414 protein-coding genes, 7 tRNA genes, 9 rRNA genes, 1 other RNA gene, 8 pseudogenes and 2 riboswitches are annotated in these 461,373 nt (G+C 47.5%); of the genes and pseudogenes, 284 read left to right on the top strand and 155 right to left on the bottom strand.

The window, feature by feature from the left end:
* The 4 genes from dnaA to gyrB all read left to right on the top strand — a co-directional run bounded on the left by dnaA (nucleotide 1) and on the right by gyrB (nucleotide 6,088).
* Complete coding sequence (dnaA, locus tag AC0VXX_RS00005; RefSeq protein WP_475515403.1) at nucleotides 1-1,383, top strand: chromosomal replication initiator protein DnaA; 1,383 nt, start codon at nucleotides 1-3, stop codon at nucleotides 1,381-1,383.
* Between the two features lie 20 nt (nucleotides 1,384-1,403).
* A complete protein-coding gene (gene dnaN / locus AC0VXX_RS00010; RefSeq protein ID WP_475515404.1) occupies nucleotides 1,404-2,504 on the top strand; it encodes a DNA polymerase III subunit beta in 1,101 nt (366 codons plus the stop codon).
* Nucleotides 2,505-2,571: 67 nt separating this feature from the next.
* On the top strand, nucleotides 2,572-3,654 hold the full coding sequence (gene recF, locus AC0VXX_RS00015; RefSeq protein WP_475515405.1) for a DNA replication/repair protein RecF: 1,083 nt from the start codon (nucleotides 2,572-2,574) through the stop codon (nucleotides 3,652-3,654).
* Nucleotides 3,655-3,670: 16 nt separating this feature from the next.
* Nucleotides 3,671-6,088, top strand: a complete 2,418-nt coding sequence (gyrB, locus tag AC0VXX_RS00020; protein WP_475515406.1) for a DNA topoisomerase (ATP-hydrolyzing) subunit B — start codon at nucleotides 3,671-3,673, stop codon at nucleotides 6,086-6,088.
* A 160-nt stretch (nucleotides 6,089-6,248) separates the two neighbouring features.
* Here gyrB and pxpA read toward each other — a convergent pair whose 3' ends face one another.
* From pxpA to glyQ, 5 genes are all read right to left on the bottom strand, one after another.
* Nucleotides 6,249-7,019: a 5-oxoprolinase subunit PxpA gene (gene pxpA / locus AC0VXX_RS00025; protein WP_475515407.1), complete on the bottom strand. Its 771-nt coding sequence runs from the start codon at nucleotides 7,017-7,019 to the stop codon at nucleotides 6,249-6,251.
* Nucleotides 7,009-7,941, bottom strand: coding sequence for a 5-oxoprolinase subunit C family protein (locus tag AC0VXX_RS00030; RefSeq protein ID WP_475515408.1), 933 nt, complete (start codon nucleotides 7,939-7,941; stop codon nucleotides 7,009-7,011). The genes pxpA and AC0VXX_RS00030 overlap by 11 nt, the downstream gene beginning before the upstream one ends.
* On the bottom strand, nucleotides 7,938-8,600 hold the full coding sequence (gene pxpB / locus AC0VXX_RS00035; protein WP_475515409.1) for a 5-oxoprolinase subunit PxpB: 663 nt from the start codon (nucleotides 8,598-8,600) through the stop codon (nucleotides 7,938-7,940). The genes AC0VXX_RS00030 and pxpB overlap by 4 nt, the downstream gene beginning before the upstream one ends.
* Before the next feature lie 153 nt (nucleotides 8,601-8,753).
* Nucleotides 8,754-10,823 carry a glycine--tRNA ligase subunit beta gene (glyS, locus tag AC0VXX_RS00040; RefSeq protein WP_475515410.1) on the bottom strand — a complete coding sequence of 690 codons (2,070 nt, stop codon included), beginning with the start codon at nucleotides 10,821-10,823 and terminating at the stop codon, nucleotides 8,754-8,756.
* A gap of 12 nt (nucleotides 10,824-10,835) precedes the next feature.
* Entirely contained in the window at nucleotides 10,836-11,741 is a 906-nt protein-coding gene (gene glyQ / locus AC0VXX_RS00045; RefSeq protein ID WP_110458781.1) for a glycine--tRNA ligase subunit alpha, read from the bottom strand.
* Between the two features lie 108 nt (nucleotides 11,742-11,849).
* Between glyQ and AC0VXX_RS00050 the strand changes: the two genes are divergently transcribed.
* The gene (locus tag AC0VXX_RS00050; protein WP_475515411.1) at nucleotides 11,850-12,419 is read left to right on the top strand and encodes a DNA-3-methyladenine glycosylase I; all 570 of its coding nucleotides are present in this window, start codon (nucleotides 11,850-11,852) and stop codon (nucleotides 12,417-12,419) included.
* Nucleotides 12,420-12,637: 218 nt separating this feature from the next.
* Here the strand turns inward: AC0VXX_RS00050 and AC0VXX_RS00055 are convergent, their stop codons facing one another.
* The 7 genes from AC0VXX_RS00055 to fadB all read right to left on the bottom strand — a co-directional run bounded on the left by AC0VXX_RS00055 (nucleotide 12,638) and on the right by fadB (nucleotide 21,484).
* The gene (locus AC0VXX_RS00055) at nucleotides 12,638-15,835 is read right to left on the bottom strand and encodes an amidohydrolase family protein (RefSeq protein ID WP_475515412.1); all 3,198 of its coding nucleotides are present in this window, start codon (nucleotides 15,833-15,835) and stop codon (nucleotides 12,638-12,640) included.
* 303 nt (nucleotides 15,836-16,138) lie between these two features.
* Nucleotides 16,139-16,594, bottom strand: coding sequence for an MOSC domain-containing protein (locus AC0VXX_RS00060; protein ID WP_475515413.1), 456 nt, complete (start codon nucleotides 16,592-16,594; stop codon nucleotides 16,139-16,141).
* Nucleotides 16,595-16,681: 87 nt separating this feature from the next.
* A complete protein-coding gene (gene tusA / locus AC0VXX_RS00065; RefSeq protein ID WP_110458777.1) occupies nucleotides 16,682-16,927 on the bottom strand; it encodes a sulfurtransferase TusA in 246 nt (81 codons plus the stop codon).
* A gap of 141 nt (nucleotides 16,928-17,068) precedes the next feature.
* Complete coding sequence (gene ybaK, locus AC0VXX_RS00070) at nucleotides 17,069-17,551, bottom strand: Cys-tRNA(Pro) deacylase (protein ID WP_475515414.1); 483 nt, start codon at nucleotides 17,549-17,551, stop codon at nucleotides 17,069-17,071.
* A 10-nt stretch (nucleotides 17,552-17,561) separates the two neighbouring features.
* Complete coding sequence (locus tag AC0VXX_RS00075; RefSeq protein WP_475515415.1) at nucleotides 17,562-18,032, bottom strand: GNAT family N-acetyltransferase; 471 nt, start codon at nucleotides 18,030-18,032, stop codon at nucleotides 17,562-17,564.
* Nucleotides 18,033-18,148: 116 nt separating this feature from the next.
* Complete coding sequence (gene fadA, locus AC0VXX_RS00080; protein WP_475515416.1) at nucleotides 18,149-19,312, bottom strand: acetyl-CoA C-acyltransferase FadA; 1,164 nt, start codon at nucleotides 19,310-19,312, stop codon at nucleotides 18,149-18,151.
* Nucleotides 19,313-19,333: 21 nt separating this feature from the next.
* Nucleotides 19,334-21,484: a fatty acid oxidation complex subunit alpha FadB gene (gene fadB, locus AC0VXX_RS00085; protein WP_475515417.1), complete on the bottom strand. Its 2,151-nt coding sequence runs from the start codon at nucleotides 21,482-21,484 to the stop codon at nucleotides 19,334-19,336.
* A 282-nt stretch (nucleotides 21,485-21,766) separates the two neighbouring features.
* Between fadB and pepQ the strand changes: the two genes are divergently transcribed.
* The 4 genes from pepQ to hemG (AC0VXX_RS00105) all read left to right on the top strand — a co-directional run bounded on the left by pepQ (nucleotide 21,767) and on the right by hemG (AC0VXX_RS00105) (nucleotide 25,898).
* On the top strand, nucleotides 21,767-23,089 hold the full coding sequence (pepQ, locus tag AC0VXX_RS00090; RefSeq protein ID WP_475515418.1) for a Xaa-Pro dipeptidase: 1,323 nt from the start codon (nucleotides 21,767-21,769) through the stop codon (nucleotides 23,087-23,089).
* A 13-nt stretch (nucleotides 23,090-23,102) separates the two neighbouring features.
* Nucleotides 23,103-23,717 (top strand): YigZ family protein, encoded by a 615-nt coding sequence (locus tag AC0VXX_RS00095; RefSeq protein WP_475515419.1) that lies wholly within the window; start codon nucleotides 23,103-23,105, stop codon nucleotides 23,715-23,717.
* 196 nt (nucleotides 23,718-23,913) lie between these two features.
* Nucleotides 23,914-25,371, top strand: a complete 1,458-nt coding sequence (locus AC0VXX_RS00100; RefSeq protein ID WP_475515420.1) for a TrkH family potassium uptake protein — start codon at nucleotides 23,914-23,916, stop codon at nucleotides 25,369-25,371.
* Nucleotides 25,371-25,898 (top strand): menaquinone-dependent protoporphyrinogen IX dehydrogenase, encoded by a 528-nt coding sequence (hemG, locus tag AC0VXX_RS00105; RefSeq protein ID WP_475515421.1) that lies wholly within the window; start codon nucleotides 25,371-25,373, stop codon nucleotides 25,896-25,898. The genes AC0VXX_RS00100 and hemG (AC0VXX_RS00105) overlap by 1 nt, the downstream gene beginning before the upstream one ends.
* 24 nt (nucleotides 25,899-25,922) lie before the next feature.
* Here hemG (AC0VXX_RS00105) and AC0VXX_RS00110 read toward each other — a convergent pair whose 3' ends face one another.
* On the bottom strand, nucleotides 25,923-26,228 hold the full coding sequence (locus tag AC0VXX_RS00110) for an ArsR/SmtB family transcription factor (protein ID WP_028763438.1): 306 nt from the start codon (nucleotides 26,226-26,228) through the stop codon (nucleotides 25,923-25,925).
* Between the two features lie 265 nt (nucleotides 26,229-26,493).
* On the opposite strand from AC0VXX_RS00110, the gene hemG (AC0VXX_RS00115) reads away from it, so the two are divergent.
* Together hemG (AC0VXX_RS00115) and AC0VXX_RS00120 are read left to right on the top strand one after the other, a co-directional pair.
* Nucleotides 26,494-27,027, top strand: coding sequence for a menaquinone-dependent protoporphyrinogen IX dehydrogenase (gene hemG, locus AC0VXX_RS00115; RefSeq protein ID WP_475515422.1), 534 nt, complete (start codon nucleotides 26,494-26,496; stop codon nucleotides 27,025-27,027).
* Between the two features lie 176 nt (nucleotides 27,028-27,203).
* Nucleotides 27,204-27,734, top strand: coding sequence for a thioesterase family protein (locus AC0VXX_RS00120; protein WP_475515423.1), 531 nt, complete (start codon nucleotides 27,204-27,206; stop codon nucleotides 27,732-27,734).
* A gap of 29 nt (nucleotides 27,735-27,763) precedes the next feature.
* Here AC0VXX_RS00120 and AC0VXX_RS00125 read toward each other — a convergent pair whose 3' ends face one another.
* From AC0VXX_RS00125 to AC0VXX_RS00135, 3 genes are all read right to left on the bottom strand, one after another.
* Complete coding sequence (locus AC0VXX_RS00125; RefSeq protein WP_475515424.1) at nucleotides 27,764-28,411, bottom strand: glutathione S-transferase family protein; 648 nt, start codon at nucleotides 28,409-28,411, stop codon at nucleotides 27,764-27,766.
* Nucleotides 28,412-28,775: 364 nt separating this feature from the next.
* Nucleotides 28,776-29,932 (bottom strand): IS3 family transposase gene (locus tag AC0VXX_RS00130; RefSeq protein ID WP_475515219.1). Its coding sequence is split into 2 segments (ribosomal slippage): nucleotides 28,776-29,695 and nucleotides 29,695-29,932, totalling 1,158 coding nucleotides; the frame shifts between segments, so codons are not numbered across the junction.
* Between the two features lie 59 nt (nucleotides 29,933-29,991).
* The gene (locus tag AC0VXX_RS00135; RefSeq protein ID WP_475515425.1) at nucleotides 29,992-30,720 is read right to left on the bottom strand and encodes a LysR family transcriptional regulator; all 729 of its coding nucleotides are present in this window, start codon (nucleotides 30,718-30,720) and stop codon (nucleotides 29,992-29,994) included.
* Between the two features lie 231 nt (nucleotides 30,721-30,951).
* Here AC0VXX_RS00135 and AC0VXX_RS00140 point away from each other — a divergent pair, with 231 nt between their 5' ends.
* The gene (locus AC0VXX_RS00140) at nucleotides 30,952-31,632 is read left to right on the top strand and encodes a DNA-3-methyladenine glycosylase I (protein WP_475515426.1); all 681 of its coding nucleotides are present in this window, start codon (nucleotides 30,952-30,954) and stop codon (nucleotides 31,630-31,632) included.
* Between the two features lie 213 nt (nucleotides 31,633-31,845).
* On the opposite strand, the gene AC0VXX_RS00145 is transcribed toward AC0VXX_RS00140, so the two are convergent.
* Nucleotides 31,846-32,604 carry a TorF family putative porin gene (locus AC0VXX_RS00145; RefSeq protein ID WP_475515427.1) on the bottom strand — a complete coding sequence of 253 codons (759 nt, stop codon included), beginning with the start codon at nucleotides 32,602-32,604 and terminating at the stop codon, nucleotides 31,846-31,848.
* Between the two features lie 416 nt (nucleotides 32,605-33,020).
* Here AC0VXX_RS00145 and AC0VXX_RS00150 point away from each other — a divergent pair, with 416 nt between their 5' ends.
* The 4 genes from AC0VXX_RS00150 to AC0VXX_RS00165 all read left to right on the top strand — a co-directional run bounded on the left by AC0VXX_RS00150 (nucleotide 33,021) and on the right by AC0VXX_RS00165 (nucleotide 40,393).
* Nucleotides 33,021-34,181 (top strand): efflux RND transporter periplasmic adaptor subunit, encoded by a 1,161-nt coding sequence (locus tag AC0VXX_RS00150; RefSeq protein WP_475515428.1) that lies wholly within the window; start codon nucleotides 33,021-33,023, stop codon nucleotides 34,179-34,181.
* A gap of 9 nt (nucleotides 34,182-34,190) precedes the next feature.
* Nucleotides 34,191-37,346 (top strand): efflux RND transporter permease subunit, encoded by a 3,156-nt coding sequence (locus AC0VXX_RS00155; RefSeq protein ID WP_475515429.1) that lies wholly within the window; start codon nucleotides 34,191-34,193, stop codon nucleotides 37,344-37,346.
* A gap of 123 nt (nucleotides 37,347-37,469) precedes the next feature.
* Nucleotides 37,470-39,308 (top strand): M14 family metallopeptidase, encoded by a 1,839-nt coding sequence (locus tag AC0VXX_RS00160; RefSeq protein WP_475515430.1) that lies wholly within the window; start codon nucleotides 37,470-37,472, stop codon nucleotides 39,306-39,308.
* A 314-nt stretch (nucleotides 39,309-39,622) separates the two neighbouring features.
* Nucleotides 39,623-40,393, top strand: a complete 771-nt coding sequence (locus AC0VXX_RS00165; RefSeq protein WP_475515431.1) for a DUF4097 family beta strand repeat-containing protein — start codon at nucleotides 39,623-39,625, stop codon at nucleotides 40,391-40,393.
* A 365-nt stretch (nucleotides 40,394-40,758) separates the two neighbouring features.
* Here AC0VXX_RS00165 and AC0VXX_RS00170 read toward each other — a convergent pair whose 3' ends face one another.
* The 3 genes from AC0VXX_RS00170 to AC0VXX_RS00180 form a co-directional block, all read right to left on the bottom strand.
* The gene (locus AC0VXX_RS00170) at nucleotides 40,759-41,580 is read right to left on the bottom strand and encodes a phosphatase PAP2 family protein (RefSeq protein ID WP_475515432.1); all 822 of its coding nucleotides are present in this window, start codon (nucleotides 41,578-41,580) and stop codon (nucleotides 40,759-40,761) included.
* Between the two features lie 157 nt (nucleotides 41,581-41,737).
* Nucleotides 41,738-42,022: a GIY-YIG nuclease family protein gene (locus tag AC0VXX_RS00175; RefSeq protein ID WP_475515433.1), complete on the bottom strand. Its 285-nt coding sequence runs from the start codon at nucleotides 42,020-42,022 to the stop codon at nucleotides 41,738-41,740.
* Nucleotides 42,023-42,049: 27 nt separating this feature from the next.
* On the bottom strand, nucleotides 42,050-44,140 hold the full coding sequence (locus tag AC0VXX_RS00180; protein ID WP_475515434.1) for a S9 family peptidase: 2,091 nt from the start codon (nucleotides 44,138-44,140) through the stop codon (nucleotides 42,050-42,052).
* A gap of 303 nt (nucleotides 44,141-44,443) precedes the next feature.
* Nucleotides 44,444-44,648: riboswitch (FMN riboswitch) on the top strand.
* Nucleotides 44,649-44,812: 164 nt separating this feature from the next.
* Between AC0VXX_RS00180 and ribB the strand changes: the two genes are divergently transcribed.
* Entirely contained in the window at nucleotides 44,813-45,466 is a 654-nt protein-coding gene (gene ribB / locus AC0VXX_RS00185) for a 3,4-dihydroxy-2-butanone-4-phosphate synthase (RefSeq protein WP_475515435.1), read from the top strand.
* A 114-nt stretch (nucleotides 45,467-45,580) separates the two neighbouring features.
* Here ribB and ftnA read toward each other — a convergent pair whose 3' ends face one another.
* Nucleotides 45,581-46,105, bottom strand: coding sequence for a non-heme ferritin (gene ftnA / locus AC0VXX_RS00190; RefSeq protein WP_475515436.1), 525 nt, complete (start codon nucleotides 46,103-46,105; stop codon nucleotides 45,581-45,583).
* Nucleotides 46,106-46,499: 394 nt separating this feature from the next.
* Here ftnA and moeA point away from each other — a divergent pair, with 394 nt between their 5' ends.
* Nucleotides 46,500-47,744 carry a molybdopterin molybdotransferase MoeA gene (gene moeA, locus AC0VXX_RS00195; protein WP_475515437.1) on the top strand — a complete coding sequence of 415 codons (1,245 nt, stop codon included), beginning with the start codon at nucleotides 46,500-46,502 and terminating at the stop codon, nucleotides 47,742-47,744.
* A 14-nt stretch (nucleotides 47,745-47,758) separates the two neighbouring features.
* Nucleotides 47,759-48,529, top strand: coding sequence for a molybdopterin-synthase adenylyltransferase MoeB (gene moeB / locus AC0VXX_RS00200; protein WP_475515438.1), 771 nt, complete (start codon nucleotides 47,759-47,761; stop codon nucleotides 48,527-48,529).
* Nucleotides 48,530-48,684: 155 nt separating this feature from the next.
* Here the strand turns inward: moeB and folM are convergent, their stop codons facing one another.
* From folM to AC0VXX_RS00225, 5 genes are all read right to left on the bottom strand, one after another.
* On the bottom strand, nucleotides 48,685-49,392 hold the full coding sequence (gene folM / locus AC0VXX_RS00205; protein WP_475515439.1) for a dihydromonapterin reductase: 708 nt from the start codon (nucleotides 49,390-49,392) through the stop codon (nucleotides 48,685-48,687).
* An 18-nt stretch (nucleotides 49,393-49,410) separates the two neighbouring features.
* On the bottom strand, nucleotides 49,411-50,046 hold the full coding sequence (folE, locus tag AC0VXX_RS00210; protein WP_475515440.1) for a GTP cyclohydrolase I FolE: 636 nt from the start codon (nucleotides 50,044-50,046) through the stop codon (nucleotides 49,411-49,413).
* A 34-nt stretch (nucleotides 50,047-50,080) separates the two neighbouring features.
* Nucleotides 50,081-50,446 (bottom strand): dihydroneopterin triphosphate 2'-epimerase, encoded by a 366-nt coding sequence (gene folX / locus AC0VXX_RS00215; RefSeq protein ID WP_475516888.1) that lies wholly within the window; start codon nucleotides 50,444-50,446, stop codon nucleotides 50,081-50,083.
* A gap of 343 nt (nucleotides 50,447-50,789) precedes the next feature.
* Entirely contained in the window at nucleotides 50,790-51,695 is a 906-nt protein-coding gene (locus AC0VXX_RS00220; RefSeq protein WP_475515441.1) for a substrate-binding domain-containing protein, read from the bottom strand.
* A gap of 25 nt (nucleotides 51,696-51,720) precedes the next feature.
* Entirely contained in the window at nucleotides 51,721-52,566 is an 846-nt protein-coding gene (locus AC0VXX_RS00225) for a formate dehydrogenase accessory sulfurtransferase FdhD (RefSeq protein ID WP_475515442.1), read from the bottom strand.
* Nucleotides 52,567-52,872: 306 nt separating this feature from the next.
* Between AC0VXX_RS00225 and AC0VXX_RS00230 the strand changes: the two genes are divergently transcribed.
* The 14 genes from AC0VXX_RS00230 (at nucleotide 52,873) to AC0VXX_RS00295 (ending at nucleotide 70,318) form a co-directional block, all read left to right on the top strand.
* Nucleotides 52,873-53,343: a DUF3305 domain-containing protein gene (locus AC0VXX_RS00230; RefSeq protein WP_475515443.1), complete on the top strand. Its 471-nt coding sequence runs from the start codon at nucleotides 52,873-52,875 to the stop codon at nucleotides 53,341-53,343.
* Nucleotides 53,343-53,933: a DUF3306 domain-containing protein gene (locus AC0VXX_RS00235; protein ID WP_475515444.1), complete on the top strand. Its 591-nt coding sequence runs from the start codon at nucleotides 53,343-53,345 to the stop codon at nucleotides 53,931-53,933. The genes AC0VXX_RS00230 and AC0VXX_RS00235 overlap by 1 nt, the downstream gene beginning before the upstream one ends.
* Before the next feature lie 188 nt (nucleotides 53,934-54,121).
* A complete protein-coding gene (locus AC0VXX_RS00240) occupies nucleotides 54,122-55,792 on the top strand; it encodes a 4Fe-4S binding protein (protein WP_475516889.1) in 1,671 nt (556 codons plus the stop codon).
* A gap of 10 nt (nucleotides 55,793-55,802) precedes the next feature.
* Nucleotides 55,803-56,471 (top strand): TorD/DmsD family molecular chaperone, encoded by a 669-nt coding sequence (locus tag AC0VXX_RS00245; RefSeq protein ID WP_475515445.1) that lies wholly within the window; start codon nucleotides 55,803-55,805, stop codon nucleotides 56,469-56,471.
* Nucleotides 56,472-56,613: 142 nt separating this feature from the next.
* A complete protein-coding gene (locus AC0VXX_RS00250) occupies nucleotides 56,614-56,814 on the top strand; it encodes a twin-arginine translocation signal domain-containing protein (protein ID WP_475515446.1) in 201 nt (66 codons plus the stop codon).
* Between the two features lie 67 nt (nucleotides 56,815-56,881).
* Nucleotides 56,882-59,731, top strand: coding sequence for a formate dehydrogenase subunit alpha (locus AC0VXX_RS00255; RefSeq protein WP_475516890.1), 2,850 nt, complete (start codon nucleotides 56,882-56,884; stop codon nucleotides 59,729-59,731).
* Between the two features lie 26 nt (nucleotides 59,732-59,757).
* On the top strand, nucleotides 59,758-60,354 hold the full coding sequence (gene fdh3B / locus AC0VXX_RS00260) for a formate dehydrogenase FDH3 subunit beta (RefSeq protein WP_475515447.1): 597 nt from the start codon (nucleotides 59,758-59,760) through the stop codon (nucleotides 60,352-60,354).
* A gap of 51 nt (nucleotides 60,355-60,405) precedes the next feature.
* A complete protein-coding gene (locus AC0VXX_RS00265; protein WP_475515448.1) occupies nucleotides 60,406-61,434 on the top strand; it encodes a formate dehydrogenase subunit gamma in 1,029 nt (342 codons plus the stop codon).
* Nucleotides 61,435-62,003: 569 nt separating this feature from the next.
* Entirely contained in the window at nucleotides 62,004-62,201 is a 198-nt protein-coding gene (locus AC0VXX_RS00270) for a twin-arginine translocation signal domain-containing protein (RefSeq protein ID WP_110458741.1), read from the top strand.
* A gap of 17 nt (nucleotides 62,202-62,218) precedes the next feature.
* Nucleotides 62,219-65,074: a molybdopterin-dependent oxidoreductase gene (locus AC0VXX_RS00275; protein ID WP_475515449.1), complete on the top strand. Its 2,856-nt coding sequence runs from the start codon at nucleotides 62,219-62,221 to the stop codon at nucleotides 65,072-65,074.
* Nucleotides 65,075-65,094: 20 nt separating this feature from the next.
* On the top strand, nucleotides 65,095-65,664 hold the full coding sequence (fdh3B, locus tag AC0VXX_RS00280) for a formate dehydrogenase FDH3 subunit beta (protein ID WP_475515450.1): 570 nt from the start codon (nucleotides 65,095-65,097) through the stop codon (nucleotides 65,662-65,664).
* A gap of 71 nt (nucleotides 65,665-65,735) precedes the next feature.
* Nucleotides 65,736-66,725 (top strand): formate dehydrogenase subunit gamma, encoded by a 990-nt coding sequence (locus AC0VXX_RS00285; RefSeq protein WP_475515451.1) that lies wholly within the window; start codon nucleotides 65,736-65,738, stop codon nucleotides 66,723-66,725.
* Nucleotides 66,726-67,024: 299 nt separating this feature from the next.
* Complete coding sequence (locus AC0VXX_RS00290) at nucleotides 67,025-68,407, top strand: class II fumarate hydratase (protein ID WP_475515452.1); 1,383 nt, start codon at nucleotides 67,025-67,027, stop codon at nucleotides 68,405-68,407.
* 327 nt (nucleotides 68,408-68,734) lie between these two features.
* Entirely contained in the window at nucleotides 68,735-70,318 is a 1,584-nt protein-coding gene (locus AC0VXX_RS00295) for a methyl-accepting chemotaxis protein (RefSeq protein WP_475515453.1), read from the top strand.
* A 90-nt stretch (nucleotides 70,319-70,408) separates the two neighbouring features.
* On the opposite strand, the gene AC0VXX_RS00300 is transcribed toward AC0VXX_RS00295, so the two are convergent.
* A complete protein-coding gene (locus tag AC0VXX_RS00300; RefSeq protein WP_475515454.1) occupies nucleotides 70,409-71,572 on the bottom strand; it encodes an iron-containing alcohol dehydrogenase in 1,164 nt (387 codons plus the stop codon).
* A 191-nt stretch (nucleotides 71,573-71,763) separates the two neighbouring features.
* Here AC0VXX_RS00300 and AC0VXX_RS00305 point away from each other — a divergent pair, with 191 nt between their 5' ends.
* The 6 genes from AC0VXX_RS00305 to AC0VXX_RS00330 all read left to right on the top strand — a co-directional run bounded on the left by AC0VXX_RS00305 (nucleotide 71,764) and on the right by AC0VXX_RS00330 (nucleotide 77,577).
* On the top strand, nucleotides 71,764-72,642 hold the full coding sequence (locus AC0VXX_RS00305; RefSeq protein WP_475515455.1) for an AraC family transcriptional regulator: 879 nt from the start codon (nucleotides 71,764-71,766) through the stop codon (nucleotides 72,640-72,642).
* Nucleotides 72,643-72,910: 268 nt separating this feature from the next.
* Entirely contained in the window at nucleotides 72,911-74,248 is a 1,338-nt protein-coding gene (locus AC0VXX_RS00310; protein WP_475515456.1) for a coproporphyrinogen III oxidase family protein, read from the top strand.
* Nucleotides 74,249-74,356: 108 nt separating this feature from the next.
* Nucleotides 74,357-74,947: an HD domain-containing protein gene (locus AC0VXX_RS00315; RefSeq protein WP_475516891.1), complete on the top strand. Its 591-nt coding sequence runs from the start codon at nucleotides 74,357-74,359 to the stop codon at nucleotides 74,945-74,947.
* Nucleotides 74,948-75,156: 209 nt separating this feature from the next.
* A complete protein-coding gene (locus tag AC0VXX_RS00320; RefSeq protein WP_475516892.1) occupies nucleotides 75,157-76,014 on the top strand; it encodes a PfkB family carbohydrate kinase in 858 nt (285 codons plus the stop codon).
* Nucleotides 76,015-76,463: 449 nt separating this feature from the next.
* Nucleotides 76,464-77,174, top strand: coding sequence for an MOSC domain-containing protein (locus tag AC0VXX_RS00325; RefSeq protein WP_475515457.1), 711 nt, complete (start codon nucleotides 76,464-76,466; stop codon nucleotides 77,172-77,174).
* Between the two features lie 82 nt (nucleotides 77,175-77,256).
* The gene (locus AC0VXX_RS00330) at nucleotides 77,257-77,577 is read left to right on the top strand and encodes a DUF4870 domain-containing protein (RefSeq protein WP_475516893.1); all 321 of its coding nucleotides are present in this window, start codon (nucleotides 77,257-77,259) and stop codon (nucleotides 77,575-77,577) included.
* Between the two features lie 95 nt (nucleotides 77,578-77,672).
* On the opposite strand, the gene AC0VXX_RS00335 is transcribed toward AC0VXX_RS00330, so the two are convergent.
* Both AC0VXX_RS00335 and AC0VXX_RS00340 read right to left on the bottom strand, forming a co-directional pair.
* On the bottom strand, nucleotides 77,673-79,589 hold the full coding sequence (locus AC0VXX_RS00335; RefSeq protein ID WP_475515458.1) for a methyl-accepting chemotaxis protein: 1,917 nt from the start codon (nucleotides 79,587-79,589) through the stop codon (nucleotides 77,673-77,675).
* 237 nt (nucleotides 79,590-79,826) lie between these two features.
* Nucleotides 79,827-81,476, bottom strand: a complete 1,650-nt coding sequence (locus AC0VXX_RS00340) for an electron transfer flavoprotein-ubiquinone oxidoreductase (RefSeq protein WP_475515460.1) — start codon at nucleotides 81,474-81,476, stop codon at nucleotides 79,827-79,829.
* A 229-nt stretch (nucleotides 81,477-81,705) separates the two neighbouring features.
* Nucleotides 81,706-81,839: riboswitch (molybdenum cofactor riboswitch) on the top strand.
* On the opposite strand from AC0VXX_RS00340, the gene moaA reads away from it, so the two are divergent.
* The 16 genes from moaA to gltS all read left to right on the top strand — a co-directional run bounded on the left by moaA (nucleotide 81,827) and on the right by gltS (nucleotide 93,173).
* A complete protein-coding gene (gene moaA / locus AC0VXX_RS00345) occupies nucleotides 81,827-82,807 on the top strand; it encodes a GTP 3',8-cyclase MoaA (RefSeq protein ID WP_475515461.1) in 981 nt (326 codons plus the stop codon). Its footprint overlaps the riboswitch before it by 13 nt.
* A 115-nt stretch (nucleotides 82,808-82,922) precedes the next feature.
* The gene (moaB, locus tag AC0VXX_RS00350; protein WP_475515462.1) at nucleotides 82,923-83,453 is read left to right on the top strand and encodes a molybdenum cofactor biosynthesis protein B; all 531 of its coding nucleotides are present in this window, start codon (nucleotides 82,923-82,925) and stop codon (nucleotides 83,451-83,453) included.
* Nucleotides 83,446-83,922, top strand: a complete 477-nt coding sequence (gene moaC / locus AC0VXX_RS00355; RefSeq protein ID WP_110458727.1) for a cyclic pyranopterin monophosphate synthase MoaC — start codon at nucleotides 83,446-83,448, stop codon at nucleotides 83,920-83,922. The genes moaB and moaC overlap by 8 nt, the downstream gene beginning before the upstream one ends.
* Before the next feature lie 28 nt (nucleotides 83,923-83,950).
* On the top strand, nucleotides 83,951-84,202 hold the full coding sequence (gene moaD / locus AC0VXX_RS00360) for a molybdopterin synthase sulfur carrier subunit (RefSeq protein WP_110458726.1): 252 nt from the start codon (nucleotides 83,951-83,953) through the stop codon (nucleotides 84,200-84,202).
* A 1-nt stretch (nucleotide 84,203) separates the two neighbouring features.
* Nucleotides 84,204-84,671 (top strand): molybdopterin synthase catalytic subunit MoaE, encoded by a 468-nt coding sequence (moaE, locus tag AC0VXX_RS00365; RefSeq protein ID WP_162599231.1) that lies wholly within the window; start codon nucleotides 84,204-84,206, stop codon nucleotides 84,669-84,671.
* 165 nt (nucleotides 84,672-84,836) lie between these two features.
* Nucleotides 84,837-85,589, top strand: coding sequence for a molybdate ABC transporter substrate-binding protein (modA, locus tag AC0VXX_RS00370; RefSeq protein WP_475516894.1), 753 nt, complete (start codon nucleotides 84,837-84,839; stop codon nucleotides 85,587-85,589).
* 3 nt (nucleotides 85,590-85,592) lie between these two features.
* The gene (modB, locus tag AC0VXX_RS00375) at nucleotides 85,593-86,273 is read left to right on the top strand and encodes a molybdate ABC transporter permease subunit (protein WP_475515463.1); all 681 of its coding nucleotides are present in this window, start codon (nucleotides 85,593-85,595) and stop codon (nucleotides 86,271-86,273) included.
* The gene (locus AC0VXX_RS00380) at nucleotides 86,254-87,372 is read left to right on the top strand and encodes an ABC transporter ATP-binding protein (protein WP_475515464.1); all 1,119 of its coding nucleotides are present in this window, start codon (nucleotides 86,254-86,256) and stop codon (nucleotides 87,370-87,372) included. The genes modB and AC0VXX_RS00380 overlap by 20 nt, the downstream gene beginning before the upstream one ends.
* A gap of 109 nt (nucleotides 87,373-87,481) precedes the next feature.
* The gene (locus AC0VXX_RS00385; RefSeq protein WP_475515465.1) at nucleotides 87,482-87,829 is read left to right on the top strand and encodes a NirD/YgiW/YdeI family stress tolerance protein; all 348 of its coding nucleotides are present in this window, start codon (nucleotides 87,482-87,484) and stop codon (nucleotides 87,827-87,829) included.
* A gap of 62 nt (nucleotides 87,830-87,891) precedes the next feature.
* Entirely contained in the window at nucleotides 87,892-88,428 is a 537-nt protein-coding gene (locus AC0VXX_RS00390) for a PepSY domain-containing protein (protein WP_475515466.1), read from the top strand.
* 4 nt (nucleotides 88,429-88,432) lie between these two features.
* The gene (locus AC0VXX_RS00395) at nucleotides 88,433-89,110 is read left to right on the top strand and encodes a response regulator transcription factor (protein ID WP_475515467.1); all 678 of its coding nucleotides are present in this window, start codon (nucleotides 88,433-88,435) and stop codon (nucleotides 89,108-89,110) included.
* A 49-nt stretch (nucleotides 89,111-89,159) separates the two neighbouring features.
* Nucleotides 89,160-90,419, top strand: a complete 1,260-nt coding sequence (locus AC0VXX_RS00400; RefSeq protein WP_475515468.1) for a sensor histidine kinase — start codon at nucleotides 89,160-89,162, stop codon at nucleotides 90,417-90,419.
* Nucleotides 90,420-90,433: 14 nt separating this feature from the next.
* Nucleotides 90,434-91,108, top strand: coding sequence for a TIGR01621 family pseudouridine synthase (locus AC0VXX_RS00405; RefSeq protein WP_475515469.1), 675 nt, complete (start codon nucleotides 90,434-90,436; stop codon nucleotides 91,106-91,108).
* A 21-nt stretch (nucleotides 91,109-91,129) separates the two neighbouring features.
* A complete protein-coding gene (locus AC0VXX_RS00410) occupies nucleotides 91,130-91,294 on the top strand; it encodes a YqaE/Pmp3 family membrane protein (RefSeq protein ID WP_110458718.1) in 165 nt (54 codons plus the stop codon).
* A 225-nt stretch (nucleotides 91,295-91,519) separates the two neighbouring features.
* Nucleotides 91,520-91,675: a DUF2986 domain-containing protein gene (locus tag AC0VXX_RS00415; RefSeq protein WP_475515470.1), complete on the top strand. Its 156-nt coding sequence runs from the start codon at nucleotides 91,520-91,522 to the stop codon at nucleotides 91,673-91,675.
* 274 nt (nucleotides 91,676-91,949) lie between these two features.
* A complete protein-coding gene (gene gltS, locus AC0VXX_RS00420; RefSeq protein WP_475515471.1) occupies nucleotides 91,950-93,173 on the top strand; it encodes a sodium/glutamate symporter in 1,224 nt (407 codons plus the stop codon).
* 122 nt (nucleotides 93,174-93,295) lie between these two features.
* On the opposite strand, the gene AC0VXX_RS00425 is transcribed toward gltS, so the two are convergent.
* A complete protein-coding gene (locus tag AC0VXX_RS00425) occupies nucleotides 93,296-95,836 on the bottom strand; it encodes a M14 family zinc carboxypeptidase (protein ID WP_475515472.1) in 2,541 nt (846 codons plus the stop codon).
* A 204-nt stretch (nucleotides 95,837-96,040) separates the two neighbouring features.
* Between AC0VXX_RS00425 and nfuA the strand changes: the two genes are divergently transcribed.
* Complete coding sequence (nfuA, locus tag AC0VXX_RS00430) at nucleotides 96,041-96,619, top strand: Fe-S biogenesis protein NfuA (RefSeq protein ID WP_475515473.1); 579 nt, start codon at nucleotides 96,041-96,043, stop codon at nucleotides 96,617-96,619.
* Nucleotides 96,620-96,727: 108 nt separating this feature from the next.
* Here the strand turns inward: nfuA and AC0VXX_RS00435 are convergent, their stop codons facing one another.
* Nucleotides 96,728-98,071, bottom strand: a complete 1,344-nt coding sequence (locus AC0VXX_RS00435; RefSeq protein ID WP_475515474.1) for an MATE family efflux transporter — start codon at nucleotides 98,069-98,071, stop codon at nucleotides 96,728-96,730.
* Between the two features lie 22 nt (nucleotides 98,072-98,093).
* On the opposite strand from AC0VXX_RS00435, the gene AC0VXX_RS00440 reads away from it, so the two are divergent.
* Nucleotides 98,094-99,140, top strand: coding sequence for a polysaccharide deacetylase family protein (locus tag AC0VXX_RS00440; protein ID WP_475515475.1), 1,047 nt, complete (start codon nucleotides 98,094-98,096; stop codon nucleotides 99,138-99,140).
* A gap of 60 nt (nucleotides 99,141-99,200) precedes the next feature.
* Here the strand turns inward: AC0VXX_RS00440 and AC0VXX_RS00445 are convergent, their stop codons facing one another.
* From AC0VXX_RS00445 to AC0VXX_RS00465, 5 genes are all read right to left on the bottom strand, one after another.
* A complete protein-coding gene (locus AC0VXX_RS00445; RefSeq protein WP_475515476.1) occupies nucleotides 99,201-99,854 on the bottom strand; it encodes an SCO family protein in 654 nt (217 codons plus the stop codon).
* Nucleotides 99,845-100,747, bottom strand: a complete 903-nt coding sequence (gene cyoE / locus AC0VXX_RS00450) for a heme o synthase (protein ID WP_110458711.1) — start codon at nucleotides 100,745-100,747, stop codon at nucleotides 99,845-99,847. The genes AC0VXX_RS00445 and cyoE overlap by 10 nt, the downstream gene beginning before the upstream one ends.
* 11 nt (nucleotides 100,748-100,758) lie before the next feature.
* Nucleotides 100,759-101,742 (bottom strand): COX15/CtaA family protein, encoded by a 984-nt coding sequence (locus tag AC0VXX_RS00455; protein WP_475515477.1) that lies wholly within the window; start codon nucleotides 101,740-101,742, stop codon nucleotides 100,759-100,761.
* Nucleotides 101,742-102,287 carry a hypothetical protein gene (locus AC0VXX_RS00460; RefSeq protein ID WP_475515478.1) on the bottom strand — a complete coding sequence of 182 codons (546 nt, stop codon included), beginning with the start codon at nucleotides 102,285-102,287 and terminating at the stop codon, nucleotides 101,742-101,744. The genes AC0VXX_RS00455 and AC0VXX_RS00460 overlap by 1 nt, the downstream gene beginning before the upstream one ends.
* A gap of 180 nt (nucleotides 102,288-102,467) precedes the next feature.
* Nucleotides 102,468-103,214: an SURF1 family protein gene (locus tag AC0VXX_RS00465; RefSeq protein ID WP_475515479.1), complete on the bottom strand. Its 747-nt coding sequence runs from the start codon at nucleotides 103,212-103,214 to the stop codon at nucleotides 102,468-102,470.
* Between AC0VXX_RS00465 and AC0VXX_RS00470 the strand changes: the two genes are divergently transcribed.
* Nucleotides 103,213-103,431, top strand: a complete 219-nt coding sequence (locus AC0VXX_RS00470) for a DUF2909 family protein (RefSeq protein ID WP_475515480.1) — start codon at nucleotides 103,213-103,215, stop codon at nucleotides 103,429-103,431. The two genes, AC0VXX_RS00465 and AC0VXX_RS00470, sit on opposite strands and share 2 nt — an antisense overlap.
* On the opposite strand, the gene AC0VXX_RS00475 is transcribed toward AC0VXX_RS00470, so the two are convergent.
* The 7 genes and pseudogenes from AC0VXX_RS00475 to yrfG form a co-directional block, all read right to left on the bottom strand.
* Nucleotides 103,432-104,307, bottom strand: a complete 876-nt coding sequence (locus AC0VXX_RS00475; RefSeq protein ID WP_475515481.1) for a cytochrome c oxidase subunit 3 — start codon at nucleotides 104,305-104,307, stop codon at nucleotides 103,432-103,434.
* Nucleotides 104,304-104,873: a cytochrome c oxidase assembly protein gene (locus AC0VXX_RS00480; protein WP_475515482.1), complete on the bottom strand. Its 570-nt coding sequence runs from the start codon at nucleotides 104,871-104,873 to the stop codon at nucleotides 104,304-104,306. The genes AC0VXX_RS00475 and AC0VXX_RS00480 overlap by 4 nt, the downstream gene beginning before the upstream one ends.
* Before the next feature lies 1 nt (nucleotide 104,874).
* Nucleotides 104,875-106,485: a cytochrome c oxidase subunit I gene (gene ctaD, locus AC0VXX_RS00485; protein ID WP_119978694.1), complete on the bottom strand. Its 1,611-nt coding sequence runs from the start codon at nucleotides 106,483-106,485 to the stop codon at nucleotides 104,875-104,877.
* Nucleotides 106,486-106,503: 18 nt separating this feature from the next.
* Nucleotides 106,504-107,616: pseudogene (gene coxB, locus AC0VXX_RS00490) on the bottom strand (cytochrome c oxidase subunit II); the annotation flags it as partial.
* Nucleotides 107,617-108,016: 400 nt separating this feature from the next.
* On the bottom strand, nucleotides 108,017-108,526 hold the full coding sequence (locus AC0VXX_RS00495; RefSeq protein WP_475515483.1) for a cell division inhibitor SulA: 510 nt from the start codon (nucleotides 108,524-108,526) through the stop codon (nucleotides 108,017-108,019).
* Entirely contained in the window at nucleotides 108,523-109,140 is a 618-nt protein-coding gene (gene lexA, locus AC0VXX_RS00500) for a transcriptional repressor LexA (RefSeq protein WP_475515484.1), read from the bottom strand. Before lexA ends, AC0VXX_RS00495 begins: the two co-directional genes overlap by 4 nt.
* 349 nt (nucleotides 109,141-109,489) lie before the next feature.
* The gene (gene yrfG, locus AC0VXX_RS00505) at nucleotides 109,490-110,161 is read right to left on the bottom strand and encodes a GMP/IMP nucleotidase (RefSeq protein ID WP_475515485.1); all 672 of its coding nucleotides are present in this window, start codon (nucleotides 110,159-110,161) and stop codon (nucleotides 109,490-109,492) included.
* A 96-nt stretch (nucleotides 110,162-110,257) separates the two neighbouring features.
* Here yrfG and nudE point away from each other — a divergent pair, with 96 nt between their 5' ends.
* From nudE to AC0VXX_RS00525, 4 genes are all read left to right on the top strand, one after another.
* Nucleotides 110,258-110,803: an ADP compounds hydrolase NudE gene (gene nudE / locus AC0VXX_RS00510; RefSeq protein ID WP_475515486.1), complete on the top strand. Its 546-nt coding sequence runs from the start codon at nucleotides 110,258-110,260 to the stop codon at nucleotides 110,801-110,803.
* A gap of 50 nt (nucleotides 110,804-110,853) precedes the next feature.
* On the top strand, nucleotides 110,854-111,666 hold the full coding sequence (cysQ, locus tag AC0VXX_RS00515) for a 3'(2'),5'-bisphosphate nucleotidase CysQ (RefSeq protein WP_475515487.1): 813 nt from the start codon (nucleotides 110,854-110,856) through the stop codon (nucleotides 111,664-111,666).
* Complete coding sequence (locus AC0VXX_RS00520; RefSeq protein ID WP_475515488.1) at nucleotides 111,659-112,114, top strand: GNAT family N-acetyltransferase; 456 nt, start codon at nucleotides 111,659-111,661, stop codon at nucleotides 112,112-112,114. Before cysQ ends, AC0VXX_RS00520 begins: the two co-directional genes overlap by 8 nt.
* Before the next feature lie 105 nt (nucleotides 112,115-112,219).
* Nucleotides 112,220-114,070 carry an MFS transporter gene (locus tag AC0VXX_RS00525; protein ID WP_475515489.1) on the top strand — a complete coding sequence of 617 codons (1,851 nt, stop codon included), beginning with the start codon at nucleotides 112,220-112,222 and terminating at the stop codon, nucleotides 114,068-114,070.
* A gap of 168 nt (nucleotides 114,071-114,238) precedes the next feature.
* Here AC0VXX_RS00525 and mnmH read toward each other — a convergent pair whose 3' ends face one another.
* The 3 genes from mnmH to AC0VXX_RS00540 all read right to left on the bottom strand — a co-directional run bounded on the left by mnmH (nucleotide 114,239) and on the right by AC0VXX_RS00540 (nucleotide 117,670).
* Entirely contained in the window at nucleotides 114,239-115,345 is a 1,107-nt protein-coding gene (mnmH, locus tag AC0VXX_RS00530; RefSeq protein WP_475515490.1) for a tRNA 2-selenouridine(34) synthase MnmH, read from the bottom strand.
* Nucleotides 115,345-116,388, bottom strand: coding sequence for a selenide, water dikinase SelD (gene selD / locus AC0VXX_RS00535; protein ID WP_475515491.1), 1,044 nt, complete (start codon nucleotides 116,386-116,388; stop codon nucleotides 115,345-115,347). The genes mnmH and selD overlap by 1 nt, the downstream gene beginning before the upstream one ends.
* Nucleotides 116,389-116,563: 175 nt before the next feature.
* Entirely contained in the window at nucleotides 116,564-117,670 is a 1,107-nt protein-coding gene (locus tag AC0VXX_RS00540) for an acyl-CoA desaturase (RefSeq protein ID WP_475515492.1), read from the bottom strand.
* 139 nt (nucleotides 117,671-117,809) lie between these two features.
* Between AC0VXX_RS00540 and fabR the strand changes: the two genes are divergently transcribed.
* The gene (fabR, locus tag AC0VXX_RS00545; protein WP_475516895.1) at nucleotides 117,810-118,424 is read left to right on the top strand and encodes an HTH-type transcriptional repressor FabR; all 615 of its coding nucleotides are present in this window, start codon (nucleotides 117,810-117,812) and stop codon (nucleotides 118,422-118,424) included.
* 108 nt (nucleotides 118,425-118,532) lie between these two features.
* On the opposite strand, the gene trmA is transcribed toward fabR, so the two are convergent.
* Complete coding sequence (gene trmA, locus AC0VXX_RS00550; protein WP_475515493.1) at nucleotides 118,533-119,630, bottom strand: tRNA (uridine(54)-C5)-methyltransferase TrmA; 1,098 nt, start codon at nucleotides 119,628-119,630, stop codon at nucleotides 118,533-118,535.
* A gap of 141 nt (nucleotides 119,631-119,771) precedes the next feature.
* On the opposite strand from trmA, the gene murI reads away from it, so the two are divergent.
* The gene (gene murI / locus AC0VXX_RS00555) at nucleotides 119,772-120,554 is read left to right on the top strand and encodes a glutamate racemase (protein ID WP_475515494.1); all 783 of its coding nucleotides are present in this window, start codon (nucleotides 119,772-119,774) and stop codon (nucleotides 120,552-120,554) included.
* Between the two features lie 83 nt (nucleotides 120,555-120,637).
* On the opposite strand, the gene AC0VXX_RS00560 is transcribed toward murI, so the two are convergent.
* The gene (locus tag AC0VXX_RS00560) at nucleotides 120,638-121,099 is read right to left on the bottom strand and encodes an RNA recognition motif domain-containing protein (protein WP_475515495.1); all 462 of its coding nucleotides are present in this window, start codon (nucleotides 121,097-121,099) and stop codon (nucleotides 120,638-120,640) included.
* 671 nt (nucleotides 121,100-121,770) lie between these two features.
* Here AC0VXX_RS00560 and AC0VXX_RS00565 point away from each other — a divergent pair.
* The 7 genes from AC0VXX_RS00565 to birA all read left to right on the top strand — a co-directional run bounded on the left by AC0VXX_RS00565 (nucleotide 121,771) and on the right by birA (nucleotide 130,095).
* Nucleotides 121,771-123,315, top strand: a 16S ribosomal RNA gene (locus AC0VXX_RS00565).
* Between the two features lie 205 nt (nucleotides 123,316-123,520).
* Nucleotides 123,521-123,597: transfer RNA gene (locus tag AC0VXX_RS00570), tRNA-Ile, on the top strand.
* 133 nt (nucleotides 123,598-123,730) lie between these two features.
* A tRNA-Ala gene (locus tag AC0VXX_RS00575) sits at nucleotides 123,731-123,806 on the top strand.
* Between the two features lie 329 nt (nucleotides 123,807-124,135).
* Nucleotides 124,136-127,029, top strand: a 23S ribosomal RNA gene (locus tag AC0VXX_RS00580).
* A 104-nt stretch (nucleotides 127,030-127,133) separates the two neighbouring features.
* Nucleotides 127,134-127,249 (top strand): 5S ribosomal RNA (gene rrf / locus AC0VXX_RS00585).
* The 16S, 23S and 5S rRNA genes sit together here with 2 tRNA genes alongside, the layout of an rRNA operon.
* 844 nt (nucleotides 127,250-128,093) lie before the next feature.
* Nucleotides 128,094-129,143: a UDP-N-acetylmuramate dehydrogenase gene (murB, locus tag AC0VXX_RS00590; RefSeq protein WP_475515496.1), complete on the top strand. Its 1,050-nt coding sequence runs from the start codon at nucleotides 128,094-128,096 to the stop codon at nucleotides 129,141-129,143.
* A complete protein-coding gene (gene birA / locus AC0VXX_RS00595) occupies nucleotides 129,136-130,095 on the top strand; it encodes a bifunctional biotin--[acetyl-CoA-carboxylase] ligase/biotin operon repressor BirA (RefSeq protein WP_475516896.1) in 960 nt (319 codons plus the stop codon). The genes murB and birA overlap by 8 nt, the downstream gene beginning before the upstream one ends.
* A gap of 40 nt (nucleotides 130,096-130,135) precedes the next feature.
* On the opposite strand, the gene coaA is transcribed toward birA, so the two are convergent.
* Entirely contained in the window at nucleotides 130,136-131,086 is a 951-nt protein-coding gene (coaA, locus tag AC0VXX_RS00600; protein WP_475515497.1) for a type I pantothenate kinase, read from the bottom strand.
* Nucleotides 131,087-131,320: 234 nt separating this feature from the next.
* Here coaA and AC0VXX_RS00605 point away from each other — a divergent pair.
* The 44 genes from AC0VXX_RS00605 (at nucleotide 131,321) to rplQ (ending at nucleotide 163,730) form a co-directional block, all read left to right on the top strand.
* Nucleotides 131,321-131,396, top strand: a tRNA-Thr gene (locus AC0VXX_RS00605).
* Nucleotides 131,397-131,403: 7 nt separating this feature from the next.
* Nucleotides 131,404-131,488 (top strand) — tRNA-Tyr (locus tag AC0VXX_RS00610).
* 35 nt (nucleotides 131,489-131,523) lie between these two features.
* Nucleotides 131,524-131,597: transfer RNA gene (locus AC0VXX_RS00615), tRNA-Gly, on the top strand.
* Between the two features lie 185 nt (nucleotides 131,598-131,782).
* Nucleotides 131,783-132,967 (top strand): elongation factor Tu, encoded by a 1,185-nt coding sequence (tuf, locus tag AC0VXX_RS00620; RefSeq protein ID WP_475515498.1) that lies wholly within the window; start codon nucleotides 131,783-131,785, stop codon nucleotides 132,965-132,967.
* A 281-nt stretch (nucleotides 132,968-133,248) separates the two neighbouring features.
* Nucleotides 133,249-133,620 (top strand): preprotein translocase subunit SecE, encoded by a 372-nt coding sequence (secE, locus tag AC0VXX_RS00625; protein WP_110456997.1) that lies wholly within the window; start codon nucleotides 133,249-133,251, stop codon nucleotides 133,618-133,620.
* A 9-nt stretch (nucleotides 133,621-133,629) separates the two neighbouring features.
* A complete protein-coding gene (nusG, locus tag AC0VXX_RS00630; protein ID WP_110456996.1) occupies nucleotides 133,630-134,172 on the top strand; it encodes a transcription termination/antitermination protein NusG in 543 nt (180 codons plus the stop codon).
* Between the two features lie 125 nt (nucleotides 134,173-134,297).
* Nucleotides 134,298-134,726 carry a 50S ribosomal protein L11 gene (rplK, locus tag AC0VXX_RS00635; RefSeq protein ID WP_110456995.1) on the top strand — a complete coding sequence of 143 codons (429 nt, stop codon included), beginning with the start codon at nucleotides 134,298-134,300 and terminating at the stop codon, nucleotides 134,724-134,726.
* A 4-nt stretch (nucleotides 134,727-134,730) separates the two neighbouring features.
* Entirely contained in the window at nucleotides 134,731-135,432 is a 702-nt protein-coding gene (gene rplA / locus AC0VXX_RS00640; RefSeq protein WP_475515499.1) for a 50S ribosomal protein L1, read from the top strand.
* Nucleotides 135,433-135,713: 281 nt separating this feature from the next.
* Nucleotides 135,714-136,211 carry a 50S ribosomal protein L10 gene (gene rplJ / locus AC0VXX_RS00645; protein WP_110456993.1) on the top strand — a complete coding sequence of 166 codons (498 nt, stop codon included), beginning with the start codon at nucleotides 135,714-135,716 and terminating at the stop codon, nucleotides 136,209-136,211.
* A 53-nt stretch (nucleotides 136,212-136,264) separates the two neighbouring features.
* On the top strand, nucleotides 136,265-136,630 hold the full coding sequence (gene rplL, locus AC0VXX_RS00650; protein ID WP_475515500.1) for a 50S ribosomal protein L7/L12: 366 nt from the start codon (nucleotides 136,265-136,267) through the stop codon (nucleotides 136,628-136,630).
* Nucleotides 136,631-136,872: 242 nt separating this feature from the next.
* Entirely contained in the window at nucleotides 136,873-140,904 is a 4,032-nt protein-coding gene (gene rpoB / locus AC0VXX_RS00655; RefSeq protein WP_475515501.1) for a DNA-directed RNA polymerase subunit beta, read from the top strand.
* Nucleotides 140,905-140,986: 82 nt separating this feature from the next.
* Nucleotides 140,987-145,204 (top strand): DNA-directed RNA polymerase subunit beta', encoded by a 4,218-nt coding sequence (rpoC, locus tag AC0VXX_RS00660; RefSeq protein ID WP_475515502.1) that lies wholly within the window; start codon nucleotides 140,987-140,989, stop codon nucleotides 145,202-145,204.
* A gap of 189 nt (nucleotides 145,205-145,393) precedes the next feature.
* On the top strand, nucleotides 145,394-145,768 hold the full coding sequence (rpsL, locus tag AC0VXX_RS00665; RefSeq protein ID WP_069670836.1) for a 30S ribosomal protein S12: 375 nt from the start codon (nucleotides 145,394-145,396) through the stop codon (nucleotides 145,766-145,768).
* 81 nt (nucleotides 145,769-145,849) lie between these two features.
* Nucleotides 145,850-146,320 (top strand): 30S ribosomal protein S7, encoded by a 471-nt coding sequence (rpsG, locus tag AC0VXX_RS00670; protein ID WP_110456990.1) that lies wholly within the window; start codon nucleotides 145,850-145,852, stop codon nucleotides 146,318-146,320.
* Nucleotides 146,321-146,395: 75 nt separating this feature from the next.
* Nucleotides 146,396-148,492 carry an elongation factor G gene (gene fusA / locus AC0VXX_RS00675; RefSeq protein ID WP_475515503.1) on the top strand — a complete coding sequence of 699 codons (2,097 nt, stop codon included), beginning with the start codon at nucleotides 146,396-146,398 and terminating at the stop codon, nucleotides 148,490-148,492.
* Between the two features lie 79 nt (nucleotides 148,493-148,571).
* Entirely contained in the window at nucleotides 148,572-149,756 is a 1,185-nt protein-coding gene (gene tuf / locus AC0VXX_RS00680) for an elongation factor Tu (protein WP_475515498.1), read from the top strand.
* A gap of 365 nt (nucleotides 149,757-150,121) precedes the next feature.
* A complete protein-coding gene (gene rpsJ, locus AC0VXX_RS00685; RefSeq protein ID WP_011070616.1) occupies nucleotides 150,122-150,433 on the top strand; it encodes a 30S ribosomal protein S10 in 312 nt (103 codons plus the stop codon).
* Between the two features lie 27 nt (nucleotides 150,434-150,460).
* Nucleotides 150,461-151,099 carry a 50S ribosomal protein L3 gene (rplC, locus tag AC0VXX_RS00690; protein WP_110456984.1) on the top strand — a complete coding sequence of 213 codons (639 nt, stop codon included), beginning with the start codon at nucleotides 150,461-150,463 and terminating at the stop codon, nucleotides 151,097-151,099.
* Between the two features lie 16 nt (nucleotides 151,100-151,115).
* Nucleotides 151,116-151,721 (top strand): 50S ribosomal protein L4, encoded by a 606-nt coding sequence (gene rplD / locus AC0VXX_RS00695; protein WP_110456983.1) that lies wholly within the window; start codon nucleotides 151,116-151,118, stop codon nucleotides 151,719-151,721.
* Nucleotides 151,718-152,017 carry a 50S ribosomal protein L23 gene (rplW, locus tag AC0VXX_RS00700; RefSeq protein WP_475515504.1) on the top strand — a complete coding sequence of 100 codons (300 nt, stop codon included), beginning with the start codon at nucleotides 151,718-151,720 and terminating at the stop codon, nucleotides 152,015-152,017. The genes rplD and rplW overlap by 4 nt, the downstream gene beginning before the upstream one ends.
* A gap of 16 nt (nucleotides 152,018-152,033) precedes the next feature.
* Nucleotides 152,034-152,861, top strand: a complete 828-nt coding sequence (gene rplB / locus AC0VXX_RS00705) for a 50S ribosomal protein L2 (RefSeq protein WP_475515505.1) — start codon at nucleotides 152,034-152,036, stop codon at nucleotides 152,859-152,861.
* An 11-nt stretch (nucleotides 152,862-152,872) separates the two neighbouring features.
* Nucleotides 152,873-153,151 (top strand): 30S ribosomal protein S19, encoded by a 279-nt coding sequence (rpsS, locus tag AC0VXX_RS00710; protein WP_006083596.1) that lies wholly within the window; start codon nucleotides 152,873-152,875, stop codon nucleotides 153,149-153,151.
* A 15-nt stretch (nucleotides 153,152-153,166) separates the two neighbouring features.
* Nucleotides 153,167-153,499, top strand: a complete 333-nt coding sequence (gene rplV / locus AC0VXX_RS00715) for a 50S ribosomal protein L22 (RefSeq protein WP_011863971.1) — start codon at nucleotides 153,167-153,169, stop codon at nucleotides 153,497-153,499.
* 9 nt (nucleotides 153,500-153,508) lie between these two features.
* Nucleotides 153,509-154,198, top strand: a complete 690-nt coding sequence (gene rpsC, locus AC0VXX_RS00720) for a 30S ribosomal protein S3 (RefSeq protein ID WP_110456982.1) — start codon at nucleotides 153,509-153,511, stop codon at nucleotides 154,196-154,198.
* Between the two features lie 11 nt (nucleotides 154,199-154,209).
* Nucleotides 154,210-154,620 carry a 50S ribosomal protein L16 gene (rplP, locus tag AC0VXX_RS00725; protein ID WP_475515506.1) on the top strand — a complete coding sequence of 137 codons (411 nt, stop codon included), beginning with the start codon at nucleotides 154,210-154,212 and terminating at the stop codon, nucleotides 154,618-154,620.
* A complete protein-coding gene (rpmC, locus tag AC0VXX_RS00730; protein ID WP_011863974.1) occupies nucleotides 154,620-154,811 on the top strand; it encodes a 50S ribosomal protein L29 in 192 nt (63 codons plus the stop codon). Before rplP ends, rpmC begins: the two co-directional genes overlap by 1 nt.
* On the top strand, nucleotides 154,811-155,059 hold the full coding sequence (rpsQ, locus tag AC0VXX_RS00735) for a 30S ribosomal protein S17 (protein WP_110456980.1): 249 nt from the start codon (nucleotides 154,811-154,813) through the stop codon (nucleotides 155,057-155,059). Before rpmC ends, rpsQ begins: the two co-directional genes overlap by 1 nt.
* A gap of 178 nt (nucleotides 155,060-155,237) precedes the next feature.
* Nucleotides 155,238-155,606 carry a 50S ribosomal protein L14 gene (gene rplN, locus AC0VXX_RS00740; protein WP_011863976.1) on the top strand — a complete coding sequence of 123 codons (369 nt, stop codon included), beginning with the start codon at nucleotides 155,238-155,240 and terminating at the stop codon, nucleotides 155,604-155,606.
* An 11-nt stretch (nucleotides 155,607-155,617) separates the two neighbouring features.
* On the top strand, nucleotides 155,618-155,932 hold the full coding sequence (rplX, locus tag AC0VXX_RS00745) for a 50S ribosomal protein L24 (RefSeq protein ID WP_475515507.1): 315 nt from the start codon (nucleotides 155,618-155,620) through the stop codon (nucleotides 155,930-155,932).
* A gap of 12 nt (nucleotides 155,933-155,944) precedes the next feature.
* Complete coding sequence (gene rplE / locus AC0VXX_RS00750) at nucleotides 155,945-156,484, top strand: 50S ribosomal protein L5 (protein WP_110456978.1); 540 nt, start codon at nucleotides 155,945-155,947, stop codon at nucleotides 156,482-156,484.
* Nucleotides 156,485-156,494: 10 nt separating this feature from the next.
* Nucleotides 156,495-156,800: a 30S ribosomal protein S14 gene (gene rpsN / locus AC0VXX_RS00755; protein WP_110456977.1), complete on the top strand. Its 306-nt coding sequence runs from the start codon at nucleotides 156,495-156,497 to the stop codon at nucleotides 156,798-156,800.
* Nucleotides 156,801-156,823: 23 nt separating this feature from the next.
* On the top strand, nucleotides 156,824-157,216 hold the full coding sequence (gene rpsH / locus AC0VXX_RS00760; protein ID WP_110456976.1) for a 30S ribosomal protein S8: 393 nt from the start codon (nucleotides 156,824-156,826) through the stop codon (nucleotides 157,214-157,216).
* A gap of 10 nt (nucleotides 157,217-157,226) precedes the next feature.
* Complete coding sequence (rplF, locus tag AC0VXX_RS00765) at nucleotides 157,227-157,757, top strand: 50S ribosomal protein L6 (protein WP_475515508.1); 531 nt, start codon at nucleotides 157,227-157,229, stop codon at nucleotides 157,755-157,757.
* Between the two features lie 10 nt (nucleotides 157,758-157,767).
* Nucleotides 157,768-158,118, top strand: coding sequence for a 50S ribosomal protein L18 (gene rplR, locus AC0VXX_RS00770; protein ID WP_028764670.1), 351 nt, complete (start codon nucleotides 157,768-157,770; stop codon nucleotides 158,116-158,118).
* A 13-nt stretch (nucleotides 158,119-158,131) separates the two neighbouring features.
* The gene (gene rpsE / locus AC0VXX_RS00775) at nucleotides 158,132-158,635 is read left to right on the top strand and encodes a 30S ribosomal protein S5 (protein WP_110456974.1); all 504 of its coding nucleotides are present in this window, start codon (nucleotides 158,132-158,134) and stop codon (nucleotides 158,633-158,635) included.
* A 5-nt stretch (nucleotides 158,636-158,640) separates the two neighbouring features.
* Nucleotides 158,641-158,826, top strand: coding sequence for a 50S ribosomal protein L30 (rpmD, locus tag AC0VXX_RS00780; protein WP_028764668.1), 186 nt, complete (start codon nucleotides 158,641-158,643; stop codon nucleotides 158,824-158,826).
* 1 nt (nucleotide 158,827) lies between these two features.
* Entirely contained in the window at nucleotides 158,828-159,262 is a 435-nt protein-coding gene (gene rplO / locus AC0VXX_RS00785) for a 50S ribosomal protein L15 (protein ID WP_110456973.1), read from the top strand.
* Nucleotides 159,263-159,269: 7 nt separating this feature from the next.
* Nucleotides 159,270-160,610 carry a preprotein translocase subunit SecY gene (gene secY, locus AC0VXX_RS00790; RefSeq protein ID WP_475515509.1) on the top strand — a complete coding sequence of 447 codons (1,341 nt, stop codon included), beginning with the start codon at nucleotides 159,270-159,272 and terminating at the stop codon, nucleotides 160,608-160,610.
* A 21-nt stretch (nucleotides 160,611-160,631) separates the two neighbouring features.
* Complete coding sequence (gene rpmJ / locus AC0VXX_RS00795; RefSeq protein WP_006083579.1) at nucleotides 160,632-160,745, top strand: 50S ribosomal protein L36; 114 nt, start codon at nucleotides 160,632-160,634, stop codon at nucleotides 160,743-160,745.
* Between the two features lie 116 nt (nucleotides 160,746-160,861).
* The gene (gene rpsM / locus AC0VXX_RS00800) at nucleotides 160,862-161,218 is read left to right on the top strand and encodes a 30S ribosomal protein S13 (RefSeq protein WP_110456971.1); all 357 of its coding nucleotides are present in this window, start codon (nucleotides 160,862-160,864) and stop codon (nucleotides 161,216-161,218) included.
* 17 nt (nucleotides 161,219-161,235) lie between these two features.
* Complete coding sequence (gene rpsK, locus AC0VXX_RS00805; protein WP_011863988.1) at nucleotides 161,236-161,628, top strand: 30S ribosomal protein S11; 393 nt, start codon at nucleotides 161,236-161,238, stop codon at nucleotides 161,626-161,628.
* Nucleotides 161,629-161,663: 35 nt separating this feature from the next.
* Nucleotides 161,664-162,284 carry a 30S ribosomal protein S4 gene (rpsD, locus tag AC0VXX_RS00810; protein WP_110456970.1) on the top strand — a complete coding sequence of 207 codons (621 nt, stop codon included), beginning with the start codon at nucleotides 161,664-161,666 and terminating at the stop codon, nucleotides 162,282-162,284.
* A gap of 24 nt (nucleotides 162,285-162,308) precedes the next feature.
* Entirely contained in the window at nucleotides 162,309-163,298 is a 990-nt protein-coding gene (locus tag AC0VXX_RS00815) for a DNA-directed RNA polymerase subunit alpha (protein ID WP_011863990.1), read from the top strand.
* A 39-nt stretch (nucleotides 163,299-163,337) separates the two neighbouring features.
* Nucleotides 163,338-163,730 carry a 50S ribosomal protein L17 gene (gene rplQ / locus AC0VXX_RS00820; protein ID WP_220062695.1) on the top strand — a complete coding sequence of 131 codons (393 nt, stop codon included), beginning with the start codon at nucleotides 163,338-163,340 and terminating at the stop codon, nucleotides 163,728-163,730.
* A 405-nt stretch (nucleotides 163,731-164,135) separates the two neighbouring features.
* Here rplQ and AC0VXX_RS00825 read toward each other — a convergent pair whose 3' ends face one another.
* The 8 genes from AC0VXX_RS00825 to ccmA form a co-directional block, all read right to left on the bottom strand.
* Complete coding sequence (locus tag AC0VXX_RS00825) at nucleotides 164,136-164,711, bottom strand: hypothetical protein (RefSeq protein WP_475515510.1); 576 nt, start codon at nucleotides 164,709-164,711, stop codon at nucleotides 164,136-164,138.
* A 111-nt stretch (nucleotides 164,712-164,822) separates the two neighbouring features.
* A protein-coding gene (locus tag AC0VXX_RS00830) for an IS3 family transposase (protein WP_475514310.1) occupies nucleotides 164,823-165,898 on the bottom strand; the annotation gives its coding sequence in 2 pieces (ribosomal slippage) (nucleotides 164,823-165,646 and nucleotides 165,646-165,898; 1,077 coding nt in all).
* Between the two features lie 66 nt (nucleotides 165,899-165,964).
* Nucleotides 165,965-166,303: a hypothetical protein gene (locus AC0VXX_RS00835; protein WP_475515511.1), complete on the bottom strand. Its 339-nt coding sequence runs from the start codon at nucleotides 166,301-166,303 to the stop codon at nucleotides 165,965-165,967.
* Nucleotides 166,304-166,409: 106 nt separating this feature from the next.
* The gene (ccmE, locus tag AC0VXX_RS00840; RefSeq protein WP_475515512.1) at nucleotides 166,410-166,895 is read right to left on the bottom strand and encodes a cytochrome c maturation protein CcmE; all 486 of its coding nucleotides are present in this window, start codon (nucleotides 166,893-166,895) and stop codon (nucleotides 166,410-166,412) included.
* Nucleotides 166,895-167,092, bottom strand: a complete 198-nt coding sequence (ccmD, locus tag AC0VXX_RS00845) for a heme exporter protein CcmD (protein WP_110456966.1) — start codon at nucleotides 167,090-167,092, stop codon at nucleotides 166,895-166,897. Before ccmD ends, ccmE begins: the two co-directional genes overlap by 1 nt.
* The gene (locus tag AC0VXX_RS00850; RefSeq protein WP_475515513.1) at nucleotides 167,092-167,838 is read right to left on the bottom strand and encodes a heme ABC transporter permease; all 747 of its coding nucleotides are present in this window, start codon (nucleotides 167,836-167,838) and stop codon (nucleotides 167,092-167,094) included. Before AC0VXX_RS00850 ends, ccmD begins: the two co-directional genes overlap by 1 nt.
* Nucleotide 167,839: 1 nt before the next feature.
* Nucleotides 167,840-168,526: a heme exporter protein CcmB gene (ccmB, locus tag AC0VXX_RS00855; RefSeq protein WP_110456964.1), complete on the bottom strand. Its 687-nt coding sequence runs from the start codon at nucleotides 168,524-168,526 to the stop codon at nucleotides 167,840-167,842.
* Between the two features lie 10 nt (nucleotides 168,527-168,536).
* Nucleotides 168,537-169,187, bottom strand: a complete 651-nt coding sequence (gene ccmA, locus AC0VXX_RS00860) for a cytochrome c biogenesis heme-transporting ATPase CcmA (protein ID WP_475515514.1) — start codon at nucleotides 169,185-169,187, stop codon at nucleotides 168,537-168,539.
* 337 nt (nucleotides 169,188-169,524) lie between these two features.
* Between ccmA and AC0VXX_RS00865 the strand changes: the two genes are divergently transcribed.
* Nucleotides 169,525-169,818, top strand: a complete 294-nt coding sequence (locus AC0VXX_RS00865) for a c-type cytochrome (RefSeq protein WP_475515515.1) — start codon at nucleotides 169,525-169,527, stop codon at nucleotides 169,816-169,818.
* Nucleotides 169,819-169,969: 151 nt separating this feature from the next.
* On the opposite strand, the gene ccmI is transcribed toward AC0VXX_RS00865, so the two are convergent.
* Nucleotides 169,970-171,214, bottom strand: coding sequence for a c-type cytochrome biogenesis protein CcmI (ccmI, locus tag AC0VXX_RS00870; protein ID WP_475515516.1), 1,245 nt, complete (start codon nucleotides 171,212-171,214; stop codon nucleotides 169,970-169,972).
* Nucleotides 171,215-171,624: 410 nt separating this feature from the next.
* Between ccmI and AC0VXX_RS00875 the strand changes: the two genes are divergently transcribed.
* From AC0VXX_RS00875 to AC0VXX_RS00930, 12 genes are all read left to right on the top strand, one after another.
* Nucleotides 171,625-173,598, top strand: a complete 1,974-nt coding sequence (locus AC0VXX_RS00875; RefSeq protein ID WP_475515517.1) for a heme lyase CcmF/NrfE family subunit — start codon at nucleotides 171,625-171,627, stop codon at nucleotides 173,596-173,598.
* 17 nt (nucleotides 173,599-173,615) lie between these two features.
* Entirely contained in the window at nucleotides 173,616-174,173 is a 558-nt protein-coding gene (locus AC0VXX_RS00880) for a DsbE family thiol:disulfide interchange protein (protein WP_475515518.1), read from the top strand.
* On the top strand, nucleotides 174,173-174,652 hold the full coding sequence (gene nrfF / locus AC0VXX_RS00885; protein ID WP_475515519.1) for a heme lyase NrfEFG subunit NrfF: 480 nt from the start codon (nucleotides 174,173-174,175) through the stop codon (nucleotides 174,650-174,652). The genes AC0VXX_RS00880 and nrfF overlap by 1 nt, the downstream gene beginning before the upstream one ends.
* The gene (locus AC0VXX_RS00890) at nucleotides 174,649-175,233 is read left to right on the top strand and encodes a TlpA disulfide reductase family protein (RefSeq protein ID WP_475515520.1); all 585 of its coding nucleotides are present in this window, start codon (nucleotides 174,649-174,651) and stop codon (nucleotides 175,231-175,233) included. Before nrfF ends, AC0VXX_RS00890 begins: the two co-directional genes overlap by 4 nt.
* Nucleotides 175,234-175,860: 627 nt before the next feature.
* Nucleotides 175,861-177,407, top strand: a 16S ribosomal RNA gene (locus AC0VXX_RS00895).
* Nucleotides 177,408-177,747: 340 nt separating this feature from the next.
* A 23S ribosomal RNA gene (locus AC0VXX_RS00900) occupies nucleotides 177,748-180,641 on the top strand.
* Nucleotides 180,642-180,813: 172 nt separating this feature from the next.
* A 5S ribosomal RNA gene (rrf, locus tag AC0VXX_RS00905) occupies nucleotides 180,814-180,929 on the top strand.
* Between the two features lie 78 nt (nucleotides 180,930-181,007).
* A tRNA-Asp gene (locus AC0VXX_RS00910) sits at nucleotides 181,008-181,084 on the top strand.
* Between the two features lie 2,206 nt (nucleotides 181,085-183,290).
* Nucleotides 183,291-184,835: ribosomal RNA gene (locus AC0VXX_RS00915) — 16S ribosomal RNA — on the top strand.
* Between the two features lie 351 nt (nucleotides 184,836-185,186).
* Nucleotides 185,187-188,080, top strand: a 23S ribosomal RNA gene (locus tag AC0VXX_RS00920).
* A gap of 173 nt (nucleotides 188,081-188,253) precedes the next feature.
* Nucleotides 188,254-188,369: ribosomal RNA gene (gene rrf / locus AC0VXX_RS00925) — 5S ribosomal RNA — on the top strand.
* Nucleotides 188,370-189,158: 789 nt separating this feature from the next.
* Nucleotides 189,159-190,430 carry a CinA family nicotinamide mononucleotide deamidase-related protein gene (locus AC0VXX_RS00930; RefSeq protein ID WP_110458992.1) on the top strand — a complete coding sequence of 424 codons (1,272 nt, stop codon included), beginning with the start codon at nucleotides 189,159-189,161 and terminating at the stop codon, nucleotides 190,428-190,430.
* Nucleotides 190,431-190,446: 16 nt separating this feature from the next.
* Here the strand turns inward: AC0VXX_RS00930 and AC0VXX_RS00935 are convergent, their stop codons facing one another.
* Nucleotides 190,447-190,989, bottom strand: a complete 543-nt coding sequence (locus tag AC0VXX_RS00935; RefSeq protein WP_475515521.1) for a YceB family lipoprotein — start codon at nucleotides 190,987-190,989, stop codon at nucleotides 190,447-190,449.
* Nucleotides 190,989-193,625 carry a phosphoenolpyruvate carboxylase gene (gene ppc, locus AC0VXX_RS00940; RefSeq protein ID WP_475515522.1) on the bottom strand — a complete coding sequence of 879 codons (2,637 nt, stop codon included), beginning with the start codon at nucleotides 193,623-193,625 and terminating at the stop codon, nucleotides 190,989-190,991. Before ppc ends, AC0VXX_RS00935 begins: the two co-directional genes overlap by 1 nt.
* Before the next feature lie 518 nt (nucleotides 193,626-194,143).
* Between ppc and argC the strand changes: the two genes are divergently transcribed.
* The 6 genes from argC to AC0VXX_RS00970 all read left to right on the top strand — a co-directional run bounded on the left by argC (nucleotide 194,144) and on the right by AC0VXX_RS00970 (nucleotide 200,692).
* Nucleotides 194,144-195,127: an N-acetyl-gamma-glutamyl-phosphate reductase gene (gene argC, locus AC0VXX_RS00945; RefSeq protein ID WP_475515523.1), complete on the top strand. Its 984-nt coding sequence runs from the start codon at nucleotides 194,144-194,146 to the stop codon at nucleotides 195,125-195,127.
* Between the two features lie 22 nt (nucleotides 195,128-195,149).
* Nucleotides 195,150-195,935 (top strand): acetylglutamate kinase, encoded by a 786-nt coding sequence (gene argB, locus AC0VXX_RS00950; RefSeq protein ID WP_110458996.1) that lies wholly within the window; start codon nucleotides 195,150-195,152, stop codon nucleotides 195,933-195,935.
* A 47-nt stretch (nucleotides 195,936-195,982) separates the two neighbouring features.
* Entirely contained in the window at nucleotides 195,983-196,888 is a 906-nt protein-coding gene (locus tag AC0VXX_RS00955) for an ornithine carbamoyltransferase (RefSeq protein WP_119978911.1), read from the top strand.
* Between the two features lie 64 nt (nucleotides 196,889-196,952).
* Nucleotides 196,953-198,170 (top strand): argininosuccinate synthase, encoded by a 1,218-nt coding sequence (locus tag AC0VXX_RS00960; RefSeq protein WP_110458998.1) that lies wholly within the window; start codon nucleotides 196,953-196,955, stop codon nucleotides 198,168-198,170.
* A 72-nt stretch (nucleotides 198,171-198,242) separates the two neighbouring features.
* A complete protein-coding gene (gene argH, locus AC0VXX_RS00965) occupies nucleotides 198,243-199,607 on the top strand; it encodes an argininosuccinate lyase (protein WP_475515524.1) in 1,365 nt (454 codons plus the stop codon).
* Between the two features lie 58 nt (nucleotides 199,608-199,665).
* Nucleotides 199,666-200,692, top strand: a protein-coding gene (locus tag AC0VXX_RS00970) for an IS630 family transposase (RefSeq protein ID WP_475514127.1) whose coding sequence is annotated in 2 segments (ribosomal slippage) — nucleotides 199,666-200,121 and nucleotides 200,123-200,692 — 1,026 coding nt in all. Because the reading frame shifts where the segments join, the coding sequence is not laid out codon by codon here.
* Nucleotides 200,693-200,812: 120 nt separating this feature from the next.
* Here AC0VXX_RS00970 and AC0VXX_RS00975 read toward each other — a convergent pair.
* A complete protein-coding gene (locus AC0VXX_RS00975; protein WP_475515525.1) occupies nucleotides 200,813-203,362 on the bottom strand; it encodes a penicillin-binding protein 1A in 2,550 nt (849 codons plus the stop codon).
* Between the two features lie 186 nt (nucleotides 203,363-203,548).
* On the opposite strand from AC0VXX_RS00975, the gene AC0VXX_RS00980 reads away from it, so the two are divergent.
* The 9 genes from AC0VXX_RS00980 (at nucleotide 203,549) to AC0VXX_RS01020 (ending at nucleotide 212,588) form a co-directional block, all read left to right on the top strand.
* Nucleotides 203,549-204,628 carry a pilus assembly protein PilM gene (locus AC0VXX_RS00980; protein ID WP_475515526.1) on the top strand — a complete coding sequence of 360 codons (1,080 nt, stop codon included), beginning with the start codon at nucleotides 203,549-203,551 and terminating at the stop codon, nucleotides 204,626-204,628.
* Nucleotides 204,616-205,194, top strand: coding sequence for a PilN domain-containing protein (locus AC0VXX_RS00985; RefSeq protein WP_475515527.1), 579 nt, complete (start codon nucleotides 204,616-204,618; stop codon nucleotides 205,192-205,194). Before AC0VXX_RS00980 ends, AC0VXX_RS00985 begins: the two co-directional genes overlap by 13 nt.
* On the top strand, nucleotides 205,191-205,811 hold the full coding sequence (locus AC0VXX_RS00990; RefSeq protein WP_475515528.1) for a type IV pilus inner membrane component PilO: 621 nt from the start codon (nucleotides 205,191-205,193) through the stop codon (nucleotides 205,809-205,811). The genes AC0VXX_RS00985 and AC0VXX_RS00990 overlap by 4 nt, the downstream gene beginning before the upstream one ends.
* Nucleotides 205,811-206,326, top strand: a complete 516-nt coding sequence (locus AC0VXX_RS00995; protein WP_475515529.1) for a pilus assembly protein PilP — start codon at nucleotides 205,811-205,813, stop codon at nucleotides 206,324-206,326. Before AC0VXX_RS00990 ends, AC0VXX_RS00995 begins: the two co-directional genes overlap by 1 nt.
* A 22-nt stretch (nucleotides 206,327-206,348) precedes the next feature.
* On the top strand, nucleotides 206,349-208,400 hold the full coding sequence (locus AC0VXX_RS01000; protein ID WP_475515530.1) for a type IV pilus secretin PilQ: 2,052 nt from the start codon (nucleotides 206,349-206,351) through the stop codon (nucleotides 208,398-208,400).
* A gap of 214 nt (nucleotides 208,401-208,614) precedes the next feature.
* Nucleotides 208,615-209,130, top strand: a complete 516-nt coding sequence (gene aroK / locus AC0VXX_RS01005; RefSeq protein ID WP_475515531.1) for a shikimate kinase AroK — start codon at nucleotides 208,615-208,617, stop codon at nucleotides 209,128-209,130.
* Nucleotides 209,131-209,145: 15 nt separating this feature from the next.
* Nucleotides 209,146-210,222 carry a 3-dehydroquinate synthase gene (gene aroB, locus AC0VXX_RS01010; RefSeq protein WP_475515532.1) on the top strand — a complete coding sequence of 359 codons (1,077 nt, stop codon included), beginning with the start codon at nucleotides 209,146-209,148 and terminating at the stop codon, nucleotides 210,220-210,222.
* A gap of 16 nt (nucleotides 210,223-210,238) precedes the next feature.
* The gene (locus AC0VXX_RS01015; protein WP_475515533.1) at nucleotides 210,239-211,696 is read left to right on the top strand and encodes an AAA family ATPase; all 1,458 of its coding nucleotides are present in this window, start codon (nucleotides 210,239-210,241) and stop codon (nucleotides 211,694-211,696) included.
* Nucleotides 211,697-211,748: 52 nt separating this feature from the next.
* Nucleotides 211,749-212,588 carry a Dam family site-specific DNA-(adenine-N6)-methyltransferase gene (locus AC0VXX_RS01020; RefSeq protein ID WP_475515534.1) on the top strand — a complete coding sequence of 280 codons (840 nt, stop codon included), beginning with the start codon at nucleotides 211,749-211,751 and terminating at the stop codon, nucleotides 212,586-212,588.
* On the opposite strand, the gene AC0VXX_RS01025 is transcribed toward AC0VXX_RS01020, so the two are convergent.
* Together AC0VXX_RS01025 and AC0VXX_RS01030 are read right to left on the bottom strand one after the other, a co-directional pair.
* Nucleotides 212,585-212,806, bottom strand: coding sequence for a DUF2970 domain-containing protein (locus AC0VXX_RS01025; RefSeq protein ID WP_475515535.1), 222 nt, complete (start codon nucleotides 212,804-212,806; stop codon nucleotides 212,585-212,587). The two genes, AC0VXX_RS01020 and AC0VXX_RS01025, sit on opposite strands and share 4 nt — an antisense overlap.
* A complete protein-coding gene (locus tag AC0VXX_RS01030) occupies nucleotides 212,769-213,116 on the bottom strand; it encodes a hypothetical protein (RefSeq protein WP_475515536.1) in 348 nt (115 codons plus the stop codon). Before AC0VXX_RS01030 ends, AC0VXX_RS01025 begins: the two co-directional genes overlap by 38 nt.
* Before the next feature lie 214 nt (nucleotides 213,117-213,330).
* On the opposite strand from AC0VXX_RS01030, the gene rpe reads away from it, so the two are divergent.
* From rpe to trpS, 3 genes are read left to right on the top strand one after another with little or no spacing between them, the layout of a single operon-like run.
* Nucleotides 213,331-214,011 carry a ribulose-phosphate 3-epimerase gene (rpe, locus tag AC0VXX_RS01035; RefSeq protein WP_475515537.1) on the top strand — a complete coding sequence of 227 codons (681 nt, stop codon included), beginning with the start codon at nucleotides 213,331-213,333 and terminating at the stop codon, nucleotides 214,009-214,011.
* Nucleotides 214,008-214,706, top strand: a complete 699-nt coding sequence (locus tag AC0VXX_RS01040) for a phosphoglycolate phosphatase (protein ID WP_475515538.1) — start codon at nucleotides 214,008-214,010, stop codon at nucleotides 214,704-214,706. Before rpe ends, AC0VXX_RS01040 begins: the two co-directional genes overlap by 4 nt.
* 4 nt (nucleotides 214,707-214,710) lie before the next feature.
* Nucleotides 214,711-215,712 carry a tryptophan--tRNA ligase gene (trpS, locus tag AC0VXX_RS01045; RefSeq protein ID WP_475515539.1) on the top strand — a complete coding sequence of 334 codons (1,002 nt, stop codon included), beginning with the start codon at nucleotides 214,711-214,713 and terminating at the stop codon, nucleotides 215,710-215,712.
* A 70-nt stretch (nucleotides 215,713-215,782) separates the two neighbouring features.
* Here the strand turns inward: trpS and AC0VXX_RS01050 are convergent, their stop codons facing one another.
* Complete coding sequence (locus tag AC0VXX_RS01050) at nucleotides 215,783-216,658, bottom strand: LysR substrate-binding domain-containing protein (RefSeq protein WP_475515540.1); 876 nt, start codon at nucleotides 216,656-216,658, stop codon at nucleotides 215,783-215,785.
* 132 nt (nucleotides 216,659-216,790) lie between these two features.
* Between AC0VXX_RS01050 and AC0VXX_RS01055 the strand changes: the two genes are divergently transcribed.
* On the top strand, nucleotides 216,791-217,663 hold the full coding sequence (locus AC0VXX_RS01055; RefSeq protein WP_475516897.1) for a DMT family transporter: 873 nt from the start codon (nucleotides 216,791-216,793) through the stop codon (nucleotides 217,661-217,663).
* A 19-nt stretch (nucleotides 217,664-217,682) separates the two neighbouring features.
* Here the strand turns inward: AC0VXX_RS01055 and dolP are convergent, their stop codons facing one another.
* The 4 genes from dolP to AC0VXX_RS01075 all read right to left on the bottom strand — a co-directional run bounded on the left by dolP (nucleotide 217,683) and on the right by AC0VXX_RS01075 (nucleotide 221,085).
* Nucleotides 217,683-218,252, bottom strand: coding sequence for a division/outer membrane stress-associated lipid-binding lipoprotein (gene dolP / locus AC0VXX_RS01060; protein WP_475515541.1), 570 nt, complete (start codon nucleotides 218,250-218,252; stop codon nucleotides 217,683-217,685).
* The gene (locus AC0VXX_RS01065; RefSeq protein WP_110459085.1) at nucleotides 218,249-218,842 is read right to left on the bottom strand and encodes a phosphoheptose isomerase; all 594 of its coding nucleotides are present in this window, start codon (nucleotides 218,840-218,842) and stop codon (nucleotides 218,249-218,251) included. The genes dolP and AC0VXX_RS01065 overlap by 4 nt, the downstream gene beginning before the upstream one ends.
* Before the next feature lie 69 nt (nucleotides 218,843-218,911).
* A complete protein-coding gene (locus tag AC0VXX_RS01070; protein WP_475515542.1) occupies nucleotides 218,912-219,256 on the bottom strand; it encodes a YraN family protein in 345 nt (114 codons plus the stop codon).
* A complete protein-coding gene (locus AC0VXX_RS01075) occupies nucleotides 219,253-221,085 on the bottom strand; it encodes a penicillin-binding protein activator (protein WP_475515543.1) in 1,833 nt (610 codons plus the stop codon). The genes AC0VXX_RS01070 and AC0VXX_RS01075 overlap by 4 nt, the downstream gene beginning before the upstream one ends.
* A gap of 88 nt (nucleotides 221,086-221,173) precedes the next feature.
* Here AC0VXX_RS01075 and rsmI point away from each other — a divergent pair, with 88 nt between their 5' ends.
* The 3 genes from rsmI to AC0VXX_RS01090 all read left to right on the top strand — a co-directional run bounded on the left by rsmI (nucleotide 221,174) and on the right by AC0VXX_RS01090 (nucleotide 224,371).
* Nucleotides 221,174-222,016: a 16S rRNA (cytidine(1402)-2'-O)-methyltransferase gene (rsmI, locus tag AC0VXX_RS01080; RefSeq protein ID WP_475516898.1), complete on the top strand. Its 843-nt coding sequence runs from the start codon at nucleotides 221,174-221,176 to the stop codon at nucleotides 222,014-222,016.
* A gap of 74 nt (nucleotides 222,017-222,090) precedes the next feature.
* Nucleotides 222,091-222,442, top strand: an RNA gene (rnpB, locus tag AC0VXX_RS01085) — RNase P RNA component class A.
* Nucleotides 222,443-222,820: 378 nt separating this feature from the next.
* Nucleotides 222,821-224,371 carry a diguanylate cyclase domain-containing protein gene (locus AC0VXX_RS01090; RefSeq protein WP_475515544.1) on the top strand — a complete coding sequence of 517 codons (1,551 nt, stop codon included), beginning with the start codon at nucleotides 222,821-222,823 and terminating at the stop codon, nucleotides 224,369-224,371.
* 196 nt (nucleotides 224,372-224,567) lie between these two features.
* On the opposite strand, the gene AC0VXX_RS01095 is transcribed toward AC0VXX_RS01090, so the two are convergent.
* The 6 genes from AC0VXX_RS01095 to AC0VXX_RS01120 form a co-directional block, all read right to left on the bottom strand.
* Nucleotides 224,568-225,950: an ATP-binding protein gene (locus tag AC0VXX_RS01095; protein WP_475515545.1), complete on the bottom strand. Its 1,383-nt coding sequence runs from the start codon at nucleotides 225,948-225,950 to the stop codon at nucleotides 224,568-224,570.
* Nucleotides 225,950-226,609 carry a response regulator gene (locus AC0VXX_RS01100; RefSeq protein ID WP_475515546.1) on the bottom strand — a complete coding sequence of 220 codons (660 nt, stop codon included), beginning with the start codon at nucleotides 226,607-226,609 and terminating at the stop codon, nucleotides 225,950-225,952. The genes AC0VXX_RS01095 and AC0VXX_RS01100 overlap by 1 nt, the downstream gene beginning before the upstream one ends.
* Nucleotides 226,610-226,678: 69 nt before the next feature.
* Complete coding sequence (locus AC0VXX_RS01105; RefSeq protein ID WP_475516899.1) at nucleotides 226,679-227,596, bottom strand: FAD:protein FMN transferase; 918 nt, start codon at nucleotides 227,594-227,596, stop codon at nucleotides 226,679-226,681.
* An 82-nt stretch (nucleotides 227,597-227,678) separates the two neighbouring features.
* Nucleotides 227,679-228,971, bottom strand: a complete 1,293-nt coding sequence (locus AC0VXX_RS01110; protein ID WP_475515547.1) for a DUF3570 domain-containing protein — start codon at nucleotides 228,969-228,971, stop codon at nucleotides 227,679-227,681.
* Nucleotides 228,962-229,177 (bottom strand): DUF4266 domain-containing protein, encoded by a 216-nt coding sequence (locus AC0VXX_RS01115; protein WP_475515548.1) that lies wholly within the window; start codon nucleotides 229,175-229,177, stop codon nucleotides 228,962-228,964. The genes AC0VXX_RS01110 and AC0VXX_RS01115 overlap by 10 nt, the downstream gene beginning before the upstream one ends.
* A gap of 3 nt (nucleotides 229,178-229,180) precedes the next feature.
* Nucleotides 229,181-229,663 (bottom strand): TlpA family protein disulfide reductase, encoded by a 483-nt coding sequence (locus AC0VXX_RS01120; RefSeq protein ID WP_475515549.1) that lies wholly within the window; start codon nucleotides 229,661-229,663, stop codon nucleotides 229,181-229,183.
* Nucleotides 229,664-230,033: 370 nt separating this feature from the next.
* On the opposite strand from AC0VXX_RS01120, the gene AC0VXX_RS01125 reads away from it, so the two are divergent.
* On the top strand, nucleotides 230,034-231,899 hold the full coding sequence (locus AC0VXX_RS01125) for an SLC13 family permease (RefSeq protein WP_475516900.1): 1,866 nt from the start codon (nucleotides 230,034-230,036) through the stop codon (nucleotides 231,897-231,899).
* A gap of 104 nt (nucleotides 231,900-232,003) precedes the next feature.
* Here AC0VXX_RS01125 and AC0VXX_RS01130 read toward each other — a convergent pair whose 3' ends face one another.
* Both AC0VXX_RS01130 and AC0VXX_RS01135 read right to left on the bottom strand, forming a co-directional pair.
* Nucleotides 232,004-233,683, bottom strand: coding sequence for a BamA/TamA family outer membrane protein (locus AC0VXX_RS01130; RefSeq protein ID WP_475515550.1), 1,680 nt, complete (start codon nucleotides 233,681-233,683; stop codon nucleotides 232,004-232,006).
* A 177-nt stretch (nucleotides 233,684-233,860) separates the two neighbouring features.
* Nucleotides 233,861-235,081, bottom strand: a complete 1,221-nt coding sequence (locus tag AC0VXX_RS01135) for a threonine/serine exporter family protein (RefSeq protein WP_475515551.1) — start codon at nucleotides 235,079-235,081, stop codon at nucleotides 233,861-233,863.
* A gap of 221 nt (nucleotides 235,082-235,302) precedes the next feature.
* Here AC0VXX_RS01135 and AC0VXX_RS01140 point away from each other — a divergent pair, with 221 nt between their 5' ends.
* From AC0VXX_RS01140 to AC0VXX_RS01150, 3 genes are all read left to right on the top strand, one after another.
* Nucleotides 235,303-235,701 carry an MAPEG family protein gene (locus AC0VXX_RS01140; RefSeq protein ID WP_475515552.1) on the top strand — a complete coding sequence of 133 codons (399 nt, stop codon included), beginning with the start codon at nucleotides 235,303-235,305 and terminating at the stop codon, nucleotides 235,699-235,701.
* Between the two features lie 187 nt (nucleotides 235,702-235,888).
* Entirely contained in the window at nucleotides 235,889-238,201 is a 2,313-nt protein-coding gene (locus AC0VXX_RS01145; protein ID WP_475515553.1) for a YgiQ family radical SAM protein, read from the top strand.
* 78 nt (nucleotides 238,202-238,279) lie between these two features.
* The gene (locus AC0VXX_RS01150; protein WP_475515554.1) at nucleotides 238,280-238,627 is read left to right on the top strand and encodes a YkvA family protein; all 348 of its coding nucleotides are present in this window, start codon (nucleotides 238,280-238,282) and stop codon (nucleotides 238,625-238,627) included.
* 10 nt (nucleotides 238,628-238,637) lie between these two features.
* On the opposite strand, the gene lpxL is transcribed toward AC0VXX_RS01150, so the two are convergent.
* Entirely contained in the window at nucleotides 238,638-239,567 is a 930-nt protein-coding gene (gene lpxL / locus AC0VXX_RS01155) for an LpxL/LpxP family Kdo(2)-lipid IV(A) lauroyl/palmitoleoyl acyltransferase (RefSeq protein ID WP_475515555.1), read from the bottom strand.
* 199 nt (nucleotides 239,568-239,766) lie between these two features.
* Between lpxL and AC0VXX_RS01160 the strand changes: the two genes are divergently transcribed.
* The 3 genes from AC0VXX_RS01160 to AC0VXX_RS01170 all read left to right on the top strand — a co-directional run bounded on the left by AC0VXX_RS01160 (nucleotide 239,767) and on the right by AC0VXX_RS01170 (nucleotide 242,422).
* The gene (locus tag AC0VXX_RS01160) at nucleotides 239,767-240,306 is read left to right on the top strand and encodes a hypothetical protein (RefSeq protein ID WP_475516901.1); all 540 of its coding nucleotides are present in this window, start codon (nucleotides 239,767-239,769) and stop codon (nucleotides 240,304-240,306) included.
* Between the two features lie 577 nt (nucleotides 240,307-240,883).
* Nucleotides 240,884-241,180: a hypothetical protein gene (locus AC0VXX_RS01165; RefSeq protein ID WP_442480336.1), complete on the top strand. Its 297-nt coding sequence runs from the start codon at nucleotides 240,884-240,886 to the stop codon at nucleotides 241,178-241,180.
* A gap of 159 nt (nucleotides 241,181-241,339) precedes the next feature.
* Complete coding sequence (locus AC0VXX_RS01170) at nucleotides 241,340-242,422, top strand: AAA family ATPase (protein ID WP_475515556.1); 1,083 nt, start codon at nucleotides 241,340-241,342, stop codon at nucleotides 242,420-242,422.
* On the opposite strand, the pseudogene AC0VXX_RS01175 reads toward AC0VXX_RS01170, so the two are convergent.
* The 7 genes and pseudogenes from AC0VXX_RS01175 to ompR all read right to left on the bottom strand — a co-directional run.
* A pseudogene (locus tag AC0VXX_RS01175) lies at nucleotides 242,358-242,759 on the bottom strand (integrase core domain-containing protein); the annotation flags it as partial. The gene AC0VXX_RS01170 and the pseudogene AC0VXX_RS01175 sit on opposite strands and share 65 nt — an antisense overlap.
* A 31-nt stretch (nucleotides 242,760-242,790) precedes the next feature.
* Nucleotides 242,791-243,156 (bottom strand): annotated as a pseudogene (locus AC0VXX_RS01180) (integrase core domain-containing protein); the annotation flags it as partial.
* A gap of 12 nt (nucleotides 243,157-243,168) precedes the next feature.
* On the bottom strand, nucleotides 243,169-244,056 hold the full coding sequence (locus AC0VXX_RS01185) for an IS982 family transposase (RefSeq protein WP_475514308.1): 888 nt from the start codon (nucleotides 244,054-244,056) through the stop codon (nucleotides 243,169-243,171).
* 88 nt (nucleotides 244,057-244,144) lie between these two features.
* Nucleotides 244,145-245,340, bottom strand: a pseudogene (locus AC0VXX_RS01190) (IS3 family transposase); the annotation flags it as partial.
* Nucleotides 245,341-245,434: 94 nt separating this feature from the next.
* Complete coding sequence (locus AC0VXX_RS01195; protein ID WP_475515557.1) at nucleotides 245,435-246,280, bottom strand: hypothetical protein; 846 nt, start codon at nucleotides 246,278-246,280, stop codon at nucleotides 245,435-245,437.
* A 118-nt stretch (nucleotides 246,281-246,398) separates the two neighbouring features.
* Nucleotides 246,399-247,709 carry a two-component system sensor histidine kinase EnvZ gene (gene envZ, locus AC0VXX_RS01200; RefSeq protein WP_475515558.1) on the bottom strand — a complete coding sequence of 437 codons (1,311 nt, stop codon included), beginning with the start codon at nucleotides 247,707-247,709 and terminating at the stop codon, nucleotides 246,399-246,401.
* A gap of 35 nt (nucleotides 247,710-247,744) precedes the next feature.
* A complete protein-coding gene (gene ompR, locus AC0VXX_RS01205) occupies nucleotides 247,745-248,470 on the bottom strand; it encodes an osmolarity response regulator transcription factor OmpR (protein ID WP_475515559.1) in 726 nt (241 codons plus the stop codon).
* Nucleotides 248,471-248,843: 373 nt separating this feature from the next.
* On the opposite strand from ompR, the gene greB reads away from it, so the two are divergent.
* The 3 genes from greB (at nucleotide 248,844) to AC0VXX_RS01220 (ending at nucleotide 254,052) form a co-directional block, all read left to right on the top strand.
* The gene (gene greB, locus AC0VXX_RS01210) at nucleotides 248,844-249,329 is read left to right on the top strand and encodes a transcription elongation factor GreB (protein WP_475516902.1); all 486 of its coding nucleotides are present in this window, start codon (nucleotides 248,844-248,846) and stop codon (nucleotides 249,327-249,329) included.
* Nucleotides 249,330-249,525: 196 nt separating this feature from the next.
* Nucleotides 249,526-251,850: a Tex family protein gene (locus AC0VXX_RS01215; protein ID WP_475515560.1), complete on the top strand. Its 2,325-nt coding sequence runs from the start codon at nucleotides 249,526-249,528 to the stop codon at nucleotides 251,848-251,850.
* A 201-nt stretch (nucleotides 251,851-252,051) separates the two neighbouring features.
* Complete coding sequence (locus tag AC0VXX_RS01220) at nucleotides 252,052-254,052, top strand: LTA synthase family protein (protein ID WP_475515561.1); 2,001 nt, start codon at nucleotides 252,052-252,054, stop codon at nucleotides 254,050-254,052.
* A 105-nt stretch (nucleotides 254,053-254,157) separates the two neighbouring features.
* Here AC0VXX_RS01220 and AC0VXX_RS01225 read toward each other — a convergent pair whose 3' ends face one another.
* The gene (locus tag AC0VXX_RS01225) at nucleotides 254,158-254,655 is read right to left on the bottom strand and encodes a hypothetical protein (protein WP_475515562.1); all 498 of its coding nucleotides are present in this window, start codon (nucleotides 254,653-254,655) and stop codon (nucleotides 254,158-254,160) included.
* Between the two features lie 63 nt (nucleotides 254,656-254,718).
* On the bottom strand, nucleotides 254,719-255,495 hold the full coding sequence (gene bioH, locus AC0VXX_RS01230) for a pimeloyl-ACP methyl ester esterase BioH (RefSeq protein WP_475515563.1): 777 nt from the start codon (nucleotides 255,493-255,495) through the stop codon (nucleotides 254,719-254,721).
* A 3-nt stretch (nucleotides 255,496-255,498) separates the two neighbouring features.
* On the opposite strand from bioH, the gene AC0VXX_RS01235 reads away from it, so the two are divergent.
* Nucleotides 255,499-256,266, top strand: a complete 768-nt coding sequence (locus AC0VXX_RS01235) for a ComF family protein (RefSeq protein WP_475515564.1) — start codon at nucleotides 255,499-255,501, stop codon at nucleotides 256,264-256,266.
* Nucleotides 256,267-256,448: 182 nt separating this feature from the next.
* On the opposite strand, the gene AC0VXX_RS01240 is transcribed toward AC0VXX_RS01235, so the two are convergent.
* The 4 genes from AC0VXX_RS01240 to hslR form a co-directional block, all read right to left on the bottom strand.
* The gene (locus tag AC0VXX_RS01240) at nucleotides 256,449-257,657 is read right to left on the bottom strand and encodes a dicarboxylate/amino acid:cation symporter (RefSeq protein ID WP_475516903.1); all 1,209 of its coding nucleotides are present in this window, start codon (nucleotides 257,655-257,657) and stop codon (nucleotides 256,449-256,451) included.
* A gap of 420 nt (nucleotides 257,658-258,077) precedes the next feature.
* Entirely contained in the window at nucleotides 258,078-259,619 is a 1,542-nt protein-coding gene (locus AC0VXX_RS01245; protein ID WP_475515565.1) for a phosphoenolpyruvate carboxykinase, read from the bottom strand.
* A 198-nt stretch (nucleotides 259,620-259,817) separates the two neighbouring features.
* Entirely contained in the window at nucleotides 259,818-260,678 is an 861-nt protein-coding gene (hslO, locus tag AC0VXX_RS01250) for an Hsp33 family molecular chaperone HslO (RefSeq protein WP_475515566.1), read from the bottom strand.
* A gap of 13 nt (nucleotides 260,679-260,691) precedes the next feature.
* Nucleotides 260,692-261,084 carry a ribosome-associated heat shock protein Hsp15 gene (gene hslR / locus AC0VXX_RS01255; RefSeq protein ID WP_475515567.1) on the bottom strand — a complete coding sequence of 131 codons (393 nt, stop codon included), beginning with the start codon at nucleotides 261,082-261,084 and terminating at the stop codon, nucleotides 260,692-260,694.
* A 281-nt stretch (nucleotides 261,085-261,365) separates the two neighbouring features.
* Between hslR and gspC the strand changes: the two genes are divergently transcribed.
* The 12 genes from gspC (at nucleotide 261,366) to AC0VXX_RS01315 (ending at nucleotide 273,055) form a co-directional block, all read left to right on the top strand.
* Nucleotides 261,366-262,286: a type II secretion system protein GspC gene (gspC, locus tag AC0VXX_RS01260; RefSeq protein ID WP_475515568.1), complete on the top strand. Its 921-nt coding sequence runs from the start codon at nucleotides 261,366-261,368 to the stop codon at nucleotides 262,284-262,286.
* A 24-nt stretch (nucleotides 262,287-262,310) separates the two neighbouring features.
* Nucleotides 262,311-264,428, top strand: coding sequence for a type II secretion system secretin GspD (gene gspD, locus AC0VXX_RS01265; protein WP_475515569.1), 2,118 nt, complete (start codon nucleotides 262,311-262,313; stop codon nucleotides 264,426-264,428).
* Complete coding sequence (gene gspE / locus AC0VXX_RS01270; RefSeq protein ID WP_475515570.1) at nucleotides 264,421-265,992, top strand: type II secretion system ATPase GspE; 1,572 nt, start codon at nucleotides 264,421-264,423, stop codon at nucleotides 265,990-265,992. The genes gspD and gspE overlap by 8 nt, the downstream gene beginning before the upstream one ends.
* Nucleotides 265,993-265,995: 3 nt before the next feature.
* A complete protein-coding gene (gene gspF / locus AC0VXX_RS01275) occupies nucleotides 265,996-267,216 on the top strand; it encodes a type II secretion system inner membrane protein GspF (protein ID WP_475515571.1) in 1,221 nt (406 codons plus the stop codon).
* 71 nt (nucleotides 267,217-267,287) lie between these two features.
* A complete protein-coding gene (gene gspG, locus AC0VXX_RS01280; protein WP_475515572.1) occupies nucleotides 267,288-267,722 on the top strand; it encodes a type II secretion system major pseudopilin GspG in 435 nt (144 codons plus the stop codon).
* Between the two features lie 15 nt (nucleotides 267,723-267,737).
* Complete coding sequence (gene gspH / locus AC0VXX_RS01285) at nucleotides 267,738-268,316, top strand: type II secretion system minor pseudopilin GspH (RefSeq protein ID WP_475515573.1); 579 nt, start codon at nucleotides 267,738-267,740, stop codon at nucleotides 268,314-268,316.
* A gap of 62 nt (nucleotides 268,317-268,378) precedes the next feature.
* Entirely contained in the window at nucleotides 268,379-268,750 is a 372-nt protein-coding gene (gene gspI, locus AC0VXX_RS01290) for a type II secretion system minor pseudopilin GspI (RefSeq protein ID WP_475515574.1), read from the top strand.
* The gene (gene gspJ, locus AC0VXX_RS01295; protein WP_475515575.1) at nucleotides 268,731-269,471 is read left to right on the top strand and encodes a type II secretion system minor pseudopilin GspJ; all 741 of its coding nucleotides are present in this window, start codon (nucleotides 268,731-268,733) and stop codon (nucleotides 269,469-269,471) included. The genes gspI and gspJ overlap by 20 nt, the downstream gene beginning before the upstream one ends.
* Before the next feature lie 2 nt (nucleotides 269,472-269,473).
* Nucleotides 269,474-270,472, top strand: coding sequence for a type II secretion system minor pseudopilin GspK (gene gspK / locus AC0VXX_RS01300; RefSeq protein WP_475515576.1), 999 nt, complete (start codon nucleotides 269,474-269,476; stop codon nucleotides 270,470-270,472).
* Between the two features lie 116 nt (nucleotides 270,473-270,588).
* On the top strand, nucleotides 270,589-271,794 hold the full coding sequence (gene gspL, locus AC0VXX_RS01305) for a type II secretion system protein GspL (RefSeq protein ID WP_475515577.1): 1,206 nt from the start codon (nucleotides 270,589-270,591) through the stop codon (nucleotides 271,792-271,794).
* 1 nt (nucleotide 271,795) lies between these two features.
* Nucleotides 271,796-272,272 (top strand): type II secretion system protein M, encoded by a 477-nt coding sequence (locus AC0VXX_RS01310; RefSeq protein WP_475515578.1) that lies wholly within the window; start codon nucleotides 271,796-271,798, stop codon nucleotides 272,270-272,272.
* Between the two features lie 21 nt (nucleotides 272,273-272,293).
* On the top strand, nucleotides 272,294-273,055 hold the full coding sequence (locus AC0VXX_RS01315; RefSeq protein ID WP_475515579.1) for a type II secretion system protein N: 762 nt from the start codon (nucleotides 272,294-272,296) through the stop codon (nucleotides 273,053-273,055).
* A 56-nt stretch (nucleotides 273,056-273,111) separates the two neighbouring features.
* Here the strand turns inward: AC0VXX_RS01315 and AC0VXX_RS01320 are convergent, their stop codons facing one another.
* Nucleotides 273,112-273,399 (bottom strand): DUF1145 domain-containing protein, encoded by a 288-nt coding sequence (locus tag AC0VXX_RS01320; protein ID WP_475515580.1) that lies wholly within the window; start codon nucleotides 273,397-273,399, stop codon nucleotides 273,112-273,114.
* Nucleotides 273,399-273,989, bottom strand: a complete 591-nt coding sequence (gene rsmD / locus AC0VXX_RS01325) for a 16S rRNA (guanine(966)-N(2))-methyltransferase RsmD (protein WP_475515581.1) — start codon at nucleotides 273,987-273,989, stop codon at nucleotides 273,399-273,401. The genes AC0VXX_RS01320 and rsmD overlap by 1 nt, the downstream gene beginning before the upstream one ends.
* Nucleotides 273,990-274,237: 248 nt before the next feature.
* Here rsmD and ftsY point away from each other — a divergent pair, with 248 nt between their 5' ends.
* The 9 genes from ftsY (at nucleotide 274,238) to AC0VXX_RS01370 (ending at nucleotide 286,636) form a co-directional block, all read left to right on the top strand.
* The gene (gene ftsY / locus AC0VXX_RS01330; RefSeq protein ID WP_475515582.1) at nucleotides 274,238-275,941 is read left to right on the top strand and encodes a signal recognition particle-docking protein FtsY; all 1,704 of its coding nucleotides are present in this window, start codon (nucleotides 274,238-274,240) and stop codon (nucleotides 275,939-275,941) included.
* Between the two features lie 129 nt (nucleotides 275,942-276,070).
* On the top strand, nucleotides 276,071-276,760 hold the full coding sequence (gene ftsE / locus AC0VXX_RS01335; RefSeq protein ID WP_475515583.1) for a cell division ATP-binding protein FtsE: 690 nt from the start codon (nucleotides 276,071-276,073) through the stop codon (nucleotides 276,758-276,760).
* Nucleotides 276,761-276,774: 14 nt separating this feature from the next.
* Nucleotides 276,775-277,740, top strand: coding sequence for a permease-like cell division protein FtsX (gene ftsX / locus AC0VXX_RS01340; RefSeq protein WP_475515584.1), 966 nt, complete (start codon nucleotides 276,775-276,777; stop codon nucleotides 277,738-277,740).
* Between the two features lie 257 nt (nucleotides 277,741-277,997).
* A complete protein-coding gene (rpoH, locus tag AC0VXX_RS01345; RefSeq protein WP_475515585.1) occupies nucleotides 277,998-278,855 on the top strand; it encodes an RNA polymerase sigma factor RpoH in 858 nt (285 codons plus the stop codon).
* Nucleotides 278,856-279,616: 761 nt separating this feature from the next.
* Entirely contained in the window at nucleotides 279,617-280,564 is a 948-nt protein-coding gene (locus AC0VXX_RS01350) for a DmsE family decaheme c-type cytochrome (RefSeq protein ID WP_475515586.1), read from the top strand.
* Nucleotides 280,565-280,581: 17 nt separating this feature from the next.
* Nucleotides 280,582-282,591 carry an MtrB/PioB family decaheme-associated outer membrane protein gene (locus tag AC0VXX_RS01355; RefSeq protein WP_475515587.1) on the top strand — a complete coding sequence of 670 codons (2,010 nt, stop codon included), beginning with the start codon at nucleotides 280,582-280,584 and terminating at the stop codon, nucleotides 282,589-282,591.
* A 40-nt stretch (nucleotides 282,592-282,631) separates the two neighbouring features.
* Nucleotides 282,632-285,160 (top strand): DMSO/selenate family reductase complex A subunit, encoded by a 2,529-nt coding sequence (locus AC0VXX_RS01360; RefSeq protein ID WP_475515588.1) that lies wholly within the window; start codon nucleotides 282,632-282,634, stop codon nucleotides 285,158-285,160.
* Nucleotides 285,161-285,174: 14 nt separating this feature from the next.
* Complete coding sequence (locus AC0VXX_RS01365) at nucleotides 285,175-285,852, top strand: DMSO/selenate family reductase complex B subunit (RefSeq protein WP_475515589.1); 678 nt, start codon at nucleotides 285,175-285,177, stop codon at nucleotides 285,850-285,852.
* Nucleotides 285,853-285,925: 73 nt separating this feature from the next.
* Nucleotides 285,926-286,636: a TorD/DmsD family molecular chaperone gene (locus AC0VXX_RS01370; RefSeq protein ID WP_475515590.1), complete on the top strand. Its 711-nt coding sequence runs from the start codon at nucleotides 285,926-285,928 to the stop codon at nucleotides 286,634-286,636.
* 145 nt (nucleotides 286,637-286,781) lie between these two features.
* Here AC0VXX_RS01370 and AC0VXX_RS01375 read toward each other — a convergent pair whose 3' ends face one another.
* The 5 genes from AC0VXX_RS01375 to menD all read right to left on the bottom strand — a co-directional run bounded on the left by AC0VXX_RS01375 (nucleotide 286,782) and on the right by menD (nucleotide 292,595).
* Nucleotides 286,782-287,327, bottom strand: coding sequence for a hypothetical protein (locus tag AC0VXX_RS01375; protein WP_475515591.1), 546 nt, complete (start codon nucleotides 287,325-287,327; stop codon nucleotides 286,782-286,784).
* A gap of 225 nt (nucleotides 287,328-287,552) precedes the next feature.
* Nucleotides 287,553-288,962: an o-succinylbenzoate--CoA ligase gene (gene menE, locus AC0VXX_RS01380; RefSeq protein WP_475515592.1), complete on the bottom strand. Its 1,410-nt coding sequence runs from the start codon at nucleotides 288,960-288,962 to the stop codon at nucleotides 287,553-287,555.
* 8 nt (nucleotides 288,963-288,970) lie between these two features.
* Entirely contained in the window at nucleotides 288,971-290,008 is a 1,038-nt protein-coding gene (menC, locus tag AC0VXX_RS01385) for an o-succinylbenzoate synthase (RefSeq protein WP_475515593.1), read from the bottom strand.
* 107 nt (nucleotides 290,009-290,115) lie between these two features.
* Nucleotides 290,116-290,916 (bottom strand): 2-succinyl-6-hydroxy-2,4-cyclohexadiene-1-carboxylate synthase, encoded by an 801-nt coding sequence (gene menH, locus AC0VXX_RS01390; RefSeq protein ID WP_475515594.1) that lies wholly within the window; start codon nucleotides 290,914-290,916, stop codon nucleotides 290,116-290,118.
* Entirely contained in the window at nucleotides 290,898-292,595 is a 1,698-nt protein-coding gene (menD, locus tag AC0VXX_RS01395) for a 2-succinyl-5-enolpyruvyl-6-hydroxy-3-cyclohexene-1-carboxylic-acid synthase (protein WP_475515595.1), read from the bottom strand. The genes menH and menD overlap by 19 nt, the downstream gene beginning before the upstream one ends.
* A gap of 359 nt (nucleotides 292,596-292,954) precedes the next feature.
* Between menD and AC0VXX_RS01400 the strand changes: the two genes are divergently transcribed.
* On the top strand, nucleotides 292,955-293,941 hold the full coding sequence (locus AC0VXX_RS01400; RefSeq protein ID WP_475516904.1) for a LysR family transcriptional regulator: 987 nt from the start codon (nucleotides 292,955-292,957) through the stop codon (nucleotides 293,939-293,941).
* Here AC0VXX_RS01400 and AC0VXX_RS01405 read toward each other — a convergent pair.
* Both AC0VXX_RS01405 and AC0VXX_RS01410 read right to left on the bottom strand, forming a co-directional pair.
* Complete coding sequence (locus AC0VXX_RS01405; protein WP_475517072.1) at nucleotides 293,889-294,632, bottom strand: hypothetical protein; 744 nt, start codon at nucleotides 294,630-294,632, stop codon at nucleotides 293,889-293,891. The two genes, AC0VXX_RS01400 and AC0VXX_RS01405, sit on opposite strands and share 53 nt — an antisense overlap.
* A gap of 105 nt (nucleotides 294,633-294,737) precedes the next feature.
* A pseudogene (locus AC0VXX_RS01410) lies at nucleotides 294,738-294,926 on the bottom strand (helix-turn-helix domain-containing protein); the annotation flags it as partial.
* A gap of 453 nt (nucleotides 294,927-295,379) precedes the next feature.
* Between AC0VXX_RS01410 and AC0VXX_RS01415 the strand changes: the two are divergent.
* From AC0VXX_RS01415 to AC0VXX_RS01435, 5 genes are all read left to right on the top strand, one after another.
* Nucleotides 295,380-295,880 (top strand): DUF2726 domain-containing protein, encoded by a 501-nt coding sequence (locus AC0VXX_RS01415; RefSeq protein ID WP_475515596.1) that lies wholly within the window; start codon nucleotides 295,380-295,382, stop codon nucleotides 295,878-295,880.
* An 84-nt stretch (nucleotides 295,881-295,964) separates the two neighbouring features.
* Nucleotides 295,965-296,456 carry a cytochrome c3 family protein gene (locus AC0VXX_RS01420; RefSeq protein WP_475515597.1) on the top strand — a complete coding sequence of 164 codons (492 nt, stop codon included), beginning with the start codon at nucleotides 295,965-295,967 and terminating at the stop codon, nucleotides 296,454-296,456.
* On the top strand, nucleotides 296,443-297,120 hold the full coding sequence (locus tag AC0VXX_RS01425; RefSeq protein ID WP_119978727.1) for a 4Fe-4S dicluster domain-containing protein: 678 nt from the start codon (nucleotides 296,443-296,445) through the stop codon (nucleotides 297,118-297,120). The genes AC0VXX_RS01420 and AC0VXX_RS01425 overlap by 14 nt, the downstream gene beginning before the upstream one ends.
* Complete coding sequence (gene nrfD / locus AC0VXX_RS01430) at nucleotides 297,117-298,058, top strand: cytochrome c nitrite reductase subunit NrfD (RefSeq protein WP_475515598.1); 942 nt, start codon at nucleotides 297,117-297,119, stop codon at nucleotides 298,056-298,058. The genes AC0VXX_RS01425 and nrfD (AC0VXX_RS01430) overlap by 4 nt, the downstream gene beginning before the upstream one ends.
* A gap of 16 nt (nucleotides 298,059-298,074) precedes the next feature.
* A complete protein-coding gene (locus AC0VXX_RS01435; RefSeq protein ID WP_475515599.1) occupies nucleotides 298,075-298,368 on the top strand; it encodes a cytochrome c3 family protein in 294 nt (97 codons plus the stop codon).
* Nucleotides 298,369-298,434: 66 nt separating this feature from the next.
* Here the strand turns inward: AC0VXX_RS01435 and AC0VXX_RS01440 are convergent, their stop codons facing one another.
* Nucleotides 298,435-298,866, bottom strand: a complete 432-nt coding sequence (locus tag AC0VXX_RS01440; protein WP_475515600.1) for an Lrp/AsnC family transcriptional regulator — start codon at nucleotides 298,864-298,866, stop codon at nucleotides 298,435-298,437.
* A 157-nt stretch (nucleotides 298,867-299,023) separates the two neighbouring features.
* Between AC0VXX_RS01440 and yjeH the strand changes: the two genes are divergently transcribed.
* Complete coding sequence (gene yjeH, locus AC0VXX_RS01445) at nucleotides 299,024-300,289, top strand: L-methionine/branched-chain amino acid transporter (RefSeq protein ID WP_475515601.1); 1,266 nt, start codon at nucleotides 299,024-299,026, stop codon at nucleotides 300,287-300,289.
* Between the two features lie 96 nt (nucleotides 300,290-300,385).
* Here the strand turns inward: yjeH and AC0VXX_RS01450 are convergent, their stop codons facing one another.
* Together AC0VXX_RS01450 and AC0VXX_RS01455 are read right to left on the bottom strand one after the other, a co-directional pair.
* On the bottom strand, nucleotides 300,386-300,835 hold the full coding sequence (locus AC0VXX_RS01450) for a tellurite resistance TerB family protein (protein ID WP_475516905.1): 450 nt from the start codon (nucleotides 300,833-300,835) through the stop codon (nucleotides 300,386-300,388).
* A gap of 97 nt (nucleotides 300,836-300,932) precedes the next feature.
* A complete protein-coding gene (locus tag AC0VXX_RS01455) occupies nucleotides 300,933-301,451 on the bottom strand; it encodes a DUF2780 domain-containing protein (protein WP_475516906.1) in 519 nt (172 codons plus the stop codon).
* 164 nt (nucleotides 301,452-301,615) lie between these two features.
* Between AC0VXX_RS01455 and AC0VXX_RS01460 the strand changes: the two genes are divergently transcribed.
* Complete coding sequence (locus tag AC0VXX_RS01460; RefSeq protein WP_475515602.1) at nucleotides 301,616-302,329, top strand: hypothetical protein; 714 nt, start codon at nucleotides 301,616-301,618, stop codon at nucleotides 302,327-302,329.
* 59 nt (nucleotides 302,330-302,388) lie between these two features.
* The gene (locus tag AC0VXX_RS01465; RefSeq protein WP_475515603.1) at nucleotides 302,389-303,813 is read left to right on the top strand and encodes a DUF4145 domain-containing protein; all 1,425 of its coding nucleotides are present in this window, start codon (nucleotides 302,389-302,391) and stop codon (nucleotides 303,811-303,813) included.
* Nucleotides 303,814-303,871: 58 nt separating this feature from the next.
* Here the strand turns inward: AC0VXX_RS01465 and AC0VXX_RS01470 are convergent, their stop codons facing one another.
* Both AC0VXX_RS01470 and AC0VXX_RS01475 read right to left on the bottom strand, forming a co-directional pair.
* Entirely contained in the window at nucleotides 303,872-304,210 is a 339-nt protein-coding gene (locus AC0VXX_RS01470; RefSeq protein WP_475515604.1) for a hypothetical protein, read from the bottom strand.
* A gap of 129 nt (nucleotides 304,211-304,339) precedes the next feature.
* Nucleotides 304,340-305,335: a LysR substrate-binding domain-containing protein gene (locus tag AC0VXX_RS01475; RefSeq protein WP_475515605.1), complete on the bottom strand. Its 996-nt coding sequence runs from the start codon at nucleotides 305,333-305,335 to the stop codon at nucleotides 304,340-304,342.
* Between the two features lie 119 nt (nucleotides 305,336-305,454).
* Between AC0VXX_RS01475 and AC0VXX_RS01480 the strand changes: the two genes are divergently transcribed.
* Nucleotides 305,455-306,657, top strand: coding sequence for a multidrug effflux MFS transporter (locus AC0VXX_RS01480; RefSeq protein WP_475515606.1), 1,203 nt, complete (start codon nucleotides 305,455-305,457; stop codon nucleotides 306,655-306,657).
* 121 nt (nucleotides 306,658-306,778) lie between these two features.
* Here the strand turns inward: AC0VXX_RS01480 and AC0VXX_RS01485 are convergent, their stop codons facing one another.
* Complete coding sequence (locus tag AC0VXX_RS01485; protein ID WP_475514308.1) at nucleotides 306,779-307,666, bottom strand: IS982 family transposase; 888 nt, start codon at nucleotides 307,664-307,666, stop codon at nucleotides 306,779-306,781.
* A 263-nt stretch (nucleotides 307,667-307,929) separates the two neighbouring features.
* Between AC0VXX_RS01485 and AC0VXX_RS01490 the strand changes: the two genes are divergently transcribed.
* From AC0VXX_RS01490 to AC0VXX_RS01510, 5 genes are all read left to right on the top strand, one after another.
* Complete coding sequence (locus AC0VXX_RS01490; protein WP_475515607.1) at nucleotides 307,930-310,386, top strand: type I restriction-modification system subunit M; 2,457 nt, start codon at nucleotides 307,930-307,932, stop codon at nucleotides 310,384-310,386.
* On the top strand, nucleotides 310,386-311,429 hold the full coding sequence (locus AC0VXX_RS01495) for a PDDEXK nuclease domain-containing protein (RefSeq protein ID WP_475515608.1): 1,044 nt from the start codon (nucleotides 310,386-310,388) through the stop codon (nucleotides 311,427-311,429). The genes AC0VXX_RS01490 and AC0VXX_RS01495 overlap by 1 nt, the downstream gene beginning before the upstream one ends.
* Nucleotides 311,422-312,765: a restriction endonuclease subunit S gene (locus AC0VXX_RS01500; RefSeq protein ID WP_475515609.1), complete on the top strand. Its 1,344-nt coding sequence runs from the start codon at nucleotides 311,422-311,424 to the stop codon at nucleotides 312,763-312,765. The genes AC0VXX_RS01495 and AC0VXX_RS01500 overlap by 8 nt, the downstream gene beginning before the upstream one ends.
* A complete protein-coding gene (locus tag AC0VXX_RS01505; RefSeq protein ID WP_475515610.1) occupies nucleotides 312,758-313,780 on the top strand; it encodes a virulence RhuM family protein in 1,023 nt (340 codons plus the stop codon). The genes AC0VXX_RS01500 and AC0VXX_RS01505 overlap by 8 nt, the downstream gene beginning before the upstream one ends.
* 108 nt (nucleotides 313,781-313,888) lie before the next feature.
* Nucleotides 313,889-317,158 (top strand): type I restriction endonuclease subunit R, encoded by a 3,270-nt coding sequence (locus AC0VXX_RS01510; protein WP_475515611.1) that lies wholly within the window; start codon nucleotides 313,889-313,891, stop codon nucleotides 317,156-317,158.
* Nucleotides 317,159-317,544: 386 nt separating this feature from the next.
* Here AC0VXX_RS01510 and AC0VXX_RS01515 read toward each other — a convergent pair whose 3' ends face one another.
* The 7 genes from AC0VXX_RS01515 to prmA all read right to left on the bottom strand — a co-directional run bounded on the left by AC0VXX_RS01515 (nucleotide 317,545) and on the right by prmA (nucleotide 322,084).
* Nucleotides 317,545-318,198, bottom strand: coding sequence for a YagK/YfjJ domain-containing protein (locus tag AC0VXX_RS01515; RefSeq protein WP_475515612.1), 654 nt, complete (start codon nucleotides 318,196-318,198; stop codon nucleotides 317,545-317,547).
* Nucleotides 318,199-318,626: 428 nt separating this feature from the next.
* Nucleotides 318,627-318,866: an AlpA family phage regulatory protein gene (locus tag AC0VXX_RS01520; RefSeq protein WP_475515613.1), complete on the bottom strand. Its 240-nt coding sequence runs from the start codon at nucleotides 318,864-318,866 to the stop codon at nucleotides 318,627-318,629.
* 155 nt (nucleotides 318,867-319,021) lie between these two features.
* Nucleotides 319,022-319,234: a helix-turn-helix transcriptional regulator gene (locus AC0VXX_RS01525; protein ID WP_475515614.1), complete on the bottom strand. Its 213-nt coding sequence runs from the start codon at nucleotides 319,232-319,234 to the stop codon at nucleotides 319,022-319,024.
* A gap of 11 nt (nucleotides 319,235-319,245) precedes the next feature.
* Nucleotides 319,246-319,494, bottom strand: coding sequence for a helix-turn-helix transcriptional regulator (locus AC0VXX_RS01530; protein ID WP_475515615.1), 249 nt, complete (start codon nucleotides 319,492-319,494; stop codon nucleotides 319,246-319,248).
* Between the two features lie 265 nt (nucleotides 319,495-319,759).
* Nucleotides 319,760-320,065, bottom strand: a complete 306-nt coding sequence (fis, locus tag AC0VXX_RS01535; protein ID WP_011864135.1) for a DNA-binding transcriptional regulator Fis — start codon at nucleotides 320,063-320,065, stop codon at nucleotides 319,760-319,762.
* A 17-nt stretch (nucleotides 320,066-320,082) separates the two neighbouring features.
* Entirely contained in the window at nucleotides 320,083-321,051 is a 969-nt protein-coding gene (gene dusB, locus AC0VXX_RS01540; RefSeq protein ID WP_475515616.1) for a tRNA dihydrouridine synthase DusB, read from the bottom strand.
* A 151-nt stretch (nucleotides 321,052-321,202) separates the two neighbouring features.
* Nucleotides 321,203-322,084, bottom strand: coding sequence for a 50S ribosomal protein L11 methyltransferase (gene prmA, locus AC0VXX_RS01545; RefSeq protein ID WP_475515617.1), 882 nt, complete (start codon nucleotides 322,082-322,084; stop codon nucleotides 321,203-321,205).
* 346 nt (nucleotides 322,085-322,430) lie between these two features.
* Here prmA and AC0VXX_RS01550 point away from each other — a divergent pair, with 346 nt between their 5' ends.
* The 4 genes from AC0VXX_RS01550 to AC0VXX_RS01565 all read left to right on the top strand — a co-directional run bounded on the left by AC0VXX_RS01550 (nucleotide 322,431) and on the right by AC0VXX_RS01565 (nucleotide 326,740).
* Nucleotides 322,431-323,153 (top strand): fumarate reductase cytochrome b subunit, encoded by a 723-nt coding sequence (locus tag AC0VXX_RS01550; RefSeq protein ID WP_475515618.1) that lies wholly within the window; start codon nucleotides 322,431-322,433, stop codon nucleotides 323,151-323,153.
* 148 nt (nucleotides 323,154-323,301) lie between these two features.
* On the top strand, nucleotides 323,302-323,976 hold the full coding sequence (locus AC0VXX_RS01555; RefSeq protein ID WP_475515619.1) for a fumarate reductase cytochrome b subunit: 675 nt from the start codon (nucleotides 323,302-323,304) through the stop codon (nucleotides 323,974-323,976).
* Nucleotides 323,977-324,008: 32 nt separating this feature from the next.
* Entirely contained in the window at nucleotides 324,009-326,009 is a 2,001-nt protein-coding gene (locus tag AC0VXX_RS01560) for a fumarate reductase flavoprotein subunit (RefSeq protein ID WP_475515620.1), read from the top strand.
* Nucleotides 326,009-326,740, top strand: coding sequence for a fumarate reductase iron-sulfur subunit (locus AC0VXX_RS01565; protein ID WP_475515621.1), 732 nt, complete (start codon nucleotides 326,009-326,011; stop codon nucleotides 326,738-326,740). Before AC0VXX_RS01560 ends, AC0VXX_RS01565 begins: the two co-directional genes overlap by 1 nt.
* A 71-nt stretch (nucleotides 326,741-326,811) precedes the next feature.
* Here AC0VXX_RS01565 and rho read toward each other — a convergent pair whose 3' ends face one another.
* Together rho and trxA are read right to left on the bottom strand one after the other, a co-directional pair.
* Nucleotides 326,812-328,077, bottom strand: coding sequence for a transcription termination factor Rho (rho, locus tag AC0VXX_RS01570; protein WP_475515622.1), 1,266 nt, complete (start codon nucleotides 328,075-328,077; stop codon nucleotides 326,812-326,814).
* A 231-nt stretch (nucleotides 328,078-328,308) separates the two neighbouring features.
* Nucleotides 328,309-328,635, bottom strand: a complete 327-nt coding sequence (gene trxA / locus AC0VXX_RS01575) for a thioredoxin TrxA (protein WP_110455649.1) — start codon at nucleotides 328,633-328,635, stop codon at nucleotides 328,309-328,311.
* A 172-nt stretch (nucleotides 328,636-328,807) separates the two neighbouring features.
* On the opposite strand from trxA, the gene rhlB reads away from it, so the two are divergent.
* Together rhlB and AC0VXX_RS01585 are read left to right on the top strand one after the other, a co-directional pair.
* Nucleotides 328,808-330,115 (top strand): ATP-dependent RNA helicase RhlB, encoded by a 1,308-nt coding sequence (gene rhlB, locus AC0VXX_RS01580; protein ID WP_475515623.1) that lies wholly within the window; start codon nucleotides 328,808-328,810, stop codon nucleotides 330,113-330,115.
* The gene (locus AC0VXX_RS01585) at nucleotides 330,116-331,057 is read left to right on the top strand and encodes a Ppx/GppA phosphatase family protein (protein WP_475515624.1); all 942 of its coding nucleotides are present in this window, start codon (nucleotides 330,116-330,118) and stop codon (nucleotides 331,055-331,057) included.
* Nucleotides 331,058-331,243: 186 nt separating this feature from the next.
* On the opposite strand, the gene AC0VXX_RS01590 is transcribed toward AC0VXX_RS01585, so the two are convergent.
* The 5 genes from AC0VXX_RS01590 to AC0VXX_RS01610 form a co-directional block, all read right to left on the bottom strand.
* Nucleotides 331,244-331,780: a thioredoxin family protein gene (locus AC0VXX_RS01590; protein ID WP_110455652.1), complete on the bottom strand. Its 537-nt coding sequence runs from the start codon at nucleotides 331,778-331,780 to the stop codon at nucleotides 331,244-331,246.
* A gap of 183 nt (nucleotides 331,781-331,963) precedes the next feature.
* Nucleotides 331,964-332,542, bottom strand: coding sequence for a nucleoside triphosphate pyrophosphohydrolase family protein (locus tag AC0VXX_RS01595; RefSeq protein ID WP_475515625.1), 579 nt, complete (start codon nucleotides 332,540-332,542; stop codon nucleotides 331,964-331,966).
* A 170-nt stretch (nucleotides 332,543-332,712) separates the two neighbouring features.
* Nucleotides 332,713-333,306: a TlpA family protein disulfide reductase gene (locus tag AC0VXX_RS01600; protein ID WP_475515626.1), complete on the bottom strand. Its 594-nt coding sequence runs from the start codon at nucleotides 333,304-333,306 to the stop codon at nucleotides 332,713-332,715.
* Nucleotides 333,299-333,775 (bottom strand): cytochrome c-type biogenesis protein, encoded by a 477-nt coding sequence (locus AC0VXX_RS01605; protein WP_475515627.1) that lies wholly within the window; start codon nucleotides 333,773-333,775, stop codon nucleotides 333,299-333,301. Before AC0VXX_RS01605 ends, AC0VXX_RS01600 begins: the two co-directional genes overlap by 8 nt.
* The gene (locus AC0VXX_RS01610) at nucleotides 333,772-335,748 is read right to left on the bottom strand and encodes a heme lyase CcmF/NrfE family subunit (RefSeq protein WP_475515628.1); all 1,977 of its coding nucleotides are present in this window, start codon (nucleotides 335,746-335,748) and stop codon (nucleotides 333,772-333,774) included. Before AC0VXX_RS01610 ends, AC0VXX_RS01605 begins: the two co-directional genes overlap by 4 nt.
* Nucleotides 335,749-336,245: 497 nt before the next feature.
* Here AC0VXX_RS01610 and AC0VXX_RS01615 point away from each other — a divergent pair.
* The 11 genes and pseudogenes from AC0VXX_RS01615 (at nucleotide 336,246) to AC0VXX_RS01665 (ending at nucleotide 347,375) form a co-directional block, all read left to right on the top strand.
* Nucleotides 336,246-338,285: pseudogene (locus AC0VXX_RS01615) on the top strand (multiheme c-type cytochrome).
* A 71-nt stretch (nucleotides 338,286-338,356) separates the two neighbouring features.
* The gene (locus AC0VXX_RS01620; protein WP_475515629.1) at nucleotides 338,357-338,782 is read left to right on the top strand and encodes a rhodanese-like domain-containing protein; all 426 of its coding nucleotides are present in this window, start codon (nucleotides 338,357-338,359) and stop codon (nucleotides 338,780-338,782) included.
* 59 nt (nucleotides 338,783-338,841) lie between these two features.
* A complete protein-coding gene (locus AC0VXX_RS01625; RefSeq protein ID WP_475515630.1) occupies nucleotides 338,842-339,627 on the top strand; it encodes an FKBP-type peptidyl-prolyl cis-trans isomerase in 786 nt (261 codons plus the stop codon).
* Nucleotides 339,628-339,654: 27 nt separating this feature from the next.
* Nucleotides 339,655-340,356: a tetratricopeptide repeat protein gene (locus AC0VXX_RS01630; RefSeq protein WP_475515632.1), complete on the top strand. Its 702-nt coding sequence runs from the start codon at nucleotides 339,655-339,657 to the stop codon at nucleotides 340,354-340,356.
* 62 nt (nucleotides 340,357-340,418) lie between these two features.
* Nucleotides 340,419-341,126 (top strand): 4Fe-4S dicluster domain-containing protein, encoded by a 708-nt coding sequence (locus tag AC0VXX_RS01635; protein ID WP_475515633.1) that lies wholly within the window; start codon nucleotides 340,419-340,421, stop codon nucleotides 341,124-341,126.
* 2 nt (nucleotides 341,127-341,128) lie between these two features.
* The gene (gene nrfD / locus AC0VXX_RS01640) at nucleotides 341,129-342,076 is read left to right on the top strand and encodes an NrfD/PsrC family molybdoenzyme membrane anchor subunit (protein WP_475515634.1); all 948 of its coding nucleotides are present in this window, start codon (nucleotides 341,129-341,131) and stop codon (nucleotides 342,074-342,076) included.
* Between the two features lie 79 nt (nucleotides 342,077-342,155).
* A complete protein-coding gene (locus AC0VXX_RS01645) occupies nucleotides 342,156-342,650 on the top strand; it encodes a nitrous oxide reductase accessory protein NosL (protein ID WP_475515635.1) in 495 nt (164 codons plus the stop codon).
* 39 nt (nucleotides 342,651-342,689) lie between these two features.
* Nucleotides 342,690-344,054 (top strand): nitrous oxide reductase family maturation protein NosD, encoded by a 1,365-nt coding sequence (gene nosD / locus AC0VXX_RS01650; protein WP_475515636.1) that lies wholly within the window; start codon nucleotides 342,690-342,692, stop codon nucleotides 344,052-344,054.
* A complete protein-coding gene (locus tag AC0VXX_RS01655) occupies nucleotides 344,051-344,998 on the top strand; it encodes an ABC transporter ATP-binding protein (protein ID WP_475515637.1) in 948 nt (315 codons plus the stop codon). Before nosD ends, AC0VXX_RS01655 begins: the two co-directional genes overlap by 4 nt.
* Nucleotides 344,999-345,850, top strand: coding sequence for an ABC transporter permease (locus tag AC0VXX_RS01660; protein ID WP_475515638.1), 852 nt, complete (start codon nucleotides 344,999-345,001; stop codon nucleotides 345,848-345,850).
* A 241-nt stretch (nucleotides 345,851-346,091) separates the two neighbouring features.
* Entirely contained in the window at nucleotides 346,092-347,375 is a 1,284-nt protein-coding gene (locus AC0VXX_RS01665) for a winged helix-turn-helix domain-containing protein (RefSeq protein ID WP_475515639.1), read from the top strand.
* A 141-nt stretch (nucleotides 347,376-347,516) separates the two neighbouring features.
* On the opposite strand, the gene fre is transcribed toward AC0VXX_RS01665, so the two are convergent.
* Together fre and ubiD are read right to left on the bottom strand one after the other, a co-directional pair.
* Nucleotides 347,517-348,215: an NAD(P)H-flavin reductase gene (gene fre / locus AC0VXX_RS01670; RefSeq protein WP_475515640.1), complete on the bottom strand. Its 699-nt coding sequence runs from the start codon at nucleotides 348,213-348,215 to the stop codon at nucleotides 347,517-347,519.
* 143 nt (nucleotides 348,216-348,358) lie between these two features.
* Nucleotides 348,359-349,840 carry a 4-hydroxy-3-polyprenylbenzoate decarboxylase gene (gene ubiD, locus AC0VXX_RS01675; protein ID WP_475515641.1) on the bottom strand — a complete coding sequence of 494 codons (1,482 nt, stop codon included), beginning with the start codon at nucleotides 349,838-349,840 and terminating at the stop codon, nucleotides 348,359-348,361.
* A 166-nt stretch (nucleotides 349,841-350,006) separates the two neighbouring features.
* On the opposite strand from ubiD, the gene AC0VXX_RS01680 reads away from it, so the two are divergent.
* From AC0VXX_RS01680 to AC0VXX_RS01710, 7 genes are all read left to right on the top strand, one after another.
* Entirely contained in the window at nucleotides 350,007-350,552 is a 546-nt protein-coding gene (locus AC0VXX_RS01680) for a hypothetical protein (RefSeq protein WP_475515642.1), read from the top strand.
* Between the two features lie 108 nt (nucleotides 350,553-350,660).
* Complete coding sequence (gene yjjG, locus AC0VXX_RS01685) at nucleotides 350,661-351,347, top strand: pyrimidine 5'-nucleotidase (RefSeq protein ID WP_475515643.1); 687 nt, start codon at nucleotides 350,661-350,663, stop codon at nucleotides 351,345-351,347.
* A 454-nt stretch (nucleotides 351,348-351,801) separates the two neighbouring features.
* Nucleotides 351,802-351,892, top strand: a tRNA-Ser gene (locus tag AC0VXX_RS01690).
* A 784-nt stretch (nucleotides 351,893-352,676) separates the two neighbouring features.
* Complete coding sequence (locus tag AC0VXX_RS01695) at nucleotides 352,677-354,179, top strand: cytosine permease (protein ID WP_475515644.1); 1,503 nt, start codon at nucleotides 352,677-352,679, stop codon at nucleotides 354,177-354,179.
* Nucleotides 354,180-354,219: 40 nt separating this feature from the next.
* Nucleotides 354,220-354,708 carry a nucleoside deaminase gene (locus AC0VXX_RS01700; protein ID WP_475515645.1) on the top strand — a complete coding sequence of 163 codons (489 nt, stop codon included), beginning with the start codon at nucleotides 354,220-354,222 and terminating at the stop codon, nucleotides 354,706-354,708.
* Nucleotides 354,709-355,218: 510 nt separating this feature from the next.
* Nucleotides 355,219-355,524, top strand: coding sequence for a monooxygenase (locus AC0VXX_RS01705; protein ID WP_475516907.1), 306 nt, complete (start codon nucleotides 355,219-355,221; stop codon nucleotides 355,522-355,524).
* A 34-nt stretch (nucleotides 355,525-355,558) separates the two neighbouring features.
* The gene (locus AC0VXX_RS01710) at nucleotides 355,559-356,230 is read left to right on the top strand and encodes a Crp/Fnr family transcriptional regulator (protein WP_475515646.1); all 672 of its coding nucleotides are present in this window, start codon (nucleotides 355,559-355,561) and stop codon (nucleotides 356,228-356,230) included.
* Between the two features lie 52 nt (nucleotides 356,231-356,282).
* On the opposite strand, the gene tsgA is transcribed toward AC0VXX_RS01710, so the two are convergent.
* From tsgA to priA, 9 genes are all read right to left on the bottom strand, one after another.
* Nucleotides 356,283-357,452, bottom strand: a complete 1,170-nt coding sequence (gene tsgA / locus AC0VXX_RS01715) for an MFS transporter TsgA (RefSeq protein ID WP_475515647.1) — start codon at nucleotides 357,450-357,452, stop codon at nucleotides 356,283-356,285.
* A gap of 80 nt (nucleotides 357,453-357,532) precedes the next feature.
* Nucleotides 357,533-358,237 (bottom strand): purine-nucleoside phosphorylase, encoded by a 705-nt coding sequence (deoD, locus tag AC0VXX_RS01720; RefSeq protein WP_110455677.1) that lies wholly within the window; start codon nucleotides 358,235-358,237, stop codon nucleotides 357,533-357,535.
* A gap of 190 nt (nucleotides 358,238-358,427) precedes the next feature.
* On the bottom strand, nucleotides 358,428-358,862 hold the full coding sequence (locus AC0VXX_RS01725; RefSeq protein WP_475515648.1) for a DUF3859 domain-containing protein: 435 nt from the start codon (nucleotides 358,860-358,862) through the stop codon (nucleotides 358,428-358,430).
* A 45-nt stretch (nucleotides 358,863-358,907) separates the two neighbouring features.
* Entirely contained in the window at nucleotides 358,908-359,297 is a 390-nt protein-coding gene (locus AC0VXX_RS01730) for a gamma-butyrobetaine hydroxylase family protein (protein ID WP_475515649.1), read from the bottom strand.
* 89 nt (nucleotides 359,298-359,386) lie between these two features.
* Nucleotides 359,387-360,712 carry an ATP-dependent protease ATPase subunit HslU gene (gene hslU / locus AC0VXX_RS01735; protein WP_475515650.1) on the bottom strand — a complete coding sequence of 442 codons (1,326 nt, stop codon included), beginning with the start codon at nucleotides 360,710-360,712 and terminating at the stop codon, nucleotides 359,387-359,389.
* 54 nt (nucleotides 360,713-360,766) lie between these two features.
* Nucleotides 360,767-361,291 (bottom strand): ATP-dependent protease subunit HslV, encoded by a 525-nt coding sequence (gene hslV / locus AC0VXX_RS01740; protein ID WP_475515651.1) that lies wholly within the window; start codon nucleotides 361,289-361,291, stop codon nucleotides 360,767-360,769.
* Between the two features lie 227 nt (nucleotides 361,292-361,518).
* Nucleotides 361,519-362,097: an SPOR domain-containing protein gene (locus AC0VXX_RS01745; protein WP_475515652.1), complete on the bottom strand. Its 579-nt coding sequence runs from the start codon at nucleotides 362,095-362,097 to the stop codon at nucleotides 361,519-361,521.
* A gap of 14 nt (nucleotides 362,098-362,111) precedes the next feature.
* Nucleotides 362,112-363,857, bottom strand: a complete 1,746-nt coding sequence (gene argS / locus AC0VXX_RS01750) for an arginine--tRNA ligase (RefSeq protein ID WP_475515653.1) — start codon at nucleotides 363,855-363,857, stop codon at nucleotides 362,112-362,114.
* A 125-nt stretch (nucleotides 363,858-363,982) separates the two neighbouring features.
* Complete coding sequence (gene priA, locus AC0VXX_RS01755) at nucleotides 363,983-366,178, bottom strand: primosomal protein N' (RefSeq protein ID WP_475515654.1); 2,196 nt, start codon at nucleotides 366,176-366,178, stop codon at nucleotides 363,983-363,985.
* Nucleotides 366,179-366,382: 204 nt separating this feature from the next.
* Here priA and AC0VXX_RS01760 point away from each other — a divergent pair, with 204 nt between their 5' ends.
* From AC0VXX_RS01760 to AC0VXX_RS01935, 36 genes and pseudogenes are all read left to right on the top strand, one after another.
* Nucleotides 366,383-367,132 carry a FimV/HubP family polar landmark protein gene (locus AC0VXX_RS01760; protein ID WP_475515655.1) on the top strand — a complete coding sequence of 250 codons (750 nt, stop codon included), beginning with the start codon at nucleotides 366,383-366,385 and terminating at the stop codon, nucleotides 367,130-367,132.
* A 236-nt stretch (nucleotides 367,133-367,368) separates the two neighbouring features.
* Nucleotides 367,369-367,581, top strand: a complete 213-nt coding sequence (gene rpmE / locus AC0VXX_RS01765) for a 50S ribosomal protein L31 (protein WP_110455686.1) — start codon at nucleotides 367,369-367,371, stop codon at nucleotides 367,579-367,581.
* Between the two features lie 228 nt (nucleotides 367,582-367,809).
* Entirely contained in the window at nucleotides 367,810-368,592 is a 783-nt protein-coding gene (locus tag AC0VXX_RS01770) for a thermonuclease family protein (protein WP_475515656.1), read from the top strand.
* A gap of 178 nt (nucleotides 368,593-368,770) precedes the next feature.
* Entirely contained in the window at nucleotides 368,771-370,018 is a 1,248-nt protein-coding gene (locus tag AC0VXX_RS01775; RefSeq protein ID WP_475515657.1) for a malic enzyme-like NAD(P)-binding protein, read from the top strand.
* Nucleotides 370,019-370,245: 227 nt separating this feature from the next.
* Nucleotides 370,246-372,192, top strand: coding sequence for an RNase E specificity factor CsrD (gene csrD, locus AC0VXX_RS01780; protein ID WP_475515658.1), 1,947 nt, complete (start codon nucleotides 370,246-370,248; stop codon nucleotides 372,190-372,192).
* 232 nt (nucleotides 372,193-372,424) lie between these two features.
* Nucleotides 372,425-373,309 (top strand): MSHA biogenesis protein MshI, encoded by an 885-nt coding sequence (locus AC0VXX_RS01785; RefSeq protein ID WP_475515659.1) that lies wholly within the window; start codon nucleotides 372,425-372,427, stop codon nucleotides 373,307-373,309.
* Nucleotides 373,310-373,915, top strand: coding sequence for a PilN domain-containing protein (locus tag AC0VXX_RS01790; RefSeq protein ID WP_475515660.1), 606 nt, complete (start codon nucleotides 373,310-373,312; stop codon nucleotides 373,913-373,915). It begins immediately after the preceding gene.
* A complete protein-coding gene (locus AC0VXX_RS01795) occupies nucleotides 373,912-374,562 on the top strand; it encodes an MSHA biogenesis protein MshJ (protein WP_475515661.1) in 651 nt (216 codons plus the stop codon). Before AC0VXX_RS01790 ends, AC0VXX_RS01795 begins: the two co-directional genes overlap by 4 nt.
* Nucleotides 374,549-374,890, top strand: a complete 342-nt coding sequence (locus AC0VXX_RS01800; protein ID WP_475515662.1) for an MSHA biogenesis protein MshK — start codon at nucleotides 374,549-374,551, stop codon at nucleotides 374,888-374,890. Before AC0VXX_RS01795 ends, AC0VXX_RS01800 begins: the two co-directional genes overlap by 14 nt.
* Nucleotides 374,891-376,585, top strand: a complete 1,695-nt coding sequence (gene mshL / locus AC0VXX_RS01805; protein ID WP_475515663.1) for a pilus (MSHA type) biogenesis protein MshL — start codon at nucleotides 374,891-374,893, stop codon at nucleotides 376,583-376,585.
* 6 nt (nucleotides 376,586-376,591) lie between these two features.
* On the top strand, nucleotides 376,592-377,500 hold the full coding sequence (locus AC0VXX_RS01810; protein WP_475515664.1) for an ExeA family protein: 909 nt from the start codon (nucleotides 376,592-376,594) through the stop codon (nucleotides 377,498-377,500).
* On the top strand, nucleotides 377,497-378,447 hold the full coding sequence (locus AC0VXX_RS01815) for a tetratricopeptide repeat protein (RefSeq protein WP_475515665.1): 951 nt from the start codon (nucleotides 377,497-377,499) through the stop codon (nucleotides 378,445-378,447). Before AC0VXX_RS01810 ends, AC0VXX_RS01815 begins: the two co-directional genes overlap by 4 nt.
* Before the next feature lie 15 nt (nucleotides 378,448-378,462).
* Nucleotides 378,463-378,696, top strand: a complete 234-nt coding sequence (locus AC0VXX_RS01820; protein WP_475515666.1) for a hypothetical protein — start codon at nucleotides 378,463-378,465, stop codon at nucleotides 378,694-378,696.
* Entirely contained in the window at nucleotides 378,693-380,450 is a 1,758-nt protein-coding gene (locus tag AC0VXX_RS01825; RefSeq protein ID WP_475515667.1) for a GspE/PulE family protein, read from the top strand. The genes AC0VXX_RS01820 and AC0VXX_RS01825 overlap by 4 nt, the downstream gene beginning before the upstream one ends.
* A gap of 2 nt (nucleotides 380,451-380,452) precedes the next feature.
* Nucleotides 380,453-381,670 (top strand): type II secretion system F family protein, encoded by a 1,218-nt coding sequence (locus tag AC0VXX_RS01830; RefSeq protein ID WP_475515668.1) that lies wholly within the window; start codon nucleotides 380,453-380,455, stop codon nucleotides 381,668-381,670.
* A gap of 48 nt (nucleotides 381,671-381,718) precedes the next feature.
* A complete protein-coding gene (locus AC0VXX_RS01835) occupies nucleotides 381,719-382,204 on the top strand; it encodes a hypothetical protein (RefSeq protein ID WP_475515669.1) in 486 nt (161 codons plus the stop codon).
* Between the two features lie 75 nt (nucleotides 382,205-382,279).
* Entirely contained in the window at nucleotides 382,280-382,903 is a 624-nt protein-coding gene (locus tag AC0VXX_RS01840) for a prepilin-type N-terminal cleavage/methylation domain-containing protein (RefSeq protein WP_475515670.1), read from the top strand.
* A 60-nt stretch (nucleotides 382,904-382,963) separates the two neighbouring features.
* Nucleotides 382,964-383,467: a type II secretion system protein gene (locus tag AC0VXX_RS01845; protein WP_475515671.1), complete on the top strand. Its 504-nt coding sequence runs from the start codon at nucleotides 382,964-382,966 to the stop codon at nucleotides 383,465-383,467.
* Nucleotides 383,468-383,485: 18 nt separating this feature from the next.
* On the top strand, nucleotides 383,486-384,001 hold the full coding sequence (locus tag AC0VXX_RS01850) for a type II secretion system protein (protein ID WP_475515672.1): 516 nt from the start codon (nucleotides 383,486-383,488) through the stop codon (nucleotides 383,999-384,001).
* A gap of 172 nt (nucleotides 384,002-384,173) precedes the next feature.
* On the top strand, nucleotides 384,174-384,620 hold the full coding sequence (locus AC0VXX_RS01855) for a pilus assembly FimT family protein (RefSeq protein ID WP_475515673.1): 447 nt from the start codon (nucleotides 384,174-384,176) through the stop codon (nucleotides 384,618-384,620).
* Nucleotides 384,610-385,185, top strand: coding sequence for a prepilin-type N-terminal cleavage/methylation domain-containing protein (locus tag AC0VXX_RS01860; protein WP_475515674.1), 576 nt, complete (start codon nucleotides 384,610-384,612; stop codon nucleotides 385,183-385,185). The genes AC0VXX_RS01855 and AC0VXX_RS01860 overlap by 11 nt, the downstream gene beginning before the upstream one ends.
* Nucleotides 385,185-386,009 (top strand): PilW family protein, encoded by an 825-nt coding sequence (locus AC0VXX_RS01865; RefSeq protein ID WP_475515675.1) that lies wholly within the window; start codon nucleotides 385,185-385,187, stop codon nucleotides 386,007-386,009. The genes AC0VXX_RS01860 and AC0VXX_RS01865 overlap by 1 nt, the downstream gene beginning before the upstream one ends.
* On the top strand, nucleotides 385,999-386,448 hold the full coding sequence (locus tag AC0VXX_RS01870) for an MSHA biogenesis protein MshP (RefSeq protein ID WP_475515676.1): 450 nt from the start codon (nucleotides 385,999-386,001) through the stop codon (nucleotides 386,446-386,448). Before AC0VXX_RS01865 ends, AC0VXX_RS01870 begins: the two co-directional genes overlap by 11 nt.
* Entirely contained in the window at nucleotides 386,441-391,087 is a 4,647-nt protein-coding gene (locus AC0VXX_RS01875; RefSeq protein WP_475515677.1) for a DUF6701 domain-containing protein, read from the top strand. The genes AC0VXX_RS01870 and AC0VXX_RS01875 overlap by 8 nt, the downstream gene beginning before the upstream one ends.
* Nucleotides 391,088-391,307: 220 nt before the next feature.
* Nucleotides 391,308-392,357 carry a rod shape-determining protein gene (locus AC0VXX_RS01880; protein ID WP_475515678.1) on the top strand — a complete coding sequence of 350 codons (1,050 nt, stop codon included), beginning with the start codon at nucleotides 391,308-391,310 and terminating at the stop codon, nucleotides 392,355-392,357.
* Nucleotides 392,358-392,482: 125 nt separating this feature from the next.
* Nucleotides 392,483-393,358, top strand: a complete 876-nt coding sequence (gene mreC, locus AC0VXX_RS01885; protein WP_475515679.1) for a rod shape-determining protein MreC — start codon at nucleotides 392,483-392,485, stop codon at nucleotides 393,356-393,358.
* Complete coding sequence (mreD, locus tag AC0VXX_RS01890; protein WP_475515680.1) at nucleotides 393,355-393,843, top strand: rod shape-determining protein MreD; 489 nt, start codon at nucleotides 393,355-393,357, stop codon at nucleotides 393,841-393,843. The genes mreC and mreD overlap by 4 nt, the downstream gene beginning before the upstream one ends.
* 2 nt (nucleotides 393,844-393,845) lie before the next feature.
* Entirely contained in the window at nucleotides 393,846-394,427 is a 582-nt protein-coding gene (locus AC0VXX_RS01895; RefSeq protein WP_475515681.1) for a Maf family protein, read from the top strand.
* Between the two features lie 67 nt (nucleotides 394,428-394,494).
* A complete protein-coding gene (rng, locus tag AC0VXX_RS01900) occupies nucleotides 394,495-395,997 on the top strand; it encodes a ribonuclease G (RefSeq protein WP_475515682.1) in 1,503 nt (500 codons plus the stop codon).
* Nucleotides 395,997-400,258, top strand: a pseudogene (locus AC0VXX_RS01905) (YhdP family protein). Before rng ends, AC0VXX_RS01905 begins: the two are co-directional and overlap by 1 nt.
* The gene (locus AC0VXX_RS01910; RefSeq protein WP_475515683.1) at nucleotides 400,182-401,012 is read left to right on the top strand and encodes a carbon-nitrogen hydrolase family protein; all 831 of its coding nucleotides are present in this window, start codon (nucleotides 400,182-400,184) and stop codon (nucleotides 401,010-401,012) included. Before AC0VXX_RS01905 ends, AC0VXX_RS01910 begins: the two are co-directional and overlap by 77 nt.
* A gap of 64 nt (nucleotides 401,013-401,076) precedes the next feature.
* Nucleotides 401,077-402,525, top strand: a complete 1,449-nt coding sequence (gene tldD / locus AC0VXX_RS01915; protein ID WP_475515684.1) for a metalloprotease TldD — start codon at nucleotides 401,077-401,079, stop codon at nucleotides 402,523-402,525.
* A 396-nt stretch (nucleotides 402,526-402,921) separates the two neighbouring features.
* Nucleotides 402,922-404,274 (top strand): TolC family protein, encoded by a 1,353-nt coding sequence (locus AC0VXX_RS01920; protein WP_475516908.1) that lies wholly within the window; start codon nucleotides 402,922-402,924, stop codon nucleotides 404,272-404,274.
* Nucleotides 404,275-404,276: 2 nt separating this feature from the next.
* Nucleotides 404,277-405,248 (top strand): HlyD family secretion protein, encoded by a 972-nt coding sequence (locus AC0VXX_RS01925; protein WP_475515685.1) that lies wholly within the window; start codon nucleotides 404,277-404,279, stop codon nucleotides 405,246-405,248.
* Between the two features lie 5 nt (nucleotides 405,249-405,253).
* Nucleotides 405,254-406,426 carry an ABC transporter permease gene (locus AC0VXX_RS01930; RefSeq protein WP_475515686.1) on the top strand — a complete coding sequence of 391 codons (1,173 nt, stop codon included), beginning with the start codon at nucleotides 405,254-405,256 and terminating at the stop codon, nucleotides 406,424-406,426.
* A gap of 1 nt (nucleotide 406,427) precedes the next feature.
* Nucleotides 406,428-407,570, top strand: coding sequence for an ABC transporter permease (locus tag AC0VXX_RS01935; protein ID WP_475515687.1), 1,143 nt, complete (start codon nucleotides 406,428-406,430; stop codon nucleotides 407,568-407,570).
* A 134-nt stretch (nucleotides 407,571-407,704) separates the two neighbouring features.
* Here the strand turns inward: AC0VXX_RS01935 and yjgA are convergent, their stop codons facing one another.
* The gene (gene yjgA, locus AC0VXX_RS01940; RefSeq protein WP_475515688.1) at nucleotides 407,705-408,244 is read right to left on the bottom strand and encodes a ribosome biogenesis factor YjgA; all 540 of its coding nucleotides are present in this window, start codon (nucleotides 408,242-408,244) and stop codon (nucleotides 407,705-407,707) included.
* A gap of 140 nt (nucleotides 408,245-408,384) precedes the next feature.
* On the opposite strand from yjgA, the gene pmbA reads away from it, so the two are divergent.
* The 6 genes from pmbA (at nucleotide 408,385) to AC0VXX_RS01970 (ending at nucleotide 414,324) form a co-directional block, all read left to right on the top strand.
* On the top strand, nucleotides 408,385-409,725 hold the full coding sequence (gene pmbA, locus AC0VXX_RS01945; RefSeq protein WP_475515689.1) for a metalloprotease PmbA: 1,341 nt from the start codon (nucleotides 408,385-408,387) through the stop codon (nucleotides 409,723-409,725).
* Between the two features lie 169 nt (nucleotides 409,726-409,894).
* Nucleotides 409,895-410,236 (top strand): metalloregulator ArsR/SmtB family transcription factor, encoded by a 342-nt coding sequence (locus AC0VXX_RS01950; protein ID WP_110455718.1) that lies wholly within the window; start codon nucleotides 409,895-409,897, stop codon nucleotides 410,234-410,236.
* Nucleotides 410,237-410,291: 55 nt separating this feature from the next.
* A complete protein-coding gene (arsB, locus tag AC0VXX_RS01955; protein ID WP_475515690.1) occupies nucleotides 410,292-411,335 on the top strand; it encodes an ACR3 family arsenite efflux transporter in 1,044 nt (347 codons plus the stop codon).
* A 32-nt stretch (nucleotides 411,336-411,367) separates the two neighbouring features.
* Nucleotides 411,368-412,378 (top strand): ArsJ-associated glyceraldehyde-3-phosphate dehydrogenase, encoded by a 1,011-nt coding sequence (locus AC0VXX_RS01960; RefSeq protein WP_475515691.1) that lies wholly within the window; start codon nucleotides 411,368-411,370, stop codon nucleotides 412,376-412,378.
* Between the two features lie 15 nt (nucleotides 412,379-412,393).
* A complete protein-coding gene (gene arsJ, locus AC0VXX_RS01965; protein WP_475515692.1) occupies nucleotides 412,394-413,626 on the top strand; it encodes an organoarsenical effux MFS transporter ArsJ in 1,233 nt (410 codons plus the stop codon).
* Nucleotides 413,627-414,165: 539 nt separating this feature from the next.
* Nucleotides 414,166-414,324, top strand: coding sequence for a hypothetical protein (locus tag AC0VXX_RS01970; RefSeq protein ID WP_475515693.1), 159 nt, complete (start codon nucleotides 414,166-414,168; stop codon nucleotides 414,322-414,324).
* A gap of 428 nt (nucleotides 414,325-414,752) precedes the next feature.
* On the opposite strand, the gene AC0VXX_RS01975 is transcribed toward AC0VXX_RS01970, so the two are convergent.
* From AC0VXX_RS01975 to AC0VXX_RS01995, 5 genes are all read right to left on the bottom strand, one after another.
* Complete coding sequence (locus AC0VXX_RS01975; RefSeq protein WP_475515694.1) at nucleotides 414,753-415,100, bottom strand: hypothetical protein; 348 nt, start codon at nucleotides 415,098-415,100, stop codon at nucleotides 414,753-414,755.
* 39 nt (nucleotides 415,101-415,139) lie between these two features.
* Nucleotides 415,140-416,296 (bottom strand): IS3 family transposase gene (locus AC0VXX_RS01980; protein ID WP_475515219.1). Its coding sequence is split into 2 segments (ribosomal slippage): nucleotides 415,140-416,059 and nucleotides 416,059-416,296, totalling 1,158 coding nucleotides; the frame shifts between segments, so codons are not numbered across the junction.
* Between the two features lie 48 nt (nucleotides 416,297-416,344).
* On the bottom strand, nucleotides 416,345-416,656 hold the full coding sequence (locus AC0VXX_RS01985; RefSeq protein ID WP_475515695.1) for a hypothetical protein: 312 nt from the start codon (nucleotides 416,654-416,656) through the stop codon (nucleotides 416,345-416,347).
* A gap of 467 nt (nucleotides 416,657-417,123) precedes the next feature.
* A complete protein-coding gene (locus AC0VXX_RS01990; RefSeq protein WP_475514836.1) occupies nucleotides 417,124-418,167 on the bottom strand; it encodes an IS110 family RNA-guided transposase in 1,044 nt (347 codons plus the stop codon).
* 1,378 nt (nucleotides 418,168-419,545) lie between these two features.
* The gene (locus AC0VXX_RS01995; RefSeq protein WP_475514612.1) at nucleotides 419,546-420,748 is read right to left on the bottom strand and encodes an IS256 family transposase; all 1,203 of its coding nucleotides are present in this window, start codon (nucleotides 420,746-420,748) and stop codon (nucleotides 419,546-419,548) included.
* 424 nt (nucleotides 420,749-421,172) lie between these two features.
* On the opposite strand from AC0VXX_RS01995, the pseudogene AC0VXX_RS02000 reads away from it, so the two are divergent.
* The 6 genes and pseudogenes from AC0VXX_RS02000 (at nucleotide 421,173) to AC0VXX_RS02025 (ending at nucleotide 428,816) form a co-directional block, all read left to right on the top strand.
* Nucleotides 421,173-422,546 (top strand): annotated as a pseudogene (locus tag AC0VXX_RS02000) (alanine/glycine:cation symporter family protein).
* 805 nt (nucleotides 422,547-423,351) lie between these two features.
* A complete protein-coding gene (locus AC0VXX_RS02005) occupies nucleotides 423,352-424,257 on the top strand; it encodes a hypothetical protein (RefSeq protein WP_475515696.1) in 906 nt (301 codons plus the stop codon).
* Nucleotides 424,258-424,317: 60 nt separating this feature from the next.
* Entirely contained in the window at nucleotides 424,318-425,505 is a 1,188-nt protein-coding gene (locus AC0VXX_RS02010; RefSeq protein WP_475515697.1) for a DUF5692 family protein, read from the top strand.
* 72 nt (nucleotides 425,506-425,577) lie between these two features.
* Entirely contained in the window at nucleotides 425,578-426,438 is an 861-nt protein-coding gene (locus AC0VXX_RS02015; protein WP_475515698.1) for a hypothetical protein, read from the top strand.
* Nucleotides 426,439-426,566: 128 nt separating this feature from the next.
* A complete protein-coding gene (locus tag AC0VXX_RS02020; RefSeq protein ID WP_475515699.1) occupies nucleotides 426,567-427,130 on the top strand; it encodes a chalcone isomerase family protein in 564 nt (187 codons plus the stop codon).
* A gap of 228 nt (nucleotides 427,131-427,358) precedes the next feature.
* A complete protein-coding gene (locus tag AC0VXX_RS02025; protein WP_475515700.1) occupies nucleotides 427,359-428,816 on the top strand; it encodes a methyl-accepting chemotaxis protein in 1,458 nt (485 codons plus the stop codon).
* 92 nt (nucleotides 428,817-428,908) lie between these two features.
* Here the strand turns inward: AC0VXX_RS02025 and AC0VXX_RS02030 are convergent, their stop codons facing one another.
* The 8 genes from AC0VXX_RS02030 to AC0VXX_RS02065 form a co-directional block, all read right to left on the bottom strand.
* Entirely contained in the window at nucleotides 428,909-430,003 is a 1,095-nt protein-coding gene (locus tag AC0VXX_RS02030) for an ABC transporter permease (protein WP_475516909.1), read from the bottom strand.
* On the bottom strand, nucleotides 429,996-430,961 hold the full coding sequence (locus AC0VXX_RS02035) for an ABC transporter ATP-binding protein (protein ID WP_475515701.1): 966 nt from the start codon (nucleotides 430,959-430,961) through the stop codon (nucleotides 429,996-429,998). Before AC0VXX_RS02035 ends, AC0VXX_RS02030 begins: the two co-directional genes overlap by 8 nt.
* Nucleotides 430,961-431,908, bottom strand: coding sequence for an HlyD family secretion protein (locus tag AC0VXX_RS02040; RefSeq protein WP_475515702.1), 948 nt, complete (start codon nucleotides 431,906-431,908; stop codon nucleotides 430,961-430,963). The genes AC0VXX_RS02035 and AC0VXX_RS02040 overlap by 1 nt, the downstream gene beginning before the upstream one ends.
* 214 nt (nucleotides 431,909-432,122) lie before the next feature.
* Nucleotides 432,123-432,296: a hypothetical protein gene (locus tag AC0VXX_RS02045; protein WP_475515703.1), complete on the bottom strand. Its 174-nt coding sequence runs from the start codon at nucleotides 432,294-432,296 to the stop codon at nucleotides 432,123-432,125.
* A gap of 373 nt (nucleotides 432,297-432,669) precedes the next feature.
* Nucleotides 432,670-433,362 (bottom strand): TorF family putative porin, encoded by a 693-nt coding sequence (locus AC0VXX_RS02050; protein WP_475515704.1) that lies wholly within the window; start codon nucleotides 433,360-433,362, stop codon nucleotides 432,670-432,672.
* Nucleotides 433,363-433,781: 419 nt separating this feature from the next.
* Nucleotides 433,782-434,054 (bottom strand): HU family DNA-binding protein, encoded by a 273-nt coding sequence (locus AC0VXX_RS02055; RefSeq protein WP_119977178.1) that lies wholly within the window; start codon nucleotides 434,052-434,054, stop codon nucleotides 433,782-433,784.
* Between the two features lie 147 nt (nucleotides 434,055-434,201).
* Complete coding sequence (locus AC0VXX_RS02060; RefSeq protein ID WP_475515705.1) at nucleotides 434,202-434,999, bottom strand: response regulator; 798 nt, start codon at nucleotides 434,997-434,999, stop codon at nucleotides 434,202-434,204.
* Nucleotides 435,000-435,057: 58 nt separating this feature from the next.
* Nucleotides 435,058-435,471 (bottom strand): hypothetical protein, encoded by a 414-nt coding sequence (locus tag AC0VXX_RS02065; RefSeq protein ID WP_475515706.1) that lies wholly within the window; start codon nucleotides 435,469-435,471, stop codon nucleotides 435,058-435,060.
* A gap of 146 nt (nucleotides 435,472-435,617) precedes the next feature.
* On the opposite strand from AC0VXX_RS02065, the gene AC0VXX_RS02070 reads away from it, so the two are divergent.
* Nucleotides 435,618-436,127 carry a DUF4240 domain-containing protein gene (locus AC0VXX_RS02070; RefSeq protein WP_475515707.1) on the top strand — a complete coding sequence of 170 codons (510 nt, stop codon included), beginning with the start codon at nucleotides 435,618-435,620 and terminating at the stop codon, nucleotides 436,125-436,127.
* A gap of 94 nt (nucleotides 436,128-436,221) precedes the next feature.
* Here AC0VXX_RS02070 and AC0VXX_RS02075 read toward each other — a convergent pair whose 3' ends face one another.
* Both AC0VXX_RS02075 and AC0VXX_RS02080 read right to left on the bottom strand, forming a co-directional pair.
* Nucleotides 436,222-436,536 (bottom strand): hypothetical protein, encoded by a 315-nt coding sequence (locus tag AC0VXX_RS02075; RefSeq protein ID WP_475515708.1) that lies wholly within the window; start codon nucleotides 436,534-436,536, stop codon nucleotides 436,222-436,224.
* A gap of 384 nt (nucleotides 436,537-436,920) precedes the next feature.
* Nucleotides 436,921-437,223, bottom strand: coding sequence for a hypothetical protein (locus AC0VXX_RS02080; protein ID WP_475515709.1), 303 nt, complete (start codon nucleotides 437,221-437,223; stop codon nucleotides 436,921-436,923).
* Nucleotides 437,224-437,513: 290 nt separating this feature from the next.
* Between AC0VXX_RS02080 and AC0VXX_RS02085 the strand changes: the two genes are divergently transcribed.
* The gene (locus AC0VXX_RS02085) at nucleotides 437,514-438,050 is read left to right on the top strand and encodes a DUF3016 domain-containing protein (RefSeq protein ID WP_475515710.1); all 537 of its coding nucleotides are present in this window, start codon (nucleotides 437,514-437,516) and stop codon (nucleotides 438,048-438,050) included.
* 47 nt (nucleotides 438,051-438,097) lie between these two features.
* On the opposite strand, the gene AC0VXX_RS02090 is transcribed toward AC0VXX_RS02085, so the two are convergent.
* Nucleotides 438,098-438,409: a prephenate dehydrogenase gene (locus AC0VXX_RS02090; protein ID WP_475515711.1), complete on the bottom strand. Its 312-nt coding sequence runs from the start codon at nucleotides 438,407-438,409 to the stop codon at nucleotides 438,098-438,100.
* 49 nt (nucleotides 438,410-438,458) lie between these two features.
* Here AC0VXX_RS02090 and AC0VXX_RS02095 point away from each other — a divergent pair, with 49 nt between their 5' ends.
* Nucleotides 438,459-439,343 (top strand): TraB/GumN family protein, encoded by an 885-nt coding sequence (locus AC0VXX_RS02095; protein ID WP_475515712.1) that lies wholly within the window; start codon nucleotides 438,459-438,461, stop codon nucleotides 439,341-439,343.
* Here the strand turns inward: AC0VXX_RS02095 and AC0VXX_RS02100 are convergent.
* Nucleotides 439,340-440,125 (bottom strand): methyltransferase domain-containing protein, encoded by a 786-nt coding sequence (locus AC0VXX_RS02100; RefSeq protein ID WP_475515713.1) that lies wholly within the window; start codon nucleotides 440,123-440,125, stop codon nucleotides 439,340-439,342. The genes AC0VXX_RS02095 and AC0VXX_RS02100 overlap by 4 nt on opposite strands.
* Before the next feature lie 162 nt (nucleotides 440,126-440,287).
* On the opposite strand from AC0VXX_RS02100, the gene AC0VXX_RS02105 reads away from it, so the two are divergent.
* On the top strand, nucleotides 440,288-441,160 hold the full coding sequence (locus AC0VXX_RS02105) for a MaoC/PaaZ C-terminal domain-containing protein (protein ID WP_475515714.1): 873 nt from the start codon (nucleotides 440,288-440,290) through the stop codon (nucleotides 441,158-441,160).
* 110 nt (nucleotides 441,161-441,270) lie between these two features.
* Here AC0VXX_RS02105 and AC0VXX_RS02110 read toward each other — a convergent pair whose 3' ends face one another.
* Nucleotides 441,271-442,161, bottom strand: a complete 891-nt coding sequence (locus AC0VXX_RS02110; RefSeq protein WP_475515715.1) for an aldo/keto reductase — start codon at nucleotides 442,159-442,161, stop codon at nucleotides 441,271-441,273.
* 174 nt (nucleotides 442,162-442,335) lie between these two features.
* Between AC0VXX_RS02110 and AC0VXX_RS02115 the strand changes: the two genes are divergently transcribed.
* Nucleotides 442,336-444,057 (top strand): formate--tetrahydrofolate ligase, encoded by a 1,722-nt coding sequence (locus AC0VXX_RS02115; RefSeq protein ID WP_475515716.1) that lies wholly within the window; start codon nucleotides 442,336-442,338, stop codon nucleotides 444,055-444,057.
* A gap of 139 nt (nucleotides 444,058-444,196) precedes the next feature.
* On the opposite strand, the gene AC0VXX_RS02120 is transcribed toward AC0VXX_RS02115, so the two are convergent.
* Entirely contained in the window at nucleotides 444,197-445,903 is a 1,707-nt protein-coding gene (locus AC0VXX_RS02120; protein ID WP_475515717.1) for a mechanosensitive ion channel family protein, read from the bottom strand.
* 118 nt (nucleotides 445,904-446,021) lie between these two features.
* Here AC0VXX_RS02120 and AC0VXX_RS02125 point away from each other — a divergent pair, with 118 nt between their 5' ends.
* A complete protein-coding gene (locus AC0VXX_RS02125; protein WP_475515718.1) occupies nucleotides 446,022-446,357 on the top strand; it encodes a hypothetical protein in 336 nt (111 codons plus the stop codon).
* 88 nt (nucleotides 446,358-446,445) lie between these two features.
* On the opposite strand, the gene AC0VXX_RS02130 is transcribed toward AC0VXX_RS02125, so the two are convergent.
* Entirely contained in the window at nucleotides 446,446-446,571 is a 126-nt protein-coding gene (locus tag AC0VXX_RS02130; protein ID WP_259650878.1) for a hypothetical protein, read from the bottom strand.
* Nucleotides 446,572-446,849: 278 nt separating this feature from the next.
* Here AC0VXX_RS02130 and AC0VXX_RS02135 point away from each other — a divergent pair, with 278 nt between their 5' ends.
* The 6 genes from AC0VXX_RS02135 (at nucleotide 446,850) to rraB (ending at nucleotide 451,542) form a co-directional block, all read left to right on the top strand.
* The gene (locus tag AC0VXX_RS02135; RefSeq protein ID WP_475516910.1) at nucleotides 446,850-447,128 is read left to right on the top strand and encodes an ABC-type zinc uptake system zinc chaperone; all 279 of its coding nucleotides are present in this window, start codon (nucleotides 446,850-446,852) and stop codon (nucleotides 447,126-447,128) included.
* 83 nt (nucleotides 447,129-447,211) lie between these two features.
* Nucleotides 447,212-448,402 carry a hypothetical protein gene (locus tag AC0VXX_RS02140; RefSeq protein ID WP_475515719.1) on the top strand — a complete coding sequence of 397 codons (1,191 nt, stop codon included), beginning with the start codon at nucleotides 447,212-447,214 and terminating at the stop codon, nucleotides 448,400-448,402.
* Complete coding sequence (locus AC0VXX_RS02145) at nucleotides 448,386-449,300, top strand: metal ABC transporter solute-binding protein, Zn/Mn family (RefSeq protein WP_475515720.1); 915 nt, start codon at nucleotides 448,386-448,388, stop codon at nucleotides 449,298-449,300. The genes AC0VXX_RS02140 and AC0VXX_RS02145 overlap by 17 nt, the downstream gene beginning before the upstream one ends.
* A 65-nt stretch (nucleotides 449,301-449,365) precedes the next feature.
* Nucleotides 449,366-450,160, top strand: a complete 795-nt coding sequence (locus AC0VXX_RS02150; RefSeq protein WP_475515721.1) for a metal ABC transporter permease — start codon at nucleotides 449,366-449,368, stop codon at nucleotides 450,158-450,160.
* A 208-nt stretch (nucleotides 450,161-450,368) separates the two neighbouring features.
* Complete coding sequence (locus tag AC0VXX_RS02155; protein ID WP_475515722.1) at nucleotides 450,369-451,100, top strand: 1-acylglycerol-3-phosphate O-acyltransferase; 732 nt, start codon at nucleotides 450,369-450,371, stop codon at nucleotides 451,098-451,100.
* A gap of 34 nt (nucleotides 451,101-451,134) precedes the next feature.
* A complete protein-coding gene (rraB, locus tag AC0VXX_RS02160) occupies nucleotides 451,135-451,542 on the top strand; it encodes a ribonuclease E inhibitor RraB (RefSeq protein ID WP_475515723.1) in 408 nt (135 codons plus the stop codon).
* A 76-nt stretch (nucleotides 451,543-451,618) separates the two neighbouring features.
* Here the strand turns inward: rraB and AC0VXX_RS02165 are convergent, their stop codons facing one another.
* Both AC0VXX_RS02165 and AC0VXX_RS02170 read right to left on the bottom strand, forming a co-directional pair.
* Nucleotides 451,619-452,593, bottom strand: a complete 975-nt coding sequence (locus AC0VXX_RS02165) for a GGDEF domain-containing protein (protein WP_475515724.1) — start codon at nucleotides 452,591-452,593, stop codon at nucleotides 451,619-451,621.
* 12 nt (nucleotides 452,594-452,605) lie between these two features.
* Complete coding sequence (locus tag AC0VXX_RS02170) at nucleotides 452,606-453,601, bottom strand: response regulator (protein ID WP_475515725.1); 996 nt, start codon at nucleotides 453,599-453,601, stop codon at nucleotides 452,606-452,608.
* A gap of 393 nt (nucleotides 453,602-453,994) precedes the next feature.
* Here AC0VXX_RS02170 and AC0VXX_RS02175 point away from each other — a divergent pair, with 393 nt between their 5' ends.
* Together AC0VXX_RS02175 and AC0VXX_RS02180 are read left to right on the top strand one after the other, a co-directional pair.
* On the top strand, nucleotides 453,995-454,801 hold the full coding sequence (locus tag AC0VXX_RS02175; protein ID WP_475515726.1) for a crotonase/enoyl-CoA hydratase family protein: 807 nt from the start codon (nucleotides 453,995-453,997) through the stop codon (nucleotides 454,799-454,801).
* A 136-nt stretch (nucleotides 454,802-454,937) separates the two neighbouring features.
* Complete coding sequence (locus tag AC0VXX_RS02180; RefSeq protein WP_475515727.1) at nucleotides 454,938-455,435, top strand: YqhA family protein; 498 nt, start codon at nucleotides 454,938-454,940, stop codon at nucleotides 455,433-455,435.
* 18 nt (nucleotides 455,436-455,453) lie between these two features.
* On the opposite strand, the gene AC0VXX_RS02185 is transcribed toward AC0VXX_RS02180, so the two are convergent.
* Both AC0VXX_RS02185 and rapA read right to left on the bottom strand, forming a co-directional pair.
* Nucleotides 455,454-456,317 carry a DUF3530 family protein gene (locus tag AC0VXX_RS02185; RefSeq protein WP_475515728.1) on the bottom strand — a complete coding sequence of 288 codons (864 nt, stop codon included), beginning with the start codon at nucleotides 456,315-456,317 and terminating at the stop codon, nucleotides 455,454-455,456.
* A 358-nt stretch (nucleotides 456,318-456,675) separates the two neighbouring features.
* Complete coding sequence (gene rapA, locus AC0VXX_RS02190; RefSeq protein ID WP_475515729.1) at nucleotides 456,676-459,582, bottom strand: RNA polymerase-associated protein RapA; 2,907 nt, start codon at nucleotides 459,580-459,582, stop codon at nucleotides 456,676-456,678.
* A 378-nt stretch (nucleotides 459,583-459,960) separates the two neighbouring features.
* Between rapA and AC0VXX_RS02195 the strand changes: the two genes are divergently transcribed.
* A complete protein-coding gene (locus AC0VXX_RS02195; RefSeq protein ID WP_475515730.1) occupies nucleotides 459,961-461,355 on the top strand; it encodes a PhoH family protein in 1,395 nt (464 codons plus the stop codon).
* Nucleotides 461,356-461,373: the final 18 nt, after the last annotated feature.

The raw sequence follows: 461,373 nt of genomic DNA on the forward strand, positions 1-461,373 counted from the left end.
GTGGCGGTTTCACTTTGGCAGCAATGTATCGGACGACTACAAGACGAGCTTTCGGCTCAGCAATTCAGTATGTGGATCAGACCGTTACAAGCCGAAATGGACGGGGATACTCTAGTGTTGTACGCACCGAATCGGTTTGTTCTCGATTGGGTGAGAGACAAGTACCTTAATACCATTAATCAATTCTTTACTGAGCAAATGGGCAGTAATGCGCCTAAGTTGCGTTTCGATATTGGTAGCCGTCCAGCGAGTCAACCTGTTCGGCCGACCGCTTCAGTAAAGAGTGCCACGATACCGTCGGCCAATAAGTCCCCTGGTAAGCCGTCGTTCAACACCAATGAACCGTCGACGATGACTAATCATCGTAGCAACATCAATCCAACCTATCAGTTCGAAAACTTCGTTGAAGGTAAATCGAACCAACTGGGTAAGGCGGCTGCATTGCAGGTGTCTGAAAACCCGGGTGGCGCCTATAACCCACTGTTTTTATATGGTGGTACCGGTTTAGGTAAGACACATTTATTGCATGCTGTCGGTAATGGCATTATCAAGAATAATCCCAACGCCAAAGTGGTTTACATGCATTCTGAGCGCTTCGTTCAGGATATGGTTAAAGCGTTGCAAAATAACGCGATTGAAGAATTTAAGCGTTATTACCGCAGTGTGGATGCGCTGTTTATCGATGATATTCAGTTTTTTGCCAATAAAGATCGTTCACAAGAAGAGTTTTTCCATACCTTTAATGCCTTGCTTGAGGGAAATCATCAGATCATCTTGACCTCTGATCGTTATCCTAAAGAGATAGACGGCGTTGAAGATCGTCTTAAGTCGCGCTTCGGCTGGGGCTTAACCGTGGCGATTGAACCACCAGAGTTAGAAACCCGTGTCGCGATTTTGATGCGTAAGGCACAAGAGAGCGGGATTAACCTTCCAGATGAAGTGGCATTCTTTATTGCTAAACGCTTACGCTCCAACGTACGTGAACTTGAAGGCGCATTAAACCGTGTTATCGCTAACGCAAACTTTACCGGTCGCCCGATCACCATCGATTTTGTGCGTGAAGCGTTAAGAGATCTCTTGGCTCTGCAAGAAAAATTGGTCACTATAGACAATATTCAGAAAACCGTTGCTGAATATTACAAGATCAAGATGGCCGATATGCTGTCTAAGCGTCGTTCACGTAGCGTGGCACGCCCACGACAGATGGCAATGGCACTGTCGAAAGAGTTGACCAACCAAAGTTTGCCTGAGATTGGCGATGCCTTTGGCGGTCGTGACCATACTACCGTATTGCATGCGTGTCGAAAAATCGCACAGCTACGTGAAGAAAGTCATGACATTAAAGAAGATTATGCTAACTTGATCCGTACGTTATCTTCATAAAATCAGGGAAATTGGAACACATGAAATTTTCAATTGATAGGGATGCCCTATTAAAGCCACTTCAACTGGTTAGTGGAGCGGTGGAGAGAAGACATAACTTGCCTATTCTGGCAAACCTTTTAGTTGAAGTAAGTGGTCACTCACTTAAGCTGACCGGCACCGATTTAGAGGTGGAACTGGTTGGCCAAGCACAGCTTGAGGGTGAGGTTATTGAGGGGCGGACGACCGTTCCGGCTAAGAAATTTCTCGATATTGTTAAATCACTTCCCGATCAAGTCGAACTTAAAATAGAGCAGCAGGAAAACCGCCTGTTGCTTCGCTCAGGACGCAGCCGTTTTACTTTAGCGACTCTGCCCGCTGAAGAATATCCCAATGTTGACGCCTTTCAGGCGGATATCGAGTTTACCCTCAAACAAGGCACCTTAAAGTCGCTCATCGATGCAACCCAGTTTTCGATGGCTAACCAAGATGTGCGTTATTACCTTAATGGTTTGTTGTTAGAAACCGAAGGTAATGTGCTAAGAGCCGTTGCAACCGATGGGCATCGTTTGGCGTTGAGTCATCGCACCTTAGCCGATTCATTACCTGAAAAGCAGGTCATTGTGCCGCGTAAAGGTGTGTTAGAGCTGCAACGTTTATTTGAAGGTGAAGATCTCGATGTCACCATCGCGATTGGTGATAATGCCATCCGTGCTATCACTCAAAGCGCCGTATTTACCAGTAAACTGGTCGATGGGCGTTTTCCTGATTACCGCCGAGTCCTGCCTAAAGGCGGTGATAAGGTAGTGATTGCCAGTCGTCATCAATTAAAGCAAGCCTTGCTACGCGCCTCTATTTTGTCGAATGAGAAGTTTCGTGGGGTGCGGGTTCAGCTAGAGCAAAATTTAATTAAGATCACCGCTAATAACCCAGAGCAGGAAGAAGCGGAAGAGATCTTAGATATCGAATATGACAATACTCCGCTAGAAATTGGCTTTAACGTCAGTTATTTATTGGATGTATTAAACAACCTACCTTCCGATGATGTGCGTATCACCCTAATCGATGGCAACTCCAGCGCCTTGATTGAAAACCATATTGAAGAAGATTCTATGTATGTTGTGATGCCAATGCGTCTGTAACGCAACAGGTAACGCCACTTTAGGGTGGCGTTTGTTGTACCCGTCTGGTTGATCAATTGAGTATTTAATGAGTTTAACTCGGCTTCATATCGACGCTTTCCGTAACATCACTAGCGCGCAGTTACAGTTAGGCGATGGCTTAAATCTTATCTATGGTCAAAACGGTAGCGGCAAGACCAGCATCTTAGAAGCGATTTACTTTCTGGGGATGGGACGTTCGTTCCGCAGCCACCTGTCGCAGCGTGTCATTCAAAACAGTGAAGACAAGCTCACGCTGTTTGCTAATTTAAGCCTAGGCGATCAACAACACAAAATTGGCTTACGCCGTTTTCGCTCCGGTGATACCGAGGTTAAAATTAATGGCGATAAGGTCAAAAGATTATCGACCTTGGCTGAAACTTTACCTATTCAGGTGATCACTCCTGAGAGTTTTTCACTGCTTTTTGAAGGCCCCAAAGCACGGCGACAGTTTATCGACTGGGGAGCCTTTCATACCGACAAAAACTTCCACAGTGCATGGGCGAATGTCAGGCGTATTTTAAAGCATAGAAATCAGTTGCTTAAAAACAAAATCGCCTATCAACAAATCCAGTTTTGGGACAAAGAACTGGTGCGTTATGCCGAAATCGTCACCGAGATACGAAAGCAATATGTAGGCTCGTTAAATGAACGACTTAAGGGTATAATCGAAGAGTTTTTACCTCAGATAGATGTTAAAGTTTCCTTTACTCGAGGTTGGGATAGCAAAACCGATTATCAGGCGCTATTGCAGGCACAATATCCCAGAGATTTAGCGGCGGGACACACTGCGAGTGGGCCCCATAAAGCGGACTTAAGACTGCGTGTGGGCACTTTGCCGGTGCAGGATGCATTATCTAGAGGTCAACTGAAATTGTTAGTGTGTGCGCTGCGCATTGCACAGGGCAAGCTGCTAAAACAACAAATCGATAAAAACAGTATTTATCTGGTGGATGATCTTCCATCGGAACTGGATGCAAGACACAGGCAACTGTTGTTGCAGCAGCTATGCGATACCGGGGCACAAGTATTTGTGACGGCAATCGAGCCTGCGGCAATAGTGGATTCGTTAAACACACCGCCGGTAAAGGTGTTCCATGTGGAACAAGGGTGTGTAACGGTAATTGAATAACCGACGAGAGAATAATATGTCAGAGAATAGTTATGATTCTTCGAGTATTAAGGTTTTAAAAGGCCTTGATGCGGTACGTAAGAGACCGGGAATGTACATTGGTGATACCGATGATGGCACAGGTCTACATCACATGGTATTCGAAGTGGTCGATAACTCTATCGATGAAGCACTTGCTGGCTATTGTAGTGATGTCACCATCAAAATCCATTCTGATGGCTCGGTATCGGTTAAAGATGATGGCCGTGGTATTCCAGTCTCTATCCATGAGGAAGAGGGGATATCTGCTGCCGAAGTGATTATGACGGTTTTGCACGCCGGTGGTAAGTTTGATGATAACTCTTACAAAGTGTCTGGTGGTCTCCACGGTGTAGGTGTTTCTGTGGTTAACGCGCTGTCTGAAAAACTGCAAATGACCATTCGTCGTGACGGCAAGGTATATGAACAGTTCTATACCCATGGTGTGCCTGACGCACCGATAGCTGAGGTGGGTGAATCCACCACAACGGGTACCGAAATCCGTTTTTGGCCAAGTAAAGAAACCTTCACCGATGTAGAATTCCATTTTGATATTCTGGCTAAGCGTGTACGTGAGCTGTCATTCCTTAACTCTGGTGTCGGTATTCACTTAGTTGATGAACGCGATAACCGTGATGAATTCTTCAAATATGAAGGCGGTATTAGTGCCTTTGTTGATTATTTGAATGTCAATAAAACGCCAGTAAACAAAGAAGTATTTCACTTTATCCAAGAGCGCGACGACGGTATTACCGTTGAAGTGGCGATGCAGTGGAACGATGGCTTCCAAGAAAACATCTTCTGTTTTACTAACAATATTCCTCAGCGTGATGGTGGTACTCACTTAGCGGGTTTCCGTAGTGCATTGACCCGTAACCTGAATGCTTATATGGATCGTGAAGGATTCAATAAAAAGGGTAAAACCAGCGCCACCGGTGACGATGCTCGTGAAGGTTTGACGGCAGTTATTTCGGTTAAAGTGCCTGATCCTAAGTTTAGCTCGCAAACCAAAGATAAATTGGTTTCGAGTGAAGTGAAAACCGCGGTAGAGCAAACCATGGGTGAGCAGTTAAGTGATTACTTAATGGAGCATCCAAACGAAGCTAAGCTGATTGTTGGTAAGATTATCGACGCTGCTCGTGCTCGTGAAGCGGCGCGTAAAGCCCGTGAAATGACTCGTCGTAAAGGCGCATTAGATTTAGGTGGTTTGCCAGGTAAACTTGCTGACTGCCAAGAGAAAGACCCTGCGCTTTCTGAAATATACATAGTGGAAGGGGACTCTGCTGGCGGTAGCGCCAAGCAGGGGCGTAACCGTAAGAACCAAGCGATTCTGCCACTAAAGGGTAAAATCCTTAACGTAGAGAAGGCCCGTTTCGACAAGATGTTGTCGTCACAAGAAGTGGCAACGCTGATCACTGCGTTAGGTTGTGGGATTGGCCGTGATGAATACGATCCAGATAAGACCCGTTATCACAACATCGTTATCATGACCGATGCTGACGTCGACGGCTCGCATATTCGTACCTTGCTGTTGACCTTCTTCTTCCGTCAAATGCCTGAGCTTATCGAGCGTGGTTATGTGTATATTGCCCAGCCACCACTGTACAAAGTGAAAAAAGGTAAGCAAGAGCAGTACCTAAAAGACGATCCTGCACTAACTGAATACCTGACCAACCTAGCTTTGGATGGGGGTGAAATTCACCCGTCGAAAGATGCGCCGGCAATGTCGGGTGCGCCATTAGAGAAGCTGGTTTATCAATATCGCGAAGTCGAGCAAATTTTCGATCGTCTTGAAAAGCGTTTTCCATTGATGCTGACCGAGCGCATGCTGTATCAAGCTCCGTTAACTGACGAACTGTTAGCCGATGAAGCCAAAGTTAAGCAATGGTGCGACACTTATGTGGCTGCGCTAAAAGAAGCCGAGTCTGGTGGGTTTATCTTTAGCGGCGAAGCTGTGTTTGATCCTGAGCGTAAAGTGTATCTGCCACAGATCACTATTCGTAAGCATGGTATCGACGCCCATTACCTGTTCTCGTATGACTTCCTGCATTCAAGCGATTATCTGCGTATGGCGAAACTGGCCGATGCTCTTGACGGTTTGATTGAAGAGGGTGGCTACGTTAAACGCGGTGAGCGTACTAAAGAGATCAGCTCTTTCGTTGAAGCGTTAGATTGGTTGATGGGCGATTCAAAGCGTGGTCTTTATATCCAACGCTATAAAGGTTTGGGTGAGATGAACCCTGAGCAGCTTTGGGAAACCACGATGGATCCTGAGTCGCGTCGTATGCTTCGAGTGACTATCGAAGATGCCATTGGCGCCGATCAGCTATTTACCTGTTTGATGGGTGATCAGGTTGAGCCGCGTCGCGAATTTATTGAATCAAACGCACTTAACGTGGCTAACTTAGACGTGTAAGTCTTATTGACCGTTAAGCAGCAAAAGCCTCAGAGAGATCTGGGGCTTTTTTGTTGCTCATTTTTGACCATCGACTTCGATAAAGAATGAGTTGGAAGCGGGACAAATAGGCCTCATCGATTGCCCTATGACTCACCAGAGCTCGAGTGAAATTGGTTTGCTATAAAACTCGTGGCTTATATGCTGATTGGGATAGATGTTGACTAATAAGCTTAGCGAAAGCTAGCGCATGGTCATTGTCGCCATGCAGACAAATACTACTGGCTTTTATGATGACCGATTTACCATCTAACGTGGCAATAGGCTGATTATTGATAATATGCTCAACTTGCTTCATTGCCGTTTGAGCGTCTTCGATGACGGCGCCGACAAGGCTGCGTGATGCCAAAGCGCCGCTGGCTAAATAAGCCCTATCGGCAAAGGCTTCTTCAATAACGTCAATATGTTGTGCGCGTGCTTGATGGACTAGTGAGCTGCCCGCTAGCATCATCAGTTTTAAGCTTGGATCGACGCGCTTTATCGCATCGATAATGATTTGCCCCAAATCGCTGTTTTCAGCTGCTTGGTTGTAAAGCGCGCCATGAGGCTTAACATGATGTAGTTTTACCTCTAAGGCGTCGCAAATTTGCTTTAAAGTGATGATTTGATTATATAGCGAGTCCAACAGCTCATTCTCGCTTAGCTCCATGGTTTGACGGCCAAAGTTTACTCTGTCTGGATAACTCGGATGGGCGCCAATTAGCACATTACATTGCTTAGCCAGTGTTACCGTTTGGCGCATGGAGGCTTGATCGCCTGCGTGGCCGCCACAGGCGATGTTTGCGCTGGTGATGATGTGCAATAACGCTGCATCGTGTGCGCCTCCCTCACCCAAATCGGCGTTGAGATCGATTGGATAACGCCGCCCAGCTTGCTTTGTGTTAACTGCCATCCATTGCCCTTGCTAAACGATAATGATACTGCTGCCATTCATAGTTGGCACTTTGTGCCTGACTTGGGCTGATATGTTGGAATAGCAACGCTTGTCCCGGTCTCATTTGCGCTACTTTCCATAAATCAGCTGCTATCACGCAGGCAATTCTAGGATATCCGCCAGTGGTTTGCGCATCTGCCATCAATACAATAGGTTGGCCATTCGGTGGAACTTGTACCACCCCTGGCATTACGCCGTGCGAGCGTAAGCTTAGGTCGGTTTCGGTTGTAAGGGGCAGACCATTCAGCCGAGTCCCCATGCGGTTGCTTTGATTGGAGACTTTCCAAGACGTATGCCAAAAGGCTTTTTTACTGGATGGACTAAAGAGCGGTAATTCTGGGCCGGGAAGGGCTCTTAGGATACCGTCGTTGGCGCGTTGTACCGCGCCAATTGGACGACTGAAGTTACCGAAGGCTGTCACGCCGATGTTCAAGCGATCCCCCGCTTCAAGGAAGCGTCCATGGTGTCCGCCAAACTGGTTGGTGATGTCGGTGCCTTTACCCTTTAAAACCGTCTCACAATCTATACCTCCCATGATGGCAAGGTAGCCGTACATCCCTTGTTTCGGACCGCGAATATACAACGTCTCGCCTTTGTTGACCTTACTGCGCCAGCCATTCCATAGGGGTCTATTATTGATGCTGGCATCGAAGTGCCCGCCACATAGGGCGACCCAAGTGTCAGTTTCAAAGCGGAGCGTAAATTCTCCCGCGCTAAATTCTAATGCTGCACTGTTGTCGGGGTTTGCCACTAAACGATTCGCGAGGAGTAATGCTTGTTTATCTATTGCGCCACCAATAGGTACGCCTAAATGGGCGACTCCAGCGCGGCCTAGATCTTGGATCGTAATATGGCTGTTTGCTTGCTCAATATGGATCATGATGTAAATGACCGAGTGGCAACGAAAGTAACGATATCACCAGGTTGTAATAGGCTAGGTGAGGAGTGATGAGGATTAAACAACTTAAGGTGGGTTTGACCGATAAGTTGCCAGCCTCCAGGGCTTTGACTTGGATAGATCCCCGTTTGTTCTCCACCTATGCCGACTGAACCTGCGGGTACTTGCAGCCGAGGCGTTGATAATCTTGGGGTATGTAATGAGGCTGGCAAGCCATCGAGGTAGGCAAAACCGGGTTGAAACCCAATGAAAAACACTTGGTATTTGGCGCTACTGTGTTGGCGAATGACCTCTTCGACACTCAGCTGGTGGGCATTGGCGACATTGTTGATATCGGGGCCATATTCACCACCGTATACCACGGGAATTTCGATATGTCGTTGCGCCAATGAATGCTGCGCCGCCTCATCCCATAGTTTTTGTAGTATCGCTTCGCCAGATTTAAGCCGTTCGGCGTTATCAAAATAGAGTGTTAAGTTATTCATCCCAGGAACCGCATTTATAACACCGGTTATGTTTCGGCAGCGACCAGCTATCCAGCAAAGTTTGTTTTGGAGGGCAAAATCGATTGTGGCTCGCGGCGCAGGGTCTAACACCAAGGCGTTTTCACCTAGAGGATAGATGATACTTTCAGATACCATGGCGGTTTAGACCTAGTTGTGGGAACGATAGGGTTAAGTCTAACTTGGCTTTGTATCGTCGCTCAAGCATTGCACTAAAATGATTGGGATTATTATCCTCGGTCATAAAAAAACGCACCACTAAGGGTGCGTTTTTATTAGCAAAATTAATGCTTACTGCAGTAACGAAATGTCAGCTGCGTGTAAGAACTGATCGCGTAGGCTCGATAGCAAGGCTAGGCGGTTGTTCTTCAGTGCTTCATCATCGGCCATTACCATCACATCTTCAAAGAAGGTATCTACGCTTTCACGTAGGTTTGCGAGCAGTGAAAGGGCTTCTTGATAGTTAGCGGCAGCAAACAGTGGCGCTAGCTGAGGCTGTAGCTCATCAAGCTTGGCTGCTAGGGCTTTTTCGGCGCCTTCAACTAACAAGCTAGCGTCGATAGTGGCTGGAAGCTCACCTTCTACTTTCGCTAGAATGTTAGATACGCGCTTATTGGCTGCAGCGAGAGCTTGAGCTTGCTCAAGGGTTCTAAAGTGAGCAACTGCTTTAATGCGGCTTTCAAAATCGGCCGGTGAAGTAGGGCGACGAGCCAGTACGGCTAAGATCACGTCGACACTGACACCTTGATCTTGATACCAAGCACGGAAGCGGCCCATAAAGAACTCAAGTACCTGTTCTGCCACGTTGTCGTTGCTGAGGTTTTCACCATGAAGCGCTTGTGCTTTAGCAATCAGATCAACCAAATCAATCGGTAAGTTATTCTCTAAACAGATGCGTAGCACACCAATTGCGGCGCGGCGTAGGGCGAATGGATCGGCTGCGCCTTTTGGTGCTTGGCCAATACCAAAAATACCCACTAAGGTATCGAGCTTCTCTGCTAATGCAACGCAGATAGAGATAGGTGCTGTTGGCACGGTATCGCCAGAGAACTTAGGCTTGTACTGCTCAGCAAGTGCAACCGCTACAGCATCGGTTTCACCATCTAGACGCGCATAGTGCATGCCCATGGTGCCCTGTAGATCAGTGAACTCCATCACCATATTGGTCATCAAGTCTGATTTAGATAGAAGACCTGCACGAGCGGCTTCTTCTTGGTTTGCACCAATGCTGCTGGCAATGAAGCCAGCTAACGCTGAAATGCGCTCAACGCGTTGCTTAATGGTGCCCAACTGCTTTTGGAATACCACGGTTTCAAGGCTAGCAAGACGAGACTCGAGCGACTGCTTTTTGTCGGTTTCGAAGAAGAACTCTGCGTCGGCAAGACGCGGACGAACCACTTTCTCGTTACCTGAGATAATCTGCGCCGGATCTTTAGATTCGATGTTAGTGACGAAAATAAAGTTTGGCAGCAGTGCGCCCGCTTCATCAAATACTGGGAAGTATTTTTGGTCGCCTTTCATGGTGTAAACCAAGGCTTCTGCTGGTACGTCGAGGAATTTCTCTTCGAAGTTGGCGGTCAATACCACTGGCCATTCAACCAGTGAGGTCACTTCTTCGAGTAGATCATCTTCAAGATCGGCCACGCCACCGATTTTAGCGGCAGCAGCTTCGGCGCCCGCTTTAATGATCGCTTTACGCTCAGCGTAATCGGCTAACACTTTACCTTGCTCTTTAAGCGCGCTCAGGTAGTTGTCGGCATGGTCTAGCTCTAAGGTGTCTACACCCATAAAGCGATGACCGCGTATGGTGCGAGCAGATTTTATGCCCAGTAATTCGCCTTCAATTAGCTCGCTACCCATTAGCATAGTCACTGTGTGCACTGGGCGGATAAATTGTGTCTTGCTACTGCCCCAACGCATAGGTTTAGGAATAGGTAGCTTGTCTAGTGCGCGCTGGGCCATATCTGAGATCAGTGACTTTGTTTCTACACCAACCACTTTAGCTTGATGTAATAACCACTCGCCTTTATCCGTTTTAAGACGTTCGGCTTGTTCAACGGTAATGCCGTTACCACGAGCCCAGCCCATTGCGGCTTTAGTTGGGTTGCCATCGGCATCGAATGCTTGCGCGATTGCAGGACCACGTTTTTCTACCACTTTATCGGCTTGCGCCAATACCAGTTGCTTAACATTGATGGCTAAACGACGAGGAGCTGCATACCAAGTTGCTGATTCAAAGCTCAGCTCTGCTTTATTTAGCTCTTCGGTGAAGTTAGCTAAAAATGATTCTGCTAAGTTACGTAGTGCTTTTGGTGGTAACTCTTCGGTGCCTACTTCAATGAGTAAGTTTTCAAATTTCATCTTTATAACCCTCTACTTACACATTGGGAAACCAAGCGCTTCACGGGCTTGGTAATAGGATTCTGCAACCGCTTTTGCCATGGTACGAACGCGTAAAATATAACGCTGACGTTCGGTAACCGAAATAGCATGGCGAGCATCGAGTAAGTTAAAAGCGTGAGACGCTTTCATTACTTGCTCATAAGCAGGTAGTGGCAGAGGTGTTTCAAGTGCTAGCAAATGGTTACAGGCTTTTTCGCAGTCATCGAACTGCTTGAAAAGCACTTCTACGTTGGCATGTTCAAAGTTGTAGGTAGACTGCTCAACTTCATTTTGGTGGAAAACATCACCATACATAATCTTGCCCATTGGGCCATCAGTCCAAACAAGATCATAAACGCTGTCAACCTCTTGAATGTACATGGCTAGGCGTTCTAAACCATAGGTGATCTCGCCAGTTACAGGGCTACACTCTAGGCCGCCTACTTGTTGGAAGTAAGTGAACTGAGACACTTCCATACCATTTAGCCAGACTTCCCAACCAAGTCCCCAAGCACCGAGTGTGGGTGATTCCCAGTTGTCTTCAACGAAGCGCACATCGTGGATACCCATATCGACACCTAAGGCTTCAAGTGACCCTAAATAAAGCTCTTGAATATTGCTTGGTGAAGGCTTTAATACCACTTGAAACTGGTAGTAGTGTTGCAGGCGGTTAGGGTTTTCACCATAACGGCCATCGGTTGGACGGCGACATGGCTGGACATAGGCGCTGCTCATTGGTTCTGGGCCTAATGAACGCAAGAAAGTCATGGGGTGGAATGTACCAGCACCTACTTCCATGTCCAGCGGTTGAACGATAGCGCAACCTTGCTGCGCCCAGTATTCTTGCAGGGTTAAGATAAATCCCTGGAATGTTTTTACGTCGTGTTTCGTCGTCATGTCTACTACTGTCAGCTGGTGATAGAAAATGGTTTCGATTATACCTTGTTGAAAACGGCTTATGTAGGTTATTTTTTATCTTAACTGGGGAAAATTGAGAAAAATGTCATGCCTATAATGCGTTGTGGCTGGGTGAGTGATGACCCTTTATATCAGGCTTATCATGATGATGTATGGGGAAAGCCTGTTTACGATAGCCAAGAGCTGTTTGCTAAGCTCTGTTTAGATGGACAACAAGCGGGCTTGTCTTGGCTCACCATTTTAAAAAAGCAGCATAATTACGAGGTAGCATTTGCTAATTTCGATCCTAAAATCATTGCCACCTTTGATGAGCAAAAAGTGGAAGCCTTATTGCAAAACCCCGGTATTGTGCGTAATCGTTTGAAGGTGAACTCGATTATAAAAAATGCTAAAGGCTATTTGGCATATGTAGAGCAGGGTAATGATTTTTCGACATTTTTATGGAGTTTTGTCGATGGAAAACCTAGGGTTAATCATTTCACTTCTTTAGCGCAAGTACCTGCACAAACGCCTGAGTCTGAAGCTATGTCAAAGGCGCTTAAAAAGCTTGGTTTCAACTTTGTCGGGCCGACAATTTGCTACGCCTTTATGCAAGCGGTGGGCATGGTAAATGATCATCTAGTTGATTGCTGTTGTTATCAACAGCCAGATAAATGATTTCGATAAGAGTGGGGTGGATGATTCCATTGTTATATTCGTTATCACTAAAGTTATGTGCACCGAATATTGATTGAATTTTTATATGGCATTAAAAAGGGTGTTCCACGTGGAACACCCTTTTTGAACACCTGAATGGGATTTTTACTTCATTTTGAAATTTTCATGAAATTAAAATTTGCGGCTAAACTCCGGCAGATTTTAAATTTGAAAATTGATTAAAGTTCGAAGAAAAATGGTTTGTGTTTGGTTTTATCACCATTGAGCTGGTCCATGGTTTCAGCGTTGTAAAGTTTGCCGTTGACCATAGTATAAGTTACTCGGTCGGTGACCCGAATGTCATCGAGCGGATTGCCATCGATTACGATCAAGTCAGCAAGCTTACCCGCTTTGATTGAACCCAATTGCTGCTCCATGCCAAAGGTGGTGGCAGGATTAATAGTTGCCGTTTTTAACACTTCCATATTGCTCATGCCACCTTGGGCGAACATCCACATTTCCCAATGCGCGGCCAACCCTTCTCGTTGTCCGTGGGCACCAATGTTTGGTTTAACACCGAGTTCATTTAGCTCATTGGCGACGCGTGCAACATTGAAATGGTTATAGTGTGCATCGGGTGCGGTAGGTCTGCGCATTGAACGGGCCTGTAAAAGATCACTAGGTACATATTTAGATAGGCGAGGGTGAGACCACACATCTGTCTTATCATACCAATAGTTTTCGCCTGAGATACCGCCATAGGCAACCACGAGAGTCGGGGTGTAATGAACGTCGGTTTGGCTCCAGAATTGTTTGATATCGTTGTAAATGGCCCCAGCTGGTAGTGAGTGCTCAACGGTTGAGTGGCCATCGGCGATCATGGTGAGATTATGTTGTAGTAAGCTCCCTCCCTCTGGCACGACCATCATTTCCAATTCTCGCGCTGCGGCAATAACTTGTTGACGTTGATTTCGGCGAGGTTGGTTATAGCTCTTGACGCTAAATGCCCCCACTTTTTTGAGGCGTTCTAAGTGAAACTTGGCATCGTCGAGTGAATCGATATGCGAGGTATATCCCGGAGCATTGGCTCCATACAGGATTGTACCTGTAGAGAAGATACGTGGTCCGGCGATATTACCTGCCTTTTGTTGCTCAGAAGCGGCAAAGATCTCGGTGGTGTCGTTAGAGGGATCATGGATGGTGGTGACGCCGAGCGACAGGTTGGCATAAAGCTCCCAGTTTTGCTGCGGGATAATTTCACTTTCACCTTGTGATCCATGAGCGTGTGCATCAAATAGACCTGGCATTAATGTTTTGCCTTTGATGTCGATAACCTCTGTACCAGCAGGGATCTGGGTTGTTGCATCACCTACAGCGACAATCTTGTTGTCTTTGATTATCACTATGCCGTTATCGATAACCTTATCATCTTCCATAGTGATCACTTGGCCGCCGACAAACGCAATAGTTCCACGTGGAACATCTGCTTCCTTGCTAAAGCCGATATCAGTGATCTTAGGTTCGCTATTCGCGAGTTTAGTGTCATTCTCTGCGGTGGTGTAGCTGCGATCAACGTTAACTTGATAAAGTTCTGGTCCTAATGTCCAGTAAAGCTGATCGCTGTTGTTGTTCCAGCTGATGCTCTCACCTGCACGTACACTTAATTGGGTAACGGGCAGATTACTGGCTTTAGGGCCGATATCTATGGTTTCGCCATGTTTAGCAAATGGGGTTACCCAGACTTTAAAGCGCTCAGCAAATGCGAGTTGTTTGCCGTCCGGTGACACCCTAAACTCTGTTGCGTGCTTACTAGTGTAATGTACCCGCTTTTGGAATCCATGCAGATTAATTGAAGATAACTGTGGCGTCTCGCCGTGGTCTAAAAAGAAGACTCGGTCTGACTCTGCGCCAAACTGAGGCTGATAGCCATCTGGGGTTATTTTGCTGTTGGCTTTACCTTTGATGTCGACTACGTATAGACCGGGTTCCTGAGACCAAGTTCTAGGGGTGATATTGCCACCTTTGGCTTTACGGTAAACCACTAACTCGCCATCTGGTGAAAAGGTGGGCTCAACATATTTGCCCGGTTCTTGGGTGAGTATTTTGGCTTTGCCGCCACGTGCACTGATAACGCGGACAGTGCCTTGCTTGTCATCATCCCAAGTGGTGAAGACTATCTGCTGGCCGTCGCGAGACCATTGCGGGAATAGCTCACGCAGGTCTGCATCTAGCTTAGTGAGTCGAGTGACCTTGCCATCGGGGAGCGCCTTTATCCATAGCTTACCTAAGGCTTCATAGATGACCTTTTTACCATCTGGAGACACCTGCGCCATACGTAGCATTTTTACGTCGAAGATATCTTTGTCTATGTCCTGCTTAAAGCGTACCGAGGGTTGTATCGCAAGTTCTGTTTTAACCGAGAAGGGGATCTGCTTAACTTGCTTATCTGCTACCTTTAGGCGGTTAATTTTGCCACCTGCCCAGAACACAAGTTCTTCATTATCGGCGGTCCAGCTCATTGTTGGATATACGCCGTGAATAGCCCAGGTCTCCTGCATGTCACGGTCGAGTTTGTCGTATAGTTTGGTTTTTTTACCAGACTTCAAATCGAGCAGATAAAGCGATGACTGAAACCCATCACGTTTAATGAAGGCGAGCTTGCTTCCATCTGGGCTTGGGGTTGGACGAATAGCACCACCAGTGCCTTCGATGAGCACCTCAATGTCACCCGTTTGAGTGTCGTAGCGCTTAATCTTATAGATACCCTTGACCGAGTCTTTTGAGTAGTGGAACGTTTTTCCTGGTGTCGCATCTTGGCTAAAATAAACGTAACGACCATCTGGCGAATAGGCGGGTTCGCCCAGATCTTTTTGTTCATTAGGACGCTCTGTGAGTTTTACACCATCGCCACCAGCAACATGATATAGCCAGACTTCACCTGCACCTAAGCTACGGCTGCCGGTGAAATGCTTACGCGCGATAAGGTATTGTGAATCTGGGCTCCAAGCTGGGCTGTTGAGTAAGCGGAATGTCTCTTTTGTCACAGGGCGAGGGTTGCTGCCATCGGCATCCATAATCCATATATTGTCGCCACCATCTTCATCTGAGGTAAATGCAATGGATTTACCATCAGGGCTATAAACGGGCTGCATCTGCCATGCGATGCCTTTAGCGAGAGCTTTTGCTTCGCCACCTTCGATTGGCATTTGGTAGATATCGCCCAACAGATCGAACACTATGGTTTTGCCATCAGGACTTACACTGACGTTCATCCAAGTGCCTTCGGATACGTCTATTTTGATTTGTTGAAGCGGTGCATTTGCTGGAGCATTAACTTGCCAAGTGGTGGCATCTTGAGTGGTTTCTTGTGCAATTACTTGGGGGCTTAGAGTGAGTGCTATTGCTGCACATAAGGGCTTAATTTGTTGTGTTAGCATTATTATATCCGTCTAGTTGTTATTGTTTCCATAGGCATGCGTTGTGCCGAGTATCGCTAGTTTTTACTTATTGATGGTGAAATGTGTATAGCTGCAAAATTATGTGCTAGCGACATTTATATCACTGTCAGTTTTATCGATGCAGTTTTATAAATAATAGTTATCGCATAAATTGGTTAACAGTAACACCCAATTTATGTGACAGAAAATGAATGGTATTTGAGATGGCGAAATAGAGTCTAGAGTGAATGCAAGCCACTTGTGTCAGTGGCTAGTTCTGAGGTAATAAAGGTGTGGCGTCGATTAAAGTAATTGCAGCTGTTCACTAAAATGCACTTTGTTACCAATATCTATGGTGGCGTCATTGAGCACTTTACAGGTGACACCACCACGCCAATCTGGAGTTAATGCTTTCTCTAAGCCTGGGAAGGCTGCTTGCATCTTTCTGCAGGGATCGGTTTCACCTGTAACTAGAAGCTGTAGATCTCCAACATGCATAATTTTACCGACATCTTGCGGCCCAAAGCTGACACCTTCGACCAGTAAATTGGCTCTGCGTGTTGTCCATGGTAGTTGAGCGTTAAGTGATTTGCAGGTCTGCTCCCATTGGTCGAATGAGAGCACTGTGACTTGTCTGTTGCCTGGTTTACCAAAAATATCTTGGGCAACGCCGCTGCTCGTAGTGACCAATGCGGTTGAGGTTTCTAACATTGGGCCGCGCTTGACCACTTTATAGCTAATGCCTTGTAAAATTGCCATTTATCCGTCCTTTTGATGACTATCACTCAGTGTAAACTGTGCTCGACTCAGCTGGCAAGTGTTACTAAAAGGGCAAACTCTTATGGACTATAAGCCTTTTTTTATCAGATATTGGTATGGTACGGCTTCGGTGTTACTGGCTATTAAGGTATGGTCCATAAATTCACAAAAGCTGGGGATATCCCGGGTGGTTGCCGGATCATCTGCAATGACCAATAAGGTCTCGCCATCATTCATATTTCGAACTGACTTTCTAACCATCATTACTGGTTCTGGGCAGCGAAGTCCCATGGCATCGAGTTGGTGTTGGGCGTCTGAAAATGGATTACTCATATATTCAACCTTAGAAGATGAAAAAATCACTTTAAACAGAAGCAGCTAATATTACGCTAGCGGCATGACTAAGCCAAGATGTGGGCACGGTTTTGTGAACTCAAGGGGGTTGTTTCACGTGAAACAACTTCTTTATATGGTTTACTCGAGTGGATCACTATCGGTTAACCAGGCATATTTACCGTTCGTCGCGCGAATAAGATCTTGTGGCGTGATGCCAATATCTAAGCCGCGACGCCCTCCACTGATATAGCAGCGTTCTAGTTTTTCTGCACTTTGATGAATAAAAGTGACGAGACGTTTTTTTTGGCCGATAGGGCTGACCCCTCCCAATATATATCCTGTGGCTCGCTGCACGACATCGGCAGGCGCCATGGCCGCTTTTTTGGCTGCGGCGGCTTTAGCCAAACGCTTCATATTGAGCTTTTCATCGACAGGGATGATGGCGACCACCAATTGACCTGAGTCCAGTTGGGCGACTAAGGTTTTAAAGACCTGCTCCACCGGAAGGTTAAGTTTTTCTGCAGCCTCTAAGCCAAAGGCTTTGGCGTTGCTATCATGTTGATATTCGTGAAGGCTGTAGCTGATGTTGGCTTTATCTAAGGCTTTGGTTGCTGGTGTCATTGCTCTTTCTTTATAGGCGTCGGTGCATGACAGAAAGTGTCAATGCATGATAAGGAATTTTAGCTATCGTTTGCCAACCTTGACTGTGATAAAGGCCGACATTTTTACTTTCTGTCTGTAGGTATAGTTCATTAATTTCGAGCCGTTTAGCTTGTTCAATGGCGTGTTGGATAAGTTGTGTTGCGACTCCTTGTTTTCGGTATAAAGGATCTACAAAGACTCCTCCTAGCCAATGGGAGTCCTGTGGGTAGTCACGGTTTTCTTGATGTCTCAGTTGTATTGCACCGATTAGGTTTTCTTTATCGATTGCGACCCATATGGTAGGTAACTTATTACGATTGAGATACTCAGAGAGGGTTTTATTCAGCTTATCTGGGCTGCTTGTATCCTTAAGATGTCCCCATTCGCAGTGATACCAATGAGCAATTGTCGGGATAGCTTCTGGCCTATTAGCCAATGGTTGAATATTGATAATGTTCATCAGCTATTGTTCTCATCACGGCGAACTTTTCTCAAGCCTGTTTCACGTGAAACAGCCAAAAAAAATCGAGTAGCATTAACTACTCGATTTTATATAACGGTTATGGGTAGTTGGCGTTAAACGCGTTCAAATACCGTTGCGATACCTTGACCCAAACCAATACACATGGTGGCTAAGCCTAAGTTAGCATCTTTACTTTCCATTAGATTGATTAAGGTTGTAGAGATACGTGTACCCGAACAGCCTAATGGGTGACCCAGTGCAATCGCACCACCGTTAAGGTTAATCTTTTCGTCGACCACATCCATCAAGCCAAGATCTTTAACACAAGGCAGTGATTGTGCAGCGAAGGCTTCGTTAAGCTCAATCACATCAAGGTCATTAATGGTGAGGCCTGCACGGGCAAGTGCTTTTTGTGTGGCAGGAACAGGGCCGTAACCCATAATCGCTGCATCGCATCCAGCAACTGCCATAGAGCGAATGCGGGCGCGGATCGGTAGACCAAGCGCTTTCGCTTTCTCTTCTTCCATCACCAGCATAGCCGAAGCGCCATCAGACAGTGCCGAAGAAGTCCCCGCCGTTACTGTGCCGTTGACAGGGTCAAATACAGGGCGAAGGCCTGCAAGTGATTCAAGCGTGGTTTCTGGGCGAATGACTTCATCGTGATATACCTTTACAAGAGCACCGCTAGCATCGTGACCTTCGATCGCATGGATTTCGTTAGCAAAGCGTCCTTCAACGGTGGCTGCATAGGCGCGTTGATGTGAACGTACGGCAAACTCATCCTGTTGCTGGCGAGTAATACCGTGCATCTTACCAAGCATCTCAGCGGTTAGTCCCATCATGCCCGAGGCTTTAGCCACGTTATTGGCAAGGCCTGGGTGGAAATCGACACCGTGATTCATCGGCACGTGACCCATGTGTTCAACGCCACCGACGATAAAGGTATCACCCATACCTGTCATGATGGCGCGAGCAGCTTGATGCATGGCTTCCATTGATGAACCACAAAGACGGTTGATGGTGACAGCGCCTGCTTGCTTAGGAATACCAGCCAGTAGGGCGGCATTACGTGCGATGTTAAAGCCTTGCTCTAAGGTTTGTTGCACACAACCCCAAATCACATCTTCAATGGTATTTGGGTCAAGTTGTGGATTACGAACCAGTAACGCTTTCATTAGTTCGGCCGACAAGGTCTCTGCACGAACATTTCTAAATACTCCAGCCTTAGAGCGGCCCATAGGAGTACGGATGCAATCTACAATAACTGCTTGTTTCATTATTCTATTCCTTCCGGCTGATTAGGCTTGGTAGTAGCTACCGTTGTTGGCAGCAAGTTCACGCATCTTGTCTGTTACTTGGTACAGACCGCCTAGGTGAGCATATTTGTCGGCTAATGCAACAAAATTAGCTACGCCCATGGTGTCGATGTAACGGAATACACCTCCTCTAAATGGAGGGAAACCAAGACCGTAAACCAGCCCCATGTCAGCTTCAGCTGGGGTGGCAATGATGCCTTCTTCGAGGCAGCGTACTGTTTCGATAATCATTGGGATCATAGTGCGAGCAATGATCTCCTCTTTGGTGAACTCTTTGAGTTCACCAAAGGTATTACCTAGGAGTTCATAACTCACAGGATCGATATCTTTCTTTGGCTTACCACGGCGATCGACAGAGTACTGATAGAAACCTTTGGCATTTTTCTGTCCAAAACGCTGCGCTTCAAACATTACATCAATCGCATCTTTACCGGTTTTGCCCATTCTGTCGGGGAAACCTTCAGCCATCACTGCTTGTGCGTGGTGGCCGGTATCTAGACCTACTACGTCGAGCAGATAAGCAGGGCCCATTGGCCAACCAAACTGCTTTTCCATTACCTTGTCGATAGCCGCAAAATCGGCGCCATCGGCAAGTAGGCCACTAAAGCCGGCAAAATAAGGAAATAGCACGCGGTTAACGAAGAAGCCTGGGCAGTCGTTAACAACAATAGGGGTTTTACCCATTTTGGCAGCATAAGCCACAACCGATGCAATCGTCTCTTCTGAACTATTTTCACCACGGATAACTTCAACCAAAGGCATCTTGTGTACTGGGTTAAAGAAATGCATACCGCAGAAACGCTCAGGTTTCTTTAGGCTCTTAGCTAGCAAGTTGATAGAGATGGTTGATGTGTTCGAGGCGATAATAGCATCTTCACTGACATGCTCTTCGACTTCAGCCAATACCGTGGCTTTCACTTTTGGATGCTCAACAACGGCTTCAACAACAACATCGGCTTGTTTTACCGCACTGTAATCGAGTGTGGCAGTGATGTTATTCAGTACTGCAGCCATCTTCTCTGGAGTCGAGCGTCCACGTTTGATTTGCGCTGTCAGTAGTTTAGATGCTTCGCCTAAACCAAGTTCAAGTGCTGGCTGAGCGATATCTTTCATGACGATTGGCGTGCCTTTGCTGGCACTTTGATAGGCAATACCACCGCCCATAATACCTGCGCCCAACACTGCGGCACTGTTTACGGGTTTAGCTTGCTTAGAAGCTTTCTTTGCCTTTCCTTTAACGAGTTGATCATTAAGGAATATACCGATAAGTGCTTGAGCAACTTCGGTTTTAGCCAGTTTAAGAAATGCCTGATGTTCGATTTGTAGCGCTTCAGCTCGCTTAGCGCCTGCGGCTTGCTCTATTACATCAACCGCTGCCATTGGGGCTGGGTAATGTTTGCCTGCAACCTGAAAGACCATGCCTTTAGCTGTGGCAAATGACATCATTGCTTCAAGCTTAGGTAGCGTGAGTGGAGATAATTTACGGTTACGACGTGATTGCCAATCAATCTTCTCGGCAATGGCATCGTTAAGCATTTGAATCGCGGCGGCTTCTAGCGCTTCTGGTGCAACAACAGCATCGATAGCGCCGACTTTTAATGCCGCTTCTGGGCGTTGATCTTTACCTGTGGTGATCCACTCAAGCGCGTTGTCTGCGCCAATGACGCGAGGTAGACGTACCGTGCCGCCAAAACCAGGAATAATACCCAGTTTAGTTTCGGGCAGACCAATGCGAGCCGTGGTATCAGCCACGCGCATATCGGTTGCTAAAATGGTTTCACAGCCACCGCCTAATGCAAAGCCTTTGATTGCTGAGATGGTTGGGAAGGGCAAATCTTCCAGCTTATTAAAGACCTTGTTAGCTTCTTCTAACCAATTGAGCAGTACGGCGTCATCTTGTGCGAAGAGACCTAAAAATTCGGTGATATCTGCGCCGACAATAAATGCATCCTTTCCAGACGCAAGCATTAAGCCTTTGAGGTTTGGCTGTTGCTTAATTGCATCTAATGCGGCATCGAGAGACGTTAAGGTTTCTCTGTCAAATTTGTTCACTGAGCCTGCGGCGTTAAAACAGAGCCGAGCGATATTGTCTTCAAGTTGTTCAACCTGAATCGTAGGACTTTGGTAGATCATTGCTTGCTTCCTTATTGCTTTAAAGAGCACTACCTACTATTGATTTTGTATAGCGTAGGTAAAATCTCTATCTTACAGCAGGCCATCATTTGACCAGTTGCTGCTCAGTGTGCGTCTAAATCGAGAAAATTTCAACACCCAATTTAAACGGTTGTTTAATTTTCTTCGGTTAGGCTGAATTTTGTGCTTTATGTTAGACTGACGTCAATATTGTCGCCGCCACTGACGCCTAGGTGTTAAGCATCTAGACGTGTGCCATAAAATAATAATAGGAACATAGACATGGAAAATTTAGCTACCCTTTACCCTGACCATATCCTTGAGTTAAATCATCGCGTTGCTGAGATTATAGAGAGGGAAAAACTGTCTGGATTGGTGATCCATTCAGGTCAGCCTCATCGTCAGTTTTTAGACGATATGGATTACCCGTTTAAGGTTAATCCACATTTTAAGGCGTGGTTACCCGTTATCGATAATCCCCATTGCTGGTTATTGGTTAATGGTAAGGATAAACCACAGCTGATTTTTTATCGTCCAGTGGATTTTTGGCATAAAGTGGCTGACCTTCCTGATGCATTTTGGACCAGTGAAATTGAAGTTAAGCTACTCACCAAAGCCGACAAAATAGCCGATTTTTTGCCTAATGATATTGGTAACTGGGCCTATATTGGCGAACATTTGGAGGTTGCCGAAGTATTAGGGTTTACATCGCGTAATCCCGATGCCGTAATGAGTTATTTGCACTATCATCGTGCAACGAAAACACAATATGAACTAGCCTGCATGCGCAAAGCCAATGAAATTGCAGTGAAAGGGCATGAGGCTGCTAAGAGTGCGTTTTACGGTGGCGGCAGCGAGTTTCAAATCCAACAAGCTTACCTCAATGCGGTTGATCAGAGTGAAAATGAGATGCCCTATGGCAATATTGTGGCACTTAACCAAAATGCTGCGATATTACATTACACCGCACTAGAGCATCAGGTGCCTGCTCAGCGTTTATCTTTTTTGATTGATGCCGGTGCTAACTTTCATGGTTATGCCGCCGACATTACTCGCACCTACGCCTTTGAAAAAAATCGCTTTGGCGAGCTGATCGTGGCGATGGAACAACTGCAGCTAGCGATTATCGACATGATGCGACCCGGGGTAAAATATGTTGATCTACACATAGAAACTCACCATAAATTGGCGCAAATTCTACTGGATTTCAATTTAGCTACTGGTGATAAGCAGGGCTTGGTAGAGCAGGGGATCACCAGTGTGTTTTTCCCTCACGGCTTAGGCCACATGCTTGGATTGCAGGTACATGATATGGGAGGCTTCTTGCATGATGAGCGTGGTACTCATATTCCTGCGCCAGAGGCACACCCATTTTTACGCTGCACGCGCACATTAGCAGCCAATCAAGTGCTAACCATTGAGCCTGGGTTGTACATCATTGATACCTTACTCGACACCTTAAAGCAGGATACTCGTCAGCAACAGATTAATTGGGATACGGTGGCTATGTTACGTCCATTTGGTGGCATCCGTATTGAAGATAATGTGATTGTTCACCATGATCATACTGAAAATATGACCCGTAATTTAGGTCTTCACGGTTAAGGGTTAATAATAGTTGAGTGAAAGTTATCTTATTCCGGCTCAGCGCCTAGTGATAGAACAGGAGATAAAACACAGTCGTTTTATCTCCGTACTGTTTCATTGCTCATCTGAACAAACTCTGAAGTGTGCACTTACTAACTTCAAGGTTGAGTATCCTGGAGCTAATCATTATTGTTATGCCTTTATCGCCGCAGAGCCCTGTAATACAGTAACGATGGGCTCAAGCGATGATGGTGAGCCTGCTGGGAGTGCTGGACGGCCGATGTTAGCCACGTTACAAGGGGCTAATATTGGTGAGATTGGTGCCATAGTGGTGCGCTACTTTGGTGGTACTAAGCTCGGCGTCGGTGGATTGGTGAGAGCCTATAGTGCGGGCATTAAGCAAGGGCTCGCGCAGCTGGAGACCGAACTTAAATTAATCCGTTATCCCGGTCAGTTAGTGTGTGAATATCATCAGCTTAAGGATGTAGAACACTTTTTAGTGCGTGGTGAAGGGCTGATCACCGACAAAATATTTTCAGATAAGGTGCTGGTACATTTTGATATACCCAAGGGGCATCAGCAAACGTTTGCGCAAGAGCTTGCGACCATCAGTCAGGGCCAATTGAAGGTGCAGTTTGAGGAGTAACAGTATCATCCAAGCAAGGATTCACATCAGTGAATTAAGTAATAAACTCAGCTTCTGCAATAAACCACAGGTTTTTTGATCATTGCCTTGGTTTTGTTACGTATTGGGGTAATAAATTTTATACAACAGCATGATAAATGTGTGCGAAAATGGTCGATTGTGCATGATACCGCTAAAGGACTAATAGAAAGCCCAGATGCAATATAGAACAATTATAAGAATTACCGGACTGTTGATGGGGTTGTTTTCGTTATCGCTACTTCCCCCAGCCCTCGTCGCCGTGATTTACAAAGATGGTGGTGGCGCTGCGTTTATTCAGGCTTTTTTTCTGAGTTTATTGCTCGGCTTTTTGCTTTGGTATCCTAATCGTCACCATAAAAAAGACCTACGTACCCGCGAAGGTTTTTTGCTCGTGGTGTTGTTCTGGGGCGTGCTAGGATCGATTGGTGCTGTACCCTTTATTTTCTCTAGCCAACCAGACTTATCTCTTGCAGACAGCTTCTTTGAATCTTTTTCGGGCTTGACCACAACCGGTGCTACGGTTTTGGTGGGACTCGACGACCTGCCGAAGGCCATCTTGTTTTACCGCCATCTATTGCAATGGTTGGGCGGCATGGGGATTATTGTGCTAGCGGTCGCCATCTTACCCGTATTGGGTGTTGGGGGAATGCAGCTTTATCGCGCCGAAATTCCTGGACCTGTTAAAGACAGTAAGATGACTCCGAGAATCGCCGAATCGGCAAAAGCTTTATGGTATATCTATCTAGCATTAACCATCGCGTGTGCATTTGCCTATTGGCTTGCCGGAATGGACTTATTTGATGCGATATGCCATTCATTTTCGACCATTGCGATTGGCGGTTTTTCTACCCATGATGCCAGTATGGGCTACTTCGATAGTACGGCCATTAACATGGTGTGTGTGGTGTTTTTATTGATTGCCGCACTTAATTTTAGTCTGCATTTTGCAGCATTTACCCGCCGCGGTATTAATTTAAAAGTCTATTTTCGTGACGCCGAATTTAAGGCATTATTGGTTGTTCAGCTCATGCTTACCCTGATCTGTTTTGCGACCTTATATCATTCGGGTATCTATGATAGTCCCGAAGAAACCTTCGATTTTGCCCTGTTTCAAGCGGTATCCATCTCTACCACTGCAGGTTTTGGTACCGAAAGCTTTCACATGTGGCCGCTATTTTTGCCAATGCTACTGATTTTTTCTAGCTTTATTGGCGGGTGTGGTGGGTCTACCGCCGGCGGTATTAAAGTGATGCGAGTCATCTTACTCTTACTGCAGGGCTCACGTGAATTAAAGCGCTTGGTTCACCCAAGGGGGATGTTTTCGATTCGGATTAATGGCAAGGCGTTACCAGATCGAGTGATCGATGCGGTATGGGGATTCTTTTCTGCCTATGCGCTTGTTTTTGTCGTTTGTATGTTGATACTGATGGCACTAGGGCTGGATAACATTACCGCCTTTAGTGCTACCGCGGCTTGCTTAAATAACTTAGGTCCAGGACTAGGTGAGGTGGCGAGTAATTATGCCAGTATCGGCGATGGAGCCAAGTGGGTGCTCGTGGTTGCGATGCTATTTGGTCGTTTAGAAGTGTTTACTTTATTGGTGTTATTTACACCTACTTTTTGGAAGAATTGATGAGCCGTACATTAATTATTTATTCGACAGTAGATGGACAAACGAAGGCAATTTGTGACCAAATCCAAGAGATCTGTCAGGCAGAAACTCAGATGGTAACAGTGGTTTCATTAGAGGAGGCGCAAGCAGTTAACCTGTCTTATTTCGATAAGGTACTGATTGGTGCGAGCATTCGTTATGGCAAGCATAGGCCCGAACTGTTGCAGTATGTTAACCGTCATCGCGCCGTGTTAAACAGCAAGAAAAATGCTTTTTTTACCGTCAATGTGGTGGCCAGAAAACCGGAAAAAAACACACCGGAAACGAACCCTTATATGAAAAAGTTCTTACAGTTGTCGTTGTGGCAGCCGCAGCAACTTGGTGTCTTTGCCGGTAAAATTGATTACCCTAAATATCGTTTTTTTGACAAGCTTATGATTCGATTCATTATGTGGATCACTAAAGGGCCAACCGATACGTCGGGTACCTTCGAATTTACCGATTGGGACAAGGTAAAAGCCTTTGGTAAAGCTTTTAGTGAGCGATAACAAAGCGAGTAGCGCTACACACCTTTAGGCGCAGTAGCGCTTATAGAGAATCGAGATAACCTCGGTAACTTGCTCATTTTTAAGGGTGTAATAAACAATTTGTGAACTCTTGCGTGTCGCCACCAGATCTTCGGCGCGGAGTACGGCCAGATGCTGAGATAACGCCGACTGGCTCAAAGGCACGGTTTCATTGAGTTGCGTGACGCTGAGTTCATTATCAAGCAACTGACATAAGATCATCAGGCGGTAGGGATTGGCGATAGCCTTGAGCCATTTGGCAGCACTCTGAGCATTGGTGACCATGGTATCTACATCGATATCTTTTTGCATACAGTTAGTCTCTTATACTCTGCTTGATTAGATAACTCTAATTGAATGGCTAGGTTAAGGCAATGATACTCAGTCTACAGTCCGAACTCAATTGATGGGTCTACATGCTTAATCAGTATCTTAGCAGGTGTATCTTATCGCGAATTTTTTAATCATTAGGTGGCATATTTCACAAAAACCTTAACTAATTTGTGATCCATTAATATGTTTTGATGGCAGTAAGCTGTAACAATGCGATTTAACTGTTTTTGATTATGGGTGCGATATGGCTTCAGTGTTACTTATTTATTATTCTCGTGGCGGACATACTGCCAAAATTACCCAAGCAATTGCAGCACATATTCGCCAGCAAGGTCATCAATGCGATGTGGTGCAGATAGGGCATATCGAGACGATTGATTGGGATAAGTATGATTGTGTTGCCTTAGGCGCTTGTGTGCTTTACGGCAGCTATGATAAATCGGTATTTGCCTTTGCAACTCAATATCAGCAGCAACTAGCCTCAATACCCAATAGCTTTTTTAGTGTTAACGTTGTCGCGCGTAATCCCGAGAAACGTGTGCCTGAAAACAATAAATACCTGCAAAAATTCATTGAGTTGTCACCTTGGAAACCTAAAGATGTCAAAGTCATTGCAGGCAAGGTCGATTACCCCTCTTGGCGTTGGTATGACAGATTGATGATCCAACTGATCATGAAGATCACTCATGGGCCAACCGACCCTAAAGCCGTTATCGATTACACGGATTGGGACGATGTGAAAGTATATGGTGAGCATCTTATTAGCCTTACTAAATAAATTGCATCACAGTGAGTTTAAAAGAGCCATCACGGCTCTTTTTTTGTGCCCGACACGTCTCTAAAGGCGCAGTGATTTAGCGTGCTATTACGACTTAAGTACAGGCCGATATCTTGCTTGTTATCTGGTATGACCTCTGCTAGCCTTTCGGCTTCATTTTAAAGGACATTATTGTAATGAATCTGTATTTTCGCTTGATTTGGTTGATGTTATGGCGTGTACGCCATTGTCGCAGTATCGATTTTCTAGGCATCAGTAAGATTGATTACCGTGCGTTACCTTTAGATTGTGATATCAACTTTCACCTTACCAACTCTCGTTATCCCGCTTTTATGGATCTGGCCAGAACTTACATGTTGGCAGAAATGGGGTTACTGAAACGTTTTCTTAAGCTCAAATGGATGCCCATCGTCAATGCGGCGGAATTTACTTATATTCGTGACATTAAGCCGCTGAGAAAATTTGAAGTGCAAAGTAAGGTCGTTGGTTGGGATGAAAAATATTTTTATGTCGAGCAGCGGTTTGTGAGTGAAAATACCCTGCGTTGCATCGTTCACGTGCGCGGCGTCTTTGTGTGTGATCGCAAACAGGTACCTATTGCTACTATGGTCAAAGAGGCCGGTTTCGACGGTCCTGCGCCAGAGCTGCCTCCTGAGGTGGTAAAGTGGAAGGCTTTTTTGCAGCTAAAAAAAGAACGTAATTTATAATTTCACCTTCAATTAATGGGTTGGTAGCACTAGGGAATAGGGCGAAAGCCTATCAGGGCTGTCGTCTTCGCCAGCTCAATCTCTTGTTGTACTTGTATCCATGAACCACGCGTTTCTGCTTGATGAAGATAACGAACAAGTTGATCGAATTGATATAGCTTAAAGCGCTTTCTGGCGCCCATGATACATGGGATTAAAGCACAATCTGCCATGGTAAAAGCATCGCCACATAGCCAGTGATAATGGCTTAGTTGTTCATTTAAGCTTTGAAAGCTAGCATGAATTTCATTTTCAAGTTGTTTGATCTTTAAGGGGGCTTGCTCGGCTCGAGTTTGCATTCTTTCGAGCGTATACAGCTTATTACTTACATCGTTATCAATGATGCGATCGCATAGTCTAACCTGTAATGCATGCTCAAAATCCGTCGGAATTAGCTGGGTGCCGGTTGCGAATTGATGATCGATATACTCGATGATAATAGTGGATTCGGGCAGCAATTTGGCCGAGCGTGTTTTGAGTAACGGTAATTTACCTGAGGGATATTGTTGTTTAAAGCGGTTGCGAGAATAAGGATCGCTGAGTTCGATGATTCTAGGATAGAAGTTGACCTGTTTTTCATAAAATGCCAGCAGTACTTTTTGTGAATATCTGGAGAGGGGATGATAAAACAGTTCCATCTTAACCCATCTCCATGCGCCGCCAATTGATACTATAACTTTAGTCTGCTTTTCGCTATAGGGTTGAATTTTTAGCGTGAGTTGATGGTGGCTTTTGGGGTTGACTGATTCAGTGTTGGCACCTTTCTAGATGTTTAAATTCACGTTGTGTCATCTGTGATTTAGGCACTGTTTATGCTTAGCTTAGATCTGCAATCTTCGCTGTAAAAACGTCAATATTAATCTAATCTTAGGTGGCATGGTGTGGTGATAGCCATGCACGGCGTAAACGGTATTGTGTTGTAGTCGGTAGTTGGGGAGTAGTGGCACTAGCGCTCCTTGGTGTATAGCAGTGCTCAGCAAATAATCGGGGAGTGAATCGCCACTACTTCACTAGACGACTTTTAGCCTCATTAAAATATTGACGTTCATACTCTAACGGTGATAGCCCATTATTGGAACTATGTTGTCGTTTCGGGTTGTAAAACATCTCAATATAATTAAATATATCCATCTTAGCATCATCCCTTGTAGCATAGATTTTTCGCTTAATCCGTTCTCGTTTCAGTAGTTGAAAAAAGCTCTCCGCCACTGCATTATCATGGCAGTTGCCTCGACGACTCATGCTACCTTCCAAACCATGAGCACTCAGAAATTCACTCCAATCATGACTCGTGTACTGGCTTCCTTGATCTGAATGCACTAAGACTCTTTCATCTGGCTTACGACGCCACACCGCCATCAGTAAGGCATCTAACGCAAGCTCTTTGGTGATCCGACTACCCATTGACCAACCAATGATGCGACGTGAAAACAAGTCCATCACCGCGCCAAGATAGAGCCAACCTTCATGTGTTTTGATGTACGTAATATCCGTTACCCAGGCTTTATTGGGCGCTAGTGGGTTAAATTGCCGCTCTAAGCGATTTGGTGTCACCACATGTTGATCACCGCCAGGAGCTCTAGGTTTACGATAACCAACTTGTGCTCGCAGTCCCGCTTGTTTCATCAGACGATGTACACGATTAATACCACACTGTTCACCAAGGTCACGTAGATCCCGATGGAGTTTACGGTACCCATAAACACCACCCGATTCTAGCCAACACTGTTTGAGTTGACCTGTGAGCCGTTCATTATCGCGTTGCCGATTCGATTTGTTGCAGCTTCTCCACGCGTAATACCCACTTGGATGAACATCAAACAGCTGACAAAGTTGCCGCACAGAATGGCTGTGGTGATGCTCTCGGATAAAGGCGTATCTTACTCGGGGTGGCTTGCGAAGTACGCCGCGGCTTTTTTTAACAAGTCACGTTCTTCAGTAACTCGTTTAAGCTCTTTCTGTAATCGTTTGATCTCAGCAGACTCTGCAGACTTCTGCTGGTGCTCCTCAGAGTCAGGGCCGTAGCGTTTAATCCAAGCATAAAGACTATGAGTGGTAGTCCCTAAACGCTGAGCAACGTCAGCAACGGAATGACCGGCAACAGTAACTTGTTTAACCGCTTCGATTTTGAATTTTTCGGGGTAACGTTTATTGTTCATGAACACCTCTTTTTCGCTAGTTTATCTAACTAAAAGGTGTCTAGGAAATCAGTGGCGATTCAGAGAATAGCAAGTCCGAGTCCAGCTTTAGCGAGTGTCAATATAGCCTCTAATGTGTTGCAGCTGATGGTGGGTGTTAGTTGCAATAAGAACAGATTGCCATCGCGATGATAAAACTGATGACTGCTGGGTCGTCGATGGCTGCCCTGCATCAACCATCGATGATGGGGTAAACTATCAGGGTGTAAAGGGTTGCCATAACGGCGGATATAGCTAGGGCTGGCCACCAATAAATTCTGCTCTTTAGCTAGCTCGACCGTTACCCATTGGCTCTTGTCTGGCTGAACGACTTCAATAGCAATGTCGATATGATGTTTCAACCAATCATGGCCGTTATCTTCAAATAGCAGTGTCAGGTTGAGCAAGGGGTGGTGTTGATGGAAATCTGCCAATATTGGTGCCAATAAATGCTCACCTAAGGCGACGGGGGCTGCGATAGTGAGGTTGCCCTGCAGTTGTGTATCGTCTGGCAGCAATGACGCATCTGCTTGTTTTGCCAGCAGCAGTAATTCAGCGCAGTAATAATAGAATTCTTGTCCCGTTTGAGTGAGCGATAACGTGCGAGTGGTGCGCTTCAGCAGTGTCTGCTGGCAACGGCTTTCGAGCCGTTTAAGATGTTGACTCACCATGGAGCGGCTGATGCCAAGTTGTGTTGCTGCAGCCGTGAGAGAACCTTGTTCAACAACGCTGGCAAATACCAACATGCGATAGAGTTGGGATGCATCCATACCGTCTAATTTCCATTTATTGTTTAATATTAATAATAAAATTAGCCTATAAAATATTTATTGGTTACTTATATGATCTAATTGCCAGGGCGCTAACCCGATAACAAGGGGAGGATTGTCATTGAAAATGATCGTTCTGTGCTTCTGGAAGGTATTGTATGGTTAATCGACGGGCAATAGCTTTTAGTTGTCCTTATTGGTAAAAACGACCAAGGTTAGAGAGACGTTATTTTGGAATCTTTTGAGCAAATATATACGCGAGCCTGCCAACGTAAAGGTGGCGAGGCGGCATTAAAAAGCTTGATGCCGGTTGTGGTGTCTAATGATGCAATTAAGCATTACAGCGATGCTGAGCTATTGTCTGAGATCTGTAAAAAGGTGTTTCAGTGTGGTTTTGTTTGGCGCATTGTCGATAATAAATGGTCAGCTTACGAGCAGGCATTTTTTGATTTTGAGCCGCATAAGGTGTTAATGCTCTCACCTGAACAACTGCAACAGCGGGCCAGCGATGAGAATCTAATTAGGCATTTAAAGAAAACCATGGCCATTTATGATAACGCTTTAATGGTGCACGAGATTAAACTCGAGCATGGCAGTTTTGCTCAATTTATCGCCGACTGGCCAAGTGATGATATTACTGGTCTATGGAGCGAACTCAAGCGTCGTGGTAATCGTCTTGGCGGCAATACCGGAGCCTACTTTTTACGCGCGATAGGCAAAGATACCTTGCTATTATCTGATGATATTAAAGGTTATTTTCAGGCGCATAAGTTGATCGACTATGGATTTAGCACCAAGAGCGGTTTGGCGCAGGTGCAAAAAGTGTTTAACACTTGGCAACAGGAGTCTGGTTTGCCGCTGACTGAAATTAGCCGAATCGTCGCTTGTAGTGTGGGTGATAATCGAATCTAACGCCAAAATGAATGATCTAGCTATAGTATTTTTATGTTCGAGCCTTTGTTAGCGTTAGGTGTTGACCTGTTTTTGATTGAACGGATTAACAACATAGGGCGCATTGGCGCTCGCGGCATAAGTGTTCTATTGCCGTCATTCTTGTTAAAAAAAAGCCAGCCCATTTTAGGCTGGCAAAAATGCAGAGATAAAAAGTGCTCTAGTAAGATGCGGTTAAAAACGCTTGCTGATCCCGAAGACAACCCGGTCATCAAATATTTCAGTTTGTGTACCATAAACTTTATGGTCTTCATTCATTGTGCTGCCGTGATAACGTAGGTCGAGGTCTAAACCTACATAGGCCATAGTGACACCTAGGTTCCAGTGCCCCCAGCCTTCAGCGCCCTGGCCATCAAGATCTTGATAACCGAGGCTGCCTGAAATCTTTAAGTCATTATCGAATGCATAGCTAGGATGTACTGCGTAGTTAACTCCTTGCCAGCCATCTACTCCAAACCAATCATCCAGTGTCGGAGTGACCTCTAGTTGCACATTGGTGCGGCCGAACTGTTTACCCACTTTTAACCATAATTCGGTGTAGTTCGAATATGAGGCACCTGGATAGAGGTAAGAAAATAGCATGACGTCATAGGTGATACCGCTATCGCCAAACTCGCCAAATTTACCCATATAGGGCGCGGTAACAATTGCTAAATTAGGATCGGCAAACTTGATATTTGAGGCGAAGACTCCGGCATACCAGCCGTCATCGTTACCCCAACCTAATGTCCCTTGTACTACAGGAACATCACCGTCCATGGTTTCGGATTCACCACGAAACACATAGTCAGATGCGAAAGTAAGCTTAGTCGTGAGTTTGCCACCAAATAATTCATTATCTTCCTGTGCTTGTGCAACGGAGACTATTGATAGTAATAAGCTACCAATGAGGGCTGAGTATTTTAGCTTTGTAACGGTATTCATAATCATCATCTCGCTAACGGTGAGTTTTGTTGTGGTGATGACTATAAAGTGAACTTATGAATGACTTTTATACCCCGAATGAACTAATGACAAAAAAATATGAACAATTGTGAACAGTTCTGTTCGCTTAATGCTAAATTTACTGTTGTCAGCGTGGTTAACGTTGCGCTCTGTCACACTTCGATTACATATTTGTGTTTTTTAGAGGGAGTAACGTCGCCTGTTAACCTGGTGCTAACAATGTCCGATGCTTGCCTATAAAAATTTGCATTAACTTACAAAATGAGCAGGTTATTGTTCTTGTTGACATTGGCTAGGTGTGAGATAAATGGTATCAATGTGAATAATGCTTCCAAAAGATTGCCCTGTAGTATGTTCTGCTACGTATAGGGCATTTTTTGTTGTGGCCTTGATTAGGAGTTATCATGCGGCAAATAGTGAAAATTGCCTCTGTTTTAAGTGTGGCGTTATGGATAACGGGTTGTGAAAAGCAAGAGGCACCGAGTCAGTCAGCCGCTGCAGCTAGAAGCCTCGAAGTTGGCATTATGCAGGTTGTGGCACAACCTCAAGCGATCCAGGTTGAACTACCTGGTCGCAGTAAAGCCTTCCTTGAAGCTGAAGTCCGTCCGCAAGTTTCCGGTATTATTACCGAACGCAGCTTTATAGAGGGGGCCGATGTTGTCAAAGGACAGTCACTTTATCAAATAGACTCTGCTACTTACAAAGCTGCATTAGTGAGTGCTGAAGCTGATTTGGCGCGTGCGAATGCAGGTTTAGCCTCGGCGAAAGCCAAAGCGGCTCGCTATCGAGAACTGGTGAAAACCAATGCGATTAGCCAGCAAGAATTTGATGAAGCAGAAGCGGCATACAAAGAAGCCTTAGCCAATGTTACCGTCGCGAAAGCGGCAATTAACACCGCAAAAATCAATCTAGAATACACTCAAGTTCAAGCCCCTATCTCGGGTCGTATTGGTAAGTCGAACGTAACTGCGGGCGCGTTGGTGACAGCAAATCAAAGTCAAACACTGGCGACAATTCAGCAGCTTGACCCTATCAATGTGGATATAGCTCAGTCGAGTGCGCAATTATTGCGTCTAAAAGCTAAGTTGAAGCAAGGTTCATTACAGGCGGCCGATAACGCAGACGTTAACTTGATTTTGGAAGATGGCACGCCGTATTCACATACGGGCACGTTGCAGTTTTCAGAGGTCAGTGTCGATGAGAATACTGGCTCAGTGACATTACGCGCCGAGTTCCCTAATCCAGATGGAGTGTTACTGCCAGGTATGTATGTGCGCGCCATGTTAAATACGGGCACAGATCCACATGCGATTTTGGTTCCGCAAAAAGCGATTACGCGTAACGCCAAAGGTCAAGCCATTGCTATGGTGATAGGCGCTGAAAGTAAAGTGGAAGCGCGCGTAGTGACTACGGCAGAAGTTATCAATCATCAATGGCGTATCATCGATGGTCTTAAAGTTGGCGACCAATTGATTGTTGAAGGCTTACAGAAAATTCGTCCCGGTGCACCTGTGACCGGAAAACCGATTGACGCAGCGCAATCAGATAAGCAATCACAAAAGTAGGGTAAAGTTATGGCTCGTTTCTTTATCGATCGCCCTATCTTTGCTTGGGTGATCGCCATTATCGTTATGATGGCCGGGGTGCTCTCTATTATGAAGCTCCCAGTGTCACAGTATCCCAGTATTGCGCCACCAACCGTAGTGATTAGTGCTGTTTATCCTGGTGCTTCGGCAAAGACCATGGAAGATACCGTTACTCAGGTGATTGAGCAGCGAATGACGGGGATTGATAATCTACGTTATATCGCCTCAACCAGTGATAGCTTTGGTAACGCGCAGATCACCTTAACCTTTAACGCCGAGGCTGATCCTGATATCGCTCAAGTGCAGGTGCAAAACAAACTGCAGCTTGCCATGCCATTGTTACCACAAGAGGTACAGGCGCAAGGGGTTAAAGTTAACAAGTCTAGCTCGGGCTTTTTAATGGTGCTGGGTTTCGTTTCATCTGATGGTTCATTGGGTAAAACGGATATTGCCGACTATGTTGGCTCAAATATTCAAGACCCTATTAGCCGTGTTGCCGGTGTGGGCGAAATTCAGTTGTTCGGTGCACAATATGCGATGCGTATATGGCTCGATCCGTTAAAACTGACCCAATACAACCTGACCAGCCAAGATATTATGGCGTCGATTCGTGAGCAAAACGCGCAAGTTTCGGCCGGTCAATTAGGTGGGGCACCTGCGATTGCAGGCCAAGAGTTAAACGCCACGGTTTCGGCTCAGAGTCGTTTACAAACAGCCGATGAGTTTAAGAAAATCATCATTAAAGCAGATAGCTCAGGTGCTAAGGTCTTCTTAGAAGATGTGGCGCGTGTTGAGCTTGGCGCAGAAAGCTATGCGGTTGAATCGTTTTATAACGGTAAGCCTGCGTCGGGTCTGGCGATTAAACTAGCTACTGGCGCTAACGCGTTGGCGACCGCTGAGCGTGTGCGTGAAAAAATTGATGCATTGAAGGTTTTCTTCCCACAAGGGTTAGAGGTTGTTTATCCTTATGATACAACGCCTTTTGTTGAAAAATCGATTGAAGGCGTGGTGCACACCTTACTAGAAGCCGTCGTCTTGGTCTTCGTGATCATGTACTTGTTCTTGCAAAACTTCCGCGCGACGTTAATCCCAACTATTGCGGTTCCCGTTGTATTGTTAGGTACGTTTGCCATTTTGTCGGCGACCGGATTTTCGATTAATACTCTTACCATGTTCGCCATGGTATTGGCCATCGGTTTGCTGGTGGACGATGCGATTGTAGTGGTGGAAAACGTCGAACGTGTGATGCAAGAGGAGGGCCTGAGCCCGCTCGAAGCGACGCGTAAGTCGATGGATCAGATAACCGGCGCTCTAGTGGGTATTGGCCTTACCTTGTCGGCGGTATTCGTACCTATGGCCTTTATGTCCGGCTCGACTGGGGTTATCTATCGTCAGTTCTCGGTCACGATTGTGTCTGCCATGGCCTTGTCTGTGATGGTGGCGATTATCCTGACGCCGGCGCTATGTGCGACCATGTTAAAACCTATCGCCAAAGGCGAGGGGCACGTCAAAACCGGTTTCTTCGGTTGGTTTAACCGTAAGTTCGATGCCATGACATCACGCTATGAGGCCAATGTCGCCTCTATGATTAAGCGTACCGGACGTGTCATGCTGGTTTACTTAGCATTGACCGTGGCCGTAGGCTGGATTTTCATGCGTATGCCTACCGCTTTCCTACCCGACGAAGACCAAGGTATCTTGTTTACACAGGCTATTTTGCCCGTTAACTCGACTCAAGAAAGCACCAAGAAGGTGATGGAGAAAGTCACAGACTTCTACCTTAACCAAGAGGGTGACAATGTTAACTCAGTATTCAGTGTCTCTGGGTTTAGTTTTGCCGGTAGCGGTCAAAACATGGGTCTGGCGTTTGTCGGTTTAAAAGATTGGTCAGTTCGCGGTGAACCCGGTCAAGATGTTCAGTCAATTGCTGGGCGTTCTATGGCGATGTTCTCGCAACTGAAAGAAGCCTTTGTGTTTGCGTTTGTGCCGCCAGCGGTGATTGAACTGGGTACCGCTAACGGTTTCGATTTCTATCTACAAGACAGAAATGGTCAAGGCCACGATAAGTTGGTTGAAGCCCGTAATATGTTACTTGGGCTAGCTGCGCAAAACCCCAACTTAGTCGGTGTACGTCCTAATGGTCAGGAAGATGCGCCTATGTATCAAATCCATGTGGATCACGCAAAGCTTCGTGCCTTGAGTGTCGACATCTATGCGGTAAACAGTGTGCTAGGCACAGCGTGGGGTGGCAGTTACGTTAACGACTTTATCGACCGCGGTCGTGTGAAGAAAGTGTACGTACAAGGCGATGCTCAGTACCGTATGCAGCCGGAAGACCTTGATACTTGGTATGTACGTAATGCCGAAGGTGAAATGGTGCCTTTCTCGGCCTTTGCTACTGGTTCATGGGAATTTGGATCACCGCGTCTAGAGCGTTTTAACGGCTTGCCGTCAATGAACATTCAAGGGGGCACTGCGCCGGGTTATAGTACTGGTGCGGCGATGGATGATATCGAAGCCATGGTTGCCAAATTACCACCAGGATTTGGTGTTGAATGGAATGGCCTGTCTTATGAAGAGCGCCTATCGGGTAATCAGGCGCCGGCATTGTACGCACTCTCTATCATAGTCGTGTTCTTAGTATTGGCTGCGCTGTACGAGAGTTGGTCTGTGCCGTTTGCGGTTATCTTAGTGGTTCCGCTTGGGATCATTGGTGCGCTACTGGCGATGAATGGTCGGGGCCTGCCCAACGACGTATTCTTCCAAGTAGGTTTGTTAACCACAGTCGGTCTAGCGACGAAGAACGCTATCTTGATTGTAGAGTTTGCTAAAGAGTTCTATGAGAAAGGTGCAGGCTTAGTAGAAGCGACCTTACACGCGGTGCGGGTTCGTTTACGTCCTATCCTAATGACCTCTCTGGCGTTTGGTTTAGGGGTTGTGCCGTTAGCTATCAGTACTGGTGTTGGTTCAGGTAGCCAGAACGCCATCGGTACCGGCGTACTCGGCGGTATGATGAGTTCAACCTTCTTGGGGATCTTCTTTATTCCGATCTTCTTCGTGATAGTTGAGCGGATCTTCAGTAAGCGAGAACGCAATGGTGGCAGTGATGCCGCTATCGACAAGACGGCTGATAAAGAATCATAGTTGACGCTAACAGTACCAAAAAGCCCAGCACTTGCTGGGCTTTTTATTGGCGCTAGGGTGTTGCACTAAAAGGATATTTCGTTAAATATGTCTGTCTAAAAATAAGCCGTAAGGTCAACATATATGCGCCCTCAATTATCGACACTTTTCCTGTTACTCCCTTTAACACTTGGTTTGCCTGTATGGGCTGAGCAACCCTCTGTAACCCCACTGATTGCAACTACCTATGTTAACGATGCCATCTTACCGCCAAGCATTGTGTGGCATGGGGCAAGTGAATCGTTGCTACTCGATGGCGACGCGCCATGGGCGACTCCATTTGAACAGGGTGGCTTTAAGGTTAGCCCAAGTTATGATGAGACGTTTGTTTGGTTAGATAAGCTGGTGGCTAGTAGTGACATGTTGCACAAGGTGTCGCTGGGCAAGAGCCCTCAGGGGCGTGATATTTGGATGGTGATAGCCTCGACTGAGGGGGCTGATACCCCTGAGGCATTGGCTGCTACGGATAAACCCACAGTGTTAGTGCAGGCAGGGATCCACGCCGGAGAAATTGATGGTAAAGATGCCGGCATGATGTTACTGCGAGACATGGTACTTGGTGATAAAGCGGCGCTACTCGATGGGGCTAATTTGCTATTTGTGCCGATTTTTAGTGTCGATGCCCATGAGCGCAGTGGTCAATATAATCGCGTTAATCAGCGCGGCCCGATAGAGATGGGCTGGCGTACTACGGCTAACAACCTTAATTTGAATCGTGATTATGCCAAGGCTGATACAGTAGAGATGCAGCATATGCTGGGTGCGATAAATCGATGGCAGCCCGACCTGTATATCGATGTGCACGTTACCGATGGCATCGATTATCAATATGATGTGACCTTTGGCTATAACTTAGCTCAAGGGCTGAGCCCGTCGAGTTTTCGTTGGTTAGATACCCAATATCGACCTTATGTGGAGCAGGCATTAACGCGGCAAGGACATGTTCCGGGCCCTTTGGTGTTTGCCATCGACAATAGTGATTTGGGCAAGGGAATGTCATTATGGAATGCCAGCCCACGTTACTCTAATGGTTATGGTGATGCTCGGCATCTGCCGACGATTTTAATTGAAAATCATAGTTTAAAGCCGTTTAAGCAAAGAGTGCTCGGTACTTATGTCATGTTAGCGGCCACCCTCGAATTGGTGGGCAACCAAGCCACTTCACTACGCTCGGCGATTAAGCAAGACAGGTATCGTTATAGCGACCGCATCACCTTAACTTGGGGCGACCAGCAACAGCAGCAAGGGTGGGATTTCAAAGGGATTGATTACCGCACCGAAATCAGTCCCATCAGTGGTGAAAAGGTAGTGCGCTGGACTGGCGAGCCTAAACTTTATGAAAATTTGCCCGTGTTAGGTAATACTCTGGCCGAAATAAAGGTCAATCGTCCCTCGGCCTATTATATTGCGCCTCAGTGGCTTAGTGTGATTGAGCGCCTCGCAGTTCATGGTATCCGTATGACGACGCTAACTGAACCTAAGACACTTAAGTTGACGCAATATCAATTAACTGCGCCGCAGTTTGGCAGTCAAGATTATGAAGGTCGCCAGCGAGTGAGCGCGCAGTTGAGCGCACATGGGCTACAAACCACACTGCCGGCAGGCACAGTTAAGATAGATACCCAGCAGCCTTTGGGGGATCTGGCTATATTGCTGTTAGAGCCTCAGTCGCCTGATTCATTTTTACAATGGGGCTTTTTCAATCCAATATTTACCCGCACCGAATATATCGAGCATTACGCGGTAGAGCCACTGGCGGCGCAAATGCTTGAGGCCGACCCCAGCTTGCAGGCAGAATTTACCCAAGCGTTGCAAGACCCTGCTTTTGCCGCTGATGCCCAGGCAAGATTACGCTGGTTTTATGTTCGAAGCCCTTATTATGATGCGCAATACCAGGTTTATCCGGTTTGGCGAGACGAGTAATGGTCGGTGTTATCATCAGTATTAACGCAGCTTAGGCTGCGTTTTTTATTACCCATGGTTTAAGGGTGACATGGGTAAATGCTCCTTAAGGGGGTCGGGTACCTGGGATGGGTTATTGCAGAACGATTAAATGGGCCTTTTTACTAACGAGTTGTGATTTAAGCATATTTTTAGTGAATATCATTAAAATCCTTGAGCGAAAATTAACTTAAGTTATTTAAAACAATAAGATAAATAATTGGCATGGAGTCTGCTTCGTTCGAGGTAAGCGGAGTAACCGTTTAAGCAAACACTAATTGATAAGGATATGAGTTATGAATTTACGCCCCTTGGTTTTATTTACCGCATTGAGTGCTTCGTTAGCAGGTTGCATCATTAACGTTAACGGCGCGGGGATGACCTCGTTTGATTATCACCGTCAGCAACAGTTAACACTTGATGCTACACAGTTACAACACCTCGTAGCCGAAACTGGGGCGGGTTCGCTGACTATTAAAGGGGTTGATGGCCTCAGTAAGGTGCATATCGAGGCGGGTATTTATGGGTATGATGGCGCCGAGCCAGAGCTTAGCTTAGTACAGGAAGGTCAACATGCCAAACTGATCGCCAATTTTGACTCCTTCAGTCGGGTCTCGTTGACGAGTGGTAACTCTCCCTATATGGAGCTGGTGGTTAAAGTGCCTGCCAATATGAAACTAACGCTGGATGATGGCTCAGGTAGTATTGAGATTCGTGGCGTGAACGCCGAAATGATTATTACCGATGGCTCTGGCAGCATCACTATCGATGGCGCTAAGGGGTTAACTATCGATGACGGCTCAGGCGGTATTGCATTGCAAAATATTGAAGGGAATATCAGCTTAACGGATGGCTCAGGCAGTATCGAGATCCAACAGGTGAATGGCGATGTGTCAGTGCATGATGGTTCTGGCTCGATAGTCATTAATCATGTGGCCGGTTTAGTCACTATCGATGATGGTTCTGGAAGTATTCGCGTCGATAATAGCAAAGGATTACACATTATCGAGTCTGGTTCGGGCGATCTGAGTTTTGACAATATTCAAGGGCCCGTCACCATGGATTAATGGCTTCCCGGCGCGAAGGCGATGCGCTACCAGCCTGAACAGCTAGGCTGCAGAGCAGGGATTTGACTGTGAGGTCCTGATAGCGTTAGCCATCGCCCACCCATACTTAGCCGCAGGATATCGCCGCGTGCTTCCATGATGATTACAACGAATCAGGTTGCTACATAGGGTGTAAATGAAGTGGTGTTATGACAACAAAGACGCTGCCGTAACGGTACAAAAGGGAACTCGAGTGCCAACATCGACCGTAGCTAAATAACGCGATCGAAATGGCAGATCCTGCAGCCTAACCTTGAGCAGCGCTGCCGAGGGCTAAGGGTGGCTACATAGAATAGCCACTTAGCGTTAAGACCGTTTACGCATGTCTATTGCGCTTTTGCGCCAAAGCGTTGTATCAACAGCTGTTTAATATTGTATTGGCGTAAGAACAGAGCCGCGGCGGTAAACAGCAGTCCCCATCTTAGTAGTAACACTTGCCAAATAATGTCCTTATCAAAGCTTTTTTCCAGCTCGCAGATCATCAACACTAACCATAAAAACATCAGCATTAATGCGTTATTGACCCGCTGTAACTGAGTTGGTGGACAATACGCAGCAGCATAAGCGCAGAGTAATCCGACGATCGCACCCAGCATAATATCTTGTGGCCAGTGAGCGCCAACAATGATCCTCGATATGCCAACGATAGCACCAAGCGCGATGGCTAATGTTTTAATGGTGCGGCTTTGGTAAGCAAACCATAGGGTACCTGCAAACAGGAAAGCACTGGCAGTATGGCCCGAGGGGAAACTATGGCTTAACCGGGTGTCGCCAATAATATTAAGTACGTCTAACACCGCGGCGGGGCGCGGTGCATCAAAATATTGTTTTAAGAGTGGTACTAACAGTAATGACAACACGCTGGCAATGATCACCCGTAATATTAACTCGGGGCGTTTAATCAAGAAGCATAAGGTGATCACCCCAAGAGTGACGCCATTGCCTAAATCTGTAAGTAGCAATATGGGCCAATCGGGTAACACTGCCGCAATTCCATTGAGTAGTCTAAACAGAGTAAGGTTTACATCGGGAAGCAGCGTGATTAAAAAAATAGAGCTTAACACTAACATTAAGCCGAAAAAGCTGCGTTGATGCTGCTTATATTGTTTAGGCAATCCATCAGCCTTTTCGTGTGTGGTGGTGCCCATAATCGTCTCAAATAAGCAATTTTTGCCTACAATAGAGCTTTGCTATGACTAAGTAAAGCCGCGTGCTTATGATCAAGCCGCGGCAGGTATTTAGATTGATTGTCGATGGATATTTCTATGGGGATAATCACTAAACATCATCAATATAAAGCTGAAATTAGCTAACGATATGAATATTGGCCTCATTTTGTATTAATGTCAGCTTTTGTTTTTTGGTGAGCTTCTTAACCGCTATTTCGCGCTTCAGTGCCGTAGAGTGACAACTTAACTGCTCATGATAAACCAATTGCAGCGGCCCCTTACCGCGCAGAAATTTAGCGGCTTTAGGGCCGCCGCTTTGGTGTTCTTTAAAGCGGCGTGCTATGTCGGTTGTCACGCCGGTATAGAGCTGGCCTTTATGGCACTCAACGATATATAAAAACCAAGGTTTGCCTGTCGTCATCGATAGCTCTTGTGTTGCTCGGCGAGGTTAACGACAGTTTTTGCTGTTGGTTAATATTGGCTCTGCGCCTAACAGCCCTAATAAAAAAGCATACTCTTCAGCCGTGTCTTGATAGCGGCGATAGCGACCGCTTTTGCCACCGTGCCCAGCCTCCATATCGATATGGAACAGTAATAAGTTGTCGTCGGTCTTATATTCTCTTAATTTCGCCACCCATTTAGCGGGTTCAAAATATTGCACCTGAGAGTCATGCAGGCCAGTGGTGACCAAAAGGTGAGGATAAGCTTGACGCGTAATTTGGTCATAGGGCGAATAACTTAACATATAGTCGAAGGCATCTTTGTCGTTAGGGTTGCCCCATTCGTCATACTCATTGGTGGTGAGTGGGATCGACTCGTCCAGCATGGTCGTTACTATATCGACAAACGGCACATGGGCGGCCACGGCCAAGTAGAGTTCGGGTGCTTGGTTAATCACGGCGCCCATCAACAGGCCACCTGCGCTGCCTCCCGTCGCAACTACTTTATGAGGATCGGCATATTGTTGCTGGATCAATGCTTGGGTGACATCGATAAAATCGTTAAAGCTATTTTGCTTGTTAAACAGCCTGCCTGCGTCATACCAAGGTCTGCCGAGCATTTCGCCACCGCGCACATGGGCAATGGCATAAACCACGCCTCGGTCGAGTAGGCTTAATATGGCGCTGTCGAAATCCGCATCTATGGTGTAACCGTATGCGCCATAACCATATTGGTACAGTGGGTTGCTGCCATCTCGTTTAAATAGGCTTTTGTTGTACACCAAGGTAACGGGAATGCTCGCGCCATCTCTGGCATCGATAAAGAGGCGTTCAGCCTGATAGTGCTCGCTATTAAAGCCGCCTAATACGTTTTCCCTTTTGAGTAACTGCTTGGGTGAGGCTTGGGTCAAATCGTATTGGTAAATCGATTCTGGGGTGGTGGGGCTAGCATAATAGAGCCTAAGCTGGTGGCTATCTTGGCGAGGATTAACATCAAAACCCACCACATAAGCGGGATCATCGAAGTCGATTTGATAGCTAGGTAGCTGATCCGGATAGACGGTGATCTGGCTGAGTCCCTGACGGCGCTGCTGCACAATAAGGTAATCTTGCAGTACCAAGAACTCCTCTATGCGGCATTGGTCATCGGCAGCAATCACCTCCTGCCAAACATGCTTATTGGCAAAATCCGCTTCGGCCACTTGCATCAGGCGAAAGTTAACCGCCTGCCAGTTGGTAAGAATAAAATAGTTGTCACCCCGTTTAGCCACCGAATACTCATGGCCTGTTTCTCTGGGCAGTAGTGCAGTGAAGTGGTCAAGAGCTTGATCGGCATTGAGCACCGAGACCTCACTGGTGATCGTGCTTTCATGGTATAGTTCGATACGAGTTTCATCTAAACTTTTACCTAAGCTGAGATAGAAGCTGTCATCTTGCTCTTCATACACGAGTGTATCGGCCGATTGTGGTTGTCCTAAACGATGACGGAACACTTGGTAGCCCAGCAGGGTTTGTGGATCTTTAGCGATGTAAAACAGGTGCAGATTATCGTTAGCCCACACTATGCTACCGTCAGTGCCTTCGAGTGTATCTTCCAGCAGTTCGCCTTGTTCGAGGTGCTTAATGTGTATGGTGTAGATGCGCCGGCTCAGTTTATCTTCACTAAAGGCCAATAACTGTTCGTCAGGGCTAATGGCGAAGCTGCCCAGACCATAAAACTCATGGCCGTGGGCGCGTTGGTTAACATCTAACAGCACCTCTTCTGCATCACTATTAAGCTGTGGTTTACGCAGTAAGATAGGGTATTCCCCCTCTTTATGGTAACGACTCCAATACCAATGGGAGTGCCAGTAGTAAGGAACACTCGACTCATCTTTATCTAGCCTGCCGACCAGCTCATCGAATAAACGTGCCTGTAAAGGCGCGAAGGGCTTAAAGCATTGTTGATGGTAGTTGTTTTCGGCATTGAGATGCGCTATCACCTCTGGTGACTGACGCGTATCGTCTCTTAACCAATAATAGTTATCGATCCTCTCTACACCATGATGTATCAATGAGTGTGGCTTTTTGGCGGCGAGCGGTGGAGAAATTGAATGCATTAAAGACGACCTTTATTATCGATAACGTGGTAAACCAGTGCGAGTTTGCCTGTAAAGCTTGAGCTTAGGTGATTTAGTTTAGGCTTGTCACCTTCTAGCTTGTTATTTGTTTCAAATTGGCGCACCCTATTTGCGCCTAATGTGCTGATCCTAAGTGATTAAGATTAGCCCCTCCAGCAATATTTACGGTTTTACTGCTGTTATGCAGACCCAGTGTGAGCCCGTTAGCGAGTCCGTTTAACAGTGACGCTGCGCCGCATAACAAGAGCCTGTTGAGCCGATATTCAGTGAGTAGGTGACATTAATAATTCTCAGGGCGGGGTGTAACTCCCCACCGGCGGTGATAGTTGTATATGCAACTTAAGCCCGCGAGCGCCTAATCTTTTCCAAGGTTAGGGTCAGCAGATCTGGTGCCCTTATTGCGTGTAGAGATTGCATGTTAAAAGTATTCCAGAGCCGACGGTAATGAGCGCGTAAGCGCACTGAGTCCGGATGAAAGAGAATATAAGAACCACAAACAGCGTATGCTGCGCTCTAAGCTTGGGCTTAGTTTGCTAACGTGACCCTGGCTCTTATTCAACACCACCATAAGCGCAGGCTTATCGGTGTTATTTTCTATATGCCCTGATTCTGGCACAAAACCATTTTATTAGTATTACTAAGGATTTAACCATGAATCAGTCTTTACTCTCAGCCTTTGGCGATGCCAATACCCGTGTTGAAGCCGCGTTGACAGCCTTACGCGCTGGCCAAGGCGTGTTGGTGGTCGACGATGAAGATCGCGAAAATGAAGGCGATCTTATTTATTCAGCCGAGCACTTAACCAATCAACAGATGGCGCTGCTTATTAGGGAATGCAGTGGTATAGTCTGTTTATGCCTGCCAGATGAGCGGGTTAAACAATTACAGTTACCACCAATGGTGGCTGATAACTCAAGCCAATATGGCACCGCGTTTACCGTGAGCATCGAAGCCAAAGTTGGGGTGACAACCGGCGTTTCGGCTGCCGATCGGGTCACCACCATTAAAGCGGCGATCGCCGATGGGGCAAGTGCCAGTGATCTGGCTCGCCCTGGTCATGTGTACCCGCTACGTGCTCAACCCGGTGGCGTATTGACTCGCAGAGGGCATACCGAAGGCACCATAGATTTGATGTTGCTGGCGGGGCTGAAACCTGCGGGCGTGTTATGTGAGGTGACCAATCCTGATGGCACCATGGCGAGATTGCCTGAGATCATCGCGTTTGGCGAGCAGCATCAAATGCCAGTGTTGACCATAGAAGATATCGTGATTTACCGTAAGTCGTTACTGGCTCAAGCGAGTTAATAGGCTTAATAAATAAACAAAGAGCCGATATATGGCTCTTTGTTTATCATTTACCACCAATATCGACCACTCATAAGGTCTATTTCAAATAGACACAGGCGATCCGTTAGCGGTTTATTGACCCGAGGTCATCACGCTCGCCGACTCTTCAATGGCCATTTGCGCCAAATCCTTATCGACAAAAAATAATGCCTTACCATCTTCGCCAATCAGGCGAATCTTATCGACGATTGATTTAAACAACTTCTCTTCTTCATGTTGCTCAGAGACATACCACTGCAGGAAGTTAAAAGTAGAATAGTCTTGGTTAGTGAATGCAGCATGAGCAAGTGCATTGATTTTACTGGTTATCATCTGCTCATGGGCGTAGGTGTGTTCAAAAAGGGCCAGTAATGACTCAAATTCAGCTTGCGGTGCTTCAATGGCGCCAATCAGTGGCATGCCGCCCGTTTCGCTAACATAGGTAAATAGGCGGTGCATGTGCTGCATCTCTTCGTCAGCATGGGCACGCATAAATTTAGCGGCACCCTCAAAGCCCTTGTCTTCGCACCAAGCGCTCATTTGCAGGTAGAGGTTTGAGGAGAAGAACTCCACATTAATTTGTGCGTTCAACTGATCAATCATCGTTTGTGCCAGCATAGTAGATCCTTGTTATGTTCATTGGATTAAGCTGGACTATTGTGTAAAAGCGGGCGGTTAAATGCAACTAAATTTACTTAACTTAATGTTTCAAATACAAATAGTTATCATTGCGTCAGTGTTGTGCCTATCAAATATTTGTCGGATTAACGGCCCCTTGATTAAGCCATTTATAAGCGGTGCATTGTAGGCATAAGCCTTGCGATTAGCGGTAGGTGACAGTCTTGTTTCGCGCTATATTAAGTCGTTAATTGCGCAAGCTGCTCAGTTAGCTTGCTGAGGATTGATTTGTTCGCACTATGGCAAAAACTGCCATGGAGATCATGGCCTTCTCTCATCAGCGTGGCATAATGAGCATCAATCTTTGCTTAAACACTTATCTTTAAGGTAACCGATGCCCATGAAATTTGATCCATGTTCTCAGCCTAGCCTTATGCACCCAGACGAAGCGATTGTTAAACTGCTCGATCAAGTCATGCCTCTTAGTGACTCTGAAATGGTGCAGCTTCCCCATGCCTTAGGCCGAGTATTAGCTGAAGATCTGGCATCGAGTATTGATTTGCCTCCCTTTAATAACTCGGCAATGGATGGCTATGCTTTTCGATTGCAAGATTTAAGCAACAACGACACCCTGACGCTGATCGGTCACTCTTTTGCAGGACATCCGTTTGACGGCGAGGCCAAACCCAATACCTGCGTGCGCATTATGACTGGCGCACCATTGCCAGCCGGTTACGATACCGTGCAGATGCAAGAAAAAGCCCGTGCCAACGGCGATAGCATTAGCATTGAAGCGCCTGATGCGGTTGGTGCCAATGTGCGTTATCGCGGCGAAGAGCTTAACACTGGCGATAAAGTCTTACGGGCTGGCACCCAGATTGGCGCGGCCGAAATGGGCGTGCTCGCCACCATAGGAGCGAGCCAAGTACGCGTTGTGCGTCGTGTCAAAGTGGCCTTTTTCTCAACGGGTGACGAACTGCGTCCGGTTGGCAGCGAGTTAGCGCCGGGGCAGATTTATGATTCTAACCGTTACAGCATTCAAGGTTTATTGACTCGATCCAATGTTGAGTGGGTCGATCTGGGGGTGATTGCAGATGATCCTGAGGCGATTCGTGAGGCATTTCGTACCGGAGCTGCCCAAGCGGATATGCTACTCACCTCGGGTGGTGTCTCTGTAGGCGACGCCGATTACACCAAACAAATTTTAGAAGAAGAGGGTGAAATTACCTTCTGGAAGCTAGCCATGAAACCGGGTAAGCCATTTGCTTTTGGGCGACTGGGTAAGGCGATATTTTGTGGTCTACCAGGCAATCCGGTGTCATCTATGGTGACCTACTATAAATTGGTATGGCCGCTTATCAATAAGATGCAAGGCTTGCCACGCGCTAAGCCGTTATTACTGCAGGCTAAACTGAGCAGTGACCTGCGTAAGTTTGCTGGTCGGGTTGAATATCAGCGCGGTATTTTGAGCTACAACGAGCAAGGTCAAGCAGAGGTGAGCATTACCGGTGGGCAAGGGTCGGGGATGTTGACCTCAATGAGCTTGGCCAACTGCTTTGTTATCTTAGATCGCGAGCAGGGTGACACGCCTGCGGGCAGCTTAGTGACGGTTGAACCCTTTAATTCTGTGCTCTGTTAAGTAGGTAAGCTGAGATGACATCGACACTCGATAATGACGACATTCTGTCGGACAGCGAGATCTTACGTTACAGTCGCCAAATCTCCATTAAGGCGATGGACTTTGAGGGGCAAGAGAAGCTGAAACAAGCCAAGGTCTTAGTGATAGGGGTTGGCGGCTTAGGTTGCGCCGCAAGCCAATATCTTACCGTGGCGGGTGTAGGGCAATTGACCTTAGTAGACTTTGACACTGTTGAGTTGTCTAATCTGCAGCGCCAAGTGCTGCATCAAGCGGATAATATCGGCCAACCTAAGGTGGCCTCGGCGCAAGAAACCTTGAGTCAGCTTAATCCTCATGTGGCGATTACCACTATCAATGCCGTGCTAGATGACTCAGAGCTTGATGCCTTAGTCATGCAGCACGATATCGTGATGGACTGCACTGACAATATGACGGTGCGTGAGCAGTTAAATAGCAGTTGCTTTACCCATAAGGTACCACTGGTTTCGGCCGCCGCGATCCGTATGGAAGGCACTGTCACTGTGTTTGACTATCAGGGGGATACACCTTGTTATCATTGCTTTAGCCAGCTGTTTGGCGACCAGCAACTGACTTGCGTCGAGTCAGGCATCTTGGCTCCAGTTGTGGGCATGATTGGTTGCCTGCAAGCGGTAGAGGCGATTAAGGTGATTGCTCACATGGGCAAACCTTTAGTGGGTCGCATCTTAATGATAGATGCGATGACCATGGAGTTTCGCGAGATGAAACTGACCAAGCAGCAAAACTGCAGTACCTGCGGTGCATAAGCGCTGTTAGCTGATACGCTAGCCTAGATGGTGGGCTAGCTGTTTTGCGTTGCAATATTAGGTTTTTTCGGCGCTTATTCTTTTAACTCTCCATCATTTCACATCACTGTTATTTAAATCTTTATTACTTAAAATCTCTATGATTTTATGGCTAATTATTTTAAATGCCTGCCACCATCGAGCGCCAATGAGCGTCCGGTAATGTAGTGGCTTGCCATAAGATATTCAATCGCCTTAAGCACCTCAATTTCACCGGCTTCACGTTGCAGTAGCGATTTAGCTAATGCCTGCTGTTTATATTGCTCGTCATCATGTTCATTAAAACAGATCAGTGCAGGCGCAATACTATTGACCTTCACGTGCGGGGCTAGCTTAGTCGCAAACGATAACGTCATATTTTCTAAAGCTGCCTTACTGGCCGCATAGGCGATATGTTTCTTGCTGCCTTTTTGCGCGACATAATCGGTGAGGTGAATGATGTCGCTTAGGCGGTCACCTTGGGTCAGCAGCGGGGCTAACCCTAGATTGATCTGATAGGGTGCCGTCACATGTACCTGCATCATGGTGGCCATTATTTGCTCTGGCGCCAGCGGGCTGTCATCGGGTAACCACTGGGAGGCGTTGTGAACTATGGCATCAAGTTGTGGATACTTAGCCATGATGGCATCAATGAAGGTTTGCACCTCTTCAGCTTGGGTAAAGTCACAGCAATACAGGTCAGCACCCGCCTCGCTTAAAGCGTCGATGCTGGGGTAGTGGCGCCGAAAAGTCCCGATAACCTGATAGCCTTTGTCGATGAAGGCCTGTGCTAAGTACAAACCAATGCGCTTGCCTACGCCTGTGATTAAAATGGTGGGTTGCATAAGATCCCTGTAGGTAAGTTAGCCAAGAAATTCGGCTCTAGTATGGTGATTCGACTTAAAGCAGCCACCTAATGCGGTGGTTTGCGTCGATGATTGACTGTCCATAATGCCGCGTGATTTGACGCAATAATGGGTCGCTGAAATCGATACCGCCACATCATCGGTATTGAGTAAAGTTTGCAGTGCCACCAATATTTGTTGGGTCAGCCGCTCTTGCACCTGAGGCCGTTGAGCAAAAAAGCGTACGATACGATTAATTTTCGACAAACCTATGATCGATGACTTAGGGATGTAGGCCACTTTTGCCGTGCCATCTATGGTAATAAAGTGATGTTCACAGGTGCTGGTCAGGCTGATGTCGCTGACTTTGACCATCTCATCGACACCCATTTTATTGTCAATTTGAGCAATCGGGGGGAAGTTGTCGTAATCGATACCGGCAAAGATCTCATTGACGTACATTTTGGCAATACGATGTGGGGTTTCACACAGGCTGTCATCATTGAGGTCTAGCCCTAAAGTGTCGACCACTTCGGTCATTAACCCCTTTATCCGCTCGTACTTCTGTTGCGAAGACAGGGAGTTATCACGCAATGGAGTTTCTAAACCTTGGGCGATTAACGCTTGTCTCACTTGCTGTGCAGCTGGATTCATAACAAATACTCCGCGATAAAACGGTTAATGATGACTATCTGTCATCTAAGTGGCTTTCTAGCGATAACGAGACTGAGTCGGCAAATCGCAGGGCGTGGGGTTTGTCTACTGTCACTTGGCAGTAACGCACCCAGGGATGCTCACAGCTAATGGTGAGTATGTCGGACACTAATTTTTCCAGTAATAAAAAGCGACCTTCCTCAACGTGCTGGATCACTTTTTTGGTGATCACTTTATAGTTGAGTGCGTCACTGACATCATCTGTCTGGGCCGAAAGTGTGGCTGGGTAGTGGATCTCAATATTGATCACCACATCTTGCTGTTTCTCACGCTCATCGGGATTAAAACCGATAAAGGTGCGTAACCTCAAATTGGTGATCTTGATTTTGGCATGGCTAATTTTGGCGTTGGTAATGGTCATGATATTTCCTCATCATTTGCAGACAGTACGTTGGTCGTGAACAGTTAGATCATTTGCTAAAGTAAAGCAGATAGGAATTTAGATGGTGATGTGAAGTGGACTTTTAATCAAGTTCGGCTTGATAAACCTCGTGTTTATTCAACTCTAGTTGTAGGCAATGGAAAACATGAGTCACCCAATTGGGTTATGAATTTGTTGAAGCTTAGGTTTGTAGGTAAATACCCCTTCAGCGAAAGATAGATAACCCTTAGGTTACCTATCTCACTTTTTTGACCGTATTTACTTTTTTCGTCGGGTTTTATAGCTAATGGTCAGTTGCTACTTAAGAGGCGGTCCAGAGCATTTGTCCGCACTGGCTCAGGTCATATCCGCCTAATTGTGTGGCCAGTTGTCGGGTCTGGGTACTGCTGAGCATATCGAATAACGCTTGTAGCTGGCGGCGAAAGTAGATGCCTTGCGGCATAACAAAGTCGAATGACTCAGTGATTAGCGGCACAAAGCTTAAGCCGCTTTCCATTGCGACCGATTGGCAGCCAAAGCCGATGTCGGCCTCGTTACGGGCAATAAATCCTGCCAACTCCCGTTCACTATAGGCGGTCACGGCAGTATTTAGCTGTTCGATACTCGCCCCTTGTTTCATCAGCCAGTGCTCTAAATGCTGTTGGCTACCGGCCCCCGATTGGCGGCCCACCCAGCGCCAAGGCAAGCTAACTAGCCTGTCCTCTTCTTGGCATCTATGGTGCATTTCGGCGCGCATCATTAAGCCTTGCTGGCGGGTATAACCGTGAACCATGACCCATTGCTGGTGGTTAGGGTAGCCCTTGAGCAGGGCGGGGTGGCGAATATTACGCTCTTCGATATTGCCCCAGTGTAGGGTGCATACATCGGCATAGCCGCGCGACAGCAGATCCAGCCCCATGCGTGAGCCTGTGGCACTGTAACTGACTAAATCACTCTTACCGATACGCGACATTAGGCGAGCCACCAACATGGATAGCAGCGGATCGTCACTGCCGGTGATGTGCATTCTATCGGACAGCATACCGCTGTGGCACGAGTCCATAACCCAGCGGTCGATGAGTATTTTGGGGAATAGCCACTTCCCAGTGACTTTAGTCGCAGGTAATATTCTATCGTTTGCCATTGCATAGACCTTTTTTTCATTAAGGTCTAAGTATTCAGCCACCTGTTTTGCACTCATGTAGATGAGTTCACTTGGCTCGGTCATCAATATTCCTTTAAATCTCTATTGGTTAGTTGATGTTGCGTTTAGGTGGTGTGGCATCAAATTCAATGTTCTCGGCGCCATTGTAAACCAGAAAATGGCGTCCCTTGGCACGGGCAATCATAGTGATGCCTAACTTTTGTGCTAGTTCAAGCCCCATCTGGGTTGCGCCACTGCGGGACAGCAGTACCGGTATGCCCATCTTAGCGACTTTTATCACCATTTCAGAGGTGAGTCGCCCAGTGGTATAAAACAGTTTATCGCCGCCTAACTCTTGCTTGAGCCACATTTCACCGGCTAAAGTGTCGACTGCATTATGGCGGCCCACATCTTCGATAAAACCGGTTATTTGGTCGCCCTGACAAAGGCCACAACCATGTACGGCACCCGCATTTTTGTAGGTTTCATTGTAGGCACTAATATTGTTTAACAAGCTATAAAGCATGCTTTGTTTAAGCTGGGGAGTGGGCAGTTTTATATCGTCTAGCCCATCCATAAAACCGCCATACACTGTACCTTGACCACAGCCCGTGGTGACGGTCTTTTCTGCCAGCTTTTCATCAAGATGCTCGGTCGTCTCTTGGGTGAGTACGGCGGCAGAATTAACATCCCAATCGACGATGACTGACTCGAGTTGTTTTACATCAGAAATAAAGCCTTGGTTTTTAAGATACCCCAGTGCTAAAGCCTCCGGTCGGGCTCCAAGTGTCATTAGCGTCACAATTGGACGCCAATTCAGGTAAACCGTGAGGGGACGTTCACAGGCAATAAATTTATCGACGATTTCACCTTGCTCGTTGGTTGCCTTTACTGCAATGGTCAACGGCACATCGGCTTGGGTTTTTAAAAAAGTGAGTTGTTTACTCTTAGTCATAAAGATCATCTATTCGCAATTGGCTGCCTGCAGCATAGCAATAATCATTCCGAGACTATGATTTTATGTTGCAATGCGTGATCGAGTTAAATACTCAGACTTAAAACGCCCTTTTATGTCCCGTCTAAAATGTCAGTTAGGACAAATTGTCCTACCCTGGGCATGGAATTGATGATCTAGCTCAAACTTATTTGCTAATTGCACTGGCACACTTATTGCTTCATTCGTAAGTATATCGCAACCCATGGCTTGGCTTTGTAATCGCTTTACAAACAATGGCCAAGCCCTCTAATCAACGGAGTTGGAATGCAACGTACCGAAAGTCAATGGCCCATGTATGTTTCGCTGAAAAAGGTGGAAAAACAAATGGGGCGCTGGACCGCCGAATCTTGGGAATTAGATCAAGTTGTTCCAGCCACGCAACCTGCACCAGAGGGCGCTCGATTGGTGGCTTTAGAGCTGCACAAGGATGAGCGTGGCAGCTACCGTATCAATTTGGATATGGATAACGCCATGTTGTATATCGTCTGTGATGAACTTGAAGATGGCACTTGGATTCCGACCTATATCTCAGCCGATCAAAATGTCGCAGCAGGTTGCCTTGAGGGCGACACCCCCGTATTGAACATGCTAATGCCCAATGCCGTAGCATGCTGGATTGAAGCGTTCATTACCCGCCATGGAGAGGTAGAAATTTGTGCCCATCGACGCAAGCACGTTAATCGTCGTAAAAATGAAGGGCCAAGTACTAACCACAACCGAGGGCAGGTTTCCTAATGAGTGAAAAACCGAGTGGATTGTTAGCACGATGGAACCTTCGTCGTCAGCAGGTGCAGCAAGAAGAGGAAGCCGAGCAACTTGCCCAGCAAGCTCCTGAGCCAACCACACAGCCGACCGAACATGCCGATGCAGTCAATGCAGAACCAAGCGAGGCTAATAAAACCTTGATGGCTGAAGATCTTCCTGATCCTGAGTCTATTGAGGTAGGGGGGAGCTTTGCCAGTTTTATGGCCGATAACGTCGATCCTAATGCCAAGGCTGCCGCGTTACGTGCCTTGTGGAAGCAACCACACTACAGTGAGATAGATGGTTTGCTCGAATACGCGCTCGATTATACCAATCAACCTAAGCTTTCAGCCGAGGTCTCGGCGGAGCTCGCCAAGAAAGTTTTCCGCCACCTCAACAAAGATGAGGAGCAAGAGGTGCCTAACGAGTTAAGTGAAGCTGAGGAGATGACAGCTTCTACCGCCGAGCAGGAGGTTAATTTATCCGGCACAGGCCCAGCGGACATTTTGGACGATGAATCAGCTGATTTGTCCCAAAATGAACCAGAATCACTAGCTGCACCTAAACCGCCCGTTGCTTGAGGTCAGTTTAGAGTGCTTTTAAATCCATAATTTTGGTACGTGAATTGCTGCAATAAGGCACATTTACAACGAGTTAGTTTCTTGTTGATATTGAGGTGAAGCTGGCGCAAGTAAAGCGCATGCCAATAGAGTAGACAGCCACCTCGCTGACGGCAGCAGCCAAAACTGTTCAGGAACGCAATGTGAGTATGCATTTAAACGGTAACGAAAATCTGACCGACCTCAAACAGGTTCGTCAGCAAGTGTTGGGACAGACGCAAATTCTTCAAAATCTGATCCCACCCACAGTAAGCTACACCACCGAGGGCAATGTACTTATCATTGGCCCAGAGGATTTAGCGCGCCTCGCGGCAGACAAATTGTCAAACATGGGCCAGCGGGCCATTCTCGCTAACGAGTCCATTACCAGCCAAGATGAAGACCACCTTGAAAAGGTGATGGCCGCGGCGGAAGGCGTTGAAAGTTACTACAATAAGTTAATTGAAATTAAAGGGTTTTTGGGGCAGTTTCAGGTTAAAGTTGAACATGAAAACGGTGCTGCCGAGCTCAGTTTAGTCGCTATTCGTAAAGCTCATTTCGACCTTATCCTCGACCTCAGTCACTCGCCATGCATTAGTCTAGAGATGCTGCCACCAGGCTATTTCTATGTAGGCCAAGATGAAGCCAAATTGGCCGATGCCATCGCCCAGTTACCCGACTTAATTGGTGAGTTTGATAAGCCGCGGTATGTCAAAGTCAACAGCGAGATCTGTGCCCATAACCGTAATGGTATCGATGGCTGTAATCGCTGCCTTAATTTCTGTCCTGCCGATGCTATTGCTAGTGTGAACAAGAAGATTGAGATCGATCCTTATCTTTGTCATGGCGCCGGCAGTTGCACCAATGCCTGTCCAACAGGTGCAATCAGTTACGATTTACCTACGCCACAAGCACTGCATTCATATCTACATAAGCTTGTGAGTCGTTTTCGTGCGCAGGCGCAAACAGCCCCGGTCATTTTGTTTCATGACGCGGCTAATGGTGCCAGCTTAATTAACGAGGAACTGCCGGGGGCAGTGATTCCTGTTGAGCTAGAAGAGATCACCGTTGCCAGCATGGATCACTGGATGTCCTCGCTGGCTTGGGGCGCACGTCAAATCATAGTGCTGAATACCGACGCTACGGCGCCGACCCTAACACAGATGCTAAATGGCGAACAACAGTTGGCCAATGACATATTCGATGAGATGGGACAACCGCAACGCGTTAGCGTTATCAACCAAAATCAACTTGATGAGCTCGCCGCATTAATTGAAGTGAGTGCAAGTTGGCCTGTGATTGTGCCTGGTGAATTTAGTCCAACCACTAAGCGCGCCACCCTGTATGCGGCAATCGATCATCTCAATAGCCAAGCGGCCTCAATCGAAAGCACCTTGAGTAAGGGCAATATCCCGTTCGGCAAAGTCAGTGTTAACACCGACAGCTGCACCTTGTGTCTATCGTGCGTGTCGACCTGTCCGACCCAAGCGTTAACCGATGGTGGCGATATGCCAGCATTGCATTTTGTTGAGCAAGACTGTGTGCAGTGTGGTTTATGTGAGTCGGCCTGTCCTGAGAATGCGATTAGCCTGACAGCACAGATGAATTTTGATGCGGCTGCACGTCAGCAGCGCCAAACCTTGAAAGAGGAAGCCCCGTTTGATTGCATTCGTTGCGGCACCCCTTTCGCGACCCAATCCATGGTGCAACGGATGATGGATGTAGTCGGAGGCCATAGCGCCTTCAGTGCCAACACAGAACGCTTGAAGATGTGTAGCGACTGCCGGGTAAAAGATATGTTTGAAGATATTCTTCAAGATCCTGAAAAGCAACTGCGATAAGAGTGTAGCTATGACCGAATTAGTAAGAGAAGTATCAGAAAACGATCAATTAAGAGCCGATATCTATCAGCTGTTAGCCGCACTATTACGTTGTCAGCCAAGCGCTGAATTGCTGCAGTTTCTTGCCAGCCTTGAGATAGATGCCAACGAAGATGATAGCGACATGACTAAGGCCTGGTTGGCATTAAAACTTGCCGCAGGTCAGTTTACTACCGACCAACTTGAAGAGGAGTATTTTAATATCTTCTTGGGTGTAGGCAGTGGTGAAATCTTGCCTTATGGCAGTTGGTTTATGACCGGCTCTTTGATGGATAAGCCGTTGGCCTTGCTGCGTCAAGACTTGGCTCAACTCGGGTTTGAGCGTACCGATGAGGTGAAAGAGCCTGAAGATCATGTGGCTGCTCTGTGTGAAGTGATGGGTACCCTAATTTTAGAGGCACCAGGCTATCGTCAATTAGCGTTTTACCAACGTCATATCGGTAGCTGGATCGACCGCTTCTGTGATCACTTGGCTCGCACCCCTAGTGCGGCGTTTTATGCCACAGTGGCTCAGTTGGCTAAATCTTTCTTTGCTATTGAAGCCAATGAATTTGAACAATTGAGTTTAAACATTCCGGTGAACTGCCCTGGCAGCGAAGCGGAAAAGATCCAACCCACCAGCAATGAACTCGTTTCATAGGGTGGCAACTTGTTATGCCTGTGTCATCTGCTGCAGGCATAGTGAAATCTGAGGGCTCGCCCTCAATTACCATCGGGTCGCTGCGCCAGTGAGTTTCACATATCGGCAACGCGACTCACTTTGAGTTAATAAAGGAGACACTATGAAGAAGCAAGCTTCCGATATGGGTCGTCGTCAACTGTTAAAAGCCTTAGCCATAGGGAGTGCTGCCGGTGCTGTTGCTACCGTCAGTGGTCAGGCTGCGGCAGCTACACCAGCACAGGCTAAAGAGTCTGCTCGTGGTGATGGCTATCAGGAGACGGATCATATTCGTAGTTATTACGCGTCGTTACGTACTAAGTAAATCACTACTTAGGTAGTGAATCAAAGCGTAATTACGCAGTAATTCAATAACATTAGGAGAGTGTGTGATGCGATTAACACGCAAAACAGACCAAGCTGACGCTACTAAAAAGCCAGCCCTAGGTCTAAATCGTCGCCAATTCCTCCAGACAGCAGGTCTTGCTACTGGTGGTATTGCAGCGGCTTCAATGCTTGGCGCAGGTATGATGCGTAAAGCTGAAGCAAAAGAAGTGCCTCATGATGCCCCAACGGAAGTCAAACGGACTATCTGTTCTCACTGTTCAGTGGGTTGTGGTATTTACGCCGAAGTACAAAATGGGGTGTGGACTGGGCAAGAGCCTGCATTCGATCATCCATTCAATGCTGGTGGTCACTGTGCTAAAGGTGCAGCGCTGCGTGAACATGGTCATGGTGAGAAACGCTTAAAATACCCAATGAAGCTTGAAGGCGGTAAGTGGAAGCGTATCTCATGGGATCAAGCCATTGAAGAAGTCGGCCAAAAGGCGCTGGATATCCGTAAAGAATCGGGTCCAGATTCAGTATTCTTCATGGGTAGTGCTAAGTTCTCTAACGAGCAAGCGTATTTATACCGTAAATTCGCCGCGATGTGGGGCACTAACAACGTCGACCATTCAGCACGTATTTGTCACTCTACCACTGTAGCCGGTGTTGCTAACACTTGGGGCTATGGTGCGCAAACCAACTCTTTCAACGATATTCGTAATGCAAAAGCGATGATGTTCATCGGGTCTAACCCATCAGAAGCACATCCTGTTTCAATGCAGCATATCCTGGAAGGTAAAGAGCGCGGCGCGAAAATTATCGTTGTCGACCCACGTTTCACCCGAACGGCAGCAAAAGCTGACGAGTTCGTGCATATCCGCCCTGGTACCGATATTCCCTATATCTATGGTCTGTTGTGGCATATTTTTGAAAACAAGTGGGAAGATCAAACCTTTATCGACCAGCGCGTTTACGGTATGGAGCGTATTCGCGAAGCGGCCGCTAAGTGGACCCCTGCAGAAGTGGAAAACGTTGTCGGCGTACCCGAAGCACAGATGTATCGCGTTGCTAAGTTGTTGGCAACCACTAAGCCTGGCACTATCGTTTGGTGTATGGGTGGTACTCAGCACCATATCGGTAATGCCAATACCCGTGCCTACTGTATCCTGCAGCTAGCCCTAGGTAACATGGGTGTGTCTGGTGGTGGTACTAACATCTTCCGTGGTCACGATAACGTACAGGGTGCAACGGACTTTGGTCTACTGTTTGATACCTTGCCAGGCTACTACGGCTTGAAGACTGGGTCATGGAAACACTGGTGTAACGTATGGGATTTGGATTATGAATGGGTGAAAGCTCGCTTCGACCAAAACCAGTACTTGGGTCAAGACCCAATGACATCAACGGGTATCCCATGTTCGCGTTGGCATGATGGTGTACTTGAAGATAAATCTAAGATTGCGCAGAAAGATAACATTCGTATGTCATTCTTCTGGGGTCAGTCTGTTAACACCGAAACCCGTGGTCGTGAAGTGCGTGAAGCATTGAACAAGATGGATACCGTGGTTGTTGTGGATCCATTCCCAACCATGGCTGGTGTTATGCACACGCGTAAAGATGGTGTGTATCTGCTGCCTGCATCGACTCAGTTTGAAACCTACGGCTCTGTATCAGCATCTAACCGTTCACTCCAGTGGCGTACTCAGGTCATTGAACCACTATTTGAGTCTAAGCCTGATCATGTGATCATGTACAAGCTGGCGAAGAAGTGGGGCATAGAGCAAGAGTTGTGTAAGCATATCCAAGTCAATGGCGATGAGCCGCTGATCGAAGATATCGTCCGTGAATATAACAAAGGTATGTGGACCATCGGTTACACAGGTCAAAGCCCTGAGCGTTTGAAGATGCACCAAGAAAACTGGGGCACCTTCGATATTAAATCGCTTGAAGCGCCAGGTGGCCCTGCTAAGGGTGAAACCTATGGTCTACCTTGGCCATGTTGGGGGACGCCAGAGATGAAACACCCTGGTACGCAAATTCTGTATCGTACCGGCCGTGAAGTAAAAGACGGTGGCGGTAACTTCCGTGCCCGTTACGGGGTTGAGCACGAAGGTAACAATATCTTGGCTGAAGGCTCTTTCTCTAAAGGCTCTGAAATCAAAGATGGTTACCCTGAATTTACCGACAAGATGCTTAAGCAACTTGGCTGGTGGGATGATCTCACCGCTGAAGAGAAAGCCGCTGCTGAAGGTAAAAACTGGAAGACTGATATTTCTGGTGGTATTCAGCGTGTGGCGATTAAGCATGGCTGTATCCCTTACGGTAACGCTAAAGCGCGTTGTATCGTGTGGAACTTCCCTGATGATATCCCAGTACATCGTGAGCCGCTTTACACTCCTCGTCGTGACTTGGTTGCTAAGTATCCTACTTATGATGACCGTATGGTTGCGCGACTACCTACTCTATATAAAACTATTCAGGATCAAGATTTTGCCAAAGATTTCCCACTGGCATTAACCTCGGGCCGCTTGGTTGAGTATGAAGGTGGTGGTGAAGAGACCCGTTCAAATCCATGGCTAGCTGAACTGCAACAAGAGATGTTCATCGAAATCAGCCCGGGTGATGCGGCGGATCGCGGCCTTCGTGATGGTGACGAAGTATGGGTTCACAGTCCAGAAGGCGCCAAAATTAAAGTTCAGGCAATGGTGACACCTCGGGTGATTAATGGTGAATGTTTCATGCCATATCACTTCGCAGGTATCTTCGAAGGTGAAAGCCTAGAGAAGAATTACCCAGAGGGCACAATCCCTTACATTATTGGCGAATCAGCCAATACGGTATTGACCTACGGCTATGACGTTGTGACCCAGATGCAAGAGACTAAGTCTAGCTTGTGTCAGATCACTAAAGCCTAACTGAACTTGATGAGGAGATAGCCATTATGGCAGTCATGAAATTTTTATGTGACACCAAACGCTGCATCGAGTGTAACGGTTGCGTCACAGCATGTAAGAACGAAAACGATTCCGCACTCGAGTGGGGAATTCAACGTCGCCGCGTCGTGACGATTAACGATGGTCAGCCAGGCGAAGCATCGATCTCAGTGGCATGTATGCACTGTACCGACGCCCCTTGTATGGCAGTTTGCCCAGCTGATTGTTTCTATCGTACCGAAGACGGCATTGTATTGCATAACAAAGATACCTGTATTGGTTGTGGTTACTGTTTCTATGCCTGTCCTTTTGGCGCGCCACAGTTCCCTAAGAAGGGGGCTTTTGGTAGCCGCGGTAAAATGGATAAGTGTACTTTCTGTGCCGGTGGCCCAGAAGAGACCTTCTCTGAAGCCGAGCGTCAGAAGTACGGTGCTAACCGTATCGCTGAAGGTAAGTTGCCGATGTGTGCAGAGCTTTGTTCAACTAAAGCACTGCTCGCTGGTGATGCTGAAGTGGTATCGAACATTTACCGCGAGCGCATGGCTGCGCGAGGTAATCCTAATGTGATTTGGGGTTACAACCCTCAAACGGCTGAGTTCAACTAAGCAGAGCAAGGGTTAGTGCGTCAGTACTAACCCTTAAGTAAAGGAGTGACAATGTTAAACAAACTGTTAAACAAATCACTGCGTAGTCTGTTTGCTCTGTTAGTGCTCATCACGGGATTGGGTATGGGGGCGACGATGCTCTCTATGCCTGCTCACGCGAGTGATCAGCAATCGAGCCAGCAACAGGCTAACGCAAAGACCAGTGATGCTGACCTATGGCGAGCGGTAAAAGCCGGTGATTCGGGTTATACCACAGCTAAAGGTGTTGAAACTGGGGTGCTGATTAACGTTGCCGGTAATGAAGGTAAAGAGGTCCGAAATAAATACCTCACGCCAGTTATGGCCATAGCGGTCGTCGGTGTTTTTGGTGCATTTTTACTGTTTTACTTGGTAAATGGTGCATCTAAATTAAGCCATGGTTTTTCCGGCAAAATGCTATTGCGCTGGACAAAAGCCGACTTGTGGCTGCACTGGGCGATGGCGATACCTTGCTTAGCACTGATCTTTACTGGTTTAAATATCATGCTAGGTAAGTATGCCTTGCAACCTTATGTCGGAGCCGATATTTGGGCTGCATTAATCTATGGTAGTAAGACTATCCATGATTATGCCGGTCCTTTGTTCATTATCGCTTGGGCGTTATGTGTCATTAAATGGATGCCAATGCAGACATTTAAGATGTATGACCTTAAATGGTTCCTCGTGGTGGGTGGTTACATCAACTTCGGTCCATTTAAAGGTAAGCACCCTGACAGTGGTTTTGCTAACGCGGGTGAAAAAATGTGGTTCTGGACACTGGCCTTCTTTGGTCTATTTATCAGTGTGTCCGGTATCATGTTGGTTCTACCTGGCTTAGATCTGCCACGTGAAGCGTCAATGGCAGCCCTACTTATTCACGGTATCAGCGCTATTATCTTGATTGCCTTTACCATAGTACATATATGGATGGCGACGGTATTGAGTGAAGGCGGTATGGAATCGATGAAGTCGGGTTACTGTGATGAAAACTGGGCGATTCAACACCATAATCTTTGGTTCGATGAGATCAAAGAAAACGGCACCTTGCAGTATAAAAAGTAAGTTTATTACCTAAACTTCACTTATAAAAAGCACCTCGTTGGTAATCCAATGAGGTGCTTTTTTTTGGCTCGCTTTCAAGTCAAATTGGCCAAAGGTGTTGCCGAATATTGTCTGCGGATGAGTTCGTTAGTGCTATCAAAACGTGGCAACCATGTCGGCCCCCATTTTCTAAAAGACCAGCCATTTATCGGTTAACGGTCAAGTGTGGCGTTGATGGCGTATACCAATATCTATTACGCTCAATTCAGCATGCAACATTTAATTTACATCTGTGTTTGGGTGTATCACGCCTTTATGACGAACCGCTGCTCTGGATATTTGAATATACATGATTGGCTTAACACTTTGGCTATTTACTCTATTTTTGCGTAGTTCTTACCCCGTTTAGATCAATATTTTATGCATCAAATCCACCTATATTGCAGGGGCAATTAATCGGATGTTTTTAATAAATATATAAAATTTACCAAATCAGCACCTAGGCGCAACATTTGTTTAACGTGTGTTTTATCGCTTGATTTGAATGAAGCATCCCAACTATTTGAATCGTCCTAATACTAGGAGCAAAAATGAAAAAGCAACAGCCCGATCTCAATCGTAGATCATTGCTGAAAGCACTCTCCATTGGTGGTACGGCCGGTGTGGCCATTGCCGCAAGTGGTGTCAGTGTTGCCCATGCAGCGGAAACTAAGCCAAGTGTAAAACACACCGACAGCTACCATGAAACTGCGCATATCCGCAGCTACTACAACAGCTTGCGTAGCTAATTAGGAGAACAAAAGCGATGAAGTTAACTCGCAAATCAAATGAGGCGCCTGCCGTTGCTAAGTCAACACTAGGGATCAGTCGTCGTCAATTTATGAAGCACGCAGGTATCACCACCGGTGGTATCGCAGCAGCATCTCTTCTTGGTACTGGCATGATGCGTCGCGCCGAAGCCAAAGATATTCCTCATGATGCACCTATCGAAATCAAACGCACCGTATGTAGTGCCTGTGCGGTTGGTTGTGGTCTTTATGCTGAAGTACAAAATGGCGTTTGGACAGGACAAGAGCCTGCATTCGACCATCCATTTAACTCTGGCGGCCATTGTGCTAAAGGTGCTGCACTGCGTGAACATGGTCACGGTGAGAAGCGTCTTAAGTACCCAATGAAATTGGTTGATGGTAAGTGGAAAAAATTGTCGTGGGAGCAGGCTTTTAACGAAGTGGGCGACAAGATGCTGGACATCCGCAAAGAGTCGGGTCCAGATTCACTTTACTTTATGGGTAGCGCTAAGTTTTCTAACGAAGGCTGCTACATGTACCGTAAATTCGCGGCAATGTGGGGCACCAACAACGTCGACCACTCGGCGCGTATTTGTCACTCTACCACGGTAGCCGGTGTTGCAAACACTTGGGGCTATGGTGCGCAAACTAACTCGTTCAACGATATCCAGAACGCCAATGCGATCTTCTTTATTGGGTCTAACCCAGCTGAAGCACATCCGGTCGCGATGCAGCATATCCTTATCGCTAAAGAGAAGAATAACGCGAAAGTGATTGTTGTCGATCCACGTTTCTCTCGCACTGCAGCGCATTCAGATCTGCATTGTGCACTGCGACCAGGTACCGATATTCCATTCATCTACGGTATGCTTTGGCATATCTTCGAAAACGGTTGGGAAGATAAAACCTTTATCGAGCAGCGTGTGTTCGAAATGGAGACTATCCGTGAAGAGGTGAAGAAATTCCCACCTAAAGAAGTGACTAATATCACGGGTGTGGGTGAAGAAGATGTATACCAAGCGGCTAAATTAATGGCCGATAACCGTCCTGGTACCGTAGTTTGGTGTATGGGTGGTACTCAGCATCACGTGGGTAACGCGAACACGCGTGCTTACTGTATCTTGCAGCTCGCCTTAGGCAACATGGGCGTGTCTGGTGGTGGGACTAACATTTTCCGTGGCCACGATAACGTACAGGGTGCGACTGACTTAGGTCTACTGTTCGATACGCTACCTGGTTACTACGGTCTTAAGACTGGTTCTTGGAAGCATTGGTCAAATGTATGGGAACTGGATTACGAGTGGGTTAAAGGTCGTTTCGACCAAAATGAATACCTTGGTCGTATCCCAATGAATACGCCTGGTATTCCATGTTCTCGTTGGCACGATGGTGTATTAGAAACGCCTGAGAAGCTAGCACAGAAAGATCGTGTGCGTATGGCGTTCTTCTGGGGTCAATCGGTTAACACCGAAACTCGTCAAAGCGAAGTGCGTGACGCCCTAGATAAGATGGACACTGTAGTAGTAGTCGACCCATTCCCAACTATGGCGGGTGTGATGCACCGTCGTAAGAATGGTGTTTATCTATTACCAGCAGCGACTCAGTTTGAAACTGAAGGTTCAGTGTCTAACTCCGGTCGTAGCCAGCAGTGGCGCGAAAAGGTCATCGAGCCGTTATTCGAGTCTAAGACTGACCTTGAGATCATGTATCGTCTATCACAAAAGCTTGGTTTCGCAGATGAGTACACTAAGCGCATCGCCAAAGATGCTAATGACGTACTGGTGATTGAAGATGTTACTCGCGAAATTAACCGCGGTATGTGGACTATCGGTATGTCTGGTCAAAGCCCTGAGCGTTTGAAGCTACACACCCAAAACTGGGGTACGTTTAGCAATAAAACTCTTGAAGCGGTAGGTGGCCCAGCAAAAGGCGAAACTTACGGTCTACCTTGGCCATGTTGGGGTACGCCAGAGCAGAAACACCCAGGTACGCAAATCCTATACAACACACACAAACATGTGCTTGAGGGCGGCGGTAACTTCCGTGCGCGCTACGGTGTTGAATACAAAGGTAAGAACCTATTGGCCGAAGGCAGCTTCTCTAAGGGTGCTGAGATCCAAGACGGTTATCCAGAGTTCAGCGCAGATATGCTCAAGCAACTTGGCTGGTGGGACGACCTTACAGCAGAAGAGAAAGTCTCTGCCGAAGGTAAAAACTGGAAGACTGACCTTTCAGGTGGTATCCAGCGCGTGGCTATGAAGCATGGTTGTATTCCATTTGGTAACGCTAAAGCGCGTTGTATCGTATGGACCTTCCCTGATCAAGTACCTGTGCACCGTGAGCCTCTGTACACGCCACGTCGTGATCTTGTGTCTAAGTACCCAACTTATGACGATATGCAAGTGCATCGTCTACCTACGCTGTACAAGTCAATCCAAGAGAAAGACAGTTCAGTCAAGTACCCATTAGGATTGACCTCAGGTCGTCTGGTTGAGTACGAAGGTGGTGGTGAAGAGTCACGCTCTAACCCATGGCTAGCAGAGCTTCAACAAGAGATGTTTGTTGAAATTAACCCTGCCGATGCCGCTGACCGTGGTATCCGTAACGGTGACACTGTATGGCTAGAGGGTGCTGAAGGTGGCCGCATTAAGATTCAGGCGATGGTAACCCCACGGGTTAAACCTGGTGTGACTTGGATGCCTTACCACTTTGCGGGTGTGATGCATGGCGAAAGCCTCGAGAACAACTATCCAGAAGGTACAGTGCCTTATGTGATTGGTGAGTCAGCGAACACGGCATTAACTTACGGTTATGACCCTGTGACGCAGATGCAAGAGACTAAAGCTTCGCTTTGTCAGATCACTAAAGCCTAAGTACCGGGAGAATTGCCAATATGGCTACAATGAAATTTTTATGTGATACCAAGCGCTGCATCGAATGTAACGGCTGTGTCACTGCATGTAAAAACGAAAACGACTCTGCTCTAGAGTGGGGTATTCAGCGTCGTCGCGTTGTCACCATCAATGACGGTGTTCGAGGCGAAGCGTCTATCTCTGTGGCGTGTATGCATTGTACAGATGCACCTTGCCAAGCGGTTTGCCCTGCAAACTGTTTCTACAAGACAGAAGATGGCCTAACGCTACACAACAAAGATACCTGTATCGGTTGTGGCTATTGCCTATTTGCTTGCCCATTTGGCGCGCCTCAGTTCCCTAAACAGGGGGCATTTGGTAGCCGCGGTAAAATGGACAAATGTACTTTCTGTGCCGGTGGTCCTGAAGAGAATCATTCAGATGCAGAACGTCAGAAGTACGGTGCAAACCGTATTGCAGAAGGCAAGCTGCCTATGTGTGCTGAACTGTGTGCGACTAAGTCGCTACTGGCAGGTGATGCTGAGGTTATCTCAAACATCTTCCGCGAGCGTGTTGCATACCGTGGTTCAAAAAATGCAATTTGGGGTTAATCCTCAGCTTGCATAACGCCACTATAATCCACACCGTGCCCTAGGGCCGGTGTGGACGATAAGGATGTAATATGAACAATTGGTTCAAACAAATTAGCCTAGTGTTAGCCCTTGTTGTGGGGACAATGTTTAGTGCATTGTCGTTTGCCCATGATGATGCCGCGGCGCACGCTCAGGCAACAGAAGGGCAGATCTGGTCGCAGCTACAAGCAGGCGTCACCGGTGAAACCACTTCAGATGGTCAATTCCATAATCAACCCATTAACACCTATGATTTACGCGTACTCGAGCTACGCAGTGACTGGCTAGCACCAGCGCTAATGGCTGCGCTGTTTGGCATGATTGTCATCTTTATACTGTTTATTAAAGTGAATGGTATCTCTAAGTTGCATCATGGCTTCTCGGGTAAAATGGTGTATCGCTGGTCGAAGTTTGATGTATCGATCCACTGGCTTGGCGCCATTCCTTGCTTACTGTTGATCCTCACCGGATTAACCCTGTTGGCCGGACGTTTCTTCTTCCAACCTTATTTGGGTGAAGGCTTCTGGGCGGCACTGGTGTATGGTGCAAAGCAAGTGCACGACGTGATGGCCATCCCCTTTATGTTGGGCTGGGCGCTCATGGTCAGCTTATGGGCTAAAAACCAGCTACCTAAGATGTATGACGTTAAATGGTTCATGGTGGTGGGTGGTTACATCAACTTCGGTCCATTCAAAGGCAAACACCCTGATGCGGGCTTTGCTAACGCCGGTGAGAAGATGTGGTTCTGGGCGTTCGCGCTATTTGGCCTAATCATCTCAGCGTCTGGCATGTTGTTGCTGTTCCCGAACTTGTTCGAGCCTAGCCGTACCCTGAGCTTAATTGCTTTGGTATTGCACTCAGTTAGCGCCATCATCATCACCGCGTTCTCAATCGTGCATATCTTCATGGCAACCGTGATGTCTGAAGGTGGCATGGAGTGTATGGTGTCGGGTTACTGTGATGAAAACTGGGCGACTCAGCACCACAACTTGTGGTTCGATGAGATCAAAGCCGACGGTACGCTTAAGTATAAAAAATAGGCTGTAGTCTTAGGTGATAGTGCTTAGGCGCTAGCCACTACAACCGCTTTGATAAACACCTCGTTGGGTAACCAGTGAGGTGTTTTTTTATGCCTGAGTTAAGGGGGCTTATCATACATGGTGTGATGGCGATAAATGTGCTCAACGCTCTGCGCCAACCAAGACTGAGCTTGAATATAACTGGATACCGCAGATATTGTTAAATAATCAATATTCTCAATGAATTGATTGGCTAGTGGGCAGTGAAGTCGTCGGTTTTGATCTAAGCTCAACAGAGGTGGATTGAGAAGGGGGTGGCGATGAAATACAAAACGGTGCGAGACAGTATGGGGGAGATTAAAGTGCCATTTGATGCCTTGTACGGCGCGCAAACGGCGCGCGCCTTGGATAACTTCCCTATTAGTGGCGACCCCATGCCTGAGGCCTTTATACGCGCCTTATTACTGGCCAAGCGCGCGGCAGCAGAGGCCAATGGCCAGCTCGCATTACTTGATAGCGTGACGGTCAATGCCATTGTCAATGCGGTGCAACAACTGCAGAACGATCCACTGCTGATGCAACATTTCCCTATCGATAGGTTTCAAACCGGGTCGGGAACCAGCAGCAATATGAACGCTAACGAGGTTATCGCCTGCTTGGCCAGCCAGCGCCTAGGCCGTGAGGTGAGTGCCAACGATGAGATCAATTTAGGCCAAAGCAGTAACGATATTATTCCTAGCAGTATTCATATCAGTGCCATGTTGGCGCTTGAGCAGCAATTATTGCCCGCACTAAGCCATCTGCAACAGATTATCAGTCAAAAAGCTCTGACCTTAACCGAGCGGGTTAAAACTGGCCGTACCCATTTGATGGACGCTATGCCAGTGCGCTTTAGCCAAGAGCTTGATGGCTGGGCCAGTCAAATTGAGCAATGCCAGCTGATGCTCATCGCGCTGCAGCCGTCATTGTCGGCGCTTGCCCAAGGCGGTACGGCAGTCGGCACTGGGGTCAATACCCACCCCGACTTTGCAAGTTGTTTTTGCGATAAGCTCAGTAGTATCACTGGAGTTAGATTTCGTCCAGCCGATAATCTGTTTAGCCGTATGGGCAGCCATGACACTGCAGTGGCGCTATCGGGGCAACTGAAGACCTGCGCGGTGGCGATGATGAAGATAGCTAACGATTTGCGCTGGATGAACTCGGGGCCACTGGCCGGACTCGGCGAAATAGCGTTACAGCCCTTGCAGCCCGGCTCATCCATTATGCCGGGCAAAGTCAATCCGGTGATCCCCGAAGCGGCCTGTATGGTGGCTGCACAGGTGATAGGTAATGATGCGGCCATCACCCTTGGTGGCCAGTCGGGTAACTTTGAACTCAATGTGATGCAACCGCTAATAGCGGTTAACCTGTTGCATAGCATCGAATTACTCAGCAGCACGAGCCGTTTGCTGGCCGATAAGGCAATTATCAGTTTTAGCGTGAATCAGGCCAATATAGAGGAGCCGCTACGGCGTAACCCCATTCTGGTGACAGCGTTAGCACCTGTGGTTGGTTACCTTAAAGCGGCTGAGATTGCGAAACAAGCTTACGAGCAGCAACGTGAAATCGTCGAGGTGGCTGCCGAGCAGACCGACTTAAGCCGTGAAGAGCTGCGGCGCTTACTCGACCCCAAACGGTTAACCTATGGCGGATTGGGTAAATAAAATTAGGTCTTTTTTAATCTTTACATCTTATTTTTTAAGCGTTTATACGATGAGGCTTTCTGGTCAGATGTCTGTAGCCCTTATGTTTGCTGACATGTTGTCGATATCTAATGGTGTAAGCCTAGTACGGATGGTCATGCTGTGTAATAACTAAATCTAATGGATTAAGAGTCTGTCATCGACAGTAAAAACAGCTCCTATACTTACTTCTTGGGTAGTGAATGAGGCAGTAATGAGAGAATGTCGCTCACAGACAGAGTCTACTAAGCGACGGTTTTCTTATTGGTTATCGCCTTCACTGCTCACCTATCACGTTAGAGGTTTATTATGATCCAGCACACCAAAACCAGTATTCTGACTGCGTTACCAACTGTACTCACAAGTATTCTGCTTGTTGTTATCGGCTTTCTTTCTTATAGCACTTTCGTTGGACTGGAAGAGGCTAATCAGCGTTTAGTGCATAATACTCAACTCGCAGAGGGCGTTACTGATGTGCGTGAAGCCTTTTTTCTATTACGTATCGCCACTGCTACGCATAATGCCAGCGAGGTCGTTAACAGCCAAAACAGCGCACGCCAGTTAATTGCTAAGTTGAAGAATTACGATGTGACCTTTTTAGACCAAGCCAGCAGCAAGATTGAAAGGCTCCAGCCTGCGGTCGAGCGGTATGTACGCTTATATAATGAAGAGCTCGCGCTGGCGGAGCGCACAGGTTCTGAGCCGGTTTTTACCAGTGAGCGCAGCGCATTAGGTCCTGAGATCAGTGATATTATTCGCAGTTTGGTATCGGCTATTACCGCGCGTAATCATGATTTGGCTGGGGTGGCGGCTGATGACATTAGGCAGGCAGAAATCACCATTATTAGCCTCATTATATTGACCATTGCCATAGCGTTAATCTTGGCCTTGGTGATGAGTCATAAATTGGTTGCCATTATCAATCAAATTAAATCTGTGGTTGAGCGACTAGCCCAAGGTGACTTAACCCATAAAACCAATATCAATGGTAATAATGAGCTGTGCTCTCTGGCTGGGGATCTCGACAGTGTGATTGATAACCTGCGCCTAATGCTCGCCGATATCTCTCAAGCATCAGATCATATGTCGCAGCAAATTGGGCAACTCAATGAGCAATCGACCAGCAATAGCCAAGCGCTGCAGACTCACACGATTGAAACCGATCAGGTCGTGACGGCGATGACAGAGATGAGCGCCACCGCACAAAATGTGGCAGGTGATGCCGCCTCGGCGGCGCAATTTACTCAGCAAGCCAATGCCCAAGCCGATAAATCGAAACAGGCTGTCGAGGAGGCCACAGGTAGAGTGATTGCCTTGGTCGGTGAGGTAGATAAAGCCGCGACGACCATTGGCGAAATGCATGAAAATACCCGTCAAATCGCCACTGTGCTCAATGTGATTGGAGAAATTGCCGAGCAGACAAACTTGTTGGCATTGAATGCTGCCATCGAGGCGGCGCGCGCTGGTGAGCAGGGGCGCGGTTTTGCTGTGGTGGCTGATGAAGTGCGGGCACTCGCGGCGCGCACTCAGGCCAGCACCTCTGAGATCAATACCATGTTAGATCGTTTGCGCAGTGGGGCAGAGCAGGCGGTGGCGGCGATGGATCAAACTAAACGTAGCTGCCAAGATGCCGCCGATAACACAGGGCTAGTAACCGATAATCTTGATGGGCTGGTGGCTCATGTATTTGATATTAATGGCCTTAGCAATCAGATTGCCACAGCCGCTGAGGAGCAAAGTGCGGTATCGGAAGAGATTAACCGTAACTTAACCACCATTCGTGAAATGGTCGATGAGCTTAATTTGAGCGCCAGTGCCACTCTGTCTAGTGCCACATCGCTGGCAGCGACGAGAGAGCAGTTAAGTGGTGTCGTGGCCAATTTTAAGTTGTAACTGCTAGCCGAGGTCCTTTAGGCTAATGGATAAGTAAAAAAAACCGCCTTTCAAGGCGGTTTTTTATTATCTCACGCGTTGGCAGAAAGATTACCAAGCCATCTGTAAAATTTCACGGCTGATATCTAAATCAAGATCGCCAGATTCTGATAGCGCCGTCATACCATGTGCCTTGAGAGCATCAATGACTAACTCAATTTGATCTTGGCTAATATCATGATCGCGTAAGCGCGTTTTCAGGCCGACCTGTTGGAAGAAGGCTTCTGTCTTAGCGATAGCCTGCTCGATACGGCTATCTTCATCACCTTCGGTGATGTCCCATACGCGCTCTGCGTATTGCAGTAACTTGGCGTGCTTTTGGGTTTTACGCACGCGCCACACTGATGGCAATACCGCGGCCAGTGTTTGCGCATGATCGATATTAAACAGCGCCGTTAATTCATGGCCAATCATGTGTGTGGTCCAGTCAAACGGCACACCGACCCCTATCATGCCATTAAGGGCTGAGGTGGCGCTCCACATCAGGTTGGCGCGTGCCTGATAGTTTTCTGGCTCAGCAACTGTGATTGGGCCAATTTCAATTAGGGTACGCATAATGCCTTCGGCCATGCGATCTTGCACGCGGGCATCTACTGGGTAGGTTGCATATTGCTCAATTACGTGCACAAAGGCATCAACCACACCATTAGCCACTTGAATTTTTGGTAGGCTAAAGGTCAGTGTTGGGTCCAGCATAGAGAAAGTTGGGTAGATGCTCGGGTGGTTAACCGGAAACTTACCACCTTGATAGCTTATCACGCCAAAAGCATTCATCTCTGAGCCTGTTGCTGGCAAGGTAGCGATGGTTGCCAGTGGCAATACATCTTTAGCATCGACAGGAACAGGGCTAAAGCCGTGGAATAGCAAGCTGCTGCTGTCACCTTCAAACTTGGTCGCGAGAGCGATAAACTTAGTGCCATCCATTACCGAGCCGCCACCGACAGCGAGCAGAAAATCGATAGATTCTTTACGCGCCAGCTCAGCGGCTTTAGCCAAGGTTTCATATTTTGGATTGGCTTCAATACCGCCAAATTCAAACACGGTGCGCGACCCTAGAGCGGCGATGACCTTGTCTAAGGTGCCGAAACGTTTCACGCTGCCACCACCGTAAGTGACTAATACACGGGCATCGGCTGGGATCAATTTATCCAGTTCGGCGATTCTATCTTTACCAAACACAATGTGGGTTGGGTTGCGATAATCAAAATTGAGCATGTTAAGTACCTTGTAGTCGAGCTGAAATGATAGCGTTAATGTTAGGCTTATTGGCGTAAACATAAATACCCATTGCTGGTCAATTTGTGCCTATTCCTATCACATCTGGTGGATATTGATCTTAATTGGCACAATTTGATGCTTTTTCCTGTCTTGGTGATAAAGTCGCTGTAAAATGATGATAGAGACTAATGATGACAAATATTGCAAGTTTGATGCTGGCGTTAGCGCCGCAGGAGGGTTTTAACGACACCGCCATTGCGGGGGTTAAGGTATTTCGCAGCTCCGCTTATGGCTCGCGTGGCCCCATGTGTTATTCCCAGGGCATCTTAATTGTAGGCCAAGGTAAGAAGCGGGTGTATTTGGACAATCAGGTCTTCGACTATGATCCACAAAACTCCTTGGTGATGACGGTGCCAGTGCCGTTAGAGTGTGAAACCTTTGCATCGGTTGCTGAGCCGGTATTGGTGTTAATTGTCGATATCGACTTGCCTTTATTGACCCAGTTAGTTCGCTTGATGGACGAGCATAATCAGGTGCCTAGCGATCTCAATGAGACGCGCCAACCCGGTTACTTTGTTGCCGCGAATAGCGACGATATGGCCTGTTGTATCGAGCGACTATTACAGGTGTTGCAGTCACCCTTAGAGGCGCAAGTATTAGGGCGACCTATGGTGCAAGAGCTGCTTTATCGGCTACTGGCGCTCGACAATGCGGCGCCTCTGTATGCCTTGGCGCTGAGCCACACTCGTTTGTCGCGTATCGATAAGGCGCTCACTTTTTTACATCGTCATTACGGTGATAGCGTCGAGGTGGAACAATTAGCCAATTTAGTGAATATGAGCCCTTCGGCGTTTCACCGCTGCTTTAAGGAGGTTACGGCTTCATCACCTATCCAGTATTTAAAAAAAATCCGCCTCAACAAAGCCCGTGAGTTATTGCAACTGCGTCAACTCAAGGTGAAAGAGGTCGCACTGGCCGTCGGGTATGAAAGTCCGGCGCAATTTAGCCGTGAATTTAAGCGTTATTTCAATCAAAGCCCAGGTGAGAGTGCTAAGGCGGCATTATAGACGTGCGGGGTGAGTAGCGGTTACGGATTGTGGAGCGTGTTGGATTACTGATGGTCAGCCACCTAATAAATCATTTGTTGCTAAAGTATGACATGCTTAACAATTATGCAGTTTATCTCGTGCTAGGTGTTGTAACTGGCGGCGAGTTCACGTTTTATATACAGCGAAGCTGATACTTTTATGGTTCACAAAAGGTTAGGTATCTTTTTTAAGTCATTATTTATTCAACGGCTTTGCTATTCAAGGTCTGTTTCAGTTAGGAATGTTTATGTCTTCAATTGTTCAAGCGGTGTCTGGTGATATGATTCAGCCGTATCAAGCGAATATTACTGTGCCCAACTGGATGCTCAGCTCAATGGAACGAGTGATGCAGTATTATGTTGATAAAAATTTGCGACTCGATACCCAATCAGCGTCTATGATGCCTGCGCCCGTCGAAGGCAAAAAATACATGCTGTATGCCCACATTCCTTTTTGCCATACCTTGTGCTCTTTCTGCACCTTCCACCGATTTATATTTAAAGAGGATAAGGCGCGCGCCTATTTTATTTCGCTGCGTAAAGAGATGGATATGGTGAAGTCGCTTGGTTATGACTTTGAATCTATGTATATCGGGGGGGGCACTACCACGGTATTAGAAGATGAGCTCGCGCGCACCATTGAACATGCTAAGACGCTATTTCCTAGCATTAAAGAGGTGTCGTGTGAGTCTGATCCACAGCATTTAGACAGCCCCGGCTTTAAACAGTTAAAAGGCCTAGTCGACCGCATGTCGATTGGGGTGCAAAGCTTTAATGATGATATTTTGGCGATGACAGATCGCTTAGAAAAGTTCGGTTCGGGCCAAGAAACCTTTGACAAGATCATGGCGGCCAAAGAACTCTTCCCTATTATCAACGTCGATTTAATCTTTGGTTTTCGTGGTCAAACCGATGAAGTGATCCAGCATGATTTAGATATGGCCGCGCGTCTCGATCCACGCCAAATTACCACGTATCCTTTGATGATCACCCATCAAACGCGTAAGAGTGTTAAGGACAAGCTGGCGGCGCCGCATGGCGATATGGCTCGTCAATATCGTCAAATTCTCAATAGTCTCAATGGTCAATACAATCAGCTATCGGCATGGGCATTTGGTAAGGCCAATAATGAAGGGTTTGATGAGTATGTCATCGATTATGATGAGTATTTAGGAGTTGGCTCAGGATCATTTAGCTTTCTCAATGACACCTTATATGTGAACAATTTCTCTTTGCGTAAGTATCAAGAAAATATCGCCGCAGGCCGTATGGGTGTCGAGCAGCAGAAGAACTACAGTAAAAAAGATGTGATGCAGTATCGCTTCTTGCTGGGCATGTTCTCCGGTCGGTTATCGCGTAAGTATTTCCGCGAGACATTTGGGGTCAATTTGGATTGGGCGCTGTTTAAAGAGATGACCTCAATGAAGGCCATTGGTGCCATTAAGGATGATCCGACCGATCCTGACAACTTGATCGTCACCGATAATGGCAAGATGATGGGCTTGTTAATGATGAAAGAGTTCTATTCTGGCATGGATAACGTCCGTGCTCAGCTGCGTAAGCCGCTTAAGGCCTGCGACATGTAATGGGTTAACCCTCTTGAAATGATAACTAAAAAAGGTTGAACTAGGTTCAACCTTTTTTGTATTGAGGAGCCAGCGTTGCGCGAGTTTGAACAGCAATTTTCACAGTTTATGCAATTACAGCGCCCCAGTGATGCGGCGCACGACTTGCAACATGTGTTACGGGTAGTTAAATCGGCTAAGCAACTGTGCCGTGAAGAAGCCGCTTGCGCCGATGTGGTGGTGCCGGCAGCTTGGTTACATGATTGCGTATCGCTGGCGAAAGATGATCCTCTGCGCGCCCAATCCTCACGTTTGGCAGCCGACCAAGCTATCGAGTTTTTAGGCCAGATAAGCTATCCCTCAAGGCATTTTAGTGCGATCCACCATGCCATTGTCGCCCACAGTTTTAGTGCCAAAGTGACGCCACAAACCCGAGAGGCACAAATCGTACAAGATGCCGACAGGCTAGATGCACTAGGTGCGATAGGTATTACGCGATGTATTCAGGTTGGCAGCAGTTTGCAACGCAGCTTATACAGCCTTGACGATCCATTTTGTCAGCAGCGTCTCCCTGATGATACGCAATTTACCCTAGATCATTTCTATCAAAAGCTACTGGACTTAAGCGACACCATGTGCACCACTGCGGGTCGTATTGAAGCGCTAAAACGTAGTGAGTTCATGCGGGCTTTTTTACAGCAGCTTGCCAGCGAAATATAACCGCAGTTGTAGCACTTTTTCATCGTCACACGCTATCTATTACCAAGCCAGACTATGAAAAGTTGAGCTATTATAGCCGGCTTGGTATAAAGAGAGGTTGCCACACGGCGCATGGCTGATTGATTGAGTTTAGTGCGTCACCTGACACTCATTTTATGGCTAATAATAACCACATTATCAGCTCAATTGCCCATTATGCCGGAGTCCCCATGGCTAATATCTTGCTGGTTGCCAACTTAAATTGTGACCGTATCTTAAAGCTCAATAAGCCACTTAAAATGGGGGGACGATTCCACTATCAAGATGGTGGTGAGCGCCTCGGCGGTGGCGGAGCCAACACAGGTATTGGCCTCGTCTGGGCGGGTCATAATGTGGCGCTGGTGAGTCAAGTGGGCCGCGATAAAGTGGGCGATTGGCTATTAGCGCAGGTAAGTACCTTAGGGATCGACTGCCGTTTGATGCAGCGTCATGACGGTAATACCCCTGAAATGCTCCTAGTGATGACACCCGATGGTGAGCGCACCATTATTCGCCCGCAGCGGCCGTTGTTCGAGTTAGCCGCTCCACCTAAGTGGTCTAACTGGGATGCGCTTTATATTAATTCGTCGGCCGAAGGTGCGGTGAGTTGGGCTAAGACCGCATTAAATCATTGCTGGGTGATAGCGCAACTGGCTAAGGATAATCGTCCTCGGCCTTGTCATGTGTTAATTGCCTCTAAGGCCGACATGCAAGGACGAAGTGAGTTATCGCCTTGGCAATACGGTTTAACCATAGCAGGTGCCAGCTTACAAGCCTTTGTGGTGACCGATGGTGAGTCGGGGGCAATGGTATACCAAGCCGATGGTGAGCAGCACGTGGCGGCGCAGCCTGCCGAGGTGGTGGATACGACAGGGGCGGGCGATGCTTATGCTGCTGGATTAATCCATGGCTTAGTGCAGGGGGATCCTGTTGTGGTGGCTATGGAGGAAGCCGCGCGCTGGGCGGCATTTGCGGTGTCGACTCACAGCTCTATTCCGGGGCCGCAGCTACAGCACTACTTAGAGGCATCGATGGGTGATAAGCTTTGAGGTTGGCACACGGTGTTAGCTTGTAGGCCGTCCCTTTTGACTTTGAATCAATCCGCCGATATTTATTTAACACTGTCATCTTAGTGTCATCATTGCCGCTTATAGTGGCTTCATGGTCACAGCGTAGCGCTGACCAAAAGTCTGACTTCTATTGAGTAGCGTGTTTCTGTTCTCTTGCCCTTATCCTGGGGCATTTTTTTTTGCCTGTTATTTATCCCTATTGACGAACTTTTTTGTGGCAATAGCATGATTTAAAAGTTGTAACATTTTGATCTTATTACGATGTTAATCAGTTTGTGACGCAAAAAATCTCTGTGGTCGCTGCTAGCAATCAAGCCATTTTGTGTTAACTTATCTTGAGTTTAGGGGGATATTGATAACATAAAACCCATATATGAATCGTACTATGATTGCAGAGCTGGGTGATTCACTTCTTGTGGTGGTAACTGATGATTGAAAAAATATCTGGCTTATATGCTGGCGATCAGGTGTGCCTAGTCGCAGCGGTTAATAGCATGATCGATGCAAAGCAGCCTTGCCAGCAGTTGGTTGTGGGCACCTTGGGAGTCGAGGGTGATAGCCAGGCTGACCCTAAGCATCATGGCGGTTTAGATCGCGTGCTACATCATTTTCCGCGCGAACATTATGGCCAATACCGGCGCTGGGATATGATGACTGGTTTTAAAGATGCGCCGGCGATGGGCGAAAATATCAGTACGGTCGGTCTCGATGAAACTCAGGTCAATATTGGTGATATTTTTGCTATTGGTGAGATACGAGTGCAGGTGACGCAGGGACGTTCACCTTGTTTTAAACTTAATCATCAATTTGGTCATCCTGAATTTGCCTTAGCGATGCAAACCAGCGGTTTGTGCGGTTGGTTTTATCGCATTTTAACCCCAGGAACTTTGTATTTAAGTGATGGGATCCGCTTGATTGAACGTTGCAGCGATATCAGTGTACGCGAGTCTATGGCGATCTATTTTGCGAATCAATTTGATGCCGCAGCTTACGAACGTCTTGCCCATTGCACCGGCTTAGCACTGGCATGGGTGGTCAGTTTGCAACACCGTTTAGCCAGCCAAAAGATTGAGCCTTGGCAGATGCGTCTGCTCGGTCCAGAGGCGATACATTCTGGTTTACGTGCTGAATATAAATAAGATGAATACCCATAATAAATGATGTATTACCAAGGAGAGAGTCGTGACTGAATACGAGGCATTGTCCAGAGATGATAAAAATATGGCGGTAGCAGTACATCTTGCCAGCTTCTCCGGTTATCTCATCCCGCTGGGGTCGATATTAGGCCCCTTGATTGTATGGCTGATGAAGCGCGACGAGATTGCGTTTGTCGACCACTGTGGCCGTAACTGTTTAAATTTTAAGATCAGTATGATTATCTATGCGGTGATCTGCTTTATTCTGATGTTTATCGGCATTGGTTTTATTTTGTTTGGCGTACTGGCGATTTTCGATATTGTGGTCACCATTATTGCGGCGATGAAGGCCAGTGAGGGGATCTGTTATCGTTATCCCTTAGCGATCCCTTTTTTTAAGCCATAGGCGCCTTGTTAGCGGTTAAGCCCTTGTAGACCTCTAAATATAAGTTGCAATAACAAGCCCGCGAATGCGGGCTTGTTATTTTTTTACTCAGGGTTTTACACTTTAAAGCCCGCGACTAAAGTGTCTAAGCGTAAGGCCAGTTGATTAAGCGATTGGCTGGCTTGCGCGACGGCATTGGACGTTTCCGTCGTGCGCTGGGTGATCTCACTGATCTCGGTGACATTGCGATTAATGTCTTCCACCACGGTCGATTGCTCTTCAGTTGCAGCAGCCACTTGGATATTCATGTCGCTGATGGCACCAATCTGTTGGCTTATCTCGACTAATGAATGGCGCGCCTTATCAACGGCCTGCACCCCTTGTTCGCTGCGACTTTTGCTTTGCTGCATCGCAGCGACAGCTCGGGCTGCTTCGGCTTGCAAGTTATCAATCATTTTTTGTACTTCATCGGTTGATACCGCGGTGCGAGAGGCGAGATTACGTACCTCTTCGGCGACCACGGCAAAGCCTCGGCCAGCTTCACCGGCACGCGCCGCTTCGATAGCAGCGTTTAATGCCAGTAAATTGGTTTGGTCAGACACGGCGCGGATCACATCTAAAATACTGCCGATAGAAGTGGTGTGGTTGGCGAGAGATTCAATAACATTGCCCACTTGTTCAACATCCTGCGACAGGGCGTTGATGGTATCGCGTGCATCACCTGCAACATCTTGGCCCGATTTAGACTCTCGATCGGCCTCTTTTGCACTGTCGGCTGCTTGCGCTGCGTTGCCAGCAATTTCGTGAACCGTAGCGCCCATTTGATTAATCGCGGTCACCACCATCATGGTTTGATCTTTCTGTAGCAGGCTGTCATCTAAAGTTTGCTGGGCTTGTTCGGCCACCTCTTTAGCCGCGTGGCTTAACTGTACACTGGTGTCGGTAACTTCGATAATAGATCGTTGAATTTTTTCGATAAAACTATTAAACCCTTGCGCCAGTTGGGCCAGTTCATCATTGCCATCAACGGGCAGACGTTGGCGTAAATCGCCTTCGCCTTGGCCAATATCTTGGAGCATGTTAGCGACTTTGGCGATAGGTTGGCTGACAGAGCTTGCGACGATCACGGCCAAACCAATAAAGGCGGCGGCGATCAGTACGGTCCACATTAAAATTTGGTAGGCGGACTCTTCTAATAAGGCAAACACTTCACTTTCGGGCACTTGAGCGATTACATACCAATCCATCGAGGTTAAATAACTGCTGGCAACTAATACTGACTCGCCGTCTATTTCGGTTCTGATCAGCTTAAATTCGCTTTTAGATAATAGAGATTGAGTATCACTTTGCGGATAGAGAGAGGCGACATTGGCCTTGCCAATTTGGCTGGTATCTTGGTGCAGCTGTACCTGACCTTTAGCGTCAACAAGGTAGACAAATCCGCTCTGTTCTATGGTGAATGAGCCGAGTAGGCGCACCATATCGTCTAGGGATTTCCCCAGCCCCACTAAACCTCTGTCATTGGGTTGCTGGTAGTTGATAAACAGTTTGACCTCGCCATTGGCCTCGGTAAATACGTTGAGCATGCGCTCTTGACGACTGTCTCTATAGTCGAAGAACCAGCCATCTTGCTCTGGGCTTAGGACGCGTAAAAAACCGTCTTGGGTATAATAGGCGCCGGTTTCGCGGTCAGCATAAGAGGTCTGAGCCAGGTGGTACTGCTGCTGCATACTCTTGAGCTGCTCGATGACAATCGCTTCGCTTTCAGCAGGACGTCCGGCGACCAGCCACTGTTTCAACATTTTGCTACTGGCGAGTTGCTCGGCGGCCTCCAGCAGAATAGCGATATCCATTTCAATTTTATTGCGGATCGCAAACAGGGTGTTGGGCAGTTCAGAGGTCAGCATGCGTTGCTCGACCACATCTTTGGCACTGCGTTGACTGAGCACACCGACGAGGGCGGTTGATAACAACACGGCCAAGGCGACGGTGAGTAAGATTTTTTGTTTAATGGTTAGCATATTAAGCGTCATAGCGGTCACTCACATCTACAATTGTTAAATAGCGGTAGCTAATTTGATGAGTCAATCTAAGGCCGAGCAAGAATGATCAAACATGCTCAAACATTCGATAGTGTATTGGTAGGATGATGTTAAATGTGCGCTTTAGGTAACGCTTGTAGGTATGGTGAGCGATTATGGTTACTTATTATCACAAGCGCAAGCAAAAACACGCTCATGTGAGCGTGTTTTTATTTACAACTAAGTTGGTTACATATTAGGGTAATTGGGGCCTCCGCCGCCTTCTGGCGTTACCCAGGTGATGTTTTGGCTGGGATCTTTAATGTCGCAGGTTTTACAATGGATGCAGTTTTGAGCATTGATCATAAATTTCTTTTCGCCCGCTTCTTCAACGATTTCATATACCCCGGCGGGGCAGTAACGCTGGGCGGGTTCATCAAATTTTACTAGGTTAACCTGCAGTGGAATACTCTCGTCTGTTAAACGCAGGTGACAGCGTTGATCTTCTTCATGATAGGTGTTTGACAAGTACACCGAAGAGAGCTTGTCGAAGCTGAGCTTACCGTCAGGCTTAGGGTAATCAATTTTATTGTAGGCACCCACTTCGGCCATTTGAGCGTGATCAGGATGCTCGTCGCGCAGCGTGATAGGGAACTTGCCGCCAAACCAGTTTTGGTCAATATAGTTAAATGCGCCACCAAGGTAAGCGCCAAATTTGTGCATTGCAGGGCCAAAGTTACGTGAGGTATAGAGCTCCTCTTGCAGCCAGCTTTGTTCAAATTTTTCTTGGTAACAGTCGAGATCTTTGCCACCGTCTACCCCGGCATGTAATGCATGACAGATGGTCTCAGCAGCAATCATGCCACTCTTCATGGCAGTGTGGGTGCCTTTGATCTTGGCAAAGTTAAGGGTGCCGGCATCACAGCCGATGATCAGTCCGCCAGGAAAGCTCATTTTGGGCAGTGAATTTAGTCCGCCCTTGGTAATGGCGCGTGCGCCATAGCTGATACGTTTACCATTTTGCAAATATTGACTGATCACTGGATGGGTCTTATAACGCTGGAACTCATCAAAAGGACTGAGATGCGGATTTTGATAGTTAAGGTCGATAATTAACCCCACCGCCACTTGATTATCTTCTAAGTGGTATAGGAAACCGCCACCCGATGCACCATCATTGAGCGGCCAACCGCCAGTATGGACCACTTTACCTTGCTGGTGCTGCTCGGCAGGGACTTTCCAGATCTCTTTAAACCCTAGGCCATAGTGCTGTGGCGTCTTGCCATTGTCTAGGTGGTATTTTTCGATCAGTTGTTTACCTAAATGGCCACGGCAACCTTCACTAAAGACGGTGTATTTGGCATGCAGTTCCATACCCGGTTCATAGCTGTCTTTAGGTTGGCCATCAGCGCCAATGCCCATGTCGCCAATGATGATGCCTTTGACGCTGTTGTCGTCATTAAACAGCAGTTCGCTGGCGGGGAAGCCGGGAAAAATCTCAACGCCAAGTGCTTCGGCGCGCTCAGCCAACCACCGGGCAAGGTTGCCGACGCTGATGATGTAGTTCCCCTCATTGTGCATTGTCTTGGGGATTAAGGCATTAGGCATGGCACGCGAAGCGGACTCAGATCCCAACATAAAGAGTTCATCGTGAGTGACTGCAGTATGAAGAGGCGCACCTGTAGTTTTCCAATCACTAAAGAGCTCACCCAGTACCTTAGGTTCAAACACGGCGCCAGATAAAATATGGGCACCGACTTCAGAGCCTTTTTCTACCACGCAGACAGATAACTCTTGGCCACTGTCTTGGGATATCTGCATTAGTCGACACGCTGTGGCTAGGCCTGCAGGCCCAGCCCCAACGATAACAACGTCAAACTCCATCGATTCGCGTTCCATCACTTCACCTCTTTTATTACTTATCCCCCGATTGAAACGGGTGTTTTATTCTTTGCCAACACCTTACCTTAAATTTGCTAGATGGCACAGAGTTTAAGCAGTCAAGATAGACTAATTGATAGCAATTATCTGCGTGAGCGCTGTCACAGAATGTTAACGGTGACAGGGGGGCGGAGTAAAAATGTGGCGTGAAAGGTGTTAACTAGGCAGCAAATCGGCCTATAATTAGCAAACGACGGTTCTCCGAGCTTTCTGTCCTACGTCTATGATATGGACAGTAAGCCGTGGCAATAGTGCCACCGGGGTGAGAAGAGAAATTGACTCACCTCCCCTTACTTGGAAAGGTGATCATGTCTCAACTACAAGACAATTTTGGTCGAAGATTTCACTATTTACGGATGTCAGTCACTGACGTTTGTAATTTCAAATGCACTTACTGCCTCCCCGATGGCTACCGTCCAGATGGTAAGCCTAAGTTTTTAGATCTTAATGAGATTGAAAATCTAGTCGGCGCCTTTGGCGAAGTGGGTACGCAAAAAATTCGTATTACGGGTGGCGAGCCCACCCTGCGTAAAGACTTTAGCGACATTATTCGTATTGTGGCCGATAACGACAATATCTCTACTATTGCCACGACCACCAACGGCTACCGCTTAGAAAAGCACGCAAAGGAGTGGTTTGATGCGGGGCTAAGACGCATCAATGTCTCGGTCGACAGCTTAGATCCACGCATGTTTTATCAGATCACCGGCGAAAACAAGTTCGATGAGGTGATGCGTGGCGTCGATGCGGCATTATCGGCCGGCTTCGAGCGAGTAAAAATTAATGCTGTGCTGCTTAAAGGGCTAAACGACAAAGACTTACCGCGCTTTTTGCACTGGATTAAAAATACGCCTATCGACCTACGCTTTATCGAATTGATGGAAACCGGCTTAGGGCGTGACTATTTTCAGGCGCACCACCTTGCCGGTGCCGACATCAAAGCTCAGCTAATACAAGATGGCTGGCATTTAGACCGCTCGGCAGTCGATGATGGGCCAGCGCAAAACTTCAGCCATGACGATTTTAAAGGCCGTATTGGTTTGATCATGCCTTATGAGAAAAACTTCTGCGCTAACTGTAATCGTCTGCGGGTATCGGCTAAAGGTAAGCTGCACTTATGTCTCTTTACCGAGCACGGTGTTGATCTTAGAGACTTGCTACAGCAACGTGAGCAGCGCAGCGAGCTTATTGAGCGGCTGCATGGTCAACTGCAGACCAAAAAGCAAACTCATTTTCTCCATGATGGCATCACCGGCGTTACCCAGCATTTAGCATCCATTGGCGGTTAATCGGCTTCTATGACCTAACGCAATAACATGGCGTTAGGGCATAGGTATACTCGGCTGCCAGTCAGATACTTGGGTGTGGCTGGTTATCGAATCCATTATTGAGTGAAGAGGCGTTATGGGCCATTGTACTACTTCGAAATTCATACCATTAAATATTGCGATCTTAACCCTGTCAGATACCCGCGATCTGAGCCGCGATACGTCGGGCCAGTTTTTAGCCGATGCGATTGTCGATGCTGGCCATCGCTTGTTGGATCGTCAGCTGTGTAAAGACGATAAATACCAGATCCGGGCGCAGCTATCACAATGGATAGCGACCGATGACATACAAGTTATCATCACCACTGGTGGCACAGGCTTTACCGAACGCGACAATACTCCTGAAGCGGTGCTCCCACTGTTTGACCGTGATATTGATGGTTTTGGTGAGTTATTCCGCCACATCACTTATAACGAGCTTGGCACATCGACGGTGCAATCTCGTGCATTAGGCGGTTTTGCCAATAAGACGGCGATTTTTTGTTTACCCGGCTCAACCGGGGCCTGCCGCACTGGCTGGAACCAGATTATTAAACAACAACTTGACGCCACACATAGGCCTTGTAACTTTGTAATGCATCTCAAAAAGGTAGCGACAGATGAGTAATCAATTCACCCATATTAATGCCGACGGTAACGCCCATATGGTCGATGTGACCGAAAAAGCGGTTACCGAGCGCGAAGCCCGCGCCGAAGCCTTTATCGAGATGGCGCCAGCGACCCTTGAGATGATCATGAGCGGCAGTCACCATAAAGGTGACGTATTTGCCACGGCCCGCATTGCCGGTATTCAAGCGGCAAAGAAAACCTCTGACTTAATTCCACTGTGTCACCCATTGATGCTGACTAAGGTCGAGGTTGAACTGGAGGCCCAGCCCGAATTTAATCGAGTGCGTATCACCAGTTTATGCAAGTTATCGGGTAAGACAGGCGTTGAGATGGAAGCCCTTACCGCGGCTTCGGTGGCGGCGTTAACGATTTACGATATGTGTAAAGCGGTGCAAAAAGATATGCTGATTTCGCAGACACGTCTCTTAGAGAAGCGTGGCGGCAAATCGGGTCACTTCAAGGTATAACGGCTACAAGCGTTTAAGGTATCGATAAATGATAAATGTACTTTTTTTTGCTCAAGTTCGTGAGCTATTGGGTGAAGGTTCGATAAAGGTTGAGGCATCCGATGCAACGTGTACCGCCGAAGGATTAAGGGCGCAGCTGGCGGCTAAAGATGACAAATGGGCTAAAGTGATGGCGTCAGATAAGTTATTGGTGGCCGTCAATCAAACCATTAGCAGCTGGGATACCCCAGTTGAAGATGGCGATGAAGTGGCTTTCTTTCCTCCTGTGACGGGAGGCTAATATGACAGCGATGTTCGATCGGGTACTGGTGCAGACTGACGATTTTAGCGTGCCACAAGAATATGCCCGTATTGCCGATGATAATAGCGACGGCGCTGTGGTGACGTTTGTGGGTAAAGTGCGTGATTTCAATGACGGCAGTGCCGTTACCGATCTCACCTTAGAGCATTATCCGGGTATGACAGAAGCCGTACTGCAACAAATCACGGCACAGGCACGTGAGCGCTGGCCGCTCAACAAGGTGACCATTATTCACCGTGTGGGAACCATGGCGCTTGGTGAGCAGATAGTGTTTATTGGTGTCACCAGTGCGCACCGCAAAGCCGCGTTCGCTGCCTGCGAGTTCTTAATCGACTTTTTAAAGACCAAGGCGCCATTTTGGAAGCTAGAGGCGGGCGATCAGGGTAAAAACTGGGTCGAAGCCAAAGATGCCGATGAACAAGCGGCGCAGATGTGGCAACAAAAATAGCCGCAATTTAGGGCATATTCTAGGGTAGTACTGCTGACGTTAGCTATGTTTTGCCATGGCTGTTAGCCGCCGATATTGACGATAATCAGCGTCGCAGGATAGCCTTTTGTTAGCATTGGGGAGAGAGGTGTGAAGAGCTTTATTCGCGCTGTGGCGATATTCATCATGTGTGTTGGTACATCGCCAAGCTGGGCAAGTGATGCCCCCGCCATTGCGGCGGCGGCTAACATTAAGTTTGCGCTCGATAAAATTGCCGCTAATTTTACCCAAGATACGGGGCAGCGGGTGCGGATCTCCTATGGCTCTTCGGGTAATTTAGTGGCACAGATCCGCCATGGAGCGCCGTTTGAACTGTTTTTATCTGCCGACGATAAATATATTTATCAATTGCATAAGCTTGGTGTCACCACTAGCGATGGCGAGCTGTATGCCATTGGGCGTTTAGCCTTAGCAGCCCCTAAAACCTCTGCTTTAGCGTTAGATCCCCAGCTAGAGGGGTTAAAAACCATGCTGCAACAAGGCCACCTGCAACGGTTTGCTATCGCCAATCCCGATCATGCGCCTTATGGTGAGCGAGCTCGCGAATACCTTGAGCATCTTGGCATGTGGCAGCAAGTTCAATCCCATCTTATTTTTGGCGAAAATGTCTCCCAAGCCGCCCAATTTGCCTTGAGTGGCTCCACCGATGGCGGCATTGTGGCGTTATCTTTGGCGATGGCGCCCCAATTTCAAGCGGTTGGCCATTATGTGGCGCTGCCCAGTGAGTGGCATACGCCGCTTAATCAACGCATGGTATTGACCGAGAAAGCAGGCGATACCGCCAAACTCTTTTATGATTACCTGCAGCAGGCAAAGTCGCGCGCGGTGTTTACCGAGTTTGGTTTTGGTTTGCCTGAACTCACATCACAGGAAGAGTAATAGATGGATTGGCAAGCGTTAGGTTTATCGATCAAATTGAGCACAGTAACTGTGCTTATACTGATCCCTTTCGCTATCTGGGTGGGGCGCTTGTTGGCCTATCATCAATTTCGCGGCAAATCTTGGGTCGAAGCCTTGATCATGGTGCCTTTGGTATTACCGCCTACCGTTATCGGCTATTACTTGCTGGTGGGGCTTGGCAGTCAGTCTTGGTTAGGCCAGTTGCTACAAAATGTGCTTGGCCAGCAGTTAGTATTCCACTTTTCAGGGCTGGTGGTCGCCTCGGTGTTAGTCAATATTCCGTTTGCTATTCAGCCCATTCAACGTGCCTTTGAGGCGGTACCCGAAGAGGTGCGTGACGCTGCAGCGTGTTGTGGTATGAGTCCGTTTAAAGCGTTAACCAAAATTGAGCTTCCCCTCGTGTGGCCTGGTGTACTGACCGCCTTGGTGCTCTGTTTTTCGCATGTGTTAGGCGAATTTGGTGTGGTGTTGATGATGGGCGGCAACATTGCCGGTGAAACTAAGACCATCGCCATCTCGATTTATGACAGTGTACAAGCCTTCGATTTTGCCAGTGCAGGGCAGATGTCGTTGGTATTACTGCTGTTTGCCGTTACTGCGCTGGCGCTGACCACCAGTTTGTCACGCCGTTTGGGAGGCTTAAGTGTCTCAAGACGTCGCTGATCTATATTGCAGGGTTAATCAAACCCAAGAGATAGTGCTCGATGCCGAGTTTACCTGCCGCGCGGGTGAAGTGTTGGCGGTGGTGGGGCCATCGGGAGGCGGTAAGTCGACGCTACTGCGGATGATAGCGGGGTTAGCCAAGCCTCAAGCGGGAGAGATACGCTATGGCGAGCGTCAGTGGTTTAATAGTCAGCAGGGGGATTACCTTACCCCACAGCAGCGTCATTTAGGCTATGTGCCGCAACACTTTGGCTTGTTTCCCAATATGACGGCGCTAGAAAATGTGGTGGCTGCGCTCGATCACATCCCTAAGACCGAACGCGTTGCTCGGGCCAAAGACTGGTTAGAGCGAGTCAATTTACACGGTCTACCAGACAGGCTACCCGCTAATTTGTCGGGCGGTCAACGTCAACGGGTTGCTTTAGCGCGGGCATTGGCGCGTCAGCCTTCGGTATTACTGCTCGATGAGCCTTTTTCTGCGGTCGATCGTGAAACTCGTGAGCGCTTGTATCTTGAGTTAGCAAGGCTTAAAGAGCAGTTAGCGATTCCGGTGATTATGGTCACTCATGATCTCAATGAAGCCCTGCTGTTAGCCGATAGCATGATTTTAATCAGCCAAGGCGTGTTGTTACAACAAGGCGCTCCCAGAGACGTACTCACCCGGCCATGTAACGAAGCGGTGGCAAAGCAGATGGGACTGCGCAATGTGTTTGATGCTGAGGTAGTGGCGCAAGAAGAAGCGCGGCAGATCACTTGGCTTAAGTTTGGCGACCACCTTATCGCCAGCAGTTATTTTGACAGCCTAGATATTGGTTCAACGGTGCGCTGGGTGATCCCCAATCAAGGCATTCGGTTTAACTCCATTGCTAAAGGGCGTCTGTGTCGGAGCTTTAACAAGTTGATTATCACAGTGGAGTCGACCTTGGCGATGGGCGAAACCATGCGCATTGTTGCCAGCATCAAGGGGGTAAAACATAGCCTCAATGCCGAAGTGCCGTTACATTTGGCGCAAAAGCTGGCCCTAGCCCCTGGGGTTGAGACTGAGGTGGCACTGAAATCAGAGCTTATCCATATCCTAGAAACCTGCGCTGCAGGCTAAGTGAACCCTAGTTGATTGTATGATCAATGATTAATCTTTTTTCCATCTTTTTTCCATCATAGTGGCTTTACAATGCGCTTATTTAGATAAGTGCGGTAAGGAGCAAAAGATGACTAAAAAACTGACTGGTTCATTAATATTAGCTTGTGTACTGACCTTACCTAGCGTGGTGGCCTATAGCTATGCCAGCCCATCAGTGGCGCAGACAGCAGCAGAGGCGGCTAAGGCTAAACCTGATACCCCCGTAGCGCTTACAGGACACCTGATAAAGAGCCTAGGGGAGGAAAAATACCTGTTTAAAGACCACAGTGGTGAGGTTGAAGTCGAAATCGACAATGCCTTATGGCGTGATATTGAAGTGTTGACTAACACCACTGTCACCCTAAAAGGTGAGGTGGATGACGAATGGCAAGGGGTTGAGATTGAAATTGATGAAATCGATCTCCTAGCAGATTAACACTAGCCCGCAGCTTGTTGCTGGGGTTAAGATACCGATATTAAACATTTTATGGAGGAGTTATGGCTCGTTGGTTAATCAGTTTAGTGCTGTTATCTAGTGTCAGTGTTGCTGGGGTTGCCAGCGCGAACTCGACAGTACTGGAGTTACTATCAGATAGCCAGAGTCTTACTCCGCAGCAGCTCATTGCGCAAGCGGAGAAAAACTACCCTGGCGTGATTTCAGAATTTGATATCGATGTGATTAATGGTGAGCTGATCTATGAAGTGAGTATGATCAACACCCAAGCCGATACCGTCACAGAATTTGAATTTTGGGCTAAAGATGGCAAGCTTATTAGGCAGAAAGTGGAAACCTTAGAGGCCGACGATCGTGACGAACTGAAAGCCGTGCGCATGATGCAAGAGATGGATCTGGGCTTTTCACAGTTGCTTAAAACAGCCATGGGGGATAGCACTGCGCATATTGTCGAAGCGCAACTCGATCATGACTTGGGGATCAGTTATCTTGAACTCAAATTAATTGATCAATATGGCAAACGTCGCTTGGCGTTTGATATTGAAAACCAGCGGCCTTTGCCCCTGCTTAAGTGGGATTAACTTAATGAAAATATTGCTCGTAGAAGATGACGCCACCACTATCGATTACGTGGTGAAAGGCTTTACCGAACAGGGGCACAATATTGAAACCGCAAGCGATGGTCATCAAGGTCTGCTGCTTGCGACGAGTATGCAATATGATCTGATTATTTTAGACCGCATGTTGCCCCAGCTGGACGGACTCAAGGTATTAGCCGCGCTACGAGCAACGGGTAATCAAACCCCTGTGCTTATCTTATCGGCCCTTAGCCACGTGGATGAGCGAGTTAAGGGCCTTAGAGCCGGGGGCGATGATTACATGACCAAGCCTTTTGCTTTTTCGGAGCTGTTAGTGCGTGCAGAAAAACTGATGCAGCGAGGCAACTCGGCACCAGCGCACACCGAATTAGCCGTCGGCAATTTGGTGATGGAACTGCTAACGCGTAAAGTGACCTTAGCGGGCCATGAGATACCGCTGCAGCCCAAAGAGTTTCAATTGCTTAAGTACTTAATGGAACATCCTAATCAGGTGATCAGCCGTACCTTGCTGTTTGAAGCGGTATGGGACTATCACTTCGATCCGCGCACCAATGTGATTGATGTGCATATTGCTAAGCTGCGTCGCAAGTTTGAAGAGCTTGGCTTTGGTGAATTAATCGAAACCGTTCGAGGGGCTGGTTATCGCCTACGTCAAGGGCATTAAGCCTTACCAGAGTAGTGCCTGGCGGATCACTATCATCTTTTCGGGCTTAGTGACCCTGATCATTGGCACCTTGCTATTTGGTATGTATCGCCAGCTGATTAATGAGCAAGAGCTGCAAACCAATCAACATTTAGCGGCAGAAAAACAGCGCTATCAACAGATGGCGCTGACGCTCGATAGACGCAGTTTTGCGACTCAAATCCGTACCGCCGATCCCAAAACTGCCCTAGTGGTGTGGCGCAGCTCGCTTGATCTTGTCGGGGCCTTGAGCCTCATGCCCGACGATATGCCTATTTTGCCTGAAACCCGAGAGTTTCCAATTTTGGCGGGCGGCGCAGATAAGCTGCATATTCTAACGGGTGGCTTAGTTATCACCCGTTATGGCCCAGTGTTGATTGCGACGCGAACCGATCAGTTAGCCACCTTAATTGACCGATTTGTGAACGCGGCGATCACCGCTCTGATGTTGACCATTGTATTAACCTTAGCACTAGGTTACTTGTTTTCTAAGGCGATTCTCCGCCGCTTAGTGCAGTACAATCGCTTAAGCCGGCGTATTGAAAAAGGGGAATACTCGACACGGTTACCCGTGAGTTGGCGCCAAGATGAATTCGACATGCTGGCGGGTAAGTTTAATGGCGTGCTCGACACCCTAGAAAACAACCTTAACGCGGTGCGAGGGGCTACCGATAATATCGCTCACGATTTACGTACTCCTTTGTCGCATCTACGTATGGGGATAGAACAGCTGCCGAATAAGTCGGCCGATGAGCTCGGCGAAGCCTGCGCAATTTTAACGGAAGAGCTAGACGATTGTTTAGCCACCTTTGATGCCATGTTGTCGTTAACCCGTATCGAAGAGGGGCAGCAAGTTCTCGAGCTGCAGCCCTTAAGCCTACAAGACCTGTGTGGCGACTTGTATGAGATGGCTGATGCAATGGCAGAGCTTAACGAGCAAACATTGTCGTTGCAGACCGCTGACGATTATACGGTGATGGGTGATAAATACCTGTTGTTCCAAGCTTTATTTAATCTGGTCGATAACGCGATTAAGTATGCAGGCCAAGGCGCCAGCGTGCAGATAGTGCAGCGTGGAAACCAAGTACAAATTATCGATAATGGCCCGGGTATTCCGCCTGAGGCGACCGAAAAGGTGTTTGATCGCTTAGTAAGGCTCGATCCAAGTCGTCACCATAAGGGGACCGGGTTAGGGTTATCGCTAGTGAAAGCCATTTTACAGCGTCATAATGCGCGCATTACTCTCAGTGATAATCAGCCTGGCTTGATTGTTACCATTGAATTTTCCTAACCTAATAGGTCCACATGTATCAGATCATCGCCGATGAAGTCGATTTTTTAGTGATCGACAAGTCGCCCAAGGTGCATTTTCACAGTCAAGATGGTAGCGCCGGCGTGATGGCGCAGATTGAGCAAGATTTAGCGATTAAGCTCTATTCTGTGCATCGGCTCGACACCATGACCTCAGGGTTATTGTTGTTTGCTAAAAGCAGCCAAGCCGCGGCTGGTTTTACCGCGATGTTTACCGCGCACCAAGTACAGAAATATTATCTTGCATTGGCGAAGGGAAAACCCAAGAAGAAGCAGGGCAGTATTGTTGGCGATATGGCAAAGTCGCGCCGTAGCATGTATAAATTACTACGTAGCATTGAAAATCCGGCAGTGACGCAGTTTTTTTCACAGTCGGTTGACGAAGGTCTGCGGCTCTATTTGCTTAAACCTTTAAGTGGTAAGACTCACCAGTTACGCGTAGCGTTGGCCAGTATAGGTGTGCCTATTTTAGGAGACGAGCTTTATGGTGGCGCGCCCGCGGATCGGGGTTACTTACACGCTTATGGGTTGTATTTTGAATGGTATGGGCAAGTGTACTCTTACTTGGTGGCGCCAACATCGGGTGAATGGTTTGGCCATGAGGCAATTAAGCGTCAGTTATACACATGGGCGGAGCCTGAGTTGTTGGCTTGGCCAAAACAAAAGTGATGACAAAAGGAAGCGGCTAAAATGGATACAAATAAATTATTATTGGTGATTATTGCCATCTTATTGCCCCCTGTTGCGGTATTTTTAAAAAGCGGCGTTGGCCAAGATCTGTTGATCAATGTGATCCTATGTTTGCTATTTTTTATCCCCGGAATGCTACATGCACTCTGGGTAGTGACTAAATGATAAGCAGATGATGAAAACAAAAGCACAGTTAAGGCTGTGCTTTTTTGTGGGCGATTTTCAGGATGATTTTTTTCGTTACTGCCTGATTTTAAATTATTTAATCTTTAAGGCTATTTGCGGTTTGAGTTAGGTCACATAATTGTACGGGTTTAAACTTGGCGTAAAAATGTACTGACGTAGCGGTGCAAGCTCACAAATGAGCTTTTTTGGGGTATACTCGCCGCCATGAATAGAAAGAAAAAAATCAATCAAACCCTGAAAGCTAAGGCCAAGAAAGCCAACGCTAAGCTTCACCACACGGGGAAGCCTAAGTATATTTCGAAGGCTGAACGTGAGCGTTTAGCGGTTGAGATTGAACATTCATCCGAACATGCGTCTTAGCACTAAGCGCATAAATTTACCCAATTTCATTTTCCAGTCACTGAGATAATCATCCATTTATAAAAATCGCTCGGATGCGTTGCAGAGTTGCTCTGTTGGCGTATTTGTATAGCGCGTGGCGGCTAACCGATTATGCTTAACTAATCGTTAACGCACCAAATGGGATTGTTTTAACCGCGGACTCATTTTGTTATGAGTTTGGCGCACAAGGTGAGGCCGCGATAGACGCTGTAGTATCGGTCGTTGCGGACGGTTTTGCCGAAATAGGAGTGTTATGAATACTGTTTATTCTGTTGGAGAGCTCGAGTCTTTTTTGGTGGCTATTTTAGTACTATTTCTCGGTCACTCAGTTAATCGTCATGTGCCTGTATTTAAAAAATATAATATCCCAGAGCCCATTGTTGGCGGTTTAATTATCGCTGCGATTATCGCCATACTGCATTTTAATCAGATCTCGTTAGAGTTTACGCTGTCGATGCAAAATACCTTGATGATGATGTTTTTTGCCACTGTGGGTTTAGCGGCAAGTTACAAATTATTGATGAAAGGTGGCACTAAGGTTTTTCTCTTTTTAGGTATCGCCTCTTTATATATCGTGATTCAAAATGCGGTGGGGGTTGGTATGGCTACCGCGTTAGGGCTAGAACCTCTAATGGGCTTAATTGCAGGGTCAATAACCCTGTCGGGTGGCCACGGTACGGGCGCCGCATGGGCGCAAACGTTCTCTGAAAACTACGGCATCAATACCCTTGAGTTTGCGATGGCGGCAGCCACGTTTGGCCTCGTGATGGGCGGCATTATCGGTGGCCCTGTTGCGCAGAGACTCATCAATAAGCATGGCCTAGTATCTTCTTATGGTGTGGGTGGCAACCATCATAAAGATCACCCAGATTTAGTGACCTATGATCAGTTAGAAGAAGACCGGGTTACCGCTAAGAGTATTCTTGAGGTGCTGTTTATTTTGCTGCTATGTGTGGGCGGAGCAAAATGGTTTAGCTCGTTGGTGAGTATGTTCGAACTCAGCTGGTTACGGATGCCAGACTTTGTTTATGCATTGTTTTTTGGCGTGATGATCACCAATATCACCGAGCTATCGCGTGGCTATAAAATTAATAGCGAAAGCGTAGATGTGATTGGTACCGTGTCTTTATCGCTGTTTTTGGCTATGGCATTGATGAACTTAAAGCTGTGGGAAATTTTTGACCTAGCGGTGCCGCTATTGATTATTTTACTCATTCAAACGGTAGTGTTAGCGCTATTTGCCTACTTTGTTACCTTTAAATTGATGGGCAGTAATTATGATGCCGCAGTGATGGCGGGTGGCCACTGTGGTTTTGGTATGGGGGCGACGCCAACCGCAGTGATGAATATGGGGGCATTAGTCTCAAGAACAGGGCCTTCGCCACAAGCCTTTATGGTGGTGCCCATTGTTGGTGCTTTCTTTATCGATATCGTCAATGTAGTTATTTTAAAAGGCTATTTGAGCTTTATCATGTAAGCACTTAGTGATGTAAGCATTAGCATGGCGCGCCATGTTGCTCGCTTTGCTTAAACGACTTAACGACAAACGGCACTTACTCAAGTAAGTGCCGTTTGTCGTTAAGCAGCAAGTGAGTGGCTTCAGTGCAGCGCCGGAATGAAGTAGAGGCTGTTACTGTAGACTTTTTGCGCGTCGAGCCAGCTATTTCTAAACAGTAGGTTATCGGTTAGCGCCACTATGGCTCCCTTACCATGGCGTTCAACTCGAATGGCTGGGGTTTGGCTGAAGCTGCGCTGATATTCTGTTGCCAGATAGCCATCCAGTAGCGGTTCATCAGCATAACTCGCGGCGGTGGTAAAGGAACTTGAACCGGCGAGCAATCCCAGTGGCTTATTTTTGAGTATTGGCAGAATGTTGCCTTGTAGGCCGAAATTAATCGGGTGAGAGGTATCAAGATCCAGTGCCAATATGGCTCCGCCAATCGTCTTGCGTGCTCTTAGTGTCGCTTGCTCGTCAAAGCGCATGCCGTCAGTGGCAAATAACTGTTCAAATGCCCGTGGATTTCTCACATCACTCTTTAATAAGTTGCCTTTGCTTAGCCAGCTTAAGGCTCCCTTTTGCGCCACGATCACTCCGCCATTATTAACAAACTGTCCCAGTTTACGGACGAGCTTTTCATCAACATTTTGATAGCTGCCATCGGCAAGAAACAGATGGGTGTATCGGTTAAGGGGCAGACTAGGCAAACGAGACACATCCACTTGAGTGAGCGGCGCCGCCAAATGTTGATCCATAAAATACCCTAGCTCACCCACTTCTGACGCAGAGGTACCATAACCTGTGATCACCACAGCTTTGATTGGCGCAATAGGGTGAAAATCGGGGCTGCCTAAATCGATACCTGATAACGCGCGGCTACTGGTAACCGTGGCGATGGTGAGACGATGGTGAGTGGCGAGCGAAATAAGCAGTTCTCTTAATGGTGCGCCAGCCATGGTTTGACGACCTAAGGGGATTTGCAATGTGCCAGCGGTAAAGTCGCTCGCACCTGCTGAGGTCATGATACTGAATGGTTTGGCGGCAAATTTTACTTTAACCCCATGACTAAGGAGCTGCTGTAGTACGGTCGCCGCATGATGTTGTCGCCAATCAATGAGCACGGCTACGCTGTCAGCAGCAATGCTTAGTGGCGCGTCAAGCGGGCGTTGGCTGCTGAGCGTATCCACATCTAGGCTGACATCCCGGGCCAGTTGTAAATTATAGGCGTAGGTGAAGTTCCAACTGGAGACATCATAAAAGGTGGCATCGTCGAATTCGGTGCGTTGATCAAATAGTGCCAGTAGTAGGCTTTTTTGCGGCTGATTAATCGGGATAAATAGGCTATCGCGTGGCGCGTAATCATGGCGTCCTTGGCGCAGACCTTCTCGCAGGTAAAAAAATAGGATCTGATGCTGCTGTAACACCTGGGCTAAGTCATCGCGCCGGCCCGGATCTTGACTCGTGCTGATCAATAAGCCGCTTTCGCGCCCCGAAGGCTGATGCTTATCCTTGCGTTGATAAAAGCGTGTTTGAAACTGCTGTAACTCTTGTTTAAGTGCTAACGCGCCTTTAAGGCTGGAAAACGACGTCGCCACTTGGTTTGCAATCGCCTGCTCAAAAACCAGCATGCCATTGTCAGATTCCTGTTGCTGTCCACGTACGCTGGCCTGCTCAAACAGCATCCCGACAGAGCCGTTGATATCAGGGTAGGTTGAGCCTTTACCAAAGTAAAAGTCATCAAACATTTGTTGGCTAAAATAGGGTTGCTGCCGTGTATCGAGCGCCTTGGCATGGTAAGCGGCTAGTTTAAGGGTCAGTTGTTGATTTTCTTCTGGGGTCAGCGGATGAGTGCGTTTAGGCACTCCAGGTTGAAAGAAGTAACTTTGGTTATGGCCCATTTCATGAAAGTCGCCAACATAGTGGGGTTGCCAGCGATGAAACAGGGCGATGCGTGCGCGTGTCTCCGGATGGCGCAAGAACAGCCAGTCACGATTAAGGTCGGCAAAATAATGATTTGAACGCCCAGCAGGCCAATTTTGTTGATGTTCATTATGGTTGCCATCACTGTTTTTTACTTTACCTGTGTAGTTATTGGCCCAAGTAGAAAAGCGGTCTAAACCATCAGGGTTTTGGGTTGGGGTGATGAGTACCACAGCGTTATCGAGCAACTCGATAACCCAAGGCTCTTGGCTGCTACTGAGCTGATGGCTCACTGCTAATGCGGCATGCGCACCACTGGCTTCGTCACCATGAATGCTATAGGCCAACCAGATGATCAAGGGCCCCGTTTGTGGCTGGTCGCTTTTAACTTGCGCGCGCTGAGCCATGATCTGTTTAAGATTGGCTTGGTTTACTGCCGAGGTGATCACCGCCGTGAGTTGTGAGCGGGCTTCATGGCTGTTGCCAGTCGACTCGAGGCTAACCCGAGGGCTTTGGCGTGCTAACTGCTTGAGATAGAAGTTCATTTGGTCGTGCCGTAGATGCCAGCTGCCTAGTGGATAACCTAAAAACTGGCTCGGTGATTCGATGGCCGAGGTTGTTTCTAAAGCAGATGTGGCGATAGTCACATTTTGATTAATCGATGCTGCTTGAGCAATAAGTGGCGTAAAAAACAGCAGCAGTAGGCAGAGTCGCAGCATCATTAGAGTCTTTATTATTGTATATAAAGGTTAAATTAACAGCTCGGTCAAGTCGTTACTATAGCCAGTAGTCACTTTATACGACACTTTTTAGACAAAAAATTACTGACTAATCGCCATAGGGGCTACAAAGCTGATAGGAGTCGGAGTATCATAGCGGTAATTCTTACTAAAACACTCGGGTTTAACCTGACGGAGCATGTCTTAATGATCACCATTTCCGATGCAGCTCAGGCACATTTTGTAAAGCTACTCGCTGATCAGCCTGAAGGAACTCATATTCGCGTATTTGTTATCAGCCCTGGTACTCCATCGGCAGAGTGCGGCGTGTCTTATTGCCCACCCGATGCCGTTGAAGCCGATGATATCGAGCTAGAGTTTAATGGTTTTCATGCCATGGTTGATGAAAAGAGCGCTCCTTTTCTGGAAGATGCCTCAATTGATTTCGTCACCGATCAACTCGGTTCGCAACTGACGCTCAAAGCGCCTAATGCCAAGATGCGTAAAGTCGATAATGATGCGCCATTGAAAGAGCGTATCGAGTACGTGATTCAATCTGAAATCAATCCACAGCTGGCTAGCCATGGTGGTAACATCATGCTGGTTGAAATCGATGCCGCAGGCGTTGCTGTACTCCAATTTGGTGGTGGATGTAACGGTTGTTCTATGGTTGATGTGACTCTGAAGGATGGTATCGAGAAGCAACTACTTGATATGTTCCCAGGCGAATTGACTGGCGTACGTGATGTGACAGAGCATGAGCATGGCGACCATTCATACCAGTAATCTTATTGGATGAATTCTGCTTGTTGCAGGATGACGTTTATTACGGGATGACTTAGGTCATCCCGTTTTATTTTGTCGCCAATGGTGCATCACCATCCTATGGGGGCGCTAGGCCTGCATTAATCTGGTTTTTAAACGATAGTGATAATGCCATGCAAGGGTGACACTTCTGGCAAGCATAAACACACTCATCGCGGCCCATAAGGCATGATTACCACTGTCTTGCAGTAGCCACCATGTGGGAAAAAACACGCCAAAGGTCGACAATATCATGCTATTACGCATGGTGGCACCTTCGGCTGCGCCAATATAAACACCATCAAACAGGTAAGAGCCAAACGCCAAAAACGGCATAAATATCACCCAAATCAGGTACTCTTGTGCCACTTGCTGCACCGCATCAATACTGGTGAGGAGGGTAATGAATTCTCCGCCTAGTGTGGCAAAGCATAATACAAATAGCAGGGCAGCGATGGCTGACCATAGGGTGGCTAATGTCACCGCCCCTGACATTCGCTGTGGATTGTGTTCGCCAAAGGCCCGCCCCACTTCAGCCTCGGCGTAGTAGGCGATACCATCTAAGGCATAGGAAATTAACAATAATAGGTTGAGTAATACCGCATTGGCCGCGACGGTATTGTCGCCTAAGCTGGCGCCTTCGAAGGTCATAAAGGCAAATGTGAGTTGTAAGCAGAGGCTACGAATAAAGATATCGCGATTGAGTCCCAAGAGTTTGTGGTAGCTGCGAAGTGATAATTGGCGACATAAAGTGAGTAGGTGAAAGCCACCCTGTTTGGCAATCACTCGGGACACCATGGTCGCCGCTACCGCAAAGCCCGTGATATCGGCAAATACCGATGCCCATGCCGCACCCTGTACGCCCCAATCGAATGCGATAACAAATAACAGATCCAATAAAATATTGGTACAATTGGCCGCGATCAGTTGCCACATGGCGGCTTTGGGTTGTTGCCTTCCGAGGAGCCACCCCAGCATGGCTAAGTTCATCAGCGCAAAGGGAGTCGACCAGATCCGTATATGAAAGTAAGCCTGGCTGTAATAGAGTACCTCGGCGCTCGCATCAGATAGTGATAGTGCCAAGGTCATAATAGGCGACTGAAATAAGATAGCTGCAGTTCCCAGTAACAGGGCTAAACTGGCCGATTGCAACAACAGTCGATATTGCGCTTGCGTGTCGCCAGCCCCAAAGGCCTGTGCCACCAAACCTGTGGTAGACATGCGCAGAAACCCCAGTACCCATAAGAGCAAAGTAATAAGGGTTGAGCCGACAGCAACACCCCCTAAATAATAAGCGTTACTCAGATGTCCCACCACGGCCGTATCGACTAAGCCTAATAAGGGCACGGTAATGTTTGACAGAATCATGGGCAAAGCAAGTGCAAGCAAATGCCTGTTTTTCTGTTTATCTAACAGTAAATTAACTAGGGACATAGATTCTCAGAGGTTACTTAATATGTTAAAACGCGTTTTAGTTACGCTGATATGCTGCTTGAGCTTTTCGGCTCAGGCGGTGGTGATTTTACAGTATCATCATGTGTCAGAAGATACACCTAGGGTCACCAGTGTGACGCCATTAGAGTTTCGTCAACAGATGGCCTACCTGAGTGATAATGGCTTTACCGTTATCCCTCTGTCAGAGGTGGTCGATGGACTCAAAGCCGATAAAGCCTTTGCCGATAAAACGGTGGCGATCACTTTCGATGATGGCTATCAAAACATTGCCGATAATGCCCATCCAATTTTAAAAGAATATGGTTTTCCTTACACCATCTTTATCGCTGTCGAGCCAATAGAGCAGCAATATCGTGATGTGATGAATTGGACGACCTTGAAGCTGTTAGCCGCTGATGGCGTCGAGTTGGCGAACCACAGTTGGGGGCATGAGCATTTGATCCGTCGTCTCGACGGTGAAACCGAATCCGATTGGTTGACGCGTATTGAAACTAATCTGTTGGCAACCGAAGCGCAAATAGTGGCGAAAACGGGTCAGAGTTTGAAGATGTTGGCTTACCCTTATGGCGAATATAACGCGGCGATAGAAGCATTGCTTAGCAAGCTAGGCTTTGTCGGGTTTGGGCAACAGTCGGGGGCCGCAGGCCATTATTCTAGCTTAACGGCGTTACCTCGCTTCCCGGTGGCGGGCACCTATGCGGATCTGTCTAGCTTAAAAGTGAAGTTGTACAGTTTAAACATGCCGGTATTGGCATTGTCTCCGTCGAATACCGAGCTAGCGCTAGGTGATTGGCGTCCAGAGATGAAGGTTAAGCTAGACATGAGTGATATCTACCCTCACCAGTTGATGTGCTTTATACAAGGACAGGGAGCCGCTAAGCCACTGTGGGTAAGTGAAGATGAGTTTGTTGTGCGCGCAGGACTCGACCTGTCGCCAGGTCGGTCACGCTACAACTGTACTGCGCCCAGTAAGCAAAGTGGGCGTTACTATTGGTTCTCCCAAGCTTGGGTGCGACCTAAAAACGACGGTACTTGGGTTAAAGAGTAGCAGGCGTTAGCTTAAAGCCAATGATACGGCGTTATCCATGCGGGCGATGCAGCTTGCTGTTTACAGCGTGTCATTGGCGGTGAGTTGCTGCAGGTCGGCGACCAAGTTTTGGGTTGAGATCTGCGGCAGGCTGCTGAGTTGTGTCAGCTTAGGTTTAACCGTCGCGTAGCGTTCACCTTGCGGTGAGATGAGTGTCATCGAGGCGCTATGATCTACCTGATAATTCTCCCCCTCGCCAACCATGGCATAAACAAATCCAAGCTCGCGGGTCAGCGGCAGTAGCTGTGCGTGTGGCGCGGTGACCGCTATAAAGTCAGAATTAAAAAAATTCACATAATCTAATAACTTATCTGGCGTATCACGGCTCGGATCTACAGATAAAAAGATCACTTGTAAATCCAGCTCCGGCGGTAAGCTCTGCACTGCGGCGGCCAGTTTTGCCATCGTAGTAGGGCACACATCGGGGCATGAGGTATAGCCGACAAACACCAGACTCCATTTATGTAATAATTGTTGGTTGGTAAATGCTTGCCCATGTTGGTCAACTAAGTTGAACGGTGATAAAGGCCGTTTAGTGGGATATAAATAGCTGGTGGTTAAGCTTAATGGCGGCGTCGCTGTTTGGTTAAGTGTATAAGCGGTTATCGCCCCCAATGTTGCACACACCAGTAGTATGCCCAGCAGCACAATTTTTTTCACAGGCGTTAACTCCATAAATAGTGGTCGACTAACAAAATTAAAAATAAGGCCATAAGATGGTAAATGGAAAATCGAAACACTTGCATTGCTAATTCCGGCTTATCGCGATATTTGAGCTGCCACGCCTTGTAGATAAAGCCACAGCTAAGCAGTGTCGAACCGATTAAGTAGAGCGGGCCGCACATACCAACCAGCACAGGATAAAGGCAGGCAAGAGCCAATAATATGGTATAGAGCAAGATGCAGGTTTTAGTAAACTCAACGCCGTGAGTCACTGGCAGCATAGGCACATCCACCTTGGCATATTCGGTTTTACGGTGGATAGCTAATGCCCAAAAGTGGGGCGGGGTCCAGGCAAAAATGATGATCACCAATAACAGGGCATTAGCATGAAACTCGCCGGTGATGGCGGTCCAACCTAATAGTGGCGGCATGGCACCTGCTAGTCCGCCTACGACAATATTTTGTGGTGTAGCGCGCTTTAGGTAGGCGGTGTAGATCACCGCGTAGCCAACGAGACTGGCAAATGTTAACCAAGCGGTGAGTGGATTCACTAAGGCATACAAAAGGATAAAGCCCAGCAATGCCATAGTGGTAGCAAATATCATCGCTTTAACGATGGAGATACGGCCTTTAGGCAGGGGGCGATTGTAGGTGCGCGCCATGAGACCATCTATACGGCGATCAATAAGATGATTATAGGCTGCAGCCGCCCCAGCCATCATGCCGATACCCACAAGGCCAGCAACCAAAGGTTGCAGAGGGACAGCCCCTGGCACGGCTAAGCACATACCCACCAATACCGTAAGTAACATTAACGCCACCACTTTAGGCTTGGTCATCTCTAAATAGGCGCGCCATTGAATATGGCTGGCTGCTGGGTTGCTGAGGGTTATCGGTTTTGTCATCGCTGCCTCGCTTATGCTTTACGCCACAGGGTGTAATTAATAAAGATCATGGTCAGCAGCAATAAAGCTGCCCCCGCGTTGTGAGCCACGGCAATGCCAAGCGGCAGATGCAGCACGACATTGGAGATCCCCAGCCCCACTTGTATTACCAGCAAGGTGATAAGCACCCAAGCGCTGCGCTTAATCATGGCCGAACGTGCCTGTATCAATAGCCGATAGGCGAGCCAGAGAAGCAGTGTGGCGGTGATAATCGCGCCCATCCGGTGCGTGACATGTATGGTCATGCGTGATGCGTAATCGAGCACCCCAAATTCGTAGCTGCCTTCTGTTTGGTAGAACAAGTTGAACGCTTGCAGGGGTTGCAGATTATTGAGCCAGTCGCCCTCGCAGATGGGTAACGCAGTACAGGCGAGGGCGGCGTAATTAGATGAGGTCCAGCCGCCAAGCATGATTTGCAGCACTAACACGACAAGGCAGAGTAGCGCGAAGGGCGCAAGTTTTCTCACTTGAGGCTCTCCCCCTACAATGCGCAACGGTGTGGTGCGTAAATACAAGATCCATAACAGCGACAGCAAGCTAAAGCCGCCAATGAGGTGTGACATCACCACTATAGGCATCAGCTGCATGGTGACAGTCCACATGCCTAGTGCCGCCTGAAATAGGATCAGTAGTGCGATAACGCTAGGTAGTTTTTTAGGGGCATCTTGAATTTTAAAACTGATATATAAGATATACAGTACCAGTAGCCCAAGGGCACCAGCAATATAGCGGTGTATCATCTCTAGCCAGGCTTTTTGGGTATCGACCGTATGCTCGGGGAAGGCTTGCTGCACTTGGCTTAGTTCATGGCTTTGTGTGGGCACTTTTAGCATGCCGTAGCAGCCGGGCCAGTCTGGGCAACCAAGCCCAGCATCAGACAAGCGGGTATAGGCGCCCATTAAGATGACACATAAGGTAAATACTAATGTGAGTTTTAGCAGTGGCGTCATCTGCATTAGCCTATCCTCGATAATTTAAGCATCTTGCGTAAATCTGCCACCATGGCCTTACCCAGTAATACTTGCTGATCTTTAGTGTCCACCTGCTGATAACGCATCACCATAGCCCCAAGGGGATCGACAATGATCAGCTGTTGCTGCGCCAGTAGTGCGCTAACGTCATGACTAGCCTTGGCGGTAGCAAAGTCAAACCCCTCAAGAGCGGGGCGATCGCTATTTTCTTGCAGCAAAATAATGGGGGTGACTCTTAATTGGTCACGCCCTAGGGCAATATGACTTTGGTGTAAAATATACAGGCGGTTGAGGCAAGGGCTATCACAGTGTGCGGGTAACAAGTAGATCATCTGCCATGATTTGGGATGAGGGTTACTCATGTCGAGCAGGCTATATGTGGTATCAGGCATCAGCAGTTCGCCCTTGTTGGTCGCTCCACCGTGATACAGGTTCATGCTGAGCACCAACTTAGCCGCCACCACAGGTAGCACAAATACCAGTAGCAGTATCAATAATGGTTTAGTGCTTTTACGTTTGGGGGAGTTCATCTTAGCTCCTCTTGTTGATCACTTTGTGGCTGACATGGACTCAGCGCAGAAAAAGGCCAACTTCCCGAGACGGCTAGGAAGTGATTACAGGGTGCGGTATCGATAATCGCTGTATTTATGTTCTAACCTACAAGGTCTTGTGATGTTAAGCAACTGCTGAATACTGCCTTGTTTCGTTATTTATTTTGACGCTAACCTGCTGTTTTTTATTTTTATTCTCCATACGTACCCCATGAGTAAGGCGAAGGCGGCGGCCATTGCAAACCACTGTAATGCATAGCCGTGATGCTTGTGAGCACTCAAGGGGATGGGCTGCCAAGGGTGTGCTAACTCAATCGGTAGCCTAGAGGTGGGTTGCAAGACCGCTGGGACCAAGTGATGCTGTAACTGCTGTTGCAGTGCCGTAATATTGAGGTTTTGAATGCGCATAGGATCACCAGGCTCAGCAAATAGCTGCTCGCTCAGTGGGTTGAGAGATTTTTGATATAGCCTGCCACTTAAGGAGAGTGAGCTCGTTATTGGCTGCACTTGAGGTAAGATGCGCCGATCGACTCCACCAGGAACAAAGCCTAATTCAACCAGTAATGCCGTTTGATACGAGGCAACCTGCATCACTTGCAGCACCAAATAACCGACTTTGCCGTTATAGACTTGGTTGTCGAGCAGAATAATGGGGGTATCGGTTGGGCTGACGTCGACCTTTAAACGGTAACCCGTTAGGGTCGTATCTGGTGCCATAGCCAGCAGTTGGGCATATGACAGTGGCGCAGAGGCTTGGCGAGCGGTTAATTGCTGCTGCCATGCGACTTTTTCATCGGCACGACTGAGCTGCCAAAACCCGAGCTTGACCAAGATGCTAAACACTAGCACAGTAACACAAACAACCAAGGCTGTTGTCCATGACAACCCACGTTTAGGAGCCTGCATGAGTGCAATATTGCTATTTAAAGTCGTGCTAGTGTTACTGCTTTTTTTCATCATTTTTAATCTTGGGCGTGCGTTGTTTATCTTAGTGAAAGGGGAAAGTAAGGTACCCATGAGCCAATATTTAGGCCGCCGGGTATTGTTTTCGCTATTGGTGATCCTACTGCTGTTACTGGCACTAGGGTTTGGGCTAATTACTCCCAACCCTAGGCCTTATTAGCTACAGCACATACACAAAAATAAATAAGCATAGCCAGACCACATCGACAAAATGCCAATACCAACTGCCCGCCTGAAAAGCAAAGTGCTTATCTGGGGTGAAGTGACCTTTTAACACTCTAAAAAACAACACCAATAAGAAGATGGTTCCTAAGCTCACGTGCATGCCGTGGAAACCGGTGAGCAAGAAAAAGGTGTTGCCATAAACGCCAGAGGACAGGGTCAGCCCCATCTCCTGATAAGCATGGGCATATTCTTCAACCTGTAACAGTAAGAATGCCAATCCGAGTAAGATGGTCAGCCCCAGCCACAGGGTAAGGGCGGTGCGTTTACCTTTTTCGAGATTGACATGGGCAAAGTGTAAGGTGACCGATGATGTGAGTAATATGATGGTGTTGTACAGTGGCAGCCCCGTCCACCCCATTGCTTCGGTTTTAGTGCCATCTGGCGTGGTGACCAAGGGCCACATCGCTTCAAAGGTAGGCCATAACACTTCGTGAGTCATGGCGTTATTGGAGGCCCCGCCTAGCCATGGCACGGCTATCATACGGGCATAGAGTAGCGCGCCAAAGAAAGCGGCAAAAAACATCACCTCTGAAAAAATAAACCAGCTCATCCCTTGGCGAAACGATCTGTCCATCTGTTTCGAATAGAGTCCAGCCATCGATTCGCCAATCACGGTTCTGAACCAGCCAAAAATCATATACACAATCACTGCAATCCCGGCAGTCAGAATATAACCGCCGCTCGATTGCTCGCTATTGAGCTGCTGTATATAAGTGCCAGCCCCAAAGGCGATTAAAAATAGCCCGATGGCGCCTATTATGGGCCAGGCACTTTGCGCTGGCACATAATAGTGTTCGTGTTTAGTGGTCATTTTGCCGCTCCTTGCTCAACAGCGCCGACATAACCCTTGTCGGTGATGTTGTAGAGAGTATAGGAAAGTGTCAGTGTCGATATCGTGTCTGGTAGATCGGGATCGACATAGAAAATTAGCGGTAATGCAGCACTACCTTGCGCCGCTAACCGCTGCTGATTAAAGCAGAAACACTCGGTTTTATTAAAGTAGGCGGCCCCCTGCCCAGGTGATACCGAGGGAATGGCTTGGCCTACGGTGGTCGCAAGCGCTAGGCTCTTAGCGTTAAAGTTAGTGCGTACAAGCTCGCCAGGGTGAACCTGCATACGTTTGACCTCTGGCGTAAATTCCCATGGCATATCCTGTTGTATATGAGCCATAAATTCGACGGTCACCATTCGCGACGTATCTATGGTCATCGGCTTGTAGGTCGACGCTGTCGATTGTGTCTTGCCGTTAATGCCCAGTTGCTCACATAGCACGTCGTATAACGGCACTAAGGCAAACCCAAAGCCAAACATGCCTATCGCGCCAGCGATTAGCCAGATGATCAGCTTGCGGTTTGATGCTGCCAGGGGCTGGGACATGTTATTTCACCTCGGGAGGAGTCGAGAATGAGTGATAAGGAGCCGGGCTTGGCAGAGTCCACTCTAATCCCTCTGCACCATCCCAAGGTTTAGCTGGTGCTTTTTCACCGCCCTTGATGCACTTAATCACTAAGGCGAGAAAGATAAACTGCGATAGCCCGAAAGCGAAGCCGCCAATAGAGACAATTTGGTTAACATCAGCAAATTGAATTGCATAATCAGGAATTCGACGCGGCATTCCCGCGAGTCCTAAAAAGTGCATAGGGAAAAACAACACGTTAACTGAGATAACCGAACACCAAAAATGCAGTTTACCCAGCTTCTCGTCATACATATGTCCAGTCCATTTAGGTAGCCAATAATAGGCGGCGGCCATAATGGAGAAGATAGCCCCTGTGACCAATACATAATGGAAGTGAGCCACCACGAAATAGGTATCGTGATACTGGAAATCCACCGGAGTAATGGCTAGCATCAACCCCGAAAATCCGCCTATGGTGAACAGTATGATAAAGGCGATGGCAAACAACATAGGTGTTTCAAAACTGAGTGATCCGCGCCACATGGTGGCGACCCAATTAAAGACCTTAACCCCAGTTGGCACCGCGATGAGCATAGTACAATACATAAAAAACAGCTCAGCAAATACTGGCATGCCCGTGGTAAACATATGGTGTGCCCAAACCAAGAAGGACAAAATCGCAATACTGGCAGTGGCATAAACCATAGAGGAGTAACCAAAGAGACGTTTGCGACTAAAGGCGGGCACAATAGCCGATATGATACCAAATGAAGGTAAGATCATAATGTAGACTTCAGGGTGGCCGAAGAACCAGAAAATATGTTGGAACATCACAGGATCGCCGCCACCAGCTGCATCAAAGAAGCTAGTGCCAAAATATTTATCCGTCAGTACCATAGTGACCACCCCAGCAAGCACAGGCATGACGGCAATCAACAAGAAAGCGGTGATTAACCAGGTCCACACAAATAGCGGTAATTTCATCCAGCTCATGCCGGGGGCGCGCATATTCACAATCGTCACCACCACGTTGATGGCTCCCATGATGGAGCTGATCCCCATAATATGGATAGAAAATACAAACAGTGCCGTGCTATCAGGGCTATAAGTGGTGGATAGCGGAGCATAGAATGTCCAACCAAAGTTGGGGCCACCACCTTCCATAAAGAGTGAGCTTAATAATATGGTAAAGGCGAAGGGTAAAATCCAAAAGCTCCAGTTATTCATCCGTGGTAGCGCCATATCAGGCGCGCCAATCATCATGGGTATTAGCCAGTTTGCCAGGCCTGTAAAGGCGGGCATGACGGCACCAAACACCATGATCAAGCCATGTACAGTGGTCATTTGATTAAAAAAGTTGGGCTCGACTAATTGTAATCCAGGCTGAAACAGTTCGGCTCGGATCACCATGGCCATGGCACCGCCAGTAAGAAACATAATAAAGCTGAACCACAGGTATAAGGTGCCGATATCTTTATGATTAGTGGTAAATAGCCAACGCTTTATGCCGGTTGGGTGAGCTTCGTGGTGTTCGTTAGACTCTTCAATATGAGCGGCATCCATATTGGCTTCGCGCGTTGTTGTATTCATCATGCCTCCCTATTGACCATGTTGACTAACGTCAGCGGCTTGGACGGTATCACCGACATCATTGCCCCAAGCGTTACGCTCATATGTCACCACAGCCGCTATCTCCTGTGGTGTTAGCTGTCCAGCGAAGGCTTGCATTGCAGTGCCCGCCTTACCATTAACAACAATATCGATATGTGCTGTGACTGGGCCGGTGGCAATGGCGCTGGCTTTTAATCCGGGGAACACCCCTGGAAGTCCCATGCCATTTGGCTGGTGGCAGGCGGCGCAGCGTGCCATGTATATCTGCTCACCTTGGGTCATCAGTTCATCCATAGATAAGGTTTGCGATAATGAGGCTTCGGTCGCGGCGGCGGCGATTGTGGCTTGGTTTTTTTGCTCATCGATCCAGATATCAAAATCGGCTTCAGACAACACTTCAACCACTATGGGCATAAAGCCGTGATCCTTACCGCACAGTTCTGCACATTGGCCGCGGTAAGTGCCGGGTTTATCCACGCGGGTCCAAGCTTCATTGATGAAACCGGGGTTAGCATCTTTTTTTACCGCAAAGGCTGGCACCCACCAAGAATGGATCACATCATCTGAGGTCATCAAGAAACGCACTTTTTTATTAATGGGAAGTACTAGGGGTCTGTCGACTTCTAATAGATAGTTTTCGCCCTTCGTTTCACTGCCTTCAATTTGTGCTCTAGGGGTAGCAAGCAAGCTGTAGTATTCGATATCGTGATCAAAATAACTGTAATGCCATTTCCACTGTGAACCCGTTACCTTGATGGTGATATCTGCATCGCTAGGATCCTCCATGGCGATAAGAGTCTTAGTGGCGGGGATAGCCATCACGATCAAGATAACAAAAGGGACGATAGTCCAAGCTATTTCGACTTTAGTGCTTTCATGAAAATTGGCTGCCACTGCGCCTTTTGAGCGACGATGGTTAATGATGGAGTAGATCATTACCCCAAACACTATGATGCCGATGGCGCAACAGATATAGAGAATGGTCATATGGAGGCCAAAAACCTTACCACTGATCTCTGTTACCCCTGGTGTCATATTAAGGGGCATATCCGCTGCGAATATGGGCGGGGCTAGTAGTAACCCCAGCAAGCTATACCACAGATGCTTCACTAGACTTCTCCTCTGTCAATTGCGAAGGCAACTACAAAGAAAAGTCACACAGTATGTCTCGGCTCCATGCAAACTTTTCAGTTCCCAAAAAAGCAACGATGACTTCATAGTGCGCTGGTGGTATTGATGTTGTTATTGCTGGTGGTCACCACATTTGCACTTACGGCTGACTATATCAGGCTAATTTCAGCTTAACTGGACTTTGCTAGAGATGTTCACTCGCAAGCCAATGAAGCCGACTACTAAATTGTTCGGATATAACAAATAATCGTTGATATCTATTACTAACTTAATCGCTGTTTAAATATTGATCAAGATCACTTTTTTTTATTTTGTTAAAAAAAACAGCGACAAAAAAGCCCCTCGCGGGGCTTAAGTATGGAAAGTTTGAGCAGTAATGCTAGTGCAGTGAGCCAAATAATGATGCTTGGTGGTAGCCCGGATCTTGCTCTGCTAGGGCAGTTACTGGTAGGTGACTATTGGCTTCTTCAATCACAACACCCAGAGCCTGAGTACTTTTGGCGACCAATTGTAAGCGGCGGTAATCGCGTGCATCGAGTGCTTGGGTCCAACTGATCACCGCACTGGACGTACCACTAGTAAGCGCTTTTTCCATCGCCCATAGCGCTTCAACTTCATCTTTGGTGTGCACTAATAAGATTCTATCCATGCGAACACCGGCATCGGCGAGCATCTGTTTATAGCCAATATTCGGTGGGCTAATCAGTACTACCCACTGGCCTTGTTGGCTTAATCTTGCTAATTGCGGTGTTAGCGCTTGCAACTCATGCTTACCTTGGGTGCGACTCGATAATGTCGCAATGGTACAGTGCTGAGTTGGCTTGTGTTGCTTATTCATATCGACCCAAAGGCCGGGATGCCGCGGGGCATTACCCATTAGATTATTCATTGCCAATCTCCGTTGCGGATAACACCTACGGCAAGCCCTTCGATGCTAAGGCTTTGGGTAGATAGGTCGACGACTATCGGTGAATATTCTTCATTTTCGGCGTGAAGATATACAGTATTACCTTTCTTTTCAAAGCGCTTTACTGTGACATCATCTTCGACGCGAGCTACGACAACCTGCCCATTACTGGCTTGCTCCACCTTATGTACCGCAAGTAGATCGCCTTCGAGAATACCAATATTTTTCATGCTATCGCCGCGGACTCTTAAGAGAAAATCAGCGCTTGGGCGAAACATCGCTGGGTCAACTTTGTAGTGTTGCTCAACATGTTCTTGGGCCAAAATGGGTTCACCGGCAGCGACTTGTCCAATCAGTGGTAAGCCAAGATCTTCGCTATCATCTTCTTGAGTTAGCTTAATACCTCGCGAGGTCCCAGGCATTATTTCGATGCAGCCTTTTTTGGCTAAGGCTTTTAAATGCTCTTCGGCCGCATTGGCGCTTTTAAAGCCTAGGCGACGAGCAATTTCAGCTCGGGTAGGCGGCATGCCTGTATCGGCAATATTGCGTTTAATTAATTCTAATATTTCAGCTTGTCTAGGGGTTAATGGTCTCATTACAGATCCTGTCTTTCCATACAGTAACTGTCAGTATATACAGTATTTAAAGTAGCGCAAGGATTAAGCATATTTTTGTCGGCAATGTGGTGGGATTTGCTTAAAACTGGAAAAGAAGGTCGCAGATTTATTTTTATTGCAACCTGACTTTTTAATTTAAATCAATGTTATGAATTTGATTTTACGGAAAGGATTCATTGGGTGTCGCTGAGTGGCGCGATTGCTCTCTTATCTGTTGAGGTGATCTCTCTGCCAAGTTCGGGCGGTGAAACAAATAAGCAGTCAATAGGGTTTGGTTACACCACGCGCCTGCATTTATCCTTATCTTGTGTCATTAAGCGTGGAGCTATTATGGCTTGCTGGCGATAAGGTCATCTAACAGGTGATGGTAATCATGGATTGCGGGAAAGTCGGTAAATATTTTATGGGGCTTTTTACTATCAGGATTGCTTATGCCAAGCAAATACCCAACTCCAGCTTGTTTGGCGGCATGTAAGATAGCTTCGCTGTCATCGATAAATAAACACCGACTGGGTTGCAATTGATATTGGTTAAATAAGCTAGACCAAAATTGAGGGTGCTCTTTAGCAAAACCCGTTTCATGGCTGGAGATCATATGGTCTAACCCTTGCGCTAGCTCTGTGTGTTCTAGTTTGAGTGCTAGGCTATGAGGGTGGGCATTGGTCACTAATATTCTGGTTTTATGCTTTTTAGCCAATGTGTGCAGAAATGGCATGCTGTCTTGGCGTAACTGTATCCTGTCGGCCAATGTGCGTTGCAGCTGCACAATATCCAGTTGCAGTTGTTGCTGCCAGTAGTCGAGGCAATACCAATCCAAGGTGCCAACCACTTGATCGTAGGCTTGTTCTACCAAGACATTAGCTTCATTTAGAGAGATGTTTCTGCTGTGACTTAAGGTTTGCGGCACTAGCTTGAGCCAAAAATGGCTATCAAAGTGCAAATCTAGCAGTGTGCCATCCATATCAAGCAGTACAGTATCGATTTTATCCCAAGGAAACATAAGGTCAGTAAAAAAATTCTATCGTGAGAGTTGTGGATTAGGCCCATCATAGTAAGATTGAACTGTGATGCAAACGTCATTTTATCAGGGACATTCATGTCGGACCAAAAGCCACAGATATTACATACACAAGTTGTTGCCCAGAGTCGGTTATTTCAAATTGAGCAAGTACACCTGAAATTTTCTAATCAGGTCGAGCGCCAGTATGAGCGTATGAAAGGCAGTAATCGTGGCGCCGTAATGGTGGTTCCTGTATTGGGGGAGCAACTGTTGCTGGGCAGAGAGTACGCAGCTGGAACCCACAGCTATGAACTGGGCTTTCCCAAAGGGTTAGTTGATCCGGGAGAGACGCCTGAGCAGGCCGCTAATCGTGAACTGCAAGAGGAGATAGGCTTTGGGGCTAAAAAATTAACCCATTTAATGGAGTTAAGTCTGGCGCCCAGCTATTTTGTCAGCAAGATGCAGATCTATATTGCAGAAGATCTGTATGAGAGTCGCCTTGAAGGCGATGAGCCTGAGCCAATAGAGGTTGTTTCTTGGCCGCTTGCACAGTGGTCAGGGCTATTGGCATTGGAAGACTTTTCAGAATCGAGAAGTGTGAGTGCCTTGTTTTTAGCCCAGAAGCATTTAAAACTAAAATAGTTATTTCAATTCGGATATATGCATTACCTGTCTAGGTTGTTGGAGTTGTGATGAAGCCAGAAGAGTGTGTGGAACAGGTGATCGCCATCGCCGTTGAAGCGGGAATGGCCATCAAAGATATTTACCTTGAAGGTAGCTTTGATAAAGAAATTAAGGCGGATAATACCCCTGTGACGTCTGCCGATCTCGCTGCGCACCAAATTATCACCGCTGCGCTGACTCAGCTGACTCCAGATATTCCTGTGTTATCTGAAGAAGATGCCGACATCCCGTTATCCGATCGCGTCGATTGGCCCAGGTATTGGCTGGTCGATCCATTAGATGGCACTGGAGAGTTTATTGCTGGCAGCGGCGACTTTTCGGTGATCATTGCGCTAGTTGAGCATAATCGCCCTATTATGGGGATTGTTTATGTACCCATGACAGAGGTGATTTATTATGCCATCGCGGGACTGGGGGCTTATAAGCGCTCGAGTAAAGGCGAGCAGCGCATTGCCAGTCGTCAATTGACACTCGATGATTCGCGCTCATTGCGCTTGGCGGTCAGTCGTCGCCAAGATCCGCAGTCGGTATTAAAGCTACTGAACCAGCCTAAGCATTGTGAGCTAGTGGTGCTCGGCGGAGCAGCGCTTAAAAGTTGCTTGGTCGCCGAAGGGCGCGCCGATTGTTATGTACGCATTGGCCCTACTGGCGAGTGGGATACCGGCGCGGCACAAATTATTGTCGAAGAGGCGGGCGGGCAGATCATGGATCTTGAACTGCAGCCGCTCAGTTATAACGAACGTGAATCGCTCGAAAACCCTAATTTTATCGTGGTCGGTTCGACCCATTTACCTTGGGATGAGTTGTTAGTCAGTGAATAAGCCAGTTGATATTACCCTGCGTGCGGCGCAAAAGGGCGAACTGGCCGGCGTTTATCGGCTTGAACAGCGTGTGTTTGGCGCACATTGTTATCCGGATTTCTTTTTTCGTCAGAGTTTCGATTGTTGGCCAAGTGGTTTGCGTGTTGCAATAGATCACAATAATCGTCTTCTTGGCTATATCCTAATGGTGCAAAGTGAGCAGCGGCATATAGGTTGGATATTATCTGTCGCCGTGGAGACACTCGCCCAAGGCCGAGGTATCGGCAAACGTTTGATAATCGATGCACTTAATCACTTGGCGCCGTCGGTCACTCAGGTAATGCTCACTGTGGACCCAGCTAATCCAGCGCGTCATTTATACCTAGCATTGGGGTTTGTCGAGTTGCAAACAGAAGCTGACTATTTTGGCCCAGATGCATCACGGGTGGTGATGTGTCTGATGCGCTAAGCCTTGTCTATTGTGCACGGCCACAGCTTGGCAATGGCTTATATAACCCTCTACTGCCGTCTAAATGGTTAGGCTAACCTAAGGTCGCGGCAAGCTGGAGCAAATATGCTGTTAACAAAACGATTTTTGCCCTATTTTGTCACCCAATGTTTAGGCGCATTAAACGATAATATTTATAAAAATGTTTTACTCTTGATGGTGGCTTATAGCCAGATCAATGAGTTGCCAATCAGCATTAATTTATTTGTCAATTTGGCCGCGGGCCTGTTTATTTTACCCTTCTTTCTTTTTTCAGCTCATGCCGGGATGCTCGCTGACAATATGGACAAGGCGAAGCTTATCCGCAGACTCAAACAACTCGAAGTGGTTATCATGTCGTGCGCTGCGATGGCTATTTTGTCTCAAAGCTACATGGTGATGTTACTGCTGTTATTTTTAACTGGCTGTCAGTCGGCCTATTTCGGGCCGGTAAAATATTCACTCTTACCGCAAGTATTGGCCGAAGAAGAGTTAGTTACGGGTAATGCTTGGGTCGAAATGGGTACATTTTTAGCTATTTTAAGTGGCACATTGAGCGCTGGGCTGTTGATGACGAGTGCGCATGGGATTGTCGCCAGTGCCTTGATTGTCTTTGTACTTTCCCTGTGTGGTTATTTGGCCAGTCGCGCCATTCCGGCTTTGCCTCTACAGCATGACGTAACCCCAATTCGTTTTGCTCCTTTATCTGACACGTGGCGCGCCATTACCCAGGTGAGAAAGACGCCAAGCATCTGGATGGCGATCATCGCCATTAGCTGGTTTTGGTTTCTCGGTGCCACTTACCTAACGCAATTTGCTTATTTTGCTAAGTTACATCTGTCCTCTGATGCCAGCGTAGTGTCGCTATTATTAGCGCTATTTTCGGTGGGTATCGCGGTGGGCTCCTTTTTATGTGAACGCTTATCCTATGGTCATGTTGAGTTAGGTGTCGTGGCTTTAGGCATGGCTGGGTTGACCCTGTTTGGCCTCGATTTAGTCTGGGCTATTCCACCAGCGCAGTTAGATCCCTTGTGGGTTTATAGTGTGGGAGACTTTATCGCCACAACAGCGCATTATCGACTGATGTTTGACTTGTTGATGGTGGGGGTCAGTGGGGGCTTGTTTATCGTCCCGTTGTACGCTTTTATCCAGTCGCGTGCTGCACCGGGTAAATGCGCACAGGCGATTGCTGCTAATAATATTGTTAATGCGCTGTTTATGGTGTGCTCGGCGTTATTGGCCATGTTACTGCTGGCGGGATTTGGGTGGAGTATCCCTGAGTTATTTACCTTACTGGCGGTACTTAATCTGGTGGTCGCTGCCTATATTTATGGACAAGCGCCTGAGTTTCGTTGGCGCTTTGTCAGTTATCTCTTTCGTCATGTGCGTTACCGCTTCAGTGTCGAAGGGTGTGACAAATTGCCCAAACAGGGGGCTGCGCTGCTGGTGTGTCCTCATATCAACCAGTTCGATGCTTTGTGCGTGATGGGCGTATCGAGTCGTCCGGTGCGCTTTGTTATGCCATCCTCTATCATGGCGAGCTCTGTTAAGCCGGCAGGAGTGATCCCTTTGGCTATGGGTGAGATAAGCGGCGCAAGCAATAATGAAGCATTAACCATGATTGAGCAGGCGTTAGCCAATGGCGAGTTACTGTGCCTGTTAAGCGATAATTTAACCGTGAGTGATGCCATGACGGCGAGTTATCAGGCTCAATTTAACGCCTTGATCGCAAGTATTGCGGCGCAACCTCCTGTGAAGGTTATACCGGTTGCAATTAAAGGATTAGCAGAGCCGAGTGAGAGTCAAGCAAACACACTTCAACCTCGGCAGGTTTGGCCAAAGGTGTCGCTAATTGTCGGTGATGCCATGGCGGTATCTCAGGTGAGCGCCACATCACTGCATCAGCAAATCACTCGCTTGATGACAGACCCATCATAAAATCAAGACCCCGGCTTAAAACCGAAACTCATTATCTACATTTTGGAGTTTAGTTTTGGGATGAAATAATCCTAAATAGCTAAGCTATCTCGGATTATTCCATCGTTTTGCTCGAATTCAGGTGAGTGATTCAGTCACGCTTAATGGCGGTCATGTCATTAAGTGATGTTATTGGGGCGTGTATTGATCGAGCCACTGATGCACAGCTTGATGATCACCTGTAAAAATAATCCGATCGGCTTTTTTATCAATCTGATATTGGTACATAGGATCGTAGTATTTACTCAGCAGCACGTTTATCCACTCGAGATGAGCTGCTGTCGTGCCCTGGCTTTGTTGTACATTTAAGGCATGAGTCACCATCGCCTGCAGTTCATCATGTTGTTTGCCGCCAAGGCGTTTTTTTATGCCACTGATGCTTTGCGACAAATAATCGGCAAAAGCGATAAAGCCGGCCTCTTCGCCGAGGCGATCAAGATAACCTTGATGCATCTTATGGACATATTCGTCGAGCAATCGGTTTAATCTGGCTGTTTGGCTCTCCTCTAATACCACCACTTTTGCCACTTGCATGCCTTTATAAAAGGCTTGTGGTAGCGCAGAGCGACCAATGAGGTAGCTTTCATCTTCGAGCAGTAACGATTTGGCTTCGCTAGCTTGGTGTTTTAGCAGTGCCACAGCGAGGTTATTTTCGAAGTTGATCTGCGAAGGTTGCGGCTCGTGGTAGCGGCCAAAGCTTGAGCCGCGATGATGGGCAAGGCCTTCTAAATCCACGCCTTCTGGGCGCTGTAATAAAAAGTCCGTTTTACCACTGCCAGTGATGCCGCTGAGGATCAACATGGGTTTTACCCTAGGTGCTTGATCTATGGTGTCTATCAAAAACTGACGCATCGCCTTATATCCGCCTTCGATATAGGGGACGGATAGCCCAGCCTCCTTAAGCCATTGCTGTGTCAGTTGTGAACGCAGTCCACCGCGGAAACAATATAGGTAAGCATTAGGGTGACGAGCAAAATACTCGCGCCATGCATCGACCCTTTGTTGTTTGATGTCACCATTAACGAGCGTATGACCTAAGGCAATCGCGGCGGCTTGGCCGCGTTGCTTATAACATGTGCCCACCTGTTCGCGCTCATCATCTTGCATTAAGGGTAAGTTAGTACTGGTCGGAAACGCCCCTTTATCGAACTCGATGGGCGCGCGCACATCCATTATGGGGTGGTCGTTAATAAACAGCTGGGTATATTGGTTTTTAGAAACCATAAGTGGTGGCATTAGCACAGTTCCACGAGTTGCTTCGTTGCGGGTTTGGTGACCAAATGACCAATGCTTATTGGCGCAATATCATTAGCCTCGAGTAGGCTAATTAAAGCCGCTTCATGGCTTGCTGAAACGGCAATCAATAATCCGCCACTGGTTTGTGGATCGCACAATAGTGCTTTTTGTTCCTCATTGACCAGGGGTAAATGTTCGCCATAGCTGTCGTAGTTTCTATGGGTACCACCGGGAATGCAGCCCATCTGCAGGTAGTCTTTTGCTTTGGGTAACAAGGGCAGGGCGTCGATATCAATCTTAGCTGCCACATCAGCACCTAAGCACATCTCAATGAGATGGCCCGCTAAGCCGAAACCTGTCACATCTGTCATGGCACTAACGCCGACAATTTTTGCGATAGCTGGGCCGATTTTATTGAGCTGGCACATGGCCTCTGGAGCGATATTACTATCTTCATCGGCTAGCTTTTTTTGCTTCTGAGCCGTGGTCAAAATACCGATCCCCAGTGGTTTAGTGAGATACAGTTTATCGCCGACCTTAGCGGTATTGTTTTGTTTGAGTTCGGTTAACGGAATTTGCCCAGTAACGGCTAGGCCAAAGATGGGTTCTGGCGCATCGATACTGTGGCCACCTGCCAGCATGATGCCAGCATCGGCGCACGCTTGGCGCCCACCATCGACAACTTGCTGAGCGATCTCTGCTGGTAAAGTATTCACTGGCCAGCCCAATATGGCGATGGCCATCATTGGCGTCCCGCCCATGGCATAAATATCGCTAATCGCGTTGGTGGCAGCAATGCGACCAAAGGTAAAAGGATCATCCACTATCGGCATAAAAAAGTCTGTGGTGCTGATAATGCCCGTTTCATCATTGAGCTTATAGACGGCGGCATCATCGCGGGTGCTGTTACCAACGAGAATATTAGGGTCATCGAAGATAGGTAATTGCGATGCCAGAATCGTTCCCAATACTTTGGGTGATATTTTGCAGCCACAACCTGCGCCATGACTGTATTCGGTAAGTTTTATCTTAGTGTCTGACATGAGCTCGAACTATCTCTAAATGAACGGGTTAGCCGCCCATGATAGACCCATCTATTTAGCACTTCAATCTGTGGTAAGGCAGATGTGCGTTACGCACGTCAAAGGGATGGTTAAATTTATGCGGAAGGACAAAACCGGGTCACTGATTAGTGGCCCGGTGTGATAAAACCCTAACTTAGATGTAATTGGCGGTGAGTAATTTCCAATTGCGTTTACGCATCAGTAGGTCTTGTTTGAGCTGTTCGACTCTGAGCATTAATTGTTTGTGGGTCAGTTTTTGCCGCTTGGCGTCTAATAACTCTTTTTGCGCTTGGTAATATTCGCTAATGTGGGTTTTGAGTAACTCATATTCATCATGTAGTTTCTCGAGTATCTCATCACCATTGGCTAACTGTTCAACCTTGTTACGAGTGCGTTTTAGCTGCATCTGTAATTTAGCACTTTCGATCCGTTCTTGTGGAGTGACTCGTAACTGGGTGGCCAACCCTGTCCATGCCATCATATTGATAAGCCACTTAGTGGGATCGTAATGCCACCACTGGATCCCATTACGATAGTCGTTTTCAAAAATATGGTGGAAGTTATGGTATCCCTCACCGTAAGTAAAAACGGCCAAGATACCATTGTCCCGTGCGGTGTTTTTATCTGTGTATGGCTGTTTGCCCCAGATATGTGCTAGCGAGTTGATGAAGAAAGTGCAGTGATGAACAACGACTAATCTCAATAGGCCTGCCATCAGTAACATGGCCAATATATCACCATTGAGCCAACCCAATAACGCCGGTAAGCCAATGTTCATGAGCAGCATGAGTGATAAATAATGTTTGTGCTGCCACATCACAATTTTATCATTTTGCAGGTCACGCACATTTTTATAATCGTGGTAACGCTGGGCTTGATACTCACGTAACATCCACCCAATATGGCTATACCAGAAGCCCATGTTCGCCGAATAGGGGTCTTTATCATTATCATCGACATGCTTATGATGAATACGATGATCCGATGACCAATGTAACGCACTGTTTTGCAAAGCCAGCGCGCCGCCTAATGCAAATAGCAGGCGCATTGACCAGTGTGCTTTATAGGTGCGATGAGACCAAAGTCTATGATAACCAGCGGTAATTGATAATCCGCTTGCAAAGGCCAAGCCGATAAAGGCCACCCATTCTGCAATACCATAACCGTAGGTGATGCCGTACCAAGGTACAAGTATGACAGCACCTAAAAAGGTGATGGCAAACAGCAATATATTAGTCCATATGAGGGGAGGTTTTTTCATTATAATATCCAACAGCAAAATTGAGCGTACATCTGTACGCCAATTTAGCGTGCTTAATAGGCTAGGTCAAGATAGGCTGCGTTTTTATGTTAAAGAATGTATTATTGCCAGATTCTCTTTATCTAGTGGATTCATCATGATGGGCGTCAGGGCACAGCAGAAGGAAAAAACGCGTCGCGCGTTAGTTGATGCTGCATTTAATCAGTTAAGCGCAGAGCGCAGTTTTTCTAGCCTAAGCTTACGAGAAGTAGCTCGTGAAGCCAATATCGCGCCAACTTCATTTTATCGTCACTTTAAAGATATGAATGAACTGGGTTTGACCATGGTCGATGAGGGCGGTTTAACATTACGCCAGATGATGCGTAAGGGACGTCAACGCGCCGAGGCGGGTGGTAGCGTGATCCGTATCTCGGTCGAGACCTTTATGGAGGTGCTTGAATCTAACCCTAACGTATTCCGTATTCTGTTACATGAACGCTCGGGCACATCGGCGCCGTTTCGTGCTGCGGTCGCGCGTGAGATTGAGCACTTTATATCAGAGTTAGCGCATTACACCGAAGCCACGGCGAGGCGCTCACCAGAATTAGCCCGTGCCCAAGCTGAGGCATTGGTCACATTGGTGTTTAACGCAGGAGCTGCAGCGTTAGATATGAAACGAGTGGATCGTAAGATATTAGCCGACAGGTTGGTTATCCAGTTGCGTATGGTGGCGAAAGGGGCTGAGTCGTTACAACAAAAAATGGAAAACCGCTGATCCAGTATGAGATTTTAGCGAGACTCGATACGCAAAAGGGCCTAATGGCCCTTTTGGATCTTAATACTTAGATCTTAAGATTTTAGTGTGAGCTGAACAATTTGGTGTTTAGCGTTTTTCTAATAACACGCCAGACTCCATGTGATCGGTATATGGAAACTGATCAAATAGCGCAAAGCGAGTAATTTTGTGGGTGCTATCCAACACCTTGAGGTTATCTAGCAGAGTATTTGGGTTACATGAAATATAGATGATCCGTTGATAACCTTGCACCATGGCTAAAGTATTGTCATCGAGACCGGCACGTGGCGGGTCAACAAATATGGTGTTGCAGTTATAGCTGTCTAAATCTATCCCTTCTAGACGCCTATAGCTGCGTTTCTTGGCTAATGCGTCGGTAAAGTCTTCGGCGGACATGCGAATGATCTGCACATTCTCGATATTATTGGCTTCAATATTATATTGGGCCGAGTCGACCGAAGGTTTAGCTAATTCCGTAGCGAGCACGCGGTTGAAGTTCTGTGCCAACGCAATAGAGAAGTTGCCATTACCACAATAGAGCTCTAACAGATCGCCACTGCTCTCTTTGGTGCTATCTATGGCCCATTCCAGCATCTTGATAGACACTTGTCCGTTAGGTTGAGTAAAGCTATTTTCCACCTGCTTATAAATCAAAGTCTGTCCATTAACGGGCAATGACTCAATCACATAATCACGATCTAGCATCAACTTTTGTTTGCGCGCACGGCCAATTATATTGACGTTAAATTGCTTACCCAGACGTTGCTTGAGGGACTGTGCTTCATCTTGCCATTGTTGGTCAAGTTGTTTGTGGTACAGCAATGAGACTAAGATCTCACCGCTTAGGGTAGACAAAAAGTCGACCTGAAATAGCTTATGGCGTAATACTGGGTTAGGACGAAGCTCAGCCATTAAAGCCGGCATCATCTCATTGATCAGCGCACTTGCGGGTAAGAACTGCTCACAACGTATTTTTTGATTAAGCGCCTTATCAAACATATAGTAGTAAAGGTCCTCACCTTCGTGCCACACACGAAATTCGGCACGCATACGATAATGTTCAGGTGTCGACGCGAATACTTGCAATGATGGGGTGTCAAAGTCAGCAAAAAGTTGCGCTAATTTTTCACGTTTAGCATCGAGTTGCTTATCGTATTGGTTAGGATCCATTGCTTCTAAATTCATTTTTAAACACCGTTACTATCATTGGGGCGCAAATAGTATACTACCCTGCCATGATGTCCAATATCTGGCTTTTGATTTATCCCTGGCTATGGGAAAATATCATGCTTATCACATTTAGAGTTTACCCACGGGGAATTGAGTTTGTCGGCAAATATTTTAGTATTCGATTCAGGTGTGGGTGGGCTTTCCATACTCTCTGAAGTTAAGCAAACGCTGCCCAATGAAAACTATTACTACTTATTTGATAACGCCAGATTGCCTTATGGTGAGCTAGAAGAACAGGTATTGATTAGCGGCGCCGTGCAGCTTATTACTCAAGCGGTAGATAGAGTCACAGCCGATATTGTTGTCGTGGCTTGTAACACTGCAAGTACCTTGATATTGCCAGCACTGCGCGCTCAACTGGTTATTCCGGTTGTTGGGGTGGTACCTGCGATTAAACCCGCGGCTGCCATGAGTAAGAACAAACGTATCGGATTACTGGCTACTCCAGGAACAGTTAACCGCGCTTATACACGCACGTTGATCCAAAAGTTTGCCGCTGATTGCGAAGTGACATGTTTCGGATCATCAGAGCTAGTACTCTTAGCCGAAGCTAAGATGGCGCAAGAGCCTATCGATCATGCGCTGCTCACCCAAGTATTATCACCTATAAAGCAATCAGGCATAGATACATTAGTCTTAGGGTGCACGCACTTTCCTATCTTAAAAGTGGAGTTACAACATTACCTTGGTGAAGGGGTTCGGTTATTAGATTCTGCCAAGGCGATAGCTGCTAGAGTTAAAACCTTGCGCAATGGTGATACTACAGAAGGAGAAAGAGGAGAAAGCCACGCATACTTTACGACGCAAGAGATATCTAAAGGGTTAAAAACAACACTAGTGGAATATGGCTTTTCATCTATTAGACAATTAATCCCATAGAATCTGGCATAAGACCACTAATGTTATTTGTTCATACTATTCTATAAGTATGCCTTTACATGTATAGGTAAAAGAGGAGTACTCTAGTTAGTTTCCTGAGTAGATTCTGACTTTTCAGCGTCTTGTGACTTTGCTTCACGCACTTTAAGTGTACGCTCCTGAAAATCAAACTCGTTTAACTTAACCATGGCCTTCTTAGCGCCCGCTTCAGACATCTCGATAAATCCAAAACCTTTACGGCGACCCGTCTTACGATCGCGAACTAGACGTACAGAGTTTACTGGGCCGTACTTACCAAATAACACCTTTACTTCGCCTTCATGGACACGGTATGGCAAGTTGCCAACATAAAGTGTCATCGTTGGGCCTTTATACTGTTCATCAGTATCGGTATCAGACTTAGGTGATTGAAGGGTAAAAATAACGCTTGCGATAATAGCACCAGTAAAAAACGCGATTGCAGAATATAGGTCTGGCGCGAACTGAGATATTGCCAATGCGCCAACAATGGCGACGATCAAAACAATAAGAAATGGCTTTTGCATATATATGTTCTCTGAAGAATTGATAATTAACTGTTAACAGCTCGTATATGGTAATGAATTATTGGCAATTACACTAGTATATTGACGAAAAAACGAACTTAATTAACGATTAATATAACTGAGTCGTTAGTCCCATCGGTGTAAAACCACACAAAGTGATACAAAAAACGCCATAACGGCGAAAAGATCATCGAGCGATCGCCGATCGTTTAAAAAGCCCTTGCGCCCCCAAGATAACTCCCTATAATGCGCAACCACTGACACGGCGAAGCTCGCAGAGAGAAGTCGTAAAGCACTAAGTAACTTGGTTAAACACCTAGCTTACAGGGTGGTCAGGCACTGAAAAGTGCCGCATCAAAAAGTTTTAAAAACTGCTTGACGCGAACCAAGGATTGCGTAGAATACGCAGCCCTAGCCACTTGGAACTACCAAGATGTGCTAACGCTCTTTAACAATTTATCAAGTAATCTGTGTGGACACTCACAGGTGTTGAGTTAATCGAAATTGCCTAACCTTCGGGTTGGCAATCAAAGAATTAAATCAACCAATTCTTTCACTTTCTCTCACGAGAGGTGATGAGTGTTCATAGCAATATGTACAAAGAATTAATCGCAAGATTAGTTCGAACAGAATTCGTTGAGCCGTTTGACGTAAGTCAAACAACAAAACTTTAATTGAAGAGTTTGATCATGGCTCAGATTGAACGCTGGCGGCAGGCCTAACACATGCAAGTCGAGCGGTAACAGGAAGAAAGCTTGCTTTCTTTGCTGACGAGCGGCGGACGGGTGAGTAATGCCTAGGGAACTGCCCAGTCGAGGGGGATAACAGTTGGAAACGACTGCTAATACCGCATACGCCCTACGGGGGAAAAGAGGGGACCTTCGGGCCTTCTGCGATTGGATGTACCTAGGTGGGATTAGCTAGTTGGTGAGGTAATGGCTCACCAAGGCGACGATCCCTAGCTGTTCTGAGAGGATGATCAGCCACACTGGGACTGAGACACGGCCCAGACTCCTACGGGAGGCAGCAGTGGGGAATATTGCACAATGGGCGCAAGCCTGATGCAGCCATGCCGCGTGTGTGAAGAAGGCCTTCGGGTTGTAAAGCACTTTCAGCGAGGAGGAAAGCTTAAGCGTTAATAGCGTTTAGGTGTGACGTTACTCGCAGAAGAAGGACCGGCTAACTTCGTGCCAGCAGCCGCGGTAATACGAGGGGTCCAAGCGTTAATCGGAATTACTGGGCGTAAAGCGTACGCAGGCGGTTTGTTAAGCGAGATGTGAAAGCCCCGGGCTCAACCTGGGAATTGCATTTCGAACTGGCAAACTAGAGTCTTGTAGAGGGGGGTAGAATTTCAGGTGTAGCGGTGAAATGCGTAGAGATCTGAAGGAATACCGGTGGCGAAGGCGGCCCCCTGGACAAAGACTGACGCTCAGGTACGAAAGCGTGGGGAGCAAACAGGATTAGATACCCTGGTAGTCCACGCCGTAAACGATGTCTACTCGGAATTTGGTGCCTTGAGCACTGGGTTCCCAAGCTAACGCATTAAGTAGACCGCCTGGGGAGTACGGCCGCAAGGTTAAAACTCAAATGAATTGACGGGGGCCCGCACAAGCGGTGGAGCATGTGGTTTAATTCGATGCAACGCGAAGAACCTTACCTACTCTTGACATCCAGAGAATTCGCTAGAGATAGCTTAGTGCCTTCGGGAACTCTGAGACAGGTGCTGCATGGCTGTCGTCAGCTCGTGTTGTGAAATGTTGGGTTAAGTCCCGCAACGAGCGCAACCCTTATCCTTATTTGCCAGCACGTAATGGTGGGAACTTTAGGGAGACTGCCGGTGATAAACCGGAGGAAGGTGGGGACGACGTCAAGTCATCATGGCCCTTACGAGTAGGGCTACACACGTGCTACAATGGCAAGTACAGAGGGTTGCAAAGCCGCGAGGTGGAGCTAATCTCACAAAGCTTGTCGTAGTCCGGATTGGAGTCTGCAACTCGACTCCATGAAGTCGGAATCGCTAGTAATCGTGGATCAGAATGCCACGGTGAATACGTTCCCGGGCCTTGTACACACCGCCCGTCACACCATGGGAGTGGGCTGCACCAGAAGTAGATAGCTTAACCTTCGGGAGGGCGTTTACCACGGTGTGGTTCATGACTGGGGTGAAGTCGTAACAAGGTAGCCCTAGGGGAACCTGGGGCTGGATCACCTCCTTACCTATACGACTAACTTAATGTTTGTTGAGTGTTCACACAGATTACTTGATAGAAAGAAAGAGCAAAAATATACGTGTCTATTTAGACGACGTTAATTTGTTTCAAGTCAAGGCGCTTGAGGAGAGAAAGAGGGAATGTAGTTCGCTACATGACTGATTGAACGACGAAAGCAACGCTGAATTGAAGCAAAGAAACAAGTATAAATGGGTCTGTAGCTCAGCTGGTTAGAGCGCACCCCTGATAAGGGTGAGGTCGGTGGTTCAAGTCCACTCTGACCCACCAAAATCTTCGTGTTACTGCGTTATGTAGTTCGTCGTTTAGCAGGCTAAACGTCCTCTCTACATGCCTTGTATCACTTGATTTGGTAATGACTTAGCAATAAGTAACGTATGTTTTTGTTTGACTGCATGTAAATGGGGCTATAGCTCAGCTGGGAGAGCGCCTGCCTTGCACGCAGGAGGTCTGCGGTTCGATCCCGCATAGCTCCACCATTTACTTGCACATGGATAGAGATGCCAAAGATAAATGCAAAATTTATCTTTGGCTTTTTTAAGCCCGCTCTTTAAAAATTTGGAAAGCTGATAGTGTTAATGTGAAAGGGATAATGGCGTACTTGTACGTGGTTATTTGTAGCATTGACGCGAAAATTAAAATTGAGTTCTCAAACACTTAAATCAAGTGCCGAATTATTGTAATGATGATTCATGAGTATTCTTTTGGCGAAAGTAAACACCATTAGTTGCGATACACCCATCAGGCTTACCCGCTTGATAGGATGTGTTTTGTAAACATTAGTTTGTGAAACTCATTTGGGTTGTATGGTTAAGTGACTAAGCGTATACGGTGGATGCCTTGGCAGTCAGAGGCGATGAAGGACGTAGTAACTTGCGAAAAGCGTTGGCGAGCTAGTAACAAGCATTTGAGCTAACGATGTCCGAATGGGGAAACCCACATGCATAAGCATGTATCACAACATGAATACATAGTGTTGTGAGGCGAACCCGGGGAACTGAAACATCTAAGTACCCGGAGGAAAAGAAATCAACCGAGATTCCCCTAGTAGCGGCGAGCGAACGGGGATTAGCCCTTAAGCGTAGAGGGTGTTAGTGGAATGTGTTGGAAAGCACAGCGGCACAGGGTGATAGCCCCGTACATGAAAACTAACTTTACGTGAAAACGAGTAGGACGGGACACGTGACATCTTGTCTGAACATGGGGGGACCATCCTCCAAGGCTAAATACTCCTGACTGACCGATAGTGAACCAGTACCGTGAGGGAAAGGCGAAAAGAACCCCTGTGAGGGGAGTGAAATAGAACCTGAAACCGTATACGTACAAGCAGTGGGAGCGGTTCTTGAGACCGTGACTGCGTACCTTTTGTATAATGGGTCAGCGACTTACATTTTGTAGCGAGGTTAAGCGAATAGCGGAGCCGTAGGGAAACCGAGTGTTAACTGCGCGTTTAGTTGCAAGGTGTAGACCCGAAACCCGGTGATCTAGCCATGGGCAGGTTGAAGGTTGAGTAACATCAACTGGAGGACCGAACACACGTATGTTGAAAAATGCGGTGATGACTTGTGGCTGGGGGTGAAAGGCCAATCAAACCGGGAGATATCTGGTTCTCCTCGAAAGCTATTTAGGTAGCGCCTCGAGCGAATACCATTGGGGGTAGAGCACTGTTAAGGCTAGGGGGTCATCCCGACTTACCAACCCTTTGCAAACTCCGAATACCAATGAGTACTACTCGGGAGACACACGGCGGGTGCTAACGTCCGTCGTGAAAAGGGAAACAACCCAGACCATCAGCTAAGGTCCCAAAGTTATTGCTAAGTGGGAAACGATGTGGGAAGGCTTAGACAGCTAGGATGTTGGCTTAGAAGCAGCCATCATTTAAAGAAAGCGTAATAGCTCACTAGTCGAGTCGGCCTGCGCGGAAGATTTAACGGGGCTAAGCAATACACCGAAGCTATGGGTACTAGCGCTTGCGCTAGTGCGGTAGAGGAGCGTTCTGTAAGCCGTTGAAGGTGAAGGGGTAACCCACGCTGGAGGTATCAGAAGTGCGAATGCTGACATGAGTAACGATAATGGGGGTGAAAAACCCCCACGCCGAAAGACCAAGGGTTCCTGTCCAATGTTAATCAGGGCAGGGTGAGTCGACCCCTAAGGCGAGGCCGAAAGGCGTAGTCGATGGGAAACAGGTTAATATTCCTGTACTTCTGCTAACTGCGATGGAGAGACGGAGAAGGCTAGGCTAGCGCGGCGTTGGTTGTCCGCGTTTAAGGCTGTAGGTGGTGCACTTAGGCAAATCCGGGTGCACATACACTGAGAGTTGACGACGAGGTTCTACGGAACTGAAGTAGTTGATGCCATGCTTCCAGGAAAATCTTCTAAGCTTCAGGTTAGCAGGAATCGTACCCCAAACCGACACAGGTGGTTGGGTAGAGAATACCAAGGCGCTTGAGAGAACTCGGCTGAAGGAACTAGGCAAAATGGTACCGTAACTTCGGGAGAAGGTACGCTCCTGTTGGTGATGAGACTTGCTCTCTAAGCTGACGGGAGTCGCAGATACCAGGTGGCTGCAACTGTTTATCAAAAACACAGCACTGTGCAAACTCGCAAGAGGAAGTATACGGTGTGACGCCTGCCCGGTGCCGGAAGGTTAATTGATTGGGTTATCTTCGGAGAAGCTCATGATCGAAGCCCCGGTAAACGGCGGCCGTAACTATAACGGTCCTAAGGTAGCGAAATTCCTTGTCGGGTAAGTTCCGACCTGCACGAATGGCGTAATGATGGCCACGCTGTCTCCAGCCGAGACTCAGTGAAGTTGAAATTGCGGTGAAGATGCCGTATACCCGCGGCTAGACGGAAAGACCCCGTGAACCTTTACTATAGCTTGGCACTGAACATTGACCCTACATGTGTAGGATAGGTGGGAGACTTTGAAGCAGGAACGCCAGTTCTTGTGGAGTCAACCTTGAAATACCACCCTTGTAGTGTTGATGTTCTAACTCTGGCCCCTGAATCGGGGTTGAGGACAGTGCCTGGTGGGTAGTTTGACTGGGGCGGTCTCCTCCCAAAGAGTAACGGAGGAGCACGAAGGTTGGCTAAGTACGGTCGGACATCGTACGGTTAGTGCAATGGCATAAGCCAGCTTAACTGCGAGACATACACGTCGAGCAGGTGCGAAAGCAGGTCATAGTGATCCGGTGGTTCTGAATGGAAGGGCCATCGCTCAACGGATAAAAGGTACTCCGGGGATAACAGGCTGATACCGCCCAAGAGTTCATATCGACGGCGGTGTTTGGCACCTCGATGTCGGCTCATCACATCCTGGGGCTGAAGTCGGTCCCAAGGGTATGGCTGTTCGCCATTTAAAGTGGTACGCGAGCTGGGTTCAGAACGTCGTGAGACAGTTCGGTCCCTATCTGCCGTGGGCGTTGGATGATTGAAGGGAGCTGCTCCTAGTACGAGAGGACCGGAGTGGACGAACCGCTGGTGTTCGGGTTGTCATGCCAATGGCATTGCCCGGTAGCTACGTTCGGAATCGATAACCGCTGAAAGCATCTAAGCGGGAAGCGAGCCCTAAGATGAGTCATCCCTAGGACTTTAAGTCCTCTAAAGGGCCGTAGGAGACTACTACGTTGATAGGCAAGGTGTGTAAGCGTTGTGAGGCGTTGAGCTAACTTGTACTAATGACCCGTGAGGCTTAACCATACAACCCAAAAGGGTTTCTAACTAAGTGAATACTTAGCGAAAGAATACAGACACTTGATTTAGTGTACTCAAATTTAAAACAGCTTTCTAAATTTCCAAATTTGTCTGGAAACCATAGCATTGTGGTACCACCTGATCCCATCCCGAACTCAGAAGTGAAACGCAATCGCGCCGATGGTAGTGTGGGGTCTCCCCATGTGAGAGTAGGTCATTTCCAGACGCCTAATACGATAAAGCCCGTTGCTAATGCAACGGGCTTTTTTCGTTTTAGCTGGGAGATAACCATTCGAACATGGGGAAATAAAAAGTCCGAACGTAGTGAGGCTCAAACCCATGTAGAGTAGGGTGAAGCGTCTGCGCTTATCAAGCGCAGCTTGATGCTGGAGCTGAACGCGGAGAGCTAGCTCGAAGCTGACCATGACAGACGCCTAATACTTCTCGAAAGAGAGTCGATAAATCCCCAGCACTTTGTGTTGGGGCTTTTTTCGTTTTAGCCTAGAGATAACCACTCGAACATGGGGAAGTAAATAGTCCGAACGTAGTGAGGCTCAAACCCATGTAGAGTAGGGTGAAGCGTCTGCGCTTATCAAGTGCAGCTTGATGCTGAAGCTGAACGCGGAGAGCTCTAATTATGCATGGGACTATTTTAGGGGAGGGTTACATAGATCATTACAGACCCATTTTTGATTCCACTTTAAAAAAGTGAAGACAAAAAAGAGTTCTCGAAAGCTCGAAAGGAAAGATAGTCTATAAAGCCCGTTGCTAACGCAGCGGGCTTTTTTGTATTTGGGCTTACCTTGTCTGTTTTTAGTAACTATGCCCCTTGCTAATGCCATGAGCGTTAATGCTATTTACTGGATAACATCATCTGTATACGCTAAATGTATTACTACGGACTTGGTGAACTATCATGATTCAATTGAACATATTACGAGTGATAGCACTCTATATGTATTTATATTGGCCAAATGAGATTTGATGCTTTTATGACATTATTTGGAAGATAATCTGTCTTGAGATCTGATCGATAAAAGTTAGGCTAACGGTTACAATAGTGTTTTGTCATGTCAATCAGAATTATGGACTCCATTATTACTCATTCATTAGTCACGCATAATACCCTGGGTATAGATGTCAGTTGTGAGCACTTAATTAAGGCGACTGATGAGCTAAAACTCATCGATATTTGTCTTGAGGCTGCAAATACAAACAGGCCGTTATTGGCTATTGGTGGCGGTAGTAATATCGTGTTAACTGATAGTTTTAAGGGCACTGTGGTGCTTATTGCAACTAAGGGCATTAATGTTGTTGAAGATGAAGACTGTTTTCATTTGTCGGTGGCAGCAGGTGAGAATTGGCATGAATTAGTACAATTTTGTTTAACGCATAATATGCCAGGTTTAGAAAATTTAGCCTTAATCCCAGGTTCTGTAGGGGCTGCTCCTATCCAAAATATAGGCGCGTATGGTGCTGATTTTTCGCAGTTTTGTGAGTGGGTGGAATATTTAGATCTTGCCACTGGCAAGCGTGTTCGTCTCAATGCCGAGCAATGTCTATTTGATTATCGTGATTCGATTTTTAAATCGACATTAAAAAATAAAGCGGTGATTTTAAATGTGGGCCTTCGCTTAGAAAAAGAGTGGCGCCCAAATTTAAGTTATGGCCCATTACAACAATTATCTGCCACTACTCTGACACCAACAATGATTTTTGATTGTATCTGCGAGACTCGTAGCAGTAAGCTGCCTGATCCCGCGGTATTAGGTAATGTGGGTAGCTTTTTTAAAAACCCTATCGTTTCTAGTGAACTCTTTACTCAATTACAGCAAGAGTATCCTGCTATTGTTGGCTACCCGGTGAACGTTGATAACGTAAAGTTAGCAGCGGGTTGGCTTATCGAAAATGCGGGATTAAAAGGCCATGCTATTGGTGGGGCGGCCATACATTTAAAACAAGCCTTGGTTATCGTAAATGTCGGCAAAGCCACAGGGGCCGACGTCTGTACATTAGCGCGTGAGGTGATACAGCGGGTTAACCAAATATATTCGGTCAGTTTAGAGGTTGAGCCACGTATCATCGGTGCAGTAGGAGAAAGGGAATTAAATGATGCATGAACAATGGCTGCGTAAACGCGCAATTATTAAATCACTCGCAGGTGGAGAGTTTGTTTCTGGAGAAGCGCTAGCTCATGAGCTTGGGATCTCAAGGGCTGCCATCAGTAAGCATGTGGCAAGTCTAGAGGAGTTTGGGGTTGATATTTATAGTGTTAAAGGGAAAGGCTATAAGTTATCGACTCCATTGTCTCTTATCGATGAGCAACGTTTAAAGGCACAAATTAAAGGTCGTTGTTTTTACTTTAATGATATCAATAGCACTAATGCGTTTTTATTAAATCATGTCAATGAACTTAGTAGTGGTGATATTTGTGTTGCTGAGCATCAATCGGCCGGGCGAGGACGAAGAGGGCGCACTTGGGTTTCGCCCTATGGTTGCCATCTATATACTTCTTTTTTTTGGCAGTTTTCACAAGGTATGTCGCAAGCTATGGGCTTGAGCCTTGTAGTTGCCTGTTCATTAACCACAGTATTACGTGGGTTAGGCGTCGATGGGATAGGGGTTAAGTGGCCAAATGATATCTATCTTAATCATAAAAAATTAGCAGGTATTCTCATTGAGATGAGTGGCCAGGCTGACTACGAATGCAATTTGGTTATTGGAATAGGGATTAACCTTTCGATGTCGGCAGATCAGGCGGATAAGATTGATCAGCCTTGGAGTGATCTGTCTGAGTTAAGCCAACAACCTGACAAGACAGAGCTAATGATAGCCTTGCAGCAACAACTGGTGAGCGATCTTAGTTTGTTTGAATCGCAAGGACTTAAGGCGTTTAAACAACGTTGGCGAGAAGCCGATTTATTTGACGGTAAGGTGGTTAAGTTGCTGATGGGCGATAACAGTGTCGAAGGTATCTGTTGTGGCATCGATGAGCAGGGAGCCATTTTGCTTGATAACGGTAATGGTATAAAGGCGTATGTCGGCGGTGAAATATCGATGCGCCCACTTTGAGACGCAGTTAAGCGTACATTAGCCATGCACGCTTAACTGTCTATTTACGTAATAGCACCTGATTCATCATATGGTCAGTGCTTTTGCTTAAAATCAGATGTGCCCTATCGCGGGTCGGTAAGATATTTAAATTAAGATTGGGGCCATTGATACTGTCCCAAATATTGGCAGCGATACGAGTAGCTTCAGCATCGTTGAGATCTGAATAGTGATGGAAATATGAATTTACATCACTAAATGCTCCCTGTCTAAACTGTAAGAATCGCGATATATACCACTGTTTTAGCAGAGACTCCTCTGCATCCACGTAGATAGAAAAATCTACAAAATCAGATACAAAAGGCTGGGAAATCGCTACATGGCTGTCTTGACTGGTTTGTAATACATTTAACCCTTCGATAATAAGAATATCGGGTTGCTCAATAACCTGTTGAGTATCGGCAACTCTGTCATAGGTTATGTGAGAATAGATGGGGGCGTGGACTGTACTTTCGCCGGCTTTTATCTTCGATATAAATTCGACCAACATCTTCATATCGTAGCTTTCGGGGAAGCCTTTACGTTGTAGTAAACCACGACGTTTCAATTCTGCCAGTGGGTACAAAAATCCGTCAGTGGTGACCAGATCAACCTTTGGGTGTTCAGGCCACTGTCTTAACAAGGCTTGCATGATACGCGCTGTGGTACTTTTACCCACAGCAACACTGCCTGCGATACTAATAATGTAAGGGCGTTTAGGAGGCTCTCGGCCAATAAATTGGCTTAATACTAGGCCGCGTTGTTGTTTAGCACCGATGATAAGGTTTAATAGTCGACTAAGGGGTAAGTAAATATCGGTGACTTCATCGAGTGAGATAGATTCGTTAATACCGCGTAAGTCTTCGAGATCTGCTTCACTGAGGGTAAGTGGTACCGATTTTCGTAGTTCAGCCCATTGCTGGCGCTCGAAAGCAAGATAAAGCGCATTGTGAATTTGATTAGTGGCTAACATGGATAAATCTCCCCTTAGGCAACGCACAGTACACCATCGTCTTTATGTGAACAACTGCAAAAATGCTATTCCTACAGGAGGGAATAAGTAATCGCTCTCTTCTGCCTGAATAGTGCACAGCAAGTGATGCTTTTGGTGGAAAAAGCGCCGCTTAAGCGTTTTTTTTACAGATATTTCAAATTAGCTATTGCACTTGTGCTCATGATTCCCTAATATCCGCTACCGAAATGACACGCCGGCATAGCTCAGTTGGTAGAGCAACTGACTTGTAATCAGTAGGTCCCGAGTTCGACTCTTGGTGCCGGCACCATTTCTCTGGAGGGGTTCCCGAGTGGCCAAAGGGATCAGACTGTAAATCTGACGGCTCAGCCTTCGAAGGTTCGAATCCTTCTCCCTCCACCATTTTTTAGGTAGTTAGGTAACCTTAGTTAGGTTGCGCGGATGTCGTATAATGGTATTACTCCAGCCTTCCAAGCTGATAACGCGGGTTCGATTCCCGCCATCCGCTCCAATTTTCGCTGATTGTGCCCATATCTAAGAGCAATCCCATCTAAAAGGGTCAGTTCTCGATAACTGCCTTCAGCTCCTACTAAGCCCCCTAATTATCTTAATGAATCGATTCGATGACATAATATGCATCGGATTTTTTGTTGTATGTAGATTTCATCACCAAGTATCTCTAATTGGGGCAATACCATGGCTAAAGAAAAATTTGAACGTAGCAAACCTCACGTAAACGTGGGCACCATCGGTCACGTTGACCATGGTAAAACCACTCTTACTGCAGCAATATCTGCTGTATTGACTAAGACATACGGCGGTGAAGCTCGTAACTTTGCACAAATCGATAACGCTCCAGAAGAGCGTGAGCGCGGTATTACAATTAATACTTCTCACATCGAATATGACACTCCATCACGTCACTACGCACACGTAGACTGCCCAGGTCACGCGGATTATGTTAAAAACATGATCACTGGTGCTGCACAGATGGACGGCGCTATCCTAGTAGTTGCTTCTACAGATGGTCCAATGCCACAGACTCGTGAGCACATCCTGCTTTCACGTCAGGTTGGTGTACCTTTCATCATCGTATTCATGAACAAATGTGACATGGTTGATGACGAAGAGCTTCTAGAACTAGTAGAAATGGAAGTTCGTGAACTTCTATCTGAATATGACTTCCCAGGTGATGACCTACCAGTTATCCAAGGTTCTGCGCTTAAAGCCCTTGAAGGCGAGCCAGAGTGGGAAGCTAAGATCCTTGAGCTTGCAGAAGCGCTAGATACTTATATTCCAGAGCCAGAGCGTGCAATTGACGGTGCATTCATTCTTCCAATCGAAGACGTATTCTCAATCGCTGGCCGTGGTACTGTTGTAACTGGTCGTGTAGAGCGCGGTGTGATCAAAGTAGGTGAAGAAGTAGAAATCGTTGGTATTCGCGATACTACTAAGACCACTTGTACTGGTGTTGAAATGTTCCGTAAACTGCTTGACGAAGGTCGTGCAGGTGAGAACTGTGGTGTACTACTACGTGGTACTAAGCGTGATGAAGTTGAGCGTGGTCAAGTATTGGCTAAGCCTGGTTCAATCACTCCACACACTACATTCCAGTCAGAAATCTATGTTCTGTCAAAAGAAGAAGGCGGACGTCACACTCCATTCTTCAAAGGTTACCGTCCACAGTTCTACTTCCGTACAACAGACGTAACCGGTACTATCGAATTGCCAGAAGGCGTAGAGATGGTAATGCCTGGTGACAACGTACAGATGACAGTAACGCTGATCTGCCCAATCGCGATGGACGAAGGTTTACGCTTCGCTATCCGTGAAGGTGGCCGTACAGTTGGTGCTGGTGTTGTAGCTAAGATCATTGCTTAATAGCAAAGTGTCTTAACACAATACTGAAAAAGGCAGCCTAGGCTGCCTTTTTCATTTTTAGTCATTGATATTTGTTGGCAACAGGCCCTGAGCCGCCTTGCCAATTGCATTGAATAAGAATACAATCTATGGCCGATTTTTGACCCTCTGGGCTTACTTTTTGCTCTAGTAGTGGGTAAGCTCGGGCATACAGTGGAATGGTCAACACAATCTTACTTGAGAAAGAATTTTGCGACTGACCAAACTTAAGCTCAGGTCGTAGTGAGTAACGGAAGTAACCGATGACAACAAATACTGAAAATCAGGGTAACTCTCTGGATATGGTAAAATGGGGCGTAGTAGTTATTCTGCTGGCTGCTGCCATTATTGCTAATCAGATGTATAGCGAAGCAAGCGTATTGGTGCGTGCTATCGGTGTCGTAGTGGCATTCGCAATAGCCGGCTTTATCGCTCTTCAAACCGAGAAAGGCAAGCAAGCGTTGGCCTTTGCTCGTGAATCGCACATTGAAGTTCGTAAAGTGGTTTGGCCTACGCGTCAAGAAGCGCTAAACACGACTTTTATCGTTTTAGCGGCAACAGGCATTTTGGCTCTTATCCTTTGGGGTATGGATGCTGTATTGCTGAGAATTGTTAATTTTATTACAGGCGTATAGGCACTTCGTATGACTGAAGCTAAAAAAAGATGGTATGTGGTTCAGGCCTTTTCTGGTTATGAAGGTCGCGTATGTAAATCATTGCTTGAACACATCAAAATGCATGAAATGGAACACTATTTCGGTGAGGTTTTAGTACCGACTGAAGAAGTGGTTGAAATGCGTGCAGGCCAGCGTCGTAAGAGTGAGCGTAAATTCTTCCCTGGCTATGTATTAGTCCAGATGGAAATGAATGACGAAAGCTGGCACTTGGTGAAAAGCATCCCTCGTGTAATGGGCTTCATTGGTGGTACGTCAGATCGTCCTGCGCCGATTTCAGATAAAGAAGCCGATGCGATTTTACAGCGTCTACAAGAAACTACTGAGTCTCCAACGCATCGTGTGATGTTTGAGCCTGGTGAAGTTGTGCGTGTGACCGACGGTCCATTCGCTGACTTTAACGGCACGGTAGAAGAAGTGGATTACGAGAAGAACCGCGTTAAAGTGTCGGTAATGATCTTCGGGCGTTCAACGCCAGTAGAGCTAGATTTTAGTCAGATCGAAAAAAGCTGATTAAATAAACCACAAAACGTATTGGAAATGGCTGCGGATTTTTGTATAATCCGCAGCCATTATTTTCGGGGAGCTAATAGGCATGTCGCCTCTAGCGTTTGTACCCATACTTGAGGAAATGTCTCATGGCAAAGAAAGTTGATGGTTACATCAAACTACAAGTAGCAGCCGGTGCTGCAAACCCGTCGCCACCAGTTGGCCCAGCATTGGGTCAGAAAGGTGTTAACATCATGGAATTCTGTAAAGCATTCAATGCTCGTACTGAAAAGTTCGAGAAAGGTATGCCAATTCCTGTTGTTATCACTGTATACACTGATCGCTCTTTCACTTTTGAAACTAAGACTCCTCCAGCTTCATTCCTACTGCTTAAAGCAGCGGGTCTTAAGTCTGGTTCAGGCCGTCCTAACACTGAAAAAGTGGGAACTATCAAGCGTAGCGCTGTCCAGGAAATCGCTGAGACTAAAGCCGCTGATATGACTGGTGCTGATATTGAAGCGATGATTCGCTCAATTGAAGGTACTGCGCGTTCAATGGGTTTGGTAGTAGAGGATTAATATAATGGCAAAGCTAACTAAACGCGCGCGTTTGATCCGCGAAAAAGTAGAAGTAACTAAGAGCTACGACATCAACGAAGCTGTTGCACTACTTAAAGAACTAGCTACTGCTAAGTTCGTTGAGAGTGTTGACGTTGCGGTTAACCTAGGTGTTGACCCACGTAAATCAGACCAAAACGTGCGTGGTGCTACTGTACTACCACACGGTACTGGTCGTGACGTACGTGTTGCTGTGTTCACTCAAGGTGCTAACGCTGAAGCGGCTAAAGCAGCTGGCGCTGAACTTGTGGGTATGGATGACCTTGCTGCACAAGTTAAAGCGGGCGAAATGAACTTCGACGTAGTTATCGCATCTCCAGATGCAATGCGCGTTGTTGGTCAGTTAGGTCAAATCTTAGGCCCACGTGGTCTAATGCCTAACCCTAAAACTGGTACTGTGACTCCTAATGTTGCAGAAGCAGTTAAGAACGCGAAAGCGGGTCAAGTACGTTACCGCAATGACAAGAACGGTATTATCCACACTACTATCGGTAAAGTGGATTTCGATACTGTTCAACTAAAAGAAAACCTAGAAGCTCTACTTGGCGCGCTTATCAAAGCTAAGCCAGCTGCAGCTAAAGGCGTTTTCGTTAAGAAAGTAAGCATCTCTACCACTATGGGTGCAGGTGTGGCAGTTGATCAGAGCACTCTGACTCCAGCAGCTTAATTTCTTGGCATGATTTTACAAAGTGGGCAAGTTAGCATATAATGCGCGCACTTTGTGGGTTGAGGTCTATTTTCGTATTACTTTATAGTATTACCGGATAGACCCTCGTCCAAGACCGTAGGTGTTAACGCAGCGCGCTAACTTAATTTCCTACGTAGACGGTGTCGGACCCCAGTTAGATTTTATTCTGCCTGGATATTCGCGCCGTAAGTAACTAAGTTAATTGACTTAGTTTGGTAATTGCTAGGGAATTCCCTAGATAGAATCCAGGAGTAAAGCCAATGGCATTAAGACTCGAAGACAAAAAAGCGATTGTTGCTGAAGTCAACGAAGCTGCCAAAGGTGCTTTATCTGCAGTTGTTGCCGATTCACGTGGTGTAACTGTAGGTGATATGACCGGTCTTCGTAAAGCCGCTCGTGAAGCTGGTGTGTACGTTAAAGTTGTACGTAACACTCTAGTTAAACGCGCTGTTGAAGGTACTGCTTTTGAGTGCCTTAGCGATACGTTTACTGGTCCTACTTTGATCGCATTCTCTAATGAGCATCCAGGTGCAGCAGCGCGTCTTCTTAAAGACTTCGCTAAAGTACAAGGTAACTTTGAGATCAAAGCAGCAGCCTTTGAAGGGGAACTAATCCCTGCAGATAACATTGATCGTTTAGCAAAACTACCAACATACGAAGAAGCACTAGCTCAGTTCATGATGACTCTAAAAGAAGCATCTGCTGGCAAGTTCGTTCGTACATTGGCCGCTCTACGCGATCAGAAAGAAGCTGCTTAATTTTACAAGCCGCTTAATTAAATTGAATTCAGTACAATTAGGAATTTTTTGTTATGTCTATCACTAAAGACCAAATCTTAGAAGCCCTTGCAGCAATGTCTGTAATGGAAGTTGTTGAACTAATCGAAGCAATGGAAGAGAAGTTCGGCGTTTCTGCCGCTGCTGCTGTTGTTTCTGGTGGTGGCGAAGCTGCTGCTGCTGAAGAGAAAACAGAATTCGACGTAATTCTTACTTCTCACGGCGAAAACAAAGTTGCTGTTATTAAAGCACTTCGTGGCGCTACAGGTCTAGGCCTGAAAGAAGCTAAAGGCATGGCTGAATCTGCTCCAGTAGCAGTTAAAGAAGCTATCTCTAAAGAAGAAGCTGAAGCTCTTAAAACTGAACTTGAAGCAGCTGGTGCTGCAGTAGAGATCAAGTAAGTTATAATATAACTTACATCCCACCCGAGTCATCGGGCGGAGGCTGGCGGTTTTTTAACCGTCGGCCTTTTTTGCGCTGTAAGCGTTGGCGATTTTTTTTTCACCGTTTGTCGCCAGATTTTGCAGTCCCTAGCAGAGATTACTGGTTAGGTTCTTGCTATCAACGGTGATGGGCAAACGTGCTGATTCAACCCCTTAGCGTTGATTCAGTCTTGGTCACATCTCGCAATCAGAGGAAACCCATGGTTTACTCCTATTCTGAAAAGAAGCGTATTCGCAAAGACTTTGGTAAGCGTCCACAAGTTTTGGATATCCCTTACCTATTGTCAATCCAGTTGGACTCCTTTAAGAAGTTCACCGATCAAGATCCTACAGGCGAGCGTGGTTTAGAAGCCGCTTTCCGTAGCGTTTTTCCCATCAAGAGCTTTTCTGGTAATTCTGAGCTGCAATATGTCAGCTATAAACTAGGTGAGCCTGTTTTTGATGTGAAAGAGTGTCAAATTCGCGGTGTTACATACTCTGCACCACTACGTGTTAAGTTACGTATGGTTCTGTATGACCGTGAAGCGGCGCCTGGCACAGTAAAAGATATTAAAGAACAAGAAGTCTATATGGGGGATATCCCTCTTATGACTGACAACGGTACCTTTGTTATCAATGGTACTGAGCGTGTTATCGTATCTCAGTTACACCGTAGTCCTGGTGTATTCTTCGATCACGACCGTGGTAAGACCCACTCTTCTGGTAAGGTGCTGTATAACGCACGTATTATTCCTTACCGTGGTTCATGGTTGGATTTTGAGTTCGATCCAAAAGATGCGCTATTTGTCCGTATTGACCGTCGTCGTAAACTTGCGGCGTCTATCATCTTACGTGCATTGGATTATTCGACTCAAGATATCCTAGATCTGTTCTTTGAACGTGTTCAATACAAGATCAAAAAAGATACCTTGGTGATGACGCTAGTTGCTGACCGCCTGCGCGGTGAAACAGCAAGCTACGACATTAAAGATGCTGAAGGCACTATCTTAGTTGAGAAAGGTCGTCGCATTACTGCACGTCATATTCGTCAACTTGAGAAGACCAATACTACTGAGCTTGAAGTACCGGTTGAGTACATTTCAGGTAAGATTGCTGCACAAGACTATATCGACCCAGATACGGGTGAAGTGTTGGTTTCTGCAAACGCAGAGATCAGCCTAGAAGATCTTGCTAAGCTTTCAATGGCTGGTATCAAAGATATCGATACACTGTTCATCAACGAGCTTGATCACGGTGCATATATCTCTGACACGCTGCGTATCGATTCTACAACTAACCGCTTAGAAGCGTTAGTTGAGATCTATCGCATGATGCGTCCCGGCGAGCCACCAACCAAAGATGCTGCAGAAGCCCTATTCCAGAACTTGTTCTTCAGTGAAGAGCGTTATGACCTCTCTAAAGTAGGTCGTATGAAGTTCAACCGTCGTCTCGGTATCGATGACGATGAAGGTACAGGCATTCTGACCAAAGAAGATATCGTTGCAGTAATGCAGAACATCATCAAAATCCGTAACGGTAATGATGAAGTCGATGATATCGATCACTTGGGTAACCGTCGTATCCGTAGTGTTGGCGAAATGGCTGAAAACCAGTTCCGTGTAGGTCTCGTTCGTGTAGAGCGTGCCGTACGTGAGCGTTTAAGCCTTGGCGATCTGAATGAGCTAATGCCTCAAGATCTGATCAACGCTAAGCCTATTTCTGCTGCAGTGAAAGAGTTCTTCGGTTCTTCTCAGCTGTCTCAGTTCATGGACCAAAACAACCCACTATCAGAAGTGACACATAAGCGCCGTATTTCGGCTCTTGGTCCTGGTGGTTTGACACGTGAGCGTGCAGGTTTCGAAGTTCGAGACGTTCACCCAACTCACTATGGTCGTCTATGTCCAATTGAGACCCCTGAAGGTCCAAACATTGGTCTAATCAACTCGTTAGCAAGCTTTGCACGCACTAACTCTTATGGTTTCCTTGAAACACCATACCGCAAGGTAATTGATGGTGTTATTACTGACCAAGTAGATTACTTGTCAGCAATCGAAGAGGGCCGTTACGTTATTGCACAGGCTAACATTGAGCTTGATGCCGATGGCCGTATGGTTGAAGAGCAAATTGCTTGTCGTCATAAAGGTGAATCAACCTTTATGCGTGCTGCCGACGTTCAATATATGGACGTATCGCCACAACAGATTATTTCTGTTGCTGCGTCACTGATCCCGTTCCTAGAACACGATGATGCTAACCGTGCATTGATGGGTGCGAACATGCAACGTCAAGCGGTTCCAACATTGCGCGCCGATAAGCCGCTTGTTGGTACTGGTATCGAGCGTACGCTAGCGGTTGACTCTGGTGTTGTTGTTGCTGCTAAACGTGGTGGTTATGTTGATTACGTTGACGCTAGCCGCATCGTAGTTAAGGTAAATGAAGCAGAGTTGACTCCAGGTGAAGCTGGTATCGATATCTACAACTTGACCAAATACACTCGTTCTAACCAGAACACCTGTATTAACCAGCGTCCATGTTGTTCTGTTGGTGACCCAGTCGTTCGTGGTGACGTACTTGCCGATGGCCCATCTACCGATTTAGGTGATTTGGCTCTTGGTCAGAACATGCGTATCGCGTTCATGCCTTGGAATGGTTACAACTTCGAGGATTCGATCTTAATCTCTGAGCGCGTTGCGCAAGAGGATCGTTTTACTACTATCCACATTCAAGAGCTTTCATGTATCGCTCGTGATACTAAGTTGGGTAGCGAAGAGATCACTGCTGATATTCCAAACGTAGGTGAGTCTGCGCTTTCTAAGCTAGATGAATCAGGTATCGTTTACATCGGTGCTGAAGTTAAGGGTGGCGACATCCTAGTGGGCAAAGTGACACCTAAAGGTGAAACTCAGCTAACGCCAGAAGAGAAGCTATTGCGTGCCATCTTCGGTGAAAAAGCATCTGATGTTAAAGATAGCTCACTACGTGTACCTAACTCAGTTAAAGGTACCATCATCGACGTTCAGGTATTTACCCGTGATGGCGTTGAGAAAGATAAGCGTGCGGTAGAAATCGAAGAGATGCATATCGCCCAGGCTAAGAAAGACCTAACTGAAGAATTTAAGATTCTTGAAGATGGTGTGATTGGCCGTGCTCGCAACCTATTAATAGGTGCTGGCTACACTGAAGCACAGCTTGATGCCATTCCACGTTCACAGTTGTTAGTGCAAACTATCGACGATGAAACTAAGCAAACTGAACTAGAACAGTTAGCTGAGCAAGCGGAAGAGCTAAAAGCTGACTTCGATAAGAAGTTCGAAGTTAAGCGTCGTAAGATCACTCAAGGTGATGACTTAGCACCTGGCGTACTTAAGATTGTTAAGGTTTACCTAGCAGTTAAACGTACTATCCAGCCTGGTGATAAGATGGCGGGTCGTCACGGTAACAAGGGTGTTATCTCTAAGATTAACCCTGTAGAAGATATGCCGTACGACGAAAATGGTAACCCAGTGGACATCGTATTGAACCCACTAGGTGTACCATCGCGTATGAACATCGGTCAGGTTCTTGAAGTGCATTTAGGCGCAGCGGCGAAAGGTATCGGTGACAAGATCACTGCTATGCTAGAAGAGCAGCGCGAGCTTGCAGAGCTTCGTAACTACATCAAGCAAGTTTATGAACTTGGTGAAGACGTGCAACAGCGCGTTGATATCGATTCATTTACTGATGAAGAAGTTATTCGTCTTGCTAAGAACCTAAGAGGCGGTGTTCCGACTGCGACTCCAGCATTCGATGGTGCAAAAGAGAAAGAAATTAAGGAGATGCTTGAATTAGCTGGTCTTCCTACTTCTGGACAGCGCACCTTGTTTGATGGTCGTACCGGTAACCAATTTGAACGTCCAGTAACCGTAGGTTACATGTACATGCTTAAACTTAACCACTTGGTTGACGATAAGATGCACGCGCGTTCAACCGGTTCTTACAGTCTTGTTACTCAGCAACCACTGGGCGGTAAAGCTCAGTTTGGTGGTCAGCGTTTCGGTGAGATGGAAGTATGGGCACTTGAAGCATACGGTGCCGCTTACACTCTACAAGAGATGCTTACTGTTAAGTCTGATGATGTTAACGGTCGTACTCAGATGTATAAGAACATCGTCGACGGTAATCACCAGATGCAACCAGGTATGCCTGAGTCCTTCAACGTATTGCTGAAGGAGATCCGTTCGCTCGGTATTAATATCGAGTTGGATCAAAAGTAAGACTTGGCCATCGCCGAAGTTTGGCAATAAACGGTGCTCCGCGCGAGCGGAGCACCCGGTTTAACTCCTTCAGGAGAGAAACGTGAAAGACTTATTAAAGTTTCTGAAACAGCAAAGCAAGACTGAAGAATTTGAAGGGATCAAGATTGGCCTAGCGTCGCCAGATCTCATCCGCTCTTGGTCATTTGGTGAAGTTAAGAAGCCAGAAACCATCAACTACCGTACTTTCAAGCCTGAGCGTGAAGGTTTGTTCTGTGCGCGTATTTTTGGTCCAGTAAAAGATTATGAATGTTTATGCGGTAAGTATAAGCGTCTTAAGCACCGTGGTGTGATCTGTGAAAAGTGTGGCGTAGAAGTTACCCAGACTAAAGTACGTCGTGAGCGTATGGGTCACATTGATCTAGCAAGCCCAGTAGCACACATTTGGTTCTTGAAATCACTGCCGTCCCGTATCGGTTTGATGCTAGATATGACACTGCGTGATATCGAACGTGTACTTTACTTCGAATCATTTGTTGTGATCGAGCCTGGCATGACCAGCCTTGAACGCGGCCAAATGCTGACTGAAGAAAACTACCTTGACGCACTCGAAGAGTACGGTGATGAGTTCGAAGCTAAGATGGGTGCCGAAGCAGTTCTTGAATTGCTACGTGCTATCGATCTTGAAAAAGAGATTGAGATGATGCGCGAAGAGTTGCCATCAATCAACTCTGAGACTCGTCGCAAGAAGATCACTAAGCGTCTTAAGCTCATTGAAGCTTTCTTCACTTCAGGCAACAAGCCTGAGTGGATGATCCTCAAAGTGCTACCGGTTCTGCCACCTGACTTGCGTCCTCTAGTACCACTAGATGGCGGTCGTTTTGCTACGTCTGATTTGAACGACCTTTACCGTCGTGTGATCAACCGTAACAACCGTCTAAAGCGTCTATTAGACCTAGCTGCTCCAGACATCATCGTGCGCAACGAAAAGCGTATGTTGCAAGAGTCTGTTGATGCGCTATTAGATAACGGTCGTCGTGGTCGCGCTATTACCGGTTCTAACAAGCGTCCACTTAAATCTTTGGCCGATATGATCAAAGGTAAGCAAGGTCGTTTCCGTCAGAACTTGCTAGGTAAACGTGTTGACTATTCTGGTCGTTCGGTAATTACCGTTGGTCCTACTTTACGTCTACACCAGTGTGGTCTTCCTAAGAAGATGGCACTTGAGCTATTTAAGCCATTCATCTATGGCAAGTTAGAAGGTCGTGGCCTAGCTACTACCATCAAAGCTGCTAAGAAGATGGTTGAACGTGAAGTACCAGAAGTATGGGACGTGCTAGATGACGTGATCCGCGAACATCCAGTGATGCTTAACCGTGCACCAACACTGCACAGATTGGGTATCCAGGCATTCGAGCCAGTCCTTATTGAAGGTAAAGCGATTCAGCTACATCCACTCGTTTGTGCGGCATACAACGCCGACTTCGATGGTGACCAAATGGCTGTTCACGTGCCGCTAACGCTTGAAGCACAGCTAGAAGCACGTTCACTAATGATGTCTACCAACAACATCCTTTCGCCTGCAAACGGTGAGCCGGTGATCACACCGTCACAGGACGTTGTATTGGGTCTTTACTACACCAGCCGCGAACGCGTTAATGGTTTAGGCGAAGGCATGGCGTTCGAATCTGTTGCTGAAGTTGAAAAAGCTTATCGTACAGGTTTTGCAGAACTGCATGCACGTGTAAAGGTTCGTATTACAGAGACTACTATCGGTGATAATGGTGAGCGCACTGAAGCACGTCGTATCGTAGATACTACTGTGGGTCGTGCACTGTTATCTCAGATTCTGCCAAAAGGCTTATCGTATGATTTGGTTAACCAAAACATGGGTAAGAAGCAGATCTCTAAGCTATTGAACACTTGTTACCGTCAACTAGGTCTTAAAGATACCGTTATCTTTGCTGACCAATTGATGTATACCGGTTTCCACTTCGCGACAGTATCGGGTGCCTCTGTTGGTATTAACGATATGGTTATTCCTGATGAGAAGTACACGCTTGTAGCAGATGCTGAAGCTGAAGTACTTGAGATTCAAGAACAGTTCCAGTCGGGTCTGGTTACCGCAGGTGAGCGTTACAACAAAGTAATCGATATCTGGGCAAGTGCGAACGAAAAAGTTTCTAAAGCGATGATGGATAACCTGTCTACTGAGACAGTGATTAACCGTGATGGCGAAGAAGAGACTCAAGCATCGTTCAACAGCATCTACATGATGGCCGACTCAGGCGCTCGTGGTAGTGCTGCACAGATTCGTCAGCTAGCGGGTATGCGTGGTCTGATGGCTAAGCCAGATGGCTCAATCATCGAAACCCCAATTACGGCTAACTTCCGTGAAGGTCTAAACGTACTCCAGTACTTTATCTCTACTCACGGTGCACGTAAGGGTCTAGCGGATACGGCACTTAAGACAGCGAACTCGGGTTACCTGACTCGCCGTCTAGTTGACGTTGCGCAAGACTTAGTTGTTATCGAAGACGATTGTGGTACCCACGAAGGTCTAACAATGAAGCCGCTGATTGAAGGTGGTGATGTTGTTGAGCCGTTACGTGAACGTGTGCTTGGTCGCGTAGTAGCAGAAGATGTTTACTACCCAGGTACAGAGAATGTACTTGTACCTCGTAACACCCTGCTTGATGAAGCATGGTGTGACACGTTAGAAGAGCATTCAATCGATGAGATGATCGTTCGTTCTGTTATTAGCTGTGATACTGACTTCGGTGTTTGTGCTGCTTGTTATGGTCGTGATTTGGCTCGTGGCCATATCATTAACCAAGGTGAAGCTATCGGTGTTGTTGCTGCTCAGTCAATTGGTGAGCCAGGTACACAGCTGACGATGCGTACCTTCCACATTGGTGGTGCGGCATCTCGAGCGTCTGCAGAAAACAACGTCCAAGTTAAGAATGCTGGTACGCTAAAACTGCATAACGCTAAGCACGTTAAGAACAGTGTAGGCAAGCTGGTTATCGTATCGCGTTCATCAGAACTAGCTATCATTGATGAGCTAGGTCGTGAGAAAGAGCGTTACAAAGTACCTTACGGTACCATCTTAGAAAAGTTAGAAGATGCATCAGTTAATCCTGGTGAAATCATCGCTAACTGGGATCCGCATACTCACCCAATCATTTCTGAAGTGGCGGGTAGTATCAAGTTCGTTGATATGATTGACGGTGTCACTATGACACGTCAAACCGATGAACTAACGGGTCTGTCTTCGATTGTTGTGTTAGACGTTGGTCAACGTCCTGCAGCAGGTAAAGAGATGCGTCCTGCGATCCGTCTAGTGGGTGCCGATGGCAACGACTTGATGATCCCAGGTACTGAAGTACCAGCGCAATACTTCTTACCAGGTAAGGCGATTGTAAACCAAGACGATAATGCACCAATTAACGTTGGTGACGCGTTAGCACGTATTCCACAAGAATCGTCTAAGACGCGCGATATTACCGGTGGTCTACCACGCGTTGCTGACTTGTTCGAAGCGCGTAAACCAAAAGAGCCAGCAATTCTTGCTGAGTACTCAGGTACTATCTCGTTTGGTAAAGAGACCAAAGGCAAGCGTCGTCTAGTGATCACTCCTGCAGATGGTGGTAAGCCATATGAAGAGATGATTCCTAAGTGGCGTAACCTAAACGTGTTCGAAGGTGAAAAAGTCGAACGTGGTGAAGTTATTGCTGACGGTCCAGAAGCGGCGCACGATATCTTACGTCTGCGTGGTATTCACAAAGTGGCTAACTATATCGTTAATGAAGTCCAAGACGTATACCGTCTACAGGGCGTAAAAATTAACGATAAGCACATCGAAGTGATTATCCGTCAGATGCTTCGTAAGTGCGAGATCACCGAAGCGGGTGATAGTGATTTCCTACCTGGCGAGCAAGTTGAAGTCTCGCGCGTTAAGATCGCTAACCGCGAACTTGAGGCACAAGGTAAGGCACCTGCTAAGTTCGAACGTGAACTACTAGGTATCACTAAGGCTTCTCTGGCGACAGAGTCGTTTATCTCGGCTGCATCGTTCCAGGAAACGACACGCGTATTGACTGAAGCTGCCGTTGGCGGTAAGAGCGATAAGCTACGTGGCCTGAAGGAGAACGTGATTGTTGGTCGCTTGATTCCTGCGGGTACGGGTTATGCGTATCATCAGAAACGCAACCAAGTGAGTGCGAGTAAAGGTCAAGCTGAAGAGGCTCCCGTTATTAGTGCAAGCGAAGCTGAGCAAAACTTGGCAGATCTGCTTAATCTAGCAGGTAGTGCTGAGTAATTAGCGCTTAAACGTAAACAGGTTGTAAAAAAGGCACCTAGGGTGCCTTTTTTTTACTTAAATTGGGTAAAAAGTTGGCTATTTCTTGACAGGAACTGATTACCTTTCTAAAATTTCGCGTCCCACACCTGTGGGATATAGATTTTTCACACCTTACTGTTGAGTTTATCAACTGATTCGGAGCTATACATGGCAACTGTAAACCAGTTGGTACGTAAGCCTCGCTCGCCAAAAGTCATCAAGACTGCTGTGCCAGCGTTGAATGCGTGTCCACAAAAACGTGGTGTTTGTACTCGCGTATACACAACCACACCAAAAAAACCTAACTCTGCACTACGTAAAGTAGCTCGTGTGCGTCTAACTAACGGGTTCGAAGTGACTTCGTACATCGGCGGTGAAGGCCACAACCTGCAGGAACACAGCGTGATTCTAATCCGTGGCGGTCGTGTAAAAGACTTACCGGGTGTTCGTTATCACACTGTACGTGGCGCATTAGACTGTGCTGGTGTTAGTGAGCGTCGTCAAGGACGTTCTAAGTACGGAGCTAAGCGTCCTAAGTCTTAACGTTTTCCGTTAAGTAAGGCCAAGCTAGAGACATATTGAGATTCCAGTTTTGGGGTCCCTGAAGCATACGGAGAAATTGTTATGCCAAGACGTCGCGTTGTAGGACAACGTAAAATCCTACCAGATCCAAAATTTCATAGTGAGTTGTTGGCTAAGTTCATCAACGTCATTATGCAGGACGGCAAAAAGTCGACTGCAGAAAAAATTATTTACAAGGCATTAGATGTTGTTGCTGAAAAGAAAGGCGAAGAGCATCTAACTATCCTTGAAGCAGCCCTGGATAACGTCCGCCCAACTGTCGAGGTTAAATCTCGTCGTGTTGGTGGTTCTACTTACCAGGTACCATGTGAAGTTCGTCCAGTGCGTCGTAACGCACTAGCGATGCGCTGGTTGGTTGAAGCTGCACGTAAGCGTGGTGAAAAATCTATGGCTCTACGTCTAGCTGGTGAAATGCTAGATGCTTCTGAAAATAAAGGAACTGCTGTTAAGAAGCGCGAAGACGTGCATCGTATGGCAGAAGCGAACAAAGCGTTTGCTCATTACCGCTGGTAATCTTTTGGTGCAGGCTATTGTCTGCACCACGTTTTACATGACTAAGGTTATTACCTTAGTAAAGAGGGTTTAATCGTGGCTCGTACAACTCCTATTGAGCGCTACCGTAATATTGGTATTTGTGCTCACGTTGACGCAGGAAAAACCACAACTACAGAACGAGTACTGTTCTTCACTGGTATGTCTCATAAACTCGGTGAAGTCCATGATGGCGCTGCCACAATGGACTGGATGGAACAGGAGCAAGAGCGTGGTATCACTATCACCTCAGCTGCGACTACGACGTTCTGGCGCGGTATGGAAGCACAGTTCGCTGAGCACCGTATCAACATTATTGACACTCCTGGCCACGTTGACTTCACTATTGAAGTTGAGCGCTCGCTGCGTGTTCTCGATGGCGCTGTTGTCGTATTCTGTGGCGCATCTGGTGTTGAACCTCAGTCAGAAACTGTTTGGCGCCAAGCGGACAAATATCACGTACCTAGAATTGTGTTCGTCAATAAGATGGATCGCTCTGGTGCGGATTTTGAACGTGTTGTTAAACAGATACGTACCCGTCTGGGAGCGACTTGTGTACCAATCCAAATGAGTATTGGTGCAGAAGAAGAGTTTAAAGGGGTCGTCGACCTGATCAAGATGAAAGCCATTAACTGGAATGAAGCTGATCAAGGCATGACCTTCACTTACGAAGATATTCCTGCAGAGCTCGCTGATAAAGCGGCTGAAATGCGTGAATATCTCGTTGAGAGTGCTGCAGAGGCCTCTGACGAACTGATGGACAAGTACCTAGAAGGTGGCGAGTTATCAGAAGCAGAGATCAAAGCTGCGCTACGTAAACGAACTCTCGCTAATGAGATCGTACTTGCTACTTGTGGTTCTGCATTTAAGAACAAAGGTGTGCAAGCCGTACTCGATGCTGTTGTGGATTATTTACCATCGCCTGTCGAAGTTCCGCCAATTAAGGGCATTGACGACAAAGAGCAAGAGGTTGAGCGTCCTGCGGACGACAATGCGCCTTTCTCTGCGCTAGCATTTAAAATCGCAACAGACCCATTTGTGGGAACCCTAACCTTTATACGTGTTTATTCAGGTGTATTGGAAACCGGTTCTGGTGTGTATAACTCAGTTAAGCAAAAACGTGAGCGTATCGGTCGTATGGTGCAGATGCATGCAAACGATCGTAATGAGATCAAAGAAGTGCGCGCTGGCGACATCGCCGCAGCAATTGGTCTTAAAGATGTCACCACTGGTGACACGCTCTGTGATGCTGACCATAAAGTTATACTCGAACGTATGGAGTTTCCTGAGCCCGTAATTACGATTGCAGTGGAACCAAGATCCCAAGCCGACCAAGAAAAGATGGCTATTGCGTTGCAAAAACTTGCCGCAGAAGACCCATCATTTCGCGTTGAGACCAACGAAGAGTCTGGTCAAATACTGATCTCCGGTATGGGTGAGTTGCACTTGGACATTATTGTTGACCGTATGCGTCGCGAATTTAATGTTCAATGCAATGTGGGTAAACCACAAGTTGCCTATCGTGAAACTATTCGCTCGAGTGTAGAAGTTGAAGGTAAGTTCGTGCGCCAATCAGGTGGCCGAGGTCAATTCGGTCATGTTTGGTTAAGGCTAGAACCACAAGAAGAAGGTTTTGGCTACGAATTTGTCAACGAGATTGTTGGTGGTGTTGTTCCAAAAGAATACATCCCTGCAGTAGATAAAGGTATCCAAGAGCAGATGAAGAACGGCGTTGTCGCTGGCTTCCCTGTGTTGGATGTCAAAGTCACTTTGTTTGACGGCTCATACCATGATGTCGATTCAAACGAGATGGCGTTCAAAGTTGCTGGTTCAATGGCTTTCAAGAAGGGGGCTCTAGAAGCTGACCCAGTGTTACTCGAACCTTGTATGAAGGTCGAAGTAACCACTCCTGAAGACTATATGGGCGATGTAGTAGGTGACTTGAATAGACGACGTGGCATGATTGAAGGAATGGACGACGGCATTGGCGGCGTTAAACTTATTCATGCTGTAGTACCTCTATCTGAAATGTTTGGTTACGCAACAGACTTGCGTAGTGCAACCCAGGGGCGCGCTTCATACTCTATGGAGTTTTTGAAGTACTCTGATGCACCGCAAAATGTCGCAAAATCTGTTGTAGACTCGCGCGGATAACCGCAAACTAGTCTATAACTCATATTGAATGCTATTGCTCAGCAACGCTGGGCATTTTCTGAAAAGAAAGGAATATATCGTGGCTAAAGAAAAATTTGAACGTAGTAAACCCCATGTGAACGTTGGTACCATCGGTCACGTTGACCATGGTAAAACCACTCTTACTGCAGCAATCTCTGCTGTATTGACTAAGACATATGGCGGTGAAGCTCGTAACTTCGCACAAATCGATAACGCTCCAGAAGAGCGTGAGCGCGGTATTACAATTAATACTTCTCACATCGAATATGACACTCCATCACGTCACTACGCACACGTAGACTGCCCAGGTCACGCGGATTATGTTAAAAACATGATCACTGGTGCTGCACAGATGGACGGCGCTATCCTAGTAGTTGCTTCTACAGATGGTCCAATGCCACAGACTCGTGAGCACATCCTGCTTTCACGTCAGGTTGGCGTACCTTTCATCATCGTATTCATGAACAAATGTGACATGGTTGATGACGAAGAGCTTCTAGAACTAGTAGAAATGGAAGTTCGTGAACTTCTATCTGAATATGACTTCCCAGGTGATGACCTACCAGTTATCCAAGGTTCTGCGCTTAAAGCCCTTGAAGGCGAGCCAGAGTGGGAAGCTAAGATCCTTGAGCTTGCAGAAGCGCTAGATACTTATATTCCAGAGCCAGAGCGTGCAATTGACGGTGCATTCATTCTTCCAATCGAAGACGTATTCTCAATCGCTGGCCGTGGTACTGTTGTAACTGGTCGTGTAGAGCGCGGTGTGATCAAAGTAGGTGAAGAAGTAGAAATCGTTGGTATTCGCGATACTACTAAGACCACTTGTACTGGTGTTGAAATGTTCCGTAAACTGCTTGACGAAGGTCGTGCAGGTGAGAACTGTGGTGTACTACTACGTGGTACTAAGCGTGATGAAGTTGAGCGTGGTCAAGTATTGGCTAAGCCTGGTTCAATCACTCCACACACTACATTCCAGTCTGAAATCTATGTTCTGTCAAAAGAAGAAGGCGGACGTCACACTCCATTCTTCAAAGGTTACCGTCCACAGTTCTACTTCCGTACAACAGACGTAACCGGTACTATCGAATTGCCAGAAGGCGTAGAGATGGTAATGCCTGGTGACAACGTACAGATGACAGTAACACTGATCTGCCCAATCGCGATGGACGAAGGTTTACGCTTCGCTATCCGTGAAGGTGGCCGTACAGTTGGTGCTGGTGTTGTAGCTAAGATCATTGCTTAATAGCAAAGTGTCTTAACACAATAATAAAAAAGGCAGCTTAGGCTGCCTTTTTTATTGGCTAGAATTTGATGAACACAAAGGCTAGCTTTCTTGATCGGAATAAGTATAATACTCGCCACTTTATAGGGTTAGCAGCTATGTGGTGTTAATTCATGCAGTGGGGTTGATCTCTATGCGTAGATCAGTATAATACCCCCTCTCGCCTTAACCATTAGGTGAGTAAATTGTCGGTTCTAGAAGCCGACGTAAAATAATACAGCGACTCCGATTTGGAGTCGAACGGTTAAATCATCTCGCTCTGCTTTTCCAGTAAGGAAGAAGCTAGAGGGTGATTTTTTATGTGTCCATTTTAGGAGCTCTGGTCAATGCAGAACCAAAGAATCCGTATCCGCTTAAAAGGATTTGATCATCGTCTGATCGATCAATCTACTGCGGAAATCGTTGAAACTGCTAAGCGCACAGGCGCCCAGGTACGTGGCCCAATTCCACTACCTACGCGCAAAGAGCGTTATACCGTTTTGATCTCTCCACACGTTAATAAAGATGCGCGTGATCAGTACGAACTTCGTACTCATAAGCGTCTTGTTGACATCGTAGAGCCGACTGAAAAGACTGTAGATGCATTGATGCGTCTAGATCTTGCGGCAGGTGTTGACGTTCAAATTAGCTTAGGTTAATTGAGATCCTTAGAAGAGGTTTGAGAGATGGCTATCGGTCTTATCGGTCGTAAAGTAGGTATGACTCGCATCTTCACTGAAGATGGTGCGTCAATACCTGTAACAGTAATTGAAATTGCAGCTAACCGCGTTGCTCAAGTGAAAACTTTAGAAACAGACGGCTACCGTGCACTTCAAGTTACTACTGGTACCAAAAAAGCTAATCGCATCACTAAACCAGAAGCAGGTCACTTTGCTAAGGCAGGCGTTGAAGCCGGTCGTGGTTTGTGGGAAGTGCGTTTGGCAGATGGTGAAGGCGAAGGCATTGAAGTTGGTGCCGAGCTTAATGTTGATATCTTCGCTGACGTAGCGAAAGTTGATGTTACTGGTCAATCAAAAGGTAAAGGTTTCCAAGGCGGTATTAAGCGTTGGAATTTCCGTACCCAAGATGCAACACATGGTAACTCATTGGCACATAGAGCTAACGGTTCTATCGGTCAAAACCAAACACCTGGTCGCGTTTTCAAAGGTAAGAAAATGTCAGGCCACATGGGTGCCGAGCGTGTTACTACTCAAAATCTAGACGTTGTACGTGTAGATGTTGAACGTAACTTGCTATTGGTTAAGGGTGCAGTTCCAGGCGCTACTAATGGCGACCTGATCATCAAGCCTGCCGTTAAAGCTTAGGTCTGAGGAGATAGTAATGGAATTGGTATTGAAAGACGCACAGAGTGCTCTTGAAGTTTCCGAAACTACCTTCGGCCGTGACTTTAATGAAGCACTGGTTCATCAGGTAGTTGTAGCATACGCTGCAAACGCGCGTCAGGGCACTCGTGCTCAAAAGACTCGCGCAGAAGTAACTGGCTCTGGCAAAAAGCCATGGCGCCAAAAAGGTACTGGCCGTGCACGTGCCGGTACTGTTAAAGGCCCAATCTGGCGTGGCGGTGGCGTAACATTCGCTGCTAAAGCACAAGATCACAGCCAAAAAGTTAACAAGAAGATGTACCGCGGAGCGCTTAAGAGCATTCTGTCTGAATTAGTACGTCAAGATCGCCTTGTTGTCGTTGAGTCATTTGGTGTTGAAGCTCCTAAAACTAAAGAGCTGAAAGCTAAATTGGCAGAAATGAACCTGGAAGACGTTTTAATTGTTACTCCAGAAATTGACGAGAACTTGTTCTTAGCTGCACGCAACCTATACAAAGTTGACGTTCGTGACGTTGCTGGTATCGACCCAGTTAGCCTAATCGCGTTCAACAAAGTACTAGTTACTGCCGATGCTATTAAGCAAATCGAGGAGATGCTGGGATGATAAGCGAAGAACGTTTGCTAAAAGTTATTCTAGCGCCACACATCTCTGAAAAGAGCACTGTATGCGCTGAGAGTAACAACACGGTCGTTTTCCGTGTGGCTATCGATGCGACTAAAGCTGAAGTTAAAGCTGCAGTAGCTAAGTTGTTCGAAGTTGAAGTAGATTCAGTTCGCACTTTGGTTAACAAAGGTAAAACTAAGCGTCATGGTGCCCGTACTGGCCGCCGTAGCGATTGGAAAAAAGCCTATGTGACTTTAGCTGCTGGTGCTGATATCGATTTCGTCGGCGCTGAGTAAGCAAAGGAGAATTATCATGGCAGTTATTAAGTGTAAGCCAACCTCTGCTGGTCGTCGCCACATGGTTAAAGTGGTAAACAGCGATCTGCACAAGGGTAAACCTTTTGCTGGCTTGTTGGCGAAAAAATCTAAAAGTGGTGGCCGTAATAATACTGGTCGTATCACTGTTCGTCACGTAGGTGGTGGACATAAGCAGCATTACCGTATTGTTGACTTTAAACGCAACAAAGATGGTATCCCTGCAAAAGTTGAACGTTTGGAATATGATCCAAACCGTACAGCTAACATCGCACTTGTTTTGTATGCTGATGGTGAGCGTCGTTATATCCTTGCTGCTAAAGGCATGCAAGCTGGTGATAAGATCCAGTCTGGTATCGATGCAGAAATCAAAGCGGGTAACGCTTTGCCATTACGCAACATCCCAGTAGGTAGTGTTGTACACGCAGTTGAAATGAAGCCTGGTAAAGGTGCTCAAATCGCTCGTTCAGCCGGTACTTATGTACAAGTTGTAGCTCGTGATGGTGCTTACGCTACTCTACGTCTTCGCTCTGGCGAAATGCGTAAAGTACCTGTAGATTGCCGCGCGACATTAGGTGAAGTTGGTAATGCCGAACACATGCTACGCCAGTTAGGTAAAGCAGGTGCTAAGCGCTGGAGAGGCGTACGCCCAACAGTGCGTGGTGTTGCAATGAACCCTGTAGACCATCCACATGGTGGTGGTGAAGGCCGTACTTCTGGTGGCCGTCATCCGGTTTCTCCATGGGGTGTCCCAACTAAGGGTTATAAGACCCGTAGTAATAAACGCACCGACAAGTACATTGTACGTCGTCGTAACAAAAAGTAAGAGGATTCGCCATGCCACGTTCTCTCAAGAAAGGTCCATTCATTGACCTACACTTGCTGAAGAAGGTAGAGAAAGCGATGGAAGCGGGTGACAAAAAGCCTATTAAGACTTGGTCTCGCCGCTCTATGATCATCCCTAACATGATTGGGTTGACCATCGCTGTCCATAATGGTCGTCAGCACGTACCTGTGTTCGTAACTGACGAAATGATCGGCCACAAGCTTGGTGAATTTTCACCAACTCGCACTTATCGCGGCCATGCTGCTGATAAGAAAGCGAAGAAGCGTTAATACGGGAGACTCAAGATGGAAGTTTTAGCTAAACATCGTTTTGCCCGTACGTCGCCTCAAAAGTGTCGTTTGGTTGCAGATCAAATCCGTGGACTGCCTGTTGCTAAGGCTCTCGAAATTTTAACTTTCAGCCCTAAGAAAGCAGCTGTACTTGTCAAAAAAGTACTTGATTCTGCTATCGCTAATGCTGAGCACAATGAAGGTGCTGACATTGACGAGCTGAAAGTTGGAAAAGTCTTTGTAGACGAAGGTCCAACAATGAAGCGTATCATGCCACGTGCCAAAGGCCGTGCTGATCGTATAATCAAGCGTACCAGCCACATCACTGTGGTTGTATCAGATCGCTAGGAGTTAGCAATGGGACAGAAAGTACATCCTAATGGTATCCGTCTGGGTATCACTAAGCCTTGGATCTCGACTTGGTACGCTGATAAATCAGATTATGCCAATAACTTGAGCAGCGACTGGGAAGTGCGTAAGTTTCTAGAAAAGAAACTTAAGCAAGCCTCAGTTTCTAAGATTGTTATCGAGCGTCCAGCTAAGAGTGTTCGTGTTACTATTCACACTGCCCGTCCAGGTGTTGTGATTGGTAAGAAAGGCGAAGACGTTGAAAAATTGCGCAACGAAGTTGCCAAGTTGACTGGTATTCCAGCTCAAATCAACATCGCTGAGATCCGTAAGCCTGAGCTAGATGCGAAGCTTGTTGCCGAAGGCATCGCTTCACAGCTAGAGCGTCGTGTTATGTTCCGTCGTGCTATGAAGCGCGCAGTACAAAATGCAATGCGTCTTGGTGCCAAAGGTATCAAAGTTGAAGTGAGCGGCCGTCTAGGCGGTGCTGAGATTGCGCGTTCGGAGTGGTATCGTGAAGGTCGTGTACCTCTACATACACTGCGTGCTGATATCGACTATTCTACTGCAGAAAGTCACACTCAATACGGTGTGATCGGCGTTAAAGTTTGGGTCTTCAAAGGTGAAGTCCTAGATGGCGTTGTTCCTGCGCACGAAGAGCCGAAACAGCAGCCGAAGCGTAAGCCTCGCGGTAAATAGGAGAGCTGGCAATGCTGCAACCAAAACGAATGAAGTTTCGTAAAATGTTCAAAGGCCGTAACCGCGGTCTAGCGAACGGCACTGAAGTTAGCTTCGGTGAATTCGGTCTGAAAGCTGTTGGACGTGGTCGTCTTACTGCTCGTCAAATCGAAGCTGCGCGTCGTGCGATGACACGTCACATTAAACGTCAAGGTCAAATTTGGATTCGCGTTTTCCCTGACAAACCAATTACCTCTAAGCCTCTTGAAGTGCGTATGGGTAAAGGTAAGGGTAACGTTGAATACTGGGTTTGCCAGATTCAACCTGGTAAGGTTCTTTACGAGATGAATGGTGTATCTGAAGTTCTAGCGCGTGAAGCGTTTGCTTTAGCTGCGGCCAAGCTTCCAATTAAGACTACCTTCGTAACTAAGACGGTGATGTAATGAAAGCGAGCGAACTAACACAGAAGAGCGTTGAAGAATTGAACGCTGAACTGCTTGGTCTGCTGCGTGAGCAGTTTAATCTGCGTATGCAACACGCCACTGGTCAGTTGACTCAAACTCATCAGCTTAAAATCGTGCGTCGTAATATTGCGCGCGTTAAGACCATTATTACTTCTAAGGCGGGTGCATAATGACTGATAAAATCCGTACTATGCAGGGTCGAGTAATTAGCAACAAGATGGACAAGTCTATCACTGTGGCTATTGAACGTATGGTTAAGCATCCTTTATATGGGAAGTTTATCAAGCGTACTACTAAGATTCATGCACATGACGAAACAAATCAGTGTAATGCTGGCGATATCGTGACTATTCGCGAATGCCGTCCGCTGTCTAAGACTAAGTCTTGGACTCTGGTTGAAGTAGTAACGAAAGCCTAATTTTTTAGGCATTAGTGAAACGGCTCCTTCAACTGGGGCCGTTTTTATTTTTAGTACTATCTATTCCAATTTTTGGGTGTTATACTTGCGCGCCTTTTTAGACAATAATATCGTCTAAATCGGCTAAAATATGCCCCAAATGTGGGATTTGTGAAGTAACGATAGCGGAGCACTTAAAATGATCCAAATGCAATCGACTCTAGAAGTCGCCTGTAACAGTGGCGCTCGTAGAGTTCAGTGTATTAAGGTCTTGGGTGGCTCTCATCGTCGTTATGCCGGTATCGGCGACGTCATCAAGGTTTCTGTAAAAGAAGCTATTCCTCGCGGTAAAGCGAAGAAAGGTGATGTGTATAACGCGGTGGTAGTCCGTACTAAGAAAGGCGTTCGTCGTCCAGATGGTTCTGTCATTCGCTTCGATCGGAATGCAGCGGTATTGCTTAACGCAAACCTAGCACCGATTGGTACTCGTATCTTTGGACCAGTGACGCGTGAATTGCGTACCGAACAATTTATGAAAATTGTTTCTCTGGCACCAGAAGTACTGTAAGGAGCTTCAAAATGGCAGCTAAAATCCGTCGTGAAGACGAAGTAATTGTACTAGCAGGTAAAGACAAGGGTAAACGCGGTAAGGTTTCTCGAGTTTTACCAACTGGTAAATTAATTGTAGAAGGCATCAATCTTGTCAAGAAGCACCAGAAGCCTAACCCACAAATGGGTGTGACTGGTGGTATTGTTGAGAAAGAAGCACCGATACAAGCATCAAATGTAGCGATTTTCAACTCTGCCACTGGCAAAGCTGATCGCGTTGGTTTCCGATTTGAAGACGGCCAAAAAGTCCGTTTCTTTAAGTCGAACAGTGAACTCGTTAAGTAATTGGAGTAAACGATGGCGAAACTGCATGATAAATATAAAGAGACTGTTGTCGCTGAACTTGCAAAGAAGTTCGGTTATACCAGTGTCATGCAAGTCCCTCGGATTGAGAAAATCACCCTCAATATGGGTGTTGGCGAAGCTGTAGCAGATAAGAAGGTTATGGAGCATGCGCTTCGTGACATGACTGCTATTGCTGGTCAAAAGCCAGTAGTAACTGTTGCTCGTAAATCAGTTGCTGGTTTTAAAATCCGTGATGGCTACCCGATCGGCTGTAAGGTAACTCTGCGTGGCGAACGCATGTGGGAGTTCCTTGAGCGTTTAGTTGATATCGCAATCCCGCGTATCCGTGACTTCCGTGGTTTGAGCGCTAAGTCGTTCGACGGACGCGGTAACTACGCAATGGGTGTACGTGAGCAAATTATCTTCCCGGAAATCGAGTACGATAAAATCGATAAAATCCGTGGTATGGATATTGTTATCACTACTACTGCGAAGAATGACGAAGAAGGCCGTGCTTTACTAGACGCCTTTAACTTCCCATTCAAGAAATAAGGGTAGCGAAATGGCAAAAAGTTCAATGAAAGCACGTGAAGCAAAACGTGCCAAGCTCGTGGCTAAGTATGCTGAACAGCGTCTAGCTCTTAAGGCTATCATTAGCAGTCCAACTACTTCTGATGAAGATCGTTGGGATGCAGTTCTTAAGCTGCAAGGCCTACCACGTGACTCAAGTTCTGCGCGTCAGCGCAATCGTTGTAGTCAAACTGGTCGCCCACATGGTTTCCTACGCAAATTCGGCTTAAGCCGTATTAAATTGCGTGAAGCTACCATGCGTGGTGAAGTTCCTGGCCTGCGTAAGGCCAGCTGGTAATACTTGTCACGGAGTAAGCTAATATGAGCATGCAAGATCCAATTGCGGATATGTTAACTCGCATTCGTAACGGCCAAGCTGCTAACAAAGTATCAGTATCTATGCCTTCTAATAAGCTAAAAGTTGCTATTGCACAGACGCTTAAAGAAGAAGGTTATATTGCTGACTACGCCGTAGCAGGCGAAGCTAAGCCGGTTTTAGAAATCACTTTAAAGTATTTCCAAGGCCAACCAGTCGTTGAGACTATCCAGCGCGTAAGTCGTCCTGGTCTTCGTATTTACAAAGGTAAAAACGAACTTCCAAAGGTGATGGGCGGACTGGGTGTCGCAATCGTGTCCACTTCTAAAGGTTTGATGACTGATCGTACTGCCCGCCAAAATGGCATGGGTGGGGAAGTTATCTGCTACGTAGCATAAGGAGCTAGCAATGTCTCGTGTCGCAAAAGCACCAGTCGCTATTCCTGCAGGCGTAGAAGTGACTTTAAACGAACAAACTATCACCGTAAAAGGTTCTAAAGGTAGTTTGACTCGAGTAATTAACGCTGACGTTTCTGTTGTTGTAGAAAACAATGAAGTTAAGTGTTCACCAGTTGAAGGCGCTACTAACGCAGCCCAAGCTGGTACTGCTCGAGCTCTAATCAACAACATGGTTGTTGGTGTTAATGAAGGTTTCGAAAAGAAATTAACTCTAGTTGGTGTTGGTTACCGTGCAAAAATTGCTGGTAACGGTATCGACTTGACTCTAGGTTTCTCTCACCCTCTAGTGCACCAGCTTCCTGACGGCGTAACTGCAGAGTGCCCAAGTCAAACTGAAATCGTACTGAAAGGTACTGATAAGCAGTTGATTGGCCAAGTTGCTGCAGAGATTCGTGGCTACCGTCCACCAGAACCTTATAAAGGTAAAGGTGTTCGTTATGCTGATGAACAAGTACGCCGTAAAGAGGCTAAGAAGAAGTAGGTAACGCGATATGGATAAGAAAACATCTCGCTTACGCCGCGCTACTCGCGCCCGTAAGAAGATCCAAGAGCTGGGCGTTAACCGTCTGGTTGTACATCGTACACCACGTCACACGTACGCACAGGTTATTGATGCCAACGCGCAAGTTGTGGCGGCAGCTTCTACTGCTGAGAAAGCGGTATCAGAGCAGCTTAAATACACAGGTAACGTTGATGCAGCAAAAGTAGTGGGTAAAACCGTTGCAGAGCGTGCTATCGAAAAAGGCGTAACTGTAGTTGCATTCGATCGTTCCGGCTTTAAGTATCACGGACGCGTAGCTGCATTAGCAGACGCTGCTCGTGAAGCTGGCCTCCAGTTCTAAGGAATGATTTAAAATGGCTAAATTTGAAGCTCAACAAAAAGACGATCTGCAAGAGAAGTTAGTTGCAGTAAATCGTGTTTCTAAAGTAGTTAAAGGCGGACGTATCTTTAGCTTCACTGCACTAACTGTAGTGGGTGATGGTAACGGTAAAGTCGGCTATGGCTATGGTAAAGCGCGTGAAGTACCTGCAGCAATTCAGAAAGCAATGGAAAAGGCTCGCCGTAACATTGTTTCTGTTGAACTTGTAAATGGTACTTTGCACCACCCTGTAAAGGGCCGTCACACTGGTTCGCGTGTTTACATGCAACCAGCCTCTGAAGGTACTGGTATTATTGCCGGTGGTGCTATGCGCGCCGTATTGGAAGTAGCAGGCGTTCATAACGTTCTGTCAAAAGCATACGGTTCTACTAACCCGATCAACATCGTTCGCGCAACTGTAGATGCGTTGGTGCACATGAAGTCACCAGCTCAAATCGCAGCCAAGCGTGGCCTGAATGTTGATGAAATTCGAGGTTAAGCACCATGGCTACTAAAACTTTAAAAGTGACTCAGACAAAAAGTTCAATTGGACGTTTGCCAAAGCATCGTGCAACTTTAACCGGTCTAGGTCTACGCCGAATTAATCACACTGTTGAAGTAGAAGATACTCCTTCTATTCGCGGTATGATTAACAAGGTTTACTACATGGTTTCGGTGGAGGAAGTATAAGATGCGTCTAAATACTCTATCACCTGCTGCAGGTGCTAAATCAGCAGCTAAGCGTGTAGGTCGCGGTATCGGTTCTGGCTTAGGTAAGACTGCTGGTCGCGGTCACAAAGGTCAGAAGTCTCGTTCAGGCGGCGGCGTTCGCGTCGGTTTCGAAGGTGGTCAAATGCCACTTAAGATTCGTTTGCCGAAGTTTGGTTTCACCTCGCGTAAAGCGTTGGTATCTGCCGAAATTCGTATTAGCGAACTAGCTAAAGTTAACGGTGATGTTGTCGACTTGAATGCACTGAAAGATGCGAATCTCGTTACTCGCAACATACAGTTTGCTAAAGTCGTTCTTTCAGGTACCATTGAACGCCCTGTGACCGTTAAAGGTCTTAAGGTAACTAAAGGTGCTCGTGCAGCTATTGAAGCTGCCGGCGGAAAGATCGAGGAATAATACGTCGATGGCAAAACCAGGACTTGATTTAAAAAGCGCGAAAGGTGGATTTTCTGAATTGAAGACTCGCCTCCTGTTCGTGATTGGTGCGATTATCGTCTTTAGAGCCGGTTCGTTCGTACCAATTCCTGGTATTGACGCAGCTGTATTAGCAGAGCTGTTCAATCAGCAAAAGGGGACCATCCTAGGCATGTTTAACATGTTCTCTGGTGGTGCCCTTGAACGTGCTTCTATCTTTGCATTAGGTATCATGCCGTATATTTCGGCATCGATTATCATGCAACTATTGACTGTCGTACATCCATCACTTGCCGAACTGAAAAAGGAAGGCGAATCTGGGCGTAAGAAGATTAGTCAATATACACGATACGGCACGCTGGTCTTGGGTACATTCCAAGCTATCGGTATCGCAACAGGTTTACCAAACTTAGTCCCAGGTTTAGTTGTAAACCTTGGCTTTAGTTTTTACTTCGTTGCAGTGGTGAGTCTAGTAACAGGAACTATGTTCCTTATGTGGCTAGGTGAACAAATTACCGAAAGAGGCATAGGTAACGGTATCTCGATTCTTATTTTCGCAGGTATTGTTGCTGGTCTACCATCTGCTATCGGCCAAACGGCTGAGCAGGCGCGTCAAGGCGACTTGAACGTACTAGTATTATTGTTGATTGCGGTAATTGTATTTGCTGTAACCTATTTTGTTGTGTTTGTTGAGCGTGGACAACGTCGAATCGTTGTTAACTATGCTAAGCGTCAGCAGGGCCGTAAGGTGTTTGCCGCGCAGAGCACTCACTTACCGCTTAAGGTTAATATGGCTGGTGTGATTCCACCAATTTTTGCGTCAAGCATCATCTTGTTCCCAGGCACACTGGCTCAGTGGTTTGGACAAAATGAAGGTTTATCTTGGTTGAGTGATTTTTCACTCGCAGTATCCCCAGGTCAACCGCTTTACTCATTATTGTACGCAACAGCAATTATCTTCTTCTGTTTCTTTTATACTGCGTTGGTATTTAACCCACGTGAAACAGCAGACAACTTGAAGAAGAGCGGTGCGTTTATTCCCGGGATCCGTCCTGGAGAACAGACTTCGCGTTATATAGATAAAGTAATGACTCGCTTAACATTAGCTGGCGCTTTATACATTACCTTTATCTGTTTAATTCCGGAGTTCATGTTAATCGCGTGGAAGGTACAGTTCTATTTTGGCGGTACCTCACTACTAATTATGGTAGTCGTGATCATGGACTTCATGGCTCAGGTTCAGACCCATATGATGTCTCATCAATATGAGTCTGTGATGAAGAAAGCTAACCTAGTTAACAAAGCGAACTTAGATCGCTTTGGACGCTAAGTAGCTTTACGGAGTGATGAAATGAAAGTTCGAGCTTCCGTGAAGAAGATCTGCCGTAATTGCAAGATCGTCAAGCGTAGCGGCGTTGTACGCGTTATCTGTGTTGAACCAAAACACAAACAGCGTCAAGGCTAAAAACTTTTGACCAGCTCAATAGTTGAGCTGGTCAAAATATTATTTGCAAAATTGTCATCTGTCGAGTATCCTACCGGGCTTTTCACAGATGGCCTTTAACTTATGAGGAGTGCATAGTGGCCCGTATCGCTGGCATTAACATTCCTGATCAAAAGCATACAGTCATTGCATTGACTGCTATCTATGGTATTGGACTTACTCGCGCACAAAAAATCTGCGCGGCTACTTCAATTGCTGAAGATGCTAAGATCAAGGAATTGAGCGAAGCTCAAATAGACACACTACGCGAAGAAGTTGCTAAATACATTGTAGAAGGTGACTTACGTCGTGAAGTATCCATGAGCATCAAGCGTCTAATGGACCTTGGTTGTTATCGTGGTCTTCGCCACCGTCGTAGCCTGCCCCTTCGTGGGCAACGTACTAAGACCAATGCGCGTACGCGTAAAGGTCCACGTAAGCCAATTAGAAAGTAACGGGAAGGTAAACCAATATGGCTAAAGTTCCGTCACGTTCAACGCGCAAGCGCGTACGTAAACAGGTTGCTGATGGCATGGCTCATATCCATGCATCTTTCAACAACACAATTATTACCATTACAGATCGTCAAGGTAATGCACTATCTTGGGCAACTTCTGGTGGTTCAGGTTTCCGTGGTTCACGTAAATCTACCCCATTCGCTGCACAGGTTGCTGCTGAGCGCGCAGGTGTTGCTGCTCAGGACTACGGTGTTAAAAACCTTGAAGTTTTTGTGAAGGGTCCAGGTCCAGGTCGTGAATCAGCTATTCGAGCGCTGAACGCGGTTGGTTATAAAATAACCAACATTACCGATGTGACGCCGATCCCTCATAATGGTTGTCGTCCTCCTAAGAAGCGTCGCGTTTAATCGCCCGTTTTTAATAGGATAGTTGGAGAAAGAACATGGCAAGATACTTGGGTCCAAAGCTCAAGCTCAGCCGCCGAGAAGGTACTGACCTTTTCTTAAAAAGCGGTGTGAGAGCAATTGATTCGAAGTGTAAGCTTGAAGCTGCACCTGGACAACACGGCGCTCGTAAAGCTCGTTTGTCTGAGTATGGCGTTCAGTTACGCGAAAAACAAAAAGTTCGTCGTACTTATGGTGTGCTTGAAAAGCAATTCCGTAACTACTACAAAGATGCTGCACGTATAAAAGGCAACACTGGTGAAAACCTATTGACCCTTTTGGAAACTCGTTTAGATAACGTTGTTTATCGTATGGGTTTCGGTGCTACACGTGCTGAATCACGTCAGCTAGTTAGCCATAAGTCAATTATGGTCAACGGCCGCGTTGTTAACATTCCATCATTTAAAGTGTCTGCGAATGATGTAATTAGCGTTCGTGAGAAGTCTCAGAAGCAAGCTCGTATTAAAGCTGCTTTAGAAGTTGCTGCTCAGCGCGAAAAGCCAACATGGGTTGAAGTAGATACTACTAAGATGGAAGGTGCTTTTAAGCGTCTACCTGAGCGTAGCGATTTATCTGCGGAAATTAACGAACAGCTGATCGTCGAGCTTTACTCTAAGTAAGGCTAATAAACAAGAGAGGACACAATGCAGGGTTCTGTTACAGAATTTCTTAAACCGCGTCTCGTTGATATCGAGCAGGTTAACCCAACACGTGCCAAGGTTACACTAGAACCGCTTGAGCGTGGTTTTGGTCACACTTTAGGTAACGCGTTGCGTCGTATCCTATTGTCGTCTATGCCCGGCTGCGCGGTTACCGAAGTCGAGATTGATGGTGTACTGCACGAATACAGCAGCAAGGAAGGCGTACAAGAGGATATCCTAGAGATCTTGCTTAACCTAAAAGGTTTGGCAGTGGTTATCGAGGGTAAAGACGAGGCTATGCTTACTTTAAGCAAGTCAGGCGCAGGCCCTGTTACCGCAGCAGATATCACGCACGATGGTGATGTTACTATTATGAATCCTGATCATGTTATCTGTCATTTGACTGGTAACAACGATATCAGCATGCGTATCCGCGTTGAGCGTGGTCGTGGTTATGTTCCAGCTTCGGCTAGAGCACAAACTGAAGACGATGATCGCCCAATTGGTCGTTTGTTAGTGGATTCATCTTTCTCACCTGTCGCGCGTATTGCTTACAATGTTGAAGCAGCACGTGTTGAACAGCGTACTGACTTAGACAAACTCGTTATCGATATGACCACAAATGGTACTATTGATCCTGAGGAAGCAATTCGTCGTTCAGCGACTATTCTGGCCGAACAGCTAGATGCGTTTGTTGAATTGCGAGATGTGACTGAGCCGGAACAGAAAGAAGAGAAACCAGAGTTCGACCCAATTCTGTTGCGTCCTGTCGACGATCTAGAGCTAACTGTACGTTCGGCTAACTGTTTGAAAGCCGAAGCGATTCATTACATCGGAGATCTGGTACAGCGTACTGAGGTTGAGCTACTTAAAACACCTAACTTGGGTAAGAAATCTCTTACCGAAATTAAGGATGTGTTGGCTTCTCGCGGACTTTCATTAGGTATGCGTCTAGAAAACTGGCCTCCAGCTAGTTTAGCAGACGACCTATAAGTCTACGTTTGTACAGATTTAGGTAATAAGGATTAGGTCATGCGCCATCGTAAGAGTGGTCGTCAACTAAACCGTAACAGCAGTCATCGCCAAGCTATGTTCCGTAACATGGCAAGCTCTTTAGTCCGTCACGAAGTGATCAAGACTACTGTTGCTAAAGCGAAAGAACTGCGTCGCGTAGTTGAACCTCTAATAACACTTGCTAAGAGTGATAGCGTTGCAAATCGTCGTTTGGCGTTTGCTCGTACTCGCGACGCTGAAGTCGTAGGTAAGTTATTTAATGAGTTGGGTCCACGCTACCAGGAACGTCCTGGTGGTTATACCCGTATCCTAAAGTGCGGTCTACGTACTGGTGATAAAGCGCCAATGGCGTATATTGAACTAGTAGGTCGTCCTGAAGCTGCTGAAGCTGTTGAAGACGCTGCTGAGTAACACTAGGATTAATTGTTAAAAAGCCGGGCTCTGCCCGGCTTTTTTATGTCTTAATTTTATGTGTTAACGATATTTTGTATTTAAATAGATACCTGAAGAGAGCAGTTAAGCTTTATACATTGTGCGTATCTTTTAGTGGGCAGAGTAGGGCTTATTGTGGAGAGCGTAGTATTATTTGAAAGTTTATAGTATTTTTTTACATCGATAATAGTCACTTGAAGGCAAACTTAAGCTCCCAGTTCGACTCAAGAGTTAACCAATATAACCAGCTTTAGAGTGGTAATGAAGCCGATAGAATTGCTTAACGTTTTATTATGCTAAACGGACCGACGATTAGTTTTGAATTTAAAGTGATATTAAAAACGCGTCTCTAGGCAGATATGAGTTGCATCGATTGGGTATAAATCATTCAACCCAATGGGTTTCAGCTTCAATGTTTTTCGGTAAGGTTATATGCCATTTATTCACGCCATAACGACTAAACATAAATTGCCCTTTTCGATCGCTTACATAAGGTAATGTACTAGGAAGTACCCCAAGTAATATCTGGGCTATCAGTTTACTTGCGAGTTTTCCGTGCTCATAGCCATCTAATACATAACCTCCGATATTGGCTTCTTTGCTGACATTAAAATCCCAAAAACCAAAATGTGGAACAGGCGAGTATTTGGCCGTCCACTTGAGTATTGCCTCTGCATCACTATGGTTAGTAAGCTCATCTGTTAAGGTGTGATATAACGCGATAAATAGCCCATCATAGCCATCAGTTTCAGCTTTAATGACAGCCTCTTTCCAATCTTTTTCACTAGTGATTAATTTAAAGTCTAATTGTATCTTACCTATATGAGTCGTTTCATTATTACGAGTTATTGGGTTAAGCGCGGCAACAGATGTTGGACTTGTATCTGAAAGGATGAGCAGTTTTTTGTTTTGCTTATTCGGTAAGATAAAGTCTATTAGTAATAACGAGCGTTTGAACAATGGCCGTTCTAATACCCCGGTAAAGTTTCTATAGTCCTGCAGTTGATGATCCCTAGGGTTTGTATTTAATCCGGTAATCCTCCCATTTTTAACTGCAATTAAAAATAGAAGTTAGGCAGCCATCAGTGGTGGCCTGCCGTTATTAGCTTTATGTGGTCTTTCATGATTGTAAAACCATAACCACTTAGTTGCATAGTCCTGCACCTCTTTAATTGATTCGAACAGGTACTTGCTGAGCCAACTGTACCGAATTGTTTTGTTATGTCGTTCGATATAAGCGTTTTGTTGTGGATTACCTGGTTGAATATATTCAATTCGAATATTCTGGCATTTAGCCCACGTTGTAAACTCAGTACTGATAAACTCAGGGCCGTTGTCACAGCGAATAACTGTTGGCTTAGCTCGATACTCAAATACCTGCTCTAGCGCTCTAATAACCCTTACAGCAGGAAGTGAAAATCCTGGTTCAATCACTAAAGCTTCACGCCGATAATCATCTATGACATTAAATAATCGGTAATTTCGACCATCTGATAACTGGTCATGCATAAAGTCGACAGACCATACTTGGTTAGGTTTTATCGGCTCTTTTAGTGGTTCCGGTGCATTTCGTTTGAGTCGACGTCTTGGACGAATACGCAGGTTCAGCGCTAGCTCACAGTAAATTCGGTACACTCGCTTATGATTCCATGGCTTGCCTTTTACATTACGTAAATAATCGAAGCACAGACCGAAGCCCCAATCACTTTCATCTTCGGTCAGCTTAATTAGCCAATTTGAAATCTGTGTATTTTCCGCCGATAATTTTGCTTGATAACGAAAGCATGTCTCACTGATAAAGAAAGCCGAGCAGGCCTTACTAATACTGATGTTGTGGTTAGCCACCGCAAACTGAGCGAGTTCTCTTCGCTCACAGGGCTTTACCACTTTTTTGCCATAGCTTCCTGAATGATTTCAGCTTTAAGACGCTCTTCTGCGTACATTTTTTTGAGTCGCCTATTTTCATCTTCTAGCTCTTTCATCCGAGCCATGAGTGATGCATCCATTCCCCCATATTTAGCACGCCATTTATAAAACGTTGCACTGCTCATACCGTGCTCTCGGCAAAGCTCAGGTGCGGGCGTACCAGCTTCAGCTTGCTTCAAAATCGTCATAATTTGACTATCCGTGTACCGCGACTTTTTCATATAGAACCTCCTGCGTTTAACTTACGAGAAAACTCTACTTTTAACAGCTGTTATTTTTCGGGGGGATTACCATCCGAGAAATACAACCGGCGTATCGGTCCTACTTAAACGCCTACTGAGTAATGCAATCGCGTTATCGTCAGCAAGTACGACCAAATCAGGTTTATTCGCTGAATATGCTTCCCATGCGGCTTCTGCAAGCCTTGAATAGTGAGAGTAGGGTAGTCGTTTAGAGTTTAGGTAAAAATGAGTGATATGCGCGTTTGGCTTGAGTTGTTCTTTAAGGCCTAGGCTGTAACTTGCTGTCCATGGATTGTCACTGTGATAACTGTGGATGATCATTATGTTTGCAGCGTTGAGTGGGAGACGCATGATGTAGATGAGTAATAAGAGAATGCTGCGCATGTATTATATCCTTATCGAAATGCCCACTATAGTTATAGTCTCTCTTATGTGTAAGGAATAGAGGTAATAAAAAGGCCTCAATAGAGGCCTTTAATAATGATCTTATTTAGTAACTGGCTTTCTGCTCGCTGCCATACTCAAGCTTTTCATGAGTTTGGCCCATTGCTTCGGCGACTTCAGGTGGCATGTAGTTCTCATCATGCTTAGCTAATACCTCGGTTGCCTCAAGTTTACCATTCTCAATTAATACACCTTGAGCAACGATACCTTGGCCTTCACGGAAAAGGTCAGGTAGAAGATCGTCATACGTGACAATAACTTCACCGCCGAGAGAGTCGTGTACCGCAAATTCGACATGTAGGCTATCAGGGTCGCGGATCATTGATCCGACAGTAACCATACCGCCGACACGAATGCGCTGGCCAACTTCGGGTTTTACTCCAGTGTCTTTTTTGCCCTGCACAATTTCAGTAGGGGTATAAAATAGGTTTAGGTTCGAATTCAACGCATACAATAGTAGCGAGGCAATGGCAGCAACTCCACCGATTAAAGCGGTTGCAAGGGCAAGTCTCTTCTTACGTCTGGCGTTCACTATTGATTACTCCGGTTTGCTTTGAGGCGTTCTTCACGTTGCATTTTCTTTGATATTTCAATGAGTATCTTACGTTTTTGACGCACACTGAAAAAAATCAAGGTTGCTAACGAGAAGACCGTTATCCCATAAGATAGCCATACATAAAAAGCATAGCCACCCATATTTAAAAAATCTGTTAATGAATCGAATTGCATTATTTGACTCCTTCAGCTTTAGCGAGTTCCCGAACCCATGGGCGCATACCATTTCTGGCTAAGATTTCTGCCCTAAAACGAACTAAAGTAATCGCACCTATCATTAAGCCGAACCCTAGGATATTTATCAGTAGCGGATAAAGCATCTCAGGTGCCATTGAAGACTTCTCGGTAATCTTAATTGTTGCTGGTTGATGTAATGAGTTCCACCATTCAACAGAGTACTTGATAATTGGGATATTAATTACACCAACGATGGCTAAGATACCTGCTGCTCGTGCTGCCAGTACTTTATCTTCGAATGACGCATACAGTGAAATGACACCCAAATAAAGGAAAAGCAGCACTAACTCAGATGTTAACCTCGCATCCCATACCCACCATGTTCCCCACATAGGCTTACCCCAAGCCGCGCCGGTGATTAATGCGATAAAGGTGACAACTGCGCCGATAGGTGCAATTGCAGCCGCAGCCCAATCGGCCGATTTGATTTGCCATACCAAACCGATAAAGGCCGATGTCGCCATTGCCATATAGGCTGACATCGACATGGATGCAGCGGGTACGTGGATAAAGATAATGCGGTAACTATCACCTTGTTGGTAATCTACTGGGGCAAAAAGTAGTCCCCAAATTGATCCGACACCTATAAAAGCTATTGCTAACGTGGCAAACCAAGGCAGTAGTGTGCCTGAGAGGTTATATGCACGTTGAGGATCTGCATATGAATGTAGCCATTTCCACATATTAGTTAGTACTCACTCTTAGTGAAGCACCTATTGCAAAAGGTGCTAAAATTAACGAACCGACCAACATCGCGCCAATAATCGCGAGATGGCCGCTATAGGGTAGGTTTAATCCGGCAGCATCGATCGCGCTGGTCGCGAAAATCAATACTGGAATGTACAACGGCAAAATCAACAAGCTTAATAATACGCCACCTTTACGCAATCCTACGGTTAATGCTACTCCGATTGCGCCCAGCAAACTGAGTACTGGGGTTCCTAGGGCTAGGGTTGCCATAAGCGCACCATAGCTATTGTCTTCAAGGTGTAATAATACCGCCAGTAATGGCGCGACTAAAATTAAGGGTACGCCTGTTAATATCCAATGAGCTAATACCTTAGCTAATACCATTAGTGACAATGGCTGTGGACTTAACAACATCTGCTCAAGGCTACCGTCGACAAAGTCAGCTTTAAAAAGACGCTCTAATGACAGCATCGATGCGAGTAATGCGGCGACCCAGATGATCCCTGGTGCTACTCGCGATAGTACTTGTGGTTCAGGACCAATACCAAGCGGAAATAGGGTGACTACTAGGATAAAAAATAGCAGTGGATTAAAAATATCACCCTTGTGCCTAATGGCAATCTGTAGATCGCGCTTGAGTAGGGTATAAAACGCTTGGGTAAAACTAATGCCTTTGTTCATCTACTGCACCTTATACAAAGCGGTAATCGAGTCGAATCTTTCGCAAGATATCATCACCTATAATACTCATATCTTGATGAGTCGTCATGATGACACAACCCCCGCTTTCAGCATGACGTAAAAATAGGTGTTCCAACTCTTCAACGCCTTTCTTATCAATGGCAGTAAATGGTTCATCGAGTAGCCATACTTTACAGTTGGTATGCCACAGCCTGGCTAATGCTGTTCTTCTATGTTGGCCAGCAGAAAGGTGCCCTGCAAGCGCTTCTTCAAACCCTGATAAATTGACTTTTGCTAAAATGTCATTGGTATTGAAATCATCATACCCACTGATTCTTAAATTAAAGTTAAGGTTTTCTTCTGCGGTTAATTCACTCTTAACGCCTGCTAAATGCCCTAGATAGAGTAGGTCATCGTTATACTCGTCACGGCAGCGGGTAATATCTTCGCCTTTATAACGGGTTTCTCCGGCGTAGGGGCGGGACAAGCCAGCGAGTATTCGTAATAGGCTCGTTTTGCCGGCACCATTAGGCCCTTCAATCTGAACTATTTCGCCAGCTTGGATGTGAAAACTTAGTTCATCAAATAAGATCCGCTCTTCTCTAATGCACGTTAAGTTATCGGCTGATACCAGTGTTGTTGCTATTTTTTCTTTTACCACTGAACCCTCTATCTCAAGCCATATGTCATCTAAAGCGATATTAACATACTCCCCTAATAGGGTTTAGTAATGGTTACTTTTTAGTGTCAGCAATTTGATATGCTTCCAAAAAGTGAAACCTTTTAACACCTAGCATTGAACTTTTTCAACTTTTTCTAATGTAGCAGTTATGTTTGCTTAATAGGGTGGGGTGACACTTGAATTTCTGACGTTAGTCACAAAAAGATGAGATTTATTGAAGTTTGATGTATCCTAGAGGCGCTAAAAATTAAGTCTACCCAACGTACTGTCAGGGTGGCATTGAGCTTTGTTAATATTTGCATTAGGAACACTGAACATGAAAAAACTGTTAGCATTGTCAGCAGTGGCTGCATTGACCTTGTCAGCAAACGTATTTGCACAAGAAGGTGAAGCTATTTATAACAAGGCATGCCAAGTATGCCACAGCATGGGTGTAGCTGGAGCACCAAAAGCTCACGATGCAGCTGCATGGGAACCTCGCTTAGCTAAAGGTATTGACGCCTTAGTGGGTAGCGTGAAAACCGGTCTAAACGCAATGCCACCAGGTGGTATGTGTACAGATTGTACTGACGAAGATTACAAGAACGCTATTGAGTTCATGTCTAAGTAATTTGTTCGTTAATGAAAAAACCGGCGCAGAGCCGGTTTTTTTGTGCCAAAAATTAATCATCTGTCTAAGTTTGATGAGTTTTAGTCACAAAAAAGCCGACCTAATGGGGTCGGCTTTCTATGTGTTAACTGTGGTCAGTATCTTTGCAGGGCTATTGCACCTGAGTATCCAGGACCAGAGTCGCTGTCGATCCCACGGCAACGGTTTGTAAGTGGCCTTGTATATCACCTGGTTGCGCTTTAACCGAACCATGTTTTGACAGTACTGCAATGATTTCAACATTGCTCACGTCACTTAACTTTAAGTCTCCGCCCATACCAGTACTGTCATCTAAGGTGATTGTCATCGGTAATGACTTTGCTGATATTTTTGTTGCCGCTAGCGGAACTTTAGGGCCTTCAATATTACGAGCGAAGATGAACAACATATCGCTACTGCCGACTTGTGCTTGAAGCTCTGGAGAAATTGATACATTGACGTTAATGGTTTTGCCAATGCCTGCCTGCTGATGCGTTGCATCGTTTGGCATTTCGCCTGTCTCAGCTTGCATTCTCATCTTGGCGCTTTCGATGGCGTTAATAATGGCACCGCGGTCAACATCACTGCGATCACTGTCGAGAATGGTTTGCCATGCTTCAATCGACTTATTGTAATTAGCACTAAAGAAGGCATCCATTGCCACGAGTAATAGGGTGGAAGGATCTTGAGGATCTAATGTTAATGCTTGATCGATAAGTACTTGAACTTCCGGTGTCATGCGTTGATCAGCCTGATAGTACATGGCGGTTGCTTTTGGCCCCAGCAATTCAGCGTGGGTACCGACAAGCTCCATTGCCTTATCAAATGCCTTAACAGCATCATTATAACGGTTGGCACTAATATAAGTATGCCCTAAACTAAAGAGTAACTGGCTATTGTCTGGCTCTGCTTTTAATTGGGCTTCCATCATGTTGATACGTTGAGCCATAATTTGGCTTGCATCCATTCCTGCATGAGGGTTTGCAGGTTCGGCGCGATCTAGATTAGCGTATGCCCCTAAGTTGCTATACATATAACCAGAGATGCCTAATACTGCGACCGACATCAGGACTGGCCATAATAGACCTTTAGGTTTGGCTTGATTGACTAAAGATTCATCTTCACCTTGCTTCATATCTTGCAGCAAGCTGATTTCAAGTTCTTTCTTCAGGGCATTAAATTCATCTTGATCGAGTAGCTCATCTTGGAGTTCTTTTTCTAGAGTAGCGAGTCGATTATTAAAGAGATCGAGGTTCGTTTCGTTACGAACGCCAGTCTCTGCCGCCTGCAGCATTTTTCGCTGACGGAAGTGAGGAAACCAAATCAGCGCGAGGCTGACTAATACAAAAAGCGCAATAAAAATCCAGAGAGTGGTCATTATTTCATTTTCACATTAGTTGCAGGAGAGCGGGTACACCGCAGGATTAAGGGTCAGATTATACGGAAAGATTATTCATTGAACAGTAATATAAGCCATTAAATGACTTTAAAAAGCGATACTTTTGCACTGGTTCACAGTTCGATTCTATTTTAAAAAATTGTTTGAAACTTAAGTTTCAAACAAGGGTCAGAGATTAAAATCTGTCAGTTTTTAACATAGTTAGCTGTGACTATTGATAGAGTAAGAATGAGACAGGTCACCCATTATTGGCCGAAAGAAGCAGACAGATACAATAGCAAATACTAAAATGACTCAAAATTTGTACCTTGAGTAGTGTGAATCGCAAACTCTCGTGAATCAGTAAAGCGCTGGCTTAACTGATGACTATATAGGACTGAGGAAACCCCATGATCCCTGAATTAGGACACTTTTCGTTGATAATAGGTTTGGCTTTTGCCTTTCTATTAGCCAGCGTGCCTTTAATCGGTGTTGCCCGTAAAGATCAATACCTTGTACGATATGCTTGGCCATTAAGCTATGGCATGTTCTTCTTTATTTTTCTCTCTGTTATCGTGTTGGGCTATAGTTTTGCCGTCGATGACTTCTCAGTTGCTTATGTAGCGCATCACTCCAATTCTCAATTACCGATTTTCTTCAAAATTGCCGCCGTATGGGGCGGACATGAAGGCTCGTTGCTGTTCTGGGTATTTGCTTTATCCGTATGGACCGCCGCGGTAGCGCTTTTCAGTAAAGGGCTAGAAGAGGTGTTCACTGCTAGAGTGTTAGCGATCTTAGCTATGATCGTGATTGGCTTTAGTTTGTTCATGTTATTGACATCGAGTCCTTTTGAGCGTTTGTTTCCTATCCCAATGGAAGGACGCGACCTTAACCCTATGTTGCAAGATGTTGGATTAATCTTCCATCCACCTATGCTGTATCTCGGTTATGTCGGTTTTTCTGTAAGCTTTGCATTTGCGATTGCGGCATTAATGGGTGGACGCCTTGATTCGGCATGGGCACGCTGGAGTCGTCCTTGGACATTGGCCGCATGGATTTTTCTTACCGGCGGCATCTCATTAGGTTCATGGTGGGCATATTATGAACTTGGCTGGGGCGGTTGGTGGTTCTGGGACCCGGTCGAGAACGCCTCATTCATGCCTTGGTTGATTGGTACTGCATTGTTGCATTCGGTTATTGTGACCGAGAAGCGTGCCACATTCCGTAACTGGACTGTATTGCTTTCAATCTTCGCATTTTCATTAAGCCTGTTAGGTACCTTTATTGTACGTTCAGGTGTATTGACATCCGTTCACTCATTTGCAGCCGATCCTGGTCGCGGTATGTTTATTCTGCTGCTACTTGGTTTAGCTATCGGTGGTTCGTTAACCCTATTCGCTTTCCGTGCTAGCGATATGAAGAGCCCTGCACGTTTTGAGTTAATGTCAAAAGAAACCATGCTACTGGTGTGTAATATTCTGCTAACAGTGGCTTGTGGTACTGTATTGCTTGGTACCTTATACCCGCTGCTTATTGATGCACTAAACATGGGTAAGATCTCTGTAGGCCCACCATATTTCAACGCGGTGTTTGTACCCATAGTACTTGTGCTGTTTGTGTTTATGGGGATTGGTCCCAGTATTCGTTGGAAACGCGCTAAAGCCGGCGAGCTTAGACGTAAATTAGTTGTACCGGCAATCGTTGCGGCCATTGTTGGTATTGCGGCGCCTTTCTTAGTCGATGGTAAATTTAATATCTGGGTCACTCTAGGTATAGGTATTGCGACTTGGGTGGTACTGGCAACACTACGAGCTGCCTACGACATTGTTAATGGTAAAGATGGCGTTAGCCTTGCGCGTATGGGACGCAGCCAGCTAGGTATGGTGATTGCTCACCTAGGTATTGCCGTTTCTGTTATCGGCGCGACTATGGTCTCGAACTACTCTATTGAAAAGAGCGTGCGTATGGGACCTGGCATCACCCAAGAGTTGGCTGGTTACAGTTTCCACTATATTGAAACCAAAAATGTCGTGGGGCCTAACTATACCGCACAGCAGGGCCAGGTTGAGGTGAGTAAGGATGGCGAGTTTATCACCCTGCTTAAGCCTGATCGTCGCCAATATAATGTCCGTACTATGGATATGACTGAGGCGGGTATTGATTGGGGGCTGTTCCGTGATTTATATATCACTATGGGAGATCCAATTAGCCGTACTGAATTTGCAGTACGTCTGAACTATAAGCCATTTGTACGTTGGTTATGGTTTGGTAGTATTTTCATGATGGTGGGTGGTGTCTTTGCGGCTTCAGATAAGCGTTATCGTAAAGTCAAAGTAAGCGAAACAACCAAAGAAAAAGCTAAAGAAGATTTAGCAACGGCATAACTTGAATTGGGGCAAGTATGAAAAACAGGTTAGTACTATTTATTCCGTTGGTATTATTTTTGGTGATGGGAGTATTCCTTTATAAAGGGCTATTCCTTAATCCACAGCAGCTCGATTCAGCTCTTGAAGGAAAGCCTATCCCGGCTTTCCAGCTAGAACGTCTAGAGAATGCGAACGAAATAATTACCAATGAGAGCTTAAAAGGCCAGGTGTCATTACTCAATGTATGGGCGACATGGTGCCCATCTTGTAAGTATGAGCATCCGCATCTAATGCGGTTAGCAAGACAAAACATCTTGCCTATCTATGGTATTAACTATCGTGACGAGCGCCCTTTAGCGATCCGCGAACTTAGCCGAGAAGGAGACCCCTACACCAAGAACATTTTCGACCATGACGGTCGTCTAGGTTTAGATCTTGGGGTCTATGGTGCACCAGAAAGCTATTTAGTCGATCACAACGGTATCATTCGTTACCGCTATGCAGGTCCGATAGACATGCGAGTGTGGAACGAAACACTCTATCCAATGATTCAAGAGCTACAAGCTCAAGCTAGAGCAGAGGGGGCTTCTTAATGAAAACCTTTATCGCTTTAATTAGTGCGTTATTACTATCAATAAGCGTATTAGGCTCTGCGGTGGCGACACCAGTCGACACCTATGAGTTTAAATCGGTTGATAATCAAAAGCGTGCACTTGAGTTAGCACACTCACTGCGTTGTCCACAGTGTCAAAACCAGAACCTAATCGACTCGAATTCGCCAGTTGCACAAGACTTACGTCTAGAAGTGTATCAAATGGTTGATGCTGGCAAGGCGGATGAAGAGATCATTAACTTCATGACCAGTCGATATGGTGAATTTGTATTATATAAGCCTAAAATGGAAGCCAAGACCTATGTATTATGGCTTGGCCCTATTGGCTTATTACTGATTGGTTTATTAATTGGTTTTATCTTTGTTCGTAAACAACGTATATCAGGTGCTGTAGAGCAAGAGATCAGCGCTGAAGATCAAGCGGAACTAGACAAACTACTTAAGCGAGCATCAAAATGAGTAAGTCCTTTGCTGCAGTTCTTGTAGCCTTGTTATCAATGGCACCATTGTTTGCCGCAAATGTACAAGCTTATCCAGGGATGCAGCAACAGGCACAAGGGCAAGTGCAATCGAGTGTCGATCGTATCAACGTGTTGCCTAAGTCCTATCCGATCGATGTGGTTGCCTTTTCAGATCGAAATGGTAAGGCTATCGATTTTAGCCAATATCGTGGTCAAGTCATCATGGTTAACATGTGGGCAACTTGGTGCCCACCATGTGTTCGTGAATTACCCGCACTCGATCGTTTTAAAACTAAGTTCGATCAAAGTAAATTTACCGTATTACCTATCTCTATCGATATCGATGGCACCGCCAAGGTTGAACCTTTTTTAAAGTCATTGGATATGGAAGGATTTAAAACCTACTATGATCCTCAACAGGCATTAAGTGAAGTGTTCCCTTTAGATACAATACCCGCCACCTTTATCCTTAATGGTAAAGGTGAACTTATTGCGTTCGTCAGAACCTTTGTCGACTGGGATGATGCTAAAGCGGTAGAGTTGATTAATGGCTTTATCGAACAAGAGAGCATTAAATAGCCTTAAAACAGTTGATTTGATGTAAATCCAAACAGAAAAGATCGCATTTGCCTAAAAGATCGGCATGCGATCTTTTTTATTATAAAAAGCCCTTGCGCCCAACCGAGAACTGCCTATAATGCGCATCCACTGACACGGCACAGCAGGCCAACTGCCTAGGTAGTACGGGACTTGCAGCGGTGTTAGCGAGTTAAACTCTTCGGAGATTTAATTCAGGTGACAAGCGCTTTTAAGGGCTTCGATTGATGACTTCTGTTTAAGAAATCATCGCTTGGAAAACTTCTTAAGATAAGCACTTGACGCCAACAACCGGACGTGTAGAATACGCATCCCTAAGCCAACGACCTAGCGTCAACGGCAGCTAACTTAACGCATTAATTGCTCTGATGTTAGCAACGCTCTTTAACAAGATGGAACAAGAAATCTGTGTGGACACTCACAGGTGTTGAGTTAATCGAAATTGCCTAACCTTCGGGTTGGCAATCAAAGAATTAAATCAACCAATTCTTTCACTTTCTCTCACGAGAGGTGATGAGTGTTCATAGCAATATGTACAAAGAATTAATCGCAAGATTAGTTCGAACAGAATTCGTTGAGCCGTTTGACGTAAGTCAAACAACAAAACTTTAATTGAAGAGTTTGATCATGGCTCAGATTGAACGCTGGCGGCAGGCCTAACACATGCAAGTCGAGCGGTAACAGGAAGAAAGCTTGCTTTCTTTGCTGACGAGCGGCGGACGGGTGAGTAATGCCTAGGGAACTGCCCAGTCGAGGGGGATAACAGTTGGAAACGACTGCTAATACCGCATACGCCCTACGGGGGAAAAGAGGGGACCTTCGGGCCTTCTGCGATTGGATGTACCTAGGTGGGATTAGCTAGTTGGTGAGGTAATGGCTCACCAAGGCGACGATCCCTAGCTGTTCTGAGAGGATGATCAGCCACACTGGGACTGAGACACGGCCCAGACTCCTACGGGAGGCAGCAGTGGGGAATATTGCACAATGGGCGCAAGCCTGATGCAGCCATGCCGCGTGTGTGAAGAAGGCCTTCGGGTTGTAAAGCACTTTCAGCGAGGAGGAAAGCTTAAGCGTTAATAGCGTTTAGGTGTGACGTTACTCGCAGAAGAAGGACCGGCTAACTTCGTGCCAGCAGCCGCGGTAATACGAGGGGTCCAAGCGTTAATCGGAATTACTGGGCGTAAAGCGTACGCAGGCGGTTTGTTAAGCGAGATGTGAAAGCCCCGGGCTCAACCTGGGAATTGCATTTCGAACTGGCAAACTAGAGTCTTGTAGAGGGGGGTAGAATTTCAGGTGTAGCGGTGAAATGCGTAGAGATCTGAAGGAATACCGGTGGCGAAGGCGGCCCCCTGGACAAAGACTGACGCTCAGGTACGAAAGCGTGGGGAGCAAACAGGATTAGATACCCTGGTAGTCCACGCCGTAAACGATGTCTACTCGGAATTTGGTGTCTTGAACACTGGGTTCCCAAGCTAACGCATTAAGTAGACCGCCTGGGGAGTACGGCCGCAAGGTTAAAACTCAAATGAATTGACGGGGGCCCGCACAAGCGGTGGAGCATGTGGTTTAATTCGATGCAACGCGAAGAACCTTACCTACTCTTGACATCCAGAGAATTCGCTAGAGATAGCTTAGTGCCTTCGGGAACTCTGAGACAGGTGCTGCATGGCTGTCGTCAGCTCGTGTTGTGAAATGTTGGGTTAAGTCCCGCAACGAGCGCAACCCTTATCCTTATTTGCCAGCACGTAATGGTGGGAACTTTAGGGAGACTGCCGGTGATAAACCGGAGGAAGGTGGGGACGACGTCAAGTCATCATGGCCCTTACGAGTAGGGCTACACACGTGCTACAATGGCAAGTACAGAGGGTTGCAAAGCCGCGAGGTGGAGCTAATCTCACAAAGCTTGTCGTAGTCCGGATTGGAGTCTGCAACTCGACTCCATGAAGTCGGAATCGCTAGTAATCGTGGATCAGAATGCCACGGTGAATACGTTCCCGGGCCTTGTACACACCGCCCGTCACACCATGGGAGTGGGCTGCACCAGAAGTAGATAGCTTAACCTTTCGGGGAGGGCGTTTACCACGGTGTGGTTCATGACTGGGGTGAAGTCGTAACAAGGTAGCCCTAGGGGAACCTGGGGCTGGATCACCTCCTTACCTATACGACTAACTCAATATTTGCTGAGTGTTCACACAGATAACTTGTTCTTGTTAGAGCAGGTGGCACGTCTTAACGGCGATGCTTGTTCTTTAAAAATTTGGAAAGCTGATAGTGTTAATGTGAAAGGGATAGTGACGTACTTGTACGTGATTATTTGTAGCATTGACGCGAAAATTAAAATTGAGTTCTCAAACACTTAAATCAAGTGCCGAATCATTGTAATGATGATTCATGAGTATTCTTTTGGCGAAAGTAAACACCATTAGTTGCGATACACCCATCAAGCTTACCCGCTTGATAAAGTTTGTTTCCTTGTGAAACTCATTTGGGTTGTATGGTTAAGTGACTAAGCGTATACGGTGGATGCCTTGGCAGTCAGAGGCGATGAAGGACGTAGTAACTTGCGAAAAGCGTTGGCGAGCTAGTAACAAGCATTTGAGCTAACGATGTCCGAATGGGGAAACCCACATGCATAAGCATGTATCACAACATGAATACATAGTGTTGTGAGGCGAACCCGGGGAACTGAAACATCTAAGTACCCGGAGGAAAAGAAATCAACCGAGATTCCCCTAGTAGCGGCGAGCGAACGGGGATTAGCCCTTAAGCGTAGAGGGTGTTAGTGGAATGTGTTGGAAAGCACAGCGGCACAGGGTGATAGCCCCGTACATGAAAACTAACTTTACGTGAAAACGAGTAGGACGGGACACGTGACATCTTGTCTGAACATGGGGGGACCATCCTCCAAGGCTAAATACTCCTGACTGACCGATAGTGAACCAGTACCGTGAGGGAAAGGCGAAAAGAACCCCTGTGAGGGGAGTGAAATAGAACCTGAAACCGTATACGTACAAGCAGTGGGAGCGGTTCTTGAGACCGTGACTGCGTACCTTTTGTATAATGGGTCAGCGACTTACATTTTGTAGCGAGGTTAAGCGAATAGCGGAGCCGTAGGGAAACCGAGTGTTAACTGCGCGTTTAGTTGCAAGGTGTAGACCCGAAACCCGGTGATCTAGCCATGGGCAGGTTGAAGGTTGAGTAACATCAACTGGAGGACCGAACACACGTATGTTGAAAAATGCGGTGATGACTTGTGGCTGGGGGTGAAAGGCCAATCAAACCGGGAGATATCTGGTTCTCCTCGAAAGCTATTTAGGTAGCGCCTCGAGCGAATACCATTGGGGGTAGAGCACTGTTAAGGCTAGGGGGTCATCCCGACTTACCAACCCTTTGCAAACTCCGAATACCAATGAGTACTACTCGGGAGACACACGGCGGGTGCTAACGTCCGTCGTGAAAAGGGAAACAACCCAGACCATCAGCTAAGGTCCCAAAGTTATTGCTAAGTGGGAAACGATGTGGGAAGGCTTAGACAGCTAGGATGTTGGCTTAGAAGCAGCCATCATTTAAAGAAAGCGTAATAGCTCACTAGTCGAGTCGGCCTGCGCGGAAGATTTAACGGGGCTAAGCAATACACCGAAGCTATGGGTACTAGCGCTTGCGCTAGTGCGGTAGAGGAGCGTTCTGTAAGCCGTTGAAGGTGAAGGGGTAACCCACGCTGGAGGTATCAGAAGTGCGAATGCTGACATGAGTAACGATAAAGGGGGTGAAAAACCCCCTCGCCGAAAGACCAAGGGTTCCTGTCCAATGTTAATCAGGGCAGGGTGAGTCGACCCCTAAGGCGAGGCCGAAAGGCGTAGTCGATGGGAAACAGGTTAATATTCCTGTACTTCTGCTAACTGCGATGGAGAGACGGAGAAGGCTAGGCTAGCGCGGCGTTGGTTGTCCGCGTTTAAGGCTGTAGGTGGTGCACTTAGGCAAATCCGGGTGCACATACACTGAGAGTTGATGACGAGGTTCTACGGAACTGAAGTAGTTGATGCCATGCTTCCAGGAAAATCTTCTAAGCTTCAGGTTAGCAGGAATCGTACCCCAAACCGACACAGGTGGTTGGGTAGAGAATACCAAGGCGCTTGAGAGAACTCGGCTGAAGGAACTAGGCAAAATGGTACCGTAACTTCGGGAGAAGGTACGCTCCTGTTGGTGATGAGACTTGCTCTCTAAGCTGACGGGAGTCGCAGATACCAGGTGGCTGCAACTGTTTATCAAAAACACAGCACTGTGCAAACTCGCAAGAGGAAGTATACGGTGTGACGCCTGCCCGGTGCCGGAAGGTTAATTGATTGGGTTATCTTCGGAGAAGCTCATGATCGAAGCCCCGGTAAACGGCGGCCGTAACTATAACGGTCCTAAGGTAGCGAAATTCCTTGTCGGGTAAGTTCCGACCTGCACGAATGGCGTAATGATGGCCACGCTGTCTCCAGCCGAGACTCAGTGAAGTTGAAATTGCGGTGAAGATGCCGTATACCCGCGGCTAGACGGAAAGACCCCGTGAACCTTTACTATAGCTTGGCACTGAACATTGACCCTACATGTGTAGGATAGGTGGGAGACTTTGAAGCAGGAACGCCAGTTCTTGTGGAGTCAACCTTGAAATACCACCCTTGTAGTGTTGATGTTCTAACTCTGGCCCCTGAATCGGGGTTGAGGACAGTGCCTGGTGGGTAGTTTGACTGGGGCGGTCTCCTCCCAAAGAGTAACGGAGGAGCACGAAGGTTGGCTAAGTACGGTCGGACATCGTACGGTTAGTGCAATGGCATAAGCCAGCTTAACTGCGAGACATACACGTCGAGCAGGTGCGAAAGCAGGTCATAGTGATCCGGTGGTTCTGAATGGAAGGGCCATCGCTCAACGGATAAAAGGTACTCCGGGGATAACAGGCTGATACCGCCCAAGAGTTCATATCGACGGCGGTGTTTGGCACCTCGATGTCGGCTCATCACATCCTGGGGCTGAAGTCGGTCCCAAGGGTATGGCTGTTCGCCATTTAAAGTGGTACGCGAGCTGGGTTCAGAACGTCGTGAGACAGTTCGGTCCCTATCTGCCGTGGGCGTTGGATGATTGAAGGGAGCTGCTCCTAGTACGAGAGGACCGGAGTGGACGAACCGCTGGTGTTCGGGTTGTCATGCCAATGGCATTGCCCGGTAGCTACGTTCGGAATCGATAACCGCTGAAAGCATCTAAGCGGGAAGCGAGCCCTAAGATGAGTCATCCCTAGGACTTTAAGTCCTCTAAAGGGCCGTAGGAGACTACTACGTTGATAGGCAAGGTGTGTAAGCGTTGTGAGGCGTTGAGCTAACTTGTACTAATGACCCGTGAGGCTTAACCATACAACCCAAAAGGGTTTCAGTTAATGGTTAACTTTAGCGAAAGAATACCGCCACTTGATTTAGTGTGACTCAATTTTAAACTCTCTTGCTTCTTGAAATACAGAGCCGAGAGCAGCTTTCTAGATTTTTTACCTTTAGCTTTTAAAAAGCTGAAAGTAATAGCCCAAATTTGTCTGGAAACCATAGCATTGTGGTACCACCTGATCCCATCCCGAACTCAGAAGTGAAACGCAATCGCGCCGATGGTAGTGTGGGGTCTCCCCATGTGAGAGTAGGTCATTTCCAGACGCCTAATAAGCTCAATAGAGCACGTCTCCTAGCCATGACACGCTAGCGACGATAAAAGAATTTAGACTTCGGTCTAAAGGAGCGGTAGTTCAGTTGGTTAGAATACCGGCCTGTCACGCCGGGGGTCGCGGGTTCGAGTCCCGTCCGCTCCGCCAACATTACGATAAGCCCTTAGCAGCAATGCTAAGGGCTTTTTCGTATTTGTTTCTCAGAGAAATGATAACGATGGTACTAAGTGTAGTGCGTAAGGCGTTGCTAAAGCAGCGGTCACTCTCGAGCGTCCATGGTCTACGTGACATTGGTGCATTCATGCACTTAGTCGTTCAGCTGGAACAACTATGTTGCCGACATTGTTTGGCATTCACCCTATCCCAAGTGTTTATGGCTCTTTAGAATACCAATCACATTAATGTTGTGATCTAATACCGGCTCAAGAAGGAAGCCATTATTAAGCTCGTCTTTCCCAAGTCAATTAAGCCCACATCTAACGCTAGGCTCAGAATGCGTTACCTCAATGTATTCCATTTCATTGAAGGTAAAAAGCAGTATAGAAATCGCTAAATTTCTTAATGTGAGTCGAATATGTATCAATAAGCGGGTTAAAGCATACCTAGATAGGGGTCTAAGCCCTTCAAGAAAACCTCATTCTAGTAGGTCTTAATCGGTTATCTGAGGAACAGAGGTTGCAAGTAATAGACAGATTCTCAGGGTAGTATCGATATTAATGTGATTACCCGTTGGCGTCAAAAAACCATGGACGCAGTTTATAACGACTTCACACACGGTATTGGCTATTGTGCTTTTCGCGTTCCTATATGAATATAACAAGCAGCATTGTTACTAGATACAAACCAAAAATCACCTTACAGCTAATGCTGTTAAATCTGATGACGGCCGTGTAAAAGGGAAATATATCTTTCTATATTGAGAGATATTTAGGTCTCAAGTATCAGATTTTTGCTAAGCCCCTAGATTTATCGACTATTGCATTAAATTAGGTTGTAGTTGGATCTCGATCCGCTTTAAGCCCCAAAACAGTCAATAGAAGCCCAAGAAGCTTTTAAACAAATTCCGAATGGGAACGATCCTTAAGATCTCTGAGCATGCTGCGCTAAAAGACGTCCGAATATGCGCAGAGAAAGGAACACGCCTAGAGCGGTGCAATAACAGCAGTTTGAGTACGCGCATTTATTTGGGTCAGTATGTGTCACGACATGACAAGCTGAAGCCATAGTCACTCCTGTAAGCAATAGCGAAGGAATGAAGGAGCGACTCAAACTCATTTCACAAGCTACACCGACAGTGTAGTCATTATGGATCAGGCAAGCTGGCATAAAAGCGCTCTCGCAGATGAATTTGAAAACCTCACCATCATGCATATAGAGCCCTATTGGCCAGAGCTCCATCCTACCAAGTCTCAAAACAGAGTTATTTCACTTTGTTTTTGAGACTTGGTTAATCCGATAAACTAAATTAATGGAATTGGTATAACCTTGTGCTCACTCCTTGACCTCTTCACTATCACTGTCAATGCGTCCAAGCCATAGCGTGGCGAAATAAGTGCTTCAACTCTCGGTTAAGTTTAATCAGGATAGCTAATTGCCGTTGCTATACACAATATGCGATGTTGTAGGAGGCTATTACTATATGCCGAAAACCTTGTTTGGCTGTGATAGCAGTGCATTGAGTTTGATTGGTTTATGCGTATGGTTGTGATTTTGTGGGTAAACCTGTGCGTAACTAGTGCAAGGTATGTGCTTAAGTGAGGTATAAAAACTAATTACTTTTTTAGTGGAAAAAGCCCTTGCGCCTAACCGAGAACTGCCTATAATGCGCATCCACTGACACGGCACAGCAGGCCAACTACCTAGGTAGTACGGGACTTGCAGCTAAGTCAGTATCTCTTTTAACAAAGAGATGCGAGTTAAACTCTTCGGAGATTTAATTCAGGTGATAAGCGCTTTTAAGAGCTTCGATTGATGACTTCTGTTTAAGAAAACATCGCTTGGAAAACTTCTTAAAATAAGCACTTGACGCCAACAACGGGACGTGTAGAATACGCATCCCTAAGCCAACGACCTAGCGTCAACGGCAGCTAACTTAACGCATTAATTGCTCTGATGTTAGCAGCGCTCTTTAACAAGATGGAACAAGAAATCTGTGTGGACACTCACAGGTGTTGAGTTAATCGAAATTGCCTATCCTTCGGGTTGGCAATCAAAGAATTAAATCAACCAATTCTTTCACTTTCTCTCACGAGAGGTGATGAGTGTTCATAGCAATATGTACAAAGAATTAATCGCAAGATTAGTTCGAACAGAATTCGTTGAGCCGTTTGACGTAAGTCAAACAACAAAACTTTAATTGAAGAGTTTGATCATGGCTCAGATTGAACGCTGGCGGCAGGCCTAACACATGCAAGTCGAGCGGTAACAGGAAGAAAGCTTGCTTTCTTTGCTGACGAGCGGCGGACGGGTGAGTAATGCCTAGGGAACTGCCCAGTCGAGGGGGATAACAGTTGGAAACGACTGCTAATACCGCATACGCCCTACGGGGGAAAAGAGGGGACCTTCGGGCCTTCTGCGATTGGATGTACCTAGGTGGGATTAGCTAGTTGGTGAGGTAATGGCTCACCAAGGCGACGATCCCTAGCTGTTCTGAGAGGATGATCAGCCACACTGGGACTGAGACACGGCCCAGACTCCTACGGGAGGCAGCAGTGGGGAATATTGCACAATGGGCGCAAGCCTGATGCAGCCATGCCGCGTGTGTGAAGAAGGCCTTCGGGTTGTAAAGCACTTTCAGCGAGGAGGAAAGCTTAAGCGTTAATAGCGTTTAGGTGTGACGTTACTCGCAGAAGAAGGACCGGCTAACTTCGTGCCAGCAGCCGCGGTAATACGAGGGGTCCAAGCGTTAATCGGAATTACTGGGCGTAAAGCGTACGCAGGCGGTTTGTTAAGCGAGATGTGAAAGCCCCGGGCTCAACCTGGGAATTGCATTTCGAACTGGCAAACTAGAGTCTTGTAGAGGGGGGTAGAATTTCAGGTGTAGCGGTGAAATGCGTAGAGATCTGAAGGAATACCGGTGGCGAAGGCGGCCCCCTGGACAAAGACTGACGCTCAGGTACGAAAGCGTGGGGAGCAAACAGGATTAGATACCCTGGTAGTCCACGCCGTAAACGATGTCTACTCGGAATTTGGTGCCTTGAGCACTGGGTTCCCAAGCTAACGCATTAAGTAGACCGCCTGGGGAGTACGGCCGCAAGGTTAAAACTCAAATGAATTGACGGGGGCCCGCACAAGCGGTGGAGCATGTGGTTTAATTCGATGCAACGCGAAGAACCTTACCTACTCTTGACATCCAGAGAATTCGCTAGAGATAGCTTAGTGCCTTCGGGAACTCTGAGACAGGTGCTGCATGGCTGTCGTCAGCTCGTGTTGTGAAATGTTGGGTTAAGTCCCGCAACGAGCGCAACCCTTATCCTTATTTGCCAGCACGTAATGGTGGGAACTTTAGGGAGACTGCCGGTGATAAACCGGAGGAAGGTGGGGACGACGTCAAGTCATCATGGCCCTTACGAGTAGGGCTACACACGTGCTACAATGGCAAGTACAGAGGGTTGCAAAGCCGCGAGGTGGAGCTAATCTCACAAAGCTTGTCGTAGTCCGGATTGGAGTCTGCAACTCGACTCCATGAAGTCGGAATCGCTAGTAATCGTGGATCAGAATGCCACGGTGAATACGTTCCCGGGCCTTGTACACACCGCCCGTCACACCATGGGAGTGGGCTGCACCAGAAGTAGATAGCTTAACCTTCGGGAGGGCGTTTACCACGGTGTGGTTCATGACTGGGGTGAAGTCGTAACAAGGTAGCCCTAGGGGAACCTGGGGCTGGATCACCTCCTTACCTATACGACTAACTTAATGTTTGTTGAGTGTTCACACAGATAACTTGTTCTTGTTAGAGCAGGTGGCACGTCTTAACGGCGATGCTTGTTCTTTAAAAATTTGGAAAGCTGATAGTGTTAATGTGAAAGGGATAATGACGTACTTGTACGTGGTTATTTGTAGCATTGACGCGAAAATTAAAATTGAGTTCTCAAACACTTAAATCAAGTGCCGAATTATTGTAATGATGATTCATGAGTATTCTTTTGGCGAAAGTAAACACCATTAGTTGCGATACACCCATCAAGCTTACCCGCTTGATAGGATGTGTTTTGTAAACATTAGTTTGTGAAACTCATTTGGGTTGTATGGTTAAGTGACTAAGCGTATACGGTGGATGCCTTGGCAGTCAGAGGCGATGAAGGACGTAGTAACTTGCGAAAAGCGTTGGCGAGCTAGTAACAAGCATTTGAGCTAACGATGTCCGAATGGGGAAACCCACATGCATAAGCATGTATCACAACATGAATACATAGTGTTGTGAGGCGAACCCGGGGAACTGAAACATCTAAGTACCCGGAGGAAAAGAAATCAACCGAGATTCCCCTAGTAGCGGCGAGCGAACGGGGATTAGCCCTTAAGCGTAGAGGGTGTTAGTGGAATGTGTTGGAAAGCACAGCGGCACAGGGTGATAGCCCCGTACATGAAAACTAACTTTACGTGAAAACGAGTAGGACGGGACACGTGACATCTTGTCTGAACATGGGGGGACCATCCTCCAAGGCTAAATACTCCTGACTGACCGATAGTGAACCAGTACCGTGAGGGAAAGGCGAAAAGAACCCCTGTGAGGGGAGTGAAATAGAACCTGAAACCGTATACGTACAAGCAGTGGGAGCGGTTCTTGAGACCGTGACTGCGTACCTTTTGTATAATGGGTCAGCGACTTACATTTTGTAGCGAGGTTAAGCGAATAGCGGAGCCGTAGGGAAACCGAGTGTTAACTGCGCGTTTAGTTGCAAGGTGTAGACCCGAAACCCGGTGATCTAGCCATGGGCAGGTTGAAGGTTGAGTAACATCAACTGGAGGACCGAACACACGTATGTTGAAAAATGCGGTGATGACTTGTGGCTGGGGGTGAAAGGCCAATCAAACCGGGAGATATCTGGTTCTCCTCGAAAGCTATTTAGGTAGCGCCTCGAGCGAATACCATTGGGGGTAGAGCACTGTTAAGGCTAGGGGGTCATCCCGACTTACCAACCCTTTGCAAACTCCGAATACCAATGAGTACTACTCGGGAGACACACGGCGGGTGCTAACGTCCGTCGTGAAAAGGGAAACAACCCAGACCATCAGCTAAGGTCCCAAAGTTATTGCTAAGTGGGAAACGATGTGGGAAGGCTTAGACAGCTAGGATGTTGGCTTAGAAGCAGCCATCATTTAAAGAAAGCGTAATAGCTCACTAGTCGAGTCGGCCTGCGCGGAAGATTTAACGGGGCTAAGCAATACACCGAAGCTATGGGTACTAGCGCTTGCGCTAGTGCGGTAGAGGAGCGTTCTGTAAGCCGTTGAAGGTGAAGGGGTAACCCACGCTGGAGGTATCAGAAGTGCGAATGCTGACATGAGTAACGATAATGGGGGTGAAAAACCCCCACGCCGAAAGACCAAGGGTTCCTGTCCAATGTTAATCAGGGCAGGGTGAGTCGACCCCTAAGGCGAGGCCGAAAGGCGTAGTCGATGGGAAACAGGTTAATATTCCTGTACTTCTGCTAACTGCGATGGAGAGACGGAGAAGGCTAGGCTAGCGCGGCGTTGGTTGTCCGCGTTTAAGGCTGTAGGTGGTGCACTTAGGCAAATCCGGGTGCACATACACTGAGAGTTGACGACGAGGTTCTACGGAACTGAAGTAGTTGATGCCATGCTTCCAGGAAAATCTTCTAAGCTTCAGGTTAGCAGGAATCGTACCCCAAACCGACACAGGTGGTTGGGTAGAGAATACCAAGGCGCTTGAGAGAACTCGGCTGAAGGAACTAGGCAAAATGGTACCGTAACTTCGGGAGAAGGTACGCTCCTGTTGGTGATGAGACTTGCTCTCTAAGCTGACGGGAGTCGCAGATACCAGGTGGCTGCAACTGTTTATCAAAAACACAGCACTGTGCAAACTCGCAAGAGGAAGTATACGGTGTGACGCCTGCCCGGTGCCGGAAGGTTAATTGATTGGGTTATCTTCGGAGAAGCTCATGATCGAAGCCCCGGTAAACGGCGGCCGTAACTATAACGGTCCTAAGGTAGCGAAATTCCTTGTCGGGTAAGTTCCGACCTGCACGAATGGCGTAATGATGGCCACGCTGTCTCCAGCCGAGACTCAGTGAAGTTGAAATTGCGGTGAAGATGCCGTATACCCGCGGCTAGACGGAAAGACCCCGTGAACCTTTACTATAGCTTGGCACTGAACATTGACCCTACATGTGTAGGATAGGTGGGAGACTTTGAAGCAGGAACGCCAGTTCTTGTGGAGTCAACCTTGAAATACCACCCTTGTAGTGTTGATGTTCTAACTCTGGCCCCTGAATCGGGGTTGAGGACAGTGCCTGGTGGGTAGTTTGACTGGGGCGGTCTCCTCCCAAAGAGTAACGGAGGAGCACGAAGGTTGGCTAAGTACGGTCGGACATCGTACGGTTAGTGCAATGGCATAAGCCAGCTTAACTGCGAGACATACACGTCGAGCAGGTGCGAAAGCAGGTCATAGTGATCCGGTGGTTCTGAATGGAAGGGCCATCGCTCAACGGATAAAAGGTACTCCGGGGATAACAGGCTGATACCGCCCAAGAGTTCATATCGACGGCGGTGTTTGGCACCTCGATGTCGGCTCATCACATCCTGGGGCTGAAGTCGGTCCCAAGGGTATGGCTGTTCGCCATTTAAAGTGGTACGCGAGCTGGGTTCAGAACGTCGTGAGACAGTTCGGTCCCTATCTGCCGTGGGCGTTGGATGATTGAAGGGAGCTGCTCCTAGTACGAGAGGACCGGAGTGGACGAACCGCTGGTGTTCGGGTTGTCATGCCAATGGCATTGCCCGGTAGCTACGTTCGGAATCGATAACCGCTGAAAGCATCTAAGCGGGAAGCGAGCCCTAAGATGAGTCATCCCTAGGACTTTAAGTCCTCTAAAGGGCCGTAGGAGACTACTACGTTGATAGGCAAGGTGTGTAAGCGTTGTGAGGCGTTGAGCTAACTTGTACTAATGACCCGTGAGGCTTAACCATACAACCCAAAAGGGTTTCCAGTTAATGGTTAACTTTAGCGAAAGAATACCGCCACTTGATTTAGTGTGACTCAATTTTAAACTCTCTTGCTTCTTGAGATACAGAGCCGAGAGCAGCTTTCTAGATTTTTTACCTTTAGCTTTTAAAAAGCTGAAAGTAATAGCAAAAATTTGTCTGGAAACCATAGCATTGTGGTACCACCTGATCCCATCCCGAACTCAGAAGTGAAACGCAATCGCGCCGATGGTAGTGTGGGGTCTCCCCATGTGAGAGTAGGTCATTTCCAGACGCCTAATACGATAAAGCCCGTTGCTAATGCAACGGGCTTTTTTCGTTTTAGCCTGGAGCTAACCACTCGAACATGGGGAAATAAAAAGTCCGAACGTAGTGAGGCTCAAACCCATGTAGAGTAGGGTGAAGCGTCTGCGCTTATCAAGCGCAGCTTGATGCTGGAGCTGAACGCGGAGAGCTAGATCGAAGCTGACCATGACAGACGCCTAATAAAGCAAAAAGAATCACTCCGATGTCGGTTGATAAATGCCCTATACCATATTGACACTTCCACCATCCTTGGCGATCGACCGCCGCTGAGCGGACTCCTCAGCACTCTGTGTGGGGGATTTTTCGTTTACGAACATGGGGGGATAGTGAGACATCTGCAGTTATCAAACAAAACTTGATACTGGCTTGGTAGTCAATTATTCCTGCAATTTCCTACATCTATATAGTTCTGCGCCAATGGTCATAGTGTGGGCAAGCTCGAAAGGAAAGATAGTCTATAAAGCCCGTTGCTAACGCAGCGGGCTTTTTGTATTTGGGCTTACCTTGTCTGTTTCTAGTAACTATGCTGCTTGCTATATTCATATAGGAGCGTGAAAAGCACAATACAGCCCAAGGCTGCCAACACAGTGTGTGAAGTGGTTATAAACTGCGTCCATGGATTTTTGACGCCGAAGAGTCAACGCATTAATGTCGATACTACCTAGAGGAACTGTCTATTGGTCGAAAATACTATTGCTATTGAATCTTGTGTTGCCTACCTTATGGCAAGATAAGTACGTGGTCTCAAGGGATAGATATGAAAATAGAGATGATTTGCACTGGTGAAGAGGTGCTTTCAGGACAGATTGTAGATACCAATGCCGCGTGGGCAGCCAATGCATTGATGGATCATGGCATAGAGATGCAGCAACGTGTCACCGTTGGCGATAGATTGGATGATTTGGTACAGGTCTTTCAAGAAAGAAGCCAACACGCTGATATTATTTTGGTTAATGGTGGCTTAGGGCCGACCAGTGATGATTTATCTTCGTTAGCTATGGCCAATGCTAAAGGTGAACCATTGGTTGAGTGTGCAGAGTGGCGTGCTCGTCTTGAAGAGTGGTTCACTCGAAATGGTCGTCAAATGCCGCCAAGTAACCTTAAGCAGGCGCTGCTACCTGAGTCGGCAATCATGGTTGATAACCCAGTGGGCACGGCTTGTGGTTTTAGGGTAAAGCTCAATCGAGCTTGGTTATTCTTTACGCCAGGCGTGCCATTTGAATTTAAACGTATGGTTGAAGAGCAATTTATTCCATTTGTTAAGCAACTTAGTGATACCCATGTCGAAGTTGAAGTTTATAAATTATTAACTATTGGCAGTGGTGAATCCGTGTTGGCTAATCAGCTTGAGCAGTTAAGCTTACCGGATGGGCTGACTTTAGGTTATCGCTCGTTTATGCCATATATCGAAATTAAATTATTTGCTCGTGGGGCCGAGGCGATTGCACAATTACCAGAGGTTGTTGCTGTTATAAAGCAGCAGCTCGGTGAGTGTGTGGTGGCGGATAATAGTGATTCATTAGCTAAGGTCGTGCATCAGTTGCTCCTTGAGCAAGCAAGCAGTTTGAGCGTAGCAGAGTCTTGTACGGGAGGCATGATTGCTAACAATCTTGTGGCTTTTGCAGGGAGTTCTGGTTATTTACATCAAGGATTAGTCACTTACAGTAACGAGTCTAAGATAAAGGTGCTCGGGGTCAAATCGACCACACTCGATGAGCATGGGGCCGTCTCAATCGCGACTGTCACTGAGATGGCGCAAGGTGTGCGAGGTCTTTTAAACAGTGATTATGCTTTGGCAACTAGCGGCATTGCTGGCCCAGATGGGGGGACAGAGCAAAAGCCAGTTGGTACTGTCGCTATCGCACTGGCCACGGAAAGTGGCACCTATAGTCAAATGCTCAAGTTTCCGGGACGATCTAGGGAGCTAGTACGCGCCCTAAGCACTGCGGTAGCTTTCGATATGTTACGACGTGCACTGTTACAGCAAGCGGTGATTGTTGATTATGGTTATTACCATAGAGTCGAATAGTGATTAAGGTATATTTTTAATCTTTAAAAATCAGTTTTAATTTACCCGGAGTGACCTCAATTCGTTTGGTCATTTCGGCAATTAATGCCTGATTGCTTTGTTGGGTATCGAGCACATAAACGGGTTGAGTCTCAAGAAAGTGGGTTAAAAACCCCATCAGTTGCGGCGCTATTGGTGCGATAGCTTTTTCGATATCTTTAGGCGTTGAGGCGACTTCAACCAAACGCAGTTGGCGTAGATACACACTGTGGGTGTTGGCGTCATACCAAGGCTTGGCTTCAAATTGTGTAGTTAACTTTGCCGTGAGTGGCATCAAGGGGTTACGTACCTTAACTGTACTACTGGCAGTAATGGCCATGATGTCAGGTTTATGCCCTAATTTCACAGCCACATCATTAACGCGCATTTCAATACCAAACAGGGTATTACCCTGCTTGGTGTCGAAATGTATAGCATCATTAAGATAGTTGCTGAGTTGTTTTTCGCTGATGCTGTATTGACTGGCGCACCCAGTCAATAGCAGCAAAATACTCAGCATTGCTATGCGCAAAAGGTTCATCAACCGGTATTTCTCATGCCTGCTGCAACGCCTGCAATGGTGAGCATTAGGGCTAATTCGACATTGCTTGATGCGGCCTCATCTTTGCGGGTTCGGGCCAGTAGCTCTGCCTGTAAAAAGTTTAGGGGATCGATATAAGGGTTACGAAGCTCAACCGATTCTCGATTCCATGGGGTATGTGACATCAAGGTTTCTGCTTGAGTCAGCGCTAACACCGCCTTAATACCCGTGGCCATTCTGCTGCGTAACTCCTCACCAAGATGGTGCAACTCTTTGGGTACTAAGCAGGTTTCGTAATATTTAGCTAGATTAGGTTCGGCCTTGGCATAGACCATCTCTAACATAGATATACGAGTTTCAAAAAATGGCCATTGCTGCTCCATCTCTTGTAGTAGTGCTAGCTCGCCGCGATCGGCTGCCGCTTGTAAGGCTTCGCCTGCGCCTAACCACGCTGGCAGCATAAGGCGGTTCTGTGACCAAGCAAAGATCCATGGGATCGCCCTAAGACTCTCAATTCCACCATCGACACGGCGTTTGGCCGGACGACTTCCTAATGGTAGCTTACCCAGTTCTACCTCGGGGGTTGCTGCACGGAAGTAGGCGACAAAGTCAGGTTCGTCTCTGACTATCCCACGATAGGCTTTAACCGAATCGGCTGCTAGCCGCTCCATAGCATCACGCCACTCAGGTTTAGGCTCAGGCGGTGGTAAGAGCGTCGCTTCCATAACGGCCGAGGTGTAGAGTGCCAAGCTTTGTACCGCTAATTTTGGGAGGCCAAATTTAAAGCGGATCATCTCACCTTGTTCTGTTACGCGGATGCGTCCATCTACTGAGCCAGGCGGTTGGGATAAGATCGCTTTGTGTGCAGGTTCGCCCCCACGGCCAATGGTGCCGCCACGACCATGGAACAAAGTGAGTTTAATATCGGCTCGTTTACATATTTGTACTAGCTGCTCTTGAGCGCGGTATTGTGCCCAAGCTGCTGCCATAACGCCGGCATCTTTGGCTGAATCTGAATAACCTATCATCACCTCTTGGCTACCTTTACAGTAGCCACGATACCAGTCGATATTAAATAGCGCTGACATGCAGCTTGAGGCATTGTTGAGATCATCTAAGGTTTCAAACAATGGCACCACACGCATGGGATGCGGACAGCCGGCTTCTTTTAGCAATAACAGTACGGCTAGCACATCCGAGGGTTGGCTTGCCATGGAGATCACATAGGAACCAAGCGCTTTAGCTGACTGATTGGCGACCAATCTAACGGTGCTTAAGACCTCTGCCACATCATCACTGGGTTGCCAATTATGCGGGATGAGTGGGCGCTTACCCGTAAGTTCTCTAAGCAAGAAGGCTTGTTTTTCGTGTTCATCCCAGTGGTGGTAATCCCCTAAGCCTAAGTAGCGGGTAAGTTCGGCAATGGCATCGCTATGGCGCTGGGCATCTTGGCGAATATCGAGTCTTAGCATGTGGATGCCAAAACAAGCGATACGGCGCAGCATGTCGAGCAATAAGCCGTTAGCAATCAGGCTCATGCCTGACTCTGTGAGGCTGTTGTACAGCAAAGTAAGCGGCTGCTTTAGATCATCTTCATGCCAAATGAGGGTGCTTAAGTCCACTTCGGGAGAGTGACCCTCGAGTCGCAAGTTTAGGTAATCTATGGTATCGCGTAATTTTTGTCTTAAGTCTCGCAGCACATCACGGTAAGGCTCATGACTATGGTTAGTGAGTGCTGACAGCTCTGCGTTCGCCTCTTCCATTGACAGTTCATTGACCAGAAGCACCACATCTTTAAGGTAGAGTCTTGCCGCCGTATGACGGTTACGATCTAAGACTTCTTGGGTAATTTTGGCGGTAACAAAGGGGTTGCCATCACGGTCACCTCCCATCCAACTAGAGAAGCGCACTGGGGCGATATTGGTGGGCAGCTGTTTGCCGGTGCGCTCTTCAACTTGTTCATTGAGTTGACGTAAAAAGTCTGGAATGGCCTGCCACAATGACGCTTCAATAGTGCTCAATCCCCAGCGCGCCTCATCGACGGGTGTTGGGCGTTCATGGCGGATCTCATTGGTATGCCAGATTTGCGCGATCAGTTGGCGTAATCTAAGGTGGTTCTGCTTTTTTTCGCGGTCGGTGAGCTGTGGGTTTTCTAAGGCTGCGAGAATATCGACGACTGCCGAGTATTTTTGGATCAGCGTGCGTCGAGAAATTTCAGTTGGATGGGCTGTCAGTACCAAATCGATATCGAGTGTTTGTAAGCACTCGAGCATTTTGTCTTGATCAACTCGTCCATTAAGCATCCGCCCCAGCAACTGCTCTACAGGATCGGGCACGCAGACTAATTCGTCGCAATTTCTACTGATGGTGTGAAACTGCTCGGCAATATTGGCAAGGTTTAAAAATTGATTAAAGGCTTTGGCAAATGGCACTAACTCATCATCGGGAAGGGCGGCTAATAGCGTCAGCATCTGCTCTCTTGCCGCATCATCTCCTTGGCGTGAACTTTTAGCCAAGTGCCTAATCTGTTCAATTTTATCTAAAAATGGCTCATCCAAGTGGGTGCGAATGGTATCGCCTAAGATCTGACCTAAAGTCCCTACATTGGATCGTAATGATGCGTACATATCAGCCATAAATGCTCCATACCTCTAAGTTAATCATTCACAATACCCAGCCAATTAGGCTGCGGTCAAGATAGCACATCTGGATATTACAAACTTATGTGCTGCACATCACTGCTTAACGACTCTTAAATTGCATTGTTATTGCATTATCACTTCTGTTTTGGGATTGCTGCGGGCTTTATGGCGGCAGCCTAGTTATCGGCTACTATCCTAGGGCTGGGCTGAGTATCAAGTAGCCAAAAAAGCATCAGTTATGACGTTTTTTTCGCAAAAACCATCACAAATATATATTCACAAGTATTGCATAAATAATTTCTCGTGATAATCTATCCAACAGCTAAGGCAAGAGCCTTTATTTACAGCGTATTATTGAGACGATAAATGAAGATTTCATACTTAAAAACAGATTATAAGGTTAGCTACACAAACTTCCTGCGACGATAAACTTGTCATGTTGGTATCTCTACCAGGGCTTAAGTTGTGCCCCTCTTTTTCCTTTATGGTTAATTAATAAGAAGTCTATAAGTATGAAAAACATCGCTATAATTGGCGCCAGTGGATACACAGGTGCACAGATAACTGCATTAATTCAGGCCGATAAAGAGTTACAGATACAAGGTCTGTATGTGTCTGAAAACAGTCTCGATAAGGGCAAAGCCCTGGCCGATTTGTATCCTGTATATTGCCATATCACCTTACCGCTATTGCCGCTTTCTGAAGCTGCTAAGCAGACAATAATTACTGAGGCCGATGCCGTTGTGTTGGCGACTGATCATGGTGTCAGTTTGCATCTTGCTGCTTACTTTTATGCTCAAGGATTAACGGTGTTTGACTTAAGTGGTGCTTATCGGTTTGCCGATGCGCAGCAATACCCTAAATGGTATGGTTTTGAACATGAATATCCAGAGGTGCTTGCTAACGCGGTTTATGGGTTGGCTGAATGGAATCATGCTGCAATTGCAAACAGTAAAATGATTGCTGTACCAGGCTGTTACCCTACCGCGTCATTGACAGCCCTAAAACCATTAGCTGCATTACTAGGTGAAAGCCTGCCGGTGATCAACGCGGTCAGCGGAGTGACCGGCGCCGGGAGAAAGGCGCAGTTGCACACCAGTTTTTGCGAAGTAAGCCTCACTCCTTATGGCGTGTTAGGGCACAGGCATCAACCAGAAATTGCAACCCAGTTGGGTAAAGAAGTTATCTTCACGCCGCATCTTGGTAACTTTAAACGTGGGATTTTAGCCACGATTACGGTGCAGCTTAAAGCCGGGGTGACTGAAGCCGACATAGCTAACGCGTATAGCGTCTACAATGAATGCCCACTGGTTCATGTATATCAACATCAATTTCCTAAGGTCGATGATGTCGTGCTGACGCCCAACTGTTTATTAGGCTGGAAATTCGATGCCCAAACGGGATACCTCGTAGTGGCGAGTGCAATCGATAATTTGATGAAAGGGGCTGCTAGCCAAGCTCATCAATGCATAAAGATTCACTTTAATTATTCATAATCAAATTCACGAGAGAATAGCCATGATATCTTCACAGCAACCTTTAGTACTTAAAGTCGGTGGCGCGCTATTACAGTGCGAAATGGGAATGGCTCGCTTAATGACCACAGCAGCCAATATTATCAAAACAGGACAAGCTGTCATTATGGTGCACGGTGGTGGTTGTTTAGTGGATGAGCAATTGGCCGCCAATGGCATGCAAACCGTTAAGCTTGACGGTTTACGGGTTACGCCAGCTGAGCAGGTACCGATAGTCGTGGGGGCGTTAGCAGGGACATCCAACAAGATATTACAGGCGGCGGCAGTTAAAGCCGGTGTGACCTGCGTAGGCATGAGCCTAGCCGATGGCGGTATTGTCTCGGCGCAGATAAAGGATGAGCAGCTGGGATTTGTCGGCGAAGTTAGCCCAAAAGATGCGACCTATTTAAATTTTATTTTGGCACAAGGCTGGATGCCCATCGTCAGCTCCATTGCTGTGGATGACTTAGGTCAGCTATTAAATGTCAATGCCGATCAGGCAGCAACCGTTTTAGCTAAATTGGTTAATGGCAAATTAGTTTTACTGTCTGATGTGAGCGGCGTACTTGATGGTAAAGGGCAGCTTATTACATCTTTGAATAAGGCCGAAGCCGCTGAGTTGACTCGCCAAGGTGTTATCGACAAAGGCATGAAAGTTAAAGTGGAAGCGGCTTTAGAAGTGGCGCAGTGGTTGGGGCAACCCGTGCAGGTTGCTTCATGGCGCGATAGCGCTCAGTTAGCGGCATTGGTGCAAGGTGAAGCAATCGGTACTCAAGTACTGCCGCAATAACCTTAATTGAATATTCGCCAAGGATTTTTATTTTCAGGAGTAGAGTTATGAACCACCTATTATCGATTAAAGAGCTGAGCCAACAAGAGTTGGTGGAATTGCTGTCATTGGCTAAAACGATCAAAGCGAATCCTAGTGACTACCGCACCGCATTAGACGGTAAGAGTGTGGTGATGTTATTTGAAAAGCCTTCACTACGCACTCGTGTTAGCTTCGATATCGGTATCAATAAACTCGGTGGTCATAGTGTCTATTTAGATCAACAAAATGGTGCCTTAGGCCAGCGCGAACCCGTGTCAGATTTTGCCGCTAACATCTCTTGCTGGGCCGATGCGATTGTGGCGAGAACCTTTTTACATTCAACCGTTGAGGCGCTTGCCGAGCACGGTACAGTACCTGTAATTAATGCCTTATCGGATATGTATCACCCTTGTCAGGGCTTAGCCGATTTCCTTACCTTGGCAGAACAATTTGACGATTTGAGTCAGCTTAAATTGGCTTATGTTGGCGATGGTAACAATGTGACTCACTCCTTGATGTACGGCGCTGCATTATTGGGTGCCACCATGACGGTTATCTGTCCTCAGGGGCACTTCCCCGATGGCAAGGTTGTACTCGAAGCGCAAAAAATTGCAGCGGCTCACGGTGGCGAGTTAATGTTAACTACCGATGTTGACAAGATTGCCGGTCACGATGCGATTTATACCGATACTTGGATCTCCATGGGCGACAACACCAGCCTCGATGACATTAACGATAAATTTGGCCCTTATCAGGTTAATAGCACCATGATGCAAAAGGCTGGAGCAAAATATTTTATGCATTGCCTGCCAGCATACCGCGGCGTAGAGGTAACTGCCGATGTGGTCGATGGCGAAGGGTCATTGATTTTACAGCAGGCCGAAAATCGTATGCATGCACAAAATGCCGTATTAGTGACACTATTAAGTTAATTAATTTCCCCTACAACACCATTGAATGCCTTGGCGTTCATGAATACATCATTAGGAAAGAGTCATGAGTAACGAAACAACAGCAGTAAAGAAAGTGGTATTGGCCTACTCAGGCGGTTTGGATACTTCGGCGATTATCCCTTGGTTAAAAGAGACCTACGATAACTGCGAAATCATCGCTTTCTGTGCCGATGTCGGGCAGGGCGAAGCGGAGCTTGAGGGGTTACATGAGAAGGCTATCGCTTCGGGTGCATCAGAGTGCCATATTGTCGATTTAAAAGAAGAGCTGGTGGCCGATTATATCTATCCCACTATTGCCACGGGGGCCATTTATGAAGGGACGTATCTGCTGGGTACTTCTATGGCTAGACCGATTATTGCCAAGGCTCAAGTGGAAGTGGCACGTAAAGTAGGCGCCGATGCTTTATGCCATGGCTGTACGGGCAAGGGCAATGATCAGGTACGTTTCGAAGGCTGTTTCGCTGCACTGGCTCCCGATCTGAAAGTGATTGCACCATGGCGTGAGTGGGAGATGGTGAGCCGGGAAGATCTGCTCGACTACCTTGCCGAGCGAAATATTCAAACCACAGCGTCGGCGACTAAGATTTATAGCCGCGACGCTAATGCTTGGCATATTTCTCACGAAGGTGGTGAACTAGAGGACCCATGGAACGAGCCAAGTAAAGGTGTTTGGACCATGACAGTGGCGCCAGAAGATGCCCCAAATGAAGCTGAATATGTGTCAATTGAAGTGGAAGCTGGCCGAGTAACCAAGGTTAACGGTGAAGCATTATCACCGTATGCGGCGCTCATGACACTTAACACCATTGCCGCTGCACACGGTGTAGGCCGTATCGATATTACCGAAAATCGTTTGGTAGGAATGAAGTCACGTGGCTGTTATGAAACTCCTGGTGGCACAGTGATGTTTGCCGCGCTGCGGGCGATTGAAGAGTTAGTGCTAGATAAGAGTAGCCGTGAATGGCGTGAGCAAGTGGGCGCGCAAATGGCTCATTTGGTTTATGACGGTCGTTGGTTTACGCCGCTGTGTGAATCACTGCTGGGGGCATCGCAGCCGCTGGCAAATCTGGTTAACGGAGAAGTGGTGATTAAGCTCTATAAAGGGCAAGCACAGGCAGTGAAGAAGCGTTCTCCCAATAGCCTATATTCAGAAGCCTTTGCCACCTTTGGTGAAGATGACGTTTATAACCAGAAAGATGCTGAAGGTTTCATTCGTTTATATTCATTAGCTAGCCGCATTAGAGCATTAAACGCTAAGTAATTTAATGAGTTTACCGCTTGCAAGGGGCGAGTTATCGCCCCTGTATTTTTACCGAATGAAGAGGATATCGAGATGGCGTTATGGGGTGGAAGATTTAGCCAAGAGAGCAGTGCACTGTTTAAACTTTTTAACGATTCGTTGCCCGTTGACTATCGCTTGATCGAAGAAGACATTGTTGGCTCGATTGCGTGGGCCGATGCTATCGCCTCGGTTGGTATTTTAACTGATGTTGAATGTATCGAATTAAAAAGTGCGCTTAATCAGCTTCTCGATGAAGTTAACGACAAGCCTGAGTTAATTTTGGCTTCAGGAGCCGAAGATATTCACAGTTTCGTCGAGCAATCACTGATTGCCAAGGTGGGCGACTTAGGTAAAAAATTGCATACGGGTCGTTCGCGTAATGATCAGGTGGCCACCGATCTTAAGTTATGGTGCAAAAAAGAGGGACAAAGCCTATTAGGTTTGTTGGGTAAACTTAGAAGCGCCTTACTGGATTTAGCCGAACGTGAGCTCGATGCTGTTATGCCTGGCTACACCCATCTTCAACGTGCTCAGCCCGTGGCATTTGGTCATTGGTGTTTAGCCTACGTTGAGATGTTCGAGCGTGATATTAGTCGCTTAGAGGATGCGTTGAAACGCGCCGATACTTGCCCACTGGGCACAGGTGCGCTAGCGGGTACGGCTTATCCTATGGATCGTTACGCGCTGGCGAAATCATTAGGGTTCGCATCACCAACCTTGAACAGTTTAGACACCGTCTCTGATAGAGATCATGTGATTGAATTATGTAGCGATGCGTCGATCAGCATGATGCACTTAAGCCGTATGGCCGAAGACTTAATCTTCTTCAATAGCGGAGAAGCGGGTTTTATCGAGTTAGATGATCAAGTCACTTCTGGCTCATCATTGATGCCACAAAAGAAAAACCCCGACGCGTTAGAATTAATACGGGGTAAAACTGGTCGAGTTTACGGTAGCTTAATGGGGATTCTAACCACCATGAAAGCTCTTCCTTTGGCTTACAATAAAGATATGCAAGAGGACAAAGAAGGGCTATTTGATGTCATGGATAGCTGGTCTATTTGTTTGGAAATGGCGGCGTTGGTGTTGTCTGGCTTGAAGGTGAATCGTGAAAATACCCTAAAGGCAGCGCAGCAAGGATATGCGAACTCGACTGAACTGGCGGATTATCTTGTTGCTAAAGGGATGCCTTTTAGAGAGGCGCACCATGTAGTCGGTGAAGTGGTTGTGGCCGCCATTGCTGAGCAAAAACCGATTGAAGATTTTGCATTATCTAGCTTACAGACCTTTGCTAGCGTGATTGAGCAAGATGTTTACCAATGCCTGACTATCGATTCATGCTTGGCTAAACGTGAAGCTTTAGGTGGCACAGCATTACCGCAAGTCAAAGCAGCGCTGAGTGCTAAGTTGGTATAATACCAATTGAAGTAAATATATGATCTAATTGGTGCCCCATTATCAATTAGGTATCTATATGTCTGTAGCTGAATTAGAGCACTTAGCAAAAAAAGAAAAACGCAGTCGTATTAAAGTTCGCTATCTTGCCATCTGCCATTTTCTTGAAGGCAAATCACGAACTGAGATTGCAAGGTACCTAAGGGTAGCGAGAGGCAGTGTAAATAAGTGGGTCACCCTCTACTTGACGGACGGAATTGATAGTTTGAAGGATACGCCTAATCCTGGTCGGCCATCTAGATTAACACCGCAACAGCTAGAATCTGTCGCAGGTTTTGTGAAGGAAAGAAGTTCTTCTACTTATGGCGGACGGCTTCAAGCAAAAGACGTTGGTGAGTTTATACACACTCAATTTGGTGTTGAATATGAGGGCAGAAATGTCTATAGGCTGCTTCATCAATTAGGCTTTTCGTGGATAACAAGCCGCTCTAAGCATCCGAAACAAAATGAAGAGGCTCAACGCCTTTTTAAAAACCTTCCTCATGGAAACGATCCTTAACACCCCAGGCCATTTACCGCTTGATAGGATCGATGTGTGGTTCCAGGATGAGGCCAGATTTGGCCAGCAAAACACGACGACTCGAGTTTGGGCGCTAAAAGGCTCAAGACCAAGAGCAATTAAGCAACAACAATTCGAATATGCCTACTTGTTCGGCGCAGTCTGTCCCAGCAACGGTAAAACAGAGGCATTGATCACGCCATGTAGTAACAAAGAAGTCATGATAGAGCACTTGTCATTGATCTCTCAAACAACTCCTTTAGGGCGACATGCTGTCGTTATTATGGATGGAGCAGGCTGGCACCAACTGTCTTTAGCTGACGAGTTTGACAACCTTACCATTATCAAGTTGCCACCGTATTCCCCAGAACTCAATCCTGTCGAGCAAGTATGGCAATGGATGAGACAAAATGAGCTAGCCAACCGTTGTTTTGATGGATATGACGATATAGTGAATCAATGTACTAAAGCATGGAATCGTTTTAGGAGCGAGCGAAGCCGCGTAAAAAGAATATGTGATAGAGATTGGATTAACCTGGTCAGTTAATTAATTCAATTGGTATAACTGTTATCGTTATCGCGTTTATATGAAAAAACCTGCCGCGGCAGGTTTTTTTATGGTCAAGATTCTGACATCAATGAGGGCTTAATTGCCCACACTCGTTGCTTATTGGAACAGCTCTTCTACGGCATCATCGATAAAAATATCATCTTGCTGCTGGGGCTCTGTGGCCACTTCGGTTGGCTCGGTTCCACTGACAAAGTATTCAAACGCACTGGTATGGTCGGTTTTGCGGCTGAGCTTACCTGTAGCTAAATCAATGCGCGCCGAGACAATCCCTTTTGGTGGTTGTGACGGCTCTTCTGGCGTATTAGCGAGAGCATTTTTCATAAACTCGTTCCAGGCCGGTCCTGCGGTTTTTGCGCCGGCCTCGGCACCCGATATCTGATCTTTCGCGCCATTAGCATTCCAAGCTGTACGCCCTAGCTCTTTGCTGTGATCATCAAACCCAACCCATACTGTGGTGACAAGTTTTGGATTGAAACCACTAAACCAGGTATCGCGTGATTCGTTGGTGGTACCGGTTTTACCGGCAATATCACGTCGATTGACCACGCGGGACGCGCGCCACGCGGTGCCGTTCCAGCCGGTGCCTTTGCTCCAATCGCCCCCACCCCAAATAACACTTTTGAGTGCATCGGTAATTAAGAAAGCGGTTTGTTCTGAAATAATGCGCTCAGCATGACGCGCCTCAATAGGGCAACCATTTACGCTTACCGCTTGAGATAATTCATTAGTCGTCTCTGCACTGGTGCTCAGTTCTGTACCTGTGAACAATGCTGGCAAGGTATCATTGGGCGTATCGTTGACTTCGGGAGTACAGGCAAGCGTCGGATTTGACTGTTCAATAGTTTGTTCGTACGCGTTATCAATATGGTCGATATAATAGGGCTCGACGCGATACCCCCCATTAGCGAAAGCCGAAAATGCGGTGACCACTTGCAATGGCGTTACCGAGGGCGACCCCAATGCTAGTGACTCATTTTTGGGCATATCTTCTCTATCGAAACCAAAACGGACTAACGTATCAATGGTCTCCTCTAAGCCGACATAACGCATGGCTCTGACAGACATGACGTTAATGGATTGCGCTAGGCCAACACGTAAGCGAGTCGGGCCTGTGTATCTGTCGGGAGAATTTTTAGGTCGCCATGCCGTGCCTTGACGGATGTCAGCGTTATTAATGGGCGCGTTATTAATCAAGGTCGCGAGGGTGTAGCCTTTTTCTAGCGCGGCAGTATAAATAAACGGCTTAATGTTAGAGCCCAGCTGACGTTTCGCTTGGGTGACGCGATTGTATTGGCTGGTGTGGAAACTGTAGCCGCCAACTAATGTCTTGATGGCACCATTATGTGGATCAAGAGAGACAATAGCGCTAGCCACCTCTGGGATTTGAGATAGCTGCCAAGTATCTGCGTGGCGGATCCAAATTTGCTCACCGACATTTAATATCTCGCTCGCCACTTTAGGGGCGCGGCTTTGACGTGAGTTGCTAATGAACTTACGTGCCCATTTTAATCCCTGCCACTCGAGAGTAATGGTCTGTCCTTCAGCAGTAAGTACTTGGGCATTTTGTTCGCCTAGTTTGATCACTGCTGCGGGTTCTAATCCTTGGAATCCTTGTGTTTGTTTGAGCTGCTCGATAATACTTTCGTTTGCTGGTATGGCAGCGGTTGGTTGCCACAGTACCTTAGTTGGACCGCGGTAGCCGTGGCGTTCATCATAAGCGTAAACATTATTTCTTAAGGCTTGCTGTGCTAGCTGTTGTAGCCTTGAGTCGATCGTGGTGTAAACGTTATATCCGCCTGTGTATGCCTCTTCTTCACCATATTTATCTGCCAGATAATCGCGTGCCATTTCAGAAATATAGGGAGCATATAACTCGACCTCTGCGCCGTGATATTCGGCGGTAATAGGGGCCGCTATCGCTGCTAAGTATTCCTGTTCGGTAATATTATTTTTTTCGAGCATACGGCTAAGTACCCAGTTGCGACGATTGATGGCGCGAACAGGATTTCGAATTGGGTTGGCGGCCGATGGGGCTTGTGGTAAGCCGGCAATCATGGCCATTTCGGGTAAAGTCAGTTGCGCTAACTCTTTGCCGTAATAGACTTGGGCCGCCGCACCTACACCATAGGCTCGATTACCTAAAAATGAACGATTGAGATAGAGGGTGAGGATCTCTTCTTTGTTAAGTGCTTTCTCAATTTTAAGGGCTAAAAAAATCTCTTTAATTTTTCGGATATAGGTTTTTTCTCTGGATAAGAAAAAGCCTCTGGCGACCTGTTGGGTAATGGTACTGGCCCCTTGGCTCTTTTTGCCCGTGGTAGCCAAAATAAAGGCTGCACGAACGATACCTATAGGATCGATCCCTTTGTGCTCGAAGAAACGCGCATCTTCGGTATCCAGTACTGCGTTGATCAGTTGTTGCGGTACCTGTTCATATTCCACAGGGATACGACGTTTTTCACCAAACTGTGAGATGAGTTTGCCATCGGCACTGTAAATTCGTAACGGAGTCTGCAATTTTACCGTTTTCAGGGTGGTAACATCGGGAAGATCGGGAAGCACATAAAAGTATGCAGCGGCAATAGCACCTACTCCTAAAAGAGTGAGGCTAAATAGCGCGATAATAATTCGTTTAAACCACTTCACCAGATTATTCCAATAAATAGAGCAGGCACAACAGTATATAAGGCGAGCGGCTATTGGTGAAGCAAAAAAGGTTGTCAAAAAAATGGCAATTGTAAAAGTGACAAACATTTTGTACAAATAGCTATAACGAGTTGATTTTGTGCTAATCTAATTCCTGAAATTATAACAAAAAAAGTGATGATGGATATGCTTTCAAATTTATGGAAGCGTCAGGCTCCGCAGATGGTGGGTATCGATATCGGTTCTCACGAAATAAAAGCAATCCTGCTGAGTAAGACTGCTGATGGTTATAAAATTTTGAGTCATGCTGCGGTGCCTGTCAAAAAGGGAGCCGTAACCGATCATGAAGTACGTGATACCGACGCCGTTTTAGAGTCGCTTAAATTAATCAAGCGCGCATTACCTAAATCGGTCAAGTATGCCGCCGTTGCCGTGTCGGGTTCGGCTGTTATGACCAAAGTTATTTACATGGACGCTTCACTAAGCGAAGAAGAGATGGAGACTCAAATTGAGATTGAAGCCGATAATTTGATCCCTTATTCAGTCGATGAGGTCAGTATCGATTTTGAAACGCTCAATGTGAATAGTACCGATCCAACAAAAGTGGACGTGCTACTCAGTGCTTGTCGAACCGAAAATATTGATGCCAGAGTCGATAGTTTAGATGATATTAATCTTGAGACTAAAGTCGTCGACATCGAAGGTTATGCCCTAGGGCGCTCGTTTGAGTTAGTCGCTGCGCAACTTCCTGACGAAGCTGAAGGAAAAGTGGTCGCGCTGGTGGATATTGGTGCCAATATGACCACCTTTTCAGTGGTTGAAGGCGGAGAAACTACCTTTATTCGTGAGCAAGCGTTTGGTGGTGAGCAGTTTACTCAATCAATCTTATCATTTTATGGCATGTCTCATGACCAGGCCGAAACCGCTAAGGTTGAAGGTTCTCTTCCGCGCAATTATATGTTCGAAGTGCTATCTCCTTTTCAAAATCAGTTATTACAACAAATAAAACGTACATTACAAATTTACTGCACCTCCAGTGGTAAAGATAAAGTCGATTATATTGTCTTGTGCGGTGGCACCTCAAAACTCGAAGGTATGGCCAACTTGCTAACCAATGAGCTGGGTGTACAAAGCGTTATTGCCGACCCCTTTGCAGGTTGTTTGCATGCAGATGATGAAATTAAAACGCGTCTGCAGCCAACAATTAATAAATATATGGTTGCGTGTGGATTAGCGCTTAGGAGTTACTCTCAATGGCGAACATAAATTTACTTCCATGGCGAGAAGAGGCACGAGAAAAACATAAACGCGATTATTTAGGTATATTAACGGCTGTTTTTATCGGCGCCTCACTACTGGTTTATGCTGCGTTAATGGTGGTCGATATGATGACCGAAGAGCAACGTGGCAGGAATGCCTATTTGCAATCTGAAATTCAATTATTAGAAACGCAGATAGCCGAAATTAAGAAAATTCGTGAGCGTAAAAAAGATATTGAACGTCGTACTGAGATTATTCTTAATTTACAGCAGGCGCGAAATTTACCGACACATGTGTTAGATGAGCTAGTGCGCATTGTCCCTCCTGGAATATACCTATCAAGTATCGAAAAGAAGGGCAGCTTGTTATGGATAGAAGGGCGCAGTGAATCTAATAACAATGTGGCCAATATGATGCGTAAAGTTAAAACATCATTATGGCTTCATGATCCCAATATGCAGTCTATCGTTTCTCAAAATGAAGCGATGCGTCAACTACAGCGATTCAGTTTACGTGTTTCTATTAGTGACGAGAGTGCAGAAAACAATACTGCCCAAGGAGCGAGCAAATGAAACTCGATCTGAGTGAATTTAACGATGTCGACTTTGAAAACATTGGGGGTTGGCCAACTCAGGTTAAAGTGGTCTTTGCAACGTTACTGGCAATTCTAATCTTTATTGCCAGTTACTTCTTATTTGTTTCAGATGCCATCGATACGTTAAATCGCGAACAAGATAAAGAACTCACACTGCGAGACGATTTCAAAGCGAAATATCAATTAGCGGCTAATCTTAAATTATATCGTGATCAACTTGCCGAGATGGAAGTTCAGTTTGCTGAGTTACTTAAGATGTTACCTTCGCAAAATGAAATGCCAGGATTGCTAGATGATCTTACCTTTGTTGCTACCGATTCAGGTTTGGGGATTGAAAGCCTTGAGTGGCAAGAAGAGATCCAACGTGATTTCTATATCGAGTTCCCCATTAGCATGTCGGTGACAGGGGATTACCATGAAATGGGGCAGTTGGTAAGTGATGTAGCCAAATTACCTCGTATCGTGAGCTTACATGATTTTGTGATTAAGCGGAGCGACCAGGGGCAGTTAGCGATGGAGATCTTAGCAAAGACTTATCGCTTTAAAGAAGGCGCTCAGTTACCTAAAGATAAAAATGCCAAGGGGGCTAAGTAATGAAACAGCTACCCTGGTTAGTGTTAATTATTGCTTTAACAGGTTGTATGGGGGATCGCAGCGATTTAGAGGAGTTTGTGACCACCACTAAGGCGCAGCATGTCGCTTATGTTCCGCCATTAAAACAACCGCCGACATTTGAACATTTTGTATACCAAGCCCATTTGATGCGCAGCCCATTTGTGCCACCATCACGTGAATTAACTGAAGAGGTTATCGATACGACAAAAGATTGCCTCCAACCAGATTTAAAACGCCGCAAAGGACGATTAGAAACCTATGCGTTAGATAATTTAAAAATGCGTGGTACGTTAAGTGAAAAGGAAACGATTTGGGCACTAATAGAAACAAACGATGGCAGTGTTTATCGATTAGGTATCGGTGAGTATTTAGGGTTGTATCACGGGCGAATTGCTAAAGTAACACCGCAAACAGTCGAAATAATAGAATTAATTCCAGATGGATCAGGTTGCTGGGCTGAAAGATTAAGCAACATGGAGCTCACTGGTGAATAACAAGCGAAGGATGAGGGGAATAATGGAATCTTCTGCCGCGAGAAATGCATTACTAAAAATGTCACCTTTATTTAATGCGGCCTTAGGCCTAGCGTTAATATTAGGTGTGGCGCCGTATTCTTCAGCTGCAAACCGCTTAGTGGATGTTAAGTATCACTCAGTCGTTGATCACCAGCTAGAATTACAGTTGATATTTGAGGACGATGTTACAGAGCCAGAGATTAATCTCAATGCGTCGCCGGCCCAAATTATTTTGGGATTCGATGACAGCCTATCAGGTTTAGAAAAGTCGCGTTTACCTGTCGATAATGTCGGTGTTAAATCAGTATCTATGTTGCAAGACAGTGACAGACTAAATGTGCTGGTGGACTTGGTTAAGGTAAAAGCGTATCAAGGTAAAGTGTTAGGTAATACCTATAGGCTAACGATTAATGATGAAGTTGCCGACCGCAGTGAAAGTGCGGTTAATCCATTTGTTAATGGTATCAAAAATATCGATTTTCGCCGTACGACAGAAGGGGGGGGTGAGTTATTGGTTAAACTGAATAACGCTTCAGTTGCCGCCAATGTTGAACAGGTGGGGGCCAAATTAGAGCTCAAATTATATAACACGGATATTGGCTCAAACTTACTGTATGTGATGGATGTGCAAGATTTTGCCACTCCTGTTAGAAGCTTTGAAACCTTCAAAGAAGAATTAACCACTCGCATATTACTTAATATTGATGGTCAATATGATTATAACTATAAGCAAGAAGGTGATCTGTTTCGCTTAAGTGTGAATAAGGCGGTACGGAATAACGTTGTAAAAGAAGAGAAAAAGTATGAGGGCCGCTCGCTGTCACTTAACTTCCAAAGTATTTCTGTTCGAACCGTACTGCAAATCATTGCCGACTATAACAACTTTAACCTAGTTACCAGCGATACCGTCGAAGGGGATATTACCCTGAGACTTGATGATGTGCCTTGGGATCAAGCGTTAGACTTAATTCTGCAAACTAAAGGTTTAGATAAGCGCATCGAAGGTAACATTTTGATGGTTGCGCCAGCGGAAGAGATGGCAATACGTGAAAGCCAAGAGCTTAAAAATATGCAGGAAGTGAAAGAGCTTGCTCCACTTTATTCTGAATATTTACAGATTAACTATGCTAAAGCTCTCGACATTGCCGCCTTGCTGAAAGGAGATACTTCTAGTCTATTGTCTGCACGCGGTACGGTTGCAGTCGATGAACGAACCAATACCTTATTGGTTAAAGACACCGAAGAAAGTTTAGAAAATATTCACCGTTTAATTGAGGTATTAGACATTCCCATTCGTCAGGTTTTGATTGAATCGCGTATGGTTACGGTGAAAGATGATGTATCGGAAGACTTAGGAATTCGTTGGGGTATTACCGATCAACAGGGCAGCAAAGGCACTTCAGGTAGTTTAGGTGGCGCCAATGATATCGCTAACGGTATTGTGCCTGATATTGGTGATCGTCTTAATGTTAACCTACCTGCTGCCGCATCCAACCCCGCTAGTATTGCATTTCATGTGGCTAAGTTAGCCGATGGAACCTTACTGGATCTGGAGTTAAGCGCACTTGAGCAGGAAAGCAAAGGTGAGATCATCGCCAGTCCGCGCATTATGACCTCTAATCAAAAGGCGGCTTATATTGAGCAAGGTGTTGAGATCCCTTATGTGGAGTCGGCTTCTAGCGGTGCAGCAACGGTGCAGTTTAAGAAGGCAGTGTTATCGCTACGAGTAACACCGCAAATTACCCCGGACAACCGAGTTATTTTGGATCTTGAAATTACACAGGATTCACAGGGTAAAGTGGTGGATACTCCGCTTGGGCAGGCTGTTTCTATTGATACTCAACGTATTGGTACTCAAGTGCTAGTGGATCATGGCGAGACGATTGTGCTCGGCGGCATTTACCAGCAACAACTGATCAATCGCGTCAGTAAGGTACCAGTATTGGGTGATATTCCTTTCGTGGGCTATCTGTTTAGGAATACTTCTGATAAAAATGAACGTCAAGAGTTGCTCATTTTCGTAACGCCAAAAATCATTTCAGAAGAACTTTAAGCTTTGATGCTTATGGCAAAAAAGCCAGCGTGTAGACGCTGGTTTTTTTATAGGTGGGTATAATTTCATAGAATTTACTCGCATCACTTGCCTTTGAGGTGGGATAACTGAGATAATCCATGGTCAAGTCTCATTAGAGCAAGGTAACATTTAAGGTCGACCTGATTTTCTGGTTGGCGTAGGCAAACTTCATATAAGATTCAGACGTAAAGCAATGGCTGAAAAACGTAATATTTTCCTAGTAGGTCCTATGGGGGCTGGTAAAAGCACTATAGGTCGTCATCTGGCGCAGATGCTCCATTTAGAATTCCACGATTCAGATCAAGAAATTGAAAACCGCACTGGTGCGGATATTGCGTGGGTATTTGACGTTGAGGGCGAAGAGGGTTTTCGTCGTCGCGAAACACAAGTTGTCGCTGACTTAACTGAAAAACAAGGTATTGTTTTAGCAACTGGCGGCGGATCAATCGAGAGTAAAGATATTCGCAACAATCTTTCTGCTCGTGGCATAGTGGTCTATTTAGAGACCACTATCGACAAGCAAGTTGCGCGTACGCAACGAGATAAGCGTCGTCCGTTACTACAAGTAGATGACCCTCGTGAAGTGTTAGAAAAACTTGCTGAAACGCGCAACCCTCTTTACGAAGAGATTGCTGATATCATCGTCAAAACCGATGAACAAAGTGCAAAAGTGGTTGCCAATCAAATTATTGAACAGTTAGGTTTTTAATCATTAGGCGGTAGCATGGAACGGATTCAGGTTGAACTTGGTGTACGTAGTTACCCGATTTATATTGGCCCGAATCTGCTGGAGAAGCTCGAATTATTTGAGCCGCACCTCCAGAACAAAAAAGTGCTTATCGTCAGCAATGATACAGTAGCGCCCCTGTACCTTGAAAGGGTACAGGCGCTATTGACTCCTTTTCAATGTGCTACGCCGGTCATCTTACCTGACGGTGAACAGTACAAAACATTAACAAGAATGGATGATATCTTGACCTCACTGCTGTCGCAGAACATGGGGCGAGATACTGTGCTTATCGCGCTGGGTGGCGGCGTTATCGGTGATATGACCGGTTTTGCAGCGGCTTGTTATCAACGCGGAGTCGACTTCATTCAAATACCGACGACATTATTATCTCAAGTTGACTCTTCTGTTGGCGGCAAAACGGCAGTTAATCATCCCTTAGGGAAAAATATGATTGGCGCGTTTTATCAACCGCAATTAGTGGTCATAGATACACAATGTTTACACACGCTACCGGCGAGAGAATTTGCTGCAGGTATGGCGGAGGTGATTAAGTACGGTATCATTTGGGATCAGGCTTTTTTCTGTTGGCTTGAAGATAATGTCGCGGCGCTGCAGCGGTTAGATGAATCGGCCTTACAATATGCGATTGCCCGTTGCTGCCAGATAAAAGCAGATGTTGTCGCACAAGATGAAACCGAACAAGGGGTGCGAGCCTTGCTCAATCTCGGCCACACCTTCGGCCATGCCATTGAGGCTGAAATGGGTTACGGTGTTTGGCTGCATGGTGAAGCGGTTGCTGCCGGTACTGTGCTTGCTGCTCAAACGGCTTGTAAAATGGATCTGATCGAACAAAGTGTTGTTGAGAGAATTACAACACTCTTTACTGCTTTCGATCTACCGACTCAGGCGCCTAATTGCATGGGTTTTGAACAGTTTATTAAGCATATGCGTCGTGATAAAAAAGTGCTTCAAGGCAAGCTTAGGTTAGTGTTACCCGAAGGCCTAGGCCAAGCGGGGATTTATGCTAACGTTCCTGAGCCTCTGTTAGAAGAGATCCTTTGCCGCGCTTAACTTGTGTGGTGATCTTGTGACATTTCAAGCTTCGATATTATTACCTAGCCAAGAATCCTTGCTGCATCGTTTGCAGCACGTGATCTTATATGGTCAGCAGTTGACCGTATTAACAGGTGATGATGGTGCAGGTAAAACCACCATAGTCACAGCGCTTGTCGATGCACTCGATGGGGTTAGTTCCGCCTTGGTTACGTGCCCGCAGCACGCCGATTGCGCTGAAATTCGTCGTAAAATCTTGGTGCAGTTATTGTCAGAACCTGTTTTCGATGATGAGTTGCCACTGCCAGAAACCCTGCTAGATTTAGCACAAGCTTTACCGACTCAGAGCCATATAGTGCTCGATGATGCTCACCATCTCCCGCTGGATATTTGGGCCGAATGCATAGTGTTAAGCCAAATGCAGTTGGTGGGTAAAAGCCTTTCGGTAACACTTACCGCCCCCAATGTATTTTTAGGCCAATTATTAGCACAACTGCCAGAGAGTCAACATCAACTGTTACTTCCCATGGTGATCGAGCCGTTAACCTATGCCGAGCGCGAGGCACTCTATTACACCTTGTTGCAGCGCAGTGAGCAAACCACGTTTACCCCCAGAGATATTGTTAAAGACCAACTGCAACAGCAGCGAGGTTTACCGAGTGAGGTGGTGACGTTACTGTCACTTGCGCTTGATGGCGAGCCTGACCCCCAAGTTAAAAGAGGCTGGCTTAAGCCGGCGCTACTGATACTGTTGGCTGGTATCATTGTCGTTGCTGGGTATGTTTACATGCTACCGGATGTTGAGCCACCAGTCTTACCTCAACAAGATACTGTCGCCTCCGTTCGTGCAAGAAGCGCTAATATCGCTTATGGTGAGGCGTTGTTAGCCCGCTATTTTTCAGGCTCGCAAGTGCCTCATGCTGAGGTGATTGTTGAAGGGTCGATAGTGGTCGTGCCCTTGCGGCATGATGCCGTGATAGCTGCTGAGCATAGCGTGGAAAATCCGTTAAGTGATGTCGTAGAGGCCGAATATAGTGAAGTGGGGCAGTTTGAAACCATCAGTAGCGATAGGGCGGAGATGCAGCTGCATAATGATAAGGTGGAGGTTTTTGCTGTCAAAAATGATGCTGCTGCAGTGGCAACACCAGCGCTACAGCCACAGCAAGAGGTTGAGCCGACGCTGAATCATAACGGTGAATTAAACAGCCAAATGCCGCAGACAGGTTACACATTACAACTGGCTAGCGTTAAAAAGCTCAAGTCACTCAATGAAGTGATTGCACAGCTTGATGGCTCAGATAATATCAAAGTAGCACGCTATAAGCAGCGCTGGGTCGTGCTATACGGGCGTTATAACTCTCGTGAACAGGCAATGGCAGCAGCCCTGCGTTTACAAAATGAATTAGGAGTTGCACCACCTTGGTTGCGAGTGTGGAGTGATTTATCTCAATATGAGTTACAACAACGGCTCCCGACTCGTGAAATTCAATAATAAACAGAGTACAATCGGCACCTTGTTTTCATGGCGCATTCAATCGATTTAGATGATTAAAAAGCAAAGGGCCTTTCTTAAGTGGGCTGGTGGAAAATTTAAGCTGGTTGATGCTCTCACGCAACACCTTCCCCAAGGCGACCGATTAGTCGAACCTTTTGTCGGTGCTGGTTCAGTATTTCTCAATACTGATTACCAGCAGTACCTGCTATGCGATATTAATCATGACTTGATTAACCTGTACAAAATCGTGCAAGCCACCCCTGAAAAGTACATTCGGGCGGCTAAGGCAATGTTTGTCGATGCTAAGAATGACAAACAAGTCTATTACCAAGTTCGCAGCGAATTTAATCAGGTAAGCGATCCATTTTTACGTTCGGTCTATTTTCTCTATATGAATCGTCACGGCTTTAATGGTTTGTGCCGCTACAATAAGAAAGGCGGCTTTAATGTGCCTTTTGGCTCATATAAAAGACCCTACTTCCCTCACGATGAGATCATGGCGTTTGCCGAAAAAGCTCAGCAGGCGGAGTTTCGCTGTATCGGATACGAAGAGGCGTTCAGCTTTACCCAAAGTGGTGACGTTGTTTATTGCGATCCGCCGTATGCGCCATTATCGACGACAGCCAGTTTTACCACCTATGTGGGCTCAGGTTTTAGCTTAGATGATCAGGCATTACTGGCCCGAAAGGCGCGGCACACCGCGATTGATCGTGGTATTCCCGTGTTAATTAGTAATCATGACATTCCATTAACCCGCGAGCTCTATCACGGTGCCCGTTTCGATACCATTCAGGTGCAACGTAACATTAGCCAAAATGGCAGTGGGCGTAAAAAAGTGGATGAGTTGATGGCGCTATATGATGATAGATATCATAGCGAAAACGATTAAGTCAGTACCAGATTAACAATAACGATTAAGCCTATCACCAAGCCAATGGCTAAAATTATCCCCATGATAAGATAGGGGATAGCAGAGTGAGATTGAAAGTCTCGCTGGCGGTTATGCTCGGTTTGCACGCCAAAAAAAGCAGCTAAAGTGCTAAATAGTAGTTGGATGAGGGAGCGCCTTTTAGTAGCGATTTTTTGGGCTCGTGGGATTAATGTCATCCATCGGGCTGCTTTTATGGCCATGGAGTAATTCTAGTAGGTCGACAAAATGGAACTGACTCGAGCGGCTGTTACCTGTTAACCAATTTATCCAGCTAACATTATCCGATGGTTGCGGACAGCGATTAGCCGGGTGACTTGCAGGTAATGCCGAGTTATAAGCGGTATTGCTATCATGTTCACAGGTCGATGAGTTAGTGCTCTGGATATTCCCCTTAACGTTTACGGTTACAACCCCGACAGCAAATGCTGTAAACGCCAGCAGTCCTGCTGACTTAAGGTTGCCCGACAGTTTTAGCTTATTATTCATGTCTACATCCTGTATCGCACGTAAATATAACAATTGGCAACATTATAGCAAAGCCGTTTATATTTTGAACATCTATTTCCACAGGCGTTCAAGCGGCCTGAATAAAAGCACTCATTTCTGAGTTTGAGCACATTTAATGCCACTAAAGCCCTAGAGAGGCAGTAAGGCATTGAGGTAGAATAGCGTATTTATTATCCACACTAGTGAGTTAACCATGCGTCCATTTTTAATTGCTCCCTCGATTCTTTCTGCCGATTTTGCCCGCCTTGGGGAAGATGTTGATGCCGTGCTCAGTGCGGGTGCCGATGTCGTTCACTTTGATGTGATGGACAATCATTACGTACCTAACCTAACCATAGGTCCTATGGTGTGTAAGGCGCTGCGTGACTATGGTGTCACGGCCGATATAGATGTGCACCTAATGGTTAAGCCTGTGGATCGTATTATTCCGGACTTTGCTGACGCTGGTGCGTCGATCATCACCTTTCACCCAGAAGCCTCAGAGCATATCGATAGAAGCTTACAGTTAATTAAAGAGGCGGGCTGTAAGGCTGGGCTGGTGTTTAATCCTGGTACGCCACTGCATTATCTTGATCATGTGATGGATAAGCTGGATGTGATTTTATTGATGTCAGTTAACCCTGGATTTGGCGGTCAGTCGTTTATTCCATCAACACTGGACAAATTACGTCAAGTGCGTCAGCGCATCGACGCCAGTGGCTTTGATATTCGTCTCGAAGTCGATGGCGGCGTTAAGGTCGACAACATTGCCGAAATTGCTGCCGCTGGCGCCGATATGTTTGTGGCGGGCTCGGCGATTTTTAGCCAACCAGATTATAAAGCGGTCATTGATGAGATGCGCGTAGAACTGGCGAAAACAGAGGTTAAGTCATGATCCATGCAAAGCAAATTAAGGCAATAGCCTTTGATCTAGACGGTACGCTCATCGACAGTGTGCCTGATCTTGCAGCCGCCACCAATGCCATGCTGGCAGAGCTAAATCTGCCTAGCTGTAGTGAGCCACAGGTACGTTCGTGGGTGGGCAATGGTGCCGAAAAGTTAGCCGAGCGAGCACTCAGCTTTGCCCATGATAGGGTGATAGATGCGGCCGAATTAGCCGATGCTATGCCGCTGTTTATGCGCCATTATCAAGCCAATTTACAGCAACACAGTAAATTGTATGACGGTGTTAAGCCGGTATTACAGCAGCTGCATGCCGCCGGATATCGCTTGGCTGTGGTCACGAATAAGCCTTATCGTTTTACCATGCCCTTACTCGAGGCCTTCGACATTGCCGAGTTCTTTAGCCTAGTGCTGGGCGGTGACTCGTTAGCCAAAATGAAACCCGATCCTATGCCGTTAACTCACCTATTAACCCAGTGGCAGTTAACACCAGAGCAGCTTTTAATGGTGGGCGATTCTAAAAACGACATTTTAGCGGCCAAAGCGGCGGGTATTGCCTCAATCGGCTTGACCTATGGGTATAACTACGGTGAAGATATCGGGCTCAGCGGTCCAAGCGCTGTATGTGAACAATTTAGTGAAATAACAGCATTAATTAACTTAACTGCTGAATCAACGGAGCAATAAACGAATGACTGCAAAACCTATCGTGTTTAGTGGTGCTCAACCATCTGGTGAGCTGAGTATTGGTAACTACATGGGTGCTCTGCGTCAGTGGGTGGGTATGCAAGACAGTCATGACTGTATTTATTGCGTTGTCGATCTCCATGCGATCACCGTTAGACAAGATCCGATTAAATTACGTGAAGCCTGTCTAGACACGCTAGCCATCTATTTGGCCTGCGGTATCGATCCTAAAAAGAGCACCGTCTTTTTACAGTCTCAGGTTCCTCAGCATACGCAATTAAGCTGGGCGTTAAACTGCTACACCCAAATGGGTGAGCTAAATCGAATGACCCAGTTCAAAGATAAGTCACAAAAACATGCCAATAATATCAACGTAGGTTTGTTCGATTATCCCGTATTGATGGCGGCCGACATTTTGCTGTATCAAGCCAACGAAGTGCCTGTTGGCCAAGATCAGAAACAGCACTTAGAGTTAACGCGTGATATTGCGACTCGCTTTAATAATGCCTATGGCGATACTTTTGTGGTACCAGAGCCCTTTATTCCGGCAACGGGGGCTAAGGTGATGTCGCTGCAAGATCCGTTGAAGAAGATGTCTAAGTCTGACGATAATCGTAATAATGTTATCGGCTTACTTGAAGATCCTAAAGCGATCATGAAGAAAGTCAAAAAAGCGATGACCGATAGTGAAGAGCCACCAGTGGTGCGTTTTGATGTCGATGCTAAGCCAGGCGTGTCTAACTTGCTGAGTTTAATGTCGGGCTGTACTGGCCAGTCGATTGCCAGTCTGGAAGCCGAGTTTGAAGGTAAGATGTATGGTCATTTAAAAGTGGCCACAGGTGAAGCTGTAGTGAATATGTTGGAGCCACTACAAGCGCGTTTTCACGAATTTAGAGCCGATCAAACCTTCCTTAATCAAGTGATGCAAGAAGGGGCTGAAAAAGCACGAGCGCGTGCCGAGGTTACGCTGAAGCAGGTATACGAAAAGATTGGCCTTATCGTCTAATCGATAGCCAATATTTTGTGTTAAAAAGCCAGCTAAGCTGGCTTTTTGCATTGCCACCAATGAAAACGTTCTATTGCTGCAGCAGGAGCCAATTAATAAAACTGGCGATGGCAGGTTCTTTGACGCGGCGTTGTTTGCATAAAAAGTTGAACTCAAATCCAGTATCTATGCTGGGAAAGGGCAGCGCGATGAGACGGTGGCGAGCAATATCGTCGGCCACCATAAAATCCGATGCTAAGGCCACGCCTTGGCCTGCAATCGCCGCTTCAATGGCGAGTAACACATGGCTAAAAAGGTGCTGCTTAGTATGGCGAGTCACGGCAAGCTGATGATGGGCTAACCAACGCTGCCAATCGAGCCCCAGCGGTCCCTCATCAACGGTCAGTAAAGGTTGCTGGGCCAACCAAGGTAGATCCAGCGTCTGCCCTTGATTGACAAAGTCGGGGCTGCAAACCGGGATAAGGCGCTCTCGATGAAGCAGTTGTTGCCAGTAGCCTTTTTGCTGTTTTTGCCCGGTAATAAACATATCGGCTGCACTATGGGACAGCACAGGATCGTCGGTGACCATGTCGAGGCGGATCTGAATTTCGGGTTGATGACGCCTAAATTCACTTAGGCGTGGGATCAACCATTTCACCGCAAATGAGCTGTATACCGCTAACCGTAATGCCTGTTGCTGCTCACCAATCATCTGTTGATTAAGCACACTCAATTCATTAAAAATTCGCGCCGCTTCTTGGTAGAGCCGTTGCCCTTTGTCGGTGAGTTTTAATGCGCGCCCTTCGCGCTTAAACAAGGGTTGCGCAAAATGTTCTTCAAGTAGCCGAATTTGATGTGACACCGCGCTTTGGGTAATGCACAGCTCATCGGCCGCACGGGAGAAATGTTGCTGACGCGCGGCGGCTTCAAAAACCTGCAATGCCCTTAGCGGCGGAATTTTCCTCATTGAAGTGCCTCTTGCGATCTCATTGGGTCAATGTATGAATTTAATTCATCTATTAAAAGAAATCATCACTTCTGCTTTAGTTTTTTGCTGCTTATGATGCAGCGATTATTAGATGACGTTGAGATGGCGCCAATGCAGCGAAACATTTTGATTGGGCTTGGACTGCTGGTTTTAGGCAATGTATTTAGTGCGTTATACGATGTTTCGGTTAAGTGGTTGCCCGAAGAGAGTAATGCGGTGATGTTTTTGCTGCTGCGACAAATGACGGCTATTGTGATGATGTTGCCGTTATGGTGCTATGCCGGCCGGCCAAAATCACGGTTTATTAAGTTACATATTTTACGTGCTAACAGTGGTGCACTTGGTGGTTTGTGTCTAATTGTTGGATTATTGTCGTTGCCATTAGCCACAGTAGGCTCGCTGTTTTACTCGGCGCCGTTAATGATCATTGTCATGGGGATGCTGTTTCTTAATGAGCAATTAACGCGCACGCAAGTGATGGTGGCTGTGCTGGGCTTTATTGGCATAGTGATCATATTACGTCCGAGTGAGCTCAACATGGCAGGATTAGCTGTGCTGTTTTCTGCCATGATGTTTGCAGGTAATCAATTAGCGCTGCGTAAACTGCCTAGCACCGAAGCGGCAAGCCTTACCGTGATGCTATATAACTTACTCAGCCTACCGCTGGTGGCCTTAATTGCCGCGTTAACAGGGTTTATTGGTTTTAGCTGGCAAATGTTAGGGGTGGCAATATTAAGTAACGGCTTTTTGCTGGCGTATCAGCTGTTTTGTGTATTGGCGTATCGCCGAGCACAGGCGGGCGATATTGCGGTGGCCGAATACAGTGGCTTGTTATTTGCTATCTTTTTTGGCTGGCTGTGGTTTGATGAATGGCTCGATGGGCTCAGCTGGTTTGGCGCGGCATTAATTGTATTGCCATCGCTGATTTTTCCACAAATTAAGTTGGCACTGGCTAAGCGAAAGCTGGCGTTGTCTTCACTGTAGCCATTATGCCTGGCGCCAATTAGGTACTAGGCGTCTCGAGCACTTTGATCACTTTACGCACGCCAGCAGTATTGCGGGCTATGTCTACCGCGAGATCGGCTTGCTCGCGACTGACGACACCAAGCAAAAACACCTCGCCGTTTTCGGTGATCACCTTAATACGGGTAATATCGAGTGCGTTGTCATTGAGCATACGCGTTTTGACTTTGGTGGTGATCCAAGTGTCATTACTGCGCGTGGTAAAAGAGGTGGGGTTACCTATGCGGATCTGATTATGGATCTTACCCCCTAGGTTGAGCCCTTGGATGATATTAATCGCCTTGTCACGCAACATAGAGTTAGGTGCTTGGCCGATAACCAGCACATTACCATTCATGGCGATACCGGTAATATTAGTTTGGTTTTTAATATCATCGTGGGCGCCTAGGGCGCTCGATATTTGGAAGTCCGCATTGGTGTCATCGATTTGCGTCGAAAAACTCCGCTCATCGTTGACCATCATGGCACCACCAACCGCACCGACCATTACAGCACCGGCGCAGCCTTGAAGCAGTAAAGCAATAGCAATTAATGGGAGCCAAGCTCTCATGCTTGCTCGTCCTGCGGGAATAGCGTGCGATCGATATTGTCGCAGAGGCAATGGATCACCAATAAATGCACCTCTTGGATACGCGCGGTCACATTCGAGGGCACACGTACTTCAACATCGTTAGTGCCCATCAGGCCTGCCATCGCGCCGCCATCTTTACCTGTTAGGGCCACGATAGTCATATCACGGCTCAGCGCCGCTTCCATCGCCTTGATGACGTTACCCGAATTACCACTGGTTGAAATCGCCAGTAGAATATCGCCAGGTTGACCTAGGGCTAAGATTTGCTTAGAAAAGATCTCGTCATAGCTGTAATCGTTACCGATAGCCGTAATGGTTGAGGTGTCAGTGGTTAACGCGATAGCCGGTAACGGTGGACGCTCAATCTCATAACGGTTAAGCAGCTCGGCCGAGAAATGCTGTGCATCACCAGCGCTACCACCATTACCACAAGCTAGAATTTTGTTGCCACCTAATAGGCATTGCACCATCATTTCAGCTGCTTTCTCAATCGACTCAGGCAATGCTTCAGCAGCATCGATTTTGGTTTGGATTGAGTGAGTAAAACTATCTTTAATACGTTCTAACATGGGTAGGTCCTTAAAAAACAATAACTCTGTCAACAAGCCTTTACTTGTGTGCATGAGGCTTAGTGATCACTAAAATGCATTGGTGATCCAATTTATATCATTGGCATCTATGGCGACGACATCAAAGCGGCATTGTGCATCAATATGATTGCGCTGCATATAATGATTTGCTGCTCGACGTAGTCGCTCGATTTGGCCTCGGCTAATCGCGTGTATTGCACCACCAAACTGTTTAGATTGGCGGTATTTTACCTCAATAAAAATCCATTTTTGGCCCTCATTCATGATGAGGTCAATTTCACCAAACGGGTACCGCACATTGCGTTCGACGAATGTCAGCCCTTGAGCCTGCAAATAAGCTAACGCCGCATCTTCTGCTGAGCGGCCTCGGCTTAAATGGGCTGGCAGCGTCATAGTGGTCGCAGATTTCCGCGTTGATAACGTCCCCAACTCAGCTGGCGGTTAATAGTACCATCCGGCGCGGCCGAAAGCAGTCCACTGCCACCAGAATATTGATAACCCGGTAAGGCTCGCATCTGGGCTAATTTACTCACCAACTGCAGTGCATCATAACCCATAATATAGAGGCGTTTTTGACTGTTGCTCCAGTTGGGCCACAGCTTAGCCACCTCTGCCGTTTCGGCATTGGCTTTTAATAGCCAGGGAATATCACTAATGGTGAGATTATTGAGCTCCTGTGCGGCGGCACGTGAGTTGTTTTCAATACGACTACGGCTGGTGGTATAAAGCGGTACCGGCTGAGCAAACACACTGAAATTAACATCGATAAAGGGTTTGAGTAAGGGCAGATCTTGGCTGCTGGAGATCATGTAAATAGCATCAATATCGCGACGAGAGCGAAAGTCTGCCTCAATTTGATTACCCAGCAAGGCTTTAATGCGCGCAATGCGCTCTTTACTGTCAATCACGCCTAGCGACTTTTGTACCGTCACCTTCATTTCATCGCCGCTATTATAAAAGTGTACCTCAGCAGTTTCCTCAGTCAGGGCTTGCCACTTTTCGTTAAAGGCATCGGCCATGCGGCGGCCGATATTATCATTGCTGGCTAATAGGAGCGGCTTTTCTATACCGTCTTTAAACAGCTTTTGCGCGGCATCAATAGCTTCGTCGGTTGGCGACAAGGCAAAGAAAAACTGATCGGCATTAGGGGTAATGTTGTCGGCCTTATTCAGAAACAGTTGCGGCAATCGCGTGTTCTGTGGCGCCGCATTTTGTGCCTCGATAATGGTGGCGACTTCCGATTGCAGTAGTGGGCCAATAATAAATTCGGCGCCAGCATTCACCGCTTGTTGGTAGGCGATATCGGCACCTTGGGCTGAGTCGAAAAAGTTCACCGAGACCGAATCATCAGGATTTGCCAGATAACTCGAGACGATACCTTGCTTAATTGGGTTGGCGATAGCGGCTCTCGAGCCGCTAAGCGGCAATAGCACCGCGATATTTTTGGGCCTGTAAGGCTTAGCGTTAACCGCACGCTCAAGATCCGTTGGCAGCTTCATGGCTGCTGGGTGGCGCGGATTATCATGTTGCCAAGCCGATAATTGCTGCACGAGCACTTGAGGATCTATGGCATAATGCTTAGCAATATACGCCAGCTGTAACCAACCGGTAAAAACCGGGGTGCTGGTATCTTGGCTAAATGACAACAAGGTTTGTTCATGCAGCGGCTGTAAAATCCGCCAAATCTCGTCATTAACCCGATATGAGTCTGGCTTAGGAAGATAAAGGCTCAGCAGGCTCAATTGTCTTGCTTGTTCGATAGGCTGTTTTATCAGTTGGTACAGGCGCGCCTTAAGCTGGTAATAGTTAGCCATTTGCCATTCGGCTAAGCGCCACTGGCTTGGATAATTGAGCTGGGCGAGTGCATCATCATAAGTCGAGGTAAGCTCTAGCACGCGTGCGGTTAAATATTTATGTTGCGCTAACAGTTCTGGCTTTTGCACTAAGTTAGCTTTGATTGACGCCAATGTTTGCGCCGCATTAGTGGTATCGCCCTGATTAATAAAGGCGTGGGCCGCTTGCAACATGAGTCTATCGCGTTGCTCTGCAGATGATACCTTTGCAGCATCGGCTAAATACTGTGAGGCATTGAGTGGCGCGCTGCTCAAAGAGACCTGGCTTTGGGTCTCCTTAACTGGCGGTGTCGAAGTGGCACAACCAAATAACACCGTTGATAAAACCGCGATAAAGATAAATTTAGTTGTATTCAGTCTTTTTAACACAGGACTTCACTCTGGTAAGATGCTGGCTGTAGTTTAACCTGCTCTTCAGCTTGACGAAAGTCTTGTGACAATCATTACAGAGGTAGATATGGACCTGTCGGTCGCGCTTTACATAGTTCCAACCCCCATAGGCAACCTTGGAGACATCAGTACTCGTGCAATCGAGGTGCTGAATCAGGTGTCACTTATCGCCTGCGAAGACACACGTCACAGTGGTAAATTACTTAGCCATTTTGGTATCGAAACCCGTAAAACGGCGCTACATGATCATAATGAAAGGGATCGTGCCCAGTGGATCATTCAAAAACTGTCCAATGGCGAAGCGGTCGCGTTAATCTCTGATGCGGGCACGCCTTTGATTTCAGACCCCGGATATCACTTGGTTTCTCAGGTGCGAGAGGCAGGTTACAACGTTATTCCGCTACCTGGGCCTTGTGCTGCCATTACCGCACTGAGTGCGTCAGGGTTACCATCGGATCGCTTTTCTTTTGAAGGCTTCTTGCCGGCCAAAGAGAAGGGCCGCCTCGATAAGTTAACCGAACTGGCTGAAGATCCACGTACGCTGATTTTTTATGAATCGCCTCACCGCATCGTCCACAGTCTCGAATCTATCGTGGCCGCGCTAGGCGAAGATCGCCATGTGGTGATGGCGCGAGAAGTGACTAAGACCTTTGAAACCTTCCTCTCAGGCCCGGCTGCTGAAATCTTGCAGACGGTAAAGCAAGATCCTAATCAGCAAAAAGGTGAAATTGTGCTGATGTGCCATGGTCATCGAATTAATGATGATGAAGGCATCCCAACGGTGGCTATCAACACCCTTAAACTGTTAATTGAAGAGTTACCGTTAAAAAAGGCTGCTGCCATCGCTGCACAGATCCACGGATTGAAGAAAAATGCCCTATATAAATATGGCTTAGAGATCGGATTGTAATCGATTATCCAGCGTAGCTTGTCTGTGGCGAAGATTAGGTGGAATGCCAAGAGTCATTAAGCTATAATCCGCGCCGAGTTGGCCAGACAGTTGCTGCGTTCGCAAGAACGGGGAGGAAAGTCCGGGCTTCAAAGAGCAGGGTACCAGGTAACGCCTGGGCGGTGTGAACCGACGACAAGTGCAGCAGAGAGGAGACCGCCAGCTTGATTTATCAAGTTGGTAAGGGTGAAAGGGTGCGGTAAGAGCGCACCGTGCGGCTAGCAATAGTCCGTAGCAAGGTAAACTCTACCCGAAGCAAGACCAAATAGGGTTCCGTATGGCGTGGCTCGCGTTGGAACCGGGTAGGTCGCTTGAGCCTGTGAGCGATTGCAGGCCTAGATGAATAACTGTCCACGACAGGACCCGGCTTATCGGCCAACTCACCCTCTTTATACGAAAGGCCTCACAGCAATGTGAGGCCTTTTGTGCTTATACAGTCTCATTAGGATAAAACACCAGTACTCATTGTTTTTTCACCGGCTATTATCTCAACTCCCCCTTATTCAAGTCCAAACATCCGAAGCGAATTTTTCTCATCTATAGGCGGCGATTAATACTGCATTCTTTCAACGCCGCAGAATAAAGCCGAATATGTTTTATATCACGGTTCAAATGACCTTTTTGTGTTAACATCTCACCGCTAAATCTTACTAAATATAAACATTGTAAAAATACAAATAAGGTCACCGCTCATTTTGCCATTAATGCTACGCCCGAAAGGGTTGAAATGGAGTTCACCGATACAAATGGTCTTATGCGGTTTATATGCAAATATTAGATAATCGTACTTTACTCGTCGTCACTGCACTTATTTCAATCGGTTCTGCCGTGGCGTTAATTTCGTTGTGGCGAGCGCAACATCAGCGTAATGGTTCAGGCTTTTGGGCATCGGGCATGTCTTGTATTGCTTTAGGTAGTGTGCTGCTTTTTGGGCGAGGTACCCTGCCTGACTTCCTCTCGCTGGTTATCGCTAATACTCTATATGTAATTGGTTTTTTGCTTATTTATCGTGGTGTGCGTATTTTTACCGGTCGTGCACCCATAGGGTTATTAGATTTTAGTTTTCCGTTGTTGGTATTGCTGCTGTTTAGTTACTTCTATTATGTTGATAATAATCTCAATACTAGAATCGCTGTGCTCAGCGCTGCCTTTTTTATGATATGCGCCATGATAGTAAAGACATTATTGGCTGAGAAGGACGCACCGTGGCGCACCGCAGGTTATGCAGTTGCGTTTATGTTTGGCTTATTTGGGTTATCCCATGGTATTCGTGGTGTCATTGCGCTTTTTTCTACCTCCTATAGTGAATTTTTAGATCCGAGTTTGACTTCCTCCAGTGTGTTATTAAGTGGTGTGTTTATTATTGGTGGTATTGCTATTTCGCTGGTTTTACTGAGTTATTCGGTATTAGAGTCTAAATTACGCATTTTGTCCTTGGCGATTGAGCAGTCGGCATCATCCATTATTATTACTGATAATGCGGGGGCGATTAACTATGTTAATCCGGCCTTTATTGAGAAAACTGGATATTGCCCAGATGAGCTGATAGGCCAAAATCCGCGTGTCTTACAATCGGGTGAAATGAATCCCAATGAATATTCAAGATTGTGGCGGGCGATCTCTTCTGGACATACGTGGCGTGGTGAATTTCATAATCGTAAGAAAAACGGTGAGCTTTTTTGGGAGATAGCGTCTATCGCGCCGGTGAAGCAGCGTGACGGCAATATTAGTCATTTTGTGGCAGTTAAAGAAGATATCACAGATTTAAAAGAGGCTAAAAAACGCATCCACCACTTAGCTAATCACGATGCGCTAACAGGTTTGCCTACCCGAGCGCTTTTTATGCAGAGCCTGAATGATGCCTTGCTCACGGCGCACAGCAAGAATGGAGCGGTGCTTTTTGTTGATTTAGATGGGTTTAAGGCGATCAATGATTCGCTTGGCCATGATGCGGGTGATCAGTTATTAATCGAAGCGACTCAGCGTCTTAGCTGCAGCGTTCGCGATATCGATACCGTTGCGCGTATTGGCGGCGATGAGTTTTTGATTTTATGTACAGAAGTTGAGAGTCAGGTTTCGGTTAAGTTGGTCGCCGAGCGCATTGTCAATGTATTAGCCCAGTCTTTTACTTATGATGATGTCGAGGTCAAGATCTCTGCCAGTATTGGCATCGCCTTATATCCTCAACATAGCGATAATGCCGATGCCTTGGTGAAAATGGCCGATAAGGCGATGTATCAGGTTAAAAGGCAAGGTAAAAATAATTACGCTTTTGCCACATTATCTTCGTCCCCGTCAGAGACATCGCCTGAGTAGGGTCTAGACCGCAGTGTTTAAGGTTGTCAGTTAAACCTAAGCCGCCTAAAGCCACTTATACCAAGACCAAGCAGGTCACTTAATGAGATGATGGCTGACTGCGCCGCTGGTCATACTGGTGCGCGCCTTGCTATTGCCTTGCTGTTTGCTCAGGAGCCTTTATCGGATCGCTTAGGGCTATGCTGAGCATTTTTAGCTAGGCGGCGGGTAAGCTGACAGTCACAGTGAGTCCCGCTTGGGGGCGTGATGTTAGGGTGAGTTTACCCCGATGCAGCTCAACAATATGATGGCAAATCGATAATCCTAAGCCCGCCCCCGTACCTTCATTTTCATTCACTCGATAGAAGCGCTCTACGGCATTAGCAATTTGCTCTGGCGTCATCCCTTGGCCGTTATCTGTAATACCAATATCAATATATTTAGCGTTTCTTGTCGCGCTAATGCGGATAAGTGATTCTTTTGGGCTGTATTTACAGGCGTTTTCTAACAGGTTTTTAAGCACTAATTCGATATAAAAATGGTCGGCGGCCACATACAGGTCACTGGGGATCGCCATCTCCCATTCGAAATCGGTGATCCCTGGCATAAGTTGGTTTAGCGCCTCCTCTACCATAGTTTGTACATGGCTGCGCCCGAGTGTGAGCTCTTCTATCGAATCGACCCGTGCGAGTAATAACAGTTGCTCTACGGTATGACTGAGACGGGTGACGCCGCTGTTAATGGCGGCTAAATGTAATTTAGCTTGTTGTGACGGGGGGATGAGTTCTGCTAGTCCATCTTGATGCAGCTTAATGACCGACAGTGGAGTTTTTAATTCATGCGCCGCATCGGCGCTGAAGCGTCGTTCTCGCGCCAAGGCGTTGGCAAAGCGGTTGATGTATAAATTGAGCGCCGTTTGCACTGGAAGAAGTTCGCTAGGCAGGGGCATAGAGATAGGCGTGACATCATGAGGGCTACGTTGGGTGAGCCGTTGCTCAAATGCCTTGAGCGGTTTAAATAGCCAATAAGACAGCAATAACATAGCCAGCAGCACAACTGGCGCGATCATTAAAGGGGCGCTGACGGCATTATGCATAATTTGTGACACCAACTCTTGGCGCACTTCATCTTGCTGGGCGGTGACAATCCAGACGTGGTTATCTTTAGAATAATAGCTAAAAACATGCCACAGCTCATCGGTTAATATTTTTTGATGATAACCGGCGACAAATTCGGTTATCGGCTGGGCGGTGATGTTGTCAGACAGAATTAAAGGCTCGCCTTTATCTGACCAGATCTGAAACGCTAATTTGTGTTCATAGGAGAGTTGTAGGGCGTCAGCCTGTTCAGCAAAAGTATCAACATCACTATTTTCAACATGAAATACCTGCGCCTGTTCGGTTAATGCTTGGGCATCACTTGCTGTAATGCCATGTTGATAAAACAGTTCCAGCATTTTAGCCGTTTGCATCATTTGCGCATCGAAAAGTTCTTCAATCTGCTCTGAAGCATCACGGGTGCTCATCCAGCTCGACAAGCCAACCGACAGGGCGATGCCTGTCAGCATCAGCGTGGTTAGCATCAAACGTAGTGAATACATTATTCGGTCTCAACCAAGGTATAACCTATACCGCGTACGGTTTTGATCAATTCATTGGTGGTTTTTTTGCGTAAGTGATGAATGTGCACTTCGATAGAGTTACTACCCACTTCATCCCAGCCATAGGTGAGCTGCTCAAGCTGGTGGCGAGTTAGCACTCTGCCAGCGGATTGCGCCAACTCATGTAACAGCTGGTACTCGCGCCGAGAGAGTGAGATTAAGCGCTCACGAAACTGCACTTCGCGGGTATTTAAGTTCATGTGCAAGGCGCCAACGCTTAAGCTGTTGTTATTTTGCCCATGATGACGGCGCACAATGGCGCGGATCCGCGCGGCTAGCTCGCGCACATCGAAGGGTTTGCTTAGGTAATCGTCGGCACCCATATCTAAACAGGCCAATTTGGTGTCGAAATCGGTATTGGCTGTTAGCACTATGGTGGGGGTGGATAATCCTTGCTTACGCCAATGTTTTAATAGGTTTTTGCCACTGCCATCGGGTAAGCCAAGGTCGAGTACTATGGCGCTAAAGGTCTCGTTGTGTACTGAGTTCAGTGCTTGTTGATAGCTACTAAGGTGATCGATCTGCATGCCAACTTTGCCGAGGCTAAGGCAGATCCCTTGGGCGAGTAAATCATTATCTTCGACAAGCAGTATACGCATATTGATCCTATTGCGATGACCCAACAAGGATGCGGTCGGTTGGTTTATTTATATCAAGTTGTGAGTGAATTATCGATACACTTGAAAATAGACGCCTTGCGCCGTCAAAAAGGCCTCGGCGTTAGCGCCTTCTAACATAGCCATGGTCGACAGCATGCCAGCCATCACACAATTTTGTGCTAATACGGTGATCGATAGTGGCGCGTTTTCTACGGGAAAACCACTACTTGGGTCGACAATGTGGCCGTAACGCTTATGGTCCTTTTCAAGGTAGCGTCTTGTTGTGCCGCTGGTGGCGAGAGCGCCTTGGCGGATCTGTAATAACGCGCTCGCGCTATCTAACGCATTGGGGTTTTCGATGCCCACTTGCCAAGCACTTTCGGGGGATGTGCGTGCCACAGGGCAGGCGATATCACCGCCAAAGTTCACCAGTACCGAAAGTGTTGGCCACCGCTCGGCTATTAACCTGGCGGTATTATCGACCGCATACTCTTTGGCGATGCCGCCAAAATCTAAACTCATGGCCTTGGGCATCTGTAGGCTGGTCGTGGTGATGTGCAGCGCCGAAAAGTCGACCAAGGATTTAGCGTGGTTGATCTCTTGGGCTGAGGGGATGCGCCCATGTTGGAGGTCTTCAAAGCGCCATAGCTGCATTAATGGGCCTGCGCTGATGTCGAAACGGCCATCACTGAGGCTATAGCACTGCTGCGCAAAGCTGAGCAAACGATGGGTTTCAGCGTCGATGGGCATGGGGTTGCCATCGCCATGATTAAGTTGCCAAAGGGGATTATGGGTGATAAATCGGCTGTATTTGGTTTCTATTCGCTTAGCTTCATGGGCAGCGAGGTTAAGGATGTGGCTGGCCGTGGTCACATCTGACGTGGCGATAAGTAATTCGCAAGGACTGGCCATGGCGCGAAATTGTCCCAAAAATCCCCACGGGCGGGGATGCAGCTCTGCACCTTGGGCTAAAGGGGGCAGCGTCATTTCGGTGTGCGTCATTGGGGCATGTGAGTTACTGAGCGCCATAGCTGTCCTTAAAGGCCCGCATCTGCGGGCACGAGATTGGCTAAAATGAGTAGCTAAATTGCGCCATGATCGCCTTTACCTGAGGGAATTGATCATAGTTTTGCAATTGGCCTATCAACTCGGTGCCATTATTTTCAGGGTTTTGTTGATAATACTCCAATCGATAGCTCATTTCATGGCCGCCCGCTAAGCGTTGACCAAATTTAATGCCAACGGTATAAGCCGTCATGTCACCAATACGGTAATCGGCGCTGGCATATTCAGGCAGTGGGTCTGAGGTGAGCAGAAACGGTTGATAAAAGTTAGCCGCCTGTTGTTGATAGTAGCGCAAATGAATTTGACCATAGAAATTACCACTGAAATAGTAGCGATAGTGGGTTTCTAAGGTGTGTGATTGAATGTCCCAATCGTCAGTGCTGTAACGATAAGAGAAATCCACCACGCCTGAGTCCAGTGCGCCTTTCGTCATCATGTAAAAGCTATGCTTTAGGCGTGAATCGGGTCTGTTTTCATACAGGTAGTCTTGGGTGGTACCTGTGCTATCGACTTGGCTTAATATTTTGTACGGATCATTCATGTAGCCAGAGACGCTTGATAAGCCGTAGTTGGCTTGGAACAACCAGCGACGGTTAAGCACTTGAGTCACCCCTAGCAATACATCGGCGGTACTCTTGTCTTCGGTGCCCTCGATACGGGTGCGATTGAACGCCGCGCGATAATCATCTTCATTTTGAAAGTCGCCACGATGCACCATTGCCGAAAATGCCACCGGTTTGCCGCCAACGGGATCGATAACATCATAGGTATAGGAGCCTGATAACGCTAAGGTAGTGTTATCTTTATTGAAGCTGCGTTCTACGCCGCCATTGAGACCCATCGACATATAATCGAACTCTTTGGAGCCATAAATACCGCCGTTAACCTTCCATTGGGGGGTTAAGGTTTCGGTCCAGTTGACGCTAGCCTGCACGCGAGTGTCATGAAAGGTGTCATCAAGGGGCGTTTCGCCAGGGGCAACCACATATTCACCATTGCCCGAGGGGCGAGTGAATGTTTGGCTGGTGTCTTGCGCCACTGCCCCCGAGGCCGATGCGCCAGTTAGGCTGTCGACGACCAATTTCATGTCGAGTAGCGAGGTGTCGCCAAAGGCTTTTTGTACGTTACCTATCGCCTCGACCGCTTGCACTCTGTCTTGTTCGCCGTAATACATTACGGCGGCATCGACCTTCCAATCATCAAGACTCGTTTCAGTTGCTTGCGCTTGCTGGCCAACTAAGGAGCAGCTCGCCATCGCCAGTGCACTGGCAATATTGCGATGTTTAGTTAATTGCATCCGCAACCTCCACCCGCAAATGCGCGGCCACCACTGGTACCTTCTTTACTGAAATAGATATGATCATCAAGGGCATAATCGAGCTTTTCAGCATCTAACGCCATGTCCGCGCGGGCCAGTTGATCTTTTTCCCACGGCTCTACACCTAGGTTCGAACAGGCCGATAGACTGGTGATAATGGCTAAGGTCAGAATTGTTTTTTTCATTGCTTACTCCTTTAATAGCGTCACGAGCTCTTGCTCATACTGCGATGCATATTCTTCGAAAAAGCCCATGTGGCTCTGAACGAGCTCACCTTGTTTGTTAAAGATAAAGCTGCTTGGCATACCTTGAAGATTAAATGCTTGCGCTGTGGTGCCTTCGGGGTCGAAACGCACATGAAATTGCGCCGGTAACTTACTGAGAAATTTATCCGCTAACGCTTTTTCGGTATCCAAATTAATGGCGACGATGGCGAGTCCTTGTTGCTGATATTTAGCTTGCATGGCGTTCATCCAAGGAAAAGATTTGCGGCACGGACCGCACCAAGAAGCCCAAAAGTCGACATAAACGACTTGGCCTTTAAATTGGTTAAGTGTGGTTTGCTCGCCTTGTGAGGTTAATACCGGGTGCGACAACGAAGGCGCAGCATAGGTTGGCAGCGAGAATAAACTTGAACAGGCCAAGCTAAGCAGTAGCAGCAATTGCTTCATAAAGTCGATTCCAGATGAGGTGATGCTTATCAATCTAGTGTGCAAATCTTAAGGTTTTCTTAACACTTGCGAGTAAAGGGGCGAGTTGTTTCTAGGGTTGGCAATCCTGCCATTGCGCCAAAGAGACCAGTTTGCCCTCTCAGTTGGTATTCATCAGGCTCAGCCTGCGGCGCAATGAAATAACAATGGTTTAGCGCCTTTCAATGATGCGCCTGTCTCATACCCCATGAGAGACAGGCTTAAAGCCGCTATAACCATGATGCAATACAATGTTTGCTGATGTGTGGGCGCCTTAAGTTACCTTGTTTTTGTGAACACTCAAGCTTGCTAAAAGTAGGAATATCAACTGTTATTGAGCTACCTAAAAATTATGCAGGCCATGCATATGACCCAGCCCCAGATGCTGATTTTTCTTGTTCTTGCCGCAACCGTTATCCTATTTATTTGGGGGCGTTGGCGCCATGATCTGGTAGCAATGGCGGCGTTGCTTGGGTGTGTGTTGCTGGGTTTACTCCCCGCCGATGAGGCATTTTTAGGTTTTGGTCATCCAGCGGTGATCACTGTGGCTTGTGTGCTGGTGTTAAGTAAAGGGTTGCAGCTCTCTGGCGCGGTGGATGCCATGATGCAAAAAATGTTGCCATCCAGCGACAGCCCCACAGTGATGATCACTGTACTTATGAGCATAGGCGCCTTGTTCAGTGCTTTTATGAATAATGTCGGCGCCATGGCGTTGTTGATGCCGGTGGCCATACAAGTGGCCACTAAGTTATCACTGCCACCGGGACGAGTGTTGATGCCACTGGCTTTTGGCACGATTTTAGGTGGCATGACGACCCTCGTCGGTACGCCACCTAATATCATTGTTTCTGGATTTCGTGCTGAAACCGCCGCCGAGGGTTTTGCCATGTTTGACTTTACGCCAGTAGGGTTAACTGTGGCGGTGGTGGGCGTGGTGTTTGTGGCGCTTATCGGTTGGCGTTTGGTGCCATCGCGCAAACAGGCGGCTGGCAGCAGTTTCGACACCGGAACCTACCTTGCTGAGGTACGGGTTGAAGAGGGCAGCCAGTCGCTGGGTAAATCTTTACGCCAAATTGATCATGAGATGGATGAGACCGACGCTCAGGTAGTGGGCTTGGTTCGCAATGCATTTAGGGTTTCATCGCCGAGTCAGTCAAGAGTATTGCGCGCTGGCGATATCCTGATTATCGAGGCTGAGCCAGAGTCGCTGTCACAGGTGTTGTCCAAGTTTGAATTTAAATTAATTGAAGATCGCATACCGCCTAAGGTGGAGGAGACAGAGCAGCCTGAGTCGGCAGCTGGCGATGGCGACAGTAACAGTGACGAGGCGACCAGTGAGACCAAAAAAGAGCCAGAGTTAGATGATATTGTTCTGCAAGAGCTGGTGGTAATGCCGCAATCGGCTATTAATGGGCGCACAGCCAAAGGGCTGCAGATCAGAGGGCGATATGGCGTTAATTTACTGGCGATTTCTCGGCGGGGACGGCGCTCAATAAAGCGGTTACGATTAACGCGCATCGAAGCAGGAGACGTGCTACTGATGCAGGGAGAGCCTGAGGCAATCAGTGCTTTTGCTGCCAACCAAGGTTGTATGCCCTTGGCTCAGCGTGCCATTGGGATCATAGTGACCAAAAGAGTCATGCTAGCATTGTTCATTATGGTGTTGGCAGTCACCGGCGCCGCGACGGGCTTGGTCCCAACGGCCATCTCGTTTGCTTTGGGCGTGCTAGCCTATTTGGCGCTGAACATAGTACCGCTGCAGAGCGCCTACGATGCGGTCGATTGGTCGGTTATCGTCTTGCTTGGGGCGCTAATTCCTGTTGCTAGCGTCACCGCATCGACTGGCGCGGCCGATCTGCTCGCTAAGGCGTTGCTCGATAATATTGCACAGGGTAATCCTGTTGTTGCCTTGGGTTTGATATTGGTTATCACCATGAGCCTGTCAGATTTTATGAATAACGCGGCCACGGCTGCGGTGATGTGCCCTATTGCCATCAGTACTGCCAGCCAGCTAGGGGTGAATCCTGATTCCTTTTTAATGTCGGTCGCTATCGGCGCCTCGTGTGCTTTTTTGACCCCGATTGGGCATCAAAATAACACCTTAATCCTAGGACCTGGGGGATTTCGCTTTGGTGATTATTGGAAAATGGGATTGCCGCTAGAGCTGTTAGTGGTGGCGATAAGCTTACCGTTACTGCTTATTGTGTGGCCACTGTAGGGTGTCGCTATCGTAATCACGTAGCTTTGGTGAGCACGTCGCTATTAATCAAGTCGCTATGGCAATCACCTTGACGGTTTATACGCTGGCGTTGCCCTTAGCCGTTAAAAGTGCTGTTTTACTTGAAAGCGCCATTCCCAACTGTTGACGTCGGCGCCACTGGTAAAGGGCACTGATAAATCGATATGAGCCACACTGCCGTAACTGGAGCGCGACGAATAGATACGTGCACCAATGCCAAAGCTACCTATGGGGCCGGACTCTTCATTATCTTGGTCGGTTCCGCCTGTGGCATGGCCATAATCACTAAATACCGCCCAACCAAGTTCGGCCAGTTGATACAGATTAATATTAGGGTAGTTACGAATTTCGGCAGTGACTAACCACTGGTTATCACCGTGTTGGTAATCATTGGGGTAACCCCGTACGCCTGTGTTGTCACCCAGAGCAAAAGTTTGGTCGAGGTAGTTGTTTTGTGAGGCGCTCAAGCGCATCTTGGCATAAGCGGTCCACTTAGGTGACAGCTTATAAAAGTATTCCGCTGTCGTATTCACCTTAAAGTAGTCGGGTTGGCTGGTGGCAAACACGCCTTCGCCATCGATACTCATCAGTAGCAATTGTGCTTGGCTTTGATATCCCCTCGATGATCGCCAGTTGATGTGATAACCCACAGGGGAGCTGTCATTAGTGTCTTGGGTTTCGATACCCAGGCTGACATAGTGTTGCCAACCAAGGTTAATGTCTTCGTTATAGTTAATCAGGTAGACATTGTTGAGCACTTTAAAATCATCTTGCAGATAGTGATAGCCTATCCAAGGGTAGTGATAATCTCGGTCTTGTGGCAGCGGGCCGTCAACAAAGGTATCGATATGCTTAAAGGTGTGTTGATCTTGAGTGATCCCCACTAATACACGTGAACGCCAGTCATTGACCTTGTTGAGGCGCCAACCGTATTGCGCATTATAGAAATTGATTTGATGCTCAAACTGATCCACATCAACCCCATTTTGGCGCAGAGTATCGGTTCGTAAATCATTGATATAACGCCCTGAGTACATATCGGTATCGTCAAGAGTATAAAACGGCTTGGTGAAGTCAACCATGGCCGCTTCACCGTCACTGTTATCGTAAAAGTTTGCCGAGAGAGTGGCGCGTCTTATCCAGTCATCCATGGGGGCTTGAAAGGCCAGCTGGTAGCCGCTGCGATCGGCGCTGGATTTGTATTTCAAACGAGTGCGGATGCCGTAACCGAGTAAGTTATCTTCTTTAATACCGATAGAAAATTTACTTTCACCACCACTTCTACTGGCGCTAAATGTGGGCAGCAGTGACCAGTTATCCCAGGTTTCCACTAATACGGTTTTTCCTGGGTCACTTGGCGCCGCATCAGGGTCGGGCTGCGCAAACGTTATCTTGGCGTCGCGAATGTAAGGCTCGTACCTTAAAATTCGCTGTGCTTCTTCAATATCTTGTTGTGACACCTCGTCATTCACATTGAAGCTGAGTTTACTCAGTAGGGTCGACTCGCGGGTATTGATGTGCAGATAATTGGCCCAACGGTGAATAAAAAAAGCATCTGGATCGGACTCATCGAATATGGCGTGGCTAACCACGACAATATTGTTGATGGGGGTTTTTACCGTTTGGGGATCGGTTTGTGCTGTGTTGGCTAACCCTGCTTGAGTATTCGATGGCGCAGATGTCGGCTCAGGGGAGATAGCTGCATGCAGCGGGGCTAGCAGCAGGTAACTTAATAGCGCAATACAGCGAGCGACATATGGCATGGAGCGACCCACCTTATTGTTATGTGATGATTAAAGCATCTCGCGACCACAAAAAAGATACATTTCAATAACACACCCAGTGTCAGTATTAGTCAAGCTGGGAATTGAAATAAGGTAATGATTTTATTTACGCAAATGCTGATACATGCGGCGCAATGTATCAGCATAGTGCATAGGCTATAGGGTTCCGCGCGGTGGTACGGCCACGTTGGCAAATATCAGCCCGGCGATTAGCGACATAAAAATTAAGAAAATTTGTGAGCCAATATGGGATTGGTTGAGCATGGTTTCACCCAATATGAGGGTATTGAGACCAATATAGGTTTTACTGCCGGGAACCAAGATAACGATCCCCTGCAGTAGTGCAATGGAAGCGGGAGCTTTCATCCAGCGGGCATATAAGTTGGAATAGATCCCGACCGCCAAGGCGCCAAAAAAGATGCCGATAGACTCGCCCAAGTAGATGCCCGCGAGCATGGCGGAAAAGAAGGCGATAATACCGGCAAACACCCCCCAAGCGGCATCCTTTAAACGCGCCTTAAAGATGATAACCAGCGCCATCGACAAGATGGGGACCGCTGACCAAATGGCCCAACGAGGCAAGGGATCGGGTTCAAAATAGATGGTTTCACCAAAGATTGCCGAGCCAATCACCATGCCAAATATGGCGCCAAAATAGAGCTTAAACAGCAGCATGCACGCGTCCATGATACGCGCGGTGCCGGAGATTAAATCTCGCGCGGCCAATTCGGCCAAGCCTAGGGTTAACGCCAGCCCGGGGACAAAGATAATGATACCCGACAGAATCACCACCGGGATATTAATAAAAGGGTCAAAATAGGCGATGCCACAGGCGACGATGGCACATAAAATGGCTGCCAGAGGTTCTAGGGCTTCGGCAATACGTGTCGAGCGTTCGGCGCGGTAAACGAGGCCATACACCATGAGCCCCAGGGCCGCCGACCAAAATACGTCATGCCAACTGGTGCCCATTAACATAGCAAAGGCGCCCGCCGAACAGCCAAACGCCAATAAGGTTAATAGGGTGCCGTAAGGGCTAGGTTTGTTAGCAATCTCTTCCAGTCGGTCGGTGGCCTCTTGTAAGGTGCGTTTGCCAGATACCAGCTCACCCACCAACTCGTCGGTTCGTGCCAGTGAGCCTAAATCGAGATCGCCGGGCCTGACACGAGCCACATGGTTATATTCTTGGTCGGCATCATGTTGTAATACAAAGGTCATCGAGGTGGGCGAGATGAGAAAATAGCCTTCAATACCCAATAACTTTGAGATGCTCTGAAGGTGAGATTCTAAGCGATAAGCTGGGGTGCCAAATTTATGCAGGTACTTACCTAACTTGATGATAAATTTGCGCTTTTCTATAAATTCTTCGCTATCCACTTGTTTGTTCCATGATGATAAAACCGATGGGTGACCCTAGATCGAGCGCATCTTACCCCATCTTAGGTTAAAAAGGTTAACGGCTTGGTAAGTTTTTACTGCCTATCGCTGTCGATGCCGCCGCGGGAATTAACCTTAAAGTTACAATTAAGCGGCCTGCTGACGTAAGCTAATACTCTGCGCTGTACGATTGGCGTGAAGATTCACCAGGAGGAGAGACAATGTCGGTCACAGTATCCAGTTTATATATCGGGTTAACCGCCATAATGGCGGTTTATTTTGCACTGCGAGTCGTAAAACTAAGGCGTCGTTTAAAGGTTGGCTTAGGCACAGGCGGTCAGCCCACATTGCGCCTTGCCAACCGAGTGCACGGTAACCTGATTGAGCATGCACCTATGGCGCTTATTTTGCTGCTGGTGGCCGAGCTTAACGGTTTACCGCAAGCATATGTGCATCTTTTGGGGCTGATTTGGCTGCTAGCCAGAGTGTTGCACGCGCTGGGATTAACCTTGGGGCAAGGGGGTTATCATTGGGGGCGATTTTGGGGGGTATTATTAACCTGGATCCTTATCCTTACGCTGTCTGTGGTTAATATTGGCTATTTTATTATTGGCGCGTAATATTACCGGATTGCTGCTTTTTTGGTCGCAATAATGAGGGGGTAGCTGTTATACTTCGCGTCTTTTTTAAGGTTGCGCCGCGAGTGTTACCTCGCTGCGGTAATTGGCGCACATGGCTTGGTCTATTGGGGCATCTCCCTGAGTGACTACACTTATTTATTGGTTTGATAGTTAGGCAGTATTATTCATGCAGGTTGAATCCACGTTATTTACTCATCCCAAGTATCTGGGCCGTACTGAACCAGCGGCGCCTTTTTTGCCTATGTCGCGCAAAGAGATGGCTAAACTGGGCTGGGATTCATGTGACATTATTATTGTCACAGGCGATGCCTATGTGGATCACCCCAGTTTTGGTATGGCGGTGATTGGCCGTATGCTTGAGGCGCAAGGGTTTCGCGTTGGCATTATCTCGCAGCCAGATTGGTCGAATAAAAATGACTTCATGAAGTTAGGCAAGCCTAACCTCTATTTTGGTGTGACCGCTGGCAACATGGACTCGATGATCAACCGTTACACTGCCGAGCGTCGCCTGCGTCACGATGATGCCTATACCGCGGGTAATATTGGCGGTAAGCGCCCCGATCGCGCCGTCACTGTTTATACCCAGCGCTGCAAAGAAGCCTTTAAGCAAGTGCCTGTGGTGATTGGTGGCATCGAAGCGAGTTTGCGCCGTATCGCCCATTATGACTATTGGTCAGATAAAGTGCGTCGCTCTGTGATCCTCGATGCCAAGGCCGATATCTTAGTCTACGGTAACGCCGAACGTCCGCTGGTTGAACTGTCGCACCGCCTCGCAGCGGGTGAGTCTATCAGTGAGATCCATGATGTGCGCGGCACCACGGTGATTCGTAAGGAGCCGCTGCCGGGCTGGAAAGGCATGGACTCGCGTAAGCTGGATCAACTGCATAAAATCGACCCGATCCCCAATCCTTACGGCGCCGACGATGTGGGCTGTCAAAACCTCTCTGGCCCGAGCGATGTTAAGGTGTTCGACAACGATGCGCCTAAGCCTATTACGGTACAACCGCCGCGCCCTAAGCCATGGGAAAATACCTATGTGTTGCTGCCTAGCTATGAAAAGGTCGCTGAGGATAAATATTGCTATGCCCATGCATCGCGTATCTTGCATCAAGAGCAAAATCCCGGTTGTGCCCGTGCGCTATTTCAGACTCACGCCGAACGGGCTGTTTGGGTCAATCCGCCAGCATGGCCATTAAACACCGACGAGATGGATGGCGTATTTGATCTGCCCTACCAACGGGTGCCGCATCCTGTCTATGGCGATGCCAAGATCCCCGCCTATGACATGATCAAGACCTCGATTAACATTATGCGTGGTTGCTTTGGTGGCTGCTCGTTCTGCTCGATTACCGAGCATGAAGGGCGGATTATTCAGAGCCGCTCGCAAGATTCTATTATTAAAGAGATCAAAGATATCCAGCAGAAAGTGCCCGGTTTTACTGGAGTGATCTCTGACTTGGGTGGCCCGACGGCGAACATGTATCGCTTAGGCTGTAAGAGCGAAAAAGCTGAAAAGACCTGTCGTCGTTTGTCCTGTGTGTTCCCGGCCATCTGTGGTCATCTGGACACCGACCATCAGGCGACGATTGATCTGTATCGCGCGGCACGTGACGTGCCGGGCATTAAAAAAGTGCTTATTGCTTCGGGTGTGCGTTACGACTTAGCCACCGAAGATCCACGCTACGTTAAAGAGTTGGCCAGTCATCATGTGGGCGGTTATCTCAAAATTGCCCCCGAGCACACCGAAGAGGGGCCGCTCAATAAGATGATGAAACCCGGCATGGGCACTTACGACAAGTTTAAAGAGCTGTTTGATAAGTATTCGGCCGAGGCGGGCAAGAAGCAGTATTTGATCCCCTATTTTATTTCGGCGCATCCAGGCACCACAGATGAAGATATGGTGAACTTGGCGTTGTGGCTTAAAGGGCAAAAATTTAAGCTCGATCAGGTGCAAAACTTCTATCCATCGCCGATGGCGAACGCCACCACCATTTATCATACAGAGCTCAATTCGCTTAAAAATGTGAAACATACCAGCGAAACAGTGCAAGTACCCAAGGGCGGTCGTCAACGTAAGCTGCATAAAGCCTTGCTGCGTTACCACGATCCTGCTGGCTGGCCGATGATCCGTGAAGCCTTAATTGCCATGGGCAAAGAGAAGTTGATCGGTAGCGGCGCCCATTGCTTAGTGCCGGCTGAAACCCGCCAAGAGCGTCAAGGCTTTAGGGCTAAGCCTGCTAAGGGCAAGACGCCAGCAGGTAAAAAAGCCGTGACTCGCTTCTCGGCCGATCAGTTTGATGAGCGTAAGAGTATGGATAAAGCGGGCAAGCCTAACGCAGGTAAACCTAAAGCCAAGGGGAAACCCTCGGCCCATAAAAGCGGTTCAGGCCAATCGGCCCCTGCAGGGCAAGGCGCAGGCAAAGGGGCTAAGCGGCCGGTTAAAAATGGTTGGGGGACTACGCCAAAACATCAACGTTAGTGAGGTCACAGACCTAGTCAAATAGATTAAAATAGGGGGATATCATCGATATTGCCCTATTTTTTTAAGGAGCTTTCCATGAGTCAACACGGGTCAAATGATGGTAGCGACACCTATAGCGATGCAGGCTTTTGGCATAAGGTGAAGCTGTTTGCCAAGCAAGCGGGTCGAGACGTGATAGAAAAAGCCCTATGGCTTTACTACGCCGCGCAGCGCCCCGATACCCCTAAATGGGCCAAGACCATTATTTTTGGTGCGCTAGCCTATTTTATCGCCCCCATAGATGCGATACCCGACCTAACACCTCTGGTCGGTTTTACCGATGATTTAGGTGCGCTTGCCGCCGCGCTGACCATGGTGAGTCTGTATGTCGATGACCATGTCAAAAGCCAAGCGGCAGAAAAAACCGCCGCTTGGTTTGATTAACCTACAAGGATTAATATAGCGAGGCTTCACCCTCTGGACGAGTCTTGAAGCGGCGGTGAAGCCACATATATTGCCCTGGGGCTTCCATGATCGAAGCTTCGACAATTTTATTAATAAAATGAGCGCCGGCCTCGGGATCATTTTTGGGAAACTGATTAATCAGTGGCGCTTTTACCGTTAGGGTGTAATCCCCTTTGTCGTTATTGCGCGCCATTACTAGCGGCACAATGGCGCAGTCGGAGCCATCGACTAATATACTGGTGCCGGTTGTGGTGCAGGCCTTTTCAACGGCAAACAGCGGGGCAAAGGTTGAGCGGCGGCGGCCATAATCATGATCCGGTGCATACCAGAGACGCTCGCCATTTTTTAATGACTCCAGCATAAACTTGATATTTTTTCTATGGATTAACGCATGCCCGCCACGAGAGCGGCCTTTATATTGAAAATAGTCAAAACAGGGATTGTTATTCGGTCGATATACGCCCATGCCCGGTATGTGTAGACCGAATGCGCGGCCACCGAGCTCAAGATTAAGTGAGTGCACCGCGACTAACAGCACACCGCGACCTTCGGCGGCCAGTTTATCTATGTGCTCCATTCCCTTAATAGTCACATGCTTTGCCACTCTGGCATCAGACCAAAACCACGCCATCCCCGTTTCAAACAGGGCTAACCCCGTGTTGTCGATATTCTCTTTAACCAGCTGTTCACGCTTATCCGGACTCATGTCTGGAAAACAAAGGGCTAAGTTGCGCTCCATCGTTTTGCGGCGACTTTTCATAAAACGAATAGCCAGACGTCCGAGCATTTTGCCCATACGGATCTGGATGAAATAGGGCAGCAGACTGCAAAGGTAACTAGTGCCCACGAGTGTCAGTACTCCCCAATATTTTGGGTGCAGCAGTGAAATCGAAAATGTCGGCGCGGTGTATTTACTCATAATAGGATGGGGTTTATTGATTAAGAAATGATGTTGGACCCAAGATTATACGTGATTGCCGAATAAGGATCTCAGATATATCGGGGCAGTTTTTATTCAGTTTTAATTTATCTGCTTGTGATACTGTTTTTTATTACCCTACTTGAAGCATATAAATACAATGAAAAAACAGTTACCCCTATTGGTCGTTACATCGACCATGTTCGCGATACCCACTATGGCAGCGAGCACTGAACAAGTTGCGTTTTTTAACCATATCGCCGCACATTGCGGCAAGGCATATGAGGGCGTAGTCACTGCGGGCAATGGCGCTGATTCTGCGTTTAGCGGCAAAAAGTTAGTTATGCATGTTCGCGAGTGCAGTGATAATGAGCTAAAAGTGCCGTTTCATGTTGGCGACGATCATTCACGCACTTGGGTCATCACCAAAACCGATACCGGGCTCAGATTAAAGCACGATCACCGCCATCAAGACGGCAGCGAAGATAAGGTCACTATGTATGGTGGCGACACCATCGACAGTGGTAGTGCCCACCTGCAATCATTTCCGGTCGATCAATTCTCTATCGATAATTTCAAGCAAAATGGCCTTAGCCAGTCGGTCACCAATGTGTGGCACATGGGGATCTCCGATACCCGTTTTATGTATCGCTTAACTCGAGCAAATCGCGACTTTAAGGTGGAGTTTGATTTGACTAAGCCGGTAGCGTTACCGCCAGCGCCATGGGGGCATGAATAGCCGTGGCCTTGGAATGAAGGTTTGGCATTTTTTATTTAGCTGAGTAGCGTTGGGCTGCATTTTTATTTATTGAAAGTGGTGAAGGTTGAACCTTCAATGTGAGTTAATTGCTTGCAGCAGGCTAATGTGCAGATACTGCTTCGGGGCGCTTTTCGCCGTCCTTGGCCGCTTAACGAAAACGTCCCTGTTTTCGATACCCTCAGCCGTATCTACACCGGGTTATTCTGTCTCTTCGATTTAGCTTCACTTGGTGTGAGCCGCTAGTTCAAAAGCTAACAAACGTTCGCCACGTTCGATGCGCGCTAGAAAACAGAGCAAAAACCTGTTTTTTATGCTCGATAAACTGCCTGCAATTTTATAATTAGTTGAATTGTTGTGATTTAATAATTTGTTGTAGAGACCTCTACATCAACTCGTTCAGTTTTGCGGGGAACTTATTCAACTTTTATGAATGCGATGTTCACTTTATCGCTTTATTTCAATCTGTTAGCGTGTAATAGTTGCTGTAAGTTAAATTTTAGGCAGTTTATTGAGCTGCTAGATAATTAAGCTGTTATGCCTCTACAGGAGAATAGATGTGAAGAAATTTTTTGATATCAGAAATGGTGAAATATTTACGTTCTTGTTTGGTGACAACGAATACAAGTACTCAGAATGTCAAATTCTTGCTGAAAGAATCGACTTCAATCAATACGTTGTAGATGCAGTTGTTAAAACTGTAGATGGGTATTATTTTGACCTACTAATCGTAGGTGATGGACCCCACTCATTCGATAATGGGGTTCTCTTTGGACATTACACTGTTGAAAGAATTACTGAAGAAGCTGCAAGAGATTTAGCTGACCTTACTAATGCCTTTAGCACCAAGGCATAACAAACTGTTTAAGAGTGATTCGCAACGCGTGGCATTTTTACCATGCGTCGGTTTTAGTGTTTAAGGTGGTATGCGGCGGCTTTTGTATTGCGTTGCTCACACCTTAACAGGGAGTTATGGGGCTTAATTTCAACACAACATTATAAAGAAGGTGGCTAGGTGAGATTACATGAGATAAAAATCGACAATTTTCGAAAGCTTAAAGGTTGTACTATTGGGTTTAGGGATTCCACCTTTCTAATTGGTGCAAATAATGCGGGGAAATCCAGTGTTTTCTCGGCAATTCAACTCCTGCATAGTGCAAAAAACGCACTACGAGAAGATTATTCGAAGACATACAATGCTGACGATGATCTTTACGAGTATTCTGAAGAAATAGAAATGGTAGCTGAGTATCACAACTTGCCAGAAGAGGCTAAAGAGTGGGTTGGCTTTAAAGGTAGAATCATACAAGTAGATAACCCTTTACCAGACGAGTCAAATAACAGCATAGTTTACAAAAAGGTTTGGTCTATTACGCAGTCAAAACCAAAAGTGTACATGCTCGAACACCCTAAAGCTCCCAAAGAACAATTTGTAGGGGCAACTCAAGTTTCAGAGTTGGTAAGTGATACCTTCAGTGAAGAGTTTTTGAAAGAGTTTTTCGGTGAGGGAAACTTTACGAAAAAACTTACTATCAAAGCAGTCAAAGAAAAGCTCGAAGACTTGAACGACTATTGGGAAGTTCAGGAAGACCAAGACCCACAATGGGTTGAAAATCCGGGTGGTATCCCCGGTAATGTGTTGTCAAAGTTGCCCCGAATAGTTGTCGTGCCAGCTGAATCATGTGTAGCTGAATTAACCTCTAGCAGTGGTGCTCTACATTCGCTTTTGGGTGATCTATTTGAACAAGTTCGCTCCAATTCGCAAAACTATGAGCAAGCTCAGCGTTTTCTAAATGAGCTAGCTTCAGAGTTAAATCCAAGTGATGTGGAAACAGACTTTGGTAAACTTATTCAAGAGCTTAACGGCATGGTTCACAACTTATTTCCAGACTCGTTAGTTCATGTATCCGCTGCGTTAGACAAACCTGAAAAAACGATTAAGCCGCAATTTTCAGTTGAACTGGAAAGTAATGTGAAAACTGAAGTGTCTTACCCGGTGTTTTTCAAGGTAGTTGGCACTCTTTACTTAAATTTTAAGCTGCATTTCTTGTTTCAGTTTCAGACTCTTTTTTTGGGTTCAACACTACCTCACCGATAACGTCACAGTTCCTTATACCGTTTGGCCAGCGTTTAGGGTTTCTTGATCTTGCCTCTTCTAGTACCTCCTTACGCTTAGATAAAATCGCTTTATCTTGCATCGCATGTCGCTCACTCGGTGATACAAAATTGAGCTTACTGTGCTTATGTTTGGTATTGTACCAAGTCACAAACTCTTCTACCCATTCCCGTGCCTCGGTGATGTTTTTAAAGCCAGAGCTAGGCCATTCCGGCCGATACTTTAAGGTTCTGAATAATGCTTCGGAGTAAGGATTGTCATTGCTTACGCTTGGTCTACTTAACGAAGCGGTAACACCTAACTCTTCAAGCCGGTGTTTTTCAAGGTAGTTGGCACTCTTTACTTAAATTTTAAGCTGCATTTCTTGTTTCAGTTTCAGACTCTTTTTTTGGGTTCAACACTACCTCACCGATAACGTCACAGTTCCTTATACCGTTTGGCCAGCGTTTAGGGTTTCTTGATCTTGCCTCTTCTAGTACCTCCTTACGCTTAGATAAAATCGCTTTATCTTGCATCGCATGTCGCTCACTCGGTGATACAAAATTGAGCTTACTGTGCTTATGTTTGGTATTGTACCAAGTCACAAACTCTTCTACCCATTCCCGTGCCTCGGTGATGTTTTTAAAGCCAGAGCTAGGCCATTCCGGCCGATACTTTAAGGTTCTGAATAATGCTTCGGAGTAAGGATTGTCATTGCTTACGCTTGGTCTACTTAACCTCAGATCGGTTTAACGTAACACTGAAATCACGTTGAATTCTGCTGATGTAATATTGAGTTGTGGCTTATTCTCTTTGAGTTGATAAGCCACTAAACCACCTATCACATTAAGCATGAAACCATGTACGCTGCGGTGCCGTGTATGCTCTATTTGTGAGATGTTTTTTAGCTGGTCATTGATTGTTTCGATAATAAATCGTCTAGAAAGCATGGCTCTATCCCATAATGATAAAGCCTTTGCTTTCATATTTTTACGCACGTTATTAACGATAGTTACCCCACGTTCTAATAGGTCGCCTGCTAACGCTTTGCCGATATACCCCTTATCAGCATAGAGTTTATCCATTGATTCAACGACCATATCTTTTACGGGTTTCGTGTCATGAACATTCGCAGGTGTTATTTTGGCTGCAACGATGCCACCTCGATGGTTCACAATAAGATGAAGTTTAAAACCATAGAACCAGCCCATCGTGCCTTTTCCTCGGCTGGCGAGACCTGCTAGCGTTTTATGCCTTGGAATTCGTAAATTATGACAAACCTTAATGCTCGTTGAGTCAACGAACTCGATGCCTGTCGGTTCGCTTTTTAAAGAGGAAAAATAACTGCACATTGGAATGACTGCACTCGGCATGACTTCAAGAAATCGAGTGTAGCTGAGTAAGTTTGGAAAATCAGATTTGTAGAAACGAGCCAGATATCCTGTGTAAAAATTCTTGAAGTCACGATGATTAGACATATGGAAGGCGATGATAATTGTCATAATTTCACTCATCGTCATTCTGCCTGCGCGCTTACGCTTGCGAGTTCCATCGGTTAGGCACTGTTGTTCCCATTGAGGAATAAAAGCATTACAAAAATCATCGACATCACAAAATACATCCACTAAATTATTCATATGCCCTCTGCGTGATTGATTAATCTTGGTCGAGAGATCTGATCACAAAGAGGGCTATTAGTTCAATTTCTTATCCCGAGTTCAGGTTACTTAACGAAGCGGTAACACCTAACTCTTCAAGCTTGGCTTTCATCGTCAATGACTTCATCGGAGCACCGTTATCAGAGTGCAGTACTAACGGTTTTTTGAAGCATTGCTCACGTAGCATATTGCGCTGCATTAACTCGGCCGCTAGCTCACCACATTCTCGGTCATGGACTTCATAACCCACTATCTTACGGCTATAAATATCCTCAAACATATACAGATAATAAAAGCGCCCTTTGATGACCGAGGCTAAATAAGTAATATCCCAAGACCATACTTTGTTTGGCCCATCTGCAACGTAAGCATCTGGTTTGCTTCTTTTTGTTACGCCTTGGCTTCGCCCACGCCGATTTAATTGTTCATTGGCTTTTAACACTCGATAAAAACTCGACTCTGAAGCGATATAGACCCCCTCATCAAGCAGTGTCGGCACGATTTGTGAGGGAGGTAGGCTTGCAAACCTTACCTCATTAGAGGTTGCCAATATCTGCTCTTGCTCATCATCATTAAGCTTGTTAGCAGGCGCCCGTCTTACTGCCGTAGGCCTTAAATCTGCCTGCACTTTTCCTGCTCGATACCAGCGGCGATACGTCCGTTTACTTAACTCTGCTTCAGCGCAAGCTTTGTAAAGACGCGCACCGTGGGCATAAGCTTCTTGTATTAAATCCACCAGTGTTATGCGCTTAGGCAAAGGCGTTAACTCTCCTCGCTGTCGTCCTCCCAAAGCGCATTGAGCTTTTTTCTAAGCACCAGTAAAGCCGCAGCTTCAGCGAGTGCCTTCTCCTTATAACGTAATTCTCGTTGCAGGGATTTTATTTCTGCCTTGTCTGATTTGGCTTGCTGCTTAATCGTTTTAGCTTGAACTTCACTCGTCTTAAAACCACCTAAACAATCTTGTTTCCACTGCTGAACTTGTTCTCGAAACAAGCCTTTTTCTCGGCAATATTGGCTGATTTCAGTTTCTGACATTGGTGCTGTTTCAATGAGAACTGCAAACTTAGCTTCAGCTGACCAATCATTACTGGTTAATGTTTTACCTGGCACAGGGCGACCCTCTTTTTTGGCTTTATCTCGCCAATGATACAGGGTTTGGTAGGAGATCCCCTCACTGCGAGCCACTTCCGTGACCGTCATATTGTGGGGAGGTAATAATTTCTTTAAGACAGCGTCTTTACGTTCAGGTGAATATCGTGCCATTGAGCTCTCATTGACCGCCCCCTTTATTTAATTATTGGATGATTTTAAGGGGTGACAACAATCCTGACACAGGGGGGCCCCTTGATATTACCGTTTAAAAATAATGCACGTATTCGACAGCTACGCGATAGAGGGTGTCTTCGAAGCCTAACAGATCAAGCTCGTAATCGCGGCTGATATATTGGCTAGTAAAATGTAATAGGTTGTTGGCGTTAGCTAGCGGTGTGACCACCTCTACAGTAAAGCGGTCCATGGTGTAAAATTGGCCAGCGTCATAATGCCAGTTACCATCAAAATGGGTGAGTTTTACGCCCAGTTGCACGCCCGAATGGGCAAAAGTGTATTGATTGCTCCACTCAAGTAAGTAGCCAAATCCTGTACGATTAAGGGTCTCTTCACCGCGCCCCATCTCTTCTCTTGGCCAGTCATCATCTTTTTCTTCTTCGCTGTAACCGACCCCGGCAATCAAGCCTAAATCGTAGTGATTAACGTCGCTAAAACGACGGTTAAGTGACAAGCCCACCACTGCCAGTTGCTCATATTCTTCCAATTGTTGGCTATTGTAATGGCCTTCATAGCGGCCATGTAAGCTAACAAGATAGGTGTCATCTTGGCCAAAGGTGGCGAAAGGGCGCTGGTAACTGGCACGTAAATCCATTGAGTCACGATAGCGGTCATTATCGTATTTCTCGGAGTCGCGCTCAACATAGTAGGTGGCGCGGGCACGTACATAGTTTTGGTTTAGTTGGTAGGTATTGTCATAGCGTAAATCGTCCCAAATCAGTGAAATACCACCACCTCGCGACATAGAGCTAAATTCTGAGTCAGGGTAAGACTCAAGCCCTGCGATAAGAGAGGCTGCCCAAGGGGAGTCCTCTGCCTGTGCTAGGCCGGGAATGCAGAGTACGCCTGTAAGCGCCATTATCATGTATCTGTTCATGATGGATCCATTTGGGTGAGTAAATCCAGTTGTCGGAATTAAACACTAGCATAGCCGTTAACCCATTGGCGATATTTTAAGCGTCATAGGCATCACCTAATTATTACCGCTGATATTACTATTCTAAAGGTAGCCACACCTGGGCATGTAGGCCGCCTTCGGGGCGATTGGTTAATAGGATCTGCCCTTGATGACGGTCGACAATGCGCTTGATGATAGCCAAGCCTAAGCCCGAACCGACACTGCCTCTGGCGCTATCTCCTTGGGTAAAAGGTTGAAAAAGATTGGGGATATGCTCAAGCGGAATTCCCGGTCCGTTATCTTCTACGCAAAAACCGACCCGTTTAGCCTCGGTGCAGGAGCTGATTTTGACCCAGCCATTACCGTAGCGAAAGGCGTTTTCGACTAAGTTGGCAATCACCCGTTTAATGGCCACGGCCTGCATGGGGACATCGGGACAGGGCTGTAGATCTAGGATTATCTCTCCCTCACGATTTGACTCGGCATTGGCCACATCTTCAAGCAGAGCGTTAATTTGCCCTGGATCTCGGTTGCTTTGCTGATCTTGACGGATATAGGCGATAAATTGATTGATGATGGCATCCATATCTTCAATGTCGTGCACTATGCCCTCTTTGAGGTATTCATCTTGCTCGACCATCATCTCGGTGGCGAGACGGATACGGGTGAGTGGCGTGCGCAGATCGTGTGAGATCCCAGCCATTAACAGGGCGCGATCTTGCTCAAGCTGCTGCATGCTTCGCGACATCTGGTTAAAGGCGTTGGTTACCTCGATAATTTCGGTCGAACCGCTGGGCGGCAAGGGGCCGGGATAGTCGCCACGAGACACCGCAATGGCCGCTTTTTGCAGCCGCTTTAACGGCTTGTTTTGCTTGCGGGCAAACCACCAACCGCCGGCGACACTGAGGGCGCCAATCACAATTAAATACAGGGTTAATGGCGATAAGCCAAATTCGTTAAAGCCCGTTAGCGGCACTTTTATCCATACCGACGGGGCTTGCGGGGGACGGATCCACACCTCAAATTCTTGCCCTTGGGCGATGCGCACTTCGGCCTTACCGCCTAAATGCTCCGACATCTGCGACGACAATAAACTGTAATAGACGGCGCGGTCGATCCCTGCCTCTCGTGCTTGTTTGGGATTGTATATCTGCATGCCATCATCGCGAACTTTGGCGTTGAGGGCATCGACAATGGTTAAGTGCTCACGCCCCACATCAATACCATCGACAAACAGCAGCTTTACCTGACGGGCGATGAGTTGGTTGATCTGTTGGTAAGTTGGCTGAATAAAATAGACCGCTACCGACAGGTAAGAAACCAGCTGATTGACCAGCAACAAGGAGCCAATCAGCAGTACGGTTTGGCTAAATGCGCTGCGTGGCAGCAGCCGTTTTAGCCATATCATTGGGTGAGTCGTATCTGTGGTGGTGTGAGCATAGCTTAGCGCCGAGCGGCCCCATCGGGTACAAATACATAGCCAAGTCCCCATACGGTTTGGATATAGCGTGGGTTAGCGGCATCTTTTTCAATCAGGCGGCGCAGGCGTGACACTTGCACATCGATAGAGCGCTCTAACGCCGAGTAATCGCGGCCTCGAGCGAGGTTCATCAGTTTATCTCGCGATAGGGGTTCTCTGGGGTGACTGAGCAAGACTTTAAGCACGGCAAATTCACCACTGGTGAGCGAGATGGCTTCTTCGCCGTGATGCATTTCGCGCGTGGCTAAATTAAGGGTAAATTCACCAAAGTTGATCTCCTCCTCTTGTTGTGTCGGCGCGCCGGGGACTTCTGGGGTCTGACGGCGCATCACCGCTTTAATGCGGGCTAAGAGTTCACGCGGATTAAACGGCTTGGGCAGGTAGTCGTCGGCGCCCAATTCTAGGCCGATAATACGGTCGACTTCGTCGCCTTTGGCGGTCAGCATCACAATGGGGATGGTATTACCTTGCTGGCGCAAGCGACGGCAGATAGATAAACCGTCTTCACCGGGCAGCATTAAATCGAGCACTAAAAGGTGGAAGTTTTCCCGTTCGAGTAATCTGTCCATCTGCTCGGCATTAGCGGCACTTCTAACCTGATAACCTTGCTCCATCAGGTAACGCTCTAGTAAGGCTCTGAGCCTCATATCATCATCGACGACGAGAATTTTAGAGGTTTCTTGTCCCATGCTTGTATCCCTTATTGGCGCAGTATGAGTGACTCATTCAGTTACTCAACTCGCTGATATTAATTATTAATCTTATATGCTTGCTTAATATAGCCGTTTTGCTGTTTAAATGACTAGCGAGATTTTTACTTGCTCACGCTATCTGCTTGAGCATATTCAGATAGAGTTGCTTATAATTAGCTGATATTTAGATAGATTGTTACTAACTAGTCCGCCGCTATGAAATTGTAACCAAATTGAAGGGGGCGGCAGCGCATCCCGCGCAAGCCCCTTGTGTTCTCTGTCGCTCGCTAGGTATCATCTGGCCATTGACGGTAGTATCCCGACTAAAATTGAGTGATTAAGCTAAATGCAGAATAAATCCAGTAATGATATGAAAGCTATGTTGATCACCCGTGAAGGGTGGCAAGCACTCGATAGAGAGCTTAAATACCTGTGGAAAGAGTATCGCCCCGAGATCACCAAAAAGGTGCAGGAGGCGGCCGCGCAAGGTGATCGTAGTGAGAACGCCGATTACACTTACAACAAAAGACTATTAAGACAAATAGATAGTCGAGTTCGCTACCTAGTGAAGCGGGTGGAGGATCTTAAAATCGTCGACTATTCGCCCCAACAAGAGGGTAAGGTCTTTTTTGGTGCCTGGGTTGAGCTCGAAAACGAGGCTGGAGAGGTGGTGCGCTATCGGATTGTCGGTAAAGATGAGCTCGACACTAAGCTGGGCTATATCACCATCGACTCGCCAATGGCGCGGGCGCTAATTGGTAAGCAGGCCGATGACGAAGTGGTGGTCAGCACGCCACAAGGCGATAAAGTGTGGTATATCAATAAAATCCAATACCAACCATTTGAGGCGCAGTAACCTCTGAGCCACAGCGATAACCCCAAAGTGCAGGTTATCGCCAGTTTTGGCCATTAAGCGCTAACGCTTGTGGTAAAGCCAAAGCCTGTTTTCGCAGGCTTAGGTGGTTTTTGCCGAGCCAACACCGTACAACTTAGTCAACGGCTGTGGTATCTTTGGCGACACGAAATCTACCAATTTAGGCTCGATATATTTTATGCAAAATATTGCACAAACCATCGCTCAAGAACTCAATGTTCGTGAGCAGCAAGTGACAGCAACAATCACCCTATTGGATGACGGCGCAACGGTTCCTTTTGTGGCGCGCTACCGTAAGGAGGTCACAGGTGGTTTAGATGATACCCAGTTGCGTACCTTATATACGCGTTTAGGCTATTTACGTGACCTAAATGATCGCCGTAAGGTAATTTTGTCGAGCATCGACGCCCAAGGCAAACTGACGCCAGCTTTGCAGGCGGCCATTAATAACGCCGACAGCAAAACCCGCCTAGAAGACCTCTATCTGCCTTATAAGCCTAAGCGTCGTACCAAAGGGCAAATTGCCATCGAAGCGGGTATCGAGCCTTTGGTTGATCAACTATTGCAAGACCGTCAGGCCAATATCGACGCAGTTGCAAGCCAATATATTAATAGTGACGCCGGCTTTAGCGATGCCAAAGCCGTGCTCGATGGCGCGCGTTTTATCTTGATGGAACGCTTCGCCGAAGATGCCGAATTACTGCATAAAGTGCGTCGCCAATTGACCCAGCAGGCACAACTTGAGAGCCGTATGGTCAAGGGCAAGGAGAAAGATGGCGCCAAGTTTAGAGATTATTTCGAGCACAGTGAAAAGCTGACTCACATTCCGTCGCACCGCGCGTTAGCTATGCTACGTGGGCGTAACGAAGGCGTATTAAGCCTAAGCATGAACGCCGACCCAGACACAGATGGGAAACAAGGCAGTTACTGCGAAGTGATCATTAGCGACCACTTTAACCTTAAACTCGGCGACAGCGACGTTGATCAGTGGCTCAAACAGGTTGTCACTGCGACTTGGCGGATTAAAATTGCCCTGCAGATGGAAACGGAGTTTATTGCTAAGCTGCGTGAGCAGGCCGAAACCGAAGCGATTAATGTGTTTGCTCGTAATTTAGGCGACTTATTGATGGCCGCGCCTGCGGGGGCTAAGTGTACATTAGGGCTAGATCCTGGTCTGCGCACTGGGGTGAAAGTTGCTATCGTCAACAATACCGGTAAGTTGGTCGCTCACTCGACCATCTTCCCACACGCCCCGCAAAATCAGTGGGAAAAGTCGATTCGTACCCTGTCTAACCTAGTTAAAATGCACAAGGTAGAGCTGATCGCTATCGGTAACGGTACCGCGTCGCGCGAAACCGACAAACTTGCCGCCGAGCTGATCGCCACTGTGAAAGCCGATATGCCAACCTTGACCAAAATTATGGTCAGTGAAGCGGGCGCCTCTGTTTATTCGGCTTCTGAATTAGCCGCCGAAGAGTTTCCAGAGCTGGATGTGTCGATCCGTGGTGCGGTGTCTATCGCCCGTCGCCTACAAGATCCTTTGGCTGAGCTGGTTAAAATCGAACCTAAATCGATTGGTGTCGGTCAATATCAGCACGATGTAAGCCAGAGCCAATTGTCACAATCGCTTGAGGCGGTTGTTGAAGACTGTGTTAACGGCGTCGGCGTCGACTTGAATATGGCATCCATGCCGTTATTGGCGCAGGTGGCAGGACTCAACAAAACCTTAGCGCGTAACATTGTCGAGTATCGCGATCAGCATGGTCAATTTACTAGCCGTAAGCAGCTGTTAAAAGTGGCTCGCCTAGGGCCTAAAGCCTTCGAGCAGGCCGCCGGGTTTTTACGCATTGTCGGTGGCGATAATCCACTCGATGCCAGCGCTGTGCATCCAGAAGCCTATAGCGTTGTCGAGACCATCGCTAAGGCTCAGCAACAGGCGGTTGATGCTTTAGTGGGTAACAGCGAGCTGCTTAAACAGATTGATGCTAGCCGTTTTATTACCCCAGAATTTGGTTTACCCACGTTAAACGATATCTTGAGCGAACTGGAAAAACCGGGCCGCGACCCCCGTGGTGAGTTTAAAACTGCGGTGTTTAAAGAGGGGGTTGAGCAGGTAAAAGATCTTAAACCAGATATGATCTTAGAAGGCGTGGTGACCAATGTGACCAATTTCGGCGCCTTTGTTGATGTGGGTGTGCATCAAGATGGCCTAGTGCATATTTCATCGTTAACCGACAAGTTTGTCAGCGACCCCCATACAGTGGTGAAGGCTGGCGATGTGGTTAAAGTGAAAGTGATGGAAGTGGATGTGGAGCGTAAACGGATCAGCTTGAGCATGCGACTCGATGAAAAAGCGCCGAGCCCACGCCCGAGCAATACCAAAGCCCATAAAGGCGGCCAAGGTAAATCGACGCAAAAAAGCCAGCATAAATCGTCCCAAGCTCCAGCAAATGCGGCAATGGGCAATGCGTTTGCCGATGCTTTTGCTAAATTGAAAAAGTAATTTTAATCAAATTTTCATAATAAAAACCGAGGCTTAAACGTCTCGGTTTTTTATGTTTGTTAATCGTCAAAACACTAGCGAAACATTTGCTGAACCTATTTGTTACTTTTATGTCAAAATGTTGCCTTATCGGCTTTGGGCCGATGATAAGTGCTCCGTTAGAAGGGCATCGATATTAATGACATTTTGTTTGGGAACGCTATGAGTAACAGATCGACAACTGCTGGACCGTTTCGCGCCATCCTCTATTTTGGATTGATCGCCTTAATCATTACCACGTTAAGCCGCATTGGTTTGGGGCTGTGGCAGGCCGAACGGGTCGCCGCCGTTGAGGGTTGGTCACACCTACTCATTCAGGGATTGCGAGTCGATATTGCCACCTTATGTTGGTTGTGGGGCGTGGCGGCCTTAGGCACGGCGCTGTTGAGTGGCGATCATTTTGTTGGCCGTTGCTGGAAACCACTGTTAAGAGTCTGGTTGACCTTAGGTTTGTGGTTGCTGATTTTTCTTGAGCTTTCTACCCCCTCTTTTCTTGAAGAGTATGGCGTGCGCCCCAACCGACTCTTCGTTGAATACCTTATCTACCCTAAAGAAGTGTTGTCGATGCTGTGGACGAGCCGCAAAGGCGAAATTTTCTTAGGCCTGTTAGTGAGCAGTGTCAGTTTGTGGGGCGGCTGGAAACTGAGTGGTCGCTTATTACGTAATGTGCAATATCCACGTTGGTTTTGGCGTCCGGTATTGGCAGTACTGGTTATTGCAATCACCCTATTAGGTGCGCGTTCGACCTTAGGGCACCGTCCACTTAACCCCGCTATGGTCGCTTTTGCCGATGACCCATTAGTTAATTCCTTAGTGATTAACTCCTCCTATTCGCTGGTATTTGCTATCGATCAAATGTCTAATGAGGCCAAGGCCTCAGCAAGTTACGGTAAACTCGACGAGCAAACCATTATCGATACGATTCGTCGTGAAAGTGGCCGCCCCCTCAGTGCCTTTAGCTCTGATACCTTGCCTAGCGTGACGTATAACCAAGCCAGTTACCAAGGTAAGCCTAAGAATCTAGTGATCATCTTGCAAGAAAGCCTAGGGGCTCGCTTTGTGGGCTATTTAGGTGGATTACCCTTAACTCCCAATATCGATGCCTTAGCTCAAGAGGGTTGGGCCTTTGATAGGCTCTATGCCACTGGAACGCGTTCGGTGCGCGGTATTGAGGCTGTGACTACCGGCTTTACGCCAACACCAGCTCGCTCTGTGGTTAAGTTGAGTAAGAGTCAAACTGACTTTTTTACCATCGCGGATCTCCTGAAATATCATGGCTATGAGACACAATTTATTTATGGCGGCGAGAGCCACTTCGATAATATGAAAAGCTTTTTCTTAGGCAATGGTTTTAGCCATATTGTCGAGGAGAAAAACTATAGCGATCCTATGTTTGTCGGTTCATGGGGCGTGTCAGATGAAGATTTGATGCATCGTGCCAATCAAGAGTTCGAGCAGTTCCACCAACAGGGCAAGCCGTTCTTTAGTTTGGTATTTAGCTCGAGCAATCACGAGCCATTTGAGTTTCCCGATGGCCGCATCGAACTGTACGAGCAACCCAAGCAGACACGCAACAATACCGCTAAATATGCCGACTTTGCCATTGGTGAGTTCTTTAAGTTGGCCAAGCAGTCCAGTTACTGGCAAGACACCCTGTTTGTAGTGGTTGCCGATCATGAAAGCCGCGTGGGTGGCGGGGCGTTAGTACCTATCTCTCATTTTCGTATTCCGGCGGTGATTGTGGGCGAAGGCATTGCGCCTAAGCGTGATAATCGAGTGGTTAGCCAGATTGATCTGGCTCCGACCTTGTTGTCACTTATGGGAGTTTCGGCCAGTTATCCTATGTTGGGCCAAGATCTCACCTTAGCCGACCCCAATTGGCCGGGACGAGCCTTAATGCAATACGATAAAAATATGGCGTATTTGCGTGGCGATGATGTGGTGATCTTGCAACCCGATCGCGACCCAAGTGGTTATATTTATGATTTTGAAAATAAAAAGCTTGTCCATAATGAGCAAAGTGATGAGATGAAACAGGCTGCGCTCTCTTGGGCGTTATGGGGCAGTTTGGCCTACCAAAAGCAGCTTTATCAAACTCCGCCCCAGAACGAACCCATCACACCCGCCTCGCCTGCGCCAGCAGCGACGGTGCAAGCGCCCTAATAACGGCGGGCATCGCTCGGTGCGCTTGACTCAAGCAAAATTTGCCCGTGTCGATAGATGCGGGTTTTTTATGGATGTTATTTAGCTTAAATGAGAGGGCGGTGACTAGATATAAGTCGACAAGCCGGGTTCACTTTGGGGGAGTGTTTGGGTTTGATAAAAACTGGCAATGTGAGCCGAGACACTTTGATAAAACGCTGGCGCCTCATTCGTCAGGCGATGAGTGCTTTTTGTTACTGCAGTAGGATGTGAAAGTTGCACATTGCGAATATCGCTGCGTGCAAGTGCAGGTTTAAACAGTAATGGTCGTAACAGCGCCGCGGTATTGGGACGTTGTTGCTGTTGTTGCTGTTTACCTTCATGTTGCTGCTGCCCACCGCCACCTTGCTGCTTGGGCTGCACTTTTTCATTTAGCTTAGATTGAATATGGGTCTGATCGGCAGCACGTTCATTTTGGGGGTTAAACGGGCGCTCTTCATTGCTGCGTGCTAGCTGAGGTGCAGGGATGATGGGGGGACGTTGGTGGTTTTCTACCCGCGCGCTATCGGTGGCAACATTGGTTGTTGCGATAGGTACTTGGGGATAGTTGGTCACCACTAACATTAGATAGACTCCGGCTGCAATGCCTAAATAATAAACAGTTTTTACCAATAGTTAAAGTAATTGTTAAATTATGTTGTCAAGCCAGCTCAGTACGCCAGCAGCAAAAGGCGCAGGATGGGATAAAAACGGTGCATGAGCCGCCTTGGGTAATATCAGATCTTCGACGCGGGGCGACCCCTTGGGCATTAAGGGTGGTACTCGACGCGGTACCAATCCATCTAAGCGCCCCCACACTCGCAGCCATGGCAAATCTAATGTCGCCACAGCTTGGCGTAAGTCGACGTTGCTTAACATCTGTAGCCCCTGTTTGAGGGCAAGCGCATCGGGCAAAGGTTTAGCCATGACTAAGTCGCGAAGTTGCTTGATATCTTGCTTGGCCGTGGCGCTGCCCATGGCTTGAATGGCTAAAAATCGGTCGACCATCTTGCCTAAGTCTTGGTCGAGCTGGGTAGCAAATTGGGCCAGCACCTGCGGGGCAATACCGGGCCAAGCTTCACTGTCACGCGCCATAAAACAGGGGGAAGAAGCTATGGTCAATAAGGCGATGACCCGTTCGGGGTAGCGTATGGCGGCTCGTGTGGCAATCAGCCCTCCCAGTGACCAACCCGCCCAGATAGCTTGTGTGGGCACTTGGGCGGCAATTGCATCGACCCAAGTGTCGATATCACCCGCTAAGGGTTGGCTATCGCCAAAGCCTGGCAGATCGACATAATGCACGCAGTAATTCTGAAAAATGGGGTACAAAGGCTGAAATACCGCGTTGTTAACGCCCCAGCCATGCAGCATGACGATAGGCGTACCTTGACCTATAGTTTGAATATGCAAGGATTGCTGACTCACAATATGCCCTCATTATTACCAAAATTACTTCGCCCACTGCTATTGCGCCGCGTTATCGCCACGTGCCAGCAATTATTGGCCGCTAGTTTACCCAATCGCTGTTTGATGTGCCATCAGACTGTGGCTGCCCCTTATCGGGGGATCTGCGCCTGCTGCCTAGAGATAAGCTTGTACCAAACGCCAACGTGCTTAGGTTGTGGCCGAGCGTTATTGCTACAAAGTTGCTATTGCGGTGCATGCCAGCATAGCCAGCCGTTAGTGGTCATTGCACCGGCCAGTTATCATCAGGGGCTTGGGGATCTGGTGGCGGGCATTAAATACCGCGCCGAATTAGCGGCGCTCGACATTTTAGTGATGGCCTTGGTTGAGCGTATTAAGCAATTACAACGCTTGGGATTAATACGCTTGCCTCAGGCGATGATTGCGGTGCCGCTGCATCCAAACCGTTTACGTCAGCGTGGCTTTAATCAGGCATGGTTAATTGCCGATACCCTTAGCAGCCAACTAGGGATCCCCTTGCTCGATAAGGTGTTGGTGCGCCGGGTCGATACCCGCCCGCAAGCAGGCTTAACCGGTAAACAGCGGCGCCGCAATCTAGCAGATGCCTTTATTTTAACTGAGCCGATTAACTATCAGCGTATCGCCCTGATCGATGATGTCGTCACCACCGGCACTACGGTGCAATCGATAGCCGACCTGTTTGCCGCTCACTATATTCACCTGCAAGTGTGGTGCCTCGCAAGAGCCGAAGCCCCAGGGTTACTCGAGTGAGGGAATACGCGATGGGTGAGGGCTTACAGCTTACAGTGCGGTAGGGCGGAATATAATCGCCCCATCTACCGGGTGACTAGCGGTAACGACCGTTTAATCCCTCTATAGTGGGTATAATAGAGATAAAAAAAGGGCGCTAGCAACAGCAAGCGCCCCTATGTGTAGCCTGGTAAGCTTATCGCTTACGCTGTCTTATCTTGAGTGTACTTGTCCATGATTAACGCACAAGCGGCATCGCCAGTAATGTTGAGCGAGGTTCTGATCATGTCGAATACTCTATCTAAGGCAAACAGTAGCGGTAGGCCGTCGATAGGAATGCCTGCGGCCAGTAACACGGCAACCACTAAGAACGAAGGCCCCGGCACACCGGCTTGACCAATCGCCCCAAGCGTCGAGGTGAAGACAATCGCTGCATAGGCGGTCAGCGACAGGTCGATGCCATACATCTGTGCAAAAAACATCGCCACTAGGCCGTAATAGATGGCATTACCACTCATGTTAATCGTCGCGCCTAAAGGCAACACGAAAGAGGCGGTCGCCTTAGAGACCTTAAGCTCTTGCTCACAGGTTTCCATGTTGACCGGCAACGTTGCCATCGATGACGCGGTCGACAGTGCCATCACCTGAGGTTTTTTCATTGCGCTAATAAATTGTTTGGCGCTGACCCGAGAAAACAGCTGCACCAGCAGTGGGAAAAACACAAATCCAAACAACAAGATAGCCACGACAAATACCGCAAATAACTTAAACACCACTTCTAGGGCATCGAAACCAAAGGTGCCGACCGAATCTGCCATCAGGCCAAATACCCCGATAGGTGCGATGATCATCACGCAGTTAATCATCCATACAAATGCATCGACTATGGTGTTAAGCACGTTCAAAATCGGTTTAGCACCATCGCCTTTGACCTTAGTTAGTGCAATGCCGAAGAAGATGCTAAAGACCAATATTTGTAAGATGTTGCCGCCAGTGAGCGACTCAAATACATTGGTTGGGATCATGCCGATAAAGGTGTCCATCACCCCTGGCAGAGCGCCATGTTCTTCGGTGACGGCCATCAGCTTACCACTGCTATGAGCGGTGAAGTCGACGCCTTGGCCGGGCTTAAACAGGTTTCCCATCACTAAGGCTAAGCTAACCGCTGCACCAGAGGTGAGAATAAAGAAGCCAAATGTGCCGACACCGATTTTACCTGCCGACGGGCTGTCGCCGAGACTGGCGGCGCCAGAAATAATGGAGACTAAGACTAGAGGTATCACTAACATTTTGATGAGGTGAATAAAGATGGTGCCTAACGGCGCAAAAATGCTCGCGTCTTCGCCCATTAAAAAGCCGACGATCGCGCCGATAAACATGGCGATCACGACCTGTACGCCGATATTACGCATGAATTGATTAGTTTTATTTGCCACAGTGGCCTCGTTTTTATCGTTATGTTGGTGAATCGATTGGGTGTAAGTAAAGCCAGCCAAGCTTTACCGCGGGAGCAGAGTCTAGCATTAGAGTCGTCATCGGGCTGTGAAATATTTCTCGGCTTGGTGAGTAAATAGCCAAATTTGACTTCAAATTAGATGTTTATTATTAAAAGTGCAATTTTAACGGGGTTAAATTGATGATTGTTCAAAATGGTGGTTATATTTAGCCCCGCGATTGATAAATCCATGATGTTGCAGGTTATGTGCGCGATATGGTGCCAATGGTATGCGCGGAGCGATATTGCTAAGGGTGAATAAATTCCACGACTTACCGCGATAAAAGGTCATAAAAATGGCTCCAAGGGGAGCCATTTTTGAATCAGAGCAATGGGTTTAGGCTTTAGGGCCCGCTTGTTTTATTGCATCCGAGACATGGTATTTTATGAAATTGGCGGCAAACTCTTCGGCTAACTGCTGAGCATAACGGTTATATTCCACCGGATCTGACCAGGTATTAACGGGATTAAGCAGTTGGCTGTCGACCCCTGACACCGCGACGGGCACATCGAGGTTGAGTTTATCGATATGCTGAGTGTCGACCTCTTTTAGTTCACCGCTGACGATGGCGTCAATAATGGCGCGCGTGGTGGGGATGTCGAAACGTTTACCCACACCATGTGGGCCGCCAGTCCAACCTGTATTAACAAGGTAAACTTGGCTGCCAAATGATTCGATACGCTTCATCAACAGCTCGGCATACACGCCCGCTGGACGAGGGAAGAACGGCGCCCCAAAACAGGTGGAGAAGGTGGATTGAATCGCCGACGTCGAGCCCATTTCGGTAGAGCCGACTTTAGCGGTATAGCCCGACAAAAAGTGATAAGCGGCTTGCACTTTGCTCAGCTTAGACACTGGCGGTAATACCCCTGATACGTCACAGGTGAGAAACACCACGGCATCTGGCTCGGCGCCACAGTTGTCTACTTTGCGCTGGGCAATATGCTCCAATGGATAAGCGGCGCGGCTGTTTTCGGTTAGCTCGGTATTGTTGTAATCGGGTACGCGTTGCTCGTCTAACATGACGTTTTCAAGCACGGTACCAAAACGGATAGCATCCCAAATGACTGGCTCATTTTTCTGACTAAGATCGATACATTTGGCGTAGCAACCGCCTTCGATATTAAAGACCCCGCCAGGTGCCCAGCCGTGTTCGTCATCGCCGATGAGGAAACGCTTAGGATCGGCCGATAAGGTGGTTTTGCCGGTACCTGATAGTCCAAAAAACAGCGTGGTGTCGCCATCGACGCCGACATTGGCCGAGCAGTGCATCGGCAGTACGCCTTTGGCGGGTAAGAGGAAGTTTTGCACCGAGAACATCGATTTTTTCATTTCACCGGCATATTTAAGTCCGGCTAATAGCACTTTGCGATCGGCAAAGTTGATAATAACCGTCGCATCAGAATGAGTGCCATCACGCTCGGGGTCGCATTCGAATCCTGGCGCGTTCATGATCTGCCATACTGGTTTGTTCGCGGCGTTGAACTGCTCTGGGACGATAAACAGGTTACGAGCAAACAGTTGATGCCATGCGGTTTCGGTGGTGACATTGATCGGTTGGTAATGCTCAGGATCGGCGCCCACTTCCAGCTCAGACACAAAGGTCTCTTTATCTGACAAATAGTGGCTGACACGTTCCCAAAGGGCGTTAAAGTCGTCCATCGCGAACGGTTTGTTCACCGAGCCCCAGTCGATCTCATTTTCACTACTGGCTTCTTTAACAATAAAACGGTCGTTAGGTGAGCGTCCTGTGCGTTCGCCCGTTTTCGCCACTAAAGCACCATTGGCCGTGAGTACGCCTTCGCCACGTGCCAGTGCAAACTCAACAAGTTGCGCCGTTGAGGGGTTTTTATGAGTTTGCTTAGATCCATCCGCCATCAGTAAGGTCTCCATCTTTCTTTAGTTGGGTTGAGTGTGCCGATCTGTGCCAGCTTGTTATTAATTTGTTGCTAATTATGGTTGTAGGCGGTCGATTGTAGCTTATGTGTAAATAAATGTGTGAGTAACATCGCGAAATAGACAAAAAAAGGGCGCCTTGCGGCGCCCTATTAAAAATCGTGTTAGGTAACAGTCAGTTTACTGCTGAATGTCAGAGTGCTGTGCATTGCTAAACAAGGCTTCAATATCGATAGAATCGAAGCTGTAGTTGCTGTTGCAGAACTCGCAGCCCATCTCTATTTTACCTTGTTCTGCCAAGATAGCGTCTAACTCCTCACGAGGAATCGTGCGTAATGCTTGGCCGCTGCGTTCGCGCGAGCAGGTGCAGCGGAAAGTCACATCGATAGGGTCGAACAGGCGCACCTCTTCTTGGTGATACAAGCGATGTAATACCTCGGTGGCTTCGAGTTCAAACAGCTCTTCGGCTTTAACTGTGTTAGTTAGTTGCTCAAGGTGTTCAAAATCTTGATTGTTTTCACTATCACCTGGCAGCACTTGCAGTAAAATGCCCGCGGCTTGTTTACCATCGGCAAATAAGCGGATAGCGGTTGGCAGCTGTTCTGACTGGTCAAAATAAAGCTCTAAACATTCGGCCAGGGTCGGACGTTCTAAGGCCACAACGCCTTGGTAACGCTCGCCATTAGCAGGGGTGAGCGTGATAACCATATGGCCTGTACCCATCAAGGTGGCGAGAGTGGCATCATCGGCTAAGTCACCTTTCCAGCGTGCGACGCCACGTAGCTGCTGAAGGTTATTGCCGTTAACAACGGCCAGTGATACAGGGCCATCACCTTGTACTTGCACGCTAATATCACCATCGAGTTTGAGTGTGGCAGTGAGCAGTGATGTGGCCGCCATCAACTCGCCCAGTAGCGTTTGAATCGCCATTGGGTAGTCGTGAGCAGATAATACCTCTTGGTAACTCTTTTCTAATTGAACGACTTGACCACGCACATCGGCGTTATCAAATAGGTAGCGGTTTAATATATCTTTACTCATTTCAATCTCACAGTTAGCTTGCTTTAAAGCGTATTAATTGACGACGTTGCTTTTTATCTGGCTTGGTATCCGGAGCCGGATTATTAAGCACATTTAAGCGCCTCGCTTCAGCGTAGGTCTGGCGCTTGGCAATGCTTTCAGGCGTCTCTTCATATAAGGTTTGGGCGATCACCGCCTGTTGGCGTTGTTCGGATAATTTTTTTATCACGACCTCTTTTTCGTCATATCCCTGTCGTATTCTGACGACAGCATCGACATCGGCCATTTTACTCGATTTGGTGCGCTGCCCATTGTAGTGCACCTTGCCGCCATTGATCATCTCTTTGGCGATGGCTCGAGTCTTATAAAATCGCGCCGCCCATAACCATTTATCCAGTCGGACTGAAGTCTGCGGTTCAGATGCCATGGTTATAGTGTCTCCATTTGGGTATATCAATAGATTGTGGCTTATAAAGATGGGCGAGTTCACATGCTGGATAATAACTCTCATCCTAAGCAGAATGATAAGCTAATATAGCGACTCACTTCACACCCTTTATTGGTGCGTAAAGTTAGCATAATTAGCCTTTATAGGCTAATTTAGCGACTGTTATGGGCTTGTTGACAATTGCTGTGTAGGTTAGCATGAGTCACGAGCATAAAATTATCATAATCAGAACAGAGGCCTGCACTGAGGGTCCGCATAATATGGATTTATTAGACAAAGTAATTGCTAGGGTGAATGGTATACCGCATAGGCCGCTGAGCACTGCCGTATTTTGGCTTGGTCTGGTCATCGCTATCTATATTTTGGCACAGATCACATGGAAGTTAGTGCCTGTTTCTCAGCCGCCGCTAGCGTGGCAACCCACACCTAGTAACACAAGCAGTTCATCGAGTTTGATTAACATATCAAGCTTGGAAAAATTATCTCTTTTTGGCCAGTTTGATGCCAAGGGTAATCCGCTTAAAGTGGCTCCTGTCGAAGAAAAAATAACCGATGCACCGAAAACCTCGTTATCTATCCAGTTAACGGGGGTCGTGGCGTCAACATCTGAGCAAAAAGGCTTAGCGGTAATTGAGTCGGCGGGCAGCCAGAACACTTACAGTTTAGGTGACAAGATTAAAGGCACTTCGGCCTCGCTTAAAGAGGTATATGCTGATCGCATTATTATTTCAAACAGTGGTCGTTACGAGACTTTGATGCTTGATGGGCTCAAATACGATACTCAAAGTGAAGCCAATCAACAGCTACAACAAGCCAAGCGTGAGCGCGATGTACGTCAGGTAGATCAACGCGACAACCAAGCGGTAGCGCAAGAGCTGCAAGAGTCACGAGATGAGCTGTTAGCCGATCCGAGTAAACTTACCGATTACTTAGCTATCTCACCAGTCAATCGCGATGGTGAACTGCAAGGCTATCGCCTTAATCCGGGTAAGGATAAGGCACTATTTGAGCAAGCGGGATTGAAAGCTAACGATTTAGTTAAATCAATGAACGGTTACGATGTGACAGACATGAGCCAAGCACTAGAAGTGATGGCACAGCTGCCCGAATTGACCGAGATCTCTTTGATGATAGAAAGAGATGGTCAGTTGGTTGAGATCATGTTTAGTTTGCCGCAATAAAAAGGGTTTAGGGGAAGTCATTAAATGAATAATAAGAATATTCGCCGCAATCTCATCGCGGGTGTTGTCATGGGGGCGTCATTATTGGCGCCTTCGCTCGCATGGTCTGAGCAATATGCGGCTAATTTCAAAGGCACAGATATTCAAGAGTTTATCAATATTGTTGGTAAAAACTTGAATCGTACCATCATAGTTGACCCAACGGTGCGCGGTAAAATAAACGTTCGCAGTTACGATTTACTCGATGATGAGCAATATTATCAATTCTTCCTTAATGTGTTGCAGGTCTATGGTTATGCCGTCGTTGAGATGGACAATAACATCATCAAAGTCATTAAAGATAAAGATGCTAAAACCTCGGCCATTCGCGTTGCCGATGATGATAGACCAGGCCTAGGTGATGAGATGGTCACTCGCATTGTGGCCCTGTATAACACCGAAGCGAAGCAACTAGCGCCCCTGCTGCGCCAGCTCAACGATAATGCCGGCGGCGGTAACGTCGTAAACTATGACCCTTCCAACGTATTGATGATCTCGGGCCGCGCAGCAGTGGTCAATAAACTGGTTGAGATTGTGCGCCGCGTCGATAAACAAGGCGACACCGAAGTGCAAGTGGTGGCGCTCGAATATGCCTCAGCGGGCGAGATGGTACGGATTATCGACACCCTTTACCGCTCGACCGCCAACCAGTCACAACTGCCGGGACAGGCCCCAAAAGTGGTTGCCGATGAGCGTACCAACGCCGTGCTGGTCAGTGGCGATGAAAAGAGTCGCCAGCGTGTAGTGAGCCTCATCAAAAAACTTGATGCCGAGCAAGCCACCACAGGTAATACCAAGGTACGTTATCTGCGTTATGCCAAGGCAGAAGACTTAGTCGAAGTGCTCACCGGTTTTGCCGAACAACTTGCCAGCGCGCAAGATGGTGGAGCGCAGCCACAAGGGGGGCGGAGCAAGCGTCGCAACGACATCAATATCATGGCCCATAGCGACACCAACGCCTTGGTGATCAGCGCCGAGCCTGATCAGATGCGCACCATTGAGAGCGTGATAAATCAGCTGGATATTCGCCGTGCTCAAGTATTGGTGGAAGCCATTATTGTTGAAGTGGCCGAAGGTGATGATGTTGGTTTTGGTATTCAGTGGGCAACCGAAGCCGGTGGTGGTACCCAGTTTAATAACCTGGGTCCTACCATAGGTGAAATTGGCGCCGGGATCTGGCAGGCACGAGAGCAAGACGGTACGAAAGTCTGTACGGAAAATGGCACTTGTACCGAGAATCCCTCGACCCAAGGAGACATCACCTTGTTAGCGCAGGCGCTAGGTAAGGTTAACGGTATGGCGTGGGGTGTTGCCATGGGTGACTTTGGCGCGCTTATCCAAGCGGTATCGAGCGACACCAAATCAAACGTACTGGCGACGCCATCTATTACCACCTTAGATAACCAAGAAGCATCGTTTATCGTCGGTGATGAAGTGCCTATTTTAACGGGCAGCCAAAACTCCAGTAACGGTAACAGTAACCCCTTCCAAACGGTTGAACGTAAAGAGGTGGGGGTCAAGCTTAAAGTGGTGCCACAAATTAACGAAGGCAGCACGGTCAAGTTGACCATTGAGCAGGAAGTCTCTGGCATCAACGGTAAAACTGGCGTCGATGTGACCTTTGCCACGCGCCGTTTAACCACCACTGTGATGGCCGATTCGGGTCAAATAGTGGTGTTAGGGGGCTTAATTAACGAAGAAGTACAAGAGAGCGTACAGAAGGTGCCTTTCCTAGGGGATATTCCCATTATCGGTCACCTGTTTAAGTCATCATCGAGCGGCAAGAAAAAGAAAAACCTGATGGTATTTATTAAGCCGACCATTATCCGTGACGGCATCACCATGGAAGGCATTGCGGGACGTAAATACAACTACTTCCGCGCCTTGCAGCTTGAGCAGCAACAGCGTGGCGTAAACTTAATGCCAAATACCGATGTGCCAGTGCTCGAAGAGTGGAACCAAGAAGATTATCTGCCACCAGAGGTGAATGACGTGCTACAGCGTTATAAAGACCGCAAAGGGTTAGAGACCCAAATGCGTGAAACCGATCCGGCGCTTAAGCAGATTTCTGATAACAAACAGCAAGACGCAGACGATGAGTGATCTGCAAGCCGCTCAACATGATGAACTAGCCCAAGTATCGAGTGAACTTGGGTTGGTCTCTGAGGCCGAATCCGATGAGGTGTTTCACTCAAACAGCCGCGAGCGTCTGCCATTTGCGTTTGCGCATCGTTTTCAACTGCTATTAGCCAAAGACGATGATGAACGTTTAACCCTGTACCATACTGAGAGCACGCCGCTTGAGGCGATGTTAGAGGTACGACGTTATGCAGGCCAAGAGTTAGGGCTAGCGACGTTAGCGGCTAATGTTTTTGAGGCTAAGTTAACTCAGGTCTATCAAGCCAACTCATCAGAGGCACAGCAGCTGATGGAAGATATTGGCAACGAGATGGATCTGTTTACCCTTGCCGAAGAGCTGCCGCAAACCGAAGATCTGCTCGAAGGGGACGATGATGCGCCGATCATTAAACTGATCAACGCTCTGTTATCGGAAGCGATTAAAGAGGAAGCGTCCGATATCCATATCGAAACCTACGAGAAGCAACTAGTGGTGCGTTTTCGCGTCGATGGCGTACTCAAAGAGGTGCTCAAGCCCAATCGCAAGCTCTCGTCACTGCTGGTATCACGTATCAAGGTGATGGCGCGTTTAGACATTGCCGAGAAGCGGGTGCCGCAAGATGGCCGTATCTCGCTGCGTATCGCGGGTCGTGCGGTGGATGTGCGGGTGTCGACCATGCCATCGAGCCATGGTGAGCGTGTGGTGATGCGTCTGCTGGATAAAAACGCCGGCAACCTCGACCTTAAACAACTCGGCATGACAGATGCTATCCGGCATCAATTCGATGAGCTTATCCGTAAGCCTCATGGCATTATCTTGGTCACGGGCCCGACAGGTTCGGGTAAGAGTACCACCCTGTATGCTGGCTTGACCGAAATTAACTCTGTCGACACCAATATCTTAACGGTCGAAGATCCCATCGAATATGAACTCGCGGGCATAGGCCAGACGCAGGTGAATACTAAGGTGGATATGACCTTCGCCCGCGGTCTGCGCGCCATTTTGCGTCAAGATCCTGATGTGGTGATGATAGGTGAGATCCGTGACCTTGAAACCGCTCAAATTGCCGTGCAAGCCTCGTTGACCGGTCACATGGTGATCTCCACCTTGCATACCAATACCGCATCGGGTGCCATTACGCGCTTGCAAGATATGGGCGTCGAGCCTTTCTTAGTCTCTTCGAGTCTGCTTGGGGTGTTAGCGCAGCGATTGATCCGCACCTTGTGTCCTAAGTGTAAGATAGAGCATGTGCCCGATCAGCGTGAACGTGAACTGCTGGGTATTAGCGCCGACGACCCACGCATTATCTACCGTGCCAATGGTTGCGCCGCTTGTGGTCATAATGGTTATCGAGGCCGCACGGGGATCCATGAACTCCTGCTGGTGGATGATAAAATTCGTGAGCTTATCCATACCGGACGCGGCGAATTGGCGATTGAAAAATATATTCGCCAATCGATACCCAGTATCCGTCACGATGGCATGAGTAAAGTGCTTAGTGGCATCACGACCTTAGAAGAAGTGCTGCGCGTCACTCGCGAGGAGTAAGCCATGCCAGCATATGAGTACAAGGCGTTAAATGCCCAAGGCAAACAGCAAAAAGGGGTGGTGGAAGCCGATACCGCTCGCCATGCCCGAGGTCAGTTGCGCGAGCAGCGCTTAATGCCGCTGGAGATCACCCCAGTGGTCGACAAAGAAGCCAAGGCCAAGGGCCAAGGCTTTAGCTTTAAGCGTGGTATTTCGGTCGCTGAGTTAGCCCTGATCACTCGCCAAATTGCGACCTTAGTTGCCGCCGGTTTACCTGTGGAAGAGGCGTTAAAGGCCGTTGGTCAGCAGTGTGAAAAGGATCGCCTCGCCAGCATGGTGATGGCGGTGCGCTCACGGGTTGTCGAAGGCTACAGTCTGGCCGACTCCATGGCCGAATTTCCGCATATTTTTGATGATCTTTATCGCGCTATGGTGGCATCGGGTGAAAAATCAGGTCACCTTGAAGTGGTGCTTAACCGCTTGGCCGATTACACCGAGCGCCGTCAGCAGCTGAAAAGCAAAATGACCCAAGCGATGATCTATCCTATTGTGCTGACCGTGGTGGCCATTAGCGTCATTGCTATTTTGCTTGCGGCCGTAGTGCCTCAGGTGGTGGGGCAATTTGAGCACATGGGGCAAGAGTTACCATGGACCACGCAATTATTGATCGCCTCATCTGACTTTATCCGTGATTACGGCCTGTTAGTGGTTGGGGTCGTTGTGGTGTTAGCCTTTGGCGCCAAGCAACTGTTAAAAAGCACGGCTAACCGTATGACCTTCGATAGCGCCCTGCTGAAAATGCCGGTGATCGGCCGTGTCAGCAAGGGGCTCAATACGGCGCGATTTGCACGTACTTTAAGCATTTTAACGGCCAGTTCAGTACCTCTGCTCGATGCGATGCGCATTGCTAGTGAAGTGTTGATGAACGTTAGGGTTAGAGCTGCAGTGGAAGATGCCACCGCTCGGGTGCGCGAAGGCACCAGTTTAGGCGCAGCGCTGGCTAGCACTAAACTTTTTCCGCCTATGATGCTCTATATGATCACCTCTGGCGAAAAAAGTGGCCAGCTCGAACAGATGCTCGAGCGCGCTGCCGATAACCAAGACCGTGAATTCGAGTCGAACGTGAATATTGCCTTGGGGGTATTTGAACCCTTATTGGTGGTCAGCATGGCAGCCGTGGTGCTGTTTATCGTACTGGCGATTTTGCAGCCGATATTAGAACTTAACAACATGATTAGTGGTTGATGCCCCAAGCATCTCCCTAGCGCGACAGCCTAACCTTTTACTGTTAGGCATTTTTTATAGAGGATCTATTAATGCAAGTAAGAAACAAGCACAAAGGCTTTACCCTACTAGAAGTGATGGTGGTTATCGTAATTTTGGGGATCCTTGCCTCTATGGTGGTACCTAACTTGATGGGTAATAAAGATAAGGCCGATCTGCAAAAAGCGGTTTCGGATATTGTGGCGCTGGAAAATGCACTGGATATGTACCGTTTGGACAACAGCATCTACCCCACAACAGAGCAGGGATTAGAAGCCTTAATCCAAAAGCCAACCATTTCGCCAGAGCCACGCAATTACCGTGAAGGGGGTTATGTTAAGCGTTTGCCACAAGATCCATGGCGCAATGAATACCTGTTATTGAGTCCAGGTGAACAAGGCAAAATCGATATCTTCAGTGCCGGCCCAGATGGGCAAGTGGGGACTGAAGATGATGTCGGTAGCTGGAATCTACAAGATTTCCAATAAGCCGAGCGAAGAGTGATGAGCCTCTTGCGCCAACGCGGGTTTACCCTGATGGAAGTGTTGCTGGTGGTGTTACTGATGGGGCTCGCGGCCTCCGCGGTGACCTTAACCATGCAGGGCACCGACCAGCAGCAGGCGCTCGATCGAGTGGCGCGGCAATTTATGGCGTCAACCGAGTTAGTGCTCGATGAAACTGTGCTCAGTGGTCATTTTATCGGTATCGTTATCGAAAAAGACCGTTATGAGTTTGTGGTTTATGACGAGGGTAAGTGGCATCCGCTACAGCAAGACCGCTTGCTGGCGGCGCGCGCGATGCAACAGGGTGTGCAGCTTGACCTAATACTCGATGGTTTACCCCTGTCTCAAGAAGATGAAGAGCAAGACTCATGGTTCGACGAGCCGCTTATTGAGCCTTCCGCCGAGGATAAAAAAAAGCATCCAGAGCCGCAGGTGATGCTGTTCCCCAGTGGTGAAATGAGCGCCTTCGAGTTGGCTTTTATCAGTAAAGATGCCATGGGAAATGAGCTAGAAACTGTGGTTGTGGGCGATGCGTTAGGGCGATTAAGGTTGGGGAGAGACAATGATCTCGATAATTGATTGCCCCACTTTGCGCTCAATACTCCTATCTTGTCATTTAGCGGGCACTGCTGGGTATAAGCATGAGAATTAATCAGCAAGGGATGACATTGCTAGAGGTGATTGTTGCCTTAGCGGTGTTTGCCATCGCTGCGGTGTCGATCACTAAGAGCCTAAGCGAACAGATCGCCAACATGCCCATTTTAGAAGAGCGCACTTTGGCGCAGTGGGTCGCAAGCAACCAGATGGTCGATGCCAGACTAGTGACCGGTGCCACCGATTTAGGCAAAAAAGAGGGTCGAGTGGAGCTGGCCGACAAGACCTGGTATTGGCGCAAAGAGGTGGTTAAAACCACCGATGATAACTTTCGACTGATCCGCATCAGTGTCAGTGACGATGAGCGCTACACTCGCACCATAGCCCAGGTGAGCAGTTATGTACTTAAAGCATCATAAATTTAATCAGGGTTTTACCCTGTTAGAGATGCTGGTGGCCATAGGAATTTTTGCCATGTTGGGCTTGGCGGCTAACTCTGTGCTTAATACCGTGATGAAAAATGATATTGCCACCAAGGAGTTTGCCACTAAATTGAAATCCTTACAGCAAGGATTTGGCGCTCTCGAGCGTGATTTTGGCCAGATAGTGGCGCGCACCCCAAGGTTGCTCGAAGGCGGGCGGGGTAGCACTGTGATACAAACAGGCAGCGACTTATTTGACTCAGAGTCAGAAGCGATAGTGTTTTATCGCATTGGTTGGCTCAACCCCGATGGCCTGTTACCCAGAGGTAGCCTGCAGTCGGTGGCCTATGTGGTGCAAGATAATAAATTAGAGCGCTGGTATTTCCCCTATCCAGAGCCTGAATTTGGCGCAGAGCCCATTAAAACCTTAGTGATGGACAAGGTGTTATCGGTGGAGTACTCCTTCTTTGTTGAAAACAGTTGGCAGCGAAAAATTGATGCCACCACCCTGCCCAAGGCTATCGCCATGGAAGTTGAAGTGGAAGGGCTGGGTAAAATACAGCGTAAGTTTTTACTGCCGCTAGGCGCACAGCCCAGCAGCAGTAGCAATGATGCTGACGATAACGACAGTAATAAGGGTAATGATAACGGCGCCAACGATAACGACAATAATGCCGATGAAAATGACAATAATAACGCTCCGGACCGAGGGCTGTAAGGGTGAATAAACTGGCGCAAAAGCAGCGCGGAGTTGCCCTGATCGTGGTGTTGTTGATTGTGGCGATGATCGCCATTATCGCCACCAATATTAATGGCCGTAGCCAGATAATGGTGCGGCGTACCATTAATTTAGCCCAATATGATCAGGCTTATTGGTACGCACTTTCGGCCGAAGAGTTAGCCAAAAAGGTGCTACAACAAGATTTAGATGATGCCGACGAAGGCAAGATCCACAGGCAGCAGTATTGGGCGCAAGCCGACGTGGTATTGCCAGTGGAGCAAGGAGAGATCGCCGGGCGCATTAGCGATATGCAGGCCTGCTTTAACGTGAATGCGTTATCGATGCAGACTAAAGAAGTTGAGAATGGTCAGCCCAAATTGCCATTGCCCGCCCAGCAGTTTAAAGGGTTATTAGTGGCCTTAGGCATGGATGATTTTGCCGCCGAGCGTTTGGCGCATACGGTGAAAGATTATATTGATGAGGATAGTGTCGCCAGCCCATTTGGCGCCGAAGATGCCGATTATGAAGCGCGCACCGTGCCTTACCGCGCTGCGAATACCTTAATGAGTCATCGCAGCGAGCTGCGCGCAGTCATCGGGGTGAGCCAAGAGGTGTACCTTAAGCTAGCACCCTATGTGTGTGCTATCCCGGGTTACGATCGACAGGTATTGAATGTTAATACCATTGAGCTGGAGCATGCAGCGTTATTAGCGGGCATGTTCGACAATAAAATTAGCGTTGGTGAAGCCGAAAGTATTATTAATCAGCGCCCAAGTGATGGCTATGACAGTATCGAAGACTTTTGGGCGAACGGTTCAATCGCCAGTTTGCGTGGTGAAGAGAACTTAGCGTCCAGTTTTAGCCTAAAGAGCCAATATTTTTTGCTGCAAGCTGGCGCCAAAGTCGACAGTGCGACTTTTCGTATGGAAAGCGTGTTGCAAGTGGCCGGAAATAATCAGTTAGCTGTGTTGACGCGCCAATATGGTGGTCAACGATAATGGCCTTGCTGGGGCGTTAACCCTCGACGGCCAACTAGCCTAATACCCATAATGAATGCGATTGAGATAATACAAGTTTATTTTGCGCAACTTAATGAGACTTGTGGAGAAAGACATTGAGTGAACGATTATTTATCCGCTTAGGAAGAAGCCAAGATCAGCGCTGTACTTGGCTGGTGTGGTCCGAGCAAGAGCAAGAGATCATCGCCTCGGGTGACCTGCCCGACGCCCATGCCTTGTCGACCCTAACTGAACGAGCGGGTAACCGTCCGGTCGATATCTTAGTGCCCGCTTCGGCGATCACGCTCACCTCGGTGCGCTTACCAGAGAAAGGCCAGCGTCAGGCGATTAAAGCCTTGCCGTTTATGCTAGAAGAAAACTTGGCCGAAAATGTCGATAAACTGCATTTTGTCACCGGCCCGCGTGATGGCGAGTCCCTCAGTGTTGCGGTTGTTGCCCATGAGCAGATGCAAAATTGGTTATCTTGGTTAAGCGAGGCGGGTATTAAAGCGCGCCAAATTGTGCCCGATTGTTTAGCCTTACCACTGCAAGAGTGTCAGTGGGCGGCCATGCAATTTGGTTCCGATTATCTGCTGCGTACCGGCGCTGGCCATGGTGCCTGTCTTGATGCCACTTGGTTTAACGCCACGCTGCCTCAATTTGTCGCCAAAGCTGCTGGCGAAACCACGGCGAGCAGCCCACTTACGGTGGCTGGCTATAGTGAGCTGAGTATCAATGGCGCCCAGGTACAGCCCCAACCGCTGGATCTGCCGATGTTAGTGCTGGCCAAAGGTATTTTACATGCGCCGCTCAATTTACTTTCAGGCATTTACACCCCTAAACGCGAGTACGGCAAACACCTGTTGCTGTGGCGTAATAGTGCCATAGTGATCGCTGTCGCCTTAGTGTTGGCCTTAGTTAACAAAGGGCTCTCTATTCATCAGATGAACGTCGAGCGTGAGCAGTTACAAGCGCAAAGTAGCGCGATATTCAACCAAGTGGTCGGCAGCTCGCGGGTGGTTAATATTCGCTCACAGATGGACAGTAAATTACGTAGTCTGCAAGGTTCGGGAGATGGTACCGCCTTCTTTACTATGCTCGATGGTCTATCGGCTGCATTTGCAAAAGTGCCGCAATTAAAGCCCACTAGCTTGCGTTTCGACAGTGGTCGCAATGAGTTACGCATGCAAATATCCGCCAAGAGTTATGCGCAAATTGAAGAATTTAAAAGCCTCATCGCCAAGCAATTTAAGGTCGACTCTGGTGCGATGAACAGCGGTGAAGATGAAGTCACCAGCACGTTAACCTTAAGGAGTAAGTAAGATGGAGAACCTTAAAACGTGGTGGAACGGGTTAATTTTACGTGAGCAGCAGTTGGTTGCCACCTGTGGTGTGGTCTTGATACTAGGCGTGCTTTATTGGGGAGTTTGGACGCCAATAAGTGAGGCTGAGCAGGATGCCGAGCGGGCATTACAAGCTCAGCAAGCCACGTTAACTTATGTAAAACAGACTGCCAATAAGATAGTGGCACTACAGAGTGCTGGCGGTAAAAAAGCTTATTCGGGCAGTTTAAGTGCCACAGTGACTCAGACCGCCAAACGTTACGGCTTAGAAATCACTCGGATGCAACCACAAGGGCAAAAAATTCAGGTGTGGATGGACGAAGTGCCATTTAACAGCTTGCTAAGTTATTTGAGCGATCTGGTACAACAGCAAGGTTTATCACTGGACAGCATCGATTTGGCACAAGCGGATACGCCAGGTCTGGTTAAAGTGCGCCGCATCCAATTCTCTCAGTAAACAAGGTTTTAAGGTGTTGTAGTGAGTCTAGTGAAAAAGATAATCATAGGTGTGGTCTTATATTGTGGCTTTATGCTGGCCCTGTTTCCGGCCAGTGTGGCCTTGCAGCTGGCGCCGCTGCCCCAAGGGATCAGTGTCAGCGGGGTGTCGGGCACCATTTGGTCGGGCAAGGCCAGTTTAGTGGCGTTGCAACAGCGCCAACTTGAGTCGGTGCAATGGCAATTAAGCCCGTGGGGACTGTTGTCCGGCAAGGCCAATATCGATTTTGCCATTGGCAGCCGAGCAACGGCGGTTAACGGTAAAGGCCAAGTGTCTTTGTCTATGTCTGGGATCAATGCCCAAGGGCTGCGTTTTGAAGCGCCAAGCGCTTTTCTTATCGGCAAGACGCGTCTACCGTTTCGAGCCGAAGTGGATGGTCACTTTAGTTTAATCGTGCAGCAGCTGGAGCAAGGCTTACCTTGGTGTGAGCAGCTTAACGGCAAGTTGTTTGTGCAGCAGTTGCAGGTGAATAACCAGTTTGGCAAATATCCGCTAGGCAATATTGAGCTGGGCCTAAGCTGTGTCGATGGCAATATTCAATTAGCCACCGATGAGACCATGAATGCGCTAGGGCTTACAGGTAATGCGTTACTTAAAGACAATAAGTTGATTGCACTTAGCGCCAAGATAAAAGAGACGCCTGCACAACCTGAAGATCTCAAGCAGGCGCTAAGTTTCTTAGGTAAGCGTGACAGCCAGGGCTATTATCCTATTAGCTTCCAGGGGCGCATCCCAGGGATCTAGCGCTAATGGGTCAATAAAAAAGCACCTTTTAGGTGCTTTTTTTGATCGTCAATGGGTCAGCCATAGGGATTAACCATGTTGGCCAGCACGCGCTGACGATAGTCTAATAAGCTAAACACGCCAAACAGCAACACGGCGCCATAGTCGGCCTTGCCCAGCGGCAACAAGGGGCTAAACAGGCGATGAAAAATCAGTAGCTGCCCGCAATGCATCACCACAGTGAGTAATAATAACAGTGATAGCAGTTGGCTTATCGTATCGCCTATGGGCATCAACAGGTTATACAGCATCAGCAACCAGGCGCACAAAGTGATGGCTTTACCCACTCGGATCAATGCTTTCATTATGAATCGCCTATCTCAGGCTGATACTGGTATAGACGGTAGATCACTTGTCCGGCTTTTTTCTCTTTCAGCGGCACCCAGTCGCTAGGCACAGTGAGTGAGCTTAACTCGCTTTCGGTTTCGACATAAATTTGCGCATTATTATTCAGCCATTGGTGCTCACTGAGCAGCGCAATCGTCTGCTGCGCTAACCCTTTGCGAAATGGCGGATCGATAAAAATAATATCAAACCCCTGGCTTGGCGTTTGCTGTAGTAGCGCCAGCGTATCGCCCTGCACGACTTCGGCGCAATCACATTTAAGGGTCAGCAAATTTTGCTGTAATTGTTTGGCGGCACTCGTTTGCAGTTCAAACACTTTAGCAAAGGCGGCGTAACGCGATAGCGACTCTAAGCACAGCGCGCCGCTACCACCAAAGCAGTCGAGTACCCGAGCGCCAGCAATATCGCCCGATAACCAGTTAAATAAGGTTTCTCGTACCCTGTCTGTCGTGGGGCGCAATCCCTCAAGATCATGAATGGGTAAACGTCGTGAGCGCCATTGGCCTGCAATAATGCGTACTTGCCCACTCAAGGGTTTATTTTTAGCCATCTTATACCTGTCAATTTACGGATACCTTTAGCGATGATTTGGCCTCACCGGAGAAAGTGATAGACTGTGACGCTAAATTGAAGTCGCCATTTTAACGCAAAGCAGTTAAAAATGGTGAAAAGCCGCCGACATTAGCTAAAAATGCCGCACTTTGCTGCGTATTTGGACTCGCTATCTGGTTATAATAACGAGCACAAAACGACTTCATACCGAATTTTAAATCAGTTAGTTGAGTACTGGTATTACCCATGGCAAAAAAAGGTTTTTTTTCTTGGTTCCGTAAAGACAAATCGAAAGAGGATGTCGCGGCACCCGAAGCAGAAGTAACATCTCAAGTTGAAACAGAGGCGACACAGCCCGAAGCCGAGCGCATCGAAGCTGATCGCCTTGCTGCCGAGCAGGCTGAGCTCGCTCGTATTGAAGCTGATCGCCTTGCTGCAGAGCAGGCTGAACTCGCTCGCATCGAAGCCGAGCGCATCGCTGCCGAGCAGGCTGAAGAGGCTCGTATTGAAGCCGAGCGCATTGAAGCAGAACAAATTGCACAGGCATTAGCCGCCGAGCAGGCAGAACTTGCTCGTATCGAAGCTGAGCGTATTTTGGCCGAGCAACAGGCGCGTTTAGCCGCCGAGCAGGCAGAACTTGCCCGTATCGAAGCTGCGCGTATTGCTGCGGAGCAGGCTGAACTTGACCGCATAGAAGCCGAGCGTCTTGCAGCGGAGCAGGCTGAGCTTGACCGCATAGAAGCTGAGCGTCTTGCAGCAGAGCAGGCTGAGCTTGACCGCATCGAAGCTGAGCGTCTTGCAGCAGAGCAGGCTGAGCTTGACCGTATCGAAGCTGAGCGTCTTGCAGCAGAGCAGGCTGAGCTTGACCGTATCGAAGCTGAGCGTCTTGCAGCGGAGCAGGCTGAGCTTGATCGCATCGAAGCTGAGCGTCTTGTGGCCGAACAAGCAGTGCAGGCATCTTTAGCCGCCGAGGATGCGCCCGAGCAGCAACCTGAGCCGCAACAAAAACCGACTAAAGAGGGCTTTTTTGCCCGCCTTAAGCGTGGCTTGAAGCGCACCAGCGAAAATATCGGTAGTGGGTTTGTCGGACTGTTCAAAGGCAAAAAGATCGATGACGAGTTGTTTGAAGAGCTTGAAGAGCAGCTATTGATTGCCGATGTCGGAGTAGAAACCACTACGCGCTTAATCTCTAGCCTCACCGAGCAAGCGAGCCGTAAGCAACTTAAAGATGGCGAAGCCCTGTATGAGTTGATGCGCGAAGAGATGCAGAAAACGCTCGAACCTGTGAGCGTGCCTTTAGTGCCAGAAAACCCCGATGGCCCGTTTGTTATTTTAATGGTTGGCGTTAATGGTGTGGGTAAAACCACCACTATTGGTAAGTTGGCAAAACAATATCAGAAACAGGGCAAATCGGTAATGCTAGCAGCGGGCGATACCTTCCGCGCCGCCGCCGTTGAGCAACTGCAAGTGTGGGGCCAACGTAATAATATTCCGGTTATCGCCCAGCACACGGGGGCCGATAGTGCCTCGGTATTGTTTGATGCCTTACAGGCGGCTCGCGCCCGTAATGTCGACGTGTTGATTGCCGATACCGCTGGTCGACTGCAAAATAAAGCCCACCTGATGGATGAGCTGAAAAAAGTCGTGCGGGTGATGAAAAAATTAGATGAATCAGCACCTCACGAGGTGATGCTGACCCTAGATGCTAGTACGGGCCAAAATGCGATCAGTCAGGCTCAGTTGTTTAAAGAAGCCGTTGGTGTCACGGGTATTACCATTAGTAAGCTAGATGGCACAGCAAAAGGTGGTGTTATTTTCGCTATTGCCGACAAATTTGGTATTCCTATTCGTCACATTGGTGTGGGTGAACAGATCGACGATTTACGTACGTTCGATGCTAAAGATTTTGTCGATGCCCTGTTTAGCCAAGAGGGCGAAGAGACGACATAACCGCTATCGCACCTCGCAGTGAAACGGATTTGAGTATGCAAAATATTGCATTAATCAACTGCGTGGATTGGGCTGATATAAGATAAGGTATCGCCGTCAATGATTGGCGGCATCAATAATTGGGTAGCTATGATTCGATTTGAGCAAGTTAGCAAAATTTATCCAGGTGGACAAAAGGCACTCACCGATGTGAGTTTTCATTTAAAACGTGGAGAAATGGCGTTTTTAACCGGTCACTCGGGTGCTGGTAAAAGCACTTTGCTCAAGTTGATCAGTGTGATCGAGCGCGCCAATGGCGGTCGAGTGGCCATTAATGGCCACGATATCGCCAAAGTTAGGCCTAAAGATGTGCCTTACTTGCGGCGTGATATCGGCATGATCTTTCAAAATCATCACTTATTGATGGATCGCAGTGTGTTTGACAACATCGCCTTGCCGTTGGTGATTGAAGGCTTTGCCCTGCATGAAATTAAAAAGCGGGTATTGGCAGCCTTAGATATGGTGGGCCTTTACGGCAAAGAGCGTCACTATCCTATTATGCTGTCGGGTGGGGAACAGCAACGTGTGGGGATTGCCCGTGCGATTGTTAATAAGCCGCCCTTGTTATTAGCCGATGAGCCCACCGGTAACTTAGACCCTAAACTATCGATGGACATTTTGCGTCTGTTCGAGACCTTTAATGATTCGGGGACCACAGTGTTAATCGCGACCCACGACCTTGGTCTTATTGCCCGCATGAAGTACCGCACCTTAACCCTGAAACAGGGGCGGGTTATTGGTGGTGATGAGCTGGCAAGGCCTCAAGCCTTTAACGGATAAGCGGACAATCGAATATGGATAAGCAACCTCAATTAGTCCGCAGCAAACTTCCCTTTACGGGCCGTATCGTGATGTTTTTTATTCGTCATATTCAACATGCCATGGGCAGCATGGGCGAGTTGTGGCGTAATCCTATCTCGTCGTTAATGACCATGGCGGTACTGGGGGTGAGTTTAAGCTTACCGGCGGCGTTACAAGTGCTGGTTAAAAATGCCGAGACCATTACCCAATCGTGGAACAGCGCCGCCGAGATCTCACTCTTTATCGATGAAGGACGCAGCGAGCGCTCTATTCAAAGCTTGATCACCCGTATAGGTGCGTATTCTGAAGTCAGTGCGGTCAACTATATTAATCGCGATCAAGCACTGGAGGAGTTTCAGCGGTTATCTGGTTTTGGTGAGGCGATAGCTTATCTGGATGATAATCCGCTGCCAGCTGTGGTAACGGTAACCCCAGATATCAAGCACGCCAGCCCCAATGGTGCACGCGCCTTATTAAAAAAGCTGGAGTTAGAGCCTGAGGTGAGCTTTGGGCGGCTCGATATTGAGTGGCTAGAACGTTTACAAGCGGTCGTGAGATTACTTGAGCGAACCGTATTGGCTATTGCGCTATTATTAGTCTTAGCCGTGGTGTTAGTCATTGGCAATACCATACGTTTGGCCATTATGAATCGCCGCACCGAAATCGAAGTGATGAAATTAGTCGGCGCCACAGAGAGTTTTATTCAACGGCCCTTTTTATACACCGGCATCTGGTTTGGTGTCATCGGCGGCATCTTGGCCTGGATCATTATTAATCTGTTGGTGTGGTATCTCGATGGCGCTCTAGCTGAACTACTAGGGCTTTATGGCAGTACATTAACGATGCAATCGCTGACGCTTACCGAATTAGGCCAACTGGTCTTATTGGCGTCCTTCTTAGGCTGGTTAGGCTCCTATCTGTCGGTAAGACAACATCTGCGCGCCATCGAACCTTCTTGAGTGACATCCCGCTGAGCTTGTGGCTTTTATGAACTAAATTTCACTTGAACTGTCTATAGTTCCGGGTGAAATTAGCCCACGTTAAGCGGTGGTATTGACATATACTGTCAGATAGTGAATAGTTCGTCAGCTTGCCTCTGCGTCAAAGCTTACTGTGTATCAGAGCGACCAGAGACGGCAGCCTGCAATAGGTATTCAAGCGTCATAAAGCATTTATAGCGTTAAATTTTTGCAAGATAAGAGGTAGGAGAGCGTTAATGACAAGTCAAACGCAATCAATGTCACTAATGGTTCCGCAAAGCAGCGGTAGCTTAGAGGCTTATATTCAGTCTGCGCATAACATTAGCATGTTAGAGCCACAGGAGGAGTATGAGTTAGCCAAGCGTCTGCAAGAGACGGGTGACCTTCAGGCGGCAAAGCAATTGATTATGTCTCATCTTCGTTTCGTTATTCATGTGGCCAAAGGCTACTCTGGATATGGTTTGCCACAAGCAGACTTAATTCAAGAGGGCAACATTGGCTTGATGAAAGCGGTGAAGCGCTTTGACCCTGATGTGGGTGTGCGTCTTGTCTCGTTTGCAGTGCATTGGATTAAAGCTGAAATCCATGAATATGTGCTTAAAAATTGGCGCATCGTTAAAGTTGCGACCACAAAGGCACAGCGTAAATTGTTCTTCAATCTACGCAAAGCCAAAAAGCGTCTTGGTTGGTTTAGCGATGAAGAGGTGACTATGGTCGCCGAAAATCTGGGGGTATCTAAAGCCGATGTGACCGAAATGGAATCACGTATGGCGGCGCAAGACCCAGCATTCGATCTTGCCAGCGATAACGACGACGAGCAAGATTATTCACCTGTGCATTATCTTGAAGATCACTCTTCAGATTTAGCCTCACAGGTTGAAAATGCTAATTTAGAAGCCGATAACCAAACACGCCTGTTGGCGGCCATCAAAACCCTTGATGAGCGTAGCCAGCATATTCTACAGGCGCGTTGGTTAGACGACCAAAAAACCACGTTGCAAGAGCTTGCGGCGACGTATCAAGTGTCTGCAGAGCGTATCAGACAACTTGAGAAAAACGCCATGAACAAGCTTAAAGCGCGCATGGAAATGTAAGCTGAGACCTGACGTGATAAAAACCTGCCACTTGGCAGGTTTTTTTATGCCTCAATGTTGAGCTCAGGTGTCTTGTCTTCATCCCATGATTTATCTGGTTATGCTCGGTGAAACTATGCCCTTGTAGCGACTTTAAGTCATCTCTGCCTATCACGCTGTGAAGATCTCCCACCGATTTAAAACAGGCTATTAATAGTATTGCTATGAATTATTGCCGCTTTATTTAGAGCTTAATTGTTTAGGCTTGGATTATGCAGGCTGTTTTTTTCGATAAGAGATCATCTTAATAATATTATTTTTGCTGTTTTAATACTCATGCTTATGATATTCGTTCTCATTTATGTTTTTTAATTTAATTAAATGGTGTTGTGTAGGGTTAAAATAGTTCAATTATACGAGGGATTATTGTCAAATTTAGATCTGGTTCAAACACATATATATAGTGCACCTTAACGCTTGTAACTTACAGCTAACCATTCAATATCAACTCAAATATCATGATGTAACGCGATTAAATTTAAGTTGTTGTTTGTTATTTTCTTTTTATCTATCTCAGCGTCTGCTGTTAATAAGATTCATTCTCGATAGCAGAGTGTTGCAGATCACATAACCAACCTTTTTTGGAGTTTATTAGCGTTTTTCAATTGCTAATTTTAACAACTCACATATTCGACTAGGCTTTAATTATATTGGCTATCTTTGCAATAACGATAGCACCATAAAAATTAACTCATGGTTAATTAGGGTAGGGTCATATAAATATGAAAAAAATAATCACCGCATTCACTGTTGGGATTATTTCAATATTGAGTCTGGTCGCAAGTGTCCAGGCCACTCCTTGGGATAATTTATCGAGTGAACAGCTTGAAGCAACATTAGTAGACAAGTTTTCTGCTGGGGAGTATTCCACCAAAGGAGCGGATTCTTGCCTGATGTGCCATAAAAAAAATACTAAGGTGATGGCCATTTTTGATGGTGTTCATGGCGACATGAGCAACAGCACATCGCCTATGGCAGGTTTGCAATGTGAAGCCTGTCACGGCCCCATAGGTAAGCATAATCGTGGCGGCAAAGAGCCCATGATCCATTTTGGTCCCGATAGCAAGTTGTCTGCTGCTAGCCAAAACAGTGTGTGTCAGGGCTGTCATAACGATCCTAAGCAGATGGCGTGGCATAACAGCACCCATAACCTTGAAGAGGTCGCGTGCAGCGATTGTCATAATGTCCATAGCGCGAAAGATCCAGCCTTAGATCGTCTCACGGTCAACGATACCTGTACTTCGTGCCATACCCGCGCCAAAGCCGATATGCATAAGCGTTCATCACACCCAATGCAATGGGATCAGATGACTTGTATTGACTGTCACAGCCCCCATGGCTCCATGACGGAAAGCGCATTAATCAAGCCAAGCCTGAATGAAACTTGTGCCGAGTGTCATGCCGATAAACGCGGCCCATTCCTATGGGAACATGCGCCAGTGATGGAGGACTGCTCAAGCTGTCATTCGGCCCATGGCAGTGTCAACGAAAACTTACTTAAGTCTCGTGCGCCGCAGTTATGCCAGCAATGTCACGCCGACGATGGTCATGCCAGTCGCGTTAGCTCTCAGGCAGGTCTCGATGCATTTAGTGCTGGTAAAAGTTGCCTCAACTGTCACAGCAAGATCCATGGTTCTAACCATCCTGCTGGCAGCAACTTTGCCCGTTAAGCTTTGGAGTGAGTATTATGCGTTCAATTAACCCTTTTTCATTAAACCTGATCACTCTGGCTTTGCTTTGTTCGGGTACTAGCGCCTTGGCGGCCGATTTTGGTATTCAACATGCCAATACCAGCGCCATCAACCAAACCAGTTATCAGTGTAAACGTTGCGTCGAACCTCAAGGTCACAGTGGTAGTGTTGGCGTGAGCGTGGGTGTTATCGATGCCGATGACAACCATGCCATCAACCAGCTTGGCACCGATACCGATGGTGCTGTCGCTGGTGTTAACAGTGATGTGGCCTATCAAGGCAGTGGGTACCGCGCCAATGTACAGGCGCACCAGCTCGGTATGGATAACGGCTTTATCCAGATGCAAGCGGGCAAGCCTGGGCAATATAAGTTTGATTTAGATTATCAAACGATCACCACCAATCATGGTAGCAATGCAGCCACCAATCTTTGGCAAAACAACGGCATGCTGACTCCAAGTGAGAAGACTCGAATACTGGATCTTGAGCTGCAAAGACAGCGCAGCGGCATCGGCTTTGAGTATGACTTTGCCTCAGTATTGGGATTAGGGCTAAGCAGTTATGCCCGCTATAACCATGAAGAGAAAACTGGGCATCGCAGCGCCAGCTTAACCAGCCCAAGTCCCATCAATTTTGCGAACGCCGTCGATGAAACCACAGATAAATTCAGTGCTGGCGTGGTGCTTGATGGCAGTAACTGGTTGTCAGAGCTGAGCTATCACGGTTCACGTTACGACAATAATCTTGGCGACCTTAGTTTGCCTTATGCCCCCGATGTGTATAGCGCCACCCCAGATAACCAAGCCCACCAAGTGGCGTTATCGGGCCAGTACCGCTTGGCATCGAGTGTCTTTAGTGGCCGTGTAGTGACGGGTCGTATGATCCAAGATCAAGATTTAGTGCAGATGAGTGGCAACCCCATCCAAAACTGGGATGGCCAAGTCGACACCCTCAATACTCACTTGGCGGCCACCACCCGAGTGAGTAATCGCTTACGTCTGGGCGCCAGTTACGATTACAGCCAACGTGATAATCGCTCATCGGTATTTGATTTTGCCCAGTATGAATACAACCCAGTATCGGGGGCGTTTAAGCAAAATACCCCAATGGATATCGATCGCCAAACGCTGAAAACCGATGCCAGTTATCGCATTGCTAGCGGCTATCGCCTGCAAGCGGGTTACAACTATAAGCAGGTTGAGCGCAGCTACGGAGAACGCGAAGAGACCCGTGATAACGAGTTGTGGAGCAAGTTAAACATTCGCGCTATCGACAAGCTGATCCTTGACTTTGGTGTGAGCTATAGCGATCGAGGCGGCAGTGATTATCAAGCCAATGAACTGACCAGCGAAGAGAGTGAGTCGCTGATGCGCAAGTATCATCTTGCCGACCGTCAGCGCAGTGAAGTCAACGCCAGAGCCAGTTACACACCGCTCACCTGGCTAACCTTCGATGCAAGTACGTACTATGCCAATGATGATTACAACGCGACCGACATCGGGCTGACTCAAGCACAAGATTATGGTTATGACGTTAATGTGCATGCTCAAGTCACTCAACCGCTCGCCGTGTACGCCTTTGCTGGCCAGCAGTGGATTGATTCAGACCAAAGTGGCAATCAAGCCTCTGTTTGGCAAGCCGAAATTAAGGATGAATTCATCAACTTGGGTCTAGGTGCGACCTACTCAGGCTTGATGCAAGACAGATTAACCTTAGGTGTCGATTACCTATTTGCTAACTCTGACAGCAACACCGGCGTCAATGGCTATAGCAGCGACAACTATGGTGAGTATTACTCCTATAACCACAGTGTGAGCCTATATGGGCAATACCTGTTATCGCCACAAATGGCATTAAAGCTGGCTTACCAGTACGAACGTTATTTTGATACCGACAGCGCTTCGGTCACCCCCGATAGCATTCCGGGTTTAATCACCTTGGGTGACCTGAACCACAACTATAACGCCCATCAACTGATGTTGACCTTCAGCTACAAGTTGAAGTGAGTCGATTCAGTTATTTAATAAGTTTGAGGAAAATAAGATTATGGAACGTAGAAGTTTCTTAAAAATGAGCGCTGCACTGGGCTGCGCAGCAACCGTTACCGGCTGTAATTCCAGCTCTGATGATGCCAATGTAGTTCCGCCAACGCCACCAGTGGGTGATGAGCAAATCACTTGGTCTTCATGCTTGGTTAACTGTGGTTCAAACTGCCCAGTCAAAGTTTTCAGTCGCGATGGCGTGATCACCCGCGTTGAAACCGATCATGACATTACTGATGGTGACGACATCTATCAAGTACGCGCCTGTGCACGTGGTCGCTCACTGCGTCAACGTACCTATGCGGTTGACCGTTTAAAAACCCCAATGAAGCGTGTGGGCAAGCGTGGTGAAGGTAAATTTGTGCCTATCACCTGGGATGAGGCTGCCAAGACGATTGGTACCAAATTAACCTCAGTGATTGCCGAGCATGGTAACAAAGCCATTTTCCGTAGTTACGGTTCGGGTGCTTACTATGGTTTTGCCTCCAATGCCTGTTTTAACCGTTTATTCAACTTAAACGGTGGCTGCCTAAATGCCTATGGTAACTACTCTTGGGCGCAGCAGATGGAAGCTGCGAAGCACACTTTTGGTACCGGCAGTACCAGTGGTTCTTCCACTGTGACCTTGTCAAACAGTGACTTTTTATTAGGTATCGCTTACAACCCAAGCGAAATCCGTCAGTCTGGTTCGGGCGAAGGGTATGATTACTTAAAAGCCCTGCAAAAATCGAACGGCTTAAAAGTGGTGATGATTGACCCACGTTACACCGACTCCATGTTAGGCAAAGAGTCGAAGTGGTTACCCATTCGTCCCGGTACCGATGCCGCACTGGCCGAAGCGATTGCATACCAGATGATAAGCACAGGTTGGGTCGATGCGAATTCACTCGACTTTATCAATCAGTTTACCGTCGGTTATGACGCCGCTTCGATTGCGGCGCAACAAGCGATATTTGCCGCCAGTAGCGATAAAAAAGAGCAAGAGTACGCTCAGGTGATGAACCCTGACGACAACTACCGTGACTACATCTTAAGTGCAGGCATTTATGCTGGCCAACCGTTGAAAACGCCTGAGTGGGCAGAAAAGATCACCGGCATTCCCGAAGCGCAAATCAAGAAAATTGCCGATGACTTAATGGCATCACAGCGCCCCTATATCGTGGTTGGCGCTGGGGTTAACCGTCAAGCTAACGGTGAGCAGAGCATGCGCGCACTTTACATGCTATCGGTATTAACCGGCAAATTGGGTAACTTGGGTGCCTCTAACGGTGAGTTACCATACATGAGCGGCATGTACCGTGCGGGCATTCCGGCGGGCTCAAACCCTGTGAAAGAAAGCATCTCCTTCTTTACGTGGAGTGAGGCGATTCACAACGGCAAAAACATGACGGCGCGGACTCACGGTATTCGTGGTACCGACGACTTAGATACTCCGCTTGGCACTAACATCAAGGTGATTATCTCTGCTTCAGACAGCTCGCTACTGAACCAGCACGCCGAGATCAATAATACCGCCGACATCTTACGTGATGAATCGGGGGTTGAGCTGATTGTTAGCTGCGATTGTTGGATGACGCCGGGCGCTAAGTTTGCCGACATCATTTTGCCTGATACCAGCTGGTTAGAGTCAAACGATCTGGTGAATGACTCTTATGCATCAGGTGCATTGGGTTATATCACCGCCATGAAGTCGGCTATCGATCCTATGTGGGATTGTAAGTCTATGTATGAAGCGGCAGCGTTAATTGCCAAGTACATGGGCTGTGAAGCCGAGTTTACCGAGGGTAAAACGGAAGCCCAGTGGCTTGAAGAGCTGTATCAAAAAACCAAAGACAGCAGCAGTAACTTAGGCGTGGTCCCAGCGTTCCCAGCCACTTACAAAGAAGCCCAGGCGATTGGCTTCTTCCGTAAAAACATGAACGACAACCACGTGGCACTGCAAAGTTACATTAAGGATGGCCAAGCGCTAACTACGCCAAGTGGCAAAATTGAGATCTACTCTGCCGAGCTTGCATGGCGCGCGGCTAACTGGAGTCAAGAGAATAGCGCGCAAAATCCGACTGGCATCAAAGGTGACACCATCACGCCTATCCCGCAGTACACAGTAACCTGGGATGGTTATGAAGATGAAGACACTAAGGTGGATTATCCAATCCAGTTATCCGGTTACCACACTAAGGGGCGGACACACTCAAGCTATCACAACGTGCCTTGGCTGCGCGAAGCGGTAGAGGATGCGGTATGGGTTAACCCCATGGACGCTACTCTGCATGGCTTAAGCTCGGGCGATAAGATTGAGATGTACAACCAGCGTGGTTCGATTGCCGTGAAGGTGCGCGTTACCCCACGTGTGGCACCAGGGGTATTTGCTCTGGGTCAAGGCGCTTGGTATAGCCCAGGTAACACTGTCGGTAGTACAGGCCATACGCTAGACGAAGGCGGCGCAATTAACTCGCTGACTCGCTATCAGCCGAGCCCTGTTGCTAAAGGTAACCCACAGCACACCATCCGTGTTGCCATTAAAAAGATTTAAGAGAGTAGTGAATTATGACTGAATCAACTCAATACGGTTTTTATGTAGACAGCACTAAATGTACTGGCTGTAAAGCCTGTCACGTCTCTTGCAAAGACCGTCAAAGCAATAACATTCGTAATAACAGTAATCCACAAGACAATAGCTTACCTGCGCTAAATGGGGTCACTTGGCGTCGTGTTTATGAATATGGCGGCGGCGATTGGACTGTCGGCAACAACGGCTGTTTCGAGCAAAATGTCTTTGCTTACTACATGTCGATCGGCTGTAACCATTGCTCTGAGCCGGTATGCGTTAAGGCGTGCCCAACCGGTGCCATGCATAAGCGCCGTGAAGACGGTCTGGTACTGGTAGCTGAAGATATCTGTATCGGTTGTGAAAGCTGTGCTCGCGCTTGCCCATATGATGCGCCGCAGATCGACCGTGAGCGTAAAGTGATGACTAAGTGTGATGGCTGCTTTGAGCGCATCGCCGAAGGCCGTAAGCCTGTGTGTGTTGAGTCTTGCCCGCTACGTGCGTTAGACTTTGATACTATGGAGAATTTACGCGCTAAGTATGGCGACGGTGACGGGCATATTGCGCCACTGCCATCACCTTCAATTACATCACCTAACCTGATCATCAAGGCCAATGTTAACGGTCGTCCCGCAGGTAGTGGTGAAGGTAGCATCTTAAATCCATCAGAGGTTTAAGCGTTACATTTTAGTCTTTAAGTGGTATTTAAGCGGCGGGCAACTTAAGCCCGCTTAGCTTGTAAGGTAAATCATGTCTTCAAAAGTAGAGTCTGTCAGTAAAGCGCCTTTAGCCTCAATCGATTTAGAGGCATATCAAGGCTTAGCGCGCATCTTGCATCATTGTTTAATCCGTTATCCAGATGCCGAATTGGTGCAAGGATTAGCAGAGTGTGATGTCGCTGCTAGCTGGCCGGTATTTGCGCAGCGCCCGCAAAATACCCAAGGGCGAGCCTTGCTAGGTGAGTATTTACAGCGCTGGGTGGCTGCGCAGTCAGACCCGAGTGACGAAGCACAACTGGTTGACCTTAAACTGGATTATGGCCAGCTATTTTTTGGTCCGGGTGAGCCTAATGCCGTGCCGCAAGGGTCGGTCTATTTGGGCGAGGAGCAGTTGCTCAACGACAAATCGACCATGGCGCTAATGGCGTTTTATCGTGCTCACGGGGTAGAGGTTAAGGTGGATTTTCCACAGCCTTTAGATCATATCGGTCTGTTTTTTGCGGTGTTGGATCAAACCTTTGGTCGCCTAAGCCAAGAGCCTGAAAATGATGCACTGGTGCGTTTTACCCAAGTGTTACTGCAGCAACACCTGTTGCCGTGGGCACCGCGTTGTTTCGCCTTAGCTTATGAGTACGCCACCACAGATTTTTATCGTGGCTTAGCCTTGCTTGGCAGCGACTTCTTGGGGCAGTTACAACAAGATTTTCAACTACTGCCGAAAGAGACCCGCTTGTATCGTTAAGCATGGGTATCGTTTAAGTATCTGTGGCGATAAAGGTGTTGATAATGCCCGCCTTGGCTCACGAGTGAGTTAACGCGCTCGTCGCCGAGTGCAATACAAGGTCAGACGAAAAAGCCCGCTCTCGATAAGAGAGCGGGCTTTTTATTTAGCTGGGGTTGCGGCCCATATTGCGGCTCACCTGACGCTGTTGGCTGCGCGCCTGCTCTAACTGAGTATGAATAGTTTGCAATAAGTGGCATAGCTGCTTGCCATTATCGCTGAGCTCACTTGCGCCTAACAGGTGATGCTCAACGGGCTCATCGCGTGGCTCGCTAAGCTTGTTGGCCTGTTTGGCAGGACTTTTTTGCAGCTCGACACTCCACTGGTTGGCGATGGTGAGGATCAGGTGTTCGGCTTGGCTCAGTTGGCCCTGCTCTAACTCTTTGACAAACAGCAGACGGCTGGCTTCGAACAAGCAGTGCAGGGTTAACTCAGGCGGCAAGGCATGCTCTGCGGCATCTTCCATCGGCGGCAACCACACTGGTTGGCCTTGGGTAAAAACCAATGCGGATATGGTATGGGCGACCGTCTTTAATGAGGTGGCGCCACCAAACAGTTGCTGCACGTTAACTGATTGCAGCAAACTTAAACTGAGGCGATGGGCCAAGGTGGACTTAGTCCACTGCTGACCGATAGAGCGTATTAGTGTCATAGTGTAGCCAGTTTAGTGTCGGTTTAGTGTCATAGCTAAGTGACATAGCGTTTTAGCGTGAGTCAGTCATTCGCTACTGGGCTTAGCCCTGTCACATAGTGCGTATTATGCGCCTAGCGCTGTGGGGCAACAAGCCTTGGCGGCCAGCGCTTAAGCAGAGTGTGACTTCAGTGTGGCAAAGGTGACAGGCTAAAGGGGAAAAGCCAGGCTGTTAACGTCGGGCCGTTAAAGCCGAGCCTGCTCAGCCAGCGCCGCCTCAATAAGCTGCTTACGTGGCACCTTTAAACTGGTGCTGGCGATATCAGGCCAAGGGTAATAACGGCGCGGGCGTTTAAAGCTGGCAATATACTGGCGCACAAAATCATCCAGCGGGGCGACATCGCTAATGCTGCCGTTGATAATGGCCGCCGGCAGGAAGCCAAATTCACTGTCAGGCAGAGGAAATACAATCGCGTCAATGATGTCAGGGTGGCGCTTAAGGGCGGCTTCAATCTCTTCGGGTTGCACATTTTCGCCGCCACAGACAAACATGTTGTCGGCGCGGCCGCTGATCACCAGATCGCCATCATTATCCCAATAGCCCAAATCTTGGGTATCGAACCAGCCTTGCTCATCGAGCGGGCGCCATAAATTGTTACCGCCATCATGGGTTAGATAGCCTAAAAATAGGGTGTCTCCCTTAACCAAGATCTTGTGATCAACAATGGTTAACTCGCGCCCATTTAATAACTTACCGCTACTGCCTTTGCTGGTGGCGAGCCCGGTGGTAATTTGCGATGCCATCTCGGTCATGCCGTAGCTGGTGTAGGCGTTAATGGCTAGCGGCGCCAGTTGTTGCAGTAACGATGGCGCGATAGCGCCGCCCCCCAGTAGCAGGGCTTTGACGTGGCGTAGCGCCTGTTTATCTTGCTGTAGCAGCCGCACCAGTTGGGTGGCGACCAGTGACAGGTGAGTCAGGGGCTGTTGCTGCAATTGTTCCGTTAAGGTGAGCTCGGCTGTCGGCAGCGTGATGGCGGCACCAGCCAAGGCGCAGCGATTGACGATGGCGAGTCCGCCGATATGAAATAGTGGCAAAGAGAGTAACCAGTTATCACCCTGAGCAATTGGGATCACCTCGCGAGCGCCCTGTGCGCTGGCAATATGATTGGCCAAACAATGCACCGCCGCCTTAGGCTGGCCACTGCTGCCTGAGGTGAGAATAGCGTTGCAGGGCCGCTGGTGGTCGATAGGCTGAGGGGCCGTGGCTGCGCGGGCGCTAAAGTTCACGACTAATCCCGCGCTTGGCAGTAGATGCTGATAGGCAGCTTGAGCCCAACTATGGCGCAGGCCATATTGCATGCTCAAACTGGCGATTTGCTGTGCAGGGAAACGAGGTGATAAGGGGCAAAATATCACGCCAGCGTCAACGCAAGCCCAATATAAGATAACCAGTTCTAGCGAGTTATTATCGATACAGCCGAGGCGATCGCCAAGCCTTACTCCTTGTTGGGTGAGTTGCCGCGCGCAGGCGCAAACCGCCTGACTGAGTGCCAGATAACTGATGCTGTGATACTGGTTTTGCGCCCAATAATAGAGTGCCACCTGCTGTGGATAGTGTTTGGCGGCAAGATGCAGTGGCGAGTGTACTTGGGGCATCTGAGTTCCTATGCGCTGTAAAGCAGTGTTAAGTCGTCGAGATTGAGGCTGCGCGCCTTATCACTGGGCTCGAGTAAATCGCAGCTAAAGGCACGCAAGGTGTCTAGCCCGGGCACTTCATCTGGAGTGCATGCTTGGCTAATGCAGCGCAGTGCATTGATGCCTAAGCTCGCCTCTAAACTCGAACTAATGATCACCCGCACGCCATACTGATGGGCGGTGTCGATGATCGTCTGTAAGCGGCTTAAGGTGCCCAGCAACATAGGCTTAATCACTAAGGCACTAAGGCCCGCCTGCATGGTGAATTGATAACGCGGATCGTTAAGGCTCTCGTCGAGGGCATAGGGGATCCCTAATGCATTGAATAACAGCGGATTGTGGTTCGGATCGCGGCACGGCTCTTCAATATATTCAATGGCTGCTAAGGGCAAACAAGCTAAAAAGTCGATGGCATCTTGCAGTTTAAAGCTGCGATTGGCATCGAGGCGCAGCTTGAGATCAGGCCTGATCGCCAAAATTTGATGAATTAATTGGATCTCCTCCATCATTGAGGTTTGCCCCACCTTCACCTTGACTGCATGCACCTGACGGTCGAGTTGAGCGACTCGCTGGCCAACCTCGGCTATGGGCTCATCTTGATGACGGTAGATAAGCGGCACTGTGCGAGGTAAAGCTCGGTGCGCCAACAGGCTAGGGAGTTGCCCCGACAACTTGGCGTGTAACAGGCTTAAGCCATAGGCGAGTGAGGCCATGGTCGTGTGCTCGGCAAGGTCAAGCAGGGTATCAAGCGGTTGCCCCGGTAGCGATGGCATGGCGGCAACGAGCGTGTCAATCACCTGCTCGAGTCGCTCTTGGCTAAAGCCCATTAATGGTTGACCGTCGACATCGACACCCGACAACGGCGCAATTTCAACTACCTCGCAGCCCAGCGCTGTGCTGGCCTGTAACACTAGGCCTTGGCGGCTATCGATACGTTGATTACCCACAGGTAATAGGGTTTCGAGTGGAATATGGTAGCGATACAGGTTAAGGGTTAACAGTGTCATGTACGATCCTTTTGGGGGGCAAAGGCGCTTTATTGGCAAACAAATGCGTGCTCAGCTTATTGTGCTATTGGCCCGATTTCAAGTGCGGTGCCATCTCACTGGGCTGCCTAGGTGTCTGTCATGGTGAGTTGCTCAATTAAGGTGGTGCAAAAGGCATCACAGCAACTTAGGTGAATATTGTGGCCGCCATGCTCAAAGCGATGCAGAGTGAGGGGCGCGCGTTGTTGCCATGCTGTGGCTAACGCAGAAAATTTATCATCTTGGCCACCGACATAATAATGCCAAGGCACGCCAAGTTGATGGGGTAAGCAGGACAGATCTTGCTGTAAGCCGAGTGAGGTCGGCAGGTAAATCTGTTGCAGCGCCGCCAGCTTATTGCGGCTGCGACGTTGAATGAGCTGCGCGCGCTCGCTATCACTAAGATCGCTAAAGACGGCTTGGCGATACCACAAGTTAAGAAACTCGCTTAGCGACATCTGTAGCATGCGCTCATGCCATTGTTTATCACTGTGCAAGCGCTGCTCGCGTAGCGCCTGGCTGGTCAGCCCGGGGTGGCACGACTCTAAGTTGACACTTAAGATCTGCTGCGGCATGAGCTGCGCCAGATGCAGCGCGATGCGCCCACCAAGGGAGTAACCTAGCAAGTGAAAGGTCTCGATATTGAGTGCTGTGAGTGTACTGCGGATCAGACTGGCGACCGGTATAAAGCCCGGCGAAGGCAGTGCTAGGCCCGGGCTATCGCCATGGCTAGGCAGATCGAGACAGACACAGTAAAAATGCTGGCTCAGACGCGGCATCAAGTCTTGCCAGTCCTGTTTATCGCCCAGCAGACCATGCAGTAACACCAAACAGGGATTAGTGGGCTGGCCATAACAGCGCGAGGCGAGCATTAGCTTTGCTTTATCCATGAGGCGATCTGCGCTATCTGCGAGCTGGCTTGATCTTGAGCCACGTTCACCTCAATCACCGAAGTGCCCTGATGGTTAATCGCCTCTTGATAGACCTCATTAAAGGCATTGATGTCGTCAACTTGGTTATAGGCTAAGCCAAACATGGCCGCGGCGTAACCAAACTCTAAGCCATGGGCAAGGCGGTAATATTCGCTGCGCAGCTTTTCGTCGGGTACAGGCAATAAATTAAAGATATTGCCGCCATCATTATTGAGGATCACGATAACCAGTGGGCCGTTATGTTTGGTGGCAATGGCGAGTGAATTAAGGTCGTGCAGTTGCGATAAGTCGCCAATAATTAAAGTGGTCGGTTGTTTTTTATGGGCCGCAATGCCGCAGGCGGTCGCTAATAAACCGTCGATACCCGACGCGCCGCGGTTAGTATAAATACTTGCCATGGTGGCCGTAGTGGGGGCAAACATATCGTACAAGCGCACTGGTAAACTGTTACCAATAAACAGTTGCTTATCGGTTTGCATCGCAATGGCGCGTACCACCTGAGCTTCGCCAAATTCCCCTTGATCTATCTGCTGCTCAAATAGGCTAGCCAAGCGTTGATTTAATTCGATTAATTGCACCGCCCAGTTGGCCTGTGACGAGCGTGGCCAAGCTAATTGGCTAAAGGCGTTAACCGGGCAGAGCCAAATCTGTTTTGGCATATGACTAGAGTCTAACCGCTGCTGATGGGGCAGTACTTGCCAATAGCTCTTCCATTTCTGTTCGGCTAAGTAGTTAATTAAGCGTTTTGACAGTAGGCGCCCACCAAACACCAGTACTTTTTCAGCCTGTTGTAACAGCGATTTAGCCTTAGGTTGCAGCAGCAGTTGGTCGATATTGCCTATGGCAGCGCCATGTTGTCTCAATTGAGATTGGGCATCGGTGAGGATCGGCCAGCCCAACTTGTGTGCCAGCTCGATAATTAATTCGGGCTGCTCATGGGGCGCTAAGGTGCCCACCACAATGACGCCTTTACCATGGACAAAGCGCGCTAAGGCATCGCTACTGGGCGTGCTGTGCAGCTGCGCCTTAGCATATTGGCTAAAGGGCTGCGAAGTATGCTGCCAATTACCCAGCGTACTCAGGTAGTGAGTAAAATCGGCGCTCATGGTGCCAGGGTACAGTGGCTCGCGGTACATGCAATTGATATGCACTGGCTGAGTCTGGTTGGCAATGGCGCTATCGATAGTGGTCAGCAGCGCCTCTGGGCGGATCTGTAGGTCTGGCGTGGGCAGGTTTATCTGCTGAGCGTAATGACCAAAAATAGCTGGTTGAACAATGGCTTGATTCGCGCCGCAGTCAAGTAATTCTGGTGGTCTATCGCCTGATAATACGATGAGTGGCACATGGGTGAGCCAGGCCTCAACGATGGCGGGATAAAGATTAGCGACTGCCGTGCCCGAAGTGGTAATGATGGCCACGGGAGCACGACTAGCCTTGGCTAACCCCAGCGCCATAAAGGCTAACCCGCGTTCATCGAAATGCAGATGCTGCTTTAGTTTAGTCTGCTTTGCCGCAGCTAAGGTGAGCGGCGTAGAGCGAGACCCCGGCGCCATGCAGACATGCTGTACCCCTAGGCGTGCTAATTCTTCGAGGAGTATCGATCCCCACAATAGGTTGAGCTCGGCTGTTTTATCCATTGATCACGATGAAGTTTTTAGGTTTTGATTAAGGTTAGTGTAACGCGATTTAAGGATTAGGAGTAAGGCTTAGCTCGCGATATCACATTTTTGAGCAAGGTGCGCTTAGACTCATTATGGTCTCGAGGGTGACATTGTTGCTGATACATTTTGTTGGCATTGCAACCAAGTTGTTTGTTTTGTGCGCTTTTTGCAAAAAGCGTGGCGGTTTAATCATCAGTTTGGTGCAGGTTTTATGCGCTGCCACCCATAATCGCGTTTTACTACTATTAATCTTGTAATGTTTGATATGGTCAAAAGTTCGTCCGTTTTAGCTATGCTAATCTAGCTCGATATGGAGATGGGGTAGGATTAAGGTGATGATTAAAAAGGAGCTTTGTAAACTCGACTATTTTACACTGAGGGTATTAATCGGCTTATTTGAATATCAAAATGGTTCTGTGGTGGCAGAGCAACTCAATACCACTCAACCTAAGGTGAGCCGCGCCTTGAGTTGTCTGCGCGAATGGATGAAGGATGAACTATTTGTACGCCAGCAATATGGCTTGCAGCCAAATGCCATGGCCGAAAAAGTCTATCCTTTAGCCAAGGCGATAGTGGCCGCTTATGATGAGATGTGTATTGCCATACATCATAAGCAGCCCCAGCAGCGTGAATTGACTATTGCAGCGCAAGAGCATCAAGCCGGCTTATTAACCGAAGCGGTGCAAGAGGTGTGTCAGTTATTAGAGCGCAATGTGACCATTAATATGCAGCAGTGGAGCGATAATGCGCCTAGTCTTATCGCCCAAGGTAAAATTGATTATGGCGTGGGGATTAATGCGGATCTACATCAATCGATTGAGAGCGTTGATTTAGGCGAGGTCAAATATCGCTATATTATCGCTAAAAAATCTCACCCCATCTTTAGCCAAACTTTGTCGCTCCCCACGTTATTTAAGCACCGCTTTGTGTTTATCAATTATTCATTAGTTGGCGGCAAACGTCATTGGCTCGAGGATCTTGCGCAAAAGTTAGGGGTCAATCTGGCGGTTAGCTTAAAAACATCGAGTCTTAATGTGGCACTGGATCATGTGGCCCATTGCGATGATATTTGTTGGATTGCCTCGGTGCTCGCGCCGCAGTTTGTTCGCCAGCGTCCAGAGCTTGCCATGATTGATGTGTCTGAATTTTTTAATCGTGAATGTCGTGATTCAAATCGGTTTGTGCCTTACCACTATTACCTGCAATTTCATCATGGTAACGATAAGTTATTCACTTCTCATCTGTTGGCCAATTTGCAAGATAAAGTGGCTAAACTCCATCAGAACTGCCACCAACAGATGCTGGAGCCTGACCAAGGCTAAGCTCCGCGACCGAGGGCAGTGCTTGACTACTGGATTGATGGTAGCTGTCGATAATGCTGTTGATCATCCATTGTAGTGGTTGACCATTGTCGCAGTTGTTGTAAACCAGTGTCAGCATGGGCGGCGCTATCCGGCTATAAATTCGGTTGGTTTCAAACTGAGATAATTCGCATGAATGTAAGCCATCAATATTTTCAGTGATCTCTGATTTTTCGTTAAATGGTAACAGTGTTAATGCTTGGCTATTTCTGAGGTAATCAAACAGGAAGTTAATATTCTTGGCTTCGACATCACTGTGCAGTGCCAGCCCGCTCATATTGCAATACTCCTGAAATGGCGAAACCGCATTCTTGATGCCACCGATATTAGGATTAGCAAAGGGGTACTTTGCAATCGTTTCCAAGGTGATCTCTTGATGGTAAATATCATGATGTTCGTTAGCGATAAGCAACAGTCGATTTAATGGCGATAAGGCTATGGTACTGATATTACTTACGGCATGGAGTTCAGCGCTGTTTCTGCTGTAACACAAGCCGATATCTACTTTGCCTTTGCTGATCTCATCCAGTGTTTTTGGGGTCCAAGATTTCGATGAAACCGATATTTGTTTACCAGCATCTCTAATATTGTTTAATACTCCCTTAGATAAATTAAGATATAAAGGAGTTGGAATGGCAATATTAAAATGCAAGTTATTACACTCCACGCTTTCATTTTTAAATGACTGTAATGCCTTTGAACATTCTACAATTTCTTTAGCGACGGGGTAGATTTTACTGGCATAATCATTAGGTATTAAGCCATATCTTTTACGAATGAATAATTCATTGCCAAATATTTCGCGGGCATGCTTTAAACTACGGCTTATTTTTGGCGCCGGTATGTTGAGCTTTTGGGATACAAAGGTCGCAGATTGGTTTTCGTATAGGTGCACAAAAATATTTAGACACAGTAGATCCAGGTCGCTGAATATTATATCTCTCATTTAATATACCCCTTTAACATAAATGTTCCTCGATACATCATAAGGAACTTTATTTGTTATTTGTCTAAATCTATTAATTATTTTTGCTAAATGATTGCTGTGTCACTTATTGGGTTATGCATATTATAAAACTAAGTTATTCGCATATTTTAATTCTTATATTTCTAGTTATTTTTATTTGCATTTCATGGTTAAATCAAGGTGTAACGCTTTTTAATATAAAAGTCTACCTTATCTATTTTCATGGTTATCTGACTTTTATATTTCACTTATACGGGTTTTGATTTTCTATGATATGTATTTTAAAAAATGGTTTTTTGACGGTGCTTGTAATTGTTTGAAATAAGTATTGTTAGTTTTTCTTGTGTGATCTAACTCAAGGTTTAGATTTTCTTGTTTATAAATAATGGCCATGCGTTAAAAATAATAACTGTTAGAAAGTTGGAGATAATTATGAATGCTTCAGTTGTTTTTAGTTATGCCTTTATTTATTTTGTTTTATTCGTGGTCGTTCCTTTTGTATTAATTACATTTTCAATGACCTGTATTAAGTTTTTTAAATCAGAGGGTAAAACTGAGGGGAAGTCGTTTAAGTTTAAAGGAAGTACAGTGAGTGCCAAGGCTCAAGTCTTTTTATCTAAGCTAAGTGGTGCTTTTAAAAATAAATATAATGTGCTCTATGGTACCTGTTTAGACAGTATCTTGGATATTGACAATAATAAAGATGAACAGGCTCATGAATATTTACGAACTTGTCATTTAGATTATGTGTTAGTGGACCCAGAGTCATCAGCGGTTAAGTTGGTTATTACCGACCCTGAGCATAATTCACCTGAGAAAAATGCGTTTATTGAACACTCGCTAGCCGAAGTGGGCATTAAAGTGCTTCATCTGGATACGGATGTTCCTTGTGATGAAGCCCTATTAACCCGCTCATTGTCGATGGCGGCATAGTGTCTAGCGTGCTGGGGCGATAGCTTCAGCACGTATTTTTAAGTTGTTAATTCAATTATCACTCTCATCTCGTGAGGACTCATTATGTCCATATTCAGCAAAACAGCGTTTTGCGCGGTGTCGATATCAGCTCTCTTATTGCTGAATATTGCGCCAGTGAAAGCCGAAGTGAACCGTCTGCAAATCAATCAAGATAAATGTGTTAAGTGCCATAAGCGTAACGGTTTAATGGCAGGTGTGCATGGTAATGATGCGTTGGCACTAACCTGCCAGAGTTGCCATGGCGAAAAGGGGAAACATCCTCGTCAGCCGTCATTGATTGTCGGCTTTAGTGCCGATTCGAGCACAAAAGTGACCGCTCAGGTGGACAGTTGTTCGCAGTGCCATGATCACGATGTTCTTTATCAAGCCGATTGGACCCATGCAGTGCATTCAAACAAGGTTGGCTGCGCCAACTGTCATCAGTTGCACAGTGACTCGGATCCTATGATGACCTTGGCGACCGAGGAGCGCAGCGCCTTATGTGGCAAGTGTCATGGTATTACCCCTAAGGAGAGTGACGATGAAAAACTCTAGACGTTTGTTTTTGAAATCCGCTTGCGCCTTAGTGGTGGGGGCTTCTGGTTACACTGTGGCGCAGGGCCCGTTAGGGGAGGCGCAACAAACTACTAAAAAATATGCCCTGATCCATGACGAAACGAAATGCATTGGCTGCGATGCTTGCAGTGTGGCGTGCCGCGAGGTTAACAATGTGCCCGAAGGGGTAACACGGCTGCGCATTGAGCGTAAAGGCCCGTATGGTGAGTATCCGGAGCAATATTTTAGATTTACCCGCCACTCTTGCCAGCACTGTGAAGATACCCCTTGCGTTAAGGTTTGCCCCACAGGCGCCGCGTACAAAGATGAGGCGACGGGCATTGTCAGTGTCGATGCGTGGAAATGTGTTGGCTGCCAATACTGTATCGCGGCTTGCCCCTATCAAGTGCGTTTTATCAACCCAGTCACTAAGGCGGCCGACAAGTGTGATTTTTGTAAGGAGACGCGCTTAAAAGAGGGCAAGTTACCGGCTTGTGTCAGTGCCTGTCCAACCCAAGCGCTGACTTTTGGCGATCTGCAAGATCCCGATTCACAAGTGGTGCAGGTGTTAAAGCATACGCCCAACTATCGCACTAAGACCGAGCTTGGGACACGTCCTAAGTTATTTCGTATTGGCTCACAAGACGGCGAGGTAAGGTTATGAGTCCATTCCATTTTGACGGCCTTGTGTGGCATTGGCCGATTGCGATCTACCTGTTTTTAGCTGGGGTGTCTGCCGGCGCGGTGTTTTTTGCGATTTTGCTAAAACAGTTCCGCTTAGGCGATGATGCTTATCGGTCTCCTTTCGTGCAAGCGGCGTGTATTATCGCGCCATTGAGTGTGTTTGCCGGATTGGGCATTTTGGTGATCGATCTCACCAAACCGTTTGATTTTTGGAAGATATTGGTGTTTTACAATCCTACCTCAGTGATGTCGCTTGGGGTGGCGGTGTTGATGTTTTACCAAGCCATGCTATTTGCCTGGTTGGCATGTGTGTTTAAAAAGCCGTTGCTCGCGTTTTGTGAGCAGCGCTGGCCACGTGTGCAACGCTTATTAAAGTGGCTGGTGAGTGCCGAAGCTAGCATTACTGGTATTTTGGCGATTTCAGCGGTGGCCTTGGGTGCCTATACCGGCTTCTTACTGTCGGCGTTAACGACCTATCCCATGCTCAATAATCCGGTATTGCCCTTGCTGTTTCTGTTCTCTGGTCTCTCCTCTGGTGCGGCAGGCACACTGCTCGGTGGCGTGCTGATGAAGGGGAGTCCAGATGGCAAAGAGGTGCACTTTATCCACAATATAGAGATCCCGATTATTTTGGTGGAAATGGTATTGATTTTTACCTTCTTTGTCGGATTGATATTGAGTGGCGGAGCCAGCAAGTTAGCCGCCTTTAGGGCGATAGGCGAAGGCTTCTGGGGCTGGGTATTCTGGGGTGGAATTGTGTTTGTAGGCTTGAGTCTGCCGCTGGCCTTTAACCTCTTTATGAAAGCCTCGGCTAAGCGTAAGTTTTCTTATGTGGCGGTTACGGCCATGTGTAGTTTGATGGGCGTATTATTGCTGCGCAACTTCATTCTTTACACCGGTCAAATGACAGTGGCCTAGCCGTTGGAGAGCTGCGATGTACAAATTGGGATTAGGAGCGCTACTGCTGTGTCTCGCCTTAATGGTACAGGCGCAATCGGTGGTCGATACTCATATGCTTAATGGCGATTGTGAAACGTGCCATGAAAATGGCGAGCCATCGATTAACAATGAGGTTGAAAACCGCGCCTGTATTGAATGTCACGGCAGTGTCGATACCCTTGATGGCCCTTATCATCAGTCACATTCCTATTTGATGATGTGCAGCGATTGTCATAAGGTACATGCCTCTACGCCAGTCACTGACAGCTGCATGCGCTGCCATCACTGATAAGGCTTATCGGTCCCATTAGTCGCTCGCCACTCGGTGATTGACTAGTGGGGTTGCCCCAACTATTTATTGCGCGCGGTTGTCTATCCACTCACTCATCACCACGTGGGTTTTAATTTTAATGATGTTGTTTTGGGCATCGATATGTTCGCGAATTTCATGTAAGCGTTTCATCGAACTGGCCTGCACATACACCAGCAGATCCATGTCGCCGGTGATCCCGCGGCATGTGACCACTTCGGGTATCGACTGAAACACATGCACCACATCGGCACTCTGACGGCATTGATGCTGGATCTCAAAATAAGCCGATACCCCCTCTTTTTGCGACTCACTGAGTAAGACTTGATAACCGCGAATAATACCGCTTTGCTCCAGTTTTTTAATCCGTTCAGATACGGCGCTGCGCGACAGGCTGACTTTGTCGGCAATATGTGACACGCTCTGGCGTGCATCTTGGCGTAATGCGCTGATGATTGCTTTATCAAATTTATCCATCGAGTGTCTCTTATGCGGCGGCGACGATTTGTCGGTCAAAAGGCAAAATGACGTCAAAATGGCGGTCGCCATAGGAACATCGACGCAATGCTATGACAGTTTGTTGCGTCACACAAGTCTATACTAATGGCCATTAACCACCTTTACAGATAACAAGATGACTCATATTCAAGGCAGCATAGGGCGTTGGCAGGGTGCAGGTTTAATGGCCACCACTTTGCTGGGTACCGGGGTATTTATTTTACCGCAGATGACGATTGATACCGCGGGCACGGGCGCCATACTTGCGTGGATATTACTGACCTTAGCCATTATTCCGGTGTCGCTGGTCTTTGGCCGATTAGCCGGCATCTTTCCTCATGCGGCGGGGCCGGCTTACTTTATTGAAAAGGCGTTTGGCCGCACAGCAGGGCGCACCATAGGTTTGATTTTTTTGTTGGTGATCCCTTTAGGGGCGCCGGCGGCGGTGTTAATGACATTTCAGTTTGTTAATGAGTTGGTGTCCCTGTCTGGCTGGCAGCAAGTGTTCACTGAGTTGGGATTACTCTTGTTGCTTTTGGTCTTGAATCTTAGGGGGATCCAAGTCTCGGCTAAGTTGCAGTTTGCACTAACGCTGGCCATTGTGACCGTGGTGGTGGTGATGTTTGGCGCCGGTGGCAGCCACCTTGGCGAATTTGAATTGGCAGCCCATCAAGCGGGCGGCGATATGAGCCTAGTGATGGCGGCCGCCGGTATCGCGTTTTGGAGTTTTTTAGGCATCGAAGCCATGACACATCTAGCCAATGATTTTAAAGATCCTAAGAAGGATATGATGGCGGCGATGATTATCGGTACCGTCTTGGTTGGCTTAGTCTATGTGGCGTGTACGGCGTTGTTACTGTTTGCGCCGCCCACTGATGGCCTTGCTATGGTAGCAGCATTTGATCAATTACTGGGAGGCTATGGCGCACAAGTGATTGGCATATTAGGTATTGCCGGTGGATTATCGACCGTTAATGTGTATACCGCCAGTGTGTCTAGGTTGATCTGGAGCTTTAGCTGTGAAGGGGTGTTACCACGTTATTTTATGCAGTTAAATACCCATAGAGTGCCAGTGCGCGCACTGATAGCGGTATTGTTGACCATGGCGCTAGTGATTGTACTGACCTATCTTTCGGGGCAAGAGCTGGAACACCTGATTGCTTGGACTAACGGCGTATTTGTGATTATCTATCTGGTTTCTATGATGGCGGCGGTCAAACTGCTGAGTAAACGTTACCTGCCACTGGCTCTGATGGGGATACTGTTTTGTTTGCTGATGATGCAGGCGCTAGGCAATAACATGTGGTACGCCACAGGCTTAGTATTGCTGGTGGCGCCTTTATTGTGGTGGCAAAAAAGTCATCTGGCACGTAAGTTAGCCCTTAGCTTAAATAAGCCATAGGCTATTCAAGCTAAGGGCTATTAAATCAACGGGGCTATTAAATCAACGGGGTTATTGAGTCACCGCGAGGTTATCTCAAGCACATTTAATCAATGCTTATAGCTGGTTTATCGCCGCATTGCGCATCTGGATAAGCTCACTGTGTTTAAGGTGTAGCAAGTCTGCGGTGCGGCGCACTATCTGATCTTCATAACGGCACAGGTGACCATCGGCATAGGCCAGCTTCCACATGGCTAAGATCAGCTGCTGTTTTTCCGCTAAGTTGAACTGCTGGTTAATCTCTGTGGTGAATTCATACAGTGAGGTGGCATCGTTATGATTTGCCTTCGCCGTTGCTATCAGCTCATCAACCTCGCCTGGCGCTAACGACAGCGTGGTGGTGAGCAGGCTGGGTAACAGATGCAGCTCTTCATCACTCAGGGTTTCATCGGCATAAACCACTTCCAGCAGTAAGCTGACCGCTGCAAGGTTAAGATGTTTGGCTTTTTCTTGCGGTGATACCGCTTGGCGCTCAGAAGCGAGCAACTGTTTTAGCTTTGCTATCATCATGATTCTCTTTTACTGCCTTGATATCGGTTAGAGCCCGATAATAGAGAAGAGTTCACCATAATAACAAAGCTAGGCTTGGGCGTGGAAGCTGCGGCTACAGGATTGCACCGAGCCCTTGCAGCAGCAGATCGCTGGTACCTGCGCCGGCATTGGTGTCTAAATAACCTTTAACAATATCCACCATCGGCATGGCCAGCTGTTTAGAAATACCTAACTTTTCAAAGGCATCATAAACCTGTGCGCCACCTTGCAACGACGCTCCCAGATCGCCAGCCTGTGATAATAAGCCCGACATGCCCGAGCCGCTATCGGTTTGAGGTGCGGCGCCAAGTAACATATCTGCGCCCGGGATCGCCGCGGCAATCGGCGCAAAACTGTCGTTACCTAAAGTGGATTTCGCTAAGGAGAGCAGGCTGCCAAGGCCGCCTTCTGCTTGGTTTTGGTTGAGCCCGAGCTGCAACATGACAGTGCCAACCAGATCGTTATTTTGCGTCTGTGGCGCCGTTACTTGGGGTTCGGTTTTGTTGCTTAAATTATCGAGCCAGCCAGCGTGAACCGGGGCGTTGAAAGCGAGGGTACTGAGCAGTAACGGTATAACCTTGAAGAGCTTCATCACTTACCATCCTTTGGTAAATCAATTTAATGTGGCGCTAATATTAGCCTAAGTCGGCCAAGATTTCGTCGCTATTTTTAGACATCAGTTGTGCATTAGATAGGAAATTTCGGTATCCTGTGCGACCTAATTAGTTGGTTTATCATTATCTATTGGAACGACCTATGTCATTATCAGCGATTTTGACCGAAGCATATAACTTCTTTCGCAATCATATTAGTCAGTTAGCTATTTTAACCGTGCCTATTTTGTTTATTCAGGTGAGTATTCAATTATGGCTGGGAATGGAGATCAACAGTGCCGATTTAGAGAACCCACAGTTTGGTGCGTCTCATATGGTCGCTATGATGGTGTTGCTATTGGTATTTTCGGTGTTGATTGCATCGTTAACCCTGTTTATGGAAGTGAGATCCAATGGCCATGAGCCATCTAATGCCCTGATTTTAAAAACCAGTTTAAACTTTGTGCCGGGATTATTGCTGGCGGGTGTGATGTCAGGATTACTGATTTTAGCCCCGGTGATGTTGTTTGCCGCCTTTGGTCCCTTATGGCTAATCGGCTTGACCTTGAGCATCTATGTATTTGCGCGCCTCGCCTATGTTAACTTCATGGTGGTGGTTGAGCGATTAACGCCGCTTGAGGCGATTAAAGGCAGTTTCAAGTTTAGCTCTGCTATCGCCTTTAAAACGTTACTGGTATTAATGCTGTATATTCCCTTGTCTCTGCTGGGTGGCACCTTGTCGCAACTCGCCTCAGCAGTAGGCTTTCCGCTGATGTTGGTGGTCGAGGTGAGCGTGGCATTTATTGGGTTATTTGTTAACGTTGCGCTGTTTCGCTTATACATGGTGTCGCGTCCTAGCGTCGATGAGCACGTGTAGCGAGTGTTTATATAAGGGCCTGATAGGCCCTTTTTTGTAAGTTTTACGGAGTGTATGCCGTGCTGACCGATATCGAACTCGTGAGCGAATTTTCTCAAGTGCTTGGCGAAGATTATCGTATCGCCAAGAGCTACGTACGTGATGTACCTACCCAAGCCTTGCTGCATATCCGCAGCTTTACTCACAAATTGACCGACCAGTTAGCGCAGTCGCAGCAGATTATTTTTGATAGCCCTAACCTCTATGATCATATTGAGACCCTAAATCGCCATCGAGTGATCAATGTGCGCATCACTCGAAGCCTGCATCGGCTGCGTGGTGATGGTAATCGAGGTGCTCATCCAGAAAAATATCACCTAACCGCCGAGGCGCTGCAAGAGTTGGCGCAGCGCTCAATTGAGCGTTTACTCAAGCTGGTGGTTGAGCTGTTTCCTATAGTGCACCAACGGCCAGCCCCTGAGTATCAATTTGAACCATTTGATTCGATTGCTGGTCGCGACTTATGTTATCGGGCGATCATGGAAAATGACCATCAGGCCCAGTATTTGGTGGGCATGTCGTTAAAAACTCGCGCGCTGATGCAGCGTGAGCAAGAGCAAGCACTAGCCGAGCAAGATGATGAGCCCAAGGTTCAGCATCAACGCAGTACCGACAGCTTTAAGCAAGCCGCCTATTGGTTTGCCCAAGCGGCGCCTCACCACCCCGAGGCCTTGTATGAACATGGGGTTAGCTTGCTGCACGGTTATAACGGCGAGCCAGATGCCAGCGCTGGCGAAACCGCGATCATCGGCGCTGCCAAAGCGGGTGTCGCCAATGCCATGGCTTTGTTAGGTTATTTTTACTTGGTGGGGGGCGAGCATATTGAGGTTAGCCATAGCGATGCCTTGCACTACCTGCAGGCGGCTGCGGCGCTGGAGCAGTCGGAAGCGATGGCCAATCTTGGGGTACTCTATTATCAGCAAGGCGATTATAGCCAAGCCTATCATTACATTTCGACTGCTGCTAACGCAGGTTTCCCCCATGCGCAGTATCATTTAGCCTTGATGTTGGCCCGAGGCGAGGGGTGTGAGCCCGACGCATTAGCCAGTCAGCATTGGATGGCCGAAGCGGCCGAGCAAGGTCAGCTCGACGCCATGTTGAATCGAGCACAGCAGATGCTCAACAACGATAATGCTCTGGGTGACGATTACAGTGTGGCCGAGCGTTATCTGCGCCAAGTGGTTAAATATGGCCACAGTGTCCCGGCCATGATTGAACTGAGTATCGCCTTAGCCGATGGTGTTTTAGGGCGTATTGATGTCGTGGGATCGGCGGCACTGCTTAATATGGCGCGCGCCCGTGCTAATGAACAGGAACTAGCGGTGATCGCGCCGTTATGGCGCTCATTGGTGGCGCAAATCGACAATGTGTTGGCGGTAACGGATAATCAGGCCGAGGTCTCGGCGCTAGAGCGGGCGAAAGAGTTGTTAGCTGAACCGATTTAAGCGGGTTTGCTTGCCCTATATAATCTAGCTGAGGCCAATGGCCTCAGCTAATACAAGCTTACTCGTTGGGGTTGTGGTCGAAGGTGCGGCCTTGGCGCGGCGTGGTAAATGGCGCCTGTTGCTCGAAGTATTCCGCTTGGGTATGGCGGCGCTGAGCCTGATGAGGCATCTCATCTTGTGCTGGCGAATACTGGCGAAACTTAGGCAGTTGGCGCTTTAAAAACAAGCGACCAAATACGCTGAGCAACACCAAGCTCACCGCCGCGATTAAGATGATAAAGGGCAGCGCTAGCAAGACCAATGTCATCACCACTAAACCGATAGCAAATGCTAACCACCCTTTGATTCCAGTGAACCTATGTTGCAAAGGTGTTTGCTGAAATTGATGATAAATCATAGTTTCTCCTGAATTTGCTGTGGCTTGATTCTGCCCACTTAGGCGGCAGAGATCACGTTAAATTAGCTTAATCTTAGTGTCAGCCACACATCGGTATGTTGGCTTGCTCGCTAAAAAACTGATGATAAACTAATCAGGCTTAACCGTTGCTGAATTATCCTCATTGGCTTGATTAAACGCCTGCGCCACACTCTTACAGATGGTTTCTCGTATCCATTTGTGTCCCGGCTCCTCATTATTACGCTCATGCCAAAGTAAGACATAGGCTAAAGGAGAAAATGCCACAGGTAGGGGTAATTCCACCAAGGGATAGAGTTTCTGGGCGTGACTGGCAAAGCTCGATGGTAGGGTAAAAATAAGGTCGCTATGGGCACAAACGCTGGCGGCACCATAAAAGTCCGGCACTGTGGTACTTAGGTGGCGACGATGGCCTTTTTTAGCTAAAAAGTAGTCGAGAGCCCACCACTCATTGCCCTCACAGCGCACCTGCACATGCGACATCTCTAGATAGACGGCCAAGCTCCAGGCGTTACTGTTGACCAGTGCGAGAATCGGATGTCCTTGGCGTACAAGGCAAACCTGATGATCTTTAAACAGGGTTTGATAGGCGATACCCTCGGGGAGGCGGTCGATAATCAGATCCGATTGCGGATTAAGGTCGCGGCCAGTAATGCCAAAATCTATCTGCCCTTGTTGCAATGCCGGCAGCGATTTTTCCAGCCAGAGGTAGGAGTCGAGCCGTAAGTTGGGCGCATTATTGAGCAGCGGGCCGATAAAATAGGGGATCAGGGTTTCGTAGGCGCTTTCGACCATGGCGAAGGAAAATTGTCGATTACTGCTAGCGGGCTCAAAATTGGGTGGCTGAGTCAGTTGATAAAGGCCTTGCAACATAGTGGGCAGTTGCTGACCTAGGTGCATCGCATGGGCGGTGGGTTTTAAACCGTGAGCGGTACGAATAAACAGTGGATCGCCTAAGGCATCTCGTAAGCGATTTAAGCTCTTACTCAAGGCCGACTGACTCACATGTAACCGATTAGCGGCGCGGGTAACACTGCGCTCTTCGAGCAAGACTTGCAGCATCACCAATAAGTTAAGATCGATACGGGCCAAATTGTCGAGATTCATAAGATATTCCTTAAAGGAAATTAGCTTTTGAAATTATACCATTTCTATTCATAACATCACTCGCTTAAAATGCTCGGCTTGCATATTTCCGATTAACTTACAGAGATTAAAGAAACCTCATGCGTCGTAATTTGTTACCTATTTTAATGATGATGGTGGTGCTTAGCCCACTGGCCATCGATATCTACCTGCCTTCTATGCCAACCATGGCGGCAGAATTCGCCGTGTCGGCTAGTCAGGTGCAATCGACCTTAGTGCTGTTTTTATTTGCCATGGGCGTGGGGCAGATCCTCATTGGCCCGTTAGCCGACCGCTACGGTCGTCGCCCTGTGGCGCTGGGCGGTATTTTGCTTTATATCGCCAGCAGCTTAATGGCTGTGGTGGCGATGGAGTTTCATTGGTTGCAACTGGCTCGAGTGCTACAAGGGTTAGCCGCCTGTTCAACCTCTATTGTGGTCTTTAGTGCGATCCGCGATTGCTTCACTCCCAAAGAAGGAGCGCGTTATTACAGCTATATTAATGGTGTTATCTGCGTGATCCCAGCGTTGGCCCCGACCTTAGGCGGCTTGCTGGCCTTACAGTTTGGTTGGCGTTCGACATTTCTATTTATGACCTTGTATGGCTTATTGATGATGGTGCTGGTGAGCTATCGCCTGCCAGAAACTCGTCCTGCTAACACGGTCACCACAGGACCACTGTATCGTTGGGCTCGTTATAAGCCGATTTTACGCGAACCCCATTTTCTGTTTTATGCGGTGGCTTGTATGGCGGGGATGGCCTCAATTTTATGTTATGTCTCCTATGCCCCGGTGTGGCTTATCGAGCGTTTAGGCGTATCAGAGTTGACCTTTAGTGGTCTGTTTGCCCTCAATGCCGTGGTCAACATCATTGCCTGTTTTGCTGCCCCAGCGGTGATCAGCCGTTTGGGTAATCGCCCCACCGTTATCCTGGCGCTATTGGCGTTATTAGCTGCTGCGGTATTGGAGTTGGCGATGCAGTTTGTTGGCCCACAAACCGGCTTGCCTGCGGCGTTTGGTTTTATGTTACCCATGATGATGTTGTGTATTGGTTTTGCGCTATTACTGGGCCCAGCTACCAGCATGGCACTCTCGGCGTTTGGTGAACGTGCAGGGACAGCCGCTGCGATGTTAGGTTTTATTCAGATGAGTGGCGCCTCGGTCATCGCTGGACTGGTGCAGCAAACAGACTTAAGCGCGCCATATGCGGTGATTGTGGTGACCGGCGGGTTGTCGATCTTACTGCTAGGCATGATGGCGATGAGTCGGTTCGATAATTGCCATCAAGAGCAGCACGCCCACTAATGTGTCTATGTCCGTGGCGCCAAAAGTAGCCAAGGGCAGATAACGAATAATGATAACCTAACCCTTTTGCCTGCGCTGAGTGACCTAAAGCGCAGGCTTTTTTAATTAACCTCAGATCGGTTTAACGTAACACTGAAATCACGTTGAATTCTGCTGATGTAATATTGAGTTGTGGCTTATTCTCTTTGAGTTGATAAGCCACTAAACCACCTATCACATTAAGCATGAAACCATGTACGCTGCGGTGCCGTGTATGCTCTATTTGTGAGATGTTTTTTAGCTGGTCATTGATTGTTTCGATAATAAATCGTCTAGAAAGCATGGCTCTATCCCATAATGATAAAGCCTTTGCTTTCATATTTTTACGCACGTTATTAACGATAGTTACCCCACGTTCTAATAGGTCGCCTGCTAACGCTTTGCCGATATACCCCTTATCAGCATAGAGTTTATCCATTGATTCAACGACCATATCTTTTACGGGTTTCGTGTCATGAACATTCGCAGGTGTTATTTTGGCTGCAACGATGCCACCTCGATGGTTCACAATAAGATGAAGTTTAAAACCATAGAACCAGCCCATCGTGCCTTTTCCTCGGCTGGCGAGACCTGCTAGCGTTTTATGCCTTGGAATTCGTAAATTATGACAAACCTTAATGCTCGTTGAGTCAACGAACTCGATGCCTGTCGGTTCGCTTTTTAAAGAGGAAAAATAACTGCACATTGGAATGACTGCACTCGGCATGACTTCAAGAAATCGAGTGTAGCTGAGTAAGTTTGGAAAATCAGATTTGTAGAAACGAGCCAGATATCCTGTGTAAAAATTCTTGAAGTCACGATGATTAGACATATGGAAGGCGATGATAATTGTCATAATTTCACTCATCGTCATTCTGCCTGCGCGCTTACGCTTGCGAGTTCCATCGGTTAGGCACTGTTGTTCCCATTGAGGAATAAAAGCATTACAAAAATCATCGACATCACAAAATACATCCACTAAATTATTCATATGCCCTCTGCGTGATTGATTAATCTTGGTCGAGAGATCTGATCACAAAGAGGGCTATTAGTTCAATTTCTTATCCCGAGTTCAGGTTATTTATCTAACTTTCCGTATTGGATCGTTCTAATTGACATAAAATTAAGATAAATCAAACAACTTGTATCCCTTCATTGCCCCACCAGCGGCAACACCGTAGAATCGTCACCCATATCAATCAATACCAATCAATATAAGTCGATACGAGTTAGCGGCTTTTTATGAGTGATCAAATGACTAATACTAATTTCTCTTCTACCGCAGCCTTCATTTGGTCGGTCGCTGACCTGCTTCGCGGTGACTTCAAGCAATCTCAATACGGGCGCGTGATTTTGCCATTCACCCTGCTTCGCCGCCTTGAGTGTGTGCTGGAAGAGACTAAAGGTGCGGTGGTAGTAACGGCCGAAAAAGTCAAAGCCATGAACCTCCCTGAAGAGGCACAAGAAAAGCTAATCATGCGCGCCACTCAGTCCCCTAGTAACGATAAGGGCTTGTCATTTTTTAATACCTCGCCAATGGATCTTGGCAAGATGGGGCAAAAGGACATTAAGGCGAACTTAGAGACATACATTCAATGTTTCTCTGCCGATGCCCGCGAAATCTTCGAGCACTTCAAGTTTGATGAGTTTGTCGGGTTGCTCAACGATGCCAACCTGCTTTTTAAAGTGGTGAAGAAGTTTGCTACGACTGACCTAAGCCCAAAAGCCGTTTCAAACCATGAAATGGGCTTAGTGTTCGAAGAGTTGATCCGCCGCTTTGCCGAAAGCTCAAACGAAACGGCAGGTGAGCACTTTACCCCTCGTGACATCGTTCGCTTAACGACTTCGCTGGTGTTTATGGAAGATGATGATGCCCTGACCAAGGAAGGTATTATCCGCACCATTTACGACCCGACGGCGGGCACTGGTGGCTTCCTATCCTCAGGTATGGAATATGTGCATGAACTAAACCCTAATGCCGTTATGCGCGCCTTTGGTCAAGAGCTCAACCCAGAGTCATACGCTATCTGTAAAGCCGATATGCTGATTAAAGGGCAAGACGTTAGCCGTATCAAGCTGGGTAACACCCTGTCTAACGATCAGCTTCCCGCCGACAAGTTTGACTACATGCTGTCTAACCCGCCGTTTGGGGTCGATTGGAAGAAAATTGAAGCCGAGATTAAAATTGAGCACCAAGTTAAAGGCTTTGATGGCCGTTTTGGTGCTGGGTTACCTCGGGTATCAGACGGCTCGCTGCTGTTCTTGATGCACCTTATTAGCAAGATGCGTGATACACATAACACCGATGGCAGCGTTAATGCTGGTGGCCGTATTGGTATCATCTTAAACGGCTCTCCCTTATTTACGGGCAGTGCGGGCAGTGGCGAAAGCGAAATTCGCCGTTATATCCTTGAGGCTGACTTACTCGAAGCCATCATCGCACTCCCCACAGATATGTTCTACAACACAGGTATCGCGACTTACGTTTGGGTACTCTCAAACAAGAAAGCCTCAGAACGTAAAGGCAAGGTGCAGTTGATTGATGGCTCAAACCTCTGCGGTAAAATGCGCAAGTCGCTTGGCTCTAAGCGTCACGTCATGAGTGAAGACGACATTAAAACCATTACCCGTGCCTTCGGCCACTTTGAGGTGATTGATGCCACCTCACTGGCTGACATGGGGCTTGATAAGCCTGCCGAGGTTAAAAGTAGCCGTGGTCGTCAGGCTGCTAATCCAAAAGCTGAAACAACAAAAACCTTTGCCAGTAAAATCTTCAATACTTATGAATTTGGCTACCGCCGTTTAACGATTGAGCGCCCGCTGCGCTTGTCGGCGCAAATTACCGATGCCGCTATTGAGTCGCTGCGTTTTGCACCTAAGCCGTTAAATGCCGCAATGGTGGCACTGTATGAGCAATTCGGTGCGCAGTGGATTGAGGATGATGCTGATTTAAACAGCTACGGCCAATTGGCTGAGGTTGAAGTTGAAGCTCGCGCCATGATCAAGGCCGATTTCCCCGAGCTTAAAGAAAAACAGATTAAAGATGTGTTGGAGCCAAAACTTTGGTTGTGGCAACAATCATTGATGAACGATGCCAAGCGGCTTCAGCAAGCCATTGATGCTCATGCAGGCAAAGCGCTAGGCGGAACGCATCAACAGTCAGACGACTTCAACGAGTTTGAACTGACGCTCAAAGGCGCGTTTAAAGCCACTGGCATTAAGCTCGACACTAAACAGAAAAAGCAGTTTATCGATGCCATTACGTGGAAAAATCAACATGCCGCGCCTGTAGTTAAAAAGGTGGTTAAAGACGATGCACAGCCATTATATGGCGCGTTTGAGTATCAAGGCACTGTCAAGGGCTTAGTCGGACAAGTGGTTGAATACCAGCAAGATGGCGACTTGCGTGATAACGAAAACGTACCCCTAAGCGGCGCATATCAACAAGGTTGCCGCACCCCAAGTATAAGCACCGCTGAGTTGATTGAAACTTACTTCACTAAGGAAGTCGCCCCCCATGTGGCCGATGCGTGGATCAACGCCGACAAGCGCGATGAAAAAGACGGTGAGATTGGCATTGTCGGTTACGAAATTCCCTTTAACCGCCATTTCTACGTCTACCTGCCACCGCGTGAACTAGAAGCCATCGATGCGGACTTAGATGCCGTGAGTAGCGACATTATGAAGTTGCTGCAAGAGGTACACTCGTAATGAGCGACAAACACCCAGCATTACTGCAAAGTGCAGAATACAAGCAATGGCTAATAGAGCTTAAACATAAGGTTGCATCAAGCCAGCAAAAAGCCGTTGTTAAAGTCAATACCGAGCTTTTAACCTTGTATTGGCAATTAGGCGAAGAGATTGTAGCCCGCCAGCAGCAAGCCGCGTGGGGCGATAAGTTATTAGCCCAACTCAGCCAAGATTTAATGGCCGAATTTCCACAAATGAAAGGCTTTTCACAGCGCAACCTAAAATACATTCGCCAGTGGTATCAATTTTTCTCCAGTGATGCAATTGGGCAACAGCTTGTTGCCCAATTAGTGCAAATCCCTTGGGGGCACAATATTCAAATTATCAGCAAGTGCAGCACCACAGCCGAGGCCGCCTATTATGTCAGTAACACACTCGCACATGGCTGGAGCCGTAATGTGTTAGTGCATCAAATTGAAAGCGACCTGTGGCAGCGCGACGGCCAAGCCTTGCATAACTTTGAGCAGCGTTTACCTGCCGCGCAATCAGAGTTAGCCATTCAAACCTTAAAAGACCCGTACATTTTTGACTTTTTAAGCCTTGCCAAAAATCATTCAGAGCGAGAATTAGAGCAAGGGCTGGTTAAGCACATCACCCAGTTTTTACTCGAACTGGGCGCAGGCTTTGCCTATATCGGCAAGCAATACCCGCTGCAAGTGGGCGAGCGTGACTTTTATATCGACCTATTGTTTTATCATGTGCATTTACATTGCTACATAGTGATTGAATTAAAGCTGGGCGACTTCGAACCTGAACACGCAGGCAAGCTGAATTTTTATATTAAAGCGGTTGATGAGCAACTTGCCAAAGCAGGCGACGCGCCCACCATTGGCCTGTTGCTGTGCAAAACCAAAGATAAGTTAGTCGCCGAATACGCCCTCAGCGGCATGGACAAACCCATGGGCATTGCCGAGTATCGCTTAACCCAACAGCTTCCTGATTCATTGAAAAATGAACTGCCCAGTGTAGAGGCGTTAGCGCAGTTAGGGGGCAGCCATGAGTGAGTTAAAGGCTAGCAAGTATCAGGTGTATCCTGAGTATAAGGATTCTGGCGTTGAGTGGTTGGGTAATATTCCTTCTTGTTGGAAAACTGTTCCTGTTAAATATATTGCTGATTTGGTTAGCACTGGAGGAACCCCCAAAGATCACACTTCATTTACAGATGAAAAGGAAGTTCCTTGGTTTTCACCGAGTGATTTTCATAATGGTTACAATTTAGGGGTAGCTAATAAATATGTTACTTGGGAGTCAGTAAAAGCTAAAGATTCAAAGCTTTATAAAGCTAATTCAATATTAGTTATTGGGATTGGGGCAACTTTGGGAAAAGTAGCCCATTGTTCGACCCCTTTTTCCTGCAATCAACAAATTAATGTCATCAGCCCAAGTAATCGTGTGGATGATTTCTTTCTAATGTATTCGCTTTCAATACAAAGCGAGCAAATGATTCAAAACTCAAATTCCTCCACCATAGGAATCATGAATCAGGAGAAAACCAAAGATCTTATCATCGTTTTGCCTGTAAAAGTTGAACAAACTCAAATCGCCAACTTCCTCGATCACGAAACGGCCAAAATCGACACGCTCATCGACAAACAGCAACAACTGATAAAGCTGTTAAAAGAAAAGCGCCAAGCGGTGATTAGCCATGCAGTGACTAAAGGCCTCAATTCACAAGCCCCAATGAAAGATTCAGGTGTCGAGTGGTTAGGTGAAGTGCCAGCGCATTGGAGAGTTTCTAGTCTTGGGTACTACGCTTCATTAAATACAGGAGCAACTCCAGATAGATCTAACTCGAGCTATTGGTCAGGTGAAATACCTTGGATCAAAACTGGGGAAGTCAATTATGAAACTATTTATAACACTGAAGAAACAATTAGTAGCCTAGCGGTAAAACAAACATCTGTTCAATTATCCCCTCCGGGAACATTATTAATGGCGATGTATGGTCAAGGTGTGACTCGTGGTCGTGTGGCTCTCCTCGGTGTTGCTGCTACTTACAATCAAGCTTGTGCTGCAATTACGACGAACAACCTTCTGTGGAATGAATATTTAAAAATGTTTTTTATTGCTGGTTATCACGCGATACGTGATGGAGGCAATGAAACTAGCCAAATGAACCTTAATGCAGATATTGTACGAAAGTTCACAGTGACTATTCCACCCAAAATAGAACAAGAGTCGATTGTTCGCTATTTAAACAATGAAATGCCAAGGTTAGATGTTTTATTAAAGAAGGCTGATAAAGCTATTATTTTGATGCAAGAACGTCGCACTGCCCTCATCTCTGCCGCTGTCACAGGCAAAATCGACGTGCGCCATTGGGAGCAATCTAATGACTAACGAGATTACGCCGCCGCTTGGGCAGTTTATTTTATTTGAAACGGACGCAGGCCAAACTAAGGTCGAGTGCCTTGTTGAAGCCGAGACGTTATGGCTGACTCAGGCTGATTTGTGCCAGCTGTACGGCAAGTCAAAAGCGACGATTAGCGAGCATATTAGCAATATCTTTAATGAGCAGGAATTGGCTGAAAATGCAGCTGTTCGGTTATTCCGAACAACTGCCGAAGACGGCAAAAACTACAATACCAAACACTATAGTTTGCCGTTAATTATTGCCGTCGGTTACCGCGTGCGCTCTAAGCAAGGCACCCAGTTTCGCCAGTGGGCCACACAAACATTGCAAGCCTATTTAACCAAAGGCTTTGTTATGGATGATGAGCGCCTGAAAAAACCCGATAACATGCAGTATTTTGACGAGCTGTTAAACCGCATCCGCGATATACGCTCGTCAGAGAAGATATTTTGGCGCAAGGTATGCGACATCTACGCCACCAGCATAGATTACGATGGCAAAGCACAAACCAGTGTCGATTTTTTTGCCAAAGTGCAAAACAAAATGCACTGGGCGGCCCATGGTAATACCGCCGCAGAGCTGGTGTTTAAGCGTATCGATGCCGACAAACCTCACTTGGGCTTAACCAGCTTTGCGGGCGCAGAGCCGACTCGTAAAGACGTAGTTACAGGCAAAAACTATTTAGACGAAAAAGAACTCGATACCTTAAACCGACTGGTTAACTCCTACTTAGAATTTGCCGAGCTACAAGCCCGTAACGGCAAGCTAATGAAAATGGCCGACTGGGCCAGTAAGCTAGACGACTTTTTACGCCTAAGTGATTATGACGTACTTAGTCATGCAGGCCAGATTTCGCAAGCACAAGCCACTGAAAAAGCTAAACAAGAATACGATAAATACCGCAGAGTCATTGATGCCCAGCCCTCAAAGGTGGATGTCGATTTGGCTAATGCGCTAAAGCAGCTGCAAAATAAACCATCGCAGGATAAGCCCAATAATTAATAACCTTAATCACTTTGGCGTTATCAGCTCAAAGGTTTAATTAGGCCGCAGTGGTAGCTAGGCCATAGGGCCACAGGTTAAATAAGTCACCTATAGGGAATAATAACAGTGATAGATACAACCCAAGAGCGTATTTTTCAAGACGATATCATTACGCAAATGGTGGTTAATGGCTGGCTAGTCGGCTCGCCTGAAGGCTACAACCGTGAGTCTGCGCTCTATGAGCAAGATGTATTGGCGTTTGTACAGGCAACCCAACCTAAAGAGTGGCAAAAGCTGTGCAAGGTGTATCCCAATAAGCCTGAAAGCCATTTTTTAAAGGCACTAGTTACCCAGCTAAGCAAGGCCGATGAAAACGCGACTGACAAAGAGTCTCGCCTATGGGGAACGCTGGGCGTACTGCGTCATGGGTTAAACATTCGTAATGCCCGCTTCTCGCTGTGTCAGTTTAAGCCTGAGCATAACCTTAACCCTGAAACCCTAGCGCGTTATCAGCACAATATTTGCCGTATAGTGCCTGAGTTGGTGTATAGCCCCTATGCCACTCAAGAGCACGTTGCGGCTACGGGTAAAAAGGCCAAAGCATGGCGTATTGACCTAGTGCTATTCGTCAATGGGCTGCCTGTAACGACCCTAGAGCTCAAATCTGAATTTAAGCAGGCCGTCGAGAGCGCCATTAAACAATATAAGCGTACACGCTTGCCGAAAGACCCTGTGACCAAGAAGCGTGAGCCATTACTAAGCTTTAAACGCGGTGCATTAGTGCATTTTGCCGTGAGTCAGTATGAAGTCTATATGGCGACTAAGCTGGCTGGCGATGACACCTTCTTTTTGCCGTTTAACAAAGGCACTAAAGACGGCGGTGCGGGTAACGATGTACCCGAAGATGGCAACCGTTATGCGACCGATTATTTGTGGAATGAGGTGTTAGCGCCACACAACCTGTTAAACATCATTGGCCGCTTTGTGCATTTACAAATTGAAGAGAAAGAGGATTGGGAAGGCCGCAAGTACAAAAAAGAAACGCTAATCTTTCCGCGTTATCATCAATGGGATGTGGTCTCTAAGCTGATCGATGCCGCAATAGCTGAGGGCACGGGTAATAAGTACCTAGTACAGCACAGTGCAGGCTCGGGTAAGTCGAACTCGATTGCATGGACAGCCCACCAGCTATCAACGTTATACAATGAGCAAGGCGACAAGCAATTTCATTCGGTCATTGTGGTCACCGACCGCACAGTGCTAGATGATCAGCTGCAAGACACCATTTACCAGTTTGAACATGCCGATGGTGTGGTGGGTAAAATTAACAACAAAGAGGGCGACGGCTCTAAGTCTGAAAAGCTGGCCTTAGCGCTAGAAACCTCCCAACCCATTATCATTGTTACTATTCAGACCTTCCCGTTTGTGTTGCGCGCTATCGAAAACAGTACCAGCCTAAAAGAGCGCTGCTATGCGGTGATTGCCGATGAAGCGCATTCATCACAAAGCGGCTCAACAGCGCGTAAGCTGAAAGAGGTCTTGATGACTGAAGAGGCTGATGATGACGTTGAGCTGTCGTCAGAGGATATTTTAGACGCCACCATTGCCGCTCGCCAAGGCAGTGCTAACCTCAATTACTATGCCTTCACCGCGACGCCTAAGGCGAAAACAATGGAGTTATTCGGGCGCTTACCGAATCCAGATTTGCCACCATCGAAACAGAATAAGCCTGAGGCCTACCATGTGTATTCCATGCGCCAAGCCATTGAAGAGGGCTTTATCCTCGATGTGCTAAAAAATTACACTAATTACAAGGTGATGTATCAATTAGCGCAAAAGGTAGAGGCAGCCGATAAGGAAGTCGACAGTAAGAAAGCCACCATGAAGCTGAATAAATGGGTGCGTTTGCATGATCATAATATTTCCCAAAAGGTGAAAGTGATCATCGAGCACTTCAAAGGCAACGTGATGGGCTTATTGGGCGGTCAGGCGAAGGCGATGGTGGTGACTAGCTCACGTAAAGAGGCGGTGCGTTACAAGCTTGCTTTTGATAAGTATATTGCTGATGCGCTTGCCGATAAAAAGGCGGGCTATGGCACAATAAGAGCCATGGTAGCCTTTTCTGGTGAAGTTGAGTTTAATGAAAATGATCCTGATTGTTTCGCATTCTTGGACAAGAAGTTCACCGAGAAAAACATGAATCCAGAGCTTAAAGGTCGGGATATGCGCAAAGCCTTCGACAGCGATGATTATCAAGTCATGCTGGTGGCCAATAAGTTTCAAACAGGCTTTGACCAACCTAAGCTATGCGCCATGTATGTGGATAAGAAGCTTGGCGGTGTTGAATGTGTACAGACGCTTTCACGTCTTAATCGAACTCATCCGGGTAAGGCGGAAACAGGCACGTTTGTGCTCGACTTTTATAATGCACCCGATGACATTTTAGCGGCTTTTCAGCCTTATTATCAGACCGCTGAGCTTGCTGATGTTACCGATCCCAACATGGTGTTTGACCTGTTTGAGAAGCTGCGTACAAGCGGTATCTTCTTATGGTCTGAGGTCGAGCAATTCAGTGAGGCGTTCTTTACTAAGAAAAAGTCCAATGCTGCCATTAGCAATATTTGCTACCCAGCAAGAGATCGCTGGCGAAAGCGTTATGCGTCTGCGGTTGATGCCTATATCAAAGCCAAGGAGATGTTTGAGCGAACAAAACAAACCGATGACGCAGTGCTGATAGCTAACGCTGAAAATAGCTTTAAGGACTGTAAGCAAGAGAAGGACCGCCTTGAGATTTTCAAAAAGGACTTAGGCAGCTTTACCCGCTTTTATGAGTTTATGTCGCAGCTGGTGGATTATGATGACAAAGGGCTCGAAAAGCTGAGCCTATACGCTAGGCACCTTCGCCCGATGTTGCGTGAGAAAGTGATAGAGGAAGATGAGCTGGATTTAGACAACGTGGTCATGAGCCACTACCGTTTGTCTAAAATTCGCCAACAAGACATTCGGCTAAAGGAGGATGCCCCTGACTATGGGTTAGAGCCCAGTACCGATATCGGCTCAGCTAAAGCGAAAGATAAAAAAGAGGAGTTGTTATCGTACGTGCTCGAAAAGCTCAATGAAGCATTTGCTAATGAAAACCTATCCGATGGCGATTTGATTAATACCGTCCGTAAGTGGAGTGAGAAGGTTCGCGAGAACGAGACCGTGATGGCGCAAATCAAACATAACTCTAGGGCTCAAGCCATGCTAGGCGACTTCCCTGTTGCGAGTGATGAGGCGGTGATGGCTAGTTCAAGCGCCGAGCAAGAGATGATGATGAAGTATCTCAGCGACCCCGCTACTCGCCAAAGCGTATTAGAGGTTATGTTTGATATGTTGAATGGGCAGAGGGCTTAAGCGTGGGCGTTACAGATTAATGCTACTTGCTTTTACTGTATTAAGGCGTAATGACGGCGATTATAACAATCGTTCTACTGCTGGCGGCTGAAAGTCATCGTTGCTTTATTTCTGTTCGTCAATAAGAGGACGTTACTTTAATTACACTCGCGAGTGATCACTGTCATGATCACTTTTTTTGATCACGCTGATGTTTGATCAGTTACTATCGATGCGACTGCAACTTAATGCCAATAAGTCAAGGTGTTACCTATGGCTGGTAGTTTTAGTGCGGGATAAAATGATGAGTGATCATAAAAACGTCGATACGGTTGACATTTCATTAACATTTTTCGGAGTAAAATAACGGGTTGCGCATAATCGCGCGGGGAGGCTGAAAGTTGATCTCATCTAGCCTTGGATTTTAGTCGGCTAAAATTGTGGCTTTTCGTTTTGACAGGAAGGTCAGTCTTGCCCTTGTTTTTAGCGAGGTAGCTAAGCCTATAAAATGCGGCTTGCTGACTACTTAAATCGTTTCTTAATACCATGTAGCTGCAATTATAAGGGAAATGGATAGTGATATTTATTAGCAGTTTCATTGCCGCTTTGACGACGTTAAACGTCGTGTAGGTGTTTCTCACTTTTTGGCCGTTAAGCATGACAAAACAGTGGTAATGGCATTTTTCACTATGGCTATTTTGCTCCCTAACCCAACCGAAACCAACTTCAGATTGGTAACGAGATTCTAATTTTTTTGTTATGTAGCGACTTAGTTTGCCTATCTCTTTATTATCCTCTGGCGAGTCGTATAGCGCCACATCAAAGCGGATCATGAATAGCTTGGAATGCATAGTGAGGTAGCTCATACAATAGTGATAGAGCTTGTTTAATAATCTATGGTTCAATCCGTCGGGGAACGCCATCACTCTCCACGCCTTGCCATCAAGCGTCGCATCAATAGCACTGCCAGCATAGTCAAAGTGAGTCCCATAATGGCTGCGAGAGTGCTTGTTATACAAACGCTCAATTTGATGATTAGGCGTACTTAAGCTTAAAGACATAATAATATTTAAAACCTAGTGTAATTAACGACCAAGCAAGGCTAAAAGGCTTTTGCAATGGTCTTTGGGGATTGTTGCTTTCAATTTTGGCGCTGCGATAAAGTGCATTAACAGCCCAACTTGTTTCATCTTGATTGGATAAAAAGGGCAACCTAATTGCCCTAGTCGATCAAGTCGCTATGGCTATTTATATTGAGCTTCCCATTTCTTATATTCGGACAGTCGCACTTGCCACCTATTTTGTGACTTATAGGCTCTAGGGGCGTCCTTTGAGCTTCTTAGCCACTCTCGGACTGTCTTAGGGCTTCGGTTTAATCTCACCGCTATTTGAGCGGTTGATAAGCTTGGTTCAGGGGTGAAGTTAGCCGCGATACGTTGGCAGGGTTTGGCTCTGTTTTTATTGCTATCAACGTGAGTGTTGGTGTGCTTCATAGGTTTTCCTCCTTCAGCTCAATCACAGGTCGTGAATGAATCCACGCTAGTACCTCGGTTAATTTCCAGTGATTGGTGTTGACACTTTGCTTAATGCGCTTAGGGAAGCGACCTTGACGCTCTAGTTGGAAGGCATGGGCTCGACTAACAGCGGTAAGAAATTGTCTCTGTTGTTCGTTGATAAGGGGAGTGCCCGACTCAAGGTGACAGGGGGGAGTAAACAAGTTGTTATTCATCTTTACCTCTATAGCAGTTGTTTTAGTAGAGGCTAGGATTTTCACGAGTTAGCAAGTCAAAACAAAATTTACGGGGGTTTTAGCGTTTTTAATGGTTTTGGTGGGGCTTAAATAGGATAAAAGGGCGCTGGTGGTGTTCCACCAGCGCCCTAAAATCAGTGCTTATTTGTCCCTTGTGGGTTTTGCCATTGTGCTAATTGGACGGGATCCCAACCGACAACTCGGTTATTTTTAACGACGGCTTGGAGTAATTTTCCTGATTTATGCCAACGCCAAATAGTCGTTCGGCTTTTTTTTAGCAGCTTACACATATGGGTAATATCTACCAACTCGTCAAAAAGGGGGAGTTGCACCTCTTGTTTAATCATTATTCCACCCCCTATTTAGGCTGAACAGAAGATGCGACAGACCTCGAATGTACCCACGCCACTAGCTCAGATAGCAGCCAACCTACCGAGCGGTTAGAGATCTGTCTACGGCGAGGGAATAGGCCTTTGCGCTCTAATTGGAAGGCTTCGGATTTACTTACGCCTGTGATAAGTCGTCTTTCTTTCTCTTTGACGAGTCTATCTAATGCGATTTTGTTTATCGCCAACGTATCTAGTATGGATAAATCTTGGTGTGTCATAGGAACGCTCCGTATTGAGTGGGTTTTAAAAGCCCATTTTCAACATGAGAAGCGAAACCCTGAAATTTTAGGGCGTTTTAGTGAGCGACATTATTAAGAGGGAACAAAGGAAACTTTTCACACGATTTATTTTAGGGGTGAATTGCTACAGTGATTAAGGTGGGGCAACAAAACAACGGGGGTACATATGGGGGTACATATAAGCAAAAACGGGCTTTTCGTTGCCGAAAAACCCGTTCTGATACAGCTAATTAAGAATCGCTTCTTAGTTCATGCCGTATTTTTTTAATTTCTTGCGTAGCGTACCACGGTTGATACCTAGCATGTTGGCGGCGCGAGTCTGGTTGCCACGAGTGTGCTGCATGATGATATCTAGTAGAGGTGCTTCAACTTCACATAACACCATTTCGTAAACTTCTTCAGCTTCTTGGCCGTCCATTTGAGCGAAAAAGTTAGTTACTGCGCGCTTAACTGCGTCACGTAGTAACTGAGGCTTGATAGTGCCGTTAGCGGTTTCGATTTTGCCTACGGTAAGCTGATGAGCTTCTGGTTGAGTTGTCTGATCAAACATTCGTATTCTGCTCTTTATTAATTCTTTACTAATTCATCAAAATAACGTTCCAACATGGAACATTGTTCTTCAACAGTTTCCAGCCGATTAAACTCGGCTCTCAATGGTCTCTGCGCTTCTTGGTCCAGATACCATCCAACATGCTTTCTGGCGATACGTAACCCTTTGTATTCGCCATACAATGCATATAAGTCTTTGAGGTGTTCCAGCATCACTTGACGCTTTTCGTCCACTTCAATTGGCGCTAGCTTATTACCTGTTTCCAGATAATGTTGGATCTCTCTGAATACCCAAGGCCGTCCTTGAGCGCCTCTTCCTATCATCAGGGCATCGGCACCAGTATGGTCAAGCACAAAGCGTGCTTTCTCTGGGGTGCAGATGTCTCCGTTAGCGACAACCGGAATAGAGACATTCTGTTTAATAGCGGCAATGGTGTCGTACTCGGCTTCGCCTTTGTACATACATTGTCTCGTGCGGCCATGTACGGCTAACGAGGCAATACCACAATCTTCTGCTATTTGGGCTATTTGAATACCGTTACGGTGTTCTGGTGCCCAGCCGGTGCGAATTTTCAGTGTAACCGGGACATCCACTGCGGCAACGACAGCTTGCAAAATCGCTTTTACTTGCTCTGGTTGCTGTAGTAGTGCCGATCCAGCCAGCTTCTTATTCACTTTTTTTGCAGGACATCCCATATTGATATCGATGATCTGCGCCCCTTGTTGTACGTTGACAACGGCGGCGTGAGCCATCATATCCGGATCGGCTCCTGCAATTTGTACTGAGCGGATCCCATTCTCACCAGCATGTGTCATACGCTGACGGCTTTTGTCGGTATCCCAAACTTCAGGATTGGACGAAAGCATCTCTGAAACCGCTAAGGCAGCGCCATAACGTAAGCAGAGATTTCGAAAGGGTTGGTCGGTGACTCCTGCCATAGGAGCCACGATCAGCTGATTTTTCAGTTGATAGGGTCCAATCTGCATTTATCATTACACCTTGCGCTTCAAAGGGGCGCTATAGTACGCCTTTTTCAAGCCGGTGAAAAGGTCAATAAATGACCTGGGAGCAACTTTTTTACTTGACTTTTGTGTGCTGTGAAGTCAGTGGCGGCCTTGCGGCCGCTGGCTTTTACCGTTATTTGCGGGTGCCTGTCAAGCGGCTCCAATCTTCTTTGTGAGCAGGCGCGTCCATGTCAAACCATTGGGCGTAATGTTGGCTAATTTCGTCGGCTTGCTCTTTAAGCAAACCCGATAGTGCCAATAAGCCGCCCGGCTTGACTTTTTCGGCGATAAGCGGCGCTAATTCTCTCAGTGGGCCGGCGAGGATATTGGCCACGAGCACGTCCGCTTTTAGGTCAGCTGGCTGATCTTCGGGTAGGAATAGCGCCAGTTTATCGGCAACACCGTTGCGTTCGGCATTGGCTTTAGAGGCATCGATGGCTTGGTAGTCAATATCGATGCCTGTGACTTTTGCTGCGCCAAGTTTCAGCGCGGCTACGGCTAAAATGCCAGAGCCACAGCCAAAGTCGATCACCTCTTTGCCGTTAAGTTGCAGTCCATCTAACCATTCTAAACACAGCGCCGTGGTTGGATGGGTGCCGGTACCAAAGGCTAGGCCTGGGTCGAGCATCACATTCACGGCTTGTGGGTCGGGCACTTCACGCCAGCTAGGGCAGATCCACAGACGTTTGCCAAACTGGATGGGGTGGAAATTGTCCATCCATTCCCGTTCCCAGTCTTTATCTTCAACTTGCTCTACTTTGTGGCTAAAGTCGACGCCTAAGTAAGGCTGCAGCTTGAGCATGTCAACGATAGGGGCTAGATCATAGTCGGCTTCAAACAGCGCCGTCAGTACGGTGTGGCTCCATAGCGGAGTCTCACCTAAATTTGGCTCGTAAATCGGGTTGTCTTTGCCATCTTCATAGGTGATCGACAGGGCACCAAAGTCCATCAGCATATCGCTTAATTGTTCGGCGTGTTGATTGTCGGTATCAATTTTTAACTGGATCCAAGCCATGGGATCTTCTCTCTTAGGTCAATAATGGCGTTATTGTAAACCATGCGGCGGTTAAAGGCAGAGTGATCTGTTATTGATATTTGCGCTCGGTAGAATAAAAGTGCCGATTCAAGCACTTATAACGCTATTTTCGAATGGATTGTTTTGTTTAAATTGGTTGTTTAACTCTATGATTATATTTGGTTAAGTGGTTTGACCTTTGTTTTGTATTTTAAGGTTTGTTTGTGAACTAAGTCAAAAGTTGCTTGCTTGCTGGGTGAGGTAAATCACGCTTTGCTTATTACAGGCGTTTACCCTGCACGCTTGCTGCTATGGTGTAGATCCCGACACTAGGCGTTGAATGATAATGAATCCCAAAAGTATGCAATCTCATCATATCCATTATGCGTCGCTGGGCAGTCCATGGTCTGCCAAGGCGGACAAAATTCAAAGTGCAACTGGCATCATGCTGGGGTGCTTTTTATTGGCTCACCTGCACTTTGAATCCAGTATTTTATTAGGTAAAGAGGCATTTTATCATGTGGTGCAGTTTCTTGAAGGGGGGCTGTTTACCTCGACAGGTCATGGTATGCCGATTGTCACTAAGGTATTTTCGATTTTTATCATGTTAGTGGTCATTGTTCATGCGGCGGTGGCACTGCGGCGTTTTCCGGCGCAGTTGGGCCAGTGGCGCGCCTTAAGGCGCCATATGCAGGGCATTAACCATAAAGACAGTCACGCCTGGTTTTGGCAGTTAGCCACGGGCTTTATTTTGTTTTTCTTAGCGCCAGTGCATATTTTTACCATGATCACTAACCCTGAGATAGGCCCACATCTTTCTGCTGAACGCGTGTATCACGCCAATGCGTGGTTACTGTATGCCTTGTTGCTGCCGGCTGTGGTGATCCACGCCATGATAGGTTTGTATCGAGTGGCATTGAAGTGGGGCTTGACGCTTAATCGTCGTGGGCTGCGTAAGGTTATCAAGATATTGATTATTTATCTTATTAGCATTGGCGTGTTGAGCTTGGTGTCATACCTCATTATTGGCCGTGAGCTGACATTGCCTATCACACCTTTTGTACCTTGATGATGGGTTAGCTTAGGTAGTTTAGCATTTTGTGAAGTATTAGTTAGTGTTTTGATCTGCCTCACGGTTTAGTGACTGTTTGTGAGCGACATTAGGGCTATTGGTTACCAATTTTAAGGCAACCTGATGCCATCGATAAGGGGAAGATATGTCGCTGACTCGTTATAACAATAAATTAAGTGGCTGGCTCGATCTGAGCCAGAGTCTCACCGGTGTCATATTGACCCTGTTTTTATGGACTCACCTGCTGTTAGTGTCCTCTATTTTACTGGGAGGCGATGCGATGACCATGGTGGCCAAAACCATGGAACTGAGCTTTTTAAGTGCCGATGGTCATGGTTATCCTTGGGTAGTATCTATTATCGCCGTAGTGGTGGCTGTGCTGGCCTTGATACACGTGTTGGTGGCGGTGCATAAAATGCCACTTAACTTGGCACAGCAGCGAGCTTTGCGTAAGCAGATGACGGTGATCACTCATGGCGATACTAAGTTATGGGTCTGGCAGGCCATCACGGGCGTGGGGATCTTTTTGTTATTACCAGTACACCTGTGGTTGATTGGTAGTGCCCCCGAGACTATTGGTCCATCCGGCAGCGCCGAGCGCATTTGGAATGATGGTGTGTGGATGGTGTATTTACCATTGCTATTATGTGTCGAGCTTCATGCCGCCATTGGCCTTTATCGAGTCGCCATAAAGTGGGGCGCCGAGAAAGCACTTAATCATCGCGCGCGAATTAAAAAAATAAAAACCATTATAAGTGTTGTGTTTGTGGTGATTGGCATCGCGTCATTGCTCGCCTTTCTTCCCTATGCGAGCCAATAAGTGGTGGTTCAATACCCTGTTAAGGAGCAAGTGTGAAACTGATATATACCGATTCTCTGGTCGTTGGAGCTGGACTCGCGGGGCTAAGGGTGGCAATCGCTTCAAAAGAGCGAGGTTTAGATACTGTTGTATTGTCATTGATCCCAGCTAAACGATCCCATTCGGCCGCCGCCCAAGGGGGGATGCAGGCAAGCCTTGGCAATACGGTAAAAGGGATGGGCGATGATGAAGATGTCCATTTTCAAGATACGGTAAAAGGATCGGACTGGGGTTGCGATCAAGAGGTCGCGCGTATGTTTGCCCATTGTGCCCCCAAAGCGGTGCGCGAACTGGCAAACTGGGGTGTACCTTGGACGCGGGTAACCAAAGGGCCGCGTGATGTCGTGGTCAATGCCCAAAAGGTCACTATTGAAGAAGCTGAAGAAGCGCATGGGTTAATTAATGCCCGCGACTTTGGCGGCACCAAGAAGTGGCGCACCTGCTATACGGCAGACGGCACGGGTCACTCATTGCTTTATGCTGTCGATAATAAAGCTATTTCATTAGATATCCCCGTTCATGAGCGTATCGAAGCCTTAGCCTTAATTCACGATGGGTCGCGCTGCCACGGTGTGGTCGCTCGCTGCCTGATCACGGGCGAGTTACGTGCCTATATTGCTAAATCGACCACGATTGCCACTGGCGGTTATGGACGAATTTACGAAGTCTCAACGAATGCCATTATCTGCGAAGGCATTGGTCAAGCATTAGCGCTTGAAACCGGTGTGGCCAAGCTGGGTAATATGGAGGCGGTGCAGTTTCATCCCACCGCCATTGTGCCAGTGGGGATTTTAACCACCGAAGGCTGTCGGGGGGACGGTGGCTTACTGCGTGATAAAGATGGCCATCGTTTTATGCCCGATTATGAGCCAGAGAAAAAGGAGCTGGCATCCCGTGATGTGGTATCGCGGCGCATGACTGAGCATATTCGCAAAGGGAAAGGGGTCGATAGCCCGTATGGGCCGCACCTGTGGCTCGATATTACCTTGTTGGGGCGCAAACATGTCGAGACTAACCTGCGCGAAGTCAAAGAGATCTGCGAAAACTTTTTAGGTATCGATCCAGCCAAAGATTGGATCCCAGTGCGCCCGACCCAGCACTATTCGATGGGCGGTATTCGCACCGATGCCACAGGTCAAAGCCCGCAGCTTAAAGGGTTATTTAGCGTGGGCGAGGCGGCGTGTTGGGACATGCACGGCTTTAACCGTTTAGGCGGTAACTCCTTGGCTGAAACCGTGGTAGGAGGCATGATCATAGGTAAATATGTCGCCGATTTTTGTCAGCAAAATACCTTAGAGATTGATACTGCGCTGGTGGAAAAGTTTGTTAATCAGGTACGCGGCGAAATCGATGATTTAGTTGAAGGGCAGGGCAGTGAGTCAGCGTTTGATATTAAGCTTGAGATGCAACGGATTATGATGGACTACGTGGGCATTTTCCGTAATGGTCCCGAGCTGCAAAAAGCGGTGGATGAGTTGCAAGCCTTGTTGCTGCGCTCGCGCAATATCGGCTTAACCTGTAAAAAGCGCCACGCTAACCCTGAATTGGTAGAAGCACTGCGAGTTAAGCGCATGCTTAAAGTGGCGCTCACAGTCGCTTGTGGGGCTGAGGCGCGCACCGAAAGTCGCGGTGCCCACGCCCGTGAAGACTTTCCACAGCGTAATGATAAAGAGTGGCTCAACCGCACGCTATCGAGCTGGCCAAGTGCTGATGCCACGCTACCCGCGCTGGATTATGAACAGTTGGATGTGATGAAAATGGAATTACCACCAGGTTACCGTGGTTACGGAATCAATAATGCGATAGCGCATCCTGATACCGCCAAGCGTGAGCAACAAATTACCGAAATTTTGAGCGGATTAGGTGACAATGCCAATCGCTTTGAGCGGCAGCGGGCTTTGATGCCTTTTGAGGTGCCGCCGTCTTTACAAGAGAAAAATGAGCGCTTGCATGACAAGCCGTTCGACAATCGCCCAGCGGGAGAGCAAAAGTAATGAGTCAGGGTCGTCTATTAACGTTTTCTATCTTTCGCTATGATCCGCAAGAACCTGGCGATAAGCCCAAGATGGTTAAATACCAGCTTGAAGAAGCCCCCGGCATGACGGTATTTATCGCCCTTAATATGCTCAGGGAAAAACAGGATCCCTCGCTGCAGTTTGATTTTGTCTGTCGCGCCGGTATTTGTGGTAGCTGCGCCATGGTGATCAATGGGTATCCCACACTGGCGTGCCGCACCTTAACCAGTAAATACCCTAAAGGTGAGATCACCTTGATGCCGCTGCCCGGCTTTGAATTAATTGGCGATCTGTCGGTCAACACGGGTAAGTTTATGCGCGAACTCGCCGAACGCCTAAAGTTGTGGTTGCATCCAAGGCAAGATGAAATCGATATCCATCGCATCGAGGCGCCAATGGCCCCAGAGGAGGCGGCAAAGCTGTATGAGCTCGATCGCTGCGTTGAGTGCGGTGTGTGTGTGTCTGCCTGTGCCACCAAGCAGATGCGCGACACCTTTGTGGGTGCCGTAGGCATGATGAAAATCGCTCGCTTCGAACTCGACAGTCGTGATGCTCGTAGCGTGGAAGATTTTTACCATGTGATTGGTAATCAAGATGGCGTGTTTGGCTGCATGACCTTACTTGGTTGTCAGGATAACTGCCCGAAAGATCTGCCGCACATGCAACAAATTGCCTATTTACGCCGCAAGATGGCCGGTGCCTTGGTATAGAAACAGCATCTGCTTACCATAAAAAATGCCGCTAATTAGCGGCATTTTTATTCAGTAAAGCTAACTTATCATTAGCTTTTAGAGCGTTTCATGGCGGTAAAGAACTCTTCGTTCGTTTTCGTCATGGCAAGCTTATCGATAAGGAACTCCATACCCGTCACTTCATCCATTGGATTAAGGATTTTGCGTAAGATCCACATTTTTTGTAGCTCTTCAGGTGTGGTCAGTTTCTCTTCACGACGAGTACCAGAGCGGTTGAAATCAATCGCTGGGAATACACGTTTTTCTGCTGCTTTACGCGACAGGTGAAGCTCTTGGTTACCTGTACCTTTAAATTCTTCGTAGATCACTTCGTCCATTTTCGAACCCGTATCAACCAACGCTGTCGCGATAATGGTTAAGCTGCCACCATGTTCGATGTTACGTGCCGCGCCGAAGAAGCGCTTTGGACGATGCAGTGCGTTAGCGTCAACACCACCGGTAAGTACCTTACCTGATGATGGGATCACTGTGTTGTAAGCACGTGCTAGGCGGGTAATCGAATCGAGTAAGATCACCACGTCTTTTTTATGTTCAACTAAACGCTTGGCTTTTTCGATAACCATTTCGGCCACTTGTACGTGACGACTTGCTGGTTCATCGAAGGTAGAAGCGATAACTTCACCTTTTACCATGCGTTGCATTTCGGTCACTTCTTCAGGGCGCTCATCAATCAGTAGTACCATCAACACTACTTCAGGGTTGTTGTAGGCAATGCTTTGGGCCATGTTTTGTAGTAGTAGTGTTTTACCGGCTTTTGGCGGCGCCACGATCAAACCACGCTGACCTTTACCAATTGGTGAGCACAAATCTAAAATTCGCGAGGTAATATCTTCAGTTGAACCATTACCACGCTCCATACGCATACGCTCTTCAGCATGCAGTGGGGTAAGGTTTTCAAACAGGATTTTATTACGAGAGTTTTCAGGCTTGTCGAAGTTAACTTCGGTGACTTTCAATAAGGCAAAATAACGTTCGCCCTCTTTTGGTGGACGAATCTTACCAAAGATGGTGTCACCGGTGCGCATGTTGAAACGGCGAATTTGGCTGGGTGAAACATAGATATCGTCTGGGCCAGCGAGATATGAGCCGTCAGCACTACGAAGGAAGCCAAAACCATCTTGCAGAATCTCTAAAACACCACCACCGAAAATATCTTCGCCGCTTTTTGCGTGGGCTTTAAGGATTGCGAAAATGATGTCCTGCTTGCGAGCGCGGGCCATATTTTCTAGCTTCATGTCTTGGGCGAGTTGTACTAAATCTGAAATCGGTGTGTCTTTTAATTCTGATAAATTCATCTTGGTGGGTCTTGTTCTTACGTGACAATGCTATCTTTGATCAATGAATGTACAACATATTAAGAATATCGATCGAATAGCAAGAAGTGGGTTAGTTAGAATGAGTCTGGTTATTAAAGTAGCACTAACAAGGCTAGGCGTCTAGAAATTTAGCGAATCCCGACACAATTACTTTTGTAAGCTGTGTCGAGAGTCACTTTCTGCGATCAAAATGTCATAGAGATCGAGGTATTACAGCTGTGCGTCGATAAACTCTTTAAGTTGAGTCTTAGACAATGCGCCCACTTTTGTGTCGGCTAGCTCACCGTTTTTGAAGATAAGTAAAGTAGGAATACCACGTACGCCATACTTAGCAGGTGAAGCATTGTTTTGGTCAACGTTTAGCTTCGCGATAGTTACCTTGCCTTCGTACTCTTCTGCTACGTCATCTAGGATTGGGGCGATCATTTTACAAGGACCACACCATTCAGCCCAGAAATCCACCACTACAGGGATGTCAGACTTAAGTACGTCGTTTTCGAAGCTGTCGTCGCTTAAGGTAATAATTTTATCGCTCATGATGTTCTCCAGTTGAGGTGCCATTACTGGTTTGTTAATGGCTTAAGCTGTATATTGGGTCTGAAATCAGCTTTTCAAGATTTTTTTAGCGGCTTTCAGAGCTGTTTTTTCATTAGCCGCTATTTCAAACGATTAAGTTCCTTATTGCAACCCTAACTGGTATGCTTGCGCTATGAGCGAAACACATTTAACAAATACAAAGTTTGCCGACTTTACTCTGCATCCAGAGATACAACAGGCACTAATCGAAAGCGGTTTTGAATATTGCACGCCAATCCAAGCATTATCATTACCAATTTTACTCCAGCATAAAGATCTTGCGGGTCAAGCACAGACTGGTACAGGTAAAACCTTAGCCTTTTTGGTCGCCACCTTTAACCACTTACTGACCACTCCAGCTCCTGAAGGACGTGAGATCAATCAGCCTCGTGCGATTGTGATGGCGCCGACACGCGAATTAGCGATTCAAATTGCCAAAGATGCCAACTTATTGGCCAAGCACACCGGGCTAAAAGTCGGGATTGTTTTTGGTGGTGAAAGCTACGACGTGCAGCGTAAGGTGCTTGATAAAGGCGTCGATATATTAATTGGTACCACAGGGCGTATTATCGATTACGTTCGCCAAGGGGTACTCAATCTCAGTGCGATTCAGGCCGTGGTACTCGATGAAGCCGATCGCATGTTCGACTTAGGCTTTATTAAAGATATTCGTTTCCTATTTAGACGTATGCCAGACGCCAAATCGCGCCTGAATATGTTGTTCTCGGCGACATTGTCGATGAAGGTGCAAGAGCTCGCTTATGATCATATGAATGATCCTGAGAAAGTCGAAATTGCCCCCACCGAAAAGACCTCAAAAAACATTACCGAAGAAATTTTCTATCCTTCACAGGATGAGAAGCTACGTTTGTTGCTGACCTTGATTGAAGAAGACTGGCCAGATAAAGCTATTGTCTTTTGTAACACCAAACACAGCTGCGAAAAGTTGTGGGCTCACTTAGAAGGCGACGGACATCGTGTGGGGCTACTAACCGGTGATGTGCCACAGAAGAAGCGTATTCGCATCTTAGAAGAGTTCACCCAAGGTAAGCTAGACATCTTGGTTGCCACCGATGTTGCTGCACGTGGTCTGCATATTTCTGACGTATCTCATGTGTATAACTACGATCTTCCCGATGATTGCGAAGACTATGTGCACCGTATTGGTCGTACTGGTCGTGCTGGTCAAAAAGGGATTTCGATCAGTTTTGCTTGTGAAGAGTATGCCCTTAACTTACCAGCGATCGAGAGCTACATTCAGCACTCTATTCCAGTCACCAATTATGACAGCGAAGCCTTGCTGAACGATTTGCCGCCGCCTGTGCGCATCCATCGTAAGCATACTACGCGCACCGCTGGCCGCCCTGGCAGTGGTCAACCGCAAGGTGCACGTCCTGGCACACGCCCAAGACGTCATGATAGGACGCGTAGACACAGCTAAATGAAGCGCGCTGGCTTAGGGCCTCGGTATGCGGCCATCACCTTAGGATCAAATAGTTTTAATATGCTGGTGGCGCAAACCGTCGCCGGCAGCCCTAAAGTGGTGGCAAAATATAAGCGTAAAGTGCGCCTTGCCGAAGGTATTGGCCCTGATGGCGTGTTAAGCCCCGAGGTGTTTTCCCGTGGGCTTGACTGCCTAAAGATGTTTTCACAGATGCTCGATAAAGAGGGTATTAGCCGCGAGCATATTGCCGTCATCGCCACCGCGACGCTGCGTAGCATCACTAATGCCAGCGAATTTTGCCAAGCGGCGTTGCCTATTTTAGGTCAACCGATTGAGATTATTTCGGGGCTGCGTGAAGCGGAATTGATCTATCAAGGCATGGTTGCGACCACCACCACAGAGGGTCGCCGATTGGTGATCGATATTGGTGGTGCCAGCACTGAGTTTATTATTGGTGATGGTGACAAAGTGCTCCTCAAAACCAGCCTTGCCATGGGCTGCGTCACGTTTAACCAACAGTTTTTCAATCAATTTCCGTATCAAAAAGCAGACTTTGATGTTGCCCAGGCTCATGTCGTTAGCCTGTTGGGCGGCTATCGTGCTCAACTGCTTAAATTGGGTTGGCATGGTGTGGTTGGTGCATCGGGTACGGTGCAATCTGTGGTTGAACTACTCAATGCACGTGGTATCTCAGCTACTATCACCCCAGCGGTTTTGCGGCAATTACGTGATGAAGTATTAGGTCAAACCGATGCCAGCATGCAACAGATTGAAGGTTTGCATCATGAGCGGGCTGCCACTTTTGTGGCAGGATTATCGATTTTGCTAGGCTTATTTAATGTGCTGCATATTGAGTCGTTAAATTTGTCGGGCGGTGCGCTGCGTGAAGGCGTATTACTGCAATTATCTGAGCGAATTTCAGCCACCTCTGCGGCATAATGACCTCTTACCTCCATGTATGCCTGTTATAACCCCCATAGTTTGAGCGCCAGAGTTTTCATTAAGCAATTTCTCATCAAAATGGCTCCAACTTAATTTGAACGCGGCAAGTTAACATTTGACTCGTAAAATAAGCGCACAAAAAAAGCCGCGAATGCGGCTTTTTAATGCGTTATGGCGAACGTCCTAATTAAGTATGTTGGCCAGATCGACTTCTAATGAGGTCTGTGGGCGCTCAACAATGCGGCCAATCTCTTTACCTTGCTGTTTAACAATAAAGGTCGGAATACGGCTAAATTCGTACTGTGCCGCTAAGCCTTCGCTATCTTGCTTGCTGCGATCCACCCCAATGTAGGTCACCTTAATGTTGGGGTTGTTCAGCTGCTCTATGATACGAATAAAGCGCGGCGTTTCGCGGTGACAATCAGGGCACCAAGTGCCAATAATAACGACAATTTCAGTCGGCTCTGTGATCGCCTTTAATGGTTCGATGGCCGCCGTATCGACTTGATAAGTTTGGTAACCTTCACTAAATTCACTGAGCTCGGTCACTAAGGTTTGTGCTGGAACGATACCGGTTAGAATCACTTCTTGTTTCTCCTCACTGCAAGTGGCAATAAAGCCTTCTTGCTTGCCTTCAAAGGCGCAACCGCCATTAGCCAATACCTGAGTGCTAAAAAATAGCGCCGTAGTGGCAAGTAAGGCTGCAATATTATTGGTCATGATAATTCCTCAGGGACGATAAGCACTAGATTCATTTAACCCCATTCAATCATCTAAATCGGTTAGCGAGTAGCGCTTATTATCCTAGCTGTTAACTAGATCACGGCTAGGATTAAATTAATGACACTTAGGTCTCATCTCATCCTAGACAGATTGTGTTAGTCAGCTCCCGAGGAGGAAACGTTAGGCCTTTACCAAGCTGTTTAGATCGGCGGGGCGATAATAAACTGACTTTAACACCTTGCCTTGGCGCACGACTTTACCTGCCATATCAACATCTTTAGCACATTTAGCTATGATGAAGTCGCCTTTCTTGCTACCGACAATTTCAACACCCTGTTTAGCATAATGAGCGACGGTTTCTGCTAACTCTTGTTCATTACGGCACACCTTGCTCATGTTGCTCGAGTGCACTTCATCCCAGCAGCGCACAAAATCGATATCACGATTATTGGCCACATGCAGCAGCAGATCGATAAGGTAGCTGATAGCGATACAGTCGTTAACCTGTTTGGCGCCCATATGCACCAGACGCCCCATTAACACATAAACAGAGTCGACAATAGCATCGGCCTGTTCTACGCGGCAATCGGCTTCGGCCAGTTCGGTAAGCTCTTCAATCGCTAAAGAGGTATGTAATGTATCGGCTTTATCATCGAGACTACTGGTATCTTCAATGGGCAGATCAAAGGCGGAGCGGAACTGGTGAATATCGCGATAAAGGTGATCATAAAGCGGTTGCTGTAGTGCGGTTAATTTCATCAAACTGGCCTTGGAACATAACGATTAATGGCGCAATTCTAATTTAATGGTGCGGCAATTGAAAGCCATTGCCGCGGGTGAGGCTAGCGATGTCGAGATAAAAAAAGCCGCCCGACGAAAGAGTCGCGGTGCCGGGCGGGAGCAATGAAAGCGGGATAAGTGATGGCACATTAAGATCGGTTGGGCGATGCATACTTAGCGGTCAGTTGCTCAAGGTAGGGTTGCACCTCTTTATCGCCCCAATCTAAATAGCCGCGTAAAAAACCGATAAGGTTGCCGTCGCCATCAAACACATAGGTGGCAGGCACCACATCGGCAGGCAGCATCTTGTCGATCAAATGCTGCGGATCGACAAGGGTGGGGTAGTCACCTAAACTATGGCGGGTTAAAAATGCGGCTACTTGATCGTATTGCTCATCGATAGACAGTGGCAGTACTACTAACTTATTGGTGAGATTATCGCGCCGGATCTTATCCATCATAGGGATCTCTTTAATGCAGGGCGCACACCAAGTAGCCCACAGGTTAACGAGTACCAGATTGCCGCGATAATCGCTCAGGTTAACCTTGGTCCCCTCAAGGGTTTCAAAAGGGACTTCACTGACTTTGCGCGCGTGTTGCATCTCGATAAAGCGCGACATGATCATAGGTTTAGGCAGGTTTTCACCGGTGGCGTACACCTTTTCATTTGGCATAGCGGCCTGTGATTGCCCCATAATGAACAGCATTGATAAGCCGATGATGGCCAGTAGTTGTTTAGTCATGATGTGTATCCATATTGCTGATTTTATGAGTTTTAGTGGACTGGTGTTGTTTAAATCCCCATGCGAAAACCAATAGCAGTAACCCCAGCGGAAACAGATACAGCACTAAAGTTCCCGCGGCGAAGGTTGGCATATAGCGGATCTGTTGGCCGTAACGGGCCACCATAAAATCGATGATCTCGTTTTTGCGTTTGCCTTGCTCTAACTGCAGAAAAATTTCTGCTTTGAGCTCATTGGCTATCTTGGTTTGCGAGTCCAGCAGGTTTTGATTGGCCGACATAGGGCAGCGTAATGATTTAGCAATATCAAATCCCAAGGCTTTTATTTCGGCTTGAGAATAGACTGGAGCCGGCGTCGATACGGGCAAGGATGACGGCGCTGCGGCGTTGGCCGAAAATGCGCTTAACCCTAGCCACAACAGGCAGCTGAATGTGACTCGTCGGCAAAGTGTCAGCTTAGACTTCATCATAGCCCTCCATTACGTACTGGCGATGTACCAAGGTGATGCCCGGAGGAGTAGGGTTGGGCTGCGCTGACAATGACAGGGCGACGCAGCAGGCAGACACCGGCCAGCATCATCATTAAGGCTCCAATCCAAATCCAATTGACCAAGGGTTTATAACTGATACGTACAAGGTATTCGCTGTCGCTGAGCGGTGTCCCCATGGAGATATAGATGTCGCCAAACAAGCTGCGATGGATCCCTGCTGCCGAGAGTTGCATGCCGTTGGTGTTAAAGGTCTGTCGCTGCGGATAAATATAAGCAAACACCTGACCTTTGGTATCGCTGACCTGGATTTTCGCCTGAATCGCACTGTAGCTTGGGTATTCAACCTGCTCGGTTGCTTCATAAACAAAGGTGTATCCCGCCACAACTTTACCTTGTCCCGGCCCCATTCGCAGTAACTCGTCCTGCTCAAAATGAGACACAGTGGTTGCGCCTAAAATACTCACTGCCACGGCCAAATGGGCAAGACACATGGCATTAAAGCGCTGAGAACGGTTCGCGCTTGGCGCTCGCTGACCATATTGCTGCCGCACTGCAGCGATGATACAGATGAAGATCCATAGGGCTGAAAAGCTGCCGCAAATAAAGTAGCCGCTAAGCTGGGGCAGTGCCATTAGGTTCAGTAGCACTGCCAGCCCTAATGCCAGCCCAGCATACAGGGCTAATGGTATAAACACCTTGGGCTGCGCCTGTTGCCAGCGTACCAAGGGGGCAGCGCCCATCAGCAGGCTGATCAATACCAGCAGCGGGATAAACAGACTGTTGAAGTAGGGGGCGCCTACTGAAATACTTTGCTCTGTAAGGACTTCATAGAGCAGCGGATAACAGGTGCCAAGTAAGATGGAGAGCGCGGCGACGAGAAGAATCAGGTTGCCCAGCATCATCAAGCTTTCTTTGCTGTGCACGCTATAGCAGCTCGGTTTGAATAATGACGGCGCGCGGTAGGCGAACAAGGTAAAGCCCCCAGCCGAAAACAGTATCAGTAAGGTTAAAATCGACACGCCTCTGCTCGGATCGGCGGCAAAGGCGTGTACCGATTGCACCACTCCCGAACGTACTAAAAAGGTGCCCAGCAGGCAGATAGCAAAGCCTAAAAGGCAAGTGAATAGGGTTGAGGCATAAAAAGCGTTGCGTTTACTGCTCAATATGAGCGCATGCATCATGGCGGTGGCCACTAACCAAGGAATGAACGAGGCGTTTTCGACTGGGGCCCAAAACCACCATCCTCCCCAACCTAGCTCGTTATAGGCCCACCATGAGCCAAAGGCGTTACCGCCAGTGAGTGCTACCCAAGTTAAAATAGCCCATGGGCGGATGTGCCGGCAGTGGGCTTGGATATTGGCTTGGGTATCGAGTAGCGCGGCCACGGCTGCGGCAAAGCAGACTGTGAGCCCCACATAGCCGATAAACAACAGCGGCGGATGCAATATCAGGCCAATGTCTTGCAATATGGGGTTTAGGTCGCGCCCCTCGAGCGGAATATTGGGCAGCAAGCGCGCAAACGGGTTAGAGGTAAACAGTAAGAAGAGTAAGAAGCCGCACATGATGGCGGCGAGAATGGCACAAAGGCTGCGCATAAAGGCGCTGTGGGCTTTGTGCTGGTTCACTATGTAGCTGCTCCACAGGGCGGTGGCGGTTATCCAAAACAACATCGAGCCTTCATGTCCCCCCCACACCGCCGCGACCTTATATACACTGGCTAATTGGGTGTTGGAATGGTTTGCCACGTAGGCGACTGAAAAATCATTAGCAATAAATAGGTAACCCAAAATCAGCATCGCCCCCAATAAGGCAAAGGTATTGAGATGAATTAATAAGCTTGTGAGTGCATTCTTGTGTGGTTCGCTGCTGTTTTTTAATAGTGGCAACGCTGCGATCAGTAAACAGATTACTGTTGCAATAATAAGTAGTAATAATCCAATTTCTGCCGCCATAGTTCCACCGATGATATTAATTATTTGCGTGTCTGCATTTATTAATCGATAGCGTTAACTTTGCTTATATAGATAAATAGAGACTGTATTAAATGCACAGTAAATTAATGGTGCCAGCGTTTCTGTGAGCTTAAGCAAGTAAAAACAATCCATCCACTTCGCTGAATATTTTTGAAAAATCAATCTGCATTTTGAGTTGTTTTTATATCTAAAAGTGTACGATTTAGATCTAAAAAACAGACTCTGGATTAGTCCTATATTGTTGTTTTTAAATGTGTTGAGTTTGTTTTACAACTGTTGAGAGATAATGGCGTAGGCAGTGTGCGCTAGCTCATGTTTTTAATGGTTTTTATGTGAAGAATACTGAACTTGCTCAGTTGTATAAGTCGTTCGGTTAACGGTTGTTTTTATTAAATCCAACAGATGATTGTGTAATGGATGAGCAATTAAATGTTGGTTATAGCAATACAAAATAAAATAATATTTAGGAGTGAATGATGAGACGATGGAAACACAAGGTAGCCTTAAGCGTGCTATTTTGTTTCGGTGCCATTGCTAATGTTAACGCTGCTGGTGGTAAATATAACAGCGTACCAGAAATGGGCAAAACCGCACAAAATGCGATTGCGAACTACCAAGGTACAGAACAAAAGAATGGTGTGAAAACACTGCAAGATTACGTGGTTCAAGAGGCGGAGCTATTTGACTTCTTATTTGAGAACCACCCCATGTTTAAATACCACGAAGCCGGTAATTTAGTCGGCGAATATCATATCAGTGACCGTGGTGAAGAGTATTTAGATACAGGTCACAGCCCTAAGTATAGCGCCAGAGTCGGTGCGCCGCGTGCGGTGCAGTATCGCTTAGGGGCTAAATCGATTCTTGATTACCCTAATAACTTTGTTGGCCCTGAAAAATGTGCCGAATGTCATGCAACTCAATATGAAAAGTGGCAGCGTTCACGTCATGCCAGAACGATTCGTTTTCCTGGTGAGCACCCAGAAGTGGGTAACGACATTGAACAAACCATGTATCAGACTAAGGATACCTCCATCTTGCCAGATGGTATTACCCCTGATGCTATCTACGCCACAGTGGGTACACCACGTACCAAATATGGCTTTATCGACTCTTGGCTAGTCCGCGGTACTTATCATATCGAAGGCGGCTTACTTAAAGATGGTACCGGTAAGATGATTGCCGGTGGTAACCAGTTCTCACGTGGTTGGGCTGAATGGCTCACCCCTGAAATGGCACAAAAAATCAATGCAGTTATCCCTGAATTCCCCACCACAATGGAAGAGTTCGGTGCCAGTGGTTCGCATCAATGGGGCATGAGCTCTTACGGCGCTAAATACCGTAAAGAGTTGTTGTTCCAACCTGCGAGTTCTTACTGTGAAGTGTGCCACACCTTCAAGTTCGATTTCCAAAGCAAACAAGAGTTCTTTGATGCCCTTGGCGATCCGAAGAAACTGCAAGAGCACACTATTAGCCGCGGTATCGCGTGTGAAGAGTGTCATGGCGCAGGCGGTCACTTAGATGGTGGCACCGGTGGTATGGAGTCAAACTGTGAGCGTTGTCATCAACGTTTCCAATATGACGATACCTTAGCCGATACACCGCAAGCTCAAGAAAAGCGTGAGTATGCTTTTGGCGTGAAAATGAAGTCACTTTGCCCTTCATGTGGTACCGAAGGCTCGCAAATGTATAATTCAGTTCACTATGAAAAAGGCATGCGTTGTACTACCTGTCATGATCCACACGAAGTCACCGATGGTGATTGGAAGTCGGATATCACTAAGCCTAAGCTGAAAACAGATTGTAAGGATTGCCATGCAGCGCAAACCCTAATCGCTAGTAATACCGATACCCATAGCGAACAAACGTGTCAAAGCTGTCACATGCCTAACATGGGCAGTTGTGAAAACTTCAAAGCGATTCAGTTCCCAGACCAAGCCGGTTTCGACGCCGTGCGTAAGTCACACATGTGGAAAATTGACGTCAGCCCAACGCGTAAAACACTTAACCCACCAGAAGGCCAGTCGCGTGTTGCGGGTCCTGAAGGGGCGAAAGGTTGGACTGTGGCGAAAAATGAAGAAGGTCGCTCATACCTAGACTTAATGTGAACCTGTGCTCGTACCTCAGTTTCCGACCACGATGTGGTTGAAAACAAAGGCTGTCACAGCCAGTTCCAGTCAGAGCTCGAAACCGGTCTGCATTATGAAGATCAGATGGAGATCTACGGTGAAGTGATGAAGTGGCAGAAGCCAATCAAAGAGGTGTTCACGCAAGTCGAACAGGCTTTGGTTCGCATCGACCAGTTACTCGAAGTCACTAAGCTGTCAACTGAAGACAAGACACAAGTGCTTATGCTCGCAGAGAAAGCACAAGAGGCAGTTGATCTGATTAAGAACGACGGCTCTTGGGGTGTACATGGCTTCCGTTATAGCCAAAAACGTCTCGATGCAGCACTGACCTATGTAACACAAGCGCAAAACATTTTAGACGGCAGCGGCTACTCGGCTAAAGCTCACTAAAAGCAATTGCTAACGGACCTAGGCATGGATGTCTGATAACCCTCTGTGCCTAGGTCAATAGGAGCAAGCATATGAAACAACACGTTGGAATGATCTTAGCGGCCATGATAGCAAGCGGTATCGCTCCTTGTTATGCCGGCGGCGGTGGGGAGATGGCCCCTGCGACCTACCATGAGATCAAGCTGAACACCATCAGCCTGCTGGAAGCCGAGAGCTTACTCAAGCAAGAGGGAGTGTATTTCTTTGATGTAAATACCTTAGAGCTTTGGGCCGAAGGGTTTATCCCCGGAGCCGTGTACTTCAACGTCGACAACTGGAAGGCGTTGCTGCCCAAAGACAAAGATGCCGTCATGGTGTTCTATTGTGCCAATCGTCTCTGTAATGCCAGCGAAATCGCGGCGCGAGAAGTGATGAAACTAGGCTACACCCATGTGAGGCAGATGCACGATGGCATCTATGGCTGGCGCCTATCGGGTCGAGCCACTGAAAAACCATAACAATAAGATTTTTATCCATTTGACATTCATTCGAGCAATAACGTTTAGAGAGAATCAATATGAAAACGATCACCAAGAAGTCTTTATCGATGACCACTTTATCCCTACTTTGCGGTTTCTCGTTGATGGCCTCGGCCAGTGAAGTGAGCCAAGAAGTGAATGATGCCTCTTATGCTATGGGGGCGTCGGTTGGCCATTATATTTCCGGCAAAATTTACAATCAGACTGAGCTAGGCGCCGAGATCCATATCGACACTGTCATCCAAGGGATGATTGATGCGCTTAAGGGCGAGAGCAAGATGTCGGACGAAGCGATCTTGACCCATTTAAATACGCGAGCAGAGCTGCTTAACACCATTCGAGATAAGCGCATTGAAGATCTGTCGATTAAAAATATCGCCGCCGGCAGCGCGTATCTCGCCACCAATAAAACCAACCCAGGCGTTACTGTGACTGACTCAGGCCTGCAATATGAAGTCATCACCTTAGGCTCAGGGCGTAAACCGCTAGAGTCCGATGTGGTTACCGTGCATTACAAAGGGCAACTGGTCGACGGCACCGTTTTTGATAGCTCTTATGATCGCAATGAACCTAATCGTTTCGCCTTAATGTCGGTTATCGATGGCTGGAAAGAGGGCATCGCCCTAATGCCTGAAGGCTCAACTTTTCGCCTGACTATTCCGTCAGACCTTGCTTATGGCAAAGAGGTGGTCGGCATTATTCCGCCTAGTTCAACCCTGATATTTGATGTGGAGTTGGTCAAGGTTGAAGAGCCAGGCGATAACGCCAAGGGCATGGGGTTAAGCGGTATGGGCATGGGTGGCATGATGGGCTCAGGTCACTAAGTTTACTCACCAGCAGTAGGGATGGTTATGAATAGTCTGGTTATTGCCATAGTGGTTACGTTAATGAGTTTCATCGCTCCTTTATGGATACTTCATCTCCGAGCCATAAACAACGCCGACACTAATGGCGACATCAAGCCTGCCGCCTTGACACGGTATGGCTGGAAAATACCCAGTGCTATGACGGCTACCCTACTGCTGGTTCCCCTATTAATTTACAGCCAACTTGGCCGTTTTAATGATTGGGATAAGGGCTTTATCGATGAAAACATCGACTACCTTATTGCCGCCGACATTAACAAAAATGCCCAAGCCGCCAGTGAAACACCAAGCAATAAAATTGCCTTACTCAACTTAGCCTACGCCTATACAGAGGGCGGGTTATACCGTGAGTCGGTTATCACACTGGACAAATTACTGGCAATAGAGACAGACGCAGAAGTGCTCGGCATGAAAGCCAATGCGCTCTATTACCGTGATGGTCGAGACATGAGCGAAGAGGTGGCCTATGCCATCTCTCAAGCCCTAGCACTCGATCCGAATGAAGTTCAATCTCTGCTGCTAATGGCGACTCACGCTTACTTGAATAGGGACTTTCAGCAAGCGATCGTTTATTGGCAACAGTTATTGAATAGCGACAACCCAAGTATTAACCGAGCATCAATTAACAATGCGATTTTGAAAGCTGAGCAGAAAATAGCTAACCGTATCGTGACTGCATCTGAGTAAAAGAGTCACCTAAAAATCAGGTTAAAACAGGTGGGCATCAATGCCGACCGATGGAGGATGCTGTGAGTGAAAATATAGAGAGACGGAGGTTCCTTAAATGCTTGGGAGCCAGCTCTTTGATACTGGGGCCCTTAGGGTGTTCATCTGTCAAAGAGGAAAACGCCAATAGCAACAAACCGCATTACGTGATGGTGTTCGATCAAAATAAATGTGTGGGTTGTGGCGATTGTAAAGTGGCCTGTAATACGGCCAATAACTTGCCCGAAGGGCAATCTCGTTTACTGCTAGAGCAGCAGTCTGGCCACGTTGAGGGGCAAAAGTGCCCTCACTGCGGTAAGACTGATTGTGGTTGTGAGCGTAAATATGTGCGCGTGTCGTGCCAGCAATGCCAAAACGCGCCTTGTGTTTCGGTGTGCCCTACGGGCGCTGCGCATCGCGATCCCACAACGGGTATCGTCACCATGGATGCCAGTAAGTGTGCGGGCTGTAAATACTGTATTGCGGCTTGTCCTTACAATGCGCGTTACATTAATGAGGCCACAGATGTCGCCGACAACTGTGATTTGTGTTTAAACAGCAAATTGGCTAAGGGCGAGTTACCAGCTTGTGTGCAACAGTGTCGATACGACGCATTGATCTTTGGCGATATCAATGACCCTAACTCTTATGTGAGTCGGTTATTGGCGGTAAAAGACTCTGTTCGTATCAAGTCGCATTTCGGTACTGAACCCAGTTTACGATACATACCTGTAGTGAAATTGGGAGTATAGCTATGGACGGAACACTTGAATTTACCATCGGGCTGTCTGAAGGCGTCGCCTGGCCATGGCCCATTGCCGTATACCTGTTTTTTGCAGGTATTTCGGGTGGGGCGTTAGCGGTAGCCTTGTTTATTCGGTTTTATAAACAACAAACCATCAATACCCCTTTCTTGAAGGCCTCGGCGCTGGTGTCGTTTGTTACTATCGCCTTGGGGATGCTGTGTCTGGTACTGGACTTAACTAATCCGCTGTTTTTCTGGCGCATATTGGTTTACTACAACCTTAACTCTGTGATGTCGGTCGGGGTGATTGCGCTGACAGCTTATATTCCGCTGGTGGCTGTGATCGCCCTGTTTGCCTTGGAAGAAGAGATTAAGCAGATCCCATTGCTACGTCCACTGTTACCCATTATCGACAAGTTACGCGCCTGGCGCCGTCCTTGTGAGGCATTGGTATTGGTGCTGGCATTGGCGGTATGTGCTTACACTGGCTTTTTGATCTCGGCGTTGATCCGCTTTCCGATCATTAATACTTCGGTATTACCGGCGCTGTTTGTGGCATCGGGATTATCGGCCGGTGCGGCGGCGGCTAAGATGTTGGCCGTGAGCCTATTTAAGGAAGATAGACACAGCCAAGATATGCAGATTTTGCACGGTGCAGAGTGGCCCATTATGTTTGCCGAGGCGCTGTTCCTGTTCATGATCATTATGTCTTTGATGACCGGCAACGCTGGCGCACAGAGTGCGTTTGAAGCCTTTCAATCGGGCACGTGGGCGGTGGTCTTCTGGTTAGGTGTTGTCGGCGTGGGCTTCGGTGGTCCGCTGCTGCTTAACTTCGCTACGGGTAAGCAATTTAGCCATTCATCACAGGCATTTTACCTCTCGGGTTTATGCGCGGTGAGCGGCATGATGTGCTTGCGTATGTTTATTCTGTATGCGGGGCAAAACTTCGCAATTTAACTGTTCGTTCAAGCCTCATCTCGCGGCCGCGAGGTGAGGCATTGAATCGCCACTCTGGCATCGCCATTAAGGAGTCCATATGGCCATCAGAACCTCATTGTTAGTGATATTACTGTCGTTGTTGACCTTCGGCTGCGACACCGCACCTGCTAATGCCGGTCATGAGCACGCCAAGGCCATCGGTGAGCATGAACGCTGCCATATGTGTGGCATGATGATTAAGAAATACCCCGGCCCTAAGGGAGAGTTGCTGCTCAGCGGCGGCGAGATTAACCCGAGTTTCTGTTCAACGCGGGACATGTTTATGTTTGCCCTGCAGCCGGAAAATCAGCGCAAAATTAGTCAAGCATATGTTCATGATATGGCGGTAACCGATTGGGACCATCCAGACGACAGCGCCTTTATTGACGCGACTCAGGCGTGGTATGTCTATGGCACCAGTCGTAAAGCGGTAATGGGCAGCGCCGTGGCGCCTTTTTCAACCCAAGCGGCTGCCGAGCAATTTGCCAGCGAATATGGTGGCGCGGTATTCAGTTATGAGCAGATCACCTTGTCCTTGTTAACGGCAGAATAAGTTGAGTCTGCAGCGATGAGAGCCCGGCAGTGGTGCACTGTGACGCTATTGATGCCTTTAATGAGCATGGGCTTAGTGTTGAGCCTAAGCAGCATGGCGCTAAGTGCCGATGAGCAAGAGGCCACTAACACAAGGTGCACGGCAGCGGTCACGCAGCAAAGTGCGGCGCTGGGGGCGATGATTGACGTCAGCAATAGTGCCGAGCTGTCGCATCAGTTAGCACAGGCTGCACAGGGGAGCCATATTGTGTTGCAACCTGGGATCTATTCGGGGCAATTTGTTATCGATAAAAGCCTGTATCTCAAGGGATCACCTGGCGCGATTATTGAGGCGCAGCATCAAGGTTCGGCGCTGACGATTAACGCCAGCCATGTCACCATTAATGGCCTTACCATTAAGCAATGGGGGGGCGACCTGTACCAAAAAGATGCCGCCATTTTACTGCATGCTGGCAGCGATGATGTCCAGCTGCTGAATAACCAATTGAGTGGCCAAGGCTTTGGCATTTATGCCCAGCAACTGCAGCAGTTGACCATTTGCGGCAATCGCATCACGGGTGACAGCCACACCTTTAAGTTAGATCGCGGCGATGGCGTGCACCTACAGCGAGTGGATGGCGTCTTGATCAGCGACAATCAGATCCAGCAAGTCAGAGATGGTATCTATTTAGAGTCGGGTAAGGGCAGCCAAGTGTATGGCAATCACATGAGTGACATGCAATATGGCATTCATTACATGTATACCCAGCAAGACAGCGCCATGGACAATCAGGCCAGCCGTGTCGATGGCGGCTATGCGTTAATGAACTCCAGCGATATTCATCTTGCCCATAATCAAGTCACCCATGCCAAAGAATTTGGCGTATTGCTTAATATGACCAATGGCGCCTTGGTTGAGGCTAATAGAATGGCTAATATCAGCGCGCCTGATGCGGTCAAAGGCGATCTTTTTTCCGAAGGTAAGGGCATTTTTATCTATGGTGCCCGCGATAACCACATTAAGGATAATCACATCGCCAATAATGATGTCGGCATTGCCATGGCGCTGGGCGGCGAGAGTAATCAAGTGTCCCTCAATCGCTTTATTGATAACAGCACCCAAGTGCGTTACGTGGGAGAGCAGAGCGTCGAATGGAGCGAGCAACAGCGGGGTAATTATTGGAGCGACTATCGTGGCTGGGATCTTAATGGTGATGGCGTGGGCGACAGTATGCATCTGCCAAACGATCGTCTCGATCGATTATTTTGGCTCTACCCCGAGGCGAGTTTTTTAATGGCCAGCCCCATAGTGACATTACTTAAGTGGCTCGATAACCAAATACAGGCGGTCGACGCCAGTGGTGTTATCGACCGTTACCCTTTGATGGGAAATAGCGCGGTGGCGCACACGAGGGGCGCATTATGAGTGTCAATCACTTAGCGGTACAACTTGAAGGCGTTGGGCATCAATTTGCCGAATTGCGCGCCCTTAATCAGATTAATCTCAGTCTGCCCAGTGGGATGACGATGGCACTACTGGGTCATAACGGTGCGGGTAAATCGACCTTAATCAAGGTGATATTAGGCTTATTGACTCCTGACTCTGGTCGAGTCGACGTGTTAGGGCTGAGGTTAACGCCAGGGAAGAAACCTACCAACGTGGGGTATTTACCTGAAAATATCCATTTTTATGACAAGTTAACCGGGGCGGAAATCTTACGTTATTTCGCCGCACTTAAGGGGGAGAGTCACCAGCGAGTCGCCCAGTTGATTGAGGAGTTTGGCTTAGGCTATGCCCAGCATAAATTGGTTAAAGGTTACTCTAAGGGGATGAAGCAGCGGCTTGGCTTTGCGCAGGCGATTTTAGCCTCACCGCAGTTATTGCTGCTCGATGAGCCGACGGTGGGCTTAGATCCCCAGGCATCGAGCTTTCTCTACCAAAAAGTGGCCCAATTAAAGCGTCAAGGTTGCGCGGTGATCATCTGTACCCATGAGCTTAATTTAGTGGAGTCGCAGCTGGATGTGGCGATGATGTTAGGGCGCGGTCAATGCTTGGCTTATGGCTCGTTTGCCGAGCTGGCAAAGGCTAGCCCATTGCAGGTTAAGATAGTGCTTGATGGGTTAGCGGCGTTACTGGTGACGCACCCCTATCTACAGGCGTTTTATCGCCAAGGTGCGCTGCACTGCGCCCAGTCTGAGCAGCCAGCGCTAGTGCGTTACTTAACCACAAAATGCCAGCGTTTTGATTTTACCTTGCATTTGCCTGGGCTCGCCGAGATTTATCATCACAACATGGCGCAGATGCAGCACTGCTCAGAGCAAGGTTTAGGTTTCGTTACCGAGCCCGTATTGCAACCCATGGGAGTATAAATGATGTCGACAATCGGTGGGGCGATCTGGCGCCAGCCTATGATGATCATCGCCGCAAAAGAGTGCAAAGACAGCTTGCGTAACCGTTGGGTGGCGGTGATTTTTGGCTTGTTTTTTCTGCTGGCCTTCAGTGTCACATTTGCTGGTAGCGCAGTGTCTGGCACCTTAGCGTTCCCATCGCTGGTGAGTGTTATCGCCAGCTTATCCACCATAGCGGTGGCTATTATCCCTTTGGCGGCCATCTTACTTTGCTACGATGCATTTGTTGGTGAAGATGAGTCGGGAACCATGCTGTTACTGCTCAGCTATCCACTGACTAAAATGGATATTTTCTTAGGTAAATTACTGGCCCATAGCGGTATTATGTTGGCCGCCATCGTGAGCAGTTTTACCATGAGCGCGATCATTTTGTGCTGTTTTGGGCAAGATTATCAATGGCTGCAAACCTTGTGGGTGTTTGGCCAGTTTATTGCCAGCAGCAGTTTATTAGCCCTGACGTTTATTTTGCTAAGCTATGTGGTCAGTCTGCGGGCCACAGAAAAGGCCAAAGCGGTCGGCATACTATTATCGTTGTGGTTCGCTTTAGTGTTAATTTATGATTTACTGTTATTGGCGTTGCTGGTGGCCGATTTAGGGCCAAGAGTACAATGGCTAGTGCAACTGTTAATGGCATTAAATCCGACCGATATCTACCGGGCTATCAATCAGCTTGCCACCCATGCACCTATGGGCAGCTTACCTTTATTGAGTCAATTTCAGGGGGGCGAGTTGTGGTTATATGGACTGATGTTGTTGTGGACGGGGTTGTTAGCTTGGCTGACCCTGCGCACCTTTGAGCGTAAGGCCATTTAGTTTGTCAGCCGAAAGGCTTGATATTCGATTTTAAAGCCATCACACTCTCGCAGCATTAAGCCTTGATGATGGCGGCTTTAGCCGTGAATCGCATTTATTTCACATTATCGGTACATATCGCACTTAATGTTAAAAAAAATGAGTAATTTATCACAGTAAACCAGTCGGGCTTTTACTAAAATTTTTAATGATAATAATAAGATATTCCTAATTTTGCTATTTGGAATGATAGAGGTGCTAGGTGGTGAAAATTACTCCATATCTGGAGTTCGATGGTGAAGCGCAACAATTATATGACCGTGCAACGGCGACCACGATCCATCTGACGTTTTCCGAGTCGGCGATTTTGGCCCATTTGCTGTCGGTTCCTGATGCGATATGCGATAAGGATCTGCTGCTGCAGGTGGGTTGGCCAGACCGTGTGGTTGCCGCAACCTCATTGACACAATGCGTCAGCACGTTGCGTAAGAAGCTCGAACCCTATCCAGAAATTCAATTAAAAACCGTGGCCAGACGCGGTTATCAGCTGCATGTATCGGCTAAATCCCACGTTACCATGTTGGCGGTCAACGATGCCGAATCGATTAAGCATGCGCTGATTGATGTTTCCCTAATGGTCAAAATTGGTGGCATTGTAGTGCTGCTAGCCTTAGTCGCGGCCTTTTGGTACAACAGCGACTACCATCAAGTGGTCAAGCAGGCTGGCCATTGGCGCGCCGACAAAACCCTCGATATTAACCTTGGCGGTAAAACCAGCCCATTAACCCTGATTTATCCCCATGGCGAAACTCAACTGCATCCGTCGATGTGGCAAAAACATATCGCGCCTGAGACCAATCATATCGACGCTATGCAAGATTTTAAGGGATTCGCCCTTACCGACGGTAATCATTATTCCTTAGCGATTTGCCCTCCCGATGAGCAGGGCCATTGCATGGGCGATCATCTGATCAACTTAACCGCCACAGGGCAAGTGCCCGCCGGCCTCAATATGGTTAAGTTTAATGAGCTCAGCGAAATGATGGAGAATCGTATTCGCTACAATCGCATCTTAATCCCTTCGGGCGACTCAGATGGCGATGAGTTGGTGGAGCATCATTATCACGGTGATATCTATTTTCCGGTGGCTAATGAGTTGTTAGTGCGCGCGGATATGAGTATCTCCATGGTGTATGATCAGCCGCTGAGTGGCAAATTTTACTCCAGTGCCTGCATTACCGATCAAGATTGTTTAACCACCCCGATTAAGTATCAAGTGCGCGGCGTGTTTGAGCAGTATCGCCAGCACATTGGCGAGCTCGAGGTGGATGTGTTTCATGTGAAGGTGCTGCAAAAAGATTTGATTAAACCTGAGGTGGTAAGCTCATCTGCGATGCATTTTTACCGTGAGATCCGCAAGCACAATATTCGTGACGAAGAGCTGTTTTATTATCGTATCTATAATGATCAAGGTTCAGCCGTGTGGGTGGTGCCGCTATTAGGCAACTTAGTCACCTGGACCAAATATGAGAAAGTCTCGCTGTAGTGGGATGAAGCGTGGCAGTAAGGCTGCGAATAACTAAGCTACAAAAAGGGCGCTATCTGTGGCAGTGGATGTTACTCCAACACTTACCGCAGATAACGCCCTTTTTACGCTATCAATAAGCCATTATATTGGTCGTGTTAATCACTTAATAAAAGCGAACGCATCGCCGTAAAGGTGCTCTTCTTCGACACCTATGTCACGGAACACTTCGCGCGCCGCACCTACCATATCAAATCGTCCTGCAATGTAGATGTCGTAGCCGCTTAGGCTGATAAAATCTTGTTTGATCTGTTCTAGCAAGTTGGCTTGCTTTCCCTGCCAGTTTGCCGGTGCTTGCTCGACTACGGGCACAAAATGCAACCAAGGGTGAGCCTGATGCCACTGCCGCGCGATGGTTTCAAAGTACATGGCGTCTTGATCGCGGCAGCCCCAATAGAGCATGGTTTCAACCGTTTGCCCCAAGGCAATCTGCTGCTCGACAATGCTCTTAATGTACGAAAAGCCAGTGCCGCCAGCAATCAGTAAGCGTGGACGAGCACTATCGCTACGCAGGTGGGCGTTGCCACCCGGGGCTTCGATATCGATGTAATCGCTGTTTTGTAGTTTCTCGACCACTTGCATTGGGTAGCTTTCGCTGACAGCGGCGCCAATGTGCAGCTCTATGTGTTTAGCTCCGGGGGCAGATGCTATCGAGAAAGGGCGTTTATCTTGCTCACCCATGACGACACAAAGGTATTGTCCGGCATTAAAGTCAAATTCGGTTTCAGGGGTCAATGTGACCTGATAGACGGCATTATTAAAGGCGGTGACGTTTTCTACTTTACAGCGAATGGTGTTCATTTTGTTTCCTTCTAGACCTCTCTCTGGAGGTTTCTATCTCCTTCGAATAGTCGCTATCCAAGTTAACTATGCAATGGGTTAGAGTTTTCAGTTAATGTTGTGCACTGTAAGGCGGCCTAGGCTAGGCCGCTGTCGCAGCTCAATTATAGGGTTGGCGCATCATCGATGCCCAATTCGTCCCAAATCTTATCGACTTTCTGTTTGACCGCTTCATCCATGACAATGGGGGTGCCCCATTCACGATCGGTTTCGCCCGGCCACTTGTTGGTTGCATCCATGCCCATTTTCGAGCCCAGGCCTGCCACCGGAGAGGCAAAGTCGAGATAATCGATAGGGGTATTATCTATCATCACAGTATCGCGTTTAGGATCCATACGGGTGGTAATGGCCCATATGACATCGTTCCAATCGCGACAATTGACATCGTCGTCGACCACCACAATAAATTTGGTATACATAAACTGACGCAAGAAAGACCAAGCGCCCATCATCACCCGTTTAGCATGACCTGGATATTGCTTACGAATGGAGATCACCGCCATGCGATAAGAGCATCCTTCAGGTGGCAAGTAAAAGTCGATGATCTCAGGGTATTGTTTACGCAAAATAGGCACAAAGACTTCATTCAGTGCGACCCCAAGCATGGCGGGCTCATCGGGCGGCCTGCCGGTATAGGTGCTATGGTAGATGGCGTCTTTTCTGTGGCTGATATGGGTGACGGTAAACACCGGAAACTCATCGGTTTCGTTGTAATAGCCGGTGTGATCGCCATAAGGACCTTCTTCGGCCATTTCGTCTGGGTCTATGTACCCCTCTAAGATAATTTCGCTGGTCGCCGGCACTTCAAGATCGCAACTAATGGCTTTACAGACTTCGGTGCGCTCACCACGTAATAACCCAGCAAAGGCGTATTCGCTCATGGAGTCAGGTACGGGCGTTACCGCCCCTAAAATGGTGACCGGATCGCTGCCCAGCGCCACCACAACCGGGTAGCGTTCGCCCGGGTGCTGCTGCTTAAAATCTTTAAAGTCGAGAGCGCCACCGCGATGGTCAAGCCAGCGCATGATAAGCTTATTTTTACCCAGTAACTGTTGGCGATAGATCCCCAAATTTTGCCGTTTTTGGCGCGGCCCTTTGGTGATGGTGAGACCCCAAGTGACCAGCGGCGCAACATCGCCAGGCCAGCAGTGCTGGATGGGCAGTTGAGTTAAATCGACATCATCGCCAGTTAACACCACCTCTTGGCAGGGTGGGTTACGTACGGTTTTAGGCGGCATGTTGAGTGCCTGCTTAAACATGGGGATTTTGGCTATCGCATCTTTAAAGCCGCGCGGCGGTTCAGGCTCTTTTAAAAAGGCGAGCAATTCACCCACATCACGCAGTGCTAATGGGTCTTCTTTACCTAGCGCCATGGCCACCCGTTTAGGTGTGCCAAATAAGTTGGCGAGTACCGGCATGGTTTTACCCACAGGATTTTCAAACAGTAATGCCGGGCCTTTAGCGCGTAAGACGCGGTCGGCAATTTCTGTCATCTCTAGGTGTGGATCGACAGCATAGCTAATACGTTTAAGTTCACCGTTACGCTCGAGGTGATCGATGAAACTGCGTAAATCCTTAAAACTCATGTGGAAATACTCGCGCTAAGAATAATGTGATATGGCGCGCACTATACCATTTTTGCTGGCTATTCCCAAATTCGTTAATGGGTCATTTTTCAGCAAAATGGCCTGAGTTTGAAGCCAGCATCAATCGGCGTAATATGAGGTGATGTTTTTCTCTGGAGCATAGCAGATGAAACAGATTAAACCGGCTTATCGACACCCTATTCAAAGGCGTGTTTTGCTTGCCACCGGCCTAAGTTTATTGTTGTTATTAGGCGTGATGTCATTTGGCGTGATGCCTGTGGCCGCAGGTAATCAAGATGACGATCGTTTCAGTTGGCGTAGCAATGTTTGGCTTGAGCCCAGCTGGAGCTCAAATTGGGGCCACCGTTGGGGGCATGACTACAGGGATCCTTGGCGTTGGGGCATAGGGTTTAGTACAGGCTCTGCCTATTGGCGCCCTTACTCTTATCGTCCTTATTACCGCCCTTACTGGCAACAGGCGTGGCGTTACCCTTACCGTTATGAGCGGCGCGATGTCATTAAGCCTGCTACACAGTCGACACCTGTGCAGCCGCCACTGCAAATCACCACCGGAGTGCAGACCAGCCATAGGATTAAGACTCTGCCAGCTAACGCGCGCGTTAGGCAGCGTAATGGCGCAACTGTGTATGAATGGCAAGGAGTGTTATATCGCTACGATTGGGCCAGCGATAGCTATCAAGTCGTGAAATAAATGGCGTGGCATTGAGGGCAGTATTGGCTGACTTAAGAGTTGGCATTAAGGTCGCTTGGCATTAAAGTAGCCGCATTAAATGGTGAGTTGACGTAATTGGAGAGTTTGATGAAGTACCAATGGATATTATTTGATGCTGACGAAACCCTGTTTCATTTTGATGCCTTTCGTGGCCTACAGCTGATGTTCTCGCGTTTTGGCGTGGATTTTACGCGCACCGATTTCGAGGTGTATCAAACGGTCAATTTACCGTTATGGGTTGCCTATCAAGACGGTAAGATCAGCGCAGCTCACCTGCAGATCACCCGTTTTCAGTCATGGGCCGACAAGTTAAAAGTGACCGCCGAGCAGCTTAATAGCGCCTTTTTGACCGCCATGGCCGACATCTGCACCTTGTTACCGGGGGCGAAAGAGTTGGTCGACGCTCTGCATGGTAGAGTCAACATGGGCATCATCACCAACGGCTTCACCGCGCTGCAGACCATACGTTTGCAACGCACAGGCTTGCTACATGCGTTCTCGCCAGTGGTAATATCTGAAGAGGTGGGGGTCGCCAAACCCGATGTGGCCATTTTTAATCATGCGCTGTCGCAGATGAATCACCCGCCAAGGGAGCATGTGTTGATGGTGGGTGACAATCCCCACTCAGACATTCAAGGTGGGCTCAATGCGGGATTCGATACTTGCTGGTTAAATCACAGCAATCAAGTGCAACCAGAGGGGATCACGCCCCATTATCAAGTGGGATCACTGTCTGAGTTACAACAGTTACTGACGACTCAATCAACGCGATAAGCGGTGTTAACGCGTGACTGTTATTGATTCAAATTGCCCTTACTCTTCTGAAGGGTCGATTACTCTCGTTGGATTAGGCTCATCATTATCTTGTAACAGTTAACCTTGTAATCAAGGTAATCAAGGTAATCAAAGTTTGGCTCGATAGGCATAATTAATACCTTACATGTCGATGTGAATTACGGCTCATGCAATCGGCAAAAGATAGAAAGAGATTGCACAGTATGAAAAGTGGGCTTAGCGTTCAGCCGTTGCGACGACATAGACGTATTAATAGGCGTTTTATAGATTGCGACTGGGCATCGGCGGCTAAAGAGAGCGCTTAAATTGACAACACTAAGGTGGTTTTTAAGGCAGTTATCATTAAAAATGACCTTGATGGGCTATTTGTTAGTCATTCAGTATAATTTAGGCTTTACATTTTTAGGCGGTATCCTTATTATTCTCGGCGTTCGGAGAGATGGCAGAGTGGTCGAATGCACCGGTCTTGAAAACCGGCATGGGTTTATAGCCCATCTAGGGTTCAAATCCCTATCTCTCCGCCACATTAAGAAAAAAGGCTTCCAGTAATGGAAGCCTTTTTTCGTTTAATTTATTGTCTTTTTTAAAAGGCTTATGAAAGCGATTTGAACCCTTGGGTTCCTATTGTTTAAAGCCAGCTATCTCTGCGCCATATTAAGAAAGCCCGCTAATTTAAGTGTACTTTCTATTATCTGAGTTTTAAGAGAGTTTTTGATATAGATATTGAAGAGAATTGTTTGAGCTGTTTGAACCTTAGGACGCAACAACTTAAAGTCAGCTACCTCTGTACTCGATTAAAGAAGAAGGGCTGCCTAAAAGAGCGGCTTTTTATTTAGGGTTTATTGATTAGCGTGAGCTTTTTAGGCGTTAGTGTTTTGATAGCGCCTTCTACAGCCGATATCCTAGGACTTTTTTGTCTGATTTTAATTAAAAATCAATTGTTTTAAGTTGGGGGGAGTTTGAGGTGCATCATATTGATATGCACTTGATGTGTGATTTAGCTCAATAATTTGAATAATAAAAGGTTGACATAATAATCAGCATTTATTGATTTGTATCAATGATGTTGTTTTTTTAAATTGGGTTTGGCTTCAATCTTGTTGCTCTTGTTTGTATTTGGTTGCGCTTTAGTTAATGACTATGTGCACTATTGGTAATGTCGATAAGCCCGATTCGATTTCATCATTTATCACCTCTTGCTCTGTTTGTTAATTTGTTATCAGTTTATTACCGCAAATCACTTTTGATTATTGAATGATCGTTACATCACCCTACTTAAAATTATTAAAATAGTAATAGGATATCACTATGGATATAAGTAATACTTTGGGCAATGAAGCCGAAGCCCCCAGCATATCGGCCTTCACGGATCACGATAGGCAGCGTCTTGCTGCACGGGGTTACGCTGATGAGGTGCTACCTCTAGGTCTTAACAGGCGGACTTGGGGAACGAGCAACTTTGTCACTGTGTGGATGGGGCCAATTCACAACATCCTCAGTTATTTTACCGTAGTAGGCTTCTTTGCCTTAGGACTCAACGCATTACAGGTTGTTGCAGCCATCCTTCTCGCTGCCATAATCGTGTCTATTGGCTATGTGTTAAATGGCCGTGCAGCGGCTAAGTATGGTATCCCTTTCGCGATGCAAATCCGCGATACTTTTGGGATCAAGGGGGCGGTGTTTCCCGCCATGATCCGTGGTTTTGTTGCCGGATTCGTGTTTTTTGGTCTCTGTACTATCTCCTCTGCTAAGGCTCTTGATATTGTTCTTGAAATTCTGTTCCCCGGGTTTTCCCAAATTGGCGGTGGCACGACCATTGCGGGTCTGGCGATACCAACAGCGATCTCATACCTTATTATGGCTGGCATCACTGTGATTTTATATCTCGCAGGTCAGAAGCTTATTGATAAATTCTCCACCTGGGCTTCGCCTGTTGTGTGGGTGCTTATGGTGATTGGGGTATTTCTCGCGATTCAAAATGTGGGAAGCCTAGGCGAGGTCTTCAGTTATCATCCCGCACCTGATACTGAGGTGACGGTTATTAGCTTCATTACCTGTGTCTCTATGCTGGTATCAAATTGGGCTGCGCCGATCGTTAATACTGGCGATCTGACGCGTAACGCCAAATCGATGTCTGATCCCATTAAAGGCTTTCCTATAGGCATGCTCATCTCATACATTCTGTTTGCCATAGTCACAGTGAGCTTTATGGCTTCGCTCTGGGCAATATCAGGTGGTTCGGTGGACATTAATAATCCAACCATCTTCGTCGATGCGATTAACTCTATCGGTAATCCATTCGTCGTTATATTGCTTATTCTAGCAATGAACGTGGGCGCTACGGCATTCGTGGTATTTGGTAATATGTTGCCATCGGGGCTTCAGCTCACTGCTCAGTTCCCTAAATGGTTCACCGTTAAGACGGGGGGGTTAGTTGCAGCAGTGGTTGGTACGCTTATCCTGCCTTGGAAGTTTGTCGAAAACACCACAATGCTCTTTCTGTTTTATAGTTTCATTGGCTCTATGCTTGGCCCTATTGCCGGGATCATGCTTGCCAGCTATTACTTCGAGCGCCGTCAAAAGCTCGATCTTGATGCGATTTACCCAGAAGCTGGCTCAGACGGTGGACATCGCGGTGGAGTTAATCGACGCGCGGTTGGGGTGCTCATCACTAGTTTTATTATCACTATGGCTGGCAAGGTCTTTCCAGATATCACCGTACTGGCGACGATCAACAGTTGGGCATTTTTCAGCGGCTTAACCATCGGCTTTATCGGCTACCTGCTTGTCGGTGCTCGTAAAAGCGTATAATCGTATCTAAATAATTATATTGAATAAATGGAGACTGAACATGATCAATCAACAAGATATGGACAACTATTTCCCGCCTGCCTGTGATGCCACTATCAAGGGGATGCAGGAGGGAACTGGCGGCCCATTTGGCGCGACACTGGTACGCAATAATGAGGTCGTCTGCGCCGTAGGCAATACAGTGCTCAAAGATACTGATATCTCTGGTCATGCTGAAATGGTCGCTGTGCGCGAGGCGTGCAAAAAACTCGACACATTAGATCTGTCAGATTGCGTCATGTACGCCACATGTGAGCCTTGCCCAATGTGCGTGGCGGTAATGATGTGGGCAGGTATCAAAACCTGTTACTACGCCTCAACCCATGTGGATGCTGCTGATCATGGATTCTCTGATCAGCATTTACGTGACTATCTTGACGGTACGGATACTACAACCCTCGCGATGACGCACATTGAGGAGGGGCGTGAGGACTGCGCTGAGATCTGGGCTGAGTTTCGTAAGTTAAACGGTGGCGAAAACAACGCGTAACCTGCGGTAAATATGTGGCGCCAAGGATAATGTCTTAGGCGCCTAAATTGCACGAATAGATTTACCAACTAAAAATCAGCCTACTTTTGACTAATCTTAAGTTATTAATCAAAGTGTTAGGCATTATTTATCTATTAATAATCTCTTTCATTAACTGACCTAGCTACTTTAACGGTATTAATCCTAGTGCGATTAAACATCGTGTGTCATCAGTATGTTGACGGTAAATTTGTGGTCGACTTCAAGTACCGTATCCCATCTAAAACACTATTTAGAGCAAGATTACACACCATGTTCTATGTCCTGAACCTGTAAAATATCCTTGAATCAAACACCTATTTCGATATTTATCTGTAGCATCTATTTGCGCAATGTGGCTTAAGTGAGCAAGATAGCTAGCATCGGGCTTATCGCACCTTGCAAAGTTATAAGTTAAAGGCGTAAATTGATCTCCTTTTTGGCAGGTGCTGCACCTGCCCTAGGTGTAGAGAAGAGTGTTGGAGCGTGATGATGAGCAAGTTACTGCAAGTTGATTTTGATTTTTCGGGTCCATTTGGCGATGAGATGTCACGAGCATTACAAGGGTTAGCCGAGTCGATCAATAACGAACCCGGGCTAATCTGGAAAATTTGGACTGAGAGCGCAGCCAATAAACTCGGCGGCGGTATTTACCTGTTTGAGGATGAAGCATCGGCTAGCGCCTATTTAACCATGCACACGGCTAGGTTGCAGGCGATGGGGATTACTGAGGTGCGCGGTGTGATTTTTGATATAAATACGCCCCTGTCGCTGATCAACAAGGCACCGATCGCCTAATCACCGTTAAATTTAACCTATTATCGATACCATTATGCAGCTAAAACCGCTGGCTAAAGGCCGTTTCCAGCCGATGTGGCAACAGGAACATGATGCCATTGAACGGGTGATGAGAGAGTGCATTACCGAAACCAAAACTGTCGCACCGCAGCATAAGTTAATGCAGCAAGGCCAGCAGGTCGATGCGCTGATTTTGGTGCCTCATGGGCGTATTTCTATGGGGTATACCGCTAGAAATGGGCGGAGTTTTCAGCTGGGAACCATGAACTGCGATTCGCAGTTATTTGGTGAAATGGAGTTTTTTACCGACTATTTGTGCCAGCTCGACATTATCGCCGAAGAGCCTTTAGAAATCGCGATTATCAACGGTGACAAGCTGCAGCACGCTTTGCTAAAAACGCCTAAATTCGCGCTGTTTTTTGCCAGTGCCATCGCCATCGATTATCAAGATACGGTGGACATTTTTACGCGTAGAATGCTCTATCCCATCGCGTATAACATCGCCTATGATCTTTATCATCAACATTTAAAAGACCAACCAGTAGAAGGGTTTACTAAGTGTTATTTAGAGGCTGAGCGTTTTGCTACCACAGATAGAGTGTATCGCCGCGCGGTGAAAAGCCTTGAAGATTTAGGGCTGATTAAACGGGATAAAGAGGGCTTAATGATCTGTGATCTAGCGGGTCTTAAAGCCTTTATTGAATAGGCCCCAAATAACCTATTCGGGGCCTAAGTTTACCATCAAGTACGGCTTAAGATTAATTCGTTTGGGCAGTTAACCCGACTTGCTGGCGGTTTGAAATCACTAGCATGGTGATGATTAGGGCGTAAATCACCGGAATCGCATACATCACGGTTTGCAGGCCGATAACACTTTCAAATAGCGAGCTAATGGCGGGGCTAAACATGGCACCGGCGCTACCGCTGATTAAAATGTATGACACATTGCGGCTACTGGCGGTTTTAACAAACGAAACGCCATAAGCAATAAAGGCGTTATACAAGGCGGCGCAGGCAAAGCCGTAACCATAAGTTAGGTAGCCAATCGACTCCACGTTGTCTGTGGTCACAATCAAGCTGGTGATGATCAAGGCGAGGCTTATCATCCCCATCACGAAATGTTGGATTTTGACCCGCGACACAATCACAGTTGAGACCAAGGCACCAACCAGTGCGGCAGACCAATATTGAGTGATGATATTGCCAGCGTCTTCGAAGGGGATGTCGAACTTGGTTTTGACAAACATTGGCGCCCAAGTTAGGAAGGTGTACAGCGCCAACATGCCAAGGAACAAGCCTACGCCACCACTGATGATACCAAGGTTCCATTCAGACTCATCTTTAGCCCCACTGGTTTCATTGCTGCTTTCACACAATGAAAAGTTGGTTAATAAGGCTACAAATGCGGTACCAAGGGCGACAATACCTACGGCAAGGTAGCTGTAACTCCATGATAAAGCATTGCTCAATGCGTAAGTGGTGATCATCGGAAACACCACGCCCGCCACGTTAAAGGTGGCGTCTTGCACCACAAGCATGGTGCTTTGGATTTTATCTTTCCAAACCGAGACCACAATGGTGCCGGCAATACATAGTCCTACACCACCGCATAACCCAATCAGGGTCATGGCAAGCATGACGACGCTCAATGAGGTGGTGAAGTGCATGGCTGCGGCACTGGCCGCAATGGTGACATAGCTGATTAAGGTGATGCGTTTGACACCTATTTTTTCAATTAAGAAAAAGGCTGCTATGGTGCCGGCGAGGGCACCGCCATTGAGCAGGGAGAAAATAGAGGCGACTTCGTTAACGTTAGCTGAAAATTTGTTTGCTATCGGTTCTATCAACATACCAAATTGGGTTGCGAAGCCTGCCATGACAAAATTGGCTAAAAAGCTGAGCAAGGTTAAGGATATTTTATTTTTCATTTTTTACGTCCTAATTTGCTGATGCTGCTCATAATGAGCGCGCCTAAATGGCATGAAGCTAACCTTCATGCCTAGTGGTGTTACTGATGAGCGGTTGCTAATGCCAGCTCAATCATTTGATTAAATGTCAGTTGGCGCGCCTCGGCAGTGGTCTCTTCACCGGTTAAGCAGTGATCGGATACCGTTAAAATCGCCAATGATTCGATGCCTTTGTGATGCGCTAAGCCATATAAACCGGCCACTTCCATATCGACGCCCAGTACCCCAAAACGTTCTAGGGCAGGGATCATGTCTTCATCTGGGTCGTAATACATGTCACCACTGAAAATGTTACCTACCTTCACGCTGATCTGTTTCTCTTGGGCGATAGTGTAGGCTTTATGCAGTAAGTCGAATGTGGCTGAGGTCGCCATTTGGTAGCCGCTGCTACGTTTGGCATTGGTGGGTGAGTCAGTGCCTGCTGCTTGCGCTAGGATCACATCGTTAATCTTAACGTGGTGTTGCGTTGCTCCTAGGCTACCGACACGAATAATGCGTTTAACATTAAATTCGGCGATCAGTTCATGGGCGTAAAGCACCATTGAGGGGATGCCCATGCCGTGTCCCATGACTGAAATACGCTGGCCTTTATAAAATCCGGTATAGCCCAACATATTACGAATGTTGGTGATCTCTTTGGCGTCATCGAGGTAGTGTTCGGCGATATATTTAGCGCGCAGTGGGTCGCCAGGCATGATGATGGTTTCGGCAAAGTCGCCCACTTTACCATTGATATGTGCAGTCATGAATAATCCTCTGTAAATGATTATTCTCGATAGTAATGGCCGCTTTAAAATGGCTAGAGGACATAAGTCCGCATTGACGGCAATATGTGCAAAATATCCGCCTGGCTCACAAAATAAGCGGGATTAAGGCTCTAAAGAGTCGCTGGAATAGGCGTTTTTGGGTGGGCGTTAACGATAATCTCGCTGGGAATTAATAGCCGCGATGTTTCCAAAAGGCACTGACTTGGCTCTGTTCATCATGTAAGTGGACGTGAAATGTCTTGTCGGCGACCACCTTATCTTTTAGCGCTAAGGTCATGCGCCACTTGCCCCCTTTGTTGTGTTCAGGCGCCCAGATGGTGTCACCGAGGTAGAATGTCCAGTCATTAGATGCGACGAAAACGTCACCTTCAAAAGGTGGGCGGGCATTACCTTTATCGTCAGGAATATCGGGATGATATATGCAATATCTGAGTTTTTGATTCTTGGCTTTTTTTATTTGCGCCACAAAGCCAAATTCGATATCTAGGATGGCAGGCACATGCACAGTGGCTTTCATAAATTTAGGCAGAGCGTCACTTTCGTCATCCCATTGACTGAAAATGCCTGCTTGGATGATAGACACATCGGCTTTGAGTTTTGACACGCAGCGGGTTTCTCTTGCTTAGATTGAAAATAGGGTCAACAGACCCTAGTTATGGTATTTAACGGCCATATCAATCATAGGTTCGCGACTTGCCTTGGCGGCGCGCAGTCTGGCGAGATAGTTTTCCCACAATGACACCTGATTGGTGGCTAAGTCATACAAGACTTTCCAAGAGAACAAGCCAGTATCGTGACCATCATCGAAGACAATTTTGACCGCATAGTTACCAACGGGCGTGATGGCATCGATATTGACGTTTTTCTTATGGGTGACCAGCACAGGATTACCGTGGCCATGGACTTCTGCCGATGGCGAGTACACTCGCAGTAGTTCACAGCTTAACGCGTAAGTGTTGCCATCATCGAAACTGACTTCTAATAGGCGAGACTTGCGCTTGAGTTTTAGTCCTGTGACCTTGGGGCTTTCTACAGACATCTGATTGGCCTTGTTATGTGAGGTAAAGAGCAATAATACTTAGATTTATACAAAGGGGGCCTAGGTGATACCGCCTAGGCCCCTAAGTATTACAAGATAAAGCGGCTTAAGTCTTCGTCTTGTACTAAGTTATCCAGGTGTGCATTAACGTAGTCAGCGTCGATAATGGTGCTGCTACCCGATTTATCCGACGCTTCAAAAGAGAGCTCTTCCATTAGGCGCTCCATCACAGTGTGTAGACGACGTGCGCCGATGTTTTCGGTGCGCTCGTTAACCTGCCATGCAGCTTGAGCAATGCGCTCTATGCCCGATTCGGTAAACTCAATCTTAACGCCTTCGGTTGCCATAAGCGCTACGTATTGCTCGGTGAGCGAGGCGTGCGGCTCGGTCAAAATGCGTTTAAAATCATCGGCCGATAGCGCTTGCAGTTCGACACGGATCGGCAAACGCCCCTGCAGCTCTGGGATCAGATCTGACGGTTTAGACATCTGGAATGCACCAGAGGCGATAAATAAAATATGGTCGGTTTTTACCATGCCATGTTTTGTAGTGACAGTGCAGCCCTCAACCAGCGGCAGTAGGTCACGTTGTACCCCTTCGCGTGAGACATCAGGGCCTGATGATTCACCGCGCTTACAAATTTTGTCAATTTCATCAAGAAACACAATGCCGTGCTGCTCAACCAATTCAATGGCTTGCTCTTTTAGGTCGTCCTGATTAACCAGCTTAGCGGCTTCCTCTTCGATAAGTAGCTTGTAAGCTTCCTTGATGGGCATCTTGCGGCGCTTACTGGCGCCTGGGCCCATGTTTTGGAACAGGCTTTGCAGCTGATTGGTCATCTCTTCCATGCCGGGAGGCGACATGATTTCGATACCCACTTGCGGCGCCGAGATGTCAATTTCAATCTCTTTATCGTCTAGCTGGCCTTCGCGTAACTTTTTGCGAAATACCTGACGCGTGGCCGAGTCATCTTTACTTTCGCTGTCCCAATCTTCTTTAGGCTTAGGTAATAATGCATCGAGAATGCGCTCTTCAGCCGCTTCTTCGGCTCTGAATTTGCATTTGGTCATCTGCTCTTCGCGGGTCAGCTTAATTGCGGCATCGGTAAGATCGCGAATGATCTGTTCAACTTCTTTACCGACATAGCCCACTTCGGTGAATTTGGTCGCTTCCACCTTAATAAAAGGCGCCTTGGCTAGCTTGGCTAAACGGCGAGCAATTTCGGTTTTACCGACACCGGTTGGGCCGATCATTAGAATATTCTTTGGGGTGACCTCTTGGCGCAAGTCAGGCTCAAGTTGCATGCGGCGCCAGCGATTACGCAGGGCGATGGCGACAGAGCGCTTTGCCGCTTGTTGGCCAATGATATGACTGTCCAGTTCGTGAACAATCTCTCTAGGAGTCATCTCAGACATAGTTTTCCCTTAATGCATGCTGCATTGGTTATTGATTTCGAGCTGGGCTCAAGATCAGTAATTCAGTTCTTCTATCGTTTTGAATTGGTTGGTGAACACGCAGATATCACCGGCAATAGTTAACGATTTCTCAGCGATCTCTTTCGCGCTTAAATCGGTATTTTCAAGCAGCGCAGTGGCCGCGGCTTGGGCAAAATTACCCCCAGATCCTATGGCGATAAGATCGTTCTCTGGTTGCACTACGTCACCGTTACCCGTAATGATCAACGAGCATTCGCTATCGGCTACGGCCAATAGGGCTTCGAGCTTGCGTAGTACTTTGTCTGAACGCCAATCTTTGGCCATTTCGACCGCGGCGCGCATCAGGTGTCCTTGGTGCATCTCTAACTTTGCTTCGAAGCGCTCAAACAGGGTGAATGCATCGGCAGTACCGCCAGCAAATCCGGCGAGTACTTTATTGTGGTAAAGGCGTCGAACCTTTTTTGCGTTTCCTTTCATCACTGTATTTCCCAGTGAGACTTGGCCATCACCGGCAATGACAACTTGATTGTTGCGACGTACTGAAACGATTGTGGTCACGATATTTCCTCTTCTCTAGCCGAGGGGTAGGAAACCCATCGGTGGACAATGTTTAAGATATGGGGGACGGCCGTTAAAAATTCAAGGCAAGTGAGTGGCCGTTGTTAGCGTTTGCCGTTTTTTAAGCTGAAACTGCGTGCGGTTGCGGTATTTTTCATCATTTACAGCAGGCCAAAAAAGGGGGGCAATAAAAAACGGGCACTAGGCCCGTTTCAGTTAATAGAGGCTTAACTGCCTTCCCAAAACCAAATCTGGCAACCGTTGAGGCCACCGCGCTGTAGCACATGGCGCTGCCTTTCGGCCATGCGTTTACGATCATAAGGACCAAGTACCACCTTGTACCATATGCCGCTACTGCCTTCGACTCTTCGCACTTGGGCTTCGAGTCCTTGAAAGGCAATCATCGCCTTCATCTCATTAGCTTGGGCTTCTTTTCTAAAGGAGCCGCACTGCATCTGATAGGGACGAGTCGGTTGGGTCTGCTCTGGAATATCGACTTCAACGCGTTTATTTTCTAATTCGCGCTGATAAGTCCACTCCTCCTTGGGTTTGGGCGGCAAGGCGTTAGGATCGCGCTTTTCAACCTTAGGTTGAATTGCCGGTTTAACCACAGGGGCTGGCGCTTGCTCGTCGGCGCTATCGTTAATGCTCCAGAGAAAATAACCAAAGCCGCCCAGTAGGGCGACTGTCACTAAGGTCAGCAATATCGGTAAGCGTCGTGGTGCTTGGGTAGCCGATTTTCCTCGGCCACCACGGAACCGGCCTTTTTTGGCCGGTTTTCTGTTGGCGTAGTCGCGATTGCTCATGTTACCGCCTTTCGTTACATGCGCTCTAAGGTGTCGATACCTAATAGATCTAGACCTTGTTTCAACGTTTTGGCGGTAAGTTGCGACAAGCGTAAACGGCTCTTCTTCTCGGCTTCTGAATCGGCCGCAAGGACTGGGCAGGCCTCATAAAAGCTTGAGAATGCACCCGCAAGCTCAAACAGGTAACCACATAGGGCATGGGGCTGACCTTTGTCGACCATGCGATTAAGCACTTCGCCAAACTGGGCCAATTTAGTGCCAAGCTCTTTCTCTTTGTCATGCTCAAGTGTGATGCTGGCATCGCTTAAGTCTATATCGGCGGCACGCTTGAAAATACCGGCTACGCGGGTATAGGCGTAAAGCAGGTAAGGTGCGGTGTTGCCTTCAAAACTGAGCATCTGCTCAAAGCTGAAGATGTAATCGCTGGTACGGTTTTTCGACAGATCGGCATATTTGACCGAGCTGATGCCCACGACTTTAGCGATCTGCTCCAGCTCAGCTTGATCCATATCTGGGTTTTTGCTGCGCACTAATTCTAATGCGCGCGTTTCTGCTTCGCTGAGCAGATCCACCAGTTTCACGACGCCACCTGAGCGGGTCTTGAATGGACGGCCATCTTCGCCGTTCATGGTGCCAAAGCCCATATGCTCAAGGCTCATGTTCGGATTAACAAAGTTGGCTTTGCGCGCTAAATTAAACACTTGCTGGAAGTGTAGCCCTTGGCGCAGGTCGACAAAGTAGAGCGCGCGATCGGCTTTAAGCACATTTGAGCGATAGCGCATCGCCGCCAAATCACTGGTGGCGTACAGATAACCGCCATCGGCTTTTTGGATGATCACCGGCAGCGGCTCACCCTCTTTGGTTTTAAATTCGTCTTGGAACACCACTTTAGCGCCATTGCTTTCAGACAATAGGCCTTGCGCGTCAAGGTCGGCCACAACTTGGGCTAAATCGTCATTGTAAGCACTTTCACCGCGCACATCGGCGCGAGTCAGGCTCACGCCTAAACGCTCATATACTTGATGGCAGTGGCTTAAGGATATGTCGTTAAACTCACGCCATAATTTGTTGCAGTACTCATCGCCTGACTGCAGTTCCACCACCAGCTTACGGGCGCGGATGGCGAACTCTTCTGACTCATCGAAGCGCACTTTGGCGGCGCGGTAGAAACTTTCAAGATCTGACAGTTCCATTTTGGCTTGCTCGCCTTTCGCGGCGCGCAGCTCTTCCATGTAAGCCAGTAACATGCCGAACTGGGTGCCCCAATCGCCAACATGGTTTTGACGGATCACCTTGTGACCCTGAAATTCCAGTGCGCGTACCACACTGTCACCAATGATGGTTGAACGTAGGTGGCCTACGTGCATCTCTTTGGCAAGGTTTGGTGACGAGTAGTCAACCACCACAGTTTGTGGGGTGGGAAGTACCACGCCAAGGTGATCGTCTTTGAGCGCTGTCATTAGCTGTGTGGCTAAGGCATTGTCATCAATAAAGAAGTTGATAAAGCCCGGCCCTGCAATTTCCACTTTAGCCACTTGGCTGTCTTGCGGCAAACTGTCGATGATCAGCTGGGCTAACTCACGCGGATTTTTGCGCGCCACTTTAGTCAACATCATGGCTAAGTTAGTGGCAAAATCACCGTGGGTTTTGTCTTTAGTTCGGTCGACTTGAATGCGCGCTTCAAAATCGGCAGGCACGATCTCCTGCTGCTTTAGGGTCTGAATGGCTTGTTCGAGCAAAGATTGAATATGTGATTTCATTGGCGTTTAATCGACAGTTACTTAAAGATAAAAAGATTCAGGGATAACCGTACATTTTAGCCGCTAGTGGTGGCTAATTGCTATCCTCTGGCATGAATTTTATGTGCTATTTGGCATATTTTTTATTACAACAGATCTTGCGGGTCGCGATCTAAGCTCCAGCGGCACTTTTTGGCCAAGGGTAAGGCTTCGATTTGTGGTAGCGCGACCTCGAACGACTTTTGTAGCAGGCTGCGCTCTTTGGTTTGAAACATCAATTGGCGGCGAAATTTGCCCGCTTTTTTGTCCATGGGGGCAGGCATTGGGCCTATCACTTCACACTGCTCATTTTGCGGTAAGATAGCGGCAATCTGCTGTAAAAACTCATCAGCATCTTCGGCGCGATGGGCTTCGGCGCGCAGCAGCAACATGTGCCATGCTGGCGGCAACAAGGCTTGTTTACGCTCCTCTAATTGACCGCGAGCAAACTCACCGTAACCTTTGTGCATCAGCTCGCGCAAGATGGGATTATCGCACTGATGGGTCTGTAATAATACCGTGCCAGCTTTACTGGCTCGCCCTGCGCGTCCCGACACTTGGGTATACAACTGGCCAAAGCGCTCTGGCGCACGAAAATCGGCGCTAAAAAGGGCGCCGTCTACGTCTAGCAGCCCCACTAAGGTGACATCGGGAAAATGATGCCCTTTTGCCAGCATCTGGGTGCCGACCAAGATTTTATATTCACCCTTGTGGATGGCATTGAGGTGACCTTCTAGCGCCCCTTTGCGGCTGGTGGTGTCACGGTCGATACGCACCACAGGATATTGGGGGAACTCTTTCGCTAATGCCTCGGCTAATTGTTCTGTGCCCACCCCTTGGCCCATTAACATGGTGCTACCACATTGGTGGCACTGGCGCGGTATGGCGTACTGATTGCCACAATGATGACAGCGAATTTCGCCCAATGATTGATGTACGGTAAAAAAGGCATCACAACGGTCACACTCATGCAGGTGGCCACATTCGTGGCACAACAGGGCGGGGGCGAATCCACGGCGATTGAGAAACAGCAGCACCTGATTGCCCGCATCTAGGTGAATGCGCATCTCATTGAGTAGTGCATGAGACAGCCCATTTTTGAGCGGCTGATTACGAATATCGATAATGCCTTGACGCACTTTTTCGGCCGCGCCCGCGCGTTCCCCTAAGCTTAGGTGTTGGTAGCGACCGCTGAGGGCATTTTGCAGGGTTTCCAGCGACGGCGTGGCGCTGCCCAGTAATACGGGGATTTTTTCTAAATGGCCACGCATCACGGCTAAATCGCGGGCGTGATAGCCCACCCCCTCTTGCTGTTTAAAGCTGCTATCGTGCTCTTCATCTAAGATGATAATGCCGGGATAACGCATGGGGGTGAACAGCGCCGAGCGCGTGCCAATAATGATGGCCGCTTCACCCGCGCGAGCTTGTCGCCAGGCGCTAAGGCGCTGATTGTCCGTCAGTCCAGAGTGAATCACCGCGACCTGCACCTTAAAACGTTGTTTAAAACGGCTGATGGTTTGCGGTGTTAGGCCAATTTCAGGCACTAAAATGAGTGCTTGCTTCCCCTGTTTGAGCACGGTTTCTAGCAAGGCCAAATACACCTCTGTCTTGCCCGAGCCGGTGATCCCTTCGAGTAAGGTGCAGTGATAGCCTGTTTGCTGATTGAGGGTTGCCACCGCAATTGCCTGCTCTGGATTGAGCTTATGGGGCTCTTCATCTAGGGTTAAGTTGTCGCGCCAGCTAAGGTCGAGTTGATTGGCTCTGTCTTGGTGGGTTATCCAGCCACGCTCCTGCAATGCTTTTAGCGCGGGTTTACTCAGTTCGAGCGCGTTTAATTCTTCTTGAGTCAGCTCACCTTGCAGCAAATGTTGCATCACTTTGCGTTGGGCTGGCGCGCGCTTTAAGGTGTCGAGATCGGCAGCTTGCCCTGCGCTGGTTAGGCACCAAAAACGGGTGCTTTCGGCGCTAACCTGTGCGCCTTTACGTAAGGCGACCGGTAGGGCTTGGGAGAGCATTTGGCCCACACTGCAAAAATAGTAGCGCGCGGCCCATTGAGTCAGTTGATATAAAGAGTCGGGCAGCAGTGGCTCAGTATCTAAAAATTCGCTTACCGATTTTATCTGCTGCGGCGCTAAATCACAGGTGTCAGTTACCCCAGTGACCAAACCGATAAGTTGCTGACGACCGAAAGGGACTTTCACGCGCACGCCTTTGACTGCAAGATGGCTGTCGCTCTCTTTGACGCGATAACTAAAGTTTTGGCGTAGTGGGACGGGCAGGGCAACTTCGACAAACAAAGACATAAAACCAGACAAGCAAACTTAAGGTAGAGCAAGTGTAACCAGCGTACATCGTTAGGGCTACCACTATCTTTTATCGGAGACGGTTTTACCCTATTTTCGGGAGCTTAGTGGCGTTGTGGTCCCTGTTGCAGTGGATAAATAGATTGAATCGTTAGCAGGATTTGTGCTTAATAGTTGTACGGTTATGACGATAAGAATGCGGCTATGAAAACTCTGGTATATCCTTTATTACTCCTGCTGCTATCGCTGAGTCACTTTAGCTGGGCGGCAGTGACTCATGTGAGCATAAATCAAATGCAATTTAACCTCGGATTAAATCCTAAACTCAAGGTCAATATTGTGACCGATCAACCGAGTGTCGACAAATTGCAGTTTGTGGTGGCGCAGCAAAGTGGTCAAGAGCGTTTAATGGTCACACTGGTGAATAATTTTATGTTGCAGCTTACCGGTCTTGAAGATGTGACAGACGCCAATGCCGAGTTAATTGTGCAGGAGTACCATGTTAACCAGTGGCGTGAGGTTAAGCGGATTACACTGTTTGATGCGACTCACGCAGCGCGGGTACCTGCTAAGTCTAAGCCAAGCATCACAGCCAAGCCGCTGGTGGCAAGCAATGCGCTAAGCAGTGAATCCCCTAAGCCATTAAAAGCTCAGTCAAAGGCTCTGAAAAACGCCCAGCAAGGGGATGTGGCAGCGGATTTGGTGCAGGCCGATTGTGAGTTAAACTACGATACACAGCAAACCCTATGGCGTATTGGCAGTGCCTATGCCAAGCCGTGGCAACTGAGTCCTTATGGCGCCATGTTGGCAATTTTCGAGGCTAATCCCAAGGCATTTAATCAAGGTAAAATCCATGGTCTGCGCGCCGACGTGGTGCTGCGTTGCCCATCACTGAATGTGAAGGAGCGCTATCGCGATGCCAAGCAGGCTCAGCAGATGTTTGAGTCCATGTAAGCTAAGTTATACTGACCGCCTGAGCCGATGTGAGTGTCGTTGAAAGCTCAATGGGTGAAACCTGCAAGAGGGTGGGCAACATATTGGCGATGATAATTACTCAGATAGGTGCGGCCCATGCTTGTATCTCTTGCTTGTATCCTGTACTATCTCGCGCCTGAATATTCTATTAACTGCATGTGGTGTCCGACTTCGGGTTGGAAGAGCGACATGGCCTTTAACTTGAGGTAATCCCAATGAAACCAGGCATTCATCCTGATTATGCAGAAATCACTGCAACTTGTACTTGTGGCAACGTTATCAAAGTAAACTCAACTGCAGGTAAGCCACTGCATTTGGACGTATGTGGTGCATGTCACCCATTCTACACTGGTACCCAGAAAGTTATGGATACTGGCGGACGTATCGACAAGTTCAACAAGCGTTTCGGCGCTCTTGGCAAGAAGTAATTATTACTTTTGCAATGAACGTAAAAAAAGGTGCCTTAATGGCGCCTTTTTTGTTGCCTGCGGTGGGTGTTATTCACGGCGCATTATTGATTGTGGTGTAAGCGAAACCCTGACAGTATGTAAGCTAAATTTGATGTAATGCAGCCTGTGTCATTAACTATTTCAATGAATCGTTATGCTAAGTTCAGGCTATCTAAGTAAGCCGCTAATCGAAGGATATGATTATAGATGAGCCGATATAGCAGATACGTACTCACCTTATTGGGTTTATTGCCCTGCTACTGTTTTGCAGCCCAGCCCAGTGTCTGTGTGCCCACTCACTTCGATGAAACCGTGACACTCAGTTATGTGATCGATGGTGACACGTTAGTCCTCAGTGATGATCGCCGGGTGCGGCTTATTGGCGTCGATGCACCAGAGATTGACTTGCAATATCCAGAGTTGTCCGAGCCGTTTGCCAATCAGGCGCGTCAGTTTTTACAGCAACAGCTTCAGGCCGGGCAAACGTTACAGTTAGCGTTCGATCGCAAACGCTTAGATCCCCACGGTAGAACCTTAGCCTATGTTTTCACCCAAGCGGGTGAGCATTTGCAAGAGCTGCTGCTTAATCATGGCTATGCTAAAAGTCGGGTGTATCAAAATGATTACTTTTGGCAATGTTTCGAAACATTAGAGCATAAAGCCAGATCAACAAAGCAGGGGTTATGGAGCCATCCTAGTTATCAGCCGAAGCGAGTCGAACAACTCACCCGAGACGATTTGAACCGTTGGCGAGAGGTAGAAGGTACTGTGACCGGTTTTGAAAGAAAGGGGCAGTATTTATGGCTCATTATCGATGAAAAATTTTATGTAGGCATACTTAGAGAAGAATCTGGTAAATTTAACAACATTTTGACCTTAGACTTGCTGCAAAGCCGCGTAATTGTGCGTGGGGAGTTGTATTATTCCTACAAAAAATGGCAGATGATTAGTTATCATCCATCACAGATAAGTTTGCAAAATGAGCCTTAGCCTGTTTGCTGACATAATAAACTGAAATTTTCTAATATCTTGTTTAAAAAGTGTGTTGATTCGAGTATCTTAGCCTCTAACGACGCTACAGCTTAGCTGGTTTGACTCAGGCTGAGATGGTAGGGCGTTAAGACCTCACTCGAAGATTTAACTTGTCGCATTTTTCAGGATTATTAAGATGGCCGATTTTCGTCAACAAGCCCTTGACTACCATGAGTTCCCCGTTCCAGGTAAAACTGCAGTTAGCCTGACCAAGCCCGCTGAAACCAGTATGGACTTGGCGCTGGCGTACAGCCCAGGTGTCGCGGAGCCTGTCCGTGAAATTGCAGCCAATCCTGATAATGCCTATCGCTATACCGCTAAAGGTAATACCGTTGCAGTGATCTCTAACGGCACGGCAATTTTAGGCCTAGGTAACCTTGGACCGCTGGCATCAAAGCCGGTGATGGAAGGTAAGGCATTATTGTTCAAACATTTTGCTAATATCGATGCGACAGATATCGAAGTGAAACACCGTACAACAGAAGAATTTATCAACACTGTTGAAGCCATTGCCGATACTTTTGGTGGTATTAACCTTGAAGATATCAAGGCTCCTGAGTGTTTTGAAATTGAAAAGACCCTAATCGAACGTTGTAACGTGCCGGTATTTCATGATGATCAGCATGGAACGGCCATAGTTACCGCTGCGGGGATGATCAACGCACTTGAAATCCAAGGTAAAAAACTGGAAGAAGCTGTCTTTGTTTGTATGGGCGCCGGTGCAGCTGCGATTGCGTGTATGACCATGCTCGTTAAGTGTGGCGTGCAGCGTGAAAACGTTTATATGCTGGACCGTAAAGGCGTTATCCATACTCGTCGTGAAGATATTAACGAGTACAAAGCCTTGTTTGCCAACAACACCGACAAACGTACCTTACAAGATGTGATCAAAGGCGCCGATGCGTTTTTAGGCCTGTCTGGCCCTGATGTATTAACGGCTGACGATGTCCTGTTGATGGCTGATAAGCCGGTGATTTTTGCTTGTTCTAATCCAGATCCTGAGATTAGGCCCGATCTTGCCCATGACGTGCGCAAAGATCTGATCATGGGAACGGGTCGCAGTGATTATCCTAACCAAGTTAACAATGTCTTGTGCTTCCCGTTTATTTTCCGTGGTGCTCTTGATGTGCGCGCCTCACAAATTAACGATGAAATGAAGATTGCAGCAGTGCATGCGATTGCGGCATTGGCAAAAGAGCCAGTACCCGCCGCCGTATTGGCCGCTTATCCAGATGTATCAGAGTTAACATTTGGCCCTGAGTATGTCATTCCTAAACCCATGGATACACGTTTATTATCAAACGTGGCCAAGGCGGTAGCACAAGCGGCTATCGACTCGGGCGTGGCGGCGATACAGACCTTGCCTGAACATTATATGGCGTAAGCGATATCCCGCTGACTGATAAAGGGCCTGAGGGCCCTTTTTTATTTGTGCCCAATAAGGTTTGTTTGTATGGTAATTAAGCTGATTTTGATTTTATCAGAGCTACACTTAGCCATTGGCTAACCACTGTAGATGAATCTTCGTCGCATTAATAAATTAACTATTTAATTTTATTGGTATAAAACCAATAGCAGCATAACTATAACAATAATTCTGCAGGAAGCGGCATGAAAGCAACTGTACTATTAACCAAAAAGCTCACCGGTTTCTGGCTGCTATCGCTAGTGGCGATGGCTTTTATTTTTCTGCTGACCGCAGTGTTTAGTGTCATGCAACTGACCTATAAACAGCAGCAACAGCAAGTCTCGCAACTCAGCACTATTTTGTCGCAGCATCAAGCGCCAGCGCAATTACAACGGCTCGATCTTTGGCTACCGCAACTCTTGTCGGCCTATCAGGCGCAGCAATTTGTGTTTACACGTCAAAATGAGGTGCTTTATCGCTACGATAATCCTTTGGCTGAGCGGCGCGTTATTCGTTATGAACGTGCCATCTTACCTGTCGCGCCAATAGCAAGTTTGTCCGCTACAGCCGATCAAGCAGCGCTTATGTTTGAGCTCAGTTTGCCCCGTCCGCTGCAATTCAATCAGATCAGTGGTTATGGCGGGTTGATTTTGCTGCTAGGCTTAACGGCTATCGCGATCTTTGTGCGTTGGGGCTACCTCTGGTTAGCCCAACAACTTGAAGGCGTTGAAGATTTAGCTAAACGCAGCCATCTCATCTTATCTGGCGATTATGACAAGGCCTTGTCGGAACGCGGTCATGGGCGACCAAGGTTGATCAACCGTGCCTTGACGCAGTTGCTGCTGGAGCTCGATGATGCGCAAAAACAGCGAGCGCGTTTCGATCAAGTGATTCGCTCTAACACCTTCCTCGATCCTGCCACAGGCATAGGCAATCGGCTATTTTTGAAAAACCGTCTCGATGCGCTAAGTAACAACCAAGGGATGCTTGCTCCTGGGGTGCTGCTGTTATTAGAGATGGAAGATTTAGACCTATTACAGCAAGAGCACGATGAGTTTGCCGTTCAAGAGATGCTGAGCCACACCATTAATGATATTAACCAGTTGCTCAACAATTACGCCAACAGTATTTTTTCACGCCGCTCCTACAATCAGTTTGCCATTGTGGTTCCTCAAATTTCCTTGGCCGATGTTGAAAAGCTAGTGGCTAAATTGCTGAAAGTTTGTTTGGCGCAGCCACTGGAGGGACTGGTTAATCGTGATGATTTTTTCCACATTGGCGTGGCGTATTTCAAGGTGGGCGACAGTAAAGAGCAGTTGATTGAAGAGGCGGAGATGGCGCTACGTGCGGCGCAATTTCAAGGCGCTAGCGGCTGGTTTATGTATGATAAAGGTGCTGTCGATGAAGAATTTGCCCGAGGTTCAGTGCGTTGGCGCAGCTTTTTAGAGTATGCGCTGGTTAACAAGCGGGTGGTTATCTATTCACAAGCCGTGCTAGACAGTGATGGGGTAGAGCATCACCGAGAGGTGTCGAGCAGGCTACGCGACAGCAAAGGTAACTTGGTTCGTGCCACCCTGTTTTTACCTATGGCGATTAAGTGTGGCCTCACCCCCCAAATTGAGCGTCAGGTGATAGAGGCGGTATTATTTGATCTACTGGGTAATAATCCTCAAAACGCTCAGCGTTACAGTATTAACCTCAGTCTCGATACCCTGACCAGCCGCGCGTTTATTCGTTGGTTTAAAACCACCTTGCTCGAATACCGTAATCTGGCACCAAAACTGATTATTGAGGTCAATGAAGATATTGTGGTCAATAATATCGAGCAGTTAACCCCTACGCTGAATATGATCAGTAAAATGGGCGCCAGCCTGTGTGTTGACCGTGTAGGACAACAGGTGGTGAGCATGCAATACATTACCAGCTGTAAATTTGATATCATTAAATTGCATCGCTCTATTGTGCGACAGATTCATTTACGTCAAGAGAATCAATTGTTTGTAAGAAGTCTTATCGGCGGTTTATATCGCTCTGAAGTGCAGGTGTTTGCCGAAGCGATAGAGTCATTTGAAGAGTGGCAAACGCTCAAAATTCTTGGGGTCAGTGCCGGGCAGGGCAGCCTGTTTAGCGATCCGGTGCAAGAAATATGATGCTAATACACAACAGAGTTGGTTAAGACAGGCATGCTAGAGTAAAGTAAAATGATAACACCAAATGGCTGTGGGCTTTTTTCTATAAAATTAAGAAATTAGTCGCTACAATAACCACAATGTTTACGATGTTTTAAAACTTACCTTAGGTTCAATATTGCGCTGTGATTGGATTGTTTGGTGGTTTAGATCACTCAACTCAGATTGAGTATAAAATAGTGGGCGCACCTTAATGCAACAAAGTTTTTTGAGTAAGCTGGCCTTTTGGCAAAAATCACATTCTAGCGCTAATGTCGGTGTCTTTATTGATGCCGATGAGATCACGGTTTATCAAGGAGGAGAATCACCGACCTTGATAAAAATCCCTTTGATTAAACAAGATTGGCATCTTGCCTTCGCGACGCTTGCTGCGCAGATCCCGCGTGCCAATCTACATATAGTACTCAGCGATTGCTATTACCAATTGTTGTTGGTCGACAAGCCACCGGTTGCGGATGAAGAGATAGGCCAAGCCTTATTGTGGTCAATTAAAGATATGGTGGCCAAGCCTGTTAATGAGCTGCACTTAGATTATTTTGAAGCGCCACAATCGAGCAGCAACAAGTTGACTGTGGTGGTGGTCGAACGTGCCATGCTCAGCGCTTTGGCGTTGGCCGCTAAGCAACATGAGATAACCATTGCCGGCATCAGTATTGAAGAGATGGCTATCAGTAATTATCAAGTCAATGACAGCCAAGCGAGACTAGTTTTGTGCCATACGCCAAACAGTGATTTGATGCTGGCCGTGATTAAGCAGGGGCAACTGTTTATGCAACGCAGCGTCAGAGGCTTTAATCAGATCAATACAGTATCGGCGGCCGATCTGCGCTTAGAGATTGCCGATAACCTCAGTATCGAGCTGCAACGCTCGATGGATTATTTTGAAAGCCAATTCCGTCAAGCGCCAGTCGCCTCGATCGATCTGTTAATGGAGGGCGATCGTAATGAGTTGGCTCACTTGTTATCGGCAAACTTTGACCAAAAAGTCGAGGTGATCCCCTGTGAGCGCGTGGCAGACAAACTGGCTGAGTTTGCTTATGCCGAGTTTAGTCGCGATGCTCAACTGGAGGTGGCGTAGATGACGCAAAAACTCAGGGTTAACTTATTTCATCCTTCGCTGTTACCGCCTCAATTACGGCTCTCTTTCGCACGTTTATGCCAAGTGGCGTTAGTTGTGGCATGCTTATTATTGATAGCCAATGGCATCACCTATTGGAGCGTTAACCGTTTGCAACAGCAGCACGCTCAATTAAGTGGCCAAAAGGTAGACTATGACCGCCAAAAAGCGCAGTTAGAAAAGCAGATAGCCGCGCGCGGCGCGTCATCGATGTTAGTGGCTCGGGTGGATTTGGTGACCCAACAGCTTGAGCTGAAACGCCAATTACTGGGAGAGCTCGGCCATGTGCAAGCGCTGACCAGTCACGGTTATTCCTCCTTATTAACTGACTTGGCTAGCGTAGCAGACAGCAGCACTTGGCTGACCCGAATTCAGGTTATGGAAAAACAATTTATATTTGAAGGCTATAGCAGTGCGCCGCAGGATGTCCCGCGTTGGGTTGAGCGTTTAAAACAGGTCGATACTTTAAAAGGCCAAGCCTTTAGCACCTTGACCATCAATCGGGGTGAAGGGGAGCCGCTGTCATTTGTGCTTCGCAGTGAAGCCTCGAAGGAGTCGAGCCAATGAAGCCATTATGGTCTCAATGGGGGGCGCAGTTTAACCAACTCACCCAGCGCGAGCGGGTGATGATTGCAAGTGCCACGATTGCCATCATAGGTGCGCTACTCTATTTTCCATTAGAGTCATTATTGCTTAAACGTGATGCACTGCAGCGACAAGTGAGCACCATAGCCTCTGAAAATAAGATATCAATACAGCAAATTGATCTCTATCAGCAGCGATTAACCCAAGATCCCGACAAAGAATATCGGCAACGATTAGCCACGTTAGAGCAACAGCTGGCGGATATCGACCAACAGCTGTCGTTTCAGATGGTGGATATGGTGCCTGCCGAACATATGCCGGCGATGTTGAGCCAATTGCTGGGGCAGATCAAAGGAGTGAAATTACACTCGTTCGATACACTCGCACCACAACCTTTACTGGAAGTTGCTGACAAAGATAAGCTGAATTTGTACAGCCATGGCATCAAACTCACCTTTGTTGGCGACTATTTTTCCACACTTAAATTTATTCAAGCGGTAGAAAATATGCCGAATAAGCTTTATTGGAAGCAGCTTGATTACACCGTCGATGAGTACCCGAAGGCAAACGTGGTTTTGGAGTTATACACCTTAAGTATCAATAAGGACTTTATCAGTGTTGCTAAATAAGATGAAATCTGGCTTAGCCTTGTTGATCACTTGTGCCAGTATGCTGGTCATCACGGTACAGGCGCAATCGTTACGGGATCCCACTCAACCTGGGGTCGGTGCGGTGTCGCACTCAGTCAGTCAGCAACAAGGTACTGACACGCTCAAATTAAACAGTGTGTTGATATCGGATAACAGCGCGACAGCGATTTTTAATAACAAGATGTTCACCCTAGGTGACCGGGTGCAAGGGGTCAAAATAGTGCGCATTAATGCCAACGGCGTGTGGTTAGCCGATGGCCGACACTTCACCTTGTACCAAGCCGTAACAGAGACTAAGGGACAATAAATGACCGCAGTAAGAACCATAACGCCATTACTGGTGCTGCTATTAGCGGCATGTCAGACAACGGACCGTCCGCAGCCTGTAGAAGCCAAATCGGCATTATCAAGCTCCATAGCTCAGCAGCAAGTTCAGGCGGAGATACCACCCGCAGCTAAGATGCCCGATTCGGTGCAGCGTGAGCTCGCTTCAGCGTCAATGCTGGGCAGCGTGGCCCCCATGATGCCTCCTGAGCGGCGTTTCGATGTGTCTGCCAATGATGTTGATGCAAAGGTGTTTTTCCCAAGCCTAGTGCAAGGCACGCCGCTGAGTGTGGCGGTGCATCCTAATGTCAGCGGCTCGATTTCACTGTCACTAAAAGGGGTGACCCTGAGTGAAGCCTTGCAAGTCGTGGAAGATATTTATGGTTATGAAGTAAGCCGTGATGGGCGTATTTTACGCGTCTATCCTGCGGGTATGCGCACCGAGACCTTCGCGCTAAATTACCTGCACATGGAGCGCAACGGCCTTTCGCTCACTTCGGTCAACTCGGGACGAATCTCCGATACCAATAACTCAAACAGCAACAGCAACAGCAATAACAACGGTAACAATAATAACGGTAATTTTGGCTCCAATAACGATTCGAACAACAATAACAGTAATAACAACAGTAACGACACCACCAATGGCACCTTTATCCGTTCGACCACCAAAAGTGATTTTTGGGGCGACTTGAAAGAGACCTTAGTGTCGATTGTTGGCGAGACAGGTAATGGTCGCCAAGTCGTTATTACCCCGCAAGCCGGTTTAGTGACGATTCGTGCCTTTCCAAATGAGTTGCGTCAGGTGAAAACCTTTTTACAAACGGCCGAGAGTCACCTACAACGTCAAGTGATCCTAGAGGCTAAAATTTTAGAAGTGACCCTGTCGGACGACTATCAACAGGGGATCCAGTGGCAAAATGTCGTGGGTACTGCTTTAGCCAATGGTAATACCAAGGTTAATTTTGGAACCTCAGCGGGCTCGTTTGGCGATCAGATCACCGCCGCTTTAGGAGGCGTGACTTCATTACAAATCACTGGCAGTGATTTTGCCAGTATGATCACTCTGCTCGATACCCAAGGCGATGTCGATGTGCTCTCTAGCCCAAGGGTGACCGCCTCGAATAACCAAAAGGCGGTGATCAAAGTGGGCAGTGACGAGTATTTTGTTACCGATGTGTCTTCAACTACCGTGGCTGGCACTACGCCTGTGACCACTCCAGAGGTAGAACTGACGCCATTTTTCTCGGGTATCGCCTTGGATGTTACGCCGCAAATAGATGCCGAAGGTAATGTGCTGCTGCATATCCACCCCTCGGTTATCGATATTAAAGAGCAAAACAAATCAATTAAAATTTCTAACAGTACCCTAGAGCTACCGCTGGCAAAAAGTGAGATCCGCGAGTCCGATACCGTCATTAAAGCCCGTACTGGTGATGTGGTGGTGATCGGTGGTTTGATGAAGAGTGAAACCCTTGAACTGGTCTCTAAAGTGCCACTGCTAGGTGACATTCCTTTTCTGGGCGAAGTCTTTACTAATCGGGTTAATTCCTTAAAGAAAACTGAGTTGGTGATTCTACTTAAGCCCACGGTTGTTGGCGCCGATACCTGGAAAGCTGAGCTTGAACGCTCAAAAGCCTTGCTCGACCGCTGGTATCCTGAGCCAATAAAGGAGTAGCGTCACTTGTATCGACAGCACTTTGGCATGGCGCAGATCCCGTTTTCATTAACGCCCAATACGGAGTTTTTCTTTGGGTTAGCGCCTCATGTTGAGGCGTTGCAAGTACTGCAAACGGCGCTGCAAACAGGTGAAGGCTTTATCAAGGTGATTGGTGAGGTCGGCACAGGTAAAACCCTTATCTGCCGCAAGTTGCTTAACGATATTCCTGCTAGGTTCCATTGTGCGTACTTGCCTAACCCTTATCTCACGCCTGCAGAGCTGCGTTGGGCTGTCGCCTTAGAGCTAGGGCTGAAATATTCAGCCAATATCGATCAACAGCAGCTGACCAGCTTAATTCAGCAACAGTTGATTGCGTTATCGGCCCATGGTCATTCGATAGTGCTGGTGTTAGATGAGGCTCAGGCACTGCCTGATGACAGTCTAGAGGCGCTGCGGTTATTTACTAATCTTGAAACCGAAAGCCGCAAGTTATTACAGGTAGTGTTATTCGCTCAACCAGAATTAGATGAGCGTTTGAGCTTGAAGCAATTTCGTCAGTTAAGGCAGCGGATCACTTTTAGTTATCGTTTAAGGCCATTAACCATCGACGAAACAGCCGCTTACCTTACCCATAGGTTGCACATTGCGGGCTATCAAGGCACCGCGTTATTTTCACCCAGTGGCTGTCGGCGTATTGCCAAAGCGGCACGAGGGATCCCTAGATTGATCAATATTTTGTCTCATAAGGCGCTGTTATTGGCCTTTGGTGAAGGGGCGTCACAAGTGCAGCCTCGTCATATTCGCGCCGCCATTAACGATACTGAAGATGCTGGATCTGAGCTGCGCAGCCCACGCTGGTGGTTGGCAGGTGTTGCCACCTTATCAGTACTGTCTATCGCAGTGTGGAGCTGGTTTAGTGGGGTATTAGTATGAGTGTGATTAATACCATGCTCAAAGATCTCGATAAGCGCCAGCAAGCTCATTCGCTAGATACGTTACCTGTACCTGACATGCAGTATGTTGCGGCAGCACCGAATGGCTTTTTACGTCTATTACCTTGGATTTTACTCCTATTGTTGTCTGTGTGCGGCATGATAGGCGCCACTATCGCGTGGCAGAAGCTGGCTGTTTTAGCCCAAGATAAGGCCCAGCTTGAGCAAGATTTGCAGCAATCACAGCGGCCGACAACAGAGTTTGTGGCACAAGAGCGTACGTTAACTCAGTCAGTTGAGCCAGTGATAACACACTATCAAAACGTGGCAGCAGAAAAGCCAGTGCCACAGCAGCTTGAAGTGGTCCCCACGGAGATAAATCCCTCTTTATTGATGGCTAATGCCTCTACCCATGCCAAGACAAACATCAGTTCAGAAGCCGCTAATGGCGACGATGCAGGCATAAATGCTGATATTAAAAACACAGAGCCCAAAAACACAGAGCTCAAAAATACAGTAACCACCAGAGATGTGAGTGATAGCAGTGCGCGCCAGCCTACAGGGGGAGAGCCCAGCTCAATTACAGGAGCGATGGCCGTCACAGAGGTTAAGCTAACGCCCGCGGCGCTGGCACAAAAGCGTTTTGCTTTAGGGCAAACAGCGCAAAATAAGGGGCAACTTGCGCAGGCGCAAGATTATTTTTCTGAGGCTATTCGCCTCGACCCAAGCTTGCATCAGGCTCGGCAACATTTAGCGGCGCTCTACTATGGCCAAGGGCGGCTCGGCGATGCCGACAGCACGTTAGCGCAAGGGCGAGTCTTATATCCTGAGCATGTTGATTATGCTTTGCTGCAAGCCCGAGTGTACGAGGCGTCGGGGGCAATAGATAAGGCATTAGCTGTGTTAACCACTATCCCGGATGAGCATGCACTCGCGGTGCAAAAGTGAACCATACAGAGTCATTTGGCGCAGCAAGTACAGCAGTTTGCGTTGGCCGAACAGAGTTATCGCCAGTTGGCGAGAGTCGAACCTAATCAAGCAAAATGGTGGATGGGGCTGGCTTATGCGCTCGACTCTCAGCAAGCGTTTTTATTGGCTAAACAAGCGTATCGTCAGGCGTTGGCACTCAATGGTCTATCAGCCTCTGCGATTGCATTTATCGACCAGCGTTTAGCGCAGTTAGGAGATGTTGAGTGAAACCCAAGTTAAAAATGCGCTTAGGCGACTTGTTGGTACAAGAACACATTATTAGTGAAGAGCAGCTAATACAGGCCTTGGCGGAGCAAAAAAAGACAGGTAAAAAACTGGGGCGCACCTTAATCGACTTGGCTTATATCAGTGAAGAGCAGCTGCTGAGGTTTTTATCTCAACAGCTTAATATTCCCTTTTTAGATATCAGCCGCCGGGCGATCGCACCGCAAGTGATCAATTTATTGCCTGAGGTTCAGGCACGCCGTTATCGTGCTTTGGTCGTCGAAGATCACGGTGACAGCGTATTGGTGGCCATGAGCGATCCGGCCGATCTGCAGGCGATGGACAACATCGAGGTGTTGCTTGCACCGAAAACGATCAAAATTGCGGTAGTGACCGAAACTCAACTGCTGCACGCATTTGATAACCTGTATCGTCGTACTGGTGAAATTGCCCAGATTGCGGGCAAGTTAGATGAAGAGTATGCCGCCGACGATCAATTTAATCTGGCCAGCTTGACCGATGACGACAGTGATAATGAAACCACTGTGGTTAAACTGTTACAGTCTATTTTTAAGGATGCGGTGCAGATGCGCGCCTCGGATATTCATATCGAGCCGGGCGAAAAAGTACTGCGCATTCGTCAGCGTATCGATGGTCAGTTACAAGAACATACCCTGTCGGAAGTCAATATCGCAGCCGCCCTAGTGTTACGCCTAAAGTTGATGGCCGGGCTGGATATTTCAGAGAAACGCTTGCCCCAAGATGGCCGTTTTCATATGGAGGTCAAGGGCCATAAGATTGATGTGCGTATGTCGACCATGCCGATTTATCATGGCGAGTCTGTGGTAATGCGTTTGCTCGACCAATCCGCAGGACTGTTAACGCTTAACGAAACCGGCATGCCGCCGGCGATGCTAGCCCGGGTAAGGCAACAGATTAAACGTCCCCATGGTATGTTGCTGGTGACGGGGCCAACAGGTAGCGGTAAAACCACTACCTTGTATGGCATATTAAGTGAGCTGAATACCGCCGACCGTAAAATTATTACTGTTGAAGATCCGGTTGAATATCAATTACCTCGCATCAATCAGGTGCAGGTGAATCATAAAATTGGCCTCGATTTTTCTAATGTATTGCGCACCACGTTACGCCAAGATCCCGATATCATCATGGTAGGCGAAATGCGTGACCAAGAAACGGTAGAAATTGGTCTGCGAGGTGCCCTGACGGGTCACTTAGTGTTATCGACCTTGCACACCAATGATGCAGTTACTAGTGCGCTGCGCTTACTCGACATGGGCGCCGCCAGTTACTTGGTGGCCAGTGCACTGCGGGTCATTATTGCTCAGCGTTTGGTGCGCCGCGTGTGCGAGCATTGTGCGCAGCCCTTTGATATGAACGCTCAAGATAAAGCTTGGCTTAGTTCGGTAAGCCGACGTGACTTTTCCCAAGCAAACTTGCGTATTGGTACCGGTTGTCAAAGCTGTGGTGGCAGCGGCTATCGTGGCCGCGTGGGGGTGTTTGAAATTTTAGAGCTCGATGATGCCATGATTGAGGCGATGCGCCGTGGTAACCCGCAAGATTTTGCCGCTGCAGCTTATCGTAGCCCTAACTTTACGCCGCTGGCCGAATCGGCCTTTGATTACCTAACCCAAGGTATTACCACCATAGAGGAAGTGGCTAAATTGGTGGAGGATGCCTCCGAGACCAGAATACCGCTGGCGAGTGAAGTGCATAGCCATCAGGATGGGGTATAACCATGCCGGTTTATCAGTACCGTGGTAGAGACGCCCAAGGCAAGGCGGTGACCGGACTACTCGACGCCGTGTCGGCGAGCGCCGCTGCCGACCAATTAATGTCGCGCGCGGTGATCCCTCTAGAGCTGATTGAAACTAAACCTAAGCGTGACTTTAATTTAGGAACTCTGTTTAAAGGCAAGGTAGGGCTAGATGAGTTACAAATTTTTACTCGGCAGATGTACTCATTAACGCGCTCGGGGATCCCTATTTTGCGCGCGATTGCTGGTTTGTCGGAGAGCACCCATTCACAGCGGATGAAACTGGCGTTAAAAGACATTTCTGAGCAGTTGACCGCCGGTCGGCCCCTGTCGTCGGCGATGAATCATCATCCCGATGTCTTTGATGCGCTGTTTGTGTCGATGATCCATGTGGGAGAAAACACGGGTAAGCTCGAAGATGCTTTTATTCAGCTCTCAGGTTATATCGAGCGCGAACAAGAGACGCGGCGCCGGATTAAAGCCGCGATGCGCTACCCCATTTTTGTGTTAATTGCCGTAGCGTTGGCCATGGTAGTGCTTAATATTATGGTGATCCCTAAGTTTGCCGAGATGTTCTCTCGTTTTGGTGCAGACCTGCCTTGGGCCACAAAATTGTTAATCGCCACCTCGAACTTTTTTGTCAATTATTGGTATTTATTATTGCTGGGTCTACTACTGGGTTTTGTTGGGATCCGCTATTGGCATAACAGCGAGAAGGGTGAGAAACAATGGGATAGATGGAAGCTCAAAATCCCGGCGGTGGGCAGTATTATCGAGCGCTCGACGCTGTCGCGTTATTGCCGTAGCTTTTCGATGATGCTCAGTGCTGGCGTGCCTATGACCCAAGCGTTGAGTTTAGTGGCCGATGCGGTCGATAACGCCTATATGCATGACCGCATCGTGGCGATGCGTCGCGGCATTGAGTCGGGCGATTCTATCCTGCGGGTGTCTAATCAAAGCAAGTTGTTTACCCCGTTAGTGTTGCAAATGGTGGCGGTGGGTGAAGAGACCGGACAAATCGATCAGCTGCTTAACGATGCCGCCGATTTTTATGAAGGTGAAGTCGATTATGATCTCAAAAATCTCACCGCAAAATTAGAACCTATTTTAATTGGGATTGTCGCAGTCATAGTCTTGATTTTGGCCCTAGGAATTTACTTGCCGATGTGGGACATGCTCAACGCAGTCAAGGGGGGTTGAAAAATGATGCAACGGACTTATATTCGGCAGGCATTGGGTCGGTGTTAGATGCAGCGCCAACAGCTCGCCGATAGTGAACTAATACAGCTTTATGGCAAGATGATCGCCATTGTGGTGTTGTTGCTTATCTTAACCGTATTAGCCTTTCGCTTTATGGGCAGTGTCGAGCAAGTCACTGCCCAAGGGCTGAAAGTGGAACATACCCGGTTAGTGAATGTACTCGCCATGGTGCGCTCCCAGTGGTTAAGCCAAGGCCGACCCGACAGCTTGTTGCTGAACTGGTCGACAGGTGAGTCCAGCACCAGCGTTGAGCCAGTGCTGATTAATCAACAAGGGCTGCCAACGCTTGAGCGTGCCGATGAGGCAGGATGCCGGCAGTTGTGGCTACAGCTACTGGGGCCCAAACCTGACAGGGTCGATGTGATGGTTGCGACAACAGATAATGGACCAGCATGTGAGTATGTCAGCGGCAATGGTGACAAGTTAATTTATCAGCTAAATAGCGGACAAGTGAGCTGGAGTAATAATGACTAAATATCGAGATATCAATAGTTTCTAATTTTTGTTTAACTGTTAGAATTAGCGCTATATACCATAGAGGCAATAAATATGAATATGACCACCAAGATGGGACGACTAAAGCAGCAAGGATTCTCGCTTATTGAGTTAGTCATTGTCATCGTGATCCTGGGCATTTTAGCGGCAACCGCGATCCCACGCTTTCTTAATGTGACCGATGATGCCGAAGATGCCAGTGTCGATGGCGTTGCTGGTGGGCTTGCCACCGCGGTCAGCTTTGTGCGTTCGCAGTGGGAAGTCGATGGCCGTAACGTGAATAGTGTGGTACTCGATGGCACCACTATTTCAGTAGATCCACGTTTTGGTTTCCCAACCGGCACAGCCTCTAACGTGACCGATGTGACGCAGATGAGCGATGCCAGTTGCCAAGAGGTATTTAAAGCCATTTTACAAAGCCCACCTCGTAATGTGCTTTATACCCAAGATGCACGTAATCAAAGGTTTACCGTGAGAGTGCTAGACGGTAGTGGTGGCAACGCGGTCGATCTCAATGGTGACGCGGTCAGCAATATAGATGTGTGTGTCTATCACCAAGTCAATTCATTGGCTTTAGATCAAACGAGCGGTATTGCGATCCCCACTCCAGATTTAGACGTGGGTAAAGGGATCACTTATAACCCCGCAACAGGTGCGGTAGTGAGTTTCACTCGTTAATGCCACTAAGCCTAAGTCGTTTATATTAAGTTTATTATTTTTGATTAAAGGAAACACCGCATGAAAAAACAACAAGGCTTTACGCTTATTGAGCTTGTCGTCGTGATTATTATTTTGGGTATTTTGGCGGTTACCGCCGCGCCTAAATTTATTAACTTGCAGTCAGATGCGCGTGCATCAGCGCTTCAAGGTGTTAAAGCTGCAATTCAAGGTGCGAATGGACTAGTGTATGCTAAAGCTGCTTTGGCTGGCGATGAGAAAAAAGCATCGACTGATTGGGCGGCTGATGAAGGTGTTGATATCGGTGCGGAAAACCTGGCAGTGACTAACTTTGGATATCTTCAAGCAGATGTCGATGAGTTTAATAATGCGATCGATGCTGAATTCGGCACTGCTGATACCGAATGGATTGTAGTCGACAATGGTACAACATTGACGATTACTCAAAATGGTGCCCCAGCTGAGACGACTGGAGCTGATGCTAAGGCTTGTAAGCTTGTTTATACAGAAGCTGTTGACGCAACTACCATCCCCACTTATGTAATTACTGATACAGGCTGCTAATAGGATAGGACTATTTTAATGAACAAACAAAAAGGTTTTACGCTAATCGAATTAGTGGTTGTTATTATCATTTTGGGTATTTTAGCGGTTACCGCCGCGCCTAAGTTTATCAATCTGCAGAGTGATGCGCGCGCATCGACCATCGCCGGCTTAGAGGCGGCGCTGAAAGGGGGCGATAGCCTTGTTTATTCCAAGTCGCTGATTGCCGGGAATGAAGCAGTAGCTGCAGCAGATACAGATGGCCCAACAGTTACCGTCGATAGTGCTGGAACAAAGGTTGCGCTCAATTATGGCCACCCTATTGCAGAATGGGAAGGCAGCTTAGAGCATGTTTTGGATATTGATGCCTCTGCGGAGTCACCTACCGATGAGACTACAGAGTGGGTTTATGATACCGATACAGGCATCATCTACTTCTACCCTCAAGGGCAAGATAGCCCTAACGAGGCAGGCGCTTGTTATGTCAAATATGAAAACAGCGTAAAAGATACTGGCGGCACCTTAGCCATCACCAGTGTGACCACGGGTTGTTAATAAAACACCCAATGAAAAGGCCTGCTTAGCAGGCCTTTTTTGTCACTGTTTTTTATGCGCATCATTTTTACCAAGCTGTGCTATAAAAATCTGAAATGGGCGGCATTATTTGCCATACTCATTGAGTTATTAGAAAATATAACGCTATCAGCGGCTTGTGGGCGGAGTATCAATGGGAAAACAGCAAGGCATTACCCTTGTGGAGCTAGTGACCACCATCATGTTGATTGCCATCTTGTCTGTGGTGGTGTTGCCACGGTTTTTTTCTGCTAGCAATTTTAGTGCCTTCACCTTAAGAGATGAGTTTATCGCCGAGTTGCGACGGGTGCAGTTGATGGCGATGAATAATCAAGACCGTTGCTATGGCGTCAATGTCGATAACAAGGCCTACCGGATGATGATCTACCAAGAGGATTGCAGCAGCGTTATCGTGACAGGTACAGCGCAAGCACTGCCCAATAACACAGCATTAAGCCTTAACGGCCTGTCGGTATTTGCGCTGCAATTTGCCCGTGATGGCAGTGTCCCCGCATGCAGTAATGGTTGCGATATTAAGGTGAGCGCCGATGAGGTGTTAACGCTTACGATTGAAAGTCAGGGCTATATCCATGGGCGCTAACACTTACCATCGCAGTTACTTTATCCGCCGCCTAGATCATCATGGGGCGCAAGGGTTTACCTTAATCGAGCTGGTGGTCGGCATGTTAGTGCTCAGCATCGCCTTGGTGATGCTATCGACCATGCTGTTTCCCCAAGCCGACCGCGCCGCCGAGACTCTGCATCGTGTACGCTCGGCCGAGTTAGCCCATTCATTACTCAATGAAATTTGGGGCAAACGTTACGATCAAAACACCAACCCTAATGGCGGCGTGCCAGCATGCGGCGCCGCAGCGCGCCCCGAGAGAGGCTTGCCAGCAGGCTTACCCTGCACCGCAGAGAGTGACTTTGGCGCCGCTGGGTTAAACCGTAATGCCTATCGTGATGTGGATGATTACCATAATCTTTCCCAAGATAATCTCATGCTTAACTCCTCGCGCACCTATGCGCAAGAATATCCCAACTATCAACTTGCGGTGCAGGTTACTTACCCTAATGGCGATAGCAAGAGTAAATTAATCACCATTACGGTGATCACGCCCAGTGGCGAAGCCATCGTCTATAACGCGCTGCGGAGTAACTACTGATGCACTATCGTTCTCTAAGTGTTCATACCCGCCGCCAGCACTCTGGGTTTACGCTGGTTGAGATGGTAACAGTGATCATTATTTTAGGGATTTTAGCGGTCGGCGTGAGCAGTTTTATCGTGCTGGGCACCCGTATTTTTGTTGAATCAACTTCGGTCGATCAGGTGTTGAGCCAAAGCCGATTTGCCATCGAGCGTATGACGCGAGAGCTGCGTAACGCGCTGCCTAATAGCATCCGCGTCACCTCTGTATCGACGACTTACCAGTGCATCGAATATGTGCCCATAATGAGCAGTGCCAGTTACCTGCAACTGCCTATTGCACCGGGTGAGGCGGCCGCTAACGGCAGTATCATGCAGCCATCACAAGCGATTGATGAGACTCATAAAATGGTGGTATATCCGCTAACGGCTGAGCATGTTTATGGCGCAACGCCTGCAGGAACAACAGGGCGCATGTTTGATATTAAGCAGGTGAATGGCAGTTTGGTGGAGTTTCACCGCGCGGTGCGTTTTGATGAAGCGTCGCCGCAGCGGCGCTATTTTACGGTAACTGGGCCCGTCAGTTACTGCTTTTTGGCCAGCGGCGAGGTGAGGCGTTATAGCGGCTATAATGTTAGTGCCGCTCAGCCTAGCCCCGCTCAGATGGGGGCTGGGGTATTGATGGCCGAAAATGTGGTGAATAATCTTATCAGTGACGCGCCCATTCGTTACACACCTGGAACCTTAATGAATAATGCGGTGGTGCAGTTAAGCCCACTATTTGAGGTTAACGGTCAAACATTTCAATATCAGCACCAAGTGCAGGTGATCAATGTCCCCTAAGGTTAACCCCATAATATCATCGACCTTGAGTGCCCAGCGTGGTGGCGCCTTGGTGATCGGCCTGTTTGTCATCACAGTGATGTTTTTGCTGGCGTCGGCATTGATCAATGTGGTGCAAGATGCTGACGAACAGGTGAATTTAGAGGTGCTGGGCACTCGCGCTTTTGCCGCAGCCAACAGTGGTGCCGATGTGGCGCTAGCACGCTTATTTCCGCTCGATGCGAGTGCCGGAGAGTGCGATTACAGCGCCCAATCTTGGACGCCACCGAATGTAGTCGGCTTTCAGGGGTGTAGCGTCCAGCTTATGTGCCGCGCGACCGATTACAGTGGCGCAGTGCAGTACCTCATTAGCAGTGAAGCTACCTGCTCCGCAGGGCCATGTGACGGTGATAATTGCCTGAGAGTTAACCGTAAAATAGAGGTCGAAGCGCGTGATTAAATCTAAGTTAGCCAGTTTATGTCTATTGGTCGCGGGGTTTTCATCACCGTTACTGGCTTTTGACGCCATTGACTTTTCAACGGTTTTTCCTGCCGTAGTGCAGGCCCATCATGGCAAATCTGGTGCATTGTGTTCTGATAACAATGCCAATAAACACCAATTACAACAAAGTGGCAATGCACGCATTAATGGCACCCAGGGTCAGGCATTGGCTTTTTGTTCATTTAACGATACCAGCTCTCGCCCTGTTGCGGGTTGCGATACCTTATCGGGTAATGACAGAGCCTGCTCAATCAGCGGTATCGATATTGATGGCCTGTCATTAACCGGTCGTAATGCGTTTAAAAACAGTAACAGTAAACTTAAATATGACCGTTGTAGTGCTGGTGAGCTGTTTATCGACAGCTCAGAGATAGGGGATATTAAACTCGGTGATGCTTGCACCATACGTTTCTCTGCGACGAACAACGAATATCGAATTAAATCATTAGATCTCGATGATGGCACCGTGCTGATAATGCCCGCCGGCGATTACTGGATTGATGACATTGTAAAGGGCAAGGCCAACGAACTGGTTTTTAAGCCACAGGGTGATGTGAGAATTTTCATCAAAAAGAAAGTGAATTTTGATGATGTACACATTGAAGCAAATCCGCAGGGTGATACCACCATTATTGGTTACGACAAAGTTGAGATTAAGGGTGATTCAATCATCAATGCCTTTATTTACAGCGATCGAGAAACCAAATTAAAAGATGGAGCCATCGTGAGGGGGCGCATCACCGCCGCAACGTTGACCATGCAAGATACCAGTAAGGTTTTCGCCACGGCGCGAGTGGGGGAGTTCGATCTCAAATTTGGCAAAGCGACAGTGGGTAATGTGGTTTTTGATACCCCATTTGCTGATGATGTTACGCCATTGGTGTTTGTCATGCCGACCATTAGCGCTAATGCTACCAATAATGATGGTCCTGCGTCGGTGTTTCTGTCGCAAGTCTCATCCCGAGGGTTTAGCTGGCGCCAGGCTCAGCCACCTCAATCAAATCAGGTTGCTCAACCTATGGCGGAGATCCATTGGGTCGCAGTGCTTCCTGGAGAGCATGTGTTATCCAATGGTACACACCTGCAAGCAGGGCTCGTTGATATTAACCTTCCAATTTATGATAGAAGTGAAAACTATCAAGAGGTAGCCACCAATCGGCGTTTTGATGTGGTGCTGAATCAAATTCAATCTTCAGCTAACCGCTGCTGGTTAACCAGTACAGCAAAATGGAATGACAGCAATATCTCCCTTGGTATCGATGTATCTGAGGTCGTAGAGTCTGGTCAGGGGGAAGGGGTTGGTAATAAATTATGCCAGCCAGAAGGTACTCAGTTAAATCGGCTCAATAGTGAACAAGTGGGGTATTTAGCCTTAGAAAGTGGTAACGGTATCATCACGTTAGATGGTCGTGAGGTGAGGTTCCAATTTGGCTCAGACGCCATGACGACCAATGCAAATTATGCAGTGAGTCCACAAAGCCAATGTAATTATTTAACACCCTTAATAGGCTTTAACCATTCGCCCACCTTGGTGGCGGGTAAGCAGTCGCGCAATGGCACTAACGGTGGTTGGCTCAGGCGTTGCCAGCTGAGTCGCGATAGTGTCAGCATGGTGACCGATGAGGACCAATATCAAAATAGCGAGCGTTATCATCTGGGTGAAGCTTACGGTTTTGTGGCGTTAGAGTGGGTCGATGACGCTCCGGTATTAAGCTGTTTTGAGGATAATTTTAACCGAAACGATCTCGGCAGTGACTGGGCGATTAAAACCTTGGGGAATTCAGCGCCGCCGGCGATTAACGGCCAGCGAATGCGCATCACTCCAGCCAGTGGAAACCAATCCACATCGAGTACTTTTCAGCGTTTATTTCCCGCTGAAGATAACCTCGTTCAGGTCGAATTTGATTATTTTGCTTGGTCGCCCTCGGGAGGAAATGGCGGTGATGGGGTCAGCATTATTTTATCCGATGCGTCCATCACGCCTCAGCCAGGCAGCTTTGGTGGTGCCTTAGGTTATGCGCCCAGAGACAATGGCACTGCGGGATTTGCGGGTGGCTGGATAGGTGTTGGTCTAGATGAGTATGGTAATTTTGCCAATCCCAATGAAGGCAAAACGGGTGGCCCAGGATTTAGGCCGCAATCGATTACGCTCCGAGGTTCAACCAGCAGCAGCTATCGTTATCTGGCGGGCACGGCGGCTAATCTAAATCCGGCAATAGATGTGAGAGGCACTAATACTGCTGGGCCCAATCATCGCTATCGGATCACGGTTGATTCACGTAATTCAGGCCAAGCACTAGTCTTGGTTGAGCGTGATATTAAAGACGGTAATGGGTTTAAGGTATTAGTTCCCGAATTTGATGCGCGTAACATTAATGGGCAAGGCGGGGTGCCAGATGACTTTTATCTCTCTATTACTGGCTCGACCGGTGGCGCTAACAACAACCATGAAATTGATAACTTTGAAGTGTGCGCCCTTGATTCTCGACCTGTTGGCCAGCAGGTACACCATTTCGAGTTCGACTATTCGAGCAACCCATTAACCTGTAATCCAGAGCCCATGACGCTGCGGGCGTGTCGTAATGCCCAGTGCGATCTGTTCACCGGCCCGGTAACGGCTTATCTTGCGCCAGCGGCAATGGCTAACGGCGGTTGGGTCGGCGGTGGAGCGGTAAATTTAGTCGATGGCATTGCACAAGTCAGTCTCAGGTCAAATACTCCTGCGCCAGTAACAATTGGCGTGACCAGTTCGACTCCCGCCACGATTGCTGGCAGCGATACCCTGTGTCGCAAGGGGAATGGGCCGCTCGATGTGGCCAGTTGTACCTTAAGCTTTGCCGAAAGTGGTTTTATTATGGCGGTGCCTGATGAGCTGTCGAATAAACCTGCTAAGGACATTTGGGTAAAAGCAGTAAAGCAGGGCGATGCCAATCAGCAATGCGTACCCGCTTTTCAAAATCAACGTAAAACCGTGAGTTTTTGGAGTGATTATATCTCGCCCTCGAGCGGCACCCTACCTGTGGTTGTCACCACCGAGGCGGGTGAAAAATCTGTCGGTGTCTCGCAGGCCAGTGCCGAGGGGGTAGAGTTAGTTTTTGATCAAAATGGCCAAGCGCGCATTGAGGTTAATTACGCCGATGCCGGCCAGATGCAGCTCAATGCTCGCTATAGCGGCAGTGGCGAGGAGCAGGGTTTAATCATGAATGGCAGCAGTAAATTTGTGCGCCGCCCGGTGGGCTTATGTATCGAGTCTGCCGTGTGCAGCGATTGCACTGTCAATGGCGCGCCATTTTCTCGAGCTGGTGAGCCATTTGAGATGACCGTTAAAGCGATGGCGTGGCAATCTGATAACGATAGCGATATTTGCAGTGGTAACAAGGTGACACCTAATTTTGCCTTAAGCGGGATTGAATTGACCCATGAGTTGGTCAGTCCCACACTGAACGAAGGGGGGGAGAAAGGCACCCTAGGGCTAACCGAATATGAGCAACAATCCGGCGAGCAGTTGCTTCAGCAGTCGATTTCTGAAGTTGGGGTCTTTAATTTTTCGGCGCAGCCACGTCCGTTTAGTTATTTTGGCTATAGTATCGCTGGCGCGACAAGCGGCAACATAGGTCGCTTTACGCCTTACTATTTAACCGTTACCCCAGTGGAGCCATCGCTGCAGAGTGCTTGTGGTAGCTTTACCTATATGGATCAACCATTCGGTTTCAAGTCTGGGCTGGAACCGCGTTTATTGGTTATCGGTAAAGATAAGCAAGGTAATGAAACCAAAAACTATCAGATTGGTGATTGGTGGAAATACACTAATAATTGGGATAAGCGGATATTTAGCAATATCACGGGCTCATCGTTACCGCCCTTAGCCGAGGTCAATGCTGGAGAAGTGCGCTACTTGCCTGGCAATAGCAATATTGCGCGTTCGGCTTATTTGCTTAACAGCTCGCTCAGCTATAATCGTACCCCAACGCCGATTGCGCCGTTCGATGCCTTGCTAGAGCTACAACTATCAAGCGATGATGTTAAAGATAGCGATAACATCTGCTACCAAGTTAGCCCTAGCGACAGTTGTAGCGGTATCAATTTTGACGACATTGGGCTTAACGATGATATGCAATTACGTTATGGCCGTATGGTGCTAGATAATGGCTATGGTCCAGAGTCCGAGAGCCTGCGCTTACCACTGAAAGCCGAATATGTTACCAGTGTCAGCGCCACGGGTGAGGCTTTGTGGCAGACCAATAGTTTAGATGATTGTAGCCAGTATGATGTCACTACCTCGAGCGACACAGGTGAAACCGCCATTCTAGGTTTACACATGAGCCGCCCAAACGGTTTTGCTGACATTAACGCCTATAGTGAGCCTGAATTAACCCAGCAACTGGGCACGCTTAATCGAGGTAACGGGCACCTGTATTTCTCTGTCCCAAATACCAGCGGCCAAGTGCCGTTAAAGCAACATGTGGCGCCGTGGTTAAAATGGTTTTGGGATTACGATGGAGTAGCGCCAAGTAACTTGTATGATCCACGCGCGAGTGCTTATTTTGGCACTTATCGGGGGCACGACAAGGTGATATTTTGGCGTGAAGTGCGGTAAGCCACTGGCCACTCGGGAACGGGCTGTCGTTGTGCACTGACAGGCATAAATGGCCACAATAAGGCGCGTAATTCTGCCGCTAACGTCACTTATGATACAAACCTCGCAGATGAACAGATATTTATGGTGAGATCCGCATAATATCCTTGTGGAATCGGGGGGTGATTGATAAAGTTACCTGATTTTTATTTTTCCGACTCGACTGAGACAGGCTGGTTACATGTTCAAGAAGCTGCGTGGCATTTTTTCTAACGATCTTTCGATCGATTTGGGTACGGCAAACACCTTAATTTACGTTCGCGAAGAGGGCATAGTGTTAAATGAGCCTTCGGTAGTGGCTATTCGTGGCGAACGCGGCAGCGGTGGACAGAAGTCTGTTGCCGCTGTGGGCACAGAAGCCAAGCAGATGCTGGGCCGTACACCGGGTAATATTCAGGCCATTCGGCCAATGAAAGATGGCGTGATTGCCGATTTTTATGTTACCGAGAAAATGTTACAGCATTTCATTAAGCAAGTGCATAACAACAGTGTTTTCCGTCCAAGTCCACGTGTGCTTGTGTGTGTGCCCGTTGGCGCGACTCAAGTTGAGCGTCGTGCGATCCGTGAATCGGCGATGGGTGCGGGTGCGCGTGAAGTCTATTTAATTGAAGAGCCAATGGCGGCGGCAATTGGTGCAGGTCTTCCTGTATCGGAAGCAACCGGTTCTATGGTTATCGACATTGGTGGTGGTACCACAGAAGTGGCGATTATCTCGCTTAATGGTGTGGTGTACTCCTCTTCAGTGCGTATTGGTGGTGATAAGTTTGATGATGCCATCATCAATTATGTGCGCCGTAACTACGGCAGCCTGATTGGTGAAGCTACCGCAGAGCGGATTAAGCACACCATAGGTACGGCTTATCCAGGTGATGAAGTGCTGGAAATTGAAGTGCGTGGCCGTAACCTTGCCGAAGGGGTTCCGCGTAGTTTTACGCTTAACAGCAACGAAATTTTAGAAGCACTGCAAGAGCCGCTGTCTGGCATCGTTAGTGCTGTGATGGTGGCACTAGAGCAGTCGCCTCCAGAATTAGCATCAGATATCTCTGAGCGCGGCATGGTGCTTACCGGTGGTGGTTCGCTTCTGCGCGATCTCGATCGTTTATTGATGCAAGAAACCGGTATTCCGGTGATGCTTGCCGATGACCCACTAACGTGCGTCGCTCGTGGTGGCGGTAAAGCCTTAGAGATGATCGATATGCATGGCGGCGATCTCTTTTCAGACGAAAATTAATTCGACTTAATATAGGCAGCTTAATGCTGGCAACCCGGTTTGATGCGCTTTTTATACCCATTTAGCCAAACGACTCAAATAGAGTTGTTATCCCGGTCGCCGCAGGTAGCTGCCTTAAGTGTTTTATGAAACCCATTTTTGCGCGCGGTATTTCAAATCAATTCAGGCTAACATTGGCAATCATGTTGTCAGTGATCCTGCTGGTGGCTAACGATAGGCTAGAGCCTGTACGTCAATCCATCTCCTCCATTTTAAGCCCCTTACAATACGTTGCGAACATTCCCGGTGCGGTACTCGACTGGTCGGCAGAAAGCTTGGCGACCCGCAATATGCTGGCTAAGCAAAACAAAGAGCTACTACGCCAACAACTGCTAATGAGTGAACGCCTGCAAAGGTTTGAACACCTGCGCCAAGAAAATGATCGCCTGCGCTCCCTACTGGGCTCTCCTGTGCATATGGATGCCAAAAAAGTGGTCGCCGAGGTGATGGAAGTGGCCAGCGACCCTTATCGGCATTATGTGGTGTTAAATCACGGTGCGCGCAGTGGCGTGTTTGTCGGACAGCCGGTGGTGGATGCTCACGGGGTAGTGGGCCAAGTAGTAGAGATTAGCGAACTCACCAGCCGGGTGTTATTGATCTCCGATGCCACCCACGCCATTCCGGTGCGAGTGACTCGTAATGATGTACGCCTGATGGTTCAAGGCACGGGTGAAATTGACGAACTGGAGTTACGCCACGTTGCTAAGAGTACCGATCTTAGAGTTGGCGATCTCTTGGTGTCATCTGGCTTGGGTAAGCGTTTTCCCGAAGGATACCCAGTAGCACGGATTATTAGCGTCGATAATGACGATGGCCAGAGTTATGCCACCGTCACCGCTCAGCCTCTGGCGGCATTAGATAGGATCCGTTATCTGTTATTGCTGTGGCCCGATGGTAATGCCGTCCCCAGCACTGATGAGATCGACAAGCCTGACGACGCTGCGGTAGAGGTGACTCCATGAGTATGCATGTTCCCAACGGCCGCTGGGTCGTATGGTTAAGTTTTCTGGTGGCAATGCTGTTTCAAATCATGCCTTTACCTAGCATAGTCGAAGGCTGGCGCCCCGATTGGGTCTTGCTGGTAATGATCTACTGGGCGATGGCGTTGCCCCATAGATACAATATTTTATCGGCGTGGATCTTAGGCGTACTGCTGGATATTTTACTCGGGGCCCATTTGGGCATTCGAGCCTTGTCTATGTCATTAGTTATCTATGTGGTGGTATTGCATTTTCAGCGCCTGCGCACCTTCCCCATGTGGCAGCAAGCCTTAGTGATCGCCTGTTTGGTGTGTTTGCACCATCTGGTGGTATTTTGGGTCGAGTTTGTGGTTGATGTGGCCAGTTTCGATGTCAGCCTGTTTTTACCTGCCGTATCGAGTTTAATCATTTGGCCTTGGGTCTTTTGGATGCTCAGACGGGTGCGGCGTATCTATAAAGTGAGATAAATATGACATTAGTATTAGCCTCTGCTTCTCCGCGTCGCCGTGAATTATTAGCCCAAATTGGCATGGCCGATCCCGAGTTTCGTTTTGAAGTATTGGCCGCCGATATCGACGAGAGCCACCAAACAGGTGAAACTGCCGCCCAGTTTGTACAGCGTCTAGCGGTGGAGAAGGCTCAAGCTGGATTGGCGCTTTACGGCCAGTCGCCCGCGGTGGTATTGGGCTCGGATACCATAGTCGTGCTCGATGGACAGATCTTAGGTAAACCGGTAGATGAAGCCGATGCCAAGCAGATGCTGCAACAGTTGTCGGGACGCGAGCATAGCGTGATGACGGCGGTCGCCGTGACCGATGGGGCTAAGACGCTATCATGCCTCGTTGAAACTAAAGTGCAATTTTGTGGCCTAACACAACAAGATATCCTCGCGTATATTGCCACCCAAGAGCCGATGGATAAGGCCGGAGCCTATGGCATACAAGGTCTCGGTGGGTGTTTTGTCGAAGCGATCAAAGGCAGCTATTCGGCGGTTGTTGGCTTGCCCTTAGTGGAAACCAAAGCTCTGCTGCGCGAGATGCAGGTCTTATAATTTTGAATACATTAGCAGTAGTGTTGGGAATAACGCTAACGCCTTAATCAAGAGTAAGTGAGTAGTCATGAGTCACATTGTCAAAAACAGAGTGCAGCGTAAGATTGGTTCTGAGTTATTGATCAATGTGACGCCGACCGAAGCCCGAGTCGCCCTCGTCGAATATGGTATCTTGCAAGAGGTGCATATCGAGCGGCGAATGAAGCGCGGCTTGGTTGGCAATATCTACAAAGGCAAAGTCAGCCGTGTGTTACCCGGTATGCAAGCCGCCTTTGTCGATATCGGCTTAGATAAAGCCGCCTTCCTGCATGCCTCTGATATTGTGCCCCATACCGAGTGTGTTGCCGACGTAGAAAAAGGCAACTTTGTGGTGCGTGACATTGGTGAGCTGGTCCGTCAGGGGCAAGATATTATGGTGCAAGTGGTGAAAGATCCCTTGGGTACCAAGGGGGCGCGTTTAACCACAGATATCACCCTGCCTTCGCGTTATTTAGTTTTCATGCCGGGTTCAAGCCACATTGGTGTGTCGCAGCGCATCGAGTCTGAAGAGGTGCGCGCTCGCCTCAAAGGGTTAACCGAGCCTTTTGTTGATGAAGATGGCGGCTTTATTATCCGCACCGCCGCCGAAAATGCGGGCGAGCAAGAGCTAGTACAAGATGCAGCCTTCCTGCGCCGAGTTTGGGGTAAGGTCAGCGAGCGCCGTAAACGTCCTGGTGTGGCGCTGTTGTATCAAGATTTAGCGCTACCGGTGCGCATTGTACGTGACTTTGTCGGCACCGAACTGGATCAAATTCAGGTGGATTCGGGCCAGACCTATGAAGAGCTGCTGCAATTTGCTCAAGAGTTTATGCCGGAGATAGCTGATAAGATTGAGCACTACTCGGGTCGAGTGCCCATTTTCGATCTTTATGATGTCGAAAATGAGGTGCAGCGCGCCCTTGGGCGCAAGGTCGAGTTAAAGTCTGGTGGCTACTTGATCATAGATCAAACCGAAGCCATGACCACGGTCGATATCAATACCGGCGCGTTTGTCGGCCATCGTAATCTTGAAGAAACCATTTTTAACACCAACCTCGAAGCGACCCATGCCATCGCCCGCCAACTGCGGCTGCGTAATTTAGGTGGCATTATCATTATCGACTTTATCGATATGCTTAATGAAGACCATAAAAAACGGGTATTAACCACCCTAGAAGCCGCCTTAGCGACCGATAGAGTAAAAACCAATGTCAGTGGTTTTTCAGGCCTTGGCCTAGTCGAGATGACACGTAAACGGACCCGAGAAAGTTTAGAGCATGTGCTGTGCGGTGAATGCCCGGTTTGTTTAGGTAAAGGTACCTTAAAAACGGTGGAAACGGTTTCTTATGAAATTTTCCGTGAGATCATTCGCCTCGACCGTGGCTATGATGTCGATGAGTTTTTAGTCTATTGTTCACCAGCCGTGCACACCAGTTTAACGGGTGAAGAGAGTCATTTATTAGCTGAGCTGGGCGCCTATATTGGTAAGCGGGTACGGCTGCAGAGTGAGCCTATGTATGCGCAGAATAAATTTGATGTGGTGATAATGTAGTGTCACGTTCATTTTGTCCCCGCACCTTTGGTCGTTTATGCTGGCAAACGCTAGCGATTATTTTAGTGGTGTTTGCCCTTGGCGTAAGCTTATTTCGAGGCTTACTGCCAAAGCTGGATCAAGTGCGTCAGCAGCTGGTCAGCTATATCGAACAAGAATACCAAGTCTCTGTTAACGTTACCGAGTTGACCGCCGAATGGCAGGCATTTGGGCCGGCGATGACGGTTAAAAACTTGGTGCTTCCGCCGCAAGGCAATTTACCCTTTACCTTAATTATCAGTGATGTAAATGTAAAACTCGACTTTTGGCAAAGCCTAATGTCGGCCTCACCACAAATTGAGAATGTGATTTTTGAAGGGGTGCAAGTCGCGCTTGATATTGACCGATTAAATTCGGCTGCTGCCGAGCCGAGCGGGCCTCGACCCAATACCGATTGGATATATAAGTTGTTGTTAGAGCAGCTCGATAGGTTCGCCATTACAGATGTTAAAGTGCAGCTGCTCAGCGATGGGCATCAATATCCGCCTATCCATATCAATAATTTACGCTGGCGTAATCGAGGCGACTCTCATCGCGGCCAAGGTCAACTGTTTCTCGACAGCGGTGCATCCGAGGTTGAACGTTTATCGCTCAGTGTCGAGGTTAATGGTGACGGGGGGCGTCCCGATACGCTATTGGGCCAAATCTATTTAGCCGCCAACTCGTTAGATCTTGGCGAGTGGGCTTCAAGGCAAGTTAACCCTTATGATAAAAGCCACGCTTTACCGTTAGAAGGGGTGGTAAATTTGCAGGCGTGGGCCAGTTTTGCGCAGCGGCAAATCACGTCGGCCACAGTGGCATTTAACCCAAGTTGGTTGCAATGGCAGCTCAAAGGGGAGCAGCAAAAATTTGAGATCCAAGCGGGACAATTTCACTGGTTCCCCACAGACCAAGGTTGGTACCTATCGAGTACCAATTTAGCCTTTGTGACTAATCAGCAAGCGTGGCCAGAGCTTAATATCAGCCTGAGTCAGCAACAACATCATCTGCAAGGGGCGATAAATCAGCTCGACACCAGTGTATTGCTGCCGCTGCTTCCTTTACTGCCAGGCATGGAGCTGGCTGCGCTGCATACCTGGCAAGCTATGTCACCCAGTGGAACCATTGTCGATGCGCGTTTTGAGTATGAGCTTAATCAAGATGCGCCCGCGCTGCGTTTCTCTGCCAAGGGGCAGCAGCTGGCTTGGCAATACGCACAAGGGATCCCAGGCAGTGGTCCAATTGATGTCGCACTTGGGCTTAATGGTGATGACTTGTATGTGTCGTTACCTAAGCAAGATTACCGTATCGATTTTGATAGCGGCTTTGCTGAGCCGCTGACATTAAGTGGTGAGCCCGTAGCGCTTAAATATGATATGGATAAGGCGGCGCTCATTGCTCCGCGTTTACAATTTGCTAATGCCGATTTGAGTCTCGACGCCGCCCTAAAAATGCAGTTTGCTGAGCAGGCGCACTTGAGCCTGCTCGCCGATGTAGTAGTGAAAGATGCCGCCAATGCACAGCGCTACTTTCCACAACATGGCATGAGTAACACCTTAATCGACTACCTTACTGGCGCCATCAAAGCCGGTCGCAGCGATGATGCCAAGGTATTATGGCATGGCGCCTTAGCCAACTTCCCCTATGACGATAACAGTGGTGTGTTTCAGGCTGGGTTTTCCCTGCAGCAGGCGCGTTATCAATTTGTACCCGAGTGGCCCGAAGTAGATGCCTTGAGCTTAAGCGCGCTATTTGAAAATGCGGCCATGGATATCTGGGTCGAGAAGGGTAAACTACTCGATGTGGTCGCCGACGGCACCCATGTGGGCATTGCTCGTATGGGTGATAAAACCGTATTAACGGTGAAAAGTGACCTGCATACCCATGGCGATGCGGCCAAAGCCGTGTTGTTACAGTCGCCGTTAAGAGACAGTGTTGGCGCCACGCTTGAGGTGGTGCAAGTGCAAGGGGAGGTCGATGCTAAGCTGGATCTGACCATTCCCTTATATGACGGCGGTCAAGAAGATATTCGTGGCAGCGTAACCTTTAACCAGACGCCTGTGTATATCACTCAGCCCGGCGTACAGCTGAATGATGTTACTGGTAAAATTTATTTCGTTAATGAGGTGGTCACGGGCGAGGCCATCACGGCGCAGCTATTCGAGCAACCCATCTCTTTGACTTTCGATACTGGCGAGCTTAACCATAATTACGGTTTAAATTTGGATATGCAGGGGCGTTGGCAACTCGATGCCTTGTCGCCAATGCTAGATAATCCACTGAGCGATTATTATCAGGGCGACCTTGATTGGCAGGGCGGGTTAACATTGATTTTCGACCCCTTGGGTTATCGCATTCAGGCGCAAGTCAGCAGCGATCTTGAGGGGGTCAGCCTGACGTTGCCGGGGGATTTGGCGAAAAGTGCCCAGAGTAAGAAAGCATTATCGATTGAGCTCATCGGCGATAATAAGCAATCGTCGCTTGGGGCTAAATTGGGGGATAAACTAGAGTTTTGGGGCGGCTTCAATGAACAATCGGCCGGCCAGTTAGCCCACTTTGATCTGCTGCTAGGGCGCACCTTTAAGCCTGGAGATGAGTTACGCCGCGATAAAGGTCACCTGCAATTGGATCTGCCCGAGACCGACTTTGTGCAGTGGCTGCCTATCATCCAAGCATTGATTGCGGATGTGCCCGCCAGTACCAATGACATAGATACGGCCATGGCTAAGGCCTTAACGCCAGCGGCAGCCCCACATGACGCCGATGTGCTCGAGGATGAATCGGTTAATCGCAGGTTTTTCCCCGCGTTAATTTCTCTCGATGGCAACATAGATAAATTACTGTTATTTGGTCAACCGCTGACCGAATTGGCGTTGCAAGGCCGCACCACAGAGCATGGCTGGCGTTTTGAGGCACAAGCCAAAGAGTTTTTAGGCCGCATCGATTTTTATCCCGATTGGGCCACCCAAGGTATTAAGGTGGTTGCTAGCCATTTTGACTTTGCGGTCGCAACTCAAACCGACCCGTCAGCGGCGAATTTTGCTCAAGACACTGTCTTGAGTAATTTACCACCCTTAGCTATTGATATTGATGAGTTTAGTGTGTTCGAAAAGCCCTTAGGTCATCTGGTATTGCAAGCCTCACCTGAAAATGGTGACTATCACATTCAGACCATCTCGCTCACCACTGAAGGCATCACTTTTAAGGGCAAAGGTGCTTGGCTGAATCGCCAACAGCAAAATCGCACCGAATTTGATTTAGATCTTAAGGCTAACACCTTTGATGAGGTGTCAGAACGCTTAGGCATAGATGCAGGACTTAAAGAGTCGCCGGTGGCGCTGCAAGCCCAATTATCTTGGGCTGGGGCGCCCTATGCATTTTCGTTAGAAACCTTAAATGGCCAAGTTAACTATCAGCTAGGTAAAGGGCATCTGTCGCAAGTCAGTGACAAAGGGGCGCGGATTTTCTCGCTGTTTAGCTTAGACTCTTTGCTACGAAAGCTGTCGCTGGATTTTTCCGATGTGTTTGGTAAAGGCCTCTATTTTAATTCTTTTACAGGCACGTTAAAGATCGATAATGGCGTGGTTAAAACCACAGACTCGGAGATGGATGCCGTGGCCGGTAATATGCGTGTACGCGGTTATACCGACCTGACCACCGAAAGCTTAAATTATGATATTCGCTTCGTACCGCAACTGGCCTCGAGTGTACCGACTGTGGTATTACTGAGCACTGGCGGTTCTGAACCTTAGGTTTGGGGGCATTTGCCTTGACTAAGGTGCTTGAGCCTGTGATTGAGGTGATTTCCGAAATTCGCTTTAGGTTAACCGGCACTATGTCAGATCCTAAGCTCGAAGAACTCGAGCGTAAGAGTAAAGAGATAGAGATCCCAGAATCTGTGCTGCCAGAACACCTGCGTAAGCAAGTGGTGCCCGCGTCAACACCACCCGCATCACAAAAGCCCTTAGTGCCAAAAGAGGCATCACCAAGCGCATCGCCAACGCTCAATCAAGGCGAAACAGCGGTTGAAACCAACGCCGCAGGGGTTGAGATCCCACAGCCCGCGGTTGAGGTGCGGCCAGAGTTTAATGAGTCGCCCAAACCGATAACACAGCAGGGCAATCTCCCTAGTGCCCATTCGACCCGTGATAACAAGGAGCCAGTGTATGCAGGTCAGCTTATTACAATGTCAAAGCAGTCGCGATGTCAGCGAGAATCTTCAATTTATCGACGAGCAGCTTAAGCTATTAGCGCCGACCGAGCAGCCACATCTGGTAGTGCTCCCCGAGTGCTGTTTGTTGTTCGGCGGCCATGAAAGCCAGCAGCTCGCCTATGCAAGTGGTGATCTGCACAGCCCGTTGAAGCAGGCGTTATCACAAAAGGCGGCGCAATATGGGGTTTATCTGGTGGCCGGCACGATACCGATTTTAGCCGACGATGGACGGGTCTACAGCCGCAGTTATCTGTTCGATGATAAGGGCGCTACGTTAGGCCACTATGACAAGCTGCACCTGTTTGATGTGGATGTGGCCGATGGCACTAAAACCTATCGCGAGAGTGATACTTTTTGTCCGGGAGAGCGTATCACTGTGGTTGATACACCTTTCGGTAAAGTCGGTATGGCGATATGCTACGACCTTAGATTTGCCGATCTGTTTCGTGCCATGCGAGAGATGGGCGCCGAGATTATTGTGCTTCCAGCGGCGTTCACTAACGTCACGGGCAAGGCACACTGGCAGCCCTTGTTGCAGGCGCGGGCGATAGAAACCCAATGTTTTGTCTTGGCTGCGGCGCAGTGGGGGCAACACAATCAGGGCAGTCGCGAAACCTGGGGCCACAGTTGTGTGATAAACCCATGGGGCGACATAGTGGCACAGAAAAATGAGCAAATCGGGTGGCTGTCAACGACTATCGAGTTAGATGAGCTAGCGCCTATTCGCCGCGCCATACCTGTGGCTAAACATAATCGGTTTAGCGTGCCTAAGCTCAGATCCTAAGCGATCTGGGTATTGAATGAATCATGAAATAACTCGCACAAGGCGAGCTAAAGAGAGAGTATTAATGCCATTTTTAACCCAAGTAGAACAGAGCTTATTGCAAGATGGATTGTCACTTGATCAGTTGCAGGGCTATTTAAATAGCATCCATCAGCATCAGGTCGATTTTTCTGATCTCTATTTTCAAGGCAGTCGTCACGAATCTTGGGTATTAGAAGATGGTATCGTTAAGGATGGCAGTTTCCATATCGAACGCGGCGTGGGAGTGCGGGCGATCTCAGGTGAAAAAACCGGTTTTGCTTACGCCGATGAAATTACCCCTAACGCCTTAAATGCGGCCGTTGAAGCGGCGCGCGGTATTTCGGCAGCGGGCAACAGTGGCCAAGTTAACGCCTGGAAACGACAACAGGTGCACTCCTTGTATCAAAGCGCTGACCCGATCGCATCGATGGAAGAGGTCAAGAAAATTGCCTTACTTAAACAAGCAGATGCCTATGTGCGCAGCCTGGACAGTCGCATTATCCAGGTGGTCATTAGTCTCTCTGGCGTCCATGAAGAGATCTTAGTTGCCGCCAGTGATGGCACGCTTGCAGCCGATATCCGCCCCTTGGTGCGCTTCAACTGTAGTGTGATTTTAGAGCAAGACGGTAAACGCGAACGCGGCGCCAGTGGCGGCGGTGGACGTCATGATTATCAGGTGTTATTTGATGCCGATGAGACAGGCTTGCCATACTGTTTTGCGTTTGCTCGCGAAGCGGTGCGCCAAGCCTCGGTGAACCTAACCGCCGTCGATGCCCCTGCAGGTGAGATGCCGGTGGTGTTGGGCGCGGGCTGGCCTGGCGTATTACTGCATGAAGCAGTAGGCCATGGCCTAGAGGGTGACTTTAACCGCAAGGGCAGCAGTGCCTTTAGTGGTAAAGTGGGGCAACAAGTGGCGTCGAGTCTGGTGACTGTGGTCGATGATGGCACTATGGTTAATCGTCGTGGCTCACTGAGTATTGACGATGAAGGGGTGGCGACCCAAAAGACGGTATTGATCGAAAAAGGTATCTTAAAAGGCTATATGCAAGACAAGCTCAATGCGCGCCTAATGGGCGAGCAATCGACGGGTAACGGTCGCCGCGAGTCTTATGCCCATCTCCCTATGCCGCGTATGACCAACACTTATATGGAAGCGGGCGAGTCCGATCCTAGTGATATCATTAAGTCGGTAAAAAATGGCATCTATGCGCCTAACTTTGGCGGTGGCCAGGTGGATATCACATCGGGTAAATTTGTTTTCTCGGCCTCTGAGGCTTATCTCATTGAAAATGGTGAGATAACTCAAGCGATTAAAGGTGCAACCTTAATCGGTAATGGGCCAGAGGCTATGGGGCAAATCTCTATGGTGGGTAACGATTTAGCCCTTGATAAAGGGGTTGGCGTGTGTGGTAAAGATGGTCAAAGCGTGCCAGTTGGGGTAGGGCAGCCTAGCCTTAAACTAGATCGGTTAACTGTCGGGGGCACAGCGTAAGGTATTACCTAAGCGAGCCATATTGATATGGGTCAGGCCTGATGTGGGTCTGGTCAGTCAGGTCATCAAGTAACAAGAGCTGGTTAATAGGATAGAAACCGTACCTAAATCTGTGCTTTGCTTCATACTGCGTCATGCGTAGTATAGAAGCGATAGCACAGATACGGGTATCGACCGCGCTTTGTGCCCATCTCGCTACTACTTGTGAGGGATGGGTGTTAACATCTGCCAAGGATTAGAGTTGTAACTCTAGAGGGGCCAATGAAATATTTAACGACTATCTTGTTATCGCTGTGCGTGAGCAGTAGCGTTATGGCACAAGCCGAGCGCTCAGTGTCAGACACTGCCGCTCAAGCTATGCCTACTCAAACCACACCAACTGAAACACCTCAGCCAATGGCGACTCAAGTTGACGGCGCTACTGTGCTTAAATTTGCCGACGCGTGGCAGCAGCTATTAAATGTCAGCGACAAGCTGCAAGCCAGTGTCCAAGAAGTGAATCGCGCCACCGCACAACAAAGCGCCACAGAATCACTGAACTTTCCCTCTCTCTCTATTAACGGTAGCTATACCCGGTTAGAGCAACCTATTGAACTGGATTTGCGCGATCTTAATCCGCTGGCCAGTCTCGACCCCGGCGCTTTGCCCCCAGCCTTAGGCGGGGCGATCGGTGCCATTCCCGGATCGTTGTTTGTGACCCCCTTTACCGAACAAGATATTTTTCGCGCTAGCCTACAGGCGATGTGGCCTATCTATACGGGTGGGCGCATCAGTGCGGCGCAAGCGATTCAAGCTGCTCATGTGGTAGAAAAACAGCAGCAGCATCAACTGTCGACTCGCGATCTGTTTGTGCAGCTGGTGGAGCGTTATTACGCCGTGTCGGTTAGCCACGCGTTAGCCAGTACCAAAGGGCAGTTGGTTGAGTCGCTCACCGAGCATGCCGATCATGCGATTAAGCTGGAGCAGCAAGGACAAATTGCCAAGGTTGAGCGCCTTAATGCCCAGGTGGCATTAGAAAATGCCAAGGTCGATCATGCCAGCGCTCGGCGTCAGCTAGAGATGACCCAAATTGCCTTGTCGCGCATGTTACATCAGTCCTCGGTCGATACCGCATCGCCCTTGTTTTTACTGTCAACGCCACCCTCTTTACCGCAATTAAGTCAACTGATGCTCACTCAGCATCCGGCGCTGAAGTTACTCGAAGCCAAAGAAGCACAGGCCCAAGGGCTTATCGATGTGGAAAAAGGCGGCTATCGGCCAACGGTGTTTTTGTACGGTAACTACACCCTGTATGAAGATGACAGCCTGTTTGCCAAGGTGGAACCCGACTGGATGGTGGGTGTCGGGGTGAAGGTGCCGCTATTAAGCCGTGATGGTCGCAGTGGCAAGGTGGAAGCCGCCAAAAGCGCACTATTACAGGCGCGCTACACCAAGGCGCAGACGCAACAAGATTTGAGCTTACTGCTCGACCAGAGCTATCGTCAGCTACAACAGGCTGAAGAGGAGGTGAAGTCTTTAGATCTGTCTTTGTCTTTAGCTCACGAAAATAAACGTTTACGTGATTTAGCCTTTAGCCAAGGATTATCTACCTCCATTGAAAAGGTCGATGCCGAGTTAAAGCTTAGCGCCGTAGCCACCCAGCAATTAGCGGCGCGTTATCGTTATGTGGTTGCCTATGCCAAGCTCATGGCGGTCAGTGGTCAGTTAGATGAATTTATCGGTCGCGCACGCGGCGCACAGGAGAAATAAACATGCGCACCAATCGAATTTTAGCCATTGTGGCGTTAGTGGTCTTGGTGGCTATTTTAGCTTACGGATTGAACTTGGCTTACACGCCAGTGCCCGATCGCTTGCAGGGACAAATTGAAGCGCGTGAATACAATATCTCCTCTAAGGTCCCGGGCCGAGTGTCACAGGTGTTAGTGCGCCGGGGTGATAAGGTGGCTAGCGGCGATCTATTGTTTGCCATCGATAGTCCAGAACTCAACGCCAAGTTGATGCAGGCGCAAGGTGGACGCGATGCCGCTAAGGCTAAGCAGCAAGAAGCCGATAATGGCGCACGTAAGCAGCAAATTACCGCGGCTAAAGAGCAATGGCTTAAAGCCAAGGCCGCCGCAACGCTCGCACAAACCACTTATCAACGTGTAGAAGCCCTGTTTGTCGAAGGCGTATTGGCCCGACAAAAACGTGACGAAGCCTTTACTCAGTGGCAGGCGGCAAAGTATACCGAACAAGCGGCTTACGCCATGTACCAGATGACCGACGAAGGGGCGCGTGAAGAGATAAAAGCGGCCGCCGAAGGCAACGCGCGGATGGCACAAGGGGCGGTTAATGAGGTGAGTGCCATTTTAGCCGATAGCCAGATGCGTTCACCCAAGACGGGTGAAGTCAGCGAGGTCTTACTGCAAAGTGGCGAGCTGGCCCCTAGCGGTTTTCCTGTGGTCAGCATTATCGACATGCAAGATGTGTGGGCGATTTTTCAGGTACGTGAAGATCAACTCAAAGATTATAAAGTCGGCCAACAGCTAGAGGTGCAGATCCCGGCGCTAGGGGCAAGTTATCCCTTTACTGTGGATCACATTAGTGTGCTGGGCCATTTTGCCACGTGGCGCTCGACCGAGAGTGGCCATGATTTTGATATGCGCACCTTCGAAATGGAGTTGCGACCCACTGAGCCGATTGCCGATTTGCGCGTCGGTATGACCACCCTGTTGGCGCGTTAAGTGTGATGTCGTTTAGGCAGCTTTTACAACGAGAGTTAAATGCGCTGTGGCATGATCCTTGGCAACTGGCGCTGATAAGCTATATCCCGCTGATAGGGATTTTTGGTTTGTGGTGGCTATTTAGCGCCGGCTTACCACGCGAACTGCCCGTGGCCATTGTCGACCAAGATCAAAGCCAGCTTAGCCGCATGTTGGTGAGGCAACTCCAAGCCAATGCGGTTATTTCGCCAATTCATTATCAGGATGTGGGTAGCGCCAAAGCATCGATGGAAAAGGCGGAAACGTATGCGGTGGTCGTACTACCCTTTCAATTAAACCGCGACTTGCTAACGGGGCATCAGCCCATTATCGATATACGTTATAACGCGCAATATTTATTGGTTGGTAAGTTGTTGTCGAGTCAGATCCAGTTGAGTTTGGCCGATGGATTAAAGCATAAAGCGTTGATTAAGCAGCTTGCATCTGGCGTGCCTATGGCTCAGGCGAAAGTTAATATTAATCCAGTTCAAACTCAAATCAGCGCCCTTTATAACGCCAATAGTAATTATATTGTTTTTTTACTTCCTCCAGTCTTGTTGGCGCTAGGGCAGCTTTTAGCAATGTTAGTGTTTGCTAACTCCCTTAATCGAGAGCTCAGACTCAATACCTTACAGGAGTGGTTTTCCCTAGGTACTCGGCGTGTACTCTTTGCCAAGATATTGGTTTATACCCCCTTAATCGTGTTACAGGGCCGATTAATTTTAACTTTGCTTTATCAGTACTTAGGGCTTCCACTAGCAGGCCAGTTTGGTCAACTTTTACTGGCTCAGATTGTGATGTTGTTAGCGGTATGGTTGTTGGTACTAGCGATATTTTTCTTACTACAAGATAGTGCAAGGGTTATCAGTTTCTGTACCGCATTGTTTGCCCCCGCCTTTCCTTTTATGGGGATCACGTTTCCGACTCAAGAAATGCCTTTACTTGCTCAGTGGTGGCGGTTGTTGATGCCATCGAGTCATTATATTGATACCCATGTTGGCGTGGTCAGTTATGGGCAGAGCTTTAGCGCGTTTACTCAACAAATTGTCAGTTATTGGGGCTTCTTATTCTTAATACCTATTATCGTATTTTTAGCTCGTAAGGTTAAACGTGATACGCAAGTTGTGTTAAGTAAAACACAGTGCAGCGAGGTTAATTAGCATGAGTTTTTGGTCTTTAATGATGGCAGATCTAAAATCAATACTGACAGATAAGGCCATAGCGATAACGATATTTGGTGGCGTGGTGTTTTACTCTGTGCTCTATCCTTTGCCGTACCTAAATGAAGTGCCGACCAAGCAACAAATTGTCGTTATCGACGGTGATCATTCGAGTCTAAGTCGGCAAGTGATACGTCACATCAATGCCAGCCCTAAGCTCGATGTGGTAAGTGAACTTGCCACCATTGAGCAGGGACAGCATTGGATTGAATCGGGTAAAGCGCATGGATTAATGGTTATTCCTGACGGATTTAGGCGTGACTTAATCCGTCAAGAAGGGGTGACTTTAGCTTATGCCGGTGATGCTAATTATTTTCTTATCTATTCCGCCGTTATCGAAGGCTTGATGTCTGTCGGTGTTGATGCGGGCAAGTATGTGCAATTTAATGGTCTGCTCGCTAGGGGAAACTCTGCCGAGCAGGTTAAACATGATTTAGAGCCGATTAAACTCAATAGTGTGCCTGCCTTTAATCCTAGTTTAGGTTACACCCCTTATGTGGTTCCTGGGGTGCTATTGTTGGTACTGCACCAGACTATGTTGATTGGCATAGGTATTTTAGGTGCAGGGCAATGGGGGCGAGAAGGATATTGGAATCGGGCTTCAGTTATGCAATTAATTTTGGCTAGATCCATGGTGTTTGCCTTGCTTTATAGTCTGTTTACCTGTTTTTATGTGGGATTTTGTAATTATTGGTATGGTGTCAGTGTTCAGGGGGACATGCTTCAAGTTATGTTGTTTTTGATCCCCTTTATTCTGTCTACCGCCATGGCAGGCGTCGCGTTTAGTTGTCTGTTTGTTCGGCGAGATCTACCCACCCAAGTGTTATTACTCATCTCTATGCCGATCCTATTTTTGTCTGGGTTTATTTGGCCGCTGGAGCTGATCCCCGCACCGCTGATTGGGTTATCGCAATTGATCCCGGCGGTGCCGTCAATCCAAGGTTTATTGCAGCTTAATCAAATGGGTGCCAGTTGGACTGGTATAGTGCATCTGTGGTGGCAGCTGTGGGCACTGGCGTTAGGGTATCTACTGCTCGCCTATGTTGGGGTGCGTTATCGACTCAATAGCGCTGTGGCTCACTGAGCTAAATCGTTTAGGCTGTGGTAAAAAATAATAAGCCCGCGAGTAAGCGGGCTTATCAGTTTAGAGATGATATGGCTATGATAACTCAAGATATATGGATAGCTTGAGCGATAAAGGTAAGCAAAACCGTAACCTTATTCGGCGGTTTCAGCCTTGATATATTTCACTAGCTCAAGGGCTGACTTTGAGGCTTGCTCTGGTTGTTTTGCCAGCTCTTTGTTTGCTTGTCTCACTAATTGGCGCAACTTTTGTCGCTCTAGCGTCGGGTGCTGCTCGATTAAGGCTTGAATAGCATCATCGCCACCAGTTAACAGCTGATCTTTTGTCTTTTCCGCCACATTGATTTTTGAGCTCTCATTGCGGTTTTGGTTAAGCACATTTTTAAGATCGCTTTGCAGTACATTAATATCGATATTACGCATTATCTTGCCAATGTATTGCAGATGGCGACGATAGGCTTCGGTATTGATGCGGATGGTTTTAGCCTTGAGCACGTTGTCGTATAGCAACTCATCCAGATCCAGCTTATCAATCTGGCTCTTACTGAGTGCAACTAACTGTTTACCAAGCTCTTGGTAAATCGCGATTTCTCGCTTGGTTTCAGCTCTACTGACATATTCTTCGTCATGGTCAAAGGGCTGTTTAAAATGTTCTGAGTCACCAACAATATTCATAATCAAAAATCTCTAACAAAAACTCCCCTAATAATACCATTTCATTGGAATATCGCCTATTGGGGACGGCAGTTATTTAATGTGAAAGCCTAGCGGGTTTGTTATGCTACAGCCATTATTGACAACGAAAGAGTAGATTTGTGCCTTCTTCTAGCATTGAACTTGAACTGGATTCATTAAAAGACGCCGTTGCTATGGCATTAGAGTATGCCGCTACATTGGGTACCACAGGTGCCGAAGTCGCGATTAGTAAGCAGCAAGGCTTATCGGTATCGACTCGTCTAAAAGAAGTTGAAACCGTTGAGTTTAATAAAGATGGCGCCTTGGGCATCACCCTGTTTAGGGGCGGCTGCAAAGGCAGCTCATCTACGTCAGATTTAAGCCCTGAAGCGATCCGCCGCGCCGTTAAAGCCGCCGATGATATTGCTAAATTTACCTCAGAAGATCCTTTCAATGGCCTTGCCGATGCCGACTTAATGGCTAAACATATTGACGATCTTGAGTTGTACTATCCGCATGACACGACCCCAGCAGAGCTTGAGTTACTCGCCGCTCGCGCAGAAGAAGCCGCATTAAGCGCTGACTCTCGTATAAAAAACTCCGACGGGGCCAGCGCCAATGCCCATACTGGCGCCAAAGTGTATGGCAATAGCCACGGTTTCTTAAATGGCTATGTCAGCTCGCGTTACAGCCTAAGCTGTGTAGTGATCGGCGAGCAAGATGGCCAGATGCAGCGTGATTATGATTACACCATAGCGCGCAAGTTCAGCGACCTGTGGACGCCAGAAACTGTCGGGCTAAAAGCGGCAGAAAAAACCGTTAGCCGACTGGGCGCACGTAAGATAGCGACCACCAAGTTACCGATTCTGTTTGCCCCCGATGTGGCAACTGGCTTGATGGGCCATCTCGTCGGAGCCATCAGTGGCGGCAGCTTGTACCGTAAATCAAGCTTCTTGCAAGACGCCATCGACACACAAATTTTTCCCGATTGGTTTAACATTGCCGAGCAACCGCATCTAAAAGGGGCGCTGGCCAGTGCTTTTTATGACAGTGAAGGCGTGGCGACCATTGAGCGTAATATCATCAGTCAGGGGATTTTATCCACCTACCTGCTCACCAGCTATTCGGCGCGTAAACTCGGCTTAACCAATACCGGCCATGCGGGCGGTATCTATAACTGGACTTTAGGGCACACAGGGCAAACCTTCGATGAACTCATTAAGCAGATGGGCACAGGCTTAATCGTGACCGAAGTGATGGGGCAAGGGGTGAATGGCGTGACGGGCGATTATTCTCGCGGCGCGGCCGGCTTCTATGTCGAAAACGGGGTGGTGCAATACCCAGTAGAAGAGGTCACTATCGCGGGTAACCTCAAAGATATGTACCGCAATATTGTGGCGGTGGCTAAAGATCGCGATATGCGATCGTCTATCCGCACCGGCGGTATCTTACTCGACGAAATGAAGGTAGCCGGTAACTAGTTTATCCGCAGTCCATTTCGCCCCAAGCGATTAATCAGCGAGTGCCAAGGCACTCGCTTTTTTTTGGCCTAAAGGGCCCTAACGCAGAATAAATCGACTGCCAACTTGAATATATGAAAATCCATATATATGCTTAAGCATATGTAATTTGTCTGTGTTGGAGCCGTGTATGGCCACTGGGATTTTTAAAGCGCTGTCCGATGAAACTCGATTACTCAGCCTGCTGCTGATTTACGGTCAGGGTGAGCTGTGTGTGTGCGAGTTAATCTGCGCATTGAATTTGAGCCAACCCAAAATATCGCGTCATCTTGCCCAGTTGCGTAAAGCCGAACTGTTGAGTTCTCGTCGCCAAGGCCAGTGGGTGTTTTACCGTATCAATCCGGCATTGCTGCCATGGGTGCATAATGTTATCGAGCAAACTTGGCAGGGTAACCCTAACTTAGTGGCGGCGGCACTGGCCCGTCTAGATGCGATGGGGCAGCGCCCTGAACGTATTAAGGCATGCTGTTAAATCAGCTGAGTCAGGCAAGTTAAGATTAAATACTACAGCAAGATAGGTGAACAGCATGGGACTCTTTGAGCGTTACTTAAGTGTGTGGGTTGGTTTAGCGATTGGGTGTGGCGTGGTGTTGGGCCATTTTTTTCCGGCGCTGTTTGCCCTTATTGCTTCATTAGAATATGCCAGGGTCAACTTGCTGATCGCGCTGCTAATTTGGTTGATGATTTACCCCATGATGGTGCAAATTGATTTTACGGCGGTCAAAAATGTGGGCAAGAGCCCTAAGGGGTTGGTGCTGACGCTGGTGATTAACTGGCTGATAAAACCCTTTAGCATGGCACTACTTGGCTGGTTATTTTTTAAGGTTTTCTTTGCCAGTTTAGTGGATGCGCAAACCGCTAGCGAGTATATCGCAGGCATGATTTTGCTCGGCGTTGCCCCCTGTACGGCAATGGTGTTTGTGTGGAGCCAGTTGACTAAAGGCGATCCTAACTACACCTTGGTACAGGTATCGGTTAACGATCTTATTATGGTGTTTGCCTTTGCCCCCATCTGCGCTTTTCTGCTTGGGGTGAGCGATATTCAGGTGCCTTGGCAAACCCTGTTAATTTCTGTGGGGTTATATGTGGTGCTGCCCTTAATCGCGGGAGTGATAACACGCCAGTGGTTAAATCGCCGCGGTGGCTCAAAGCGGGTTGATGGCTTTATTGGTCGCATTAAACCTTGGTCGATATTGGGTCTCCTTGCCACCGTCATACTGCTATTTGGTTTGCAGGCCAATACCATATTGGCGCAGCCACAGAACATTGCCCTGATTGCCATTCCGCTGCTTATCCAAACCTATGGCATCTTCTTTATTGCCTACTTTGCCGCGAAAAAACTGAATATCGCGCAAAATGTCGCAGGTCCTGCGTGCATGATCGCCACCTCTAACTTTTTTGAACTCGCCGTTGCGGTAGCTATTTCACTGTTTGGCCTGCATTCGGGCGCGGCGTTAGCCACTGTGGTTGGCGTGCTGGTCGAAGTGCCGGTGATGTTGTCGTTAGTGGCATTTGTCAATCGAGATAAAGCAAAATACCAGCGGGCCATTAGCGCCGCATCTAAACATTAACCGAGCAGAATAGCCCTTTTCAGGAGAGTAACATGACAATTAAAGTCGGCATTAACGGTTTTGGCCGCATGGGGCGTTTGGCGCTTCGGGCCGCGTGGGCGTGGGACGATATTGAGTTTGTGCAGATTAACGATCCCGCCGGTGATGCGCTTACCTTAGCCCACCTATTAACATTTGATTCTATCCATGGTCGCTGGTTCCATGACGCGGCAGCTGAGGGGAGCGATATCGTCATTGGCGATAAACGGATAACGACCAGTATGAATAGCACCATCGCCGCCACCGACTGGTCAGCATGTGATGTGGTGATTGAGGCCTCGGGCGTGATGAAAACCACAGCCTTATTACAAGCCTATTTAGATCAAGGTGTTAAACGTGTGGTGGTGACGGCGCCTGTCAAAGAAGCGGGCGTACTGAATATCGTCATGGGGGTTAACCATCAGCTGTATGATGCCGCCAAACATCCTATCGTCACCGCTGCGTCATGCACGACCAATTGTTTAGCCCCAGTGGTTAAAGTGCTGCATGAGCAGATAGGCATAAAACATGGCTCGATGACCACCATTCATGACATTACCAATACGCAAACCATCTTAGATGCGCCCCATAAAGATCTGCGCCGTGCCCGTGCCTGCGGCGAATCACTTATTCCGACCACCACAGGTTCCGCCACCGCGATCACCCATATTTTTCCTGAGCTTAAGGGGAAACTAAACGGCCATGCGGTAAGGGTGCCATTGGCTAACGCCTCCATCACAGATTGCGTGTTTGAGATGCTGCGCCCCGTCACAGTCACCGAGGTGAACGACCTATTTAAACAGGCGGCAGCAGCTGAGCTTAACGGTATTTTAGGCTATGAAACGCGCCCGCTGGTCTCGGTGGATTACAAGACAGATCCGCGCTCAGCTATCGTCGATGCCTTGTCGACTATGGTGATCAACGATACCCAGCTTAAGCTGTATGTTTGGTACGACAATGAGTGGGGCTATGCCAATCGCACCGCCGAGCTGGTCAGAATGGTCGGGCGCGTAGACAAAGCGTAATAGTAAGGATATTAGATGTTCGCCACAGTTCGCGCATTGCCGTTTGAAATACGCCAATACCTCATTGTCACGGGAAACTATTGGGCATTTACGCTCACCGATGGCGCGCTGCGCATGCTGGTGGTGCTGCACTTTTATCAGTTAGGCTACTCGCCGCTGTCGATTGCCATGCTATTTGTTTTTTATGAGATTTTTGGTGTGGTGACTAACTTAGTGGGTGGCTATCTTGGTGCACGTCTTGGGCTTAATCGCACCATGAATATGGGGTTAGGGCTGCAAGTGGCGGCGCTGGCAATGTTACTGGTGCCCAGTGTTTGGCTCACCGTACCTTGGGTTATGGCAAGCCAGGCTTGCTCTGGAATCGCTAAAGATCTCAACAAGATGAGTGCTAAAAGTAGCGTAAAAATGCTGGTGGCTAAGGGCGATGAGGGCAGGTTATACCGCTATATTGCCCTGCTAACGGGCTCTAAAAATGCCCTCAAGGGCTTAGGGTTTTTCTTAGGGGGCGCGTTACTATCACTGCTTGGGTTTAGTGGTGCCATAGGGTTAATGGCAGCGCTGCTGGGCATTGTGTGGCTGCTCAGTATCGTTAACCTTAAGCAAGACTTAGGCAAGGCTAAAAATAAGCCCAAATTTAGTGAGCTGTTTTCTAAAAGCCGTTCGATCAACATCTTATCTGCCGCGCGCCTGTGTCTGTTTGCCGCCCGAGATGTGTGGTTTGTGGTGGCGCTGCCGGTATATTTAGCCAGCCAGTTTGGTTGGGGACATACGGCGGTCGGCGGCTTTCTGGCGCTGTGGGTGATAGGCTATGGCGCGGTGCAAAGCATCGCCCCCAAGCTCACAGGACAAGGCAGCTCTGGCTTGAGTGTCGCCAAGGTGCCTGATGGCGGGGCCGCACTTAAGTGGGCGAGCTTGCTGACATTGCTCCCAGCGAGTATCGCGCTGCTGATGACGCTGTTTACTGCGCCTTATGCGCAAGCGACGTTACTAATAGGTTTGTTGATTTTTGGCGCCGTTTTCGCGGTAAACTCCGCCTTACACAGCTACCTTATCGTCAGTTACGCCAGTGACGATGGCGTGTCGCTCGATGTCGGTTTTTACTATATGGCCAATGCCCTTGGCCGCTTGCTAGGCACCTTGCTGTCGGGCTGGGTGTATCAGGCATTTGGCTTGATGGTTTGCCTGTGGATCTCGACGCTATTACTGGGATTAACGGCGCTAATAAGTGTATGGTTACCAAGGCGATAACCTTGAAATGAAGGTGTGGCATTTTTTGTTTGAGTCGCGTTGGGCTTAATGGGTGGTGGGGAGAGTGTTTGAAGGGCGAACCTTCGCTGTTTGAAATTGCTTGCAGCAGGCTAATGTGTAAACACTTCTGCGGCACGCTGTGCGCCATCCATGGCCGCTCTACGGTTTCATCCCTGAAACCGAAGGCCGCAGCCGCGTTTACACTTATCTCTAACGCCTCTTCGATTTAGCCGTATTTGATGTGGGTTGCTAGTTCAAAAGCAAACTAGGTTTTGCCCCAAAGTGTGCTGGTCTTGGAATGAAGGTTTGGCATTTTTTGAGTTTACTTGAGCAGCATTATGCTAAATTTTCACTTATTTGATTGGCTCTGAAAACGCACCTTCACGGCAGTTAATTGCCTGCCGCAGGCTTTATGTGCAAGCACTCTTTTGGCTCGGTGAGTGAAGCGTAGCTTCGAGCTCACGAAAGAGAGACATGGACGTTGTTCAGCACGTCCTTGTGGGCTCTACGAAATAATCTGACCTCCAAGGACGGAGGGAATGTCAAAAAATGTAGGGAACATTTTTGGCCATGATTTCGAAGGCCAAAACCGCGCTTACACCTCTATCTATCGCCTCTTCGATTGGACTTCATTTGATACGACTAGTGAGTTAAAAGCTAACGTACTTTTGCCCCAAAGTTTGCTGGCCTTGAAGTGAAGGTATGGCATTTTTTTACTTTGTTTGGGTAGTGATTGGCGGAGTCTTTTTTGGAACGGGTGTTTGAAGGTGAACCTTCATGGCAATCTATCACCTGCGGTGAGCTTATGTGCAAACACTTCTGCGACACGCCGCAAGCACATCCTTGTGGGCTCTACGCCAGCATCCCTGCTGGCAAAGGCCGCAGCCGCGTTTACACTTGGGTTCTGACGTTTCTTCGATTAAGCTGCATTTGGTGTGAGTGGCGAGTATAAAGCTAACTCAGTTTTGCCCCAATATGTGCTAGCTTAATAGAGTACGCTGTCTTAAACTAATTGAGATTGCCATACATTCTCTAATGAGTGACCCTATAACCAACAGCACGATAATTGATAGGTCTGGTGGCATTCGATGCCGCGTTTGTTTTTATGATCTCACATGTATTCAAATCATTTCTTGGAAGTCAAAAAATTTGGAATTATTATCTTGGGCTCATCCAGTTCACCAAGTAACTCCTCGTATGAAATAAAATTTCTATCTTGTTTGGAAAGTAGCTCCTCAGCTTGAGATAACAAACTGAGCCTAGTATCAACTGACTCTTTAGCCATCTTTTGCTCGAACTTAAATCGTTTTTGAATTTCGATAACGTCCAAGACAAAATTCTCACCTTTAGTAAGGAACTTTTCTGAAATATGCTTATTATTAGATGCATCAGTTAGTTTCCAGCTTAATATAGAATCCACCATGTTTTCAATTCTGTCAGCTGATTCCTTTAACTTTTCGAATTGATTGTCCATGCTGTCGCCCTCCTCCAGTAATGCAAGGGTGAATCGCCACTACTTCACTAGACGACTTTTAGCCTCATTAAAATATTGACGTTCATACTCTAACGGTGATAGCCCATTATTGGAACTATGTTGTCGTTTCGGGTTGTAAAACATCTCAATATAATTAAATATATCCATCTTAGCATCATCCCTTGTAGCATAGATTTTTCGCTTAATCCGTTCTCGTTTCAGTAGTTGAAAAAAGCTCTCCGCCACTGCATTATCATGGCAGTTGCCTCGACGACTCATGCTACCTTCCAAACCATGAGCACTCAGAAATTCACTCCAATCATGACTCGTGTACTGGCTTCCTTGATCTGAATGCACTAAGACTCTTTCATCTGGCTTACGACGCCACACCGCCATCAGTAAGGCATCTAACGCAAGCTCTTTGGTGATCCGACTACCCATTGACCAACCAATGATGCGACGTGAAAACAAGTCCATCACCGCGCCAAGATAGAGCCAACCTTCATGTGTTTTGATGTACGTAATATCCGTTACCCAGGCTTTATTGGGCGCTAGTGGGTTAAATTGCCGCTCTAAGCGATTTGGTGTCACCACATGTTGATCACCGCCAGGAGCTCTAGGTTTACGATAACCAACTTGTGCTCGCAGTCCCGCTTGTTTCATCAGACGATGTACACGATTAATACCACACTGTTCACCAAGGTCACGTAGATCCCGATGGAGTTTACGGTACCCATAAACACCACCCGATTCTAGCCAACACTGTTTGAGTTGACCTGTGAGCCGTTCATTATCGCGTTGCCGATTCGATTTGTTGCAGCTTCTCCACGCGTAATACCCACTTGGATGAACATCAAACAGCTGACAAAGTTGCCGCACAGAATGGCTGTGGTGATGCTCTCGGATAAAGGCGTATCTTACTCGGGGTGGCTTGCGAAGTACGCCGCGGCTTTTTTTAACAAGTCACGTTCTTCAGTAACTCGTTTAAGCTCTTTCTGTAATCGTTTGATCTCAGCAGACTCTGCAGACTTCTGCTGGTGCTCCTCAGAGTCAGGGCCGTAGCGTTTAATCCAAGCATAAAGACTATGAGTGGTAGTCCCTAAACGCTGAGCAACGTCAGCAACGGAATGACCGGCAACAGTAACTTGTTTAACCGCTTCGATTTTGAATTTTTCGGGGTAACGTTTATTGTTCATGAACACCTCTTTTTCGCTAGTTTATCTAACTAAAAGGTGTCTAGGAAATCAGTGGCGATTCAGGGTATGCTGCATTATTGTACAGTCACCACCAAGCTTATTAGTCTCAGCAATAACATTTACCATATGTTCCTTGAATTCGACCATTGCAGCGTTTATCTTTTCAGCACCCGATTCAATTGCATAATACATCTCCCTACTTGAGTGGTAGTCGTCTAGAAGTTGGTCCAGCCGGTTCGCTATATCAAACCTTCTAGCAGTTCGTTCAAGTTTCTTCTGTTGCCATTTAGAAACATAAAGCGCCCATACAGCAAGTAAGCCCGTAATCAATGACCAACCGTTTTCTTGTATCCATTCCATCGAAACACCACCTATGTCCTAAGTACCTAACTAGGTTGTTCAGTAATAAAAATAAACAAAGCCATATATGGACGCTCCCGGTGAGTCAAGACAAGACTCTGCTCACCGAAGGCTTTTTGGCCTTAGTTTTTTGTACAACATTCTCACTTTTATCGTTGTTTTTGATGCGACTCATTTACCGCTAGAAGCGGTTGTACTGCCATATATACGGGCTGTGCATGCATCCTTTTGAATGTGCCGCCCCTAATGAAATCCGTACCACTGCGCCTAAAAATGTGAAACACCCATGCGGATTAGGTTTATCCTATCCTTGGCCTGTTCGGGCTTACACTGGTTGGACTGAGCCATTTCTTCATCGTTAACAACAACCTTGGTGAGTGTTTAATGTGCTACCTTGCGGCTCTTATCACCCAGTCGGGTTAACTACCCTTGGCCAGACCGAGCTTTGCAAGATAGCGACAACGGGATTAATTTTCATCATGGCTTATGCCTTGATAAGTGCCGTATTGCGGCGCATAAGGCACTTGCTTGTGCAATAAAATCCATATCAGTCTGGCAAGTCTGTGAGCAGTAGCCACTACGGTTGTACAAATGCTCTTACGGCTTCTTAATTGGGTTATCCACTGATTTAAATCATCACTTTTCTTGCTGGCATGGCTGACTACGGTTCTGGCGCCATGAATAAGTTGTTTGCGTAAGTAGCCGTCGCCGCGCTTGGTGATGCTGCCATTGACGCTCTTATTTCCTGAGGCGAATTGTGTTGGGGTTAACCCTAGCCAGACCGCTAATTCTTTAGGGCTATTAAAGGCTTGGCCTGCGCCAATGGCAGCAGCAAATGCTGAAGCGATAATCGGGCCAACACCTGGAATACTCAATAGGATTTTACCATTAGGGTCTTGCTCGACCAGCTGCTTTAATAATGAGTTAATTCGTTCAAGGCGCTTAGTGAGTGCTTGATATTCTTCCCAAAAATCATTGGCCATTAATTTTATCAGTGGTCGTTGCGCTTCGTCACAGATGATATCCCACATGGCTCGCTCAAACGCACTGTGACCTTGCGAAAAACAAATACCGAAATCGACTAACACGCCACGAATTTGATTGGTACAGGCGGTTCTTTGTTTTACTAAGCGCTCTCTGACGCGGTGCAGCATCAGTACCTCTTGCTGCGCTTCGGTTTTAATCGGCACAAAGCGAATGTTAGGCCTGAGGCTTGCCTCATAAATCGCCATGGCATCGTTCTTGTCATTCTTGCTACCGCGTACAAACGGGGTGACATGCTGCGCTGGGATGAGCTTAACGTTATGCCCCATGGCAAGGAACTTACGCCCCCAGTAATGGGAAGAAAAACACGCCTCAAAGACCACATCGCAGGCAGGTTGCTGTGACATAAACTCGCTCAGCTGTTTTCGATTTAAGCGCTTACTGAACACTTGCTTGGCGTGTTTATTCATCCCCAATAGTTGAAATACATTCTTTGCCAAATCAATCGAAATAGTGCTAACTTTCATGGTGGACGCTCCTTAAGTAACTGTATGGTTCAACATCAGTTTGGCGCATTGACGCCGTATTAGGGAGCGTCCATCTCATCATCCATGATAAAAAGAAGGCTTTAACCATCACATGACACTATCATGAAAATCAATGGACAGTCATACGTAATGTATTGGTTTAGCACCAATTTCAATGCTGTTTAGAACAATTTCATACATTAACGCAAAGTGGAAACCCATAGACAAAATGAACCATCGTCAGGTCGGAGCAAATTGGTGCTTTCACTGGTAAACTAAGATACTTTTTCTAATCCAAATACGGTTGAATAGACCCATAACCCTAACTGATTCTGTCCAAAAATAATTTAGCTTTTAACGGTTCTGTGGATACCAATTACGGCTAAATCGAAGAGATAGATAGGTCGGTGTAGGTATGGCGGTGGGGGTTGGTGGCATGGATGCCACCGTCGAGCGTATAGGGATATACTTGCAGCGCCCCACCGAAATACCTGCACGGAAGGCATGCTGCAGGCAATTGGTTGCCATAAAGGTTAACGCTACCATCAGCGATGTAAAAACCTATTCCGGCAAATGCTACAAGCCAAACAATGCTAATACCTTCATTCGAAGGTCAAGATACTTTTGTCCAAAAATAATTTAGCTTTTGATTGTCCGAGTGACACTAGTAAGGTCAAATCGAAGAGATTAAGAACTTGGTGTAGGTGCGGCTGAGGCCTTCGATTTCAGGGATGAAATCGCAAAGCGCCCAGGGATTGGGGTTACAGCGGTGCCGAAGAAGCACCTGCACGAAAGGCATGCGACAAGCAATTGGTTGCCATGAAGGTTAACGCTACCATCAATAAATAAAAACTAACTCGACTAAATGCTACAAGCCAAAAAAAGCCAACACCTTCATTCGAAGACCAACATATTTTTGTCTCAAAACCTTCTGACAAGATCAAATTGAAGATAGGGATAACTTGCTATAGCCAGTCCTAGCTCGCTATGGTGTAAGCAAAATATATTGATAAATTTAAATCTGGCTTTCACAAATAATGCAAACCTGTTTGTAGCTGATTTTATGCTGTCCACATCTGGGACAGATCTCATTGCTGATAATTTTAGGTCGAGATTTAACAGTGGATTTTGCAACCATGGGCTTAAAAAAGAGTGTTCTCAATAGTGATAAAGGACCCAATGCCAGCACAAGTACAACATAATCAAACGCTGGGTATCCTTTGTATGAACGAAGGATAAAGGTGGCCACGATCGAGAATGACCAAATTGATACTAATATAAGGTGCTGGTTTATAAAGTTAATTAAGTCGAATGTCAGATATAAAACAATGATTAGAAAGTTATCCGAGGCCGTTCAAAATTCTGTGTCAGGCTAAGTTTAAATCTCTAGCACGCTGTCTAAACGTCCTTCAAAATAAATCGCTAATTGAGATAAACAAAGGCTCCAATTGTGAATGGGCATTGTCCATTTATTCGATGCGTTCAATATGCCAGTATAAAGTAGCTTCAACAAGCTATTTTCATTAGGAAAAGCGCCTTTAGTTTTGGTTAATTTCCTAAATTGACGATGAACTGCTTCCACCGCATTGGTGGTGTAAATCACTTTTCTGATGTGCTCTGGATACTTAAAGTAGTGCGATAAATTTTGCCACTTTCGGCGCCATGATTTGATAACTAATGGGTAAGCATCCCCCCATTTAACCTCCAGCTCATCTAACGCTAACTCCGCCGCTTCCTTGCTCACAGCGCGATAAACACACTTTAAATCGGCCATGAACGCTTTCTGATTTTTCGAGGCGACATACTTCATTGAGTTGCGTATTTGATGAATAACGCACAGCTGCGTCTCTGTGTTGGGGAAGATACTGGCGATGGCTTCAGGAAACCCTGTCAGACCATCAACACAGGCGATAAGGATATCTTTTACACCGCGATTATTAAGATCGGTCAGCACAGATAACCAGTAATTAGCCCCTTCATTTTCAGATAAATGCAGGCCGAGTATTTCTTTTTTACCTTGCATATTAAGGGCTAGTAGGGTGTACACCGCCTTGCTGATATAACGCCCGTCCTCTTTGACTTTGTAATGTATCGCATCGAGCCAGACAATCGGATAATGGCTGTCTAGTGGGCGCTGTTGCCAAGCCTTAAGTTCAGGAATGAGTTTGTCTGTGATAGCGTTAATGGTCGCGTTAGAGACATTAATGCCGTACATTTCTTCGACGTGCTGATTGATGTCACGGTAGCTCATCCCCATGCTGAACATCGACAGCACTTTGCGATCGATTTCATCGGTGAGCGTGGTTTGATTCTTTTTAATCAACTGAGGCTCAAAAGAGCCATTTCTATCGCGAGGTGTGTCTAACTCAAAGCTGCCAGAGGGATGCTTAATCGTTTTAGCCATCTTACCATTCTTGCGATTAGGCTGTTCATCCTGGGCCAAATGCTGCTCAAGTTCGGCTTGCAAGGCAGCTTCGGTAAGTTGTTTAATCAATGGGCCAAGAATACTGTCTTTGCCTGTGAGGCTTTTACCGGCTTGAAGATCTTTAAGGGCTTGTTCAAAGTTAAAAGGTTGAGTCATGTGTCATTCCTGTTTTTGTACAGTTTACTGAAATGACACAGAATTATGAACACTACCAGTTATCCATATTAATACCTAATAGCTAAATCCTGTAGGCTGTAACGAATGTTATTCGTTACAGCCTTGCTCTATATGGGCTGTTGAGGTTGATTCTGCAAAATTGATTTAAAATTACCATAATCAGTATCGAACTACTTCAATTTGTTAGTTAAATTTTATTTGACCTTGCCTTGTCATCATATAAAAATGCTGGGCATTTATTTAACGCTTAACCCTGTCATTCGAATCTAATTGGCCTCCTTTTTGTTTCAAGTCGTTAACATTCCTTACTTTCATTTTACGTAGCTTTCGTTGTACTCTGAGGTGCAGTCAATCAACAGTGGCGTAGATCACCAAGAATAACGATAAAAATGACGAGGTTTTAATGGAAGGTATTACAGAATTTGTCAGTATGATCAATGGGGTTGTGTGGGGTGTGCCCATGCTGGTGATGATCTTGGGCGTGGGCTTATTTCTCTCATTTGGCTTGAAGTTAATGCCGATTTTAAAGCTTGGGACTGGCTTTAAACTGCTGTGGTCTGGACGCATTCCTGATAAAGATAAAAACATGAAAGGCGAGATCAGCCCGTTTAATGCCTTGATGACCTCGCTGTCGGCGACCATAGGTACGGGAAATATTGCCGGGGTGGCGACGGCCATTTTTATTGGCGGCCCTGGGGCGTTATTTTGGATGTGGTGCACCGCCCTAGTGGGAATGGCGACCAAGTTTTCTGAGGCGGTACTAGCGGTTAAATACCGTGAAGTCGACGATAACGGCAACCATATTGGTGGCCCTATGTACTACATCAAAAATGGTCTTGGCAGTAAGTGGGCGTGGCTGGGCACGGCGTTTGCCTTATTTGGTTCGTTTGCCGGTTTTGGTATTGGTAATACAGTGCAGGCTAACTCGGTAGCCGATGCGTTAAGCAGTAACTTTGGGGTGCCCAACTGGGTGACTGGGGCTATCTTAATGGTGTTGGTTGGCGCGGTATTGATGGGGGGTATTAAACGTATTGCCGATGTGGCGGGTAAGTTGGTGCCGTTAATGACGCTGTTTTATATTGCTGCCGGGTTGGCTGTGCTGGTGGTGTATGCCGATGAAGTGCCTGCTGCTTTTGCATTAATTATTCACAGCGCCTTTAATCCGGTGGCCGCTCAAGGTGGTTTTGCTGGCGCAGCGGTATGGGCGGCGATACGCTTTGGTGTGGCGCGCGGTGTGTTTTCGAATGAAGCGGGTTTAGGTAGTGCGCCCATTGCCCATGCGGCGGCGCAGACCAATAATCCGGTGGCGCAAGGCTTGGTAGCTATGCTGGGCACCTTTATCGATACCTTAGTGGTGTGTACTATCACGGGGTTGGCTATTGTGGTGTCAGGTGCGTGAACCTCAGGCGAAAATGGCGCGGCGTTGACCTCATTTGCTTTTTCTCATGCCTTGCCTATGGGCAATTATATTGTAGCGATCGCACTGTCGGTGTTTGCCTTTACCACGATTTTGGGGTGGAGCGTTTACAGTGAAAAGTGCGTGCAGTATTTATTAGGTGTTCGTGCGGTTAAGCCCTTTAGGCTGATTTGGGTGTTAGTGGTGCCGTTAGGCGCGGTGAGTTCACTGGACTTTATCTGGTTACTGGCCGATACGCTTAATGCCATGATGGCGATCCCTAACCTTATCGCGCTGTCGCTGCTGAGCCCTGTAGTGTTTCGTCTCACGCGGGAATACTTTATTAAGAAGCGTCAGCAAGAGTCCGAAGCGAAAGCCTAATTTTTTGCTGAGCAAAAAGCGCCGAAAGGCGCTTTTTTTGTGGGTAAAGTTTGCTGCAGAGCACCAATCTAATTGTGCTTGAGGCGTCACTTCACGCTCAATATTGATTCAGCGCCCAACCAATGTTGCGTCGTATTGTTCTCTGGTTAAGACAATCTTGGTGCCGACCAATAAAGCCAAGCAAGGATCCATTAAGTGGTCAACAGATTCGCTCACTATTAGGTTTTTGTCGTTTATGAAGCATAGTACGGCTAGCAGAACGTCATCATGCTATATCGCTGCATTGTTAACACTTTGCCTCGATCTCTGTCAGCTTACTGTGCTGCACTAGGTATTTATAGGAAACATTTAATGGCTGTAGTCAATAAATGACGGCTGAATGTAAATTAAATGTGTATTACTTCTCTATGTTTAGCTAAGGACAACTTAGTATACAAAAAGATTAAAAATAGTTAACGTCATCTTATCTCTTTGATTTTAATTGCTTAATTTATATTAAAACATAATAAAATTACATCTATTGGCTATTTAAGTGGGTTTAACTTCTCTTTGTCTGCGCGGCAGTTACATCTGTTTATCATTTATTAATTAAACCTCATCAACTTTGTTACCAAGATCACAATCGCTATCTAAATGTTCACATTTTAGAGCCTGAACTTTATCGCAATGTGAGTTAGCTCACATTAAGTGCTAAAAAGAAAAAATAGAGTAAAGACTCTAGGTTAGAGTAATTACTCTATCGATAATTGTTCAGGTCAACGTCAATTTTGTCGCCAACCTGAATCATTTAAACTCAGGAGGCGTTATGGACATACCTGTCTGGCAATATATTGTTTCGATGAGCGGATATATTGTGTTCTTGCTTGTGTTGGTGGAAGGCATGCGCCGTACACCTCGTTTAACGGCTGCGTTTTGGCTGTTGTCACTACTTACGGCGCCGTTATGGGCCGACAACTTAGATGGTTGGTTCCGTTGGGTGAAGACGGTGAGTGTGTTGATCCCAACAGCGATTGTGGTGGGGGGGGCACGCATCGCATATCTCTACTACGACAATCCAAACCGCGTGTTGCAATTCTTTAGGGGCGATTGGGTACTTAAGGTGTTGTACGCCGTGTTGTTTCTCAACATTGCTGAAGCGACAGCAAAAGATTTTGCAACCGCAAACTATTTCAATGCGATATGTGGCGTGATTCTGTGTATCACGATTCCATTCCCTCGTTATAAGAATGGCCAGCGCATGTATTGGGTGATTGGTCGTGATAAGCCTAATGATCTGCTGTTCTATTCAACCGCGGCGTGGAACTTCCTATATACCACTTGGAACCTTGCTTTCGTCTTTGGCGAAAACCCAGGCTTCTTCGCAAGTTCATTCTGTATCTTAATCGCGGCAGAGCTCTATCCGCTTATTAAAGGGCGACCAGAACTCTATATTACCGCGCGAGTTTACACCTTAGCGTTTCATATCTTGGTCCGAGCCAACTCAGATATCTTCACACCGCTGATGGATTCATCTAGCTGGGGTAATGACACTGTGTTGTGGTACTGGGGCGCGATTAACCTTGTACTGCATATCCCATTTGCCATCTGGTACTTCCATAAGAAACGCACTAGCCCAACAGGCGAGCCACCCACAGGTGACAACGAGCCGCCAATGCTGAATGACTACTACAAAGATACACCCGAAAAACAGCAAAAATTAACCACGGCTTAATAACAAAGGGGGCACCGCTAAGGTGGTGCCCATCACTTAAGCGTCACGATTGAGAGAGTAATGAATATGAAACTCAGGGTGAGAAACATAATCAGCACAATGTTTGCCATGTTACTGATGCTATGCAGCGCAGCGACCTATGCAGACGCCCCGGTAGATTCATCGCAGAATCTAGCAAAAATCCAAGGCCAAATTTGGCAAGGCACACGAGATGGCAAGCCTGGTGAAGGTAGTCTTTTTTATCGTCTCGAATTTGGTACCGATGACACCGTTGAAGTGACCAAGCAGTCTGGTGGTTTTAACCATAGTGAAATTCAACATTGGTCGTTAGCGGGTAATGAATTGACGATTACCAGCCAAGCAGACTCGCTAATCAAAGACTTTGACGGCGCGAAAATGAGTTTTGTCGAAGACGAGACTATTCGGTTTAGCCTAGATGGTGATGGTTTTAATATTCACAAGTGGTATCAAAATCGGGCTTTCGGTCATGTACTGCTTGTTTTAATTGGCTTGATGATCCTCAACGAGATCTGCCGCCGCTTTAAATACAGCAACTACCTACTGTGGTTTATCTTGCCTATCGTGTTGATCCCGCTGTGGTCGAGCTATGGTGTGACCTATTGGTTTAAGTGGGTCAAGCTCTACTCTGTGGTCGGTGCCGCAGCGCTATTTACCCTAATCCGCTTTACCAAAGTTGGGGATATGAAGTGGGCCAAATTTGGCGCAGCCGCCTTCTTAGCTATCAATATCACTGAAGCGGTCATGCAAGATTTCAGCATGGGCAACCTCGCCAACGTACTGAATGCCATTGGTGGTGTGCTCTCTATTATTACCTTGGCCGGTTGGGCGCAAATTTGTGCCGACAAATCTAAGCAACAAGATATGATTTGGCCAGCCATGACCACCTTCTGGATCATCGCCTATGACGTGTGGAATATCGTTTTTGTTTACCTCAACTTCCCTGGTTCCGCTACCGCCCAAATGATGGTGCTTATCGCGGCAACATTACCTGCATTGTTTATCAAGAAAGGTACCTGGTTACAGGCTCGCGCATTCACGTTAGCGGGTTCATTCATGTACTACTTCAGCTGTCCATTTATGTACGAAAGCAACGTGGTGCCCATGCCACGTAACGATGAACTCATGCTTGCCGCTGGCGCAGCAAGTTTTGTGATTAACAGTGCTTATGCCTATGTGTTTTTCACGGGTAAATGGAAGCGTCGTCAAGCACTCAGCACGGCAAGTTAACCGCCGTAAATCGACAAGTGATTTTAATTAGTTTTAAAACAAATAGATAAAATTATGATGATGGAGTCAATTATGAAAAAGCATCTTTTAAGTGTAGCGGTTTTGGCGTCAATGACTTGTGGCTTTAGTGCGATGGCGGCAGATGATGCCGAGATCGATATGTCTAATCCAACCGATGTGTATACCTCGCTTGGTGCCTCTTATGGTAGCGAAGGGATGAACATTAAGGGGCAGTTGATGTTGTCGGAAAAGACCGCCACTTCAGGGCAAAAAACCGGGATCATTTTTGAAGCGAAAAACCTGTTTGATGAAGGCGATAAAACCGCGCAGTTTACCGGTATGGTTGCTCACCCAGACTACGGCATGGTGCCCACCTTTAACGACGAGACCAGTAAGCGATCTTTCCGTTTACGCTATGGCACCATTAACACCACTAATGGCACAGGTTGGTCGATTGATGCGATTTTGGCTGACCATCCTTTCTACGGCAACATGGCGGTAATTCAAGCGGGTCCAGTGATGACCATTCCTGTCACCGACAACTTCTATATCTGGCCTATTCTGTATGCTGGTGCGGTAGTGGTTGAAGACAATATGTCGCAAATTTTGCCACCGAATATGGCGGGCAGCACGGCGATATCGAGCAGCGGTATTGATGTGCCATCGCTCATTATGACGGGTATGGTCTACGCGCGTTATGCCTTTAATGACAACTGGTGGACGCTAGTGAGCGCATCTTATACCGACGAATTACAAGGTAAGGGCTGGAGTGATGATGTTATGGATGGTGGCCTACAGATGGCCAGCTTCTCTGGCGAAATATCTGTGGCTTATCAAATGAATAAACGTCAAAACTTTCGTGTTAACTATAAAACAGATAACAGCGACAGCACTGACGACAGTTATTGGATTGAATACAACCACGCTTTTTAGGTTGTGATCCTTGCACTAGCGTTTGCTCCCCAAGTTCGGCGCTAGTGCTTTTATTTGACCGGTTGGCTGCCGTTGCTCCTAAGGTACAGTGGCGGGCCAAATTGGTTAACATATCGATGGAGTGAAAGATGAAAAAGAATATATTGTTATTAGCCAGTGCACTGTTATTGAGCACATCTACCGCCTCGGCTGCAGAAGTGGGTGGTGTCGAGTTGCTCGATACGATGAACTCGCAAGATCAAGTATTACAGCTTAATGGCGCTGGGGTGCGCAGTAAGTTTTTTATGGATCTTTACGTAGGCTCTCTTTACACCGTAGAGCAGACAGAGCAAGCATCACAAGTGGTTGATGGTGACCAAATTGCTGCGATCAGGCTCAATATTACCTCTGGCATGATCACCTCTGAAAAAATGACAGAAGCGATGCATGACGGCTTTAACCGCGCCACAGGTGGTGACACTACGCCGATAGCTGACAGTATTAAGTCGTTTATCTCGACGTTTGCCGAGCCGATTCAAGAGGGGGATCAATTCACCTTGGTGAGCATTCCGGGTCAGGGCATTATCAGCTACAAGAATGGCAAAGAGTTGTCTACCACCAGTGGCGAAACCTTCCGTAAAGCGGTATTAGCCATCTGGCTTGGTAACAATCCAACCGACAAAGACCTCAAAAAAGAGATGCTTAAAGGCTAAGGTTTAAGTCAGCTTGTTGGCCCGAGACCCTAGCGGTTGAGAAGCCGTTAATAATCATACTTATGAATATCCACGCATTCTCATCAATGTTCACTATTCTCGCTCACCCGGTAGTGGGCATTGATATTCGCTGGGGTTAACGGCAAGCAGGCTGACTTATTTATCTGGCGTTATGTGTCACACGATGATTGCCCATTTTCCGAGCTTATTCGGATAGGATCAAAGCTTATGACACCATTATCACTGTGGCGTTATCTATTTTTTCCCAGACACCATGAATGGACCACAGATCAGGTGAGAGCCGTCGATACGGTACTCTTCTTTACTCTGCTGTGTTTATTTACCGGGCTATATAGCCTGTTTAAGTGGACACAACAGCCCCATACGCTGTTGATGATCACCTCTGTTGTTTTAATCTCTGTCGAGATCATTGCCGCCGGCTGTATCCGCTTCTTAAAACAGATCACCTTAGCATTAAATTTGGGCTTTTTCGGCATGGTGCTGCATGCGCTTAATGTGATCTATCAAGGGGGCGGAATTTTACAATCGAGTCAGAGTCTGTGGGTTGCCGTGCTGATTATTGCCTTTTTTCTTACGGCATCATTAACGCTGGCGACAGTTTGGAGTGTGGTGGTCATTTTACTGTCGGCGGTAATGGTACATCAAGGTTTGAACGACCAGATTGTCTCTACGATAGCGCTGTCGGATACGGGCGCTGCGGTCGAAGCGTGGAGTGGCATGGTGTTACCGTTAGTCGTTATCGTGGTGGCTCAAGGCTTTACCAGTGCAGCACGGCAATCGGCGAATAAGGCGCAAGCAAAGGCCCAGCAAGAGATTGAATCGAGCGCGACTAAGGCGTTGGCGGGGGAGCAGCGTTTAGGCCAAGTATTGACTCAAGCCAATCAAGATGCCACTGAACTGAGCGAGGTGGCGGTCGATCTCGATATGCAGGCTATAGCTTTGCATAGTCAAGTGAATCAACTTAATGTCAACTGTGAATCCCAAGCGAGTGCAGCTGAGGAGATGAATCAGCAGGTTTATCGCATGACTGAAGATATGGCGCAATCGGAACGGTTTATGGCGGAGTTAAAGCAGCGCTGCCAATCTATCGATAGCCAAGCACAGACCAGTGCCCAGTCGTTAGTGGCCTCTACCGATGCGATTGCGGCAATATTACATAGCAATCAGAAAATCGTCTCGGTAGCCGATCTTATTACTTCGGTGGCCGATCAGACAAACTTGCTGGCATTGAATGCCGCCATTGAGGCCGCGAGAGCTGGGCAATACGGTCGCGGGTTTGCGGTGGTGGCCGAGCAAGTTAGGGAGTTATCGGCCAAGAGTAATCAATCAGCGGTTGAGATCCGTTTATTGCTGTCAAGCAGTCGCAATGAAGTGTTACAGGGCCAGCAGACCATAGAACACACCGCGGGCGAATTGACTCAAATTATTGAGCAGGTTGCCAGTGTGGTGCACGACGTTAATCAACTCGCCGATTTGATGGCCCTGCAGGGCGAGGCGTTAGCCCAGCTTAATTGTGCCAGCAGTGAGGTTGCCACCAGCGTGGTCAATACCAATCAAGTTTCAGAGTCTGTAGCAATAGAAGGTGAGCAACTGGCAAAACGCGTAGAGAGTTTAAAGGCACTCGCCAGTAGCTTAACCGCTGTGGTGGCGTGTCATCACGCTTAACCACACTAGGTTTGATGCTTATGGCTATTCGCTACCCCACTCCTTATTGATTAAGCGCCTTAGGGCGCTTTTTTATCTTTAATGTCATTAGGTTAATCGAGCCGCTTAGTGAAGCGCAGTGATGCGACTATGATCCCCAGTAGGGTAAAGCCAAGCAGCCAGAGGGTGTCAAATGGCAGATCGCTCAATTGGCCGCCGCGCAGCACTATGGCGCGGATAATGCGCATAAAGTGGGTGGCGGGCAGGAGTTCGGCTATCCATTGTGCGGGTTTAGGCATGGCTTCGAACGGAAACATAAAGCCCGACAGTAAGATGGTCGGCAAGATAATAAAGATGGTCATCTGCATCGCTTGTAGCTGGGTTGTCGCGATAGTGGAGATGATCAAGCCTAAGGTGAGACTGGCAGCAATAAACAGTAAGGTGCCCAGCAATAGCTGTGCAATGGTGCCGTTTAAAGGCACATCAAAAATCAGATGCCCGAGCCCCAAGATGATGCTCATCTGGATAAGCCCCACAACAATGTAGGGTAAAATTTTACCTAGCATCAGCTCCAGTGGTTTGATTGGGGTGGTGATCAGCAGCTCTAGATTGCCTTTTTCTCGCTCACGGACGATGGCCGCCGAAGTAAATAAGATCATCGTCATAGTAAGAATAACGGCAATTAAACCCGGGACGATATTCACCGCCGAGCGTTGCTCTGGGTTATAAAACAGGGCGACTTCGAAGGTGGGGGAGCTGGCTAGGGGCTGGTCGCTGATTTGCGCTAATGGCATGTTACGCAGTTGGCTGATTGCGGCGGCCACCATGGTATCTGATCCATCGATGATCCATTGGCCGATAGGCTCGTTATTGGCCTGTTTATGTTCAAGATTAGGCGGCAAGATCAGCGCGGCGCGCACTTCGCCGCGGGTAATGGCAGCCTCGGCAGCGGTGGCGGTGGCGTAATAGCCTTCGATAGAGACGACTTGCGAGACCCTGATGGCCTCGACAATCCAACGCCCAGTTACCGAATCACTCTGATCGACCACCACAACCGGCACATTGCGAACATCTGTGTTGATGGCGTAGCCAAATAATAGCAATTGGATCAACGGGATCATCACTATCATGGCGAAGGTGATGCGATCGCGTTTAAGTTGACGGATCTCTTTTATGGTGATTGCTTTAATGCGTCTTAGGCTAGCCATGAGTGTCATCTGGCGCTCCTGCATTATGCGGATGTTTGCCTGTAACAGTGACAAACAGATCTTCTAGGCTGGCATTCACATGGCTGATATTGCGCTCATCAAGCGTGCTGCATTGCTGCTTGAGCCATTGGCAGGGATCTTTAATCTCTTTCGTTATCAATACTCTTAGCCGATCGCCTAGTTGGGCGGCACTGCGTACCTGGCTTAATTGGCTGAGCTGGCTTTTCAGTTGGCGTAAATTGTTGGCGGATATTTCTAGTACATTCACCTCCATCTTTGCCAGTAAGGCTTGCGGATTACCATTGGCGCGAATGTGTCCCTGCTCCATTATCGCCAGCTGGTGGCAGCGCTCGGCCTCATCCATATAGTGGGTAGTGACTAAAATACTGGTGCCTTGCTCTGAAAGGTCAAACAGCTGCTCCCAAAAGTCGCGTCGATTTTGAGGATCTACCGCTGACGTGGGTTCGTCGAGAAACAGCAGCTCTGGGTTGTTAATGCAGGCGCAGGCCAATGCCAAGCGCTGTTTTTGGCCACCACTTAAGGTGGCAGCCAGTTGATTTGTTTGAGGAACTAAGTTGTAGGTCGATTGCAGCTGGTCAATTTTACGTTTGCAGGCATTGGGGCTGAGGCCATAAATATCGGCGATAAAGCGCAGGTTCTCTTTTACCGTTAAGTCGTCATAGAGGGAGAATTTTTGCGTCATATAGCCAATGCGGCTGCGCAGTTGCTCCGCCTGCTGCGGGATCGTTAGCCCAAGGCAGGTGATGGTGCCATGAGTGGGGGTCATCAGCCCGGTGAGCATACGTATGGTGGTGGATTTACCGCAACCATTGGGGCCAAGAAAACCGTAAATATGCCCTTGTTGTACCTGCAGATTAAGATTGGATACCGCCTCAAGCTGACCAAACTGCTTGCTGATACCGCGGGCATCGATCGCCAATTGACTGCTTGGGCTCATCAAGGTAACTCCACCTGTACTGGGATGCCACTGGGTAACTTAGCGGCGTCAGACAGGGTAAATTCTGCTAAATAGACTAGGCGGGATCTGTCCTGTTGGTTAAGTGCATAGTAAGGCGTGAAGGCGGGGTCTTTGCTAAGCCAGCGTAAGGTGCCAGTCAGTGGCGTATCAAGACCATCGACATAGACATTAAGCTGCAGCCCTGCGTGTAAGGTCGCCATATTGGGTTCTGGGATATAAACCCGCGCATAGGGGGCGTTGTCGGCTTGTATCACGGCCACCACCGCATTATTTGGCACCCGCTCACCGACATTAAAGGGCAGACTGTCGAGGCGCCCATTACGGGTTGCCACTATGCTGAGCTCTGCCAAGGTTTGTTGCGCCAGTTGCAAGTTAGCGGCCGCAGCGTCCATGGCTGCCATCGCCTGTTGAATATCTTCTTGGCGCACACCGACCAGCAGTTTACTGAGGTTTTCGTCAGCCACATGCAGCTCGGCTTCGGCGCGATCGCGATTAGCGATCGCTTGATCAAGTTCCGATTGGCTCACCAGTTGCTGTTGCTTGAGGCGATAGGTACGTTGATAGGTTTTGTCTGCCTGTACTTTGGCCGCGTTAGCGCGCTGCACACTGGCTTGGGCGCTGGCGATATCTTCGGGGCGTTCACCATTGGTGAGGCGTAGCAGGTAGCTTCGTGCCTGCTGCCATTGGGCATTGGCTATCGCCACCTTAGTTTCTGCTTTGCGGCTATCGAGCTGCAGTAGCAGATCGCCCTGTTCTACCACGCTGCCCTCTTTAATCGGCTGTGCGGTGATCAGCTCTGCGGCGGTGGCCCGCAGCAAAATACGATCGCGCTCAAGGGTGCCTAGCGCCTGCGCTGGTGGGCTGGGCTGACAGCCTGTAAGGCTGAGAAAGATAAACACCAGAGCGATGTTGATGGTGGGGTTCATTTCAACCTCATAAGCACTAGGGTGAATTAATAATCAATATGTTATTTAAGATAGCACCCTTTAACGTTTAGCTATATGGGGATCACTCTCTGGAGGCGTCTGTTGCATTGAAGGCATTGAAATGCTCGTGCGCCTGTAGCGCTTGATGATGAGGGGCGAGGAGTGGCGCCCCTGTATTCTTGGTAGGGTCTATCTTGTATGGACTTGGGACAGTTCAGTAAAAATCGCCTCCCATTGCCCGTTTAAGCTGCGCCTGTTCGAGCAGGGCTTCTAAGCGTTTTTTTACTTCGCGTCTATGTTGTAACTCGCAAGCCGCCTTAGGGTTTTTAGGGGCGGTCATGGCTTCAATCTCTGCATCGTTGGGAATAACATCACGTAATTGAGGCATAGCGGATTCCTTCATCACTGTAATTGAGTACCGCGTAGCACTTAGAGTGTGCCCATCGGTACCACAAGCTTTGGTTCGCACATGAAGCCAAAGCGATAGTTACCGGCGCTACGTAATGCTTTAGCAGATAGCTCAATGAGTTAGTTGCACATTAGTGAGCGCTAATGAGAAAGGTAGCAGGGAGTTTAGGAGTATTTTGAGATCGGCTTAACACAATTGCATTTATACTTTAAAGTGAATAGTCGCGCGAAGTGAAATGGCTCCTTAGGTGCTATGTGCTTGAATTTATTAGTTTTGATTGTTCATAATATTGCGCCGGCCACAATATTAGCGGCGGCGCATCTAGGAGCAGATCACAAATTAGCGCTAAAGCTTATAGATCAAAACTATAGCTATAACCGAGCACTACTTTAGGGTCGTCATTTTCAAGGTCGGTATCACTAACCAAGAAAGAGAAGCTGCCCATATCAGTGTCTTTGCTCAGCGCTATTGAGTAATCACTATAGCTGTCTTCGCCAAACCAAGCGGTAACCACATCACCACTTGAGTAGCCATAATGCACGGTTAACGACAAGCTGTCTGACAGTGGCCATGAAGCCGCCGCATCCACATAGCTCATATCGTCATTATCTAGTGGAGCGCTGGCGACATCGTCATCGGCGTTAACCACATAAGAGTAACTGAGACTAAACCATTTCCAGCTGATCGCGGCTTTGAGTTCGCCAAAGTCAATGCTAGCGTCGCTATCTGGGTAGGCATAATAGAGATAGCTGACATCGTAACCTAGATCGTCAGTGATGCTACCGGCGTAGCCACCATAGAAATCAATTTCGTAGCTGGTGTCGTCACCGAAGTCGACATTTGATGCCCAGGTGCCGAGGTAAAAGCCGCTATCGTGTTCGTAATCAATTCCCCCTTGCACGGCTACACCATCATCGGTTTGCGTCACGCCGCGCCACAAGTAATTGGAGGTCACTCCCACATTGCCTGTGACGGCTGCGCTGGCGGGAACGGCTAACATCATGGTTGCTGCGAGCAGACTTAGGTTTCGAAGTGCTGTGTTCATACTCATTCCTTTTTATTGGTATAGGGATACTACCTAGCCGTATTATTATGAGTATTGTTAGGTAGTGCTTACGTTATTGCTAACCCCATGCCAATAATTTATATGATTATTTTCAGTGTGTTGTATTTTTAAGCTGTAGTGGTGTGAACCAATATGGGGACTTTATAGGCATAAAGGCACCGTTTTGGTGCAGGTAGAACCTTGAGTAAACTCAACAAGTAATCTATTTCACTGATGGGACACCATGGGCTGATACATGGCGTGAATTGAGGTAAACCGTTTTGCTCATCATAAAAGTCATAACAGTGAAGAAACAGTGTTTGACCATGAAGCGTGACCAGATAATTATAGCGATGGGGGAATGGTCAGGCATAAAAAAACCTCCTAATGAGGAGGCTTTTACAAAGATAAAGCCGTTTTTAGTTAACGCTATCTTTTAGAGTTTTACCAGCTTTAAACTTAGGTACTGTCGCTGCAGGGATTTGAATTTCCTTGCCAGTTTGTGGGTTGCGACCTGTACGTGCAGCGCGGCTTGTTGTTTCAAAAGAACCAAAACCAACAATAGAGATTTTCTCACCGTTCTTCATCGCTTCCGCTACGGTTTGTTCGAAAGATTTTAATGCACGTCCAGCTTCAGCTTTAGTCAGTTCAGCACTTTCAGCTATTTTTGCAACCAGTTCAGTTTTATTCATTTGGATAGTCTCTTCTTTCCGTAGATTTAGTAACATCAATTACATTAGGTACTTGCAATTGCTGGAACTAACATGCCATAAGCATCCCTATAATGAAAGCGGTTTTATGTTGAACCGTGGGGCTTTAGCCCAAAATTGAGCAAAATTCTAGCTATCGAGCAAAGAGTAGAGCAATTGTTTGACTAATTGTGGTTCGAAAGGCTTGTCACATAAGGCATTGACCCCCGCTTGCGACACGTTACTGAGGTGAGTATCGTTAGCCTCAGATGACACCATCAGGATGGGGATATGAGATTGCTGGCTGTGATTACGAATAAACTGAGTCAGTGCTAAACCGTCGGCATTGGGCATATTGTAATCGGTGATCACAAGATCATACATATTGTCTTGCATCAAGGCGATGGCCTCGGCGCCATCATTAGCTTCGGTGATCAGTTTTAACCCTAAATTAGTAATGGTACGGCGGATAATATTACGTGCCATCTTGCTGTCATCGACCACCAGTACTCGAATGTTGTGCACATCAAAATGATCCAGATCGAGCTCGTCATGGCTTAGCAGATCTATAGTGGCATTGAGTGCTTTGCCAAGATGCTCAGACGAAAATGGTTTAGGTAAGATGGCCACGACACCAGATTGGCGATAGATCTCCAGCTGCTCACGGCGGCACTCACTCGAAACCAGCATAAATTGAATATCACAAAAGGCTGGATTCTGTTTCAAAGTATTGAGCAGTTCTAAGGCGGTGCCATCTTCAAAGTGCATCGCACTGGCGACCAAATCGGGTTGATGACGCGAGATAATGGTCATGGCCTGCGCAAGTGTGCTGGCGGTTTGGATATTGCTAATACCCTCTTGGCTGAGACGGCTGGTAATGATCTTACGCTGGGTGTCTGAAGGCTCAATCAACAAAATGGAGAGTTCACTCGGGGATAGGGTGGCCATAGTCACGGATCTCGGCTTAATAATTGTAAATATTTAGGTTTTTAAATTACCTGAAGGCTTAAGGTTTAGCAACTGGTGGCCCTGGCTGCTCAGTTCGGCTAAGGTAGGCTTTGGTTGATTTTGACAATGCGACCCACCACTGAAATAGCAAGAGTAGGCTCACCACCACTACGATTAAGGGAATCGAGATCTGTTGCCCCTTAAAGACCACTTTTACCTCTTCGGGGGTGATCTGATAAGCGATAACGGCCGTCATCCCCAAGGCGCTAAAGGCAAGTGTTTGAATGACTAAGTAAATTTTAAGTAGTAAGCCGGCCCATTCGGCGCGCAGCAGTAGTCCGATCACGACGGGGATCACTCCGATAGTAAACAGATCTAAACTTTGGGTCGCTAGGGTGCGCCATACAGCAATGACTGAGATAACCAGGTATAAACAGATAAGCAGTAACATGGCAAAGTGGGGTCGTTTCATGGCGATTCGTCGGCTAAAAATTTGTCAGCGAGTGTAGAAAAAACCTTTGCATTAGTCCAACTATTTACACTAATCCCGATTGCCTAGCTGCCCATTGGCTTAGGTTGGGTTAATATAGTGCCGATTTTTGATTGGTTGAGAGCGACATGACAGACACTGAATTTTGGCAATTAGTAACCCGTAGCCGTCCAGAGCAAGATCAACAGAGCTTGGCCGACAACCTCAAACAGCAACTGATGCCATTAACGGATGAGGAGTTGGCGGCGTTCGATAAGCATTTTTCGCAGCAGATGCGCCGCGCTTATCAATGGTCAATCTGGGGCGCGGCTTATATTGTGACTGGCTGTGATAGTGAATATGGCTTTGCCGAGTTTCGCTGTTTCTTGATCTCACTCGGTAAAGAGTGGTTTGAGAAAGTGCTACAAGATCCAGATGCACTAGGAGATTTGCAGCAATGGCCTGAGAAAGATGGCTACGCTTACCCTTTTATCGAAGAGTATGACCTGATTGCAGGGCAGATATTTGAAGATCGCACCGGTGAGGAGTTACCTTTTGTGCCTTCGGGTCAGGCTACGCCGCAAGGTAAGAAATTTTCCCATAAAAAGAAACAGCTTAAGGCAACTTATCCCCGCCTGAGTGCACGTTTTCCTTTTTGATGTTCTATAGCTTGCGCTAGCAGCTCAGCTATAGAGTGTCGCTTGCCCCAAGTTCTATGGGGCAAGATAACGGCACATTGGTTATGCGTCGGTGTTACTCATAACAGGTTTGGCTTTGACGATCGTAATGACGTTGGTGTTTGGCGCAAGTTTCTTTCATAAAACGTTGTTCTACTTTGGCTATTTGTGCATCAAGTGTCGTTTCTATGCCGCCAATGAGTTGCTCTTCACTCATTTTCTGTTGTTGTGCTAACCGTTCAAAGTGTTGCTCTACTGCGACAGAGCCTTCAGCGGATAAGGGGGCCGCTCTCACTTGAGATGAAATAGCGAGGCCAAAGATAAGGGCTGCGATAAGGGCCAGCTTGCCTGAATAGTTGACTCGTGTTGTCGTCATCAGTTTGTGTATCATAATTTGCTCCAATAATGTGTCGTCAGGCCCGTTATCTGCAGCCGTTTATTACTGTTTGAATCGATAAATGATTTCAAGTTGCAAGCAGTCCCCTCATTGAAGGGGGTTGAATGCATTTAATGATTTAGTGGTTGCACAGAGATTAACCTAAGCGGGTTGAATAAAGGCTGAATAAAAAATAAGCAGGTGTTTAATGGGGGAGGTTATGGCGAGCAGATGTCGTTGTGCCTAGGTGGATAGCAGCGGAGTGCTCTGGGCTCTGCTTAGTACTATTGCTCAGGTGTTCAGGTGCTCAGGTGCTTAGAGCTCTCGCTCTGGTGTTCAGAGCTCCCAAGATTGAAGGCAATGCTAAGTTATGGTGTTCTCTCGGTATTGAATAAACCGTTAATCGCGGCGCATCGTTTCACATTGGAACCCTTGGCGGCTTGAATCAAATCGACAGCGTAAACCACACTCCCACACCACATCTCCCTGAGCCTGTTGCTCGGCAAATATTTTACAGCTGGGATAATCCTCAAAGTCATCTTGTTTCTGATAACATCCAGAATTAAAACCTTGGGTATAAATGAAGGCTGACCAAGTTTCAGGCCCCAAGTTTTGCTGGGTTTGGTTTATCCATACTAAGCTTGCTGCGGCTGCTGAAAATAACAGTATGATCACTAACAATGGTAAGTGTTTTTGCATCATGGTCTCCATGGTGAGGCGTGTAAGCTGATTTTTGGCTGCTTAACTTAATGGGCTTAGCGTTTGGCTGCATACGATGCTTTAGCAATACTGTTTTAGCAACGCTTTTTATCGCCGCGCGATATGCTTACTTAATAGGACAGCTTAGCGAATTTACAGCATATTAAGGCGGCTTTAGCGCCCAAAAAAGACAAAGAGACCCCTTGTTAGCTTTGCATTAAGCTATTATTCAGGTTAGCTTTTGTACAGTTGCTATATTGAACCTAATCGGGTTTAGCCTAAAGGAGGCTGTTATGAGATTGTCCACGCTACCATTACTTGCTGCAATAGTGATCGGCGCATTTGTGTCCCTCAATGCCAGCGCCGAGGAAGTGCAAGCCGACCCAGTTACCGAGGCTGGGATAGTTAACATTACTTGGCAAGGGGTGGATAACTATCGCGATGTCAAAGCGGTGGGAGACATTCAGTCGCGCTATGAGCTGCGCACCTTTGAGACCTTAACCAAAAACCTTAATAAAGCCGCGAGTAAAATCTTAAAGCCAGATCAAAAGTTATTGCTGGTCGTGACCGATCTCGACTTGGCAGGCGACGTTAGGCCGACCTTTGGTGCTAGCGTTAGCGATATTAGAGTGGTGAAAGATCTCTATCCGCCACGCATGACCTTTAGCTATCAAATCTTGGAAGGTGAGCAAGTGATTATGGCGGGCGATGAAAAACTCACCGATCTAGGCTTTATGCAAACGATTGGCGTGGCGAATGATAGGCCCTTACGATACGAGTCGAAGATGTTAGCCGATTGGCTGCAAAAAACGGTCGCACCTAAGCTTTAAAATCTAAGCTTTAAAGCTGGTGCGACGGACATACTGGTTGGAATAAATTATTTTGCCTGAGCCTTAAAGGCTTGCAAGGTTTGCAGTAACACACCTAATTTACGGACAAACTGCTCCAATGCTGGCGCTAAGGCGTCAGCATCTGTGGGCAGTTGTGTCATCTCTTGCGCCAACTCTTGCACATAGGGGCTAAAGCGGTTGCTCTGAGCTTCGAAGCCTTGATCTTGAGTGAAGATCGCGACGAACTTACCGTGACCCGCTTTTTTCAATTCATCGAGTTTAGCATCGGCGTCGATCGCTTGACGATAAGCGACCTGAAGGTTTTCTTGCAGTTGCGTTATCAGTTGAGAGTGTGGCATAACAGCCTCTTAATCATAAAATTTGAGCGAATTATAAGGGGCTAGCCTGATGGCAACAAGTCAACGTTGGTGTTTACTGCTAATGGTTTTGCTAGTGGGGCTATTTAGCAGTGATCATGTTAGGGCGGCAGTTACAGATAAGCCACCGTTTTATCAGATTAATTATCAAGGTAAGACCGCTTATTTATTAGGTTCTATCCATGTTGGCCGAAAAGACTTTTATCCTATGGCGCCGCAAATTGAAGCGATTTTTGCTAAGGCCGGTGCCCTAGTGGTGGAAGTGGATGTAACACAAATAGATGCCGTTAACTTGATCCGTCGTTATGGATTAACGTCGCTGCAACAAGATGAAGCCACGACGCAGCGGATGGCGAGTTTTTGTCAATCAAATGAGGCCACCTGCAGTGCCCTGAAGCCTTACGCTCCTTGGATGCAAGCAATGCAGCTGGGGGTGATGCGTTTCGATGCGCTCGGTTATCAAGCGCAATGGGGTGTGGAGCAAATATTGACGCAAAAAAATGGGCAGCGCCCCGTGATTGAGCTTGAAAGCGGTGAATTTCAGTTTGAGTTAATGGCGTCTTTCGATCCCCAAGTTCAGTGGGAGATGGTGTTTGAGGCCATTGATGCGCCTGATGAAGAGATGCTGGCGTTGATAACAGCGTGGCGCACCGGTGATGAAACCGCGATAGACCAGTTAATGGTAGGCCAGATGCAACAAGGTGATGACACCCGTTTGATCGACAAAATGCTCTGGCAACGTAATCAAGCCATGAGTCGTAAAATTGCCGACTTAATGACCCAAGACACCACGCCAGCGCCACTGTTTATTGTGGTGGGCGCAGGCCATGTGGTGGGAGGTAAGAGCATAGGCGCCATCATGCAGCAGCAATTTAAGGCGCAGTTGCAAAATTGTTGGCAGCAAGCCTGTGATTAATCTGCTCGCCATTTAGCTATAAAGTGTACATACCGACCCAGTGCGATATAGCTTGGGTGCAGAGAATAGGTCAGCTCCATATTGAGCAGCTGCTGAAAGTCGAAGTTGGGTGGCTGATGGGTTTTAAGGTAGTCGTGGATCACCCGTACACCCGATTGTGACACCAGCTGCATCTGCCACTTATCAAGCCAATGTTTTACGTCATCGATATACAGTGGGTGAGTAGGAGTTAAGCCGACTTTTTTCTTTACCTTAAAATCGGCTGCTACATAATCGAAGTTACCCGAGATAAGGCTGTGAAAACGCATCGATTCTTTGTTGTAAAACATCAGCGAAAATAAGCCATTAGGGGATATGAGTCGCGTCAACGCTGCCAAGGTAGTCTCGGCATCGCTGAGCCACTCGGCTACGGCATGACACAGCACCAAGTCGAATTGGCCATACTCACTTGAGGTAAGCGCCTGTATCGGGGCGTGGACTAGTGTGATATCGAGTTGGCATGAATGCTTAGCGTCATATTCGCCTATTTGCGCGCGCGCCAGCGTCAGCATTTCGGCTGATATGTCACATAAGGTGACTTGGTGGCCGAGTTTCGCCAGTTTTTGGCTAAAGAACCCAAAGCCACCACCAGCATCTAAGATGCGTAATTTTTGGCCATTGAAATGACCTAGTGCCTCTGTGATATCACGCCACACAACGGCGGCCCGCACTTCGCCTTTAGGTGTACCGTAGATGTTTTTAGCAAATTTACTGGCGAGTGAATCAAAGTTTTTGTCTTGCATTACCGGCTACCAATGGCTGTTGAGTACTACGGATAAAGAAACGATATTTTGCCATAGCCTTACTGGCTTGGCACCTGCTGGCATAACCTTTTAGGTGCAAACTGTGATTTTAAGGTATAATTGCCGGCTTTCGATTAATCAATGTTGAAAGGTTTAGAGCGCGTGAATAAAGATATTTGTGTTGATTTGAAGGCGATACCATCGCTGCTGTCGCTTTACCGCAAGATTTTTTTTGGTCGTAAACCCGGTTGGGATCAGCAGCCTTTACCCCATATTTACATCACTTGTCGTGATGTCAGAGTGTCGGCCGATAAAGTGCGCCAGTATGCCAAGGTGTGTGGTTTTGAGTTTGATGGCCAACATCTGCCCATGACATATCTTTATGTGATGGCGTTTCGTTTACACGCAAGCATCTTTACCCACCGGGGGATCACTTTTCCACTGCTGGGAATGATCCACCTTAAAAACAGCATCACTCAATATCGTCAAGTGACTGTTAATGAGTCTTTTCATATCGACTGCCGCTTACAAGGCAGCCAGATCACTGATTCAGGATTAGAGTTTGAATTGGCCTCTAAAGCCTTTGTCGGTGATGAATTGGTATGGGAGTCGTTGTCGACTTACCTGTATCGTATCGACAGTGTGGGTCGCCGAGTGCGGCCACCTAAAGCCACGCCAATGACGTGGGATGCTCCGCTTAATTGGCGCTTGAGTGAAGATCTTGGGCGGCGTTACGCTAAGGCATCTGGCGATTATAATCTGATCCATCTGCATCCTGTGCTGTCAAAACGTTTTGGTTTCGATCGCGTTCTCGCTCATGGCATGTGGTCCAAAGCGCGCAGTATTGCGGCCTTGATGCCACAAATCGGTGACAAAGCCTGTACCGTGGATGTGGAGTTTAAGCTGCCATTATTTATGCCGGCAGAGGTGAGTTTTGGCGCCGAGAATGATCCCGAAGCGGGGTTAATCTTCGAGCTCAGAGATGGTAAAGGGCGACGGCCGCATCTGTCTGGTCGAGTTAGCTTTCACGATTAGCACTCAGCCGTTAATACTCAACCTTAGTAACTCTGCCTTCATAACTCAGCCAGCACACTCATGCTGGCTGTTTGGTTTTTTGAGCTCAACACATCAAGAGCAATGTGGGCTTAAGGTACGCTGTGGCCTGTGGATGCTTGCCAGATACTAAACCACTGCTGCTTATCTAATATGATCTGTTTTGATGCGATGGCTGCGCTGATGCGATCGGTATTACCACTCCCGATTATTGGCTTAGGTTGACTCGGTAGGGCAAGAATCCACGCATAAATGATCTGGCTAATATCATCGCTACCATGAGCCTTAGCAATGTCGGTTAATACCTCGCGTAAACGCACCGCTTGGGTGGAAGTGCCGTTAAATATCTCCCCCCCTCCCAAACAAGACCACGCCATAGGTGCAATGCGATATTGCTGGCACTGATCTAAGCTGCCGTCTTGGAGTGTCGACAGCTGCAGCGGAGAGATCTCTAGTTGATTGGTTACCAGAGGGCGATCGAGTCTAGATTGCAATAGATCAAACTGGGCCGGGGTAAAGTTAGACACACCAAAATGTTTCACCTTGCCTGTTTGGTATAAGTGTTCAAAAGCCTGTACTACCTCATCGGCATTCATCAGTGGATCGGGGCGGTGGATCAATAGCAGATCTAAATAGTCAATTTTAAGTGCCGCCAGCGAGTTTTCTGCACTGTGGATAATATGTTGGTAACTGGTGTCATAATGATTTACGTAGCGCTGGGGCGTCGATGAGAAAGCTGGTTTTATGCCACATTTACTCACGATCTGCATTCGATCTCTAAGTGAAGGATTTAACGCTAAGGCGTTGCCAAACAACACTTCACAGCTATATTCACCATAAATATCAGCATGATCCATGCTGGTCACGCCAAGGCTTAAATAATGTTCTATTAATCTCAGGGTCTCACTTGGTGTCTGCTGCCAGCTATCGAGTCGCCAAAATCCAGCGATAAATTGTGAAAGTGGTAACTCATGTGGGGTCATTTTTGCTCCAGTTAAGGCGATATAGGGCGGCTATCAATCATTATATTGATTTAGATTCATAAATCCTTAATTAACTGACTACGAACCCATGAATAGGTTTGTAGTCAGTTGTTTTTATTTTATATTCGACCTATCTCATCGTTTCCAAGTGATTTTTATAATAGGAGTTTGCCTATGCTGTCTGATATCGATATCTCTCGCCGAGCCGAGTTGCAGCCCATCGAAGCTATTGCGCAACAATTTGGTATTTTACCATCTGAATTAATTGCTTATGGCACCTATAAAGCCAAGGTTAATTTAGATATCAAGCAGCGACTGGCGGATAACCACGATGGTAAATTGGTGATAGTGACTGCCGTCACTCCAACCCCCTTTGGCGAAGGAAAAACGGTAACCAGCATAGGGTTAACTCAAGGGTTACAGGCGATAGGTCAGCAGGCCTGTGCCTGTATCCGTCAACCCAGTATGGGGCCGGTATTTGGCATCAAAGGCGGCGCAGCTGGCGGTGGCTTAGCGCAAGTTGTGCCGATGGAGTCGCTTAATTTACATCTTACGGGCGATATTCATGCGGTCACTAGTGCCCATAACTTAGCCGCTGCTGCGATTGATGCGCGTCTGTATCATGAGCATCGTCTGGGAGCAGAGGCCTTTGCCGCGCAGTCGGGATTAACGCCGCTCAATATCGATGCTAACCACATTGTTTGGCGCCGAGTGGTGAACCAAAATGAGCGCAGTCTACGTCATATTCGAGTGGGGTTAGGCGGTAACGTGCCTAATGCGCCAGGCAATGGCCCAGAGCACGATAGTGGGTTCGATATCAGCGCGGCGTCAGAATTAATGGCGATTTTAGCCCTAAGCTGCGATTTACAAGATATGCGCCAGCGGATCGGCCGTATTGTGTTGGCCCAAAATACCTCGGGTGAGGTGATTACCGCCGAGGATTTAGGCGTGGCGGGGGCGATGACGGTGATCATGAGCGAAGCTATCGCCCCGACCCTAATGCAAACCTTAAGCGGCGCTCCCTGTCTTATTCACGCTGGACCTTTTGCCAATATCGCCCACGGTAACTCGTCCATCATTGCCGATGATATTGCCTTAAAGTTGGCCGACATTGTGGTGACCGAAGGTGGTTTCGGCTCAGATATGGGCTTTGAGAAATACTGTAATATTAAAGCGCGTCAGGCGGGGAAAACGCCAGATGCTGCGGTGATAGTGGTGACGGTGAAAGCGCTTAAATCGCACGCAGAAGCATGTCAGAGCGACACGAGCGAATTAGCGAAATTGGCGGCAGGATTCGATAATCTGCGCTGGCATATCAACAATGTGGCGCAATATGGAGTGCCTGTGGTGGTGGCGATAAATCGTTTTCAAAGTGATACCCCTGAGGAGTTAACCTGGTTGCGTGAACAGGTGATGGCGCAAGGGGTGTTTGGCTGCGAGGTGTGTGATGCTTTTAGCCAAGGCAGTCAGGGCGCCCAAGCCTTAGCCGAGGTGGTGGTGCAGGCCACTGAGACACCAAGTCAATTCCGTTTTTTGTATCCGCTCGAGCAGAGTATTGAAGCCAAGCTAATGACCATCGCCGAGGCAGGTTACGGCGCATCAGGCATACAGTTATCTGCTAAGGCGCAGGCGCAGTTAGTTTATCTTAAGCATCATGGCTTTGACCATTTACCCATTTGCGTGGCGAAGACGCCGCTGTCGATTAGCCACGATCCTAAACTCAAAGGGGTGCCTAAAGGATTTGAGTTACCGATAAGTGACCTGAAGGTAAATGCGGGAGCGGGCTTTATTACCGCCTTGGTCGGACAGGTGATGACAATGCCGGGCTTAGGTATTCGACCTGGGTATCTGAACATTGATATTAATCAGCATAATGAGATTGTTGGTTTGGCATAACGCCGATTAATGATCTTCATTAGCGTTCTAGCTGTGGGATAAATTAACAAAAGAGGGGGCGAGATTATCGCCCTCTCTTTTTGCTGTGAGTCGCTTGATTGACATTACTGCGGCCAGTTATTCTGCCGGCCACACAGCATTATTCGCTTGGTAAAGCGCTTTGCTGGGTTTGATAAATGTGCACATCGCGCTGCGGGAATGGGATTGAGATGTTTTCTTGATCGAAGCGCATCTTCACCTCGCGAGTAATATCCCAATACACATCCCAATAGTCTTCAGGTTTGGCCCATGGGCGCACAATAAAGTCTACCGATGACTCGCCTAAGGCATGCAGTTTAATGTTCGGCGCAGGATCGGCGAGTACCTTAGGATGTTTATCAACGATCGATTTTAGTACCTGCTCGGTTTTCTCAATATCATCACCGTAGCCTATGCCAAAGGTCATATCGACTCGACGCTGACTCTCCACCGTAATGTTATTGATAGTGTCGCCCCAGATTTTGTTGTTTGGGATGATTAACCGTTGATTATCAAGAGTTTTAATGATGGTTGAGACTAGGCTCATCTGGCTCACTTTACCGGTTACGCCAGCCGCGTTAATCAGATCGCCCACATCGTAGGGGCGATAGATTAAGATCATCATGCCAGAGGCAAAGTTAGATAGGGTTTCTTGTAAGGCGAAGCCGATAATAACACCCGCGACACCAAAGCCGGCTAGGATGGGGCCGAGTTCAAATCCAAGTTGCGATAAGGCCACCATTAACCCCAGCGCAAATACGACTTTGCCTGAGAGTGATACGAAGAAATCTTGCAGTAACTTACTAAATTTCAGCTTAGAGTTACTCACCGCCCGTCTGCTAATACGTTTAACCGCCTTACCTGCGAGGCCTGCCAGAAATAGGATCAGCATAAAGATAAACAGTTTAAACATCACTCCCGGACCGTTATCAATCAGCTGTGTTTTGGCTTTATCCCACCACTCTTCTAGCAAGGTACTCACCAAATTGATGTTAAGTACATCTTGGGTGATATCGCCAGAGATGCTAAATAGCGTCTGTTTTAAGATTGTAGTGTCTTGCTCAAGTGCATCAAGCAGATCAATCGTTTCTGACAGGCTGTCACTGGTGAGCGCTAAGCGCTCTTTGAGTTGTAAAACGCGAGTGGTTTGCTCACTGGTAACATCTTTGCCGGCTTCGGCAACTTCATCGACAGCAAACTGTAATTTATCTTGAATAAACAGAACTAGACTATTGAGAATATCGCCTCGTGTAATGAGGGTTTGAGTTAATTCATCCTTAGCGGCGGTAACATCTTCGCCCAGCTGACTCAACCAGTTGAGGGTGTCATACTTGGCACTGAGCATCTCATCTTGCTGGCGTTCTCGATTGGCCAAAGCAAGCATAGTCTGGCTGTCGTTATCTTTACCCAGTTGCGACTTAAGGCGTTTGATGTCGTCGGTATAATAGCGGCTGACTTGATCAATAAACACCAGATAAGATTGGATTAAGGGTAATAACTGCGACTTGTCGAGCGTGTCATCTTTCATCAATATGGCGAGGCGTTGATGAAATCGCTTTGCGTGATCTCGAATGCGGTACTCAGTAAATTGTTTCATTTCGCCTTGAGTATGGGCGAGCTGGCTGATGTCGGTATCGATCAATTGTTGCAGTTGGAGTAGCTTGCTAATAGGACTATCGTTATTGTCTGCCTCACTCATCGCCGGTGGCTGAACGGCTTGAATTTTGCTTGGTGGTGCGTTGGTTTCGGGGGAAGCGGCTATTACCGGTGGGGTCAGCCAACTAAGGCTGAGGCCAAGCATTAGGGTTAACGAGGCAGTGCGCAGCATAAATTAAGTCCTTTAATATGGGCATTGAGAGTCTCCTTATTATGACCCTAAAATCACAACTGCGAAATTTAATTATGATCTGTTAAACTGCTGGCGAATATCATCAGAGAGTCTTGTTGTGCTGTGTACACATTGTAGTAAAACGTTTGGAGTGGATAGTGTTAAGGCTCAGCGAGGTAAGGGGTTAAATGCACAAATTCAGTGTCCCCATTGCCTTGCGTGGTTAGGAAAAAATCCGATATTGACACGATTAAAGATGGTGGGATTTTATCTGGCGGCGGCGGCCTTGGTGTATGGCTACTTTGCCCCAGAGATGCGTCATATCACCACACCTGTCGCTATAATTGCCAGCATTACTTTGCTGATAAGCCACATGATGGATCACTTAAAAGTGATACAGGCCCCAGAGGTGACACCTGTGGATGACAGCGAGCATAGACAAAAATATCGCTAACAGCGATGATATGTCGAATTAGGTTGTGATGGCGACAGCATCGCTGTCATGTCGCTGTGGTGAACTGACCCACCACAGCTCAGATTTGCTAGTCGATCACTTGCACTTGGGCTTCAAGCGCCGCTTCAACGTAATAGATACCGCCGAGTACCGCAATAAAGAAAACCGATGTCCAAAAAATCATCTTGAAATTTTCGCGTAGAAATTCCTTCATACTGTTTGTTTCCTTGCTGGGATCGTTGAAATCTAGGTTAGGGTGATTGCATTCAATGGCCCAATTCTAGTCAATATTGCTTAAGTCAGACTTAATTCCCCAGTGAGAGTAAGTGATCTTGCGCATGCTTTATCGCGCCAGTCAGCGTGTTAACTTTTGTTACAACTGGTGGGCAAACCAAGCCATTTGTTGCTTGACTTCATCGGGTCAATCCATACACTTGGTGCAAAATTTTGTCATCTCAGTTTGGAACGGCAGTTAACACCATGGCATTGGCGATGAAAGGCATAGCAAGAGGAGTAGCGATATGGCTTAGTGCTGTATTGTTCTGCTTGTCTGTCGCTGCGCCAGCTCATAGCCTAGAACATGTTGATGATGGTGCCAAAAACCATTGCACGCTCTGTATTCAAAAAATACAGCTCAACAGTCTCCTGCCAGTTAGTGACTTTAGTTTTACCCTGCCGCAACTCACCTTTGAACCCTTTGTCGATAACGTATCTGCGACATTGCGTTCGCACGTTAGCTATTTCCACAGTCGAGCTCCTCCCACACGCTAGATAGTCGTATTGCCATATTTTTTGACTATTTGTCTCTCTGTCGGCTGACAGCAGAGAACTATGCCTGTTTTTTTTGAGATGTTATGACAAGCTTTAATCCCCGTATTACTGCGCTGGCAGCGGCCTGCGCCTGTGTATCAACTGTGGCAAGCGCGCAAGATGCCACCCTTTCTAACCCCGCGATCAGTGCTGTACTTGATGGTTACTATCAAAGTGCCGAACGGCCAATGGCTGAGCGCGAAGAGGGCTTTGGTCTTGGTCATACCGAACTGGCGTTAAGTGCCAATATCGATGATCTTTTTTATGGCAAGTTAACCGCGGTGCTAGAAACTCACGGCAGTGAAACCGAACTGGGTCTGGAAGAGGCGTTTATTCAAACTTTATCCATGCCTGCGGGATTTTCTGTGCGCGCCGGTCGCTTCTTATCGGATGTGGGTTATTTAAATAATCAGCATGTCCATACCGATGCCTTTGCCGATCGGCCTGCAGTATATCGTGCATTTTTAGGCAGCCACTATTTCGATGACGGGCTACGACTCGACTACGTTGCGCCTACCGATCTGTATTGGACCATGGGTGTCGAAGCGTTTAAGGGAGAAAGCTTGCGCGCCGAAGATGAACATGGCGAGCGTGAATTCGAAAATATTGGTGTCTATACCGCTTACACTAAGTTGGGTGGTGATATCGGGATAAGCAGTTCTTGGCTGCTGGGTTTTAGTTATTTGCGTAATGAAAATGGTCGCCTAACAGCCCATGAAGCGCACGATGATGATGCCGTAATCGAAGATAGCCATGACCACAGCCATAGCGCAATGTACACAGGGGAAAACACTTACATTGCTGATTTTGTGTATAAATGGGCACCTAAGGGTAACTACAAATACCAGCACCTCACGCTCAGTGGCGAGTACTTTCAGGTGAGCGATTTTGCGCCGTTAGCGGCACACGATCTTGCCGACGCGCATAGCATGGAGCATCGCCCCGATGATCAAACGGGTTGGTATGTCAGCTCTGTGTATCAATTTAGCCCCAATTGGTCTGCGGGCCTGCGCTATGGCCGAGTAGATACTCAGGAGCTGCATGACGATCATTTCCATGAACAGTCGCTAAAGGAAACCGAGGTCAGTTTGGCGTGGCATCATAGCCATTTCTCTACGGTGCGATTGCAATATACCCATCAAAATGGCACCAATTTCGAGGGTATCGAAGATGATAACCTAGTAACGCTACAATATGTTATGACATTGGGGGCTCACAATGCGCATCAATTCTAAAGTCATTCAAGCCAGTTGCCTGACGGTCGCGTTGACGCTAAGCAGTGCTGCACAAGCTGCGCTCAATGTGTTTGCTTGTGAACCCGAATACGCGGCATTAGTTAACGAGCTGGCGCCAGAGGCTAATATCTACTCGGCGACCACAGCCATGCAAGACCCGCATCAAGTGCAGGCCAGACCCAGTCTGATTGCTAAGATGCGTCAGGCCGATCTGGTGGTGTGCGCCGGTGCCGATCTTGAAGTGGGTTGGTTGCCTATGTTGCAGATGAAGTCGGCGAATGCCAAGGTACGCTCAACGGATCAAGGCTTGTTTTTTGCTGCCGAGCATATTGAGACCCTAGATAGGCTTGAAAATGTCGATCGTAGCATGGGAGATGTGCATGCCAAGGGCAATCCACACCTGCATTTTGACCCAGAGCGTCTGCTCAAGGTGGCCGAGGCGTTGCACCTTAAACTGGTGCAGCTAGATGCAGAGTCGAAGACGCAGTACGATGTGGCATTGGCAGACTTTAGCGCCCGTTGGCAGGCGGCCACGGTGAAGTGGCAAGCGTTAGCGGCGCCACTGAGGGGCCAAAAAGTGATTGCCTATCACAGTAGTTTTCGTTACCTATTTTATTGGTTAGGTATCGAGCAGGTGGGCGATCTGGAACCTAAGCCTGGCCTTGCGCCAACGACGGCGCATCTAGCCGAGCTACAACATCGTGCGCAGCAAGGCGATGTGATGGCTATTATAGTGGCGTCTTATCAAGATGAGCGTGGTGCTCACTGGCTTGGGGAGCGCACCTCATTACCGGTGCAGATATTGCCTATGTCGGTTGGTGGCAATGAGGACAGCGACGATCTGTTTTCACTCTATCAAAGTGTCATCACCTTATTGTTGAGCTACAGCCAACCATAAGCCAATCCTAGCGCCTTTGTGTGAATACATTGGCGCTATTTGGGCTGCACCTTTAGGTACACACCATGTTTGATTTAGATCTGTTATCCATCTTATTACCCGCCTTTGCCGCAGGCATACTCGTGCTATCGACTCATGTATTATTGGGCAGCCAAGTGCTAAAGCGCGGCATTATTTTTATTGATTTGGCCATCGCTCAAGTGGCAGCGCTGGGGGCGATTATTGCTCACACTCATCACGAGATTGAACATCTGCCCTATTCTAATGTGTGGATGCCGGCGGTATTTGCCTTGATGGGAGCGGGGTTTATCGCTTGGTTATCTAAGCGAATGGCCGATGAGTTGGAAGCGATTATTGGCTGCTTTTATGTGTTATCGGCAGTCGCCGCTATGTTAATGCTTGCAAGCGATCCTCACGGCAGTGAAATGCTCAATCAGTTGATGTCGGGACAGATATTGTGGGTCAATTGGTCGCAGTTAGTATTACCAGCAATTGTGTCGTTATTGGTGTTGGGCACGATTGCCATTAAGCCTTGTTGGCTCGAGGGGGCAGGGTTTTATTTACTGTTTGCCTTAGTTATCACCTTGTCTGTCGAGCTTGTGGGGGTTTATTTAGTGTTTAGCTCGCTTATTTTGCCCGCCTTGGCAGTGAACAAATATAGCGGTAAGGCTAAGTGGGCTTGGGCCTATGTTGTGGGGTTTGCGGGTTATGGTGCAGGGCTGATATTATCGGCGAGCTTAGATCTGCCCAGCGGCGCAGCCATTGTCGCCACATTGGCGTTGAGTGCGATACTATTTCGCCTGTTGTATGCGCTGTTTTTTGACTCTGGTTCGATTAAAAAGGTGTCTGCTAATTCATAAAATAGATACCTATAAAGTGAGACATCCATCTAATAGGCTGATCATACGCGATTAGCCTATTTTTTTTGTTTTTAAATTCAGTTTGATAGAACCCATTTTTGCTAACAAAAACCATCAAGATGAAGGTGTGATTAAATCTTCAGGCTACAGGTGTAAGTCATTTTTGCTTGCTGGTATAATGCGGCCACTAAAATCACAGGAGTATATTGTGCTGTTAATCTTGAGGTCATTGATCTTGGCAATTATGTTATTGCTGGCGTTTGTGTTTGGTGGCTTGTACTGCTTATTGCGTCCGCGTCATCGAGATAATGTACACCTGTTCGCTACCATTTTTTCTTGGGCAGCGCCCATATTGGGTGTCAAAGTGGTATTGCGCAAATCAAAAGCTGCAATATCAGAGCCTTGTATCTATTTAGCCAACCATCAAAACAATTTTGATATGTTTACTCATACGGCTGCAGTGCCAAAAGGCACAGTGAGTTTGGGTAAAAAGAGCTTAGCGTGGCTCCCCTTTTTTGGGCAGATCTACTGGTTGTCGGGTAATATCTTAATTGATCGTAAAAACCGTAATCGTGCCTTTGAAACCATGGCGCAAACGGCGCAGAAAATTAAAGAGAAGTGCCTATCTGTGTGGATTTTCCCTGAAGGCACGCGCTCACGTGGTAAAGGGTTGTTGCCTTTTAAATCTGGTGCGTTTCATACCGCTATTGAAGCCGGTGTCGCTATGGTGCCAGTGCTGGCTTCCAATCAAGAACACATCAAACTCAACCGCTGGAATAATGGCGTGGTGATTATTGAGATGATGGATCCGATTGAGACTAAAGGGCTTGCTAAGGCGCAAGTAAAAGAGCTTTCAAGTCGTATTCATGCCATGATGGCGGAAAAGTTAACCCAGTTAAACCAAGAAGCTGCGGCTCTTATGGCTAAAAAAGCCGTTTAACTGAGCCTAATTATTGTTTATTTCGGAGTGATCCATGTCTACAGAACGTCAGTTACAGGAACAGAAACAAGAGAATCAAGAGATCGTTGAGGCGATTCTTGCCGATGGTTCTGAGCCCGATGCTGAGTACACTATCGAGCACCATTTCTCAGCGACCAACTTTGATCGCCTAGAAAAGGCCGCAGTTGAAGCCTTTAAAATGGGTTACGAAGTTAACGATGCTGAAGAGATGGAGCTAGATGATGGCTCGGTTATCTTTTGTTTCGATGCCATCGCCTACCATAAGCTTGAAGTGGGATTACTCGATAAAGCCTGTGAAGAGCTGATCTTGTTAGCGGCCAAGCAGAAAGTCGATTATGACGGTTGGGGCACCTACTTTATTGGTGATGAGATCGAAGGTGAAGACGATGAAGATGACTCAGATGAAGCACGTTTTCATTAATTAGTCGCGGCGCGTTTTGTGATAAAAAGCCCCAGTCTTTTAACGGAGACTGGGGCTTTTTAGTGTTTAGTAGGCCTTAGTTAATTTCGGCCTGTGGGTGGTAAATTTCGCTGCGGTTACGCCCAGCTTGCTTTGCTAGGTATAAGGCGCTGTCGACACTGGCTAGCCACTGCGCGCTGTTATCAAACTCGGGCTGTATTTCGCAAATGCCAATACTAACAGTGACACTGATTTTGGCATTTTCGTAACGCATCTGTGAAGCGGCGATTTTTTCACGATAGCGTTCGGCAAATTTAAGGGCATCTTCGGCGCTGGTGTTTGATAAGATCACCGAGAACTCTTCACCGCCATATCGGCCTGCACAGTCGGTTTCTCGCAGTGATTGCCTTAGTATGTGCGACACGTGTTGGATCACCTTGTCTCCGGCAATATGGCCGTAGGTGTCGTTGATGCGCTTAAAGTGATCAATATCGAACATCACTAAGGTGGTGGGCGAACCATAGCGTGAATGGCGGTCAAACTCATGCTGCATGCACTGTTGCCAATGACGGCGATTATGTAGCTGAGTTAAGCCGTCGGTTTGGCTGAGATGCTCTAGGCGTTCATTGGCGGCTTTGAGCTGAAGGCGGTTAATGGCGACATCGGTTACATCATAGATGATCATGCTGATGTGGGTTATCTGCCCTGTGAGTGAAGAGAGTGGCAGTAAGGTGACATTTTGGTACATGAAATCGGCGCGGCCGGTGATCGGCCGATAATTACTAAATTTAAATACATAAGGCCGCTGTTCCCAGCTAATAAAGGCGCGGTTTTTCAATAGAAATACCGACTCCATCTTCTGCTTTAACCAAGTGGCGGGTAGGTATTCAAATTGGTCGAACAGGTTGGCGCCTTTTATCGAATTGGGCGAGATACCGCTGTGGTTCTCCATGAAGCCGTTCCACAGTTGGATATCGTAGTTTCGATCTAATACCACTAACCCCACCTCGATGGTTTGCACCATATCGATGAGCCAATGCAGTTCGTTCATTGCGCTTTTGTCATAGGTCATGGTGTTATCCAACTAATCTAGCAAGTAACCTAGCTTATAATTAAGCGTCGGTAACGATTCTTCAGTGAATAGCAGCAGCAGATCGCATTGAATATTGTGGCCTTCGATACGGTAATTGATCTCCATGGCTAGGGTTCTGGCCCATTTTTCGGCGTTATCATGGATAAGATCGTTCACTGTGCAATGTCTGCCAAGCACTACTGGATGGCTTTGGCTAAATTTCATGTGTAGCTGTTCGGAAATCCCGTTAAGAAACGCACCGATAAGCACGTTACCGGTATCGATCATTACTTCAATCTCAGTATTGGCATCTTCAGGGTTGGCGAGCCCCATCAATTTGGCCATGTCTTGGAACGAAGAGTCGTGAAACAGTAAGAGGGCTTCGCCGGCAATACCAGCACCAATAAATCCTTGGCATAGGGCTGAGATGGTGCCGTTTTCTTCGGTCGCCTTGAGCGTCATGGTCAGCTCACTGACCTCGAGCACGTTAACATTGGGGATCGGCAATAACACAAACACATCGAGTAATTTAGCCAATAGATCGGCCGCGCGCCCCATCGCTACGTTAGCCACCTCTTGGCAGGCGTCCCTAAGATCGACTTCGATCATTGGACTGTCGTTAATGCCATCACCAGTAGCTATGGTTAAGATGCCATACTCTTGTAAAATATGGCTAATGGCCTCGGCGCTCACCGGTTTTTGAATAAAATCCAGTGCCCCTAAGGCTTTGACACGCTCATGTGCCTTAAGCTGAATATCACCAGAAACCACAATGACAAGGGCGGGGAGATCTTCCTTTTGAATGATCTCTAGCACCTCGTAACCGTCCATTACCGGCATGTTGAGGTCAAGAAATACCACTTCACCTTTACCGGCTCTAATGGCTTCTATACCCTCGGCGCCGTTGGCGGCAAAGTGAATCTCCACATCCCATTCTTTTGGAAGTGTTCGTGCCATCTGCTTTCTTGCGAGTGCAGAGTCATCGCATATAAGTACTGGGATCGACATGCTAGTTATAACATCCTAATCTGCCCTTCTATTGAAGATAACACTAAAATTAGTGAGTTGCGTTGCTAAATACACTAACAGCAAGGGGGCAGTTTTCTTTGGTTCATCCTAGAAACCCTGGGAGCGCCAGTGGATGGCGCGATCATAAAGAAGACTCAAGTGGTCATCAATGCGTTTAAGGGTCTACGTCTTGTTTTACCGTTAAATAGCCACCATAGGTAGCCGATACTACTGATTAACCATTATCGATCACTTTGATTTAAAAAAGAAATTAAAACGTCACTTTTTTGACATACGCCAAAAAATAACCTGATGTTATCTGTTTTAGCTAAATGTACCAACTGTGTTAGCATCTTGGTGTGGACAGACCAGTAGGTTTTTAGGAGTAAAGGAATGCAGCACCCATATGTCAATTTGACCCTCGATTCAGGCATCGCGATTGTCGAACTACACCGCCCTGAAAAATACAATGCGCTTAATTACGCCATGTTTACCTCTATTAAACGCGTGCAGCAAAAAATCGCCAAAGATCCCAGTGTGCGCTGCGTTATCTTAACGGGCAGTGGCGGCAACTTTAGCTCGGGTCTCGATGTGGCCAGCGTGATGAAATCACCCAAGCAAGCGCTCAAGTTACTGTTTAAGTGGTTACCTGGAAACGCCAATTTAGCTCAGCAGGTTTCCATTGGTTGGCGTCGGTTACCTGTGCCGGTGATCTGCGTATTAGAGGGGATCTGTTATGGCGGTGGACTGCAAATCGCCCTGGGAGCCGATATGCGCATTGCCAGCCCTGCGTGTCGTTTATCTATCATGGAAGCTAAATGGGGCTTAGTGCCGGATATGGCCGGCTTGGTTGGCCTTAGAGAGTTAGTATCAAAAGATGTCGCCATGCTGCTAACCATGACAGCCGATGTGATTGAGGCAAAGCAAGCCCATGAATATGGCCTACTGACTCAAGTGTGTGAGCAGCCTATGGCTCAGGCTCAAGCTTTGGCGGCCAAGTTATGTGATACCTCGCCAGATGCCAACGCGGCCATTAAGCGCAGTATTAATACTAATTGGCGCGCCAGTGAGCGCAGCTTGCTACGGCGAGAATCTATGAGTCAAATTGCACTCTTGTTGGGCAAAAATAGGCTGATCGCGGCGATTAGGCAGACGAAAGATCCAGAGCGTCCCTATCGTCATCGGCAGTCTTGGTGGTAACTCCCGCTAGCATCACTTGTGCTTTAGCATAGCAATGAGTCAGTGACGCGGATCACACTCCCCAGCGCTTGCAGGAGACGTCTACTCGAGTGCCAGCTACTATCCTGCTAATTTTATTGTGCTTTAGGAATGGTAGATGAGACCGCTATTTGAACGTTTTCTATGGAATAGTCGCCTGACGGTGATCGTTGGGGTGTTTGCCTGTGTGGTCGCTGCGTTTGCGGTGTTTATCATGGGTATTAAAGATATGCTGCACATGCTCGAATTACTGTATGCCTATGTCACTACCGGGAGTTTAGATATCCGTAATGACTTGGTGATGGTAGTGGTTGAGATTTTGGACACCTTCTTGCTTGGTTCTGTATTACTGATTTTTGCCTTTGGATTATATGAGTTGTTTATCAGTAATTTGCAGGCTGCTGAAGACAGTGTCGCGGGTGGGAAAATCTTAGTGATCAGCAGTATCGATTCATTAAAGAGCAAGCTGGGTAAAGTCATTTTGATGATGCTAATCATCAAGGTGTTTTCTTACTTTAGCGAAATGAAACCTACCTCCATGCTGGAGCTGCTCTATATGGGCATCATAGTGGTACTGGTGGCATTGGCGTTGATGCTCAGTAAAGATAAAAAGTAACTCAGCGCTAGCGCATCGTTACGGATACGCTTTTGCGATGCGCCGTGCAAAGCCATCGATCAGCGCTAAGGTATTTTGCCAAGCGCTGGGTTGGTCTAAGTTAAGTGCCAGTGGTTGCTGTTGATAGCGTAGCGGCTGGTTTTGCGGCGACAGCGTCCGTCGCTCAGCTGCGGTGGCGATGGCGTTTGGCGTAGCGTCTGGCGACAAAATATCTAATACCGGAATGGCCAGCTGTGCCAGTTGATCTGCTAACTGGGCATTGTCTTGTGCTGGGGTGAGGTAAGGATTGATCACCACGAGTAGATCTGGCTTAGGCAATGTGCCTGCATATAACAGCTGGATCATTAAGCCTGCGCTCTGATCCGTAGCGATTAACATACGTTTACCTGGATAGGGCTGCCCTAATGCATCGAGCTGATTCATTATTTGAATGAACTGATTATTCTGCTGCTGTCTTAGGTTTTGCCATTCATCAGGACTTAAGTGAGGCAGACGTTGTGTAGCCTTGAGTGTCAGCTGTTGCTCTCCTGCCTTGTTGATCTCCTCTGCATCCGTCTTGTGGTTAATCGCTGGCGCAGCTTGTGGCGCGCTCAAACTGATGGTGGCCCAGCCTTTGTCATTAAGCTGACGGCGCAGATAGGCGATCACGCCGCTAGGATCGGCATGCTGCCCCAAATCGGCTAATAAAATCGCCGCACCATATTGATGATGGCCGCGCCAGCTGCGCACCAATGCCTGGCTGGTTTGCTCGCCCAAATTAAGCTGTGTGACTTCAGCTGGTGGCAGATAGTCATAGCTAGGTTGCGTGCCTTGGCTGGATACGCTGACGAACAAAAAAGAGCCAACCCATAGTAATAAGCCGCATTTAATAACCGATCTCATAGACACCTTAGCCTGAATCATTTGCCGGCGAGCATCATCGCATTTTTACGGTGTAAATTAAAACCGTGTCTTGTGCTGAAATGTGTTCAAACATCGCCATGCTTGTTGGGTAGCAAGCCTAGGGCCTGTTGTTCTTTGCTGAACCCTTCGGGCAGCGTTTGTTGGTCATTTCTACTGCGTTCTCAGCTTTTTATGTAGAATAACACCACCACAAAGCTTCTGCCTTGTATAAATACCCAAGAATTCGCTGTAAAAATAACCTTGAAAGATCAACATGCCCTAGGATACTGCATAAAAAAACGCTGGATGAGCGTGTCAAACCAGCGTTTTTTTATCGTGTCAGCTTACCCTATCTGGGTTAAGCGTGGCTCACCAACACCAAGCGCACGGCATCGAGTTGCAATAAACAACCATCTAAATAGCCATTAAGCTCACTCATCTGTGATTTAAGGTGCTCAAGCTCCTCATCACGGATGTTAGGGTTAACGGCCTTGAGCGATTCGAGGCGCTCAAGTTCGGCAGTTAGCTGACTGGTCATCTTGGCTCTGGCGCTATCGGCCAATAGTTTAAGTTCGGCCTCGGCGTAGGTTTCACCCTTAGCAAACAAGGGATGCAAAATGGTTTGCGAGGCATTAACCAGTTTACTGGCAATGTGACGATTAACCGCACTCAGTTGTTTGTCGAAGCTTTCATAGCTGACATTATCAGACAGATTGTTGCCATTTTTATCCAGTAAAATACGCACTGGCGTTGGCGGCATATAGCGATACAACTGGCTCGATTTTGGCGCCGATGCATCTGCCATATAGATAAGCTCTAAGAAAATAGTCCCCGCAGGTAGCGCCTTGTTTTTCAAGATAGCCACGCTGGTGGTGCCCGTTTCTGAAGAGGTGATCAAATCCAGCCCGGTCTGCACTAACGGATGCTCTTGGGTTATCAGCGCAATATCATCGCGTGACAAGGCCATCTCGCGATCGAAAGTCACCGTGATGCCATCTTCTGGTAGGCCTGGGTAGGTGGGAAACATCATGTGCTCACTGGGGCGCAGCACAATGGCGTTGTCGCCGCTGTCTTCCTGCTCAACACCTATGATGTCCCATAGGCGAATAACTGAGCCGATCAGTTGAGTATCTTGGTCACGCGCCGCTAAACTTTCAACCAATTTCTTGGCTTTTTCACCGCCATGTGAGTTGATCTCCAGCAGTTTGTCACGGCCCTGTTCCATGGCTTTTTTCAGCTCTTTATAACGCGTTTGCGTATGGTTAAGTAGCTGAGTAAATTGGTCTTCATCTTGATAAACCAGCTGGGTAAGCAGCTCTTGTGAAAACTCATTAAACAGAATATGGCCAATAGGGCAGGTTTGTTCGAATGCGTTTAACCCTTTGTGGTACCAATGCATTAGGCTCTCTTGAGCGGTGCGCTCAAGGTAAGGCAGATGGATTTCGACATCGTTAGCCTGCCCAATACGGTCGAGACGGCCAATACGTTGCTCGAGTAGATCGGGGTTAAGCGGCAGATCAAACAACACCAGATGGCTAGCAAACTGGAAGTTACGTCCTTCTGAGCCAATTTCGGAGCAGATCAAGGCCTGAGCTCCGCCAGTTTCTTGAGCAAAGTAGGCGCCGGCTTTATCGCGTTCGATAATCGACATGCCTTCATGGAATACGGTCGCCTGAATACCTTCACGGGTGCGCAGCGCTTCTTCAAGGCTAAGGGCGGTTTCGGCTTGGCTGGCGATGATCAGCACTTTTTTACTGCGATGACTTTTAAGGAAATCGATTAACCAATCGACGCGCGGATCAAATTTCCACCAACTGGCGCTATCACTCTCGAAGGCCTGATACATTTTTTCAGGGCTAAGGGCTTGTTTGACCTTGTTGTTAAGATCGCTTTGGCCGCCCATCATGGCTGACACTCTTGCCGCGGTCACATATTGCTCTGGCATGCTCTGTGGGTGAGCATGGAAAATACGTGTCGGGAAGCCTTTGACCGAGGCGCGGCTGTTGCGGTACAGCACTCGGCCGGTGCCGTGACGGTCGAGCAGCTCTTGCAATAACTCTTCACGTGCCGCTTGGCGTTGGTCGGCATCGAGGCTTTCATCTTCGATAAGGCGCAGGGCTGGGGTGATATCTTTTTCGCTTAACAGCTCGGTTAAGCTCGCCACGGCATCATCGGAGAGTTTCACCCCTTTGCTCAGTTGGTCGGCTGCGGTCGCGACCTCTTTGTAGCTGGCTTCTTCCTTAAGGAAGGCTTGATAATCGTAAAAACGATCGGGATCGAGCAGGCGTAAACGGGCAAAGTGACTCTGATGACCGAGTTGATCTGGGGTCGCGGTCAGCAGTAATACACCTGGCACCACTTCACTGAGGGCTTCGACAACGCGATAAGCGCGGCTTGGCGCCTCTTCGGTCCATTCTAAATGATGGGCTTCATCGACCACCATTAAGTCCCAATCGGCGTCTAAGGCTTGTTCTAAGCGTTTCTTTTTACGCAGCAGCTCTAAAGAGCAGATCACCAGCTGTTCGGTGTAAAAAGGGTTGTCGTTATCGGCGTATGCTTCGACACATCTGTCTTCATCAAACACTGAGAAGCGCAAATTAAAGCGGCGCAGCATCTCGACCAACCATTGATGGCGCAAGGTATCGGGCACGATCACTAAGATGCGCTCGGCGCGACCGGTGAGTAGTTGCTGGTGGATGATAAGGCCAGCTTCGATGGTTTTACCTAAGCCCACTTCATCGGCCAGTAAGACACGCGGCGCAAAACGTTGCCCCACTTCATGGGCTATCCACTGCTGGTGCGGGATCAATCCTACACGCGGGCCTTGTAGGCCAAGCAGATCTGAGGTGGCCAGCTTATGGCGTAACAGTTGGCTTTGGTAGCGCACGCCAAAACGGTCAAGGCGATCGATTTGGCCAGCAAAGAGTCTATCTTGCGGCTTATTAAAGCGAATATTGTGATTGAGCAGGGTTTCTCGCAGGCTCACCTGTTCACCGGTTTCGCTATGGATACCGTGGTAGATGATCAGCTGGTTTTTCTCTTCGAGTTCGCTAACCGTTAAGCTCCACCCTTCGTGACTCTCAATCGTGTCGCCTGGATTATAAATTACACGCGTTAAGGGCGCGTCAGCCCGTGAGAACATCCGGTTTTCATCTGTGGCAGGAAACATGACGGTGACCATACGGTCTTCTAATCCAACAACAGTACCTAAACCAAGTTCTGATTCGGTATCACTAATCCAACGTTGACCTAAGGAAAAGGGCATTACAAATTCTCATCTACAGGGTGAATCACGAAAGGGCGCGTATGTTATCCAATCGGGACTATGATGTCGAACATAAATGCCCCGTCGCGCCTCAGCTAAAAGCCTAATGGCTATCTGGTGAGATTACAAATTGTGCGATCGTTTTTTATGCTGCAGGCTTTGTCATCTTAGTGTCATCAATGGCGATCACGCTTAGGCGTGATGAGATAGGCGCTGCGGGGTAAATTATCGATTGATGCCTCAAGATTTTGGTGTCAGTATGAAGTGACATCGGCGCTTTTTGGGTCGGTAAAGTCCAGCCTACTCATCACAGGAGATACTCATTATCGCAGTATGTGCTTAGCCTAAATTAACCCCAACGCACAAGTGGAGGCGCCCATGGAACAAGACGACAAGAAGTTGTTTGTACTGGATACCAATGTGTTACTGCATGAACCTTTAGCCATTTATTCGTTTAAAGAGCATGATGTAGTGGTCCCCATGACCGTTCTGGAAGAGCTAGACCAGATCAAAGACAGAAAGCGTGATGTGAGCCGAGATGCTCGAGTCGCCATCAGGGCGCTAGAAGATATTCTCGGTGGGCAAACCACCCCTGAGCAGATTGTACAAGGGGTTGCGTTACCTAAACGCGAAGGTCATGGAGACGCCGTTGGTTCACTCTCTATTTTCCCCGACCATCAATTGCAATCTACCCAAGTATCGCTGCCTGGCGATCACAACGATAACCGCATTATTAATACCGCATTACACCTGCAAAAGCTCAACCATCCTCGAAAAGTGGTGCTGGTCACCAAAGATATCAATATGCGCCTTAAGGCCAAAGGCGCGGGTATTATGTTGGTGGAAGATTATCGTACCGATCAGCTGATCGATGATATTCGCTTTCTCACCAAAGGCTTTCATCAATTCGATGGCGATTTTTGGGCTCGTAAAGAGCATGTCGGCACCGAGATCCAAGGGCGCCATACGGTTCATAGTGTACCGCTTTGCGAAGTAGGTGATGAAAATTACTATGTTAATCAATATCTCATCGATGAGGAGTCTAATTTTTGTGGCCGAGTACTGCGTAATGATGGCAAGGAGTTGGAGATCCTCGATCTGGGACGCGAGCGCTTATTGCACCTCGATGCCTGGGGGATCAAACCGAAAAATATCTACCAAGGCATGGCGCTGCAAGCCTTACTCGATCCCGATATCGATCTGGTGATCTTAACCGGTCCCGCCGGTTGTGGTAAGACGCTGCTGGCCATGGCGGCGGCACTGGAGATGGTGGTCGAACGCGGTTTATATGACAAGGTCATTGTCACCCGTAACACCCCCGAAATTGCCGAGTCGATAGGCTTCTTACCGGGCACCGAAGAGGAAAAGATGGCGCCTTGGCTTGCCGCCATTACCGACACTCTTGAGGTGCTACATAAAAATGATGTGAACCCAAGCGGTAGCATGAACTACATCATGGATAAGGCCAATATCCAATTTAAATCGATTAACTTTATGCGCGGACGGTCGATTCAAAATTCGGTGGTATTACTCGATGAATGCCAAAACCTGACCGCATCACAAATTAAAACCATGATCACTCGGATGGGCGAAGGGACTAAGTTGATTTGCAGCGGTAACTTAGCTCAAATCGACTCGAACTACTTAACGGCAGTAACCTCTGGATTAACCTATATTGTGGAGCGGTTTAAAAACTTTGATGGCAGTGCCAACGTCTACCTTAATGGTGTGGTGCGCTCGCGTCTGGCCGAGTTTGCTGAGGAAAATTTATAATCCCAGCAATGTGATATA

Source organism: Shewanella sp. QJM3NY_23 (assembly GCF_056173105.1).

Bases quoted from the DNA above. Each gene is read 5' to 3' on its own strand.
- dnaN (WP_475515404.1), top strand. From the start codon at position 1,404: ATGAAATTTTCAATTGATAGGGATGCCCTATTAAAGCCACTTCAACTG.
- recF (WP_475515405.1), top strand. From the start codon at position 2,572: ATGAGTTTAACTCGGCTTCATATCGACGCTTTCCGTAACATCACTAGC.
- gyrB (WP_475515406.1), top strand. From the start codon at position 3,671: ATGTCAGAGAATAGTTATGATTCTTCGAGTATTAAGGTTTTAAAAGGC.
- pxpA (WP_475515407.1), bottom strand. From the start codon at position 7,019: ATGGCAGTTAACACAAAGCAAGCTGGGCGGCGTTATCCAATCGATCTC.
- AC0VXX_RS00030 (WP_475515408.1), bottom strand. From the start codon at position 7,941: ATGATCCATATTGAGCAAGCAAACAGCCATATTACGATCCAAGATCTA.
- pxpB (WP_475515409.1), bottom strand. From the start codon at position 8,600: ATGGTATCTGAAAGTATCATCTATCCTCTAGGTGAAAACGCCTTGGTG.
- glyS (WP_475515410.1), bottom strand. From the start codon at position 10,823: ATGAAATTTGAAAACTTACTCATTGAAGTAGGCACCGAAGAGTTACCA.
- glyQ (WP_110458781.1), bottom strand. From the start codon at position 11,741: ATGACGACGAAACACGACGTAAAAACATTCCAGGGATTTATCTTAACC.
- AC0VXX_RS00050 (WP_475515411.1), top strand. From the start codon at position 11,850: ATGCCTATAATGCGTTGTGGCTGGGTGAGTGATGACCCTTTATATCAG.
- AC0VXX_RS00055 (WP_475515412.1), bottom strand. From the start codon at position 15,835: ATGCTAACACAACAAATTAAGCCCTTATGTGCAGCAATAGCACTCACT.
- AC0VXX_RS00060 (WP_475515413.1), bottom strand. From the start codon at position 16,594: ATGGCAATTTTACAAGGCATTAGCTATAAAGTGGTCAAGCGCGGCCCA.
- tusA (WP_110458777.1), bottom strand. From the start codon at position 16,927: ATGAGTAATCCATTTTCAGACGCCCAACACCAACTCGATGCCATGGGA.
- ybaK (WP_475515414.1), bottom strand. From the start codon at position 17,551: ATGACACCAGCAACCAAAGCCTTAGATAAAGCCAACATCAGCTACAGC.
- AC0VXX_RS00075 (WP_475515415.1), bottom strand. From the start codon at position 18,032: ATGAACATTATCAATATTCAACCATTGGCTAATAGGCCAGAAGCTATC.
- fadA (WP_475515416.1), bottom strand. From the start codon at position 19,312: ATGAAACAAGCAGTTATTGTAGATTGCATCCGTACTCCTATGGGCCGC.
- fadB (WP_475515417.1), bottom strand. From the start codon at position 21,484: ATGATCTACCAAAGTCCTACGATTCAGGTTGAACAACTTGAAGACAAT.
- pepQ (WP_475515418.1), top strand. From the start codon at position 21,767: ATGGAAAATTTAGCTACCCTTTACCCTGACCATATCCTTGAGTTAAAT.
- AC0VXX_RS00100 (WP_475515420.1), top strand. From the start codon at position 23,914: ATGCAATATAGAACAATTATAAGAATTACCGGACTGTTGATGGGGTTG.
- hemG (WP_475515421.1), top strand. From the start codon at position 25,371: ATGAGCCGTACATTAATTATTTATTCGACAGTAGATGGACAAACGAAG.
- AC0VXX_RS00110 (WP_028763438.1), bottom strand. From the start codon at position 26,228: ATGCAAAAAGATATCGATGTAGATACCATGGTCACCAATGCTCAGAGT.
- hemG (WP_475515422.1), top strand. From the start codon at position 26,494: ATGGCTTCAGTGTTACTTATTTATTATTCTCGTGGCGGACATACTGCC.
- AC0VXX_RS00120 (WP_475515423.1), top strand. From the start codon at position 27,204: ATGAATCTGTATTTTCGCTTGATTTGGTTGATGTTATGGCGTGTACGC.
- AC0VXX_RS00125 (WP_475515424.1), bottom strand. From the start codon at position 28,411: ATGGAACTGTTTTATCATCCCCTCTCCAGATATTCACAAAAAGTACTG.
- AC0VXX_RS00135 (WP_475515425.1), bottom strand. From the start codon at position 30,720: ATGGATGCATCCCAACTCTATCGCATGTTGGTATTTGCCAGCGTTGTT.
- AC0VXX_RS00145 (WP_475515427.1), bottom strand. From the start codon at position 32,604: ATGATGATTATGAATACCGTTACAAAGCTAAAATACTCAGCCCTCATT.
- AC0VXX_RS00150 (WP_475515428.1), top strand. From the start codon at position 33,021: ATGCGGCAAATAGTGAAAATTGCCTCTGTTTTAAGTGTGGCGTTATGG.
- AC0VXX_RS00155 (WP_475515429.1), top strand. From the start codon at position 34,191: ATGGCTCGTTTCTTTATCGATCGCCCTATCTTTGCTTGGGTGATCGCC.
- AC0VXX_RS00160 (WP_475515430.1), top strand. From the start codon at position 37,470: ATGCGCCCTCAATTATCGACACTTTTCCTGTTACTCCCTTTAACACTT.
- AC0VXX_RS00165 (WP_475515431.1), top strand. From the start codon at position 39,623: ATGAATTTACGCCCCTTGGTTTTATTTACCGCATTGAGTGCTTCGTTA.
- AC0VXX_RS00170 (WP_475515432.1), bottom strand. From the start codon at position 41,580: ATGGGCACCACCACACACGAAAAGGCTGATGGATTGCCTAAACAATAT.
- AC0VXX_RS00175 (WP_475515433.1), bottom strand. From the start codon at position 42,022: ATGACGACAGGCAAACCTTGGTTTTTATATATCGTTGAGTGCCATAAA.
- AC0VXX_RS00180 (WP_475515434.1), bottom strand. From the start codon at position 44,140: ATGCATTCAATTTCTCCACCGCTCGCCGCCAAAAAGCCACACTCATTG.
- ribB (WP_475515435.1), top strand. From the start codon at position 44,813: ATGAATCAGTCTTTACTCTCAGCCTTTGGCGATGCCAATACCCGTGTT.
- ftnA (WP_475515436.1), bottom strand. From the start codon at position 46,105: ATGCTGGCACAAACGATGATTGATCAGTTGAACGCACAAATTAATGTG.
- moeA (WP_475515437.1), top strand. From the start codon at position 46,500: ATGCCCATGAAATTTGATCCATGTTCTCAGCCTAGCCTTATGCACCCA.
- moeB (WP_475515438.1), top strand. From the start codon at position 47,759: ATGACATCGACACTCGATAATGACGACATTCTGTCGGACAGCGAGATC.
- folM (WP_475515439.1), bottom strand. From the start codon at position 49,392: ATGCAACCCACCATTTTAATCACAGGCGTAGGCAAGCGCATTGGTTTG.
- folE (WP_475515440.1), bottom strand. From the start codon at position 50,046: ATGAATCCAGCTGCACAGCAAGTGAGACAAGCGTTAATCGCCCAAGGT.
- AC0VXX_RS00220 (WP_475515441.1), bottom strand. From the start codon at position 51,695: ATGACCGAGCCAAGTGAACTCATCTACATGAGTGCAAAACAGGTGGCT.
- AC0VXX_RS00225 (WP_475515442.1), bottom strand. From the start codon at position 52,566: ATGACTAAGAGTAAACAACTCACTTTTTTAAAAACCCAAGCCGATGTG.
- AC0VXX_RS00230 (WP_475515443.1), top strand. From the start codon at position 52,873: ATGCAACGTACCGAAAGTCAATGGCCCATGTATGTTTCGCTGAAAAAG.
- AC0VXX_RS00235 (WP_475515444.1), top strand. From the start codon at position 53,343: ATGAGTGAAAAACCGAGTGGATTGTTAGCACGATGGAACCTTCGTCGT.
- AC0VXX_RS00240 (WP_475516889.1), top strand. From the start codon at position 54,122: ATGCATTTAAACGGTAACGAAAATCTGACCGACCTCAAACAGGTTCGT.
- AC0VXX_RS00245 (WP_475515445.1), top strand. From the start codon at position 55,803: ATGACCGAATTAGTAAGAGAAGTATCAGAAAACGATCAATTAAGAGCC.
- AC0VXX_RS00250 (WP_475515446.1), top strand. From the start codon at position 56,614: ATGAAGAAGCAAGCTTCCGATATGGGTCGTCGTCAACTGTTAAAAGCC.
- AC0VXX_RS00255 (WP_475516890.1), top strand. From the start codon at position 56,882: ATGCGATTAACACGCAAAACAGACCAAGCTGACGCTACTAAAAAGCCA.
- fdh3B (WP_475515447.1), top strand. From the start codon at position 59,758: ATGGCAGTCATGAAATTTTTATGTGACACCAAACGCTGCATCGAGTGT.
- AC0VXX_RS00265 (WP_475515448.1), top strand. From the start codon at position 60,406: ATGTTAAACAAACTGTTAAACAAATCACTGCGTAGTCTGTTTGCTCTG.
- AC0VXX_RS00270 (WP_110458741.1), top strand. From the start codon at position 62,004: ATGAAAAAGCAACAGCCCGATCTCAATCGTAGATCATTGCTGAAAGCA.
- AC0VXX_RS00275 (WP_475515449.1), top strand. From the start codon at position 62,219: ATGAAGTTAACTCGCAAATCAAATGAGGCGCCTGCCGTTGCTAAGTCA.
- fdh3B (WP_475515450.1), top strand. From the start codon at position 65,095: ATGGCTACAATGAAATTTTTATGTGATACCAAGCGCTGCATCGAATGT.
- AC0VXX_RS00285 (WP_475515451.1), top strand. From the start codon at position 65,736: ATGAACAATTGGTTCAAACAAATTAGCCTAGTGTTAGCCCTTGTTGTG.
- AC0VXX_RS00290 (WP_475515452.1), top strand. From the start codon at position 67,025: ATGAAATACAAAACGGTGCGAGACAGTATGGGGGAGATTAAAGTGCCA.
- AC0VXX_RS00295 (WP_475515453.1), top strand. From the start codon at position 68,735: ATGATCCAGCACACCAAAACCAGTATTCTGACTGCGTTACCAACTGTA.
- AC0VXX_RS00300 (WP_475515454.1), bottom strand. From the start codon at position 71,572: ATGCTCAATTTTGATTATCGCAACCCAACCCACATTGTGTTTGGTAAA.
- AC0VXX_RS00305 (WP_475515455.1), top strand. From the start codon at position 71,764: ATGATGACAAATATTGCAAGTTTGATGCTGGCGTTAGCGCCGCAGGAG.
- AC0VXX_RS00310 (WP_475515456.1), top strand. From the start codon at position 72,911: ATGTCTTCAATTGTTCAAGCGGTGTCTGGTGATATGATTCAGCCGTAT.
- AC0VXX_RS00315 (WP_475516891.1), top strand. From the start codon at position 74,357: ATGCAATTACAGCGCCCCAGTGATGCGGCGCACGACTTGCAACATGTG.
- AC0VXX_RS00320 (WP_475516892.1), top strand. From the start codon at position 75,157: ATGGCTAATATCTTGCTGGTTGCCAACTTAAATTGTGACCGTATCTTA.
- AC0VXX_RS00325 (WP_475515457.1), top strand. From the start codon at position 76,464: ATGATTGAAAAAATATCTGGCTTATATGCTGGCGATCAGGTGTGCCTA.
- AC0VXX_RS00330 (WP_475516893.1), top strand. From the start codon at position 77,257: ATGGCGGTAGCAGTACATCTTGCCAGCTTCTCCGGTTATCTCATCCCG.
- AC0VXX_RS00335 (WP_475515458.1), bottom strand. From the start codon at position 79,589: ATGACGCTTAATATGCTAACCATTAAACAAAAAATCTTACTCACCGTC.
- AC0VXX_RS00340 (WP_475515460.1), bottom strand. From the start codon at position 81,476: ATGGAACGCGAATCGATGGAGTTTGACGTTGTTATCGTTGGGGCTGGG.
- moaA (WP_475515461.1), top strand. From the start codon at position 81,827: ATGTCTCAACTACAAGACAATTTTGGTCGAAGATTTCACTATTTACGG.
- moaB (WP_475515462.1), top strand. From the start codon at position 82,923: ATGGGCCATTGTACTACTTCGAAATTCATACCATTAAATATTGCGATC.
- moaC (WP_110458727.1), top strand. From the start codon at position 83,446: ATGAGTAATCAATTCACCCATATTAATGCCGACGGTAACGCCCATATG.
- moaD (WP_110458726.1), top strand. From the start codon at position 83,951: ATGATAAATGTACTTTTTTTTGCTCAAGTTCGTGAGCTATTGGGTGAA.
- moaE (WP_162599231.1), top strand. From the start codon at position 84,204: ATGACAGCGATGTTCGATCGGGTACTGGTGCAGACTGACGATTTTAGC.
- modA (WP_475516894.1), top strand. From the start codon at position 84,837: ATGTGTGTTGGTACATCGCCAAGCTGGGCAAGTGATGCCCCCGCCATT.
- modB (WP_475515463.1), top strand. From the start codon at position 85,593: ATGGATTGGCAAGCGTTAGGTTTATCGATCAAATTGAGCACAGTAACT.
- AC0VXX_RS00385 (WP_475515465.1), top strand. From the start codon at position 87,482: ATGACTAAAAAACTGACTGGTTCATTAATATTAGCTTGTGTACTGACC.
- AC0VXX_RS00390 (WP_475515466.1), top strand. From the start codon at position 87,892: ATGGCTCGTTGGTTAATCAGTTTAGTGCTGTTATCTAGTGTCAGTGTT.
- AC0VXX_RS00395 (WP_475515467.1), top strand. From the start codon at position 88,433: ATGAAAATATTGCTCGTAGAAGATGACGCCACCACTATCGATTACGTG.
- AC0VXX_RS00405 (WP_475515469.1), top strand. From the start codon at position 90,434: ATGTATCAGATCATCGCCGATGAAGTCGATTTTTTAGTGATCGACAAG.
- AC0VXX_RS00410 (WP_110458718.1), top strand. From the start codon at position 91,130: ATGGATACAAATAAATTATTATTGGTGATTATTGCCATCTTATTGCCC.
- AC0VXX_RS00415 (WP_475515470.1), top strand. From the start codon at position 91,520: ATGAATAGAAAGAAAAAAATCAATCAAACCCTGAAAGCTAAGGCCAAG.
- gltS (WP_475515471.1), top strand. From the start codon at position 91,950: ATGAATACTGTTTATTCTGTTGGAGAGCTCGAGTCTTTTTTGGTGGCT.
- AC0VXX_RS00425 (WP_475515472.1), bottom strand. From the start codon at position 95,836: ATGATGCTGCGACTCTGCCTACTGCTGCTGTTTTTTACGCCACTTATT.
- nfuA (WP_475515473.1), top strand. From the start codon at position 96,041: ATGATCACCATTTCCGATGCAGCTCAGGCACATTTTGTAAAGCTACTC.
- AC0VXX_RS00435 (WP_475515474.1), bottom strand. From the start codon at position 98,071: ATGTCCCTAGTTAATTTACTGTTAGATAAACAGAAAAACAGGCATTTG.
- AC0VXX_RS00440 (WP_475515475.1), top strand. From the start codon at position 98,094: ATGTTAAAACGCGTTTTAGTTACGCTGATATGCTGCTTGAGCTTTTCG.
- AC0VXX_RS00445 (WP_475515476.1), bottom strand. From the start codon at position 99,854: ATGGAGTTAACGCCTGTGAAAAAAATTGTGCTGCTGGGCATACTACTG.
- cyoE (WP_110458711.1), bottom strand. From the start codon at position 100,747: ATGACAAAACCGATAACCCTCAGCAACCCAGCAGCCAGCCATATTCAA.
- AC0VXX_RS00455 (WP_475515477.1), bottom strand. From the start codon at position 101,742: ATGCAGATGACGCCACTGCTAAAACTCACATTAGTATTTACCTTATGT.
- AC0VXX_RS00460 (WP_475515478.1), bottom strand. From the start codon at position 102,287: ATGAACTCCCCCAAACGTAAAAGCACTAAACCATTATTGATACTGCTA.
- AC0VXX_RS00470 (WP_475515480.1), top strand. From the start codon at position 103,213: ATGAGTGCAATATTGCTATTTAAAGTCGTGCTAGTGTTACTGCTTTTT.
- AC0VXX_RS00465 (WP_475515479.1), bottom strand. From the start codon at position 103,214: ATGCAGGCTCCTAAACGTGGGTTGTCATGGACAACAGCCTTGGTTGTT.
- AC0VXX_RS00475 (WP_475515481.1), bottom strand. From the start codon at position 104,307: ATGACCACTAAACACGAACACTATTATGTGCCAGCGCAAAGTGCCTGG.
- AC0VXX_RS00480 (WP_475515482.1), bottom strand. From the start codon at position 104,873: ATGTCCCAGCCCCTGGCAGCATCAAACCGCAAGCTGATCATCTGGCTA.
- ctaD (WP_119978694.1), bottom strand. From the start codon at position 106,485: ATGAATACAACAACGCGCGAAGCCAATATGGATGCCGCTCATATTGAA.
- AC0VXX_RS00495 (WP_475515483.1), bottom strand. From the start codon at position 108,526: ATGAATAATCTAATGGGTAATGCCCCGCGGCATCCCGGCCTTTGGGTC.
- lexA (WP_475515484.1), bottom strand. From the start codon at position 109,140: ATGAGACCATTAACCCCTAGACAAGCTGAAATATTAGAATTAATTAAA.
- yrfG (WP_475515485.1), bottom strand. From the start codon at position 110,161: ATGTTTCCTTGGGATAAAATCGATACTGTACTGCTTGATATGGATGGC.
- nudE (WP_475515486.1), top strand. From the start codon at position 110,258: ATGTCGGACCAAAAGCCACAGATATTACATACACAAGTTGTTGCCCAG.
- cysQ (WP_475515487.1), top strand. From the start codon at position 110,854: ATGAAGCCAGAAGAGTGTGTGGAACAGGTGATCGCCATCGCCGTTGAA.
- AC0VXX_RS00525 (WP_475515489.1), top strand. From the start codon at position 112,220: ATGCTGTTAACAAAACGATTTTTGCCCTATTTTGTCACCCAATGTTTA.
- mnmH (WP_475515490.1), bottom strand. From the start codon at position 115,345: ATGCCACCACTTATGGTTTCTAAAAACCAATATACCCAGCTGTTTATT.
- selD (WP_475515491.1), bottom strand. From the start codon at position 116,388: ATGTCAGACACTAAGATAAAACTTACCGAATACAGTCATGGCGCAGGT.
- AC0VXX_RS00540 (WP_475515492.1), bottom strand. From the start codon at position 117,670: ATGAAAAAACCTCCCCTCATATGGACTAATATATTGCTGTTTGCCATC.
- fabR (WP_475516895.1), top strand. From the start codon at position 117,810: ATGGGCGTCAGGGCACAGCAGAAGGAAAAAACGCGTCGCGCGTTAGTT.
- trmA (WP_475515493.1), bottom strand. From the start codon at position 119,630: ATGAATTTAGAAGCAATGGATCCTAACCAATACGATAAGCAACTCGAT.
- AC0VXX_RS00560 (WP_475515495.1), bottom strand. From the start codon at position 121,099: ATGCAAAAGCCATTTCTTATTGTTTTGATCGTCGCCATTGTTGGCGCA.
- murB (WP_475515496.1), top strand. From the start codon at position 128,094: ATGTCAATCAGAATTATGGACTCCATTATTACTCATTCATTAGTCACG.
- birA (WP_475516896.1), top strand. From the start codon at position 129,136: ATGCATGAACAATGGCTGCGTAAACGCGCAATTATTAAATCACTCGCA.
- coaA (WP_475515497.1), bottom strand. From the start codon at position 131,086: ATGTTAGCCACTAATCAAATTCACAATGCGCTTTATCTTGCTTTCGAG.
- tuf (WP_475515498.1), top strand. From the start codon at position 131,783: ATGGCTAAAGAAAAATTTGAACGTAGCAAACCTCACGTAAACGTGGGC.
- secE (WP_110456997.1), top strand. From the start codon at position 133,249: ATGACAACAAATACTGAAAATCAGGGTAACTCTCTGGATATGGTAAAA.
- nusG (WP_110456996.1), top strand. From the start codon at position 133,630: ATGACTGAAGCTAAAAAAAGATGGTATGTGGTTCAGGCCTTTTCTGGT.
- rplK (WP_110456995.1), top strand. From the start codon at position 134,298: ATGGCAAAGAAAGTTGATGGTTACATCAAACTACAAGTAGCAGCCGGT.
- rplA (WP_475515499.1), top strand. From the start codon at position 134,731: ATGGCAAAGCTAACTAAACGCGCGCGTTTGATCCGCGAAAAAGTAGAA.
- rplJ (WP_110456993.1), top strand. From the start codon at position 135,714: ATGGCATTAAGACTCGAAGACAAAAAAGCGATTGTTGCTGAAGTCAAC.
- rplL (WP_475515500.1), top strand. From the start codon at position 136,265: ATGTCTATCACTAAAGACCAAATCTTAGAAGCCCTTGCAGCAATGTCT.
- rpoB (WP_475515501.1), top strand. From the start codon at position 136,873: ATGGTTTACTCCTATTCTGAAAAGAAGCGTATTCGCAAAGACTTTGGT.
- rpsL (WP_069670836.1), top strand. From the start codon at position 145,394: ATGGCAACTGTAAACCAGTTGGTACGTAAGCCTCGCTCGCCAAAAGTC.
- rpsG (WP_110456990.1), top strand. From the start codon at position 145,850: ATGCCAAGACGTCGCGTTGTAGGACAACGTAAAATCCTACCAGATCCA.
- rpsJ (WP_011070616.1), top strand. From the start codon at position 150,122: ATGCAGAACCAAAGAATCCGTATCCGCTTAAAAGGATTTGATCATCGT.
- rplC (WP_110456984.1), top strand. From the start codon at position 150,461: ATGGCTATCGGTCTTATCGGTCGTAAAGTAGGTATGACTCGCATCTTC.
- rplD (WP_110456983.1), top strand. From the start codon at position 151,116: ATGGAATTGGTATTGAAAGACGCACAGAGTGCTCTTGAAGTTTCCGAA.
- rplW (WP_475515504.1), top strand. From the start codon at position 151,718: ATGATAAGCGAAGAACGTTTGCTAAAAGTTATTCTAGCGCCACACATC.
- rplB (WP_475515505.1), top strand. From the start codon at position 152,034: ATGGCAGTTATTAAGTGTAAGCCAACCTCTGCTGGTCGTCGCCACATG.
- rpsS (WP_006083596.1), top strand. From the start codon at position 152,873: ATGCCACGTTCTCTCAAGAAAGGTCCATTCATTGACCTACACTTGCTG.
- rplV (WP_011863971.1), top strand. From the start codon at position 153,167: ATGGAAGTTTTAGCTAAACATCGTTTTGCCCGTACGTCGCCTCAAAAG.
- rpsC (WP_110456982.1), top strand. From the start codon at position 153,509: ATGGGACAGAAAGTACATCCTAATGGTATCCGTCTGGGTATCACTAAG.
- rplP (WP_475515506.1), top strand. From the start codon at position 154,210: ATGCTGCAACCAAAACGAATGAAGTTTCGTAAAATGTTCAAAGGCCGT.
- rpmC (WP_011863974.1), top strand. From the start codon at position 154,620: ATGAAAGCGAGCGAACTAACACAGAAGAGCGTTGAAGAATTGAACGCT.
- rpsQ (WP_110456980.1), top strand. From the start codon at position 154,811: ATGACTGATAAAATCCGTACTATGCAGGGTCGAGTAATTAGCAACAAG.
- rplN (WP_011863976.1), top strand. From the start codon at position 155,238: ATGATCCAAATGCAATCGACTCTAGAAGTCGCCTGTAACAGTGGCGCT.
- rplX (WP_475515507.1), top strand. From the start codon at position 155,618: ATGGCAGCTAAAATCCGTCGTGAAGACGAAGTAATTGTACTAGCAGGT.
- rplE (WP_110456978.1), top strand. From the start codon at position 155,945: ATGGCGAAACTGCATGATAAATATAAAGAGACTGTTGTCGCTGAACTT.
- rpsN (WP_110456977.1), top strand. From the start codon at position 156,495: ATGGCAAAAAGTTCAATGAAAGCACGTGAAGCAAAACGTGCCAAGCTC.
- rpsH (WP_110456976.1), top strand. From the start codon at position 156,824: ATGAGCATGCAAGATCCAATTGCGGATATGTTAACTCGCATTCGTAAC.
- rplF (WP_475515508.1), top strand. From the start codon at position 157,227: ATGTCTCGTGTCGCAAAAGCACCAGTCGCTATTCCTGCAGGCGTAGAA.
- rplR (WP_028764670.1), top strand. From the start codon at position 157,768: ATGGATAAGAAAACATCTCGCTTACGCCGCGCTACTCGCGCCCGTAAG.
- rpsE (WP_110456974.1), top strand. From the start codon at position 158,132: ATGGCTAAATTTGAAGCTCAACAAAAAGACGATCTGCAAGAGAAGTTA.
- rpmD (WP_028764668.1), top strand. From the start codon at position 158,641: ATGGCTACTAAAACTTTAAAAGTGACTCAGACAAAAAGTTCAATTGGA.
- rplO (WP_110456973.1), top strand. From the start codon at position 158,828: ATGCGTCTAAATACTCTATCACCTGCTGCAGGTGCTAAATCAGCAGCT.
- secY (WP_475515509.1), top strand. From the start codon at position 159,270: ATGGCAAAACCAGGACTTGATTTAAAAAGCGCGAAAGGTGGATTTTCT.
- rpmJ (WP_006083579.1), top strand. From the start codon at position 160,632: ATGAAAGTTCGAGCTTCCGTGAAGAAGATCTGCCGTAATTGCAAGATC.
- rpsK (WP_011863988.1), top strand. From the start codon at position 161,236: ATGGCTAAAGTTCCGTCACGTTCAACGCGCAAGCGCGTACGTAAACAG.
- rpsD (WP_110456970.1), top strand. From the start codon at position 161,664: ATGGCAAGATACTTGGGTCCAAAGCTCAAGCTCAGCCGCCGAGAAGGT.
- AC0VXX_RS00815 (WP_011863990.1), top strand. From the start codon at position 162,309: ATGCAGGGTTCTGTTACAGAATTTCTTAAACCGCGTCTCGTTGATATC.
- rplQ (WP_220062695.1), top strand. From the start codon at position 163,338: ATGCGCCATCGTAAGAGTGGTCGTCAACTAAACCGTAACAGCAGTCAT.
- AC0VXX_RS00835 (WP_475515511.1), bottom strand. From the start codon at position 166,303: ATGCGCAGCATTCTCTTATTACTCATCTACATCATGCGTCTCCCACTC.
- ccmD (WP_110456966.1), bottom strand. From the start codon at position 167,092: ATGCAATTCGATTCATTAACAGATTTTTTAAATATGGGTGGCTATGCT.
- AC0VXX_RS00850 (WP_475515513.1), bottom strand. From the start codon at position 167,838: ATGTGGAAATGGCTACATTCATATGCAGATCCTCAACGTGCATATAAC.
- ccmB (WP_110456964.1), bottom strand. From the start codon at position 168,526: ATGAACAAAGGCATTAGTTTTACCCAAGCGTTTTATACCCTACTCAAG.
- AC0VXX_RS00865 (WP_475515515.1), top strand. From the start codon at position 169,525: ATGAAAAAACTGTTAGCATTGTCAGCAGTGGCTGCATTGACCTTGTCA.
- ccmI (WP_475515516.1), bottom strand. From the start codon at position 171,214: ATGACCACTCTCTGGATTTTTATTGCGCTTTTTGTATTAGTCAGCCTC.
- AC0VXX_RS00875 (WP_475515517.1), top strand. From the start codon at position 171,625: ATGATCCCTGAATTAGGACACTTTTCGTTGATAATAGGTTTGGCTTTT.
- AC0VXX_RS00880 (WP_475515518.1), top strand. From the start codon at position 173,616: ATGAAAAACAGGTTAGTACTATTTATTCCGTTGGTATTATTTTTGGTG.
- nrfF (WP_475515519.1), top strand. From the start codon at position 174,173: ATGAAAACCTTTATCGCTTTAATTAGTGCGTTATTACTATCAATAAGC.
- AC0VXX_RS00890 (WP_475515520.1), top strand. From the start codon at position 174,649: ATGAGTAAGTCCTTTGCTGCAGTTCTTGTAGCCTTGTTATCAATGGCA.
- AC0VXX_RS00930 (WP_110458992.1), top strand. From the start codon at position 189,159: ATGAAAATAGAGATGATTTGCACTGGTGAAGAGGTGCTTTCAGGACAG.
- AC0VXX_RS00935 (WP_475515521.1), bottom strand. From the start codon at position 190,989: ATGAACCTTTTGCGCATAGCAATGCTGAGTATTTTGCTGCTATTGACT.
- ppc (WP_475515522.1), bottom strand. From the start codon at position 193,625: ATGGCTGATATGTACGCATCATTACGATCCAATGTAGGGACTTTAGGT.
- argC (WP_475515523.1), top strand. From the start codon at position 194,144: ATGAAAAACATCGCTATAATTGGCGCCAGTGGATACACAGGTGCACAG.
- argB (WP_110458996.1), top strand. From the start codon at position 195,150: ATGATATCTTCACAGCAACCTTTAGTACTTAAAGTCGGTGGCGCGCTA.
- AC0VXX_RS00955 (WP_119978911.1), top strand. From the start codon at position 195,983: ATGAACCACCTATTATCGATTAAAGAGCTGAGCCAACAAGAGTTGGTG.
- AC0VXX_RS00960 (WP_110458998.1), top strand. From the start codon at position 196,953: ATGAGTAACGAAACAACAGCAGTAAAGAAAGTGGTATTGGCCTACTCA.
- argH (WP_475515524.1), top strand. From the start codon at position 198,243: ATGGCGTTATGGGGTGGAAGATTTAGCCAAGAGAGCAGTGCACTGTTT.
- AC0VXX_RS00980 (WP_475515526.1), top strand. From the start codon at position 203,549: ATGCTTTCAAATTTATGGAAGCGTCAGGCTCCGCAGATGGTGGGTATC.
- AC0VXX_RS00985 (WP_475515527.1), top strand. From the start codon at position 204,616: ATGGCGAACATAAATTTACTTCCATGGCGAGAAGAGGCACGAGAAAAA.
- AC0VXX_RS00990 (WP_475515528.1), top strand. From the start codon at position 205,191: ATGAAACTCGATCTGAGTGAATTTAACGATGTCGACTTTGAAAACATT.
- AC0VXX_RS00995 (WP_475515529.1), top strand. From the start codon at position 205,811: ATGAAACAGCTACCCTGGTTAGTGTTAATTATTGCTTTAACAGGTTGT.
- AC0VXX_RS01000 (WP_475515530.1), top strand. From the start codon at position 206,349: ATGGAATCTTCTGCCGCGAGAAATGCATTACTAAAAATGTCACCTTTA.
- aroK (WP_475515531.1), top strand. From the start codon at position 208,615: ATGGCTGAAAAACGTAATATTTTCCTAGTAGGTCCTATGGGGGCTGGT.
- aroB (WP_475515532.1), top strand. From the start codon at position 209,146: ATGGAACGGATTCAGGTTGAACTTGGTGTACGTAGTTACCCGATTTAT.
- AC0VXX_RS01020 (WP_475515534.1), top strand. From the start codon at position 211,749: ATGATTAAAAAGCAAAGGGCCTTTCTTAAGTGGGCTGGTGGAAAATTT.
- AC0VXX_RS01025 (WP_475515535.1), bottom strand. From the start codon at position 212,806: ATGACATTAATCCCACGAGCCCAAAAAATCGCTACTAAAAGGCGCTCC.
- AC0VXX_RS01030 (WP_475515536.1), bottom strand. From the start codon at position 213,116: ATGAATAATAAGCTAAAACTGTCGGGCAACCTTAAGTCAGCAGGACTG.
- rpe (WP_475515537.1), top strand. From the start codon at position 213,331: ATGCGTCCATTTTTAATTGCTCCCTCGATTCTTTCTGCCGATTTTGCC.
- AC0VXX_RS01040 (WP_475515538.1), top strand. From the start codon at position 214,008: ATGATCCATGCAAAGCAAATTAAGGCAATAGCCTTTGATCTAGACGGT.
- trpS (WP_475515539.1), top strand. From the start codon at position 214,711: ATGACTGCAAAACCTATCGTGTTTAGTGGTGCTCAACCATCTGGTGAG.
- AC0VXX_RS01050 (WP_475515540.1), bottom strand. From the start codon at position 216,658: ATGAGGAAAATTCCGCCGCTAAGGGCATTGCAGGTTTTTGAAGCCGCC.
- AC0VXX_RS01055 (WP_475516897.1), top strand. From the start codon at position 216,791: ATGCAGCGAAACATTTTGATTGGGCTTGGACTGCTGGTTTTAGGCAAT.
- dolP (WP_475515541.1), bottom strand. From the start codon at position 218,252: ATGAGAGCTTGGCTCCCATTAATTGCTATTGCTTTACTGCTTCAAGGC.
- AC0VXX_RS01065 (WP_110459085.1), bottom strand. From the start codon at position 218,842: ATGTTAGAACGTATTAAAGATAGTTTTACTCACTCAATCCAAACCAAA.
- AC0VXX_RS01070 (WP_475515542.1), bottom strand. From the start codon at position 219,256: ATGACGCTGCCAGCCCATTTAAGCCGAGGCCGCTCAGCAGAAGATGCG.
- rsmI (WP_475516898.1), top strand. From the start codon at position 221,174: ATGGACCTGTCGGTCGCGCTTTACATAGTTCCAACCCCCATAGGCAAC.
- AC0VXX_RS01090 (WP_475515544.1), top strand. From the start codon at position 222,821: ATGCAAATATTAGATAATCGTACTTTACTCGTCGTCACTGCACTTATT.
- AC0VXX_RS01095 (WP_475515545.1), bottom strand. From the start codon at position 225,950: ATGTATTCACTACGTTTGATGCTAACCACGCTGATGCTGACAGGCATC.
- AC0VXX_RS01100 (WP_475515546.1), bottom strand. From the start codon at position 226,609: ATGCGTATACTGCTTGTCGAAGATAATGATTTACTCGCCCAAGGGATC.
- AC0VXX_RS01105 (WP_475516899.1), bottom strand. From the start codon at position 227,596: ATGACGCTGCCCCCTTTAGCCCAAGGTGCAGAGCTGCATCCCCGCCCG.
- AC0VXX_RS01110 (WP_475515547.1), bottom strand. From the start codon at position 228,971: ATGCAATTAACTAAACATCGCAATATTGCCAGTGCACTGGCGATGGCG.
- AC0VXX_RS01115 (WP_475515548.1), bottom strand. From the start codon at position 229,177: ATGAAAAAAACAATTCTGACCTTAGCCATTATCACCAGTCTATCGGCC.
- AC0VXX_RS01120 (WP_475515549.1), bottom strand. From the start codon at position 229,663: ATGAAGCAATTGCTGCTACTGCTTAGCTTGGCCTGTTCAAGTTTATTC.
- AC0VXX_RS01125 (WP_475516900.1), top strand. From the start codon at position 230,034: ATGCAGGCCATGCATATGACCCAGCCCCAGATGCTGATTTTTCTTGTT.
- AC0VXX_RS01130 (WP_475515550.1), bottom strand. From the start codon at position 233,683: ATGCCATATGTCGCTCGCTGTATTGCGCTATTAAGTTACCTGCTGCTA.
- AC0VXX_RS01140 (WP_475515552.1), top strand. From the start codon at position 235,303: ATGTCGGTCACAGTATCCAGTTTATATATCGGGTTAACCGCCATAATG.
- AC0VXX_RS01145 (WP_475515553.1), top strand. From the start codon at position 235,889: ATGCAGGTTGAATCCACGTTATTTACTCATCCCAAGTATCTGGGCCGT.
- AC0VXX_RS01150 (WP_475515554.1), top strand. From the start codon at position 238,280: ATGAGTCAACACGGGTCAAATGATGGTAGCGACACCTATAGCGATGCA.
- lpxL (WP_475515555.1), bottom strand. From the start codon at position 239,567: ATGAGTAAATACACCGCGCCGACATTTTCGATTTCACTGCTGCACCCA.
- AC0VXX_RS01160 (WP_475516901.1), top strand. From the start codon at position 239,767: ATGTTCGCGATACCCACTATGGCAGCGAGCACTGAACAAGTTGCGTTT.
- AC0VXX_RS01185 (WP_475514308.1), bottom strand. From the start codon at position 244,056: ATGAATAATTTAGTGGATGTATTTTGTGATGTCGATGATTTTTGTAAT.
- AC0VXX_RS01195 (WP_475515557.1), bottom strand. From the start codon at position 246,280: ATGAACAGATACATGATAATGGCGCTTACAGGCGTACTCTGCATTCCC.
- envZ (WP_475515558.1), bottom strand. From the start codon at position 247,709: ATGATATGGCTAAAACGGCTGCTGCCACGCAGCGCATTTAGCCAAACC.
- ompR (WP_475515559.1), bottom strand. From the start codon at position 248,470: ATGGGACAAGAAACCTCTAAAATTCTCGTCGTCGATGATGATATGAGG.
- greB (WP_475516902.1), top strand. From the start codon at position 248,844: ATGAAAGCTATGTTGATCACCCGTGAAGGGTGGCAAGCACTCGATAGA.
- AC0VXX_RS01215 (WP_475515560.1), top strand. From the start codon at position 249,526: ATGCAAAATATTGCACAAACCATCGCTCAAGAACTCAATGTTCGTGAG.
- AC0VXX_RS01220 (WP_475515561.1), top strand. From the start codon at position 252,052: ATGAGTAACAGATCGACAACTGCTGGACCGTTTCGCGCCATCCTCTAT.
- AC0VXX_RS01225 (WP_475515562.1), bottom strand. From the start codon at position 254,655: ATGTTAGTGGTGACCAACTATCCCCAAGTACCTATCGCAACAACCAAT.
- AC0VXX_RS01235 (WP_475515564.1), top strand. From the start codon at position 255,499: ATGCCCTCATTATTACCAAAATTACTTCGCCCACTGCTATTGCGCCGC.
- AC0VXX_RS01240 (WP_475516903.1), bottom strand. From the start codon at position 257,657: ATGCGTAATATCGGCGTACAGGTCGTGATCGCCATGTTTATCGGCGCG.
- AC0VXX_RS01245 (WP_475515565.1), bottom strand. From the start codon at position 259,619: ATGGCGGATGGATCTAAGCAAACTCATAAAAACCCCTCAACGGCGCAA.
- hslO (WP_475515566.1), bottom strand. From the start codon at position 260,678: ATGAGTAAAGATATATTAAACCGCTACCTATTTGATAACGCCGATGTG.
- hslR (WP_475515567.1), bottom strand. From the start codon at position 261,084: ATGGCATCTGAACCGCAGACTTCAGTCCGACTGGATAAATGGTTATGG.
- gspC (WP_475515568.1), top strand. From the start codon at position 261,366: ATGGATTTATTAGACAAAGTAATTGCTAGGGTGAATGGTATACCGCAT.
- gspD (WP_475515569.1), top strand. From the start codon at position 262,311: ATGAATAATAAGAATATTCGCCGCAATCTCATCGCGGGTGTTGTCATG.
- gspE (WP_475515570.1), top strand. From the start codon at position 264,421: ATGAGTGATCTGCAAGCCGCTCAACATGATGAACTAGCCCAAGTATCG.
- gspF (WP_475515571.1), top strand. From the start codon at position 265,996: ATGCCAGCATATGAGTACAAGGCGTTAAATGCCCAAGGCAAACAGCAA.
- gspG (WP_475515572.1), top strand. From the start codon at position 267,288: ATGCAAGTAAGAAACAAGCACAAAGGCTTTACCCTACTAGAAGTGATG.
- gspH (WP_475515573.1), top strand. From the start codon at position 267,738: ATGAGCCTCTTGCGCCAACGCGGGTTTACCCTGATGGAAGTGTTGCTG.
- gspI (WP_475515574.1), top strand. From the start codon at position 268,379: ATGAGAATTAATCAGCAAGGGATGACATTGCTAGAGGTGATTGTTGCC.
- gspJ (WP_475515575.1), top strand. From the start codon at position 268,731: ATGTACTTAAAGCATCATAAATTTAATCAGGGTTTTACCCTGTTAGAG.
- AC0VXX_RS01310 (WP_475515578.1), top strand. From the start codon at position 271,796: ATGGAGAACCTTAAAACGTGGTGGAACGGGTTAATTTTACGTGAGCAG.
- AC0VXX_RS01320 (WP_475515580.1), bottom strand. From the start codon at position 273,399: ATGAAAGCATTGATCCGAGTGGGTAAAGCCATCACTTTGTGCGCCTGG.
- rsmD (WP_475515581.1), bottom strand. From the start codon at position 273,989: ATGGCTAAAAATAAACCCTTGAGTGGGCAAGTACGCATTATTGCAGGC.
- ftsY (WP_475515582.1), top strand. From the start codon at position 274,238: ATGGCAAAAAAAGGTTTTTTTTCTTGGTTCCGTAAAGACAAATCGAAA.
- ftsE (WP_475515583.1), top strand. From the start codon at position 276,071: ATGATTCGATTTGAGCAAGTTAGCAAAATTTATCCAGGTGGACAAAAG.
- ftsX (WP_475515584.1), top strand. From the start codon at position 276,775: ATGGATAAGCAACCTCAATTAGTCCGCAGCAAACTTCCCTTTACGGGC.
- rpoH (WP_475515585.1), top strand. From the start codon at position 277,998: ATGACAAGTCAAACGCAATCAATGTCACTAATGGTTCCGCAAAGCAGC.
- AC0VXX_RS01350 (WP_475515586.1), top strand. From the start codon at position 279,617: ATGAAAAAAATAATCACCGCATTCACTGTTGGGATTATTTCAATATTG.
- AC0VXX_RS01355 (WP_475515587.1), top strand. From the start codon at position 280,582: ATGCGTTCAATTAACCCTTTTTCATTAAACCTGATCACTCTGGCTTTG.
- AC0VXX_RS01360 (WP_475515588.1), top strand. From the start codon at position 282,632: ATGGAACGTAGAAGTTTCTTAAAAATGAGCGCTGCACTGGGCTGCGCA.
- AC0VXX_RS01365 (WP_475515589.1), top strand. From the start codon at position 285,175: ATGACTGAATCAACTCAATACGGTTTTTATGTAGACAGCACTAAATGT.
- AC0VXX_RS01370 (WP_475515590.1), top strand. From the start codon at position 285,926: ATGTCTTCAAAAGTAGAGTCTGTCAGTAAAGCGCCTTTAGCCTCAATC.
- AC0VXX_RS01375 (WP_475515591.1), bottom strand. From the start codon at position 287,327: ATGACACTAATACGCTCTATCGGTCAGCAGTGGACTAAGTCCACCTTG.
- menE (WP_475515592.1), bottom strand. From the start codon at position 288,962: ATGCCCCAAGTACACTCGCCACTGCATCTTGCCGCCAAACACTATCCA.
- menC (WP_475515593.1), bottom strand. From the start codon at position 290,008: ATGACACTGTTAACCCTTAACCTGTATCGCTACCATATTCCACTCGAA.
- menH (WP_475515594.1), bottom strand. From the start codon at position 290,916: ATGGATAAAGCAAAGCTAATGCTCGCCTCGCGCTGTTATGGCCAGCCC.
- menD (WP_475515595.1), bottom strand. From the start codon at position 292,595: ATGGATAAAACAGCCGAGCTCAACCTATTGTGGGGATCGATACTCCTC.
- AC0VXX_RS01400 (WP_475516904.1), top strand. From the start codon at position 292,955: ATGATTAAAAAGGAGCTTTGTAAACTCGACTATTTTACACTGAGGGTA.
- AC0VXX_RS01415 (WP_475515596.1), top strand. From the start codon at position 295,380: ATGAATGCTTCAGTTGTTTTTAGTTATGCCTTTATTTATTTTGTTTTA.
- AC0VXX_RS01420 (WP_475515597.1), top strand. From the start codon at position 295,965: ATGTCCATATTCAGCAAAACAGCGTTTTGCGCGGTGTCGATATCAGCT.
- AC0VXX_RS01425 (WP_119978727.1), top strand. From the start codon at position 296,443: ATGAAAAACTCTAGACGTTTGTTTTTGAAATCCGCTTGCGCCTTAGTG.
- nrfD (WP_475515598.1), top strand. From the start codon at position 297,117: ATGAGTCCATTCCATTTTGACGGCCTTGTGTGGCATTGGCCGATTGCG.
- AC0VXX_RS01435 (WP_475515599.1), top strand. From the start codon at position 298,075: ATGTACAAATTGGGATTAGGAGCGCTACTGCTGTGTCTCGCCTTAATG.
- AC0VXX_RS01440 (WP_475515600.1), bottom strand. From the start codon at position 298,866: ATGGATAAATTTGATAAAGCAATCATCAGCGCATTACGCCAAGATGCA.
- yjeH (WP_475515601.1), top strand. From the start codon at position 299,024: ATGACTCATATTCAAGGCAGCATAGGGCGTTGGCAGGGTGCAGGTTTA.
- AC0VXX_RS01450 (WP_475516905.1), bottom strand. From the start codon at position 300,835: ATGATAGCAAAGCTAAAACAGTTGCTCGCTTCTGAGCGCCAAGCGGTA.
- AC0VXX_RS01455 (WP_475516906.1), bottom strand. From the start codon at position 301,451: ATGAAGCTCTTCAAGGTTATACCGTTACTGCTCAGTACCCTCGCTTTC.
- AC0VXX_RS01460 (WP_475515602.1), top strand. From the start codon at position 301,616: ATGTCATTATCAGCGATTTTGACCGAAGCATATAACTTCTTTCGCAAT.
- AC0VXX_RS01470 (WP_475515604.1), bottom strand. From the start codon at position 304,210: ATGATTTATCATCAATTTCAGCAAACACCTTTGCAACATAGGTTCACT.
- AC0VXX_RS01475 (WP_475515605.1), bottom strand. From the start codon at position 305,335: ATGAATCTCGACAATTTGGCCCGTATCGATCTTAACTTATTGGTGATG.
- AC0VXX_RS01480 (WP_475515606.1), top strand. From the start codon at position 305,455: ATGCGTCGTAATTTGTTACCTATTTTAATGATGATGGTGGTGCTTAGC.
- AC0VXX_RS01485 (WP_475514308.1), bottom strand. From the start codon at position 307,666: ATGAATAATTTAGTGGATGTATTTTGTGATGTCGATGATTTTTGTAAT.
- AC0VXX_RS01490 (WP_475515607.1), top strand. From the start codon at position 307,930: ATGACTAATACTAATTTCTCTTCTACCGCAGCCTTCATTTGGTCGGTC.
- AC0VXX_RS01495 (WP_475515608.1), top strand. From the start codon at position 310,386: ATGAGCGACAAACACCCAGCATTACTGCAAAGTGCAGAATACAAGCAA.
- AC0VXX_RS01500 (WP_475515609.1), top strand. From the start codon at position 311,422: ATGAGTGAGTTAAAGGCTAGCAAGTATCAGGTGTATCCTGAGTATAAG.
- AC0VXX_RS01505 (WP_475515610.1), top strand. From the start codon at position 312,758: ATGACTAACGAGATTACGCCGCCGCTTGGGCAGTTTATTTTATTTGAA.
- AC0VXX_RS01515 (WP_475515612.1), bottom strand. From the start codon at position 318,198: ATGTCTTTAAGCTTAAGTACGCCTAATCATCAAATTGAGCGTTTGTAT.
- AC0VXX_RS01520 (WP_475515613.1), bottom strand. From the start codon at position 318,866: ATGAATAACAACTTGTTTACTCCCCCCTGTCACCTTGAGTCGGGCACT.
- AC0VXX_RS01525 (WP_475515614.1), bottom strand. From the start codon at position 319,234: ATGATTAAACAAGAGGTGCAACTCCCCCTTTTTGACGAGTTGGTAGAT.
- AC0VXX_RS01530 (WP_475515615.1), bottom strand. From the start codon at position 319,494: ATGACACACCAAGATTTATCCATACTAGATACGTTGGCGATAAACAAA.
- fis (WP_011864135.1), bottom strand. From the start codon at position 320,065: ATGTTTGATCAGACAACTCAACCAGAAGCTCATCAGCTTACCGTAGGC.
- dusB (WP_475515616.1), bottom strand. From the start codon at position 321,051: ATGCAGATTGGACCCTATCAACTGAAAAATCAGCTGATCGTGGCTCCT.
- prmA (WP_475515617.1), bottom strand. From the start codon at position 322,084: ATGGCTTGGATCCAGTTAAAAATTGATACCGACAATCAACACGCCGAA.
- AC0VXX_RS01550 (WP_475515618.1), top strand. From the start codon at position 322,431: ATGAATCCCAAAAGTATGCAATCTCATCATATCCATTATGCGTCGCTG.
- AC0VXX_RS01555 (WP_475515619.1), top strand. From the start codon at position 323,302: ATGTCGCTGACTCGTTATAACAATAAATTAAGTGGCTGGCTCGATCTG.
- AC0VXX_RS01565 (WP_475515621.1), top strand. From the start codon at position 326,009: ATGAGTCAGGGTCGTCTATTAACGTTTTCTATCTTTCGCTATGATCCG.
- rho (WP_475515622.1), bottom strand. From the start codon at position 328,077: ATGAATTTATCAGAATTAAAAGACACACCGATTTCAGATTTAGTACAA.
- trxA (WP_110455649.1), bottom strand. From the start codon at position 328,635: ATGAGCGATAAAATTATTACCTTAAGCGACGACAGCTTCGAAAACGAC.
- rhlB (WP_475515623.1), top strand. From the start codon at position 328,808: ATGAGCGAAACACATTTAACAAATACAAAGTTTGCCGACTTTACTCTG.
- AC0VXX_RS01585 (WP_475515624.1), top strand. From the start codon at position 330,116: ATGAAGCGCGCTGGCTTAGGGCCTCGGTATGCGGCCATCACCTTAGGA.
- AC0VXX_RS01590 (WP_110455652.1), bottom strand. From the start codon at position 331,780: ATGACCAATAATATTGCAGCCTTACTTGCCACTACGGCGCTATTTTTT.
- AC0VXX_RS01595 (WP_475515625.1), bottom strand. From the start codon at position 332,542: ATGAAATTAACCGCACTACAGCAACCGCTTTATGATCACCTTTATCGC.
- AC0VXX_RS01600 (WP_475515626.1), bottom strand. From the start codon at position 333,306: ATGACTAAACAACTACTGGCCATCATCGGCTTATCAATGCTGTTCATT.
- AC0VXX_RS01605 (WP_475515627.1), bottom strand. From the start codon at position 333,775: ATGATGAAGTCTAAGCTGACACTTTGCCGACGAGTCACATTCAGCTGC.
- AC0VXX_RS01610 (WP_475515628.1), bottom strand. From the start codon at position 335,748: ATGGCGGCAGAAATTGGATTATTACTACTTATTATTGCAACAGTAATC.
- AC0VXX_RS01620 (WP_475515629.1), top strand. From the start codon at position 338,357: ATGAAACAACACGTTGGAATGATCTTAGCGGCCATGATAGCAAGCGGT.
- AC0VXX_RS01625 (WP_475515630.1), top strand. From the start codon at position 338,842: ATGAAAACGATCACCAAGAAGTCTTTATCGATGACCACTTTATCCCTA.
- AC0VXX_RS01630 (WP_475515632.1), top strand. From the start codon at position 339,655: ATGAATAGTCTGGTTATTGCCATAGTGGTTACGTTAATGAGTTTCATC.
- nrfD (WP_475515634.1), top strand. From the start codon at position 341,129: ATGGACGGAACACTTGAATTTACCATCGGGCTGTCTGAAGGCGTCGCC.
- AC0VXX_RS01645 (WP_475515635.1), top strand. From the start codon at position 342,156: ATGGCCATCAGAACCTCATTGTTAGTGATATTACTGTCGTTGTTGACC.
- AC0VXX_RS01655 (WP_475515637.1), top strand. From the start codon at position 344,051: ATGAGTGTCAATCACTTAGCGGTACAACTTGAAGGCGTTGGGCATCAA.
- AC0VXX_RS01660 (WP_475515638.1), top strand. From the start codon at position 344,999: ATGATGTCGACAATCGGTGGGGCGATCTGGCGCCAGCCTATGATGATC.
- fre (WP_475515640.1), bottom strand. From the start codon at position 348,215: ATGAACACCATTCGCTGTAAAGTAGAAAACGTCACCGCCTTTAATAAT.
- ubiD (WP_475515641.1), bottom strand. From the start codon at position 349,840: ATGAGTTTTAAGGATTTACGCAGTTTCATCGATCACCTCGAGCGTAAC.
- AC0VXX_RS01680 (WP_475515642.1), top strand. From the start codon at position 350,007: ATGAAACAGATTAAACCGGCTTATCGACACCCTATTCAAAGGCGTGTT.
- yjjG (WP_475515643.1), top strand. From the start codon at position 350,661: ATGAAGTACCAATGGATATTATTTGATGCTGACGAAACCCTGTTTCAT.
- AC0VXX_RS01695 (WP_475515644.1), top strand. From the start codon at position 352,677: ATGGATATAAGTAATACTTTGGGCAATGAAGCCGAAGCCCCCAGCATA.
- AC0VXX_RS01700 (WP_475515645.1), top strand. From the start codon at position 354,220: ATGATCAATCAACAAGATATGGACAACTATTTCCCGCCTGCCTGTGAT.
- AC0VXX_RS01705 (WP_475516907.1), top strand. From the start codon at position 355,219: ATGAGCAAGTTACTGCAAGTTGATTTTGATTTTTCGGGTCCATTTGGC.
- AC0VXX_RS01710 (WP_475515646.1), top strand. From the start codon at position 355,559: ATGCAGCTAAAACCGCTGGCTAAAGGCCGTTTCCAGCCGATGTGGCAA.
- tsgA (WP_475515647.1), bottom strand. From the start codon at position 357,452: ATGAAAAATAAAATATCCTTAACCTTGCTCAGCTTTTTAGCCAATTTT.
- deoD (WP_110455677.1), bottom strand. From the start codon at position 358,237: ATGACTGCACATATCAATGGTAAAGTGGGCGACTTTGCCGAAACCATC.
- AC0VXX_RS01730 (WP_475515649.1), bottom strand. From the start codon at position 359,297: ATGTCTGTAGAAAGCCCCAAGGTCACAGGACTAAAACTCAAGCGCAAG.
- hslU (WP_475515650.1), bottom strand. From the start codon at position 360,712: ATGTCTGAGATGACTCCTAGAGAGATTGTTCACGAACTGGACAGTCAT.
- AC0VXX_RS01745 (WP_475515652.1), bottom strand. From the start codon at position 362,097: ATGAGCAATCGCGACTACGCCAACAGAAAACCGGCCAAAAAAGGCCGG.
- argS (WP_475515653.1), bottom strand. From the start codon at position 363,857: ATGAAATCACATATTCAATCTTTGCTCGAACAAGCCATTCAGACCCTA.
- priA (WP_475515654.1), bottom strand. From the start codon at position 366,178: ATGTCTTTGTTTGTCGAAGTTGCCCTGCCCGTCCCACTACGCCAAAAC.
- AC0VXX_RS01760 (WP_475515655.1), top strand. From the start codon at position 366,383: ATGAAAACTCTGGTATATCCTTTATTACTCCTGCTGCTATCGCTGAGT.
- rpmE (WP_110455686.1), top strand. From the start codon at position 367,369: ATGAAACCAGGCATTCATCCTGATTATGCAGAAATCACTGCAACTTGT.
- AC0VXX_RS01770 (WP_475515656.1), top strand. From the start codon at position 367,810: ATGAGCCGATATAGCAGATACGTACTCACCTTATTGGGTTTATTGCCC.
- AC0VXX_RS01775 (WP_475515657.1), top strand. From the start codon at position 368,771: ATGGCCGATTTTCGTCAACAAGCCCTTGACTACCATGAGTTCCCCGTT.
- csrD (WP_475515658.1), top strand. From the start codon at position 370,246: ATGAAAGCAACTGTACTATTAACCAAAAAGCTCACCGGTTTCTGGCTG.
- AC0VXX_RS01785 (WP_475515659.1), top strand. From the start codon at position 372,425: ATGCAACAAAGTTTTTTGAGTAAGCTGGCCTTTTGGCAAAAATCACAT.
- AC0VXX_RS01790 (WP_475515660.1), top strand. From the start codon at position 373,310: ATGACGCAAAAACTCAGGGTTAACTTATTTCATCCTTCGCTGTTACCG.
- AC0VXX_RS01795 (WP_475515661.1), top strand. From the start codon at position 373,912: ATGAAGCCATTATGGTCTCAATGGGGGGCGCAGTTTAACCAACTCACC.
- mshL (WP_475515663.1), top strand. From the start codon at position 374,891: ATGACCGCAGTAAGAACCATAACGCCATTACTGGTGCTGCTATTAGCG.
- AC0VXX_RS01815 (WP_475515665.1), top strand. From the start codon at position 377,497: ATGAGTGTGATTAATACCATGCTCAAAGATCTCGATAAGCGCCAGCAA.
- AC0VXX_RS01830 (WP_475515668.1), top strand. From the start codon at position 380,453: ATGCCGGTTTATCAGTACCGTGGTAGAGACGCCCAAGGCAAGGCGGTG.
- AC0VXX_RS01835 (WP_475515669.1), top strand. From the start codon at position 381,719: ATGCAGCGCCAACAGCTCGCCGATAGTGAACTAATACAGCTTTATGGC.
- AC0VXX_RS01840 (WP_475515670.1), top strand. From the start codon at position 382,280: ATGAATATGACCACCAAGATGGGACGACTAAAGCAGCAAGGATTCTCG.
- AC0VXX_RS01845 (WP_475515671.1), top strand. From the start codon at position 382,964: ATGAAAAAACAACAAGGCTTTACGCTTATTGAGCTTGTCGTCGTGATT.
- AC0VXX_RS01850 (WP_475515672.1), top strand. From the start codon at position 383,486: ATGAACAAACAAAAAGGTTTTACGCTAATCGAATTAGTGGTTGTTATT.
- AC0VXX_RS01855 (WP_475515673.1), top strand. From the start codon at position 384,174: ATGGGAAAACAGCAAGGCATTACCCTTGTGGAGCTAGTGACCACCATC.
- AC0VXX_RS01860 (WP_475515674.1), top strand. From the start codon at position 384,610: ATGGGCGCTAACACTTACCATCGCAGTTACTTTATCCGCCGCCTAGAT.
- AC0VXX_RS01865 (WP_475515675.1), top strand. From the start codon at position 385,185: ATGCACTATCGTTCTCTAAGTGTTCATACCCGCCGCCAGCACTCTGGG.
- AC0VXX_RS01870 (WP_475515676.1), top strand. From the start codon at position 385,999: ATGTCCCCTAAGGTTAACCCCATAATATCATCGACCTTGAGTGCCCAG.
- AC0VXX_RS01880 (WP_475515678.1), top strand. From the start codon at position 391,308: ATGTTCAAGAAGCTGCGTGGCATTTTTTCTAACGATCTTTCGATCGAT.
- mreC (WP_475515679.1), top strand. From the start codon at position 392,483: ATGAAACCCATTTTTGCGCGCGGTATTTCAAATCAATTCAGGCTAACA.
- mreD (WP_475515680.1), top strand. From the start codon at position 393,355: ATGAGTATGCATGTTCCCAACGGCCGCTGGGTCGTATGGTTAAGTTTT.
- AC0VXX_RS01895 (WP_475515681.1), top strand. From the start codon at position 393,846: ATGACATTAGTATTAGCCTCTGCTTCTCCGCGTCGCCGTGAATTATTA.
- rng (WP_475515682.1), top strand. From the start codon at position 394,495: ATGAGTCACATTGTCAAAAACAGAGTGCAGCGTAAGATTGGTTCTGAG.
- AC0VXX_RS01910 (WP_475515683.1), top strand. From the start codon at position 400,182: ATGCAGGTCAGCTTATTACAATGTCAAAGCAGTCGCGATGTCAGCGAG.
- tldD (WP_475515684.1), top strand. From the start codon at position 401,077: ATGCCATTTTTAACCCAAGTAGAACAGAGCTTATTGCAAGATGGATTG.
- AC0VXX_RS01920 (WP_475516908.1), top strand. From the start codon at position 402,922: ATGGCGACTCAAGTTGACGGCGCTACTGTGCTTAAATTTGCCGACGCG.
- AC0VXX_RS01925 (WP_475515685.1), top strand. From the start codon at position 404,277: ATGCGCACCAATCGAATTTTAGCCATTGTGGCGTTAGTGGTCTTGGTG.
- AC0VXX_RS01930 (WP_475515686.1), top strand. From the start codon at position 405,254: ATGTCGTTTAGGCAGCTTTTACAACGAGAGTTAAATGCGCTGTGGCAT.
- AC0VXX_RS01935 (WP_475515687.1), top strand. From the start codon at position 406,428: ATGAGTTTTTGGTCTTTAATGATGGCAGATCTAAAATCAATACTGACA.
- yjgA (WP_475515688.1), bottom strand. From the start codon at position 408,244: ATGAATATTGTTGGTGACTCAGAACATTTTAAACAGCCCTTTGACCAT.
- AC0VXX_RS01950 (WP_110455718.1), top strand. From the start codon at position 409,895: ATGGCCACTGGGATTTTTAAAGCGCTGTCCGATGAAACTCGATTACTC.
- arsB (WP_475515690.1), top strand. From the start codon at position 410,292: ATGGGACTCTTTGAGCGTTACTTAAGTGTGTGGGTTGGTTTAGCGATT.
- AC0VXX_RS01960 (WP_475515691.1), top strand. From the start codon at position 411,368: ATGACAATTAAAGTCGGCATTAACGGTTTTGGCCGCATGGGGCGTTTG.
- arsJ (WP_475515692.1), top strand. From the start codon at position 412,394: ATGTTCGCCACAGTTCGCGCATTGCCGTTTGAAATACGCCAATACCTC.
- AC0VXX_RS01970 (WP_475515693.1), top strand. From the start codon at position 414,166: ATGTCAAAAAATGTAGGGAACATTTTTGGCCATGATTTCGAAGGCCAA.
- AC0VXX_RS01975 (WP_475515694.1), bottom strand. From the start codon at position 415,100: ATGGACAATCAATTCGAAAAGTTAAAGGAATCAGCTGACAGAATTGAA.
- AC0VXX_RS01985 (WP_475515695.1), bottom strand. From the start codon at position 416,656: ATGGAATGGATACAAGAAAACGGTTGGTCATTGATTACGGGCTTACTT.
- AC0VXX_RS01990 (WP_475514836.1), bottom strand. From the start codon at position 418,167: ATGAAAGTTAGCACTATTTCGATTGATTTGGCAAAGAATGTATTTCAA.
- AC0VXX_RS01995 (WP_475514612.1), bottom strand. From the start codon at position 420,748: ATGACTCAACCTTTTAACTTTGAACAAGCCCTTAAAGATCTTCAAGCC.
- AC0VXX_RS02005 (WP_475515696.1), top strand. From the start codon at position 423,352: ATGGACATACCTGTCTGGCAATATATTGTTTCGATGAGCGGATATATT.
- AC0VXX_RS02010 (WP_475515697.1), top strand. From the start codon at position 424,318: ATGAATATGAAACTCAGGGTGAGAAACATAATCAGCACAATGTTTGCC.
- AC0VXX_RS02015 (WP_475515698.1), top strand. From the start codon at position 425,578: ATGAAAAAGCATCTTTTAAGTGTAGCGGTTTTGGCGTCAATGACTTGT.
- AC0VXX_RS02020 (WP_475515699.1), top strand. From the start codon at position 426,567: ATGAAAAAGAATATATTGTTATTAGCCAGTGCACTGTTATTGAGCACA.
- AC0VXX_RS02025 (WP_475515700.1), top strand. From the start codon at position 427,359: ATGACACCATTATCACTGTGGCGTTATCTATTTTTTCCCAGACACCAT.
- AC0VXX_RS02030 (WP_475516909.1), bottom strand. From the start codon at position 430,003: ATGGCTAGCCTAAGACGCATTAAAGCAATCACCATAAAAGAGATCCGT.
- AC0VXX_RS02035 (WP_475515701.1), bottom strand. From the start codon at position 430,961: ATGAGCCCAAGCAGTCAATTGGCGATCGATGCCCGCGGTATCAGCAAG.
- AC0VXX_RS02040 (WP_475515702.1), bottom strand. From the start codon at position 431,908: ATGAACCCCACCATCAACATCGCTCTGGTGTTTATCTTTCTCAGCCTT.
- AC0VXX_RS02045 (WP_475515703.1), bottom strand. From the start codon at position 432,296: ATGCCTCAATTACGTGATGTTATTCCCAACGATGCAGAGATTGAAGCC.
- AC0VXX_RS02050 (WP_475515704.1), bottom strand. From the start codon at position 433,362: ATGAACACAGCACTTCGAAACCTAAGTCTGCTCGCAGCAACCATGATG.
- AC0VXX_RS02055 (WP_119977178.1), bottom strand. From the start codon at position 434,054: ATGAATAAAACTGAACTGGTTGCAAAAATAGCTGAAAGTGCTGAACTG.
- AC0VXX_RS02060 (WP_475515705.1), bottom strand. From the start codon at position 434,999: ATGGCCACCCTATCCCCGAGTGAACTCTCCATTTTGTTGATTGAGCCT.
- AC0VXX_RS02065 (WP_475515706.1), bottom strand. From the start codon at position 435,471: ATGAAACGACCCCACTTTGCCATGTTACTGCTTATCTGTTTATACCTG.
- AC0VXX_RS02070 (WP_475515707.1), top strand. From the start codon at position 435,618: ATGACAGACACTGAATTTTGGCAATTAGTAACCCGTAGCCGTCCAGAG.
- AC0VXX_RS02075 (WP_475515708.1), bottom strand. From the start codon at position 436,536: ATGATACACAAACTGATGACGACAACACGAGTCAACTATTCAGGCAAG.
- AC0VXX_RS02080 (WP_475515709.1), bottom strand. From the start codon at position 437,223: ATGATGCAAAAACACTTACCATTGTTAGTGATCATACTGTTATTTTCA.
- AC0VXX_RS02085 (WP_475515710.1), top strand. From the start codon at position 437,514: ATGAGATTGTCCACGCTACCATTACTTGCTGCAATAGTGATCGGCGCA.
- AC0VXX_RS02090 (WP_475515711.1), bottom strand. From the start codon at position 438,409: ATGCCACACTCTCAACTGATAACGCAACTGCAAGAAAACCTTCAGGTC.
- AC0VXX_RS02095 (WP_475515712.1), top strand. From the start codon at position 438,459: ATGGCAACAAGTCAACGTTGGTGTTTACTGCTAATGGTTTTGCTAGTG.
- AC0VXX_RS02100 (WP_475515713.1), bottom strand. From the start codon at position 440,125: ATGCAAGACAAAAACTTTGATTCACTCGCCAGTAAATTTGCTAAAAAC.
- AC0VXX_RS02110 (WP_475515715.1), bottom strand. From the start codon at position 442,161: ATGACCCCACATGAGTTACCACTTTCACAATTTATCGCTGGATTTTGG.
- AC0VXX_RS02115 (WP_475515716.1), top strand. From the start codon at position 442,336: ATGCTGTCTGATATCGATATCTCTCGCCGAGCCGAGTTGCAGCCCATC.
- AC0VXX_RS02120 (WP_475515717.1), bottom strand. From the start codon at position 445,903: ATGCTGCGCACTGCCTCGTTAACCCTAATGCTTGGCCTCAGCCTTAGT.
- AC0VXX_RS02130 (WP_259650878.1), bottom strand. From the start codon at position 446,571: ATGAAGGAATTTCTACGCGAAAATTTCAAGATGATTTTTTGGACATCG.
- AC0VXX_RS02135 (WP_475516910.1), top strand. From the start codon at position 446,850: ATGAAAGGCATAGCAAGAGGAGTAGCGATATGGCTTAGTGCTGTATTG.
- AC0VXX_RS02140 (WP_475515719.1), top strand. From the start codon at position 447,212: ATGACAAGCTTTAATCCCCGTATTACTGCGCTGGCAGCGGCCTGCGCC.
- AC0VXX_RS02145 (WP_475515720.1), top strand. From the start codon at position 448,386: ATGCGCATCAATTCTAAAGTCATTCAAGCCAGTTGCCTGACGGTCGCG.
- AC0VXX_RS02150 (WP_475515721.1), top strand. From the start codon at position 449,366: ATGTTTGATTTAGATCTGTTATCCATCTTATTACCCGCCTTTGCCGCA.
- rraB (WP_475515723.1), top strand. From the start codon at position 451,135: ATGTCTACAGAACGTCAGTTACAGGAACAGAAACAAGAGAATCAAGAG.
- AC0VXX_RS02165 (WP_475515724.1), bottom strand. From the start codon at position 452,593: ATGACCTATGACAAAAGCGCAATGAACGAACTGCATTGGCTCATCGAT.
- AC0VXX_RS02170 (WP_475515725.1), bottom strand. From the start codon at position 453,601: ATGTCGATCCCAGTACTTATATGCGATGACTCTGCACTCGCAAGAAAG.
- AC0VXX_RS02175 (WP_475515726.1), top strand. From the start codon at position 453,995: ATGCAGCACCCATATGTCAATTTGACCCTCGATTCAGGCATCGCGATT.
- AC0VXX_RS02180 (WP_475515727.1), top strand. From the start codon at position 454,938: ATGAGACCGCTATTTGAACGTTTTCTATGGAATAGTCGCCTGACGGTG.
- AC0VXX_RS02185 (WP_475515728.1), bottom strand. From the start codon at position 456,317: ATGAGATCGGTTATTAAATGCGGCTTATTACTATGGGTTGGCTCTTTT.
- rapA (WP_475515729.1), bottom strand. From the start codon at position 459,582: ATGCCCTTTTCCTTAGGTCAACGTTGGATTAGTGATACCGAATCAGAA.
- AC0VXX_RS02195 (WP_475515730.1), top strand. From the start codon at position 459,961: ATGGAACAAGACGACAAGAAGTTGTTTGTACTGGATACCAATGTGTTA.